The organism is Phenylobacterium sp. Root1290, assembly GCF_001425305.1.
In the GTDB taxonomy this organism is placed as follows: domain Bacteria; phylum Pseudomonadota; class Alphaproteobacteria; order Caulobacterales; family Caulobacteraceae; genus Phenylobacterium.
Map to the genome: position 1 here is coordinate 670,867 of NZ_LMEE01000001.1, position 445,515 is coordinate 1,116,381.

Annotated in this window: 435 protein-coding genes, 5 tRNA genes, 1 other RNA gene, 1 pseudogene and 1 riboswitch (2 of these 443 cut by a window edge); of the genes and pseudogenes, 167 read left to right on the forward strand and 275 right to left on the reverse strand. The window is 67.9% G+C overall.

What is annotated here, in order from left to right; translation table 11 throughout:
- The 4 genes from ASC79_RS03245 to alr all read right to left on the reverse strand — a co-directional run.
- Window positions 1–223, reverse strand: the 5' portion of a protein-coding gene (locus tag ASC79_RS03245) for an ArsC family reductase (protein ID WP_056019599.1). It extends 125 nt beyond the left edge of the window; 223 of the gene's 348 nt are visible here — the first part of the coding sequence; its start codon is at window positions 221–223; its stop codon lies off the left edge, out of view.
- Window positions 224–339: 116 nt separating this feature from the next.
- Complete coding sequence (locus ASC79_RS03250) at window positions 340–684, reverse strand: RidA family protein (RefSeq protein WP_056019601.1); 345 nt, start codon at window positions 682–684, stop codon at window positions 340–342.
- A 16-nt stretch (window positions 685–700) separates the two neighbouring features.
- Window positions 701–1,957 (reverse strand): D-amino acid dehydrogenase, encoded by a 1,257-nt coding sequence (locus ASC79_RS03255; RefSeq protein WP_056019604.1) that lies wholly within the window; start codon window positions 1,955–1,957, stop codon window positions 701–703.
- Window positions 1,954–3,087 carry an alanine racemase gene (gene alr, locus ASC79_RS03260; protein ID WP_056019607.1) on the reverse strand — a complete coding sequence of 378 codons (1,134 nt, stop codon included), beginning with the start codon at window positions 3,085–3,087 and terminating at the stop codon, window positions 1,954–1,956. The genes ASC79_RS03255 and alr overlap by 4 nt, the downstream gene beginning before the upstream one ends.
- 127 nt (window positions 3,088–3,214) lie before the next feature.
- On the opposite strand from alr, the gene ASC79_RS03265 reads away from it, so the two are divergent.
- Both ASC79_RS03265 and ASC79_RS03270 read left to right on the forward strand, forming a co-directional pair.
- Window positions 3,215–3,688, forward strand: coding sequence for an Lrp/AsnC family transcriptional regulator (locus ASC79_RS03265; protein WP_056019610.1), 474 nt, complete (start codon window positions 3,215–3,217; stop codon window positions 3,686–3,688).
- A 199-nt stretch (window positions 3,689–3,887) separates the two neighbouring features.
- Window positions 3,888–6,095 (forward strand): triacylglycerol lipase, encoded by a 2,208-nt coding sequence (locus ASC79_RS03270; RefSeq protein ID WP_156378314.1) that lies wholly within the window; start codon window positions 3,888–3,890, stop codon window positions 6,093–6,095.
- A 45-nt stretch (window positions 6,096–6,140) separates the two neighbouring features.
- Here ASC79_RS03270 and guaA read toward each other — a convergent pair whose 3' ends face one another.
- From guaA to ASC79_RS03295, 5 genes are all read right to left on the reverse strand, one after another.
- A complete protein-coding gene (guaA, locus tag ASC79_RS03275; protein WP_056019616.1) occupies window positions 6,141–7,700 on the reverse strand; it encodes a glutamine-hydrolyzing GMP synthase in 1,560 nt (519 codons plus the stop codon).
- Complete coding sequence (locus tag ASC79_RS03280) at window positions 7,697–8,986, reverse strand: RsmB/NOP family class I SAM-dependent RNA methyltransferase (RefSeq protein ID WP_056019619.1); 1,290 nt, start codon at window positions 8,984–8,986, stop codon at window positions 7,697–7,699. Before ASC79_RS03280 ends, guaA begins: the two co-directional genes overlap by 4 nt.
- 15 nt (window positions 8,987–9,001) lie before the next feature.
- On the reverse strand, window positions 9,002–9,397 hold the full coding sequence (locus ASC79_RS03285; RefSeq protein WP_056019624.1) for an MAPEG family protein: 396 nt from the start codon (window positions 9,395–9,397) through the stop codon (window positions 9,002–9,004).
- On the reverse strand, window positions 9,397–10,857 hold the full coding sequence (gene guaB, locus ASC79_RS03290; protein ID WP_056019627.1) for an IMP dehydrogenase: 1,461 nt from the start codon (window positions 10,855–10,857) through the stop codon (window positions 9,397–9,399). Before guaB ends, ASC79_RS03285 begins: the two co-directional genes overlap by 1 nt.
- A gap of 71 nt (window positions 10,858–10,928) precedes the next feature.
- Entirely contained in the window at window positions 10,929–12,125 is a 1,197-nt protein-coding gene (locus ASC79_RS03295; protein WP_156378315.1) for an MFS transporter, read from the reverse strand.
- Between the two features lie 81 nt (window positions 12,126–12,206).
- Between ASC79_RS03295 and ASC79_RS03300 the strand changes: the two genes are divergently transcribed.
- Window positions 12,207–13,076, forward strand: a complete 870-nt coding sequence (locus ASC79_RS03300; RefSeq protein ID WP_369817292.1) for a LysR family transcriptional regulator — start codon at window positions 12,207–12,209, stop codon at window positions 13,074–13,076.
- Here ASC79_RS03300 and ASC79_RS03305 read toward each other — a convergent pair.
- A complete protein-coding gene (locus tag ASC79_RS03305) occupies window positions 13,066–13,767 on the reverse strand; it encodes an RlmE family RNA methyltransferase (protein ID WP_056019635.1) in 702 nt (233 codons plus the stop codon). The genes ASC79_RS03300 and ASC79_RS03305 overlap by 11 nt on opposite strands.
- Window positions 13,764–14,873, reverse strand: a complete 1,110-nt coding sequence (locus ASC79_RS03310; RefSeq protein ID WP_056020959.1) for a Ppx/GppA phosphatase family protein — start codon at window positions 14,871–14,873, stop codon at window positions 13,764–13,766. Before ASC79_RS03310 ends, ASC79_RS03305 begins: the two co-directional genes overlap by 4 nt.
- Window positions 14,874–15,179: 306 nt before the next feature.
- Here ASC79_RS03310 and hspQ point away from each other — a divergent pair, with 306 nt between their 5' ends.
- Together hspQ and phhA are read left to right on the forward strand one after the other, a co-directional pair.
- Window positions 15,180–15,518 (forward strand): heat shock protein HspQ, encoded by a 339-nt coding sequence (gene hspQ / locus ASC79_RS03315; protein WP_056019638.1) that lies wholly within the window; start codon window positions 15,180–15,182, stop codon window positions 15,516–15,518.
- Window positions 15,519–15,634: 116 nt separating this feature from the next.
- A pseudogene (gene phhA, locus ASC79_RS03320) lies at window positions 15,635–16,509 on the forward strand (phenylalanine 4-monooxygenase); the annotation flags it as partial.
- Here phhA and ASC79_RS03325 read toward each other — a convergent pair.
- Genes ASC79_RS03325 through ASC79_RS03335 form a run of 3 tightly spaced genes read right to left on the reverse strand, consistent with a single transcriptional unit; the run spans window position 16,498 to window position 22,831 of the window.
- Window positions 16,498–16,872 carry a hypothetical protein gene (locus tag ASC79_RS03325; protein WP_056019645.1) on the reverse strand — a complete coding sequence of 125 codons (375 nt, stop codon included), beginning with the start codon at window positions 16,870–16,872 and terminating at the stop codon, window positions 16,498–16,500. The pseudogene phhA and the gene ASC79_RS03325 sit on opposite strands and share 12 nt — an antisense overlap.
- Before the next feature lie 2 nt (window positions 16,873–16,874).
- Window positions 16,875–21,050, reverse strand: coding sequence for a translocation/assembly module TamB domain-containing protein (locus ASC79_RS03330; RefSeq protein WP_056019648.1), 4,176 nt, complete (start codon window positions 21,048–21,050; stop codon window positions 16,875–16,877).
- Window positions 21,047–22,831 (reverse strand): autotransporter assembly complex family protein, encoded by a 1,785-nt coding sequence (locus ASC79_RS03335; protein ID WP_056020961.1) that lies wholly within the window; start codon window positions 22,829–22,831, stop codon window positions 21,047–21,049. Before ASC79_RS03335 ends, ASC79_RS03330 begins: the two co-directional genes overlap by 4 nt.
- A gap of 294 nt (window positions 22,832–23,125) precedes the next feature.
- On the opposite strand from ASC79_RS03335, the gene ASC79_RS03340 reads away from it, so the two are divergent.
- Genes ASC79_RS03340 through ASC79_RS03350 form a run of 3 tightly spaced genes read left to right on the forward strand, consistent with a single transcriptional unit; the run spans window position 23,126 to window position 26,458 of the window.
- The gene (locus ASC79_RS03340) at window positions 23,126–24,538 is read left to right on the forward strand and encodes a circularly permuted type 2 ATP-grasp protein (protein WP_156378348.1); all 1,413 of its coding nucleotides are present in this window, start codon (window positions 23,126–23,128) and stop codon (window positions 24,536–24,538) included.
- Window positions 24,535–25,467, forward strand: a complete 933-nt coding sequence (locus ASC79_RS03345) for an alpha-E domain-containing protein (protein ID WP_056019653.1) — start codon at window positions 24,535–24,537, stop codon at window positions 25,465–25,467. Before ASC79_RS03340 ends, ASC79_RS03345 begins: the two co-directional genes overlap by 4 nt.
- Before the next feature lie 13 nt (window positions 25,468–25,480).
- Complete coding sequence (locus tag ASC79_RS03350) at window positions 25,481–26,458, forward strand: transglutaminase family protein (RefSeq protein WP_056019656.1); 978 nt, start codon at window positions 25,481–25,483, stop codon at window positions 26,456–26,458.
- Between the two features lies 1 nt (window position 26,459).
- On the opposite strand, the gene ASC79_RS03355 is transcribed toward ASC79_RS03350, so the two are convergent.
- Genes ASC79_RS03355 through cysT form a run of 4 tightly spaced genes read right to left on the reverse strand, consistent with a single transcriptional unit; the run spans window position 26,460 to window position 29,650 of the window.
- Window positions 26,460–26,888, reverse strand: a complete 429-nt coding sequence (locus ASC79_RS03355) for a GNAT family N-acetyltransferase (protein WP_056019659.1) — start codon at window positions 26,886–26,888, stop codon at window positions 26,460–26,462.
- A gap of 5 nt (window positions 26,889–26,893) precedes the next feature.
- Window positions 26,894–27,928, reverse strand: a complete 1,035-nt coding sequence (locus ASC79_RS03360; protein WP_056020964.1) for a sulfate/molybdate ABC transporter ATP-binding protein — start codon at window positions 27,926–27,928, stop codon at window positions 26,894–26,896.
- Between the two features lie 16 nt (window positions 27,929–27,944).
- Window positions 27,945–28,787, reverse strand: a complete 843-nt coding sequence (cysW, locus tag ASC79_RS03365) for a sulfate ABC transporter permease subunit CysW (RefSeq protein WP_369817293.1) — start codon at window positions 28,785–28,787, stop codon at window positions 27,945–27,947.
- Entirely contained in the window at window positions 28,784–29,650 is an 867-nt protein-coding gene (cysT, locus tag ASC79_RS03370) for a sulfate ABC transporter permease subunit CysT (protein ID WP_056019666.1), read from the reverse strand. The genes cysW and cysT overlap by 4 nt, the downstream gene beginning before the upstream one ends.
- Before the next feature lie 171 nt (window positions 29,651–29,821).
- Here cysT and ASC79_RS03375 point away from each other — a divergent pair, with 171 nt between their 5' ends.
- On the forward strand, window positions 29,822–30,637 hold the full coding sequence (locus ASC79_RS03375; protein ID WP_156378316.1) for a sterol desaturase family protein: 816 nt from the start codon (window positions 29,822–29,824) through the stop codon (window positions 30,635–30,637).
- Window positions 30,638–30,658: 21 nt separating this feature from the next.
- On the opposite strand, the gene ASC79_RS03380 is transcribed toward ASC79_RS03375, so the two are convergent.
- Window positions 30,659–30,733, reverse strand: a tRNA-Lys gene (locus ASC79_RS03380).
- Window positions 30,734–30,852: 119 nt separating this feature from the next.
- Between ASC79_RS03380 and ASC79_RS03385 the strand changes: the two genes are divergently transcribed.
- Window positions 30,853–31,437 (forward strand): hypothetical protein, encoded by a 585-nt coding sequence (locus tag ASC79_RS03385; RefSeq protein WP_082531913.1) that lies wholly within the window; start codon window positions 30,853–30,855, stop codon window positions 31,435–31,437.
- Here ASC79_RS03385 and tgt read toward each other — a convergent pair.
- Window positions 31,422–32,537 carry a tRNA guanosine(34) transglycosylase Tgt gene (gene tgt, locus ASC79_RS03390; RefSeq protein WP_056019672.1) on the reverse strand — a complete coding sequence of 372 codons (1,116 nt, stop codon included), beginning with the start codon at window positions 32,535–32,537 and terminating at the stop codon, window positions 31,422–31,424. The genes ASC79_RS03385 and tgt overlap by 16 nt on opposite strands.
- Window positions 32,537–33,613 carry a tRNA preQ1(34) S-adenosylmethionine ribosyltransferase-isomerase QueA gene (queA, locus tag ASC79_RS03395; RefSeq protein WP_056019675.1) on the reverse strand — a complete coding sequence of 359 codons (1,077 nt, stop codon included), beginning with the start codon at window positions 33,611–33,613 and terminating at the stop codon, window positions 32,537–32,539. The genes tgt and queA overlap by 1 nt, the downstream gene beginning before the upstream one ends.
- A gap of 63 nt (window positions 33,614–33,676) precedes the next feature.
- Between queA and ASC79_RS03400 the strand changes: the two genes are divergently transcribed.
- Complete coding sequence (locus ASC79_RS03400) at window positions 33,677–34,618, forward strand: endonuclease/exonuclease/phosphatase family protein (protein WP_056019679.1); 942 nt, start codon at window positions 33,677–33,679, stop codon at window positions 34,616–34,618.
- Between the two features lie 8 nt (window positions 34,619–34,626).
- Complete coding sequence (locus ASC79_RS03405) at window positions 34,627–35,589, forward strand: endonuclease/exonuclease/phosphatase family protein (protein ID WP_056019682.1); 963 nt, start codon at window positions 34,627–34,629, stop codon at window positions 35,587–35,589.
- Here ASC79_RS03405 and ASC79_RS03410 read toward each other — a convergent pair.
- The 6 genes from ASC79_RS03410 to gyrA form a co-directional block, all read right to left on the reverse strand.
- Complete coding sequence (locus tag ASC79_RS03410; protein WP_056019685.1) at window positions 35,581–36,063, reverse strand: hypothetical protein; 483 nt, start codon at window positions 36,061–36,063, stop codon at window positions 35,581–35,583. The two genes, ASC79_RS03405 and ASC79_RS03410, sit on opposite strands and share 9 nt — an antisense overlap.
- Before the next feature lie 22 nt (window positions 36,064–36,085).
- Window positions 36,086–36,643 (reverse strand): hypothetical protein, encoded by a 558-nt coding sequence (locus ASC79_RS03415; RefSeq protein ID WP_056019688.1) that lies wholly within the window; start codon window positions 36,641–36,643, stop codon window positions 36,086–36,088.
- Window positions 36,640–37,104 carry a peptidylprolyl isomerase gene (locus ASC79_RS03420; RefSeq protein ID WP_056019691.1) on the reverse strand — a complete coding sequence of 155 codons (465 nt, stop codon included), beginning with the start codon at window positions 37,102–37,104 and terminating at the stop codon, window positions 36,640–36,642. Before ASC79_RS03420 ends, ASC79_RS03415 begins: the two co-directional genes overlap by 4 nt.
- Complete coding sequence (locus tag ASC79_RS03425) at window positions 37,104–37,964, reverse strand: peptidylprolyl isomerase (protein ID WP_056019694.1); 861 nt, start codon at window positions 37,962–37,964, stop codon at window positions 37,104–37,106. The genes ASC79_RS03420 and ASC79_RS03425 overlap by 1 nt, the downstream gene beginning before the upstream one ends.
- Window positions 37,965–38,019: 55 nt before the next feature.
- Complete coding sequence (gene coaD, locus ASC79_RS03430; protein WP_056019697.1) at window positions 38,020–38,514, reverse strand: pantetheine-phosphate adenylyltransferase; 495 nt, start codon at window positions 38,512–38,514, stop codon at window positions 38,020–38,022.
- A gap of 126 nt (window positions 38,515–38,640) precedes the next feature.
- Window positions 38,641–41,295 (reverse strand): DNA gyrase subunit A, encoded by a 2,655-nt coding sequence (gyrA, locus tag ASC79_RS03435; RefSeq protein ID WP_235528732.1) that lies wholly within the window; start codon window positions 41,293–41,295, stop codon window positions 38,641–38,643.
- A gap of 177 nt (window positions 41,296–41,472) precedes the next feature.
- Here gyrA and ASC79_RS03440 point away from each other — a divergent pair, with 177 nt between their 5' ends.
- Both ASC79_RS03440 and ASC79_RS03445 read left to right on the forward strand, forming a co-directional pair.
- Window positions 41,473–42,036, forward strand: a complete 564-nt coding sequence (locus tag ASC79_RS03440; RefSeq protein WP_327082816.1) for a superoxide dismutase family protein — start codon at window positions 41,473–41,475, stop codon at window positions 42,034–42,036.
- A gap of 137 nt (window positions 42,037–42,173) precedes the next feature.
- Complete coding sequence (locus tag ASC79_RS03445; RefSeq protein ID WP_327082817.1) at window positions 42,174–43,937, forward strand: DUF885 family protein; 1,764 nt, start codon at window positions 42,174–42,176, stop codon at window positions 43,935–43,937.
- Window positions 43,938–43,941: 4 nt separating this feature from the next.
- On the opposite strand, the gene ASC79_RS03450 is transcribed toward ASC79_RS03445, so the two are convergent.
- From ASC79_RS03450 to flbT, 10 genes are all read right to left on the reverse strand, one after another.
- Window positions 43,942–45,261, reverse strand: a complete 1,320-nt coding sequence (locus tag ASC79_RS03450) for an amidohydrolase (RefSeq protein WP_056019708.1) — start codon at window positions 45,259–45,261, stop codon at window positions 43,942–43,944.
- Between the two features lie 122 nt (window positions 45,262–45,383).
- The gene (locus ASC79_RS03455; protein ID WP_056019712.1) at window positions 45,384–45,917 is read right to left on the reverse strand and encodes a single-stranded DNA-binding protein; all 534 of its coding nucleotides are present in this window, start codon (window positions 45,915–45,917) and stop codon (window positions 45,384–45,386) included.
- A gap of 148 nt (window positions 45,918–46,065) precedes the next feature.
- Window positions 46,066–46,467: a hypothetical protein gene (locus tag ASC79_RS03460; protein ID WP_056019715.1), complete on the reverse strand. Its 402-nt coding sequence runs from the start codon at window positions 46,465–46,467 to the stop codon at window positions 46,066–46,068.
- Between the two features lie 45 nt (window positions 46,468–46,512).
- Window positions 46,513–47,193, reverse strand: coding sequence for a hypothetical protein (locus ASC79_RS03465; RefSeq protein WP_056019718.1), 681 nt, complete (start codon window positions 47,191–47,193; stop codon window positions 46,513–46,515).
- 48 nt (window positions 47,194–47,241) lie between these two features.
- On the reverse strand, window positions 47,242–50,058 hold the full coding sequence (locus ASC79_RS03470) for a hypothetical protein (RefSeq protein ID WP_056019721.1): 2,817 nt from the start codon (window positions 50,056–50,058) through the stop codon (window positions 47,242–47,244).
- A 144-nt stretch (window positions 50,059–50,202) separates the two neighbouring features.
- Window positions 50,203–51,036, reverse strand: a complete 834-nt coding sequence (locus tag ASC79_RS03475) for a flagellin (protein ID WP_056020970.1) — start codon at window positions 51,034–51,036, stop codon at window positions 50,203–50,205.
- A 194-nt stretch (window positions 51,037–51,230) separates the two neighbouring features.
- Window positions 51,231–51,506, reverse strand: a complete 276-nt coding sequence (locus ASC79_RS21320) for a hypothetical protein (protein WP_056019725.1) — start codon at window positions 51,504–51,506, stop codon at window positions 51,231–51,233.
- Between the two features lie 116 nt (window positions 51,507–51,622).
- A complete protein-coding gene (locus ASC79_RS03485; RefSeq protein WP_056106208.1) occupies window positions 51,623–52,402 on the reverse strand; it encodes a flagellin in 780 nt (259 codons plus the stop codon).
- Between the two features lie 328 nt (window positions 52,403–52,730).
- Window positions 52,731–53,102, reverse strand: coding sequence for a flagellar biosynthesis regulator FlaF (gene flaF / locus ASC79_RS03490; protein WP_056019727.1), 372 nt, complete (start codon window positions 53,100–53,102; stop codon window positions 52,731–52,733).
- Window positions 53,062–53,487: a flagellar biosynthesis repressor FlbT gene (flbT, locus tag ASC79_RS03495; RefSeq protein WP_056019730.1), complete on the reverse strand. Its 426-nt coding sequence runs from the start codon at window positions 53,485–53,487 to the stop codon at window positions 53,062–53,064. Before flbT ends, flaF begins: the two co-directional genes overlap by 41 nt.
- 178 nt (window positions 53,488–53,665) lie before the next feature.
- On the opposite strand from flbT, the gene ASC79_RS03500 reads away from it, so the two are divergent.
- From ASC79_RS03500 to ASC79_RS03520, 5 genes are all read left to right on the forward strand, one after another.
- Window positions 53,666–55,462, forward strand: a complete 1,797-nt coding sequence (locus tag ASC79_RS03500) for a tetratricopeptide repeat protein (protein WP_056019733.1) — start codon at window positions 53,666–53,668, stop codon at window positions 55,460–55,462.
- A 1-nt stretch (window position 55,463) separates the two neighbouring features.
- The gene (locus tag ASC79_RS03505) at window positions 55,464–57,212 is read left to right on the forward strand and encodes a tetratricopeptide repeat protein (RefSeq protein WP_162244252.1); all 1,749 of its coding nucleotides are present in this window, start codon (window positions 55,464–55,466) and stop codon (window positions 57,210–57,212) included.
- A 42-nt stretch (window positions 57,213–57,254) separates the two neighbouring features.
- A complete protein-coding gene (locus ASC79_RS03510) occupies window positions 57,255–57,797 on the forward strand; it encodes a hypothetical protein (RefSeq protein WP_056019739.1) in 543 nt (180 codons plus the stop codon).
- A gap of 144 nt (window positions 57,798–57,941) precedes the next feature.
- The gene (locus ASC79_RS03515) at window positions 57,942–58,814 is read left to right on the forward strand and encodes a MoxR family ATPase (RefSeq protein WP_056019743.1); all 873 of its coding nucleotides are present in this window, start codon (window positions 57,942–57,944) and stop codon (window positions 58,812–58,814) included.
- A 74-nt stretch (window positions 58,815–58,888) separates the two neighbouring features.
- Window positions 58,889–59,677 carry a hypothetical protein gene (locus tag ASC79_RS03520; protein ID WP_056019746.1) on the forward strand — a complete coding sequence of 263 codons (789 nt, stop codon included), beginning with the start codon at window positions 58,889–58,891 and terminating at the stop codon, window positions 59,675–59,677.
- 4 nt (window positions 59,678–59,681) lie between these two features.
- Here ASC79_RS03520 and ASC79_RS03525 read toward each other — a convergent pair whose 3' ends face one another.
- Window positions 59,682–60,056: a hypothetical protein gene (locus ASC79_RS03525; protein ID WP_056019749.1), complete on the reverse strand. Its 375-nt coding sequence runs from the start codon at window positions 60,054–60,056 to the stop codon at window positions 59,682–59,684.
- Window positions 60,057–60,073: 17 nt separating this feature from the next.
- Window positions 60,074–60,886: a universal stress protein gene (locus ASC79_RS03530; protein WP_056019752.1), complete on the reverse strand. Its 813-nt coding sequence runs from the start codon at window positions 60,884–60,886 to the stop codon at window positions 60,074–60,076.
- A 118-nt stretch (window positions 60,887–61,004) separates the two neighbouring features.
- Between ASC79_RS03530 and ASC79_RS03535 the strand changes: the two genes are divergently transcribed.
- The 4 genes from ASC79_RS03535 to ASC79_RS03550 all read left to right on the forward strand — a co-directional run bounded on the left by ASC79_RS03535 (window position 61,005) and on the right by ASC79_RS03550 (window position 64,442).
- Window positions 61,005–61,655: a YfbR-like 5'-deoxynucleotidase gene (locus ASC79_RS03535; RefSeq protein WP_369817294.1), complete on the forward strand. Its 651-nt coding sequence runs from the start codon at window positions 61,005–61,007 to the stop codon at window positions 61,653–61,655.
- Window positions 61,656–61,659: 4 nt separating this feature from the next.
- Complete coding sequence (locus tag ASC79_RS03540) at window positions 61,660–62,172, forward strand: tyrosine phosphatase family protein (RefSeq protein ID WP_056019758.1); 513 nt, start codon at window positions 61,660–61,662, stop codon at window positions 62,170–62,172.
- Window positions 62,172–63,125 (forward strand): hypothetical protein, encoded by a 954-nt coding sequence (locus tag ASC79_RS03545; RefSeq protein ID WP_056019761.1) that lies wholly within the window; start codon window positions 62,172–62,174, stop codon window positions 63,123–63,125. The genes ASC79_RS03540 and ASC79_RS03545 overlap by 1 nt, the downstream gene beginning before the upstream one ends.
- Before the next feature lie 105 nt (window positions 63,126–63,230).
- Window positions 63,231–64,442 (forward strand): cytochrome P450, encoded by a 1,212-nt coding sequence (locus ASC79_RS03550; RefSeq protein WP_056019764.1) that lies wholly within the window; start codon window positions 63,231–63,233, stop codon window positions 64,440–64,442.
- A 55-nt stretch (window positions 64,443–64,497) separates the two neighbouring features.
- Here ASC79_RS03550 and ASC79_RS03555 read toward each other — a convergent pair whose 3' ends face one another.
- On the reverse strand, window positions 64,498–64,824 hold the full coding sequence (locus tag ASC79_RS03555) for a hypothetical protein (RefSeq protein WP_156378318.1): 327 nt from the start codon (window positions 64,822–64,824) through the stop codon (window positions 64,498–64,500).
- A 251-nt stretch (window positions 64,825–65,075) separates the two neighbouring features.
- On the opposite strand from ASC79_RS03555, the gene ASC79_RS03560 reads away from it, so the two are divergent.
- The 3 genes from ASC79_RS03560 to ASC79_RS03570 all read left to right on the forward strand — a co-directional run bounded on the left by ASC79_RS03560 (window position 65,076) and on the right by ASC79_RS03570 (window position 68,937).
- Entirely contained in the window at window positions 65,076–65,477 is a 402-nt protein-coding gene (locus ASC79_RS03560; protein ID WP_235528733.1) for a hypothetical protein, read from the forward strand.
- A gap of 103 nt (window positions 65,478–65,580) precedes the next feature.
- On the forward strand, window positions 65,581–67,731 hold the full coding sequence (locus tag ASC79_RS03565) for a TonB-dependent siderophore receptor (protein ID WP_056019770.1): 2,151 nt from the start codon (window positions 65,581–65,583) through the stop codon (window positions 67,729–67,731).
- Between the two features lie 63 nt (window positions 67,732–67,794).
- On the forward strand, window positions 67,795–68,937 hold the full coding sequence (locus tag ASC79_RS03570) for a PepSY domain-containing protein (RefSeq protein ID WP_082532026.1): 1,143 nt from the start codon (window positions 67,795–67,797) through the stop codon (window positions 68,935–68,937).
- 241 nt (window positions 68,938–69,178) lie between these two features.
- Here the strand turns inward: ASC79_RS03570 and ASC79_RS03575 are convergent, their stop codons facing one another.
- From ASC79_RS03575 to ASC79_RS03590, 4 genes are all read right to left on the reverse strand, one after another.
- Window positions 69,179–69,751, reverse strand: coding sequence for a TetR/AcrR family transcriptional regulator (locus tag ASC79_RS03575; RefSeq protein ID WP_082531914.1), 573 nt, complete (start codon window positions 69,749–69,751; stop codon window positions 69,179–69,181).
- Between the two features lie 61 nt (window positions 69,752–69,812).
- On the reverse strand, window positions 69,813–71,099 hold the full coding sequence (locus tag ASC79_RS03580) for a cytochrome P450 (RefSeq protein ID WP_056019780.1): 1,287 nt from the start codon (window positions 71,097–71,099) through the stop codon (window positions 69,813–69,815).
- Window positions 71,100–71,199: 100 nt separating this feature from the next.
- On the reverse strand, window positions 71,200–71,856 hold the full coding sequence (locus tag ASC79_RS03585; RefSeq protein ID WP_156378319.1) for a hypothetical protein: 657 nt from the start codon (window positions 71,854–71,856) through the stop codon (window positions 71,200–71,202).
- Between the two features lie 48 nt (window positions 71,857–71,904).
- The gene (locus tag ASC79_RS03590) at window positions 71,905–72,546 is read right to left on the reverse strand and encodes a dihydrofolate reductase family protein (RefSeq protein ID WP_056020980.1); all 642 of its coding nucleotides are present in this window, start codon (window positions 72,544–72,546) and stop codon (window positions 71,905–71,907) included.
- 198 nt (window positions 72,547–72,744) lie between these two features.
- Here ASC79_RS03590 and ASC79_RS03595 point away from each other — a divergent pair, with 198 nt between their 5' ends.
- Window positions 72,745–75,099: an arylsulfatase gene (locus tag ASC79_RS03595; RefSeq protein ID WP_056019786.1), complete on the forward strand. Its 2,355-nt coding sequence runs from the start codon at window positions 72,745–72,747 to the stop codon at window positions 75,097–75,099.
- A gap of 42 nt (window positions 75,100–75,141) precedes the next feature.
- Here ASC79_RS03595 and ASC79_RS03600 read toward each other — a convergent pair whose 3' ends face one another.
- Window positions 75,142–75,960 (reverse strand): LssY C-terminal domain-containing protein, encoded by an 819-nt coding sequence (locus ASC79_RS03600; RefSeq protein WP_056019789.1) that lies wholly within the window; start codon window positions 75,958–75,960, stop codon window positions 75,142–75,144.
- 131 nt (window positions 75,961–76,091) lie between these two features.
- Between ASC79_RS03600 and ASC79_RS03605 the strand changes: the two genes are divergently transcribed.
- Window positions 76,092–77,435 carry a pyridoxal phosphate-dependent aminotransferase gene (locus tag ASC79_RS03605; protein ID WP_056019793.1) on the forward strand — a complete coding sequence of 448 codons (1,344 nt, stop codon included), beginning with the start codon at window positions 76,092–76,094 and terminating at the stop codon, window positions 77,433–77,435.
- Between the two features lie 4 nt (window positions 77,436–77,439).
- Here the strand turns inward: ASC79_RS03605 and ASC79_RS03610 are convergent, their stop codons facing one another.
- Entirely contained in the window at window positions 77,440–77,769 is a 330-nt protein-coding gene (locus ASC79_RS03610) for a hypothetical protein (RefSeq protein ID WP_056019796.1), read from the reverse strand.
- A gap of 134 nt (window positions 77,770–77,903) precedes the next feature.
- Here ASC79_RS03610 and ASC79_RS03615 point away from each other — a divergent pair, with 134 nt between their 5' ends.
- Window positions 77,904–78,581 carry a nitroreductase gene (locus tag ASC79_RS03615; protein ID WP_056019799.1) on the forward strand — a complete coding sequence of 226 codons (678 nt, stop codon included), beginning with the start codon at window positions 77,904–77,906 and terminating at the stop codon, window positions 78,579–78,581.
- 11 nt (window positions 78,582–78,592) lie between these two features.
- On the opposite strand, the gene ASC79_RS03620 is transcribed toward ASC79_RS03615, so the two are convergent.
- Window positions 78,593–79,552, reverse strand: a complete 960-nt coding sequence (locus ASC79_RS03620) for a hypothetical protein (RefSeq protein ID WP_056019802.1) — start codon at window positions 79,550–79,552, stop codon at window positions 78,593–78,595.
- Window positions 79,553–79,733: 181 nt separating this feature from the next.
- On the opposite strand from ASC79_RS03620, the gene ASC79_RS03625 reads away from it, so the two are divergent.
- On the forward strand, window positions 79,734–80,243 hold the full coding sequence (locus tag ASC79_RS03625) for a response regulator (protein ID WP_056019804.1): 510 nt from the start codon (window positions 79,734–79,736) through the stop codon (window positions 80,241–80,243).
- Between the two features lie 64 nt (window positions 80,244–80,307).
- Here the strand turns inward: ASC79_RS03625 and ASC79_RS03630 are convergent, their stop codons facing one another.
- The 4 genes from ASC79_RS03630 to ASC79_RS03645 all read right to left on the reverse strand — a co-directional run bounded on the left by ASC79_RS03630 (window position 80,308) and on the right by ASC79_RS03645 (window position 83,316).
- Window positions 80,308–81,204 (reverse strand): oxygenase MpaB family protein, encoded by an 897-nt coding sequence (locus tag ASC79_RS03630; RefSeq protein WP_082532028.1) that lies wholly within the window; start codon window positions 81,202–81,204, stop codon window positions 80,308–80,310.
- Between the two features lie 78 nt (window positions 81,205–81,282).
- The gene (locus ASC79_RS03635) at window positions 81,283–82,191 is read right to left on the reverse strand and encodes a sterol desaturase family protein (protein WP_056019807.1); all 909 of its coding nucleotides are present in this window, start codon (window positions 82,189–82,191) and stop codon (window positions 81,283–81,285) included.
- Complete coding sequence (locus tag ASC79_RS03640; protein ID WP_056019810.1) at window positions 82,188–82,595, reverse strand: hypothetical protein; 408 nt, start codon at window positions 82,593–82,595, stop codon at window positions 82,188–82,190. The genes ASC79_RS03635 and ASC79_RS03640 overlap by 4 nt, the downstream gene beginning before the upstream one ends.
- Before the next feature lie 61 nt (window positions 82,596–82,656).
- Window positions 82,657–83,316 (reverse strand): DedA family protein, encoded by a 660-nt coding sequence (locus tag ASC79_RS03645; protein WP_056019813.1) that lies wholly within the window; start codon window positions 83,314–83,316, stop codon window positions 82,657–82,659.
- 218 nt (window positions 83,317–83,534) lie between these two features.
- Here ASC79_RS03645 and ASC79_RS03650 point away from each other — a divergent pair, with 218 nt between their 5' ends.
- Window positions 83,535–84,167: a hypothetical protein gene (locus ASC79_RS03650; protein ID WP_056019816.1), complete on the forward strand. Its 633-nt coding sequence runs from the start codon at window positions 83,535–83,537 to the stop codon at window positions 84,165–84,167.
- A 269-nt stretch (window positions 84,168–84,436) separates the two neighbouring features.
- Window positions 84,437–84,655, forward strand: a complete 219-nt coding sequence (locus tag ASC79_RS03655) for a hypothetical protein (RefSeq protein ID WP_056019819.1) — start codon at window positions 84,437–84,439, stop codon at window positions 84,653–84,655.
- A gap of 80 nt (window positions 84,656–84,735) precedes the next feature.
- Here ASC79_RS03655 and ASC79_RS03660 read toward each other — a convergent pair whose 3' ends face one another.
- Window positions 84,736–85,266, reverse strand: coding sequence for a porin family protein (locus ASC79_RS03660; RefSeq protein WP_056019822.1), 531 nt, complete (start codon window positions 85,264–85,266; stop codon window positions 84,736–84,738).
- Window positions 85,267–85,491: 225 nt separating this feature from the next.
- Here ASC79_RS03660 and ASC79_RS03665 point away from each other — a divergent pair, with 225 nt between their 5' ends.
- Both ASC79_RS03665 and ASC79_RS03670 read left to right on the forward strand, forming a co-directional pair.
- On the forward strand, window positions 85,492–86,607 hold the full coding sequence (locus ASC79_RS03665; protein WP_056019825.1) for a beta-ketoacyl-ACP synthase III: 1,116 nt from the start codon (window positions 85,492–85,494) through the stop codon (window positions 86,605–86,607).
- Window positions 86,608–86,681: 74 nt separating this feature from the next.
- A complete protein-coding gene (locus tag ASC79_RS03670) occupies window positions 86,682–86,903 on the forward strand; it encodes a hypothetical protein (protein WP_056019828.1) in 222 nt (73 codons plus the stop codon).
- Here the strand turns inward: ASC79_RS03670 and ASC79_RS03675 are convergent.
- From ASC79_RS03675 to ASC79_RS03695, 5 genes are read right to left on the reverse strand one after another with little or no spacing between them, the layout of a single operon-like run.
- A complete protein-coding gene (locus ASC79_RS03675; RefSeq protein WP_056019831.1) occupies window positions 86,900–87,334 on the reverse strand; it encodes a DUF488 family protein in 435 nt (144 codons plus the stop codon). The genes ASC79_RS03670 and ASC79_RS03675 overlap by 4 nt on opposite strands.
- Window positions 87,331–88,362: a mechanosensitive ion channel family protein gene (locus tag ASC79_RS03680; protein WP_056019834.1), complete on the reverse strand. Its 1,032-nt coding sequence runs from the start codon at window positions 88,360–88,362 to the stop codon at window positions 87,331–87,333. Before ASC79_RS03680 ends, ASC79_RS03675 begins: the two co-directional genes overlap by 4 nt.
- A gap of 1 nt (window position 88,363) precedes the next feature.
- Window positions 88,364–89,857 carry a DNA mismatch repair protein MutT gene (locus ASC79_RS03685; RefSeq protein ID WP_056019837.1) on the reverse strand — a complete coding sequence of 498 codons (1,494 nt, stop codon included), beginning with the start codon at window positions 89,855–89,857 and terminating at the stop codon, window positions 88,364–88,366.
- Between the two features lie 51 nt (window positions 89,858–89,908).
- A complete protein-coding gene (locus ASC79_RS20990; protein WP_156378321.1) occupies window positions 89,909–90,217 on the reverse strand; it encodes a hypothetical protein in 309 nt (102 codons plus the stop codon).
- 52 nt (window positions 90,218–90,269) lie between these two features.
- Entirely contained in the window at window positions 90,270–90,950 is a 681-nt protein-coding gene (locus ASC79_RS03695; RefSeq protein WP_056020989.1) for a GNAT family N-acetyltransferase, read from the reverse strand.
- A gap of 111 nt (window positions 90,951–91,061) precedes the next feature.
- Here ASC79_RS03695 and ASC79_RS03700 point away from each other — a divergent pair, with 111 nt between their 5' ends.
- The 5 genes from ASC79_RS03700 (at window position 91,062) to ASC79_RS21325 (ending at window position 93,347) form a co-directional block, all read left to right on the forward strand.
- Window positions 91,062–91,517, forward strand: coding sequence for a cupin domain-containing protein (locus ASC79_RS03700; RefSeq protein WP_056020992.1), 456 nt, complete (start codon window positions 91,062–91,064; stop codon window positions 91,515–91,517).
- A gap of 24 nt (window positions 91,518–91,541) precedes the next feature.
- Window positions 91,542–91,895, forward strand: coding sequence for a hypothetical protein (locus ASC79_RS03705; RefSeq protein ID WP_156378322.1), 354 nt, complete (start codon window positions 91,542–91,544; stop codon window positions 91,893–91,895).
- 88 nt (window positions 91,896–91,983) lie between these two features.
- Entirely contained in the window at window positions 91,984–92,694 is a 711-nt protein-coding gene (locus ASC79_RS03710; RefSeq protein ID WP_156378323.1) for a glutathione S-transferase family protein, read from the forward strand.
- Window positions 92,695–92,730: 36 nt separating this feature from the next.
- On the forward strand, window positions 92,731–93,123 hold the full coding sequence (locus tag ASC79_RS03715) for a DUF2322 family protein (protein WP_235528865.1): 393 nt from the start codon (window positions 92,731–92,733) through the stop codon (window positions 93,121–93,123).
- A gap of 62 nt (window positions 93,124–93,185) precedes the next feature.
- Complete coding sequence (locus tag ASC79_RS21325) at window positions 93,186–93,347, forward strand: hypothetical protein (protein ID WP_200937072.1); 162 nt, start codon at window positions 93,186–93,188, stop codon at window positions 93,345–93,347.
- Window positions 93,348–93,372: 25 nt separating this feature from the next.
- Here ASC79_RS21325 and ASC79_RS03720 read toward each other — a convergent pair whose 3' ends face one another.
- Window positions 93,373–94,659 carry a cytochrome P450 gene (locus tag ASC79_RS03720; RefSeq protein ID WP_056019846.1) on the reverse strand — a complete coding sequence of 429 codons (1,287 nt, stop codon included), beginning with the start codon at window positions 94,657–94,659 and terminating at the stop codon, window positions 93,373–93,375.
- Window positions 94,660–94,861: 202 nt separating this feature from the next.
- On the opposite strand from ASC79_RS03720, the gene ASC79_RS03725 reads away from it, so the two are divergent.
- Window positions 94,862–95,455: a TetR/AcrR family transcriptional regulator gene (locus ASC79_RS03725; protein WP_056019852.1), complete on the forward strand. Its 594-nt coding sequence runs from the start codon at window positions 94,862–94,864 to the stop codon at window positions 95,453–95,455.
- Window position 95,456: 1 nt separating this feature from the next.
- Here ASC79_RS03725 and ASC79_RS03730 read toward each other — a convergent pair whose 3' ends face one another.
- The 3 genes from ASC79_RS03730 to ASC79_RS03740 all read right to left on the reverse strand — a co-directional run bounded on the left by ASC79_RS03730 (window position 95,457) and on the right by ASC79_RS03740 (window position 97,809).
- Window positions 95,457–96,083 (reverse strand): CoA pyrophosphatase, encoded by a 627-nt coding sequence (locus ASC79_RS03730; RefSeq protein WP_056019855.1) that lies wholly within the window; start codon window positions 96,081–96,083, stop codon window positions 95,457–95,459.
- A gap of 2 nt (window positions 96,084–96,085) precedes the next feature.
- A complete protein-coding gene (yghU, locus tag ASC79_RS03735; protein ID WP_056019858.1) occupies window positions 96,086–96,952 on the reverse strand; it encodes a glutathione-dependent disulfide-bond oxidoreductase in 867 nt (288 codons plus the stop codon).
- A 116-nt stretch (window positions 96,953–97,068) separates the two neighbouring features.
- Window positions 97,069–97,809 (reverse strand): DsbA family protein, encoded by a 741-nt coding sequence (locus ASC79_RS03740; RefSeq protein ID WP_162244253.1) that lies wholly within the window; start codon window positions 97,807–97,809, stop codon window positions 97,069–97,071.
- 229 nt (window positions 97,810–98,038) lie between these two features.
- Between ASC79_RS03740 and ASC79_RS03745 the strand changes: the two genes are divergently transcribed.
- Window positions 98,039–98,611 (forward strand): CAP domain-containing protein, encoded by a 573-nt coding sequence (locus ASC79_RS03745; protein WP_056019864.1) that lies wholly within the window; start codon window positions 98,039–98,041, stop codon window positions 98,609–98,611.
- A 270-nt stretch (window positions 98,612–98,881) separates the two neighbouring features.
- Window positions 98,882–99,742 (forward strand): hypothetical protein, encoded by an 861-nt coding sequence (locus ASC79_RS21330; protein WP_056019867.1) that lies wholly within the window; start codon window positions 98,882–98,884, stop codon window positions 99,740–99,742.
- Window positions 99,743–99,865: 123 nt separating this feature from the next.
- On the opposite strand, the gene ppdK is transcribed toward ASC79_RS21330, so the two are convergent.
- From ppdK to ASC79_RS03770, 4 genes are all read right to left on the reverse strand, one after another.
- A complete protein-coding gene (gene ppdK / locus ASC79_RS03755) occupies window positions 99,866–102,562 on the reverse strand; it encodes a pyruvate, phosphate dikinase (protein ID WP_056019870.1) in 2,697 nt (898 codons plus the stop codon).
- Window positions 102,563–102,576: 14 nt separating this feature from the next.
- The gene (gene glyS, locus ASC79_RS03760) at window positions 102,577–104,871 is read right to left on the reverse strand and encodes a glycine--tRNA ligase subunit beta (protein WP_056019872.1); all 2,295 of its coding nucleotides are present in this window, start codon (window positions 104,869–104,871) and stop codon (window positions 102,577–102,579) included.
- Between the two features lie 2 nt (window positions 104,872–104,873).
- Window positions 104,874–105,809, reverse strand: coding sequence for a glycine--tRNA ligase subunit alpha (locus ASC79_RS03765; RefSeq protein WP_056019874.1), 936 nt, complete (start codon window positions 105,807–105,809; stop codon window positions 104,874–104,876).
- Window positions 105,810–105,890: 81 nt separating this feature from the next.
- The gene (locus ASC79_RS03770; RefSeq protein ID WP_156378324.1) at window positions 105,891–106,286 is read right to left on the reverse strand and encodes a hypothetical protein; all 396 of its coding nucleotides are present in this window, start codon (window positions 106,284–106,286) and stop codon (window positions 105,891–105,893) included.
- A 346-nt stretch (window positions 106,287–106,632) separates the two neighbouring features.
- On the opposite strand from ASC79_RS03770, the gene ASC79_RS03775 reads away from it, so the two are divergent.
- Both ASC79_RS03775 and ASC79_RS03780 read left to right on the forward strand, forming a co-directional pair.
- A complete protein-coding gene (locus ASC79_RS03775) occupies window positions 106,633–106,971 on the forward strand; it encodes a P-II family nitrogen regulator (RefSeq protein ID WP_056019881.1) in 339 nt (112 codons plus the stop codon).
- Between the two features lie 37 nt (window positions 106,972–107,008).
- Window positions 107,009–108,562: an ammonium transporter gene (locus ASC79_RS03780; RefSeq protein WP_056019886.1), complete on the forward strand. Its 1,554-nt coding sequence runs from the start codon at window positions 107,009–107,011 to the stop codon at window positions 108,560–108,562.
- Window positions 108,563–108,657: 95 nt separating this feature from the next.
- On the opposite strand, the gene ASC79_RS03785 is transcribed toward ASC79_RS03780, so the two are convergent.
- The 3 genes from ASC79_RS03785 to ASC79_RS03795 form a co-directional block, all read right to left on the reverse strand.
- Entirely contained in the window at window positions 108,658–109,545 is an 888-nt protein-coding gene (locus tag ASC79_RS03785; protein ID WP_056019889.1) for a 4-(cytidine 5'-diphospho)-2-C-methyl-D-erythritol kinase, read from the reverse strand.
- Window positions 109,546–109,550: 5 nt separating this feature from the next.
- Window positions 109,551–111,254: a tetratricopeptide repeat protein gene (locus tag ASC79_RS03790; RefSeq protein WP_056019892.1), complete on the reverse strand. Its 1,704-nt coding sequence runs from the start codon at window positions 111,252–111,254 to the stop codon at window positions 109,551–109,553.
- A gap of 137 nt (window positions 111,255–111,391) precedes the next feature.
- Window positions 111,392–113,080, reverse strand: coding sequence for an electron transfer flavoprotein-ubiquinone oxidoreductase (locus ASC79_RS03795; protein ID WP_056019895.1), 1,689 nt, complete (start codon window positions 113,078–113,080; stop codon window positions 111,392–111,394).
- A 143-nt stretch (window positions 113,081–113,223) separates the two neighbouring features.
- Here ASC79_RS03795 and ASC79_RS03800 point away from each other — a divergent pair, with 143 nt between their 5' ends.
- Window positions 113,224–114,042 (forward strand): uracil-DNA glycosylase, encoded by an 819-nt coding sequence (locus ASC79_RS03800; protein WP_056019898.1) that lies wholly within the window; start codon window positions 113,224–113,226, stop codon window positions 114,040–114,042.
- Between the two features lie 67 nt (window positions 114,043–114,109).
- The gene (locus tag ASC79_RS03805) at window positions 114,110–115,690 is read left to right on the forward strand and encodes a lytic transglycosylase domain-containing protein (RefSeq protein ID WP_056019901.1); all 1,581 of its coding nucleotides are present in this window, start codon (window positions 114,110–114,112) and stop codon (window positions 115,688–115,690) included.
- On the opposite strand, the gene ASC79_RS03810 is transcribed toward ASC79_RS03805, so the two are convergent.
- Window positions 115,687–116,133 (reverse strand): glycosyltransferase, encoded by a 447-nt coding sequence (locus tag ASC79_RS03810; RefSeq protein ID WP_156378349.1) that lies wholly within the window; start codon window positions 116,131–116,133, stop codon window positions 115,687–115,689. The two genes, ASC79_RS03805 and ASC79_RS03810, sit on opposite strands and share 4 nt — an antisense overlap.
- A gap of 77 nt (window positions 116,134–116,210) precedes the next feature.
- On the opposite strand from ASC79_RS03810, the gene ASC79_RS03815 reads away from it, so the two are divergent.
- Complete coding sequence (locus tag ASC79_RS03815) at window positions 116,211–117,296, forward strand: PA0069 family radical SAM protein (protein ID WP_056019907.1); 1,086 nt, start codon at window positions 116,211–116,213, stop codon at window positions 117,294–117,296.
- Window positions 117,297–117,394: 98 nt separating this feature from the next.
- Here the strand turns inward: ASC79_RS03815 and ASC79_RS03820 are convergent, their stop codons facing one another.
- Window positions 117,395–118,681, reverse strand: coding sequence for a class I SAM-dependent RNA methyltransferase (locus tag ASC79_RS03820; protein ID WP_056019910.1), 1,287 nt, complete (start codon window positions 118,679–118,681; stop codon window positions 117,395–117,397).
- Window positions 118,682–118,855: 174 nt separating this feature from the next.
- On the opposite strand from ASC79_RS03820, the gene ASC79_RS03825 reads away from it, so the two are divergent.
- From ASC79_RS03825 to ASC79_RS03835, 3 genes are all read left to right on the forward strand, one after another.
- On the forward strand, window positions 118,856–119,308 hold the full coding sequence (locus tag ASC79_RS03825) for a glycine zipper 2TM domain-containing protein (protein WP_056019913.1): 453 nt from the start codon (window positions 118,856–118,858) through the stop codon (window positions 119,306–119,308).
- Window positions 119,309–119,352: 44 nt separating this feature from the next.
- Entirely contained in the window at window positions 119,353–119,928 is a 576-nt protein-coding gene (locus ASC79_RS03830; protein WP_056019918.1) for a hypothetical protein, read from the forward strand.
- Between the two features lie 367 nt (window positions 119,929–120,295).
- Complete coding sequence (locus ASC79_RS03835) at window positions 120,296–120,595, forward strand: hypothetical protein (RefSeq protein ID WP_056106213.1); 300 nt, start codon at window positions 120,296–120,298, stop codon at window positions 120,593–120,595.
- A gap of 6 nt (window positions 120,596–120,601) precedes the next feature.
- On the opposite strand, the gene ASC79_RS03840 is transcribed toward ASC79_RS03835, so the two are convergent.
- From ASC79_RS03840 to ASC79_RS03865, 6 genes are all read right to left on the reverse strand, one after another.
- Window positions 120,602–121,333 (reverse strand): TlyA family RNA methyltransferase, encoded by a 732-nt coding sequence (locus ASC79_RS03840; RefSeq protein ID WP_056019922.1) that lies wholly within the window; start codon window positions 121,331–121,333, stop codon window positions 120,602–120,604.
- Between the two features lie 16 nt (window positions 121,334–121,349).
- Window positions 121,350–123,104, reverse strand: a complete 1,755-nt coding sequence (locus ASC79_RS03845; protein ID WP_056019925.1) for a class I adenylate-forming enzyme family protein — start codon at window positions 123,102–123,104, stop codon at window positions 121,350–121,352.
- Window positions 123,105–123,282: 178 nt separating this feature from the next.
- Complete coding sequence (locus ASC79_RS03850) at window positions 123,283–125,946, reverse strand: valine--tRNA ligase (RefSeq protein ID WP_056019928.1); 2,664 nt, start codon at window positions 125,944–125,946, stop codon at window positions 123,283–123,285.
- 164 nt (window positions 125,947–126,110) lie between these two features.
- Entirely contained in the window at window positions 126,111–126,659 is a 549-nt protein-coding gene (locus tag ASC79_RS03855) for a DUF2497 domain-containing protein (RefSeq protein ID WP_056019931.1), read from the reverse strand.
- 134 nt (window positions 126,660–126,793) lie between these two features.
- Window positions 126,794–128,272: a TolC family outer membrane protein gene (locus ASC79_RS03860; protein WP_235528735.1), complete on the reverse strand. Its 1,479-nt coding sequence runs from the start codon at window positions 128,270–128,272 to the stop codon at window positions 126,794–126,796.
- 174 nt (window positions 128,273–128,446) lie between these two features.
- Entirely contained in the window at window positions 128,447–129,019 is a 573-nt protein-coding gene (locus ASC79_RS03865) for a protein-L-isoaspartate O-methyltransferase (protein ID WP_056019936.1), read from the reverse strand.
- 148 nt (window positions 129,020–129,167) lie between these two features.
- Between ASC79_RS03865 and ASC79_RS03870 the strand changes: the two genes are divergently transcribed.
- Both ASC79_RS03870 and ASC79_RS03875 read left to right on the forward strand, forming a co-directional pair.
- A tRNA-Cys gene (locus tag ASC79_RS03870) sits at window positions 129,168–129,241 on the forward strand.
- Between the two features lie 54 nt (window positions 129,242–129,295).
- Complete coding sequence (locus tag ASC79_RS03875) at window positions 129,296–129,691, forward strand: hypothetical protein (RefSeq protein WP_056019939.1); 396 nt, start codon at window positions 129,296–129,298, stop codon at window positions 129,689–129,691.
- Window positions 129,692–129,712: 21 nt separating this feature from the next.
- Here ASC79_RS03875 and ASC79_RS03880 read toward each other — a convergent pair whose 3' ends face one another.
- Window positions 129,713–130,414 (reverse strand): response regulator, encoded by a 702-nt coding sequence (locus ASC79_RS03880; RefSeq protein ID WP_056019943.1) that lies wholly within the window; start codon window positions 130,412–130,414, stop codon window positions 129,713–129,715.
- Between the two features lie 214 nt (window positions 130,415–130,628).
- On the opposite strand from ASC79_RS03880, the gene ASC79_RS03885 reads away from it, so the two are divergent.
- Window positions 130,629–132,722: a catalase gene (locus tag ASC79_RS03885; RefSeq protein WP_056019945.1), complete on the forward strand. Its 2,094-nt coding sequence runs from the start codon at window positions 130,629–130,631 to the stop codon at window positions 132,720–132,722.
- Window positions 132,723–132,834: 112 nt separating this feature from the next.
- Window positions 132,835–134,046 carry an acyl-CoA dehydrogenase family protein gene (locus tag ASC79_RS03890; protein WP_082532030.1) on the forward strand — a complete coding sequence of 404 codons (1,212 nt, stop codon included), beginning with the start codon at window positions 132,835–132,837 and terminating at the stop codon, window positions 134,044–134,046.
- 5 nt (window positions 134,047–134,051) lie between these two features.
- On the opposite strand, the gene ASC79_RS03895 is transcribed toward ASC79_RS03890, so the two are convergent.
- The 8 genes from ASC79_RS03895 to ASC79_RS03930 all read right to left on the reverse strand — a co-directional run bounded on the left by ASC79_RS03895 (window position 134,052) and on the right by ASC79_RS03930 (window position 143,584).
- On the reverse strand, window positions 134,052–134,609 hold the full coding sequence (locus ASC79_RS03895) for a TetR/AcrR family transcriptional regulator (RefSeq protein WP_056019951.1): 558 nt from the start codon (window positions 134,607–134,609) through the stop codon (window positions 134,052–134,054).
- Between the two features lie 104 nt (window positions 134,610–134,713).
- On the reverse strand, window positions 134,714–135,547 hold the full coding sequence (locus ASC79_RS03900) for a ChbG/HpnK family deacetylase (RefSeq protein ID WP_056019954.1): 834 nt from the start codon (window positions 135,545–135,547) through the stop codon (window positions 134,714–134,716).
- A 10-nt stretch (window positions 135,548–135,557) separates the two neighbouring features.
- Window positions 135,558–136,829: a hypothetical protein gene (locus ASC79_RS03905; protein ID WP_056019957.1), complete on the reverse strand. Its 1,272-nt coding sequence runs from the start codon at window positions 136,827–136,829 to the stop codon at window positions 135,558–135,560.
- Window positions 136,826–137,788 (reverse strand): BadF/BadG/BcrA/BcrD ATPase family protein, encoded by a 963-nt coding sequence (locus tag ASC79_RS03910; RefSeq protein WP_056019960.1) that lies wholly within the window; start codon window positions 137,786–137,788, stop codon window positions 136,826–136,828. The genes ASC79_RS03905 and ASC79_RS03910 overlap by 4 nt, the downstream gene beginning before the upstream one ends.
- A 180-nt stretch (window positions 137,789–137,968) precedes the next feature.
- Window positions 137,969–140,794 (reverse strand): TonB-dependent receptor domain-containing protein, encoded by a 2,826-nt coding sequence (locus ASC79_RS03915; protein ID WP_082531919.1) that lies wholly within the window; start codon window positions 140,792–140,794, stop codon window positions 137,969–137,971.
- Window positions 140,795–140,832: 38 nt separating this feature from the next.
- Window positions 140,833–141,822, reverse strand: coding sequence for a lipopolysaccharide assembly protein LapB (locus ASC79_RS03920; RefSeq protein WP_056019966.1), 990 nt, complete (start codon window positions 141,820–141,822; stop codon window positions 140,833–140,835).
- Between the two features lie 46 nt (window positions 141,823–141,868).
- A complete protein-coding gene (locus ASC79_RS03925) occupies window positions 141,869–142,930 on the reverse strand; it encodes a dipeptidase (RefSeq protein ID WP_056019969.1) in 1,062 nt (353 codons plus the stop codon).
- Between the two features lie 174 nt (window positions 142,931–143,104).
- Window positions 143,105–143,584, reverse strand: a complete 480-nt coding sequence (locus ASC79_RS03930) for an Lrp/AsnC family transcriptional regulator (protein ID WP_056019971.1) — start codon at window positions 143,582–143,584, stop codon at window positions 143,105–143,107.
- Window positions 143,585–143,790: 206 nt separating this feature from the next.
- Here ASC79_RS03930 and ASC79_RS03935 point away from each other — a divergent pair, with 206 nt between their 5' ends.
- Window positions 143,791–145,347 (forward strand): aldehyde dehydrogenase family protein, encoded by a 1,557-nt coding sequence (locus ASC79_RS03935; protein ID WP_082531920.1) that lies wholly within the window; start codon window positions 143,791–143,793, stop codon window positions 145,345–145,347.
- 203 nt (window positions 145,348–145,550) lie between these two features.
- On the opposite strand, the gene fixJ is transcribed toward ASC79_RS03935, so the two are convergent.
- Window positions 145,551–146,159, reverse strand: coding sequence for a response regulator FixJ (gene fixJ, locus ASC79_RS03940; protein WP_200937073.1), 609 nt, complete (start codon window positions 146,157–146,159; stop codon window positions 145,551–145,553).
- Window positions 146,152–147,651 (reverse strand): PAS domain S-box protein, encoded by a 1,500-nt coding sequence (locus tag ASC79_RS03945; protein ID WP_082531921.1) that lies wholly within the window; start codon window positions 147,649–147,651, stop codon window positions 146,152–146,154. Before ASC79_RS03945 ends, fixJ begins: the two co-directional genes overlap by 8 nt.
- Before the next feature lie 122 nt (window positions 147,652–147,773).
- Here ASC79_RS03945 and ASC79_RS03950 point away from each other — a divergent pair, with 122 nt between their 5' ends.
- Window positions 147,774–148,463: an alternative oxidase gene (locus tag ASC79_RS03950; RefSeq protein ID WP_056019982.1), complete on the forward strand. Its 690-nt coding sequence runs from the start codon at window positions 147,774–147,776 to the stop codon at window positions 148,461–148,463.
- Window positions 148,464–148,477: 14 nt separating this feature from the next.
- A complete protein-coding gene (locus tag ASC79_RS03955; protein WP_200937074.1) occupies window positions 148,478–148,849 on the forward strand; it encodes a response regulator transcription factor in 372 nt (123 codons plus the stop codon).
- Here ASC79_RS03955 and kynA read toward each other — a convergent pair.
- The 5 genes from kynA to ASC79_RS03980 all read right to left on the reverse strand — a co-directional run bounded on the left by kynA (window position 148,846) and on the right by ASC79_RS03980 (window position 152,904).
- Window positions 148,846–149,652 (reverse strand): tryptophan 2,3-dioxygenase, encoded by an 807-nt coding sequence (kynA, locus tag ASC79_RS03960; protein ID WP_056019987.1) that lies wholly within the window; start codon window positions 149,650–149,652, stop codon window positions 148,846–148,848. The genes ASC79_RS03955 and kynA overlap by 4 nt on opposite strands.
- Window positions 149,649–150,875 (reverse strand): kynureninase, encoded by a 1,227-nt coding sequence (gene kynU / locus ASC79_RS03965; RefSeq protein WP_056019990.1) that lies wholly within the window; start codon window positions 150,873–150,875, stop codon window positions 149,649–149,651. Before kynU ends, kynA begins: the two co-directional genes overlap by 4 nt.
- A 52-nt stretch (window positions 150,876–150,927) precedes the next feature.
- The gene (locus tag ASC79_RS03970; RefSeq protein ID WP_056019993.1) at window positions 150,928–151,284 is read right to left on the reverse strand and encodes a DUF6285 domain-containing protein; all 357 of its coding nucleotides are present in this window, start codon (window positions 151,282–151,284) and stop codon (window positions 150,928–150,930) included.
- Window positions 151,281–152,270 (reverse strand): phosphotransferase family protein, encoded by a 990-nt coding sequence (locus tag ASC79_RS03975; protein ID WP_056019996.1) that lies wholly within the window; start codon window positions 152,268–152,270, stop codon window positions 151,281–151,283. The genes ASC79_RS03970 and ASC79_RS03975 overlap by 4 nt, the downstream gene beginning before the upstream one ends.
- Window positions 152,271–152,346: 76 nt before the next feature.
- Window positions 152,347–152,904, reverse strand: coding sequence for a hypothetical protein (locus ASC79_RS03980; RefSeq protein WP_056020000.1), 558 nt, complete (start codon window positions 152,902–152,904; stop codon window positions 152,347–152,349).
- Between the two features lie 154 nt (window positions 152,905–153,058).
- Here ASC79_RS03980 and ASC79_RS03985 point away from each other — a divergent pair, with 154 nt between their 5' ends.
- Entirely contained in the window at window positions 153,059–154,351 is a 1,293-nt protein-coding gene (locus ASC79_RS03985) for an acyl-CoA dehydrogenase family protein (RefSeq protein ID WP_056020003.1), read from the forward strand.
- Here ASC79_RS03985 and ASC79_RS03990 read toward each other — a convergent pair.
- The gene (locus ASC79_RS03990; protein WP_082531922.1) at window positions 154,348–155,460 is read right to left on the reverse strand and encodes an FAD-dependent oxidoreductase; all 1,113 of its coding nucleotides are present in this window, start codon (window positions 155,458–155,460) and stop codon (window positions 154,348–154,350) included. The genes ASC79_RS03985 and ASC79_RS03990 overlap by 4 nt on opposite strands.
- A gap of 91 nt (window positions 155,461–155,551) precedes the next feature.
- Window positions 155,552–156,961, reverse strand: a complete 1,410-nt coding sequence (locus ASC79_RS03995) for a Mur ligase family protein (RefSeq protein WP_082531923.1) — start codon at window positions 156,959–156,961, stop codon at window positions 155,552–155,554.
- Window positions 156,962–157,242: 281 nt separating this feature from the next.
- On the opposite strand from ASC79_RS03995, the gene ASC79_RS04000 reads away from it, so the two are divergent.
- A tRNA-Asn gene (locus ASC79_RS04000) sits at window positions 157,243–157,318 on the forward strand.
- A gap of 158 nt (window positions 157,319–157,476) precedes the next feature.
- Window positions 157,477–158,082 carry a peptidylprolyl isomerase gene (locus ASC79_RS04005; protein ID WP_056020012.1) on the forward strand — a complete coding sequence of 202 codons (606 nt, stop codon included), beginning with the start codon at window positions 157,477–157,479 and terminating at the stop codon, window positions 158,080–158,082.
- On the opposite strand, the gene ASC79_RS04010 is transcribed toward ASC79_RS04005, so the two are convergent.
- Both ASC79_RS04010 and ASC79_RS04015 read right to left on the reverse strand, forming a co-directional pair.
- Window positions 158,079–159,761, reverse strand: coding sequence for a hypothetical protein (locus tag ASC79_RS04010; RefSeq protein WP_056020015.1), 1,683 nt, complete (start codon window positions 159,759–159,761; stop codon window positions 158,079–158,081). The genes ASC79_RS04005 and ASC79_RS04010 overlap by 4 nt on opposite strands.
- A 111-nt stretch (window positions 159,762–159,872) precedes the next feature.
- Window positions 159,873–161,270, reverse strand: coding sequence for a PLP-dependent aminotransferase family protein (locus ASC79_RS04015; RefSeq protein WP_056020018.1), 1,398 nt, complete (start codon window positions 161,268–161,270; stop codon window positions 159,873–159,875).
- A 105-nt stretch (window positions 161,271–161,375) separates the two neighbouring features.
- On the opposite strand from ASC79_RS04015, the gene ASC79_RS04020 reads away from it, so the two are divergent.
- A complete protein-coding gene (locus tag ASC79_RS04020; protein ID WP_056020021.1) occupies window positions 161,376–162,236 on the forward strand; it encodes a DMT family transporter in 861 nt (286 codons plus the stop codon).
- 19 nt (window positions 162,237–162,255) lie between these two features.
- Here ASC79_RS04020 and efp read toward each other — a convergent pair whose 3' ends face one another.
- Window positions 162,256–162,822 carry an elongation factor P gene (gene efp / locus ASC79_RS04025; RefSeq protein WP_156378325.1) on the reverse strand — a complete coding sequence of 189 codons (567 nt, stop codon included), beginning with the start codon at window positions 162,820–162,822 and terminating at the stop codon, window positions 162,256–162,258.
- 143 nt (window positions 162,823–162,965) lie between these two features.
- Here efp and epmA point away from each other — a divergent pair, with 143 nt between their 5' ends.
- Entirely contained in the window at window positions 162,966–164,018 is a 1,053-nt protein-coding gene (gene epmA / locus ASC79_RS04030; protein ID WP_056021004.1) for an EF-P lysine aminoacylase EpmA, read from the forward strand.
- A 44-nt stretch (window positions 164,019–164,062) separates the two neighbouring features.
- Window positions 164,063–165,100: a lysine-2,3-aminomutase-like protein gene (locus tag ASC79_RS04035; protein ID WP_056020027.1), complete on the forward strand. Its 1,038-nt coding sequence runs from the start codon at window positions 164,063–164,065 to the stop codon at window positions 165,098–165,100.
- A 12-nt stretch (window positions 165,101–165,112) separates the two neighbouring features.
- On the opposite strand, the gene ASC79_RS04040 is transcribed toward ASC79_RS04035, so the two are convergent.
- The 3 genes from ASC79_RS04040 to ASC79_RS04050 are packed head-to-tail and all read right to left on the reverse strand — an operon-like array spanning window position 165,113 to window position 167,991.
- Window positions 165,113–166,732: an NAD(P)/FAD-dependent oxidoreductase gene (locus tag ASC79_RS04040; protein WP_056020030.1), complete on the reverse strand. Its 1,620-nt coding sequence runs from the start codon at window positions 166,730–166,732 to the stop codon at window positions 165,113–165,115.
- A gap of 36 nt (window positions 166,733–166,768) precedes the next feature.
- A complete protein-coding gene (locus tag ASC79_RS04045) occupies window positions 166,769–167,554 on the reverse strand; it encodes an SDR family NAD(P)-dependent oxidoreductase (RefSeq protein ID WP_156378326.1) in 786 nt (261 codons plus the stop codon).
- A complete protein-coding gene (locus tag ASC79_RS04050; protein ID WP_056021007.1) occupies window positions 167,551–167,991 on the reverse strand; it encodes a VOC family protein in 441 nt (146 codons plus the stop codon). Before ASC79_RS04050 ends, ASC79_RS04045 begins: the two co-directional genes overlap by 4 nt.
- A 252-nt stretch (window positions 167,992–168,243) precedes the next feature.
- Between ASC79_RS04050 and ASC79_RS04055 the strand changes: the two genes are divergently transcribed.
- Window positions 168,244–169,311 (forward strand): efflux RND transporter periplasmic adaptor subunit, encoded by a 1,068-nt coding sequence (locus tag ASC79_RS04055; RefSeq protein WP_056020036.1) that lies wholly within the window; start codon window positions 168,244–168,246, stop codon window positions 169,309–169,311.
- 31 nt (window positions 169,312–169,342) lie between these two features.
- A complete protein-coding gene (locus tag ASC79_RS04060) occupies window positions 169,343–172,576 on the forward strand; it encodes an efflux RND transporter permease subunit (protein WP_056020039.1) in 3,234 nt (1,077 codons plus the stop codon).
- Between the two features lies 1 nt (window position 172,577).
- Here the strand turns inward: ASC79_RS04060 and ASC79_RS04065 are convergent, their stop codons facing one another.
- From ASC79_RS04065 to ASC79_RS04075, 3 genes are read right to left on the reverse strand one after another with little or no spacing between them, the layout of a single operon-like run.
- The gene (locus ASC79_RS04065) at window positions 172,578–172,868 is read right to left on the reverse strand and encodes a hypothetical protein (RefSeq protein WP_056020042.1); all 291 of its coding nucleotides are present in this window, start codon (window positions 172,866–172,868) and stop codon (window positions 172,578–172,580) included.
- Window positions 172,869–172,923: 55 nt separating this feature from the next.
- Window positions 172,924–174,765 (reverse strand): ABC transporter ATP-binding protein/permease, encoded by a 1,842-nt coding sequence (locus ASC79_RS04070; protein WP_056020045.1) that lies wholly within the window; start codon window positions 174,763–174,765, stop codon window positions 172,924–172,926.
- Window positions 174,766–174,772: 7 nt separating this feature from the next.
- Window positions 174,773–175,513: a hypothetical protein gene (locus ASC79_RS04075; protein WP_156378327.1), complete on the reverse strand. Its 741-nt coding sequence runs from the start codon at window positions 175,511–175,513 to the stop codon at window positions 174,773–174,775.
- 144 nt (window positions 175,514–175,657) lie between these two features.
- Here ASC79_RS04075 and ASC79_RS04080 point away from each other — a divergent pair, with 144 nt between their 5' ends.
- Window positions 175,658–176,260: a TIGR00730 family Rossman fold protein gene (locus ASC79_RS04080; RefSeq protein WP_056020051.1), complete on the forward strand. Its 603-nt coding sequence runs from the start codon at window positions 175,658–175,660 to the stop codon at window positions 176,258–176,260.
- On the opposite strand, the gene ASC79_RS04085 is transcribed toward ASC79_RS04080, so the two are convergent.
- The 6 genes from ASC79_RS04085 to ASC79_RS04110 all read right to left on the reverse strand — a co-directional run bounded on the left by ASC79_RS04085 (window position 176,257) and on the right by ASC79_RS04110 (window position 183,033).
- On the reverse strand, window positions 176,257–176,778 hold the full coding sequence (locus ASC79_RS04085; protein ID WP_056020054.1) for a GNAT family N-acetyltransferase: 522 nt from the start codon (window positions 176,776–176,778) through the stop codon (window positions 176,257–176,259). The two genes, ASC79_RS04080 and ASC79_RS04085, sit on opposite strands and share 4 nt — an antisense overlap.
- Window positions 176,775–178,442, reverse strand: a complete 1,668-nt coding sequence (locus ASC79_RS04090; protein ID WP_056021010.1) for an NAD+ synthase — start codon at window positions 178,440–178,442, stop codon at window positions 176,775–176,777. The genes ASC79_RS04085 and ASC79_RS04090 overlap by 4 nt, the downstream gene beginning before the upstream one ends.
- A 38-nt stretch (window positions 178,443–178,480) precedes the next feature.
- Window positions 178,481–179,542 (reverse strand): histidinol-phosphate transaminase, encoded by a 1,062-nt coding sequence (locus ASC79_RS04095; protein WP_056020057.1) that lies wholly within the window; start codon window positions 179,540–179,542, stop codon window positions 178,481–178,483.
- A gap of 7 nt (window positions 179,543–179,549) precedes the next feature.
- On the reverse strand, window positions 179,550–181,931 hold the full coding sequence (locus ASC79_RS04100) for a TonB-dependent siderophore receptor (RefSeq protein WP_056020060.1): 2,382 nt from the start codon (window positions 181,929–181,931) through the stop codon (window positions 179,550–179,552).
- A gap of 142 nt (window positions 181,932–182,073) precedes the next feature.
- Entirely contained in the window at window positions 182,074–182,502 is a 429-nt protein-coding gene (dksA, locus tag ASC79_RS04105; RefSeq protein ID WP_082531925.1) for an RNA polymerase-binding protein DksA, read from the reverse strand.
- 99 nt (window positions 182,503–182,601) lie between these two features.
- Window positions 182,602–183,033, reverse strand: a complete 432-nt coding sequence (locus ASC79_RS04110) for a flagellar assembly protein FliX (RefSeq protein WP_056020063.1) — start codon at window positions 183,031–183,033, stop codon at window positions 182,602–182,604.
- Window positions 183,034–183,233: 200 nt separating this feature from the next.
- Here ASC79_RS04110 and ASC79_RS04115 point away from each other — a divergent pair, with 200 nt between their 5' ends.
- The 5 genes from ASC79_RS04115 (at window position 183,234) to ASC79_RS04135 (ending at window position 186,374) form a co-directional block, all read left to right on the forward strand.
- Window positions 183,234–184,340: a flagellar basal body P-ring protein FlgI gene (locus ASC79_RS04115; protein WP_056020066.1), complete on the forward strand. Its 1,107-nt coding sequence runs from the start codon at window positions 183,234–183,236 to the stop codon at window positions 184,338–184,340.
- On the forward strand, window positions 184,340–184,645 hold the full coding sequence (locus ASC79_RS04120) for a rod-binding protein (protein ID WP_056020068.1): 306 nt from the start codon (window positions 184,340–184,342) through the stop codon (window positions 184,643–184,645). Before ASC79_RS04115 ends, ASC79_RS04120 begins: the two co-directional genes overlap by 1 nt.
- An 11-nt stretch (window positions 184,646–184,656) precedes the next feature.
- Window positions 184,657–185,100: a hypothetical protein gene (locus ASC79_RS04125; protein ID WP_056020071.1), complete on the forward strand. Its 444-nt coding sequence runs from the start codon at window positions 184,657–184,659 to the stop codon at window positions 185,098–185,100.
- 81 nt (window positions 185,101–185,181) lie between these two features.
- A riboswitch (FMN riboswitch) is annotated at window positions 185,182–185,338 on the forward strand.
- A 101-nt stretch (window positions 185,339–185,439) separates the two neighbouring features.
- Window positions 185,440–185,937: a 6,7-dimethyl-8-ribityllumazine synthase gene (locus tag ASC79_RS04130; RefSeq protein ID WP_056020074.1), complete on the forward strand. Its 498-nt coding sequence runs from the start codon at window positions 185,440–185,442 to the stop codon at window positions 185,935–185,937.
- An 8-nt stretch (window positions 185,938–185,945) separates the two neighbouring features.
- Entirely contained in the window at window positions 185,946–186,374 is a 429-nt protein-coding gene (locus ASC79_RS04135; protein WP_056020077.1) for a PaaI family thioesterase, read from the forward strand.
- Window positions 186,375–186,380: 6 nt separating this feature from the next.
- Here the strand turns inward: ASC79_RS04135 and ASC79_RS04140 are convergent, their stop codons facing one another.
- The 3 genes from ASC79_RS04140 to ASC79_RS04150 are packed head-to-tail and all read right to left on the reverse strand — an operon-like array spanning window position 186,381 to window position 188,752.
- Entirely contained in the window at window positions 186,381–186,680 is a 300-nt protein-coding gene (locus ASC79_RS04140; protein ID WP_056020080.1) for a hypothetical protein, read from the reverse strand.
- A 15-nt stretch (window positions 186,681–186,695) separates the two neighbouring features.
- A complete protein-coding gene (locus ASC79_RS04145) occupies window positions 186,696–188,375 on the reverse strand; it encodes a TadG family pilus assembly protein (RefSeq protein ID WP_235528736.1) in 1,680 nt (559 codons plus the stop codon).
- Window positions 188,375–188,752 (reverse strand): TadE/TadG family type IV pilus assembly protein, encoded by a 378-nt coding sequence (locus ASC79_RS04150; protein ID WP_162244254.1) that lies wholly within the window; start codon window positions 188,750–188,752, stop codon window positions 188,375–188,377. Before ASC79_RS04150 ends, ASC79_RS04145 begins: the two co-directional genes overlap by 1 nt.
- A 303-nt stretch (window positions 188,753–189,055) precedes the next feature.
- Here ASC79_RS04150 and ASC79_RS04155 point away from each other — a divergent pair, with 303 nt between their 5' ends.
- Window positions 189,056–189,967 (forward strand): PAS domain-containing protein, encoded by a 912-nt coding sequence (locus tag ASC79_RS04155; protein WP_056020086.1) that lies wholly within the window; start codon window positions 189,056–189,058, stop codon window positions 189,965–189,967.
- On the opposite strand, the gene ASC79_RS04160 is transcribed toward ASC79_RS04155, so the two are convergent.
- The gene (locus tag ASC79_RS04160) at window positions 189,942–191,543 is read right to left on the reverse strand and encodes an ABC-F family ATP-binding cassette domain-containing protein (protein ID WP_056020089.1); all 1,602 of its coding nucleotides are present in this window, start codon (window positions 191,541–191,543) and stop codon (window positions 189,942–189,944) included. The two genes, ASC79_RS04155 and ASC79_RS04160, sit on opposite strands and share 26 nt — an antisense overlap.
- A gap of 254 nt (window positions 191,544–191,797) precedes the next feature.
- Here ASC79_RS04160 and ada point away from each other — a divergent pair, with 254 nt between their 5' ends.
- The 4 genes from ada to ASC79_RS04180 all read left to right on the forward strand — a co-directional run bounded on the left by ada (window position 191,798) and on the right by ASC79_RS04180 (window position 195,777).
- Entirely contained in the window at window positions 191,798–192,853 is a 1,056-nt protein-coding gene (gene ada, locus ASC79_RS04165) for a bifunctional DNA-binding transcriptional regulator/O6-methylguanine-DNA methyltransferase Ada (protein WP_056020092.1), read from the forward strand.
- Window positions 192,850–193,581 (forward strand): 2OG-Fe(II) oxygenase, encoded by a 732-nt coding sequence (locus tag ASC79_RS04170; protein ID WP_056020094.1) that lies wholly within the window; start codon window positions 192,850–192,852, stop codon window positions 193,579–193,581. The genes ada and ASC79_RS04170 overlap by 4 nt, the downstream gene beginning before the upstream one ends.
- Before the next feature lie 111 nt (window positions 193,582–193,692).
- Window positions 193,693–194,910, forward strand: a complete 1,218-nt coding sequence (locus ASC79_RS04175) for a dipeptidase (protein WP_056021019.1) — start codon at window positions 193,693–193,695, stop codon at window positions 194,908–194,910.
- Between the two features lie 63 nt (window positions 194,911–194,973).
- Entirely contained in the window at window positions 194,974–195,777 is an 804-nt protein-coding gene (locus tag ASC79_RS04180) for an enoyl-CoA hydratase/isomerase family protein (protein WP_056020097.1), read from the forward strand.
- Between the two features lie 11 nt (window positions 195,778–195,788).
- Here the strand turns inward: ASC79_RS04180 and ASC79_RS04185 are convergent, their stop codons facing one another.
- Genes ASC79_RS04185 through ASC79_RS04195 form a run of 3 tightly spaced genes read right to left on the reverse strand, consistent with a single transcriptional unit; the run spans window position 195,789 to window position 197,859 of the window.
- On the reverse strand, window positions 195,789–197,447 hold the full coding sequence (locus tag ASC79_RS04185; RefSeq protein ID WP_056020100.1) for an amidohydrolase family protein: 1,659 nt from the start codon (window positions 197,445–197,447) through the stop codon (window positions 195,789–195,791).
- On the reverse strand, window positions 197,435–197,656 hold the full coding sequence (locus tag ASC79_RS04190) for a hypothetical protein (RefSeq protein ID WP_056020103.1): 222 nt from the start codon (window positions 197,654–197,656) through the stop codon (window positions 197,435–197,437). Before ASC79_RS04190 ends, ASC79_RS04185 begins: the two co-directional genes overlap by 13 nt.
- Window positions 197,653–197,859 (reverse strand): hypothetical protein, encoded by a 207-nt coding sequence (locus ASC79_RS04195; protein ID WP_056020106.1) that lies wholly within the window; start codon window positions 197,857–197,859, stop codon window positions 197,653–197,655. Before ASC79_RS04195 ends, ASC79_RS04190 begins: the two co-directional genes overlap by 4 nt.
- A 245-nt stretch (window positions 197,860–198,104) precedes the next feature.
- Between ASC79_RS04195 and uvrA the strand changes: the two genes are divergently transcribed.
- Complete coding sequence (gene uvrA / locus ASC79_RS04200; RefSeq protein WP_056020109.1) at window positions 198,105–201,002, forward strand: excinuclease ABC subunit UvrA; 2,898 nt, start codon at window positions 198,105–198,107, stop codon at window positions 201,000–201,002.
- On the opposite strand, the gene ASC79_RS04205 is transcribed toward uvrA, so the two are convergent.
- A complete protein-coding gene (locus tag ASC79_RS04205) occupies window positions 200,999–201,544 on the reverse strand; it encodes a methylated-DNA--[protein]-cysteine S-methyltransferase (protein WP_056020112.1) in 546 nt (181 codons plus the stop codon). The genes uvrA and ASC79_RS04205 overlap by 4 nt on opposite strands.
- A 139-nt stretch (window positions 201,545–201,683) precedes the next feature.
- Here ASC79_RS04205 and ASC79_RS04210 point away from each other — a divergent pair, with 139 nt between their 5' ends.
- Window positions 201,684–202,295: a glutathione S-transferase family protein gene (locus ASC79_RS04210; protein WP_056020115.1), complete on the forward strand. Its 612-nt coding sequence runs from the start codon at window positions 201,684–201,686 to the stop codon at window positions 202,293–202,295.
- Here the strand turns inward: ASC79_RS04210 and ASC79_RS04215 are convergent.
- A complete protein-coding gene (locus ASC79_RS04215; RefSeq protein ID WP_056020118.1) occupies window positions 202,292–203,209 on the reverse strand; it encodes a hypothetical protein in 918 nt (305 codons plus the stop codon). The genes ASC79_RS04210 and ASC79_RS04215 overlap by 4 nt on opposite strands.
- 129 nt (window positions 203,210–203,338) lie before the next feature.
- On the opposite strand from ASC79_RS04215, the gene trmFO reads away from it, so the two are divergent.
- The gene (trmFO, locus tag ASC79_RS04220; RefSeq protein WP_056020121.1) at window positions 203,339–204,745 is read left to right on the forward strand and encodes a methylenetetrahydrofolate--tRNA-(uracil(54)-C(5))-methyltransferase (FADH(2)-oxidizing) TrmFO; all 1,407 of its coding nucleotides are present in this window, start codon (window positions 203,339–203,341) and stop codon (window positions 204,743–204,745) included.
- On the opposite strand, the gene ASC79_RS04225 is transcribed toward trmFO, so the two are convergent.
- The 6 genes from ASC79_RS04225 to yajC form a co-directional block, all read right to left on the reverse strand.
- A complete protein-coding gene (locus ASC79_RS04225) occupies window positions 204,746–205,438 on the reverse strand; it encodes a squalene/phytoene synthase family protein (protein ID WP_056020125.1) in 693 nt (230 codons plus the stop codon).
- 61 nt (window positions 205,439–205,499) lie between these two features.
- Window positions 205,500–206,105, reverse strand: a complete 606-nt coding sequence (locus ASC79_RS04230) for a urate hydroxylase PuuD (RefSeq protein ID WP_056020130.1) — start codon at window positions 206,103–206,105, stop codon at window positions 205,500–205,502.
- Between the two features lie 70 nt (window positions 206,106–206,175).
- The gene (locus tag ASC79_RS04235; protein WP_056020134.1) at window positions 206,176–206,535 is read right to left on the reverse strand and encodes an Mth938-like domain-containing protein; all 360 of its coding nucleotides are present in this window, start codon (window positions 206,533–206,535) and stop codon (window positions 206,176–206,178) included.
- A gap of 7 nt (window positions 206,536–206,542) precedes the next feature.
- Window positions 206,543–207,481, reverse strand: a complete 939-nt coding sequence (gene secF / locus ASC79_RS04240) for a protein translocase subunit SecF (protein ID WP_056020136.1) — start codon at window positions 207,479–207,481, stop codon at window positions 206,543–206,545.
- Window positions 207,482–207,492: 11 nt separating this feature from the next.
- Window positions 207,493–209,094, reverse strand: coding sequence for a protein translocase subunit SecD (gene secD / locus ASC79_RS04245; protein ID WP_056020139.1), 1,602 nt, complete (start codon window positions 209,092–209,094; stop codon window positions 207,493–207,495).
- Between the two features lie 15 nt (window positions 209,095–209,109).
- Window positions 209,110–209,460 (reverse strand): preprotein translocase subunit YajC, encoded by a 351-nt coding sequence (gene yajC, locus ASC79_RS04250; protein ID WP_082531928.1) that lies wholly within the window; start codon window positions 209,458–209,460, stop codon window positions 209,110–209,112.
- 115 nt (window positions 209,461–209,575) lie between these two features.
- Here yajC and ASC79_RS04255 point away from each other — a divergent pair, with 115 nt between their 5' ends.
- Window positions 209,576–210,415 carry an ATP-binding protein gene (locus tag ASC79_RS04255; RefSeq protein ID WP_056020143.1) on the forward strand — a complete coding sequence of 280 codons (840 nt, stop codon included), beginning with the start codon at window positions 209,576–209,578 and terminating at the stop codon, window positions 210,413–210,415.
- A 41-nt stretch (window positions 210,416–210,456) separates the two neighbouring features.
- Here the strand turns inward: ASC79_RS04255 and ASC79_RS04260 are convergent, their stop codons facing one another.
- The 12 genes from ASC79_RS04260 to ASC79_RS04315 form a co-directional block, all read right to left on the reverse strand.
- Window positions 210,457–212,280 carry a LysM peptidoglycan-binding domain-containing protein gene (locus tag ASC79_RS04260; RefSeq protein ID WP_056020146.1) on the reverse strand — a complete coding sequence of 608 codons (1,824 nt, stop codon included), beginning with the start codon at window positions 212,278–212,280 and terminating at the stop codon, window positions 210,457–210,459.
- A 94-nt stretch (window positions 212,281–212,374) separates the two neighbouring features.
- On the reverse strand, window positions 212,375–213,043 hold the full coding sequence (locus ASC79_RS04265; protein ID WP_056020150.1) for a protein-L-isoaspartate(D-aspartate) O-methyltransferase: 669 nt from the start codon (window positions 213,041–213,043) through the stop codon (window positions 212,375–212,377).
- Window positions 213,044–213,050: 7 nt separating this feature from the next.
- Complete coding sequence (surE, locus tag ASC79_RS04270; protein ID WP_056020153.1) at window positions 213,051–213,830, reverse strand: 5'/3'-nucleotidase SurE; 780 nt, start codon at window positions 213,828–213,830, stop codon at window positions 213,051–213,053.
- Window positions 213,827–215,104, reverse strand: coding sequence for a serine--tRNA ligase (serS, locus tag ASC79_RS04275; protein ID WP_056020156.1), 1,278 nt, complete (start codon window positions 215,102–215,104; stop codon window positions 213,827–213,829). The genes surE and serS overlap by 4 nt, the downstream gene beginning before the upstream one ends.
- 74 nt (window positions 215,105–215,178) lie before the next feature.
- A complete protein-coding gene (gene tatC, locus ASC79_RS04280) occupies window positions 215,179–216,120 on the reverse strand; it encodes a twin-arginine translocase subunit TatC (RefSeq protein WP_056020159.1) in 942 nt (313 codons plus the stop codon).
- Window positions 216,117–216,632, reverse strand: a complete 516-nt coding sequence (gene tatB / locus ASC79_RS04285) for a Sec-independent protein translocase protein TatB (RefSeq protein WP_056020163.1) — start codon at window positions 216,630–216,632, stop codon at window positions 216,117–216,119. The genes tatC and tatB overlap by 4 nt, the downstream gene beginning before the upstream one ends.
- A 76-nt stretch (window positions 216,633–216,708) precedes the next feature.
- Window positions 216,709–216,918, reverse strand: coding sequence for a twin-arginine translocase TatA/TatE family subunit (locus ASC79_RS04290; protein WP_056020166.1), 210 nt, complete (start codon window positions 216,916–216,918; stop codon window positions 216,709–216,711).
- A gap of 99 nt (window positions 216,919–217,017) precedes the next feature.
- Window positions 217,018–217,662, reverse strand: coding sequence for an SMC-Scp complex subunit ScpB (gene scpB, locus ASC79_RS04295; RefSeq protein ID WP_056020169.1), 645 nt, complete (start codon window positions 217,660–217,662; stop codon window positions 217,018–217,020).
- A complete protein-coding gene (locus ASC79_RS04300; RefSeq protein ID WP_056021026.1) occupies window positions 217,659–218,462 on the reverse strand; it encodes a ScpA family protein in 804 nt (267 codons plus the stop codon). The genes scpB and ASC79_RS04300 overlap by 4 nt, the downstream gene beginning before the upstream one ends.
- A complete protein-coding gene (nagZ, locus tag ASC79_RS04305; RefSeq protein WP_056020172.1) occupies window positions 218,459–219,481 on the reverse strand; it encodes a beta-N-acetylhexosaminidase in 1,023 nt (340 codons plus the stop codon). Before nagZ ends, ASC79_RS04300 begins: the two co-directional genes overlap by 4 nt.
- Window positions 219,478–220,278 carry an SPOR domain-containing protein gene (locus tag ASC79_RS04310; protein WP_056020175.1) on the reverse strand — a complete coding sequence of 267 codons (801 nt, stop codon included), beginning with the start codon at window positions 220,276–220,278 and terminating at the stop codon, window positions 219,478–219,480. Before ASC79_RS04310 ends, nagZ begins: the two co-directional genes overlap by 4 nt.
- Before the next feature lie 101 nt (window positions 220,279–220,379).
- Window positions 220,380–221,552, reverse strand: coding sequence for a deoxyguanosinetriphosphate triphosphohydrolase (locus ASC79_RS04315; RefSeq protein ID WP_056020179.1), 1,173 nt, complete (start codon window positions 221,550–221,552; stop codon window positions 220,380–220,382).
- Between the two features lie 77 nt (window positions 221,553–221,629).
- Here ASC79_RS04315 and erpA point away from each other — a divergent pair, with 77 nt between their 5' ends.
- Window positions 221,630–221,962 (forward strand): iron-sulfur cluster insertion protein ErpA, encoded by a 333-nt coding sequence (gene erpA, locus ASC79_RS04320; RefSeq protein WP_056020182.1) that lies wholly within the window; start codon window positions 221,630–221,632, stop codon window positions 221,960–221,962.
- Between the two features lie 48 nt (window positions 221,963–222,010).
- Here the strand turns inward: erpA and ASC79_RS04325 are convergent, their stop codons facing one another.
- Entirely contained in the window at window positions 222,011–222,982 is a 972-nt protein-coding gene (locus tag ASC79_RS04325) for a CsgG/HfaB family protein (protein WP_082531929.1), read from the reverse strand.
- 130 nt (window positions 222,983–223,112) lie between these two features.
- On the opposite strand from ASC79_RS04325, the gene xth reads away from it, so the two are divergent.
- From xth to ASC79_RS04345, 4 genes are all read left to right on the forward strand, one after another.
- Complete coding sequence (gene xth / locus ASC79_RS04330; protein ID WP_056020185.1) at window positions 223,113–223,892, forward strand: exodeoxyribonuclease III; 780 nt, start codon at window positions 223,113–223,115, stop codon at window positions 223,890–223,892.
- Window positions 223,893–223,964: 72 nt separating this feature from the next.
- Complete coding sequence (locus ASC79_RS04335; RefSeq protein WP_056020187.1) at window positions 223,965–224,342, forward strand: hypothetical protein; 378 nt, start codon at window positions 223,965–223,967, stop codon at window positions 224,340–224,342.
- Window positions 224,342–225,145: a DUF2145 domain-containing protein gene (locus ASC79_RS04340; protein ID WP_056020191.1), complete on the forward strand. Its 804-nt coding sequence runs from the start codon at window positions 224,342–224,344 to the stop codon at window positions 225,143–225,145. Before ASC79_RS04335 ends, ASC79_RS04340 begins: the two co-directional genes overlap by 1 nt.
- Before the next feature lie 63 nt (window positions 225,146–225,208).
- Window positions 225,209–225,811: a DUF4126 domain-containing protein gene (locus ASC79_RS04345; protein ID WP_056020194.1), complete on the forward strand. Its 603-nt coding sequence runs from the start codon at window positions 225,209–225,211 to the stop codon at window positions 225,809–225,811.
- Here ASC79_RS04345 and ASC79_RS04350 read toward each other — a convergent pair.
- Window positions 225,801–226,214, reverse strand: a complete 414-nt coding sequence (locus ASC79_RS04350; protein WP_056020197.1) for a YidB family protein — start codon at window positions 226,212–226,214, stop codon at window positions 225,801–225,803. The genes ASC79_RS04345 and ASC79_RS04350 overlap by 11 nt on opposite strands.
- Before the next feature lie 126 nt (window positions 226,215–226,340).
- Here ASC79_RS04350 and ASC79_RS04355 point away from each other — a divergent pair, with 126 nt between their 5' ends.
- On the forward strand, window positions 226,341–226,979 hold the full coding sequence (locus ASC79_RS04355) for a hypothetical protein (RefSeq protein WP_056020200.1): 639 nt from the start codon (window positions 226,341–226,343) through the stop codon (window positions 226,977–226,979).
- Window positions 226,980–226,989: 10 nt separating this feature from the next.
- Here ASC79_RS04355 and ASC79_RS04360 read toward each other — a convergent pair whose 3' ends face one another.
- From ASC79_RS04360 to ASC79_RS04370, 3 genes are read right to left on the reverse strand one after another with little or no spacing between them, the layout of a single operon-like run.
- Window positions 226,990–227,673, reverse strand: a complete 684-nt coding sequence (locus ASC79_RS04360; protein ID WP_056020202.1) for an aspartate/glutamate racemase family protein — start codon at window positions 227,671–227,673, stop codon at window positions 226,990–226,992.
- 18 nt (window positions 227,674–227,691) lie between these two features.
- Complete coding sequence (locus tag ASC79_RS04365; protein WP_056020205.1) at window positions 227,692–228,171, reverse strand: glutathione peroxidase; 480 nt, start codon at window positions 228,169–228,171, stop codon at window positions 227,692–227,694.
- A 39-nt stretch (window positions 228,172–228,210) separates the two neighbouring features.
- On the reverse strand, window positions 228,211–229,137 hold the full coding sequence (locus ASC79_RS04370; RefSeq protein ID WP_056020208.1) for a Gfo/Idh/MocA family protein: 927 nt from the start codon (window positions 229,135–229,137) through the stop codon (window positions 228,211–228,213).
- A 107-nt stretch (window positions 229,138–229,244) separates the two neighbouring features.
- On the opposite strand from ASC79_RS04370, the gene ASC79_RS04375 reads away from it, so the two are divergent.
- Window positions 229,245–230,249 (forward strand): NADP-dependent oxidoreductase, encoded by a 1,005-nt coding sequence (locus ASC79_RS04375; RefSeq protein ID WP_056020212.1) that lies wholly within the window; start codon window positions 229,245–229,247, stop codon window positions 230,247–230,249.
- Window positions 230,250–230,313: 64 nt separating this feature from the next.
- Window positions 230,314–231,213: a hypothetical protein gene (locus tag ASC79_RS04380; protein WP_056020215.1), complete on the forward strand. Its 900-nt coding sequence runs from the start codon at window positions 230,314–230,316 to the stop codon at window positions 231,211–231,213.
- Here ASC79_RS04380 and ASC79_RS04385 read toward each other — a convergent pair.
- The 7 genes from ASC79_RS04385 to glmU form a co-directional block, all read right to left on the reverse strand.
- Window positions 231,210–231,614: a VanZ family protein gene (locus ASC79_RS04385; RefSeq protein WP_056020218.1), complete on the reverse strand. Its 405-nt coding sequence runs from the start codon at window positions 231,612–231,614 to the stop codon at window positions 231,210–231,212. The genes ASC79_RS04380 and ASC79_RS04385 overlap by 4 nt on opposite strands.
- 59 nt (window positions 231,615–231,673) lie before the next feature.
- Complete coding sequence (locus tag ASC79_RS04390) at window positions 231,674–233,050, reverse strand: MATE family efflux transporter (protein ID WP_056020221.1); 1,377 nt, start codon at window positions 233,048–233,050, stop codon at window positions 231,674–231,676.
- A gap of 178 nt (window positions 233,051–233,228) precedes the next feature.
- Window positions 233,229–234,608: a class II 3-deoxy-7-phosphoheptulonate synthase gene (locus tag ASC79_RS04395; RefSeq protein WP_056020224.1), complete on the reverse strand. Its 1,380-nt coding sequence runs from the start codon at window positions 234,606–234,608 to the stop codon at window positions 233,229–233,231.
- Between the two features lie 95 nt (window positions 234,609–234,703).
- Window positions 234,704–235,906: an O-antigen ligase gene (locus tag ASC79_RS04400; protein WP_056020227.1), complete on the reverse strand. Its 1,203-nt coding sequence runs from the start codon at window positions 235,904–235,906 to the stop codon at window positions 234,704–234,706.
- On the reverse strand, window positions 235,903–237,279 hold the full coding sequence (gor, locus tag ASC79_RS04405; protein ID WP_056020230.1) for a glutathione-disulfide reductase: 1,377 nt from the start codon (window positions 237,277–237,279) through the stop codon (window positions 235,903–235,905). The genes ASC79_RS04400 and gor overlap by 4 nt, the downstream gene beginning before the upstream one ends.
- A 10-nt stretch (window positions 237,280–237,289) precedes the next feature.
- Entirely contained in the window at window positions 237,290–237,976 is a 687-nt protein-coding gene (gene rpiA, locus ASC79_RS04410; protein WP_056020233.1) for a ribose-5-phosphate isomerase RpiA, read from the reverse strand.
- Window positions 237,977–238,013: 37 nt separating this feature from the next.
- Window positions 238,014–239,363: a bifunctional UDP-N-acetylglucosamine diphosphorylase/glucosamine-1-phosphate N-acetyltransferase GlmU gene (gene glmU / locus ASC79_RS04415; protein ID WP_056020236.1), complete on the reverse strand. Its 1,350-nt coding sequence runs from the start codon at window positions 239,361–239,363 to the stop codon at window positions 238,014–238,016.
- Window positions 239,364–239,446: 83 nt separating this feature from the next.
- Here glmU and gph point away from each other — a divergent pair, with 83 nt between their 5' ends.
- Entirely contained in the window at window positions 239,447–240,160 is a 714-nt protein-coding gene (gene gph / locus ASC79_RS04420) for a phosphoglycolate phosphatase (RefSeq protein WP_056020239.1), read from the forward strand.
- Window positions 240,161–240,178: 18 nt separating this feature from the next.
- A tRNA-Val gene (locus tag ASC79_RS04425) sits at window positions 240,179–240,253 on the forward strand.
- A 135-nt stretch (window positions 240,254–240,388) separates the two neighbouring features.
- On the opposite strand, the gene ASC79_RS04430 is transcribed toward ASC79_RS04425, so the two are convergent.
- The 4 genes from ASC79_RS04430 to ASC79_RS04445 all read right to left on the reverse strand — a co-directional run bounded on the left by ASC79_RS04430 (window position 240,389) and on the right by ASC79_RS04445 (window position 244,910).
- On the reverse strand, window positions 240,389–240,820 hold the full coding sequence (locus ASC79_RS04430) for a nuclear transport factor 2 family protein (protein WP_056020242.1): 432 nt from the start codon (window positions 240,818–240,820) through the stop codon (window positions 240,389–240,391).
- A 10-nt stretch (window positions 240,821–240,830) separates the two neighbouring features.
- Window positions 240,831–241,448: a peptidylprolyl isomerase gene (locus ASC79_RS04435; RefSeq protein ID WP_056020245.1), complete on the reverse strand. Its 618-nt coding sequence runs from the start codon at window positions 241,446–241,448 to the stop codon at window positions 240,831–240,833.
- A gap of 65 nt (window positions 241,449–241,513) precedes the next feature.
- A complete protein-coding gene (locus ASC79_RS04440) occupies window positions 241,514–243,730 on the reverse strand; it encodes a TonB-dependent receptor (protein WP_056020247.1) in 2,217 nt (738 codons plus the stop codon).
- A gap of 178 nt (window positions 243,731–243,908) precedes the next feature.
- The gene (locus ASC79_RS04445) at window positions 243,909–244,910 is read right to left on the reverse strand and encodes an AraC family transcriptional regulator (RefSeq protein WP_056020251.1); all 1,002 of its coding nucleotides are present in this window, start codon (window positions 244,908–244,910) and stop codon (window positions 243,909–243,911) included.
- 139 nt (window positions 244,911–245,049) lie between these two features.
- Here ASC79_RS04445 and ASC79_RS04450 point away from each other — a divergent pair, with 139 nt between their 5' ends.
- Window positions 245,050–245,532 (forward strand): HtaA domain-containing protein, encoded by a 483-nt coding sequence (locus ASC79_RS04450; protein WP_056020255.1) that lies wholly within the window; start codon window positions 245,050–245,052, stop codon window positions 245,530–245,532.
- Here the strand turns inward: ASC79_RS04450 and coaD (ASC79_RS04455) are convergent.
- The 3 genes from coaD (ASC79_RS04455) to ASC79_RS04465 all read right to left on the reverse strand — a co-directional run bounded on the left by coaD (ASC79_RS04455) (window position 245,529) and on the right by ASC79_RS04465 (window position 249,147).
- Window positions 245,529–246,068: a pantetheine-phosphate adenylyltransferase gene (gene coaD / locus ASC79_RS04455; protein WP_056020258.1), complete on the reverse strand. Its 540-nt coding sequence runs from the start codon at window positions 246,066–246,068 to the stop codon at window positions 245,529–245,531. The genes ASC79_RS04450 and coaD (ASC79_RS04455) overlap by 4 nt on opposite strands.
- A 31-nt stretch (window positions 246,069–246,099) precedes the next feature.
- The gene (locus tag ASC79_RS04460; protein WP_056020261.1) at window positions 246,100–247,566 is read right to left on the reverse strand and encodes an alpha-L-fucosidase; all 1,467 of its coding nucleotides are present in this window, start codon (window positions 247,564–247,566) and stop codon (window positions 246,100–246,102) included.
- Between the two features lie 96 nt (window positions 247,567–247,662).
- Window positions 247,663–249,147 carry an NAD(P)/FAD-dependent oxidoreductase gene (locus tag ASC79_RS04465; protein WP_156378328.1) on the reverse strand — a complete coding sequence of 495 codons (1,485 nt, stop codon included), beginning with the start codon at window positions 249,145–249,147 and terminating at the stop codon, window positions 247,663–247,665.
- A 131-nt stretch (window positions 249,148–249,278) separates the two neighbouring features.
- On the opposite strand from ASC79_RS04465, the gene ASC79_RS04470 reads away from it, so the two are divergent.
- The 5 genes from ASC79_RS04470 (at window position 249,279) to ASC79_RS04490 (ending at window position 254,997) form a co-directional block, all read left to right on the forward strand.
- On the forward strand, window positions 249,279–250,538 hold the full coding sequence (locus ASC79_RS04470) for an NAD(P)/FAD-dependent oxidoreductase (protein ID WP_056021030.1): 1,260 nt from the start codon (window positions 249,279–249,281) through the stop codon (window positions 250,536–250,538).
- An 88-nt stretch (window positions 250,539–250,626) separates the two neighbouring features.
- Window positions 250,627–251,223, forward strand: a complete 597-nt coding sequence (locus ASC79_RS04475) for a TetR/AcrR family transcriptional regulator (RefSeq protein ID WP_056020266.1) — start codon at window positions 250,627–250,629, stop codon at window positions 251,221–251,223.
- 138 nt (window positions 251,224–251,361) lie between these two features.
- Entirely contained in the window at window positions 251,362–254,058 is a 2,697-nt protein-coding gene (ppc, locus tag ASC79_RS04480) for a phosphoenolpyruvate carboxylase (RefSeq protein ID WP_082531930.1), read from the forward strand.
- Between the two features lie 86 nt (window positions 254,059–254,144).
- Window positions 254,145–254,555, forward strand: a complete 411-nt coding sequence (locus ASC79_RS04485; protein ID WP_056021037.1) for a hypothetical protein — start codon at window positions 254,145–254,147, stop codon at window positions 254,553–254,555.
- Between the two features lie 88 nt (window positions 254,556–254,643).
- Window positions 254,644–254,997 carry a DUF1428 domain-containing protein gene (locus ASC79_RS04490; protein WP_056020268.1) on the forward strand — a complete coding sequence of 118 codons (354 nt, stop codon included), beginning with the start codon at window positions 254,644–254,646 and terminating at the stop codon, window positions 254,995–254,997.
- A 535-nt stretch (window positions 254,998–255,532) separates the two neighbouring features.
- Here the strand turns inward: ASC79_RS04490 and ASC79_RS04500 are convergent.
- Window positions 255,533–257,752 (reverse strand): TonB-dependent receptor, encoded by a 2,220-nt coding sequence (locus tag ASC79_RS04500; protein WP_056020273.1) that lies wholly within the window; start codon window positions 257,750–257,752, stop codon window positions 255,533–255,535.
- A 214-nt stretch (window positions 257,753–257,966) separates the two neighbouring features.
- Between ASC79_RS04500 and ASC79_RS04505 the strand changes: the two genes are divergently transcribed.
- Both ASC79_RS04505 and ASC79_RS04510 read left to right on the forward strand, forming a co-directional pair.
- Window positions 257,967–259,304: an MFS transporter gene (locus tag ASC79_RS04505; RefSeq protein WP_056020276.1), complete on the forward strand. Its 1,338-nt coding sequence runs from the start codon at window positions 257,967–257,969 to the stop codon at window positions 259,302–259,304.
- Between the two features lie 103 nt (window positions 259,305–259,407).
- The gene (locus tag ASC79_RS04510; protein ID WP_056020279.1) at window positions 259,408–259,644 is read left to right on the forward strand and encodes a hypothetical protein; all 237 of its coding nucleotides are present in this window, start codon (window positions 259,408–259,410) and stop codon (window positions 259,642–259,644) included.
- Between the two features lie 128 nt (window positions 259,645–259,772).
- Here the strand turns inward: ASC79_RS04510 and ASC79_RS04515 are convergent, their stop codons facing one another.
- Entirely contained in the window at window positions 259,773–261,245 is a 1,473-nt protein-coding gene (locus ASC79_RS04515; RefSeq protein WP_056020282.1) for a carotenoid oxygenase family protein, read from the reverse strand.
- Between the two features lie 227 nt (window positions 261,246–261,472).
- On the opposite strand from ASC79_RS04515, the gene ASC79_RS04520 reads away from it, so the two are divergent.
- The 4 genes from ASC79_RS04520 to ASC79_RS04535 all read left to right on the forward strand — a co-directional run bounded on the left by ASC79_RS04520 (window position 261,473) and on the right by ASC79_RS04535 (window position 264,933).
- Window positions 261,473–263,098 carry an AMP-binding protein gene (locus tag ASC79_RS04520; protein ID WP_056020284.1) on the forward strand — a complete coding sequence of 542 codons (1,626 nt, stop codon included), beginning with the start codon at window positions 261,473–261,475 and terminating at the stop codon, window positions 263,096–263,098.
- Between the two features lie 199 nt (window positions 263,099–263,297).
- Window positions 263,298–263,588: a DUF1330 domain-containing protein gene (locus tag ASC79_RS04525; protein WP_056020288.1), complete on the forward strand. Its 291-nt coding sequence runs from the start codon at window positions 263,298–263,300 to the stop codon at window positions 263,586–263,588.
- 25 nt (window positions 263,589–263,613) lie between these two features.
- Complete coding sequence (locus ASC79_RS04530; RefSeq protein ID WP_056020290.1) at window positions 263,614–264,309, forward strand: alpha/beta fold hydrolase; 696 nt, start codon at window positions 263,614–263,616, stop codon at window positions 264,307–264,309.
- 51 nt (window positions 264,310–264,360) lie between these two features.
- Window positions 264,361–264,933 (forward strand): TetR/AcrR family transcriptional regulator, encoded by a 573-nt coding sequence (locus ASC79_RS04535; protein WP_056020292.1) that lies wholly within the window; start codon window positions 264,361–264,363, stop codon window positions 264,931–264,933.
- Here ASC79_RS04535 and ASC79_RS04540 read toward each other — a convergent pair.
- On the reverse strand, window positions 264,930–265,847 hold the full coding sequence (locus ASC79_RS04540) for a nitronate monooxygenase family protein (RefSeq protein WP_056020295.1): 918 nt from the start codon (window positions 265,845–265,847) through the stop codon (window positions 264,930–264,932). The two genes, ASC79_RS04535 and ASC79_RS04540, sit on opposite strands and share 4 nt — an antisense overlap.
- 179 nt (window positions 265,848–266,026) lie before the next feature.
- Between ASC79_RS04540 and ASC79_RS04545 the strand changes: the two genes are divergently transcribed.
- Complete coding sequence (locus ASC79_RS04545) at window positions 266,027–266,419, forward strand: nuclear transport factor 2 family protein (protein ID WP_056020298.1); 393 nt, start codon at window positions 266,027–266,029, stop codon at window positions 266,417–266,419.
- On the forward strand, window positions 266,416–266,793 hold the full coding sequence (locus ASC79_RS20995) for a nuclear transport factor 2 family protein (protein WP_056020301.1): 378 nt from the start codon (window positions 266,416–266,418) through the stop codon (window positions 266,791–266,793). The genes ASC79_RS04545 and ASC79_RS20995 overlap by 4 nt, the downstream gene beginning before the upstream one ends.
- A gap of 36 nt (window positions 266,794–266,829) precedes the next feature.
- On the opposite strand, the gene ASC79_RS04555 is transcribed toward ASC79_RS20995, so the two are convergent.
- The 7 genes from ASC79_RS04555 to ASC79_RS04585 all read right to left on the reverse strand — a co-directional run bounded on the left by ASC79_RS04555 (window position 266,830) and on the right by ASC79_RS04585 (window position 272,541).
- Window positions 266,830–267,354 (reverse strand): DUF6886 family protein, encoded by a 525-nt coding sequence (locus ASC79_RS04555; protein WP_056020303.1) that lies wholly within the window; start codon window positions 267,352–267,354, stop codon window positions 266,830–266,832.
- A gap of 39 nt (window positions 267,355–267,393) precedes the next feature.
- A complete protein-coding gene (locus tag ASC79_RS04560) occupies window positions 267,394–267,960 on the reverse strand; it encodes a hypothetical protein (protein WP_056020308.1) in 567 nt (188 codons plus the stop codon).
- Window positions 267,961–268,013: 53 nt separating this feature from the next.
- On the reverse strand, window positions 268,014–268,448 hold the full coding sequence (locus ASC79_RS04565; protein WP_056020311.1) for a hypothetical protein: 435 nt from the start codon (window positions 268,446–268,448) through the stop codon (window positions 268,014–268,016).
- Between the two features lie 66 nt (window positions 268,449–268,514).
- Window positions 268,515–270,005, reverse strand: coding sequence for an AMP-binding protein (locus ASC79_RS04570; protein WP_235528738.1), 1,491 nt, complete (start codon window positions 270,003–270,005; stop codon window positions 268,515–268,517).
- Complete coding sequence (locus tag ASC79_RS04575) at window positions 270,002–270,829, reverse strand: DUF1295 domain-containing protein (RefSeq protein ID WP_056020313.1); 828 nt, start codon at window positions 270,827–270,829, stop codon at window positions 270,002–270,004. Before ASC79_RS04575 ends, ASC79_RS04570 begins: the two co-directional genes overlap by 4 nt.
- Window positions 270,830–270,840: 11 nt before the next feature.
- Entirely contained in the window at window positions 270,841–271,599 is a 759-nt protein-coding gene (locus ASC79_RS04580; RefSeq protein WP_056020316.1) for an SDR family oxidoreductase, read from the reverse strand.
- 120 nt (window positions 271,600–271,719) lie between these two features.
- Window positions 271,720–272,541 (reverse strand): SDR family NAD(P)-dependent oxidoreductase, encoded by an 822-nt coding sequence (locus ASC79_RS04585; protein ID WP_056020319.1) that lies wholly within the window; start codon window positions 272,539–272,541, stop codon window positions 271,720–271,722.
- An 83-nt stretch (window positions 272,542–272,624) separates the two neighbouring features.
- Between ASC79_RS04585 and ASC79_RS04590 the strand changes: the two genes are divergently transcribed.
- Complete coding sequence (locus ASC79_RS04590; protein WP_056020322.1) at window positions 272,625–273,854, forward strand: acetyl-CoA acetyltransferase; 1,230 nt, start codon at window positions 272,625–272,627, stop codon at window positions 273,852–273,854.
- Between the two features lie 120 nt (window positions 273,855–273,974).
- On the opposite strand, the gene ASC79_RS04595 is transcribed toward ASC79_RS04590, so the two are convergent.
- A complete protein-coding gene (locus ASC79_RS04595; protein ID WP_056020325.1) occupies window positions 273,975–275,003 on the reverse strand; it encodes a hypothetical protein in 1,029 nt (342 codons plus the stop codon).
- A gap of 108 nt (window positions 275,004–275,111) precedes the next feature.
- Between ASC79_RS04595 and ASC79_RS04600 the strand changes: the two genes are divergently transcribed.
- The 3 genes from ASC79_RS04600 (at window position 275,112) to ASC79_RS04610 (ending at window position 279,264) form a co-directional block, all read left to right on the forward strand.
- Window positions 275,112–276,266, forward strand: a complete 1,155-nt coding sequence (locus ASC79_RS04600) for an acyl-CoA thiolase (RefSeq protein WP_056020327.1) — start codon at window positions 275,112–275,114, stop codon at window positions 276,264–276,266.
- A gap of 12 nt (window positions 276,267–276,278) precedes the next feature.
- Complete coding sequence (locus tag ASC79_RS04605) at window positions 276,279–277,961, forward strand: class I adenylate-forming enzyme family protein (RefSeq protein WP_056020330.1); 1,683 nt, start codon at window positions 276,279–276,281, stop codon at window positions 277,959–277,961.
- 115 nt (window positions 277,962–278,076) lie between these two features.
- Complete coding sequence (locus ASC79_RS04610; RefSeq protein WP_056020333.1) at window positions 278,077–279,264, forward strand: acyl-CoA dehydrogenase family protein; 1,188 nt, start codon at window positions 278,077–278,079, stop codon at window positions 279,262–279,264.
- On the opposite strand, the gene ASC79_RS04615 is transcribed toward ASC79_RS04610, so the two are convergent.
- Window positions 279,261–279,521 carry a hypothetical protein gene (locus tag ASC79_RS04615; protein WP_156378330.1) on the reverse strand — a complete coding sequence of 87 codons (261 nt, stop codon included), beginning with the start codon at window positions 279,519–279,521 and terminating at the stop codon, window positions 279,261–279,263. The genes ASC79_RS04610 and ASC79_RS04615 overlap by 4 nt on opposite strands.
- Window positions 279,518–279,877: a hypothetical protein gene (locus tag ASC79_RS04620; RefSeq protein ID WP_235528866.1), complete on the reverse strand. Its 360-nt coding sequence runs from the start codon at window positions 279,875–279,877 to the stop codon at window positions 279,518–279,520. Before ASC79_RS04620 ends, ASC79_RS04615 begins: the two co-directional genes overlap by 4 nt.
- A gap of 259 nt (window positions 279,878–280,136) precedes the next feature.
- Here ASC79_RS04620 and ASC79_RS04625 point away from each other — a divergent pair, with 259 nt between their 5' ends.
- From ASC79_RS04625 to ASC79_RS04660, 9 genes are all read left to right on the forward strand, one after another.
- A complete protein-coding gene (locus ASC79_RS04625) occupies window positions 280,137–280,514 on the forward strand; it encodes a hypothetical protein (protein ID WP_056020342.1) in 378 nt (125 codons plus the stop codon).
- 168 nt (window positions 280,515–280,682) lie between these two features.
- The gene (locus ASC79_RS04630) at window positions 280,683–281,627 is read left to right on the forward strand and encodes a helix-turn-helix domain-containing protein (protein ID WP_056020345.1); all 945 of its coding nucleotides are present in this window, start codon (window positions 280,683–280,685) and stop codon (window positions 281,625–281,627) included.
- A gap of 69 nt (window positions 281,628–281,696) precedes the next feature.
- Entirely contained in the window at window positions 281,697–282,044 is a 348-nt protein-coding gene (locus ASC79_RS04635) for a PRC-barrel domain-containing protein (RefSeq protein WP_056020348.1), read from the forward strand.
- Window positions 282,045–282,237: 193 nt separating this feature from the next.
- Window positions 282,238–282,324: a potassium-transporting ATPase subunit F gene (locus ASC79_RS21740; RefSeq protein ID WP_082531933.1), complete on the forward strand. Its 87-nt coding sequence runs from the start codon at window positions 282,238–282,240 to the stop codon at window positions 282,322–282,324.
- Window positions 282,325–282,336: 12 nt separating this feature from the next.
- On the forward strand, window positions 282,337–284,046 hold the full coding sequence (gene kdpA, locus ASC79_RS04640; RefSeq protein ID WP_056020351.1) for a potassium-transporting ATPase subunit KdpA: 1,710 nt from the start codon (window positions 282,337–282,339) through the stop codon (window positions 284,044–284,046).
- A 95-nt stretch (window positions 284,047–284,141) separates the two neighbouring features.
- On the forward strand, window positions 284,142–286,136 hold the full coding sequence (gene kdpB, locus ASC79_RS04645) for a potassium-transporting ATPase subunit KdpB (RefSeq protein WP_369817302.1): 1,995 nt from the start codon (window positions 284,142–284,144) through the stop codon (window positions 286,134–286,136).
- A 92-nt stretch (window positions 286,137–286,228) separates the two neighbouring features.
- Complete coding sequence (kdpC, locus tag ASC79_RS04650) at window positions 286,229–286,819, forward strand: potassium-transporting ATPase subunit KdpC (RefSeq protein WP_056020357.1); 591 nt, start codon at window positions 286,229–286,231, stop codon at window positions 286,817–286,819.
- Window positions 286,816–289,491, forward strand: a complete 2,676-nt coding sequence (locus ASC79_RS04655) for a sensor histidine kinase KdpD (protein ID WP_056020360.1) — start codon at window positions 286,816–286,818, stop codon at window positions 289,489–289,491. The genes kdpC and ASC79_RS04655 overlap by 4 nt, the downstream gene beginning before the upstream one ends.
- On the forward strand, window positions 289,488–290,177 hold the full coding sequence (locus tag ASC79_RS04660) for a response regulator (protein WP_056020363.1): 690 nt from the start codon (window positions 289,488–289,490) through the stop codon (window positions 290,175–290,177). The genes ASC79_RS04655 and ASC79_RS04660 overlap by 4 nt, the downstream gene beginning before the upstream one ends.
- On the opposite strand, the gene ASC79_RS04665 is transcribed toward ASC79_RS04660, so the two are convergent.
- A complete protein-coding gene (locus ASC79_RS04665) occupies window positions 290,174–290,674 on the reverse strand; it encodes a YdcF family protein (protein ID WP_056020365.1) in 501 nt (166 codons plus the stop codon). The genes ASC79_RS04660 and ASC79_RS04665 overlap by 4 nt on opposite strands.
- A 33-nt stretch (window positions 290,675–290,707) precedes the next feature.
- Window positions 290,708–291,028, reverse strand: coding sequence for a hypothetical protein (locus ASC79_RS04670; protein ID WP_056020368.1), 321 nt, complete (start codon window positions 291,026–291,028; stop codon window positions 290,708–290,710).
- A 260-nt stretch (window positions 291,029–291,288) separates the two neighbouring features.
- Between ASC79_RS04670 and ASC79_RS04675 the strand changes: the two genes are divergently transcribed.
- Genes ASC79_RS04675 through ASC79_RS04690 form a run of 4 tightly spaced genes read left to right on the forward strand, consistent with a single transcriptional unit; the run spans window position 291,289 to window position 294,769 of the window.
- The gene (locus tag ASC79_RS04675) at window positions 291,289–292,404 is read left to right on the forward strand and encodes an ABC transporter permease (protein WP_056020371.1); all 1,116 of its coding nucleotides are present in this window, start codon (window positions 291,289–291,291) and stop codon (window positions 292,402–292,404) included.
- Complete coding sequence (locus ASC79_RS04680; protein WP_056020374.1) at window positions 292,405–293,217, forward strand: ABC transporter ATP-binding protein; 813 nt, start codon at window positions 292,405–292,407, stop codon at window positions 293,215–293,217.
- A complete protein-coding gene (locus ASC79_RS04685; protein WP_056020377.1) occupies window positions 293,217–294,155 on the forward strand; it encodes an MlaD family protein in 939 nt (312 codons plus the stop codon). Before ASC79_RS04680 ends, ASC79_RS04685 begins: the two co-directional genes overlap by 1 nt.
- On the forward strand, window positions 294,152–294,769 hold the full coding sequence (locus ASC79_RS04690) for an ABC-type transport auxiliary lipoprotein family protein (protein WP_056020380.1): 618 nt from the start codon (window positions 294,152–294,154) through the stop codon (window positions 294,767–294,769). Before ASC79_RS04685 ends, ASC79_RS04690 begins: the two co-directional genes overlap by 4 nt.
- On the opposite strand, the gene folD is transcribed toward ASC79_RS04690, so the two are convergent.
- The 4 genes from folD to ASC79_RS04710 form a co-directional block, all read right to left on the reverse strand.
- Window positions 294,766–295,659, reverse strand: coding sequence for a bifunctional methylenetetrahydrofolate dehydrogenase/methenyltetrahydrofolate cyclohydrolase FolD (folD, locus tag ASC79_RS04695; protein WP_056020383.1), 894 nt, complete (start codon window positions 295,657–295,659; stop codon window positions 294,766–294,768). The genes ASC79_RS04690 and folD overlap by 4 nt on opposite strands.
- Before the next feature lie 96 nt (window positions 295,660–295,755).
- On the reverse strand, window positions 295,756–296,205 hold the full coding sequence (locus tag ASC79_RS04700) for an NUDIX domain-containing protein (protein ID WP_235528739.1): 450 nt from the start codon (window positions 296,203–296,205) through the stop codon (window positions 295,756–295,758).
- Between the two features lie 3 nt (window positions 296,206–296,208).
- On the reverse strand, window positions 296,209–297,213 hold the full coding sequence (locus ASC79_RS04705) for a hypothetical protein (protein WP_056020386.1): 1,005 nt from the start codon (window positions 297,211–297,213) through the stop codon (window positions 296,209–296,211).
- 10 nt (window positions 297,214–297,223) lie between these two features.
- Window positions 297,224–297,805 (reverse strand): glutathione S-transferase family protein, encoded by a 582-nt coding sequence (locus ASC79_RS04710; protein ID WP_056020389.1) that lies wholly within the window; start codon window positions 297,803–297,805, stop codon window positions 297,224–297,226.
- A 169-nt stretch (window positions 297,806–297,974) separates the two neighbouring features.
- Between ASC79_RS04710 and ASC79_RS04715 the strand changes: the two genes are divergently transcribed.
- Window positions 297,975–298,460: a 3D domain-containing protein gene (locus ASC79_RS04715; protein WP_056020391.1), complete on the forward strand. Its 486-nt coding sequence runs from the start codon at window positions 297,975–297,977 to the stop codon at window positions 298,458–298,460.
- Between the two features lie 127 nt (window positions 298,461–298,587).
- Window positions 298,588–298,896: a hypothetical protein gene (locus ASC79_RS04720; protein WP_056020394.1), complete on the forward strand. Its 309-nt coding sequence runs from the start codon at window positions 298,588–298,590 to the stop codon at window positions 298,894–298,896.
- A gap of 24 nt (window positions 298,897–298,920) precedes the next feature.
- Here ASC79_RS04720 and ASC79_RS04725 read toward each other — a convergent pair whose 3' ends face one another.
- Window positions 298,921–301,287, reverse strand: coding sequence for an arylsulfatase (locus ASC79_RS04725; RefSeq protein ID WP_056020397.1), 2,367 nt, complete (start codon window positions 301,285–301,287; stop codon window positions 298,921–298,923).
- Window positions 301,288–301,418: 131 nt separating this feature from the next.
- Here ASC79_RS04725 and ASC79_RS04730 point away from each other — a divergent pair, with 131 nt between their 5' ends.
- On the forward strand, window positions 301,419–302,006 hold the full coding sequence (locus ASC79_RS04730) for an AAA family ATPase (protein ID WP_056020400.1): 588 nt from the start codon (window positions 301,419–301,421) through the stop codon (window positions 302,004–302,006).
- A gap of 124 nt (window positions 302,007–302,130) precedes the next feature.
- Window positions 302,131–303,594, forward strand: a complete 1,464-nt coding sequence (locus tag ASC79_RS04735; protein ID WP_235528748.1) for a sensor histidine kinase — start codon at window positions 302,131–302,133, stop codon at window positions 303,592–303,594.
- Here the strand turns inward: ASC79_RS04735 and ASC79_RS04740 are convergent.
- From ASC79_RS04740 to cobA, 6 genes are read right to left on the reverse strand one after another with little or no spacing between them, the layout of a single operon-like run.
- Entirely contained in the window at window positions 303,528–304,343 is an 816-nt protein-coding gene (locus ASC79_RS04740) for a ferredoxin--NADP reductase (protein WP_056020404.1), read from the reverse strand. The genes ASC79_RS04735 and ASC79_RS04740 overlap by 67 nt on opposite strands.
- 41 nt (window positions 304,344–304,384) lie before the next feature.
- Complete coding sequence (locus tag ASC79_RS04745; protein WP_056020408.1) at window positions 304,385–305,122, reverse strand: phosphoadenylyl-sulfate reductase; 738 nt, start codon at window positions 305,120–305,122, stop codon at window positions 304,385–304,387.
- A 7-nt stretch (window positions 305,123–305,129) separates the two neighbouring features.
- The gene (locus tag ASC79_RS04750; protein WP_056020412.1) at window positions 305,130–305,627 is read right to left on the reverse strand and encodes a DUF934 domain-containing protein; all 498 of its coding nucleotides are present in this window, start codon (window positions 305,625–305,627) and stop codon (window positions 305,130–305,132) included.
- Window positions 305,611–307,266, reverse strand: a complete 1,656-nt coding sequence (locus ASC79_RS04755) for a nitrite/sulfite reductase (RefSeq protein WP_056020415.1) — start codon at window positions 307,264–307,266, stop codon at window positions 305,611–305,613. The genes ASC79_RS04750 and ASC79_RS04755 overlap by 17 nt, the downstream gene beginning before the upstream one ends.
- Window positions 307,267–307,279: 13 nt before the next feature.
- Window positions 307,280–307,636, reverse strand: a complete 357-nt coding sequence (locus ASC79_RS04760) for a DUF2849 domain-containing protein (protein ID WP_056020418.1) — start codon at window positions 307,634–307,636, stop codon at window positions 307,280–307,282.
- A complete protein-coding gene (gene cobA, locus ASC79_RS04765) occupies window positions 307,633–308,469 on the reverse strand; it encodes a uroporphyrinogen-III C-methyltransferase (RefSeq protein WP_056020421.1) in 837 nt (278 codons plus the stop codon). The genes ASC79_RS04760 and cobA overlap by 4 nt, the downstream gene beginning before the upstream one ends.
- A 177-nt stretch (window positions 308,470–308,646) precedes the next feature.
- On the opposite strand from cobA, the gene gcvA reads away from it, so the two are divergent.
- Window positions 308,647–309,603, forward strand: coding sequence for a transcriptional regulator GcvA (gene gcvA / locus ASC79_RS04770; protein ID WP_056020423.1), 957 nt, complete (start codon window positions 308,647–308,649; stop codon window positions 309,601–309,603).
- A 14-nt stretch (window positions 309,604–309,617) separates the two neighbouring features.
- Entirely contained in the window at window positions 309,618–309,950 is a 333-nt protein-coding gene (locus tag ASC79_RS04775) for a chorismate mutase (protein ID WP_056020425.1), read from the forward strand.
- Here the strand turns inward: ASC79_RS04775 and ASC79_RS04780 are convergent.
- Window positions 309,923–310,273, reverse strand: coding sequence for an Hpt domain-containing protein (locus ASC79_RS04780; protein ID WP_056020427.1), 351 nt, complete (start codon window positions 310,271–310,273; stop codon window positions 309,923–309,925). The two genes, ASC79_RS04775 and ASC79_RS04780, sit on opposite strands and share 28 nt — an antisense overlap.
- Window positions 310,274–310,356: 83 nt before the next feature.
- Between ASC79_RS04780 and ASC79_RS04785 the strand changes: the two genes are divergently transcribed.
- Both ASC79_RS04785 and ASC79_RS04790 read left to right on the forward strand, forming a co-directional pair.
- Window positions 310,357–311,061, forward strand: coding sequence for a hypothetical protein (locus ASC79_RS04785; RefSeq protein WP_056020429.1), 705 nt, complete (start codon window positions 310,357–310,359; stop codon window positions 311,059–311,061).
- Between the two features lie 134 nt (window positions 311,062–311,195).
- Window positions 311,196–311,271, forward strand: a tRNA-Lys gene (locus ASC79_RS04790).
- An 87-nt stretch (window positions 311,272–311,358) separates the two neighbouring features.
- On the opposite strand, the gene ASC79_RS04795 is transcribed toward ASC79_RS04790, so the two are convergent.
- The 3 genes from ASC79_RS04795 to ASC79_RS04805 all read right to left on the reverse strand — a co-directional run bounded on the left by ASC79_RS04795 (window position 311,359) and on the right by ASC79_RS04805 (window position 316,968).
- Window positions 311,359–313,347, reverse strand: a complete 1,989-nt coding sequence (locus tag ASC79_RS04795) for a TonB-dependent receptor (RefSeq protein ID WP_056020431.1) — start codon at window positions 313,345–313,347, stop codon at window positions 311,359–311,361.
- Between the two features lie 117 nt (window positions 313,348–313,464).
- Window positions 313,465–315,732, reverse strand: coding sequence for an NADP-dependent malic enzyme (locus ASC79_RS04800; protein WP_056020433.1), 2,268 nt, complete (start codon window positions 315,730–315,732; stop codon window positions 313,465–313,467).
- 132 nt (window positions 315,733–315,864) lie between these two features.
- A complete protein-coding gene (locus ASC79_RS04805; protein WP_056020435.1) occupies window positions 315,865–316,968 on the reverse strand; it encodes an HPP family protein in 1,104 nt (367 codons plus the stop codon).
- Between the two features lie 184 nt (window positions 316,969–317,152).
- Here ASC79_RS04805 and ASC79_RS21260 point away from each other — a divergent pair, with 184 nt between their 5' ends.
- Complete coding sequence (locus ASC79_RS21260; RefSeq protein WP_056020440.1) at window positions 317,153–317,494, forward strand: PilZ domain-containing protein; 342 nt, start codon at window positions 317,153–317,155, stop codon at window positions 317,492–317,494.
- Here the strand turns inward: ASC79_RS21260 and ASC79_RS04815 are convergent.
- From ASC79_RS04815 to ASC79_RS04830, 4 genes are all read right to left on the reverse strand, one after another.
- Entirely contained in the window at window positions 317,491–317,751 is a 261-nt protein-coding gene (locus tag ASC79_RS04815) for a DUF1272 domain-containing protein (protein ID WP_056021047.1), read from the reverse strand. The two genes, ASC79_RS21260 and ASC79_RS04815, sit on opposite strands and share 4 nt — an antisense overlap.
- A gap of 91 nt (window positions 317,752–317,842) precedes the next feature.
- On the reverse strand, window positions 317,843–317,977 hold the full coding sequence (locus tag ASC79_RS21610; RefSeq protein WP_255352722.1) for a hypothetical protein: 135 nt from the start codon (window positions 317,975–317,977) through the stop codon (window positions 317,843–317,845).
- A 177-nt stretch (window positions 317,978–318,154) separates the two neighbouring features.
- On the reverse strand, window positions 318,155–320,677 hold the full coding sequence (locus ASC79_RS04825; protein WP_056020444.1) for an ABC transporter permease: 2,523 nt from the start codon (window positions 320,675–320,677) through the stop codon (window positions 318,155–318,157).
- A complete protein-coding gene (locus ASC79_RS04830; protein WP_056020447.1) occupies window positions 320,677–321,348 on the reverse strand; it encodes an ABC transporter ATP-binding protein in 672 nt (223 codons plus the stop codon). The genes ASC79_RS04825 and ASC79_RS04830 overlap by 1 nt, the downstream gene beginning before the upstream one ends.
- A gap of 54 nt (window positions 321,349–321,402) precedes the next feature.
- Between ASC79_RS04830 and ASC79_RS04835 the strand changes: the two genes are divergently transcribed.
- Window positions 321,403–322,047, forward strand: a complete 645-nt coding sequence (locus ASC79_RS04835) for an arylesterase (protein WP_056020450.1) — start codon at window positions 321,403–321,405, stop codon at window positions 322,045–322,047.
- On the opposite strand, the gene ASC79_RS04840 is transcribed toward ASC79_RS04835, so the two are convergent.
- Genes ASC79_RS04840 through ASC79_RS04850 form a run of 3 tightly spaced genes read right to left on the reverse strand, consistent with a single transcriptional unit; the run spans window position 322,044 to window position 323,770 of the window.
- Window positions 322,044–322,865 carry a GIN domain-containing protein gene (locus ASC79_RS04840; protein WP_082531936.1) on the reverse strand — a complete coding sequence of 274 codons (822 nt, stop codon included), beginning with the start codon at window positions 322,863–322,865 and terminating at the stop codon, window positions 322,044–322,046. The genes ASC79_RS04835 and ASC79_RS04840 overlap by 4 nt on opposite strands.
- 15 nt (window positions 322,866–322,880) lie before the next feature.
- Window positions 322,881–323,447: a DUF1700 domain-containing protein gene (locus ASC79_RS04845; protein ID WP_056020463.1), complete on the reverse strand. Its 567-nt coding sequence runs from the start codon at window positions 323,445–323,447 to the stop codon at window positions 322,881–322,883.
- Entirely contained in the window at window positions 323,444–323,770 is a 327-nt protein-coding gene (locus tag ASC79_RS04850; RefSeq protein ID WP_056020466.1) for a PadR family transcriptional regulator, read from the reverse strand. The genes ASC79_RS04845 and ASC79_RS04850 overlap by 4 nt, the downstream gene beginning before the upstream one ends.
- Before the next feature lie 121 nt (window positions 323,771–323,891).
- On the opposite strand from ASC79_RS04850, the gene ASC79_RS04855 reads away from it, so the two are divergent.
- The 3 genes from ASC79_RS04855 (at window position 323,892) to ASC79_RS04865 (ending at window position 325,831) form a co-directional block, all read left to right on the forward strand.
- A complete protein-coding gene (locus ASC79_RS04855) occupies window positions 323,892–324,701 on the forward strand; it encodes a peptidylprolyl isomerase (protein WP_056020468.1) in 810 nt (269 codons plus the stop codon).
- A 91-nt stretch (window positions 324,702–324,792) separates the two neighbouring features.
- The gene (locus tag ASC79_RS04860; protein WP_056020471.1) at window positions 324,793–325,425 is read left to right on the forward strand and encodes a LysE family translocator; all 633 of its coding nucleotides are present in this window, start codon (window positions 324,793–324,795) and stop codon (window positions 325,423–325,425) included.
- Between the two features lie 61 nt (window positions 325,426–325,486).
- Complete coding sequence (locus tag ASC79_RS04865) at window positions 325,487–325,831, forward strand: hypothetical protein (protein WP_056020474.1); 345 nt, start codon at window positions 325,487–325,489, stop codon at window positions 325,829–325,831.
- Here the strand turns inward: ASC79_RS04865 and ASC79_RS04870 are convergent.
- The gene (locus ASC79_RS04870) at window positions 325,828–327,102 is read right to left on the reverse strand and encodes an MFS transporter (RefSeq protein WP_056020477.1); all 1,275 of its coding nucleotides are present in this window, start codon (window positions 327,100–327,102) and stop codon (window positions 325,828–325,830) included. The genes ASC79_RS04865 and ASC79_RS04870 overlap by 4 nt on opposite strands.
- A gap of 65 nt (window positions 327,103–327,167) precedes the next feature.
- On the opposite strand from ASC79_RS04870, the gene ASC79_RS04875 reads away from it, so the two are divergent.
- Window positions 327,168–327,749, forward strand: coding sequence for a TetR/AcrR family transcriptional regulator (locus tag ASC79_RS04875; protein ID WP_056020480.1), 582 nt, complete (start codon window positions 327,168–327,170; stop codon window positions 327,747–327,749).
- Between the two features lie 59 nt (window positions 327,750–327,808).
- On the forward strand, window positions 327,809–329,014 hold the full coding sequence (locus ASC79_RS04880) for a GAF domain-containing sensor histidine kinase (protein ID WP_056020483.1): 1,206 nt from the start codon (window positions 327,809–327,811) through the stop codon (window positions 329,012–329,014).
- A gap of 4 nt (window positions 329,015–329,018) precedes the next feature.
- Here ASC79_RS04880 and ASC79_RS04885 read toward each other — a convergent pair whose 3' ends face one another.
- Window positions 329,019–330,668, reverse strand: coding sequence for an amidohydrolase (locus ASC79_RS04885; RefSeq protein ID WP_056020486.1), 1,650 nt, complete (start codon window positions 330,666–330,668; stop codon window positions 329,019–329,021).
- Between the two features lie 126 nt (window positions 330,669–330,794).
- On the opposite strand from ASC79_RS04885, the gene ASC79_RS04890 reads away from it, so the two are divergent.
- Genes ASC79_RS04890 through ASC79_RS04900 form a run of 3 tightly spaced genes read left to right on the forward strand, consistent with a single transcriptional unit; the run spans window position 330,795 to window position 334,264 of the window.
- Complete coding sequence (locus tag ASC79_RS04890) at window positions 330,795–332,540, forward strand: hypothetical protein (RefSeq protein ID WP_162244255.1); 1,746 nt, start codon at window positions 330,795–330,797, stop codon at window positions 332,538–332,540.
- A 58-nt stretch (window positions 332,541–332,598) separates the two neighbouring features.
- Complete coding sequence (locus ASC79_RS04895) at window positions 332,599–333,243, forward strand: DUF47 domain-containing protein (protein ID WP_056020492.1); 645 nt, start codon at window positions 332,599–332,601, stop codon at window positions 333,241–333,243.
- A 4-nt stretch (window positions 333,244–333,247) separates the two neighbouring features.
- Complete coding sequence (locus tag ASC79_RS04900; protein WP_056020494.1) at window positions 333,248–334,264, forward strand: inorganic phosphate transporter; 1,017 nt, start codon at window positions 333,248–333,250, stop codon at window positions 334,262–334,264.
- Window positions 334,265–334,270: 6 nt separating this feature from the next.
- Here ASC79_RS04900 and ASC79_RS04905 read toward each other — a convergent pair whose 3' ends face one another.
- The 4 genes from ASC79_RS04905 to ASC79_RS04920 form a co-directional block, all read right to left on the reverse strand.
- On the reverse strand, window positions 334,271–335,623 hold the full coding sequence (locus ASC79_RS04905) for an amidohydrolase family protein (protein ID WP_082531937.1): 1,353 nt from the start codon (window positions 335,621–335,623) through the stop codon (window positions 334,271–334,273).
- Between the two features lie 45 nt (window positions 335,624–335,668).
- A complete protein-coding gene (locus ASC79_RS04910) occupies window positions 335,669–337,120 on the reverse strand; it encodes a glutamate synthase subunit beta (protein WP_056020497.1) in 1,452 nt (483 codons plus the stop codon).
- A gap of 25 nt (window positions 337,121–337,145) precedes the next feature.
- The gene (gene gltB, locus ASC79_RS04915) at window positions 337,146–341,789 is read right to left on the reverse strand and encodes a glutamate synthase large subunit (RefSeq protein WP_056020500.1); all 4,644 of its coding nucleotides are present in this window, start codon (window positions 341,787–341,789) and stop codon (window positions 337,146–337,148) included.
- Between the two features lie 141 nt (window positions 341,790–341,930).
- The gene (locus ASC79_RS04920) at window positions 341,931–343,076 is read right to left on the reverse strand and encodes an L-lactate dehydrogenase (RefSeq protein WP_056020502.1); all 1,146 of its coding nucleotides are present in this window, start codon (window positions 343,074–343,076) and stop codon (window positions 341,931–341,933) included.
- Between the two features lie 56 nt (window positions 343,077–343,132).
- Here ASC79_RS04920 and ASC79_RS04925 point away from each other — a divergent pair, with 56 nt between their 5' ends.
- Window positions 343,133–343,504 carry a DUF423 domain-containing protein gene (locus ASC79_RS04925; RefSeq protein WP_056020505.1) on the forward strand — a complete coding sequence of 124 codons (372 nt, stop codon included), beginning with the start codon at window positions 343,133–343,135 and terminating at the stop codon, window positions 343,502–343,504.
- Here ASC79_RS04925 and ASC79_RS04930 read toward each other — a convergent pair.
- Complete coding sequence (locus ASC79_RS04930; RefSeq protein ID WP_056020508.1) at window positions 343,495–344,706, reverse strand: multidrug effflux MFS transporter; 1,212 nt, start codon at window positions 344,704–344,706, stop codon at window positions 343,495–343,497. The two genes, ASC79_RS04925 and ASC79_RS04930, sit on opposite strands and share 10 nt — an antisense overlap.
- Window positions 344,707–344,809: 103 nt before the next feature.
- On the opposite strand from ASC79_RS04930, the gene ASC79_RS04935 reads away from it, so the two are divergent.
- Together ASC79_RS04935 and pip are read left to right on the forward strand one after the other, a co-directional pair.
- The gene (locus ASC79_RS04935; protein ID WP_056020511.1) at window positions 344,810–345,796 is read left to right on the forward strand and encodes an alpha/beta fold hydrolase; all 987 of its coding nucleotides are present in this window, start codon (window positions 344,810–344,812) and stop codon (window positions 345,794–345,796) included.
- 10 nt (window positions 345,797–345,806) lie between these two features.
- Complete coding sequence (pip, locus tag ASC79_RS04940; protein ID WP_056020513.1) at window positions 345,807–346,799, forward strand: prolyl aminopeptidase; 993 nt, start codon at window positions 345,807–345,809, stop codon at window positions 346,797–346,799.
- Window positions 346,800–346,814: 15 nt separating this feature from the next.
- Here pip and rodA read toward each other — a convergent pair whose 3' ends face one another.
- From rodA to ASC79_RS04970, 6 genes are all read right to left on the reverse strand, one after another.
- Window positions 346,815–347,969: a rod shape-determining protein RodA gene (gene rodA, locus ASC79_RS04945; RefSeq protein ID WP_056020516.1), complete on the reverse strand. Its 1,155-nt coding sequence runs from the start codon at window positions 347,967–347,969 to the stop codon at window positions 346,815–346,817.
- Complete coding sequence (gene mrdA, locus ASC79_RS04950) at window positions 347,966–349,984, reverse strand: penicillin-binding protein 2 (RefSeq protein ID WP_056020519.1); 2,019 nt, start codon at window positions 349,982–349,984, stop codon at window positions 347,966–347,968. The genes rodA and mrdA overlap by 4 nt, the downstream gene beginning before the upstream one ends.
- Before the next feature lie 12 nt (window positions 349,985–349,996).
- Window positions 349,997–350,506: a hypothetical protein gene (locus ASC79_RS04955; protein ID WP_056020520.1), complete on the reverse strand. Its 510-nt coding sequence runs from the start codon at window positions 350,504–350,506 to the stop codon at window positions 349,997–349,999.
- Window positions 350,507–351,658, reverse strand: coding sequence for a rod shape-determining protein MreC (mreC, locus tag ASC79_RS04960; RefSeq protein WP_056020523.1), 1,152 nt, complete (start codon window positions 351,656–351,658; stop codon window positions 350,507–350,509).
- A gap of 63 nt (window positions 351,659–351,721) precedes the next feature.
- Window positions 351,722–352,765 (reverse strand): rod shape-determining protein, encoded by a 1,044-nt coding sequence (locus ASC79_RS04965; protein ID WP_056020526.1) that lies wholly within the window; start codon window positions 352,763–352,765, stop codon window positions 351,722–351,724.
- Between the two features lie 232 nt (window positions 352,766–352,997).
- On the reverse strand, window positions 352,998–354,401 hold the full coding sequence (locus ASC79_RS04970; protein ID WP_162244256.1) for a sensor histidine kinase: 1,404 nt from the start codon (window positions 354,399–354,401) through the stop codon (window positions 352,998–353,000).
- A 222-nt stretch (window positions 354,402–354,623) separates the two neighbouring features.
- Here ASC79_RS04970 and ASC79_RS04975 point away from each other — a divergent pair, with 222 nt between their 5' ends.
- Both ASC79_RS04975 and ASC79_RS04980 read left to right on the forward strand, forming a co-directional pair.
- A complete protein-coding gene (locus ASC79_RS04975) occupies window positions 354,624–356,150 on the forward strand; it encodes an ABC-F family ATP-binding cassette domain-containing protein (protein WP_056020531.1) in 1,527 nt (508 codons plus the stop codon).
- Between the two features lie 32 nt (window positions 356,151–356,182).
- Window positions 356,183–356,536 (forward strand): hypothetical protein, encoded by a 354-nt coding sequence (locus ASC79_RS04980; RefSeq protein ID WP_056020534.1) that lies wholly within the window; start codon window positions 356,183–356,185, stop codon window positions 356,534–356,536.
- Here ASC79_RS04980 and modA read toward each other — a convergent pair.
- The 6 genes from modA to ASC79_RS20680 all read right to left on the reverse strand — a co-directional run bounded on the left by modA (window position 356,533) and on the right by ASC79_RS20680 (window position 362,397).
- Window positions 356,533–357,297 carry a molybdate ABC transporter substrate-binding protein gene (gene modA, locus ASC79_RS04985; protein ID WP_056020537.1) on the reverse strand — a complete coding sequence of 255 codons (765 nt, stop codon included), beginning with the start codon at window positions 357,295–357,297 and terminating at the stop codon, window positions 356,533–356,535. The two genes, ASC79_RS04980 and modA, sit on opposite strands and share 4 nt — an antisense overlap.
- A gap of 47 nt (window positions 357,298–357,344) precedes the next feature.
- Window positions 357,345–358,223 (reverse strand): DMT family transporter, encoded by an 879-nt coding sequence (locus tag ASC79_RS04990; RefSeq protein ID WP_056020540.1) that lies wholly within the window; start codon window positions 358,221–358,223, stop codon window positions 357,345–357,347.
- A 101-nt stretch (window positions 358,224–358,324) separates the two neighbouring features.
- Complete coding sequence (locus ASC79_RS04995; protein WP_056020543.1) at window positions 358,325–359,902, reverse strand: 2-isopropylmalate synthase; 1,578 nt, start codon at window positions 359,900–359,902, stop codon at window positions 358,325–358,327.
- 251 nt (window positions 359,903–360,153) lie between these two features.
- Window positions 360,154–360,771, reverse strand: a complete 618-nt coding sequence (locus tag ASC79_RS05000; RefSeq protein WP_056020546.1) for a glutathione S-transferase family protein — start codon at window positions 360,769–360,771, stop codon at window positions 360,154–360,156.
- Window positions 360,771–361,499, reverse strand: coding sequence for a TVP38/TMEM64 family protein (locus ASC79_RS05005; RefSeq protein ID WP_056020549.1), 729 nt, complete (start codon window positions 361,497–361,499; stop codon window positions 360,771–360,773). The genes ASC79_RS05000 and ASC79_RS05005 overlap by 1 nt, the downstream gene beginning before the upstream one ends.
- Before the next feature lie 73 nt (window positions 361,500–361,572).
- Window positions 361,573–362,397, reverse strand: a complete 825-nt coding sequence (locus tag ASC79_RS20680; RefSeq protein WP_082531938.1) for a GNAT family N-acetyltransferase — start codon at window positions 362,395–362,397, stop codon at window positions 361,573–361,575.
- Window positions 362,398–362,569: 172 nt separating this feature from the next.
- On the opposite strand from ASC79_RS20680, the gene ASC79_RS05015 reads away from it, so the two are divergent.
- The gene (locus ASC79_RS05015; RefSeq protein WP_056020552.1) at window positions 362,570–363,772 is read left to right on the forward strand and encodes a pyridoxal phosphate-dependent aminotransferase; all 1,203 of its coding nucleotides are present in this window, start codon (window positions 362,570–362,572) and stop codon (window positions 363,770–363,772) included.
- A 61-nt stretch (window positions 363,773–363,833) separates the two neighbouring features.
- On the opposite strand, the gene ASC79_RS05020 is transcribed toward ASC79_RS05015, so the two are convergent.
- From ASC79_RS05020 to ASC79_RS05030, 3 genes are all read right to left on the reverse strand, one after another.
- Window positions 363,834–364,064 (reverse strand): DUF2171 domain-containing protein, encoded by a 231-nt coding sequence (locus tag ASC79_RS05020; protein WP_056020555.1) that lies wholly within the window; start codon window positions 364,062–364,064, stop codon window positions 363,834–363,836.
- Window positions 364,065–364,157: 93 nt separating this feature from the next.
- On the reverse strand, window positions 364,158–364,889 hold the full coding sequence (locus tag ASC79_RS05025) for an NYN domain-containing protein (protein WP_056020557.1): 732 nt from the start codon (window positions 364,887–364,889) through the stop codon (window positions 364,158–364,160).
- Window positions 364,890–364,989: 100 nt separating this feature from the next.
- A complete protein-coding gene (locus ASC79_RS05030) occupies window positions 364,990–366,690 on the reverse strand; it encodes a CHASE domain-containing protein (protein ID WP_056020560.1) in 1,701 nt (566 codons plus the stop codon).
- A 166-nt stretch (window positions 366,691–366,856) separates the two neighbouring features.
- Here ASC79_RS05030 and ASC79_RS05035 point away from each other — a divergent pair, with 166 nt between their 5' ends.
- Window positions 366,857–367,039, forward strand: a complete 183-nt coding sequence (locus tag ASC79_RS05035; RefSeq protein WP_056020563.1) for a DUF4169 family protein — start codon at window positions 366,857–366,859, stop codon at window positions 367,037–367,039.
- A gap of 118 nt (window positions 367,040–367,157) precedes the next feature.
- Here ASC79_RS05035 and ASC79_RS05040 read toward each other — a convergent pair whose 3' ends face one another.
- On the reverse strand, window positions 367,158–367,940 hold the full coding sequence (locus ASC79_RS05040) for a Coq4 family protein (protein ID WP_056020570.1): 783 nt from the start codon (window positions 367,938–367,940) through the stop codon (window positions 367,158–367,160).
- A 119-nt stretch (window positions 367,941–368,059) separates the two neighbouring features.
- On the opposite strand from ASC79_RS05040, the gene ASC79_RS05045 reads away from it, so the two are divergent.
- The gene (locus tag ASC79_RS05045; RefSeq protein ID WP_056020573.1) at window positions 368,060–368,269 is read left to right on the forward strand and encodes a ribbon-helix-helix domain-containing protein; all 210 of its coding nucleotides are present in this window, start codon (window positions 368,060–368,062) and stop codon (window positions 368,267–368,269) included.
- Here the strand turns inward: ASC79_RS05045 and ASC79_RS21615 are convergent.
- Both ASC79_RS21615 and ASC79_RS05050 read right to left on the reverse strand, forming a co-directional pair.
- On the reverse strand, window positions 368,266–368,397 hold the full coding sequence (locus ASC79_RS21615; protein ID WP_255352723.1) for a hypothetical protein: 132 nt from the start codon (window positions 368,395–368,397) through the stop codon (window positions 368,266–368,268). The two genes, ASC79_RS05045 and ASC79_RS21615, sit on opposite strands and share 4 nt — an antisense overlap.
- A 2-nt stretch (window positions 368,398–368,399) precedes the next feature.
- Complete coding sequence (locus tag ASC79_RS05050) at window positions 368,400–368,615, reverse strand: hypothetical protein (RefSeq protein ID WP_156378332.1); 216 nt, start codon at window positions 368,613–368,615, stop codon at window positions 368,400–368,402.
- A 96-nt stretch (window positions 368,616–368,711) separates the two neighbouring features.
- On the opposite strand from ASC79_RS05050, the gene ASC79_RS05055 reads away from it, so the two are divergent.
- On the forward strand, window positions 368,712–371,066 hold the full coding sequence (locus ASC79_RS05055) for a UvrD-helicase domain-containing protein (protein ID WP_056020579.1): 2,355 nt from the start codon (window positions 368,712–368,714) through the stop codon (window positions 371,064–371,066).
- 71 nt (window positions 371,067–371,137) lie between these two features.
- Window positions 371,138–372,040, forward strand: a complete 903-nt coding sequence (locus tag ASC79_RS05060; protein ID WP_056020582.1) for an alpha/beta fold hydrolase — start codon at window positions 371,138–371,140, stop codon at window positions 372,038–372,040.
- A gap of 3 nt (window positions 372,041–372,043) precedes the next feature.
- Here the strand turns inward: ASC79_RS05060 and ASC79_RS05065 are convergent, their stop codons facing one another.
- Window positions 372,044–372,442, reverse strand: coding sequence for a hypothetical protein (locus tag ASC79_RS05065; RefSeq protein WP_056020587.1), 399 nt, complete (start codon window positions 372,440–372,442; stop codon window positions 372,044–372,046).
- Window positions 372,443–372,555: 113 nt separating this feature from the next.
- Here ASC79_RS05065 and ASC79_RS05070 point away from each other — a divergent pair, with 113 nt between their 5' ends.
- A complete protein-coding gene (locus ASC79_RS05070; protein ID WP_056020589.1) occupies window positions 372,556–373,422 on the forward strand; it encodes a 50S ribosomal protein L11 methyltransferase in 867 nt (288 codons plus the stop codon).
- 41 nt (window positions 373,423–373,463) lie between these two features.
- On the opposite strand, the gene ASC79_RS05075 is transcribed toward ASC79_RS05070, so the two are convergent.
- The gene (locus ASC79_RS05075; protein WP_082531939.1) at window positions 373,464–374,030 is read right to left on the reverse strand and encodes a GNAT family N-acetyltransferase; all 567 of its coding nucleotides are present in this window, start codon (window positions 374,028–374,030) and stop codon (window positions 373,464–373,466) included.
- 203 nt (window positions 374,031–374,233) lie between these two features.
- Window positions 374,234–374,578, reverse strand: a complete 345-nt coding sequence (locus tag ASC79_RS05080) for a GIY-YIG nuclease family protein (protein WP_056020595.1) — start codon at window positions 374,576–374,578, stop codon at window positions 374,234–374,236.
- A gap of 109 nt (window positions 374,579–374,687) precedes the next feature.
- On the opposite strand from ASC79_RS05080, the gene ASC79_RS05085 reads away from it, so the two are divergent.
- Together ASC79_RS05085 and ASC79_RS05090 are read left to right on the forward strand one after the other, a co-directional pair.
- Window positions 374,688–375,860: an MFS transporter gene (locus tag ASC79_RS05085; RefSeq protein ID WP_056020598.1), complete on the forward strand. Its 1,173-nt coding sequence runs from the start codon at window positions 374,688–374,690 to the stop codon at window positions 375,858–375,860.
- Window positions 375,861–375,897: 37 nt separating this feature from the next.
- Complete coding sequence (locus ASC79_RS05090; RefSeq protein WP_056020602.1) at window positions 375,898–377,715, forward strand: aminopeptidase P family protein; 1,818 nt, start codon at window positions 375,898–375,900, stop codon at window positions 377,713–377,715.
- A gap of 30 nt (window positions 377,716–377,745) precedes the next feature.
- Here ASC79_RS05090 and ASC79_RS05095 read toward each other — a convergent pair whose 3' ends face one another.
- The 5 genes from ASC79_RS05095 to lpxC form a co-directional block, all read right to left on the reverse strand.
- Window positions 377,746–378,156 (reverse strand): EVE domain-containing protein, encoded by a 411-nt coding sequence (locus tag ASC79_RS05095; RefSeq protein WP_200937076.1) that lies wholly within the window; start codon window positions 378,154–378,156, stop codon window positions 377,746–377,748.
- Between the two features lie 67 nt (window positions 378,157–378,223).
- Complete coding sequence (gene ligA / locus ASC79_RS05100) at window positions 378,224–380,578, reverse strand: NAD-dependent DNA ligase LigA (protein WP_056020605.1); 2,355 nt, start codon at window positions 380,576–380,578, stop codon at window positions 378,224–378,226.
- A complete protein-coding gene (recN, locus tag ASC79_RS05105) occupies window positions 380,571–382,268 on the reverse strand; it encodes a DNA repair protein RecN (RefSeq protein WP_056020608.1) in 1,698 nt (565 codons plus the stop codon). Before recN ends, ligA begins: the two co-directional genes overlap by 8 nt.
- Window positions 382,269–382,326: 58 nt before the next feature.
- Entirely contained in the window at window positions 382,327–383,349 is a 1,023-nt protein-coding gene (locus tag ASC79_RS05110; protein ID WP_082531940.1) for an outer membrane protein assembly factor BamD, read from the reverse strand.
- A 118-nt stretch (window positions 383,350–383,467) separates the two neighbouring features.
- Window positions 383,468–384,361, reverse strand: a complete 894-nt coding sequence (gene lpxC, locus ASC79_RS05115; RefSeq protein WP_056020611.1) for a UDP-3-O-acyl-N-acetylglucosamine deacetylase — start codon at window positions 384,359–384,361, stop codon at window positions 383,468–383,470.
- A 379-nt stretch (window positions 384,362–384,740) separates the two neighbouring features.
- On the opposite strand from lpxC, the gene ASC79_RS05120 reads away from it, so the two are divergent.
- Window positions 384,741–385,520 (forward strand): GNAT family N-acetyltransferase, encoded by a 780-nt coding sequence (locus ASC79_RS05120; RefSeq protein WP_056020614.1) that lies wholly within the window; start codon window positions 384,741–384,743, stop codon window positions 385,518–385,520.
- Between the two features lie 53 nt (window positions 385,521–385,573).
- Here ASC79_RS05120 and ftsZ read toward each other — a convergent pair whose 3' ends face one another.
- The 5 genes from ftsZ to ASC79_RS05145 all read right to left on the reverse strand — a co-directional run bounded on the left by ftsZ (window position 385,574) and on the right by ASC79_RS05145 (window position 392,046).
- Window positions 385,574–387,178, reverse strand: a complete 1,605-nt coding sequence (gene ftsZ, locus ASC79_RS05125) for a cell division protein FtsZ (protein WP_056020617.1) — start codon at window positions 387,176–387,178, stop codon at window positions 385,574–385,576.
- 327 nt (window positions 387,179–387,505) lie between these two features.
- Window positions 387,506–388,717, reverse strand: a complete 1,212-nt coding sequence (gene ftsA, locus ASC79_RS05130) for a cell division protein FtsA (RefSeq protein WP_235528749.1) — start codon at window positions 388,715–388,717, stop codon at window positions 387,506–387,508.
- 140 nt (window positions 388,718–388,857) lie between these two features.
- A complete protein-coding gene (locus ASC79_RS05135) occupies window positions 388,858–389,772 on the reverse strand; it encodes a cell division protein FtsQ/DivIB (protein ID WP_056020623.1) in 915 nt (304 codons plus the stop codon).
- Window positions 389,720–390,685 carry a D-alanine--D-alanine ligase gene (locus ASC79_RS05140; protein ID WP_056020626.1) on the reverse strand — a complete coding sequence of 322 codons (966 nt, stop codon included), beginning with the start codon at window positions 390,683–390,685 and terminating at the stop codon, window positions 389,720–389,722. Before ASC79_RS05140 ends, ASC79_RS05135 begins: the two co-directional genes overlap by 53 nt.
- Window positions 390,682–392,046 (reverse strand): M20/M25/M40 family metallo-hydrolase, encoded by a 1,365-nt coding sequence (locus tag ASC79_RS05145; RefSeq protein ID WP_369817298.1) that lies wholly within the window; start codon window positions 392,044–392,046, stop codon window positions 390,682–390,684. The genes ASC79_RS05140 and ASC79_RS05145 overlap by 4 nt, the downstream gene beginning before the upstream one ends.
- Before the next feature lie 393 nt (window positions 392,047–392,439).
- Here ASC79_RS05145 and ASC79_RS05150 point away from each other — a divergent pair, with 393 nt between their 5' ends.
- Window positions 392,440–392,808 carry a PEPxxWA-CTERM sorting domain-containing protein gene (locus ASC79_RS05150; protein WP_200937077.1) on the forward strand — a complete coding sequence of 123 codons (369 nt, stop codon included), beginning with the start codon at window positions 392,440–392,442 and terminating at the stop codon, window positions 392,806–392,808.
- A gap of 11 nt (window positions 392,809–392,819) precedes the next feature.
- On the opposite strand, the gene murB is transcribed toward ASC79_RS05150, so the two are convergent.
- The 4 genes from murB to ftsW are packed head-to-tail and all read right to left on the reverse strand — an operon-like array spanning window position 392,820 to window position 397,425.
- Complete coding sequence (gene murB / locus ASC79_RS05155) at window positions 392,820–393,728, reverse strand: UDP-N-acetylmuramate dehydrogenase (RefSeq protein WP_056020635.1); 909 nt, start codon at window positions 393,726–393,728, stop codon at window positions 392,820–392,822.
- On the reverse strand, window positions 393,725–395,137 hold the full coding sequence (gene murC / locus ASC79_RS05160; protein ID WP_056020637.1) for a UDP-N-acetylmuramate--L-alanine ligase: 1,413 nt from the start codon (window positions 395,135–395,137) through the stop codon (window positions 393,725–393,727). Before murC ends, murB begins: the two co-directional genes overlap by 4 nt.
- Window positions 395,134–396,231 carry an undecaprenyldiphospho-muramoylpentapeptide beta-N-acetylglucosaminyltransferase gene (gene murG, locus ASC79_RS05165; RefSeq protein WP_056020639.1) on the reverse strand — a complete coding sequence of 366 codons (1,098 nt, stop codon included), beginning with the start codon at window positions 396,229–396,231 and terminating at the stop codon, window positions 395,134–395,136. The genes murC and murG overlap by 4 nt, the downstream gene beginning before the upstream one ends.
- A gap of 9 nt (window positions 396,232–396,240) precedes the next feature.
- Window positions 396,241–397,425 carry a putative lipid II flippase FtsW gene (gene ftsW / locus ASC79_RS05170; RefSeq protein WP_056020641.1) on the reverse strand — a complete coding sequence of 395 codons (1,185 nt, stop codon included), beginning with the start codon at window positions 397,423–397,425 and terminating at the stop codon, window positions 396,241–396,243.
- 151 nt (window positions 397,426–397,576) lie between these two features.
- On the opposite strand from ftsW, the gene ASC79_RS05175 reads away from it, so the two are divergent.
- Window positions 397,577–398,410, forward strand: coding sequence for a class I SAM-dependent methyltransferase (locus ASC79_RS05175; protein ID WP_056020645.1), 834 nt, complete (start codon window positions 397,577–397,579; stop codon window positions 398,408–398,410).
- A 6-nt stretch (window positions 398,411–398,416) separates the two neighbouring features.
- On the opposite strand, the gene murD is transcribed toward ASC79_RS05175, so the two are convergent.
- The 9 genes from murD to rnpB all read right to left on the reverse strand — a co-directional run bounded on the left by murD (window position 398,417) and on the right by rnpB (window position 407,935).
- Window positions 398,417–399,832, reverse strand: a complete 1,416-nt coding sequence (gene murD, locus ASC79_RS05180) for a UDP-N-acetylmuramoyl-L-alanine--D-glutamate ligase (RefSeq protein ID WP_056020648.1) — start codon at window positions 399,830–399,832, stop codon at window positions 398,417–398,419.
- A 19-nt stretch (window positions 399,833–399,851) separates the two neighbouring features.
- On the reverse strand, window positions 399,852–400,961 hold the full coding sequence (gene mraY / locus ASC79_RS05185; RefSeq protein WP_056020651.1) for a phospho-N-acetylmuramoyl-pentapeptide-transferase: 1,110 nt from the start codon (window positions 400,959–400,961) through the stop codon (window positions 399,852–399,854).
- The gene (gene murF / locus ASC79_RS05190) at window positions 400,961–402,358 is read right to left on the reverse strand and encodes a UDP-N-acetylmuramoyl-tripeptide--D-alanyl-D-alanine ligase (RefSeq protein ID WP_056020654.1); all 1,398 of its coding nucleotides are present in this window, start codon (window positions 402,356–402,358) and stop codon (window positions 400,961–400,963) included. Before murF ends, mraY begins: the two co-directional genes overlap by 1 nt.
- Window positions 402,351–403,805, reverse strand: a complete 1,455-nt coding sequence (locus tag ASC79_RS05195) for a UDP-N-acetylmuramoyl-L-alanyl-D-glutamate--2,6-diaminopimelate ligase (protein WP_056020657.1) — start codon at window positions 403,803–403,805, stop codon at window positions 402,351–402,353. Before ASC79_RS05195 ends, murF begins: the two co-directional genes overlap by 8 nt.
- Entirely contained in the window at window positions 403,805–405,559 is a 1,755-nt protein-coding gene (locus tag ASC79_RS05200) for a penicillin-binding protein 2 (protein WP_056020660.1), read from the reverse strand. Before ASC79_RS05200 ends, ASC79_RS05195 begins: the two co-directional genes overlap by 1 nt.
- Window positions 405,556–405,879: a cell division protein FtsL gene (locus ASC79_RS05205; RefSeq protein ID WP_082531941.1), complete on the reverse strand. Its 324-nt coding sequence runs from the start codon at window positions 405,877–405,879 to the stop codon at window positions 405,556–405,558. Before ASC79_RS05205 ends, ASC79_RS05200 begins: the two co-directional genes overlap by 4 nt.
- Window positions 405,876–406,805 (reverse strand): 16S rRNA (cytosine(1402)-N(4))-methyltransferase RsmH, encoded by a 930-nt coding sequence (rsmH, locus tag ASC79_RS05210; protein WP_056020663.1) that lies wholly within the window; start codon window positions 406,803–406,805, stop codon window positions 405,876–405,878. The genes ASC79_RS05205 and rsmH overlap by 4 nt, the downstream gene beginning before the upstream one ends.
- Window positions 406,802–407,269 (reverse strand): division/cell wall cluster transcriptional repressor MraZ, encoded by a 468-nt coding sequence (locus ASC79_RS05215; RefSeq protein WP_056020666.1) that lies wholly within the window; start codon window positions 407,267–407,269, stop codon window positions 406,802–406,804. Before ASC79_RS05215 ends, rsmH begins: the two co-directional genes overlap by 4 nt.
- 285 nt (window positions 407,270–407,554) lie before the next feature.
- Window positions 407,555–407,935, reverse strand: an RNA gene (rnpB, locus tag ASC79_RS09555) — RNase P RNA component class A.
- A 239-nt stretch (window positions 407,936–408,174) separates the two neighbouring features.
- Between rnpB and ASC79_RS05220 the strand changes: the two genes are divergently transcribed.
- Window positions 408,175–408,405 (forward strand): hypothetical protein, encoded by a 231-nt coding sequence (locus ASC79_RS05220; RefSeq protein ID WP_156378335.1) that lies wholly within the window; start codon window positions 408,175–408,177, stop codon window positions 408,403–408,405.
- A 38-nt stretch (window positions 408,406–408,443) separates the two neighbouring features.
- Here ASC79_RS05220 and ASC79_RS05225 read toward each other — a convergent pair whose 3' ends face one another.
- From ASC79_RS05225 to ASC79_RS05240, 4 genes are all read right to left on the reverse strand, one after another.
- Window positions 408,444–409,211 carry an SDR family oxidoreductase gene (locus ASC79_RS05225; protein ID WP_056020672.1) on the reverse strand — a complete coding sequence of 256 codons (768 nt, stop codon included), beginning with the start codon at window positions 409,209–409,211 and terminating at the stop codon, window positions 408,444–408,446.
- A gap of 83 nt (window positions 409,212–409,294) precedes the next feature.
- Window positions 409,295–409,810, reverse strand: a complete 516-nt coding sequence (locus ASC79_RS05230) for a GNAT family N-acetyltransferase (RefSeq protein ID WP_056020675.1) — start codon at window positions 409,808–409,810, stop codon at window positions 409,295–409,297.
- A complete protein-coding gene (locus tag ASC79_RS05235; protein ID WP_056020677.1) occupies window positions 409,807–410,532 on the reverse strand; it encodes an N-acetylmuramoyl-L-alanine amidase in 726 nt (241 codons plus the stop codon). The genes ASC79_RS05230 and ASC79_RS05235 overlap by 4 nt, the downstream gene beginning before the upstream one ends.
- On the reverse strand, window positions 410,529–411,422 hold the full coding sequence (locus ASC79_RS05240; protein WP_056020680.1) for a DMT family transporter: 894 nt from the start codon (window positions 411,420–411,422) through the stop codon (window positions 410,529–410,531). The genes ASC79_RS05235 and ASC79_RS05240 overlap by 4 nt, the downstream gene beginning before the upstream one ends.
- A 104-nt stretch (window positions 411,423–411,526) precedes the next feature.
- Between ASC79_RS05240 and ASC79_RS05245 the strand changes: the two genes are divergently transcribed.
- Entirely contained in the window at window positions 411,527–412,108 is a 582-nt protein-coding gene (locus tag ASC79_RS05245; RefSeq protein WP_056020683.1) for a gamma carbonic anhydrase family protein, read from the forward strand.
- Here the strand turns inward: ASC79_RS05245 and ASC79_RS05250 are convergent.
- Both ASC79_RS05250 and ASC79_RS05255 read right to left on the reverse strand, forming a co-directional pair.
- On the reverse strand, window positions 412,101–412,607 hold the full coding sequence (locus tag ASC79_RS05250; RefSeq protein ID WP_056020686.1) for a hypothetical protein: 507 nt from the start codon (window positions 412,605–412,607) through the stop codon (window positions 412,101–412,103). The genes ASC79_RS05245 and ASC79_RS05250 overlap by 8 nt on opposite strands.
- Before the next feature lie 70 nt (window positions 412,608–412,677).
- Window positions 412,678–413,100, reverse strand: coding sequence for a VOC family protein (locus ASC79_RS05255; RefSeq protein WP_056020689.1), 423 nt, complete (start codon window positions 413,098–413,100; stop codon window positions 412,678–412,680).
- 130 nt (window positions 413,101–413,230) lie between these two features.
- Between ASC79_RS05255 and ASC79_RS05260 the strand changes: the two genes are divergently transcribed.
- On the forward strand, window positions 413,231–413,980 hold the full coding sequence (locus ASC79_RS05260; protein WP_056020692.1) for an exonuclease domain-containing protein: 750 nt from the start codon (window positions 413,231–413,233) through the stop codon (window positions 413,978–413,980).
- Window positions 413,981–414,043: 63 nt separating this feature from the next.
- Here the strand turns inward: ASC79_RS05260 and ASC79_RS05265 are convergent, their stop codons facing one another.
- Together ASC79_RS05265 and ASC79_RS05270 are read right to left on the reverse strand one after the other, a co-directional pair.
- Entirely contained in the window at window positions 414,044–415,189 is a 1,146-nt protein-coding gene (locus tag ASC79_RS05265) for an acyl-CoA dehydrogenase family protein (RefSeq protein ID WP_056020695.1), read from the reverse strand.
- Between the two features lie 85 nt (window positions 415,190–415,274).
- Complete coding sequence (locus ASC79_RS05270) at window positions 415,275–416,477, reverse strand: acyl-CoA dehydrogenase family protein (RefSeq protein ID WP_056020698.1); 1,203 nt, start codon at window positions 416,475–416,477, stop codon at window positions 415,275–415,277.
- A gap of 204 nt (window positions 416,478–416,681) precedes the next feature.
- Between ASC79_RS05270 and ASC79_RS05275 the strand changes: the two genes are divergently transcribed.
- Window positions 416,682–417,413, forward strand: a complete 732-nt coding sequence (locus ASC79_RS05275) for an endonuclease/exonuclease/phosphatase family protein (protein ID WP_056020707.1) — start codon at window positions 416,682–416,684, stop codon at window positions 417,411–417,413.
- On the opposite strand, the gene ASC79_RS05280 is transcribed toward ASC79_RS05275, so the two are convergent.
- Entirely contained in the window at window positions 417,400–418,857 is a 1,458-nt protein-coding gene (locus ASC79_RS05280) for a phospholipase D-like domain-containing protein (protein WP_056020710.1), read from the reverse strand. The two genes, ASC79_RS05275 and ASC79_RS05280, sit on opposite strands and share 14 nt — an antisense overlap.
- Window positions 418,858–419,010: 153 nt before the next feature.
- Complete coding sequence (locus ASC79_RS05285) at window positions 419,011–419,328, reverse strand: hypothetical protein (RefSeq protein ID WP_056020713.1); 318 nt, start codon at window positions 419,326–419,328, stop codon at window positions 419,011–419,013.
- A gap of 173 nt (window positions 419,329–419,501) precedes the next feature.
- On the opposite strand from ASC79_RS05285, the gene ASC79_RS05290 reads away from it, so the two are divergent.
- From ASC79_RS05290 to ASC79_RS05300, 3 genes are all read left to right on the forward strand, one after another.
- Window positions 419,502–419,924 (forward strand): PaaI family thioesterase, encoded by a 423-nt coding sequence (locus ASC79_RS05290; RefSeq protein ID WP_056020715.1) that lies wholly within the window; start codon window positions 419,502–419,504, stop codon window positions 419,922–419,924.
- 18 nt (window positions 419,925–419,942) lie between these two features.
- Window positions 419,943–420,161 carry a DUF1289 domain-containing protein gene (locus ASC79_RS05295; RefSeq protein WP_056020718.1) on the forward strand — a complete coding sequence of 73 codons (219 nt, stop codon included), beginning with the start codon at window positions 419,943–419,945 and terminating at the stop codon, window positions 420,159–420,161.
- 131 nt (window positions 420,162–420,292) lie between these two features.
- Window positions 420,293–420,796, forward strand: coding sequence for a TIGR02281 family clan AA aspartic protease (locus ASC79_RS05300; RefSeq protein ID WP_056020721.1), 504 nt, complete (start codon window positions 420,293–420,295; stop codon window positions 420,794–420,796).
- On the opposite strand, the gene dusA is transcribed toward ASC79_RS05300, so the two are convergent.
- Window positions 420,740–421,771, reverse strand: coding sequence for a tRNA dihydrouridine(20/20a) synthase DusA (gene dusA, locus ASC79_RS05305; RefSeq protein WP_056020724.1), 1,032 nt, complete (start codon window positions 421,769–421,771; stop codon window positions 420,740–420,742). The two genes, ASC79_RS05300 and dusA, sit on opposite strands and share 57 nt — an antisense overlap.
- A 105-nt stretch (window positions 421,772–421,876) precedes the next feature.
- Here dusA and ASC79_RS05310 point away from each other — a divergent pair, with 105 nt between their 5' ends.
- The 3 genes from ASC79_RS05310 (at window position 421,877) to ASC79_RS05320 (ending at window position 423,682) form a co-directional block, all read left to right on the forward strand.
- The gene (locus tag ASC79_RS05310; RefSeq protein ID WP_056020727.1) at window positions 421,877–422,938 is read left to right on the forward strand and encodes a site-specific integrase; all 1,062 of its coding nucleotides are present in this window, start codon (window positions 421,877–421,879) and stop codon (window positions 422,936–422,938) included.
- Between the two features lie 65 nt (window positions 422,939–423,003).
- Window positions 423,004–423,297 carry a type II toxin-antitoxin system HigB family toxin gene (locus tag ASC79_RS05315; protein WP_056020730.1) on the forward strand — a complete coding sequence of 98 codons (294 nt, stop codon included), beginning with the start codon at window positions 423,004–423,006 and terminating at the stop codon, window positions 423,295–423,297.
- A 22-nt stretch (window positions 423,298–423,319) separates the two neighbouring features.
- Complete coding sequence (locus tag ASC79_RS05320) at window positions 423,320–423,682, forward strand: type II toxin-antitoxin system HigA family antitoxin (protein WP_056020733.1); 363 nt, start codon at window positions 423,320–423,322, stop codon at window positions 423,680–423,682.
- 31 nt (window positions 423,683–423,713) lie between these two features.
- Here the strand turns inward: ASC79_RS05320 and ASC79_RS05325 are convergent, their stop codons facing one another.
- The 11 genes from ASC79_RS05325 to trbB are packed head-to-tail and all read right to left on the reverse strand — an operon-like array spanning window position 423,714 to window position 432,627.
- Entirely contained in the window at window positions 423,714–423,944 is a 231-nt protein-coding gene (locus ASC79_RS05325) for a DUF2274 domain-containing protein (protein WP_056020735.1), read from the reverse strand.
- Window positions 423,929–425,032: a TrbI/VirB10 family protein gene (locus ASC79_RS20685; RefSeq protein WP_082531942.1), complete on the reverse strand. Its 1,104-nt coding sequence runs from the start codon at window positions 425,030–425,032 to the stop codon at window positions 423,929–423,931. The genes ASC79_RS05325 and ASC79_RS20685 overlap by 16 nt, the downstream gene beginning before the upstream one ends.
- Window positions 425,029–425,850, reverse strand: coding sequence for a P-type conjugative transfer protein TrbG (gene trbG, locus ASC79_RS05335; protein ID WP_056020740.1), 822 nt, complete (start codon window positions 425,848–425,850; stop codon window positions 425,029–425,031). Before trbG ends, ASC79_RS20685 begins: the two co-directional genes overlap by 4 nt.
- Entirely contained in the window at window positions 425,850–426,536 is a 687-nt protein-coding gene (gene trbF / locus ASC79_RS05340; protein WP_056020743.1) for a conjugal transfer protein TrbF, read from the reverse strand. The genes trbG and trbF overlap by 1 nt, the downstream gene beginning before the upstream one ends.
- Complete coding sequence (trbL, locus tag ASC79_RS05345; RefSeq protein ID WP_056020747.1) at window positions 426,533–427,696, reverse strand: P-type conjugative transfer protein TrbL; 1,164 nt, start codon at window positions 427,694–427,696, stop codon at window positions 426,533–426,535. The genes trbF and trbL overlap by 4 nt, the downstream gene beginning before the upstream one ends.
- The gene (gene trbK-alt / locus ASC79_RS21745; RefSeq protein WP_082531943.1) at window positions 427,677–427,901 is read right to left on the reverse strand and encodes a putative entry exclusion protein TrbK-alt; all 225 of its coding nucleotides are present in this window, start codon (window positions 427,899–427,901) and stop codon (window positions 427,677–427,679) included. The genes trbL and trbK-alt overlap by 20 nt, the downstream gene beginning before the upstream one ends.
- Entirely contained in the window at window positions 427,898–428,629 is a 732-nt protein-coding gene (gene trbJ, locus ASC79_RS05350) for a P-type conjugative transfer protein TrbJ (protein WP_056020750.1), read from the reverse strand. The genes trbK-alt and trbJ overlap by 4 nt, the downstream gene beginning before the upstream one ends.
- Window positions 428,626–431,073, reverse strand: a complete 2,448-nt coding sequence (trbE, locus tag ASC79_RS05355) for a conjugal transfer protein TrbE (RefSeq protein ID WP_056020752.1) — start codon at window positions 431,071–431,073, stop codon at window positions 428,626–428,628. Before trbE ends, trbJ begins: the two co-directional genes overlap by 4 nt.
- Window positions 431,073–431,342, reverse strand: coding sequence for a VirB3 family type IV secretion system protein (locus ASC79_RS05360; RefSeq protein ID WP_056020755.1), 270 nt, complete (start codon window positions 431,340–431,342; stop codon window positions 431,073–431,075). The genes trbE and ASC79_RS05360 overlap by 1 nt, the downstream gene beginning before the upstream one ends.
- Window positions 431,342–431,653 (reverse strand): TrbC/VirB2 family protein, encoded by a 312-nt coding sequence (locus ASC79_RS05365; RefSeq protein ID WP_056020758.1) that lies wholly within the window; start codon window positions 431,651–431,653, stop codon window positions 431,342–431,344. The genes ASC79_RS05360 and ASC79_RS05365 overlap by 1 nt, the downstream gene beginning before the upstream one ends.
- Window positions 431,644–432,627 carry a P-type conjugative transfer ATPase TrbB gene (trbB, locus tag ASC79_RS05370; RefSeq protein WP_056020766.1) on the reverse strand — a complete coding sequence of 328 codons (984 nt, stop codon included), beginning with the start codon at window positions 432,625–432,627 and terminating at the stop codon, window positions 431,644–431,646. The genes ASC79_RS05365 and trbB overlap by 10 nt, the downstream gene beginning before the upstream one ends.
- Before the next feature lie 296 nt (window positions 432,628–432,923).
- Between trbB and ASC79_RS05375 the strand changes: the two genes are divergently transcribed.
- Window positions 432,924–433,070 (forward strand): hypothetical protein, encoded by a 147-nt coding sequence (locus ASC79_RS05375; protein WP_156378336.1) that lies wholly within the window; start codon window positions 432,924–432,926, stop codon window positions 433,068–433,070.
- A 61-nt stretch (window positions 433,071–433,131) separates the two neighbouring features.
- Here the strand turns inward: ASC79_RS05375 and ASC79_RS05380 are convergent, their stop codons facing one another.
- The 10 genes from ASC79_RS05380 to ASC79_RS05425 form a co-directional block, all read right to left on the reverse strand.
- A complete protein-coding gene (locus ASC79_RS05380; RefSeq protein WP_056020772.1) occupies window positions 433,132–433,344 on the reverse strand; it encodes a hypothetical protein in 213 nt (70 codons plus the stop codon).
- 791 nt (window positions 433,345–434,135) lie between these two features.
- Window positions 434,136–434,546 carry a hypothetical protein gene (locus ASC79_RS05385; protein ID WP_056020775.1) on the reverse strand — a complete coding sequence of 137 codons (411 nt, stop codon included), beginning with the start codon at window positions 434,544–434,546 and terminating at the stop codon, window positions 434,136–434,138.
- Entirely contained in the window at window positions 434,543–436,495 is a 1,953-nt protein-coding gene (locus ASC79_RS05390; RefSeq protein WP_056020778.1) for a conjugal transfer protein TraG, read from the reverse strand. The genes ASC79_RS05385 and ASC79_RS05390 overlap by 4 nt, the downstream gene beginning before the upstream one ends.
- A gap of 9 nt (window positions 436,496–436,504) precedes the next feature.
- On the reverse strand, window positions 436,505–437,977 hold the full coding sequence (locus ASC79_RS05395) for a DUF3363 domain-containing protein (protein WP_255352724.1): 1,473 nt from the start codon (window positions 437,975–437,977) through the stop codon (window positions 436,505–436,507).
- A 474-nt stretch (window positions 437,978–438,451) separates the two neighbouring features.
- Window positions 438,452–439,051 (reverse strand): lytic transglycosylase domain-containing protein, encoded by a 600-nt coding sequence (locus ASC79_RS05400; RefSeq protein ID WP_056020783.1) that lies wholly within the window; start codon window positions 439,049–439,051, stop codon window positions 438,452–438,454.
- Window position 439,052: 1 nt separating this feature from the next.
- Entirely contained in the window at window positions 439,053–439,589 is a 537-nt protein-coding gene (locus ASC79_RS05405) for a S26 family signal peptidase (protein WP_056020786.1), read from the reverse strand.
- Window positions 439,586–439,858 carry an AlpA family transcriptional regulator gene (locus tag ASC79_RS05410; protein ID WP_056020789.1) on the reverse strand — a complete coding sequence of 91 codons (273 nt, stop codon included), beginning with the start codon at window positions 439,856–439,858 and terminating at the stop codon, window positions 439,586–439,588. Before ASC79_RS05410 ends, ASC79_RS05405 begins: the two co-directional genes overlap by 4 nt.
- 178 nt (window positions 439,859–440,036) lie before the next feature.
- The gene (locus ASC79_RS05415) at window positions 440,037–440,945 is read right to left on the reverse strand and encodes an ArdC family protein (RefSeq protein ID WP_056020792.1); all 909 of its coding nucleotides are present in this window, start codon (window positions 440,943–440,945) and stop codon (window positions 440,037–440,039) included.
- A gap of 70 nt (window positions 440,946–441,015) precedes the next feature.
- Window positions 441,016–441,327, reverse strand: coding sequence for a DUF736 domain-containing protein (locus ASC79_RS05420; protein ID WP_056020795.1), 312 nt, complete (start codon window positions 441,325–441,327; stop codon window positions 441,016–441,018).
- 587 nt (window positions 441,328–441,914) lie between these two features.
- Entirely contained in the window at window positions 441,915–443,870 is a 1,956-nt protein-coding gene (locus ASC79_RS05425) for a ParB/RepB/Spo0J family partition protein (RefSeq protein ID WP_056020801.1), read from the reverse strand.
- A gap of 711 nt (window positions 443,871–444,581) precedes the next feature.
- Between ASC79_RS05425 and bioB the strand changes: the two genes are divergently transcribed.
- Window positions 444,582–445,515, forward strand: the 5' portion of a protein-coding gene (gene bioB / locus ASC79_RS05430) for a biotin synthase BioB (RefSeq protein WP_056020804.1). 62 nt of this gene lie beyond the right edge of the window; the window shows 934 of its 996 coding nt (coding positions 1–934); it begins with the start codon at window positions 444,582–444,584; its stop codon lies beyond the right edge, outside the window.

Sequence of the window (445,515 nt, forward strand, 5' to 3'; positions counted from 1 at the left end):
TCAGGTCGGCCTTGTCGGCGTCCGGCAGCTTGCGGAACGTCGTCCCCGAGCGGTTCAGCAGGACGTCCCAACCGACCTGACCGGCCCACCGCTCCAGATGTTCGCGATCGACGCCGACGGCCTTGTAGTCGTGGAAGCCGTAGGTGACGCCGTGATCGTCCAGCCAGGTGCGCGCCTTCTTCATCGTGTCGCACGCCTTGATGCCATAGATCGTGATGCTCATCGGTCGAATCCGCTTGGGGTTTGCACGCCTCGACTTAACCTCGCCCGGCCTGCGCGACAAAGAAAAGGCCCGGCAGGAGCCTCCCGCCGGGCCTCGTCCGATCCGTCGCTGAAGCCCTAGCGGGCGGCGACGATGATGATCTCGACCTTGTAGGCCGGCGTGGCCAGCTTGGCCTCGCCCGTGGCCCGCGCCGGCGCATCCTTGCCGTCGACCCACTTGTCCCAGACCGCGTTCATCTCGGCGAAGTCGGCCATGTCGGCCAGCCAGATGGTGGCGGTCAGGATCTTCGACTTGTCGCTGCCGGTTTGCGCCAGCAGCTTCTCGATCGAGGCGAGCACCGCCTGGGTCTGGACGGTGACGCTCTCGCCCGGGGCGCCGACCTGGCCGGCCAGGTAGACGGTGTCGCCGTGGACCACGGCCTGGCTCATGCGGGGGCCGGCTTCGATACGTTCGATCGCCATGGGGCTCATTTCCTTCTCAGTTTGAATATCGCGAGATCGCCAGATCCCGTGTGTCGATGGCGCTCGCCGCGCCGCTGATCACGTCGGCGATCACCTGCCCTGATCCGCAGGCCATGGTCCAGCCGAGGGTGCCGTGTCCAGTGTTCAGGAACAGCTTTCCGATCGGCGTGGCGCCCACCACCGGCGTGCCGTCCGGGGTCATCGGGCGCAGCCCCGACCAGAAGCTCGCCGCGGCGGCGTCGCCCGCCCCAGGGAACAGGCTCTGCATGGAATGCTCCAGCGTGCGCCGGCGGCGGGGGTGCAGGTCGTTGTTGAAGCCCGAGATCTCGGCCATGCCGCCGACCCGGATGCGGTCGCCCAGCCGGGTGATCGCCACCTTGTAGCTCTCGTCCAGCAGCGTCGAGACTGGCGCGCGCTCGGCGTCGAGGATCGGCGCAGTGATCGAATAGCCCTTCACCGGATAGACCGGCAACCGCATCCCGAACGACGCGACCAGGGCCGGCGAATAGCTGCCCATCGCCACCAGGAAGGCGTCGGCCGTCACCTCGCCGCGGCTGGTCCGCACAGCGGCGACCGCGCCGCCCTCTTTGCGCAGACCTTCGATGGCTGTGTCGAACTGGAAGTCGACCCCCATCCCCTTGGCGATATCGGCCAGGGCGTTGGTGAACTTGAAGCAGTCGCCGGTCTCGTCGTTGGGCAGCCGCAGCCCCCCGACGATCGGCTCCAGCGCATTGGCCAGGCCAGGTTCGGCGCCGACGCAGCCCGCCGCATCCAGCACCTCGTAGGGCACGCCATAGGACTTCAGCACCTCGACGTCCTTGCCGATGCCGTCCATCTGCGCCTGGGTCCGGAACAACTGCAGGGTGCCGCGGCTGCGTTCGTCATAGGCGACGCCCGTCTCGGCCCGCAGCGCGATCAGCAGGTCGCGGCTGTACTCCGCCAGCCGCACCATTCGGCTCTTGTTGATCGCGTATCGTCCCTCGGTGCAGTTGCGCAGGGTCGAGAGCAGCCAGCCGATGGTCGCCACGTCGAACTTCGGCTTCAGGATCAGCGGCGCGTGCTCCATCAGCAGCCACTTGACCGCCTTGGCCGGAATGCCCGGTCCCGCCCACGGAGAGGCGTAGCCCGGCGAGATCTCGCCGGCATTTGCGAAGCTGGTTTCCAGCGCTGGTCCGGCCTGCCGCTCGATGACAGTGACCTCGTGACCGGCCTTGGCCAGATAGTAGGCGGACGAGACGCCGATGACCCCGCCGCCGAGCACTGCCACCTTCATGCGTCAATCTCCACGCAAGCGCCCAGGTAGGTGCGCGAGAAACGCCGTGCCAGCCCGGTCAGAATTTCATAAGCGACGGTCTCGGCCGCGCCCGCCAGCGTCTCCAGCGACTGGTGGGGACCGATCAGCTCGACGAAGTCCCCTTCGGCCAGCGCGCCTTCAGGCACGGCGCTGACATCCAGCGTCATGCTGTCCATCGAAACGCGCCCGACGATCGGCAGGCGCACCTCGCCCAGATAGGCCGCCGCGCGGCCGCCCAGTCGCCTGGGCCAGCCGTCGGCATAACCCACCGAGATCGTCGCCAGGCGCCGCCGTTCTGGCGCGACATAGGTCAGGCCATAGCCGACGCCCGCGCCCGCCTCGACGCTGCGAAGTTGGATCACCCGCGCCTCCAGCCGGACCACGGGGCGCACCGGCCGCTCCACCCCCTCGATCGGCGAGGCGCCATATAGCGCCAGGCCCGGTCGCACGAGGTCTTCGCCGAAGCTGGGTGAGATCCATACCCCCGCGGAGTTGGCGATGGACCGCGGGACGCCGGGGCCGATCCGATCGGCCAGCGCTTCGAACCGCGCCAACTGCTCCTGGTTCGAGGCGGCGTTCGGCGTGTCGGCGCAGGCCAGATGGCTCATCACCAGCACGACGTCGACGTCCGCAGGGAAGCCGTCCGGCAGCCTCTCGATCTCGTCGGCCGAGAACCCCAGGCGCGACATCCCGCTGTCCACCTGGATGACGGCCGCCAGCTTGCGGCCCTGACGCCGCGCCTCGGCCCGCCAGCGCTCGGCCTGCGGCAGCGAATTGAGCACCGGGATCGCTTTGGCCTGGACGCAGGCCTGCTCGGCGCCGGGCGCCAGCCCGTTCAGCACATAGAGCTTCGCGTTCGCTGGCAGGCTGGGCCTCAGCGCCAGCGCCTCGGCGATCATGGCCACGAAGAAGTCCCGGCACCCGGCGGCGGCCAGTTCCTGCGCGACGCGCTCGGCGCCCAGGCCATAGGCGTCGGCCTTCACCACCGCGGCGGTGTGCGACGGGGCCGCCTTCGCGGCGATCAGCTCATAGTTGGCGCGCAAGGCGGCGAGATCGATGGTCAGGCGGCCGCCGGCCAAGGCTTCGGCAACGTCCTCGAAATTCGCCATCCCATGCCTCCCGCGCGTCGCGCCAAGCACAGGCTACTCGAAGATAATTCGAACGTTTCGCCTAATGTCCGTATACTCAAGCGCTCAAGACCGATTTGCGCACATATCCGCCACCTCGACGCAACACATGACCATTTCCCTCGACGATACCGACCGCAGCCTCATCCGACTCCTTCGACTGGACGGCCGGCGACCGAACAGCGAACTGGCCGCCGAGGTGGGGCTCTCCGCCTCCGCCTGCCTGCGGCGAATCCGGATGCTCGAGGAACGCGGCGTGATCCGTGGCTACACCGCCATCGTGTCCGCGCCCGACTCCGGCGAGCGGATCATCGCCATCGTGCGCCTGACGCTGGAGAAGCAGACCGAGGAATACCTGCGCCGCTTCGAGGCCGCCGTCCGCGAGCATCCCGAAATCGAGGAGTGCTACCTGATGACCGGCGACGTCGACTACATCCTGCGGGTCTCAGGCGCCTCGACCGCGGACTACGAGGCGATCCACACCGACATCCTCTCGCGCCTGCCCGGGGTCGCGCGCATCCATTCCAGCCTGGCGATGCGCAACGTCCTCCAACACCGCCCGACGCGCCGCAAGGCCGGCTGAACGTCGAAGCCGGCCACCGGCCCGGGCCCGCGGCCGTCCACGTCGGTAGGTTTCGTCCCGCCGATCGCCCTGTTCGTAGAATTCTGCTTCAGCCGCGGGACCGCCCGCGAGATGGGGGCCCGCTGGCGTGCACGCTGATCGCCGGCGCGGTGGGGCAAATCTGCGCCGCCGTTCAGACACGGGGATCTGGAGGATCGCTTTGCGCACTTTGCCGGCACTCGCCATCGGTTTGATGCTGTCGACCACCGCGGTCCCCGTCGTGGCCGAAGCCGCCCAGTGCACGCGCGGCTGGTCGGGCTCGGTGCAGTACTCCCGATCCCAGGCCAACAGCAGCTCCAAGACGGTCGAGCGCGTCTCCCGCAAGGGGACCGACACGACGAACTGGTCGATGACCTACGAATATGCTGCGCAGGTCGCGGTTCGCCCTGCGCCGGAGCCGGAGTTGAGCCTCGGCCGGGCGAACATCAGCCTGAGCTCGATCTCGACCGAGACCACGGCCGCCAAGGACCAGCACATCTGCCCCCACACGCAGACGGCGCGCACCATGTCGGGCAATTTCGTCACCAAGAGTGAGACCCGCGCGAACGGCAGCGGACTGGAGGCCGGCGTCGACATCAGCATGGACTCTGATGGGACCTATCGCGTCGGCGTCCTGCTCCCCGAGATGAAGGGCACCGTCTCCGGCTCGAACTCAGCGAGCTACAGCGGCCAGTGCACGCCCAAGAAGGGCGTGAACCAAAGCATCCCTGACACGCCCACGACCATCGACGCCGTGCGCTTCTCCAGCAGCGGCGAAGACCGGGCCCTGCCCAATGATCTCGACCGGCTGAACGGCAGCCACTCCGTCACCTACTCAGGCGTGACGGAAACGCTGCGCTGGAACCTTCGCCGCTGCGGCGGCGACCTGCGACTGATCGATGTGAAGTTCGAGGACATGCGCTTCCCCACCTGGGACGCCTGGCAGGACATCGTGGAGCAGAAGGGCACCGTCGACGGCAATATCGTCCGGATCACCGCGGTCGTCGCCAATGACGGTCCCGAGGAGAAGTCTGCGACGGTCAAGTTCCGCGACACCTACAAGGGCGACAAGTGGGACAGTGCGCGCCCCGACGGCCTGTTGGAGGAGCTTTCGGTCAACGTCCCCGCGGGCGAGCAGCGCGAAGTGACGTTCAAGTGGGATTCCTCGGGCTACGCCTGGTTCGACGACGGGCGGCCGAGATTGATCCAACGCATCAAGGCCGAGGTCGAGGACGCCGGCAAGAAGGTCGACGACATGACGCGCAACCTGAAGGTCGCGCCCAAGCCGCTGGTCCTCGTTCACGGCCTCTGGTCGAACTGGAGGGCCTGGGAGTCCTGGCAGAACATCCTGACCACCACCCACTCCTACGACTGGAAAGCCTTCCCTGTGGGCGAGAAGGCCCAACACGGCCGAATGAGGACCGGCGAGGAGATGGGTAATTTCGATCCGACCAACACCATCGCCCAGAACGCCGTCGAACTCGGGCAGTACGTCAAACACGCCCAGCAGGACCGCAACGCCTGGCACGTCGATCTCGTCGCGCACTCGATGGGCGGGCTGATCAGCCGGCGCTACATCCACGCCTCCATGCCAAGCTATCCGGACGGCAAGCCGCAGGTGGCCCACCTGGTCATGCTCGGCACGCCCAACATGGGCAGCCGCTGCGCGGACATGATCAGCGCGCCCTTGGAAACCGCCGGCCAGTCGATGGATGCGCTGCGCGAACTGCGGCCAAGCGTGGTCGAGCAGTTCAACGCGGTCCACACCGAGCGCAAGGGCGTGGAGTTCTCGGTTCTCGCCGGAAATCCGCTGCCGGCCATCTGCTACATGTACGCCGACAACGACGGCGTGGTGACCGTCCCCTCAGCGACCTGGCAGATCACGGACGTTGAGCAGCAGGGCGTCCTGCACACCAGCATGACCGGCACGGAAGGCTTCGCCTCGTTCGTGAAGCCGCGCGTCGCCATCGGGCCGAAGAAGGCGGCTGAGAGCGTCAAGCTCTCGGCGCTCGCCTCGCCGCTCAATGCGCTCGCTTCGGGGCTCGACGCCGCCGAAGGCGGTCGGACGGACGCCGCCTCGGTCAAGCCGGACTTCTCGCAGATCGTGAAGCTTGCGCCGGGCCAGACGCTGAAGGTCGCCATCCCGGTTCGCGACGCCCGTGACTTCGGCATGACCTTCGTCGCCGCAACCAAGGTCTCGGCGACTCTGAGCGACGACAAGGGCGCGGTGGTGGGGACCAACCTGACCGGCAAGCCAGAGGCCAGCCAGATTTTCCGATCTCTGCTCGTCGACCGGCCGGTCGCCAAGGCGACCTGGACGCTCACCCTGCAAAATGCGGACGAGGTCGAACGGCAGGTCGTGCTCTCGACCTGGTCAAGGCCGAGCTGACGGCAGGTTTCTGCGACTGGCGGCGGAAAACCTGCCGCTAGTCGCCTATTCCCACTCGATCGTGCCGGGCGGCTTGGAGGTCACGTCGTAGACGACGCGGTTCACGCCGCGCACCTCGTTGATGATCCGCGTGGCGCAGCGGCCGAGAACTTCCCAAGGAAATTCAAAGAAGTCGGCCGTCATCCCATCCGTCGAGGTGACGGCCCGCAGGGCCAGCACGTCCTCGTAGGTGCGCGCATCGCCCATCACGCCAACCGTCTTGACCGGCAGCAATACGGCGAAGGCCTGCCAGATGCTGTCGTAGAGCCCGGCCTTGCGGATTTCCTCAAGATAGATGGCGTCGGCCTGCTGCAGCACGGCGACCTTTTCCTTGGTGATCTCGCCAGGAATGCGGATCGCCAGGCCCGGCCCCGGGAACGGATGGCGGCCCACAAAGGCCGGCGGCAGGCCCAGCTCGACGCCCAACGCCCGCACCTCGTCCTTGAACAGCTCGCGCAGCGGCTCGACCAGCTTGAGCTTCATGTAGTCCGGCAGGCCGCCGACATTGTGGTGGCTCTTGATCACCGCCGAGGGACCGCCGCGGGCCGAGACGCTCTCGATCACGTCGGGATAGAGCGTGCCCTGGGCGAGGAAATTGGCCCCGTCGATCTTGGCCGCCTCCTTGTCGAAGACGTCGATGAACAGGCGACCGATGGTCTTGCGCTTGGTTTCCGGGTCGGAAATCCCCGCCAGCTCGCCAAGGAAAAGATCACCGGCATCAACATGTACCAGCGGAATGTTATAGTGATCTCGGAACATGGTCACGACCTGCGTGGCCTCGTCCTTCCGCAGCAGCCCAGTGTCCACGAACACGCAGGTCAGCTGATCGCCGATCGCCTCGTGGATCAGCACCGCCGCCACCGATGAGTCGACGCCGCCGGACAGGCCGCAGATCACCTTGCCCTCGCCCACCTGGTCGCGGATCTTCTGAACCATCTCGCCGCGGAAGGCGGCCATGGTCCAGTCGCCCTTCAGGCCGGCGATCTTGTGGGTGAAGTTGCGCAGCATCAGCGCCCCACGCGGGGTGTGCGCGACCTCAGGGTGGAACTGGATGCCGTAGAAGCGCCGGCCCTCGTCGGCGATCACCGCGAACGGCGAGCCCTCGGACACCGCGACGGTCTCAAAGCCCATCGGCAGCGCCGTGACCTTGTCGCCATGGCTCATCCAGACGGTTTCGCGATGACCGATCCCACCAAAGCCTTCCAGCAGCGGGCTTTCCTTGACGATCTCGATCTCGGCGCGGCCGAACTCGCGGGTGGTGCCCGGCTCGACCTTGCCGCCCAGCTCGGCGCACATGGTCTGCTCGCCGTAGCAGATGCCCAGCACCGGGACGTCCAAGGCGAAGACCTTCTTGGTCACCGCAGGGCTCTCGTCCTCGTGGACGCTGGCCGGGCCGCCTGACAGGATCACCGCCTTGGGACCGAAGGTCTCAAGCATCGCCTCGACCTTGTCGAAGGGATGCACCTCGCAATAGACGCCGCTCTCGCGCACCCGGCGGGCGATGAGCTGGGTCACCTGGCTGCCGAAGTCGACGATCAGGACGCGTTCGTGGGCTTGTTGAGTCATTGCGGGGTCCATTTGGCGCGCTCAAGCACCGAGACGAAGAAGCCGTCCGTGGCCGAGCTGCGGGGCGAAAGACGAAGGTATCCTTCCGCCGTCAGATGACGGGTCAGGTTCGGGTTGGAAGTGGCCGGGACCACGCTGAAGTCCATCCAGCGCTCAAGGAAAGCCGCGATGCGGTCCTCGTCCTCTTCCGGCAACACAGAGCAGGTGACGTAGACGATGCGGCCGCCCGGCTTCACGAACTGGACGCCCCGATCGAGGACCTCGTCCTGGTCGGCGATGCGCTGGGCGAGCGTGGCCGGCTTCAGCCGCCACTTGGTGTCGGGGTGGCGGCGCCAGGCGCCCGTTCCGGTGCACGGCGCGTCTATGAAGACCACGTCGATCTTGCCGTCCAGGCCCTTCAGGGCGTCGGGATAGATCGGGGAGCGAACCTGCAGATTGCGCACGCCGGCGCGCTCGGCGCGGCGCACAGTGTCGGCCAGCCGACGCGCCTCGCTGTCGTAGGCGTAGATCTGGCCCTTGTTCGCCATCGCCGCCGCCAGAGCCAAGGTCTTGCCCCCGCCCCCGGCGCAAAGGTCGAGCACCTGGGCGCCCTTGATCTGGCCCGCCGCCTCGGCGGCGATCTGGGAGGCGAGGTCCTGGACCTCGAACCAGCCCTTGGAGAAGGCCGGAACCGCTTCCAGCGATTGGCTACGCTGGCTGGGATCAGGCGCTGCGATACGCAAGGCGTTCGGCAACACGCCGGTCGGCTCGGCGTTTAGCGGGGCAAGCGCCTTCAGCGCCTGCTCGGCGTCGGTCTTCAGGGTGTTGACCCGGAGGTCCACCGGCGCGCGCTCGGAGAGCATGGCGCCCTCCAGGGCCGCGTCGTGGCCAAAGGCCCGCGCGAACGACGGCTGCAGCCACTCGGGATAGTCGCCGCGGATCGACGGCGGCGCATCGGCCAGCTCGCGCGGCTGCACCAGCGCGGCGTGTTCGGCCTCGCTGAGCGGCCCGGGCCCATGGGGTGCGTCGCCCGCAGCTTCCGCAATCCGCTCAAGCGGCCAATTCCACAGGACGTGCAGCGCGCAAAGGACCGCGGCCCGCGGACTGTCGTCGCCCATGCGCCAGGCCAGCGAACGGCGGCGACGCAGGACATCGAGCACCAGGCCGGAGACCCAGGCCCGGTCCTTCGATCCAGCAAACCGGGACGCATCACCCCACGCCTTCAACGCCAGCTTCACAGGCCGGTGGCGCGTCTCGACGTCGGTGAGGATCTCGATGGCTGCGGAGAGGCGTCCGCCGTCACGCAAGGGCTGTTCTCATAGTCAGAGGAAGATGGCGGCCACGACCGCCAATGTGCCGCCGAACCCTACGAACCAGACCAGGCTGCGCGCAAAGGGAACGGCGAGGATGTAGGCGATCGGATGAAAGGCGCGAGCGATGACATAGAGCAGCGAGCCCCACATGGTCAGGTCGCCCAGCTTGGCCGCGAGGTACGCCACGACCACCGCCGCGGCGTGAAGCGGAAACGTCTCCATGAAATTGGAGAACGAACGCTCCAGCCGCGCGGCGTTTCCGGAAAGCGGCCGGGGCTCGTCACGCGGCCCCCTGCCCCACTCCAGGCCTTGCTGGCCCCGAGCCGCGGCCGCCGCCCAGATCAACTGAACAAGGCCGATGATCACGGCCACGCCCAGAAGCTTCAGTTCGACGGCCATGGTCATCAGACCGGGCTCGTATAGTTCGGCGCCTCGCGGGTCATCATCACGTCGTGAACATGGCTCTCACGAAGCCCCGCGCCGGTGATGCGGATGAACCGCGCCTTGTTGCGGAAGGTTTCGAGATCGCCCGCGCCCACATAGCCCATGGCCGCCCGCAGGCCGCCGACCATCTGGTGCAGGATGGCTCCGATCGGCCCCTTGTAGGCGACCTGGCCCTCGATGCCCTCAGGCACCAGCTTCAGCGCCGAGACTTCCTTCTGGAAGTAGCGGTCGGCTGAGCCATTGGCCATGGCGCCCAGCGAACCCATGCCGCGATAGGCTTTGTAGGAACGGCCCTGGTAGAGGAACACCTCGCCTGGCGCCTCATCGGTGCCGGCGAAGGCCGAACCCATCATGGCCACGTGCGCGCCCATGGCCAGCGCCTTGGCCAGATCGCCCGAGTACTTGATGCCGCCGTCGGCGATGACTGGGACGTCCGTACCCTTGGCGGCGCGGACGGCGTCGGCGATCGCGGTCAGCTGCGGCACGCCCACGCCCGCGACGATGCGGGTGGTGCAGATCGAGCCAGGCCCGATGCCGACCTTCACGGCGTCGGCGCCGGCGTCGATCAGGGCGCGAGCGCCTTCATAGGTGGCGACATTGCCGGCCACGATCTGAACGCGGTTGGTCTCGCGCTTCAGCCGGCCAACGGCCTTGGCGACGTCGGCGTTGTGACCGTGCGCGGTGTCGATCACCACCACGTCCACACCAGCGTCCACCAGTGCCATCGAGCGTTCATAGCCCGCATCACCCACGGTCGAGGCCGCGCCGACCAGAAGGCGCCCTTGAGCGTCCTTGGCGGCGATCGGATAGGCCTGGGCCTTCTCCATGTCCTTGACGGTGATCAGGCCGACGGCGTGATAGGCCTCGTCGACGACGATCAGGCGTTCGATCTTGTGCTTGCGCAGCAGCTCGCGCGCCTCGGCCTGGCTGACGCCTTCGCGGACAACGATGAGGTTGTCCTTGGTCATCAGTTCCTTGGCCGGGATATCGTCGCTGCCTTCGAAACGCATGTCGCGGTTGGTCAGGATGCCGACCAGCTTGCCCGTGCCAGGCTCGACGACCGGGAAGCCCGAGATTTTGCGGCGCGCCTTGATCTCGCGAACTTCGCGCAGCGTCGTTTCCGGGTGAATGGTCAGCGGGTTGATGACCATCCCGCTTTCGTAGCGCTTCACCTCGCGGACCTGGTCGGCCTGCTCCTCGACGGTGAGGTTCCGATGCAGAACGCCCAGACCGCCGGCCTGGGCCATGGCGATGGCGAGGCGGCTTTCGGTGACCGTGTCCATGGCGGAGGACACGAGGGGAATATTGAGACTGATTTCGCGGGTGAACTTGGTGGCGGTGTCCACCTGGGTAGGCATCACGTCGGACGCACCCGGTTCCAGCAAAACGTCGTCGAAGGTGAGACCTTCGCGAATGTCCATGTAAGGCTCCATTTTGCGAGCCGCGTATAAGCCCTCTCGGGCGCTCCCGGCAAGGGCTGGATCGAGCGTAATCATGCCGCAGCGTGCTCCTTCTGGGGTTGGGAACGGTTCTGAAGGCCGAAAGTCATGGCGAACATGACTAGGCAAAGGGCCGATGAAAGGCCCAGGGCGGCGGTCGGCGACTCGGCCAGCGCCATGCCGTAGAGCGCCGGGCCGCCGACCTGCAGCACCTGCGCCGGCTGGGAGAGCAGCGCCGAGCGGTAGCCATAGTTCGCCTGTCCGAAGAGACTGAGCGGCAGCACGCCCTTGGCCACGGTCATCATGCCGTTGCCGCCGCCCTGCCCCAGCGCCATCAACGGAGCCGCCTTGGCGCCGAACGACACCAACGCGGTCGCGCCCAAGGGATGCAGCAGCGTCGCGAGCCGCGTCGAGATCAGGATCGGCACGCGGCGCAGGACCGTGAACTCGGCCAATCGCACGCCGACCGCCGCCAGCCCCACGAGTCCGGCCACCGCCGCCGCATGCGAAGGCGTCAGGCCAAAGCCGGCCAGCAGGCGCGGCATGTGATTGGCCATCGCGCTGGAGATGAACCAGGCGCAGGCGAAGATCGTGGCGAGTTGAATCATTCGTCGATCCCAGACCACCGGGGCCGCAGGCGGGCTCGCGGCGTCGCGTGGCCGCACGACAACACGAGGCGTCACCAGGACGACCAGGGGAAGGCAGACCAGCAGATGCGCGGCCGCCCAGGCCAGGCACGCGCCGCGCCACCCCATCGTCTCGGCCATCCAGGCCGTGACCGGCCATCCCACCGCCGAACCCAGACCGCCCAGCACCGCCACGCCGGTGATCGGACGCCTGGCTTCCTCGCCGTAGAGCGCCACCAGGATCGCGAACGGCGTGCCGTACATGCCGATGGTCATTCCGACGCCCAACGCCGCCATCGCCAAGGTCAGGCCGGCGACATCGGCGGCGCGGGCCAACAGCACCAGCGCCGACGCGAAGATCAGGTTGGAGACCAGCAAGACGACCTTGCCGCCGCTTCGGTCGATCCAGCGTCCGGCAGCGGGCGAAAGGATCGGAGAGACCGCCAGCGACGCCGACGTCAGCGCGAAGATGAGGGTCGGAGCCAGGCCAAGATCGCGGGCGATCGGGTCGCCCAGCGCTCCCATCAGATAGTAGCTGGAAGCGAAGGCGACGATCTGGCCCAGCCCCAACACCAGCGTGACAAGCGTCTTGGGCGGTCGATGCTGGGCGGGCTCACCTGACATGGCGAGCTTGTGCGCCAATTGGAGAATTGAGGAAAACGATATATTGGCATCTTGATGTTCGAAAATATCACATCAAGGCCTATGCCTTCCTTGAACGCTCTTAGGGCCTTCGAGGCGATGGCGCGGACTGGCCGCGCGACCTTGGCCGCCGAGGAACTGAACGTCACCCACAGCGCCGTAAGCCGGCAAGTGAAAGCGCTGGAAGACCAATTGGGCGTAAGGCTGTTCAGCGGCCCCAAGCACCGCCTTGAATTGACCGAGGCTGGACGGCGGCTGTTGCCGGCGCTGACAGGCGCTTTCGACCAGATCGCCGCGGCGGTCGGGCAGGTGCGGGCCGGCGGCGAGGATCTGCTGATCGCGGTCAACGCCAGCGTCTCGGTCAAGTGGCTGATCCCGCGGCTTGCAAGGTTCACCGCCGCGTATCCGTCAGTGAACGTCGAGCTGGCCGAACTGCCGTCGCACGCCAATTCGTATCGCGGCGCGCATGCCGTCGTTCGGATCGTGCCCAGCAGTCGGTTGAGCGAACCAGAGGCGACCGGCTTCATGGCCAATCACCTGGGACTGGTCATGTCGCCCGGCTTGGCACAGCGGTACGCCGCCTCACCGCAGGCTGCGCCGCGCCTGATGGCCCAGACCCATCCGCAGGGGTGGGCCATTTGGGCCGCCCTGACCGGCGTCGAACTGCCGCCGGGCCCCGAGCAACCGTTCGCGCACCTGCACTTCGCCCTCGACGCCGCCATCGCCGGGCTGGGAGCCGCAGTGATGCCTTGGCCACTGGTCGCCGACTATGTGCGCAACAGCCGCCTTGTCGCGCCGATGGGCTTTCGAAAGGCCGAGAGCGCATTCGCCATATTGACGACGCCTGGTGTCAGCAGCCGTGCGCTGGACCGGTTCCGTGACTGGCTGGTGGCTGAGGGAGCACAAACCGCCCCCCCGCCGCTCACCCCTTGAAGCCGATCGCGATCAGATAGACTTCCGAGGAATCCGCCCGGCTGGCCTTTGGCTTGATGTTCTTCACCTCGTTGAAGTGCCGCTTCAGGTCGGCGATCACCTCCGAAGTCTCGCCCCCCTGGAAGGCCTTGGCGACAAACGACCCGCCGGGCTTCAGGACGCTGATGGCGAATTCTGCGGCGGCCTCGATCAGCCCCATGATCCGGAGGTGATCGGTACGCCGGTGTCCGACCGTGTTCGGCGCCATGTCCGACAGCACGACGTCCGGGCGGCCGCCCAGCAGTTCGATCAGCATCGGACCGCAGACCGGATCGGTGAAATCCATCTCCAGGATATGGGCCGGCGGCAACGGATCGACCGGCAACAGGTCGACGCCAACGATGTTGGTGACCCCGCGCTCAATGGCCACCTGCGTCCAACCGCCGGGCGCAAGCCCCAGGTCGATGACCCGTGCGCCGGGCTTCAGCAACTTCAGACGGTCATCCAGCTCCGTCATCTTGTAGGCCGCGCGGCTGCGATAGCCGTGCGCACGCGCCTTCGCCGAGAAGGGGTCGTTGATCTGCCGGTTCAGCCAGGCCTGTTGAGAAGGCGTGCGATCCTTGGCCGTCTTCAGGCGGGCGGGTTTGCCCCGCCCCTCTTCCAGTCCGCCTGAGGGCGGTTTGACCATTCGCTTGCGGGGAGGTTCGCTCATTCAGAAGCGTTTACAGCGGAACCGGCGCCCGATCCACGGCCGCGCCGCCGGCGCCGCCGGCGTTTGCGCTTTCCGGCGCCGGACATCAGCGACATCAGGATGCCTTCGCGCAGGCCACGGTCGGCGACCCGTACGCGGGTGCAGGGCCAAAGTTCCTGAACCGCCTGCAGGATCGCGGCGCCCGCGAGGACGAGATCCGCACGATCAGGACCGATGCAGGGTTGGCCGGCGCGCTCCTGGGGGCTGAGTTCAAGCAGCATTTGCGCGGCCGCGTCGCACTGGTCACGGCTCATCCAGATGCCGTCCACCACGCTGCGGTCGTAGCGGCGCAGTCCCAGGTGCATACCGGCCAGACTGGTGATGGCGCCTGAGGTGCCGACCAGGTGCGCATCGCCGGCGTCGAACACCGGTCGCATTTCGTCGGCATGCCGGAACGCGCCGAGTTCATCCTTCACGGCCTCGACCATGGCGCGGAACCAGCTCTCGGTCGCCCGCTCGCCCTCCGGGAAGCGTTCAGCAAGGGTGACGACGCCAATGGGAATGGACAGCCACGCCTTGATCGGCAGTTGCGAGGCGGAGAACTTTCCAAGCTCGGCCTCGAGCCCGCCCGCGGTCAGATCGACCCAGGACAGCTCCGTCGAGCCGCCGCCGACATCGACGACCAGGGCCGCAGCCGCCTTTCGGTCCAACAGGTTGAGGCAGCCGGCGACCGACAGGTGGGCCTCTTCCCGCGGCGTGATGATCTGAAGATCGAGGCCCGTCTCGGCCGCGACGCGGTCGATGAACTCCTTGCCGTTTTCGGCGGCGCGACAGGCCTGAGTGGCGATCGCCTTGAGCTTGACCACCTTACGGCGGCGCACCTTCTCGGCGCTGACCTTGAGCGCGGCCATCGCCCGCTCCATGGCTGCGTCAGATAGTCGCCCCGTTTGCGACAGCCCCTCGCCCAGACGGACGATGCGCGAATAGGCCTCGACGACGCGAAAACCACGCCCTGTCGGGGTCGCGATCAGCAAACGGCAATTGTTCGTACCCAGATCGAGCGCGCCGTAGCACGGCGAATCCGCCGCAGGCGCGACTTGGCTCTTCCTGGTCGCGGAACCTGCAATCCGGTCAAGCGTGGCGGTCACCGGAACGGCGACCAGAACGCTTGCATTTCAAGGCCTTGGAGCATGTCCGAACCGAACACGCTCAACAGCGCCACCCTCATGGACCGTCATCCGTCCCCTGCAGGCGCCTAACTGACGCCTCGTTTCACAGGCGACTGTAGCAAGGCCGTTCGCCTCTCGGAAGGCGCGCCCTTGCACACCGGGCGATGAGCAGTACGTTCACCTCCCAGTTAGGCGCCGAGGTCTAGAGTCGGTTTTATGGACGCTCGTATCGAAAAAAGCGGTGGGGATTTGGTGGCGCCTCCCATGGTGCTCGCCGAAGCGCGCCTTGCGAAGTACGCCATCGGACAGGTCGTGCGGCATCGCCACTACCCCTTCCGCGGTGTGATCTTTGACGTCGATCCGACGTTTGCGAACACCGAGCAGTGGTGGCTTTCGATTCCGGAAGAAATTCGCCCTCGCAAGGACCAGCCGTTCTATCACCTGCTGGCCGAGAACGAGGAGAACGCCTACGTCGCCTATGTCTCCGAGCAGAACCTTATGCCGGATGAGAGCGGCGAGCCTGTGGGCCACCCTCAAGCTGCGCTGATCTTCGAATCCTTCCAGGAAGGCCACTACGTGTTGCGGCCGCGCATCAGCCACTAGCAGCCGACAAAGGCTTCCAATCGAGGGCCGACAGGCGCAATCTTTACCCGCCGAGCCGCCGATTTCGAGCACAGTTCGAACGGAAATTCCCCGAAGACGCGCTCATTCTGGCGCCCATGAGTATTGACGGCGCGCCGCCGCCCGGAGCCCGGGCTGATTGGACCATCGACCAGGACTGGGCGAGTTACACCCAGGCCGAGCATGACGTCTGGGTCACGCTCTATCAGCGCCAGGTTGAAATGCTGCCCGGCCGCGCATGCGATGCATTTCTCAGGGGTCTGGACGCACTGGACCTGCATCGTGGCGGGATCCCGGAGTTCGACCGCATCAATGTGGAGTTGCGCAAGTTGACCGGCTGGTCCGTCGTGGCGGTGCCCGGCCTGGTTCCCGACGAAGTTTTCTTCGACCACTTGGCGAACCGCCGTTTTCCGGCCGGCCGCTTCATCCGCAAGCCGCAGGAACTGGATTACCTGCAGGAACCTGACGTCTTTCACGACGTGTTCGGCCACGTGCCGATGCTGACTGACCCGACCTTCGCCGACTACATGCAAGCCTATGGCGAGGGCGGGCTAAAGGCCTTGGGCCGCGGCCAGCTGCACAATCTGGCGCGCCTCTACTGGTACACCGTCGAGTTCGGACTGATGGAGACCCCCGAAGGCCTGCGCATCTACGGCGCCGGCATCGTCTCAAGTCACGCTGAATCTATCTTCGCGCTCGACGATCCCTCGCCCAACCGGATCGGCTTCGATCTGGAAAGGGTGATGCGCACCCCTTACCGGATCGATGATTTCCAACAGGTCTACTTCGTCATTCCATCGCTCAAGGCTCTGCGCGAGACGACTCTGGCGGACTTCACAGCCGTCTATGCGCGACTGGACGGCGCGCCCGACATCACCATCGACGCAATGGCGCCGGGAGATCGGATTTTCACCTGCGGGACCCAGGCCTATGCGACCGCAGGCGGGCGGTTGGCGGCGGTCTAGCCGCCGGCCTTCTCGCGGTCCAACAACGTCTGGATGCCCTTGCGGACTTCCTGCCGCTGGGCCGGCGTGAACACCCGGTAGCGCTGCGCCTTCGCGCCGGAGGCAACGGAGATCTCCTCGTCGGTGACGTAGATGAAGCGTCCCTGGAACGCGCCCGTGGTCGGCTGCCCCGTCACCATGTGCAGACCCTCGAGCCGCACGGCGCAGTTCTCCAGCGTGTCGATGTTCGGCGCGATGGGGCGGAAGTCGGGCTTGCCGTTCATCCCTTCAGCCATTCGCCAACAGACGCCGGGGTTGTCCGGCGCGGTCAGCGGCTTTTCGCAGGCGGCAAGCGCCAGGGACGTCAGAAGAACCGGAAGCAGCCGTCGCATCGTCAGTAGTCCTTGCGCCACCGGACGGCGAGCTTGCCGTCACCCTGGCTGGCGAGCTTGGAGATGATGGAGAGGTTGCGGCCGAGTCGCCACTCCACCTGGGCGGAGGGCCCTTCGCGTCCCCCGCCGGTGATCTCCAGATAGACGTCTTCCGTCAGATACTTGCCGCCGGACACTGTCACGCCGCTCTCATCGCCCCCCGCCAGCGAAAGCCGATCGAGCCCGGCGAAGCTACGCAGGTTGCCGATGACATCGAAGCCGCCGCCGCCAGCCAACGACGATAGGGCGGACGCCAGTTGCGCCGCTTCCAAGGGGGACAACTGCGACGCCGAGCGCCCGAACAGCACCTGCGACAGGACCTCGTCATTCGGCAATGTCGGCACCGAGGTCAGAGTGATCTCGGGCCTGGCCGCAGTACCGCGGATCCGAACGACGGCGGTCAGCGACGGGTCGTCCCGCGTCGCTGAGAGATCCAGCCGGATCGCTTGCGGCGAAGTGGCCAGATAGACCACGCCACGATCGTCGAACTCGAACCTCTTGCCCGCGAAGTCATACTCGCCGCGCACGACCCGCGCCGTTCCCGAAAGCGCAGGGCGCGCCGTGGTGCCGGTGACACGAGCGTCGAGCGACAGCTCGACGTCCAGGCCCTTGCCGCGAATGTAGATGCGCCGCGGCGCTTTCAGCGTGACGTCGAGCGCCATCGCCGCCCCGCTCCGCGTGACAGGCTGCAGAGAGCCCGAGACATCTACGGGCTTGTTGCGCTCGATGACGTCCATGTTCACGACGCCGGACGAGCCCGAAAGCTTGGCAGCCACATCGGCGCGGTCGATGGTGAGATCGCCCGCCAGCCGGACCTTGCCGTCCGCCCCGCGGTCGAGCGTCGCCTGGCCGGACGCCGAGGCGGTGGCCAGATCGTTGTCGATCAGCCGGAAGTTCTTCAAGTCCAGCTTGAAGGTCGAAGCGCCGTTGCGCAGCAGGCTGAGCCGCCCCGACCCGGCCAGCGAGCCGCCATGGCCGTCGGTGCTGGTGGCCTGACTGATATTGACCGCATTGTCGGCCAAGGCCGCACGCAGAGTGACGTCGGTGAGCACCAGGCCGGTCGCTCCATCTGCAAAGCGGCCATTGTCGACCTCGGCCTGGCCGACCGCGCGAGGATCCGCAAGGGTCCCGCTGAGCGTCCCCTGCATCTGGACGTGGCCCGCCAGTTCACGCTCGCCGCCGACCAAGAGGTCCCACAGCGGCTTGACCTCGCCGTCGGCGAAGAACGTCCCGCGCATCGGCTGGGTCCGCGCGATGGCGATCCGGAACGGGCTGGCGCTGGTCTCGGTCGGCAGGACGAGCTTGGCGTTGGCGCGCAGACCATGCTCGTTGGTCACCGCGGCGTCGAGGTCGAGCGAGTCGCCGGCCAGCCTGGCCTTGAGCTCGCCGTCGAGGCCCAATTCGCGCGGAGATCCACGGCTGCGGGCGTCGTCGAGCTTCGCCTCGAGCGTGCCGCCCAGTTGCCCGCCCCGGCCTGTCAGGACCAGCGTACCGTCGGCCTTGCCGGTCAGATCGGAATTGACCAGGCCAAGGCCCAGTTGCTGGACCTCGGCGCGGATCTCGGCGACGTCCTTGGCCAGGCTGGCGTCGAGGCTGATCCGGCCACCGTCCGAAGCCAGCAGCCGAAGTCGCGCGCTGCGCTCGGGTCCGCCAAAGCGCAAGACGGCCGGTTCGACGGTCTTCAGGTCCCGACGTCCCAGCGCGCCATCGCCCGCGAAGGTCAGCGCATATCCGGGATTCTCCGATGAGAGCGTCCCAGCCCCGTCCAGCCGCCACCGGTCGCTCGCCGATACGCCCTGCAGCTGGGCTTGGTAAGGCAACTGCGACAATGGACCGTTCGCGGTGATGACGCCCTTGCGGATCGCGATCTTCGCGCCGGGCAGCACAGCGTCGTTGGCCGTCAGATTCAGCGTCGCGCGTGGCCCGCCTGTGGCGTCGACAATTTTCACAGAGCCTGCGATCACGCCGCCGTCAAGGAATGCGCCCTTGGCAAGACGAACGTTCAGGTCCGCCGCCGAAGGCGTCGCCTTGCGCAACGATACGGCGCCGGTCGCCGTCAGGCCGCCGGCGTCGACCGACAGATCGGACAGGTCCACGCCGCCTCGCGGGAAGCTGAACGCCGAGCGCGCCGCCGCCGGGCCGTAGTCACTGGCCGCGGTCAGCGCCACGACGCCGCTGGACCCGCCGCCGCCGCGCATGAAGCTGAGAGTAAGCTTGGCGTTCTTCAGCGGCAGCCGCGGCAGGTCGATGGCTTCCAGGTCCGCGAGCAGGTCGGCCCGCGGCGCGGAAGGCCTCCCGGTGATCGCGCCCGTGCCGCTGGCCTTGCCCGTGACCTCGACCGGCCCGGCCCTGAACGGGCCTGTCGCGGCCCAATCGAGCTTGAAACGCATGGCGCCGGTTTCATCCAGCACGCCGGCGGTGGTTGCGTTGATCGCGGCGCCATCAAGCGCCCCGCGGGAAATCGACACCTTGCGTCCGGCGACGTCAGCACGGGCCTGAAGGCGCGGCGTCGCGCCCAGCAGGCGATCCAATTCGGAGAAGCCGGAGGCGAACCGCTCGCCCTTGGCGTCCAGCGTCAAGGCCCACGGCCGGCCCGCGCCTCCCTGACTGGCCGACCAATCCGCCGCCAGCACCCCGCTGGCGCCAGCGCGTGCAGCGGCGAGGTTCGAGAACGTCGCCTTGCCTTTGAAGTTGAGGCCGCCAAGCAAGGTGCGTCCGCCGCTGGCGTCCACCTTCAGACCCGCGCCAGTCGCCTCGATCTGACGAAGCATCAGGCGGCCATCGGCCAGCCTGGCGGCGTCGAACACCGCCGTCGGTCGCGCGCCCAGCAGCGCCGCGGCCAGACCGGCCCCTCGTCCGCCGACGCCGGCGATCCGGCCGTTGATCGCCAGCACCTTGTCCTTGCGGGTCAGCACAAAGGGGCCGGAGACTCGATCGAGTCCGTATTCGCCCAGCCTGAGCCGGGCCACGTCCGCGGAGCCGGCGAAGCGCAGATCGTCCAGTTCACCCGTCAGAACACCATCGACACGGCCCAGACCCATCGACGGCCCCCCGGTCACCTTCGACAGTTCTCCGGCCGAGGCCGCGAGCGTCACTCCTTGAGGCCCCGCCCGGCGCTCCCCAAGATTGGCCTTCCCTTTCGCGGTGACAGCGACATTGTCAGACGTCAGTTCCGCCTCGATATCGAAGAGTGATTGTGGGGCCTTCTTTCCCGTCACCGCGAACCGGACCTCTGGGCCGAGCCGGACGACCAAGGACTGGGTAAGCGTCGATGCGGCCAACTCGATCCGCCCCTGCGCCGTCCCGCCCTCTGGGCCCCAGACACCCTTGGCGTCGACCGGCCTGGTCGCGCCGCTCTCGGCGATGACCGTGAATCGGCCGGTCGACTTCTCGCCCTTGGCGTCCACGTGCAGCAGGAACGGCTGGTCTGGCGCGAGGCCAAGCGCACCGGCCAAGGCGCCGCCCTGGGCCTCTCGAGCGTCGGCGTTGACGATCAGCGGGCGATTGCCGCCGAAGTCGAACTTGGCGTTCAGATGGTCGCCGGGATGCAGCACGCTGGCGACGGACGCCGTCCCCTTCTGACCTCCATTGCGGCGCATGAGCTCGACCGAGGCATCGACATCGTAGACGCCGCGCGTGCGCGCCAACTCCGGCATCAGTTCCACCCGCCCGATGGCCCGATCGATGACGATGCTGATGGGCATCCCCTCGGACGGCCGTTTCGGTTCGGTGATGGGGCGACGATAGATCGTGACATGTTCCGCCGTGACCTGCGTCGCGTGGAAGCGCCGCCGCACCAGATCGCCAAAGGTCCAGCTCAGGCGCAGGTTGCGGCCTTCAAGCCAAACACCCTTCGGATCGCGTATCACGACGCGGCGGACGCTGAAGTCGCGCCAGACGTCGCCGCTGAGGCCCTCGATGTACAAGCGACCGAAACGCCCCACCTTCAAGCCGTTGGCGCGCGTCTCGATGATCGAGCGGCCCTGCGGCGATAGCGGGCCGAAGCGGCCGGCGAGCAGCGCGGCGCCCGCAAGCACGACGAGCACAGCGCACACCGCGAGCACGATCCACGCGAGACGGCGCTTCTTCTTCGTCACGGGCGCCGTCGCGCCGTCGTCCTTCGTCGGCGTCTCGGTCAAAAGCTTTGCCCGATGCTGAGATAGATCTGAAATGCGGGATCGCCTTCGCGCTTGTCCAGCGGGACGGCGATGTCAGCGCGGATAGGCCCAAAGCCAAGGTCGTAACGCACGCCGACGCCGACCCCGACGCTGAAATCATCGCCCGTGGGAAACTCGTTCGTGCCGACCGCGCCCGCGTCGACGAACGCCACGACGCCCCAACGCTCGCCGACCCGCTGGCGCAGTTCCAGCGAGGTCTCCAGCAACGAAATCCCGCCCTGCGGGGTGTTGTCGATATCGCGCGGCCCGATGGCCTGGAAGGCGTAGCCGCGCACTGAGCCGCCGCCGCCTGCGTAGAACCGGCGTGAGGCGGGCACCTCAGGGATGCTCCCGCCGAACATCGCTCCGACCTTGACCCGACCCGCCAGGACCGTGCGGGCCTTCTCCCCGAACGGGATGTAGCTCGTTCCCTGGGTCTGCACCTTGAGATAACCCAGGCTCTCGTCACCGATCAGGTAGGTCGGTTCAGCCCGCACATCCAACCGCCACCCGCGCTTGGGATCGAGCGGGTCGTCCGATCGATCCAGGGCCCCCGCTGCGAGCCCGGCGACGGTGAACAGGTCCTGCCCAAGCGACGAGATCAGGATCGTCTGCTTTTCCTCGACCCGGCCGTAGTCCAGCGAGCCGCCGAGGGTCAGGTAGGACGTCTTCCGGAACCGCCGGGTAACGTCGGCGCGGACGCCGACCCCGGTTTCATCGTAGGCGTCCGTGCGGCTCGAATAGGCCCCCCCGCCGGCCTTGAACGTCTGCTGGGGCCGACGCCAGTGCGGCAGCGTCAACTCCGCGCCGAGCCGACTGTCGATATTGGAGGCCCTGGCCAGCGCTGACAGAGTGTCGGCCCGCCCAAGAATGTTGTAGCGGGTCCAGCGCGCATCGGCCCCCAGGCCTTCGGTCGTGGAGTAGCTCGCCCCCAGTTCCAGCGTCCTGGGTTTCCGGTCAGAGAGGCTGACCAAGATAGGACGCCGCCCGTCCGGCGAGGCTTGGTCCTTGGGCGCCAGCGACACCGTGACGGAGTCGTAGACCCCGGTGTCCAGCAGCCGGCGCTCTAGTTCGCCGACATCTTCCGGGTCGTAGACCTCGCCCGGGCGCCAGGGGGCCAGGCTCTCAAGCCACCCACGGCGGCTTCGCCCCTCATCGCCGATGATCTTCAGGCCGGCCAGGTGAACGAGTTCGCCGGCGGCGATCTTGTAGGTCGGCCGGACCGTGCGATCGGCATGGTCGACGATCACTTCGCGCGGCTGGGCGGCGGCGTCAGCATAACCCCGCTTCTGGACCGCGGCGACGATCCGCCCCTCGGCGTTGATCACGTCGACCGCCCGACCGGGCGCGCCGGTCGCCAGACCCATGACCACTTCCCCGGACTGACGGACGGTCTCCATCGGCTCAGGCGCGATCCAGTCGATCTGGGGATCGGCCAGGGTGAAGCGCGGCCCAGGCGTCACCCGCACGATCGCGGTCGGCGGATCGCCATCGCCGACGTCCGCATCGACTTCGTTGGCGTAGTAGCCTTCAGACCGCAGCACGGCGATGGCGTCCTCGCCGGCGTCGTTCGCGCGCCGCCGCGCTTCGAAGCGGTTGGAGATGGGTTTGTCGGTCTCACCGATGGCGCGGACAATCGCTTCACGCAGCTCGCCGTCGAGCTGGCCTTCGATGGTCGCGCGTGGCGACTCGGCCCTCGCCGCACCAGACGCACATATGGCCGCCGAGGCGGCGACCGCGACGACCAATCGTCCCACGCCAATCCTTTCAAAAGCGCCCCAACCAGCGGTGTAGCCCGCGTCGCGCTCGCCTGTCACCCACCAGCGATCGGCGAAGGCGCCATAGCAGCAGGCGCCATGCTGCCCAATCCTTGGGCGCCGATGGCCGGCTGGGGCGTCGGGGCCGAAATCAGGCTCTATTCCGCCCCACCTTTCCTAAGCTTTTCCCATCGGAAGGCAGGAAAGGTCTGACGAGTGGAGTACGGCGTGGCGACGCAAGACCCCGACTGCGCACCGGGCGCGACAACGGCCCCACCGGCCGCCTCGCCCTATGACGAGATGCTCACCGCCGAGGGCGGCGTTCGCGCCCACTATGCAGGGCTGCACCAGCGCATCGGCACGCTGGCTGCTGCTGAACTGGCCGAACGGCAGCGCACACTTGAGCGCTACTTCCTGCTCCAAGGGATCACCTTCACCGTTTACGGGGGCGATAGCAGCACCGAGCGGATCATTCCCACCGACCTGCTGCCGCGGATTATTCCCGCCGCGGAGTGGGAACGGATCGAGGCTGGCCTGACCCAGCGCCTGCGCGCGCTGAACATGTTCCTGGCCGACATCTACGGCGCCCAGCAGATCCTGATGGACGGCGTCGTCCCGCGCGAACTGGTGCTGGGCGCGCCTTCCTATCGGCGCGAGATGCAGAACCTCTACGTGCCGCACGAGGCCTATGCGAACGTCTGCGGATCGGACCTGATCCGCCAGCCGGACGGAGCCTTTGCGGTGCTGGAGGACAACCTGCGCGTCCCATCCGGCGTGTCCTACATGCTGGCGAACCGAGAGGCGTCGCGCAGGACCTTCCCGGGCTCCTTCCGCGCGGCGGGCGTGCGCGCCATCGACCGCTACCCCGATCTGCTGCTGGCGACGCTGAAGAGCATGGCGGCCGACTGGCGCCCCAACCCGCAGATCGTGGTGCTCACGCCCGGCGTCTACAACTCGGCCTATTACGAACACGCCTATCTTGCCCGTCTGATGGGTTGCCCGCTGGTCGAGGGCCGCGACCTCGTGGTGCACGACAACATGGTCTACATGCGGACCACGACCGGTCTGCGACGGATCGACGTGATCTATCGACGGGTCGACGACGATTTCATCGATCCCCTCACCTTCCGGCGGGATTCCGCGCTGGGGTCGGCCGGCCTCTTCAACGCCTATCGGGCCGGCAATGTGGTGATCTGCAATGCGCCGGGGACGGGCGTCGCGGACGACAAGGCGGTCTACGCCTACGTCCCGGCCATCATCCGCTACTACCTGGGCGAAGACGCGATCCTGCCGAACATCGAGACCTATCTTTGCCGCGAGCCGACCCAGCTCGCACATGTTCTCGGCAACCTCGACAAGCTCGTCGTGAAGGCCGTGGGCGCCTCGGGCGGGTACGGGATGCTCATCGGGCCCCACGCCAGCCGCCAGGAGCGCGAGGCCTTCGCCGCGGCGATCGCCGCCGACCCGGCCAACTACATCGCTCAGCCGACCATCCAGCTGTCGACGGCGCCCTGCCTGGTCGATGGCGAGATCGAACCGCGCCACGTGGACCTGCGGCCATTCATTCTTTCGGGGGAAAAGATCGTCGTGACGCCGGGCGCACTCACGCGCGTCGCTCTCAAGAAGGGTTCCCTGGTCGTCAACTCCAGCCAAGGCGGGGGCTCCAAAGACACCTGGGTCCTCGAATCCGCGCCGTCGGAGACCCAGCCATGATGCTCGCCCGTGTCGCCGACAGCCTCTACTGGATCGGCCGCTACGTCGAACGGGCCGAGCACTTGTGCCGTCTGTCGGACGTCATGCTCAACGCCACCCTCGACCGCAACGAGGCGGCCGGCCTGGTCTCGCGCATCGTACTTTCCGCGGTCGGCGATGCTGAGCTGCACAGCGCCGACGATCCCTACCAGCTGGCCATGGCGCTTGCCTTGGACCGCAATGACGGCGGCTCCATCGTCTCCTCGCTGTCGCGCGCCCGCGAGAACGCCCGCCAGGTGCGCGACCAGATCACGACCGAGACCTGGGAGCGGCTCAACCTCGTCCACCTGCGGGTCACCGGCCATGATGCGCCCCGCGCCTTCAACGACGGCGCTTCGGCGTTCCTGCACGACATCATCGCCGACCTGCACCTCTTCAAGGGCGCTGCGGACGCCACGATGAGCCATGGCGAGGGCTGGCGCTTCCTGCTGCTTGGCGTGCACCTGGAGCGCGCGCAACTGATCGGGCGGCTGCTGGAGGCCTGTTTCGGCGTCCGCCGCGCGCCCGACGATCACATGGCGCTGATGAGTGTGCTGCGGATGAGCTGCGCGCTGGAGCCTTACCTGCGACGCTTCACGTCCGACGTTCAGGGGCGCAAGGTCCTGGAGTTCCTGCTGCTGGACGAGGAGTTTCCACGCTCGATGCGTTTCTGCACTGCGCGGATCGAGGAGTATCTGGGCTCGGCTGCCCGCCCGGCCGAGGCCAGCAGCCATACGGCGCCGGAACGGCTCGCGGGGCGTCTGCGCGCCCGGCTGCAGTATGCGGACATGGAAGAATTCGACGGGGCCAGCGGCCTGATCGCCAGCGTTCTCGACGACTGCGCCGCGCTGCATCAGTCGATCTACGATACCTTCGTCGCCTACTCCCTCGAAACCCGGCTGCCGGCTTAAGCGGACCTGATCAATGCTTCTCGAAGTGCGGCACGTCACCCAGTATCACTACGCCGAAACCGTGCGCGAAAGCGTCATGGAGGTGTGGATGCAGCCGCAGAAGGCCGCAAGGCAGCGCCTTGTCTCATTCGACCTGGAGGTCGACCCGGCCGCGCAGCTGTTCTCGTATGCCGACCCGTTTGGAAACGCGGTCTACCACTTCGACGTGCCCCAGCCTCACGACCGCCTGCGGATAGTCGCCAGCGCCGCGGTCGAGACGCAGGCCCCTCCCGCGCTCCCAGACGCGCTCGACCTTGGGGAGTGGGATCGCCTGCGCAGCGACTTCGTCCGCGGCGAGAACTTCGATTTCCTGACTCACGGCGGGTTCGCCGTCGAGACTGACGCTCTGCGCGCCTATGTCGCCGCCCACAATCTGGACGAACTGCGCCGTCGCGATCCACTGAGCGCGGCGCGATCGCTCTCCGAGACGATCTACACCTCGTTCGGCTATGAGCAGGGTGTCACCCATGCCGACAGCCCGATCGACCTGGCGCTGGGAGCCGGCCGAGGCGTTTGCCAGGACTTCGCGCACATCATGATCGCGATCTGCCGCAGTTGGGGCGTGCCAGCGCGATATGTGTCAGGCTACCTCTTCACCGACCGTCAGGCCGGAGACCGATCTGATCCCGACGCAACCCACGCCTGGGTGGAGGTCTTCCTCCCCTCGCTGCGCTGGGTCGGGTTCGATCCCACCAACAACGTCATGGCCGGTGAGCGCCACATCGCCGCCGCCGTGGGGCGCGACTATGACGACGTGCCGCCCTCGCGGGGGGTCTACAAGGGCGACGCCGAGAGCCAGTTGGTCGTGGGCGTGTCGGTGCGGCGGGCAAGAGCTGCTCCGACCGAACCTGAGTTTATCCGGATGGCGCAGCCATCATTCGCGCGCGGCGGCCGTCGGCGACCTGCCGGCGTGCCTGCCTATGACCAGCAGCAGCAGCAACAGCAGCAGTAGGTCAGAGGAGCGGGAACGTGACCATCACCACGCCCGTGGTCTCCTCTCCGCCGGCCGAGCGATAAGCAGCCCGAGCGGCGGCGTTGTCCTCGTCGGTCAGGACCCAGGCCTCGGTACAGCCAAGGTCACGGCCGACCACCAGCAACGAATCCAGCATGGTTCGCGCCAGGCCTCGCCGCTGGTGCGACGGGGCGACCCCGACCTCGTTGATCCAAAGCTGGGGGGGCTTGTCGGGGTGCACGTAGTGAACCGCCGAAGCCATTCCGACGACCAGGTCGTCGTCCAGAGCGACGACCAGATGGTGGCGCGGATCTGCCAGGAACTCCGCCCAGAATCTCGGGTCCACGGCCTCGTCGAAGACCTCGGGATCGACCCGAGCCAATACGGCCAGGTCGTTCGGGCCGAGCAGGCGAACAATGAGCTCGCCCATGCGGGCTACTGCGGAAACACGTAGGCGCGGCCGACCAACAGATCGAGCTTCGCGCCAGGCTGAATGTCCGCCACCGATTGCCGGGCGAAGGCTGCTTCGAGGCGCAGACCACCTGGCGTGACGCCGTCGATACGGGCCACCGCGCCCTGGGGAGCGATGTGGTTGGCGATCAGCGGGAACGTGCCCTCGCCTCTCGGCGACAGCACCAGTTCATGCGGCCTCACGAAGGCCGCGGCCCGGCCATCGGCGATCCCAGGCGCCGCAAACTCAACGTCGTTCAACCGGAAGCGCCCGCCCCTGACCTCGCCCTCGAGGCGGTTGGACTCACCGACGAAGCCGGCCACGAACGCGCCGACAGGGTTGTCGTGGATCTCCTGCGGCGTACCGACCTGTTCGATGGCGCCCTGGTTCAGGATCGCCACGCGGTCGGCCAGTTCGAGGGCCTCCTCCTGATCGTGTGTCACGAAGATCGTGGTGACGCCGGTCGCATCGTGGATGCGGCGCAATTCCTTGCGCAGCGACTTGCGGACCGTCGCGTCCAGAGCGCCGAACGGCTCGTCGAGAAGCAGAACGCTAGGGTTCACCGCCAACGCCCGGGCCAGGGCGACGCGCTGCCTCTGGCCGCCGGACAACTGGGCCGGATAGCGCTTGCCCAGTTCGCCCAGCTCGACCAGCCGCAGCAGCTCATCGACCCGCGAGGCGATCTCCGCCTTGCTAGGCTTGGCCGCGCCTTTCCGGACGTCGAGACCGAACGCGACGTTCTTGGCCACGGTCATGTGGCGGAACAGAGCATACTGCTGGAACACGAAACCGACCCGCCGCTGGGCGGCGCCCGCGAAGGTCATGTCCTGCTCGCCATAGAGCACCTGGCCGCTGTCGGGGAATTCAAGGCCCGCGATGACGCGCAACAGCGTCGTCTTTCCCGATCCCGATGGCCCCAACAGAGCCAGAAGCTCGCCGTCGGCGATCTCGAGGCTGACGCTGTTCAGGGCCGGATAACGACCGAAGGTCTTCCCCACCGACCGGATGGAAATGGTCATCTGCAGCGTCTCGTAATCAATGACGGCCAGGCCGCGACGGCGGCTGGGCGATTTCAAGCAAGGTCTTCAGCACCAGGGTGACGACCGCGAGGAAGCACAGCAACGCTGCGACGGCGAACGCGCCCACGAAGTCATACTCGTTGTAGAGGATCTCGACGTGCAGCGGCATGGTGTTGGTCAGGCCGCGGATGTGACCCGACACCACCGAGACTGCCCCGAATTCGCCCATGGCACGCGCGTTGCAGAGCAGCACGCCGTAGAGCAGACCCCAGCGGATGTTCGGCGCGGTCACGCTCCAGAACGTACGCAGGCCTGAGGCGCCCATGGAGACAGCCGCCTCCTCTTCGTCGACGCCCTGTTCCTGCATCAGCGGGATCAGTTCGCGGGCGACGAACGGGAACGTCACGAAAATCGTGGCGAGGACGATGCCCGGAATTGCGAAGATGATCTTGATGTCGTGGTCGATCAGCCAGGGGCCAAACCAGCCCTGCGCCCCAAACACCAGGACGTAGATCAGGCCCGCGACGACCGGCGACACCGAGAACGGCAGGTCGATCAGGGTGATCAGGAACGGCTTCAGCGGAAACTCGTACTTCGCCACCGCCCACGAAGCGCAGATGCCGAACACCACGTTGAACGGCACGGTGATCGCCGCGGTGATCAAGGTAAGCTTGATCGCGTCGCGGGCGTCTTCGGTTCCGATGGCCTCGAGCGCGGCCGGCAGGCCTCTGCGAAGCGCCTCGAAGAAGACCGTCACCATGGGCAGGATGAGCACCGACGCAAGGAACGCGGCGACGATCACGAGGATCAGCACCTTCGCCCAGATCGGATCTTCGGTGGGATGACGCAAACGGCTCACGCTGCGAGCCTCCGCGCCCAGGCCTGGATGGCGTTGATGACGAACAGCATTAGGAAGGAGACCGACAGCATCACCACCGCGATCGTCGCGGCGCCGGCATAGTCGTACTGCTCGAGTTCAATGATGATGAGCAGCGGCGCGATCTCCGATTTGTAAGGCATGTTGCCAGCGATGAAGATCACCGAGCCGTACTCGCCGACGGCTCGCGCGAAGGCCAGGGCGAAGCCCGTCATCCATGCCGGAGCCAAGGCGGGCAGGATCACGCGCAGGATGGTGTCGAGGCGCGTCGCACCCAGGCTCGCCGCAGCTTCCTCGACGTCGGCAGCCAGGTCGCGCATGACCGGCTCGAGCGTGCGGACCACAAAGGGCAAGCCGATGAAGGTCAGGGCGACGACCACGCCGAGCGGCGTATAGGCGACCTTCAGGCCCGCCGGCGCCAACAGGGCCCCGATCCAGCCGTTCGGCGCATAGAGCGTCGCCAAGGCGATGCCGGCGACAGCCGTGGGCAAGGCGAACGGCAGATCGATGATCCCGTTCACAAGGCTCTTCAAGGGAAACTGATAGCGAACCAGCGCCCAGGCCGTGAGCAGGCCGAAGACACCGTTGATCGCCGCTGCGATCAGCGCCGCGCCGAACGAGAGGCGGTAGGCGGTCAGAGCGCGTTCATTGAAGGCGGCTTGAAAAAATTCCTGCCAGGACTGCTCGGAGGCCTTCAAGGCCACGGCTGACAGCGGGATGAGGACGATCAGCGAAAGGATCGCCAACGTGACGCCCATCGTCAGGGAGAAGCCGGGAATCGCAGAGCGCCGCCGGATCAGCGGTCTTCGTGGCGCGACGCGTTCGGTCGGCGAGGTCGCCGTCATCGTTACAGCCCCGGTTCAGACGCATAAACGCCGAGACGCAAAGTTCGCTGCGTCCGGCCAAGCGTCTGGCTAATTCCCATCGCGCCCATCGACAATATAGTTTTTCTGACACCAGGAAACGAAAGGCTAAGCCGTTGGCCGCTAGTGTGACGGCTGGACCCCGGAATATTCGTGGATACGCTGCCGATGAACCTCAACCGGCTCATGGAGATAGCTCGCTCGCAGGCGACAGAGATTCTGATCGTCGGGGTCGTCTTCGCAATCCTCGGCCTGCTGCTGCGCCGGCTGCCGAGCCGGCAGATGCGGGCCGAAACGCGGACCAACGCCGTCATTCACGTCGTGGATCTGCTCTGCATCGCGCCGCTGATCGGATTGGTGATCGTTGCATTGACGCCGATTCTCGCGACCGGCCCTCTGGCCTTCATCTGGTCCGCTGCGGGCCCCGGAGCGACCATCGTCGCCGTGCTGCTCATCGGCGACTTCGTCGGATACTGGCGTCACCGGCTGCAACACAGCCCGCTGCTATGGCCGGCGCACGCCGTTCACCACAGCGACCGAGCGCTGTCGTGGTTCAGCCTCATCCGCATGCACCCCATCGACCGGTTCGGGACCGCCCTGGACACAATCGTGCTGGCCGCACTGGGCTTTCCGGCCTGGGCGCTGGCGCTGAACGGTCTGGCCCGCCACTACTACGGCTACCTGATCCATGCCGACCTCCCCTGGACGTTCGGAAAAGTCGATCTGTTGCTGAACTCGCCGGCCATGCATCGCTGGCATCACTCGCGCGACGTTCATGGCAAGAACTTTGCGACCTTGTTCTCGCTCTGGGATCGCGCCTTCGGCACCTACTACGCACCGGGCCCCTGCGATGGCCCGCTCGGCATCGACGCCGACATGGGCAAGGGCGTCGTCGGCCAATACCTTTACCCGCTGAAGGTCTGGTTTGCTCGAAGCGAGCCCAACTCCACGTCCAGCGCGCAACAATAGCCAACGGCTGCTGAGGAAAGTTGGTAGGCCGGGTGAGGTTCGAACTCACGACCATTCGATTAAAAGTCGAATGCTCTACCACTGAGCTACCGGCCCACGTCGCCTCGCCCTAAGGGCGCCGGCGAAGAGGCGCGGACCATATGCGGGCGGCTTGTTCGGAGCAAGAGCACTGCTGCAGCTTTCCAACAGCTTGGCGTACGCCTTAGCATCGAGGCATGCGCAACATCCTCCTCGCCTCGATTCCCGCCTTGCTGCTTGCTGGCTGCGTGACGCCGCCAGCCGATGGTTCGCCCAAGATTCAGACGACGTCCGAGGCCAAGCGCGAAAGCATGCAAGGCGCCGTGTCTGCGCCGCTACGCGACGTAAACCTGCTGCAGACCAAGATTCCGACGGTGCTTCTTGAAGCCATGGCGGACCCATACCAGCGGCCTCACGCGAGCACCTGCGAAGCGATCGCCGCCGCTATCCTGCCCTTGAACGGCGCGCTCGGTGCGGATCTGGACGAGCCGGCAGTGGACGAGGACGACCTGATGGATCGCGGCAAAGGCGCCGCATTCGGCGCGGTGGCAGGCTTGGCGTCCGATGTGATTCCGTTCCGCGGCTGGGTCCGCAAGCTGTCGGGCGCCGAGCGGCATGACAGCCTGGTCACCGCCGCCATCACCGCCGGCGGCGTGCGTCGCGCCTATCTGAAGGGCCTGGGCGAGGCCCGCGGCTGTCCGCCGCCAGCGACGCCTTCGCACATCCTGACCGGCACGCCGGTCAAGTCTCAGGAACTGAAGCCCCGCTATCCCGTCCGCTGACGGGCCTTGAAGTCACGGCGGAACTGTTCGAACCGCCCTTCGGCGATGGCCGCACGCATGGCTGCGGTCAGCGCCTGGAAGTGAGCGATATTGTGCCAGGAGAGCAGCACCTGACCGAGAATTTCCTCAGCCTTAACAAGGTGATGCAGATAGGCCTTGGAGTACTGCGACGACGCCGGACAATCGCTGGTCTCGTCCAGAGGCGTATCGTCCTCGGCGAAGCGCGCGTTCTTCAGATTGACCGCGCCTTCCCAAGTCCAGGCCTGGCCATGACGGCCTGACCGCGTCGGCAGCACGCAGTCGAACATATCGACGCCCCGCGCCACCGCCTCGACCAGGTCGATCGGCTTGCCGACGCCCATCAGATAGCGCGGCCGATCGACCGGCAGCATGGCCGGCGCGTAGTCCAGCACCTCGCACATCGCCTCGTGCCCCTCACCGACCGCCAGGCCGCCCAGGGCGTAGCCGTCGAAGCCGATCTCGATCAGCCGCTCTGCCGACTCGCGCCGCAGATGTTCGAAGGTGGAGCCCTGCTGGATGCCGAAGAGCGCCTGGGCGTCGCGGGCGCCAAACGCGTCTTTCGAGCGCTGGGCCCAGCGCGCCGAGAGCTGCATGGCTTGTCGGGCTCGGGCCTCTTCGGCCGGCCACGCGACGCATTCGTCGAGTTGCATGACGATGTCCGAGCCGAGCAGGTCGGCCTGGATCTCGATGGACCGCTCCGGCGTCAGAACATGCTTGGAGCCATCGATGTGGCTCTGAAACGCGACCGACTCTTCCGTGACCTTGGCGATCTTGGACAGCGACATCACCTGGAAGCCGCCGGAATCCGTCAGGATCGGGTGCTCCCAGCGCATGAACTTGTGCAAGCCGCCAAGCCGCGCCACCCGCTCGGCCGTCGGGCGAAGCATCAAGTGATAGGTGTTGCCCAGGATGATGTCGGCCCCGGTGGAGCGCACCTGATCGACCGTGAGCGCCTTAACGGTCGCAGCCGTGCCGACCGGCATGAAGGCCGGGGTGCGGATGTCCCCGCGGGCGGTCTTCAGCACGCCGGTGCGCGCCGCCCCGTCGGTGGCGGCGATCTCGAAGGGGAATGCGCCCACTAGTTGGCCCTCCAGAGCAGGCTGGCGTCGCCGTAGGAATAGAACCTGTAGCCGTCGGCGATAGCGTGCGCATAAGCCTCGCGCATGGCGCCGACGCCTGCGAAGGCGCTGACCAACATGAACAAAGTCGACTTCGGCAGATGGAAGTTGGTCATCAGGCCGTCCGCCGCCCGGAAGCGGTAGCCGGGGGTTATGAAGATCGCCGTCTCGGCGGCGAAGGGGCGAACGACGCCGTCTTCGCCGGTCGCGCTCTCGATCAGGCGCAGCGACGTGGTGCCGACGCAGATGATCCGGCCGCCGGCGGCCTTGGCCGCGTTGAGCGCCGCGGCGGTCGCGGCGTCGACCTCGCCGTACTCGGCGTGCATGCGATGTTCCGACAGGTTTTCGGTCTTCACCGGCAGAAACGTGCCGGCCCCGACATGAAGCGTGACGAACTGCAGCGCCACGCCCATGGCCTTCAATCGCTCGAGGAGCTGGGGCGTAAAGTGCAGGCCGGCGGTAGGCGCAGCGACCGATCCCTCCTCGTCGGCGTAGACGGTCTGATAGTCGGCCTTGTCCTGAGCGTCCTCAGCGCGCTTGGCGGCGATGTAGGGCGGCAGGGGCATGGCGCCGCGCTCGCCGATAGCGGCGTCCAGATCGGGACCGGCAAGATCGAAGCCGAGCGTCACCTCGCCGCCCTCGCCCTTCTCGATCACCGTGGCGTCGAGCACGCCAAGCAGGCAGGCGCGGTCGTCGGTCGAGCCGAACCGGACGCGGTCACCGGGCGCGAGCTTCTTTCCCGGACGCATGAAGGCGGTCCAGCGAGAGGGCGACAAGCGCTTGTGCAGGGTCGCCTCCACCGCAATGTCGGAGCCCTCGCGGACACGGCGGCCCTTCAATCGAGCGGGAATGACACGCGTGTCGTTCAGCACCAGCACGTCGCCGGCGCGCAGCTCCGCCGGCAGATCGACGACCGACAAGTCCTGCAACGGACGCCCGGGCGTGACGAGCAGCATGCGCGCGGCGTCGCGCGGCGTCGCCGGCCGCAACGCGATGAGGTCGTCGGGAAGTTCGAAGTCGAAATCGGCTAGCTGCATGGACGCGCTTGAAGCGCACGGGCGAACGCACCCGTCAAGCGCTGCAGCATGTAAGCTCGCCTCATGAGCCTTGTGCGATTCGTCCTTCGCGGCGTCGTCCTGCCGCTCGGCGCGCTTTGCGCCCTGGCGGCTTTAGCCGCGCAGGGCGGGCGTTTCAGCGATCATCTCGACATACTGACGCACTTCGCCCCGATCTATCTGGCCGGCGGCGTGCTGACCCTCATCGCGGCGATGTTCGCCCACCGCCGGCTGATCCCAGCCCTGCTCGGCGCCGTGGCGGTGATTGCCAGTCTGGCCCTGATGGCGCCGGAGTTCCTGCGCCCACAGAGCCCTCGCCTGCCCTCTGGCGCGCCCGGCCAGATCAAGCTGATCCAGTTCAACGCCGCCCGCGACAGTCTGGCTCTCGACCAGCGGTTGGCCTGGTTGGCGGCCGAAGACCCAGACATCCTGGTGGTTGAGGACTCCAGGGCGGTTTTCCAGACCGCAGTGACCCAGCGCCTCAATCGCCAGATGGCCTGCGGGAAAACCTGCGAAGTCGCCATTTTCACCCGGGAACCGGCCGCGCGGATCGAGAGCCCCCGACGCGGACGAATGGGCCTTGGCGCGGCCGTGGCCATCGCTCATCTCGATGGCCCGCAGGCGGGCGTCACAGTCGTCGGAACGCACTATGTCTGGCCCACCGAAGTCGACGTCCATCGCGAGAACGGCCGACGGCTGGAAGAGCTTCTGAAGGGGCGGCCGCGCGAGCGTATGATCCTGACCGGAGACTTCAACTCCACGCCCTGGTCGTTCTCGCGCCGGCGGCAGGATGCAGCCTTCGGCCTTGAGCGGCGAACCCGCGCACTCTCCACGTGGCCGGCGAATGGCCCGTTTGGACTTGCCCTGCTGCCGATCGATCATGTCTATGCCGGCTCCGACTGGCGCACGGTGTCGATCGCCCGCGGGCCGCAGTTGGGGTCCGACCACTATCCCATCGTCGCCGTTCTGGCGTTGAAGCAGAACTAGCAGGCCACATGCGCTTCCTTCGCTCGCTGTTCACCAGCCTGATGGTTCTGACGGCGCTTGGGTGCGCGGCGTGGGCATTGGCGGCGCATGGCGGCCGCTGGAGCGTGCGTCTGGACGTCCTGACGCACTTCGCGCCAATGCTGCTGGCCCTGTCGCTGATCCCGGCTGTCTACGGCCTGATCTTCGAGCGGCGCGGCGCCCGCCTGGTGCTGGCCGGTCTCTCAACCGTGGCGATCGCCGCGTCCGGGCTGCTGATCTTGCCCGAGTTCCTGCGGCCAACGAGCGACCCTGCACCGGCCGGCGCGCCAGGCCAGATCAAGCTGATCCAATTCAACGCCTGGGAACGCAACGCCGATCAGAGGGAGAGCATCGGGTGGCTGAAGGCGCAGGATCCAGACATCCTCGTGGTCGAGGAAGCCAGCGTGATAGGTCCGGCCCTGCAGGACGCGTTCGAGGGCTATCACGTCAGTTGCGGCCGCTGCAGCGTGATGATCCTCTCCAAGGCCAAGCCCATCGCCAATGACGTGCCGGCGCCGCGCTCGGCGGACCGCATTCGACCGCCGATCGCGGGGGCGACGTTCCGCGATGCGCGCGGCGAGTACAGCGTTTTCGGCACCCACTACACCTGGCCGATCTACGGCGGCTGGCAGCAGGCCCAGGGCCAGGTGATCGCCTCGGTTCTCGGCCATTTCCCAAAGGACCGGCTGATCCTGACCGGCGACTTCAACTCCACCCCGTGGTCGTTCAGTCGCCGACGCGAGGATGCGATGTTCGGTCTGGAGCGGCGCACGCGGGCGCTGTTCTCCTGGCCGGCGGATCGCGGTCCCGAAGGCCTTGGCCTGCCCATCGCACTGCTTCCGATCGACCACGTCTACGCAGGCCCCGGCTGGCGCACCGTAGCCATCGAGCGCGGACCGCGGCTCGGCTCGGACCACTATCCGGTGATCGTCACCCTGGCGCCGTCAGCGTAGCGCCAATCGCGCCTTGCGCAGCGCTTCGCGCAGTTCGGAGCGACGAGAAAGGAACTGCGCCTCGCTGGCGTCGCGGCGCTGCTCCAGATCTCGTTTTTCAGCGGCGATCACGGCGAGTTCGGCGGCATGACGCTCGGCCGTAGCCTCCAATTCAGCCTCAAGCTCGGCGACCTTGCGGAGTTGCGCGGGCGTTGGCCCACGCGGCTTGGTCGGAACCGGCGGCTTGGGAGGTGGCGGCGCGGGCTTCGCGGAAGCGCGTTTGGGGGGAATCAGCGGCGTGACCGTCGACGGCCGCCGCAATACCTGCCCGGGCTGCGCGCTCGCCGCGGCGATCAGCTCAGGATCGTCGGTTTCACGCGCGCCGCCCGTCTGGAAGAGATCTTGATGCGCGCCCCACGCCGCCAGCGCCTTGGCGCGAGAGCTGACGGCGACCACGTAGTCGGTGAAGCCGTCCGAGGTGACGAAGACCTTCAAGCGCGCAGCCACCCGAGTCTCCCTAGCTCAGCGACGCAAGCTCCCGGGTGAGGTTGTCCCGCGCCTGGGCGTCCAGCCATTCGGCGAAGCCCGGATCGGGGAAGATAACCTGCGCGTCCAGAAAGCGTTGCAACACGCCTGCCCGGCCCTTGCGCCAGAGATCGTCCGGAACGTGGCCGTACTCTTCTCGGACCGCCTGCGCATAGGCGTCGTAGCGGTCCGCTGGCGCGCCGAGGATCGCAAGGTCGATGGAGACCAGAAGTTCGCCAAGGCGATCTTCTTCTTCGACCTCATGACCAGCCGTCAGCATGATCAGGCGGGCGACTTCTTCGCGGGCGTGGATGCTGATGTCGAAATCACGCAGATCGGCCTTCGCCATCGCCGCGCTCTGCGCCTCGTTGTCCGAAGCTGTCGCATCGTAGACGGCGTCGTGCCACCAGATCGCGTAGGTCAGGATCTGGCGTTCAGTGTCTGTCAGGTCGGGAACCTGATCGAGCAGCGCCAGGCACTGCTCGATGTGGGTCCGCGTGTGGTAGCGGCGATGCGCTTGCGCATACGCCGCCTCCAGCTTGGGCGTCACGCGGCGTCTGCGGCGACGCGCGAAGACACGATCTTGCCCGGCGCGCGCGGGGGCTCGCCCTTGGGCAAAGCGTCGACCGCATCCATGCCTTCGACCACTTCGCCCCAGACGGTGTACTGGCCGTCGAGGAAGGTGGCGTCATCCAGGCAGATGAAGAACTGGCTGTTGGCCGAGTGCGGGGCCGAGGTGCGGGCCATCGAGCAGACGCCGCGCACGTGCGGCTCGCGCGAGAACTCCGCCTGCAGGTTCGGCTTGTCAGAGCCCGAGGTGCCGGTGCCGGTCGGATCGCCGCCCTGCGCCATGAAGCCGTCGATGACGCGGTGGAAGACCACGCCGTCATAGAAGCCCTCGCGCGACAGCTCCTTGATGCGCTCGACGTGGCCAGGCGCCAGGTCGGGGCGGAGTTTGATCGTCACCGTACCCGTGTCCAGGGTCAGGATAAGGGTGTTTTCCGGGTCCATCACTTCACCTCCGATGGGACTTTGATCTCGCAAACCGAGAAATTCTCACCCATCCGGGCGCGGGCGCTCTCGATCTCGGCCTTGAACCAGGCGCTGTTGGGATCGATCACACGCACCTTGGGGCGTTCGGCGGCCGGGATATCGGCCAGGATCCGCACCTTGTCCATCTTGTCCTGCGGCGGAGCCACCGGTTCGCCGACCTTGATGGCCCGCACGACCTCGAGGCCCGCGATGACGCGCCCCCAACCCGTGTAGCGCTTCTCAAGCGAGGGATAGGTCTGACGCATCAGGAAGAACTGACTATTGGCGCTGTCGTCGCCCTGGCCGCGGGCCATCGCCGCGACTCCCGGACAATACAGCGGCCAGGCCGAAATCTTGCCGTCGGCGGTCATGGCCATGAGCATCGGGCTCTGGCTCATCACCGGCAGGGACTTGATGAAGCCCACCTGGCTGACATTCAGGTCCTTGGCCTGGACGAAGCCGGCGTCGCCACCCAGTCGGAACAGGAACTCCTGCTGCAGGTCGGGTTTGTCGCTGCCGCCGGTGCCCCGGTCCTCCGGATCGCCGGTCTGCGCCATGAACTCGTCAATGACGCGGAAAAAGGTCCGGCCGTCGTAAAAGCCCGCGCGCGCCAGTTCCTTGACGCGTTGCACGTGGGTCGGCGCGACCTCGGGCAGCATCTCGACGATGATGCGTCCCTTGTTGGTGTCGATCACCAGAAGGTCGTCGGGGTTGGGCGTGCGCCAATCGGCGGACGTAGGCGCCGGGGCGGCGGCGGGGGCCTTGGCAGCAGGCGACTGAGCGGCGGCAGGCGCCGCCATCGCCAGGACGGCGGCGGTGAGCAACAGAGTTCGGATCATGGGGCACTCGTAGCGGGCAAAGCCCGAGATCGCCAGTCGTCAGCCGCAGGAAAGGTCAGGCCTTGCCGACCTTCGCCAACAGCGCCTCCTTGATGCGCGGGCTCACGAACTTGCTGATGTCGCCGCCAAGCAGGGCGATCTCCTTGACCAGCTTCGACGAGATCGCCTGGTGCCGCGGATCGGCCATTAGGAACACCGTCTCGACCTCGCGGTCGAGTTGCTGGTTCATGGCGGTCATCTGGAATTCGTACTCGAAGTCGGCCACGGCGCGCAGGCCACGGACTATCACCTGAGCGCCGATCTCGCGGGCATAGTGCATCAGGAGCCCTTCGAACGGCTGCACGATGATCTCGGCGCGGTCGGTCAGATGCTGGGTCTCGGCCCGGAGGATCGCCACACGCTCCTCAAGCTCGAAAAGGGGGCCTTTGCCGACATTGATCGCGACGCCGATGACCAGCTTGTCGACCAGCTTCACGGCCCGGCCGATGATATCGGTGTGGCCGTTGTGGATCGGATCGAAGGTCCCGGGATAAAGCCCCACGCGCGTCATTCGACGTCTCCCCCCTGTTGCGGTGCAGCAGGATTTCACCGGCACCGGCAGCGAAAGCAAGCCCAAATCTCACGCGCAACCGCCCGTTGAACCAGCGGTTGCGCGTTGGAGTGATGCGCGGCGGGACTATTCCGCCACGTCACCTTCGATTTCGGAATCGTCCGCTTCCTCGCCACCGCCCTGGTCGGCCAGCCGCTCGACCGAGACGACGTGCTCGTCCTTGCTGGTGCGGAAGATGGTGACGCCCGAGGTGTTACGTCCAACCATGCGGACCTGGTTGACCGGGGTGCGGATGAGCTGGCCCTGATCGGTGACCAACAGGATCTCGTCGAATTCCTCGACCGGGAACGAAGCAGCCAGGCGGCCGCCCTTCTTGGTGAGATCCTGAGCGAGAAGCCCCTGCCCGCCGCGTCCGGTGCGACGGAACTCGTAGGCCGAGGTCCGCTTGCCGAAGCCCTCGGTCGAGACGGTGAGGATGACCTCTTCGGCGGCGCCGAGTTCGGCGATGCGCTCGACGCTGAGCGTAACATCGCCCTCCGCCTCGTCATCGTCAGGCGCGGAGACCTCTTCGATATCGTCGCCAGTCGCCCGGCGCATGGCGTTGGCATGTTTGACGTAGGCGGCGCGTTCAGCGGGCGAAGCCTCGACCGAGCGAAGGATCGCCATCGAGATCACCTTGTCGCCGTCAGCCAGGCGAATGCCGCGGACGCCGGTCGAATCGCGCCCGGCGAACACCCGGACCTCTTCGGTCGCAAAGCGGATGCAACGGCCCAGCGCGGTCGTCAGCAGGATGTCGTTCTGCTGGGCGTTGCAGAGACCGACGCCGATGATCTGATCGCCCTCATCCAGCTTCATGGCGATCTTGCCGTTGCGCTTGATGCCCTGGAAGTCTGAGAGCTTGTTCCGCCGCACGCCGCCCGACTTGGTGGCGAACATCACGTCGTACTGCGCCCAGGCGGCCTCGTCTTCCGGCACCGGCAGGATCGAGGTGATGCTTTCGCCCGGCTCGATCGGCAGCAGGTTCACGAACGCCTTGCCGCGCGAGTTGGGGTTGCCGACCGGCAGACGCCAGACCTTGAGCTGATAGACCTTGCCGCCCGACGAGAAGAACAGCATCGGCGTATGAGTGTTGGCCGAGAACACGCGGGTGACCGCATCCTCGTCCTTGGTCGCCATGCCAGAGCGGCCTTTGCCGCCGCGATGCTGGGTCCGATACGTGGTCAGCGGCGTGCGCTTCACATAGCCGCCGTGCGTGACGGTGATGACCATGTCCTCGCGGGCGATCAGGTCCTCGTCCTCGACGTCGGCGTCGCCGTCGACGATCTCGGAGCGGCGCGGCACGGCGAAGGCGTCGCGCACCGCCACCAGTTCCTCGCGGACGATCGACATGACGTTGGCGCGCGCCGACAGGATGGTCAGGTGGCCCTGGATGGTGTCGGCCAGTTCGCGGGCCTCGCCGAAGATCTCGTCTCGGCCCAGACCGGTCAGACGCGACAGGGTCAAGGCCAGGATGGCGCGGGCCTGCTCTTCCGACAGCCGGATCAGCGCGCCGTCGATCACCAGGGTGCGCGGGTCGGCGATCAATTCCACCAGCGGCAGCATGTCGCCAGCCGGCCAATCCTTGGCCACCAGGCGCTCACGCGCCTCGGCGGGGTCTTTGGAGGACCGGATGATGTGGATGAACTCGTCGATGTTGGCCACGGCGATGGCCAGGCCGACCAAGACGTGACCGCGGTCACGGGCCTTGGACAGCTCGAACTTGACGCGCCGGACGACCACTTCCTCGCGGAAGTCGACGAAGGCGACGACCAGGTCGCGCAGGTTCATCTCGCGCGGCCGGCCGCGGTCCAGCGCCAGCATGTTGACGGCGAACGAGGACTGCAGCGGCGTGTAGCGATAGAGCTGGTTCAGAACGACGTCGGGCGAGGCGTCACGCTTCATCTCGACGACGACGCGCATGCCGTCACGGTCGCTTTCGTCGCGGAGGTCGGCGATGCCCTCGATCTTCTTCTCGCGCACCAGCTCGGCGATGCGCTCGACCATCGCGGCCTTGTTCACCTGATACGGGATCGAGTTGATGATGATGGCTTCGCGATCCTTGCGAAGCTCCTGAATCTCGGCCTTGCCGCGCATCACGACCGAACCGCGGCCGGTCATCAGCGCGTTGCGCGCGCCCGAGCGGCCGATGATCTCGCCGCCGGTCGGGAAGTCAGGTCCAGGGACGATGTCGAGCAGCGCGTCGAGCGAGACCTCGGGATCGTCCACATAGGCCAGGCAGGCGTCGATAATCTCGCCTAGGTTATGCGGCGGTATGTTGGTCGCCATGCCGACGGCGATGCCGCCCGCGCCGTTGACCAGCAGATTGGGAATCCGCGACGGGAGAACGATCGGCTCCTGCTCGGTGCCGTCGTAGTTCTCCTTGAAGTCGACCGTGTCCTTGTCGAGATCGGCCACCACCATCATGGCGGCCTTGCTCATCCGGCTCTCGGTGTAGCGCATCGCCGCCGGCGGATCGTTATCCACCGAGCCGAAGTTGCCCTGACCGTCGATCAGCAACAGCCCCATGGAGAACGGCTGCGCCATCCGGACCATGGTGAAGTAGATCGAGGCGTCGCCGTGCGGGTGATATTTACCCATCACGTCCCCGACCACGCGGGCCGACTTCACATATGAACGGTCGGGCGTATGGCCCTGCTCGTTCATCGAGAACAGGATTCGGCGGTGCACGGGCTTGAGGCCGTCGCGCGCGTCCGGCAGGGCGCGGCTGACGATCACGCTCATCGCGTAATCGAGATAAGAGCGCTTCAGCTCGTCTTCGATGGCGATAGGGGCAATGCCCCCACGCCGATCACCGTCCGGCGGGGTATGGGTTTCGTCGGTCAAGGAGAGGATTTAGCCGTTTAGAATCGGACACAAAGCTAGGTTCTGTTGTTACCATCCCGGAGGCCGCTAGGCCAAATGTCCGTACAGTTTCGAACCCAGGTGCTGGATCCCATGAAATATGCCTTCGTCGCCCTCGCCGCCACCCTTTTCGCCGGGACGGCGACTGCCGCAGACGCGCCGGCCAACCAACGGATCGAACTGAAGAATTCGACCGGAGCCGCGATCGGCTCGGCCACCCTGACCAACGCGCCCAAGGGCGTGCTGCTGAAGGTCGAGCTGAAGGGCGTCGCTCCGGGTTGGCACGGACTCCACTTCCACGAGAAGGGCGACTGCTCGAAGTCGGACTTCACCTCGGCCGGCGGTCACGTCCATGGCGGCCCCACGATGGTGCACGGCCTGTTGAACCCCGACGCCAACGAAGCCGGCGATCTGCCGAACATCTTCGTGGCCGCTGACGGCAGCGCGAACGCCGAGATCTTCACCACCTTCGTTTCGCTGGGCGGCGTCGACGGTCGCCAGGACCTGACCGACAAGGACGGATCGGCGATCGTGGTCCACGCCAACGCCGACGACCACAAGACCCAGCCCATCGGCGGCGCCGGCGCGCGCATCGCCTGCGGCGTCATCGCCGGCGGCTGATCGACGCCCACATGACCTGAACGCGTCGCCGCGGCCACGGCCTGCGGCGACGCGTGTCTTTCCAGCCCACCGGAACGCGCCCAATGCTGAACCGCCGAGACCTTCTGCTTGCAGGGGCCGCGTCGCTGGCCGCGCCCGTGACCGCATCATCCCAAACCCCGGCGCCCGACGGCCTGCGGCTGACCGCGTTGCTCGACAGAGCGATGCAGGACGCACTGATGGCGTCGCCGCAACTGATGACGCTGACGGGGCTCGACGCCGGGCCAGCCAAGCATCGGCTCGACGACCGTTCAGAAGCCAGCTTCGCCAAGATGAAGGCGCTGTTCGTGAAGATGGCGGCCGACCTGCGCCAGTTCGACCCGGCGGCCCTGCAAGGCGGCGACCTGCTCAACTATCGGACCGCGGACTACCTCGCCCAGGTGACTCTGCAGAGCTACGACTTCGCCTACGGCGATCCCGGGGTCGGCGGCGCCGTGCCTTACACGATCTCCCAGCTCACCGGAAACTACCGCGCCATCCCGACCTTCCTGGGCAGCCAGCACACCATCACGAAGAACGAGGACGCGGAGGCCTATCTCGACCGGCTCGCCGCGTTCGGCCCCTCGCTCGACCAGGAGACCGTGCGGGCGCGCGCCCACTTCGCGCTCGGCGCCGCGCCCCCCGACTTCATTCTACGTACCACGTCCGGGCAGATCTCCGCCCTGCTCTCCCCCGCGCCAGGGGCGTCCGAGCTCGTCGCGAACCTTACGCGCCGCACCACTGATAAGGCCCTGCCCGGCGACTGGCAGGCGCGGGCGGCGAAGATCGTTGAAACCAGTGTCTATCCGGCGCTGCGCCGGCAACTGGAACTGCAGCAGCAAGCCCTGGAAGGCGCCACGCACGACGCCGGCTGCTGGCGACTCCCGGAGGGCGAGGCCTACTACCGCTTCGCCGTACGCTCCTTCACGACCACGGATATGAGCGGCGACGAAATTCATCGCCTGGGACTCGAAAGGGTCGCCGAACTCAGCGCCGAGGCCGACGCGATCCTCAAGGCGCGCGGGCTCACCAAGGGCTCGGTCGGACAACGCATCGCCGCCCTGCGCAGCCGTCCAGACCAGATCTACCCAGACACCGACGTGGGCCGCGCCCAACTGCTAACCGACATGAACGTCATGGCCGATGTGATGCGGAAGCGGCTGCCGGCGTACTTCGGCGCCCTGCCCAAGGCGCCCGTCGAGATCGCACGAGTACCCGTCACCATCGAAGCGGGCGCGCCTGGCGGCTCGTATCAACCCGGTTCGGTCGACGGCAAGCGACCGGGCGTCTTCTATATCAACCTGCGCGACACGGCCGAGCAGCCGCGCCTGGATCTGCCCACCCTGGTCCACCACGAGGTGCTGCCGGGTCACCATCTCCAGATCGCCCTGGCCATGGAAGCTAAGGGCCTGCCGCTGCTCCGGCGCATGCCGTTGTTCTCGGGCTATTCGGAGGGCTGGGCGCTATACGCCGAACAACTCTCCGACGAGATGGGCGCCTACCAGGACGATCCGCTCGCGCGGCTGGGCTATCTCGCCTCATTGCTCTTCAGGGCATCGCGGCTGGTGGTCGACTCAGGCCTCCACCACAAGCGATGGAGCCGTGAAAAGGCGATCCACTACATGGTCGACACCCTTGGCGACAAGGAGACCAGCGTCACACGAGAGGTAGAGCGCTACTGCGTGCAGCCAGGCCAGGCGTCGAGCTACATGCTCGGCCATCAGGCGTGGGTGGAAGCACGGGAGCGCGCCAAGGCCCAACTGGGTCCTGAGTTCGACATCCGCGGCTTCCACGACGCCGGCCTGCTCTACGGCGCCATGCCGCTCTCGGTCCTGGGCGGCCATCTGGACGACTGGGCCAAGAACGGCGGGCGCGTCGCCTGACCGGCTATTTCGAAGCGACGTTCATCACGGCCAGGCTCATCGCCATGACGCCGGTGCGGATCGAGGGCTCCGGGACCGGCGCAAAGAAGGGCGAGTGATTGACCGGCAAGGCAGCCCCTGGCTTCTGCGCGTCGGCGAACGTCTTGGCGTCGAATCCGCCAATGCCGAAATAGACCGAGGGCGTGCCGGCGATGATGAACTCCGAATAGTCCTCGCTGGCCGAACCGGCCTGCGGCTGGACGACGGCGTTGTCGCCGAACGCGGCCTGGAACACCTTGGCGGTCCGCTCGGTCAGTTCGGCGTCGTTGATCACCGCCTTGCCGCCAGGGGCGATCGTGACCGTGGGCGCGGGCGCGCCGGCCATGTCGGCAACGGCGTTGGCGGTACGGTTGACGCCGCTGATGATCTTGTCGCGAACGGCGCCGTCTTGAGTGCGGATGGTCCCACGCAGGTGAGCGCTGTCGGGAATGATGTTGCCCGCGCTGCCCGCCTGGAAGGATCCGACTGTCACCACTCCGAAGGCTGCAGGGTCCTTCTCGCGGCTGATCACGCTTTGCACATCGACGACGAAGCGCGATCCCATCATCACGGGATCGATCGTCGAGGCCGGCATCGAGCCATGCCCGCCTCGCCCGGTGAAGACGACATCGAGGCCGTCCGACGTCGAGCTGACCGCGCCCGGTTTGTAATAGACTTGTCCGGCCAGGCCCGGCCCCACGTGCAAGGCGAAGCCATAGTCGGCCTTGCCGAAGCGCTTGATAAAGCCGTCGTCCAGCATGGCCTTGGCGCCATTGACGGTCTCCTCGGACGGCTGCGCCACGAAGATCACCGTGCCGCTCCAGCGCGCCTTGGATGCGATCAGCGCCCGGGCCGTGCCGATCCACGCCGCCATGTGCACATCGTGACCGCAGGAGTGCGCGACGAAAGTGTCCTTGCCGTTCCAGGTCGCCATGGCGCGGCTCGCGTAGGGCAGGCCGGTCTTTTCTTCCATCGGCAGAGCGTCGAGTTCGGTGCGAACCAACACGCTGGGGCCGGCTCCGTTCTTTAGCACAGCCACCACGCCAGTGCCGCCGACGCCTTCGGTCACCTCAAGCCCCAGGCTGCGCATCTCGGCCGCCAGCTTCGCGGCGGTCCGCTTCTCCTGGAACCCCAACTCGGGATGAGCGTGCAGGTCCTTGTAGAGCGCGTCCAGCTGTCCGTAGTCGCGATCCAGGACCGCCGCGACTTCGGCCTTGGCCGCCGGCACATCCAGCGGGGCGGCCAGGGCCGGCGCCGACACCAGACCCAAAACGACCGCCGACGCGGCGCAGAACAGCTTCTTCATGGCTATGCCCCCGGGGAAAAGAACTGGCCCTGGTCTAGCTTGGCCGAAACACCAATCCCATCCCCGGAACAGCAAAAGGGCCAGCCTTTCGGCCGGCCCTTCGTGTCTAAGAGTATTCCGCTCTAGAACGGGATTTCGTCGTCCAGATCGGCCGAAAAGTCCTCGCGCGGGCCGGAGCTCTGATTGCGTTGGCCGCCGCCGAAGCCGCCGCCGCCGCCGCCATAGCCACCACCGCCACTTCCGCCACCGCTGCCGCCGCCATAGTCGCCGCCGAAGTCACCGCCGCCGCCGCCCGCGTTGTCGCCGCGGCCGTCGAGCATGGTCAGTTCGCCACGGAATTTCTGCAGGACAATCTCAGTGGAGTACTTTTCCTGGCCGGACTGATCGGTCCACTTCCGGGTCTGGATCGAGCCCTCGATATAGACCTTCGAGCCCTTGCGCAGGTACTGCTCGGCGACCTTCACGAGATTGTCGTTGAAGATCACAACCCGGTGCCACTCGGTCTTTTCCTTACGCTCGCCGGAGCTGCGGTCACGCCAGGTTTCCGAGGTGGCGATGCGCAGATTGGCGACGCGGTCGCCAGAATTGAGGCTGCGAATTTCGGGGTCGGCGCCCAGATTGCCGACCAGAATGACCTTGTTGACGCTGCCCGCCATGAGCTTGTCCCTTGCTTTCCGTGCTATGCGGCCCAGCGGCCTAAGCGCGGGACGCTAGACGAGGGCAAGATGCGGATCAAGTTAATGTTCCGCATTCGTTCACGGCGTTCGGCGCTTCGTCCACAGACGTTTTGCCGCCCCGATTGAACTATTGCCCGGGAGCCGGGGCCTGTTCGCGCGGCATCGCGCCGGGCACCGCGAGGCGGCCGTCGCCGGTCCGCACGAGCGCCAGGTAAGGCGCCTGCTCCAGCGAAGGCGCGGTGAAGATTCCGCGGCGCTCGACGAAGATAAAGTTGCCCTTGTATGCGCCGGTGACCTCGCGGACAGAACCGCCCATCCGCAGGAACCGGACGCGCATGCCTTCCAACTCGGCGGCGCAGTGCTCCAGGTCGGGAACGCCTTCCTTGAGCTTGTTGAACTTCAATTCGCCATCCGCGGTCTTCGACACGCTCCAACAGATCCCCTCGCCGCCCGGCGGCATGGTGCGCTTGGAACACGCCGCCAGAGCGACAACTGAGAGACCGGCGACGAGGGCGAAGCGAAGCAGCATGGAGATCAGCCTATGGTCGCGAATGCGGCAGCGGCAGGGCGAGGCCTAGCCAATGGAAGAGATGGAGCAATTCTGCGCCTGTTCGGCCAGCGGACGGAAGCTGCGATTATCGCCTGAAACCTCGACCTTGCCCGGCACCAGGCGCAGCGTTTGCTGCATCCAGCGCCCGTAGGTGGCGCCGCCGGGTCGCTCGCAGCGCCCTGCGAACAGCGTCTGAACGCAAGCATTGAGCGTCAGGTCGCTGGGCAGCTTGCGCCATCCGCCGTCCACATAGCGCCAGCAGCCCCCTGTCGGCGCGTTGCTGGCGGTCGGGGCTTGGTTCGGCGCCGTGGGCGCCGGATTGAGGGGAACCACAGCCTCCGGCTGCGGCGGCAGCGGGGTCAACATCGTTCCGGCCTGATCGGCGGCCGCCAGATTTCCAGCCTCATCGACACCGACGTCGAGCGCCCCGGTCGCCACGCCATTGCGCTTAGCGCAATCGGCCAGGGTCATCTCGCCGACGTACTGACCGGCGACGAAGCAGCGCAGCGGTTTGGCGGGATCAAGCCGGCCATCGTCCGGGGCGCCGGTTTCGACGACGAGCCCACCTTGGGAGGCCGGAGGCGGCGACGTCTTCTCATCGCGCCCCTTGTTGACCATCACGCTGGCGATGACCACGCCGGCCAACAGGGCGAGCGCGCCGCCGACGAGGGCCAGAAGCGTGCGCCGATCTTTCAGGAATTCCATACGCCCTCGCTAGACCGTGCGTGTGACGGTTTCAAGCGCGCGTCTGGATCAGCCGCCCCCGGTCAAGCGGTTGAGCCCCGCCTGATAGTTGGCGAGTTGGTTCTTCAGGTAGGCAGGAACCTCGCCCGTGGCCTTCTTTGTCTCGCTGGCGGGCTTCATGCCCTGCTCAAGATCACGATAGGCGGTGCGGAGCACTGACATCGCCATGGTCAGCTTGTCGATGGTCGCCTTGATCTCGTCCTTCGTGGAGAGCGACAGGTCGCGCGGCATCTTGAGGCCGTACATGGCTGACCCGCCGTCGCCAGGGGTCATTTGGCCGTCCGTCATCACCGTGCTGCGCACGAATCCTTCGTTCAGGCCGAGCGCCTCAAGCGCGTCGAGGCCCCCCTTCCCGCCCAGAATTTCGAGGCTGGATCGGCTGTTCTGCGGCCGAATCTGGAGCTTGCGGACATCGCCGTCCGAAACCACCTCGGCCTTCACGCCGAACGACGTCGCGCGCTGGATCTTCTTGGCCAGCGTTTCCAGCGTATCTGTCGCTTCGATGGTGATCGTGACCGCCGGGCCGCCGATTCGCCGACGAATCTGGAACGTGTCCCCCGGACGGGCCGACGTCGCCGAAGTTACAAGTTGAGAGTCCGAGTACTCGATCTTGCCCGTTGGCAGCCCGAGACGGTCCAGGGCGCTGGCGCCGCCCACATCGACCGCGATCGAGGTCGGCGTCGTCATCTTTTCTGAGCCGGTGAAGCGCTGCGACCAGGCGATCGCGCCGGTGCCGATATCCAGCCCCACCGCAAAGCCATCGACCTTGCCGACCGCATTGTCCATTCCCGGCAAGTCGGTCTTGGTCGTGCCGGTCAGCCAGACCTTGCCGTCCGCCACGGTAATGGCTGTGGCGCGATCATCGCCGCTGCCGCCGTAATAGGCGATGGCGTCCGAGCCGGACGACAGATCGGCCGATATGCGCGCAGCGAAAGCGTCCACGCTGCCCGACGACGCCCGCGTCGTGTTGCCGACGCCGAGCGTGGCGCCCGTCGAGCCTGCGATCACGATGTTGCCGCCGTCCATGGTCACGCCGGCGATCGAGCCGCCGCCGAGGGTGCCCAGGCTACGCGTCGCGGTGAGCGTCGGGACCTTGGGATCGGTCATGTCGAAGCGGCGGAGTTGCACCTCGCTGGCCTCTACCGAGGCGACGACGACGCTGGTCCCATCAACGATCAGCCCAACCGGCTTGTCTTCACCCGAGGTTCCGAACTGCGTCGTCGACTTCAGACGGCCGTCCGCGTCGAAAGTGCGAAGATAGTTGTCCCAGTTGCCGCTCGAGGTCTGGCCGGGCATCGCGCCCTTGGCGCGCCCCAGCACGTAAAGCGAGCCGTCCGAACCGAAGGCGACGCTCGTCGCTTCATCGTCATCACGCGCGCCCGTTCGCTGCGACCACACCTCATCCCCCGCCGCGCTGAACACGGCGACGAAGCTGTCGGGCTTGGTTTCATCAATGCCGTTGTCGGCCTTTACGACCTTGGGGATGGTCTCGAGCGTTCCGCTGCCGATCGGCACGCCGCTGGCCGCGAACCCGCCCGTCACGGAACCGGACACCGCGATCTGCCCGTCCGGCCCCACGGCCAGGCCCAGGCCTGTGGCGTCGGCCGAAGCGCCCAGCGTCCGCGCATAGACCAGCTTGCCTGCCGAATCGAACTTCATCAGCGCGACGTCGCCGGCGCCCTTGATGGTTTGCCCATCGATCGCGTCATTCACATCGGCGAGCATATAGAGCGCGCCGTCGGGCCCGCTCACGGTCTTGTGGACCTTCTCGACCCCTTCCGGCAGCGCGACATTGAACACGCGGCCTTCGACCCAGTTCACGTCGCCAGGCCGCCGCACGGCGTCCGCCGAGGTCCCGGTCTCGAACTTCACCAACTCTTCGACGAGTTTGGGTTCGGGCGTGACGGTTACGACTTTGCCGTCCTCGACCTTGGTCGTCTTGGCCGGCTTCGGATCGCCCGCCGTCTGGGTGATGTAGACCGCCGGCGACGTGCTCGGGGCGGAGAAGGTCAGGATTTCAGTCGTATCGCCCTGGATCTTCAGGCCGAACTTGTCCGGCTCCTTGCCGAGCTTGATCGTCCGACCATTGACCTCGGTCGTCTTGTCGGCGCCGGCGATCTTGTCGACGGCGAAGCGTGTGCTGAAGCCCGAAGCGCTGAGCTTGGTGTTGATGTATTTCACGACCTCGTTCATCGAGCGGGTCGTCGAACCCATCTCGGCGAGGTCGAAGTCAATCGTCGTTTCGACCTTGTTGGGCAGGCGAATCTTGACGCTGAACTTCATATCGCCCTGGAACGCCTCGACCGGGTCGGTCGCCGTGCCCTGGTGCAGAGGCGACGTCACATACCTCGGAGTCGTCTTTGGCACGCCGACGACCGACTTGGCCTTGTCGTTTACGTCGCCATAGGTCAGGCGCAGCTTGTCGAAATTCGCATCGTCGATGTAGCCCGACACCTCCGCCATGCCGCGGGTGAAGGCGGCCTGAATTCGCTTCAGTTCGGCGGAGCTGGTGTCCTTGTCATCGGCTTTGCGCGCCATGGCTTCCAGCGTCGCCAGGCCCTGATGGATCGCGAAGAGCTGCCGGTAGTCCTCGCTGGCGCCCTTCACATCGAGCTGAGTCTGGTACCCGTCGATAAACTTGCGCCCCATGAGGACGCTCTTGAGCATCTCGTCGGCCTTCGGGGCCGCCGACAGCGTGCTCCATGGGGGCGTCGGGGCCTTCGCCACCGAAGACGCGACGGTGGTCGATGTTCCGCCCACGGAGGCGCTCAGGCCGTTACGCGCCTGAAAGTAGCCTAGCAGCAGATTGGTATCGAGGCCGATCACCTAGCCCACCATGCTCACGCAGTTTCCCAACCGCAGATTGCGCCACAAGGGCTGACGAGGTGTTAAGGCCTGCCGCTCGGGCGAAAATAAAAGGCCCCGGAGCCAGAAGCTCCAGGGCCTTGAGACACTCCCCTCAGACTGCCGTCAGCCCTTGAACAGTTGCAGGATCACCTGCGGCTGCGAGTTGGCGATGGATAGAGCCTGCGCGCCCAGTTGCTGCTGCACCTGCAGCGCCTGCAGTCGCGCGCTTTCCTTAGCGATGTCCGCGTCCACCAGGTTGCCGATCCCGGTTTCGAGAACGTCCTGCAGCTTGGAGACGAAGGTGACGTGCTTCTCGATCTGCTTGGCCTGCGCGCCCATTTCAGCGAGGGCGGCGGTGACCTTGCCGATGGCGAGGTCAAGCGAGGCGAGCACCGACTTGGTCGAGCTCGTCGTACCGGTCAGGCCGGTGCCGTCGAGATTGATGATCGAACCGGAGATCGTGAAATCCTGCGGCGTCAGCGCGATGTAGCTGTCGCCGTCCGAGTTCGCGAGGAAGTTGAGGTCGCCCGACAAAGTCCCGTTCAGGACGGAAACTCCGTCGAACTCGGCCGACGAGGAGAATTGGCTGATCGCCTGGAGCAGAGTCTGGAACTCGTCGTCGAAGGCCTTGCGGGTCGATGGCGAGGCCGAGTCTTCGGCGGCGCCGACAACCTTTTCCCGCATCTGAACGAGGATGTCGCTGATCTGCTGGCCGGCGCTCAAGGCGACGTCGGTAATGGAGGTGGCCCGGTCGAGGCTCATCTTCACGGCGCCGAGCGAGCTGAAGTCAGCGCGCTGCTTCTGCGCGATCGCATAGACGGCCGCGTTATCCTTGGCGCTCGACACCCGCAGGCCGGTGTTGATCTTGTTCTGAACCTGCTCCAACCGCTCGTTGGTGGTGTTGAGGTTCTGGAGCGCGATCAGCGCCGACTTGTTCGTATTTACGCTCATCGCCATGGCGCCAATCTCCTTCAGAGAACCCATGATTGACGCGCGACTCGCACGCCGAAACTATGGTTAACGCTAGGAAGCGCATGGTTTCCGAAAGATTAACGCGGGCGCGCCAGTAGCCGCAGATCCCTCACCCAGGCTGCGGTTGCGCCCTGTGGATGAAGGCGCGGTGCAGGCCCGTCGAGCGGGCATGGACGTCGTCAGGCCTGGGTCGCGATCACCGCTCCGGCCACGTAGGCCTCGGCGTCCCGCATCCGCAGCACTTCTTCACGCGGCAGTTGCAGCACCACCTCGCCCGTGCGGCGATCGATGGTCTTGTAGACGAAACTGCCCGCCTGCCCTTCTTCGATCACCAGCCGCAGATCCGGCTCCGCCGAGGGCGGCGCGACGGGCGCGGGGGCGACGAACGGCCTTGCGGGCGCCTGAACCGGCTCGATGTCCGGTAGCGCCGCCACGGCTGAAAGCTTGTTCTCCATGGTCCCATCCGCCCGAGACTTGCGCGCTCAGGCGACCCCAATTGCGCGGTGACGGCGGAGAGGTCTCCCTCCCCGCCGCCGACGCAGGGCGCGGCCGAAGCCGCGCCCCATTCGGCTTATCGGAACAGGCCGAGCAGGCTGCTCGACGATTGGTTCGCGATGCTGAGGGCCTGCACCCCAAGCTGTTGCTTGGTCTGCAGGGCTTGCAGCCGCGCGCTTTCCTTCGCCAGGTCGGCGTCGACCAGGTTGCCGACACCGGCGTCCAGGGTGTCCTGGAGCTTCATGACGTTGGTCATGTGGGTGTCGAGCGCTTCCACTTCCTTCACGTCCGCCGAACCCACGGTGCCAGTCAGCGAGGTCAGCGTCGCGGCGATCTTGGTGTTCGACTTCGACAGGTCCACGTGGGCGATGTCGATGGTCGCGGTCGCGTCGGCGTTGGCGATCGACTTGATGCTCGAGCTGTTGACCGAGGCCGCCGAGATCAGGTTGACGCCGTCGAAGCTGGCGTTGTTGGCGATCGTGTTGATCTGGTCGCGCAGCGCCGTGTACTCGTCGCTGAGCGCCTGCTTGGAGGCGGTCGACAGGCCCGCTTCAGTCGCCGCCAGGACCTTTTCCTTCATCTGGACGAGAATGTCCGAGATGGCGGTGCCGGCCGACATGGCGACGTCAGCCACCGACTGGCCGCGTTGCAGCGACGAGACGACGGAGTTGAGCGAAGCCGATTCGGCGCGCTGGTTCTGGGCGATGGCCCAGATGGCGCCGTTGTCCTTGGCCGACGAGATCTTCAGGCCGGTGTTGATCCGGTTCTGAACGACGCCGAGGTCTTTGTTGGTGGTGTTGAGGTTCTGCAGGGCGATCATCGCGCCCTGGTTGGTATTAACCGAATTCATGGCCATACGCGTGGTTCCTTTTCTCGGAGACCGGCGTCGTTTTGACTGCCGGAGGCATTTTGCCCGCCCCTAACAAAGCAATTGCGGGGCCACCCCGACGACAGGCCAACCAATTGAAATAACTTATGTTTTGGCGTTTACCCGAGGTAAACCACGCCCTGATGAGCAATTCCCGGCCGCGCCCGGCAATATTTGCCCAGTACGCCCGGCAAATATTGCCGCCAGGCAGATATCACCGAGCGGCTGGCGTGGGCCAAAACGCAAAGCGCCGACCACGAGGGCCGGCGCTTGAAACGATAGTGAAATTAACCAGATCGCCCGAAGGCGGAACGAGTCAGGCCGCGGCCGGAGCGTCAGCTTTCTGCGACAGCGCTTGCATCATCATCTTGTTGATCTCGATGAGCGTGTCGAAGTTGTCCTCCCCGCGCATCACTTCACTGGAGTGACGCCCGACGAACAGGCTCAACGAGATGATGCCCGCGCGGATCTGCGGCGTAAGCTTGTTGTCCGGCTCGGAGCAATCACGAGCCAGCGTCGACCAAAGCCGCCGATTCCAATCGATCGCATCGATTCGAACCGCAAAATCACTGGCCGGGGCCTCTGACGCCGTAATCAGCGCCCGCGTCACCTGCCCAAACAGCCGGTATTCAGCATCCTTGGGCGCCTCAGCCCGGCTCGCCGCCTGCTGGTAAGCTCGAAGCGACATTCCCCAACCTCTCGTCTTCGTACTCGATCAACTTCCGGCACAACATGAGCGCCTTGTAGTACTCGCGCGCCATGGCGTGTTTTGAGATAGCGACGCAGTCCGTCAGCACCTCCGGATTCCGGATGACGCCCATGAACTCGGTCAGGCGCTGAACAAACTCGTCGTAGTAACGAGTAGCTCCACCATCATCGAGGTACATCATCATCATCGGGAAGTAGATGCGACGGGCCGGCGTTCCAGCGTCTTCAGGCTGCATGATGTCCTTCTCGCGAAGGACCGACGCCTTGTTCTGCAGCACCAGGGTCGTACGGCGATCGCCGTTCTGAACCACCGCACCGTTGAGAACGAACTTCTCTCCGGGCTTCAGGGACAGCTTAAGCGGCATTCCTCGGTCTCCAATAGAGGCGTGTCGCCCAATTCGCCTGCGCTCAGCAGTTCGATTGGGCAAGGCTAGATGCGAGGGGTTAACCGGACCTTGCACACCCCTGTCGCCCCCAGGTCATTAGCAGACCGTTAAGCATAATTTTTCAAGATTGCGGCATGCGGGATGCTGGGGCTGCGTAATGAGTGAAACTTCGGATCCAGCTGGCTCTGTTCGCCGCATTCAGACGCCGCGAGGTGGGCCGGCCGGCGACTCGGCCTCCAAGGAATCGGTCAACAGACTGCGCGATGAGCTTGGGGCCCTCAAGGCCGCCAAGGCGGCGTTGCCCCATCTGAAGCGCGCCCTCGCCCACATTGCTAGCAAAGACTATCCGGCCGCGCGCGGCGCCGCCCAGAAGGCGGTCGATCGCGACCCCAGCCTCATTCACGCCTGGCATCTCCTGGCCATCGCACGCGAGCAACTCGGCGATTGGCCCGCCGCACTCGCTGCCTATGAGCGCGGGCTCTCACTTGACCCGGCCAATCCGCCGATCGCCAACGACCTCGGTCGGCTCGCGTTCAAGATGGAGATGCTGCCCCAGGCCGAAGCGCTCTTCCGCCACTACCTCGCCTTCCGACCCAACGCCCCCGAGAGCACGAACAACCTTGCTTGCGTGCTGCGAAGTCAGATGCGCTACGACGAGGCGATCGAGGTGCTCAAGCCCGCGCTGCAGGCTCATCCCGAGAAGGTCATGCTCTGGAACACCCTGGGCACGGTCATGGAGGACATGGGCGAGTCCGAGCAGGCGGGGCTGTTCTACGGCGAGGCCCTGCGTCTCGACCCGCACCAGGCCAAGGCGCGCTACAACCTAGCCAACACCCTCTTCGCCGCCGGCCAGCAGCAAGAGGCGATCGCGCAATGCCGCGAGGCGATGGCCGGCAGCCGGTCGGCCGAAGATCTGACAATGATGCGTTTCGCCCTGGCGACGATGCAGTTGGCGACGGGTGAACTTGGCGAAGGCTGGGACAACTACACCGCGCGCCTGGAACCGACCTATTACGACCCGGTGGACTTCATGGTCCCCCGCCCGCGTTGGGAGCCCGGGACCGATCTGGCCGGTCGGCGCCTGCTGCTGGTCGGTGAACAGGGCTTGGGCGACGAGATCCTGTTCGCCAACGTCCTCAACGACGTGATCGAAGCCCTGGGCCCTGGCGGCGAGCTGACCCTGGCGGTCACGAACCGGTTGGTCAGCCTGTTCTCGCGAACCTATCCACGGGCTCATGTTGGCGCTCACGCCAGCGTCAAGCTGCAGGGACGGACCGCGCGCCGCGTTCCGTTCATAGAAGACTGGTCGCAGATCGATGTCTGGGCGCCTCTTGGCGAGATGCTCCGTCACTTCCGGCGATCGATCGACTCCTATCCGGACCGTCCCGGCGGCTTCATGGCCGCCGACCCGGCGCGCGTGCGCCACTGGCAGGACAATCTCGGACATCTGCCGGGCCAGAAAGTGGGGCTGTTGTGGACCAGCATGGTCATCGACTCGACGCGCCACAAACACTTCGCGCCGTTCGAGAAGTGGGCGCCGGTGCTGCGCACGCCTGGCGTCAGCTTCGTCAACTTGCAGTACGGCGACCAAAGCGAGGCGATTGAACGCGCCCAGCGTGAATTCGGCGTCGAGATCCATCAGCCGGAAGGCATCGACCTGAAGAACGATCTGGACGACGTTGCGGCGCTGGCCTGCGCGCTGGACCTGACAATCGGCTTCTCCAACGCCAGTTTCAACCTGGCCGCCGCGTGCGGGGCCTCGTCCTGGCTGCTGACCTCGTCGGACAACTGGGCGCGCCTCGGGGCGGACCACTACGCCTGGTACAGCCAGGTGCGGATGCTGTGGCCGCGAGCGGCGGCCGACTGGGACAATCTAATGCAAGATCTCGCCGGCGCTCTGGCTGAACATGTCGTCGCCGCCGAAGGGCCCGCGGCGGTGCGAGCGCGAGGCTGACATGGCGGTATTTGATGAAAGCGCCGCCGGCGACGCGGCTGCGCCCGAAAAGCTGGCCCGTCTGAGCGCCGACATCGCCTCGGCCACTGCGATGCGCGAGGCCCTGAAGGCCCTGCAGGTCGCCCTGACCCACGCACACGAGAACCGGTTCGCAGAAGCGTGCACCTTTGCCGAAGAGGCGCTGACCCACGACCCGAGCCTCGTCTTCGGCTGGCACCTGCTGGGGATCGGGCGCGACAAGCTCAACCAGCGCAGCCAGGCTCTCGACGCCTATGAGCGCGCCTTCGCCCTGTCGCCGGCCGATCCGGACATCGCTCACGATCTCGGCCGCCTGGCCTTCAAGATGGACATGCTGCCCCAGGCCGAGGCGCTGTTCCGCCATTGCCTCAGCTACAAGATCGGCGCGCGCGAACCTTCGAACAATCTCGGCGCGCTGCTCCGCCGCCAGATGCGGTTCGACGAGGCGATTGAGGTCCTTCGCCTGGCTCTCATGGCCGAGCCGGAAGCTCCGATGCTCTGGCTGACCCTGGGCACCATCGTCGGCGACAAGGGCGATATCGACCAGGCCGAGATCTTCTACAGCGAGGCGCTGCGTCTCGATCCGTCCTATGCCAAGGCGCACTACAACCTGGCCAACATCCTCTTCACCAAGCACCGCCACGACGAGGCGCTCAGCCATTGCCACAAGGCGATCGAGCTGTCGGATGTCCCTGAGGACTCCTCGATGATGCGCTTCGCGCTCTCGACCATGCTGCTGGCGCGCAGCGAGCTCACCCAAGGTTGGGCCTACTACGACGCGCGGCTCGAACCGACCTACGCCGAACCGATCCACTTCGTCGTCGACCGCCCGCGTTGGACGCCGGGCACGAGCATCGCCGGACGTCATCTCATGCTGTTTGGCGAACAAGGCTTGGGGGACGAGATCCTGTTCGCCAACGTGCTCGACGACGTCCTGGCGGACCTCGGGCCGGAAGGCCGCCTCACGGTCGCGGTCACCGACCGGCTGCTGCCGTTCTTCCAGCGCAGCTTCCCGAGCGTCACGTTCGGCAGCCACGCGACGCTCAAGGGCTCCGGCCGCGCATTCCGCGGCGCGCAGTTCATCAAGGACTGGTCCGACATCGACCTCTGGGCCCCCTTGGGGGCGATGCTCAAGTCGTATCGCGGCGCGATCTCGCAGTTCCCTGACCGGCCCAAGGGCTACATGAAGGCCGACCCCAGTCGCGCCCAACACTGGCGGAACACGCTGGCGCACCTACCCGGCCTAAAGGTCGGCGTGCTCTGGACGAGCCTCGTCATCGACTCGAGCCGCCACCTATACTTCTCGCCGTTTGAGGACTGGCGCGCCGTTCTGCAAACTCCGGGAGTCAGCTTCGTCAATCTCCAGTACGGAGATCAGTCCGAGGCCATCGCCCACGCAAGGGATGCCTTCGGCGTTGAGATTCACCAGCCCCCAGGCATCGACCTCAGAAACGACCTGGACGACGTCGCGGCGCTGTCGGGCGCGCTCGACCTCGTCATCGGCTTCTCCAACGCGTCGTTCAACATCGCCGCGGCGAGCGGTACGCCAGCCTGGCTGATCGCGGTCGAGACGGCGTGGACCCGCCTGGGGACCGATCACTATCCCTGGTACAGTCAGGTCAGGACCTACGCGCCCGCAACTCATGGCGACTGGGCGGCAGTCATGGCGAAGGTCGCAGAGGATCTGACGCAGGAAGCTGCGCGGGGAACGGGAGTCGCCGCGACGGGTTGATGGCGAGAAGCGTCCGCGGGACGCGAAGCCAGGAGAGCCGCTATGCCGGGCCTGCGTGAAGACGACGGCTACGACGACCAGGACAACGCCGAGGCGTTTGACGAAGCCAATCTCGACGAGCGCGAGCAGATCGGTGAGATGCGGACATTCGAGGAGATGCCCGATCTCTTTGACGCCACCCGCGCCGACGGCGACCGCGACGACGACGAAGGCGCCTCTCTCGACGCGGCGGAGTTCGACGAGGACGAGTTCGACGACGACGGGCTGGAAGAGGACGACGAGCTCGACTACCGAGCCTCAGCGGACGATCTCGATGATGAGGACGAGGACGCCTTCGACGAAGATCAGATCGAAACCGATTCGATTGATGGCCTCGAAGAAGTCGGAGACGCCGACCTCGTCGCCGGCGGCGAAGACGATTTCACCAATTTCCAATCGAAGGCCGTAGGCGACGACGACCTGCGCCGTATGGGCTATGCGCGCAGCGATGATGCTGAACGGCGAGCTGAAAAGGCGCTGGAGATTGGCCTTGAGGACACCTTCCCGGCTTCGGACCCGGTCTCGGCCACCCGCGACCGACGCTAGGTAAGCCCCGCGACCTTTGCGACAAAGGCCGCCGAACGATGCTCAATCAGCTTGAATGTCCCGCTTGTGTCTCTAGTTTGGACCCAGGTTGAAACATTTGTTCGAAAATACGGGCGTCATATTCGTCCGTCGCGAGGAGCGCGAATGAGCCAGCGTTTTGAAGGCACCGAGAATTACGTCGCCACCGAAGACCTGAAGGTAGCCGTCAACGCCGCTGTTGCGCTGGAACGGCCCCTGCTGATCAAGGGTGAACCCGGCACAGGCAAGACCGTGCTGGCCTATGAGATCGCCAAGGCGCTCGACGCCGAGTTGATCACTTGGCACATCAAGTCGACCACGAAGGCTCAGCAGGGCCTGTACGAGTACGACGCTGTCACCCGCCTGCGCGACAGCCAGTTGGGCGACGAGCGGGTCAAGGACGTCCGCAACTACATCAAGAAGGGCAAGCTCTGGGAGGCGTTCACCGCCGGCAAGCGCCCGATCCTGCTGATCGACGAGATCGACAAGGCCGACATCGAGTTCCCGAACGACCTCCTGCAGGAGCTCGATCGCATGGAATTCTACGTCTACGAGACTAATGAGACGATCAAGGCCGTGATCCGTCCGATCGTGATCATCACCTCGAACAACGAGAAGGAACTGCCGGACGCATTCCTGCGCCGCTGCTTCTTCCACTACATCCGCTTCCCGGACGCCGACACGATGAACGAGATCGTGGAAGTCCACTATCCGGGCATCAAGCAGAAGCTGGTCGCCGAGGCGCTGCGCATCTTCTACGACATGCGCAAGGTTCCGGGCCTGAAGAAGAAGCCGTCGACCTCGGAACTGCTCGACTGGCTGAAGCTGCTGATGGTCGAGGACATCGACGAGAACGCGCTGAAGGAAAAGGATCCGACGAAGCTGATCCCGCCCCTGCACGGCGCGCTGCTGAAGAACGAACAGGACGTCCACCTGTTCGAGCGCCTCGCCTTCCTCGCCCGTCGCGAGGGCGCTGGGAGCCGGCCCGGCCAGCAATAGGCTTACGGCGAATTCACTCGACGTTTCAAAGCGCTCCGGTCACCGTCGCAAGACATGACCGGAGCGTTTTACGTATGAGGACCACCCTTCTGCTCGCTGCGTCGGCCCTGGTGCTGACGGCCTGCAATCGCGACGTATCGCACGCAGTTTCCAAGCTCGATTGCCCGAGCACTGAAGGCGAACTCACCCGCGTCAGCGCGGCTCCGGATAGGAAGTCCTGCATCTACCGATCGTCCGACGGCGCCGAGGTCAGCCTGGAACTGACCCCCATCGTCGGATCGGCCCAGGCGACCTTGGCCAAGATCGAAGCCGACCTGCGCAGCACGCCAGGCCCGATGACCCCCGACGCCGAAGCCGCCCAGGCCGAGGTCGGCGCGAAGATCGCCGAGACCGCGGCCATGAAAGCCAATGTCGGCGCCATCGCAGCCGAGGTCGCGCGCGTCCAGGCCGAGGCCGCCGCCGACGCGGGGATCAGCCAAGCGTCGAAAGGCGGAGGGGCCGATCCTGGCAGCAACCGCATCGACCTGCCGGGCGTCCATGTGTCCGAGGAAGGCGATAGCGCGAACGTCCGGATCGGGCCGCTGCGGGTGGACGCCGACGGCGAGGACACCACGGTCAACATCTACCGCGACGTGCGGATGCGGGGCGAAGCGCTGTCGCGCGAGAAGCGCGGCCTGCGGGCGACCTTCATCTACACCGGCAAGGACCTTCCGGCGGGCTACCGGTACGTCGGCTTCGAGGCTGGCGGGCCGAAGACCGGGCCGCTGACGGTCGCCAGGGTTCGCTCCAAGCTCGATACGGAGTCCGGGGACAAGATCTATCACGACGTGCAGGAACTGGTTCGCCGCAACGGCGGGGTCTGAGCCCCTATCCCGCCGGCTGGACCTCAACGACCTTGTAGGTCAGCGGGCGGCCGTCTTCATCGGTGACCGTGACGTACTCGCCCACCGCGAAGCGATGCTCGCCGAGCCGATGCACCGGCTCATCGTCCAACGAATCCGAGTCGTCATAATCGAAGAACCAGCGGGCGCCGCGGCGCGACAGGCGGCCATCGGCGGCGTCCTCGTCCGGCGCGAAGCGGCGCACGACGCACTCGGATCGGGCCTTCGCATAGGCGTCGGCGTCGAGCATGCCGTCAGCCGTCAGCGGCGCGGTCAGCGCATAGCCGCGATGGTCGTCGCCGCCAGCGAACTCAGTGCCAGGATTGCGGGCGAGCCGCATCACGATGCGCGACAGGGTCATGACCTGAACCTCAAGTTCTAGTGTGAAAGGAAGAGCGACGGCTGGTCGGCCGACAGCAAGGTCCGCGTCGTGCCGCCGAAGATGAACTCCTGCAGCCGCGGGTGACCGAAGGCGCCGGCGACCAGGATCCCCGCTCCGGCCTTGCTGGCCGCGTAGAGCAGCAGGGGCGCGGCGTCGCCGCTGTCGGGCAGGACGTCGACCTCCGCCTTCACGCCCCGTGCGGCGTAGTAGGCCTGCAGACGATGGGGATCAAAACTGCGCGAGGTCGCCTTCGGGGCGGCCAGGATGACCACGTGGGGCGCCTTTTCGAGCAACGGCATGGCCAGCCGCGCGGCGCGCGAAGCCTCCTTGCCGCCGTCCCAGGCGACCGCCACGGGACCGCCGACGGCGAAGCCTTCTCGGGCCACCAGGACCGGACGCTGTTCGTCGGCGACCATTTGCTGGAACGCCTCGGCCAGCGGCCCGCGGCCACGCGCCGAGTCATTGTTGAACACGACCACGTCGGAGAGCCGGCTCTCCGCCGACAGCCCGGCCCAGACGGGGGTCTGCAGCGAGATGAACTGACCCTTGGCGTAGGGCGTCGCGGCGACCGCGGCGCGGGCGTTCTTCTCGCCGGCGATGGCCGCTTCCTTCAGCGACTCCAGGGCGGTGGTCTGGACGCCGCCGAGGAACCCCTCGCCCATCCAGGGCATTACGTCCGCCACATCCGCGGGCGTGTAGACGCACGCCAGTTCGGCGCCGAAGGGCTCGGCGAGTTTGGCCGCAGCGGCTATCACGGCCTTGTCGCCTTCCCCACCCGACAGAGGCGCCATGATCCTAGCCCAGCTCATCGTAGTTCCTTTCTCGACCCGGCCTCGCGTCCATCTGGAGCCTCAATCGCACGCCGCGCATTGATCTTTGGCAAGTCCTGGGTCAGTTCACGACCTTGACCATGGAAGGAACGCATCGGTGAGGAAAGGGCTGCGTACATCACGCAACGAACCGCGCGCCTGGCAGCGGATGCTTTCGGGTCGCAGGCTGGACCTGCTCGACCCCTCGCCCATGGACATCGAGATCGAGGACATCGCCCACGGCCTGGCCCGGGTCGCGCGCTGGAACGGGCAGACCATTGGCGAGCACGCCTTCTCGGTGGCCCAGCATTCGGTGGTGGTCGAGGAGATCTGCGCGCACATCCAGCCGGACCTCGAGCCGCGCTGGCGGTTGGCCGCTCTGCTGCACGACGCCTCGGAGTATGTGATCGGTGACATGATCAGCCCGTTCAAGGCGGCGCTGGGGGTGGATTATCGGAAATTCGAGGAGCGCCTGGAAACGGCGATCCACGTCCGCTTCGGGATCCCGGCCAAGGCGCCGCTGGCGGTCAAGAAGCTGATCAAGCAGGCCGACCGCGCCTGCGCCTTCTTCGAGGCCACCCAACTGGCAGGTTTCAGCAAGGCCGAGGCGCTGGAGTTCTTCGACGCCCCGCCGCCCGGCTACGACCTGGTCATCGAGCCGCTGTCGCCCGCCCAGGCGCAAAGCCGTTACATTCAGCGCTACAATGTCCTGTCCGAGGCGGCGGGATTCGCATCCTCCTCCGCGGACGCGGCTTTCGACACCGAGTAGCGCCATGACCCTGATCGTCTGCGGATTGTCCGAGGTGCCTGCGATCATCGCCGCCCGCGCGCCCTCGCACATGGTCACGCTGCTGGACGCCGCCAGCATGATCGATACCCCCGCCGGCCTGGCCGCCGACCGCCACCTGCGCCTGTCGGTCAACGACATCGCCGAGCCCACCGAGGGCCTGATCCTGCCCAGCGAGGCCCTGGTCCAGCAACTGCTGGCGTTCGGCCGCGCCTGGGACGCCAGCGCCCCGATGGTCGTGCACTGCTGGGCCGGCATCAGCCGTTCGAGCGCCAGCGCCTTCATCCTCGCCTGCGACCGCAATCCGCACGTCGACGAGAAGATGATCGCCATGCGGATGCGCCGCGCGGCCAAGCACGCCTATCCCAACCGGCGCATCGTCGCCCTGGCCGACGACATCCTGCGCCGCCACGGCCGCATGGTCGACGCCGTCGAGGCCATGGGCGACTACGAGTACAGCGGTTACGGCGTACCCTTCGACTTCTCGGCCGCACATTGATGGAGCAGGCCGCGGTGGTCATTGGGCTGTCGGCGGTGGTGGTCGCCGTCCGCGACGGCGACGCCGTGGTGCTGACCGTCCGCCGCGAAGGCCAGCTGGCCGGCCTGCCCTTCGGCCCCTTCGACCCCGACGGCCACCGCACGTTCGAGCTGGCCCTGCGCGCCTTCGTGACCGCCCAGACGAGGTTCGACCTCGGCTATGTCGAGCAGCTCTACACGTTTGGAGACCGTGGCCGCGACGCCCCGCTGGCCGACATGGGCCAGGGCGGCGCGGCGCGGGTGCTGTCGGTGGGCTACCTGGCGCTGACCCCGACGCCGGTCGACACCACCGGGCCCGACACCGCCTGGGCCGACTGGTCGCGGTTCTTCCCCTACGAGGACTGGCGCGAGGGCCGCCCCGCCGCCCTGGACGAGCTGGAGCCGGCGCTGCGCCGCTGGGCCGCCGGCCGGCCGGAGAAACTGGCTCGCGCCCGACTGCTGTTCGCCCTGGAAGGCGCGCCCTGGAACGAGGAGCGGGTGCTGGAGCGCTACGAGCTGCTCTACGAGGCGGGCCTGGCCCCCGAAGCCGCCCGCGACCGCGCCGAGGCGCCGGGCACGCCATCCGAGGCCCTGGCCGCGGCGCTGGGCGAGCCGATGCTGTCCGACCACCGCCGGATCCTGGCCACCGCCCTCTCCCGCCTGCGCGGCAAGCTGAAGTACCGCCCGGTGGTGTTCGAACTGATGCCGGACGCCTTCACGCTCTCGGCGCTGCAGCGGGCGGTGGAGGCGATCGCCGGGGTGCCGCTGCACAAGCAGAACTTCCGGCGGGCGCTGGAGCGGGCCGAACTGGTCGAGGGCCTGGGCCGCGTCGACTCCGAGACCGGCGGGCGCCCGGCCGAACTCTTCCGCTTCCGCCGCGAGGCGCTGAGCGCCCGCCCGGTCTCGGGCCTGGCCCTGCCGCTGCTGCGCGACTAGTCCGAAATAAATGTAATCACTGTTCAGTTTACCCTGCGGCGCCCCCTTGAAGCGCGCCGCGATGGGCTCACTATGCCTCCAAAATAGACATAGGGAGCGAGGCCGATGACCGATCAGCGTCCGTGGAGCATTGTGGAGACCTCCGCCTTCGACCCCGTCGCGCGGGTCGATCCGCACGGCCGGCTGAGGGACCTGCGCGAGCAATGCCCGGTGCACCGCGACGAGCCGGTGAAGACCTGGTTCCTCACCCGCTATGGCGATGTGCGCGAGACCGTCAACGACCGCGACCTGTGGCGCCACTGGAGCCGCTCGGAGGAAGGCGCGCTGCTGCGGCGCATGGACCGCGATCCCGACGCCCCGCGCACCGACAGCATCCTCTCGCTCGACGAGCCCGACCACAGCCGCGTGCGGCTGCCGCTGGCCAAGGCCTTCTACGCCCGCATCAACGCCATGAAGCCGCAGATCGAGGCGATCATCGACAAGGTGATCGACGAGGCGCCGGCCGACGCGCCGTTCGACCTGATCGCCGACCTGGCCATTCCGATCCCGATCCTGGTGATCGCCGCCATCCTCGGGGTCGAGGAGCAGCGCTTCCGGGAGTTCCGCGAGTGGTCGGAGGCCTCGATCCTCGGCCTCAACCCGCTGCGCACGCCCCAGGAGACCGAGCGCATGGAATGGGGCTCGGCCATGCTGATGGACTATTTCAGCGAGCTTATGGCCGCACGCCGCGCCGCGCCGCAGGACGACCTGATCAGCGACATGGTCAAGCTGCAGGCCGAAGGCGCGCCGCTGTCGGACGACGAGGTGCGGGTCAATCTCTCGGCCCTGCTGATCGGCGGCAACCTGACCACCACCGACCTGATCGGCAACGGCGTCTGGCTGTTGCTGAACCATCCGCAGGAACTGGCCAAGCTGAAGGCCGACCCCAGCCTGGCGGCCGCCACGGTCGAGGAGATCCTGCGCTTTGAATCGCCGGTGGCGATCACCAACCGGGTGATCTCAGGCGAGCGGCAGGTCGGCGGCTGCCCGATGCACGCCCATCAGTCGGTGATCACCTCGCTGCACGCCGCCAACCGCGACCCGGAGGTGTTCGAGGACCCCGACCGCTTCGACATCACCCGCAAGCACGTGCCCCACGTCGCCTTCGGCGGCGGCAGCCACATCTGCATCGGCGCCCCCCTGGCCCGGATCGAGGCCAAGCAGGCCCTGGTGCGCCTGTTCGACCGCTTCCCCGACCTGCGCCTGGCCGGCGACGAGCCGACGTGGCGGGCGCTGCCGTTCTTCCGGGGGATGGAGGCGTTGGTGGTGGCGGGGTGATGGCGCCTCGCGGGTTTGCGCCAGTTCCGGACATTTAGCGGCCGCCCGGCTCCGATCAGGTGCGATCACCCTCGTCGGAGTCTTCCCGGAACTCGGCGGCCGGGACAAAAGAGGCGCTGTCGTCGTTAAGAACCCAGACGCCGATTAGTGCGGGGTGGGCAGGATCGACGTCTTCATCAATCAAGTCTCCGGCGTATAGGCCGACGTTGCTGTAGTCGAAGTCCAGTGAAAGCTGATGAGCAAGCCCCATCATTTCGTCGGCCATGCGGCGCGAATACCCCATGGCTTCGCTCTCGCTGCTGAACTCGTCGGTCAAGGTGTTCACCTCGGCCGCATCGCTGTCTTGAGCCGCTGTGGTGGTGACAATGGTGTACGCGGGCATGGGGACCTCTTTCAACTTCGCCCCACGCATACCCTGTTTATCTCCGCAGGCGGGGCATATTCCGCAAAAAGCATCGCGGGCTCCCAGTCAGTCGGCGCGGTCGCGAATGCGCCAGAAGCGGAAGTTGGGTGCGGAGCAGTAAGCGGACACAGCCGTCCGTCTGCCTTTAGGGTCGGCTCCTGACCCTCCGATCTCGAAATGACAGGCCGCTTCGCTTCGGCTAAGAGCGCCGCGTGATCAGAGCGGGGGCCATGTCCGGACGTCTGCCGCGCCACGTCTTCTTGACGCTGGCCGCGCTGGCGGTCGCGCTGAAGGTCCTCATACCGCAGGGGATGATGGTCGCCGCCGAGCCGCGGAACGACCTGCCGTTCCCGCTGGTGCTCTGCACCGCTCAAGGCGCGGTCAGCGTCGCGCCCGGCGCGCCGCTATCGACGCATGACCAACACGAAGACGCCAAGCTCAAGCATGAGCCGCCTTGCGTCTTCGCCGGCCACGGCGTTGGCGCGGCGAGCCCCGCCCCGGTTGAGATCGGCCGCGTCGAGTTCATCGCCTTCGAACAAACGACGCCGCGTCCTGCGCCGGCCGTCGCGCCCGGCCGGGGCGTTTCCGGGCCGCCGCTACCTGCCCGCGGACCTCCTGCTTCGCTGATCTGATCCCGGCGCCATTGAGCGTCCGCCACCGGCCGCGCGCCTGCGCGAGCGCCGGTTCGCACACATCTCAGTTCAGCACGGCGCCGACGGCGTCGAAGGATTCGCCATGAAGTCTCTCCTGCTCGCCACCAGCGCCCTGATCGGCGCCCTGGTCCCCGCCGCCGCATTCGCCGAAGCCGACGCCGCCCCGTCCGCCGTCGAAGGCGTCGTCGTCACCGGCCGTCCATTCGCAATCGAGGCCGAAGTCGCCGGGCGCCTCGGACTGACCGAGCGCGAAACGCCCGCCACGATCGACATCATCACCCAGCAGGACATGCAGGCTCAGGGCCTGCGCAATGCGATCGAGACGATGAACGCGGCCCCCGGCGTGGCGTCTGGAAACCTGCCAGGTTCCGTGGGTTCGGTCTCGATGCGTGGCTTCCACCGGGCCGTGAACTATCTCTATGATGGAGTGCGGGTGGCCAATTCCGACGCTGGCGTCCGCAACTGGGACGCCTGGTCGTTCGAGCGCATCGAAGTGATCAAGGGCCCGGCCTCGGTGACCTCCGGAGAGGGCGCTCTGGCCGGCGCCATCAACTTCGTGCCGCGTCGGCCGGTCCTCGGCAAGATGTTCGGCGAAGCCTTCGCCAGCGTCGGATCGCAGAACAGCTATCGGATCGCCGGTGATCTGAACGCACCGCTCAGCGACAACGCCGCGGTTCGCGGCGACCTCGTCTATTCGAGCTCGGACGGTTGGGTCGACGACACCGATTCCCAGGCGTTCGGCGCAAATCTGGCGGTGCTGCTGCGCCCAAGCGACGCGCTCTCGGTCACCTTGTCGGCGGACTATTACGAGGACGAGTTCACCACGGCCTATTATGGCTCGCCGCTGGTCCCGGCCACCTCGGCGCGGCGGCCCAGCTCAATCGTGTCGGGGTCCGGCGGGCTGGTGTTCGACGAAGCGCTGCGTGACCGCAACTACGATGTCGAAGACGGCCGCATGGATTCCCAGTCGGTGTGGTTGCGTGCGCGCGCCGATTACCAGTTGAACGAGGCCTGGAAGATCGTCAGCGACACCAGCTGGTACACGGCCGATCGTTTGTGGCGCGATTCCGACGACTACAGCTTCAACAGCCGGACCGGGCTCATCGACCGCCTGACGTCGCTGATCAGCCACGACCACCAGATCTGGAACCAGCGCCTGAACGCGACCTATGACGGCGCGCTGGCCGGCCGCCGCAACCGGTTCACCGCTGGGGTCGAGTTCGGCGGCACAGATTTCTTCACCAAGCGCCGTTTCGGCTCGACCACCTCGGTCGATCCGTACGCCCCGGTGCGCGGGCTGTTCCCTGCCGACACCCCGGCCAACTTCACGACTCGGCAGAACGTCTCCGCCGAGGTGGAGTCCCGCGCCGTCTTCGTCGAGGACGCCTACAACCTCACGCCGGAGCTGCTGCTGGTCGCCGGCGCGCGGTGGGACAGCTTCAGCCTCGACCGGCGCGTGCTGAACGTCACTAGCTCCGCGATCCAGGCCTATTCCCAGGACTATGATCCGGTCTCCTGGCGGATCGGCGCGGTCTACAGCCTGCGGCCGCAGACGCAGCTCTACGGGCAGTTCACGCGAGCGGCGACACCGATCAGCGGCATCCTGTTCATGAGTGCAACCAACGCTTCCTTCGAAGTCAGCATGGGCGAGTCCTACGAGGTCGGGATCAAGACCTCGCTGCTGGACGATCGCCTGCAGCTCACGGCCTCGGTGTTCGACATTCGCCAGGACGATATCCTGACCCGCGATCCGGCCAATCCGGCGGTCACCGTTCAAGGGGGCAGCCAGACCTCGCGGGGGATCGAGGTTTCGCTCGATTGGTCGGTGACTGACGAGCTGCGTCTGGAGTTGGGGGCAAGCGCGCTCGACGCCGAATTCGACAGGCTGATCGAAGCCGGAGGCGCCAACCGCTCGGGCAACCGGCCCGCGAATACGCCTGAGCAGCTGGTGGACCTGGTCGCGACCTACTCGCCCAACTCGCTGCCGCTCACCTTCACCGGCGCGGTCCGTCACAACGGCGACTTCTTCACCTCCAACGCCAATACGGTGAAGGTCGACGGTTTCACGACCCTGGACGCATCGGTGACGTGGCAGGCGCCGTTCGGATCGGTCTCGCTCCGCGGTCGCAACCTGACCGACGAGCTGTACGCCGACTGGTCGGGGTACTCGTCGTATCTGGTGTTCATCGGCCAGCCGCGCAGCTTCGAGCTGTCGCTGTCGCGTAAGTTCTGACACGCCTGCTCGGCGGCCCTACTGCGGGCCGCCGAGCAGCACATCGAGGACTGAACCATGCCGATGCATGTCAGACCCCTTCTGCGGCAGCTGCACCTCTGGATGGGCCTGATCCTGGGCCTGCCGTTTGCGGTGCTAGCGCTCACCGGCGCCCTGCTCGTGTTCTACATCGAGATCGACGCCGCGCTGCACCCGGCCATGCGCGCGCAGACTAGCCTGCCGCCGCCCGGCTGGACCTCCCAGGCCTGGGACCAGGCGCTGGACACCGCGCATGCGCAGTGGCCGCACGCGCACGGCAAGTGGTCGTTCGAGGTGACCGGTCGTCAGGGCGCGATTCCGGCCCGCTACTACCCGCCGACTAGCGGACACGCGGCCGGCCACCATGGGCCCGACCCGATGATGATCTGGCTCAGCCCCGATGGCCGCCAAGTGCTGCGGCAGGACCAGTGGGGCGACTATCTGATGACCTTCATTTACGACATCCACCGCAACCTGCTGGCCGGGGATGTCGGCAATTACGTGGTCGGCTGGATCGGAGTGGCGACGCTATTCCTGCTGCTCACCGGCATCATGGCGTGGTGGCCGCGCGGAAGCTGGCGCAAGGCGCTCGCACTAAAGCCTCGCGCCTCGTCGATCCGCCGGCTCTACGACCTGCACAAGCTGTTGGGCCTTTCTAGCGCCCTGTTGTTGTTCATCCTTACCGGCACTGGGGCGCTGCTGGCCCTGCCGGCGGAGAAGACCTGGCTGCTCGACAAGCTGGTGGCGCCCGTCGTCCCTGTGCCCTCCCCGGTCTCGACGGCGGCCCGCGGCGTACAGGTCCCTATCGCCCAGGTGCTTGCGGCCGGCCAAGCGGCGCTGCCCGAAGCGCGGCTGGCCTGGATCGACATCCCTGGCCCCGGCGACGGCGTGTTCAGGCTTCGCGCGCAGGTGGCTGGCGATCCGACCGAGCGCTTCCCCTACAGCTTCGTCTTCGTCGATCAGTATTCGGGCAAGGTCCTGGCCGTCCACGACGCGCGCCAAGGCACCGCCTCGACCACGGTCAGCAACTGGATCCGCCCGCTGCATGACGCATCGGTCGGCGGCTTGCCGACACGGATCCTGGGAGTGGTCATCGGTCTCTTTCCGGTCGCGCTGCTGGCGACAGGCTTCCTGCGTTGGCGTCAACGCGCGTCGAGCCGGCGTATGCACCGGGCGGGAAGGCGGTAGCTGGTCGACGCAAAGCGGACGTCGCCATGGACCGCTACGAGCCCTTTACGGAAACAACTGGGTCGTGTCCGCCCCGCCCGACTGCTCCAACACCACATACATTGCGCCCTCCCCCTCCCGGGTTGGGTCTCGGCCGCATGGGCCTGAGCGAAGCCGCTCAGCATCGCCTGCAGGGCGGTCTGGCCTATGGCGAAGGCAACCTCGACGAGGCGAATCGCGGCTGGCCCCGCCAAGGCCGTTGTCAGCCCGCCGACCGCGGGGAGAGGAGGAAGGCCAGGCCGCGCAGGACCGCCTGCTCCAGGCGTTCGGCGGAGTCCGTGTCCTCCTGCATGTGGACGCTGAGCGCGATGCCGCGTCCCAGGACCCAGAACACGCGGGCGATGTCCTCGACCCGATCGGGCGGGGCCCTGTCGTCGCCGAGCAAGGAGCTCTGGAACACCTCGAACGCCCCCTGCTCGGCTTGGCGCACCGCGAGGTTCGGCTCCATCTGCATGAGGGCGTAAAGGTGCGGCCGGCGGCGGATGAACGTCAGCAAGGCGGCCGAGGCGGCGTCGATGCGGCGCGGGAACTTGCCGCTCGCCATGGACCGCTCGATCGTCTGGGCGAGCTCGCGCCAGCCTTCGACCGCCACCGCCGCCAGCAGTTCGTCCTTGTTGGCGAAATGGTAGTAGAGGCTGGCGACCCCGCTGCCGACTTCAGCGGCGATGAGCCTGAGCTGCAAGGCCTCCGCCCCGCCCTTGTCGACCAGGCGGCGCGCAGCCTCCAGGGCCCGACGGCGCAACGTTCCGGGGCTTGCGATCGCCAAGCGCGTCATCTCATGCCGTCCCCTGGAAGACAGCCTCGATCATGGACGATGAGCGTCGCCGCAACCAGCCTCAGTGGCGGGTCGGCAGCACCACGGTCATGTCTTCGTAGCCCTTCACGAAGGTCGAGTAGCTGCGCTTCGGCTCGGCCTGAAGTTGGATGTCGGGGAAGCGCTTGAGAATCTCTTCCCAGATAATGGTCAGCTGCAGCTCGGCCAGGCGGTTGCCGACGCAGCGATGGATGCCGAAGCCGAACGACATGTGCTGGCGCGGGCGGGCGCGGTCGACGATGTAGCTGTTGGGGTGCTCGATCACCCGTTCGTCGCGATTGCCCGAGACGTACCACATGACCACCTTGTCGCCTTCGCGGATGGTCTTGCCGCCCATCTCGAAGTCCTGGGTGGCGGTGCGCGACATGTGGGCCAGCGGGGTCTGCCAGCGGATGGTTTCGGAGACCATCGAGGTGATCAGACCCTGATCGGCCCGCAGCTTGGCGTACTGGTCGGGGTTCTGGTTGAGGGCGTAGACCGATCCGCTGATGGTGTTCCGCGTGGTGTCGTTGCCGCCGATGATCAGCAGGCCGACATTGGCGTGGAACTCGGCCATGGTCATGTTCCGGGTCTCCTCGCCGTGGGCCAGCATGGAGATCAGGTCGCCGGCCGGCTCGGCGTTCACCCGCTGGTTCCACAGCTCGGTGAAGTAGCCGAAGCACTCGTTCATCGTCGCGCGCAGGTCCTGCAGGCTGGCCGCGCCGCCGGGATAGCCGGGCGGCGTGGTCATGGCGTCGGACCAGCGGGTCAGCTTGCGGCGCTCCTCGAACGGGAAGTCGAACAGGGTCGCCAAGGTCATGGTGGTCAGTTCCTTCGACACCAGGTCGACCCAGTCGAAGGCCTCGCCGATCGGCAGCGAGTCGAGGATCAGGCCGGCCCGTTCGCGGATCTGTGGGGCCATGACGGTCAGGGCGTGGGGCGACAGCGCCGGGCTGACCGTCTTGCGCTGCACGTCGTGGCGCGGCGGGTCCATGGCGATGAAGTTGGTGGCGGTGTTGGCCGGGTCGCGGAACCCTTGGGCGGCCTTGGGGGTGAGCGAGATGCCCTTGGCCGAGGAGAACACCTGATGGTTGGAATCCACCGACATGATGTCGTTGTAGCGGGTGATCGACCAATAGGGCCCGTAGTTGCTGTCGGGCGTGAAGTGGACCGGGGATTCGTCGCGCAGGCGCTGGAAGATCGGCCACATGGCGTTGTCGCGGAACAGCGAGGCGCGGGCCGGATTCAGGTCCTCCAGCGGCGTTTCGTAGGCGGCCTTGTGCGCGGCGGCGCGCTTGTCCTTCAGGATGTCCGCGGTTGCGTCAGCCATGACCGTTCCCTCGCCCTTAAACGCCCACGCTCGGGGCGACGGGTGATCGGACCCTTTCGAACAAGGTTCCACAAGGGATTAAGACGCACGCCCATCGGCGCTACTGGATCCCCGACCATCCGGCATAGGCCAGGACCACAGCCAGGATGATCGCCAGGGCCTTGAGCCATTGCCAGACGACGATGCCGAACGCGCGCCAGCGACGTTTGTCGGCATGGCTGATCCAGGCGGTCTGCAAGGCGACGTACCAAACGCTCGCGGCCAGGGCGAGCAGCCCGCCCGCCACGCGCGCGTGGGGCGAGGCGTTGGCGACCGTCAGCCCCGCCCCGACCAGAAGCGCGAACACGGCGGCAGGGTAGCACTCGATGAAGAACGGCCCGCGCAGGGTCGAGCGCGACAGCTGGAGGCCGGACGCCTTGACGTGATGCAGCGCGAACATGAGCGGGAACACCGCGAAGACCAGCGCCCGGAAGGCGATGAGGTTCTGCTGCGAAAGCCTGGGCATCTCGCCCCCGCTGGCCGCGAACGGGTCGTAGTGCAGTCCGATCTCGACGGCATGGGACAGCAGGAGACTTAGGAGCAGGAACAGCGGCGGGGAGAGCGACTGGTCGAACTGCTGGTCTTCGGGCCTGTGGAGCTGGTCGCGGCTATATTCCAGGGTCCGGATCGGCTGCGTCAGCGTCATAATGAGCGTGCGTGGATAGAAGACGAGCCAGGTCATCACCTCGTAGAGCAGCTCCTCAAGGGAGCGGAGCATCTTCATGAAGTCCATGCGCAGGGTCCTCTGCGTGTTCCGAGCCCTACGCTAGCGCGCCAACACCACGTGCGTCGCGCCCTCGCCCGCCACGTGCTCGACGACGCCAAACCCCAGCGCCGGCAGGTCGAGGCCCGCCAGCAGCGGCTCGCCCTGGCCGAGGAGGACCGGCGAGAGGGCCAGGTGCATCTCGTCGACGGCGCCGGCGCGCAGGTACTGGCGCACGGTCTCGACGCCGCCGCCGATCTTGACGTCGAGGTCGCCGGCCGCGGCCTTGGCCTGGTCCAGCGCCGCCTCGATCCCCTCGGTCACGAAATGGAAGGTCGTGCCGCCGGCCATTTCGATCGGGTCGCGGGGGTGGTGGGTGAGGACGAAGGTCGGGGCGTGATAGGGCGGATCGTCGCCCCACCAGCCCTTCCAGCTCTCGTCGGCCCAAGGGCCGCGGACCGGGCCGAACATGTTGCGCCCCAGGATGAAGGCGCCGAAGCCGCGCATGGCGCGGTCGGCATAGGCCTGGTCGACGCCGTCGGAGCCGCCGGGCTGGCCGATCATCTCGTGGAAGAAGCGGGTTCCGAACAGCCACTCGTGCAGCTCCTGCCCGCGCAGGCCGAGGGGGTTCTCCAGGCTCTGCTCGGGCCCGGCGCCGAAGCCGTCGAGCGAGATCGAAAAGCCCCCTACCCGCACCCGTGACATGCCGCCTCCGCCCATTCGCCGCCCGCCGAACCGGGCCCGGCATCCTAGGACGAAGGAGAGGAGCGTGGGCAGTCCCTTTGAGGCGGAGAGGCATCGACTTCGCCGGCCTCGGGAATTCTACTGATGGCGGATCGCGCCTGCGGCTGTCCCACTGCGGCGGCGGCAGGCGCGACGCCAGCCTAGTCTCAGGAGCGCCCGATGCCCCTCCAGGAGTACGATCCGCATGGCCGGTTCACCGGCCTCATCGGGCGTACGCCCGACGTTTCCTCGCCCGCCTGGCCGCGGCCGACGCAGACCCGCGAGGGGGCGCCCAACGTCCTCTTCATCGTGCTGGACGATGTCGGGTACAGCCACCTGGGCTGCTATGGCGGCCAGATCGCCACCCCGAACATCGACGCCCTGGCGGCCGACGGGCTGCTGTTCAGCAACATGCACACGACGGCGCTGTGTTCGCCGTCGCGGTCCTGCATCCTGACCGGGCGCAACCACCACTCCAACCACATGGGCTGCCTCTCGAACGGGTCGACCGGCTTTCCGGGGTCCGACGGCTACATGCCGTTCGAGAACGGCATGCTGTCGGAGATCCTCAAGGGCGAGGGCTACAGCACCTACTGCGTCGGCAAGTGGCACCTGTCGCCGGAAGAGACCAACACGCCGGCCGGACCGTACGACCGCTGGCCGCTGGGCCGGTCGTTCGAGCGCTATTTCGGCTTCCTCGGGGGCGACACCAACCAGTGGTACCCGGAGCTGATGTACGACAATCACCAGGTCGAGCCCGAGGGCACGCCTGAAGAGGGTTACCACCTGACCCCGGACCTGGTCGACAAGGCCAAGTCGTTCATCGCCGACGCCAAGCAGATCGCGCCCAACAAGCCGTTCTTCATGTACTTCGCCACCGGCGCGGGCCACTCGCCGCACCATGTCCCCAAGGAGTGGGCCGACAAGTACAAGGGCAAGTTCGACGACGGCTGGGAGGCTTACCGCCAGCGGGCGTTCAAGGCGCTCAAGGACCGCAAGATCATTCCGCCGACCACGGAGCTGTCACGTCCCGACCCGGACGTGCAGGACTGGGACAACCTGCCCGCGGACGACCGGCGGCTCTATGCGCGGATGATGGAGGTGTTCGCCGGCTTCATGGAGCACACCGATCACTATATCGGCGAGCTGATCGGCTTCCTGAAAGAGATCGGCGAGTACGACAACACCCTGATCATGCTGATCTCGGACAACGGCTCCAGCGCGGAGGGCGGACCGACCGGATCGGTCAACGAGTGCCGGTTCTTCAACAACGTCGCCGACACCGTCGAGGACGGACTCAAGCACATCGAGGAGATCGGCGGCCCGACCACCTTCAACCACTTCCCTTGGGGCTGGACGCACGCCGGCAACACCCCTTTCCGGCGCTGGAAGCGCGAGACCTATCGCGGCGGGGCCACCGACCCGTTCATCGTCTCCTGGCCCCAGGGCATCAAGGCCAGGGGCGAGGTGCGCAGCCAGTACGCGCACATCATCGACATGGTCCCCACGGTGCTTGAAGCGCTGGCGGTGGAGCCTCGGCAGAGCATCAAGGGCGTCACCCAGGCGCCGATGGAGGGCGTCAGCCTCACCTCCACGTTCGCAGACGCGGCCGCGCCGGCCACGCACCTGACGCAGTATTTCGAGATGCTGGGCCACCGCTCGATCTATCACGACGGCTGGCGGGCGGTGTGCCCCTGGCCCGGAGCATCGTTCGTCGAGTCCGGCCGCAAGTTCGGCGACGAGATCAGCCATGACATGCTGGCCGACCTCGACGCTCACGGCTGGGAGCTCTACCACGTGGCCGAGGACTTCGCCGAAGCCCGCAACGTCGCCGACCAGAACCGCGAGCGCCTGATCGCCATGATCGGCACGTGGTACAACGAGGCAGGCAAGTACAACGTCCTGCCGATCGACAGCCGCGGCACCCAGCGGATCGCGCTGGAGCGGCCGCAGATCGCCAGCACCCTCACGCGCTACACGCTCTATCCAAACACCCAGTCGATCGTCGCGGCCGCCGCGCCCAAGACCCTCAATCGCCCGCATAGCTTCACCGCCGAGGTGGAGATCCCGCAGGGCGGCGCGGACGGGGCGTTGCTTTCGTTCGGCGGCAACGACGGCGGCTTCTCGTTCTACGTCCAGGACGGCAGGCTCTGCTATCTGCACAACTACCTGGCCATCGACTACTTCTACGTCAAAGCCGACACGCCGCTGCCCGCTGGCAAGCATCTCGTCAGCATGCAATTTGAACCGACCGGCAAGCCGGATGTGAAGAACGGCAAGGGCGTCCCGGCCAGGGTGACCTTGCTGGTCGATGGCAAGCCCATCGCCAGCGGAGATCTGCCGCACACCGTCCCGATCCGGCTAGGCCAGGGCGGCGCGATGCTGGTCGGCATGGATGCGGGCTCGCCGGTATGCCCCGAGTACAAGCCGCCGTTCCGCTACCAAGGTCGCCTGAAACGCGTGATCGTCGACCTCAGCGGCGAAGAGGTCGCCGACCATGAGGCCGAGATGCGGGCGTTCATGCGCAAACAGTAGCGCCGCTGGCTCGCCCGACGCCGCATTCGCCCTGTCGAGACGCTAAGGAAACAGCCAGCGCAACAGCGGCCTGATGGCGTTCCAGAGCCGGTCCTTGAGCTGGATACGCAGCGGGGGATCGGCCTGCGTGGGGACGGCCGGGGCGGCGCCGCCGCCGGCGGTCAGGACCAGCATCTCGATCTCGCCGTCGGTGAAGTAGCGATCGCCCTCGCCGTTGCGTCCGGCCAGGGTGGGCCCCACGCCCGAGACCTGATAGGCGCTGGTCGCCCGGTCGGCCGACAGCATCTGCTGCGCAAGCAGGTCGCGCTCGGCGTCGATGTCCGGCGCGATGTCGTGGGTGACCTGGCCGGTGTCGGCGCTGAGGCCGACGCCGCGGTCGAAGGTGGCCGAGCCGAGCCAGACGGGCCGGCCCTCGGCCCCGACGTCCAGCACCTTCCACAGCCGCACGTGATGGCGCCGCCGCGCGCTGGCCCCGCTGGCGCGCTCGAAGGCCAGATCCTGCCTGCGGCCGTCGTAGAACAAGGCGCTGACCGGGGCGCGCGGATCGGGCTTGTCGATCAGCACGCTGCGCACGATGCCCAGGCTCGAGCGCACCGTGACCGGATCGGCGGGCTGCCAGCCGATCGCCTGCATGGCGGCGGCGACATCGCCGCGCGCGCCGACCAGGCCGATGTTCAGCGGATCGCCGGGAATGTCCGCCGAGGTGCGGGTGACCATCGGACGTCCGGCCAGCTTCGGCTGGCGCTCATGGTGGCGCCAGACCATCGGCAGCAGGGCGTAGGCCGCGAGCCCATAGAGCGTCAGGCCGATGAGGGCGGCGACGGCGAGGCGCGCAAACCTGCTGGTTCGAGGCGTTTCCACGGGCGGAGACTCGCACTCTTTTGGCTGGAAGTCCGTCGCTCGCTGGCCGGTGCGGCGACGCACAGCTTGCCTTCACCCTCTCAATCTAGGATCAGGACCACCCGAGCCTAGTTCGATCGAACGGAACCGTCTTGCGCACCGCCATTGTTCACCCCGGAGCCGACAACCTCCGCTACGAAATCCGCCAGATCGTGGAGGTCGCCAAGGCCATCGCAGCCACCGGGCAGCCCATCCGCTGGGAGAACATCGGCGACCCGATCGCCAAGGGCGAACGGCCGCCGGCCTGGATCAAGGAAATCGTCGGCGAGGTCGCCCAGAACGACCTGAGCTTCGCCTATTCGCCGACCAAGGGCCTGGACGATACGCGCGCCTACATCGCCGGCGAGCGGAACCTGGAAGGCGGCATCCAGATCACCGCCGAGGACATCCTGTTCTTCAACGGCCTGGGCGACGCCATCTCGACCATCTATGGCGCGCTGCATCCGGCCGCTCGGGTGATCGGCCCCAATCCGGCCTATCCGACTCACTCCTCGGCCGAGGCCGCCCATGCGGGCGCGCCGCACATCACCTATCGCCTCGATCCGCAGAACGGCTGGAAGCCGGACCTGGCGGACCTCGAATCGAAGGTGGCGGCCAATCCGCAGATCGCCGCCATCCTGATCATCAATCCCGACAATCCGACCGGCTTCGTCTATCCGCAGGAGACCCTGGCCGCGATCGTCGACATCGCCCGCCGCCACGGCCTGTTCCTGATCTCCGACGAGATCTACTCGAACCTCGCCTACCCCGGCTCGGGCATGCACAAGCTGGCCTCGGTGATCGGGCAGGTGCCGGCCATCGCCATGCGCGGCATTTCCAAGGAATTCCCCTGGCCGGGCGCCCGGTGCGGCTGGATCGAGATCTACAACCGCGACCAGGACGCCGACTTCGACCGGTTCGCGCGCTCGCTGCTCGAGACCAAGATGCTGGAGGTCTGCGCCACCACCCTGCCCCAGCAGGTGCTGCCGCGGGTGATGGGCGATGCCCGTTACTATCCGTACCTGGAGCAGCGGGTGAGCGCCTATGACCGCCGCGCCCGGCGCGCGGCCGAGGTGCTGTCGGCCATCCCCGAGATCACCATCCACCCGGCCCGCGGCGCCTTCTACATGACCGCGGTGTTCCGGCACGGCGCCCTGAACCTGGAGCAATCGCTGCCCGCGCCGCAGAGCGCCACGGCGATCATCACGCCGCACCTGAGCGCGGCGCTGGACCAGCGGTTCGTGCTGCACCTGCTGGCCGGCACGGGCATCTGCGTGGTGCCGCTGTCCACCGGCTTCAATTCGGACCTGCAGGGCTTCCGTTTCACCCTGCTGGAGGCCGACGAGGCGAAGTTCGAGACCCTGCTCGTCGACCTGGCCGCAGCTCTGCGCGCCTATCTCGCCAGCGGCAAGGTCCAGGCCGAAGGCGCCCTGTCGCCGAGCGTCTCGGCGGCCTAGGGCGTCAGCCGCCGGTCTCGTCGACCTCGATGGCGACGGTCTTGCCGCGAGACAGCGGCTCCCAGCCGGCCGAGACGGCGGAGGTGATCGCCCTGGCCACCAGTTCCCGCGCGATGTGCGAGGGCTGGAGCTGCGGGGCGCCGAACCGGCGCTGCGGGCCGGGCGGGAATTCGACCACGGCTTCGCGCTGCCCTTCCTTGTGACGCACGGCGAGCGCCATGCCGCGCCACTTGGCGGTGTCGCTGGACCATTGCGGCTGCCGGTGAAGCCGCCAGAGATAGGGCTCGCCGCCGACTTCGATCTCGAACTCTGGGCTTTGATTGTTTCGTGCCATGCGAGGGAGTTAGCCCGGCAAGAGCGTCCAGGCCACCCCGGCGGCGAAACGCGGTCAGCGACGGAACCGGAGATTGGCTTTCGCAGCGGAAAGCTGACAGTGCTCTACCGATTGAAAAAGCCCAGGGGTCATTCATGAAGTTTGACGACGTCATCCTCGGTCGCCGGAGTATCCGGGGCTACAAGCCCGATCCCGTTCCCCGGGCGCTGATCGAGGAAATCATCGGCCTGGCGATGCGCGCGCCGTCGTCGATGAACACCCAGCCATGGAATTTCTACATCATCTCCGGCGAGCCGCTGGACAAGATTCGCGCCGGCAACACCGAGCGGAACCTGGCCGGCGTGCCGCATTCGCGCGAGTTCCGGACCGGCGAGGCCTTTGCCGGCCACCACCGCGACCGGCAGATCGGCGTCGCCAAGCAGCTGTTCTCCGCCATGGGGATCGCGCGCGAGGACAAGGAGATGCGCCAAGACTGGGTGCTGCGCGGCTTCCGCCAATTCGACGCCCCGGTCTGCGTCATCGTCACCTATGACCGCGTCCTGGCCAGCAGCGACGATACGCCCTTCGATTGCGGCGCGGTGACCACCGCCCTGGTCAACGCGGCCTGGTCGCGCGGCCTGGGCGCGGTGATCAACAGCCAGGGCATCATGCAGTCGCCGGTGGTTCGCGAACACGCCGGGATCGCCGAGGACCAGGTGATCATGAAGAGCATCGCCTTAGGCTGGCCCGACGAGAGCTTCCCGGCCAATGCGGTGGTGTCGGAGCGCAAGTCGGTGGCCGAGGCCACCGTGTTCGTCGGGTTCGACGACTAGGCGGAATTCGTTCAGCGCGGCCCTTCGAAAGCCTGGCGTGCGGCCGGCGCCTGTCGGGCGTCGGTCTCAAGCGCCACCCCAAGCGCCTCCAACTGGCGAAACAGCTCATACAGACGCTTGAGGTTCGCCACCGCCAGACGGCTCACCTCGGGTTCCATCGCCGCTGCGGGACGGGCGTCAAAGCCGGATCCCTGGGCGGTGACCAGGCCACGAGCCATCAGGGTCTGGACGCGTCGGCGGATGCTTGGGATCGGCTGATTGAGGGACCTGGCCAGAGACGACGTCCGCAGGGACGGCCAAACGTCGTCCGTGGCGCCGCGTCCGGTCGCCTCGACAACGCCCATATAGACCAAGGCCTCGCCATAGCCGCCGGACAGGTCGGCGAACCGGCGCAGGGTGTCGATGGCGAAAACGGCGCAGCGACGGTTCACCAGCCTTAGCGGCGGATCCTCGGTCTTGGCCTCGGCGGCCTCAGCCATTGGCCAGCCGATCTCCGGCGCCCTGGTCTGGAGGTCCCGCAGAAGGGTCCGGACCGCGGCGTAGTTGGCCTGGGAGCCCGCATGGTGGCGCGGTTCGTCGAGCAGACGCGCATGGATCCCGTGTTCGGTCCGCACGCACCGCCCCTGGGCGATCAGACCATCGACCCGCCGCCGGGTCGTTTCGTAGGCCAGCCCCAGACGCTCGGCCAATGCACTGACCGTGATCGGACGGCGATAGCCTTCCGGCGGACCGGCCGCATAGGTCGCGTGCCGCCAGGTCAGGGCGGGATTGTCGTCGAGATAGCCGATGTTCGCATCCATGATCGTGGTCAGGATCACCGCGTCGACGACATCGCCCCCTGCCCCGTCGACGCCCGCAAGGATGGCGCGCAGCAGGTAGCGGCAAGACGCATAGAGGGTGGCGCGAAGCGCGTCCGGGCTGGCCCGCGGCGCCTGCTTGAGCGGAGCGAGCGGCGCTTCGGCTAGCGACAAGCCAAGCCATGGCTCCAGGCTTGGTCGGACCGTTGGCATGGCGAATCCCCGCGGCCCCTGCGCCGTAAATCCGGTATGCTCACATACCCCGAATTGTTCGATTTGGGTACGATGCTCGATCCTGGCCGTAACCTGGTAACCCTGCCTGCCTACCTCTGGCCCAAGGGTTTGGGGAACAGCAATGGCTAGCGGACTGGCGGCGCTTCGCATCCTGGTCGTCGACGACAACCCGCAGATGCGCACGATCGTCGGCACGGTTCTGGCCGCAGCCGGGGTGGGCCGGATCTTCTACGCCCAGAACGGCCGCGAGGGCCTGTCGGCGCTGATGCTCCACCAGCCGGACATCACCTTCGTCGACTACGAGATGCCCCAGATGAACGGCCTGGATTTCATCTCTCGGGTTCGCACCCTGGACTCCGACCTGCGGATGACCCCGCTGATCATGCTGACCGGGCATTCGGACGCCCCGCGCCTGCATGCCGCGCGCGATCGGGGCGTGAACGAATTCCTCGCCAAGCCGGTCGCCGCCCGGACCATCCTGTCCCGGCTGCAGGCGGTGATCCTGCATCCGCGGCCGTTCATTCTCACCAAGAGCTACTTCGGGCCAGATCGCCGTCGTCGCAACGCCGAGGCCTATGCCGGCCCGCGGCGGCGCGCGAGCGACGCGCGAAGCGACATGATTGAGATCTGACCGCCGCCAGACGCCATGATGGCGGCATGAGCCAACCCTGGCGGCGCGCTCGCGCCCTGAGCCCTCAAGCCTTGCGGCCCATTCGGGCGTAGGCCTGGCGGGGGATGTCGCCGGGCGCCAGCTTCGACGCCCTCGCCAAGGCCGTCAGGGTGAACTTTGCGGCCGCCAGTCGCGCCGGCCGCTGACGCAGGCCCAGGCGATCGCGGATGCTGGCCGGAAGCAGATCGATGCTCGCCTCGACGACAAGCGGCTGAAGCGCCCTGCCCGCCAGGCCCATGGGCGAGGTCGTGGCGACGATGCCCAGGAACTCGTCGATGATCGGATGCGGCTCCAGCGAGGTCTCCATGGCCGAGATCCGGGCGGCCGCCTTCGCCGCCGAGGTCGCCGGATCGGCCGCACCGAACGCGCGCCCCACCGCCGCGCCTTCGGCATAGTAGCGGTCCTGGTCCGCGGCGCTGATGGCAGGATGGACGTAGCGGCGATAGGCGTTGAGGAAGCCATAGGCCGCAGTCAGGTGGACCCAGTCGGCGAGCTCCGGATCGCGAGCGTGATAGGCTTGGCCGTCGGGCGTGGCGCCGCTCACCCGCTCGTGCATCCGGGTGACCATGGCGATCCGGGCGTCGGCCTCGGCTGTGGGGCCATAGGTGGTGATCATGGTCGCCTCGCCGGTGCGCCGCATCCGGGTCAGCGGGTCCTTGGCGAAGATCGAATGTTCCCAGACGCCCGAGCGGACCCTGGGCTCGCCCAGTTCGAGGATCACGGCCGCGACGCCGCCGACGGCGAGCGCGATGGGGTTGGCGTGCACGCGCCAGGCCACCGAGTCAGGGCCATAGAGCCCGGGGTCGCCCTTCGGCTGCGCGTAGTCGATACGGGAGGGACCAAAGACCCGGCGGTCGAGCGCCCCGGCCAGCCGTTCAGCGCCTTCGCCAAGAACCGCTCTTGCTGAACTGTCGAAGGTCATCTCGCCTCGCATCTGGCCGCCCCGCAACCTAGCGAGCATCTAAACGGGCGAACAACCTGACGGTTCTGACAGGGCGCCTCAGGCCACCTTGGAAGCGACCTCGTCCATCTGCTGCTCGGCCTCCCATTGGGCCTTGAGCTTGTGGCTGGTGTCGCGGCTGCCGTCGTGGCTCCAGCCCGGGGGGCCGAAGACATAGCCGGCCGCGTGCCGGGGATGGCGCGCCACGTCCTTCGCCATCGCCGCCCACTCGTGGAAAGCCACGCGCAGGATGTTGAAGTCCCCGAGGTTCTTCACGATCCCGTAGCGGCAAGGCTCTTCCTCCAGTTCAGGTTGGAAGGTGCCGAACAGCTTGTCCCAGACGATCAGGATTCCGGCGTAGTTGCGGTCGAGGTAGCGCGGATTGCGCGCGTGATGGACCCGGTGGTGCGAGGGCGTGTTGAACACCGCCTCGAACCAACGCGGCATCCGGCCGATGGCCTCGGTGTGGATCCAGAACTGATAGACCAGGCTCACGCCCTTCTGGATGGCGATCATCGCCGGCGGGAACCCCAGGAAGGCCAGCGGCAGCCACAGCGCCCAGGTCCCGGCCACGCCGCCGGTCCAGGTCTGCCGCAGCGCCGTCGACAGGTTGTAGTGCTGGGATGAGTGATGGTTCACGTGGGCCGCCCACCAGAACCGCCGCTCGTGGCTGAGCCGATGGAACCAGTAGTAGGTCAGATCCTCCAACAGGAAGATCGCCACCCAGGCCCAGATCGCCGTCATCGGGATGTCGAACAAGCGGTGCTGATAGACCAGCAGGGTCGCGGCGGCGACGAGGCCGCCGACCAGAAGTCCGGCGATGGTGCTGCCCAGGCCCATGACCAGCGACGCGGCGGTGTCGCGAGCCTCGTAGTTGGTCCTGGTCCGGTTCATCCTGGCCAGCACCACCTCCAGGATGATCGCCAGGATGAAGAAGGGCGTTGCGAGCGTAACGGGATCGAACGTCATGCCGCCCTGCGGTCGTGGTCGGAACCGGGAGCCGGCGGCCAGTTCTGCAAAGCCAGCCGCGCGACCGGCGCGGCGACGTCAGAAAGATCGAGCCTGACCACGCCGTCGCGGAATGACGAGGCGACCGCCTGCGTCCAGGGGATGTGCCGGGCGACGTAGCCGTCGCCGACCTCGCACAGCACGAGCGCCGCCGCCCCCGACTTGGCCAGGGCGCCGCGGCCGTCGACGGCGACCCAGATCCTATCGATCGGGCGTCCGGGAAACTCCTCGGCGAGCAGGCTTGCGGCCCGCGCATCGGTCAAAGGGGTCATGGGCTTGGCGATCTTCGCCCACGCGGCCAGCGCCACCAGGACGGCGATCGCGGCCGCGGATGCGGCGAACTGCACAAAAAAGGCTTGCGACACTAGCGGTCCTCCCCGGCCAGCAGGGTCCGCCCGTGGGACGGGACCGTCAAGTCACGGCTACTTAGAGGCGAGGCTCCGCCAGCACAGGGGGCGCAGCCGCGGCCGCGCGGCGACGCAGGACCTCGCGGGCGACCAGGCCGATGACCACGATCCCGGCCAGGGTGATGGCGCCGATGGTGACCAGATGCGCCTCGCCCAGAGCTTCCAGCTCCGCCAGGCCCCTGGCGGCGAAGTAGCCCGGCGCGAGGATCGCCAGCACCCAGACGACGGCCGACACCGCGTTGGCCAGTTGGAAAGTTCGGCGACGCATCTGCAGCAGGCCGGCGACCAGCGGCACGAAAGCGCGCAGCGGACCGAAGAAGCGGCCGAAGAAGATCGAGGCGGCGCCGTATCGGCGATTGAACAGGCGCGTGCGCGCGACCTTGCGGCGGTGACCGCGGAAGGCTGGATGGCGCAGGGCGCGGGGGCCCAGGCGACGTCCCAACTCGAACGACACCGCATCGCCGACGATGGCGCCGGCGACGCACCACAGCACCACTTCCATCGGATCGAGGACGCCGGCCGCGATCAGACCGCCGGCCATCACCATCAAGGCGGTGGCGGGAATGAAGGCGCCGATCAGCACCAGCGATTCCAGAAGCGTCACAATGCCCAGCACCATGCCCGCCCAGGCCGAATGGCGGGCGATGAAATCGGCAAGGCTTTGGATGAACGCTTCCATGGGAGGAGCCCGATATGGGGCCGTTCCGCGCCGTCCGCGAGTGGGCGCAAGGCCGCGGCAGGCAAGTTTTTCGGCTTGTGGCGCAGATGCCGCAGACCCGTGGGCCAGAACCATATGTTCTTGCTTTGTTCTTAGCGACGGGATAGGCTTGGTGAATGCATGAACCCACCGAAACGCCGGCGCCCGGCCCCCGCGCCGCGATCCCCTTTTGTGAGGAGATGGCGACGAGCATCTGCGCACGCGTCGAGGGCGGCGAAAGCCTGCGCGCGATCTGCAAGCCGCGCGACATGCCGGGCGCGGCGACCGTCCACCGCTGGGCCGCGGTGCGGCCGGAGTTCGGAAAGGCGTTGCGCCGCGCCCAGGCCGCATCGCAGGCCGCCCGCCGCGACGCCTATCGCGCCGGAACCGCCGATCGGGCCTGGAAGCGCGCTCGCCCCTGGGCCCGGCCCGACGCCTATCAAACCGAAATCGGCGAGGAAATCTGTCGGCGGCTGGCCAGCGGCCTGAGCCTGCTGGAAGTCTGCGGCCAGGACGACATGCCGGCCACCGGGACCGTCTATGAGTGGCTGCGCGCCCACGACGACTTCACGCGCATGTATCGGGAGGCCAGGCGGATGCAGGCCGAGATGCTGGCCGATCTGGCCTGGGCCATCGCCCGCGATGCACAGGACCACGACATCAAGGTCGCGCGGTTGCAGTTCGACGTGCTGCGCTGGCGCGCCTCGCGGCTAGCGCCGAAGGTTCATCGTGAGGATGACGACAAGCGCGAGCAGGTCATGGAGGTCTATCTGCAGGACTTCACGAGCGGCGCTATTCTGTCTGGCCCCCGGCGGGTTGGGCCCGGAGCGTAAAAGTCTCGAGGCCGCGTCGCTATTAGGGGAACTCCAAGCGGGTTTCTTGCTTTCTGAGGTAGCGAAACGGCGGTCAGGCACTATCTGTGCTGTCGTTACGGTAGAGCCAGCGAGCGACGCACATGTGTCGATGTCATCTTAAACAGGACCGAATGTCGGCCTGACCTCGCCCAGCGGCGGTCATGCGATGGCCGTCCGCACGCTCGATCGTGAGACCCCAGAAGGGGCGTCACGAACCCCGAAAGTAAGTTGAGTAAAAAGGAGCTCACATGGCTCTGCAGATTCTTGTGTCGCCCGCCGGTCAAGGTTGGGCTGTTCGTTCCGAAGCCTTCGACAACGATCTTCTCTTTGAAGCCGGCGGCCGCGCCGAAGCCGCCGCCCGCGCCCTCGCCGACCGCTATGCGCGCGCCGGAAGCGCCGCCGAGGTGAGCATCTTCCTGCGCAATGGCGACCTGGCCGGCCGCTTCCTTCACAGCGCCGCCGCCTGATCCACGCCGAGGCGAGCGCGCATGAAAAAGGGCCGCCCCCGCAAGGAGGCGGCCCTTTCCATTTGGGCTAGACCCGGGGCCTAGAACTTGCGGACGTAGCCGACCGACCAGACGTCGGCCGTGCCGGCGTCGTCCTCGAAGTCGTGACGGGTGTAGTCGGCCCGCACGCCGTTCTTGTCGTCGAGGAAGTACTGGCCGCCGACGCCGTAGTTCCAGCTGTTGCCGTCAGCCTCGGCGCTGACGCCCGGGATCGAGACCTTGCCCTCGCTCTTGCCGTAACCCAGGCGTGCGTAGAGATCGGCGTTCGGGGCCACCGGCAGGAAACCGACGCCATAGATGGCCGCAGAGTTCTTCAGCTCGGCCTTGCCGTTCACGCCGCCGATGTTGACGTCGTCCTTCTTCACCCCGAAGCCGAGTTCGCCTTCGACGCCGAGATAGGGATTGAAACGCGCGCCCAGGCGGCCTTGGATCGCGCCGACGTCGGCGCCTTCCAGGTCGTGGTGGCTGTAACCCAGCGAGCCGTAGCCGGTGACCGGCTGGGCGGTGGCGGCGGCCGGGACCACGACGGCAGCGGCGGCGATGGCGGCGACGAGAGACATCTTGTTGTTCATTTTTTCTACTCCGTACTAAAGCGTGGCGATCTCCAGCCACACGGCTAGGTCGCGCCTAAACGGGGCGAGAAAGGGTCGCTCAGCGGACCATCCCGAGACGAATTATGTCTGTTGCCTTGCGGCCACATCACGCGCTGACGCCGTAAACGAACGTGCTATCACTGTCGCTCAAAGCTCCCCCGGGAAGGATTCCGGACGAGAGGAGCGGTTGTCGGAGACAGCGTTTTGCATCAAGCCGTGATCGCGGCCACGGGCCTCTACACCCCGCCGCACAGCCTCTCGAACGCCGAGTTGGTCGAGACTTTCAACGCCTATGTCGAGCGGTTCAACGCCGCCAACGCCGAGGCCATCGCCGCCGGCGAGGTCGCCGCCCTCACCCAGTCCTCGGCCGAGTTCATCGAGAAGGCTTCGGGCATCAAGTCCCGCTTCGTGATGAACAAGACCGGTCTGGTCGATCCGGACGTCATGCACCCCATGCTGCCGGAACGGCCGAACGACCAGATCTCCATCCTGGCCGAGATCGCGGTCGAGGCCGCCAAGCAGGCGATCGAGCGCTGGGGCAAGGATCCCTCGCAGATCGACGCGGTGATCTGCGCGGCCTCGAACATGCAGCGCGCCTATCCGGCCATGGCCATCGAGGTGCAGCAGGCGCTGGGCATCGAGGGCTTCGCCTTCGACATGAACGTGGCCTGTTCGTCGGCGACGTTCGGGATCAAGACCGCCGCGGACTTCGTCGGCTCCGGCTCGGCGCGAGCCGTGCTGATGGTCAATCCTGAGATCTGCTCGGGCCACCTGAACTTCCGCGACCGCGACAGCCACTTCATCTTCGGCGACGTCGCGACCGCGGTGATCGTCGAACGGGCCGAGGACGCGGTCGGCGGCTGGGAGATCCTGGGCACGCGCCTGAAGACCCAGTTCTCCAACAACATCCGCAACAACTTCGGCTTCCTGAACCGCGCCGCGCCCGAAGGCGTGGGAGCCAGCGACAAGCTCTTCGTGCAGGAAGGCCGCAAGGTCTTCCGCGAGGTGGTGCCGATGGTCTCGGAAATGATCGTCGCCCATGCCGGCGACCTGGGCATCGATCCGACCGGCCTGAAGCGCATGTGGCTGCACCAGGCCAACATCAACATGAACGAGCTGATCGGGAAGCGCGTGCTCGGCCGCGAGCCGGGTCCGGAGGAAAACGTGATCATCCTGGACGAGTACGCCAACACCTCCTCGGCCGGATCGATCATCGCCTTCCACAAGGCCAGCGACGACTTCCAGAGCGGCGAGACGGGCCTGATCTGCTCGTTCGGCGCGGGCTATTCGGCGGGCACGGTCTTCGTCCGCAAGCGCTAGCGCGGCGCCATGACGCGTCGGTCCCCGGGGAGCTGAAGGCTAAGCTCCGGCCCTAGTTCCTCGGGGATTCAGACATGGCCTATGACGACGTTCCGGGCGGCGATCCGCGCGGCCGTTGGTGTCCGAAATGCAAGCTGCCGATCCGCAGCGGCGAGCCGACCACCAACATGCACTTTCATGAAGATCCCGACGGCGTCCGCGGCCTGAGCGGGCCGTGGCATGGCGAGTGCGCCCGTCCCTACTGGGACACCATCACGCCGGCCCTGGAGAAGATGCGCCGCGCCTTCGGCGGCTAAAGATGCTCGATCGGGCAGCCCAGGTCCTCGCAGATCAGATCAGCGAGGATCTTGCGGTGGCAGCCGCGATGATCGGCCTCGAAGCATAGCAGCGCCACCTTGCGCTCGGCGGCCAGCTCCTTGGCTGCGGCCAGTTGGAGCTGCGCGGCCGGCTCGGCCAGATGCTCCTCGAAGATGGCGGTCATCTCCGCGATCCTGCCCTTGCGCGCCGCCTCCCGGCCCGGCTTGGGCGTTCCCAGCTGACGAAGATGGACGTAGTCGATGCCCGCCTGCGCGAGGCTGGCGGCGAGCAGGGTCTTGGAGAAGCCGGCGCGGCGCGAGGCTGCGATCGCGCGGACATCGACCAGCAGCTCCACCCCGGCCGCCTTGAGGCGCGCAATCACCGCGTCCTGGGTGCTCGCCTCATAGCCGATGGTGGCGAGCGGCTTCACCTCGCCTTAGGCCGAGCGGCCCCAGCGGCCGCGTCCTGGGCGGCGCCGCGGGCGAGATCCTCGGCGGCGTCATTGGTGCTGGCCCTGGCCCGCTTCGGCCGGGCGCCCACGGCGTGGCCGGCGAGCCCAAGGGTCTGGAGCGCGTCCTCGCCCTCTTCGCCGAAGACAGAGCGGACCCGCACCTCGCGTTGGGCCAGGGGGATCTCGAAGCCGCCGCTGCGAAGCGCATCCTCGATCGCCCAGGTATAGGCGGCGTGGGTGGCGTTGGGGCGCTTGACCGCCTCCAGCGCGGGCCAGACCACCAGCTCGAACGACAGCCCGCTTTCGCCAAAGCCGATGAGCCAGACCTGGGTCTTGCGGACCGAGGTGTCCTTCATCGTGAACGGAACCGCGTGGGCCGCGCGCAGCACCGCCTCGCGCACCGCCTCCTTGTCGACGCCGTAGGCGACGCGGAAGGGAATATGCATGCGGCGGGCGCCGTTCTGGTGCGTCCAGTTGGTGACCGGGGCCTCGATCAGCCGGGAATTGGGGATGAGGACGTCGAGGTCGTCGTTGTTGCGGATCCGCGTCGCGCGGGGGCCGATCTCGGCGACGACGCCCCGCTCGCCGGTCTGGAGCTCGATGTAGTCGCCGATATGGACCAGCTTGTCGAACAGCAGGACCAGGCCGGAGATGAACTCCTTGACGATGCCCTGCATGCCGAAGCCCAGGCCCACGCCCAGCGCCCCGGCGAACAGGGTGAAGGACGACAGATCGAGGCCGAGGGTCGAGAAGGCGGCGATGATCCCGAAGATCACCAGGCCGTAGGTGCTGAGCTTCTCGAAGATGTAGATCGAAGGGGCCGCGCCGGTATCGACCCGGCCCCTGATCCTGCGGATGGCGCCGGCGGCGAGGCGGCCGGCGATCACCGAGGCGAAGACGATGAATATCGCCGCCGCCAATCCTCCCACGGTGATCGAGGTCTTGCCCAGCCGGACAAGCTCAAAGGCCATGAAGGCCTGCAGGTCGGCGGCGAGCTCCGAATTCATGTCAGATCTTGTCCGGGTAGACGGGCGCGATGTCCACGGGGATGTCCTTGAGCGTGGCGATCACGGTCTCGGCCTGGGGATCAAGCTTGGCGTACTTGTCGAAGAAGGCGTTCATGCCGGCATAGTCGCCGTCGCCCTGCAGCTTGATCAGTTCGGCGAGCAGGCTGGTGAGGCCGGCCTGCATGGCGTCGTCATCGACCCGGAAGCGCTTGGCGGCGGGATCCCAGACCAGCGCGCCCTTGGACTTCAGATAGCCGTACTGCAGCGCCGCGCCGCGGCCGTGGGCCTCGCCGGCGCCGAAGCGGACCGCGCGGAAAATCCCGGCGGCATAGCTCGCAAACAGCTGGGAACGCTCGGCTTTCGGCAGTTCGCCCTTATCCATCATGAAGAGGATGTTGTAGGCGCCCATGACGTCGGCCTTGGCCTCTTCAGCCGTGCCGGCGATCTCCTTCAGCTCGGCCGAGACGGTGGTCGCGCGACCGTCGACGGTGATCGAGCCCGGGCCGAGGCTGTGCGAGAGTTCGTGGAACAGCGTCTCCAGCGTCATGTACTTCTTGCTGACCAGGGCGGCTTGGTCGGGGACGAGCACGCGCTCGCCCATGGGCTTCAGAATTCGATCGTACTTCGCGCCCAGCACGTTGGAGAGGACGACCTTCTTGGCGCCCTTGGCTTCGCGCACCCGCTCGTCGTTCGGCAGGTTGAATGCGATGGTCTGGGGACCGACCGTGTTGTCGCCGCCGCCGCGCACCTGTTCGGCCACCGCGATGGGCGACTCGCCGCCGCGCGCGAAGTTCTTGTAGCGGTTGTCGACCGGCAGGTTCTCCTCCATGGCCCGCAGATACCCTTTGTACTTGTCCAGGGCGCTGCTCTCGGCAGGATCCTTAAGAGTTACAAAGGCTTCGAAGGCGGTCTTCTGACCATAGAGCTCGTCGGTATAGGTCTCGTAGGGGCCGATCGCGACCTCGATCGGCGTGCCCGACAGGTCCATCCAGGCCATCTCGGACTCGAAATAGTCGTTGGTCCGGAAGGACTTGGCGCGGAGCGTCAGGAACTTCTTGAGGCTGGGGTTCGAGGTGACGGAGGCGGCCTTTTCGAGCAGCGCCGCGGCGCGCTCCAACTCGGCCTTGTACTCGACGTTGTAGGGCACGGTGACCAGCTTGCCGCCGTCGCGCTTGACCACCGTGTAGCCGTCCATGAGCGCGGCCTTCTGCGCCGGATGGGCGGCGATGTAGGCGTCCAGTTCAGCCTTGGTCAGCCCGTCGGGATAGAAGCCGTGGCCCGGCCCCTGCCCTGCGGCCTGGCGCTTGTAGATGGCGGTCATTTCGTCGGCGGCCTGGATCAGCAGGTTGACGACCTGGCGCTCCTCGGCGCTCAGAAACCCGGTCTCGACCTGCATCTCGATCCGGGCGAGGCCGTCGTTGGAGACGGGCGCCGCGGCCATCGCGGCCGTGGGCAGGCAAAGGGCCGCGATCAGCGGCGCAACGAACCTACGCATGTGAATGATTTAGCTCCGAGAAGCCGCCTTCACGGCGGCGTTTGCCGGAACCTAGCGAGGGGGCTCCCCGTCGTCGAGGATGGTGAGGCGCCGCACGGTCAGTTCGTCGATCTCCAGGCGCTTGATCCGCGCCCGGCCCACCGACACGCGGCCGACGGCCAGCTTGCCGATCGCCAGCGCGCCAACGGCGAAAGCGCCGAAGGCGATGGCGCCGAGCGCCAGGCTGCCCATCGCGCCCAGGCCGACCGCCCCGGCCGGCGTGGCCCGCGGCGCGACGAACACCGACTGAGCGCGCGGGCGGCGCGACGCAGCCTCAACGAGGGCGGCGGGCTCCCGGCGGGTCCGCAGTTCCAACGCCATGTCTCTCTCCCTTGGCCTTTGGGCGAGCCTAGTCCTTCCTGGGCCCGGAGCGCTAGCCGCGCGTCAGGGTCGTCATCACCAGTTCCCGGCGGAAGTCGAAGCCCAGCGCCTGATAAAGCGCGATGGCGCCAGTGTTGTGCGCGTAGGAATGCAGGAACGGGATCTCGCCGCGGGCCCGGATGCGGGCGGCGACCTCGAGCATCAGCCCCGCCGCATAGCCGCGGCCGCGATGCGCAGGATCGGTGCAGACGCCGCTGACCTCGGTATAGCCCTGCGGCTGCATCCGCTCGCCGGCCATGGCGACCAGCCGCCCATCGCGCTTGACGCCCACGAACCGGCCAAGCTGATGCGTGCGGGCGAAGAAGGGGCCAGGCGCGGTGTCTGTGGCCAGGGCCAACATCTGAGGCGCGTCGGCCTCGGTCAGGACCTCGATCTCGAAGGCCGGTTCGCCGACAGGGTTGGGCGCCTCGGCGACCATTTGCCAGCAGACCGCACGGCTGCGCACGGTCAGACCGGCGATCGGCGGCGGCTCCTCAGGCTCGACCAGGGCGACGTCGCCATGCAGCGCGACCAGCGCGGCGAGGTCGCCCAGGCTGGCGGCCGACATATCCGGCGTGGCCGCAAACAGCCCGTACTCGGAGGCGAAGCGCAGGGCCGCGCCGTGGCTGCTGCGGAACGCGGCCTGGCGGCCGGTCAGGGTCGACCAGACGGGTCGATCGAGAGGATGCGACATGGCCTCGTCCATACAGCGCAGGGGCGAGATTGGCAGCCCGGACGCTCGATGGCCGCGCAAAGATAACGGTGTTATCTTGCGAGCATGGCCCTCGCAAAGGAGCAGCCGATCATGGCCGACCCAATCGTCGTGAAGATGACCGACGGGGTGCGCCCGTTGAACATCGTCGGTGAGCAGATCACCGTCTTGGCCGCCGGCGGCCAGACCGGCAGCTACGAGGTGTTTCACCAGATCGGACCCGAGGGCAGCGGGCCGCCGCCGCACAGCCATCCCTGGGACGAGGCCTTCTATGTGATCGCCGGCGAGATCGCGTTCGGCATCGAAGAGCGCGAGCTGGTGGCCCATGCGGGGACCTTCGTCCATTTGCCCGCGGGCACCACCCACTGGTTCCGCTTCGGCAGCGGCGGCGGCGAAATGGTCTCGCTGACCTCACGCGAGGGGGCCTCGCACATGTTCACCGACTTCGACCGTGAGATCTCGCCCACTGCGCCCGACCTCGGCAGGCTGATCGAACTGGGCCGGCCCTATGGACTCTCGGTCTCGGTTCCGGCCGCCAGCGGCGCATAGCGAGGGCAGGACATGCAGCATGGCATGATCGGAATCGCGGCCGCTTTGGGGATCGCCTTGGCGGCACCGCAAGGTGCGATTGGGGCCGAACGGCTGGACTGCCCCGAACCGGCCAAGCTGGGGCCAGCGGCGACCGGCAAACTGGCGAGCGACCTCGTGCCAAACCCGCGAGCGCTAGGCGATGTCGGGGTCCTGACCCGCACCGTGCCGCTGTTCCGCGAGCATGGCTTCTCCGACGCCGATACGGTGAACTACCTCACCGCCCTATTCTGTCCGGTCGTGCGCGACGACGGGAGCCTGAGCGCCACGGCCAAGACCGATAAGGTCTCCAGCTTCAGTTCGGCGGTGTCGGATATCGTCTACCGGCAGCCTCGCTAGCGGCCGCGGCGCCTGCCCCTCGCGGCGATTTCGTGGTTTTCTCCGCGTCGGACAAACGATCCCAACGAAAACCAGGAAACGCCACTCGATGATGAAGCTCTATTCGGGCGATCTCAGCCCCTATTCCGCCCGCGTGCGGATGCAGATCTACGCCAAGGGCATCACCGACATCGCTCTTGAGCGGCCCGCCGACTTCGGCATGCCCTCGTTCCGCAAGCGCCTGCCGATCGGCCGCATCCCGGTGCTGGACATCGACGGCGACCTGATGCCGGAATCCGAGGTGATCGCCGAGTACATCGAGCAGATCTATCCCGAGCCCTCGCTGCTGGGCGCGACCCCGCGCGAGACCGCCCACATCCGCACGATCGCCCGGATCGGCGACGTCTACCTGATGAACAACATGTTCATGCTCTCGCCCCAGAGCCGCGCCGCAAACCGCGACCAGGGCGTCGTCGACCTGCTGGGCGGCCAGGTGGTGCGCAACATCAAGGCGCTGGACAAGATGATCGGGACCGACGGCTACGCCTGCGCCGGCCGGATCACCCTGGCCGACTGCGCGCTCGTCCCGGCCCTGTTCATGGTGGAGAACGTCCTGCCGGGGACCGGTGTGGAGAACCCGATCCCCAAGGCCGAAAATGTCGCCGCCTGGTGGGCCGCCATCCAGCAGAACGAGCACGCCGCCAAGACCCTGGCCGAACTTCACCGTGGTCTGGAAGAGCGCCGTGAACTGATCCGCTCCGGCGCCTTCGAGAAGATGATGGCCGCCGCCAAGGCCGCCATGGAGACCGCCGAGCAATAGGCCCGGCGCAGCAGGACCGCCGGCCGCATTCGATGCGTGGCCGGCGGTGCATGCAGGTGGTACACGCCCCCCGCAATCAATTCAGGGCCGGCGATGATTCAACCAGGTGCGATCTTCAAGGACAATCTTCAGCAACTGCCGCCGGTTGACGGCGTGCAGCGCATCGAGCTCAGCGACGCGAAGGGCGATCTCGTCGGCTGCATCGAAAATCAGCCGGGCAAGCAAGGCTCATTGGCCGTCTACCAGTACCTGAAGCAGATCTTCGACATCCTGGACGAGAACGCCGCGAACCATGGGCTGGCCGTGTTCGCGGAGCATACGACTGACGCCAAGAACCGCCCTGGCGCGCATCCGAATATCGACCGGCTGCTCGAAATCGCCGGCGGCGGCGGTGCGCTGCGTATCGAAGTCATCGCCGCCGGCAACTGAACGGCGGCCATGGGACCCAACTAAGCCGTGGAACCTAACGTCACGGTGCAGGTTTGGGTCTCATGTCCATGCTGATCCTGATCCTCGTCGTCGTCGTACTTCTGGCCCTGGCGCTGTTCGCGGTGCAGAAGATGCCGATCCCCTCCCCGCTGAACTGGATCATTCAGGTGGTCCTGATCGTCCTGGCGATCATCTTCATCGGGCAGCGCGCCGGGGTGTTCTAAACACCCGCGGCGGCGGCCGGCCCGGCTAGACCCGATAGGGGATGATCACCGGCAGGGTCTCGAAGCCGTGCACGAAGGCCGACCAGTTCAAGGTCGGCTCGCCGACGACCTTGATCTCCGGGAAGCGCTTGAGAATCTCTTCCCAGATGATGGTCAGCTGCATCTCGGCGACGCGGTTGCCGACGCAGCGGTGGACGCCGAAGCCGAACGACATGTGCTGGCGCGGCCGCTCGCGGTCGATGATGTACTCGTTCGGGCGATCGACGATCTCTTCGTCACGGTTGCCGGAGATGTACCACATGGCGACCCGGTCGCCCTTCTTGATGGTCTTGCCGCCCATCTCGACGTCGCGCGTGGCGACACGGGCCATGTGGGCCAGCGGCGTCTGCCAGCGGATCGTCTCCGACACCATCGACAGCACCAGGTCCGGATTGGCGCGCAGCTTGGCGTACTGATCGGGGTTCTTGTTCAGCGAGTAGACGCTGCTGGAGATGGTGTTGCGGGTGGTGTCGTTGCCGCCGACGATCAGCAGGATGACATTGCCCTGATAGGTGGCCAGCTCCATGTCGCGGGTGGCCGGATTGTGCGCCAGCATGGAGATCAGGTCGCCCGCCGGCTCGGCGTTGACGCGCTGGTCCCAGAGCTCCTGGAACGCGCCGAAGCATTCCATCATCGCCTGGCCCTTGTGTTCCCAGCTCTTCACCGGCCCGTGCCCAGGCTGGTTGGTGACCATGTCGGACCAGTAGGTCAGCTTGCGGCGGTCCTCGAACGGGAAGTCGAAGAGGGTGGCCAAGGTCATGGCCGTCAGTTCCTTGGACACCAGGTCGACCCAGTCGAACTCCTGGCCGATCGGCAGGGAGTCGAGGATCTGGCCGGCGCGTTCGCGCACCAGCGGCGCCATGTTGTGCAGGTTGGAGGGGGCGACCGTCGGGCTCACCGCCTTGCGCGCCGGACCGTGCTGGGGCTCATCCATGGTGATGAAGCCGGCGCCGCCGCGGCGACGAACGCCCATGACCTTTTCCTGTTCGGCCATGGCCACCTGATTGATCAGGGTGATGCCTTCGGCCGACGAGAACGCCTCATGGTCGGTGTCGACCGCCATGATGTCGTTCCACTTGGTGATCGACCAATAGGGGCCGTACTCGCTGTCGGGCGTGAAGTGGATGGGATCTTCGCGGCGCAGGCGCTCGAACACCGGCCAGATGGTGTCGTCATAGAAGCGCGACACCTTGGCGGGGTTGAGCTGCTCCAGCGGCATGGCGGCGATTTCGGCGACCGCGTCGGCAGCCTGGATTTTCGCGGAGACGTTCATGGCTTCCTTCCCAATTCGGCGCCCGCCACTTTTTCCGTCGCCGCACAGCGCTGCTGCTCGGCCCGTATCGTCGGACTTGGCGGAAGGTTGACCGCACTCCGAAGCTATGTCAACGGCGATTGACTTAGCGTGGCCTAGGCGGCGCGCGGCCTGAGCCAGAGAGGCCTGACCGTTCTGCACGCTTTGGTGTACACAGGTGGCGATGACAGAAACCTTCGTTCGTCCAGGTCCGCGCCGGCGTGACGCCGAGGCTACCCGCGCGGCCATCCTGGAGGCGGCGAAGAAGCAATTCGCGCTCGTCGGCTACGACTGCACCCTGCGCGACATCGCCGGCGAGGCCGGGGCCGATGTGGCGCTGGTCAAGCGCTACTTCGGCGGCAAGGAAGCCCTGTTCGTCGAGGCCCTGAAGGCCTCGTTCCGGACGAACGACCTCGCCGATTGGGACCGGACGACCTTTGCGGTCGACATCGCCACGATGCTGGCCGGCACGCCCCATGACGACGAGGCCAGGACACACCGGTTCCAGTTCCTGCTGCGGGCGGCGACGTCGCAGGCCACCGCGCCGTTCCTGAACGTGCTGGTGCAGGAGCGCCTGCTCGCCCCGATGCGCAACTGGCTGGGCGGCACGGACGCCGACGCCCGGGCCCGCGTGCTGGCCGGGGTCTATATCGGCTTCCTGGTCGAGCGTCTGATCCGCGGCGAGGCCCTGGAGGGGCGTGAGCGCGAGGTGTTCATCGAGCGGGTGAGCGCCGTCTTCTCGACGCTGATCGCCGATCCCGACGACGGAAAGTCCTGACTCAGCGCCAGGCGAACACCGGCTGGTCCAGGTCGGCGACGCGGGTGACACGGCCGGCGACCACTTCGCGCAGCTGGTAGATCAACGCCGCGGTCGGGGCGTGGATGTGGTGCTCCCCAAGGTTCAGGCGGATCAGCGGCCGCTCGCTCTCGGGAATGCGCTCGAACTCCACCGCCTCGGGACCGGCGATGTGGTCGAGACGGAAGCGGTGCACGGACGCCACCTCGTCGGGATTGGGCGCGATCGCCTGCACATCGTCGAGCCAGGCCACGACCGGCGCGATCGCGTATCCGGACCGGCTGGCGTAGTCGTCGAGGACCCCAAGGATGTTGGCCGGCGCGAGTTGCAGGCCAAGTTCCTCATGCAGTTCGCGCAAGGCCGCCTCCTGCAGGGTTTCCCCCGCATCGCAGCGGCCGCCGGGCAACGCCCACTGCCCGGCGTGGGCGCGCAGCGTCGCCGAGCGCCGGGTCAGCAGGAACGCCGTCTCGCCCGAGCCGTCGCCGGCGTCGACCAGGGTGATGGCCACCGCCGCGTGCTTGAGCTGCGGCCCATCATAGGCCAGGCGCGGGAACGCCTGGCAGCGGGCCGCCAGTTCGGCGCGGAAGGCGGGCGAGAACGGGTAGCTCACGCCTACTTCGCTGACTGCAGCTTGTCCTGCGTCTTGGTGTCGAAGTCGCTGGCCTCGTGCCGCTCATGCAGCTGGGTCGAGGGTTCGCCCCAGGTGCGGTTGACCATCCGCCCGCGCTGAACAGCGGGACGTTCGGCGATCAGGTCGGCCCAGCGCTGGACGTTGACGTACTCGTGCACCGCGAGGAACTCGCCCGCCTCGTAGAGCACGCCCTTGGCGAGGCCGCCGTACCAGGGCCAGATCGCGATGTCGGCGATCGTGTACTCATCGCCGGCGATGTACTTGCTCTCGCCCAGCCGCCGCTCAAGCACGTCCAGCTGGCGCTTGGTCTCCATGGCGAAGCGGTCGATGGCGTATTCGATCTTGGTCGGCGCGTAGGCGTAGAAGTGGCCAAAGCCGCCGCCCAGATAGGGCGCGCTGCCCATCTGCCAGAACAGCCAGGAGAAGGCCTCCGCCCGCTTGCCCGGATCGGTCGGCAGCAGGGCGCCGAACTTCTCGGCCAGGTGGACCAGGATCGCGGCGGATTCGAACACCCGGATCGGGGTCGGGCCGCTGCGATCCAGCAGCGCCGGGATCTTGGAATTGGGGTTGATGTCGACGAAGCCGCTGCCGAACTGGTCGCCCGTACCGATATTGATCAGCCAGGCGTCGTACTCCGCGCCGCTGTGGCCGAGGGCCAGCAGTTCCTCGAGCATGACCGTCGCCTTGATGCCGTTGGGCGTGGCCAGCGAATAGAGCTGAAGCGGGTGACGTCCGACCGGCAATTCCTTGTCGTGGGTCGCCCCGGCGATCGGTCGGTTGATATTGGCGAAGCGCCCGCCGTTCTCCTTGTTCCAGGTCCAGACCTTCGGCGGGACATATTCGGTCATACGTGGGGCTCCAGGCGTCGGGGGCGGACGGCGTGTCCGCTGGTTTCAGCATGTAGGGCCCATGGTGGGCCATCGCCAGCATCGCGCCAAGACTGGCCGGGCGCGACCCGCCGCGGTCAGGGCGCGACAGGCGTGCGGGTGAGCGCCTCGCCGACGCTGGCCAGCGAGGCCGCCCGCGCCCGGACGATGGCGTCGGCGAGCCTTTCGATATCGGCGCCGGGAATGGTCTCGCCAGCCACGACGAAGGTCGGCGTGCCGGTGACCCGGATATCCTGCGCGAGGGCGCGGGTGTCGTCGATCTGCTCGCCGATGGCCGGGTTCCGGGCCGCCGCTTCCACTTCACGCGGGTTGAGGCCCAGGCGCCCGACGATGCGGTCGACGCGCACGACGCTCAGGTCCTTCTGGCCCATGAGGGCGCGGTGCAGTTCCAGCCCCTTGGACTTGCCTTGCGGCGTCAGGGAGACGCGCGCCGCATAGTCCGACGCGCTGCCGAACACCGGATACTGCTTGAAGACGAAACGCACGTCGCGGTTCTGGGCGATCAGAGCATCGACGTGCGGCGCCACCGCACGGCTGTAGGGGCACCGATAGTCGAAGAACTGAACCACGGTCACGCGCCCGTCGGGATTGGCCACGAAGTCCCGATCGTCCCGCTCCAGCGCCGGCTGCGCCTGGCGCAGCGCCGCGGTCGCCTCCTTGGCGCGCTTGTCGCGGAGCTTGGTCGCCGCGTCGCGGATCACCTCGGGATTGGCGACCAGATAGGCGTGCAGGCGGCGATCGAAGTCGTCCTCCTGCTTTGCATCGCAGGCCGCCAGGGCCAGGAGGCAGGCGAGCATCGCCCAAGGCTTCAAGCTCATGCCCCCAAGACCTTGCAGACGTCGGCGCCGCGGCGGCCTGCGCATTGATTTCGCGTTAAGGTAACCAAGATCGTAACCATTACCTTTAAGTTCAAATACATAGCGATACTGCAATCTAAGCCCAGCAACCTGATGGGCGATACAGTTGAACCTTCGCTTTCCACATCACGTCCTGGCCCTCGTACTCGGCGCCGCGCTTTGCGCGCCGAGCGCGGCGAGCGCTGGACCGATGGAAGACGCGATCCTAGCTGAGATCAACTTCGCCCGCGCCTATCCTCAGGAATACGCCAGGCGCCTCGAACAAGAGCCCGTCACCCGTTGGGAACGCGCGCTGATCGAAGCTGGCGAGCCCGAGGACCACGCTGCGTACATCGAAGCTGTCCAGTATCTCAAGAAGCAACGGCCGCTCGCGCCGCTGCGGCCGGACGACAGCCTGGCCTCCGCGGCCCTGGAGCACGTCTCGCTGCAGGGACCGGCTGGCCACATCGGACATGCGAGCGCGAACGGCGAGCGGTTCTATGACCGCGTGCGCCGGCATGGCGCGGCGGCGGCGTTGTCGGCCGAGAACATCGCCTATGGCCCACCCTCGCCCGAGGACGTGGTGCGCGCCCTGATCATCGACAGCGGCGTGCCGGACCGCGGCCACCGCACCAATATCTTCCACGCCGCCTTCAAGGTGGTCGGCGTGAGCTGCGGGCCGCATCGCGACTACAGCACGATGTGCGTCATGGACTTCAGCGCCGCGCCCTCCCCGCGCATCATCACCGCGCAACTGGACCGTATTCTCGCTGCAGACGAGTAGACTTGCAGCAGCCGAATCAGTTGCTCGCCCGATTGGGGCGATATCCTTTCCAACGACGCTCCGCCGCGGCCGCTGACGCGTAGCAAACCCGTCACGGCAAAGGGTTTGCGTGGTTTACAATTGATTACGCATATTCCGCGATGTTCCCGCGTACTATATGGTGGAAATTGCAGCGCTCGCCTTTAACTGGTGCGCGCATGGCACGCCGGTTGCTCCGCGAAAGCTTCGTTGTTTCGCAGTGGGACAGGCTACTCTTTAGGGGGGGACGACATGGCGATCGCCAAATACGTCGTGATGGGCGCACTTCTGAGCTCCGCGGTTGCGGCGCCGGCAGCGGCCGAAGACTGCTTCATCAAGGTCTCGCGACCCACTGCGGCCAAGCCGGCCCCGCCGAAGGCCGCCGCGCCCGCACGCGCCGTGAAGCCCGCCAAGGCCAAGCCCGCAAGCCAGCAGGCCCGCAAGCCGGCGACGTCCAAGCCGCGCAAGGCGGTGGCCGCAGCCAAGCCCGCCGCGCCGATGAAGAAGCTTCCGGAGTCGTCCTACGCGATGCGCACGGCGTTCGCGCCGGCGGCTCCCTCGACCGAATGTGACACCAAGCCGTCGATCCAGGCGGCCCTGCCCCCCGAAGCGCGGCCCCCGGCCCAGCACCTGCTGGACGAGATCGCCGGTCCGCCGGTCGAACTGGCCGAGGCCTCGCGCCCCGCCGGCCTGGCCGCGCTGCCGATCAGCAACGGCCCCGGCGGCGGCGGCTTCCCGATGGGCTTCGGCCCGCGCGGCGGCGGCGGCGGCGGTGGGCTTCCCCCCATCGGCGGCAATCCTTCCACGCCCCCCGGCGGCGGCGACCCGTCGAATCCGCCTGGCGGCGGCGATCCCTCGAACCCGCCCGGCGGCGGCAATCCTCCTGGCGGCGGCAATCCCCCCGGGGGCGGCAACCCGCCCGGCGGTGGAAACCCGCCCGGTGGCGGCGATCCGCCTGGTGGCGGCAACCCGCCTGGCGGCGGCGACCCGCCGATCACCAGCCCTGTCCCGGAACCGGGCGTGTGGATGACGATGATCATCGGCTTCTTCGGCCTGGGCACCATGGTGCGCCGTTCGCGCGCCCTGCAGCGCGGCCGCACCGAGACGGTCTGACATCCCAGCTCTGGCGGCCCCGGCCGCCAGACGACCTGAGCGACAAACAAAAAAGGCCGCGCGAACCGCGCGGCCTTTTCTTATGCGTGATCGCGGCCCGCCTGTCGGCGGGCCGGAGCCCTGCTAGCGGTCCTTCTCCATACCGCCGACGGCGGCCTGGGCCGCGGCCAGACGGGCGATCGGCACCCGGAAAGGCGAACAGCTGACATAGTCGAGGCCGACGCTCTCGCAGAACTCGATCGAGGCCGGATCGCCGCCGTGTTCGCCGCAGATGCCGAGCTTGACGTTCGGGCGGGCCGCGCGGCCGCGCTCGGCGGCGAGGCGGATCAGGTCGCCGACGCCTTCCTGATCGAGGCTGACGAAGGGGTCCTTTTCGAAGATGCCCTTTTCCAGATAGGCGCCCAGGAACCGGCCGGAGTCGTCACGGCTGATGCCGAAGGTGGTCTGGGTCAGGTCGTTGGTGCCGAACGAGAAGAACTCGGCGTTCTCCGCCAGGTCGCCGGCGCGGATGGCCGCGCGCGGCAGTTCGATCATCGTGCCGACCTGGTACTCGATCTCGCGGCCGCGTTCCTTGAGCACCGCCTGGGCCGTCTTGTCGGTGAGCTGGCGCAGGTAGCGCATCTCTTCGCCCTTGGCGACCAGCGGGTGCATGATCTCCGGGATCGGCGCAGCCTTGCCGCTCTCGGCGATCTCGCAGGCCGCTTCGAAGATGGCGCGGACCTGCATCTCGTAGATCTCGGGATAGGACACGGCCAGACGGCAGCCGCGGTGACCAAGCATGGGGTTGGTCTCGTGCAGCTCCTTGGCGCGGCGCATCAGCTTGGTCGCGTCAATGCCGGTGGCGTCGGCCACAGCCTGGAGATCGGCCTCGGTGTGCGGCAGGAACTCGTGCAGCGGCGGGTCGAGCAGGCGGATGGTGACCGGCAGCCCTTCCATGATCGTGAACAGCTCGACGAAGTCGTTGCGCTGCATCGGCAGGATCTTGGCCAGGGCGTTGCGGCGTCCGGCCTCGTCGTCGGCCAGGATCATCTCGCGTACGGCGGCGATGCGGTCCTCGTCGAAGAACATGTGCTCGGTGCGGCAGAGGCCGATGCCCTCGGCGCCGAACTGACGAGCGGTGCGCGCATCGAGCGGGGTCTCGGCGTTGGCCCGGACCTTCAGGCGGCGGACCTTGTCGGCCCACACCATCAGGGTGGCGAAGTCGCCGGTCAGCTCAGGCTCGATCATCTGCACGGCGCCGGCGAGGATCTCGCCGCGCGAACCGTCGATGGTGAGGATGTCGCCGGCCTTGAAGACGCGGCTGCGGACGCGCAGTTCGCTGGCCTTGCCGTCGATCTGCAGCTCGCCGGCGCCGGAGACGCAAGGACGACCCATGCCGCGGGCCACGACGGCCGCGTGGCTGGTCATGCCGCCGCGGGCGGTGACGATGCCGCGGGCGGCGTGCATGCCATGAATGTCTTCCGGGCTGGTCTCGTCACGGACCAGGATGACCGCCTCGCCCGCCGAGCCGAGACGCTCGGCCTCGTCGGAGTTGAAGACGATCTTGCCGGTCGCCGCGCCGGGCGAGGCCGGCAGGCCGGTGGTGATCACGTCGCGCGGGCTGGCCGGATCGATGGTCGGGTGCAGCAGCTGGTCGAGGCTGGCGGGCTCGACCCGCATGATCGCCTCTTCCTGGGTGATCAGACCTTCGCTGGCCAGATCGACCGCAATCTTCAGCGCGGCCTTGGCGGTGCGCTTTCCGTTGCGGGTCTGCAGCATGTAGAGCCGGCCCTGCTCGACCGTGAACTCGATGTCCTGCATGTCGCGATAGTGCTTCTCGAGCTTCTCGACGACGGCCTTGAACTGCAGGAAGACCTCCGGCAGCGCCTCCTCCATGGAGAGGGCCTTCTCGCCCATCTCCTCGCGGGCGATCTTGGTCAGGGCCTGGGGCGTGCGGATGCCGGCGACGACGTCCTCGCCCTGGGCGTTGATCAGGAACTCGCCGTAGAGGCGGGCTTCGCCGGTCGACGGATTGCGCGTGAAGGCCACGCCCGTGGCCGACGAGTCGCCCATGTTGCCGAAGACCATCGACTGCACGTTGACGGCGGTGCCCCAGCTTTCCGGGATGTCGTGCATGCGGCGATAGAACTTGGCGCGGTCGTTCATCCAGCTGGCGAACACGGCGCCGACGGCGCCCCAGAGCTGGGCGTGCGGATCCTGCGGGAACGGCTGGCCCAGCTCCTGCTGAACGGCGGCCTTGTAGTCGGCGACGACCTTTTCCCAGTCCTCGGCGGTCAGGCCGGTGTCGACGGTGACGTCGAGGCGTTCCTTATGCTCGTCGAGGATCTCCTCGAACATGTGGTGGTCGAGATCGAGCACCACGGCCGAGTACATCTGGATGAAGCGGCGATAGCTGTCGAAGGCGAAGCGGCGGTCGCCCGACAGCTTGGCCAGACCCTCGACCGTCTCGTCGTTGAGGCCGAGGTTGAGGACGGTGTCCATCATGCCCGGCATCGAGGCGCGGGCGCCCGAGCGGACCGAGACCAGCAGCGGGTTGGCGGTGTCGCCGAAGGTCTTGCCGGTGATCTTCTCAACGGTCGCCAGGCCGGTGACGACTTGGTCCTTCAGCTCGGCCGGGTACTGCTTTTCGTTCGAATAGTAGTGGACGCAGGCCTCGGTCGTGATGGTGAAGCCGGGCGGCACCGGGAGACCCAGGGAGGACATCTCAGCGAGATTGGCCCCTTTGCCGCCGAGGAGGTTCTTCATCGAGGCGTCGCCATCGGCGCTGCCGCCACCGAAGGAATAGACCCAGCGCGACTTGGTCAGCGTATCGGTCGACATTCCCTAAGGCCTCCTTAGCCCGTCACTTGCGAAAAGTCCGCGACCCGCTCCATGAGGTCGCGAACCTGCACGAGAAGACGCAGGCGGTTCTCACGTTCCGCTGCGTTTTCAGAATTCACTAGCACCGCCTCGAAGAAGGCGTCGACCGGCGCGCGCAGTCCCGAGAGGGCACGCATCGCGTCGGCGAAGTCTTCCTGCTGCAACGCTTGCGCCACGGCCGGCTCGGCGGCCTGGAGGGCGGCGATCAGGGCCCCCTCCTCCTTTGGCGCACCCGGCATGCCGACGGCCGGACCAGCTGGAAGCTCGCCCTTCTTTTCCTCGGCCTTGAGGATGTTGCCGGCGCGCTTGTAGCCAGCCAGCAGGTTCTGGCCGTCTGTTCCGGTCAGGAAATGATCCAGCGCCTCGACCCGCGCGACGATGCGCACGAGGTCGTCGTCGCCGAGGGCGAACACGGCGTCCACCAGGTCATGGCGCTTGCCCTGGTCGCGCAGGGCGACCTTCAGGCGATCGGCCAGGAAGCCCAGCACCTCGTCGGCGACCACGCCATAGGGGCGGAACTGGAACTGGACTTCGCCTTCCGGCGGATCGCCGGCCGGAGCCGAGCGGTCGAAACGGATGTCGAAGTCCTCGGTCGTCGAGACGACATAGGGAACGCCTTCCAGCAGCGCGTTCTCGAATTCCTCGACATAGGTCTCGAAGACTTCGGACGGCGATCGGTAGGCGGGACCGAGGTAGCCGGTCGTGCGGCGGGTCGAAACGTAGAGCGCACGGCCCGGATCGACGTAGCAGCGCAGCGACCTGTACCAGTCGGCGACAAGCTCGCGCACCGGAGCGCGGGCTTCGGACCCCAGCAGGATGCGGATGATGCCGAGCGCGGCGCGACGCAGGGCGTACGGGTCGCGCGAGCCGGTCGGCTTTTCGTCGATGGCGAAGAAGGCGACCAGCGTGTCGAGCTTTTCAGCGATGGCCACGGCCATGGTCACCGGGGTGTCGGGCGCCTCGTCCTTGGCTCCGACCGGGCGGTAGTGGTCGCGGATGGCGTCGGCGACGACCGGGCTGATCTTCTCCTCTCGGGCGTAGTAGCCGCCCATCAGGCCCTGCAGCTCGGGGAACTCGCCCACCATGCCGGTGGCGAGGTCGGCCTTCGACAGGCGGGCGGCCAAAACCGCCTTCGGCACATCGGCGCCCACGCGCGGCGCAATGGCCTTGGCCAACAGCTCAAGGCGTTCGACCCGCTCGGCCAGAGTGCCGAGCTTGGCGTGGAAGGTGACGCCGGAGAGCTTCTTGAGGCGCTCCTCCAGCGTGACCTTGCGGTCTTCGTCCCAGAAGAAGCGGGCGTCGTTGAGACGCGCGGAGAGCACCTTGGCGTTGCCGCGGGCGATCTCCTTGCCGCCGTCCGCCGCCTCGATGTTGGCGACGGTGAGGAAGTTCGGCGCGAGCTTGCGGCCGCCATTGCCGTTCGCACGGCTGGGATCGGAGACCGCGAAGTACTTCTGGTGGGTCCGCATGGAGGTGCGGATCACTTCCGGCGGCAGGTCCAGGAAGGCCGGATCCATGTCGCCGAGGACCGGGGTCGGCCATTCGGCCAGGCCCGCGACCTCGTCCAGCAGGCCGTCGTCGTCGACCAGCTCAAGATTGCGCGCGAAGCACAGGGTGCGCGCGCCGTCCATGATGCGGTCCTTGCGCTCCTCGGGATCTAGGATGACGAAGTGAGCGGCCAGCTTGTCGCGGTAGCTGTCGAAGTCCTTCACCTTGAAGGGCTTGCCCGATCCCATGAACCGATGGCCCTCGGTCACGTCGCCGGCCTCGATGCCGTCGATGTTGAAGGGCACGATCTGCCCGTCGAACAGGAAGACGATGCGCTTGAGCGGCCGCACCCAGCGCAGCGTGCCGCGGCCCCAGGTCATCGACTTGGGCCACGGGAAGTTGCGGATCACCTGGTCGAGGATCTCGGCCAGGATCTCGGCGGTCGCACGACCTTTGCGATGGATATGTGCGAACCAGACGCCGTCTTTCTCCGTGAGTTGCTCACGGGTCAGGCCGGTCGACCGGAGGAAGCCTTCGATGGCGGCGTCGGGCGCGCCGACGCGCGGGCCTTTGCGCTCCTCGTGCCGGTCGCCTTGAGCCTCGGGCAGGCCTTCGGCCACCAGGGTCAGGCGGCGCGGGCCCGAGAAGGTCTTGAGACCTTCCGGCAGCAGGCCCTGCTCGGCCAAGCGCTCGCGGAACATGCGGTCGAAGTCTCGCGCGGCCTGCACCTGCATGCGCGCGGGAATCTCTTCGGAGAACAGTTCGATCAGCAATTGCGGCATGGTCAGGCCTTCACCACCGGTTCGGCGTCGGTCTTCGCGGCGTTGCCGCCTTCGTTCTCGACCCAGGCCTCGGCGCACATCTTGGTCAGGTCGCGGATGCGGCCGATGTAGCTCTGGCGCTCGGCCACGGCGATGGCGCCGCGGGCGTCCATCAGATTGAACAGGTGGCTGGCCTTGAGGACGTGGTCGTAGGCGGGCAGCACCGTGCGCTGGCCCTGCGGACCGCGGCCTTCGAGGATGCGCGGCACCTGGCGCTCCATGTCCTCGAACTGACGCTTCAGGGTGTCGACGTCATAGAGGTGGAAGTTGGCTTCCGACTGCTGGCGCTCGTTCTCGAGGAACACGTCGCCATAGGTCATCGGCAGCGGGCCGTCGGGATCGTTGAACGCCAGATCGGTGAAATGGTCCACGTTCTGGAGATACATGGCCAGGCGCTCGAGCCCGTAGGTCAGCTCGCCGGCGACCGGCCAGACGTCCAGGCCGCCGACCTGCTGGAAGTAGGTGAACTGGGTGACTTCCATGCCGTCGCACCAGACTTCCCAGCCCAGGCCCCAGGCGCCGACAGTCGGGTTTTCCCAGTCGTCTTCCACGAACCGGATGTCATGCAGGCGGGTGTCGAGGCCGATCGCCTCCAGGCTGCCCAGGTAGAGCTCCTGCAGGTTGTCGGGGTTCGGCTTCAGGATGACCTGATACTGATAGTAGTGCTGCAGCCGGTTCGGGTTCTCGCCATAGCGGCCGTCGGCCGGGCGGCGCGAAGGCTGCACGTAGGCCGCACGCCAGGGCTTGGGACCCAATGCGCGAAGCACCGTGGCCGGATGAAGCGTGCCCGCCCCCACTTCGACGTCGTGAGGCTGCAGAATCACGCAGCCCTGACGGCTCCAATAGTCATGCAATTTCAGGATAAGGCCCTGAAACGAAAGCGGCTTGTTGGCTGACATTTAGCTGGTTTTCGCAGGCGCAAAAAAAGTCGGCGGACCATAGGGCCCGCCGACCTTCGCTTCAAGGCGGAAAGCCTTGTTCTAGTTGCCGCGCGGCGTGGTCGCCCGACCGGCCCGTGACAACGGCTTGAACTTAGCCCTGTTCTCGGGCGTGTCGGCCACCGGTCCATTGGTGACGGCGTTGCTGGCGACCGTCGCCGAAGCCGGCACGCCTTCTGCGGACGCATCGGCGCTGGCCGGCGGCATGGCGGCCGTGTCGCTGGCCGGCGGCGGCATCGCCGCGGCGTCGCTCGACGGATTCACGGTCGTATCGGACGCATCAGCGCCGGGCGGGGTCATCGGCGTCCCGCTCTGATCATTCATCTGAGTGGCGGCCGCGTCAGCAGGCTTGGCCTTCTTCGCGCCTTCGCCAGCATACGCAGCGCCGGCCATGAGGGCGGTCGCCGCCGCAGCAGTCAGTAGGGTTCTCATCATCATCGTCATCGCCTCCGAGTGATGCCGCCCGGCCCCCACTACCGAGCAGCGTGCCCATTCTAGCGCTCGGCGCAGGGCTTTTGTTCCCGGCCCAAACCTCAGGCGCCGGGAGTCAGAACAGCGGCTGGAGCGTTAATCCGCCTGGTTTTTGGGCGCCGCACCCCCGTTCTGCACAGCAATCGGGCCGTGCGCGCCTTTTCATTGACCAGAAGTTACCGGGCGCCGTTCGCCGGGCCGCGCGTCGATAGCGTCGCCCTAGCCGTCGGAGGGGGGATGCCAGCCGCATCTTCCGGCGGATGCGGTTCAAATCGAGGCGCGCCCCCTGGCTTGGGGCGGGCAGGAGCAGGCGATGAAACTGATCATAGCGATCGTCAAACCCTTCAAGCTGGACGACGTGCGCGAAGCGCTCGTAGCCGCCGGCATCGAAGGGCTGACGGTTTCCGAAGTGAAGGGCTACGGCCGGCAGAAGGGCCAGACGGAGATCTACCGGGGCGCCGAGTACCAGGTGAACTTCGTGCCCAAGGTGAAACTGGAAGCCGTGGTCGACGACGCTGCGGCCGGCAAGGCCGTGGAGGCCATCAAGGGGGCCGCCGCCACCGGCAAGATCGGTGACGGCAAGATCTTCGTCCTCGACGTCGAGGACGCCGTACGCATTCGGACCGGCGAGTCCGGCACGGCGGCGCTGTGACGCGCGCCGAACTCATCGGGACAAGGGGATAACGACAATGAACAAGACGAGATTCCATAAACTGACGGGCCTAGCGCTCGCCGTCGCACTAGCGGGCGGCGCGCTCGCCCCGGCGGCGATGGCGCAAGAAGCCGCGCCGGCGCCGGTCGCCGCTGAAGCGCCCGTCGCCGCCGCGCCGGAAGCGGCCGCTGCGGTCGCGGCGCCGGCGGAGGCTGCTCCCGCCGAAGCCGCTCCGGCCGCCGAAGCCGCCGCCCCGACCGTCGACAAGGGCGATACCACCTGGATGCTGGTTTCGACCGTCCTGGTGCTGCTGATGATCATTCCAGGCCTCGCCCTGTTCTACGGCGGCCTGGTCCGTCAGAAGAACATGCTCTCGATGCTGATGCAGGTCTCGACCGTGACCGTCATCGGCATGATCGCCTGGCTGTTCTACGGCTACAGCCTGGCCTTCACCGACGGCGGGGCGCTCGACAGCTTCGTCGGCGGCGCCGGTCGCCTGTTCCTGAAGGACGTGACGCCAGCCAGCGTCGTGGCCACCTTCTCGACCGGCATAGCGATTCCGGAACTCGTGTTCATCTGCTTCCAGATGACCTTCGCCTGCATCACGGCCTCGCTGGTCCTGGGCGGCGTCGCCGAGCGGATGAAGTTCGCCGCCGTGGTGGCCTTCGCGATCCTCTGGCCGCTGCTGTCCTACTATCCGATGGCGCACATGGTGTGGTGGTGGGCTGGTCCGGACGCGGTTGCGGCCGCGCCGGGCGATCCGATCCAATCGGGCCTGCTGTGGGGCTTCGGCGCCCTCGACTTCGCGGGCGGCACCGTGGTGCACATCAACGCTGGTATCGCGGCTCTGGTCGGCGCGCTGATCGTCGGTCCGCGCAAGGGCTATGGCCAAGAAGCGATGCCCCCGCACTCGCTGACCCTGACCCTCACGGGCGCTGGTCTGCTGTGGGTGGGCTGGTTCGGCTTCAACGCCGGCTCTAACCTGGAAGCCAACGGCTACGCCGCCCTGGCCATGATCAACACCCTGGTCGCCACCGCTGCGGCGGGCATCTCCTGGGTCGCGGTCGAATGGCTGACCCGCGGCAAGGCCAGCATGCTGGGCCTCGCCTCCGGCCTGGTCGCCGGCCTGGTCGCCGTCACCCCGGCCGCCGGCTTCGCCGGCCCGGTGGGCGCGGTGGTCCTGGGCCTGATCGTCTCGCCGATCTGCGTGTTCTTCTGCTCGACCATCAAGAACGCGCTGAAGTACGACGACAGCCTGGACGCCTTCGGCATCCACGCCGTGGGCGGCATCGTCGGCGCCATCGCGACCGGCCTGCTGGTCAACCCGGCCTGGGGCGGCGCGGGCGTGGTCGACTACACGACCTGCGCCCTCGACGGCGATATCTCGACCTGCGACACCGCCGCCTACGTCATGGGCACGCAAGTGCTGGCCCAGATCAAGGCGGTCCTGGTGGCCATCGCCTGGTCGGGCGTCATGTCCTCGATCGTCTTCTTCGTGATCAAGTACACCATCGGCCTGCGGCCGTCGGTCGAGACCGAAGAAGAAGGCCTGGACATCACCGAACACGGGGAGCGCGCGTACCACTCGTAAGCGCGCGGGGGCGGAGGCCCAAAGGACCTCCGCCCCGGTCGCACCTGGACGAAATACGGAACGGGGTCCTTCGGGGCCCCGTTTCTATTTATGGATCAGGATTCCGGCCAAGGGCCGCCCAGGCGGCAGCGGACCGTCCACCAGCCGGGCCGCATCGCGACCACGCGCTCGGCCAGGGCGTCGGCCTCGATGTCGCTGGAACAGATGGCGAAGCAGGTGGCGCCGGATCCGGACATCCGGGCGATCAGCGTCTCGCGCTCGTCGGCCAAGGTCGCCAGGACGTCGCCGATCTCAGGCGCGAGACCGACGGCCGGCGCCTCCAGGTCGTTGCGCATCATGCCGAGCCAGGCGGCCAGTTCCTCGACGCTTTCGAAGGCCGGCGGCAGAGGCGGCGGCTCGACGTCGCCAAAACGGCCGATGGCGTCGAAGGCCTTGTAGACCGCCGGGGTGGCGACCTCGACCCGCGGATTGACCAGCACGGCCTCGATCGTCGGCAGAACCGGCGCAGGCGTCAGCAGCTCTCCCCTGCCCTGCGCCAGCACCGGCCGGCCCCAGAGGCAGGCCGCGCCGTCAGCGCCAAGCGAGGCGGCGATCGCCTCAAGCTCCACGTCGTCGACCTGAACGCCGAGCGCCGTCCGCAGCACCCGCAGCGCCGCGCCGGCGTCGCTGGAGCCGCCGCCGAGGCCAGCGGCCACAGGCAAGAGTTTTTCCAACGACAGACCGATCAGGGGCTGGGGTCCGCGCGCCCGCGCGATCAACGCCCTGGCCGCGCGCAGGACGAGATTGTCGCCCTCGCCCGCCAGCATTCCAGCGAACGGTCCATGCACGCGGACCGACAAGGCGTCAGCCTCATGCAGCACGACCCGGTCGCCGACATCGGCGAAGGCCATCAGGCTGCACAGGGGATGGAAGCCGTCGGCGCCCGGAGCGCCGACGTGCAGGAACAGGTTGATCTTCGCCGGCGCGAAGGCGACGGGGCTCATGGACGCTATTGCCCGGCGACGCGCGGCGCGGCGGCCGGCCCTTTCGGGCCCTGTCCGGAGGCGAGCTTGGCGTCGACGTCGGCCTTGATCTTGGCGTCCGGATCCAGCGTCAGCACCCGCCGCCACTGGAACTCCGCCTCGATCCGGCGTCCGACGCGCCAATAGGCGTCGCCCAGGTGGTTGTTGATCTCCGGGTCGCCGGCCTCGAGCTCGACGGCCTGTTCCAGCAGATCGACGGCCTTCTTGTAGTCGCCGAGCCGGTAGTGGGCCCAGCCGAGGGAATCGATCATCGCGCCCGATTGCGGGTTGGCGGCGACCGCGCGCTCGACCATCCCCAGGGCCTCGGCCAGGCGCTCGCCCCGGTCGATCCAGGTGTAGCCGAGGTAGTTGAGAAGCTCGGGCTCGTCGGGGCGCAGTTCCAGGGCCGCCTTCAGGTCGCGCTCGCCCTCGGGCCAGTTGCCCGCGCGCTCGTAGGCGATGCCGCGCATGTAGAGCAGCCGCCAGTCAGGCGAGGCGCTCTCGTCGATCAGGCCGGTGAGTTCCTTGGCGGATTCCCCGTAGCGCTCGTTCACCCGCAGCAGGTCGGCATAGGTCAGCTTGGCCTCGGCGTCGCCGCGGACCGCGGCCTCCTGGGCCATCTTCAGCGCCACGTCAGGCTGCTTGGCGTTCTGGTAGCTCCAGGCCAGCTTGCTGTGGGCGGCCGCGTACTCGCTGGAGCCCGGCTTGGGCTTCGAATAGGCGGCGCGGGCGCCCTCGACGTCGCCGGCGGCTTCCATGATGTCGCCGACCAGAAGCCAGGCGGTGTCGCGGCCGGGATCAAGCCGCAGGGCCAGCCGCAGATAGGCGAGGCCGAGCTGCTCCTGCTTGGCGGCCAACATGCCGGCGGCCGGCGCGACCAGCACCTGGGCCGCGCCCTGGCGCAGGGTCGGGGCGGCCGGGGCGCCCTTGCCGCTCGCGGCGCGGGCCCGGGAGGCGATCAGGCCCTGGTTGTTCGGCTGGCTGGTCAGGGCGCGGTCGTAGAGCGCGATGGCGTCAGGCCGGCGCCCGCGGCGCTCCAGGAACGCGCCGTAGGCCTGGACCGCGATGTCGCCGGGGGCGTCGCTGCCGGTCAGGGCCTTGTAGTTGGTCTCGGCCTCGTCGTAGCGCCGGCCGCGCTCGTAGAGATAGGCCTGACCCAGTTGGCCGAAGTAGTCGACCACGCGATCGCCGCGCATTTCGGGCCGGACGAGAGCTCCCTCCTGGTCGCCGGCCATGGCGGCGGCCCAGGGCGAGAGCAGCGCGGCCGCGCCGCGATGCGGAAAGCCGATGACGTCGCCGGACAACGCGGCCTGGGCCGACTTGCCGTCGCCCTGCGCCATGAACTCGACGCCCTTGACCAGCTGGCCCAGGCGCTTGGTGGCTTCGGAAGATTCAACGCCATCGGGCGCGAGCGCCGCGGCCTTGGTGATGTCGCCGGCCAGCACCGCAGCGGTGAAGGCGCGGTCGCGAAGCATGTCGCTGGCGCCGCCCTCAAGCTCGGCGCGGGCGAAGTAGGCGGCCGCCTCGGCGCCGGCTCCGTCGTTGAGCGCGCCCTGCCCGGCCAGGAAGGCGCCATAGGCCGAGCCGCCCATGCCGTCGGACATCGGGGGGCTCCAGGCGACGTCCTGCGGCGCGGTGGCGCAAGCCGTGACAAGGAGAAGCGGGGCGATGGCGGCAAGCAGACGGCGCATGGCTGCGAAACTCGGCGCTTTCGGGGGCGAGTTCAAGGCGTGGTCGACGAACTGGGGTGAATTCGGGAGCAAGGCCTGCTCAGAACGAAAGAAGGGGGCCGCGAGGCCCCCTTCCAGTCCGATCCGAGCCCGTGGCCCTACATGTTCGGGTAGTTCGGGCCGTCGCCGCCCTGGGGCGTCGTCCAGTTGATGTTTTGCGACGGATCCTTGATGTCGCAAGTCTTGCAGTGGACGCAGTTCTGGAAGTTGATCTGGAACTTCGGGTTGTTGCCCGCCTCGTCGTAGAGCACCTCGTAGACGCCGGCCGGGCAGAACAGACGCGCCGGTTCGCCGAAGCGCGGCAGGTTCACGTTCACCGGGATGCTCGGATCCTTGAGCTTCAGGTGGGCCGGCTGGTTCTCGTCGTGATTGGTCGAGGACAGGAACACCGACGACAGCTTGTCGAAGCTGAAGACGTTGTCCGGCTTCGGATAGACGATCGGCTTATGGTCCTTGGCCAGGCCTGTGGACTCCGCGTCCGACTTGCCGTGCTTGACGGTGCCCCACGGCGACCAGCCGCCGAAGATGTTGGCGATCATGGCGTCCAGCGCCCCGAGCCCGATGCCCGGGATGGTGCCGAACTTCGACCACAGCGGCTTGAAGTTACGGACGGCCCACAGTTCCTTGTGGACCCAGGACTTCTTGTAGGCGTCCTCATAGCCGGAGAGCTCGTCGCTGGAGCGACCGCCCTGGATCGCCTCGAAGGCGGCCTCGGCGGCCATCATGCCGCTCTTGACCGCGTTGTGGCTGCCCTTGATGCGCGGAACGTTGACCATGCCGGCCGAACAGCCGAGCAGCACGCCGCCCGGGAAGTAGAGCTGCGGCAGCGACTGCGAGCCGCCCTCGGTGATCGCACGGGCGCCGTAGGAGACGCGCTTGCCGCCTTCGAGGTAGCCGCGAATGGCCGGGTGGGTCTTGAAGCGCTGGAACTCGTCGAAGGGCGAGATCCAGGGGTTCTTGTAGTTGAGGTGCACCACGAAGCCGATGGCCACGTAGTTGTCCCCAAAGTGGTACATGAACGAGCCGCCGCCGGTGGCGTTGTCGAGCGGCCAGCCGAAGGTGTGCTGGGTGAGGCCCGGCTCGAAGTTCTCGTCCGGCACCTGCCAGAGTTCCTTGATGCCGATGCCGAACTTCTGGGCGTCGCGACCGTTCGTCAGGCCGAAGCGCGCCTGCAGCTGCTTGGCCAGCGAGCCGCGAACGCCCTCACCGATGAAGGTGTACTTGGCGTGCAGTTCGATGCCCGGCTGATAGTCGGGGCCCGGATTGCCATCCTTGTCGATGCCGAACACCCCGGCGACGACGCCCTTCACCGAGCCGTCCTCGTTGTAGACGACTTCCGAGGCGGCCATGCCCGGGTAGATCTCGACGCCGAGCGCCTCGGCGTGGGTGGCCAGCGCGCGGCAGACGTTGCCGAGCGAGGCGATGTAGTTGCCGTGGTTCAGCATCCACTTCGGGAAGGGCAGCCAGGAGACGTCCAGGTCGCCGTTTGGGCCGAGGATCACGAACTTGTCGCGGGTGACCTTGGTCTCCAGCGGGATGCCGAGTTCCTTCCAGTTGGGCAGCAGCTCGTTGATGCCCTTGGGATCGATCACCGCGCCCGAGAGGATATGGGCGCCGACTTCCGAGCCCTTTTCCAGAACCGCGACCGAAACCTCGGTCCCGGCGGCTTCGGCGAGCTGCTTCAGGCGGATGGCCGCCGACAGTCCCGAAGGCCCGGCGCCGACGATCACGACGTCGTATTCCATCGCTTCGCGTTCAATCGTCTCAGTGGCGATGGTGTCGCTCATGATCCCCGTAACTCCCAAAAGGCCGCGCCGGGGTTCCCCTCCCCCTTGTTTCACGCGGCGTTGATCCGTCGGGCGACTTATCCGAAGCTTGTACAAGGGCGGTCAAGCGCGAACTCGGCTATAGACGCTCTTTAAAGAGACCCATGAGCCCAGCTGTTCCCTTCGACCGCGTCGCCGAAAGCCTCCTCGCCTTCTGGGCTGAGGCCGGCGTGGACGCGATGCTGCACGATACGCCCATCGATCGCATCGAGGCGGGCAAGTTCGTGCCCCCCAAGCCGCCCGAGAAGAAGCCTCTTGTCGCGCCGCCGCCGCAAGCGCGGCCGGGCGCCGGCCCGGACGTGGCCTCCGCCGTCGCCGAGGCGCGGCGTCTGGCCGCGGAGGCGCAGGACCTGGAGACGCTGAAGGCCGCGATCGCGGCGTTCGACGGCTGCTCTCTGAAATTTGAAGGCGCCAAGCAGGCGGTCTTCGCGCGCGGAGCGGCCGACGCGCCGCTGATGGTGATCGGCGAAGGCCCCGGCGCCGACGAGGACGCCCGCGGCGAGCCCTTCGTCGGCCGCGCCGGCCAACTGCTGGACAAGATGCTGGCCGGGGCCGGGCTGAGCGGCCGCGTCCTCATCACCAACACAGTATTCTGGCGGCCGCCGGGGAATCGCGCGGCGTCCGCGCAGGAACAGGCGGTCTGCCAACCGTTCCTGGAACGGGCGATCGAGCTCGTCTCGCCCAAGATGCTGCTGCTGGTCGGGGCGCCCGCGGCCAAGGCCATGCTCAAGCGCGACGAGGGCATCCTTTCCCTGCGGGGACGGTGGTTCGAGTGGCGTTCGGAAGCCGGGAACCTGGAACTTCCGGCCATGCCGACCCTCCACCCGGCCTTCCTGCTGCGGCAACCCGCCGCCAAGAAGAAAGCCTGGAGCGACCTTCTGACCCTGACCGAACGGCTTGATCGCCCGGACCGTGGAGCTTAAGACTTAAGCGTCACGAGAACTGAGGGTCACGTCCAACCGCGCGCAGAGGCGGCGACGTGAGGATCGCATGCGGGTACGCAAGGGCATGCGGATCGCGGTCTTGACCATGATCTGCGCCGCCATCGCCGGAACGACGAACGCTGCGCCACAGGCCCTGAGCCCGTGGGACGCGAAGCGCTATGCCGCCGCCTTCGACGCTGTCGACCGCGGGGATTTCATCGACGCTGAGATGCAGACGTCGGAGATCAAGGATCGTTCCCTCGCCGGGCACCTCGCCTTCCGCCAATTGATGCATTCCGGCGGCCATGTGGCCTCGTACGACGACCTCGCCAAGTGGCTGGAGCAATACAGCGATCTGCCCGGCGCCGAGCGCATCTACACCCTGGCCGCCAAACGCAAGCCGGTCGTCGCGAGGCCGCTGAAGACTCCGTTGCTGGCCGGCGCCGACTGGCGGCGGGTCGAGGTGACGGCCCAGGGCATCTCCGGCAAGGCGCCGGCCGATCGGACGCGCAAGGCGCGCGAAGCCTTCTATTCGGGCGACATCCAGACCGCGATGGACCTGGCCCCGGCGGTCGGCGAACGGTGGATCGCGGGCCTGGCCGCCTATCGCCTCAAGAACTACGCCGTCGCCCACAGCTTCTTCAGCCAGGTCGCTCGCGACGAGGACGAAGATCCTTGGCTGCGCTCGGGCGGCGCCTACTGGGCCGCGCGCTCGCTGGAACAGACCGGCGACATCACGCGCGCCCAGGGCTTCCTGAAGCTGGCGGCGCGCCATCCGACCACCTTCTACGGCATGATCGCCGAGCGCCGAGTCCGCCTCGAGGCGCTGGACCGCGTGTCGGAAGCGCCGGTGCGGGAAATCGTCCCGGCCACGTTCGCGTCGGCTCCCAGCGCCCACCTGACCCCGTTCATCCGCGAGGACACCCGCGCACATCGCGCGACCGCCCTGGCCCAGATCGGCATGCCGGTCGAGGCCGGCCTGGAGCTGCGCGCCGGCCTGGCGCTCGCCAAGACCGCCGCCGAGCGCTCGCAGTGGATGTCGCTGGTGCTGGCGCTGAACGCGCCGTTGACCACGGACGCCGATGTGACCGCGGCCCTGCCCCGCGGCCGCTCGTTCATCGAGCCGGACTATCCCACGCCGGTGCTGGAGCCGAAGTCGGGCTTCACCATCGACAAGGCGCTGGTCTACGCGATCGTTCGCCAGGAGAGCCGCTTCAACCCGATGGCGGTGTCGCCGGCCGGCGCCGTCGGCCTGATGCAGGTGATGCCCGAGGCCGCCGCCCGCGCCGCGGGCGACGACAAGCTGAAGGCCGACATGAGCCCCATGTTCGATCCGGCCTTCAACCTGCGGGTCGGGCAGGACTATGTGACCTGGCTGATGGAGCGTGGGGTCGGCTACGACATCCTGCGCACGGTCGCGGCCTATAACGGCGGGCCCGGCACGCTGCTCAAGACCGCGAAGATGGTGGGCGAGGACAGCGACAGCCTGATGCTGATCGAGTCGCTGCCGAGCCAGGAAACCCGCAACTACGTCGAGAAGGTCATGGCGGGCTACTGGACCTATCGCAAGAAGTTCGGCCTAGACACCAAGACCCTGGACGCCCTGGCCCAGGGCGCCGCCTCGATCGACGCCCGCCTCGACCGCTAGCTGAGGACCGTGGCGCGGCCGACTCGGCGGCGCAGATCGGCGATGTCCCGCGCGCCTTCCGCCCGCTGGGCCGGCAGCAGCGCTCCAGCGACCTTCGGACCGGTGAGACGCTCGATCAGACCCGGCGGGCGCTCGACCAGCAGCGCCGGACCGCCGCCGGCTTCGAGATGACGGCGGACGCTCTCGTCCCAACCTGGCCGCAGACGCAGATCCACCGGCAGCGCCAGCAGATAGTCGCCCTTGGCCCGCCGCAGGGCGCCGGCCAAGTCGGCGGTGACGTCCGCCCCCGCGTCCTCGCAAACCGCCAAGGTGGCGTCCGTCGAGCCGCCGTCTACGACGATCACTTCACGCACCAATCCGTCGACGGCGGCTGAAACCAGCACGGTCAGCAGCGAGGCGAGCTCGCGCTCGGAGTTGGCGGTGGGAATGAGGACCGAGATCATGGTCACCAAAGGTGGCGCTTTGTCGCCCGCGTCAACATTGTTCTTGTTTTGTTCGCGTCGGGATCTATGCTCGGAATGTGAGCACCTTCACCCAGCAGATCACGGTCCGGGGCCGCGGCGCGCGGTCGAACGCCAGCGGGCGTTTCGAGTCGCAGGCGCGTGAGGCGTTCGATGACGGCTGGACAGTCGAGGACTCCGAGCCCGTCCAACTGAAGACCACGCTGAGCCCTGAGAAGGCGCAGAAGATCATCAGCAAGAACGACAGCCCGGACGTCGGCTTTTCGCGCTCGATCAATCCCTATCGCGGTTGCGAGCATGGCTGCATCTACTGCTACGCGCGGCCCGCCCACGCCTATATGGGCCTCTCGCCTGGGCTCGATTTCGAGAGCCAGCTGTTCTTCAAGCCGGACGCGGCGCTGCTGCTGGAGAAGGAGCTGTCGTCGCCGCGCTACAGGCCCGAGTTCATCCACATCGGCGGCAACACCGATCCCTACCAGCCGGTCGAGCGGACCGCGCACGTGACCCGCGGGGTGCTGGAGGTGATGGAGCGGTTCGGGCACCCCTGCTCGATCATCACCAAGTCGGCGCTGATCCTGCGCGACATGGACATCCTGGCCGCCATGGGCCGGCGCAACCTGTGCCGCGTGGCGATCTCGGTGACGACGCTGGACCGCAAGCTGGCCCGCAGCATGGAGCCGCGAGCGGCTACGCCCGAGCGGCGGATCGGCGCGATCAAGGCCCTGTCCGACGCCGGCGTGCCGGTGGTGGTGATGTTCGCACCAGCCATCCCGAGCCTCAACGACCACGAGATGGAAGCGGTGCTGGAACGCGCGGCGGAGGCCGGCGCCAAGGGGGCCGGATATGTCGCTCTACGGCTGCCGCGGGGAATCAAGGACCTGTTCCGCGAATGGCTGGAGACCGACCATCCCGACCGCGCCCGCCGGGTGATGTCGCTGGTCCGGCAGATGCGCGGCGGCCAGGACTACGACGCCGAATGGGGCAAACGGATGCGGGGCGAAGGTCCGATCGCCGAGCTGCTCTCGCAGCGCTTCAGAGCGGCCAAGAAACGGTTCGGGTTGGATGCGAAGCTGCCGGCCCTCGACCTGTCGCAGTTCAGGGTTCCAGCCAAGGCCGGCGACCAGGGCGACCTTTTTGGGGACTGATCCGCCCCAGCCGCATGCCCGCCGCCTGACCGAGGCCCAGAGTCGAGCCCTGAGCATCGCCGTGTTTACAGAGCGCCAGACGGGCGCCCCCGTCCCGGTCAGCGGCTGAACACGCCGACCAGCTCGACGTGCGGCGACCACAGGAACTGATCGACCGGCAGCACCCGATCGAGGGTGAAACCCGCGTCGATGAGGGTTCGGGCGTCGCGGACGAAGGTCGCCGGATTGCAGGAGACGCCGATGGCGCGGGCCACGCCCGAGCGGGCGATCTCGGCCGACTGCTCGGCCGCTCCGGCCCGCGGCGGGTCGAAGACGACAGTGTCGATGCGCTTCATCTCTTCGGCCAACAGCGGGCGACGGGTCAGATCGCGGGCCTCGGCGGTGATCCCGTGCAGGCCCGGCGCCGTGGAGACCGCCCCGCTCAGCGCGCGGATGGCCGGGGCCGCGCCGTCGGCGGCCAGGACCGGCGCAATCGCCGCGAGACGGAAAGTGAAGGTCCCGACGCCACAGAAGAGATCGGCGATCCGCTCGGCGCCCACAGCGGAGTCCGCGACCATGGCGGCCATCGCTGCCTCGGCCTCCGGGACCGCCTGCAGGAAGGCGCCGGCCGGCAGGGCGACGGTCGCCGCCCCGATGCGGACGGTGGGTTGGCGGGCCATGTAGGCGACCTCGCCGTCCATGGTGACGCGGGCGAAGTCGGCCTCCGCCGCGATTTCGGCCATGCGCATGCGCGCGTCGGCCGAGAGCCCGCCGCTTTTGCGCTCGACGCCGCTGATGTCGATGTCCAGGCCCGTTGAGGTGAGCGTCACGTGCAGGGTCGGCGCGGACTTCGGATGCTCGAACAGCGGCGCGGCCAAGCGCCGCAACGCCGGGAGCGCGGCCTCAAGCGCCGGATCGGCGATCGGACAGGCGCTGATGTCGACCACGTCCCAAGACTTGCGGGTCTTGAAGCCGAGCCGTGCGGCGTCCTTCTTGCCCTGGCGCGCATGGAGCGCCAGGCGTCGGCGGGTGTGCGGCTTGGCGGCGAAAGGCGCCAAGACCTCGGTCTCGATGCGCTCTCGCGCCAGGGTGCCGATCAGCCGCTCGACCTTCCAGGCCAGATAGGCCTCGTGCTCCCAGTGCTGCAGCGCGCAGCCGCCGCAGACGCCGAAGTGGGGGCACGGCGGGTCGACCCGCTGCAGGCTGGCCTCCAGCACCGCTTCGAGCTCGCGCCGCTGGGGCCCCGCGGCGAGACGAACGCGCTCGCCCGGAAGCGTGAAAGGCGCATAGAGCGGCCCTGCCGCAATGCCGTCGCCTTCGCCGCCTACAGCCTCGATCAGAACCTCTACCGGCGGGCCGGACGGGGCTTCGTTGGGTCGGGCCCTGTGAGGCCGGGGACGTCGCATGATCAAAACTCGCCTTGTGGCGCCGACCCCGCAATCCCAGGCGGGATAAGGCGTCAACGAAGATGAACGTACATGAACAGGCCGCTCAAGGGCCGTTCAGACTCGTTCAGCCAAGTTCCATAGCGCAGGCGGGGCTTCGGCGCCGCCTCCGAGTTCGAATGATGGAGAAAGCCGATGAAACGCGCTCTTGCTCTCGCCGCCGCCGGGATGATGGCCGTGACCCTGCCCGCCGTGACGTTCCCGAGCATCGCGTCGGCCCAGTCCTATGACCCCTGCCGCGACCAGCAGCGCCAGAGCGCCAACAAGGGCACCATCGTCGGCGGCCTGGTCGGCGCGCTGGCCGGCGGCGGAGTCGCGGCCAAGGGCGCCAAGACCGAAGGCGCGCTGCTGGGCGGCGCCGTGGGCGCCGTGGCCGGCCACGAGATCGGCAAGCGCAACAGCAAGTGCAGCAGCTATCGCCCTGCCCCGCGCCCGACCGCCTACCGGTCCAGCAACAACTATCAGCGCAGCAGCAACGCCCAACCCAGCAACTGCCGCTGGGTCCAGGACAACTACGGCGGCCGCAACCACAGCTACGAAGTCTGCCGCGGGCGTGACGGCGTCTGGCGTCCGAGCGGCCGCAGCTAAACCCACAACAAGCCTATCGCATCAGTCCTCAGGGGTAATTCGCAATGAACTTCCGTTCGACCTTCGCCAAGAGCGCACTCGCGGGCGTGGCCGGCGTCATGGCGCTCGGCTCGGCCGCCGCCATTCCCACCTTCGCGGCCGCCCAGTCGGCCCCCTATTACGGCGGTAGCAGCTACTACGACCCCTGCCGTCGCGACTCGACCAACCGCGGTACGGTCGGCGCCCTGGTCGGCGGCGCGCTAGGCGCGGCGATCGGCTCGAATGCGGCGGCCCGCAACGCCCGCACCGAAGGCGCGCTGCTCGGCGGCGCGCTCGGCGCCCTCGGCGGCGCGGCGGTGGGCAAGAACTCGGCGGCCTGCGGCGGCACGGCCTATCGCGCGCCGCAGACTACCTACAACGGCTATTACGGCGAGCGTCAGGACAACGGCTACTACGCCCGCTCCTACGACGACCGGCGCTACTACGACCGCGCAGAGCCCTATCGGGTGGTCGAGCGCCCGGCCGCCACCGACGGCTGCACCCTGGCCGAGAGCCCGATCTATCTACCCGACGGCCGCACCCAGAAGCGCTTCGTCCGCGTCTGCCCCGACGCGAACGGCAACTTCCAGGTCGTCGACTAAACCCTCCCAAGGGGGAGTCCGTCTGCGTATCTGACGGACTGAAGCCGCCCGCGTTCCGCGCGGGCGGCTTCTTTTATTCCTGCGATCTGAAATCAGCGAAACTATCGGATCAATAGCAGCGTACGACCGAAAGTCTGCACGCCGCGCCCGCAGGTAAGCAGTCCAGTAACCGACAGCACCGGGCGCGCCGATCTCTGCGCCGTCATCTTCTTGCATCATCGGTTCGTTAGGCGCATCGATTGCGGCCAGTTGCGGACGTGTTCGATGTCCGGCTTCGCATCCAGTTCATCTTGAAACCTATTGAAACGCCGCCCCTGGCCGAGCGTCGCCCGGTCTATTGCGGCGGCGTCGTGAAATGGAGGAACCGATGATCATCTTTTCCACCCGCGCGCGGGTTGCGGGAACACTCCCCGATGCGGTGGCCTGGGCCGCAGAGGTCGCCCAGATCGTCACGAAGACGACCGGCGTCACTATCGAGGTCGCCGTCCGGGTGGGCGGCCACAACGACATCATCTGGGTTTCCCGGCTCGACGACATGGCGGCCGTCGAAAAGATGATGGGGCAGGTGCAGGGCGACGCGAACTACCATGCCGCGCTCCGCTCGGCGCAGGAGAAGCATCTGTTCGACAGCGTCAGCGTGGAACAGGCGTTCTGGCGAACGCTCTGACGCGGTCTATGGGCGGCGCGCCCACAGCAGGTACTCGTGATTGCCGTCGCCGCCAGCGATCGGACTGTCGGCGACCTGGAGCACCGCCCAACCCGTCCCGGTCAAGAACGCCGAGACGTCGTCCAGCGCCCGGCGGCGTGCACCGTCATCCTTGACCAGACCGCCCTTGCCGACGTGGCCGGGGCCGACTTCGAACTGCGGCTTCACCAGAGCTACGAGATCCGCTCCGCCCGCGGCGAGCGCTAGGGCCGCAGGCAGCGCCTTGGCCAGGCCGATGAAGCTGACATCGGTGACGATGAGGTCGGGCGCGACCGGGATCAGGTGCGGCGTCAGCGTACGGGCGTCGACGCCCTCCAGGCCCACCACGCGTGAATCGCCGGCCAGCTTGGGATGCAGTTGTCCTCGGCCGACGTCCACGGCGTAGACCCGCGCCGCGCCGTGCTGAAGGCAGACCTCGGTGAAACCACCCGTCGAGGCGCCCACGTCAAGCACGGTGCGGCCCTCCACCAGGATGGGCCAAAGCTCCAGGGCATGAACCAGCTTCAGGGCGCCGCGCCCGACATAGGGATGGGCGGCGGCGGCCTGGATCGGCGCATCCTCGTCGATCAGGTCCGAGGGCTTGGAGACCGCACAGCCGGCGACGCTGACGCCGCCGGCTTCGATGGCGGCCCGGGCCTTGGCGCGGCTGTCGAACAGGCCTCGTTCGACCAGGACGACATCCGCACGCTTCTTGCCCAAGCCTGATCCAGGCGGGTTAGGCCTGCTCCTCGACGAACAGCTTCTTCAGCTCGTTCTTGAGAATCTTGCCGTTCGGGTTGCGAGGCAAGGTCTCGTGCCAGAAGCGGACCTTCACCGGCACCTTGAAGGCGGCCAGGTGTTCGGCGACGTGAGCGCGGAGCTCCTCTTCCGTGGCCGAAGCGCCCGGCTTGAGGGTGACGACGGCGGCCGGCTCTTCGCCCAGGGTCCGGTGCGGAATGCCGACAATGGCCGCGTCCATCACCGCCGGATGGTCGTAGAGAACGTTCTCGACCTCGATGCAGTAGATGTTCTCGCCGCCGCGGATCAGCATGTCCTTGGCGCGGTCGATGATGAAGCAGAAGCCCTCTTCATCCACGCGGGCCAGGTCGCCCGTGCGCACCCAGCCGTCGACGAAGGTCTGGGCCGTCGCCTCGGGCTTGTTCCAGTAGTTCTTCACGACCTGGGGACCGCGGGCCCAGAGCTCGCCCACCACGTTGGGGCCAAGCACCGTGACGCCGTCGGCCGGATCGCGGATCTCCAGATCGCTGACCGGAACCGCCGGGCCGCAGCTGTCGGGCCGGTTGGCGTAGTCCTCGGCGCCGTGGGTGGTGACGGTCGCGCAGGTCTCGGTCATGCCCCAGCCGTTGCCGGGCGCCGACTTCGGGAAGGTTTCCTTGATCTTGCGGACCAGTTCAGGCGCCGAGGGTGCGCCGCCGTACGACACCGACTCCAGCGAGGACAGATCGTAGTTGGCGCGAGCCGGATGCTCGATCAGTTGCCAGGCGATGGTCGGCACGCCGCCGGCGGACTGGATCTTCTCGCGCTGGATCAGCTCGAAGGCGCGGATCACATCCCACTTGTGCATCATCACCAGCTTGGCGCCGCCGGCCAGCGACGGGTTCAGCACGGCCATGCAGCCGGTGACGTGGAAGAACGGGATCGAAATCAGCGAGGAGCGCTGCGGCGCGTTGGGATCGGCCTCGGGCGGCGCCTCGCCGCGGCGCAGGAAGGCGCGTGCGCCGGCGACCGCGCCGGCCATGATGTTGGAGTTCACGCCGCGCTGGGTGGCCAGGGCGCCCTTCGGCTTACCGGTCGTCCCCGAGGTGTAGAAGATGGTGGCGTCGTCGTCAGGATGGATATCGACCGGCGGCAGCGGCTGGTCGGGCAGGTTGGCCCATTCGTTGGCGCCGCCCAGCACGCTTTCCAGCGTCGTCACCTGCGGGTGAGCGATCTCTTCGCGCGAGCGGCTGACATAGACGCGGACCAGGTCGGGGCAGTTGGGCAGGTGCTCGGTCAGGCGCTCATAGCGCTCGGCGTCCATCAGCACGACCTTGCTGCCGGAATCGGTCAGGCCGTACTCCAGCTCCGGTCCGGTCCACCAGGCGTTCAGCGGCGTGACGATCGCGCCCAGCGAGGCGCCGGCATAGAACGCCACGACCCATTCGGGCAGGTTGCGCATGATGACGGCTACGCGGTCGCCCTTCTGCACGCCATCGGCCTGCAGCTGGCGGGCCAGCGCCGAAACGGCGCGGTAGAAGGCCTCGTAGGTGACGCGCTCGTCCTCATAGACGAGGAACACCTTCTCGCCGTGGGTCCGGCCCAGTTCGACGATCGAGCGCAGCGAAGGCGGCAGGTTCTTCCAGGTCCGGGTGGGAATGCCGCGGATATCCACCGTCTCCATTTCGGCCGGAGAGCCTGGCGCTGTGATCAGCGCATGGGCTTGGGCGATGGACATGGCGGGCCAACCAGCGGGCAACGCAGCCTCGGACATGGACGTTCTCCTAATGCTCGCGCGGGCCTTGAACGCGCCCGCGTCGTCATAGGTGAACAAGCATAACCTAGCGCGCGAGGCAAACGTGCGTTTGACGCGGCGGCAGGTTATCGCATCAAAGCTGGACGCGGGCCGTCCCCGCCGACCATTCATCGGCGGGGCGGCGTAACGCTGGTGGCTAGACCACGGCCTCTAGCAGGCTGAGCGCGTGCTCGAGCTTGGTCTTCGCGGCCTCGGACTCGGCCAGACGCTCGCGATTCTCCTCGACCACCTCTTCCTTGGCGTTGGCGACGAAGGCCGGATTCCCAAGCTTCTTCATCACGTGGGCGATGTCCGAGGCGTGTCCCGCGATCTCCTTGGCCAGACGCGCACGTTCGGCGGTCAGGTCGATGAACTCGGCCACCGGCAGCGCCAGGGTGGCGCCGTTGACGACGAACGGGATCGCGCCTTCGGGGGCCTGATCGACGAAGGTGACTTCGGCCACGCGCAGGGTCTGGGCGATGACCGCAGCGTTGGTGCGGAAAACCTCGCGTTGCCCCTCGCTGGCTTCGACGACCAGCAGCGGCGGGCGAGCCGAATGCGGCACGTTGAGTTCGGCCTTGACCGAGCGCCCTTCGCTGACCGCCGCAACGATGAGGCCGATCTCGGCGTCAGCGTCGGGGTCGATGAGCGTGTCGGGCAGCGTCGGCCATTGGGCGGTGATCAGCATCCCCTCGCCGCGCGGCGCGCCGAGGTCGGCCGTCTGCGCCCACAGTTCCTCGGTGAGGAACGGCATGACCGGGTGCAGCAGCTTCAGGATCACGTCCAGCGCCCAGGCGGCGGTGGCCTGGGTCTCGGCCTTCAGCGCCTCGTCCGCGCCGTTCAGGAGCGGCTTGGAGAGCTCGACGTACCAGTCGCAGAAGGTGTTCCAGATGAAACGATAGAGGCCGTTGGCGGCCCCGTCGAAGCTGCACCCTTCCAGGGCCTTGGTGATCGAGTGGGCCGTGCGGACCGTCTCGCCGACGATCCAACGGTTCAGCACGCCCTTCACTTGGGCGGGATCGAAGCCCTCGGCGCGGGCGCAGCCGTTCACCTGGGCGAAGCGGGCGGCGTTCCAGAGCTTGGTGCCGAAGTTGCGATAGCCCTCGATGCGTTGGCGCGAGAGCTTGATGTCGCGCGCCTGGCCCGACATGGCGGTCAAGGTGAAGCGCAGGGCGTCGGCGCCGTAGTCGTCGACCAGTTCCAGGGGGTCCATGACGTTGCCCTTGGACTTGCTCATCTTCTTGCCCTCGGCGTCGCGAACCAGGGCGTTGATGAAGACGCGGTCGAAGGGAACCTCTCCCATGAAGTGGATGCCCATCATCATCATCCGGGCGACCCAGAAGAAGATGATGTCGAAGCCGGTGATCAGGGTGCTGGTCGGATAGAACCGCTCCAGGTCGCTGGTCTTCTCGGGCCAGCCCATGGTCGAGAACGGCCACAGGCCGGACGAGAACCAGGTGTCGAGCACGTCGTCGTCCTGCCGCAGCGGCTGGTCGTGGCCGTAATGCTCGCGGGCGAGCGCCTTGGCGCCCTCCTCCGTCTCGGCGACGAAGATCTTGCCGTCCGGGCCGTACCAGGCCGGGATGCGATGTCCCCACCAGAGCTGGCGCGAGATGCACCACGGCTCGATGTTCCGCATCCACTCGAAGTAGGTCTTCTCCCAGTGACGGGGCTCAAAGACCGTGCGGCCTTCCTCGACCGCCTTGATCGCGGGCTGCGCCAGGACCTTGGCGTCGACGTACCACTGGTCCGTCAGGTAGGGCTCGATGACCACGCCGGAACGGTCGCCGTGCGGGACGGCGTGGCGGGTCTTCTCGATCTCACGCAGCAGGCCCAGTTCCTCGAAGGCGGCGACCACCTTCTTGCGGGCCGCGAAGCGGTCCAGGCCGCGATATTCGGCCGGAGCGTTCTCGTTGATCTTCGCATCTTCGGTGAAGATGTTGATCATCGGCAGGTTGTTGCGCTTGCCGACCTGATAGTCGTTGAAGTCGTGCGCCGGGGTGATCTTCACCGCGCCCGAACCCTTTTCAGGGTCGGCATACTCGTCGGCGATGATCGGGACCGGACGGTTCACGATCGGCAGGCGGACGGCGCGGCCGATCAGGCCCTTGTAGCGCTCGTCGGTCGGATGCACCGCGACGGCGGTGTCGCCCAGCATCGTCTCGGGACGCGTGGTGGCCACGACGATCTCGCCGCTGCCGTCCTCGAGCGGATAGGCGAAGTGATAGAAGGCGCCGTCGACTTCCTTCTGCTCGACCTCGATGTCCGAGATCGCGGTCTGGAAGTGGGGATCCCAGTTCACCAGGCGCTTGTCGCGGTAGATCAGCCCCTGCTTGTGCAGGGTCACGAAGACCTTGCGGACCGCCGCCGACAGCCCCTCGTCCAGGGTGAAGCGCTCACGGCTCCAGTCGCAGGACGCGCCCAGTCGACGCAGCTGGTTGGTGATGGTCCCGCCGCTCTCGGCCTTCCATTCCCAGACCTTGGCGATGAATTCGTCGCGGCCCATGTCGCGGCGGCCGATGTTGCCGGCCGCGGCAAGTTGGCGCTCGACCACCATCTGGGTCGCGATGCCGGCGTGGTCGGTGCCCGGCAGCCACAGGGCCGCCTTGCCCCGCATCCGTTCGAACCGCGTCAGCACGTCCTGCAGGGTGTTGTTCAGCGCGTGGCCGATGTGCAGCGAGCCGGTGACGTTAGGCGGCGGAATGACGATCGAGAACGGCTCGGCAGCCGGGTCGGCGCTGGGCGCAAACGCGCCGGAGCCCTCCCACATGGCGTAGAGGCGCTGTTCGGCGGTCTTGGGGTCGAAGTTTTTTTCAAGCATTTGGGGCGCTGCATACATTTTCGATCATCGGCGTGGAAGCGCGATGACATGGGAATCCGCTCATCCCCGCGTGAGCGGGGATCCAAGCGGACACGCAAGCAATCGAAAGTGCAGACCCAGCTTGGGTCCCGGACAGGCCGGGGTGAGCGATGCTCGTGTGGGGCCTAGCGTACTCGGCCGCGCGCGATCCGCTCGACTTCCTTGTCGACGGTCTGCTGGACGATGGCCGGAAGATTGTCGTCCAGCCACTGCTTCAGCAGCGGACGGAGCAGTTCGCGAACCACATCCTCCAGCGTGCGGCCCTCAGCCGGCATCTGGATGGCTGCGGAAAGCTGGCCGAAGGCGGAAGCCGCGGCGCTCGCGGCGACTGCGCCCACCAGGCCATCGCCAACTTCAATCGCCGGCGCGATCGGCGGCGGGGGCGGCGGCTCGACATAGACCGGCGGCTCGGGCTCTTCGCTCACCGACGGCGTATAGACGTCCAGATCGCCGACCGACTCGACCCGCTCGGTCAGTTCCAGCGCGCCGTCGTCGTCTTCCTCGATCGGCTCAGGCTCGGGCTCGAAGACCGGGGCGGCGGCTTCCACCGGCTCGGGCTCAGGCTCGGGCGCAGGAGCCGCAGCATCCGCCGGCGCGTCATCTTCGGAGATGATCCGCCGAATGGAGGCCAGGATCTCCTCCATCGTCGGTTCTTGCGAGGTCTGTTCAGACATATCGGGGCCGCCGGTGGTGCGAGAGAGAATCCGTCACGCCAAGCTTGGCGTGACGGTGTGATCCTGCAATTTCCGCCAGAAGGCGCAAGCGCCTAATCGCCTCTCAGGCGAACGGCGCCCGAAAATCTTTAACCCTATTTCGGGGCGGCGGGCGGCTGAGCGGTGGTCGGCTTCTCGACAGTCTTGGGGGTGAAAACCCCGTCCACGATCGCGATCGGCTCTTCCCACGGCACCCAGCCCCAGGTGATGCGGTTCTTGTTGAAGTTGGTGGTCGGATCGTAGCGGGTGACGCCGGCGTCGAGCATCGGCGCTTCCAGGCGGCCCATCTGCGCGAGGACCAGCGAGGTGGCGACGAACTCGTCGCGGCGCGCGCTGACCTGAGACAGTTCGGCGTTCCGCAGTTCCTGCTCGGCGTTCAACACGTCGAGGGTCGTACGCAGGCCGACCTGTTGCTCTTGCTTGGTGCCTTCGGCGGCGATTCGAGCCGCCTTCACCTGCTGCTCGGTGGAGGTGATGTTGGCGCGGCTGGCCAGATGCTGGTTCCACGACTGAGTAAGGCCTTGCATCACCGCGCGGCGCGCGACTTCGACGCCGATACGGTCGGCGTTGTTGCGCTCCATCGAGGCGCGGACGCGCGACGAAACCAGGCCGCCAGTGAACAGCGGCACCGTCAGTGTGGCCCCTGCCCGCACGGCGCGCGATGAATCAGAGCCGGACCAGGGATCGGCTTGGCCGCTGTAGCCCACCGACCCGGTGAGGCCGAGGTTCGGCATGCGCTCGGCCCTGGCCGCGGCCAAACGCGCGCGGCTGGCTTGCTCGGCGTACTGCGCCTGCCGGATCTGCGGATTGTTGATCTCGGCCGCTTCGTAGGCCTGGGCGACGTCCGCCGGCAGCAGATCGGCCAGCGGCGGCTCGGCGGCGAGGTCGCCCGGGTTCTGGCCCACCACCGCGGCGTAGACGGCGCGGCTGGAGGCCAACTGCGCCTGCGCCTGGGAAAGTTGGGCGTCGGCCGCGGCCAAACGGGCCTCAGACTGGGCGACGTCGGTGCGGGTGATCTCACCCACGTCGAATCGCGCCTTGGACTCGTCGAGCTGGCGCTGGAGGACGCGGACGTTCTCTTCGCGGATGCGCAGCCCTTCCTGGTCGCGCCGCGTGTCGGCGTAGGCCTGGATAACAGACTGCACCACCGACGCTTCGGTGCGGCGCAGTTGCTCGCGCCCAGACAGGATATCGGCCTCGGCGGCGTTCACGGCGGCGGCGACGCGGCCGCCCGTATAGAGCGGCTGGCTCAGTTGCAGGGTCGCGGTGGCGCTGTTGTCGTCGCGGCGGCCGGCGACCAGCGTGTCGCGCACGCCATCGCCGTTGGTGTCGACGAAGTCGCCCTGGCCGGGGGTGCGGAGATCGGCGTAGGCCACGCCGCCAGTGATAGAAGCCTGCGGGCGATAGCCGGACCGCGCCTGCACCCAGTTCTCGTCGAGGGCCCGCTGCGTGGCGCGCTGCGCCTGCAAGGTCGGGTTGGAATCGTAAGCGAGTGCGATAGCCTCGGCCAGGGTTTCGGCGGACGCCGGCGACGCGATCGCGAGCGCAAGTCCTGCGCTGTAGACCGCGGCCAACAAACCTCCGCGACGACTATTGAACATGGTTATCCCCGAAACGGCGTAGTGAGACCGGGTCCTATATGACCGGCTATTCAGCGCCGGACTAGTGGGCGCGACCTTAAGCTTTTTTCACCCCAAGGTTTCGGACATGTTTCACGTGCGCCATCTGCACGCGAGGATAGCCTCGACCTAGAACGCAAAGCCCGCCTTAGGCTCGAAGCCAGGCAGAACAGGAGCCATGGCGTCGAACAGCGTCCGCCGACCAAAGCCGTCGTCGCCGCGGACATAGTAAACAGCTTGGCCGGTGGGTCCGTTCCGTTCGATGACCAGAAGCCGGCCGCCGGGGGCCAGGGCGTCGAGCCAAGTCGTAGGGGCCTGGCTCACCGCGCCTTCGACCACGATCAGGTCGAACTGACCGCCGGGAGGCGCCTTCAGGTCGTCGGCGTCGAAGCGTGTCACGTTCAGACCAATGGCTTCCAGAACCGCTGCTGCGTACGGCGCGGCGATGGCCAGGACGCGCTCGCCCTCCACCGGCTTGGCCGCCTGGAGCATCTTGGACACTTCCCGCGGACGCAGCAGGTAGCGGCCCGGCGCGTATTCAGCGTCGACGTCGGCATAGGCCTGAAAGGCCTTGTCGGCCGGGATCAGGGACTCCCGCGGAAAGGCGCGCATGACGTCGTGCAAGCGCACGTCGGTCACGTCGTTGGTGCGAACTTGGCTCTCGACCATGTTGAGCCGGGCGGCGGCGAAATCGGCGGCCATGATTCCTCGACGGGGGCAGACGCGGGATACGAAACTAGGCGCGCTTATAGGTCCGCCCCCGACATGAAGGCAATCGGGCCATGAGAGAGGATTGCAGCGAGCGGTCGGTTCTGTTAGCGATCCGCCCTCCCCGGCTCCGGCCGGCGGCGGCCTGATGGCGGAGTGGTGACGCAGCGGACTGCAAATCCGTGCACCCGAGTTCGATTCTCGGTCAGGCCTCCAAATTTTCCAGATAGTTAGCGATGTGGCGAGCCAGCCGGCTCGCTACCCGAGCCGTTGCGCAGCGCGGCCCGCGATGGCGATTGCGCGCAATGCGGCCTGAGTCATTCGCCCTCCGGCCGCCGCGCCGTGCTACCCTGGACCATGGAAGAAAAGCGAAGAAACGATCTGGCCGCGGACCGCGCGGAAAAGTACGCGCCGCGCCCAACCGGGGGCGCCGTGATGGCCGGGGCGACGGGCGCCGGACTGCTGCTCGCCGCCGATGCGGTCATCGGCGGCTTCTACGGCTGGCGCCTGCGAGACCACCTTTTGCTGCTCGCCATCCTGATGGGCTGCGGTTTCCTGCTCGGCCTGTTTGTCTTCCTGCGGCTGAACCGGCTCAATCGCCGCGCGCGCCACGCCGAACGCAGGCAGATCGACCTCGATGCGCAGAACGACCGCTCTGCGAGCTAGATCAATGGAAGAATCAGGGGCCTAGCCGCCCTCCCGATTTCGCCCCAGCAGCGGCGTCGCCAGCGTGATCGCGGCCAGCAGTTCGGCGGCCTTGAAGGGCTTGCCAAGGAAGCCGACCGCCAGCTCCTGAGTCACCAGATGCTCGTTGTGGCTCCCGGAAATGAACAGCGCCGGGGTCCCCCAGCGCTCGAAGAGAACCCGAGCAAGCTCAGCGCCGCTCGACTGCTCAGCCAGCTCTACGTCGATGATCGCCAGGTCGATGGCGTGCAGCGCCGCCTGGCTGATCGCCACCTCGGCGCCGATGGCGTGCGCCACGACGCGGTGCCCGGCCTCGGTCAGCGCCTCGACCATCGCCGGTCCCAGATCGGGGTCGTCTTCGACCACGAGCAGCGAAAGCGGCTCCTGGCGGCGCTTGAACTCATCGTGCCGGCGGCCGGTCGATGGGAGGTAGACCTTCGGCGCCAGGCCGATGGGCGCGGTTGACGCCAGGCGCTCGGCTTCGGCGCCGAACTCCCGGGCGATGAGCGGGCGCACCCTGCGCCAGATTTCCGGCGCGTCGGCCTCGCCCACGTCCAGATCGAGGATCCGCGCATAGGCGGCGAGTTCACCGCGCACGCGCTCCGAGGCCATGGGCGCTTCGGGTTCGAGCAAGCCATCATAGGCCCGGCAGAGATCCAGGTAGGCCTGCTCGCGGACCACCGCGATTCCCGTGTCCATCGTCATAGTTCTACTCCCGTCTTTGCCCCCGCCTCGAATGTCTATCGAGGGAGCCGCGTATGACCCGCGCGCTCCGGCAACCGAACTCACAAGCCCGACAGGACCGATCACTTTGGCGTAAGCGCCAGCGTACCGGCGCTATCTGGAGCCTCCAGGCGACCATTTCGGCAGGCCCGCGTTGGAGAGTGCACACCCCTCTCCCCGAAAGCAGGAGCGCACCATGCCCAAGCGTGAGAGCCAGCCGTCGTCCGCCGACTCGTCAGTCGGCCTCGGCGGCGAGACGCACCAGACCGCATCGACCCCAGAGACGCGCATCACCACCAATCATGGCGTCCCCGTCAGTGACGACCAGAACTCGTTGAAGGCGGGGCCGCGCGGCCCCTCGCTGCTTGAGGACTTCGTTCTTCGCGAGAAGATCCAGCACTTCGACCACGAACGAATCCCCGAGCGGATCGTCCACGCCCGCGGCTCGGCCGCGCACGGCTATTTCGAGCTGACGGAGTCGCTGAGCAAGTACACGCGAGCCAAGATCCTGACCGAGGTCGGCAAGCGAACCGAGGTCTTCACCCGGTTCTCGACGGTGGCCGGCGGCGGCGGTTCGGTCGATACGCCCCGCGACGTGCGTGGCTTCGCCGTGAAGTTCTACACGGTCGAGGGCAACTGGGACCTCGTGGGCAACAACATCCCGGTGTTCTTCATCCAGGACGCCATCAAGTTCCCCGACCTGATCCACGCCGTGAAGATGGAGGCCGACCGCGGATACCCGCAGGCGGCCAGCGCGCACGACACTTTCTGGGACTTCATCGGCCTGATGCCGGAGAGCACCCACATGGTCATGTGGGCGATGTCGGATCGCGCCATCCCACGCAGCCTGCGGATGATGGAAGGTTTCGGCGTCAACACCTTCAGGCTGTTGAACGACAAGGACGAGCCGACCTTCGTCAAATTCCACTGGCGTCCTGCCCTGGGAACGCAATCGACCTGCTGGGACGAAGCGGTGAAGATCGCCGGCGCCGATCCCGACTACCACCGCCGCGACCTCTATGAAGCGATCGCCGATGGCGCGTTTCCGGAGTGGGAGTTCGGCGTCCAGCTGCTGAGCCAGGCCGACGCAGACGCCCTGCCCTTCGACATCCTCGACGCGACCAAGTTGATCCCCGAGGAGCTGCATCCGATCAAGGTGGTCGGCCGCATGGTGTTGAACCGCAACCCGGACAACTTCTTCGCCGAGACCGAGCAGGCGGCTTTCCTGCCGACCAATATCCCGCCGGGCATCGACTTTTCCGAAGACCCGCTGCTGCAGGGCCGGCTGTTTTCCTATCAGGACACCCAGCTCTCGCGGCTGGGGAGCGTGAACTTCCACCAGCTGCCGATCAATCAGGCCAAGGGCTGCCCGTTCCAGAACATGCAGCGCGACGGCCACATGCAGACCCAGGTGTTCAAGGGACGCGCGAACTACGAGCCCAACAGCCTCGCCCTCGCCGGCGAGGAAGGCGGTCCGCGAGAAGACCCGCAGGGCGGCTTCCGGACCGCGCCGATCGCCACGGAAGGAACGAAGGTGCGGCTGCGAGCCGAGAGTTTCGCAGACCACTACTCGCAAGCGCGGCTGTTCTATCGCTCGCAGACCAAGATCGAGCAGGCCCACCTGGCCAGCGCATTGGTGTTCGAGCTCTCGAAGTGCGTAGTGGAGCATGTGCGCACGCGCATTCTGGCCAACCTGCAGAACGTCGACGGCGACCTAGCCGCGCGGGTGGCCGAGGGCCTGAACGTTGCGCTTCCGCCGCCCTCCAAGCCGGCGGCCGAACCGCAGGACATGAAGCCCTCGCCGGCGCTGAGGATCGTCGGCAAGTACCCTGACAGCCTGAAGGGACGCGCGGTCGGTATTCTCGTCACCGACGGCGCAGATGGTTCGATCGTCGCCGCGCTGCGCAAGGCGGCTGAGGCCGACGGGGCCAGCGTGAAGATCATCGCGCCCAAGATCGGCGGGGTTCAGCTTAAGGACGACAAGACCCTGGCAGTGGATGGCCAGCTCGCGGGCACGCCGTCCGTGCTGTTCGACGCGGTCGGGATCGTGGTCTCCGAGGAAGGCTGCGCCGATCTGCTGACCGAGAGCGCGGCGATCGACTTTGCGCACAACGCCTTCGTTCATCTCAAGGCGATCGGCTTCAGCCAGGAAGCCCAGCCCCTGCTGGACAAGGCCGGTGTTGTCGCCGATGCCGGCGTCGTCGATCTCGGCGGCGGCGCGGACGCGTTCGTGCCGCCTGCACGCACGCGTCAGTGGGACCGGGAGCCGAAGGTGCGAAAGCTCGCCTAGGGAGACGGTCGGAGGGCCTGCGCGGTCAAGAAACCGCGCAGGCTTACGCGACGGGCGCCTTGCGGCGCGAGCCCCAGCCAATAGTTTGTCCGCAACGAGCGGAGGAATGGACATGGCGGATTTCGGAAGCGACCTGGGACTCGAGGACTTCCGTGCGCAAGCCCGCGCCTGGCTGGAGGAAAACTTCCCCGCCTCGCTGCGCGGCAAGCCGGGAATCGCCTCCGCGCTCATGGAAGGCGAGCCGCCGCAGGGCGACGTCCTGCTGTGGATGAACCGCATGGGCGAAAAAGGCTGGGGCACCCCGACCTGGCCCGCCGAATACGGCGGCGGCGGCCTCAGCGGCCAGCAGGCGCGCGTCCTGCAGCAGGAGATGGCCAGGATCGGCGCCTTCAACCCGCTGACCTTCGGCATGGGCGTGACGATGATCGGCCCGACGATCCTCGACTACGGGACCGAAGAGCAGAAGCGCAAACACATCCCGCCGATCGTTCGCGGCGAGGTCCGCTGGTGCGTCGGCTATTCCGAGCCGAACGCCGGGTCCGACCTGGCCTCGCTGCAGACCAAGGCCGTCGATGCGGGCGACCACTGGGTGATCACGGGCCAGAAGACCTGGACCTCCGGCGCGCAATACTCGCACTGGTGCGGCTGCCTGGTGCGGACCGACTCCAAGGCCAAGAAGCATGACGGCATCACCTTCATGCTGATCGACATGAAGCAGGATGCGATCGACACGCGGCCCATCGCGCTGATCGCCGGCGCCTCGCCGTTCTGCGAGACCTTCTTCAACGACGCCCGCGCCGAGAAGAACGCCGTGCTCGGCGAGTTGAACGTCGGCTGGACTGTCGGCAAGCGGCTGCTGCAGCACGAGCGAGCGAGCCAGACCGGGGCCGCCAACGGCCCACGCTCGACGCCGATGCATGAGATCGCCAAGCGCTATGTCGAGGTCGACGCCGATGGCCGCATCGCCGACACCGACTTGCGCACCCGCTTGACGCATCACCTGATGGACGCCCAGATCCATCGCCTGACGCTGGCCCGCGTCGCGGCCGAGTCCAAGGGCGCATCGGGCGCGACCAACGCCGCCTCGGTGCTGAAGAACTCGGCCACCAACGTCGCCCAGACCCGCGCCGAGCTGACGCTGGAGATCATGGGACACCAGGGCCTGGGCTGGGAGGGCGAGGCCTTCACCAAGGACGAGATCGAGAGCGTGCGCAGTTGGCTCGGCGGCAAGGCCATGTCGATCTACGGCGGCTCGGCCGAGATCCAGAACAACATCATCTCGAAGCGCATTCTCGGCCTGCCCGACAACACGCAGTCGACCTGACGAGGCTAGGGACGCGGCGACAGGCGGGCTATGACGCCGTCGACATAGGCTCGCATGCCGTCGGCCATCGACACCGCGCCGTCGCTGAGCAGCCATTGCAGGCGCAGGCCGTCCAGCACGGCGGTCATGTTGGCCGCCTCGACCGCGGGATCGAACGCCCCGACCAGGTCGCCAGCCCGGCGGGCCTCCTCGAAGGCCTGGGCGAGCATGTCGCGAAAGCGCTCATATCGGCCCACGAAGTAGGCGTTGATGTCAGAGCCGCCGGACAGGTTCTCGGCCGACAGGGTCACGTCGAGCGCGGTCAGGATGGGGTCCGCCTCCAGATCCACGCCGAACTCCGCCATGCGCCTGAGCAGCGGCAGGCCCTGGACGTCGCGCACCTTGGCCAGCGCCTCGTCCTGCTCGCGGTCGCCCTCGGCGATCACCGCCAGCAACAGATCGTTCTTGGTGGGGAAATGGTAGAGCAGGCCGGCGTCGGTGATCCCGGCCTCCTGGGCGATCGCCGCCAGGCTGGACCCCTTGAACCCTTGGCTGGAAAACAGCCGCCGCGCGGCTTCAAGCACAGCGGCCCGGCGTTCCCGTCCCCGTTGCTGGCGCGTTCCTGGGGCTCTGACGGGGGCAGGTGCTGGGGTCATTCACGTCATCTCGCACAGCCGCCGCCCCGGGCTCAAGACGCGGCGCGCTGGAGGTCCCGAAGGGGGCGGAAGCTGATCGGCTTGAAGCCCTGCTCAGCGACAAACCCGGCCATGTCGCGGTCCATGGCCACGGCATAGTCGCCGACCCGTATGTCCGGCTCCTTCTTGTCGTAGCCGCGCAGTTCGGGACCGTCCACGACCGGATGCAGGTTCACCTCCGCCACGCCCGGGCCTAGCTTCGGAAGGGCCGAGCGCAGCAGGTCGTCGGTCGATCGTCCCCACTGCGAGACGAATTCGTCGTTGAAGACGAGGCCTGCGGCGGCGGCTTGGTCCCTGCCTGCAAAGCCGAGCCGCGCCTCGAGGCCTGGGCCCAGCATACGCAGCGGCAGGTCGAATTCCGTGGCGAGTTCAAGATAGATCTCGAAGTAGCGCGGATCGATCTGGTTGGTCCCCATGTGCGAATCCAGGTGGGTGACGTCGACGCCCCAGGCCAGGGCCTGCTCGATCTGGGCACGGCACTCGGCGCGGACGTCGGCCGGCGTGGCGCGGGCAGAGACCTCGGCGACACTGGCCGGCATGAAGCCGTCGGCGTCGTGCAGAGAGGCTCCGCCTGTCAGCGAGCGCCAGCGATAGCCGGGATACTCCGCGGTCAGGGTCAGATGGACCCCAAGATCCAGCCCCGCGAACATATCGACGGCCTCGCGAGCCCAGGCGCAGGGGACCATCAAGGTGCCGCTGGTGGCCAGGCCCGAGGTCATCGCCTCCAGACAGGCGAGATTGGCTGCGTGGCTGGAGCCCACATCGTCGCAGTTGACGATCAGAAGACGGTCCTGCGCCCCGTAGCCCAGGCGTTCGACGAGGCTCATCGCTTCCCCCTCACTCATAGGCCAAGCCGTGGGCCGCCAGCAGATCGTCCAGCATCGGCTCGGCGATGTCGATATCGCCCACCAGAGGATGGGCCAGCAGCGCCTGCAGCGCCACATCGCGGCTGCGGGTGATCGCCGCCTTCACCGTCAGGGTCTCATGCGCCTTTACGGCCTGAACCAGCCCCCGGTAGGCCAAGGGGATCGCGCCGACCGGCAGGGTCCGCGCGCCGGCGGCGTCGACATGACAGACGGTCTCGACCGCCACATCGTCGGGCAGCCCGGCGACCGCGCCCTTGTTCAGCGCGCTCATGACGATCTTCGCGCCGCGATCGTTGAGAATGGCGTCCAGGGTGTCGAAGGTGACGCCGCTGTACCCCTCCCCGCCCCGCCGGATCAGCGCGGGCGGCTTGGCGGATACCGCCGGATCGGCGGCCTGCGTCAGCACCTCGGCCTCGATGTCCATCACCGCCTGAGCGCGGGTGCGTTCGGCCAAGACCATGGCTTCGAACTCAGCGCGGCGATGGAAGTAGAGGTCGCCGTACTTCTCCACCGGGATCGCGCCCAGTAGCGGGGCGATCTTCAGCGCCGAGGCGAACAGGGCGTCATTGGCGGTGTAACTGCCGGCGAGATGAGCGATGGCCCTGGCCGTGACGTCCTCGTCGCCCGCGGTGATCTGGTGAATGAAGCCCAGATGGTTGAGACCGACGCTGGCGATCTGCACCTCGCCGAACACCGGGGCCAGGATGCGGCGCAGACGGTGCTGGAGCAACGGGATCGAGGAACAGAGGCCAAGCAGCTTGGCGTCGGTGTGGTTCAGCACCGCCTCGGTCACGATGCCGCTGGGATTGGTGTAGTTGAGGATGAAGGCGCCCGGCGCGACCCGCGCGATCGTGCGGGCGATTTCGATCATCACCGGGATGGTGCGCAGCGCCTTGAACATGCCGCCGGGGCCGGTCGTCTCCTGCCCGATCACCCCATAGCGAAGCGGGATGGTCTCATCGAGCTGGCGGGCGGCCATGCCCCCCACCCGAATTTGGGTGACGACGAAGTCCGCCCCGGCAGCGGCCTTGGCGAGATCGGCGCTCTCGCGCACGGCGATCTTCGCGCCCCTGGCGGCGATCATCCGGCGCGCCAACCCGGCCATGACCGCGAGCCGATCCGGATCGCTGTCGGTCAAGCTGATCTCGGCGACGGTGAGGCCTTCCCGCTCCAGGACGCCCTCGACGATCTCGGGCGTGTAGCTGCCTCCGGCGCCGACGATGCACAGGACCACGGACTTCATGATGTGCTCTCCACGGCGACGAGATTTGCGAACATATGTTCCGGATCGAGCCCGCCGGCATGGGCCGCGAGCAGCACCGCCCCCTGCTCGGGCGGCAGTGCGATGGGCGCGAGGGTCGCGTTGGGGACGTCCCGCGCCAGCCGCTCGCCGATCAGCGCCTGGAAAGCGGCGCCGCCCTGGGCGATGACGCCGCCCCCGAACGCCGCCTCGAACGGCTCGGGTCCAATCCGCCGGCCCATGGCGGCCATGGCGAGCACGTAGTCGGCGGCCGCGGCGTCGATCATCTCGAGCGCAGCAGCGTCGCCGTCGGCCCAGGCCTGGAACACGACGGGTGCAATGTTGAAGCGCTTGGTCCGCGCCGCACGCGGATGGCGGAACGCCCACTCGGCGAAGCCCGCGCCCGACACGCCGCAATGCGCCAGGACCCGATCCACCAGCGTCGTCGGAGCGGCGCGGCCGTCGATCATCCGCGCTGTCAGCGCAAAGGCCGCGCGGCGAATGTCATAGGCTTCGGCGATGTCGAGGCTGTCGAAGATCGCCTCGCCGCCGTAGTCGCGGCGATAGGCCGTGGTGATCCCGCTACCGTGCTGCATCAGCGCGACCCGCCGGGACGGCGAAACGCCCCACAGCGCCACGAGCCCGTCGTTGACCAACTGCAGCCGCCCTTGCAGCTCGAACCGCGCGGCGATGAGCGCGTGCTGCTCGGCCTGCTCGTCCGGATAATCCACGCCGCTGAGGCCGACCGCGACACGCTCGACATCGGCCAGAGCAACACCGGCCTCACTGCAGAGCCGCTCCAGCACCCCGCCAACCACATCGAAGAAACGCGCGTTGGGGGCGCCGATGATCGCCGCCCCACGGTCGCGGGCGCGCGCCAGCACTCGCCCCACCTCGTCGCAGAGCACGGCCGCCGTCTTGGCCCCGCCGCTGTCCAGTCCGATGAGAAGACGCCTGCCCAAATCGCCCGCTCCCTAGCGCTCGCTTGGATTTTACCTAGCGATCACTAAGATTATTCGCAACAGCCAAAAGTAAAGCGACCGGCGCGTGGGGTGCGCCGGTCGCTCCAGGGGCGGCCGGGGGGGCTGCCGCCAGTCGGTGCGATCCCAGGCAGCGGGACCGCACCGATGGTTCTTGTGGGCTTAGAACTTCGCCTGCACGCCGACGAAGAAGTAGCGGCCGATCACGTCGTAGGTGTTCGGATCGGTGTTGCCCTCGATCGGCGAGGAGAGCCGCGGGGCTTCCTTGTCGAACAGGTTCCGGATGCCGCCGGAAACCGTGTAGCGGTCGAAGGAATAGGCCGCGCGGATGTTGTGGTAAAAGTAGGCGTCGACTTCCGGCGCGGCGATGCCGGCCTTCGGATTGGCCGCACCCGCGAGGATCGCATTGGCGTACTTGCGGTCCTTCACCGAGGACAGGAACTCGGTCTGCCACGACAGTTCCAGGCCCGAGCTCGCATAGTTGAGCTGGCCGGTCCAACGCCATTCCGGGATCGCCGGGGTGTCGCCGCCGACGGTGCCGACGCGGTCGACGACCGGAGCCGTCGCGTTGGCCTGGAAGGTGTTCTTGTCCACCCAGGTCACGAACAACGAGGCGCGCAGTCGAGCCGGATCGCCGCCGATGCCCCAGTTGTCCATCGTCCAGCCGTAGTTGGCGGCGATGTCGAGGCCCGAGGTCTGCAGGCTCGCGACGTTGGCGAGCGGCACGCCCCAGTCGATGATCTCGTAGGTCGAGCGCGAGCGGGTGAAGGTCCGGCAGAACTCGCTGTTGACGTTGTTGCTGGCGAAGCAGGAAGCAAGCGTCCCCTGCGGGCCGCCGCCCAGGCGCTCGATCGCGTCATCGATCTTGATGTCGAAGTAATCGAGCGTGAGGTTGAAGCCCGGCAGGAAGCTGGGGGTCCAGACCGCGCCGATGGTGACGGTGTCCGAGGTTTCCACCTGCAGGTTCTGGTTCGAGACCAGGCGCGCCTCGATCGCCGCGCCGTTCTGCTGGTACGAGCCGATGGCCGCAGCCGGGACGCCTTGCGCGATGCAGAGCGCCGCCACCTGACCGGTCGGGTTCGCCGTGCGCGAGCACGGGTCGATCATCGCCGGATAGGTGTTGATCATGCCGCCGAACAGTTCGGCGATGTTCGGGGCGCGGGCCGCACGCTGGTAGAGGGCGCGCAGGCGAACGTCGCTGTTGATCCGCCATTCGCCGCCGGCCTTGTAGGTCTCGACCTTGCCCGCGGTGGAGTAGTCTGAGTAGCGGGCGGCCAGTTCGAGGCCGAGGTACTCGACGCCCGGCATGTCGGCCAGCAGCGGAACCACGGCTTCGCCGTAGAATTCGGTGACGTCGTATTCACCAGCCGTGGCGTTGCGTTCGCCAAAGCCCGCCGAGGCGAAGTCGAGCAGAACCGGCGCGGGGTTGTCGTTGCTGGAGACCGAGCGGTGCTCGGCGCCGAACGCAACGCCCACGTCTCCGGCCGGCAGCGAGAACGGCGAGCCGGAGATGTTGGCCTGCAGGATCTTCTCGGTGAGCTCGGTCGTCGAAAGGTTGTCGACACGCAGGAAGTCGACGAGAGCCGGCGACCAGTCGGTCAGGTTCGTGACCAGCACGCAGCGCGGATTGCCGCTGGCGCAGCGGGTCGGATCGGTGATGCTGGGGGTCGAGGCTTCGACGAAGGTGCGGCGCGAGATGTCGCCCTTCTGGACCTCGGTGGTCGCCAGGTGGCTGTAGCTGTAGCTGGCGTCCCACTTCCAGTCGCCGAGGTTGCCTTCGAAGCCGCCCAGAACCCGGTACATGTCGCGGGCGAAGGCGATTTCACGCTTCGGGAACTGGCTCGGCGCTTCGAAGCGCAGGGCGAACGGGGCCGTCGGGTTGGAGCGCGCGGCCAGCAGAGCCGCCATCTGCGGGCTGACGAACGAGGCGTTGTACGGCAGGCCCGGGACGTTGGTGGTCTCGCGGATGTTCGGTGCGGTGCGCGCCAGGATCGCGCTGGACTTCACGTTGTTGAAGCCGAACTCCAGGTAGCCCTGGATCGAGTCGGTGAAGTCGTAGGTGCCGCGGCCGTAGACGTTGGTCCGCTGCAGCGGGATCTGGATCGCGTAGTCCTGCTGAAGCTCGTAGTTGGTGTCCGTCGCCGTGATGAACGGACGCGGGATCAGGTTGTCCAGAGCATAGTCACGGTTGGTGAAGCCGCCCGCGCCGTTCGGCGTCGGGACGCCGATCAGCGTGCCGCCGACGCGGCCGGCGGTGCCGCTGCGCACGAAGACGCCGTTGGAGTCGATCGTCGAATAGCGCGACAGCTCGCGCTCGTTGCCGCGCAGGGCCGAGCGGTCCTCGTAGTTGATGTACATCATCACGCTGGCGCGGTCGCCCGAGGCGCCGAACGTCAGCGACGTGGACCAATCCTGGGCGTCGCCCTGGCCGGAGATGCCGTACTGGCCCTCGACCTGCAGGCCGTCGAACTTGTCCTTCAGGATGAAGTTCACGACACCGGCCATGGCGTCCGAGCCATAGACCGCCGAGGCGCCGCCGGTGACGACTTCCACCCGCTCGACCAGCGAGGCCGGGATGTTGTTGACGTCGACGATGCCCTGCTGGTTCGAGGCCATGAACCGCTTGCCGTTGACCAGCACCAGGGTCCGCTTGGCGCCCAGGCCGCGCAGGTTGAGGTTGGCGGTGGCGTCGGCCTGGCCCGTGACGTTGGTCGACTTGGTCGCGCCGGCGACCAGCTGCGGCAGCGTGTTGAGGTACTCTTCGACGCTGGCCGAACCGACCACCTTGATGTCCTCGCCCGACACCGTGGTGACCGGGCTGGAGCTGACCAGGTCCTGGCGCGCGATCCGCGAGCCGGTCACGACCACTTCCTCGACCGCGTCCTGGGCCATGGCCGGCGTCGCCGCCGCCATGATGGCGATGGCGGCGACGCCGCATTTCAAGAAGGCGCTACGCCCATAGTTCTGCATCTGACTAATCCCCGTCATTTTTTATCTGTTGTTGGCCGCCCCGGCGGCCGGCGCCCTTAGGGCTTCTCGTTGCCGAACAGCAGGACCCAATCGGCCTCGGCCTGGATGCGCGCGAAGAACGACCAGGTCGAAATTTCCATGGCCTTGCGCAGGTGCGGCTTGGCTTTGTCGTATTCGGCGCGAAGGATGTAGTACTGGGCCAGGCTGTAGCTGGTGGAGGACTTGATGCCGTCCGAGTTGCTGAAGGCCTTGCCGGTGTCGCGCTCGGAGTAGAAGTCGAGCGGGTCACGTAGCTTCTTGAACAGCTGAATGCCGTCGAAGTAGTTGTTGCCCTCGGGATTGTCCCGCAGGTCGTACAGGTCGATATCGTAGTTCTTCAGAAGCTCCTTGGCCTCGGCGTAGTGCGTGCCGCGAGCCAGGGACAGGTACTCCCAGTACAGCGAAGCGGTGACATCCGGCGGACCGCCGGTGCCCTCGCCGATCTCGCCGGCGCGGCGGAACCACTTGGCGGCGTTGTCGAAGTCGTGCTTGGCGAAATAGGCCTGGCCCAGGTGGTAGTAGGTGTAGAACTGCACCACGTCAGGGCTGGCCGGGAACGGGCCGAGCTTCTCGCGCTCGAGCGGCTTGTTCTCATAGAGCTTGGCCGCGCGCAGGCCGTCCTCGATCGACTTGTCGAACTCGCGGATGCTGAAGTAGCGGTGAGCGCGGTGGCGCAGCAGCTTCGGCGCATCCGGGTACTTCTTCAGCGCGACGGTCAGGACGTCGATGGCGTCCTTGGGCAGGCCCTGATAGCCGAGCAGGCGCGCATACCAGGTGGCGCTGTCGACGGTCATGTCGGCCTGGTAGGCGGCCTTGGCGTCGTCGGCCGCCTTCTGCAGGTCATCGCCCGAACCGACATTCACCGGGTTGCGGCCCTTGGCGTAGAGCGCCTGACCGAAGAGGTCCTTGCCCTGATAGCTGTCGGCCGGTTGTGCGGACGCCGCGCTGGCGCCGGCCAGCATCGCCGCAGCCGCAACGCCCGCCAGGGCGAACCTGAAACCACTCATCGAAAATCTCCCAAAATAATCACACACATGCGCCCGGGGGGACGGCCTACCCGATCACGTCGCGGTAGAGCCGGCGGACGTTGTTACCCATCAGCTTGTCGATCTGCGCCTGGCTGTAGCGGCGCTGGCGCAGCTCATCGCGCACCACGTCCATGCGGCGCGGGCCGTTCATGCCGTCGAGGTACAGCGGCCAGTCGTCGGCCGAGATCTGCGAGCCTTCCTCGTGCAGCAGGATGCGCAGTTCCTCGGCCGTATCGGGGATCACGCGATGATCGCGATCGCTGCCGATGCAGACGTGGTCGATGCCCGCGACCTTCACCGCATGGTCGATGTGGTCGAAGTAGACGTGGCGGTTGTTCGCCTTTTCGCGCGTCAGGAAGGTCCGGATCTGGGTGATCCCGACCAGCCCGCCCTTGGCGGCCACGGCGCGCATGTTCTCGTCGGTGGTGTTGCGGCGATGATCCCACAGCGCCTTGCAGGCCGTATGGGACACGATCAGGGGGCGCTTCGAGGCCTCGACGGCGCCGGCCATGGTCTTCATGCCCGCGTGCGAGAGGTCGATCAGGACGCGCTCGGCCTCCAGGCGCGCGACCATCTCACGGCCGAACGGCGTCAGGCCCGGATCCTCTTCGACGAAGCAGCCCGCGCCGGAGCGGTTCAGGTCGTTGTAGGTCAGCTGAATGCTGGTGACGCCGCGGGCGCGCAGCACCGCGATCTGGGCCGGATCGGCCTCGACCGGCGTCGAGTTCTGGAGGTTGTAGAAGACTGCGATCTTGCGTTCGGCCGCGGCCTTGTCGACGTCGGCGGCGCGGATGGTCCGGATGAACTGCGCCGGCCGGCCGTCGTAGTAACGATCATAGGCGTCGATGTCGGCGTTGGTCTGGGCCAGCGACTTCGCGGCCTCGACCTTGGGGTCGGTGACGGTCACGGCGATAGCGCGGGTGCCGCTGGCCAGGATCTGCTCGACCAGTTCTGGCGTGTAGACCGTGCGCATTTCGCCGAGGGCGTCGAACACGACGGCGGGGTCGGCTCCGGCGAAAGCCCGCGGAGCGGAGGCGAGCGTCGCGCCAGCCAGCGCAGCCTGCAGCAGTCTCCGTCGCGTCGCCATCGCACCCCTCCCCTGCGGGACGCGAAACGCGTCCCGTCAAAGGCGATGCCGACGGCAATCTGTAAGCTGAAAGCCCCGCCTTCCTTTACATATTAGAATGGCGACTTTCGATTTTGGCAAGCAACTTATGCAGAATTGTAAAGATTGGCAGGGAATGAACTACCAATCTGAAAGCTATCGGCCGACAGGCTGCCCCACGCTGGCGGGCAGGAAGGGCAGATCCTTCTGCGAAAAGTTCTCGGACAGGACCATGTAGGTCTGGGTGCGCACGACACCGTCGATCAGCTCGATACCGTGGAGAATCGCTTCCAGGTCTTCGTACTGGCCGGCCTCGAGCTCGACGATGACGTCGAATTCGCCGGTGATCGTGCAGACGTAGCGCACGGTTGGGAACTTCATGATGACGTCGAGGATCTCTGCGGACCGGCGCGGTTCGCGGTTCAGCAGCACATAGGCGCGGATCGGGGCGTTGGCGAAGGTCGGCCGCAGTTCGACGGTGTAGCGGCTGATCGCCACCTCCTCGAGCTTCTTCATCATGTTCTGGAGGGTCGGCCGACTCACGCCCAGCTCCTTGGCCAGGTCGGTCACGCTCTTGCGCGCGTCTTCGCGGAGAAGCTGCAGCAGCTCTTGTTCGCGCTTGGAGAGAGTCGTCATCAAAGGCCGTGTTCCTGCTGGTCGCTCTTGCGCGCCGTCGCACGCGCCTTCTGTTCTAGTCCGCAATTTCCATCACGGAAAAGCGTGATCGACCATGCGTGACGATTTGGTCAAAATATTTGCAATTTGCAAAGACACGCGCCGCATGTAGAAGCAATCTGACAAGCAGGGGCGCTGTTCGCGCCATATCCCGGATCATCGAGTTCATGTCCAACGGCGCGTCGCAAGCCCTTTACGCCCCTCTCCCCGCCAATGTCGATATTGCTCGCCCGGCAGCCCGTGCGGCGTTTTTGCAGGCGTTCCTGGGCGACCAGAGCGGCGGCGACCTCACCGTCGCCAGCCCGGTCGACGGGGCCGTGCTGGCGCGGCTGAAGAGCGACTCGCCTGCGGAAATCGACGCCAAGATCGCGCGCTCGGCGCGCGCGTTCGAGGCCTGGCGGCAGGTTCCGGCCCCGCGCCGCGGCGAGTTGATCCGCCGCTTCGGCGATACGCTGCGCGCCGCCAAGCGCGACCTGGCCCAGTTGGTCACGCTCGAATGCGGCAAGGTGCTGAGCGAAAGCCTCGGCGAGGTCCAGGAGATGATCGACATCTGCGACTTCGCGGTCGGCCTCTCGCGCCAGCTTTATGGCCTGACCATCGCGTCGGAACGCCCCAGCCATCGCATGGCCGAGACCTGGCACCCGGCCGGTCCGGTCGGGGTGATCAGCGCGTTCAACTTTCCCGTCGCGGTCTGGGCCTGGAACGCGGCCCTGGCCATCGTCTGCGGCGACAGCGTCGTCTGGAAACCCTCCGAGAAGACCCCGCTGACCGCCCTCGCCTGCCAGGCCCTGTTCGCGCAGGCGACGAAGGACTTCCCCGAAGCGCCCGAGGGTCTGCTGGAAGTCGTGATCGGCGAGCGCGCGGCCGGCCAGGCCCTGGCCGACGATCGCCGCCTGGCCGTGATCAGCGCCACCGGATCGACCCGCATGGGCCGCGAGCTCGCGCCGCGCGTCGCCGCCCGCTTCGGCAAGGCGATCCTGGAGCTCGGCGGCAACAACGCCGTGATCGTCGCCCAGAGCGCCAACCTCGACCTCGCCCTGCGCGCCATCGTCTTCGGCGCCGCGGGCACCGCAGGACAGCGCTGCACCACCACGCGGCGCCTGTTCGTGCACGAGTCGCTGCACGGCGACCTGACCGAGCGGCTGAAGCGCGCCTATGGCTCGCTGCGCATCGGCGATCCCTTCGATGACGGCGTCCTGGTCGGGCCGCTGATCGACCGCGCCGCGTTCGACGCCATGCAGGCCGCGCTCGACGAGGCCCGGGTCCAAGGCGCTGTCGTCACCGGCGGCGAGCGTGTGCTGGCCGACGTCCACCCCGACGCCTTCTACGTCCAGCCGGCGATCGTCGAGCTCGCCTCTCCGGACGCCAACGTGATGAGCGAGACCTTCGCGCCGATCCTCTACGTCATGCCCTATGCGGACGTGGCCGATGCGATCGCGCGCAACAACGCCGCCCCGCAGGGGCTGTCGGCGTCGATCTTCACCAACGACCTGCGCGAGGCCGAACTGTTCACGTCGGCCCTGGGCAGCGACACCGGCATCGCCAACGTCAACCTCGGCACATCGGGGGCCGAGATCGGCGGCGCGTTCGGCGGCGAGAAGGAGACCGGCGGCGGACGCGAATCCGGCTCCGACGCCTGGAAGGCCTACATGCGCCGCCAGACCCAAACCGTGAACTACGGCTCGGACCTGCCGCTGGCGCAGGGCGTGGAGTTCGCAATCTAGGCGGGTCCGTAGAAGCCCTTAAGGAGCACTCACGAATGTTCCCGAGGGCTCGCTAGCGCCACCTTGAGCTCCATCAGAGAGGAGCTCACCATGCCGTTCGACACCATGTACCTGGCGCTGGTCATCATCGCCTTTTCGACCTTCGCCCTGACCCTGGGCGGCGTCGCGATCTGGAGCTCGGCGGGCGCCAAGGCCCCAAAGGGCTAGCCCCGCTCAGCCAGCATGGCCATCCGCACCAGCTCAGAGAGGCTGGCGGCCTTCATCTTGGTCATGACGTTGGCGCGGTAGATCTCGACGGTGCGCGGGCTGATCCCCAGGTCGTAGGCTATGACCTTGTTGGCGTGGCCCGCCACCAGACCGCCCAGCACCTCGTGCTCGCGTCCCGACAGCGTGGCGATCCGGGCCGCGATCTCGCTGGCCTCCGCAGCGCCCTGCCGGTCCTTCTCGCCATCACGCAGCGCCGCGCCGATCGCAGACAGCAACACCTCGTCGTCGAACGGCTTCTCGATGAAGTCGGCGACGCCCGCCTTCATCGCCTCGACCGCCAGAGGCACGTCCGCGTGCCCGGTGATCATCACGATCGGCAGCCGAAATCCCTGCGCCTTCAGCCGGCGCACGAGCTCGATGCCGGTCATTTCCGGCATGCGCACATCGGTCACGACGCAGCCGCTCCGCACCTCGGGCAGCGCTTCGAGAAAGGCGATGGCCGAATCATAGGTGCGCGCCTGCAGATTCGCGGTCTCCAGAAGGAAGGCCAGGGAATCGCGGACCGCCGGATCGTCGTCGATCACATGCACCAGCTCGTCAGCCATCAAGTTCCTCGTCCGCAACGCTGCGCAGCGTGAAATGGAAGGTGGCGCCGCCGCCGGGCGTAGGCTCCACCCAGATACGGCCGCCGTGCGCCTCGACGATCGTACGCGAGATCGACAGCCCGACACCCATGCCATGCCGCTTGGTGGTGATGAAAGGCTGGAAGAGCTGCTCGGCCACTTCGGGGCTGATTCCCGGCCCGGTGTCCGACACCGTCACCAGCGCCTGCTGATCCTCGGCGGGGCGCGAGATGATCTGCAGCTCGCGCCGGGGCGACTCCTCCATGGCGTCGATGGCGTTGCGGATGAGGTTGAGGATCACCTGCTGCACCTGCACCTTGTCGGCGAGCACGTGCTTGACCGTGGGATCGAGGTCGAATGAGACGCGCACCCCGTGTTCCTTGGCCCCGACAAGGGCCAGGGCGCCGGCCTCCTCGATCAGCTTGGGCAGGCTCTCCACCCGCCGTTCGGTTTCGCCGCGGGCGACGAAATCCCGCAGCCGGCGGATGATCTGGCCCGCGCGCAGGGTCTGCTCGCCCGCCTTGTCTAGCGCCTCGCTCAGCCGCTCGGTGGGAACCGGCTCGGCGGCCAGCAGCCGAACCGATCCGCGGAGATAGTTGGCGATCGCCGAGAGCGGCTGGTTCAGCTCATGCGCCAGGGCCGAGGCCATCTCGCCCAGGGCCGTGAGGCGCGAGATGTGGACCAGTTCGGACTGCAGTTCCTTAAGCCTCGCCTCGGTCCGTTCGCGCTCGGTGAGGTCCCGGACGAAGCCGGTGAAGAAGCGCCCGTCGGCTGTGCGCATCTCTCCGACGGACAGCTCCATAGGGAACGTCGCCCCGTCCTTGCGCTGGCCGACGACGACGCGTCCGAGGCCGATGATCCGGCGTTCGTGCGTGCGGTAGTAGCGCTCCAGATAGCCGTCGTGCGCCTCCCTGTGCGGCGCGGGCATCAGCAGGCTGACATTGCGCCCGATCGCCTCGGACGCGGACCAGCCGAACATCTGCTCGGCGGCGCTGGAGAAGGACTGCATGATCCCCTGCTCGTCGATGACGATCATCGCGTCGGGCACGGTGTCGAGGATGGAGCTCAGGTGAGCCTCGCGCGCGGCGAGGTCGCGGTTGACCGCGATCGCCTCCCGCCGCGAGCGCTGGAAGGATTCGCCGCCGACCACGATCGCGCCGGCGACTCCGGCGAAGACGATCGCGCTGGCGAAGTCGGCGTGGCTGATCGGTCCAAGGCGCTGGGCCAGGAAGAGGCCGCACCAGACGCCCAGCATGGCCGCCAGCGCACCCGGAACGAGCCCGGAGTGCGCCGAGGCCAGCACCACCGCCGGGACGAAGACCAGGAAGGCGACACGGTCGCCAACCACCGGCGCCAGCAGCATATGCGCCGCAACACCTGCAAGTGTGGCCAGGATGGCGACGGCTGCGCCGATCCATACGTTGGACGAGCCGTTCTGCAGGATCCGACGTTCCTTCAACCTGTTGCCACGCATAGCCGAATATCCGAACGGCGCGCGCCCGGAAGCTACGGGATACCCCTTAAGAGGAAGACACGGATTCTGTGCAAACGCCCACGCGGCTACCTGTTTCGCATCATCGGAGCAGGAGCCCGAACATGACTACCCCCCTTGTCGACACCAGCGTCCATCACCAGCCCAAGGGCGTGTCCGACGCCGTCGCCTTTGGTTTCGTGAAGCTGCTGCGGTTCTGCGCCGACACCTTCTTCGCCAAGCGCTACGGCCACCGCGCGGTGGTCCTGGAGACGGTCGCGGCGGTCCCGGGAATGGTGGGAGCCACCCTCACCCACCTCAGGTGCCTGCGCCGCATGTGCGACGACAAAGGGTGGATCAAGACCCTGATGGACGAGGCCGAGAACGAGCGCATGCACCTGATGACCTTCATCGAGGTCAGCAAGCCGACCCTGTTCGAACGGTTCGTCGTCGTGGCTGTGCAGTGGGTGTTCTACCTGTTCTTCTTCGGGCTCTACCTCGTGTCCGCCAAGACCGCGCACCGCGTCGTCGGCTACTTCGAGGAAGAGGCGGTGATCAGCTACACGCACTACCTCGCCGAAATCGACGAGGGCCGCAGCCCCAACGTGCCGGCGCCCGAGATCGCCAAGCGCTACTGGGGGCTGCCCGACACCGCCACCCTGCGCGACGTCGTCCTGGTCGTCCGAGCCGACGAGGCCCACCATCGCGATGTGAACCACGGCTTCGCCAACGAGATGGTCGGCCTGCCGCAAATCCCGGTCGCCCCATGCCCGCCGCACGCTCAGCTCGAGCCGACCTGGAAGGCCGCGGCCTGACCATGGAACCCGCCGTGCGCCCAGCCCCACTCTTCCTGGTGGATGACGATCCGGCCGTGCGCACGGCGCTGAAGTTCGCCCTGGAGATCGACGGCTACCAGGTCGAGACCTTCCCTGACGCCGAGAGCCTCGCGGCCTGCCCGCGGCTCCCGGCCGACGGCTGCCTGGTGGTCGATCTTCAACTGCCCGGGATGGACGGCCTGGAGCTGGTGGAGGTTCTGCGCCGCCGGGCCGTTCGCCTGCCGGCCCTGCTGATCACCACCCATCCGACCGCGCAGGTCCGCAGCCGCGCCCGCGCCGCGGGCGTCGACATCGTGGAAAAGCCGCTGCTGGCCGGGGCCCTGGGCGAAGCGATCAGCCGGGCGCTGACCGCCCCGCCAGCCTAGAGCGCCGTCCGGACCTTGAAGAGCTCGGGGAAGAACGAGCCTTCGAGCGCCTTGGCCAGATAGGCCGCGCCGGCGCTGCCGCCGGTTCCGCCCTTGAAGCCGATGATCCGCTCCACCGTCTTCAGGTGGGCGAAGCGCCATTGCTGGAAGCGGAACTCCAGGTCGACAAGTTTTTCGGCCAACTCATAGAGATCCCAGTATTTCTCCGGATCGCGGTAGACGGCGATCCAGGCCGCCTCGACCGCCGGATGCTCGCGATGCGGCTCGCGCCAGTCGCGGTCCAGCACCTCGGCAGGAATGTCGAAGCCGCGCCGCGCCAGCAGGGCGATCGCCTCGTCGTAGAGGCTGGGCTCGGCCAGCGCCCCGGTCAGCGGAGCGTGGACTTCCGTCCCCTCGTGAACGCGGAGCATCGAGGCGTCCTTGGCGCCCATCAGGAACTCCAGCATCCGGTACTGGAAGGACTGGAAGCCCGAGCTCTGACCCAGGTGCGGGCGCAGGGCGTGATAGTCGCTGGGCGTCATGGTGCCGAGCACGTCCCAGGATTGGATGAGCTGCCCCTGAATGCGGCTGACCCGGGCGATCATCTTGAAGGCCGGGCCCAGATCGTCGGCGCGGATGTGCCGGCGCGCCGCCTGGAGCTCGTGCAGCGACAGCTTCAGCCACAGCTCCGACGCCTGGTGGATGATGATGAACAGCAGCTCGTCGTGCTCGTCCGAGCGCGGCTTCTGGGAAGCCAGCAGCGTATCCAGGCCGAGATAGTCGCCGTAGCTCATCGCCGGCGGGGTGTGCAGTTTCTCGCTCATGTGACCGCCGAGACCTCGTGAAAGCGGGCCTGCCGCCACTCGCCGCGGGCCATGATGTCGGAAAGGATGTCGACGGCGTCCCAGACGTCGACGTGCCGCACATAGAGCGGCGTGAAGCCGAACCGCAGGACATCCGGCGCACGGAAGTCGCCGATCACGCCGCGCGCGATCAGCGCCTGCATGATCGCGTAGCCGCTGTCGTGCGTGAGAGCCACCTGGCTGCCACGCTGGGCGGCGTCGCGCGAGCATCCGAGTCCAAAGCCTTCACAACGCTCAAGAACCAGGTCCAGGAACTGATCGCCCAGCCGCATCGACTTGGCGCGCAGCTGCGCCATGTCGACGCCGTCGAATGCGTCCAGCGCCGCCTCCAGCGCGGTCAGGGCCAACACCGAGGGCGTGCCGCACAATCCCCGAACCACGCCCGGCGCCGGTCGATAGTCATCGCCGAAGGCGAACGGGGCGACATGCCCCATCCAGCCGGTGAGCGGCGTCTCAAAATTAGCCTGCAAGTGCTTGGCGATAAACAGGAATGCCGGCGCACCAGGGCCGCCGTTCAAGTACTTGTAGCCGCAGCCGACGGCGAGGTCCGCGCCACAGCCGTTCAGCTCCACCGCCAGGGCTCCGGCCGAGTGACTGAGGTCCCACAGGGCCAGCGCGCCGACCTGATGCGCGCGGGCGGTCAGGGCCGCCATGTCGTGCACCCGCCCGGTCTTGTAGTGGACATGGGTCAGCAGCAGCAGGGCGACGGTCTCGTCCAAGGCCGCTTCCAGCCCCGCCGGCTCGACCACCCGCAGTTCGACGTCGCCCAGAAAGTCGCGCAGACCCTGAAGAATGTAGAGATCGGTCGGGAAGTTGCCCGGCTCGGTGACGATCACCCTGCGTCCGGGCCGCAGCTTCAACGCCCCGGCGGCGAGCTTGAAGAGGTTCACTGACGTGGAGTCGGCGGCGATCACCTCACCGCGCCCGGCGCCGATCAGCGAGGCGATCCGATCGCCCACCCGCGTAGGCAGATTGATCCAGTCGGCGGTGTTCCAGCTCTTGATTAGGTCACGTCCCCATTCGCCCTGAACTGCCGCCTCCAGGCGGGGCCTGACGTTGCGGGGGAGCGCGCCCAGCGAGTTGCCGTCGAGGTAGATCACCCCGTCCGGCAGGTCGAACAACTCGCGCCGCGCAGCAAGAGGGTCGCGGGCGTCGAGGTCCAGGCAGTCATTGCGGCTCAACATGACGCCGCTCTATCTGCGAACGCCCCCCTCCGCCAGGGTAGGATTTCGCCGCTCAGCCCGGCTCCGGCGCATAGCTCGGCTGATCGATCGCGATCAGCTCGGTGATGTTTGCCCGCAGCGCCGCCAGCAGGCCGGGGGTGGCGGCGTCCATCTCTCCCGCCCGCAAGCGCGCGCAGAGATCGGCGTTGAGGTCGCCGAGGGTTCCTTCACGGCCAAGGATCGCCGACAGCCGCGCGACCGCGGCCGCCTCTGCGGCCGGTCCCTGCTGCAGTTCGCGCCGCACGACGCTCAGGGCGTTGGAGGCCACCCGCGCCAGGAAGGCGTCGCGCGGACCGAGCTGCGGCCGCACGCTGTCGATCCAGCGGGCGACGGCCTCGACCAGTTCCTCGGCTTTCGGATGTTCGATCACAGGCCGTTCTCCAACAGCGTGACGAGGTCGATCTCGGTCTCCGAGACCCGGCGGCCGATCATCGGGCGCTCAACCGAGCTCTCGGCCCCGTTGGCGTAGCTGGCGTACATCATCAGGCACATGACGCCCCACTTCAGCGAGCCGAGGGCCTGCCAGTAGAGCACCCGCGACAGCGGGATCTCACGGCCGCCGGCCTGGGCGTAACCGTCCAGCAGGTCCTGGTAGCGGCCAAAGCCGCCGACCGGCAGGTCAGCCCGTCCGAACCGCCAGGAATTGACGCAGATCCATCCAAGGTCCTCGGCCGGATCGCCAATGTGGGAGAGCTCCCAATCCAAGACCGCGGCGACGCCCTGTTCGGGATCGATCATCAGGTTGCCGTTCCTGAAGTCGCCATGCAGCAGCACGGGCGGCGCCGGCGGCGGCGCGATCTTCTTCAAGTGCTGGAAGGCCAGCTCAAGGATTGGTCGCTCGGCCCCGGACTTCCGATAGACCTCTTCGTAGCGGCCCAGCTCCTCCAGCGCGTCGACGGTCTTCAGGCCCGGCGGCGGCGGCGCAGCATGGATCTGGGCGAGGATCTCGCCGCATTGCCGGGCCAGCCTTGGGCGCACCGCCTCGAACCGGGGATCGGTGACGATCTTGCGGCCCAAGGTCTCGCCGGCCACCCGGCGGGTGATGTGCGCCTCGCCAAGGCCGTCCTCAGGGCGCGCTAGATGGACCAGCGGAGCGACGGGCGCGCCGACCTCATGCGCCGCGGTGATCAGGGCCGCTTCGGTCGCCAGCGAGACCGAACGCCCCTCCTCCGGCGCCATCGGTGCGGTGCGGCGGCGCAGGATCAGCTCCTCGCGCGCGTCCCGGCCGACGAGGACGAAGGCCCAGGTCTCCATGCTGGCGCCGCCGGAGAGCCGCTGGAGGCCTTCGATGCCCGCCCCCTCGCCCGCCAGCTCCGGCGCCAGCCGTTGCAGCCCCTCAAGCACCTGATCCGACATTCGCCGCGCAAGCCTCCCTTGGCCTTGGGCCAGATGAGGACGGGGTTTTGCGCGGCTGTAAACGGCTCTCCCCGCGTCAACCTCGGCTGAAAGTCCAATTGACGCCGCCGGGCCCGCTCAGGGTCAGGGCCCCGCCGGCGACCCGATAGCTGTAGGATTCGCTGGTCGGGGCCTTGGCGCCGCGCGAAGTCTTGGCCGCGTCGCAGCTGTCGCGTGAGCTCTGGGCGCCGCCGGTGACGTCGAAAACCAGCTTGTCGCCGTCGATACGCATCCGGCCCGTTTTCTCCTCCCGAACCAACAGCTTGCAGTCAGGCTTTTGCGTGGAGGCGGGCCGGCTCTTGTCGATCGTCCAGGTGAAACCGCCGTCGGCCCGGATGACCAGCGACATGGCGCGCTGCGTGCGCATCGGCACGAACTCGCTCTGCAGCGTGGTCGTCGTCGATGAGCCGCCGTAGCCGGCCGTGCCGATGACCATGCCCGTCGCCGACATGCTGGGCGAGATCTTCAGCTTCGGAACCAGCGTCAGCTCCTGGCTGTCCGACTTCTGGGTCCAGGCGCCGTCGAGCGCGCCAGCCGCCGCCGGGGCGGCGAGACACAGCGACGCCAGAGCGCCGAACACGAGAAACCGCTGCATGAGGACCTCCAGATTGCGTTGGAGGCTGCCTAGGGCGCCGGCTCGCCGCCTGCGAGACGCCTGCGACCGGGGCCGCTCGCGGGGCGACCGAACCGCCTGACCCGGCGGAAGCGCAAACCTGGGTTAGGCTGGCGTCAAAACAGGGAGAGACGCGATGGATTTCAGCCTGCCGCCGGAACTGACCGCCTATCTGGATGAGCTCGACGCCTTCATCGAGGCCAAGATCAAGCCGCTGGAGAACCAGGACGACAACATCCGCTACTTCGACCACCGCCGCGAATACGAGCGCACCGACTGGGACGCTGGCGGCCTGCCCAAGAAGGAGTGGGAAGAGCTGCTGGGCAAGGCCCGCAAGCTGGCCGACGAGGCCGGCCACCTGCGCTATGCCTGGCCCAAGGAGATGGGCGGCAAGGCCGGCAGCAACCTCGACATGGCCGTCATCCGCGAGCACCTGGCCGCCAAAGGCCTGGGGCTGCACAACGACCTGCAGAACGAGCACTCGATCGTCGGCAACAACCCTTTCATCCTGATGTTCAAGGAGTTCGCCACGAACGCTCAGTACGAGCGGGACGGCGACAAGCTGCTGAACGGCGGGATGCGGACGGGCTTTGGACTCACCGAACCCAACCACGGCTCCGACGCCACCTTCATGGAGACCACCGCCGTCCGCCAGGACAAGGACGGCCAGCCCGGCTGGCTGATCCGCGGCGAGAAGATGTGGACGACGGGCATGCACGTGGCCACCCACGTCATGGTCTTCGCCCGGACGTCCGGCGAGGACGGCGACGCCACCGGCATCACCTGCTTCATCGTGCCGGCCGACGCACCGGGCGTGAAGGTCGAGGAATATCTCTGGACCTTCAACATGCCGACCGACCACCCGCGGGTCAGCTTCACCGACGTCTGGGTGCCGGAGGACAGCTACTGGGGCCAGGTCGATCGCGGGCTGGGGCTGGGACAGTCGTTCGTGCACCAGAACCGCATCCGCCAGGCGGCCTCGTCGCTGGGCGCGGCGGTCTACTGCATCGAGGAGAGCGTCAAGTACGCCCGCGCCCGCAAGCCGTTCGGGAAGGCGCTGGCCGAGAACCAGGCCATCCAGTGGCCGCTGGTCGAGCTGGCGACCCAGTGCGAGATGCTGCGGTTGCTGATCCGCAAGACCGCGTGGGACATGGACCGCATGCCTCACAAGGAGATCGAGAAGCAGATCTCCGACAAGGTCTCGATGTGCAACTACTGGGCTAACCGGCTGGTCTGCGAAGCCGCCGACCGGGCCATGCAGGTCCATGGCGGCATCGGCTATTCACGCCATAAGCCGTTCGAGCACATCTATCGCCACCACCGCCGCTATCGGATCACCGAGGGCGCCGAGGAGATCCAGATGCGCAAGGTCGCCGCCTTCCTGTTCGGCTACCTCGGCCCCAAGCGGGCTCAGTTCAAGGACGCCTAGACCGCGAGCTTGGCGAACATCGCCTTGTGGTCCGCCAGGATGCGCTTGGTGAGTTCGCCATCCGGTTCGGTCGACCAGTTCCCCTTGTCGAACGAGCCGCCGAGGATGATCCCGTCGCGTCGCGGGAACATGTAGGCGCGGCCCGACATCAGGTTGTAGGTCACCTCCGGCTGGGGCAGCAGCACGACCAACTGCCCGCGGCCGGGGACGATCTCCTTGTCTCCGAACAACTCCCCCGCGCCCAGGCCGGTGCAGTTGAAGACCACCGGTTCAGGCAGGGCCTGGACCTCGGCGGGCGTCTTTAGATCACGAACGACGATCCTGCCGCCGGCGGCCAGCACGTCCTCCATCATGGCCTGCAGATAGATTGGCGGCTCGACCATCATGCTGTCCCAATACTGCAGGGTCGACTTGCCGAACGGATGCTCGCCCGGCGCCGCGGTCCGAAGTTCCGGCGCCATCCCCGACATTCGGGCGAACAGGTCGCCGGCGCCGAAGCGGTCCTCGTCGACCACGTAGTTGCGGGTCCAGCGCACCCCGTACTCGGGCCCGGAGAGCTGCTGGTAGTGGTGGTAGGACAGCTTCGCGGCCTGCACCAACTGGTCCATGAACTGCGGAGTCGCCACCTTTGAATCGTAGACCGACGCGGGCCACCATTGGCCGCCGGCGATGTTGGAGGTGGTCTCGGGCGGCAGCGCCTTGGCGTAGATCGTGACGCGGCCTCCGCGGCGTTGAATCAGCCGCGCCGTGGCCAGGCCCACCGCGCCGCAGCCCAGCACCGCATAGTCCCGCTCAGGCCCGGCGAACCCAAGGTCCAACGCCATGTGCGACGTGCCCCAGGACAGCGTGATCCCGCCGCCGCCGTGTCCATAGTTGTGCACCAGGGTCTTGGCGCCGAACGGCTCGGCCCGCACCACGAAGCCGCCCGGCCGAAACGGGCGAAGGCCGGCGATGACACGGATCACCCGATCCTCGGCGACATGCACCGGCGCCAGCCGCAGCCGGCCAGACGGCTGAAGGGCATCGGAGAAACCGGCGGGCGTGGTGGTCGCGCAGCCAGCCAGCGTCCCCGCTCCCAACATCAGACCAAAGTTGCGCCGTGTGTGCATCACGCTCTCCCCCTGCCAGCGAAGGCTGCACCGGCTCGCCGAGACTTCCAACTGCAGGCTGAGGGTTCGCAACGGCCGATTGCAAGGCGCCTCAGGCGTAGGCAGGCGCGCCGTAGAGTCGGTCGAACAGCGCCGGCAGGCTGTCGGGCAAGCCGAGCAATGGCCCTGAGGATAGCAGCAGGACGACCTCGTCGCCGCGCAGGTGCGAAAGCGCCTCGATCGCCTGCGCGGCGTCGGCCACACCCTCGACGGCGATGCCTGTGGCCTGGGCGCGCATCAGAATCTCTTCGAAGGTCGATTGATGGTGGCTGCCGGCGCCGTGCACCGGCGGCGGGCAGATCAGCACGCGCGACGCGCCGTTGAACACGGTGTCGTACCAAGGCAGGGCGTCGCGGCTGCGCCAGCTGAAGGTATGCGGCTCGAACACCACGACCAGCGGCCGGTCAGGATAGTGCAGACGCATGGCGTCGATGGCCGAGTGAGCCTTTTCATAGGAGCTTCCGAAGCCCTCGATCACAGGAACGCGCGAGGCGGTGGTGAGCCGGTCAAGGCGGCGCCGGATGCCGGCGAAGCTCGCGACGCCCGCCGCCAGAGCCGCCTGGCTCACCAGACCACGCTCGAGCAGATAGGCCGCGACGCCGACGACGTTCTCCACATTGTGCGCACCCAGCAGCTGGGTCGTGAGCGCGATCCTGCGCCCGCCCGGCGCCACCAGATCGAAGCGCGTGGTTTCGCCAAACTCGACGTTGGCGGCGTACCAGCCGTCGCAAGGCTTGGTGTCGTACCAGACGACCCGCGCCGTGGTCTCGCCCGCGACCGCCCGCGTCGCTGGATGGTCGCGCAGCACCACCAGGCCGTCCGTCGGGATCCTGCGCAGCAGGACTCGGAACGGCGCTTCATACTCTTCGAAGGTCGGGAAGACGTTGACGTGGTCGTGGACCAGCGAGGTCAACAGCAGATGGTTCGGGTGATAGAGTTCAAACTTCGAGCGCTGGTCGCTGGACGAGACGATGTACTCGTCGCCCTCCAGAACCACTTCGCCCGAGCCCCATTGCCCCGTCGCCGGCAGCGAAGGCGAGATCGCCCCGACCATCCAGCCAGGCCGTGTCCCCGCCTGCTCAAGCACGTGGGCCATCAAGGCCGTGCAGGTCGACTTGCCGAACGAACCCGCGATCACCGTGACGGCGCGCTGGCGAGTCGCCTCGCCCAGCATCTCGGCGAATGTGGTGACACGCACGCCTCGCGCCCGCGCCGCGATCACCTCTGGGTTCGATTCGGCGCCGAGCTTGGCGCTGGTCCCCAGCACCAGCACGTCGAGACCGTCCGGCAGGTTCGCGGCGTCGAATCGACGATGGAAGGGGAAGCCCAGCCCTTCGACATAGGTCGACATGGGCGGAAAGACGTCTTCGTCCGATCCGGAAATCTCGTGCCCCGCGTCGCGCATCATCAGGGCTACGGCGCTCATGCCCGCCCCAGCTATCCCGGTGAAATGGATACGCATTTCCGCCCTAGAGTCTCACGGTTTCGCCCCTGGTACCCAAGGGCGCGCGGCCCGTCGAGGGGTCTCAGCGTCGCGCCCGACCATTGGTGGCAATGAGCGTTAATCACCACTTAACCAAGGAAGCCGGACCATGCCTGCGTCTTCCTTGAAGACACCCCACCATCACCGAACTTCGTTTCAAGCCCGGCTCCGGCCGGGCTCTTTTTTTGATCTGTGAGCAAACTCGATTTGAGCGCTTGCGCACCCGGCGAGGGCTGGGTATATCGCCGCCTCCAACGTGATCCCCGATAGCTCAGTTGGTAGAGCAGTCGGCTGTTAACCGACTTGTCGCAGGTTCGAGTCCTGCTCGGGGAGCCACTTGGACTACCGCTCTAAGCAGCGGCCCTCCCAAAAAACCTAGAGCCTGCGGGTAGCGACCAGCTTTCGCCACGGCTGCGATCTGCGCTCCAATGGCGCACGGCGCGTTGCCTGCCGCGCGCCGGCCGCTAAGCTGCGCGTGAAACTGGAGTTGAGCGATGAAGCGACGGGCATTCCTGGGCGCCATGGCCGCAGCGGCGGCGCTTCCCGCGGCGGCGCAGACCCCGCCCGCGCCCGTTCACGTCGTTCTGGAAACCGCAGACGGCCCGATCACGCTCGAGCTCTATCCGGACAAGGCGCCCATCACCGCCAACAATTTCCTTCGCTACGTCGATGAGAAGCGGTTCGACGGCGCCACGCTCTACCGCGCCTCGAAGGTCCCCAATGCGCCGGAGTACGGATTGGTCCAGGGCGGCGTGCAGAACGACCCCAAGCGCGTCCTGAAGCCGATCGCGCACGAACCGACGACCAAGACCGGCCTGTCGCATGTGGATGGAGCGATCTCGATGGGCCGCACCAATCCCGGGACGGCCACCTCCGACTTTTTCATCTGCGTCGGCGACATGACCTACATGGACGCCGACCCCAAACAGCCTGGCGACAACCTGGGCTTTGCGACCTTCGGCAAGGTGGTCGAGGGCATGGACACCGTGAAGAAGATCCTGGCCGCGCCCACCTCTCCCACCGCCGGCGAGGGCGTCATGAAGGGCGAAATGCTGGCCAAGCCCGTGAAGATCATCACCGCCCGCCGGGCGTCGCTCTAGATCGAGACAATCCAATCCCCGGTCAGGCTGACGTCCGAACGCCCGACCAATATGACTTGGCCGTCCCCGTCCAATGTGATCACCACGTCCCCATCGACGCGCGCCACAGTATAGGCAGCTCCTCCACCAATCGCGACTCGATCGCCTTCCGCACGATTGAAGTCGACGATGCGGTCAATCCCAGCGCCGACGAACGAGTAGAAGGTGTCCGCCCCGCCTCCGCCGCTGATCATGTCGTCGCCGCGGTCGCCTGAGAGGAAGTCCGCCCCCAGCCCGCCAGATAGCGAATCCGCATCCTGACCACCGAGCATGGTGTCCGCTCCATCCCCGCCGTCGAGCAGATCGCGGCCCATATTTCCATAGACCAGATCACTTCCAGCCTGGCCGTAGAGCACGTCATCGTGCTGGCCGCCAACGACCCAATCGTCGCCCTGGCCTCCGAACAGCGTGTCGGCCCCCATGTTGCCGTGCATGTCATCGAAGCCGGAGCCGCCCGACAGACTGTCGTCGCCTCCTTCGCCGCGAAGGAAGTCATTGCCAACGCCGCCGAGAATCGTGTCGCTCCCGCCGCCTGCGAGGATCCGGTCGCCGCCAGTATTTCCCGCAAGTGTGTTAGCCGCGGCGTTGCCGATCAGGGTATCGTCTCCGCTACCGGCCTCCACGTTCTCGATGACCGTGCTGAAGGCGATCCCAAGGTTGTCGCGACCGGTGTAGAGAACGCCGTGGTGTTCCGAGTTGTCAAAGCCCCTCGCGATCGCGTCGGCGAACTCCGGCAATTTCGCCGTCCAGAAGGCCTGCTGGGCCTCGCGCGTATAGATGGCGATGCTGCTGTACGCGCCCGGCGTCAGGTCGACCAACGACGGGCGGCTGTGGGCCGACAGGTCGATCCGATCTATCCCGCCCGCGTCGTAGATCGATGTCAGGAACGGGGTGTCTTCAATCCAACGGTAGGTATCGGCGCCGGCCGCGGTGGTCGGGTTCGCACCGTAAAGCGTCTGCAGCGCCAGGATGTCGAAGACCATCGGCTGCGCGACGACGAGGCGCTCCCCACGGGTCATCATGCCGTCGCCGTATCGGGAAAAGCTTAGCGTTTCGACGTCCTCTGCAGGGGTGTAGGACATCACCGTGTAACGGGTGGAGTCGAACCCCGCCGAAAGCGCCAACTCGTGTTCGAACGGGTGATTGAGCCCCAGCGCATGCCCCAATTCGTGAAGCACGACCGGCAAGACCGTCTCACCCTTCTCAAAGTTCCAGCCGACGCCCAATGTGCTCTTCGCCATGACGTCGTCGAGCCAGATGTCGCCGGCCCTCGGATCGGCACCTTCGCCGATCGACGGTGGCGGCGATGCGTAGCCTCCCCACGGATCCGCATCGACGAAGGCGATCCGAATGTCGCCCTGCTGCACGCTGTCTACGGTTTCCCTGATCGGCGTTGCTATCAAGCGCTCGTAGCTCGCGACAAACACGCGGACGGCAGCGGCTTGATCGTCGGTCAGAAATCCAAAGCCCGGCCGTCGAGGCTCATTGCCCCAGTACTCCTTCCACTCGCTCCCCAGTTCCGGATAACCCTCCCAGGTGCTCGTTGCCCCAGGAATGCTGAAGGTGATGACTGGGCCGGTCCATTTCGTGTTTGGAAAAAGCATCCCATCAAGGATTTGCTCGGTGGTCGGACTGGCCATGCTTTTTCTTCACAACAAGAGCGCGCAAACATGTCGATTCGCCATCATTAGTAGCAAGCGCTGACAAGCTCAACCGTTCGCTATGATAGGAGCGGCGGCCCGACGGCCGCGCTATTGCCGACCTTGTCGCATTGCGCGCCCAAGCGCCTCATAGACCCGGCCGTCCGCACACTGGGCGACGTTGAAGCGCATGTAGCCGCGCGCCGACTGCGAGAGACTGAACGCGTCGCCGGGCGCAAGCACCACGCCGTCCGCCAAGGCGCGCTGCGCAAGCGGGGCCGCGTCCACACCTTCGGGCAAGGCCATCCACAGAAACATCCCTGACTGCGGCTCGATCCAGGGCTGAAGACCCAAGGACCGCAGGCGCCGCAAGGTCTCTCCCCTCGCCCGCGCCAATCGCTCACGAAGTCCCGCGAGGTAGCGGCGATAGGCCCCGTCGGTCAGGATCGACAGCGTAAGCTCGGCCGCCAGCTGGCCGCCCCCGAAGGAGGTCGCGACCTTCAGGTCCACCAGCCCCTCGATCCAGTCGGCGCGGGCGGCGATGAAGCCGCAGCGGGCGGCGGCCGACAGCGTCTTGGAGAAACTGCCGATGTGGACGACCCGGTCGAGGCCGTCGAAGGCCGCCAGGCGCGGGGCCGGCTCGATCTCCAGATCCGCATAGATGTCGTCCTCGACGATGGTCACGCCGTGCCGTTCGGCCAGCTTCAGCAGGCGGTGGGCGACGACCGGGGCCAGGATGGCGCCCGTCGGATTCTGCGGCCCGGAATTGGTGATGTAGAGCCGCGGCCGATGGTCGATCAGCGCCTGCTCGAACGCCTCAAGATCAGGGCCTGAGGCCGTCCAGGGCGCACCGACCACCTGCACGCGATGGGCGCGCAGCATGGCGTGGAAGTTGAAGTAGCAGGGATCGTCGACGATCACCGTGTCGCCAGGCTCCAGCAGGAAGCGGCAGACGAGATCGATCGCCTGGGTGCCGGATTCGGTCAGCATGATCTGGCCAGGCGGCGCCTCGACGCCATGCTCGGCCACACGCCGAGATAGATGCTGGCGCAGGGCCGGCAGTCCCAGCGGCGGCCCATAGTCCGTGAGGTTGGCGCGCTCGGACCGCGCCAGACCGCGCAAGGCGCGGCGCACGGCGTCCTGGGGCATCCAATCGGAAGGCAGCCACCCGCAGCCGGGTTTCAGGGCGTCAGGCCATGTCTCTAGCGACTGACGCGACACCCACAAGGGATCGATGGACCGATCGAGCTTGGGGCCCAGCTCGGCCAGGGCCAGGGGCGGCGCGCGGCCGGCGACATAGAAGCCCGATCCGCGCCGCGCCTGTATGACGCCCTCGGCCGCAAGGCGGTCGTAGGCCTCTACCACCGTCGATTTGGAAACGCCCATGGCGTCGGCGAACGCGCGGATCGAGGGCGCCTTCGCCCCGGGCTGCAGGGCGCGACCGGCGATGCGCTGGCGGATGGCCGCCATCACCTGATCGACGCGTGTGCCGCCGCTTTCGAGCGCCATCTGTATTGCAATCCTGATCAGTACAGTTTGGCGTAATTGTAACCCACCGTTCCTGGCTGTGCGAGCGCCGCGCGGCGCATACCGAAGCCGAACGGAGATGCGGACATGGATGCGAAAGCGCGCGGCTGGCTGGACGGCTTTCTAGGGGTGGCGATCTTTTCGGGCTCGTTGCCCGCAACTCGTGTCGCCGTGGCCGAGCTGTCGCCCACCTTTCTGACCGCAGCGCGGGCGACCATCGCCGGGCTGCTGGCGATCGCCCTGTTGGCCGCTTTTCGCGCGCCTAGACCGGAACGCCGCGACCTCGCCCCGCTGGCGATGATGGGGCTGGGCGTGGTGCTGGGCTTCCCGATGCTGACCGCCCTGGCGCTCCAGCACGTCACGGCGGCCCATTCCATCGTGTTCGTCGGCCTGCTGCCGATGACCACGGCGGTCTTCGCAGTGCTCCTGGGCGGCGAGCGCCCCAAGCGCTCGTTCTGGATCTTCGCCCTGATCGGAGCGGCGCTGGTCGCGGGCTTTGCGTTCAGTCAGGGCGGCGCAGGCACATTGCAGGGCGACCTGCTGATGATCGCCGCCATCGTCGTGTGCGGCCTGGGCTATGCGGAAGGCGGACGCGTCTCACGCCGCCTGGGCGGCTGGCAGGCGGTCTGCTGGTCGTTGATCCTCTGCCTGCCGCTGATGGCTCCGGCGGCGCTGCTGGCGCGCCCCGAGGATGTCGCAGAGATCAGTGCGCAGGCCTGGACGGGCCTGGCCTATGTCTCGCTGTTCAGCATGCTGGTCGGCTGCGTGTTTTGGTACCGCGGCCTGGCGGCGGGCGGCGTCGCGGCGGTCGGGCAGTTGCAACTGCTGCAGCCCTTCATGGGCCTGGCCCTGGCGGCGGGGCTGCTGGGCGAGCCCGTAGGCTGGTCGATGGCGGCGGTGACGCTCGCGGTGGTGCTGTGCGTGGCGGGGGCCAGGCGCTTCGCCTGATCCCCGCCTCGCGAAAGGCTTAGTCCTTGGCGCGTTCCTGGTAGGTCCAGTCTTCGGTCAGGATCACCACGCGCGTGCCGGCGGTGATGTAGGGCGGCACCATGACGCGTTCGCCGTTGGTCAGGATCGCCGGCTTGTACGACGACGAGGCGGTCTGGCCCTTCACCGAAGGCTCGGTCTCGGCGATCTCGAAGGTCACCAGACGCGGCAGCTCCATGGCGATCGGCACGCCCTCATGAACCGAAAGCACGACGGTCATGCCGTCGGTCAGCCACGGCGCGCTGTCGCCGACGGTGTCTTCCGAAACCACGACCTGGTCGTAGGTCTCGGGCTGCATGAAGTGGTAGCCCTCGCCGTCCTGGTAGAGGAAGTTGTAGTTGCGGTCGTCGACGAAGGCGCGTTCGACCTGCTCGGTCGTGCGCCAGCGCTCGGACACCTTCACCCCGTCGGAGATGCGGCGCATGTTGAGCTGGGTGACCGGGGTTCCCTTGCCGGGATGGATGTTTTCGGCGGTCAGGACGACATAGAGCTTGCCGTCCATATCGACGACGGCGCCTTTCCTGAGCGAGCTGGCAGCGACCTTCACGTAGTTCGTCCTCGAGCCTATTGGGAGGCCGGGCATCGGCCTCGCGCGATTCCGCCGAGCGGCGGTCTTGGCGCGCACCTATACGATGAAGGCGAAATTCGCCAGTCATGATCGAAATGGCCGCACAGAGGACGCCCGTGCCGATGACTTCACAATCGCCATGGTGGCGGGCCGACATCCACCAGGACCGCCGGCCGTTCCTGCTGGCGCGAGGCGCGATCACCCGCGCCGTGCGCCGCTGGTTCGAGCACCGCGAGTTCACCGAGGTCGAGGGCGCGGCGTTGCAGGTCTCGCCCGGCAACGAGGCGCACCTGCACGCCTTCGGCACTGAAATCATTGGCAATGCCGGCGAGCGACAACCGCTCTACCTGCACACCTCGCCCGAATTCGCCTGCAAGAAACTGCTGGCCGCCGGCGAGACGCGGATCTTCGATTTCGCGCGGGTCTGGCGCAATCGCGAGCGCGGTCCGCTGCACCATCCGGAGTTCACCCTGCTTGAGTGGTACCGGACAAACGAACCCTACGAACAACTCATGGTCGACTGCGCGGACCTGCTGCGGCTGGCGGCGGAGACGGTTGAGGCGAGAACCCTCTCCTATCGGCAGGTTTCCAGCGACCCCTTCCAGGAACCTGAACGGTTGAGCCTCCAGGAGGCCTTCCAGAGGCATGCCGGCATCGACCTGCTGGCGACGGTCACGGCCGACGGCGAGACTGACCGCGACGGACTGGCTTACGCGGCAAGGGCTTGCGGCGTCCGCGTCGCCGACGACGACGTCTGGCAGGATATCTATTCGAAGGTGCTGGTTGAGAAGGTCGAGCCCAACCTGGGCATGGGCCGCCCGACGATCCTATGCGAGTACCCGATCAGCGAGGCCGCCTTGGCCCGCCCCAAGGCGTCCGACCCGCGGGTGGCCGAGCGCTTCGAGCTCTATGCCTGCGGGGTCGAGCTGGCCAACGCGTTCGGCGAGCTGACCGATCCGGTCGAGCAGCGCCGCCGCTTCCAGGCCGAGATGGACGAAAAGGCCCGCGTCCATGGCGAGCGCTACCCGATCGACGAGGACTTCCTGGCCGCCCTGGCGCACATGCCGAGCGCCTGCGGTTCGGCGCTGGGCTTCGACCGGCTGGTGATGCTGGCGACCGGCGCGAGCCGGATCGAGCAGGTGGTCTGGACGCCGGTGGCCGACGTCGCGCGCTAGGCCGCATTTGCCCCCTCGCCCCGCATGGGCCATATGCCCGCTGGATGAGCACGCTTCGCAAACCGGGCGACCTGATCGCCGCCGGGCTGGCGCCGCCCGAGCGGCTGCCGGAGCTTGAGCGCGTCGCCGCGCGCTACGCGCTGGCGATCACCCCGGACATGGCCGAGCTGATCGACCCCGGCGACGCCGCCGATCCCATCGCCCGCCAGCTGATGCCCAGCGAGGCGGAGCTGGAGATGCGGGCGGAAGAGAACCCCGATCCGGTCGGCGACTTCGCCTTCAGCCCGGTCGAGGGGATCGTCCACCGCTATCCCGACCGCGTGCTGCTGAAGCCGACCCACACCTGCGCGGTCTATTGCCGGTTCTGCTTCCGGCGCGAGATGGTCGGCCCCGAGGGGCTGTCGAACCTGACGGCGGCGCAACTGGACGCGGCCTTCGACTACATCGCGGGGCGGCCGGAGATCTGGGAGGTCATCGTCACCGGCGGCGACCCGTTCGTGCTTTCGCCCCGGCGGCTGGCCGACATCTCCGCCCGGCTGGCGGCCATCGAGCATGTGAAGGTCGTCCGCTACCACACCCGCGTGCCGGTGGTGGACCCGGCGGCGGTGACCGAGGACCTGGCCGCCGCGCTCAAGTGCGAAGGCAAGGCGGTCTATGTCGCCCTGCACGCCAACCATCCGCGCGAGCTGACGCCCGCCGCCCGCGCCGCCTGCGCCCGCATCATCGACGCCGGCCTGCCGATGCTGAGCCAGACAGTGCTGCTGAAGGGCGTGAACGACGACGCCGAGACGCTGGGCGCGCTGATGCGCGGCTTCGTCGAGAACCGGATCAAGCCGTACTACCTGCACCAAGGCGACCTGGCGCCGGGCACCGCACACCTGCGCACCAGCATCGAGGACGGCCGCCGCCTGATGCGCGACCTGCGCGGCCGTTTCTCAGGCCTCTGCCAGCCGACCTACGTGCTCGACATCCCAGGCGGCCACGGCAAGGTCCCGGTCGGCCCCGACTATGTCGGCGAGGCGACAGTCGAGGACCCGAACGGGGTGCTCCACGCCTATCCGCCGCCAGCTCGATCAGACTAGGCGGCCTAGCCGCTAGCCCTCTCCGGCGATACTCCGTGCGACGGCCTCGGCGACCTTGATGCCGTCGATGGAGGCCGAGAGGATTCCGCCGGCGTAGCCTGCGCCTTCGCCTGCGGGATAGAGGCCGGCGGTGTTGAGGCTCTGGAAGTCCTTGCCGCGGGTGATGCGGACCGGGGATGAGGTGCGGGTCTCGACGCCGGTGAGGATCGCGTCGGCGGCGTCGAAGCCGGGGATCTGGCGGGCGAAGGCCGGCAGGGCCTCGCGGATCGCCTCGATGGCGTAGTCCGGCAGGCAAGACGACAGATCGGTGGGCGTGACGCCGGGGCGGTAGGACGGGACGATCTCGCCAAGGCTGGTCGAGGCCTTGCCGGCCAGGAAGTCGCCGACCCGCTGGCCGGGCGCGGCATAGGTCTCGCCGCCCGCGACGAAGGCCTGGGATTCCCAGTGGCGCTGCAGGGCGATGCCGGCCAGCGGGTGGCCGGGATAGTCCTCGTCCGGGGTGATGCCGACGACGATGCCGGCATTGGCGTTCCGCTCGTTGCGGGAATACTGGCTCATGCCGTTGGTGACGACGCGGCCCGGCTCGGAGGCGGCGGCGACCACCGTGCCGCCCGGGCACATGCAGAAACTGTAGACCGTGCGGCCATTGGAACAGTGGTGCGAGAGACTGTAGGCCGCCGCGCCCAGGTCCTTATGCCCGGCGTTGGTCCCGAAGCGGGCGCGGTCGATCCAGGACTGCGGATGCTCGATACGGAATCCGAGCGAAAAGGGCTTGGCCTCGATGTGGACGCCACGGTCGTAGAGGGTGTGGAACGTGTCGCGGGCGCTGTGGCCCAGGGCCAGGACCACGTGGTCGGCCTCGATGTAGCCGCCGTCCTGCAGGTGCAGGCCGCGGATACGGCGCTGGCCGCCATCCTCGACGATGTCGAAGTCCTCGACCTTGTGCTGGAAGCGGTACTCGCCGCCGAGGCTCTCGACCTTCTCGCGCATCGCCTCGACCATGGTCACAAGGCGGAAGGTGCCGACGTGGGGGTGGGCCTCGGTGAGGATCTCGGGCGGCGCGCCGGCCTCGACGAACTCGGTCAGCACCTTGCGGCTGAGGAATCGCGGGTCCTTGACCTGGCTGTAGAGCTTGCCGTCGGAGAAGGTGCCGGCCCCGCCCTCCCCGAACTGGACGTTGGACTCCGGGTGCAGCTTGCTGCGCCGCCAGAGGTCCCAGGTGTCCTTGGTGCGTTCGCGCACGACCTTGCCGCGGTCGAGAATGATCGGCTTGAAGCCCATCTCGGCCAGGATCAGGCCCGCGAACAGGCCGCAGGGACCAGCGCCGATGACCACCGGGCGCCTGGCGAGGCCCGCCGGCGCAGCGGCGACCTGACGATAGGCCATGTCCGGGGTCGGCTGGACGTTGCGGTCGCCGGCATGGCGAGCCAGCACCGCGGCCTCGTCGGTCACCACGACATCGACCGTGTAGACCATCAGGATCGCCGCCTTGCGACGCGCGTCGTTGGCGCGGCGGAAGACCGCGAACGAAATCAATTCGTCCTCAGGCCCGGCCAGCTTGGCGAGGACCGCGGCGTGGAGGTCTTCCTCGGGGTGGCCGAGGGGCAGCTTGATTTCGGTCAGGCGCAGCATCGGGGGCTTTTAGCCGGTCTGGCCAAGGATGACAGCCTACTCCCCCACCGGCACCGTGTAGTTCAGCGCTAGCCGGCCGCCGTCAGGATAGATGGTCTGGCCGGTCATGTAGGAGGCGTCGTCGCTGGCCAGGAAGACGGCGACGCGGCCGATCTCGTCGGCCTCGCCGAAACGCCCCAGCGGGGTGCGCTGGAGCACGCGGCGGCGGGCGGCGTCATCGGCCATCACCCCCTGGAGGATGTCGGTGACGATGGTGCCGGGACCGATGGCGTTCACGCGCACGCCGTGGGGGGCGAGCCCCAGGGCCATGGCCTTGGTCAGTTGGGCCAGGCCGCCTTTCGAGGCGACGTAGGCGAGCTGGCCGGGGATGGCGAGCACGGCGTTGATCGACGACATGTTGATGATCGAGCCGCGGATCTTGGCGTCGACCATGTGCCGCGCCACGGTCTGGCCGACCACGAACGGCGCGCGCAGATTGACCGCCATGACCCGGTCGAAGTCCTCGAGCTCGGCGTCGAGGATGTCGCCGGGCGCCAGGATGCCGGCGTTGTTGACCAGCACGTCGATCCGTCCGAGCAGCGCGGCCGCGCGGATCACCGCCTTGCGCGCCGCCTCGGCGTCGGCGAGGTCGCAGGCCAGGGCGTGGACGGTGCGGCCGCTGGCCTTGGCGAGGTCTTCGGCGGCCGCGGTGACCCGCGCCTCATCGAGATCCAGGAGGACAAGGTCGCAGCCTTCGGCGGCGAAGGCGCGGGCGCAGCCCAGGCCGATCCCGCCAGCTGCGCCGGTGATGAGCGCCGCGCGCCCCGCGAGCCGGCCGCTCACCACGCCCCCGTATTCGGCATGGAGGCCCAGGGCTCGGCCGGGGCCTTGCGCTCGCCGGCCTGCAGCAGCTCGATCGAGATGCCGTCGGGCGAACGCACGAAGGCCATGTGGCCATCCCGGGGCGGACGGTTGATGGTCACGCCGCCGTCGGCCAGGCGCTGGCAGACCGCGTAGATGTCGTCGACCGCGTAGGCCAGGTGCCCGAAATTGCGGCCGCCCTGATAATCCTCAGGGTCCCAGTTGTAGGTCAGCTCGACCATCGGCGCCTTGCTGGCCAGGGCGGCTTCGCGGTCCTCCGGCGCGCAGAGGAAGACGAGGGAGAATCGCCCGCCCTGGCTCTCTGAACGGGAAACTTCGACCAGGCCGAGCTTGTCGCAATAGAAGTCCAGCGAGGCATCGAGGTCTGCGACCCGGACCATGGTGTGCAGGTATTTCACGGCGGCGTACTTTCCTTGCAGCAATCGGATATTGGCGCGAGGGCAGCGTTAAAGAGCAAGCAAGGCCATGCTGCAATCATGCGGCGCCGGGGGCACATTATCCGTCCTTGACGCTGTCTGTCCGCGATTTCATTTGCAGTCGCAGAACGGTGGCATCAGAAGACACTACAACCTAATTTTTGCGGCCCGGGCGTACGACTGCGATTCAAATGCGGTCGCGACTTCGTTGCTGCCCGGGGGGGAAACAGCGGGATGCGAGTAAAGTCTCAGTATCTGTTTGTGATTGCGGTGCTGGTGGTGCTGGTCCTGGCCTTCACCGTCGGCACGGTGATGAGCCGCATGGCCAAGGCCGGCAAGGCTGAGGCCAAGACCACCGACGCCGAGGCCATGCCCACGGTGCAGGCCGTGCTGACGCCGGAAGCGCCGCACGAGTACGCCGTCGTCATCCGTGGGCGGACGGAAGCAGCCCGCAGCGTCATCGTCCGTTCCGAGACCGCCGGAGTCGTCGCCGCCACCCCCGCCACCGAGGGCTCGTTCGTGCGCCGGGGCGCCGTGCTCTGCCGACTGAACATCGACGCGCGCCAGGCGACCCTGGACCAGGCCCGCGCCAACCTGCGTTCGCGCCAGCTGCAGCAGAAGGCCTCGGCCGACCTGGCCGCCAAGGGCTACCGCTCGCAGACCCAGGTGCTGCAGGACCAGGCCAACCTGGACAGCGCCGCCGCGACGGTGCGCCAGGCCGAGCTGGGCGTCGAGCAGATGAGCATCCGCGCGCCGTTCGACGGCGTGTTCGACAAGCGCGACGCCGAAATCGGATCGTATCTGTCGCCCGGCCAGCCGTGCGGGACGATGATCGAGCTGAACCCGCTGCTGATCGTCGGCGACCTGCCGGAGACCGACGCCTCGAAGGTGAAGATCGGCGCGCCGGCGAGCGCGCAACTGACCTCCGGCGAGACGCTGAACGGCAAGGTCCGCTACGCGGCCCGCGAGGCCGACGCGCAGACCCGCACCTATCGCATCGAGATCACCACCGCGAACCCTCAGATGACCCGTTCGGGACTGTCGGCGTCGGTACGGATCAACTCCGGGTCCGGGCCGGCCCACCTGGTCCCGCTGTCGGCGCTGGTGCTTGACGCCGCCGGCCGTCAGGGCGTGCGCTACGTCCTGGCCGACAACAAGGTGGCCTTCGCCCCGGTCAAGGTGCTGGAAGAGACGCCCAAGGGCATCTGGGTGAGCGGCCTGCAAGGCCCCGTTCGCGTGATCACCGTCGGCCAGTCGTACGTGGCCGAGGGTCAAAAGGTTCGAGTGGCCGCGGCGCGCTAGGCGCGCCCCTGCTCATCAGGAGACGACGCGTATGATCGGACCTCTGATCGACGGCGCGATCAAGCGGCGCAAGGTGGTGCTGGCCGTCACCCTGATCGCCAGCCTGTTCGGCTTTTTCGCCTATCTGTCGATGCCGCGGGAATCCAACCCGAACATCGACTTCCCGTTCATCGCGGTGGTGGTGCCCTATCCCGGCGTCAGTCCCGAGGACGCCGAGCGGCTGCTCGTGCGGCCGCTGGAGACCGAGCTGCAGACGATCGAGGGCGTCAAGGAGATGAACGCGGTCGCCCGCCAGAGCATGGCGATCGTGAACCTGGAATTCGAGGCCGACTTCGACAAGGACAAGGCCCTGGCCGAGGTCCGCGCCAAGGTCGACCTGGCGCGCGGCAAGTTCCCGCCCGACGCCGAGGAGCCGATCATCGAGGAGGCCAACGCCTCCGGCGAGCCGATCATCGGCATCGTGCTGTCCGGCGGCGCGCCGGAACGGACTCTGTTCCAGATCTCGCGCAGCCTGCAGGACCGCCTGGAAAGCACGCCTGGCGTGCTGGAGGTCTACCTCAACGGCGGCCGCGAGGAGCTGCTGGAAGTCACCATCGACCCGGTGCGCATGGAGGCGGCCAACGTCTCGCCCGGCGAGCTGGCGCAGGTGATCGGCCGCAACAACCAGCTGGTGCCCGCCGGCAACCTGGAATCCGGGACCGGCAAGTTCGCGGTCAAGGTGCCCGGCGTGGTCAACCAGCCCGCCGACATCCTGGCGCTGCCGATCAAGAAGAACGGCGACCGGCTGATCACGGTCGGCGACATCGGCGACGTGCGCCGGACCTTCAAGGAAGCCAACTACATCACCCGCTTCAACGGCCAGCCGGCTTTCTCGGTGGACGTCGCCAAGCGCTCGGGGGCCAACATCCTCGACACCGTGAAGGAGGTCCGCAAGGTCGTCGCCGAGGAGCAGAAGCGCTGGCCCGAGACGGTCGAGGTCTCCTACATCTTCGACGAAAGCGACTTCATCGGCCGCACCCTGGTGGTGCTGGAGAGCGGGCTGCTGATCGCCACCATCCTGGTGATGCTGATCATCGTGGCGACACTGGGCATCCGCCAGGGCCTGATGGTCGGGGCGGCGATCCCGGCCTGCTTCATGCTGGCCTTCCTGATGCTCAACGCCATGGGCGTGACGCTGAACCAGATGGTCATGTTCGGCCTGGTGCTGGCGGTCGGCATCCTGGTCGACGGCGGCATCGTGGTGGTGGAGTACGCCGACCGGAAGATGGCCGAGGGCATGTCGAAGGAAGAGGCCTTCGCCGCAGCCGGCAAGCGCATGTTCTGGCCGGTGCTGAACGGCACGCTGACGACGCTCTGCGCCTTCCTGCCTTTCCTGTTCTGGAACTCGATCCCCGGCAAGTTCATGAGCTTCCTGCCCATGACGCTGTTCTATGTGCTGGGCGCCTCGATCTTCATCGCGCTGATCTTCACCCCTGCCCTGGGTTCGATCTTCGGGCGCAAGGCTGCGGTCGACGAGGCGCACCTGATCGAGATCGAGAAGTCCGAGCGCGGCGACCCGCGCGAGATGACCGGCTTCATGGGCTGGTACGCGCGCACCGTCGCGGCCCTTGGCCGGCACCCGACCACGACGATGTTCGCCACCCTGGCGGTGATCATCCTGGTGGTCCTCGCCTTCCGGCTGGAGAACAAGCCGACCGAGTTCTTCCTGCAGCAGGATCCGGAGTACGTGTCGGTCTACGTCAAGGCGCGGGGAAACCTGTCGCCGCAGGCGCAGGACGAGCTGGTCCGTCAGGTGGAGAACCGGCTGATCGGCCAGAAGGGCGTGAACTCGATCTTCGTCCGGTCGGGCACGGCCAGCCCCGGCGGCGGTCCAAACGCCATCCCGAACGACACCATCGGCCGGATCAGCCTCGACTTCGTAGACTACGAGGACCGGCTTGAGCTTGGCCTGGTCGGCAAGGACATCGCCAACGAGGTGCGCAAGCGCGTCGCCAACATTCCCGGCATCGAGGTCGAGGTGCGCGAGCCGCAAGGCGGGCCGCCGACCGGCAAGGACGTGCAGGTCGAACTGCGTAGCCAGGACCCGGTGGCGTTGAACAAGGCCGCGGACATCGTGAAGGCCAAGCTGGCCGCCGACCGGCAGCTGCACGAGCTGGAAGACAACCGGACTTCGCCTGGGATCGAGTGGAACATGACCGTCGACCGCGAGGCCGCCGGCCGCTACGGCGTCGACGTGCTGACCGTCGGACAGGCGATCCAGTTCGTCACCGGCGGGGTGCTGGTCGGCCGCTTCCGGCCCGACGACGCCGACGACGAGCTCGACATCCGGGTCCGCTTCCCGCCCGAGAGTCGCAATGTGGCGGCGTTCGACACCCTGAAGATCCCGACGCAGTTCGGCCCGGTGCCGGCCAGCTACTTCATCAAGCTGTCCCCGGCCCAGCAGGTGACGACGATCCAGCGCCGTGACAGCCAGCGCCTGGCGGTCATCCAGGCCAACGCCATCGAGGGCGTCGCCGCCAGCCACAAGATCTCCGAGCTGCGGCCCTGGCTGGAGCAGGCGAACATCGACCCGAACGTGCGCTGGAAGTTCACCGGCGCCGACGAGGAGGGCCAGGAGGCGGCGAAGTTCTTCGTGGTCGCCATGGCCGTCTCGCTGTTCCTGATGGGCGTGATCCTGCTCTGGCAGTTCAACTCGTACTACGGCGTGCTGGTCACGCTGTCGGCGGTGGCGCTGTCGACGGTGGGCGTGCTGCTGGGCGTGGTCGTCAACATCCACCACACCTTCGACTACATCTCGGTGATCATGCTGGGGACCGGGGTCGTGGCCCTGGCCGGGGTCGTGGTCGGGCACAACATCGTGCTGGTCGACACCTACTACCAGCTGCGGCGGGCGGGCTTCGCGGCCGACGATGCGGCCGTGCGAGCGGCGACCCAGCGGTTCCGGCCGGTGATGCTGACGACCCTGGTGACGGTCGTGGGCCTGCTGCCGCTGATGTTCCAGCTGCACCCGAACTTCCACGGGCTGCACATGGAGTACAAGGCGCCCGGCTCGGAGTGGTGGGTCCAGCTGTCGGCCGCGGTCGTCTGGGGGCTGTCGTTCGCGACGCTGCTGACGCTGATCCTGACGCCGGTGATGCTGGCCGCCCCGAAGGTCTATTCCGAGCGGTTCGGCGGGTTGAGCCAACGCCTGGGCCTGAACAAGCACAAGCGGCGCGCGTCGGAGACCCTGGCCTCCGACCGCGACGTGCCCAAGGCGGCCGAGTGAGCTAGGCCTCGCGCGCCAGCCGGCGACGGTTGGCGCGGACCTTGCGCCGATAGAGGGCGACGGCCTTGGCCGGGCCGGCGTGCGGCGAGCCGCTCATGGCGCCGAGCGCCAGCTGGGTCTGGGCGGCCATGGCGGCGGACACCTTCTCGGCGACCATCCGCTGCGCCTCGGCGGCGGCCCCTGACCCGCCCCCGGCCAGCTTCATCATGCGCAGCGCCACGACCTGGCTGGACTCGGCGCCGAGCCAGAAGGTGTCGATCGACAGCTTCAGCCAGGGATTGGGATTGAACATGGGGACTCGCCCTCGGTGTCTGGGCCGCGACCCTAGACCCTGCGGATAGGGCGCGTCACGCTTCACGCGTCTGTCGACGCCAAAGAGCCGCATACTCCCCGCCCCGCTCGAGCAGATCGGCATGCCGGCCCTGCTCGACGATCCGACCGCGGCGCAGGACCAGGATCAGGTCGGCGTCGACGATGGTCGAGAGCCGGTGAGCGATGACCAGGGTCGTGCGCCCGGCGCGGACCTTGCGCAGGGTTTCCTGGATCGCCGCCTCGGTCGGGCCGTCGAGGGCGCTGGTGGCCTCGTCGAGGATCAGCACGCGCGGATCGGCCAGCAGGGCGCGGGCGATGCCGACGCGCTGGCGCTCGCCGCCCGAGAGCTTGAGGCCGCGCTCGCCGACCAGGGTGGCGAGGCCGTCCGGCAAGCTGTCAATGAAGCCGCCGAGTTCGGCCGCCTCTGCCGCGGCGCGGATGTCAGCGACGCTGGCGCCGGGGCGCGCGAAGGCGATGTTGGCCGCCATGGTGTCGTTGAACAGGGCCACGTCCTGCGGAACCAGGGCCACGGCCTGGCGCAGGGCCGTCTGCTTGACCTGCCGCAGGTCCACGCCGTCCAGGGTGATGCGGCCGCGTTGGGGATCGATCAGGCGCAGGGCCAGCCGGATCGCGGTGGTCTTGCCGGCCCCGGACGGGCCGACCAGCGCGACGGTCGCGCCAGGCGCCGCTCGGAAGCTGACATCCATCAGGCCGGTGGAGCGGGCGTCGTGACGGAAGTCCACGTCCTCGAAGACGATCTCGGCCCCGCGGCCGCTGGCCGGCGGCAGCGGCTGGGCGTTCGGAGCATCGACAATGTCGGGCCTGACGGCGCGGAGCTGGACCATCTGCTCCATGTCGATGAAGGCTTGGCGGATTTCCCGGTAGTTGAAGCCGAGCATGTTCAGCGGGCCGTAGATGCCGATCAGCAGCAGGATCGCCATGGTCACGTCGCCGATCCGCATTCGGCCGTTGATGACCTCGTAGCCCGCCATCACCGCCATCAGCGCGAGCCCGATGTTCAGCACCAGGGCCTGGATCGCGTTGAGCATGGCCAGCGAGGCGTTGGCGCGAACGCCGGCGCGGACATAGTCGGCCATCGCGGCCTCGTAGCGGTCGACCGTGCGCTCCTCGGAACCGAAGGTCTTCACGGTCTCGTAGTTCAGCAGCGCATCGACGGAGAGCCCGGCGGTGCGGCTGTCGGCCTCGTTGAGTTCGCGCCGGTGGTTGAGCCGCCAGTCGGTGATCTTGAAGGTCAGGATCGCGTAGAGGACGATCGTCACGAACGCGGTCGCGGCGAAGCGCCAGTCGAGGCGCAGGGCCATCACGCCCATGGCCAGCACCAGCTCGATCGCCGTAGGGCCGAGGTTGAAGACCACGCTGCGCATCAGGAAGTCAGTGGACCGCGCCCCCCGATCGATGACCCGCGCCAGGGCGCCGGTCTGCTTGCCCTGATGGTAGTCGAGCCCGAGGGCCAGGGTGTGAGCGAAGGTCTCGGTGGCGGCCTTGGCCATGGTCGACTGAGCGACCACGGTGAAGATCATGTCGCGCAGGTTCGGCGCGCAGGCCGCGATCAGGCGCAGGCCGGCGAAGGCCAGGGCCAGGAGCAGGAAGTCGAAGCCCAGTTCGGCCGCCTGCCCGGCGCCGGGCGCCAGGCGGTTGATGGCGTCGCCCAGCGCCACCGGGGCGGCGACGCCCGCCGCCTTGCCGGCGAACACCAGCGCCAGCGAGGCCGCGAGGCGCCAGCGCAGGCCCGGGGCCCCGGAGCGCATGACCAACTGGGCCAAGTCGCCCATCGAGCGCCAGAAGTCGAACTTCACGGAGGCGGGGGCGATGGCGTCGGGCGTCGCCTGACGGCGGGCGGCCATGGCCGGGGTCATAGGCGACTCACTTCAGCAGGATCGTCGACTGTACGCCGCCGCCGGGCGTCATCCAGTCGATCCGCAGGCCGGCGGAGACCGCGGAGGCGCGGAACGGACCGGACGACAGCGCCGCGGCCGGCGACGTCTCGATCACCACGGGGTTCTCGGTCGCGTCGCCGAAGACGTCGATCTGCCTGGGCCCGGATTCGAGCGGTTGGGTCATCGCCAGGACATAGCGGCCCTTGGTGTCGGCGCGCCCCTCGGCGAGCTTGCGGCCGTCGACATGGACGCTGAGCGCCGCGCCGGCCGGGGCGCGGCCTGAGACGATGGCGCCGCCCTCGCGGTCGAAGTCGACGGCGTCGATGTCGTTCTTGCCGGCGCGTCCGACGCGCACAGCGCCAGCGCCAGCCCGCAGCAGCGCCGCCTCCCCCTCTGGGGTCAGCAGCAGGTAGCCCTCGCTCTGCACTGTGCGCCCGCCGGTGACCGCCGAGAGGCCGAAGATGCGCGGTTGCGCGCCGCGGGGCATGGACAGCCGCCAGTCGCCCTTGGAATCGGCGTCGGCAAACATCGCCTGGCCCTCTGGCGTCGCCAGCCGCACGCGCGAACTGGGCGGCGCCGAGCCGGTGAGGCGCAGGGTGTCGCCCTCAACGCGCGCGGCGGTCACCTGCGGCGGGGTGAGATACCCCGCATCGGCCTGGCTGACCGCGCCCGGCGTGGGCGCCGACGCCGGGGCCGCCCCTTCCCCGCAGGCGGCGAGGCCGAGCACGAGCGGCAGGGCCGCCAACAACGGCGGGTAGAGCTTGGCGCGGCGTAGGGTCAGCTTGAAACTCCCTGGTTCTCGGCCTAGCTAATCGGTCTTTCCCGGCGCCTCTGCAAGCGCGCCGCGTTGATTCTCCAGGAGCTTCATCAAATGGGCGACGCGCCCGAACGCCTCGATTCCGTCTGCGTCTTCTGCGGTTCTTCCGATGCGGCCGATCCGGCCCTGCTGGCGAGCGCCGCAGCGCTGGGCCGCGACCTGGCCGGCGCCGACCTGACGATGATCTACGGCGGCGGCGGGGTCGGCCTGATGGGCGCCTGCGCCATCGCCGCGCACGAGGCGGGCGGTAAGGTCCTGGGCATCATCCCGCACTTCCTGAAGGAGCGCGAACGGCGCCTGGACGTGGTCGAGACGGTGGTCGTGGAGTCCATGCACGAGCGCAAGATGATGATGTTCGAGCGTTCGGACGGCTTCGTCGTCCTGCCCGGCGGCATCGGGACGCTGGAAGAGGTGGTCGAGCTGCTGTCGTGGCGGCGTCTGGACCTGCACGGCAAGCCGGTGGTGTTCTACAACCCTGATGGCTTCTGGGAGCCGCTGTTCAAGCTGTTCCAGCACACGGTCGACCAGCACCTGACCCCGCCCAGCTTCATGGAGAGCTGGGTGTCGGTGGACACCGTCGAGGAGATCATTCCGGCCCTGCGTCGCGGCATGCCGGTCGGCCCGGACGCCGCGCCCGACGTCGCCCAGCTGACCTAGGCGCGGAAGCGCTCGAGCAGCAGGACCAGGCCGTGATAGTCGGCGCGGCCGTATTCGCGGAAGCCGGCCTTGCCGGCGGCGCGCAGCGAGGGCGCATTTTCCGGGCTGATCATGCAGACGGTGCGCGAGCCCGGCAGGTTGGCGTCGGCCCAGACCAGGGCCGCGGCGATCGCCTCACTTGCGTAGCCTTTGCCGTGGACCGAGGGGCTGAGCACCCAGCCCATCTCCGGCGTGTCGCCGAAGCCGGGTTCGAAACTGCGCATGAAGTCGGCCAGGCCGAGTTCGCCGACAAAGCGGCCGCTGGATTTTTCGCAGATCGCCCAGAAGCCGAAGCCCATCTCGCGCCAATGGCCGACATAGCGCAGCAGCCGCGCCCACGACTCTTCGCGGGTGAATGCCCGGCCGCCGATGAAACGGAAGACGTCGGGGTCGCTCCACAGCGCGGCGCAGGCGTCGAGGTCGGCCTTGGTGTGCGGCCGCAGGATCAGCCGCTCGGTTTCGACGACCGGCGCGCTCACCTGGCGCTGACCACGTCGCGGAAGCCGTTGACGATCGGGTAGCGGCGGTCGCGGCCGAAGGCGCGCGGCCCGACCTTCACGCCCGGCGCCGCCTGCCGGCGCTTGTATTCGGAGTTGTAGAGCAGCCGCTGGATGCGCTCGACGGTCTCGGGGGCGTGGCCGCGGGCGACGATCTCGTCGAGGGTCGCCTCCTCTTCCACCAGGCCGTGCAGAATGGCGTCGAGCTCGGCGTACTCCGGCAGGCTGTCCTGGTCCTTCTGGTCAGGCCGCAGTTCGGCCGACGGGGCCTTGGTCAGGATGCGCTCAGGGATCGGATCGGCGGCGACGCCGTAGGGATCATTAGCGTTGCGCCAGTCGCAGACGGCGTAGACCTCGGTCTTGTAGATGTCCTTCAGGACGTTGTAGCCGCCGCACATGTCGCCGTAGAGCGTGGCGTAGCCGACCGCCATCTCGGACTTGTTGCCGGTGGTCATCAGCATCAGGCCAAGCTTGTTCGACAGCGCCATCAGCGAGACGCCGCGAGCGCGGGCCTGGATGTTCTCTTCCGTCAGGTCCGGCGCTTTGTTCTCGAAGTGCGGGGTCAGCATCTGGGCGAAGGCGTCGATGGCCGGGACGATCGAGATCTCGTCGAGGCGGATGGACAGGCGCTTCGCGCAGTCGGCGGCGTCGTCCAGGCTGTCCTGGCTGGTGTAGCGCGAGGGAAGCATGAAGCAGCGGACTCGGTCAGGACCGAGCGCGTCGGCCGCCACCACGGCGCTGATCGCCGAGTCGACGCCGCCGGACAGGCCCAGCAGCACGCCCGGGAAGCCCGACTTGTTCACATAGTCGCGCAGGCCGACGACCATGGCCCGGTAGACCTCCTCCGGCCCGGAGACCCAGTCGGCCATCGGCGCCTCGACGCAGGCCCAGCCGTTCGCGCCCTTTTCCCAGGTGGTCAGGGCGAAGGCTTCCTCGAACATCGGCAGGCGCATGACCACTTCGCCCTGCGCCGAGAGCGCGAAGGATCCGCCGTCGAAGACCAGTTCGTCCTGGCCGCCGACTTCGTTGACATAGAGCATCGGCAGGCCGGTCTCGGCCACGCGGGCCTTGGCCACGCCCATGCGCTCATGGTCGGCGGTGCGGCGGAACGGCGAGCCGTTGGGGACCAGCAGCAGTTCGGCGCCCTGGGCCTTGAGGCTGGCGCAGACGACCTCGGACCAGATGTCCTCGCAGATCGGCACGCCGAGCCGCACGCCCTTCCATTCGAAGACGCTGGGGCTTTTGCCGGCCTCGAACACGCGCTTCTCGTCGAAGACGCCGTAGTTGGGCAGGTCGCCCTTGAAGGCCACGCCCTTGACCTCACCCTCGGCCAGGAAGGCCAAGCCGTTGTGCGGACGCTCGCCGGGCCTGGCGTTCGGCCAGATGACCCCGACCAGGGCGGCGGGGCCGTCCTTGGTGTCGAGGGCCAGCCGCTCGACCGCGGCCTTGCCGGCGGCCCAGAAGGCCGGCTTCAGCGCCAGGTCCTCGGGCGGATAACCGTTGATGAACAATTCGGAGAAGACGGCGATGTCGGCGCCGGCGGCCTTGGCCTGGGCCAGGCGTTCTCGGGCCAGGGCCTCGTTATGGGCGATGGCGCCCACGGTCGGGTTGGCTTGGATGGCGGCGATGACGAGGCGCGTGGACATGAATCCCATGTAGCCTCGCCATTCGCCGGGGGCCAGAGCTAGGCGGCCATTACCTTCGGCAAGACCCGCGCGAAGTGGGCCATGGCGGCCGGATCGGCGACGGCGGCCCGCGCCCAGCCGGGGGCGGCGCCGGTGAACTGGCGCAGCATCACGCCCTCGGTCTCCAGCCGCCTGATCGTCTGGTCCGCGCCGAAATTGGCCCAGACATAGCTGCCGTGTGAGCGGAGGTAGGGAAGCTTGGCCGTGTCGCAGGCGCGGTAGAGAACCTGACGCCCCTGCTCCATCGCCCTGTTGGAGGCGGCCAGATAGGCCATGTCGCGGTAGCTGACGGCCGCCGCCGCAAGCCCGGGGCCGTTGCGCGATGGCGCCAGCAGCATGCGGATCGCCTGCGCCCGTTCAGGCTGGGCGATGCAGTAGCCGATCCGCACGGCGGCCAGCGCGTAGCACTTGGAGAAGGTGCCGACGACGATCACGTCGTGGCCCTCGCGCACCAGGTCGACGGCGCTCTCGGCGGCCGGATCCGGGCTCATGTCGATGAAGGCCTCGTCGACGATCACGGGGGCGAGCCTGGCGGCCTGGATGCAGAAGCTGCGCAACGCCGCCCGGTCGGCGAGCAGGCCGGTCGGATTGTTGGGGTTGCAGACGTAGGACAGCCGCACGTCCGGCCCCAGCGACCGCGCCATGGCGGCGAAGTCGATCTGCTGGTCGGGCGCCATGGCCACGCGGCGGGCCTGCTGGCCCACCCGCGCGGCGTACTTGATGTGGGTGTCGTAGGTCAGGGCCGGCGCGAGCTGGACGCCGCCCTTCGTCCAGAAGGACGACATCATGGCCAGCGGCTCCAGCGCGCCGGTGGAGATGGCCACATGGGCCGGGGTGACGCCGTTGGCCTTGGCGATCACCGCCATCAGCGCCGCTTCCTCGGTGTGGGGATAGTGCTCGACGTGGGTCACCGCCTTTGCCAGCGCCGAGCGGGCGGCGGCGCTGGGGCCGAACGGGTTCTCGGTGATGTTCAGCGCGGCCAGGGCGTCAGCCGCCCCGGCCGCCGCCGGCACGGCCGCCAGGGCCAGGCCGGCAAGAGCGCGCCGCGTGATATCGCCCATCGCGCCCTCAGAACTTCGCGCCGACGCGGACGTAGTAGAGCCCGCCGTCGGTGTCGTAGACCGCGTTGCGCGAATAGATCAGACCGCGCGAGGCCTGGAAGGTCGCCTCGTCCGGGTAGGTGTCGAAGAGGTTCTCGGCGCCGACGGTGATCTTCACCTGGTCGGTGACCTGGGCGCTGAGCGACAGGTCGACGAAGGTCCGCGCGCCGAAGGCCTGGACGAGGTCCGCCGACGATTGGAACTGGGCGTCGGTCCAGTCGCCGAAGTAGCGGACCCGGGCCATGCCCTCGAACATGCCCCAGGCGTAGAACGCGGTGACGTTGCCGGTGTGCTCGGGCAGGCCGTCCTCGATATTGATCCGGGCCAGGTTGGAGACCTCGGTCAGCTTGGAGCGCGTGACCTTGGTGTCGTTCCAATTGTAGGCGGCGGTCAGGGTCAGGGTCCCTTCCCCCACCGCGGTCTTCCAGGAGCCGACGGCGTCGATCCCCTGGGTGCGGGTGTTGAACGAGTTGGTGAAGTAGCTGACCGAGGTCAGGGAGTCGGCTCCGGGCACGCCCAGGCGCACCAGCTCGGCGCGGATCGCCGGGGTCACGGTGAAGCTCGGCGAGGAGGCGAAGCGATCGTCGACCTCGACCCGGTAGTAGTCCAGCGAAGCGGTCAGGCCGTTGTCGGCGTTGCGATAGACCAGGCCCACCGAGACGTTCTGGGAGGTTTCCGGCTCCAGCGGCTTGGCGCCGAAGAACTGCGCGACCGGGTTGGCCGGCGAAAGGCGGCCGGCGGTGAACAGCTGCAGCGTCGTGGTGTCCAGGCCCTGGGACGTGCGGGTGCTGTTCAACTGGCCAGGCGTCGGGGCGCGGAAGCCGGTCGAGGCGGCGGCGCGAACGGCCCAGCTCGGCGAAATCTCATAGCGGGCGGCGATCTTGCCGTCGGTGGTCGAGCCGAACTCGGAGAAATCCTCGTAGCGGATGGCGATGTCGGTCGAGAAGGCGTCGGTCCAGGAGAGGTCGAGGTCGACATAGCCGGCGTAGCTGGTCTGGTCCCACGACCCGGCCTGCGACGAGCTGTAGCCCGGGAAGCCGTTGGAGCCCGAGGGCAGGCCGGCCGGCGCGCCGGGGCCGACCTGATAGGACATCGGATCGCCCGCGCCGATCTTGTAGGTCTCCACCCGCCGCTCGGCCCCGAAGGCCAGGTTGGCGGTCTCGGCCAGGAAGCTCAGTTCCACCGGCTTGGTGAAGTCGAGGTTCAGGTTTTGCTCGCGCTGGGTCAGGACCCCTGCGCGGAAGGCGGTCGGAGACTGCGGGCCGAACGAGGCGTTGATCGTCTCGTTGATGAAGTAGTCGATCTTGTCTTCGCCCAGCGAGGCGTTGAAATCCCAGGACAATCCGTTGCCCAGTTCGCCGCGCAGGCCGGCGTTGACGGCGTAGTCCGTCTCGTCCTGGCCGAATTTCGGCGAGAAGCCGACCGGATAGATCTGGCGCAGGTTCCAGCCGGGGAAGGCGGCGCTGTTGCGATAGGCGGTGTCGTTCGAGGGGTTGCGCCAGTTGAAGTCGGTCACGCCGCTGGAGTCGGTGTAGGTGGCGAAGCCGTAGAGCTCGACGGCCTCGTTCAGCGGGATCGCGGCATCGACGACGAAGCGGGTGGCGTCGCGGTCCGGCTGGCCCCAGCGCTGCACCGGATTGGGCACCGTCAGCGTCGGATTGGCGGCCTGGAAGGCGATGGCGTCCGGACGCTGGCGGGTACGCGAGGTGGCTTCGCTGTCGGTGTAGGTCAGGGTGGCGACGAGATGGCCGCCGTCGCCGATGGCCCAGCCGGCGCGCACCCCGCCCTCGAGCACCCGGCCGTCGCCCTCGTAATACTGCGAGGCCTGGGCGAAGGCGCTGACGCCCGGCTGGTCGTTCAGGATCAGGTTGATGACGCCGGCGATGGCGTCCGAGCCGTACTGCGCCGAAGCGCCGTCGCGCAGCACCTCGATCCGCTTGATGGCGAAGCTGGGGATCTGGCCGAGATCGACGCCCTGGGCGCCGCGCCCGCCCAGCAGGGCGGAGCGATGCCGGCGCTTGCCGTTGATCAGCACCAGGGTCTGGTCGGGCGAAAGGCCGCGCAAGGTGGCGGGGCGCACGAAGGCCTGGCCGTCGGCGGCGGGCAGCCGCTGGACGTTGAAGGACGGCACCGCCGCGACCAGCTTTTCCATGAGCTCGTCGGAAACCGTGCTTTCCAGCACCGACTCCGAAATCACATCCACCGGGGCGGCGGATTCGAACGCCGTGCGGTCCACGCGGCGGGTGCCGGTGACGATGACGTCCTCAACCTGGGTGACGGCGGCGTCCGCCTCGGCGAAGGCCGGTTGGGCGATGGCGAAGGCGAGCACGGCGGTAGCCGTGGTGGTCATAAGGCGCATAGCGTCCCCCGAAAACAACTGGGGGGCTGCTAGCCCGTGCGCATGACGACGCGAGTTCAGCCGCGTGAAAGCTGCGCGACAGTCTCATGGCCATATGAAGAAGGGCGACCCCGGAGGATCGCCCTTTTCAATCTCAGTCGTCCCGATGGACCCGCTCGCGGCGCTCGTGCCGCTCCTGGGCCTCAAGGCTCAGCGTCGCGATCGGACGGGCTTCGAGGCGGGCGACGCCGATAGGCTCGCCGGTGTCCTCGCAGTAGCCGTACGACGCATCTTCGATCCGCCGCAGCGCTTCATCGATCTTGGAGATCAACTTGCGCTGACGATCACGGGTCCGAAGCTCAAGGGCTCGGTCGGTTTCCGACGTCGCCCTGTCCGCCAAGTCAGGATGGTTTTCGGTCTCGCTCTGCAGGTGAGCAAGCGTTTCCCGGGACTCCCGCAGGATGTCCTCTTTCCAGTTGAGCAGCTTTTGCTTGAAATACTCAAGCTGCCGCTCGTTCATGAATTCCTCGTCCTCGGAAGGACGGTATTCAGGCTTTTCCGCCAACATCGTGGCCGTGCTCATAGACGCCTCAAGCCCCCTCGGTACATCAACCCGACGACACGCGGGCCGCTTATACCAAATCGAAATCTGCTTTCAACGAACCTCGCTCTTCGCAGGCCATTAGGCCGCACGATTCGCACGTTCGAGTTTAGCGAGCTCCACGGCAGCACGGGTTTCAATCTCGTTCAATACACCTTCTAGGCGTTCATCGTCGGCGCCTTGGCGCTCTTCGGCGACCGCCCGCTTCAGGCGCTCTAGGTCGTCGACCGACACATCGCCCGAAAGGAGCGCGATCTTCACGTCTTCGAGAACGTCGAGAATCTTCCCGGCCCGGCCAACGGCGCGCCGCCGGCGCTCCAGCGGACCGCCGATATCCTGCAGGGCGAGAATGGCGTCGACGCTCATCACGCCTCCGACGCCGCCCGCACGGGCGACCTGAGCCGCACCGGCCGCAGCTGGAGCCTGGGCGATCTGGAAGCCCTCTCCGCCCGCCGGCTTGGCCTTGCCGGGCCCGCTGGCCGACCCGACGCCGCTTGTTCCGCTGACCTTCATACAGGCCCTCTATCATGCTTCGTCCCAAATCTCGCGGGGCAAGCTTATGGTATGGTTAATGCCGGGCAATTTCTGCCGCCAGGCGCCTCCAGCGCGGCGCCCGCCCAAGCCTGACCATTGATTTTGCTCAGTTTCTGAACTGGCACGCCTGTCGCAAGGGCCCAAGCGAGCTCACCGTAGTCCGTTTGCGCCGGGGTCCCATGCGTCGAACCGTTCGCCTCTTCAGCGCCGCCTTCCTGGCCGCCGCCCTGGTTTCCGGGCCGGCCTTCGCCAAGTCGCGCATCAAGGACATCGTCGAGTTCGAAGGCGTGCGCGACAACATGCTGGTCGGATACGGCCTGGTGGTCGGCCTGAACGGCACCGGCGACAGCCTGCGCAACGCGCCGTTCACCCGCCAGAGCCTGGAAGCCATGCTCGAACGGCTGGGGGTCAACACCCGCGACACCAACCTCAACACCAAGAACGTCGCCGCCGTCATGGTCACGGCCCGCCTGCCCGCCTTCGTGGCGGCCGGGGCGCCGATCGACGCGACGGTGTCGGCCATGGGCGACGCCAAGAGCCTGCAAGGCGGCACGCTGCTGGTGACGCCGCTGATGGGCGCCGACGGCCAGGCCTATGCGGTCAGCCAGGGCACGGTGCAGACCGGATCGATCTCGGCCGGCGGCGCTTCGGGCTCGTCGGTCTCCAAGGGCGTGCCGACCGCAGGACGCATCGCTGGCGGGGCGATCGTCGAGCGCGAGATCGGCTTCCAGATGGCGAACATGGGCGAAATGCGCATGACCCTGCGCAATCCCGACTTCTCCACGGCCCGCAAGATCGCCGACGCGGTCAACACCCGCTTCCCCGGTTCGGCCCGCGCCGACAACCCCACCATCGTCACGCTCCGCTCGCCGGGCGGCCAGGACATGGTCTCGTTCATGTCGCAGGTGGAAAACCTGAGCGTCGAGACCGACAGCCCGGCCAAGGTGGTGATCGACGAGGTGGCCGGCGTGATCGTCATGGGCGAGAACGTCCGCGTCTCCACCGTGGCCATCGCCCAGGGCAACCTGACGATCACCGTCCGCGAGAGCCCGGCGGTCAGCCAGCCTGCCCCCTTCGGCCGCGGCGAGACGGTGGTCGTGCCGCAGTCCGACGTCCAGGTGGACGAAGAGAAGGGCAAGAAGTTCATCACCCTGCGCGACGGCGCCTCGCTGGCCAGCCTGGTCGCGGGCCTGAACGCCCTGGGCGTGACGCCGCGGGACATGATCTCGATCCTGCAGACCATCAAGGCGGCCGGCGCGCTGCAAGCCGACATCGAGGTGATGTGATGGACCTGGGCCCCACCTTCAGCATCCCGACCGCGGCGACGCCGCAACTCACCGCCGAGCAGATGGCCAAGCGCGGCCAGATCGAGAAGACCGCCAAGGACTTCGAGACCTCGTTCCTGTCGGTGATGTTCACCGAGATGTTCAAGGACGTGGGCGCCGAGGCCCCGTTCAACGGCGGCCACGGCGAGGCGGCGTTCAAGTCGTTCATGAGCGACGCCATGGCCAAGCAGGTGACCAAGGCCGGCGGGGTCGGCCTGTCCGACCGCGTCGCCCAGGAAATGTTGAAACTTCAAGGTTTGAGTTAGGAGAGTTTGGCATGGCGATCTCCGCCACGGACGCGACCGACCGCGTCGAACAACTGATCGTTCTGACCGAGCGCCTGACCGAACTGATCGCGCACGAAGCGCTGGCGTTCGAACAGCGCCGCCCGCAGGACGCGGCGCAGCACATCGAGGAAACCTCGAAGCTGGCCAATGTGTACCGGCATGAGTCGGCCCGCGTGCGCGCCAATCCGAACCTCGTCGCCGGCGCGCCGCTGGCCCAGCGCACGCGACTGATCCGCGCCACCGAGGCCTTCGACGCCGTCCTGGCCCGCCAGGGCCGGGCGCTGGACGCCGCCAAGACGGTCACCGAGGGCCTGGTCAAGGCCATCGCCGAGGAAGTCGCCTCCAAGCGCAACACCGGCTCGGGCTATGGCCGCGGCGGCGCAGCGGCCCCGGCGGCCTCCGCCACCTCAATCACGCTGAACAAGCGGGCCTAGGCGCAGCCTGGGCGATTAAACACTTGTTTGACCCTGGGTCATGGGCCTAACCTTGGGACTGTCGTCGGGCTGTTCCGGCGACCGCGTTCTCAGGGCGGGGTGAAAGTCCCCACCGGCGGTGATGGCGGCCCTTGGGCCGCATAAGCCCGCGGGCGCCTGGTGGTCGATAGACCGGCAGGGACAGCAGATCCGGTGTGAATCCGGGGCCGACGGTTAGAGTCCGGTTATGAGAACCGCTGGCGACGGCCAGTCTTCGCGCACGCTTTGCGCGGGGAATCCCCTGGCCGGGGCCTAGCGTCTCCCTGAGTCGTGGTTTCACCCCCACTCAGGGATCTGACCATGACTGTGACCCACTTCGAAGTCCCCACCGCCAACGGCGCCTTCCGTCTGGCCCGCATCGCGTTCGTCCAGTCCGGCTGGCACAGCGAGATCGTCGACAACGCCTATCAGGGCTTCCTCAAGGAGATCGGCGGCCTCGGCTTTTCCGAGAGCGCCATCGACCGGTTCGAGGTGCCCGGCGCCTTTGAAATCCCGCTGCACGCCCAGACCCTGGCCAAGACCGGCAAGTACGCGGCCATCGTCGCGGCCGGCTTCGTGGTCGACGGGGGCATCTATCGCCATGACTTCGTGGCCTCGACGGTGATTTCCGGGCTGATGCAGGTGCAGCTGAGCACCGAGGTCCCGGTATTCTCGGTGGTGCTGACGCCGCACCACTTCCATGAGCACGACATTCACCAGACCTTCTTCCGCGAGCACTTCCTGACCAAGGGCGCGGAGGCGGCCCAGGCCGTGGCGAAGACCATCGCCAGCCTGGCCAAGCTCGCCGCGGCGGCGTGAGGCATGGGATGATGCAGGAGACAACGCCCATCCCGGCCGGCTTCCAGAGGCATTTCCGGCACAGCCCGGTCACCGACCCGTGGGAGCCGATCTACAGCCGCAGGACGGACGGCGCCGTCGTTCTGGGACTGGTGGCCGAGGCGGCTCACACCAACAGCCGCGGCATGGTCCACGGCGGGCTGATCAGCGCCCTGGCCGACAACGCCATGGGGCTCTCCTGCGCCCAACGGCTGGGGCCCGACGCCAGCCTGGTCACCGTGAACCTCGCTCTCGACTTCCTGGGCGCGGCGAAGATCGGCCAATGGCTGGAGTTCGACACCGTGTTCGTGAAGCCGGGGAACACCCTGTCCTTCGCCCAGGCCTTCGTCACCGCCGACGGTGAGCCCTGCGCGCGGGCCAACGGGGTGTTCCGCGTGGTGCGGAAGGCCGCGGCCTAGGTCGGCTCAGGCGGCCTCGGAGGCGTCGCTCCGGGGTCGCCAACCGCTGGCCAGCAGATGCATGGCCAGGGACTCGGCCGCCTCGAGGGTCATCCGCTCCAGGTGATCCAGCAGCGCAAGCCGACGCTCCGGCTGCGGCGTGTGCGCATAGAGCGCGCAGATCACGTGCAGGCGGCTGCGGATGCTGGCCGGTGTCGGCAGGATCAGCTCGTCCGGCTTCGGAAGTCCCAGCTCGATTGGTCCGGCATTCAGCGGCGCAACGCCCGCGCCAGGGCCTTCGACCTCATCGTACAGCGGGCCGATCATTGGTTCTCTCCCCCCTCACGCCACCAGCGCCGCATCCCGGCACCGCAGTCCGTTCACACGCACGTCCGCCTCTCCAAGCCGCACGCCGAGCAGGCTGGTCAGGGTGTTGAGCACCCCGTCCAGGGGCGCGGCCAGCGCGCCCAGCGTGCCCGAGAGCGCCGAGGTGATCGGACCCAGCCCCAGGCCGATCCCGAGGATGTCGACATCGAGGTCGAGATCGCCCAGCAGGCTGGACACCGTGGCCTTGGCGATGTCGTCCGTGGCGACCGACTTGATAGTTCCGGCCTGGACGTCGGCGCGCGTGAAACGCGCGGTCTTCCAGGTCTGGCCGCCGATCTGCACGTCGGCCTTGGCCGTCGCCTTCACCAGCAGCAGATCGGCGACTTTCGCCCGCGAAACCGTCAGGCTGTGTTTGAAATCGTTGAGCTTGGCGGTGTCGATCTCACCGATCACCAGGCGGCCGACGCTGGGCCGGACCGACAGGGTGGCGGCCTGCGCCGACAGGCTTTCCGGACATTCCATCCCGGCCAGCTTGGCCTCGCCCGACGCGGCCTCCACCAGGATCGGCAGCGTGATCGGCTGCGCGCCCAGCACGCCCAGGACGCTCAGCGCCTTGGCCTTCACATAGAGGCGGGTCTGGGCGGTGCGAACCACCACCTGGCCGTCGCGGTCGACGGTCATCCATGGCGAATTGTTCGGACGCTCGCCGATCGCGAGCCAGACGTCGAGATCGGCGACGCCGGGGACGTTGGCCCCGAGATCCAGCTTCACCTGACGCCCCTCCCCCGCCAGCACCAGCAGGGCGCTGGCCAGGTCCTGGGCGGCGAGCTCCACCTTCGCGCCGCTGCCGCCGGCCACATGGTCCTGCGCGCCGTAGGGACCGAGGTCCAGCAGCGCATCGAGCTTGACGGACTTGGCGTCGCCAGCCGCCACCGAGAGCTTGCGCGTAGCGCTGGCCGCCTGGAGGTCGCCATTCGCCTGCAGCAGGTCGGCGAGGGTCTTCAGCGCCTTGCCCGTGGAAAGGTCCGTTCCCAGGACCTTGTCGTAGGAGGCGCCCTGCAGGTCGGCGTTGAGGCGCAGCAGGTCGGAGTACTGGAAGAGGTCGACCTTGGCGCCGGCCAGGGCGTTGTAGTCCATGACGCTCAGCGACACCGTGCTGCCGGTCAGCCCGCCGAGCAGCTGATTGGCGACCCCGCCCTGCAGCGAGGCCAAGCGCGTACCGATCGAGAAGCTCGCCATGTCGGCGCGCGCGGCGGTGGCGCGGCGGGTCAGGGTGATGGTGTCGCGGTTCAGCAGCAGCCGCCCGAAGAAGAGATCGGCCTCGCCGCTGACGGTCACCTGCGCCGCGCTCGGGTTCGAGCCTCCGGCCTCAAACCTGGCCGATGGCGCGATCGCGGAGTCGGGGGTGTATCGGCCGAGCGCGACCTGCAGCGACAGGGGCCGTCCCCAGCCGTTGTCGGCGGCGGTGGCCTGGGCCGCGGCGCTGGCGTGGCCGATGTCGCGGGCCGCGGAGATCGCGGCGAGATCAGCGATGCCTTGCAGCTTGCGCGACTGCAGGAACAGCGAGCCGACGTCCACGGCCAGGGCCGCCGCGCCCAGCAGGGTGATGAAGCTCATGGCCATGACCATCGACACGCTGCCGCGCTGGTCGTCCGCCAGGACGCGAAGGGGGCCGGGCGCGGGACGCAGGCGCATCAGTAGCCCCCCAGCCGCACGGCGGCGCTGCGCTCGATCTGCGGCGACGGCATCGGCACCAGCTTGGCCATGCCCCAGAAGCCGGATTCGGAGGCGTCGTAGACGACCCTGATCGACAGCTGCTGATTCGACCGCTCGACGCTGACCGCCGCAGAGGACGGATTGAGGTAGGCGTATTCGACCATCCCGCTGCTGAGCGAGGTCTGAGCCAGCGCTCGGCGCTCTGCGTCGTCCAGGCCGGAGATCGCGGCGCGCGCGCTGTCGTTGGCCAATTGCTGGACCGCATGAGCAATCCAGAAGTATCCGCCATAACAGACGATGGCGAACATGAGTATGATGAGTATAGGCCCGACGAAGGCGAACTCGATTGCGGCCACGCCGCGCTCGTCGTTTCTGAAGCTATTCCTGCGGCTGGATTTCCGCATGGCGCACCTCTCGCCCATTTCTTGGGCCCTGTCAGAGACGCATCATGCAACTTCGCACATTTGCAGAGAGTAATCGCACAAAGTACGCAAATTGCGTGACTTTTGCGGAAACGCGCCATTCAAATTCGCCGCAGCGTTACGGGTTGCAATCCCAAACGAAGCAACGTTAGCGTTAGATATGGCGTAGTTGAGCTCGGGGGCGAGTGTTCTGGGAATTGCGCATTACGCGCAATTCGCGCGAAGCTCGAAAAAGCGATGAACAATGGCCACGGAGAAGCTTCCGTCGTCACCGCCGGCGAGATCAGCCGGAACTTTGGACAGTGGCAAGACCGAGCCCTTGGCGGGCCGGTCATCGTCACCCACCACGGACGACCTCGAGTTGTCCTGGTGTCCGCCGATTACTACTCTTCGTCGAAAGCAGACCTCTCACTCAGTTCTCGCGAAGACCACGAGCCGTCGTTCGAGACCAGCCAGCACGCGATCCTGGATCACGTGACAGAGGCCTTCATGGCCCTGAACGCCCAGCTGCACATCACCGCGGTCAACCACGTATTCGAGGCGTTGGTCGGGCACAGCTCGTCACAGATCATCGGGCGCTTCTGGGAGGACCTGTTCCCGCCGACCGCCCGCACGCTGATGGGCGAGCAGCTCAAGCGGGCGCTGCGCACGGGCGAGGCTCTGGATTTCGAGGCCCCGGGCGACGTGCCGGGCGTGCGGCGCTACGCCTTCCGCGCCTTCCCCTACCCGGGCGGCGTGGCGGTGCTGATCCAGAATCGGACCGCCGAGCGCGAGATGCAGGCCCAGCTTCACGAGGCCCGCGCCCTCGACGCGGCGCTCTCGATGCTGCCGCAGGTGATGGTGCTGCGGCTCAATGTCCGCGGGGTGCTGACCACGGTCGATCCTGGCTTCGCCAAGCGGCTCGGCTTTTCCAGTCAGGAACTGCTGTCGTGCCGGCTGCCCGACATCGTGCGGCCCCGCGACCGGGCCGAACTGACCGCGGCGCTTGAAGCGGTGCTGCAGGGCGGCCAGCCAACGCAGATCGCCACGACGATGCTGGTCAAGGACGGCGGCGAGTTGCCCGTCCGGATCGGCGTCGCGACCGTGATCAACGACCTGGCGCCCGACGGGCTGGTGGCCGCCGTCACCCTGGACGATGCGGCGGCCTGAGCTCGACCTCGCGCTCCACGCCGATGGCCTGGAGAAAGTCCGGGTCGTGGCTGACGACCAGGAGCGCGCCGTCATAACTGCGGAGCGCCGCCTCGACCGCGGCGATCGAGTCCAGATCCAGGTGGTTGGTCGGCTCGTCCAGCACCAGCAACTGCGGCGGCGTTTCGGACATCAGCACGCAGGCCATGGCGGCGCGCAGCCGCTCGCCGCCGCTGAGCGCCGCGATCTGTTTTTCCGCGGCCGTGTTGCGGAACAGGAAGCGCGCCAGCGCCGCATGGGCGTCGTTGCGGGTCGCGCCGGGATTGAGGCGCTGGAACGCCTGCACGAGGGTCTCGCCCGCCTGGAGCATTGCGGTCTTCTGATCCAGCAGCGCCGCGCGCGCGCCGTGCGTGATCCGGCCGGAGCCCGGCGCCAGATCCCCGACCGCCAACCGGATCAAGGTCGTCTTTCCCGCGCCGTTGGGACCGGTGACGGCGACCCGCTCTGGCCCTGTCAGCCGGAAGGACAGCCCCGACAGCGCCGGGGCCGCGCCCGGATGGGCGAAACTCACGTCATCGAAGGCCAGCACCGTCTTGCCGCTCGCCAGTCCCGACGGCGGCAGTTCGAAGGCCAGTCGGCGCAGGCGCTCCACGCGCCCCTGCGCCTCGGCCAGCTCGGCGCCGGCCTGTTCGCGCAACCGCTCGGCCACCTGACCTTCGCGCGCGCCGGAGTTCTCGGCTCGCTCGGCCATGCCGCCCAGCAGGATCTTCGGCTCGCTGCGCTTGGCTGCGAACTTGCGGCCGGCGGCGTCGCGGCGGGCCTTGCGCTCGCGGGCGACCTGGCTCTCGCGCTCCACCCGCGCCAGCGTCCGCTCGGCGTCGGCCAGATCGCGGACGGCCGCCGCCTCGGCCTGCGCCTTGCGCTCGGCATAGAGGTCGTAGCCGCCGCCATAGACCTTGGCGCCCAGGCTGGTCAGCTCGACGATACGGTCCATCTCCCGCAGCAGGGCGCGGTCGTGGCTGACCACCACCGCCCCGCCCTTCCAGCCGGCCAGCACCTGCGCGATCAGCGCCCGCGCTTCCGTGTCGAGATTGTTGGTCGGTTCATCCAGCAAGAGAAGGTCGGGCTCCTGCGCCAGCAGCCCGGCCAGGGCGGCGCGGGTCGCCTCGCCGCCGCTGAGTTCGCCCGCCGGACGTAGGGGGTCGAGCCCAGGCAGCCCGACCTGAGTCAGGCCGGCCTCCAGGCGGGAGGGCAAGGTCCAGTCGGCGTCGTTGAAATCGGCCTCGGTCCCCTCGCCCGCCTCGATGCGGTCGAGCCGGGCCAGTGCGTCCGCCAGGCCAAGCACCTGGGCCACGCTGGCGCCAGGCGGCGGAGCCAGGGCCTGACGCAGGACGCCGATGCGCCCGCGCACCGCGACGGCGCCGGCGGCGGGCGCGATCTCGCCCAGCATCAGCCGGATCAGCGTGGTCTTGCCCACGCCGTTGCGCCCCATGAGGCCGGTGCGTTCGGCCCCGAAGGCGAGGGTCAGGTCATCGAAAAGCGGATGGCCGTCAGGCGTTTTGTACGAAAGGCCGTCGAGCGTGAGGAAGGCGGACATGCGAAACCATGGACAGATTGACGTTCGGGACGAGGTGGATGTTCGTCGCGATGTCCATGGCGGGGCCGTCTCCTTGCGGTGAGCGTCCGATATAGGGGCCGTCGCGCGGCTTCGCAAATCGCGGTTTCCGGACCTGGCGCTGCAGCGGCGCTTGCGATCGGCCCGCGCTGTGCGGATTTGAAAGCAAGAGCCGGAGTTTCACGGTCCCGACGGGGGCCTATCCCATCGCTCACCAGATCGATGGAGCATTTGAGATGCAGATCGCATTCGACACCGAGAGCGCCCGCTGGGCCGCCCTCGCCGCCCGGGACGCCGCCGCCGACGGCGCGTTCTTCTATTCCGTGCGCACCACCGGCGTGTATTGCCGGCCGTCCTGCGCGGCCAGGCCCGCTCGCCCCGAGAACGTCGCCTTCCACGCCAGCACCGCCGACGCCGAGGCCGCCGGCTTTCGCCCTTGCAAGCGCTGCAAGCCCGACCAGGCGCCGCTGGCGCAGCGCAACGCCGCGGCGGTCGCGGCCGCCTGCCGGCTGGTCGAGAGCTCAGAGGAGCTTCCGGGCCTGGAAGCCCTGGCCGCCGGAGCCGGGCTGAGCCCGTTCCACTTTCACCGGGTCTTCAAGTCGGTCACCGGCCTGACGCCGAAGGCATACGCCGACGCCCGCCGCGCCGAGCGGGTCCGCCAGGCGCTGGCCGGAACCGGGACCATCACCGAGGCGATCTATGACGCCGGCTTCAACTCCGGCGGCCGATTCTACGAGCAGTCGCAGAAGGTGCTGGGCATGACCCCGACCCGGTTCCGGGCCGGCGGCGTGGCCGCGCAGATCCGGTTCGCGGTCGGCGAGTGTTCGCTTGGCTCGATCCTGGTCGCGGCCACCGAGAAGGGAGTCTGCGCCATCCTCTTCGGGGACGACCCGGACCACCTGGCGCGCGATCTGCAGGACCGTTTCGACAAGGCCGAACTGATCGGCGGCGATGCGGCGTTCGAGAAGCTGGTCGCCCAGGTCGTCGGCTTCGTCGAGCATCCTCGGCTGGGCCTGGACCTGCCGCTGGACGTGCGCGGGACCGCCTTCCAGCAGCGGGTCTGGCAGGCGCTGGCCGAGATCCCGGCCGGGGAAACCGCCAGCTACGCCACGGTCGCGGCGAAGATCGGCAAGCCGACGGCGATCCGCGCCGTGGCCCAGGCGTGCGCCGCCAACGCGCTGGCCGTGGCCATTCCCTGCCATCGGGTGGTGCGCAACGACGGGGCGCTGTCGGGCTATCGTTGGGGCGTGGAACGCAAGCGCGCCCTGCTGGACCGCGAGGCGGCGGCATGAGCGCGGCGGCTCTCCAACCCCCAGCCGGTGAAGGGCGCCTGGCGTCCTTCGACTGGCCGCAGGTCGAGCGCGACCTCGACGCCCAGGGGTCGGCGCTGTTGCCCGGCCTGCTGACGCCCGACGAGTGCGCGACGATCGCCGCCCTCTACGCCCGCGACGACGGCTTCCGCAGCCGGGTGGTGATGAGCCGCCACGGGTTCGGGCGCGGCGAATACCGATACTTCGCCTATCCCCTGCCCGCCCTGGTCGGCGGCCTGCGGACGCGGCTCTATCCGCGTCTGGTCCCGATCGCCAACCGCTGGAACGAGGCCATGGGGATCGCCGTGCGCTATCCCGCCGACCACGCCGCCTTCCTGGAGCGCTGCCACGCCGCCGGCCAGCAGAGGCCCACGCCGCTGCTGCTGCAGTACGGCCCCGGCGACTTCAACTGCCTGCACCAGGACCTCTATGGCGAGCACGTATTCCCGCTGCAGGTCGCGGTGCTGCTGTCGGAGCCGGGCCGCGACTTCACCGGCGGCGAGTTCGTGCTGACCGAACAGCGGCCGCGCATGCAGTCGCGGGTGGAGGTCGCACCGCTGCGCCAGGGCGACGGGCTGATCTTCGCGGTCCACCATCGGCCAGTGCGCGGAACCCGCGGCAGCTATCGCGTCACCATGCGTCACGGCGTCAGCCAGCTGCGCAGCGGCCAGCGCCACACCCTGGGCGTCATCTTTCACGACGCGTCGTGACCGCGAACGCCTGAAATTCAGGCGCCGCGCCGACGCAGGGCAACTGAGGCTTGCGCAGACTCTCCGGAATGCTGAAGGTTCGCGCCATTCAGGTTTCGGGGAGTGGCGTTCGTGCTCAAGTTTGGTCTTCCGCTCGCGGTTCTGTTGGCGAGCGCTTCGCCTGTCCTGGCCCAGGCTCCCAAGGTGAAGCCCGAGACCAAGATCCTGCACGAGAACCTGATCGTGCTGGACACCCACTTCGACACCCCGGCCAACGAGGCGAACCCCAGCTTCGACATCCGCGCCCGCAACAAGGTCGAGGACGGCAGCCAGGTCGATTATCCGCGGATGGTCGAGGGCGGCGTCGATGGCGGCTTCTTCGTGGTCTTCACGCCGCAGGGCGCCAACACCAAGGAAGGCAACATCGCCGCGCGCGACCATGCCCTGCTGCGGACCATGGTCATCCACGAGATGGTCGCCAAGAACGACGATATCTTCGCCCTGGCGACCAAGGCCGACGAGGCCGCGGCGATCAGCCAGAGCGGCAAGCGGTTCGTCTACATCAGCATGGAGAACGGCTCGCCGGTCGCCGGCGACCTGACGCTGATGAAGACCTTCTACGACATGGGCGTGCGAATGATCTCGCCCGTCCACTTCGCCAACAACGACCTGGCCGACAGCGCCACCGATCCGAAGGGGCCCATCCACGGCGGACTGTCGGCGCAGGGCAAGCAGTTCGTCGCCGAGGCCAACCGTCTGGGCATGCTGCTCGACGCCAGCCACGCTTCCGACCTGGTGCTGGACCAGATGCTGGACCTGTCCAAGGCCCCGATCATCCTCTCGCACTCGGGCGCCAAGGCGATCTACAACCACCCGCGCAACGTCCCCGACGACCTGCTGCGCAAGCTGGCGGCCAAGGGCGGGGTGATCCAGATCAACGCCTTCTCCGGCTACATGAAGGACATGCCGGACATTCCCGAGCGGCGGGCGGCGCTGGCCGAGCTCAACAAGGCCTATGGCCCGGCGCGCGACATCCCGGCCGACAAGCGCGACGCCTATCGCGCCGCGCGCAAGGCGATCGAGGACAAGTACCCGATGCCGCGGGCCAATATGGACGACCTGATGAAGCACATCCTGCACGCGGCCCAGGTCGCCGGTAAGGATCACATCGGTGTTTCCGGCGACTTCGACGGCGGCGGCGGCATCGAGGGCTTCGACGACATCACCTACTTCCCCGCCCTGACCGAGCGCCTGGTCGCGGCCGGATTCAGCAAGGAAGACCTGGCCAAGTTCTGGGGCGGCAACGCCCTGCGCGTGCTCAAGCAGGCGGACGAACTGAAGGCGAACTAGCTGCCGCTTGCCTGACGCGGCGGCGACGGGCGCAGGCTCCTTCGAAACCTCGGAGGGCCTGCGATGTACGAACACCTCGAGCTGCGCCAGGACGGCGACGTCGTCTGGGCGACCATGAACCGGCCCGAGCGGCTGAACGCCCTCAACCGCAAGCTGGTCGAGGAACTGCGCGACTTCTTCGTGGGGCTCTATTGGCGGCGCGACGTGCGGGTGGTGGTGCTGGCCGGCGCCGGCGGGGCGTTCTGCGCCGGGCTGGACCTCAAGGAGCGCAACTCCGCCGCGCCGGGCGGCCGTTCGGTCGGGGCCAGCCTGACCGGCCAGCGGCAGATCAGCGAGATCGTCATCGCCATGCGCCGTTGCCCGCAGCCGATCATCGCCTGCGTCGACGGGGCGGCCAGCGGCGGCGGCTTCGCCCTGGCGCTGGCCTCGGACATCCGGATCGCCACGCCGCGCACCCGCATGAACGCCGCCTTCATCCGCATCGGGCTGTCGGCCTGCGATATCGGGGTCAGCTACTTCCTGCCGCGGATGGTCGGCTCGTCGGTGGCGGCCGAGTACATGCTGACCGGCCGCTTCATCGACGCCGAGCGCGCCTATCAACTGGGCCTGGTCAGTCGGGTGGTCGCGCCCGAGGCTATGCAAGCCGAGGCGCAGAGCTTCGCCGCCGACATGCTGCACGCCACCCCGCTCGGCCTGCGCCTGACCAAGGAGGCGCTGAACCACGCCATCGACGCGCAAGGCTTGGAGGCGACCATCGCCATGGAGGACCGCAACCAGATCCTCGCCAGCCTGGACGGCGACTTCGGCGAGGGGGTCGCGGCGTTCCTGGAAAAGCGCCCGCCCAACTACGAGCGGCGCGAGGGCTAGGCCGCGAGAGCCTAGGTACAGACCACGCCCGACCGCGCCTCGGTATAGGCGCCGGCCGTGTAGGCCACCTCGCCGTTGACCAGCACCGTGTCGATGCCGCGTGCGTCGCGGACGTAGCGCATGCCCTCGCCCGGCATGTCGAACACTGGCCGCTCTTCACCCCGGTCGATGGTGTCGGGATCGAAGATCACGATGTCGGCGGCATGGCCGGGCGTCAGGCGCCCCCTGCCCTCCAAGCCCCAGATGTCTGCCGTCTCGGCGGTGATCTTGCGGACGGCCTGCTCGAGGCTGAGACCGCCCGACTTGCGGACGAACTCGCTGAACAGGTAGCCGGTGTCGCCATAGGTCGAGAACGAGGCGATGTGCGCGCCGCCGTCGCTGGCCCCGATATGGACCAGCGGATGGGCCAGCATCGGGCCGATTCGGTCGGTGGCCTCGTGGCCCATGTCCGCCGCCAGGAAGGCGACGTCGAGGCCGTGTTCCAGCGAGATGTCGATGAGCGCCTGGGCCGGAACCTGGCCGCGCTCGGCGGCGATTTCGCCCAGGGCCCGGCCGACCATCTGCGCCGGCGCGGCGTCGCCGCCGCGCACGATCAGTCCGCCCATCATCCGCTGGCCGCCGTCGGCGCCCAGGTCCTCGACCATCTTGGCGACGGTTTCCGGGTCGTTGAGCGCGTGGAGCCGCGCCTCCAGCGGCTGGCGAAGCACACGCACCCAGCGCGGCAGGCGCGCGAAGAACAGGCTGGGCCGCAGCAATGAGAAGCTGATGTCGATCGGCCGGGTCTGCATCTGCGGCCAGACCCGCGCGCCGCGGGCGAACTGTTCCTCGACCCGAGCCAGGATCCGCGGGGCGTTGTCCGGCGTCGAGGTGTTGTCGAACACCGGAGAGAAGGTGGTCGGGATGCCGTGCTTCAGCGACAGCTCCGACAGCTGATCGATGCGCGCGATGGTGATGTCGACGTCGTAGAACTCCGGCACGCACTGGAGCATGCGGCCGAACTCCCCCAGCACCGCCGAGAGGGCGTCCAGTTCGGGGAAGTCGGCGAACCGGCTCGGCACCGGGCGGCCGTGCTCATCCAGGTCGACGAAGCTGGTCGAGAGCCCCACGGCCCCAGCCTTCAGGCATTCGCGCAGGACGTCCTGCATCGCGGCGACCTCATCGGGCGTGGCCGTGCGCTGCTGCGCCGCCTCGCCCATCACCCACAGGCGGATGACGCTGTGGCCGACCAGCGGCGCGACATTGATCGAGAGGTTGCGGGCGATGGCGTCGCGATAGCCGGCGAAGTCCTCCCAGGTCCAGTCGAAGGCCTGGGTGAAGGCTTCCGGCGGCATCTCCTCGATCTGCTGGAACATGCCGACGACCTTGGGCCGGTCAGCCGCTTTCAGCGGGGCCAGCGACAGCGAGCAGTTGCCCGGCACGATGCAGGTGACCCCGTGCTCCAGGGCCGGACGCGCCGCGCCGTCCCACAGCAGCTGGACGTCGAAGTGAGTGTGCGGATCGATGAAGCCAGGCGCCACCACCCGGCCGCCGGCGTCGATCTCTCGCCTGGCCGAACCGCTCACCGTCCCGACAGCGGCGATCAGGCCGTTCTTGACCGCGACATCGCCCCTGAAGCCGGCTTCTCCCGACCCGTCAACCACGAGCCCGTTACGCACGATTACGTCGAACATGCTCCCTCCAACAGCTTGCGCCAGGAATGCCCGGCCAGTTCGTCCAGGTGCGCCGCCCCGCAGGCGGCCATGAGTTCCAGGCCCTTCTCGGCCTCCAGCACAACGACGCCCTCGGTCCCGCCCGGATAGCGAAGACGCAGCACCAGTTCGGCCGCGCCGTCGTGACCGGCCGCAATCTCCGCCCCGGCGATCACGGCCTCTTCGCTCATCGCCGCGGCGGCTCCACGAACACCACGTCGCTGCCGAGGATCAGCCCGGCCGGCTTGCGCATCGCGAAGATGTGGAGGTTCCAGCTGCGGATCTGATCGACGGCGCTGTCCAGCGGCTCGCCCGGCAAGGCGCGGGCGGCGATGTCCTGCACGCTCTCGCCGGCCATCGGGGTCACGAAGCGCCGCTGTATGGTAAGGTCCATGGGCTTCCTCCGGTCTTGTCGGACGAAAGCGTGCTCGGCCCTCCGCCGCGTAAGTCGAGGGGAAATCGCGCGCCTGCTGACAACACTGCTGACAGGTTTGTGCGCGCCGCGCGCTAGAACCTGCCGGTGATATCGCCGCAGCGGGTTTGTTCCCCGAATGTTCCCGTGTTATCGGTGAGTCTCGGAACTACATTGGACGGGAGCCGCTGAGGGCATCGGCGGCTGAAAGCGTTTTCCGGAAAAACATGGCCGAACAGCTGAATTTCATCCGTGTCCGCGGCGCCCGCGAGCACAATCTGAAGGACGTCAGCGTGGACATTCCGCGCGGCGAACTCGTCGTGCTGACCGGCCTGTCGGGCTCGGGCAAGAGCTCGCTGGCGTTCGATACGATCTACGCCGAGGGCCAGCGCCGCTATGTCGAGAGCCTCTCGGCCTATGCGCGCCAGTTCCTGGAGCTGATGAGCAAACCGGACGTGGACCTGATCGAGGGCCTGTCGCCGGCCATCTCGATCGAGCAGAAGACCACCAGCCGCAATCCGCGTTCGACGGTCGGCACGGTCACCGAGATCCACGACTACATGCGCCTGCTGTGGGCGCGGGTGGGCGTGCCCTATTCGCCGGCCACCGGCCTGCCGATCGAGAGCCAGACCGTCAGCCAGATGGTCGACAAGCTGACCGCCCTGCCCGACGGCGAGCGGCTCTATCTGCTGGCGCCCGTGGTGCGCGGCCGTAAGGGCGAGTACCGCAAGGAAATCGCCGAGTGGCAGAAGGCCGGCTTCCAGCGGTTGAAGATCGACGGCGAGTTCTATCCGATCGAGGACGCGCCGACGCTCGACAAGAAGTTCAAGCACGACATCGACGTGGTCGTGGACCGCCTGGTCACCAAGGGCGGCATGGAAACCCGCTATGCCGACAGCCTGGAGACCGCGCTGCGGCTGGCCGACGGCATCGCCACCGCCGAATGGGCCGACAAGTCCGAGGGCGAGGATGAGCCGCGGCGGTTGATCTTCTCGGAAAAGTTCGCCTGTCCGGTCTCGGGCTTCACGATCAGCGAGATCGAGCCGCGGCTGTTCTCGTTCAACAATCCCTACGGCGCCTGCCCGGTGTGCGACGGTCTGGGGGCCAAGCTGGCCTTCGACCCCGACATGATCGTGCCCGACAAGGACAAGACCCTGCACAAGGGCGCCATCGCGCCCTGGGCCAAGGGTCCCTCGCCGCTCTACACCCAGACCCTGCAGGCGCTGGCCGCGCACTACGGTTTCTCGATGGACATGCCGTGGTGGAAGCTGCCCGAGGGCGCCAAGATGGTGGTGCTGTACGGGTCGGGCAGCGAGAAGATCAAGTTCGTCTACGACGACAACGCCCGCAAGTACGAGGTCAACAAGACCTTCGAGGGCGTGCTGCCGAACCTGGAGCGCCGCTGGCGCGAGACCGATTCCTCCTGGGTTCGCGAAGAGCTGGGCCGCTATCAGTCCGACACGCCGTGCGAGGCCTGCGAAGGCTATCGCCTGAAGCCTGAAGCCCTGGCCGTGAAGATCGACGGCAAGCACATCGGCGAGGTCAGCCGGCTCTCGATCAAGCACGCCGGCGAGTGGTTCACCGACCTCGACAACCATCTGACCGAAAAGCAGATGGAGATCGCCCGGCGGATCCTGAAGGAAATCAACGATCGTCTGCGGTTCCTGGTCAATGTCGGCCTCGACTACCTGAACATGAGCAGGGCCTCCGGCACCCTGTCCGGCGGCGAGAGCCAGCGCATCCGCCTGGCCAGCCAGATCGGTTCGGGCTTGACCGGCGTGCTCTACGTGCTGGACGAGCCTTCCATCGGCCTGCACCAGCGCGACAACACCCGGCTGCTCGAGAGCCTCAAGGGCCTGCGCGACCTCGGCAACTCGGTGCTGGTGGTCGAGCATGACGAGGAGGCGATCATGACCGCCGACTACGTCATCGACATGGGACCGGCGGCCGGCGTCCATGGCGGCGAGGTGGTGGCCGAAGGCACGCCCCAGCAGGTGATGGACAATCCGAACAGCATCACCGGGCAGTACCTGTCAGGCGTTCGCGAGATCGAGATCCCCGAGGATCATCGCCCGATCTCCAAGAAGAAGGTGCTGCGCGTCGTCGGGGCCACCGGCAACAACCTGAAGAACGTGACGGCCGAGATCCCGACCGGGACCTTCACCTGCATCACCGGCGTGTCCGGCGGCGGCAAGTCGACCTTCACCATCGAGACGCTCTACAAGGCCGCGGCCCGGCGGCTGCACAACGCCTCGGACGCCCCTGCCCCGCACGAGAAGATCGAAGGGCTGGAGCACTTCGACAAGGTCATCGACATCGACCAGTCGCCGATCGGGCGCACGCCACGATCGAACCCGGCCACCTATACCGGCGCCTTCCAGCCGATCCGCGACTGGTTCGCGGGCCTGCCGGAATCCAAGGCCCGGGGCTATGGGCCGGGCCGGTTCAGCTTCAACGTCAAGGGCGGCCGCTGCGAGGCCTGCCAGGGCGACGGCCTGATCAAGATCGAGATGCACTTCCTGCCGGACGTCTACGTCACCTGCGACGTCTGCCACGGCAAGCGCTACAACCGCGAAACGCTCGAGGTTCTGTTCAAGGGCAAGTCGATTTCCGACGTCCTCGACATGACCGTCGAAGAGGCGGCGGACTTCTTCAAGGCCGTCCCGTCGGTGCGCGACAAGATGGAGACGCTCAAGCGCGTCGGCCTGGGCTACGTCCAGGTCGGGCAGTCGGCGACGACGCTCTCGGGCGGCGAGGCCCAGCGCGTGAAGCTCAGCAAGGAGTTGTCGCGCCGGGCGACCGGCAAGACGCTCTACATCCTCGACGAGCCGACCACCGGCCTGCACTTCGAGGACGTCAAGAAGCTGCTGGAAGTGCTCCACGAGCTGGCCGACCAGGGCAACACCATGGTGGTCATCGAGCACAACCTGGATGTCGTGAAGACCGCGGACTGGATCGTCGATTTCGGTCCCGAAGGCGGCGACGGCGGCGGCGAGATCGTCGCCCAGGGCAGCCCCGAACAGGTTGCCGCCAACCCGCGCAGCTGGACCGGCCGCTACCTGGCCGACATCCTCAAGAAGCACGACGAGCGGCGCAACGAGCGCAGGGCCAAGCTCCGGGCCTAGCGCCCGCCGAACAGCGGCAGGGTGTCGGGGGCCAGCGCGCCCTCGATCTCCAGCATGCGCAGCTTGGTGTCCGCCCCGCCGGGCGCCGAGAACCCGCCCTTGCGGCCGCCTGCAGCCAGGATGCGGTGGCAGGGCACGACGATGGGCCAGGGGTTCGCGCCCAGGGCCTGGCCCACGGCGCGGGACAGGCTGATGTCCCCAAGGCGCCTGGCGATGTCGCCGTAGGTCAGCGTCTGACCGGGCGGGATGGCGCGGGAAATCGCATAGACCTGTGCCGCCAGTGGTGCGACGTGGCCGTCGTCGAGCTGCACTTCCCGCAGATCGCGCTTCTCGCCGCGCAACAGCGCCTGCATGCCGGCGATGGCCTCGGCGACGGGCCCCGGCGGCTCGCCTTCGGGTGCGTCGGGGTGGCGGCGCGCGATGCGGGCGCGCGGATCGCCGCCCTCGGTCAACGGCAGCATGACGCCGGTCAGTCCCACAGCGTTCCAGGCGACGCCGCAAAGGCCGATGGCGGTGTCGAACAGGGCGAAACCTTCGGACATGGCGAGGATCCTAGCACCGCGCCGCGCCGTCCGCTGGCGGCATTCGGACTCTCACCCTGGCGCAGCGTGATCGGGCTTGCTTTCAAACAGGCGTTCGAAATAGCCTCGCCGCATACTTAGAGAATTAGGGAGCGACCCAATGAAACTTTACGGCGCGCCGATGCCGGCGCCGAACCCCCGCCGCGTGCGCATTTTCCTGGCCGAGAAGGGCATCGACCTGGCCGAGACGCCGGTCAACATGATGAAGCGCGAGCATAAGTCGTCGGACTTCCGCGCCAAGAACTCGATGGGCCAGCTGCCGACGCTGGAGCTGGACGACGGGACCTGCATTTCCGAGACCGTCGCGATCTGCCGCTACTTCGAAGAGACCAACCCCGAGACGCCGCTGTTCGGCCGGACGGCGGTCGAGAAGGCGCTGATCGACCAGTGGATCCGCCGTGTCGAGTTCGCGGTGATGATGCCGGTCGGCAATTTCTGGCGGCACGCCCATCCATATACGGCCGCGCTGCTGACGCAGTTCAAGGACTTCGGCGAGTCCAACAAGGAGACCTATCAGGGCGCTCAGAAGTACCTCGACCGCGAACTGGCGGGTCGTGAGTTTCTGGTCGGCGACACCTACACCATGGCCGACATCTGCCTGCTCTCGACGGTCGACTTCGCCGAATGGATCGGCCTGCCGGTCGAGGACGAGTTCGAGAACCTGAAGGCGTGGCGCGAGCGGGTGAAAGCCCGGCCGAGCGCGACCGCCTAGGCGGCCGGCTCCTTGGCGTCCGGCGTGGTGACGACGGGCGCCTTGGACAGCTCCCGATAGGCGATGGCCGCCGGGGCGATGATCACGGCGTAGTAGAGGGCGCTGATCCAGGCCGCGACCAGCAGATAGATGATCATCACCGGCGAGAAATAGCTCGTCAGCGAGGTCTGGTCCGGAGCGAAGATCGCGCCCGTCGCCTGAAGGTCGCCGCCCAGGGCGATCGCCGTCAGAGCCACGAAGATGGTCGTCGCCAGCAGCGCAACCGCCACGATTCCGCAGATGGCCAGCAGATAGGCGCCGGTCAGCCGCCAGAACTGGCCGTGGGTGAGCCGCCAGGAGTCGAACAGGGCCAGTCGGCGCTCGGCGAAGGTGATGGCCGGAGCCAGCGACAGGCGCACCGCGGCGTAGAACAGCAGACCCAGGAAGAACATCTCGGTCGCCGCGCCGACCAGGATCGCCGCGCCGCCGCCAGCCGCCGAGGCGGCGAAGGCGATGAGCCCCGCGGCCAACACGACCACGGCCAGCGTCAAGCAGGCGAGAATGACGTAGACGAAGGTCAGCAGCGCCAGGCGCGCCTCGTCCATGCTGAGCTTGAGATAGGCGAAGCCCTTGTCCTCCGGACGCAGCAGGATCCGGTAGACGGCCGCGGCCATGACGCACTGGACCGCCAGGCCCATGATCATCATCGGCGCCAGGTCGCCCATCGCCTTGAGGAAGGCCTGAGGGCTGGCGGCCTGCTCGCCGGCGCTGGCCTCGAGGACGGCCCGCGCCTCCTGTCCGATGCTGACCAGATAGACCGCGCTGCACACGCTCACGAGAAACGCGAACACCGCCCAGACAAGGACGATCTTCGGTCGTTCGCGCGTAATCCGGAAACCTTCGAAAGCGGCGTCGGTCGCCGAGAACGCAGTCATCTCATTCCTCTGGCCAAGCCGTCGCTAATAACGAGTCGGCCGCTGTTTGGCTGCGGACTCTGGTGGGGGACGTGCACGCCCGCAAGGCCCCGCTCGCGAAGTGTTACGATCGTTGCTAGTTAGTCACGCATGTCGATCCAACCTGTACATATCGTCGGCGGCGGCCTGGCTGGCTCCGAAGCCGCTTGGCAAGTCGCTCAGGCCGGAGTTCCGGTCGTCCTGCATGAAATGCGCCCGGTCCGTAAGACCGACGCGCACCATACCGACGGCCTGGCCGAACTGGTCTGTTCCAACTCGTTCCGCGCCGACGACTGGACGGGCAACGCCGTCGGTCTGCTGCATCACGAGATGCGCAAGCTGTCGTCGATCATCATGAGCTGCGGCGACGCCCACCAGGTCCCCGCCGGCGGCGCGCTGGCCGTGGACCGCGACGGCTTCTCGCAGGCCGTCACGGCCCGGCTGGAGGCCCACCCGCTGGTGACCATCGCCCGCGAGGAAATCGCCGGCCTGCCGCCTGCGGAGTGGGACAACGTGATCGTGGCCACCGGGCCGCTGACCTCGCCCGCGCTGTCGGCGGCGATCCTCGACCTGACCGGCGAAGGCGAGCTGGCCTTCTTCGACGCCATCGCGCCGATCGTGAACTTCGACTCCATCGACATGGACATCTGCTGGCGGCAGTCGCGCTATGACAAGGCCGGGCCGGCGGGCGACACGGCGGCCTATATCAACTGTCCCATGGACAAGGCCCAGTACGAGGCCTTCATCGATGCGCTGCTGGCCGGACCGAAGTCCGAGTTCAAGGAGTGGGAGAACGTCCCCTATTTCGACGGCTGCCTGCCGATCGAGGTGATGGCCGAGCGCGGCCGCGAAACCCTGCGCCACGGGCCGATGAAGCCGGTCGGCCTGACCAACGCCCACAACCCCGAGGTCAAGGCCTACGCCGTCGTTCAGCTGCGGCAGGACAACGCCCTGGGCACGTTGTGGAACATGGTAGGCTTCCAGACCAAGCTGAAGCACGGGGCCCAGACCGAGATCTTCCGCACGATCCCGGGCCTGGAGAAGGCCGTCTTCGCGCGTCTGGGCGGCCTGCACCGCAACACCTTCCTGAACAGCCCCAAGCTGCTGGACGCCCAACTGCGGATGAAGAACCAGCCCCGGCTGCGCTTCGCCGGCCAGGTGACCGGCGTTGAAGGCTATGTCGAGAGCGCCGCCGTCGGCCTGCTGGCTGGCCGTTTCGCCGCCGCCGAACGCCTGGGCCGTCCGATCGACCCGCCGCCGGCCACGACCGCGCTCGGCGCCCTGATCGGCCACATCACCGGCGGCCACATCGACGCCGGCAAGGGCTCGTTCCAGCCAATGAACATCAACTACGGCCTGTTGCCGCCGCTGGAAGCCGCCGGCCCCAAGCGCCGCGACGACGGCAGCCGGATCGGCGCCAAGGAACGCGGCCGCAACAAGAAGCTGGCGGTCGGTGAACGTGCCCTGGCCGATCTGGAAACCTGGGTCGCCGGGGCGACGGCGATGGCGGCCGAGTAGCTAGAGCCTCCCGCGGGCGGTCGCCCAGAACAGGCGAAGGCGCGCCTCCAGATCGGAGGCCCGCCGTCCCTGCGCCCTGGCCCGCGCCAGGGTCGCGTGGGCGACGGCCGGGAAAGCGGCGACGGACATCCCCTGCCCCGCCGCCAGGGCTTCGGCCAGAGCCGCCTGAGCGGCCTCTCCATCCATGCCCGCAGTCCCCATCAGCAGGCCGATGGCCCAAGCCTCGCCCGCCCGCTCGGCCTTGACGAGGTCGGCATTGGGATCGAGGACCAGCGCCGCCGTCCGCGCCACGCCGCCAGCGGACGAGCGCGCCCACTCCAGGGCGTCGGCGAGGTTCATGGGCGCGGCGTCCAGCTCGCGGTAGCGGGCGTCGATCATCGCCTCCAGCGGGGCGCGCGGCAGAGCATGGCGGGCGATGGCGGCGGCCAGCGCCTGGGCGGTCGGGTGATGGCGGACAGGCCGCCCCTCGAAGACCTCGTCCAGCACCTCGCGCCACCAGGTCAGGCGAATCTCGCCCATCAGCGCGTTGGAGGCCACCTTCGGCGCTCGGGCCAGCTCATAGTCGAAGGCGTAGATCGCCAGGACGTCGGCGCGGGCGGCCGCGTCTGCGATGAAGCGGCTCGACAGCCAGCGTTCCGGGTCAAGCCGGCGGGCCTGGTCGTCGAGATCGGTGGCGGGTTCGTTTTCGGACATCACACAAAAGCAAAAGGCCCGCCGGATGGGCGGGCCTTCCGATCTTAGACGGCTTCGGCGGCTAGCCGAAGATGGTCTGGTTCATAGTCATGGTGACCAGCATCGGCAGCGACAGCAGCGTGTTGGTGCGCGAGAACAGCATGGCCAGCTTGCCGGCCTTGGCCTTGGCGTCGGCGTCGCCTTCAACCAGGCCCAAGGCGATCTTCTGGTTCGGCCAGATGAAGACCCAGACGTTGATGAACATGATCGTCGCCAGCCACATGCCGACGCCGATGAAGGTGTGTTGCGGCACCTGGAAGCCGTCCAGAGCGCCCAGGCTGAACGCCTGGAACAGATAGCCGCGGTTCCAGGCCAGGATCACGCCCATGATCCAGGTGGCGAGCGCCGCATAGCGGAACCAGAACAGCGCCTCGGGCGCGATGTACTTCGAGACCGCCGGCTTCAGCTCGGCCGGGATATCCGGCATCTTACGGATCTGGACGAAGTTGAAGTAGTAGAGCAGACCAATCCAGAGAATGCCGAAGAAGGTGTGCATCCAGCGGAACACGGCTTGCCAGAAGATGCCGTCGGTCGAGCCGTAGTGGCTCATGTACCCGACGACCATGACGACCGAGAGCACGAAGCTCACAATCATGGTGTTGCGGAAGTTGGACAGCAGTCCCTGCATGGATTTAGCCCCTCACGATTCCAGCCCTGAGCCCGGATATAGGGCGTTTCGCCACAGGCGAAAAGCCAAGCTAGACCGCAATCAATGCAGCGGCGAGCTTGCGGCCCTCGGCCGTGAGGATGTTGTAGAGCCGGCAGGCGGCGGCGGTGTCCATGAATTCCAGCCCGATCCCGGCCCGCTGAAGGGCGTCTCGGACCGGCCGCGGCGGCAGAGCATTGGCGTGCCCGGCCCCCAGCAGCACGAATTCGACGTCCGAGCGGCCGACCTCGATCACATCGGCGAAGTGCTCGGGCGTCAGGTCGGCCATCGAGCGGACGGGCCAGACCCTGGCCTCGTCGCGCAAGATCAGCAGGGAGCCCTCGTGCCGGCCGGTGGAGAGGCGGAAGCCGCCGTCTCCGTACGCGTCGATCTGGGGAGCGTCCCTGGCCATGGCGCGCCTAGCGGGCGGCCATGGGCTTGAGGGGCTCGGCGGGCTCGTCGCCGCGCTTCACACCCCAGAGCAGGATGATCGGCAGGGCCACGTAGATCGACGAGTAAGTCCCGACGACGACGCCGAACACCATGGTGATGACCAGCGGGAAGAGCACCGGGCCGCCGAAGAACACCGCGCCGGACAGCGCCAGGATCGCCGTGGTGCCGGTGATCAGGGTGCGGGACAGACGTTCGTTCTCCGACTTGTTGATGATGTCGGCGAGCGGCGCGGTCTTGTACTTGCGCAGGTTTTCGCGAAGTCGGTCGAAGGTGATGACCTTCTCGTTCATCGAGTAGCCGATGACGGTGAGCAAGGCGGCGATCGAGGTCACCGAGAACTCAAGGTGCGTCAGCGACAACATGCCCAAGGTCAGCAGCACGTCGTGGAACACCCCGACCACGGCGCCCAGGCCGAACTGCAACTGGAAGCGGAACCAGATGTAGAGCAGCATCAGGAACACCGCGACGCCCAGGGCCAGGAAGCCGCTGGTCATCAGTTCGCCTGAGACCTTGGGGCCGACGACCTCGACCTTCTTGAAGGTGATGCCCGGGAAGGTCTTCGACAGCTCATTCTTGATGCGCTGGGCGCCTTCGACGGGGTCGACGCCCTCCGCGGTGCGGAAACGCAGCATGGCCCCGTTGGGCGCGCCCAACTGCTGGACCTGCGCGTCCTCGCCGCCGACGCGCATCATGGTCTGGCGAAGCGCGCCGATGTCGACGGGGCCCGGCGTCTGCACCTCGATCATCGAACCGCCGATGAAGTCGATGCCCAGGTTCAGGCCCTTGGTGAAGAACGACACGCCCGAGAGCGCGATGAGGATCGCCGAGAAGATCGCCGCATAGGGCGCGAGCCGCACGAAGTTGAAGTGAAACTCGCGCGGTAGAAGTCGGATCAGAGGCCACATGTTCTCGAACCCTAGACGATCGGCAGAGCCTTCGGCCGGGTGGCGCGGAACCACAGACCGATAAGCACTTGAGTGATGACGACGGCGGTGAACACCGAGGTGATGACCCCGATGAGCAGCGTCCAGGCGAAGCCGCGGATCGGGCCCGAGCCGAACTGGAACATGATCAGCGCGGAGATGGCGCTGGTGATGTTGGCGTCCATGATCGAGACCAAGGCCAGCGAATAGCCGTGTTCAAGCGCCGATATGGGCGACCTGCCCGCATGCGCTTCGTCCCGTATCCGCTCGTAGATGAGCACGTTGGCGTCGACGGCCACGGCCAATGTCAGGATCAGGCCGGCGATGCCGGGGAAGGTCAGCGTCGCCTGTGTGAGCGACATGATCCCCAAGATCAGCAACACGTTCACGATCAGCGCGATCGCGGAGAACACGCCGAACAGCCCATAGGCCAGGATGATGAAGACGATGATCGCCACGCCGCCGATAGCCAGCGAGATGATGCCGGCCCTGACGGCGTCGGCGCCGAGTTCGGCCCCGACGGTCGACTGCTGCTCGACCTTCAGCGGAGCCGGCAGAGCGCCGGCGCGCAGCAGGATGGCGAGGTCATTGGCGCTCTGCGGCGTGAAGCTGCCGCTGATCTGACCGTTGCCGCCGGTGATCGCGCTCTGGATCACGGGCGCCGAGATCACCTTGCCGTCGAGGACGATGGCGAAGCGCTTGCCGAGGTTCTGCGAGGTGGCGTCGGCGAACCGGCGCGCGCCCTGGCCATTGAAGCGGAACGACACGACGGGCTGGCCCGACTGCTGGTCGAACTGCTGCTGGGCGTCGGTCAGCATCTCGCCGGTGACCAGCGCGCGCTTCTTGAGGACGTAGGACTGCGAGAATCCGTCGTCGGCCGGATAGACCTGCGAACCGGGAGGCACGCGGCCGGCAGCCATGTCTTCCGGGGTGACCGTCTCGTCGACCATCTGGAAGGTCAGCTTGGCGGTCTGGCCGATCACGTCGCGCAGACGTTGCGGATCGCTTTCGCCAGGCGCCTGAACCACGATGCGGTTCACGCCCTGACGGACAATGGTGGGCTCCTTGGTGCCCAGTTCGTCGATCCGGCGGCGCAGGATCTCGATCGACTGATCGACCGCGCGGCCGGCCTCGGCGTTCATCGCGTCCTGAGACAGCGACAGCCGAATCCGGCCGCCGCCCTCGGCGGCGACGGTGATCCCGCTGCCGCCCGGCGCACCGGCCGTCGCGGCGGCCACCGTGCTGCGCAGCTTGTTGACCGCGGTGTTGGCCTGAGCCGGATCGTTGATCAGAACGCTGACCTGGTCATTGACCAGGCGCAGTTCGGCAAAGGGGATATTGGCCTCGCGCAGCTGGGTGCGCACGTCTTCCAGGAGGTTGGAGAGCTTCTCCTGCTTGAGCGCGGCGGTGTCCACTTCCAGCAGGAGGTGCGAGCCTCCCTGCAGGTCCAGGCCGAGGTTCAGGGTCTGCTTGGGCATGAACCCCGGCAGGCTGTCGCGCACATTGGCGGGCAGCATGTTCGGCAGGGTGAACACCACGCCGAAGATCGCCGCAAATACAACGGCGATCACCTTCCAGCGCGAAAGATTGATCATGTGTGCGTCGAGCCCTTAGGCCTTGGGGTCGTTGGCCGCAGCCGGTTCGCCGCGGACGCGGACCTCGGCGATCATGCCTTTGACCACCTTTACCGTGACGCCTTGGGCGATTTCGAGGCCGACTTCCTTGTCCTCGACGCGCACCACCTTGCCGACCACGCCCGAGTTCAGCACGACGGTGTCGTTGCGCTTCAGGTTGGTGATCATCTGTTGGTGCTGCTTCATCCGGCGCTGCTGCGGGCGGATCATCAGGAAGTAGAACAGGACGACGAGGCCGACGAGCGGCAGGAACTGGATCAGCAGGTCCTGCGGACCGCCCGTAGGGGCGCCGGCGGCGGTTTGGGCGAAGGCGGGCGTGGCGAACATGGCGCTCCGAAGCTCATAAGTCGGGCGCGTCTCGGCCCGGATTTCAAGTCGGCGGAAGCTATGCGCTGCGTCTTCGTTTTGCAATGGAAGCGCCGTGCGGCTAAGCACCTTCGCCATGGAAGACGCGTTGAAGCCAGTTCTCGTCCGTATCGCCGAAGCCCTGGAACGCTTGGCTCCTCCGGCCAAGGTAGCCCCGGCGTTCGACGGAGCCCGCCTGTTCCGGCACGATCCCGTGACCGGCGCCTTCCATCCTGCGCCCGACTATCCGCTGCCGCTCGATTCCCTGCTGGGCGTCGATCGCCAGAAAGCGCGGTTCCTTGAGAACCTGGAGCGCTTCGCTCGCGGCGTGCCGAGCAACCACGCGCTGCTCTGGGGCGTACGCGGCACCGGCAAGAGCTCATTGACCAAGGCCGCCTTCATGCAGGTCGTGCAGTCCGCGCCGGACCTGAAGCTGGTCGAGGTCGACCGTGACGAGGTCACCCAACTGCCGGCCCTGTTCGACGTGCTGCGGGGCCGCAGCGAGCGGTTCGTGGTGCTATGCGACGACCTGTCGTTCGAGGAAGGCGCGGCGGCCGCCAAGGCGCTGAAGTCGGCGCTGGAGGGCGGCGTCTCGGGCCCGCCGACCAATGTGCTGTTCGTGGCCACGTCCAATCGCCGGCACCTGATGCCGCGCACCAACACCGAGGACCGCGGCCTGGTCGCCTCGGCGGAGGACGCCGAGGAAGAGGTCAGCGTCTCGGATCGTTTCGGGCTGTGGGTCGGCTTCCCGCCGATGGACCAGGCGACCTACCTGGCCGCGGTCAACGCCTATGCCAAGCGCTATGGGCTGGGCGATCCGGAACTCGACCGCCGCGCGCTGCAGTGGGCGCAATTGCGCGGCTCGCGCTCAGGCCGCGTCGCCTATCAGTTCATCCGCGACCTGGCCGGCGAACAGGGAAAGTCCCTGCCCCTCTAAGGATGGACGGTTCCTCCTCGTAGGAAGAGGAACCGGGACTCCTATTTCGGCAGCACGAGCTTGGGATCGATCGGGCGCGCGCGTTCCTGCGGCGTCGGGGCGTAGCGGACCTCAAAGTGCAGTTGAGGTTCGGAGACCCCGCCGGTGGAACCGGCCTGGCCGACCTGCTGTCCCTGCACGACCTTCTGCTGCATCTTCACGTCGACGCGGGCCAGGTGGCCATAGGCGGTGACCCAGCCGTCGGTGTGCTTGACCAGCACCAGATTGCCGAAGCCGGGCACCTGGTCGCCGGCATAGACCACATCGCCGGCGGCCGCGGCGCGGACCGTCTCGCCCTGCGGCGCACGGATGTTGATGCCGTCGTTGCGCTGGCCGGTGCCCTTGGGGCCGTAGTCCGAGACAATGTCGCCGCGCACCGGCCAGACGAAGCGTCCACGGCCGAAGCTGGAGATCTGCGCGTCGGTCGGCGTCCCGGTCGTCGGCGCAGGCGCCGGCGTGACCGGTGCGGGCGTCGTGGGCCTGGGCGGCGGCGGCGCAGGCCGCGGAGGCGTCGGCGCGGGCGTCGGGGTCGTCGTGGACGGCGGCTGATATGGCGTCGACGGCGGCTGGTAGGGAGTCGCCGGTGGTTGGTATGGGGTCGCCGGTGGTTGGTATGGGGTCGCCGGCGGTTGGTATGGCGTCGGCGCAGGCGGCAAGGGCGCAGGCGTCGGCCGCGGCGCGGCGACTTCCTCGCGGATCGCGCCACGGTCGCGATAGCCAGAAGGCAAGATCACCTGCCGGCCCGACTTGATCGACGCGCCGACCCGCAGGCCGTTGGCGTCCGCCAGAGCCTTCTGAGTCACGCCGAAACGCCGCGCGATCAGCGCCATGGTGTCGCCCTGGCCCGCGACATAGGCCTTGGCCTTGGTCGCCGGTCCCTTGAGCACCTGTCCCGGCTGCAGGGCGTAGGGCGCCTTCAGCTTGTTGTCGTCGGCCAGGTCCTTGCGGGTGGTGTCCAGGTCGCGGGCGATGGCGTCGAGATTGTCGCCCTTCTTGACCGTGTAGGTCTTCGGCTTGCCGGTCGTTTCGACCACCTTGCCGGTCACGCGCATGCGGACGGTGGTCTGCGGCTCGTCCACGACAGGCGTCGGCGGGGCGGGTTGGGTGGTGCGCGGCGGGCTCGCCGGAGGCTGGTACGGCGCCGGGCCGCTCGAAGACACCGGGACCTGGGTGCGGACGACCGTCGGACCCTTGTCCTTGTAGCCGTCCGGCAGGATCAGGCGCTGGCCGGGCGAGAGCGGGGCCTCGACCTCGCGCTCGTTGGCCTCGGCGATCGCCGCGGCGGTGACGCTGAACCGGCGGGCGATGGCGAACAAGGTGTCGCCGGACTCCACCACATAGGCCTTCACGTTGGAGCCCTTGGGGCCCTTCAGCACCTGGCCCGGACGCAGGGCGTAGGGCGCCTTCAGATCATTGGCCTCGGCCAGCAGCCTGCGGTCCGTGCCGAGGCTGCGGGCGATGGCGTCGAGGTTGTCGCCCGACTTGACGGTGTAGTCCTTGGCCGGCCCGGCGGTGTCGACCACGCGGCCGGCCACGGTCGTGCGGGTCACGGTCTGCATCGCCGGAGGAGTCGAGGGCGGAGGCGGAGGCAGCGGCTGCGCCGGCTGGATGCTGGGCAGCGGCGTGGACTGGACCGGCGGCGTGGGACGCGGCGCGAGCGCGCCCTCGTCTGGCCGAACCACCGGCGGCGAGGCAGGCGGCGGTTGGCTGGGCGCCGGATTGGGCCGGGTCGGGAAGTTCGGGCGCATGGGCTCGGCCGTGGTGCAGGCGGTGAGCGCCGTGCCGGCCAGGAGGAATAGAACCGTACGCGAAAGAGAAAGCGTCATCGCCGCTCCGGAGAACATTGGATCGGAATCAGTCGAGGCGTCAGGGTTAATGATGGGTTACGGCCGACGCCCAGGCCACCCAATTAGTCGTGCCTCACGGCTCTTTGGCGACGCCGTCGAGCAGAGGAACGAAGCGGACGTCAGTCATGTTTTCGGCCCGGAAACCGCCCGCCCCGTCGCCGAGGTATCGGATCAGCTTCTGCACCGGCCCCTTGCCCACGGGCGCCACCAGGATGCCCGAAGGTTTCAGTTGTGAAAGCAGTGCCTTGGGCTCATCCGGCGCCGCCGCCGTGACCAAAATGCGGTCAAAAGGCGCCTGCTCTGGCCAACCCAGGCCGCCGTCGCCGAAACGCGTGATGACGTTGGTCAGACCCAGTTGCTTGAAGCGGCCCTCCGCCTCCCCCAGCAGGGTGCGGTAGCGCTCGACGGTGTAAACCAGCCGGGCGAGCTTGGAGAGGATCGTGGTCTGGTAGCCGGAGCCGGTGCCGATCTCGAGCACGCGCGAGCGCGGCTCGACCTGCAGGGCCTGGCTCATCAGGCCGACGATGAACGGCTGGCTGATCGTCTGGCCGCAGGCGATCGGCAGGGCCGAATCCTCGAAAGCCCGTTCCTTGAACAGGTCTGGCGTGAACAGCTCGCGCGGCGTGGATTCGAGCGCAGCCAGCACCGCGGGATCGCTGACGCCCTGCGAACGCAGAGCCAGCACCAGGCGCGCAAGCTGGACGTCCCGCCCCTCTCCGCTGTTGTCGTCTTGCTTGGCCATGTTCGCCTCAGGCCTTCGGCGGCGCGCCCCCGAGCACGCCCTTCAGGCGAAAGACGGTTTCGGCGTGAGTCAGGTCGATATGCAAGGGGGTGACGGAAATCTTACCGTCGTAGATGGCCCGCAGGTCCGTCCCTTCGTCCGGCTGCGACATTTCGTGGCGGAAGCCCATCCAGTAATAGTCGCGGTTTCGCAGGTCGGTGCGCTTCTCGGCGTGACGCACGGCCACGTTGCGGAAGGTCTGGCGGGTGACCTCGACCTCGGTGATCTCCTCCGGCGCGCGGGACGGGAAGTTGACGTTCATCACCACGTCCTTGGGCCAGCCGATCTCGACCAGCCGCTTGACGATGCCCGGAGCAAAGCGCTCGGACGGCGCGAACATGTCCTGACCGTCGATCAGCGGCCATCCGGTCTGCGAGAGGGCGATGGACGGGATGCCGAGGGCCATGCCCTCGATGGCGCCGGCGACGGTGCCCGACAAAGTCACGTCCTCGGCCAGGTTGGCGCCGCGATTGACGCCCGAAAGCACCAGATCAGGGCGCTCTGCGCCCATAAGTTCGCTCACCGCCAGCATCACGCAGTCGGTCGGCGTGCCGGTCGTGGCGAAGCGGCGCTCGTCCAGACGGCGCACGCGCACCGGATCGGAGAGGGTTAGAGCACGGCTGGCGCCCGATTGTTCGTACTCGGGCGCACAGATCCAGACGTCATCAGTCAGGGCGCGGGCGATGTTCTCCAGCGCGACGAGGCCTTCAGCATGGATGCCGTCGTCGTTGGTCAGGAGGATTTTCATTCGCCACCGATGTGCGTCAGGCCGGGGAGATAGCGGTGCAGCGCCTGCGGAATGGCGATGCGGCCGTTTTCGTCCTGATAATTCTCCATGACCGCGACGAGGGTGCGGCCGACCGCCAGCCCCGAACCGTTGAGGCTATGGACGAAGCGGGTGCCCTTCTCGCCGGCCTTCTTGGTCCGGGCGTTCATCCGCCGGGCCTGGAAGTCACCGCAGTTCGAGCAGGAGCTGATCTCGCGGTAGCGGCCTTCCGAGGGGATCCAGACCTCGAGGTCGTAGGTCTTGCGGGCGCCGAAGCCCATGTCGCCGGTGCAGAGCAGCATCGTGCGGAACGGCAGTTCCAGCGCCTTGAGGACCGCCTCGGCGCAGCCGACCATCCGCTCGTGCTCTTCCTCGGACTTGTCCGGGGCGGTGATCGAGACCAGCTCGACCTTGTAGAACTGGTGCTGGCGGATCATGCCGCGGGTGTCGCGGCCCGAGGCGCCGGCCTCCGAGCGGAAGCACGGCGTCAGCGCGGTCATGCGCAGCGGCAGCTCTTCCTCGGCCACGATCTGGTCCATGACCATGCTGGTCAGCGGAACCTCGGCGGTCGGGATCAGCCAACGGCCGTCCGTGGTCTTGAAGAGGTCATCGGCGAACTTCGGCAGCTTGTCGGTGCCATAGGCGGCCGCGTCGTTGACCAGCAGCGGCGGCGAGACCTCGGTGTAGCCGTGCACCTGCGTCTGCAGGTCGAGCATGAACTGGCCGATGGCACGTTCCAGGCGGGCGACCTGGCCCTTCAGCACCACGAAGCGCGCACCGCTCATGCGGGCCGCGGCCTCGAAGTCGACGAGCCCCATCGCTTCGCCCAGATCGACATGGTCCTTCGGATTGGCGATCGCGTAGGGCTCGCCCCAGCGGCGGGCCTCGACGTTCTGATGCTCGTCGGCGCCGACCGGCACGTCCGGCAGCGGAATGTTCGGCAGGGCGGCGAGCAGGTCGTGCAGTTCAGCCGAGACAGCGCGTTCGACCTCGGCCTGTTCGGCCAGAACGCCCTTCACCTGCTCGACCTCGGCCATCAGGCGCTGGGCCTCGGCCTCGTCCTTCTTGGCCTTGGCTTGGCCGATCAGCTTGGAGGCTTCGTTGCGGCGGCTCTGCGCCGTCTCCAGCGCGAGCTTGGCGGCGCGGAGCTTGGCGTCCAGTTCAACGGCCTGGGCGGCGGCGCCGGAACGGCCCTTCGCAGCCCATGCTTTCTCGTAAAGCTCAGGGGTTTCGCGAATGGCTCGGATATCGTGCATGGGTCCGCCACAGGTGGGAGTGAGCGGACTTCTCTAGAGCGCGTTGGTTAGCGGGCCAACCCCTCGTGCGGGCGCTAGATCGCCACGACGTCCGTGCCCGCCTCGTCTTCCTCGCGCTTGCGGCGGGTCTCGATGAGCCGCACGCACCAGATCGAAATCTCGTAGAGCAGGATGATCGGCACGGCGAGCATGGTCTGGCTGATCGGATCGGGCGGCGTCACCACGGCGGCGACCACGAACACCCCGACGATGGCGTAGCGGCGGCCCGCCGACAGCGCCTTGGACGAGATCATGCCCGCCATGCCCAGCAGCGTCAGCACCACCGGCAACTGGAAGCAGAGGCCAAAGGCGAGCAGCAGGGTCGTGACCAGGCTCAGATAGTCCGAGACCTTGGGCAACAGCTCGACCGAGATTCCGGCGTCGCCGACGATCTGCTGGGACAGCGAGAACCACAGAACGAACGGCAGGATCACGTAGTAGACCAGCGCCGCGCCCATCAGGAACAGACTGGGCGAGGCCAGCAGGAACGGCAGGAACGCCTTGCGCTCGCGCTTGTAGAGCCCAGGCGCCACGAAGCCGTAGACCTGCCAGGCGAGGACCGGGAACGTCAGCACCACGGCGCCGAACCCGGCCAGCTTGAGCTTGGTGAAGAAGAACTCGAGCGGCGCGGTGAACACCAGCTTGAGCTTCTCGGCGCCCGCGACGTCGGGGACCTCGCGCGCACCGATCAGGGCCAGAAACAGGTCCCTGGTGCCGGAAAGGAACTTCACAAGGTCGAAGCCTGCGGCCTGCTGGGCGTGCGCCGCCTGCTCGGCCGCCAGCAACTGGGCGGCGATCGCGAAGGGGTGCAGCAGGAACATGTAGATCTGCTTGGAAAACGCGAAGCAGATCGCAAATCCGAGCGCCATGGCGATCACGCAGATGATCAGGCGCGAGCGCAGCTCGACGAGGTGATCCAGCAGCGGCGCGCGGGAGGCTTCGATCTCGGATTCGTCGTGATCGTAGGGACTGCTCACGCCTTGGCTCCAGCCTTGGGCTTGGGCGCGGCCTTCGCCTTGGGCGCCGCAGCCTTGGCGGGCTTGGGCTTGGCGGCGGCTTCCGTCTTCGGCTTGGCGGCGCGGGGCGCGCGCGGCTTGGCCTCCTCGATGACGGGGGCCGGCGCCACCGGCTCAGGCGCCGGCGGCTCGTAGGCCTGGCTGGCGGAGGGCGGGAACTGCACGCCGGAGCCTTCCAGGCTGTCGCCGATCTCCTTGAACACCTGGTCGACCTGGGCCTTGGAGGCGTCGGCTGCGGCGGTGTCGGCTAGCTGGCCGCGGCGCATGGCCTCGACCTCCTTGCGGAGCTCGTCCAGTTCGGACTGGCGCGCCATCTCGTCGAAGCTGGCGCGGAACTCATTGGCCATGCCGCGGATCTTGGCCGTGAACTGGCCGAGTTTGCGCAGCATCACAGGCAGGTCCTTGGGTCCCACGACGATCAGAGCGACCGCCGCGATGACCAGGAGTTCAAGCCCGCCGATCTCGGGAAGCATTCGTAAGGCAGCCTAGACGTAAGAGCCCGCGCCGGTCGGAACCGGCGCGGGCGAAATCTTCGGGAATACGGCTAGATCAGCCGCGAGCCTCATCCTTCTCGTGCTCCTTGGGGAGCGGCTTGGAGGCGTCGGCGGTGGTCGTCGGCTCATCCTTAAGGCCGTCCCGGAACGCGCGGATGCCCTTGGCGGCGTCGCCCATGATCCCCGAAAGCTTCCCGCGGCCGCCAAACAGCAGCGCGACGACGACCAGAACGATCAGCCAATGCCAAATCGAAAATGAGCCCATAAGGCCAAACTCCTTAACGTCGGCGGCCACCTTCGGCCGCACACCCGTCCCCTGTCAGACCGGAATATAGTCCGTCACACGGCAAGACGCCAACGCGTCCTAGTGCGCCGGATCGTCCTCGCCCAGGAAATCAGTGTGAAATTCGGGCGCATCGTCCTCAAGCGGGTCTTCTTCAGGCAATCCGAGACCCGACGGGTTGGGCACATTGAAGTCAGGCGGCAGGTCAAGGCTGAGCAGCCCCGCCGCTTTCATCTCCGCGATTCCCGGCAGATCGCTCAGCTGGGCGAGGCCGTAGTGCTCCAGGAAGGCGTCGGTGGTGCCGTAGGTCACCGGTCGCCCGGGCGTGCGCCGACGTCCCCGCATGCGGACAAGCCCCAGCTCCAGCAACACGTCGAGCGTGCCCTTGCTGGCCTGCACCCCGCGCACGGACTCGATCTCGGCCCGGGTGACGGGCTGATGGTAGGCGATGATCGCAAGCGTCTCCTGCGCCGCCTTGGACAGGCGCCGCGGCTCCTCGCGCTCCTCGGTCATCAGGAAGGCCAGATCCTGCGCGGTCTGGAAGCGCCAGCGCCCGGCGATGCAGGCCAGTTCGACCCCTCGGCCCTCATAGGTCTTCTGCAGGGCCCCGATCGCCGCATCGACGTCCGCATTCGCCGGCAGGCGCTTGGCGAGATCTTCGACGCTGAGCGGAGCTGCGGCTGCGAACAGCAGCGCCTCGATCTGGCGTTCGGTGTCGCCGCTCACGGACGCAGCTCCTTGCGGGCGCGCAGATAGATGTCCGCGAACGCCTCGAGCTGACGGGTCTCGAGCGCGCCTTCCTTGACGAGCTCGAGGCTGGCCGACAGCGTCGAGGCGACATAGGAGGCTTGGCTCGGCCCCTCCCCCACCGGCCGCAGCGGCGCGACGCCGTTGAGCGGGGTCCAGCGATCGAGGTCGGGCAGCATGTGACGCAGGCGGTCGCGGGCGTCCTCCAGCGGATAGGCCTGCTGGACGCGCGGCGTGTAGTGGCGGCCCTGCTCCTTGCGGCGCTGGTCGATATAGGCGCTCATCAGCCCATAGAGGTCGCCCTCAAGACGGGTCGACGGGATGACCTTGATCGCTTCGGGGTCGCCGCGGACGAATATCTCGCGGCCAAGCTGAGCGCCGTCGCGCAGGGCGTCGGCGGCCTTGCGCATCGCATCGAGCTTGGCCAGGCGGAAGGCCAACTGAGCGGCCATCTCCTCGGCGGGCATCTCCTCGGCCTTGGGCCGTTCGGGCTTGGGCAGCAGCAGCCGCGACTTCAAATAGGTGAGCCAGGCGGCCATGACGAGGTAGTCGGCGGCCAGGGAAAAGCGCACCCGGCGCGCTTGCTGGACGAAGGCCAGGTACTGGTCGGCCAGCTTGGTGATCGAGAGCTGGAGAAGATCGACCCTCTGGTTGCGGGCCAGGGCCAGAAGGACGTGCAACGGGCCTTCGTAACCTTCGATGTCGATGACCAGCGCATCTCCGTCCTCGGCCGCGGTGTTGGCCGCTTCGAAGTCCAGAGTGGGCTGGAAGGCGCTCACGCAGCCCACCTGCCGTCGAACGCCGCATCGAACCGGGCCCGAGCTTCGGCGAGATCGAACGGCTCGGGGACCTTGGCCAAGCGGCCCAACGCGGCCTTGGCGCGGCGCGCGGCCTGACCGGACAGAGCCTTGGTCCCGGCGAGCACCGCCTTCATCTCGGCCATGTCGCCATTGCAGTGCAGGACCACGTCGCAGCCCGCCGCCAGGGAGGCGCGCGCACGTTCCGCGAACTCGCCGCCGAGGGCCTTCATCGACAGGTCGTCGCTCATCACCAGGCCATCGAAGCCGATCGCCCCGCGGATGACCTCGCGCATGGCCTTCTTGGAGGTCGTGGCCGGACGCTTGGCGTCGACCTCGGCGTAGACGACGTGGGCGGTCATCGCCATCGGCATGTCCGACAGCATCTTGAACGGTGCGAAGTCCCAGGCGTCGAGCTCGTCGTACGGCGTATCGACCACCGGCAGGTCGTGATGGCTGTCGGCCTTGGCTCGGCCATGGCCGGGGATGTGCTTGATGACCGGCAGCACCCCGCCCGCGATCAGGCCCTCACAGGCCGCGCGGCCCAACAGCGCGACGCCGTCGGGGGTCTTGGCGTAGGCGCGGTCGCCGATGACGTCGTGCGCGCCGGCGACCGGCACGTCGAGGACCGGCACGCAGTCCACATTGATGCCCAGCTCCGCCAGATCATGCGCCAGAAGGCGCGCGCCCAGCCGGGTGATCTCCCGCCGCAGCAGAGGGTCGTTGCTCGGCAGGTCGCCATAGGCGCGACCCGGCGGATAGCGCCGCCAGTGCGGCGGCCCCAGGCGCTGGACCCGGCCGCCCTCCTGGTCGATCAGCACCGGCGCATCTGGCCGGTCGACCGTGGCGCGAAGCTGGTCGACCAGCTTGCGCACCTGGTCGGGCGACTCGACGTTGCGGGCGAAGAGGATGAAACCCCACGGCTGAACGTCGCGGAAGAAGGCGTCCTCCTCCCGCGAGAGGCTAAGCCCCGAACAGCCGAGGATCGCGGCGCTGGTCACTTCACGAAGCAGTTCTTGCCGGCCGCCTTCAGCTTGTCGCAGAAGGCCGAGGCGTCGGCGCGGCTGGCGAAGCCGGTGACCTGAGTGCGGTAGAGCGTCGAAGAGCCCTTCTGCACCGCCTCAACGCGCTTGCCCTTGCCGGCCGCAGCGCCGGGGGCGACCGCGACGGCCTTGTTCCATTCGGAATCGGCCAGCGACTGCGACGAGAAGGCGCCGATCTGCACCGAGGCCGCGCCGCCGGCGGCGGCCTTGGGCGCCGGGGCCTGGCTGAGCGCGGCGTCGATCGATTTGGGCGCGGGCGGCGGCGTCACCTTGGTGACGGGCGCGGCAGGCGGCGCGACAGCCGGCTTCAGGCCGGTGGACGTGGTCGGCGGGATCGGCGCGGCCGAAACCGGCGAGGTCGGCGCCGGGCGCGGCGGCGGCTGCACGGCGACCGGAGCCGGGCGGGCTTGGGGCTGCTCCGGCGGCGCGGTGAAGTTCGGCGTGGCGGGAGCCGCCTGCCCTTGCTCGGTGTGATAGATCTGCAGGCCTTCGGCCGGATCGGCGGGCTGGGCCTCGGCCGGCGGCGCGGCCTTCATCTCGGCGACGGGCGCGCCGACGGTGCGAGGCGGTTGGCCCGCCTCACGCACGCCCGAGCGGTAGAACATGATGATGGCGACGACGAGCGCGATCAGCACCAGCGCGCTCAGGATCAGCATGACGGGCGCAGGGCCACCGCCGCGCACCGGCTGGCGCGCGTCGAAGGACAGAGGCGCGTCGGTCGGGGGCGTGTAGGCGCCGCGATCGGGGTCGGACATAGAAGGCTCCGAAGAAAAGCTCGGGTGGCCGCAGCGCGAATCGCGCGCGGCGTTTCGGTGAGTTTACCGAAGGGGACCGGGCTTCGAAGCCGCCCTGACGCCTAATTCCAGACGTCGAGGTGGAAAAGTCGGCGGTGCTCTTCGATGGCGAACCGGTCGGTCATGCCCGCGATGTAGTCGCACACCACTCGCGCCCGCCCGGCCTCGTCGCGGTTCTGCGAGCGAGCGAACCACTCCGTCGGCAAGACGTCAGGTTCAGCCATGAACAACTGGAACATCTCGGCAAGAATGCGGCGGGCCTGGCTACGGGTTCGATTGACCTTCCAGTAGCGGTACATGCGGTTCATCAGGAACTCGCGCAGCCGCGACAGGTCCTCGAGCATGTCCCGCGAAAAGGAAACGAGGGCGTGGTCCATGTTGCGGACGTCCTCGGCCGAGGCGACCTTCGCCTCCAGGGCGCGGCGATGGGTCTCAGCCAGTACATCGTCGACCATGGCGCCAATCATGCGCCGCACGGCCTCCAGACGCGTGATGACCGGATCGAGCCCCGGATAGTCCTTGTAGACCCCCTCCAGAATCGGCCCGATCAGCGGCACGTCCAGCAGGTCGTCCAGCGTGAAGAGACCGGCCGCGACGCCGTCATCCACATCGTGGTTGTTGTAGGCGATGTCGTCAGCGAGAGCCGCGACCTGGGCCTCGGCGGACGCCCAGGTGGACAGGCGCAGGTCGTAGTCCTTGTCGAACTCGGCGATCGCGTTCCAGGACGGGCGGCCGAGCTTATCGGCCACCGGGCCGTTGTGCTTGATGACGCCTTCCAGGGTTTCCCAGGTCAGGTTCAGGCCTTCCCAGCCCGGATAGCGGCGCTCCAGCTTCGACACGACCCGGAAAGTCTGCACGTTGTGGTCGAAGCCGCCGTACTTCTCCATCTGGATCTGCAGCTCGTCCTCGCCGGCGTGGCCGAACGGCGGATGGCCGAGGTCATGGGCCAGGGCGATGGTCTCGGCCAGGTCGGCTTCCAGACCCAGCGCCGTGGCGACCGAGCGCGCGATCTGGGCGACCTCCAGCGAATGGGTCAGGCGAGTGCGGAAATGGTCGCCTTCATGCGCCACGAAGACCTGAGTCTTCTCCTTGAGTCGCCGAAACGCCGTCGCATGGATGATCCGATCGCGGTCGCGCGCGAACGGCGTGCGGGTCCGGCTCTCCGGTTCGGCGACCTTGCGCCCCAGGGATTTGGACGAATCTTCGGCATACGGCGCGCGGGGCGGAGGGATCATCTGGTCTCGGTATGACAACGCCCCTTGGACGAAGGGCTTGGCGACCTCATATAGTCCAGGCAGAGGTTTTCCGCAGTATGACTACGACCGAACTCACCCTTTCGCCCGCGGCCGCCCAGCGGCTGCACGACATCGGCGCCTCCGAAGGCAAGCCGATCATGCTGCGCATTGCAGTCGAGGGCGGCGGCTGCTCGGGCTTCCAGTACCAGTTCGACCTGGTGGACGCGGCCCAGCCCGACGATCTGAAGATCGAACGCGACGGCGCCGCGGCCCTGGTCGACGAGATGTCGCTGGTGCTGCTCAAGGGCTCGGAGATCGACTTCGTCGATGAACTGGCCGGCGCGGAGTTCAAGATCCGCAACCCCAACGCCAAGTCCAGCTGCGGCTGCGGCGTCAGCTTCTCGATCTAGCCTGAATCAAAAAGGGCGGGAGCCGCGGCCCCCGCCCTCTTCGAACCCTTAGCGCGAGGGTTCGAGCTTGGTGTTCAGCACCCAGCCGACATTGTCGTTCTCGTCAGCCACTTCCCACCAGAGGCCTTCCTTCTGGCCGGTCGGATAGAGAATCGCGCCCGGCTGCAGCGCGCGGACCATGGCGCCCTTGGCGTCGGGCGAGCGGCGCATGTTGACGGGAGCCGTCGCGGTGAAGGTCTTGGTCGGCGAGGCCTGGGCCGCGCCGGCCGAGGTGGACACCAGGCCCAGCTCGTTGACCATCTTCGAATAGGCCTGGATGAAGGACAGGGTGACGATGCGGCCCGTCTCGGTGTCCTCGTAGCCGCCGCCGACGGCGCCGCCGAAGCCAGTCGAGCCGAAGCCGCCGCCGCCGGCGCTCCAGCCGATGTCGTTCTTCACCGCATAGCCGTCGGTCACCGACACGGTTTCCGTGGTGCGGACGTTGGTCAGCGACAGCACGGTGTTGGCTTCCAGCTTGCGGGTCTTGATGCCGCCCACGAGCGCGCCGGCGGTGCCACCGATCAAGCCGCCGGCGATTCCGGCCAGGGCCGAACCGCCCGCATTGCCGTCAGCGGCCTGCACTTCGGCGACCAGCACGTAGTCGGCGGCCTTGATCTGGCCTTGGCCGACGTTCGAGCCGCGTTGCATGCCCAGGCCCGAACCGATGTCGCGCTCGGCCTGCGCCGCATTGAGGCCCGCGCCGCGGTCCACCAGGTTGAAGCAGCCCGACTTCTGCACGATCGAGCGCAGCAGTTTGGCGGGCGGGGCCAGGTTGTACTGGTTCCAACCGCGCGGATCGTCGCCGTTGGTGATCGAAAGCGTGCCGAGCTTGCGGGTGCAGCGCGGCACTTCAGCCGACGCCGCTTCCTGCATTTTCTGGGCGTTGGACGCTTTGGCCGGACGGCCCTGGGCGAACGCTCCAACCGGCGCCGCAGTCAGCACCGCTGCGCCGACCATGGCCAGCTTTGCAAAACGCGACATGAGTACCCCCGTGCAATGACATTTGGTCGCAGGTAGCTAGACCATCATCGCGACAACGTCACGTACGTTCGCGGGGCTTGAGCCCAAGAACCGGCGCCTCTAGCGTCCGGACCCCAAGCTGGAGCAGTCGATGCGTATCGCGACCTGGAACGTAAATTCTGTCAACGCACGCATTGAGACGGTGCTGCGCTGGTTCGAGGAGGCCGCTCCCGACGTCGCCTGCCTGCAGGAAATCAAGTGCGTCGACGAGAAGTTTCCGGCCGAGGCGTTCGAGCGGCTGGGCTACAACGTCGCCGTCCACGGGCAGAAGACCTACAACGGCGTCGCGATCCTTTCGAAGGCGCCGCTGGAGGACGTCCGCAAGGGCCTGCCCGGCGACGACACCGACGAACAGGCCCGCTATCTGGAGGCCGTGATCAGCGGGCCCCGCCCCGTCCGCGTGGCCTCGATATACCTGCCCAATGGCAATCCGATCGGAACCGAGAAGTTCGACTACAAGATCCGCTGGATGGCGCGGCTGAACGCGCACGCCCGCGAATTGCTGAGCTATGAGGAGCCGCTGGCCCTGGTCGGCGACTACAACGTCATTCCCGAACCGCGCGACGCGGCCCATCCGGAGAACTGGCTGGGCGACGCCCTCTTCCAGCCCCAGAGCCGAGAGGCGTTCAGAGCCCTGCAGTGGCTTGGCCTGACCGAAGCCTACATGGCCATCGACGGCTCGCCCGGCGCCTACACCTTCTGGGACTACCAGGCCGGCGCCTGGCAGCGGAACAACGGCATCCGTATCGACCACGCCCTGCTCTCGCCCCAGGCGATGGACCTGTTGCGCGGCTGCGTGATCCACAAGGACGTCCGCGGCTGGGAGAAGCCGTCGGACCACGTCCCGCTTGTCGTCGAGCTGGAGATCTGATTCGTCGCAAAGAGATTGCCGCAATTCAGGCGCGACTCTAGCTGCACCTTATGTGTCTCGGAGGTTGATCCCATGCGTACTCTCGTACTTTCGGTCATCGCCCTGGCGGCCATGAGTGGACCGGTCCTAGCGCAGGACAGCGCGGCCAACGCCTCGGCCGCTGGCGGCGCCTCGTCCGAGGTCGCCGGCCATCTCACCGCCTCCGGCGTGCAGGCCGTGGTCGGCGTCGCCGCGGTGCCGGTCAGCGTCGCGGCCGGAGCGTCGGTCGTCGGCGGCTCGGCCGTCGCCACCGCAGGCGCCGGCTCCGTGGCCGGCGGCGCGGGTCTTTCGGAAGCCGCCGGCGCCTCGGCCGAGTTCGCGTCCGGCCCGCTGAAGGTCGACGACAAGGTCGTGGTCTCGCCAGACCCGATGCCCGCCGTTCCCTACAACGCGCAGAAACCGACCCCCTGATGAAACCGATCCACGCCCTTCTCGCAGCGGCGGCGCTGAGCGCCACGGCTGCGCCCGCCTATGCCCAGGACAGCTCGGCGCGCGTCATCGCCCCGCACTTCACCGCCGAGCAGGCGGCCTCGTTCTCCAAGCAGGTCGAACGCGACCTCGCGTCCAAGGGCGCGCGGGTGGCCATGGTCTTCCGCGCCGGGCGCATGCGCGACCAGCTCCCCGAAGGCATCGCCTACACCCATGGCGCATTCTGGGTGTACCGCGACATCAAGACCGCCGACGGCGGAACGGTGAAGGGCTACGCGGTCTACAACCTCTATGCCGGCGACGGCCAAGGCTGGTCGAAGATCGAAAGCCGGCTGGTGCAGGACTTCCCGCTCGACTTCACGCGTGGATCGACGGTCGACGACATGGCCGTGATCATTCCGAGCCCAGAGATGCAACGGCGGATCCTGGCCGTCATCGACAGCCCGACCTACCAGAAGGTCCACAATCCCGAGTACTCGCTGGTCGCCAATCCGTGGGCGCGCAAGTACCAGAACTGCAACAACTTCATGCTCAACGTCATCGGCGCGGCGATCTGGCAGACCGACGACCCGCAGCGGATCACCACAAACCTGAAGGCCCACTATAAGCCGACCATCGTGAAGACCAACGCCGTGGTCCGGCTGTTCGGACCGATCGCCGACCAGCGGCTTCGCACCGACGACCAGGACGGCACGGTGCGGACGGCCACCTACGAGTCGATGGCGGTCTTCATGCGTGAGAACAACATGTTGCAGGACGCCTACATCTACAACTTCCAGCGCTGAGCGCTTCTCCTTGCAGTTGATCAGCGTTAGCGTGACCTGGAGAAGCTGCTGGGAGATCGGGCCATGGGCGCGGTCGAGCTGGTCGGGGTGGCCGCAAGTCTGAGCTTTCTGGCGGGCTGGCGGCTGTACGCCTGCATCGCTGCAGCGGGCCTGGCCATGCGCTATGGGCTCATCGACCTGCCCCAGAAGATCCAGGCGCTCGACGCCCTGGCCAATCCATGGGTGATCGGCGTCGCTCTGCTGGGCGCAACCGCTGAACTGTTCGCCGATAAGGTCATGTGGTTCGACAGCCTGTGGGACGGCGCCCATACGCTGATCCGACCGCTGGGCGGCGCCTTGCTGGCCCTGGCCGTCGTCGACGCCTCCGACCCGGCCTGGCAGGTCGTGGTGTTCATGCTCGGCGGCGGGGCGGCGCTGCTCAGCCACAGCGCCAAGGCCAGCGCCCGCGCCGCGGTCAACACCAGCCCCGAGCCGGTCAGCAACATCGCCGTGAGCGGCTTCGAGGACGTGGTGACCGCCGGCGGTCTATGGCTGGTGCTCAGCCAGCCGCACATCGCCATCGCTGTGGCTCTGGTGCTGCTGATCTGCTCGCTCGGCGTGATCTATATGAGTTGGCGCGTTCTTCGCCGGCTCAGACGCTGGTGGTCCAGCGACCCTAGCCCCTGAGCTTGCCCAGGATGTCGGCGATGCCGCCCAGGCCGCCTAGACCGCCCAGCGCGCCGCCGAGACCACCCGTGGGCACTTGGCCGTCAGGCGTCAGGTGATCGATCACCTGAGGCAGGACCTGGGCCAGCGTGCCGGCCGCGACCTGCGGATCGACTCCCAGCTTGGCCGCAAAGTCCGCCAGCATGCCAGATGACAGCACCGACTGGATCTGCTCGGCCGAGATCGGCAGATTGCCGCCGGTCGAGATCCAGGATTTTGCGATCTCGCCAAGGCCGCCCTGTTCGAAGGCGCCCAGCAGGCCGCCCAGGCCGCCCTGTTGCGCGCCCAGAAGGTCAGTGATCGCGCCGATCGGCGAGCCCTCGCCATCGCCCGCGCCGCCCAGAATGCTGTCCAGCAGACCCATATCGCGCTCCTGTCATCCGATGTTCGATGAAGTCCTCAAGCATATGAGACACCACCGGCATGACAGTTCAATCATTGGTCGAGGGGCGCCCTTCTCGGCTTTGACGAACGGCGCTAGCGTTGGGGCATGAACGAATGGCCCCGGCTCTTCCTGCTGCTCGCCCTGGCCGGCGTGGTCGTGACACTGCTGGGCAGCGTCGCGGCCTGGACGATGGACGAGGAACGCCGGATCCGACGGGCGCTGAAGCGGGTGCTGAAGGGACCGGCCGAAGCCGTCGTGATCGCGCGCGGCCGTGGGCGCGGCGCCGGCTTCAACACCTCCACCGGCCTGATGGCCGTGACCTGGGACACCGGCGGATGGCTGTTGATCTACCGCCTCGACGAACTGATGGGCGCCGAGGTGATTGTCGACGGCCAGGTCGTGGCCCGCGCCTATCGCGGTGAGCCGCGGCGCGCGCTGGACCAGGCGCTTGAGCACGCCGCGCGGGTCACCCTGCGGCTGATCTTCGATGACCCGCACCACCCCGACTTCGACCTCGACCTCTGGCTGGCAGGCGATGAAACGCGTCGGCGCTCGACCTCGCCCGGCGACGCCATGCAGGAGGCCAATCGCTGGCTGGCGCGGGCCGAAGCGATACTGCGCAGGCCGATCGCCCCGCGCGTCGCGGCCGGGACACCCAGCCCGCTGCGGCCAGATCCCGACGCAGCTCCAGACGAGGACGACGATCCCCCCTTCCACCTCGGCAGTGACGAACGCGTGCTCTGAGGCCGACGCGTTAGCCCAGCGCGAAGTCCACGCCGGCCTGCGCATGCACGAGGGCTGTGTCGATCACCGGCCGGTCCAGGTCCTCGGGCGACAGCAACAGCCCGATCTCGGTGCAGCCGAAGATCACGCAATCGGCGTCGGCCGCAGCGGCGATCATCGCCAGGACCTCGGCCTTGGAGGCGGCGGAGATCACGCCCTGGCACAGCTCGTCGTAGATGATGGCGTGCAACCGTTCACGCTGAGCGTCGCTGGGGATCATAGCCTCGACGCCGTGGGTCTTCAGCCGGTCTCGATAGAAGGCCTTCTCCATCGTGAAGCGGGTCGCCACCAGCAGCGGCCGCGAGCAGCCGGCTGCCTTGACCGCATCGGCCGTGGCGTCGGCGATGTGGATCAGCGGCACGCTCACCGCGGCCTGCACCTGATCGGCCACCAAGTGCATGGTGTTCGCGCCGATCATGATCGCCTCGGCCCCGGCCAACTCCAGCCGCGCGGCGGCCCGCGCCAACGCCTCGCCGGCGGCCTGCCAGTCGCCATCAGCCTGCATCTGGGCAATCGGCGCGAAGTCGACCGACCACATCAGCAGTTCGATGGAGTGCAAGCCGCCCAACCGCTCGCGGACGATGCGGTTCATGGCCTGGTAATAGAGCGTGGTGCTCTCGGCGCTCATGCCGCCGAGTAGTCCGACTATCCGCATGGGAGGCCCAGAAGGAGCTTAGAGCGCCGCCTTGATCGCGCCGACGACCTCGTCGTCCAGCGGTTCGGTTCGCGGCCCGAAGGCGCGGATCAGCTTGCCGTCCTTGCCGACCAGCAGCTTGTGGAAGTTCCAGACCGGCTCGGCCGGCTCCCCGAGCACTTCCTTGGCCCACTTGTAGAACGGATGGGCGGTCTCGCCCTTGACGTCGGTCTTGCCGGTCAGCGGGAAGTCGACGTTGAACCGGGTCTCGCAGAATTCCTTGATCTCGGTCTCGGTGCCGGGCTCCTGCCCAGCGAACTGGTTGCAGGGCACGCCCAGCACCACCAGCCCCTGGTCGCGATAGTCGCTGTAGAGCTTTTCCAGGCCGTCGTACTGGGGGGTCAGGCCGCACTGCGAGGCGGTGTTCACCACCAGAACGACCTTGTCCCGATAGGTCTCAAGCGGCAGGTGGCCGCCGTCGATGGTGTGGAACTCAAAGTCGTAGGCGAACTTCGTCATGGCCGTGCTCCACCGATGGGGTTGCACAACCTAACGCCGCTAGCCCCGATCCTCCAGCGCCTGTTCGACCGCCAGCGCAAGATCGAGCGCGCGCACCGCCTCGTCGGCGGTCACGATCGGGCGAGGCGCCTCGCCACGGACCGCGGCCAGGAAGCCCTCGACGCTGGTCGCCAGGGTGTCCTTTACGGCCGGCGCGTCGGCATAGTCCTGATTGAGCGGAAAGCCGGTGGTGTTGCGGAACGCGCGGGTGATGAAGTCGATCTCGACCTCGCCCGATGGATAGACCAGCTTCATGCTGCGCTTGCGCTCCAGCGCCATGCGCGAGGAGTCAAACACCGCGGTGAAGCCGTCGTCGAAAGTCACCTCGGCGCGGGCCTGGTCCCAGCCGCCGGAGAAGTCGACCTTCCCCTCGCCTTCCACCGCCAGCGGCCGAGCCGTCGAAAGTGACAGCGCCAAGTCGAGGTCGTGGATCATCAGGTCCAGCACGACGGAGACGTCGAGGCTGCGTTCCGACGGCGTGCCGTGACGGATCGATTCCAGCCGCAGCGGCTGCTCGGGAATGTCGAACAGGCCCATGGCCTGGAACACCACGCGTTCCTGGTGGCCGCAGGCGACGACGAGGTTCTGTCTGGTCGCCTCGGCGATGATTTTGTCCGCGTCGGCCAGGCTGATGGCGATGGGCTTTTCGATGTAGACCGGCTTGCCCGCCTTCAGCGCCGCCAGGGCGCCTTCGACGTGGACGCTGGCCGGCGAGGCCACCGTGACCACATCGCAGGCCTCAAGGAATTCGTCGATCTTGTAGAAGGCGCGCCCGCCCAGCGGCACAGCCAGGGCCGCCGCGCGATCGGGGTGATGGGTGTCGAGCACCGCCGACAGCACGGCCCCCTTCGCGCCCGCATACTTGCGCGCATGATGGCCGCCGAACACGCCGGCTCCGATAACGCCGCCTCGCAGGGGTTCGCCCATGGATTCGCTCCGAAACCAACTCTCGAGCCGCGCCTTACACGGAAGCCCTACTCGACGCCACCTGCGCGGCGCGCCAACATGCTCCTGAACCAACAGGGAGACGCCAGATGACCACCTCGCGCGAGGTCCGGCTGAAGAGCCGCCCGGTCGGCCTGCCTACCGCCGATAACTTCGAACTGGCCACGGTCACCCTGCCCGCCCCCGGCGAGGGCGAAATCCAGGTCCGCAACGACTGGATGACCGTGGACCCGTACATGCGCGGGCGCATGAACGACGCCAAGAGCTACTCGCCGCCATTCGCCCTGGGCGAGGCAATGCAAGGCGGCGCTGTCGGCACGGTCATTGCGTCCAACGACCCGGCGTTCAGGGCCGGCGACCTGGTGCAATCCAACTATGGTTGGCGCGAAGCCTTCAACGCCCACACCTCGATGGTCCAGAGGCTCGACACCATGGGCCTGCCGGCGCAGGCATTCCTCGGCGCTGCCGGCATGCCCGGCATGACCGCCTATGCAGGCCTCCTGCGGGTCGCGGCGTTGAAGGATGGCGATGTGGTGTTCGTCTCGGCGGCGTCCGGCGCGGTCGGATCCATGGTCTGCCAGATCGCCAAGCTGAAGGGCCACAAGGTGATCGGGTCGGCCGGGGGCGCCGAGAAGGTCGCCTTCCTCAAGGACGAACTCGGGATCGACGAGGTCATCGACTACAAGGCCGTCCCGGACCTGACCAAGGCGCTGGAAGCCGCAGCGCCTGAAGGCATCGACGTCTATTTCGAGAATGTCGGCGGCGAGCACCTGGAGGCCGCGCTGAACGCCGCCCGCCCGTTCGCTCGCTTTGCGCTGTGCGGCATGATCTCGATGTACAATGCCGCCACCCCGCCGCCGGGACCACGCAACATCGCCCTGGCGGTCGGCAAGCAGATCCGAATGGAAGGCTTCATCGTCTCCAGCCACTACGACCTGCTGCAGGCCTTCCATCACGACCTCGCCGAGTGGCATGCGGCCGGGAAGATCCGATGGCGCGAGACCGTGGTCGAAGGCATCGACCGCGCACCGGAGGCCTTCCTCAAGCTGTTCTCGGGCGAGAACTTCGGGAAGATGCTGGTCAAGCTGACCTGAGGCCCGTTGGCCGCTTGGAAACGAGCCGCTACAAGCCAGGGGTTAGTTTCTGCCGGAGTTTCCCGTGTCACGCCTGTTCAGCGCCTACGTGATCGTCGACTGGAGCGCCGCGGCCAAGCCCGCGACTGGCGCCGACTCCGTCTGGATCGGAGTGATGAAGCGCGACCTGCGCTTCCGGCTGACCTTCGAGTCGTTCAACCCGTCGACCCGCGCCGAGGCCGAGAAGAAGCTCGCGGAGATTCTGGACGACTTCAAGAAACGCGGCGAACGCGCCCTCGTCGGCTTCGACTTCCCGCTGGGGTTTCCGCGCGGCCTGGCGAAAGCTCTGGCCCTGCCCGGCGATCCGCCCTGGCGCGCCGTCTGGGACCAGCTCGACAAGATGGTCAAGGACAAGCCCGACAACACCAACAACCGCTTCGGCGTCGGATCGGAGATCAATCGTCGGCTGACCGGCGGCCCGTTCCCCTTCTGGGGCTGCCCGCCCAAGGACGCGCTGACCACCCTGCAGCCCAAGCGCACCCGCGCGCATGGACCAGACGACCTGCCGGAGTTCCGCCACACCGATCTTGCGGCCAAGGGCGCGGCGTCGATCTGGAAGCTCTACTACAACGGCTCGGTCGGCGGTCAGGCCATCCTGGGCATCCCGGCGGTGCGCCGCCTGAAGCTCGCCCGCGGTGAAGCCGTGAAGGTCTGGCCGTTCGAAGGCGGCTTCAAGGCGCTCACCGAGGCCGATCTGGCCGGCGTCGAGGTCGTGGTCGCCGAGGTCTACCCCTCGCTCTACAAGGCCCAGCCACAACCGGGCGAGATCAAGGACCAGGCGCAGGTCCGCGTGACGTCCGAGCACTTCGCGCGCCTGGATGAAACCGGAAAGCTGGGGGCGATCTTCGGGGCCAAGTCCTCGCCCGCCGACCTGATCGTCGACGCCGAGACGGAAGAAGGCTGGATCCTGGGCGTCGAGGCCTAAGCGGCCGAGGTCTCCGGGACGCGGTCGCTGGCCCGGCGGCGGCGTTCGACCACCGGCGGGCTGCGCAGCGATTGGATCCACATCGGGACCCAGACAGCGAAGGCGCCGGCCGCGTCGGCGGCCAGGTCGCTGAAGCTCACGCCGCGGTGGGTGAACATCTGCGCCACCTCGATCGAGGCGCCCAGCATGACCGCCGCGAAGGTGATTTCCAGCCGCCGGTTCTTGGGGAACGCGGCCATCATCAGGACCGTCAGGCCGTAGAAGGCGATGAAGTGCGCGGCCTTGTCGGCCGGCACGAAGTTCTTCTCCACGCCCTGGAACGGCCCAACCATGCCGATGCCGCACACGAGCGCGGCGGCGACGAGCAGGAAGCGGGCGGTGATTTTCGGCGAGAGAACCATGGGCGGCACCCTCGCAGATCAGCGTGAATCGACCGTTCACCGCGCGAAAAATAGTTCGGCTACAACCCGCGGCGGGCCAATTGCCAGAACCGCGCGCTCAGCAGACCGGCCGACAGGAACGACGCGGCGATCACCGCCCAGACGATTCCGTTGAGCCCGATTTCGAGGCGGATCGCCAGGAACCAGGCCAGCGGCATCATCACCAGGACGTAGCTGGTCAGGTGCGTGAAAGTCGGCAGCCAGACGTCCCCGCGCGCGCGCAGCGCCTGGGCGATGACCACCTGCAGGGCGTCAACCAGGAAGAACAGGCACGACAGCACCAGCGCCGCCGAGGCCATGGCCAGCACCATCTTGTCGGAGGTGTAGGCTTGGCTGATCAGGCCGGCTGTCGGCCAGATCACCAGCGAGATCACCAGGCCGAACACCGCGGTCATGCCAAAGCCGATCAGGCCCGCGCGGGTTACTCCTCGGGAGTCGCGCGCGCCGTATGCGCGGCCCACCATCACTGCCGTGCCGGTCGAGAGGCCCAGCGGCACCATGAACACCAACGCAGCGACATTCAGCACCACGGCCCACGCCGCGACGCTGAGGCCGCCCATCCAACCAGCGAAGATGTTCATCGAGGCGAAGGCCGCAACCTCGAAGAAGTTGGATGCGCCGGCGCCGTAGCCGATGCGCCGCTGCTCCACCTCCGACGGCCTGTCGCGCTCCGGCTTGTCGAACACGCCCAGCGCCTTCGCTTCGGGCATGCGCCAGATGTAGGCCAGCACCGCCAGCGCCAGGAAGGTCCGCGCGCCGGTCGTCGCCCAGGCGCCGCCCACGGCGCCCATGGCTGGCAGTCCGAACGTCCCAGGCACCAGCAAAAGCAGCAGGAGCAGGTTCACGCCATTGGCCAGCCACATCATCACCGCCCCGGGCTTGGGCTTGCCCAGGCCCTCCAGCCAGAAGCTGGCGGCGACGCTGAAGGCATAGCCCGGCAACGACAGGGCGAAGATCAGCATGGCCCGCGCGGCGCCGTCGGCGAGGTCCTTCTCCAGGCCGATCACGTGCAGGAATGTCGGGCCCGCCAGAAGCGTGACCACCATCGAGATCATGCCGATCCAGAAGCTGTAGACGAGGCCGCGGCGCAGCACCGCCCCCGTCATCTCGCGCCGCCCCTGACCGATCCGCCGGGCGGTCATCACCTGCACGCCGGTCAACAGGCCCACGCACATGGTCACCACCACGCTGGTCGGCGCCCAGGCCAGGGCGTGATAGCCGAGGTGGGTCGCAGAGTAGCGGCCGACGACGATCGCGTCGGACAGGCCCATGACCATGATGCCCAGGCGCGACAGCACGACCGGCCACGAGAGCTTCCACAGCTCTGCGGTCTCAGTGCGCACAACGTCGATTTCGCGCTCTCCCGAGGGAAGAGCAGCCTGGGCCGGGTCGGCCATGATCTCACCGGTTTTCAAAGAAGGCGCGGAACCTGACGCGTTGCGAGTCAAGCCGCAAGGGGCGGCTTGACTGTCGTGCTCATTTTCCAGGCGCCCGGCGCCCGCGAAGGCACAAGCGAGCGCTCACCCCGGCTCTCGCCGGACCGGTCGCGGGAGCGCAGCGCCCCCGCCTCTCGTCCTAGATCGCCGCGCGTAGCGCCGCTTCCAGACGTTCTTCCTTGAGCTTCTCGGCCACCAGGAAGGCCAGCTCCAGCGCTTGCTCGCCGTTCAGGCGCGGGTCGCAGTGCGTGTGATAGCGGTCGGCCAGGTCGCCCTCGGTCAGGGCGCGAGCCCCGCCCAGGCACTCGGTGACGTTCTGTCCGGTCATCTCCAGGTGAACGCCGCCCGGATGCACGCCTTCGGACTCGGCGATCTGCACAAAGCTCTTCACCTCGGACAGGATGCGGTCGAACGGCCGGGTCTTGTAGCCGTTGGCCGCGGTCAGGGTGTTGCCGTGCATCGGATCGATGGCCCAGACCACCGAGCGGCCCGACTTCTTGGTCGCCTGCAGCAGGCGCGGCAGGCGCTCGGCGATCTTATCGTGGCCAAAGCGGCCGTAGAGCGTCAGGCGGCCCGGCTCGTTCTTGGGGTTCAGCACGTCAATCAGGCGCAGCAGGTCGTCCGGCTCCATGGTCGGGCCGCACTTCACGCCGATCGGGTTCTTGATGCCGCGGAAGAACTCGATGTGCGCGCCGTCCAGCTGACGGGTGCGCTCGCCGATCCAGACCAGGTGGGCGGAGGTGTCGTACCACTCGCCCGAGGTGGAATCGACGCGGGTCATCGCTTCCTCGAAGCCCAGCAGCAGCGCCTCGTGGCTGGTGAAGAACTCCACGCGATGCAGGTCGGGCTGGCTGTCCGGCGTCACGCCGATGGCGGCCATGAAGGTCAGCGCCTCGCTGATCTTCTCCGACAGTTCGCGGTACTTCGCGCCCTGCGGACTGTCGGCGACGAAGCCCAGGGTCCAGCGGTGGATGTTGTAGAGATCGGCGTAGCCGCCGCCCGCAAAGGCGCGCAGCAGGTTCAGCGTCGCCGCCGATTGGCCGTAGGCCTGCAGCAGACGTTGCGGATCGGGACGGCGGGAGGCCTCGTCGAACTCCATGCCGTTGATGATGTCGCCGCGGTACGACGGCAGCTCCACGCCGCCGATCGCCTCGACGGGAGACGAGCGCGGCTTGGCGAACTGGCCGGCCATGCGGCCCACCTTCACGACCGGCTTGCCGCCGGCAAAGGTCAGAACCACCGCCATCTGCAGGATCAGCCGGAAGGTGTCGCGGATATTGTCGGCGTGGAACTCCTTGAAGCTCTCGGCGCAGTCGCCGCCCTGCAGCAGGAACGCGCGGCCCTCGGCCACCTCGCCCAGCAGGCCCTTCAGGCGGCGCGCCTCGCCGGCGAACACCAGCGGGGGCATGCCCCGCAGCACCTGTTCCACCTTCGCCAGTTCAGCCAGATCCGGATAGTCGGTCGGCAGATGCTTGGCGGGCTTGTTCCGCCAGGAGGCAGGCGTCCAGTGTTCGGTCATGGCTCAACTCCGCGCCCGCACGACGAACGGGCCGAGGGCTTCTAAACCCAGAATGATTGCTCAGTCGATGACGTAGGAAGGCGTTGGCCGCCTCGCTAGGCGTTTTCCGTCCGGCCCTGGCTCTGGCGCTGCACCGCAAGGCACCCGGCCGCGGCCAAGCCGCCGACGGCCAGCCACCACTCCTGCCACACCCCGAACGAGACCGCCGAAAATGTCAGGTACGCCACCGCCGTGCCCACGGCGACGGCGCGCCCCAGGTCGCGGCGCTGGCCGCCCTGCGCCGCGATGACGACGAACCAGAACACCGACGCGGCTGTCGCGCCGATCAAGCCCAGCTCCAGCCAGACCTGCAGCGGGCCGTTATGCGGATGCAAGGTGATGCCTGGTCCGAACATGCGACTGGCGTCGACGCCCCAGCCGCGGAACGGATGATCGCCGATCCAGTCTGCGGCATGGCGCCAGTAGCTCATGCGCATTGACCACGAGAGCGGCACCTGCGCCTCCAGCGCCTGGAACCAGCCCAGCTGGCGCGTGATCCAGACGATACCGGGCGTGGCGAAGAAGAATAGTCCGGCCCCCGCGCCGATCGCTCGCGGCGCGCCGCGCGGCCAGCGCCAGACCGCCCAGGCGGCCAGGGTGCTCAGCACCAGCGCGATCACCGGCGCATCGGCGTCGAGGCCAAAGCTTGCTCCCGTGATCCCCGCCGCCATGAGCACGCCGGGCCAGATCCCGCCGCCCGTCCGCCAGCCCGCCAGCGCCGCGGCCGGGGTCAGGACGGCCAGGACGAAGCCGCCCTGGGCGACGTTCTTGATCGCCAGGTCCGGGCGAATGGGGTCGTCGATCGCCACGCGCAGCGCCTGGTAGACGCCGGCCCCGGTCAGGGCCTCGATCGCCAGCAGAGCGCCCAGCAGCGCCATGCCCCACGAAAGCACCCGCAAGGCCAGAGTCCGGCCTCCGTCGGTCGCCGCGCCTGCGGCTCGGAACAGAGCCCAGTAGAGCACCGCTTGCAGAACCAGTTTCATGGCTGTGGCCTGTTCGGCCTTGGTTGGATGGAACGGGCTCCACACCATCGAGGCCAGCGCCCAGGCGACCAGCACGAGGATGGCCAGGGCCGCGGGACGGTCCTTGTCGTTGATCCGCAGCGCGCCCAGGCTGAGCAGACCGCCCAGGCCCGCTACCGGCGCGAACGCCAGCGGGCCCACCCAGGCGGCGATGGGCGCGAGCGTAAAGACGAAGGCCAGCACCCAGCCGAACCAGGCGGTCGCCTGGAATGGAGCGTGCGCCTCCGCCGTCGTCACGCCGCCGTACCCTGAGGCACGTACTTGTCGCGCATGGTGACCAGTTCCTCGGCGAGGGTCGGGTGCACGGCGCAAGTCGAATCCCACTGCGGCTTGGTCACGCCCATCTTCAGGGCGATGGCCGCCATCTGGATGATCTCCGGCGAATCCGGTCCTACGACGTGGCAGCCGAGGATTTTCTCTGTGCCGGCCTGGACCACCAGCTTGATCATGCAACGCTCGTCGCCCCCGTAGAAGGTCGTCTTCATCGGCCGGAAGCGCGAGATGTAGATGTCGACCTTGCCGTGAAGATGGCGGGCGTCGGCCTCCGACAGACCGACCGAGCCGACCGGCGGCTGCGAGAAGACCGCCGAGGCGACCATATCGTGATCGAAGGTGGTCGGATTGTTGTAGAACTCGGTCTGGGCGAAGGCCGCGCCTTCGCGGATGGCCACCGGGGTCAGGTTGATCCGATCGGTGACGTCGCCGACCGCCCAGATGTTGTCGACATTGGTCTTCGAGAACTTGTCCACCGCGATCGCGCCGGCGTCGTTCAGCGCAACGCCCGCGTTCTCCAGGCCCAGTCCCTCGACATAGGGCTTACGGCCGGTCGCGAACATGACGAGGTCCGTCTCGATGTCCCCGCAGCCGTCCATGTGGCTGACATAGCCGGTGGCGGTCTTCTCGATGCTCTGATGCTGGCAGCCCAGCATGACCTTCACGCCGCGCTTCTTCATCTCTTCGGTGACGTGCGAACGGATGTCGTCGTCAAAGCCGCGCAGGATGTTGGGGCCGCGATAGACCAGGGTGGTGTCGACGCCCAGACCGGCGAAGATGCCGGCGAACTCGACGGCGATGTAGCCGCCCCCCGCGATCATGATGCGCTTGGGCAACTCGGGCAGATGAAAGGCTTCTTCCGAGGTGATGATGTGTTCGGCGCCGGCGAACTCGGTCGGTTTCCAGGGGCGTCCGCCCGTGGCGACCAGGATCTTGTCGGCGGTGACCTCGCCCTTGCCGACCAGTTCGATGGTGTGGGCGTCCTTGAGCCGCGCCTTGGCGTGGACGATCTCGGCGCCGGCGTTGCTGAGATTGGTGACGTAGATGCCTGACAGCCGGGCGATCTCGCGGTCCTTGGCCTCCAGGAAGCGCTTCCAGTCGAATTGCGCCTCCCCGACGTCCCAGCCGTAGCCGCCTGCGACCTGGATCTGGTTGGAGAACTCCGAGGCGTAGACCATGAACTTCTTCGGCACGCAGCCGCGGATCACGCAGGTGCCGCCGACGCGGTGTTCCTCGGCCATGGCCACCTTGGCCCCCGAAAGCGCCGCCAGACGGCCGGCGCGCACGCCGCCCGAGCCGGCCCCGATCACGAAGAGGTCGTAGTCGTACTTCGCCACAGATGACTCCTTACGGCTCTAGGGTGACGACGCCGTCCGGCGTGCCCACCAGGGCCATGTCCGCGAGGTCCAGGAAGAGGCCGTGATCGACCACGCCGGTGACGCTCTTCAGCGCGTCGGCGAGCTGAGCGGGGTCCTCGATACGCCCGCAAGCTGCGTCATAGATGAGGTTGCCGCCATCGGTTTTCACCGGGGCGCCGTCCTTGACGCGCAGACGCGGCGCCACGCCGAGGTCACACTCGGCCAGCGCGTCGCAGATCCGCAGCATCGTCGTCTCATGCCCGAAGGCCACGACCTCGATCGGCAAGGGGAACTTGCCAAGCTGGGCGACCCGCTTTTCTGCGTCGGCGATCACCACGCAACGCTTCGAAGCCTCCCAGACCAGCTTTTCGCGCAGCAGCGCCGCGCCGCCGCCCTTGATCAGCGACAGGGCCGGCCCGATCTCGTCTGCGCCGTCCACGGTCAGGTCGATCGATCTCACCTGTCCCAACTCGCCCAGGCGAATGCCCAGGCTCTCCGCCAACTGCGCGGTCGCGAGGGAGGTCGGCACCCCGACGATGTCCAGTCCGCGCGCGCCCAGCGCCTTCACGAACCAGGCGGCGGTCGAGCCGGTGCCCAGGCCCACGGTCATGCCGTTTTCAACGAGGGCGGCGGCGGCTTCGCCGGCGGCGCGCTTCTGATCGTCTGCAGTGCTCATGGCGGTGACATAGGCGAAGCGAGCGCTCGCCGCGACGTTATTTCTTCGCCTTCTTAGCCATCTTTGCGGCCCTGAACCTGGCCGCCCAGCCCGGCTTCTCAACCTGGGCGCTGCGCTCCAGCGCCAGGGCGTCCGGCGCGACGTCGCGCGTGATTACCGAGCCAGACCCGGTATAGGCGCCAGCGCCGATGGTGACGGGCGCGACCAGGGCCGAATTGGAACCGACGAACGCCCCCTCGCCCACATGGGTCTCGTACTTGTCGAAGCCGTCGTAGTTGCAGAAGATCGTGCCGGCCCCGAGGTTCGCCTTGGCCCCGACCGTGCCGTCTCCGAGGTAGCTCAGATGGTTGGCCTTGGCGCCCGCGCCGACCTTGACCTTCTTCACCTCGACGAAATTGCCTATGTGGGCCTCCTCCCCGATCTCCGCGCCGGGCCGCAGCCGAGCGTAGGGACCGATCAGGGCTCCGGACTTCACCTTTGCGCCTTCCAGATGGCTGAAGGCGCGGATGACCGCGCCGGTCGCGATGCTGACGCCGGGCGCGAACACCACGAACTGTTCGATCACCGCGGCCGCCGCGATCTGAGTGTCCCAGCTGAAGTGGACGGTGTCGGGCGCCAGCATCTGCACGCCCTCGGCCAGGAAGTGCGCGCGGCGACGCTGCTGGAAGATGGCCTCGGCCTGCGAGAGCTGCATGGCGGTGTCGGTCCCCATGACCGAACTTTCCGGCGCGAAGGCGGCGCGGACCGTCGCGCCGTCGCCGTTGGCCAGGCTGACGACGCCGGTCAGGTAGTACTCCCCCTTGGCGTTGTCGTTGGTCAGCCGATCGAGCCAGCCGAACAGCTGCGCCCGGTCGGCAGCCAGCATGCCGGCATAGCAGGCGCGGACGGCCTTCTCCTGCTCGTTAGCCTCCTTGGCCTCCACAATGCGCAGCACATGGCCGTCGGCCCCGCGGATCAGGCGACCGTAGAGCAGCGGATCTGCCGGCTCGAAGCCCAGCAGAGCCAGCGGCGCGCCCTCCTCCCGCAGCTTGAACAGCGGGTCGAGATCCTCCGGCTCCAGCAACGGGCAGTCGCCGTTCACGACCAGAACATCGCCGTCGAAGTCCGCCAGCGCCGCCTTGGCCGCCAGAACCGCATGCCCGGTGCCCAGCGGCGGGTCCTGGACGGCCACGGCCGCTTCGCCCAACCGCGAGACCACCAGATCGCGCACCGCGGCGCTGTGGGTCCCCACCACGACCACGATCCGCTCGCAGCCGGTCGCCTGGACGGCGTCGATCACCCGGTCCAGCAGGGTCCGCCCGCCGACCTTGTGCAGCACCTTCGGCGTCGGCGACTTCATGCGCGTGCCCTGGCCGGCGGCCATAATCACGGCGGCGCGTCTGGTCATGGATCGGTCCTTACGAGTCGGGCGGATGTTGCAATCATGCGGCGTTTAGCCGAAACGGCGAGCGGTTTCGACGGAGCGTTTCCTTGGCTGACCTCAGCGCGCTGAACGGCGCCACCATCGTCTTCGATCTCGACGGGACCCTCGTGGATTCCGCGCCCGACCTGATCGGCACGCTCAACGTCATCCTGAAACAGGAAGGGATCGCGCCCCTGCCGCTCGACGAGGCGCGGCCGTTCATCGGCCATGGCGCACGTCGGCTGATCGAGCGCGGCTTCGCGGCCCAGGGCCATCCCGCCCCGGCCGAGCGGATGCCTGAGCTCTTCGAGCGCTTCATCGCCCACTACAACCAACACAGCGCCGACCTCACCCGCCCCTATCCGGGCGTGGTGGAGTGCCTGACGGCGATGAAGGCGGCCGGCGCCAGGCTGGCGGTGTGCACCAACAAGCTGACAGGGCTGTCGGTCCCGATCCTCGAAAAGCTCGATCTCGCTCGTTTCTTCGACGCCGTGATCGGCGCTGATTCCGCGCCCGCCCCGAAGCCGGACGCCCGGCACCTGACCCACACCGTCGAGGCCGCTGGCGGGCGTATCGAACGCGCGGTGATGGTCGGCGACGCCTCGACGGACGCCGGCGCAGCCCGCGCCGCCAAGGTCCCGCTGATCCTTGTCAGCTTTGGCTACACCGAGATTCCGGCGGCCGACCTCGCCCCCGACATCCTGCTCGATCACTACGATCAGATGGCAAATGCGTGCATAAGACTTCTGACCGCTTGCCCGGCGCAGAGTGAGCAGCTATAGGCGCACCCTTCCTGCGGCGGATGCGTAGCTCAGCGGGAGAGCACCTCGTTCACACCGAGGGGGTCACAGGTTCAATCCCTGTCGCATCCACCATTTTCTTCCCGCATTTTCAGCCGCGCCCAGAGACCGCAGTCATGCGGCAGCTTGCTGGGGGACGCGCACGCGTTTGCGCAGGGCGGCGCGGGACGCCGCCCTGTTTGATCGGGGATTTGTGGACCTAGGGGCCGGTCAGCCGGAGTGATCGGAGACGATGCGCCAGCCGTCGGCGGTCTTGTGGAACACCAGGCTGAACAGGCCCGTGGCCTTCTCGCCATTCGGCAGGTCGAGATTGAACCTGCCGATCACGGCGGCGTAGTCGGCCCCCAGCGGATCGAAGTCGACGACCTCGGTGGAGAGCCGGGGCATGGCCTTGGGATCGGCGAAACGGGGCGCGTACATGGCCCGGATCGCGTCATAGCCCTGGATGATCTTTCCACCGCTAACATAGTTGATTTGCGGGGCTTTTTCGTAGCTGGCCATGAAAGTGTCCAGCTCGCCGCGGCTCCAGCCGGCGCTGGCGTCGGCCAGCACCTTGGCGACGTCGTCGCGGTCGTCGGCGAGGGCCGGACCAGCCATCAGGCCTATCGTCAGGGCGATGGCGGAAACTGCGCTGAACTTCACAATCGGGCTCCTATTTGCGCCGTATCGTCAGGATTTCGACGGGACGTTCCAGAATCTGTCCTTTTACGAACACGACCGGAGGCGGCGCGTCGGACGGTTGGGACTGGATCTTGCGGACCACATCCATGCCCTTGGTCACCCGGCCGAAGGCGGCGTAGCCCTGGCCGTCGGGATTGCGGGCGCCGCCGAAGTCGAGGCTGGTGTTGTCGCCGACCGTGATGAAGAACTCGGAGGTCGCGGTGCCGGGACCATCGCGCGCCATCGAGATGACGCCGTCGGTATGGGAGAGGCCGGTCTGGGCGGTGGTCTCGTGGGCGATCGGCGGCAGCATCTGGCCGCGGTGAGCATCGCTGTCGACGCCGCCCTGAATCACCTGGATCGGGGCCTTGGGATTGGGGTCGGTTTCGGCCCGGACGACGCGATAGAAGGTCGCCCCCTCAAAGCGGCCCTCGTCCACGTAGCGCAGGAAATTGGCGACGGTGACGGGCGCCTTGTCCGGATAGAGCTCCAGCTCCACCACGCCAAGATCGGTGGTCATCACCAGCGGCGTCGGCGCCTGGGCCAGCGCCAGGCCGGCCGAGGCCAGGGTGAGGGCCGCGCCCAGCACGGCGCGTCGAACGAGCTTCATGGCCAAGGCGGCCCCTCCCCTTTTTCAGTCGAGGCGCCGGCGGGTCGCCCCGCCGGCACATAGGCTTAGAACGCCACCCGGATGTTGGCCCCGATGGTGCGCGGCACGATGCGGATGCGCGCCTCCGGGTCGAACGGGCTGGCCGGCAGCGCGCGGATCACGCCGCGGCTGTCGAGCGCGTTGTTCGCATAGATCGAGAACTCGACGCCCTCGTGGGTCAGGCCGGCGCGCAGGTTGACCACATTGTAGGCGTCCATCTTGCGATAGGTGGTCTGCTGCGGGCTGAACTGCGTGAAGCGCTCGCCCATGTACTGGTAGCCAGCGTAGACGAAGGCGTCGAGGTCGTCGCTGACCGCGAAGACGTACTCGGCCGAAGCGTTGAAGGTGAACTCGGGCACGAACGGCGCCTTGTCGCCCTTCTTGGCCTTCAGGTTGACCACGTCGGTCGACAGCTTGGAGTCGATGTAGGCGCCGCCGGCGGTGAGGCTCAGGCCGTCGATCGGGTTGGCGGTCAGCTCCAGTTCGACGCCGTCGCTGGTGGCGCCGCCGACGTTCTCGCGGAAGCCGAAGCCGCAATCCAGCGCGCGCTGGGTCTGCATGTCGTCCCAGACCAGGTGGAAGTAGGCGCCGTTGAACCGCACGCGGCCGTCGGCGAGGGAGCCCTTGCCGCCCACTTCGTAGTTCCAGACCTTGTCGGCCGCGAAGGTGCTCGGGTCCGTCCCGGTGCGGGTGAAGTCGGCCAGCTCAGCGGCGCAGACGTCCTGCGGCACCGGGGTGTTGATGCCGCCGTAGCGGAAGCCGCGCGCGGCCTGGGCGTAGACCATGAAGTCGTCGTTCACGTCATAGGAGACGTTGAGCTTCGGGTTGTAGCCGTCTTCCTTGGAGGTGCGGCGCGGCGGGTCGCTGGGGATCGCGCCGTTGAAGAAGCCCGAGGCGTAGAGCTTGTACTTCTGCTCCCAGTTGAAGTAGCGCAGGCCGCCGGTGACGCTCCACTTGCCGATCTCGTAGCTCAGCTCGCCGAACAGGGCGTAGGTCTTCACCTCGAGGTCGTCATAGCCCCAATAGGGGTTGTCGGTCGGCGCGCCGAAGTCGTTGGAGTTGATGCCCAGCGCGGCGTCGAAGCCAGGCACCGGCACGGTGTTCAGGTAGTAGATGTCCTTCTTGTCGGCGAAGGCGCCGACCACCCAGCTGAACGGACCGTCGCCCTGCGAGGCCAGGCGGATTTCCTGAGCGAAGTAGGTGGACTCGGTGGTGTCGACCAGCGGGCTGGGCTTCACGCCCGGGAAGGCGGCCAGCAGGCCGTCCAGCGAGCGCTTGTTGACCGTGGTGCGGTCGAAATACGAGCTCGACGAAACCAGGTTGGCGAAGCCGAGGTCGTAGTTGAGGGTCAGGTTGTAGATGTCGAGCTTGTCGTCGTAGCCGTCGTTCGAGGTGTAGTCGCGGCCCAGGCCGGGCACGCGCTCCAGATCCTCGGGGCGGCCGCCGTCCTTGTAGTGGTGCTTGAAGTAGGACAGGTCGGCGGTGAAGTCGTCGGTGACCTGGAAGCGGGCCTCGACGCGGCCGCCGCGGGCCAGACCGTCATTGAGGTCCTGCTCGCCCGTCGTGACGTTGTCGATGTAGCCCGGGGTCTTGGTGTAGTAGCCCGAGGCCCGGATCGCGATGCGATCATTGACGATCGGCACGTTCAGCAGGCCCTTCAGCGAGAAGCCGTCGCCGCCTTCGTTGACGCGCGAGACGCCGTACTCGACCTTGCCGTTGAACTCGTTGAACTGCGGACGATGGGTGATCATCCGCACGGTGCCGGTCATCGAGCCGGCGCCGTAGAGGGTGCCCTGCGGGCCGCGCAGCACTTCGACGCGCTCAAGGTCGAAGAGGGCGAGCTCGGGGTTCAGGGCGCCCATCGAGATCGGGATTTCGTCGATATAGATGCCGACGGTTTCCTGGTTCTGGGTGTCGTTGTCGTTGCCGCCGCCGTTGGTCACGCCGCGGATCGACAGACGCGTGCGGCCCGGACCGTTCTGATAGGCGGTCAGGCTGGGCACCGAGCCCAGCAGGGCGGTGTAGCTTTCGGCGCCCATGTTCTGCATGGCCTGCTCGCCGACGATGTTGATGCTCATCGGCACGTCGAGCACGCTTTCGGTGCGCTTGCGGGCGGTGACGACCAGTTCGTCGACGACCGCGGCGTCGCGCGCGGACTGCGCATAGGACGGCGCGGCGGTCAGCGCCGTCGCCGAAATCAGAACCGACGCGGCCAACAGGCGCGACTTGGTGCTCATAGCCATAGGAATCCCCTCCCGAATGTCAGGCGCGCGCACGACGCTCCAGACGGCGGGCGCGCAATTCGAGGCCGGAACATAGGCGTGTGACGCTTCTGCGAATGATGCGCCAAGCAGCCATTCTGATGCGCGATGCAATCAGTCGCCGCAGCAGAGCAACCTGCGGTGCAGCCAGGGCGCGCCGCTACCTTCGGCGGAAGTCCTTGGGCGCGGCGTTGAACCGGCGGCGGAACGCGGCGGTGAAATTGGTCGGGTGTTCATAGCCGACCGATTCGGCGATCTCGGCGATGGTCATGCCGCCTTCGCGCAACAGGTCCTTGGCCAGGTCCATGCGGCGCGCCTGGCAGAAATCGAACACCGTGGTCCCGAAGGTTTCCTTGAACCCGCCCTGCAGCTTGGTGCGGTTCAGGCCCACCCGGCGGGCGAGCGCCTCGATGGTCGGCGGGTCGGCGAACTCGGTCATCAGGATCTCGCGCGCCTGATAGAGGCTGTCGCGCTCGCTGCGGCGGACCGGCGAGGCCGCGCGCGGTCCCTGCTCGCCGCTTTCGACCGAGTCGACCAGCAGGCAGAGCATCTCCATGACCTTGGCTTCGAGATAGCGCTGGCGGAGATTGCCCTTGAACGAGGCCCCGACGATGTCGCCGACCGCGCTGTGCATGGCCGGCGTCAGCCGCATGCCCAAGTGATTGAACCCCTGCCCCGTGCGGTCGAGATCGCGCAGCAGCTTGGGCAGTTCGTCCGGCTCCAGCCCCATGATCCGCGCCAGGTTGCCGGCGTGGAAGTGCAAGGTCAGCGAGGCCAGCCGCTCGCGGCCATGGATGTGCAGATCGTAGTCGCGCCCGGCCGGCAGGGTCAGGACCGAGGCGTAGCCCTTCTCGATCCGCACCGCATTGGGGCCGTCGTCGTGCAGGCCGATCCCGCCCGCCAGCACGAAGCGCAGGGAGACGAGGTCCTCGGGCGCGCGGATCGGCAAGGTGTAGTGGTCGTCGTAGCTGCTGTCGGCGACGCAGACGAGCAGGTAGTCGTAGAGCCGCACGACATCCCAGTGGCCGGCGCCATGTTCGACCGGCAGCCGGGCCGAGGCCGGCGGGCCAAGCCGGGGCGAGCGCGGCCCCTCGGCCACGCGCCCGTTGAACCCGTCATAGATGTCACGAACCTCGGCGCGCGACGACAGAAGGTCGACCATACCAACTCCGCGCCGACCCACTGCCCGGCGGCCGGCAAACTGTCGCACCGCAATGGAATTGTCACGACGCAGACAAGCAACCGCTGCGGGTTTGGCGAGAGATGTTACTTTCCGGGCGCGGTATGGGAGGGAGTCGACGATGAGCGACCAGAATAAGCCGACGACCGGGCTCCAGTGGGGCGTGAAGCAGAGCTTCCGCAACTATGTCGGGATGACCGGCGGGACCACCGAGGTGGGCGCGGGCGCTGAACGCACGGAAGACGGCGAGTTCGTCTTCGCCGCGACGGGCGGAAACCTGGCCCTGGACGCTGACGGCAAGCTGCAGGGCCGGGGCGCATTCACCGGCGAGGTGAAGTTCCAGGCCCACGGCGGGATGCTGTCGGTGTTCCTGGCCGACCCGGCGATCGAGGTGGACGACAAAGGCGCGGCCCTGACCGTCGCCGACACCCCTTCGCGCAATCTTCGCGTCGAGATCGCCCGGCTGGATCTGGCGGCGATGACCACCGAGCCGTCAGGCGAGATCGTCATTCCCGTGGGCCTGTCAATCGACGGCAGCCGCCTGCTCGGCGACCACTATGCGCCGCGGACGGAGCTGGACCCGGTGCGGCTGCGGCTGGGCTAGGCTCCGCGCTGAGCCCGCTCGCCGAACTTGGCCCGCAGGGCCCGTTCGACGCTTGGGGTGACCAGCCAGTCGACGTCCTCGCCGAGGCTGGCCAGTTCGCGCGCGGTGCTGGAGCTGACGTGCAGGAAGGTCTCGCGGCAGATGATGTGGATCATCGGCATGTTCGGCTCCAGGCGGCCGAGGATGCCGTGATAGCGGAACTCGTCGTCGAAGTCTGACGACTGGCGCAGGCCGCGGACGATGTGGGTGGCGCCGATGCGGTGGGCGTACTTGATGACGCTCTCGCCCTCGAAGGCGCCGACCTCGACCTGAGGCGGCAGCTCGCGCGGGCCGCCCAATTCGAGGTCCATCACCGACTGACGGATAAGGTCCAGGCGTTCCTCGGTGTTGAACAGGCCGCTCTTCAGCGGATTGACCCCGACCGCCACGTGCACGACGTCGAAGGTCAGCAGCGCTTTCTGGATGATGTCGAGGTGACCAAGGGTGATCGGGTCGAAGGAGCCGGCATAGATGGCCCTGGTGCGCGTGGGCTTCATGCGCCCATTGGTCCTGCGCACGCCTTTCCCGTCAAGGCTTCGCCGTACCCAGGCCGGGTTTCTGGAGTGCGCCGCCCTCGACCGCCACGGCCGGCGCGAACGCCCCGGTCCGGGGGCGGGCGAAGATCATGCGCGTCGCCTCGCCTTCCGGCCGCAGCTCGACCGGGCAGCCGTCCGACAGGCGCACGCCCAGGCCGCTGAGCGCCACGCCGTTCACGACCAGCTCGGCGCCGCCGACCGAGACCAGGGGGATGATGTTCAGCCGCCCGCCGCTGGTGGTGAAACGGACGGGCGCGCCGTCGGCGGTCTGCGCCTCGGCGATGCGCCAGGGCCTGGTCGCGTAGACCGCCTCGCCATTCTCGCGCAGCCAGGCGCCGATGGCCTTCAGCCGATCGAGCTGGGGCGTTGGGATCTGGGCGTCGTCACCGCGCGGGCCGATGTTGAGCAGCAGATTGCCGCCCTTGGAGACGCTGTCGATCAGTTCGAGCAGCAGGTGCTCGGCGCTCTCGTAGTCGGCCTCGGTGTCGTTGCGGTTGAAGCCGAACGAGTGGCTCATGCCGCGGGTCGCCTCCCACTTGCGGTCCTGGATGTCGGCGAAGCGGACATACTCGGGGGTGCGAAAGTCGCTATGCGGCACCGGCGGCGGAACGACCCCGTCCGCCCCTGCCCCAGCCTTGGCGGCGCGGGCCTCGATCATCCGGTCGAGGACCAGGCGCGGCAGCTTGTGGCGCAGCAGGCGCGAGGTGAAGGTCGGGGTCTTCCAGCGGTCATTGACCACCCCGTCGGGTACGGCCGCGTAGTAGTCGTCGAACAGCGCATCGAGATCGTCCTGGGAGGTGGGCCAGGAGATGTCGTTCCACAGCACGCTGGGCTGATAGCGCTCGACGAGTTCGCGCGTCTGGGCCGCGGCGTAGGCGAGATAGGGGCCGCCCGGAACCGAGCCGACGAAGTCCATCAGCGTGCGCAGCGGCTCGGGATTGAAGCTCCAGTCGATGCCGCCGGAATAGTAGACGCCAAAGCGCAGGCCCGCCCGTCGCACGGCCGCGGCCAGTTCGCCGACCACGTCCCGCTCGGTGCGCCAGCCGTGGACATGGGGGTTGGCGACGTCGGAGGGCCAGAGGCAGAAGCCGTCGTGATGCTTGGTGACCAGCACCACGTAGCGGGCGCCCGAGCCGGCGATGGCCTCGGCCCAGGCGTCGGGATCCCAGTGCGCGAGGCCGGCGAGGAACGGCTCGCGGAAGCTGCGATAGGGCGCGCCGCCATAGGTCTCGCGGTGGAACGCCGCCGAGGGCGTGTCAGGCGACTTGATCGCGTTCTCGTACCACTCGGTATAGGGCGAGAGCGCCACGGCCCGGCGGTAGTCGGTCTTGAAGATGTCGGAGATCTTGCCGACCTTGGGCGCGAAGGCCGGGATCGAGAACAGTCCCCAATGGATGAAGACGCCGAGCTTGGCGTCGTCATACCAGGCCGGTAACGCACGCCCCGCAAACGCCGCCATGGCCGCCTCCCCGCGCCCCGGCCGGCGTCAGCCGCCGGCAGAGCTATCAGAACGGCGGGGCGGCGGCTTGGCAAGCCGCCGCATATCGACGTTCGATCAGGCGGCGAGGTCCTGGCTGCGGCGCGCAGGCGGCCTGGAGAACTGCATGACGCCGTCGTCGACGGCGCCGAAGCGCAGGCTGACCAGGTCCAGGGCGTAGTTCTGGTGCAGCTTCCAGGGCTTCTTCGTCCCCTGCTTGGGGAACTGGTCGATGGAGCGCTGGACATAGCCGGAGGAGAAGTCGAGCCAGGGCGCCTCGCCCACGGTCGGGTCGGGCTTGGGCGTGCAGATCGGCTGGCCGGTGCGGTCCATGTGGTTGAGCAGGCGGCAGACGTATTCGCACGTCAGGTCGCATTTCAGCGTCCAGGATGCGTTGGTGTAGCCGAAGGCCGAGGCCAGGTTCGGCACACCGCTGTACATCATGCCCTTGTAGCTCATCGTGTTGGCCATGTTGACGGGCTGGCCGTCGACGCTGACCTGCAGGCCGCTGAGCAGCTGGAGCTTCAGGCCCGTGGCGGTGACGACCACGTCGGCGTCGAGCTCCTGGCCCGACTTCAGCTTCAGGCCGGTGCTGGTGAAGCTGTCGATCTGGTCGGTGACCACCGAGGCCGAGCCGTCCTTGATCGCGTCGAACAGGTCGGCGTCCGGCACCAGGCACAGGCGCTGGTCCCAGGGGTTGTAGCGCGGGGTGAAGTGGGTCGCGACGTCGTAGTCCGGGCCCAGGTGCTGGCGCACCATGTCGATGATCTGCGCCTTGGTCTTCTCCGGCTTCTTGCGGGCCAGGTTGAAGAACAGCATGCCGAACAAGACGTTGCGCCAGCGGGTTATGCCATAGGCCAGCTTGGCCGGCAGCTTGGCCCGCAGCCAGTTGGCGGCGGCGTCCTCGGCCGGGCGCGAGACCACGTAGGTCGGCGAGCGCTGCAGCATGGTGACGTGGGCCGCGGTCTTGGCCATTTCGGGGACCAGGGTGACGGCGGTGGCGCCGCTGCCGATCACCACGACCTTCTTGCCCGAATAGTCGAGGTCTTCGGGCCACTTCTGGGGATGGACGATCTGGCCCTGGAACTGGTCGGTCCCGGCGAACGGCGGGGTGTAGCCCTCGGCGTAGTCGTAGTAGCCGGTGCACATGAAAAGGAAGTTGCAGGTCAGGCGGACCGCGTCCTTGTTCGGGCCGACCAGCGCCTCCACCGTCCAGCGGGCGTCGGCGGAGGACCAGGAGGCGCTCTTCACCTGATGGCCGTAGCGGATGTGGCGGTCGATGCCGTTCTCGGCGGCGGTGTCGCGCACGTACTTCAGGATCGAGGGGCCATCGGCGATGGCCTTGGCCTCGCGCCACGGCTTGAAGGCGTAGCCGAGAGTGTACATGTCGCTGTCGGAGCGGATGCCCGGGTAGCGGAACAGGTCCCAGGTGCCGCCGCTGGCCTGGCGTCCCTCGAGGATGGCGTAGGTCTTCCCCGGGCTGTTGGACTGGAGATGATACCCCGCGCCGATCCCGGAGAGCCCGGCCCCGACGATCAGCACGTCGAAATGTTCGCTGCCCACCAATGTCACCTTCTCAAACAAGTGTTCGGCATCATGCGCTCTCGGACAGCGTTCGCCAAATCGGCGCCGGCGGCTTGCGGTCAGCGGCGGCGCGCTCTTTGATGGCGCCGCGTCCGCAGTCGGAGAGCTTCATGACCCAGGCCGAAAAACCCCGCGTGGTGATCGTGGGCGGCGGCTTTGGCGGACTGGAGGCGGCGCGGACCCTGGCGCGGGCCGACTGCCAGATCACCCTGATCGACCAGCGCAACTACCACCTGTTCCAGCCCCTGCTCTACCAGGTGGCGACGGCGGCGCTGTCGCCGTCGGAGATCGCCTGGCCGCTGCGCCACGTGCTGACGCGGCAGGCCAATGCGCGGGTGGTGATGACCAAGGCGCAGTCGGTCGACCTGGCGGCCCGCAAGGTCGTCACCGAGGCGGGCGAGTTTCCCTACGACTACCTGATCGTCGCCACCGGGGCGACGCACTCGTACTTCGGCAAGCCACAGTGGGAGGCGGCCGCGCCGGGGCTCAAGAGCCTGGAGGACGCCACCGAATTGCGCCGCCGGGTGCTGTCGGCGTTCGAGCGGGCCGAGACCGCGCCGGCCGAACGGCGCGCGGCGCTGCTGACCTTCGTGGTGGTCGGCGGCGGGGCGACGGGCGTGGAGATGGCCGGGGCGGTCGCCGAACTGGCCCGCGACGCGCTGAGCCGCGACTTTCGCCAGATCGATCCTGGCCAAGCGCGGGTGCTGCTGGTCGAGGGCGGGCCGCGGGTGCTGCCGGCGCTGGCGCCCGACCTCTCGACCTATGCCGAGCGGGCGCTGGAGGGGCTGGGCGTCGAGGTGCGGACCTCAGCCATGGTCACGGACCTGGACGCCGGCGGCGTGGTGCTGGGCGAGACGCGGATCGCGGCCGAGACGATCGTCTGGGCGGCGGGGGTCGCCGCCTCGCCCCTGGCCGCGGGCCTCGACGTCGAGCACGACCGCGCCGGCCGGGTGAAGGTCGCGCCGGACCTCTCCGTGCCCGGCCACCCTGAGGTGTTCGTGGTCGGCGACGCGGCGGCGATGGTCAGCGGCGACAAGCTAGCGCCCGGCATCGCGCCGGCCGCCAAGCAGGCGGGCAAGCACGCCGCGCGGCAGATCGCCGAGCGGCTGGCCGGACAGCCGGCCAGCGCGCCGTTCCGCTACGTCCACGCAGGAGACCTGGCCACCATCGGCCGCCACGCCGCGGCGGTGCAGATCGGCAAGGTCAAGCTGACCGGGTTCATCGGCTGGGTGTTCTGGGGCGTGGCCCACGTCTACTTCCTGATCGGACTGCGCAACCGCATCGCCGTGGCGTTCGACTGGCTGTGGAGCTGGCTCACCCGCCAGCGCAACATTCGCCTGATTGTTCAGCATCGCGGCCGCGAAAGCTGAACCAGGCCGCGCCGCCGGCTTGACGCTGTGGATAACCCCAGGTGATGTAACGGGAGTTACAGACCGGTCGCTCACTGAAAGGCGGGACATGTCGGGCAAGAACGTCAAGGCCGAGGAGACGTCGCGCCGACCTGCGCGCGACCGGATCTTCGAGACCGCCCGCGACATGTTCTATCGCAAGGGCATCCGCGCCGTCGGCGTGGAGAGCATCGCCGCCGAGGCCGGCGCGACCAAGATGAGCCTCTACCGGAACTTCCCGTCCAAGGACGAACTGGTCGCCGAGGTGCTGCGCCAGCAGTCGCGCGAAGGCTGGGTCTGGTGGGACGAGGTCGTCGCCCGCTACGACACGCCGCGCGCCCAGCTGGAAGGGTTGTTCGACGCCTTCGCCGAACGCTCGGAGAGCTCGGAGGCGCACGGCTGCGCGCTGTGCAACGCCGCCGTCGAACTGCATGAGCCTGGACACCCTGCCTTCCTGGTCGCCAAGGCTCACAAGCTGGAAACGCGGCGGCGGCTGATCGAGCTGGCCCGCGCGGCCGGGGCGCCCGACGACGAGCTGGGCGATGGCCTGCTGCTGCTGCTGGAAGGCTCGCACATGGCCCGCATCACCCTGGGCGGCGAAGGCCCGGACCGGCTGCTGCCGCGCACGGCGCGGGCCCTGATCCGCGAGTACATCGACCGCGCATGAAAAAGGCCCGACGCTGGCGCGCGGCAAATGTCGACCAATGATCCGCGGCGGGCCAAAGTGACCCGCGACGGGGCGTGCGGCAGCCTGTAGAGAACGCGGCGCGTTGAACTGACATAACGACATTCTGAAAGTGCGCGCGTGCCGGATAGAGCTGCCAAGTCGCCGCCCTCGGAGCTGAGGGCCAGGGTTCGGGTTTTGGGCCGCGTTCTGGGGGATGTGATCAAATCCCAGGACGGCCAGGTGCTGTTCGACCGCATCGAGGACATCCGCAAAACCTCGGTGGCCTTCCACCGCGAGGGCGGCGCGGCCAACGCGGCGCTGCTGGAGGAGCGGCTGCGCAGTCTGGACCTGAACGAGACCGTGCGGTTCGCCCACTCGTTCGCCTGCTTCCTGCAGATCACCAACATCGCCGAGGACTACGTCCAGCGCCGCAAGGCCGGCGACCCGCGCCCCGACACGCTGGCCGGCAGCCTGGAGTCGCTGGCCGCCGAAGGCGTGCAGACGCCGGCCGTGGCCAAGATGCTGCAGACCGCCTTCATCGCCCCGGTCATCACCGCGCACCCGACCGAGGTGCGCCGCAAGAGCGTGCTCGATCGCACCGGCGCCATCGCCGCGGCCCTGAGCGCCCTGGAGCAGGCGGTCGGCGAGGCCGCCAAGCACGACCGCGAGTTGGAACTGCTGCGCGAAGTGGCGATCTTCTGGCGCACCCGGCTGCTGCGCGGCGTTCGCCTGGGCGTGATCGACGAGATCGAGACCGCGGTCTCGTATTTCGAGCGCAGCTTCCTGGCCGAACTGCCCCGGCTGTACGCCCGCTGGACCCGGCAGCTGGACGCCCAGTTGCCCAGTTTCCTGCGCATCGGCTCGTGGGTCGGCGGCGACCGCGACGGCAATCCGTTCGTGACCGACGCCGTGCAGCGCCAGGCGTTCGCCCGCCAGTCGCAGGCCGCGCTGCTGAACTATCTCGAACGCATCCACGCCCTGGGGGCGGAGCTGTCGCTGTCGAGCACGCTGGCCAAGGTCACCCCGGCGCTGCAGGCGCTGGCCGACGCGTCGGGGGACGCCTCGCCGCAACGCGGGGACGAGCCCTATCGCAGGGCCCTGCGCGGGGTCTATGCCCGCCTGGCGGCGACCTATCCGATCCTGACCGGCGAAAGCCCGCCGCGCCCCTCGCCGCTGCCGGCCGAGCCGTACGCCACGGCCCAGGCGCTGAAGGCCGATCTGCAGGTGATCCTCGACAGCCTGATCGCCAACCACGGCGACACCTTCGCCATCGGCCCGCTGCCCGAGCTGATCCGGGCGGTCGACTGTTTCGGCTTCCATCTGGCGACGCTGGACCTGCGCCAGAACTCGGCGGTCCATGCGCGGACGATCGCCGAGCTGATGGCCGTGGCCGGCGTCTGCCCCGACTATGGTGCGCTGGACGAACAGGCCCGCCAGGACCTGCTGCTATCCGAGCTGGCGCACGGGCGACTCCTCTACTCGCCCTATGCCGAATACAGCGAGGAAACCCGCCGCGAGTACGCGGTGCTGGCCCAGGCCGCGCGTTCGCGCCAGCAGTACGGCCGCCAGGCGATCGTCGCCTACATCGTCTCCAACACCACCTCGGTCTCCGACCTGCTGGAGGTCTACATCCTGCTGAAGGAGGTCGGCCTCTTCCATCCGGGCGAGACCCCACGCACCGAGGTGTTCGCCGAGCCGCTGTTCGAGACCATCGGCGACCTGCGCGCCGCCCCCGACACCATGCGGGCCTATCTGTCGCTGCCGCTGATCAAGTCGCTGCTGGCCGAAGGCCGGCTGCAGGAAGTGATGATCGGCTACTCCGACTCCAACAAGGACGGCAGCTACCTGACCTCGACCTGGGAACTGCACCAGGCCTCGCGCGCGCTGCTGGCGGCGACGGACGAGATGGGCCTGCGCCTGCAACTGTTCCACGGCCGCGGCGGCACGGTGGGCCGTGGCGGCGGGTCCAGCTACGAGGCCCTGCTGGCCCAGCCGGAAGGCACGGTGCGCGGCCGTATCCGCATCACCGAACAGGGCGAGGTGGTCGCCAACAAGTACGCCGACCCGCAACTGGCCGATCAGAGCCTGGAGACCATCACCGCCGGGGTGGTGCTGGCCTCGCTGCGCAAGCCCTCGGCCGAACGGCTGGGCGAAAAGCACGCCCCGGTGCTCGACAAGCTCTCGCAGGCCTCGATGGAGGCCTATCGCAACCTGGTCTACGAAACCCCTGGGTTCGTGGACTATTTCTACGGCGCGACGCCGCTGACCGAGATCGTCGAACTGAACATCGGCAGCCGGCCGGCCTCACGCCAGCCGACCCGCAGCATCGAGGGCCTGCGCGCCATCCCGTGGGTGTTCTCGTGGTCGCAGTCGCGCACCATGCTGCCGGGCTGGTACGGCTTCGGGTCGGCGATCGAGGCCTCCGGCGTGTCGCTGAGCGAACTGAACGAACTGCACGAGGCCTGGCCGTTCTTCGCCACGACGCTCGCCAACATGGAAATGGTGCTGGCCAAGAGCGACATGCTGATCGCCCGCCGCTACGCGGGACTGGTCGAGGACCAGGCCCTGGCGACGACGATCTTCGGCCGCATCGAGGCGGAGTGGAACAGGACCGTCGAGGCGCTGCTGACGATCAGCGGCCAGACCGCGCTGCTGGACCGCCACCCGGACCTGGCCGAGGCGCTGCGCACCCGCCTGCCCTACATCGATCCGCTCAATCACCTGCAGATCGAGCTGATCCGCCGCCGCCGCGCCGGCGACGAGGCCGAGGCCGTGCGCGAAGGCATCCACCTGACCATCAACGGCGTCGCCGCGGGCCTGCGCAACAGCGGATAGCGTTCGACCCGCGGGGCGGCGGCGCCTATGGTCTGGAGCCTGGCCGAGTGACTCAGGCCATCGGTTTCCAGGCTGAGGGGGCGCCCGTGTTCGATGATCTTCCCGATATTCTGCTGCGTCACCGACGCGTGGTCGGATGCGTCGCGATCGCCATCGCGCTGCTGACCTGGGCGGTCGACTGGGCGGGCCTGGTCTATCACTGCCCGTTCTGCCGCACGCAGCGCACGGTGATCGGCCTGCTCGGTCTGCTGCTCCTGCTGCCGAACCCCGCACACTGGCTGGTCAGGTACCTGTCGGCCGTGTTCGCGGTCTTCGGCCTCTCGGTCGGCGCGACGCAGCACTTTCGCGGCTGGGCGAAGATCATGTCGGGCAAGTTCACCTGGGGCGAGCAGTGGTACCTCAACGCCTGGATGCTGTCGGGCTTTGCGATCCTGATCATCACCGCGCTGGTGCTGCTGATCTGGCGCTGGCGCAGGCCGGCGGCGGAAGTTTCCTAGACGCCGCCTGCGGAAAAAGTCGCGCGGCTGTCGGATCGGACGCCACGCGAACGTCCTTTGGTCTGCACAACCCCAAGGAGGAAGTCCCATGCCCTATGTCGACGGTTTCGTGCTCGCCGTGCCGAAGGCCAATATCGAGGCCTACAAGGACATCGCCCGCAACGCCGGCGCGGTCTGGAAGGACCATGGCGCGCTGGCCTATGTCGAATGCATCGGCGACGACACGCCCTATGGCGAGCTGACCTCGTTCCCGCGCGCCGTCCAGGCCAAGGACGACGAGGTCGTGGTGTTCTCGTGGATCGTCTACGCCTCACGCGCCAGCCGCGACGAGATCAACGCCAAGGTCATGGCCGACCCGCGCATCCAGATGGACCCCGCCAAGATGCCCTTCGACGGCGCGCGGATGATCTTCGGGGGGTTCGAGAGCTTCGTCGAACTGTGACCGCCTAAGGTGGCGCCCGCAGGCGCATCGCTACCCTGAGCTTGCGGGCGTTACATTCGTTTACGTTATTTTTCAAATACTTGTTGGCGCATCTGCATAGAAGCGCGCCATAGCTGCGTTCACGAGGGCAGTTGGCCAACGGGACGTGAGCAGATGTTGAAGCACTTGTCGGCGGCGTCGGTTCTTTGCCTGGGGATCGCCTGCGCGGCCCCCGCCGCAGGAGCCCAGGACGCCGGGGCSAGCGCCGCGCAGGCGGCGCACCTCTCCACAATCTGGGTCGTGATGATCTTTGGCTTCGTCGGCGCGGGCGCCCTGCTCCGCCACGAACGCCGGTTGCGCCGCGCRAGGCCGRTCTTGGCCTGACCAGCGCGTCTGGCGACCCGCAGAGGTTCTAGGGGCGGCGCCTTCGTGGTGCGCTCTGGGGCAGCGGGGAGCCGCGGGAACCCGCATGCGGGTTCACCAGCCCCCCCGCGGCTCCCCGCACTGCCCGAACAAGGAAAGAAGCCGGCGCTGCAAGGCGCCGGCTTCATGTCGTCTAGAACTCGTACTTCAGATCCACGCCGTAGGTCTTGGGCGTCGCGTAGTAGTTCATCAGGTCGCCGAAGAAGGTCTGGGCGGCGACAGCGTAGAGTTCGTCGGTGAGGTTCTTGCCCCACACGGTGACCGACCAGGGGGCGTTCGGCGGCTGGACCCGCAGCGAGGCGTCCCACAGGCCGAAGGGTTCCTGGGCGAAGGTGTTGGCCGGGGTCCAGTAGCTCTTGCCCTGCTTGGTGTAGTTGGTCTGCAGGCTGAAGGCCTGGTCCCACTCGCCCAAGCCGAAGACGTAGTTCGCGCCGATGTCGAACTTGTACTCCGGGGAGCGCTGGATCTGGTTGCCCGAGAACACCACGCCGGCGCCGTCGACGAAGTTCTTGTACTTGGCGTCGAGCCACGAGCCCGAGGCGGTCAGGGTCAGGTCCTCATTGACCGCCCAGGTGCCTTCGGCTTCCAGGCCCTTGATCTCGGCCGAACCGGCGTTGCTGGTGATCAGGCAGAGGCATTCCAGGACCAGCTGCTGGGACTGCAGGTCCTTGTAGTCCATCTTGAAGGCCGCGATGTTCAGCCGCACGCGGCGGTCGAACAGGTCCGACTTCACGCCGATCTCGTAGTTGGTCGCCTTTTCCGGGTCGTAGCCGAAGGCGGCGGCCGCGGCGGTCGACGGCAGGTGGTCCCAGCCGCCGCCCTTGAAGCCCTTGGCGGCGCTGGCATAGACCATGACGCTCTCGTTCGGGCGGTACTCGATGATCCCCTGCGGGGTCAGGGAGTTCCAGTCCTTGCCGTAGTTGACGGTGAAGGACTGGCCCTTGGCCAGCACCAGGGCCGCGACGCAGAGGCCGTCGCCGCCATCCTCGAGGCACTGGGCCAGGCGGGTCCCGCTCTTGTCGTCCATGGTGTAGCGCAGGCCGACCGTGGCCTTGAGCTGGTCGGTGAAATTGTAGCCGACCTGGCCGAACACGGCCGTGGTCTTGAGGTCCGCCTCGTTGGTGTAGAGGAAGGTGCCGCTGAGGGCGGGGATGGTGGTGGCCGTGGTCGCGACGTTGGAGTCGTAGCGGGTGACGTCGTCGCTCTGGTGGAAGGCGCCGATGATCCAGTCGAAGCGGCTGTCGGGGTTGTCCGACACCAGCCGCAGTTCCTGGCTGAGGGTCTCGGGCCGCTCGCTGGTCGAGTAGAAGGTGTCGGCCAGGCCGGGGGGCGAGCCGATGCCCAGCTGGTTGAAGCCCATCGTGCCCTTCGACGAGCGCCAGCCGGTGATCGAGGTCAGCTTGGCGCCCTCGAATACGCCCCAGTCGACGCGGAGCATCGCCCCGCGGGTGAGGCGGCTGCTGAATTCTTGCTGAGGGCTGGTGCCGTCGCGCGGGCCCAGGCCGCGGGCCGCGCGCCAGGCGGCGACGACGCCGGTCCCGGCGGCGAAGGGATCGTCGGTCATGATCCGCGCCGTGCCGTCGGTCTCGTCGGTCCCGTAGTCGAAGGTCGCCAGGATCTGCAGGTCGGCGTTCGGCGCGCGGTAGAGCAGTCCGCCGCGGCCCTGGTAGGACTTCAGGTTGTCCATGTCGCCGCCGAGGATGACGTTCCGGCTGTAGCCCGAGCGGTTGCGGACCTGGAAGGCGACGCGGCCGGCGAGGTTGTCGGTCAGCGGCCCGGTCACATGGCCGTTGACCATCACCGAGTCGTAGTTGCCGAACGAGACGGTGGTCGAGCCGGACGGATCGAACTTGGGCTTGGCGGTGATGACGCTGATCGCGCCGCCGACCACGTTCTTGCCCAGCAGCACGCCCTGCGGGCCGCGGATCACCTCGACCCGTTCCAGGTCGTAGAAGTCGGTGAAGGCCGAGCCCATCCGCGAGAGATAGACCTCGTCGACGAACATGCCGACCGACGGTTCGGCGGTGGCGTCGAGGATGCGCACGCTGGTCACGCCGCGGATGCTGAGCTCCTTGCCCAGGGCCGAGCTCTCGGTCATCGAGAACGACGGCACCGAGTTCGACAGCGAGCTGAGGTCGACGATGCGGCTCCGCTCCAGAGCCTCCTCGGTGATGGCGCTGATGGCGGTCGGGACGTCCTGCAGCCGCCGTTCGCGGCGGTCGGCGGTGACGATCACCTCCTCCACGGCCACGGTCCGCTCGCCGGAAGGCGCGGTCTGGGCCGCCGCCGTGGTTCCGGCCGAAAGAGCTCCTACGGCGCAGGTGGCCAACAGAAAGAGCGCTTGCCTGGTCATCTAGTTTCCCCCGCGTTGCGCGACGCCCCGAGGCGCCGCTCCACTGGGCTCTACGGCCCATGACGAGAGACTTGCATTACTAGACTGATACGCACAAGTCCCTTTTTGAAAGTCGCTCCAGATCGGCTTGCATTTTAATACCTTTCGAGTGACGGTGGCCTGGACGCCGCGCAGACGGCCACTCCATCGGGGCCCAGGAATGCTTCAAAAGACAATGGAATTCGCGGCCCCGCCCCAGGTCGGCGCGCCGGACTGGCCCTCGCCGTCCCGCGCCTGGGCGACGGTGCTGGTGCTGATGGCGGCCTATGCCGTCGGCTTCGTCGACCGGCAGATCCTGACCCTGCTGGTGGAGCCGCTGCGCCGCGATCTCGGAATCACCGACACCCAGTTCAGCCTGCTGAGCGGCCTGGCCTTCACGCTGTTCTACACCCTGATGGGGGTGCCGCTGGCCTGGCTGGCCGACCGCGGATCGCGCCGCAACCTGATCATGGTCAGCATCGGGGTGTGGAGCGCCATGACCGCGGCCTGCGGGCTGGCCGGCTCGTTCGTCTCGCTGTTCGCCGCGCGCGTGGGCGTGGGCATCGGGGAAGCAGGCCTGTCGCCCGCCGCCTACTCGCTGATCGCCGACTCGTTCCCGCCCGCCAAGCGCGCGCGGGCCATGGGCGTCTATGCGATCGGGGCCATCACCGGGGTCGGCCTGGCGCTGATCATCGGCGGGGCGGTGATCGAGTGGGCCAGCACGGCCCCGCCCGTCACCCTGCCCGTGGTCGGCACGCTGAAGAGCTGGCAGATGGCCTTCATCCTGGTCAGCCTGCCCGGCCCGGTGCTGATCGTGGCGATGATGTTCCTGCGCGAGCCGGCCCGGCAGGGCGCGGGCGCCGCGCCCTCCGCCCCGCTCGGCCCCTATCTGCGCCAGCGCTGGCTGATCTTCACCCTGCTCGCGGCCGGCTACTCGCTGGTCGGGGTGGCGATCGCCGCCTACCTGACCTGGGCGCCGGCCTTCCTGATGCGCGCGCACGGCTGGCCGGTGGGCAAGGTCGGAGCGATCTACGGGACCATCCTGCTGGTGAGCAGCACGGTCGGGGTCCTGATCGGCGGTTGGTGGACCGACCGCTTCGCCGCCGCCGGCCGCAAGGACGCGGTGCTGCGCGTCGCGATCATCGGCGCGCTCGGCGCCTTCCCGTTCGCCCTGGCCGCGCCGATGGTCTCCAGCGACGTCACCGCCGCGGTGCTGCTGGCGCTGATGTGCCTGGGGTTCGGCCTGACCCAGGGCCTGCCGGCGGTGTCCTTCCAGGCGGTGACGCCCAACCGCGTCCGCGCCCGGGTGATCGCGCTCTATCTGCTGATCGGCAACATCGTCGCCTTTACGGTCGGCCCGACGGCGGTGGCGCTGATCAGCGACCACTGGCTGCGCGACCCCAAGAAGATCGGCGTCGCCGTCGCGGTGGTCACCGCCATCGTCCTGCCGCTGGGCGTCATCGCCCTGCTGGCCGCCATCAAGCCCTACATCCAGGCGTCGGAGGAAGAGGCCGCGCAAACCTCTGATCACTGACGTTTGTAGACTGCGGGTTTGCACCGACGCCAAAACCGGTGCAGCCTGCTGAACGGACCCGCAAGAAGGTCCGTGACTAGACAAAGACATGGGAGGAAGGCGCGTGAAGATCGTCGCCTTGACCGCCGTCCTGAGCCTGCTGGCTATGGGGACGGCGTCCGCGCAGAGCAGCGGACAGGTGCGCAACGACGCCAAGTCGGGCGGCCTGTTGATGACCGCCGCCTATAAGCCGGCGCCAAGCCGCACCACCACCGCGCGGTTCACGTCCAAACCAGCGCCCGCCAAGCCCGTCTACATCTACAAGGCCCCGATGGCCGTGAAGCCGTTGAAGACCTGGTAAGCGCAAGACCGGCGCAAAACCGTCATCCCGGTTTCGGCGCAGCCGAAGACCGGGACCCATGACACCGCCGCGCGAATGGATCCCGGACATGCGCGATGCGCATTCCGGGATGACACTCGAGATTGGCGTTAGCGCCCCTGCGCCGCGCGGATGGCCTCGCCCTGGCCCCAGGTCGCATGGGTGCCGCTGGAGATGCGGCCCGGCAGCATGATCCGGCAGACCGGACCGTCGGCCAGCTTCCTGGCGTCGTAGACCACGCATTCCGACCGATCGGCGACCATGTCGGTGACGAAGGTCACCAGGTAGCCGTCATCCTCGTCGACGCCGCCGACGCGGGGGGCGAAGCCCGGCTCGCTGCCGTAACGCTCCTCACCGAAGTCGATCGCCCAGCTCTCGCCGGTGTCCAGGTCGTGCTTCACCAGGCCAGTGAACAGGAACCAGCCCGGCTTGGAGACTGCGCTGTAGCCGTAGCGGTACTTGCGGCCGGCGTACTGGTTGTTGATGACCCCGAACTCAAGGATGCGGTCGTCCAGGCGCTGCTCGCGGGTCTCGCCGGTCTTCATGTCGAAGCGCCAGCGATGCAGCTTGGGCCGCAGCTCGTTCTGGTCGAGGAAGGCCATGATCCGCTCATAGCCGGCCGGGGCGCTGTTGGACGACTTCGGTTCCGGATTCTCTTCGAAGTAGCCGTCGAGCACGACTTCGTCACCGTCCTCAAAGGCGTTGAGGAAGTGCAGGACGTAGGTCGGATCGGCGTCGAACCACTTCACGTCTTCCGGCTTGCCGTAGCGCGGCAGGATGCCGAAGCGCGAGCGCATCTCGCGGTGGAACCGCACGACGTGCAGGTTCTTCTCCAGCAGCTCCGGCTCCCAGAACACCGGCAGGTCGTTGAGGATCGAGTAGTTGGTGGTGAAGGCCATGTCGTGCGGCAGGCGCGGGCCCGGCAGCGGCACGGGGATGTAGTGCTTGAGCTTGTTGTCCGCGCCGACCACCCCGTAGTGCATGTACGGGGCGTGCTTGGAATAGTTGAAGAACAAGAGCTCGCCGGTGTGCTCGTCCACCTTGGGGTGGGCCGAGATGCCGTCGATCGGCGTCCAGCTCTCGATGCCTTCCTGCTCCAAGGTGTAGGGGTCCAGGCGATAGCCCTCCCCGCACTGATAGAAAGTCGAGAGGATCTTGCCGGCGTGGACGACGACGTCGGTCGAGGACGAGTCCTTCAGCCGTTCGTGCGCGCCCCAACCCGGACGGGTGGATTTGGCGGGGTTTTCAGCCAGGCCCGCCCATAGCGCGCGGCCGGCCTCTTCCTCGGCCTGGAAGCCCTTGGTCCGGACGAAGCGGTTGCGATAGCCCGCCTTGCCGCCCTTGAAGCTCATGACGTGCAGCATGCCGTCGCCATCGAACGGGTGATAGCGGCCCAGCGGCTCGTGCACCGGGTTCTCGGTGTTGCGAACGTAGACGCCGTCGATATCGGCCGGGACCTGACCGATCACCTCGAGTTCGGCGCCGTTGAACTCCTCATGCTGCGGGGTCCAGGCCCCGTTCATATAAGGATGGTCGTTCGGCTCGATGGTGGTGTGGACCCGGTTCACCAGTTCGACGGGCATGTCGCTACTCCCTTGGCTGGACGGCTCACGGCCATCCTGGTTGCCCCATGATAGGCGCATTCAGTTTCAATTTGCCAGTTGGATTTCGCGACTGCGGGATCTGAGCCGGCCGCGGCCGAATATCACTTTCATTTCGAGACTGATTTGATGTATCTCAATTGATGCGCGCCGGCAGCGCCGCCATTCGAAGCGGCCGCCGCACGCATGAGTCTGGTTGGAGGAAACCCATGTCCCACCCCGTCTGGTTCGACCCCAAGGCTGCACCGAGCGCGGCGGACTGCGTTGTCCCGCGGCTGATCGACCGGCACGCCAAGGCCACGCCCGACAAGGTGTTCCTGCGCTTCGAGAACGGCGAGGAGTGGACCTGGGCCCAGACCCGCGACATCGCCCTGCGCACGGCCGCCGCGTTTCAGGCGCGCGGCGTGAAGGCCGGCGACATCGTCGCGGCCTGGGCGCCCAATTCCGCCGCCCTCTGCCGGGCCTGGTTCGGCGCCAACTACGCCGGCGCGGCGCTCGCCCCGATCAACACCAGCTTCCGCGGCCGTCTGCTGGAGCACGCCATCAACAAGACCGGAGCCAAGGTCGCCGTCGTCCACCCAGACCTCGCCCCGCGCCTGACCGGCCTTTCCCTGCCGGCGCTGGAGCGCGTGATCCTCACCGCTCCGGGCCCCAACGCCCTGGACCTGGCCCAGGCGATCGAGCCGCCCTCGGCCCTGGACGGAGACGCCGCCCTGGCCGTGCTGGCCGAGCCGCAGCCCTGGGACACCCCGGTGATCATCTTCACCTCCGGCACCACCGGCCCGTCGAAGGCGGTCGTGACCTCATACGTCCAGGAGTGGACGACCGCCCGCGTCACCTACGGCTACATGCGCGCCGACGACCGGATGCTGGTCAACCTGCCGATGTTCCACGTCGGCGGGATCAGCGGGATCATGGCGGCGCTGGCCAGCGGCGGCTCCATCGCCCTGTTCGAAGCCTTCGACACCCGCCGGTTCTGGGACCTGGTGCGCGAGACCGGATCGACCACCTGCAGCGGCTTCATCGGCGCCCTGACCAGCTTCCTGCACAAGGAGCCGCCGCGGCCGGACGACAAGGACAACCCGCTGCGGATCTGCACCCTGTCGCCGGTGTCCGAGGAGACGGTGGCCTTGGCCGAGCGGTTCGGCTTCGACTACGTCTCCGGTTTCAACATGACCGAGGTCTCGTCCCCGCTGATCAGCGAGGTCAATGAACAGACCATGCGCAGCTGCGGGCGGCCGCGCGCCGGCGTCCAGTGCCGCATCGTCGACGCCTTCGACCAGGAGGTCCCCCACGGCGAGGTCGGCGAGCTGACGATCCGCACCGACCGTCCCTGGGAGCTGTTCAAGGAATATCTGGGCGATCCCGCCGCCACCGCCGAGGCCTGGCGCAACGGCTGGTTCCACACCGGCGACCTGCTGCGGCGCGACGCTGAGGGCCGCTTCTATTTCGTGGACCGCAAGAAGGACGCGATCCGCCGCCGCGGCGAGAACATGTCCTCGCTGGAGATCGAGATCGAGGTCAGCGCCTACGAACATGTGCGCGAAGTGGCCGTCTATGGGGTCGACCTGCCGGGCGGCGAGCAGGAGGTGATGGTCTGTGTCGCCCCGCGCGAGGGCTCAACCGTCGATCCCAAGGCGCTGATCGAGTTCCTGATCCCGCGCATGGCCCACTTCATGGTGCCGCGCTACGTGCGGGTCGAGGCCGAGCTGCCCAAGACCCCGACCAACAAGATCCAGAAGGTCGAACTGCGCAAGGAAGGCGTCACCGCCCAGACCTGGGACCGCGAAGCCGCCGGCATCCGCGTCCGGCGCGAGAAGCTGTCGACGCACTAGGGTTCAGTCGCACTGCCGCTAACCCGGCCAAGCAGCGCTTGGACCAGGCCGGAGCGCCGCAAGCTTGTCTGGGACTCAGGGCCCCGGCCTTCGCCGGGATGAGCGGGTGGGGCTGAACCAAGCCGCGCGGCGCCCGCGCCAAGCTGGCTAGATGAACTGGCGATGCTAGGCTCCGGACCGGGACGCGCGAGGAGCGACAATGACCGCCTATCTGGTGCTCGACTTCTCGATCAAGGACCTCCGCGGCTTCATGCCGTACGTTGAGGCCATTCCCGCCTTCATCGCTAAGCATAGCGGGCGCTACATCGTGCGCGGCGTCGAGCCGGAGGTGATGGAGGGCGACTGGACGCCGGAGCGGATGGTCATTCTGGAGTTCCCCTCCAGCGATCATGCGCGGGCGTTCCTGAACGATCCCGAGGCCCAGGACCTGTTCGCACTGCGCAAGCACACCACCGTGAGCAAGCTTGTCTTGGTCGAGGGCGACAGCTGACAGCGGCCCGCGCTAGGACTCCGCCATGCTTCCCATCGTCTTCATTCCCGGCCTGCTGTGCGACGAACGGCTGTGGCGCGACCAGCAGGCGGCGCTGGCGGACCTGGCGCCGTCCATCGTCGCCGACGTCACCCGGGACGACAGCGTCGCCGGAATGGCTGCGCGGCTGTTGGCCGACGCCCCGCCGCGGTTCAGCGTCGTGGCGTTGTCGATGGGCGGTTATGTGGCTTTCGAAGTGCTTCGCCAGGCTCGCGAGCGGGTCGGGGCCGTCGCGCTGCTGGACACCAGCGCCGCGCCGGACGCCCCGGGACGTTCGGCCGAACGCGAGGCGGCGCTGGCCTCGCTGTCGCGGGGTCGATTCGCCGGGGTGACCGACCGGCTGCTGCCGCGGCTGATCGATGAGCAGCATCTGGGCGGCCCGGTCGGCGAAGACTTGAAGGCCATGGCCCAACGGGTCGGCGGCGAGGCGTTCGTGCGCCAGCAGACCGCGATCCTGAACCGACCCGACAGCCGTCCGTTGCTGGGCTCGTTGGACATTCCGGCGCTGGTGGCGGTCGGCGACGGCGATGTGCTGACGCCGCCGTCCGAGTCGGTGGCGATGTTCCGGGCCCTGCCCCGCCCGTGGTTCCACCTGTTCCACCGCTGCGGCCACCTGCCGGCCATCGAGCAGCCGGAAGAGACGAGCGCGCTCTTGCGCCGGTGGCTGGCGACCACCACTTGACGCTACGGTAAGGGTTGTTGAAAATTACCGTCCAACTGGTATGTAGCAGTCATGACCCAGCCTCGCCGCCGCCAGCCTGAAGCCACCCGCGCCCAGATCATCGGGGCCGCGATGCAGACTCTGCAGGAGAGTGGCGCGGCCGGGTTCACACTGGACGCCGTTGTCGCGCGCCTGCCGCTCAGCAAGGGCGCGCTGCTGCACCACTTTCCAAGCAAGGCCGAGCTGCTGAAAGCGATGGTCGACGAGGCCGGCGAGAAGTTCGTCGGCCGCATCGAAGCGTTAGCGGCCAAGGACCCGCATCCGGTGGGACGCTATTCGCGCGCCTATCTGGCGGCCACGGTCGAGCTGACCATGAGCCCCGAGGAGGTGCGGACCAGCAAGGTGGTGCTGGTCGCCTGCCTGCTGGAACCGAGCCTGGCCGACCGCTGGCAGTGGTGGACCGACCAGGTCACCCGCGACGAGCCCAACGACGTGGTCGGCGCCGACGACGCGCTGCTGCAGCGGCTGGTCGCCGACGGGCTGTGGCTGTCGGACGTGTTCGGGAACAAGCCCGTGCCGATGGAGCAGCGGCGGGTGATCGGCGCGCTGATGGGCGCCTCGCCGCTGCTAGAAAACGGAATCTAGCGCGCCTTGGCCGCCGCGTACTCTTCGACCAGCTGGTCGACGATGACGCCGACCTGCTCGATGGCGCGCACGGCGCCGACGCCCTGCCCCGCGGACCAGACATCCTTCCAACGCTTGGCGTCGTTGTCCTCGGGCCGGCCGAGGTCGATCTCGGCCTTGGCGCCCATGGCCGCGGGATCGAAGCCAGCGGCGACCAGACTGCCCTTCAGCCAATTGGCGGGCACGCCGGTCAGCGAGGCCGAGAGGATGATCTCGTCGGCGCTCGCCTCGACCAGCATGGTCTTGTAGTCGGGGTGGGCCATGCTCTCCTCGGCGGCGATCAGCCGGGTGCCGAGATAGGCGTAGTCGGCGCCCAGGATCTCGGCCGCGCGAACCGCCTCGCCTGACCCGATGGCGCCGCCCAGAACGATGACCCCGTCGAAGAACTCGCGCACCGCCGGAACGAAGGCGAAGGCCGACAGCTGGCCGGTATGGCCCCCGGCGCCGGCCGAGATCAGCACCAGACCATCAACGCCGGCCTGCGCCGCCTTCCTGGCGTAGGAGATCGAGTTCACATCGGCCAGAACCTTGCCGCCATAGGCCTGGACCTCCGCCACCAGTTCCTTGGGACTGCCCAGGGCGGTGATGACGATCGGCGGCTTGTGCTTCATGACCAGCTCAAGCTCTTCGGCCATACGCTCATAGGTGCGGTGAACCATGATGTTGATGGCCCAGGGCGCGTCGCCGACCGTGGCCTTGATCTCGCCCAGCCACTGGTCCAGCACCTCGATGGTGCGGGCGTTGTTGGCGGGGAATGAGCCGACGATCCCGGCCTTGCACGCCGCCAGCACCAGTTCCGGTCCGGAGACCAGGAACATCGGCGCGGCGATGGCCGGCAGCCGCAGCCGCCCCTTGAGCGAAACCAGATCCTGCATCGCGTATCCTTACATCCCCAGGCGCGAACCCCCCGCGCCCCTAAAAGCCGCAAGCCTTGACTTGCAAATCGCAACTTATTGACCACCCGCAGCGGCGTCAACCGCCGCGGCGTTGTTACTTGCAAATTCGAACTTACGCCAATAGCCTGCTGTCAGGGAAACGCAGGAGGGACGCGGTCATGAGCGAAAACATGAAGACGCTGGAGGCGATGATCGCCGCCTCCAAACGGAAGGATCACGACGCCTTCGTCGACACGCTCGCCGACGACTTCGAGTATCACTGGCGCGTCGGGACCAAGCCGATCCGCGACAAGGCCACCATGCGCAAGTTCATCCGCAACTACGAGCAGGGCTTCGACCAGCGCGAATGGACCGTGCTGAACTGGGCCGAGAAGGGCGACACGCTGTTGGTCGAGGGCGTCGAGAAGCTCTACGACCGCGCTCGCGACGTCCTGATCGACAACCCGTTCATGCAGGCCATCGAATTCCGCGAAGGCAAGATCTGCAAGCTGCGCGACTACTACGACTCGGCCCGTTTCCCGGCCGCCCCCAACCAGGAGAGCGCCGCGTGAGCGAAGCCAAGATCGACGTCATCCGCCGCCTGCAGCAGGCCATCGCCGCCAAGGACAAGGCCGGCTTCCTCGACTTCTTCGCGCCGGAGGTGGAGTACCACTATCACGTCGGCACCCGCCCGCTGATGGGCCGCGACTGGGTCGAGAAGTTCATCACCAAGTACTGGGCCGACAACAGCGGTTCGACCTGGGTGATCGAGCGCCACGCCGAAACCGACACCCACCTCTTCACCGAGGGGCGCGAGGAGTACGTCAACGCCAGCGGCCAAACCGTGACCCACCCCTATATGGGCGTCATCGAATTCAAGCCGGACGGCAAGATCGTCAGCTGGCGCGACTACTTCCAGATGGCCGACCCGAACGCCACCCACTGACCGGCGCGCCTGTCTTCCGCTGCGCGGAAGACAGGCCTACCAGCCGACCGCGTTGCGCAGCCGAATCCCGCTGGCGTGCAGGCTGCTGTCCCAGACCCCGCGCAGGGGCGTCAGGCTGTCGACGACCTTCAGCGCGACGCCGCAGGCCGCCAGCGCGGCCGGCAGGTCGGCGACCTCGTTGACGGCCAATGGCGTGACCGCGGTGCGCGAGACCCACATGCCGGCGTCATCGAGGCTTTCGAAGCCGTCGCCCGGCAAGTCGTAGCGGTAGATCCGCGCCGTGTTCAGAGCCGCGAGCCAGCGGGCCTCCACATAGGCCGCCCGGCCCGCCTCCCCCAGCCAGGCGGCGCGATCCTCGGCGCTCGTCGTCGCCAGCGGCCAGATCAGGATGCGCGGGCAGTCGCGGGGGAAGAGGTACATGCTCTGGTGCGGCTCATCGATCGCCCAGACCAGCGGACCGTTCAGCCACTCGCGCCCAGGCGGCCGCGCCGACGGCGCGCGGACGGGCCGCGGCTCGAACCGGGCGATGCCGGGGTCCTCGCTGAAGTGGAACAGGCGCATGGGCGAAGTACGGATCTGCCGCCCCCGTTCGTCAACGCACTAGAACGACCAGGCGCAGCCGATGCCGATGGCGGCCCCTTGTTCGCCGGCCGGATCAGCGTCGCCCCCTGCCCGCGCCTTGCAGCCGTTCTTCGGCTTGCGGGCGAGGTACGGATCTGGGTCGCGGGCGAAGGCGCCGCGGACGTCGAGATTGAGCTTCGGCGCACGGCGGTCCTCGAGAGCGCCCAGGCGATCGGCGCATCGCTGGCGCTCGTCGTCGCTGAGATCGGCCAGCCGGCAGCCGATGAGCCCGCGCAATGCGCGGCGCACGGCCGGCGGGGCGGCCTGATCGCCTGCCTCACCATTGCCTGACACGGGCGCGGCGGCGGCGTCCCTTCGGACGACGGGCGCGCGTTCGGGCGAGCGGGCCGTGTGCGGGCGCGGCGCCTGCCGCGGCGGCGGCGGCGCGCGGCGCAGGACGATCGGCGGGGCCAGGAAGACCTGCATCGCCGGAGCGTCCGGCGTCGGCGTAATGTCGTGCCGCTGGGTCATCAGCCAGCCAAGGGCGACGACGTGCGCCCCCACCGACAAGGCCAGCAGCATCAGCCGATCCTGCGCACGCGCCATCACCACCCTCTCGCGAACTGCGGCAGCGACGCTCGTTCCGGGCGAAGGTGGAATTATGGCAAAGCTTGGCGTGGGGTCAGCACGCCGCTGGCGGCGAGTGGGGCGATCAGCCCGGCGATGAACAGGGTGTTCGGGATCACGTTGAGGCCAAAGCCGGTGGCCACCGACAGGGCGCTGTCGATGACGTACCAGAGAAGGCCGCTGGCCAGGATCATCATCCAGATCGGGCGGCCGTCGCGGCCCAGGCGCACGGCGCCGTCGATGGCGGCCGCGAGGGTCACGCTCCAGCCGATCGTGACCGCGCCAAGCACGGCCAGGGCGAACCGCATCGGCCCTTCGATGACCAAGGGCTCAGGCCCGTTAAGCAGGTCGAGCAATGCGGCGACCGGGCCGCTGGTCGCCGCCGACGCTCCCGCCGCGAGCACCACGCCGAACACGCCGACCGCCGCGCACCACGCCGTCAGCCACTTGCGCCAGAACCCGTTCATCGCCTGCTCCCTGAAGCTTTTGAGCAGGCTAGGCGCAGTGGCGCTCCCACACCATTACCTCTGAGGTCAGGCCTTGGCGCGCTCGTCACGCAAGGCGCTGCGGCGGACCTTGCCGGCGTCGTCGCGCAGACGCTCGTGGGTGACCTCGAGGCTGCGCGGGATCTTGTAGGGAGCGATGCGCTCGGCCAGGAACGCCTTGACCGCCGCCCCGTCGAGCGATGGGCCGCCGGGCGCCATCTCCAGGATCGCGTGGACGCTCTGGCCCAGGTCCTCGTCCGGCAGGCCGACGACGACGCTGGAGAGCACGCCGGGGTAGGCGTCGACCGCGGCCTCGACCTCGGCCGGGTAGATATTCGCCCCGCCCGAGATGATCAGGTCGGTGCGCCGGTCGGCGAGGTAGAGATAGCCCTCCTCGTCGATGTGTCCGAGGTCGCCGAAGGTCTCCCACTCGCCCTTCGCCCGCGGCTCGGCGCCGATGTAGTGGTAGGTCGCCCCGCGTCCGCCGGCCGGCAGGAAGAACACCTCGCCGACTTCGCCCGCCGGCGCCGGTGTCCCGTCCTCGCGCAGGATGCGGATCTCGCTGCCCGGCAGCAGGCGGCCGACCGAGCCCTTGTGGGTCAGCCATTCACGGCCGCCGATGGACGTGCCGCCCATGGCCTCGGTGCCGGAATAGACTTCCCAAACCGCGTCGGGGCCGAGCCACTCGATCCACTTCTCCTTGAGCCAGACCGGGCAGGCAGAGGCGATGTGGACGATCATCTCCAGGCTGGAGACGTCGGCGGCGACCCGCTCCTCGTCCGGCAGCCGCCAGATGCGGTGCATCATGGTCGGGACGAGATAGGCCCACTGGACCTTGTGCTCGCCGATCAGGCGCAGGGTCTCGGACGGATCGAAGCGCTTGGTGATCACCAGATGGCACCCCCAGCACAGCGCCATGTAGGCCAGGCCGAAAGGCGCGGCGTGATAGAGCGGGCCAGGGATGATCACCGTGTCGCCGACCTGCATGCCGAGCGAAGGCGCATCCGGGTCGATGATCGAGGTCGCGTGGTCGACAATGACCTTGGGCCGGCCGGTGCTGCCACCGCTGGCGATCGCCTTGACGTGCTTTGCGGTCAGTTCGGGCAGCGGATCGGCCGAGGCGCCTTCGTCATAGGTCGCCGCTTCGTCGAGGAAGTCGACGCCCGCGGCGCGGGTCGCCTCGCCGCCGATGACGACGCGGGGCTGCATCAGCTCGATGATCGCCTTCATCTCGGGCGCAGGCAGGCGATAGGACACCGGCGCTGGGGTCGCGCCCAGGGTCCAGGCGGCGAAGGCCAGTTCCAGGAAAGCCGGGCCGTTCGGCAGGGCGATGGCGACGAAGTCCCCTTCCCGCACGCCATGGGCGGCGAGGCCACGGGCGCGGCGGTTCACGCGGGCGGCGAACTGCGCCCGGGTCAGGGTCTTGCCCTCGCAGGTGATGGCCGGGGCGTCCGGATCGCGGGCCGCATGCAGGCCCGGCAGGGTTCCGATCGGCTGCGGCGCGGGCGGCGCGATGGTGGGCGACAGCAGGGTTCTCACGAGGCGCTCCCGTCGATGCGCTTGGGCGGCCAGGGGATCAGCGAGCTGGTGCGGCGGATGTAATCGTCATAGCCGGGCCGCTGGTGGGTCAGGCGCTTCTCGTAGGAGGGCCCGCCGCTCCAGCGGGTCAGCAGGAAGATCAGCAGCAGCGGACCTGGCAGCGCCCAGAGGCCGAGCGCCGTCTCGGCGGCGATCAGATAGAAGCCGGTCCAGACGCAGATGTCGCCGAAGTAGTTGGGGTGGCGGGTGTAGCGCCACAGGCCGCTCGACAGCACCTGACCTTTGTTGGCGGGATTGGCCTTGAAGCGCTTGAGCTGGGAGTCGGCGGTGGTCTCGAAGGCGATGCCGAACAGCGACAGCGCCGCTCCGATCCAGCCGATTGCGCCGATAGCGGCGGGCTGGGCCGACATCTGGCCCAGTTGCACCGGCAGGCTGACCACCCAGAGCAGCGGCGCCTGGAAGGCGAAGACCATCCGCAGCGAGGCGTGGGCGTAGCTCCAGCCTTTGTCGGACTTGGCGCGGTCCATCATCTTCACATAGCGGCGGTCCGGCCCCTCATGACGCCAGCGGCCAAGGATGTGCAGGCCGAGCCGCAGGCCCCAGGCCAGCGCCAGGCCGGTCAGCAGATAGCGGCGCGCCTGGGCGCCGTCCGGCGTCTGGAAGAAGCTGGCCACCGCCATGCTGGCCAGGCCCAGCCCCCAGCAGGCGTCGACGAAGGTGACGTCCTTGATCGCCGTCCCGATCATCCAGAGGATCAGGAAGCCAGCGACCAACAGGCCGAAATTGACCGCGAGCAAGGTCGCGATCTGCGAAAGCTCAGGCATCGTCGTTCCCCCTAGCGTCCGGTCGAGATTTCGACGGCCTTGAGCATCTTGGCCATCTGGCGCTCGAGGCCCTTGGGATCGCGGGCCTGGGCCGCGCGCGTCTCGATGGCCATGCGGTCGGTGTCGACCTCGTCCTGACCGCGCTCGATGGCCTTGATGCCGGCCTTGGCGATCACCGAGGGCGGTTCCTTGGCGCCCTTCACGTGCTCGGCCATGCGGGTGTCGACCGAGCCGACGATCAGCGCAGAGACCACCGTGCCCTGGTCGGCCAGTTCGGCGCGAATGCACTGGGTCGCCGCGCGCATGGCGAACTTCGACGGGCTGTAGCCGCCCATGTTCGGAGCCGCGAGGATGCCGCCGACCGACAGCACATTGATGATCCCGCCGCCGCCGTTGCTGGCGAGCGCCGGCGCGAAGGCGCGGCAGAGGCCGACGGGGCCGAAATAGTTGACCTCCATCTCCTCGCGTGCGCCGTCCAGGCTGTCCGATCCGATCAGCAGGCCGTGGGTGAACGCCCCGGCGTTGTTGACCAGCAGCGAGACGTCCGGGCGCGCGGCGGCGACGGCGGCGATCTGGTCAGGCTTGCTGACGTCGAGCTGGATCGCCGTGACCTTGGCCGGGAACTCGGCCTCCAGATGGGCCGCGGAGGCCGCGTCGCGCGCCCCGGCATAGACGTGAGCGGCGCCGGCGGCGACCAGTTCGCGCACGAACGCCTCGCCGATACCGCGGTTGGCCCCCGTAACCAGGGCAACGGAATTTCTCACCTGCATGCAAGCCCCCGCATAGTGCGCGTTTCCTCCCGCGCTGTTTTTAGTCTTTATATGAAAGCTACACGAACGCTTACGCCGTGCAAGGGGCCCTGCGGGCTTTCCGGGCTGACACCCTCGTCGCTAGCTCCCCACGTGCGCCGTCCAGGGGGCCGCCGGGTCGCGGTGATCGGTGCTGAACCAGCGCGGGAAACCGTGCAGGGTCTGGCCGCCATCGACCAGCAGGCTGGTTCCGGTGACGTAGCCGGACGCCTGGCTGCAGAGGAAGGCGGCGGCCTGGGCCACCTCCTCCGGGCGTCCGGCGCGGCCCAGCGGCGTGGCCCTTGCGAGGGTCTCCGGCACGCCCGGCTCGGCCAGCAGGCTTTCGGTCATCGGGGTCTCGATAACGCCGGGCAGCACGGCGTTGACCCGAATTCCATAGGCGCCGAGTTCGGAGGCCAGGATCTTGGCCAGCATCACCAGCCCGGCCTTGGACGCGCAATAGGCCGAGAGCAGATCGGTCGGAAACACCGCGCCAGAGGAGGCGTTGAGCACGATCGCGCCGCCGCCCTGCAGCATCCGCCGCGCCGCCGCCTGGGCCACCAGGAACGTACCGTCGAGATTGATCGCCGTGTGCCGCCTCCACTCCTTGGCCTCGATCTCCAGGGCCGGGCGATATCGGCCGTAGCCGGCGTTGGCGAAACAGAAGTCAAGCCGCCCGCCGGTGAAGCCGTCCACCTGATCGAACACCGCAGCGATACTGTCGGGATCGCCCTGATCGTAGCCGGCGACATCGACGGAGAGCCCCTCCCCGCGCCAGGTTTCAGCCAGGCCGCTCAGGTCCTCCAGCCTTCGGTCGAGCGCCACCACCCTTGCCCCGCGCTCGGCGAACAGCCGCACCGCCGCGGCGCCCATGCCGCCGGCCGCGCCGGTGACCACGCCCGTCCTGCCCTCGAAATCCCGCATGCCTGCCTCCCTATGACTTGCATTTACGAACCGATACCTTAGGCTCGCCGGCAAGATCACGAAAGAAGACGTTGGAGGAAGCCATGGCGATCTATCTCTTGGGCGGTCATCAGAGCGATTTCGCCCGCGCCTGGTCGCGCGAGGGACTGGACCTCTCCGACATGATGCGCGACGGCATCCTCGGCGCGCTGAACGCCTGCCAGCTCGATCCGTCCGACATCGACGCCGTCCATGTCGGCAACGCCTTTGGCGAGCTCTATCGCGGCCAGGGGCATCTGGCGGCCATGGTCGCCCAGGTGGTTCCCGAGCTGCACGGCATCCCGGCCATGCGCCACGAGGCGGCCTGCGCCTCCTCCTCCATCGCCGTTCTGGCCGCGACCGCCGAGATCGAGGCCGGCCGCTATGACTGCGTGCTGATCGCCGGGGTCGAGGAAGAAAAGAACCTGCCGGGCGACGAGGCGTCCAAGGTCCAGAACGCCGCATCCTGGCAGGGCCGCGAGGGCATCGACTGCCGCTTCATGTGGCCGGCCGTGTTCGGCCGCCTCAGCCAGGAGTACGGCGAGCGCTACGGCCTGGACCGCAAGCACCTCAATCGCATCGCCGAGATCAACCTCACCAACGCCAAGCGCAACCCGCTGTCGCAGACCCGCAAGTGGGCGTTCACGGCCGAGAACTTCACCGACGACGACACCGCCAACCCGATCATCGAGCCGGGCACCCGGCGCATGGACTGCGGCCAGATCACCGACGGGACTTGCGCCATCGTGCTGTGCTCGGAGCGCTTCATGGAGCGCTACGCCGCCCGCCGGGGGGTGAAGGCGAGCGACTTCCCGCAGATCCTCGGCTGGGGCCACACCAACGCCGGCATCCGCTTCCTCGACAAACTCGAGCGCTCGAAGGGCCAGGACTACATCTTCCCGCATGTCCGCAAGGCGATCACCGACGCCTGGGGCCGCGCCGGCATCGCCGGGCCGCAGGACCTGAGCGGCGTCGAGACCCACGACTGCTTCACCTCGACCGAGTACATGGCCATCGACCACCTGGGCCTGACCGCGCCCGGCCAGTCCTGGCAGGCGGTGGAGGAAGGCCTGATCGACTTCGGCGGCAAGTGCCCGGTCAACGCCTCGGGCGGACTGATCGGCGTCGGCCATCCCGTCGGCGCCACCGGCGCGCGGATGCTGCTGGACGCCGGGCGACAAGTGACCGGCACGGCCGGCGACTATCAGGTCGAAGGCGCGCGCACCTACCAGACCCTGAACATCGGCGGCTCGCTGGGCACCGTGGTCAGCTTCGTGGTCGGCCGGGCGGCGTAGGGCCTCAGTTCCTCCCCTTCTCGGGGAGGCGGCGCGCGAGGCGCGATGGAGGGGGACTGCTGAGTCAGCAAGCCCCCTCAGTCAGCCATTCGGCTGACAGCTCCCCCAGCGGGGGGCAATTTAGGGCTCTCCCCGCCACAACCCCGGCGGCGCGGCGGCCACTCGCGGGATCGCCGACAGAACCATCCCCGCCACGGCGTATTGCTCGGGCTTGGTGCGCACGCCCGGCTCGGGGGTTTCCGCGAGGTCCATCGAGAGGCGCACGCCCGGCAGACCGGTGACCTCGATCTCCCAGTGCGGCTTGCCGGCGAAGGCGGGCAGGCTCATGTCCATCACCCAATTGACCGCGTGGGTGATGCGGCGGACGCCGCCGCTGAGCCCATGCACGCGCCAGGTGGTCGCCGCCACCGTCCCGATCCGCACGACGCCGGCGCGGACGTCGAAGTCGTTGTCGGCCAGCGTAACCGAGTGGTCCGCCTCCACGGCGTCGAGTTCGATCCCCAGCTTTTGCGCCAGGGCCGCGACCGACTGGGCGTACATGTCGGTGAAGGTGCGGGCGAGCGGGCCGTCCTTGAGGTCCAGCCCGGCGGGGTCGGCGCCCATGCCGAGCGCTCCGAACACATAGGCGGCGTTGGGGATGCCCGAGCAGTCGATGACTTCGCTCGTCGATATGTGGTCCAGCCGCAGAGAAATCCCCGCCACCGCCGCGGCGACCTTCTCGGCCGCCCAACCAGGATTGACCCCGACGCCTGCCAGCGTCGCCCCGCCCTGCAGCGCGCTGGCCTCCAGGTCCCGCGCATAGGCCCCGCCCAGCGCCCAGGGGTGGAAGTAGTTGTTGATGGAGATGACGTTCTTGCCGCTCTCCAGCAGCCGCTTCACGTCGGGGTCGTGGCCGTCATAGGGGCTGGCCAGCATCGGGCAGTGAAGCACCACGTCGGCGTCCAGCGCCAGGATGTCGTCGATCGAACTGGTCGCGAGGACGCCGGTGGCCGGCCGCCGCGCGATCTCGCCCGCGTCCACGCCGGCCTTGGCCGCCGAGTAGACGTAGAGCCCGACCAGCTCCAGGTCCGGGGCGTCCAGCACCGCCCGCAGGCAGGTCTTCCCCATCGATCCGGTCGCCCATTGGACGACCCGCAGCCTGCGCGTCATGCCCGTTTCCCGATCACATCTCGTCAGCTTGCATTCCAAGACTTATCGTGGCAAGCCGGAGCATGGCCAGACGCCTGATCAAGGGCGCGGCCGGGAGGAAGTACGCACGTGGACGCCTGGATCTACGACGCCGTCAGGACTCCGCGCGGCAAGGCACGCCCCGACGGATCACTGGCCGCCAACAAGCCGCAGGAACTGGTCGGGACGCTGGTCGACGCGCTGGAAGCCCGCGGCCACGATCCCCGCGCCAGCCAGGCCATGGTGCTGGGCTGCGTCGGCCAGGTCGGCGACCAGGGGGCCAATATCGCCCTGGTGTCCAAGCTGCATTCGCGCGTCGCCGAGGACGCCTACGCCTTCACGCTCAACAACTATTGCGTCTCGGGCCTGACCGCGATCGGCCATGCCGCGACGATGGTGGCCGGCGGCGCGATCGACCGCGCGCTGGCCGGCGGGGTCGAGATGATGTCGCGCGTGCCGTTCATGGGCGACAACGCCGGCTACTACACCGACGCCGATTTCCCGAAGCGCTCGCGCTACATCCCCGTCGTCGTCGCCGCCGACCGGTTGGCGCAGGCCGAAGGCGTCACCCGCGAGGAGCTCGACGCCGTCGCCCTGATGTCCCAGGTCCGCACCGGCCAGGCCGAGGCGAACCCGGCGCTGATCGCCTCGCGCATCGCCGTCGGCGCGGCAGTGACGGAAGAGTGCGCCCGACCGCAGACCACCGCCGAATCCCTGGCCGCCATGCCGGCCGCCTTCGCCCCGCTGGCGGCGACCTACGCGCAGGCGCTGGAAGGCCCGATCGACCACCGCCACACCATCGCCCACGCCCCGCCGGTCTGCGACGGGGCCGGCCTGGCCGTTGTCGGCGGCGCGCCGAGCGGCGGCCGGAAGGCGCGCGCGCGCATCCTGGCCTACGCCGAATCCGGCGGCGATCCGCAGGCCTCGCTGCTGGCCGGGTTCTCGGCCATGGATAAGGCGCTGGCCCGCGCCGGCCTGACCCTGGCCGACATGGACCGCGTCGAGTTCATGGAGGCCTTCGCCGTCACCATCGCCAAGTTCCTGCGCGATCGTCCCGCCGACCCGGCCAAGGTCAATGTCGGCGGCGGCCATCTCGCCAAGGGCCACCCGATGGGGGCGACCGGCGCGATCCTGCTGTCCTCGCTGCTGGATGCGCTGGACGCCGCCGACGGGCGCCTCGGCCTCGTCGTCGCCACTGGCGCGGCCGGGGTCGGCGCGGCCATGGTGGTCGAACGCCTCGCCTGATCGGAGCCGACGATGATCCTCGTTCCCGCCGACCACATCGCCGAGCACCGGGCCAAGGGCTGGTGGGGCGAGACCACCATGGTCGACCTGCTGGACCGCCATGTGACTGAGCGGCCCGGCGACGACGCGCTGATCGATCCGCCGAACACCAGGGCCATCATCGGCCGCGATCCGCGCCGCCTGACCTGGCGCCAGCTGGGCGCGGAGGTTGACCGCCTCGCCGCCGTGCTGCATGGCGCGGGCCTGGCCAAGGACGACGTGCTGCTGGTCCAGCTGCCCAATGTCGTGGAACTGAGCCTCGCCTACCTCGCCGCTTTCAGGCTGGGGGTCATCGTCACCCCAGCGCCGGTCCAGTACCGCGAGAACGAGCTCTCCAGCATCGTGCGCCGCACTGGCGCCAAGGCGGCGATCACCGGCGCGGTCATCGGCGGCCACGACCACGTCGGCCAGCTGCGCGGTCTTGCGCTGGACCACATCTTCAGCGTCGGCGAGGCGCAAGGCGCGCAGGAGCTGGGCGCCGCCATGGCGGGCGTGACGCCCGCGCAAATCGCCGCCGCCCGGGCCGCCGCCTCAGCCGCCGCCATCACCGCCGACGACGTGGCGACCATCTGCTGGACCTCCGGCACCGAGGCCGAGCCCAAGGGCGTGCCGCGCAGCCACAACGAGTGGCTGATCATGGCCCAGGGCGTGGTCGCCGCCGGCCGCCTGTCGCCGGGCGCGCGGCTGCTGAACCCGTTCCCGATGGTCAATATGGGCGGGGTCTCGACCGCACTGGCCGGCTGGCTGCTGATCGGTGGGACGCTGATCCAGCACCACCCGTTCGACCTTGGCGTCATGCTGGCGCAGATGCGCGAGCACGCCATCGACTACACCGTCGCCCCGCCGGCGGTGCTGAACCTGCTGGCCCAGGATCCCAAGCTGCTGGACGGCGTCGACTTCGGCCGCCTGCGGGCGATCGGCTCCGGCTCGGCGCCGCTGTCAGAGGCGATGATCCGCGCTTTCTTCGACCGCTATGGCGTCGAGATCGTCAACTACTTCGGCTCCAACGAAGGCATGTCGCTGTGCGGCACGGCCGACGACGTTCCCGCGCCGGGCGAGCGGGCCAGCTACTTCCCGCGCGTCGGAGCGCCGGGATTCGACTGGGCCTATCCGCTCAACGATCGCTTCTTCACGCGCTTGGTCGATCCCGACACCGAGGAGGAGATCACGCAGCCCGGCCGTCACGGCGAGATGCGCATCAAGGGGCCGACCGTCTTCGCCGGCTACTGGCGGGCGCCGGAGCTGACCGCGCGGGCCTTCGACGCCGAGGGCTGGTTCCGCACCGGCGACCTGTTCGAGATCGCCGGCGACCAGGCGCAGTACTTCCACTTCGTCGGGCGGCTGAAGGACATCATCATCCGCGGCGGAGTGAACATCTCGTCCGAGGAGATCGAGGGCCACCTGATGGCCCACCCGGAGGTGGCCGACGCCGCGGTGGTCGGCTCGCCCGACGAACGGCTGGGCGAGCGGGTCTGCGCCTTCATCGTGCCCCGGCCCGGCAAGACCCCGGACCGCGAGGCGATCAACGCCTTCCTGACCGGCGAGCGCAAGGTCGCAGTGTTCAAGCAGATCGAGCGGCTGGAGATCATGCCCGCCCTGCCCCGCAATCCGGTCGGCAAGGTGCTCAAGCGCGACCTTCGGGCGACGCTGGTCTAGCACCGCGTGTCATCCCGGTTTGCGAAATGTCGCCGGCCGCGCGCCTGCCCCATTGCCCCTCTCCGCACAGCTCATTAGTATCATTTCGCAAGTAACAAGTCGGGAGGACGAACTGATGGCCGCGGCGGAAAAACCTCGCCTGGATTTCGATGGGCTTCGCCCGAAGAGCCCGTTCCTCACCGAGACGCACGACGCCTGGCGCCAGCAGCTGCGCACCTTCGTCGAGGCGGAGATCAATCCACACCTCGACGCCTGGGACGCGGCCGCCACCTTCCCCGACGAGCTCTACGTGAAGGCCGCCAAGGCCGGGGTCCTGGGCATGGGCTTCTCCGAGGAACTGGGCGGAACGGGCGAGGACATCGACCTCTACCACCGCATCATCTTCGCCGAAGAGTTCTTCCGGGCCGGCTCGGGCGTGGTCTTCGCCGACCTGGCCACCCACTGGATCGCCCTGCCCCCGATCATCGCATTCGGGCCTGAGGAGATGCGCGAGCGGGTCGCGGGGCCCATCCTGCGCGGCGAGAAGAAGATCGCCTTCGCCGTCACCGAACCGTCGGGCGGCTCCGACGTCGGCGCCTTCCAGACCACGGCCGAGAAGCGCGGCGACACCTACATCGTCAACGGCGGCAAGACCCTGATCTCGGGCGCCACCCGCGCCGACTACCTGCTGACCGCGGTGCGCACCGGCGGTCCCGGCGTCGGCGGCCTGTCGCTGCTGATGATCGAGGCCGATCGTCCGGGCGTCTCCAGCGCGCCGGTCAAGGGCCTCGGCTGGTACAACGGCAACAACGGCACGCTGACCTTCGACAATGTCGAGGTGCCGACGGCCAACCTGATCGGCGTCGAGAACCGCGGCTTCGCTGGCCTGGCCAACCAGTTCAACATCGAGCGTTTCAGCGGCATCGCCGCCACCCTGGCCATGGCCCGCACCGCCATCGCCGAAGCCATCGACTGGGCCCGCCAGCGCCACACCTTCGGCGAGCGGCTGATCGACCACCAGGCCATCCGCCATAAGATCGTGGAGATGATCCAGCGGGTGAACGCCTGCTACGCCTTCCTCGACATCCTGGTCTGGCGCTTCCACCAGGGCGAGACCCCGGTCGCCGAGCTGGCGATGATGAAGGTCCAGGCCACAACCACCCTGGAGTTCGTCGCCCGCGAGAGCCTGCAGGTGCTCGGCGGCCGCGCCTACACCGGCGACAATCGCGTCGAGCGCATCTACCGCGAGGCCCGCATCTTCGTCATCGGCGGCGGCTCGGAGGAAATCCTGCGCGACCTGGCCGGTCGTCAGTTGGGCTTCTAGGCCGAGGCGGCGGGCCCCGGCGGCCCGCCCTGGCGCTGGCGCGAGCTCCAGCCGCGGATCATACGGTCGTCGCCGGTGGGATAGGACGCGTTCCCTCCGTCGTCCTCCCAGACGGCGATAGCGGCACGTGACCGCAAAACCGCGACCTGACCGGCGTCCGATGCGGGCTCAGCGGGACGGCTGTTCTCCTGCAGGATCCAGCTTCGATTTTGCGTCGAGTCGTTGGCGGCCGCGCCCGGGTACATTTGCTGGCTCATCGAAGCCTGGCCGAGCTTCGCTGCGGATTGACGGCTTCGGAAGCCTCGTGGGCTTCGACCAGCCCGCCCCACTCGGCAGGGGTCTGTATGCTGTGATGCCGCCCCATATCCGGCAGCAAAGCATCGCCCTTTTCCAGCAATGCTTCGCTGATCCACAGGCTGTCAAAGCCGCGGGCCTCCACGCTCGCCCCCATCAGGCGCCCCGCCATGCTGACCGCGGCGCGGTCGTTCTCTGCGTGACACAGGTACCGCCGCGCGGGGGCGGCTTCGCCAAGATGAATCTCGACCGCCCAGTATCCAGGGGCCTCCGATATCTGAATTCGTTCCGACAAAGTGCTCATGTCTTGAGCTTTCAATATCTCCCTCGGAGCCACGCTGCGCGTTTCTATCCGAGAGAAGGCGCCGCATTGGCGCTTTTGATCGTGTCGAATATATCACGTTCACTCGGAACAATCGTCATCATTACAAAATGGTGATGGAATTTGGGCAATATTTTTCTTTCATCATGTGGCGGAATACATAGCCACACACCAAGTATTAGACGCCGGATCTCGCGCATGAGGATATCGAGGTGCGCGGCAAACGTGGGGGCCACCGCTATTCGTGGAGGCCCAAATGGCCGTCGAAAAGACCGATCTCAAGCGCCGCGTCCTGGCGCACGAACAAATCCTGCAAGCACTCCTGGCGCAGATCGCCGAAAGCCGCCGGGGCTTCCTGGATGGCATGCGCGATCGGTTGGCGCGGGCGGGCGACACGCCTGCCGCGCCAGAATCTCGCGCTATTTCGAAGGCCGCTTCGATGAGCGTGAATGCGCGCGGCGCGTCCGTCGTCGTTCGTAGCGCCCGCGCCCATGGCGTCTGGCACGTCACCTGTAACGACGTCTTCCTTGGCGACTATCTCTCCGAGGACGCCGCGCAAAGCGCCGCGTTCAAGGCAGCGACCGAGCTCAGGCAGGAAGGTCGCTCGACAGAGGTGGTTTTCGGAGCCCGGTAGGGCGCCGCTGAGACCTTCCCCCACCCCTGATTCAACGGGTTGCAAATTGACGCCGACGGATCCTTTTAAAATGAGACCTATCGAGACTCGCCTTCCGCGCGCACCGCATACCCGTTTCTCTAATCCCGACTGGACAGCTGGGGTGGGCGGCTATAGGCCTGGAGACGCATGGCCCGCACCCGCAAGATCATAAAGAACTCCGTGCACCGCGCGCTGAACACGATCGGCGACCGCTGGAGTCAGTTGATCATTCAGGAAGCCTTCCGCGGCGCGACCCGCTACGAGGAGTTCCGCGCCCGCACGGGCGCGCCCCGCAACACCCTTTCGAACCGCCTGCGCGGCCTGGTCGCCAACGGCATTTTCGAGCAGCGCGCCCATCGCGAAGGCGCGGCGCGGCAGTCGTACCACCTGACCCCGATGGGCCTGGACCTGTTCGACTCCGTGCTGATCGCCTGGTGCTGGGGCATACGTTGGGACGCCACCGCGCCCAATGGCCCAGCAGGCCTGGTCCATACCGAGTGCGGCAAGTCGATGCTGCCGATGATGGTCTGCCGCCACTGCGGCGGCGACGTCTCGCTGCACACCTGCAGCCATCAGCCGGGCCCTGGCGCCGGCTTCGAGGAAGTCGAGATCGCCCGCCTGCACCGGCGTCGCCAGTCGGGCGCGGAGGACGCCGCGCGCACCGTGGCCGACGTCGTCGACATGACCGGCGACCGCTGGACGGGCCTAGTCATCTCGACCCAGTACTTCGGCATCCACCGGTTCGACGACATCCAGTCGATGCTGGACATCGCCACCAACATCCTGACCGACCGCCTGCGCGTGCTGGTGGCCAACGGGGTGTTCGAGCGCCGGCTCTACGAGATGTCGCCGCCGCGCTACGAGTACTGGCTGACCAAGAAGGGCAAGGATCTTTATCCGCACGCCCTGGCCCTGCTGATCTGGGCGGACAAGTGGCTGCTTGAGGATGACCAACCGCCGGTCATCGTGACCCACAACCAGTGCGGCCATCCAGTCGACAGCGTGGTGATCTGCAGCGAGTGCCGCCATCCGCTCACGCCCGAGACCGTGTCCGAGCGGCGGACCAAGGACCGCAAGGCCAGCGCCGCCTAGCAGCCTGCTTCCAGGCCGCGGGATCGAATGGCGCAGCTAGGCGTTCCCAACGCGAATTGGAGGGACGAGATGAGCCTGGACAGTCTGATGATCCGCAGCGCCAATCTGCTGGGCGCGCCGCTGAAGGACGCTTCGGGCAAGAAGCTCGGCACGATCCGTGAGATCTACTTCGAGCGCGACACGGGCCAGGCCCGTTTCGTGGCTTTGGAGTTCGGCGGGCTGTTCGGGACCAGCGGCAAGTTCCACCCGATCCCCTGGCGCGCGATGCGATATGACGAGGCCTCGGACAGCTATCTGACCGATCTCACCAAGGACCTGCTGAAGAACAGCCCCGCCTATGACCGCGACCAGATGAACGAGGTCGCCTATGGCTGGAGCGAGCAGGCCGAACGCTACTTCCGCACCGACCCGATCTAGGCTCGACCTTTACGTTTTCCTTATGCGAGACGGGCCAGTCCCGTCTCGAACCCTGACGCCCAGGGCGAGCACCCTCCAGGCCTGAACTTGGCTCTGGAGACATCATCGTGGCGGATCTCATCTTTCTCGGCCTGGGCGCGGGGGCGTTTGCCCTCTTCGCGCTTTTCGCCGTTGGCTTGAGGCGCATCTGAGGATGCTCGTCGATCTCCTCTGGGCGGGCGGCGCGATCGCCGTAGCCGCCTACATGCTCGCCGCGCTGCTGCGCCCCGAGCGCTTCTGACGGATAACTGACATGACTTGGCAAGGATGGGCGGAGATCGCCCTGACGCTGGCCGTGGCCATTGGGCTCGGCTGGCCTCTCGGCGTCTATATGTCCCGGGTTTGGAATGGGGAACGCACCTGGCTCGACCCGGTGCTGCGGCCGGTGGAACGGCTGGTCTATGCGGGCTGCGGCGTCGATGCGAACAAGGGCCAGACCTGGTTCGGCTACGCTGCGGCGCTCCTGGCGTTCAACGCCGTCGGCTTCGTCCTGGTGTACGCGATCCTGCGCCTGCAGGGCGGCCTGCCGCTGAACCCGCAGGGGTTCGACGGCGTATCGGAGCATCTGGCCTTCAACACCGCGGCGAGCTTCGTCACCAACACCAACTGGCAGTCATACGGCGGCGAGACGACCATGTCTCAGTTCAGCCAGATGGCCGCGCTGACGGTGCAGAACTTCGTCTCCGCAGCGACCGGGGCCACGATCGCCGCCGTCCTGGCCCGCGCCTTCATCGGCCATCGCGGCGAAGGGCTCGGCAACTTCTGGTCCGACCTGACGCGCACGACCCTCTATGTCCTGCTGCCCTGCTCCATCGTCCTGGGCCTGGTGCTGGTCGCCCTGGGCGTGCCGCAAACGCTGCAGGCCTCGGCCATCGCAGCCACCGTCGAGGGCGGCGAACAGAAGCTGTCGCTGTTCGCTGTCGCCAGCCAGCTGGCCATCAAGCAACTGGGCATCAACGGCGGCGGCATTTTCAACGTCAACTCGGCGCACCCGTTCGAGAACCCCTCCCCGCTCACCAACTTCCTGACGGCGGTCTCGATCAACGTGCTCGGCTGGGCCGCCTTCTTCGCGTTCGGACGCTCGGCGCGGGCCTTCAAGGACATCCGCGCCCTGGTCGCCGCCGCGGCCGTGCTGCTCTCGCTAAGCGCCGCCGGCGTCTACGTCGCAGAGACGCAAGCCCCGCCGGCCCTGGTCGCCGCGCACGTCGACGCCAGCGCCAACATGGAAGGCAAGGAGGTCCGCTTCGGCCCGGCCGCCTCGGCCGCCTGGACCGCCCAGACGACGGGCGCCTCCAACGGCTCGGTCAACGCCATGCACGGCAGCTACATGCCCCTGGGCGGCGGCATCGCCATGTTCCTGATGATGCTGGGCGAGATCCTGCCGGGCGGCATCGGCTCGGGCATTGCGATCATGGTGGTGATGGCCCTGCTGGCGGTGTTCGTCGCCGGACTGATGGTCGGCCGCACGCCCGAGTACCTGGGCAAGAAGGTCGAGGCCAAGGAGATCAAGCTCGCCATGCTGGCGGTGCTGATCGTGCCGCTGTCGATGCTCGGCTTCTCGGCCGTCGCCGCAGTGCTGCCCGAGGCGCTCAAGGGGCTGCTGAACCAGGGCCCGCACGGCCTGTCGGAAATCCTCTACGCCTATGTCTCCACGACTGCGAACAACGGCTCGGCCTTCGCCGGCCTGACGGCCAACGCGCCCTGGTGGAACACGACCCTGGGCCTGGCCATGCTGATGGGCCGCTTCGTGCCGATCGTCGCGGTCCTGGCCATCGCCGGGTCACTGGTCGCCAAGCCCAAGCTGGCGCCTTCGGCCGGCACCCTGCCCACCGACAGCAGCCAGTTCGTCGGTCTGCTGGTGGGCGTCATCCTCATCCTCGGCGGCCTGCAGTTCTTCCCTGCCCTCGCCCTCGGCCCGATCGTCGAGCACTTCCAAGTGCTTGACGTCCTGGCCGGCCGCTAACCTTCGCAAGGCGTCAGACAATGACCGCATCCTACGCACCGCAAGGGGAGAACCGCCGCAAGGCCTCGACCCTCGCCACCAGCCTTTCCGGTCCGATGATCGCCCGCGCCGCCCGCGACGCGGTGGTCAAACTCGACCCCCGCAAGCTGACCGGCAATCCGGTGATCTTCGCCACCTGGATCGTGGCCCTGCTGGCCACCGCCTCCACGATCAACGAGATCGCCGCTGGCCGGGACTTCGGGTTCGAGATCCAGATCGCGCTCTGGCTCTGGGCCACGGTGCTCTTCGCCAACCTGGCCGAGAGCGTCGCCGAGGGCCGTGGCAAGGCCGCCGCCGACTCCCTGCGCGCCGCCCGCGTCACCACCAAGGCCAAGCTGATCGTCGACCCGGCCACCGGCACGGTCGTTCCTACGCCGGCCCACAAGCTCGGTGTCGGCGAGATCGTCCTGGTCGAAGCCGGCGACGTGATCCCCGCCGACGGCGAGATCATCGAGGGCGTCGCCTCGGTCAACGAGGCGGCGATCACCGGCGAGTCCGCGCCCGTCATCCGCGAGAGCGGCGGCGACCGCTCGGCCGTTACGGGCGGCACCACCGTCGTCTCCGACTGGATCAAGGTCCGCATCACCTCCGAGGCGGGCCAGACGTTCCTCGATCGCATGATCGCGATGGTCGAAGGCGCCGACCGCCGCAAGACCCCCAACGAAGTCGCCCTGGCCGTTTTGCTGGCGGGCCTGACCCTGATCTTCCTGATCGCGGTCGTCACCCTGCTGGGCCTGGGCAAGTTCTCGGGCGTCGCGTTGTCGCCGATGGTGCTGGGCGCGTTGTTCATCACCCTGATCCCCACGACCATCGGCGGGCTGCTGTCGGCCGTCGGCATCGCCGGCATGGACCGGCTGCTGAAGGTCAATGTGCTGGCGACGTCCGGGCGGGCGGTCGAGGCGGCCGGCGACGTCGACACCCTGCTGCTCGACAAGACCGGCACCATCACCTTCGGCAACCGCATGGCGACCGAAGTGATTCCCGCCCCCGGCGTGCGGCCCGAGGTCGCCATGCGCGCCACCCTGATGGCCTCGCTAGGCGACGAGACGCCGGAAGGCCGCTCCATCGTCGATCTGGCCCGGACCCAGGGCCTGACCGACGAGGCCCCTGAAGGGGCGAACCTCATCGCATTCAGCGCCACGACCCGCCAGTCGGGCCTGGACGCCGACGGCCAGTCCTGGCGCAAGGGCGCGGTGGACGCGGTGGTCCGCAGCCTGGATCTCGCCCCCGAACAGGTCCCGGCCGAATTCACCGCCGCCGTCGACCGCATCGCCCGTTCCGGCGGCACGCCCCTGGCGGTCAGCGAGAACGGCGTGCTGGTCGGGGTGATCCATCTGAAGGACGTGGTGAAGCCCAACGTGAAGGAGCGGTTCGCCGACCTGCGCCGCATGGGCTTGCGGACGGTCATGATCACCGGCGACAACCCGGTCACCGCCGCGGCTATCGCCTCCGAAGCCGGGGTCGACGACTTCCTGGCCGAGGCCACCCCGGAGGACAAGCTGCGGCTGATCCGCGAGGAGCAGGCCAAGGGACGGCTGGTCGCCATGTGCGGCGACGGCGCCAACGACGCGCCCGCCCTGGCCCAATCGGACGTCGGCGTCGCCATGCAGACCGGCGCGCAGGCCGCACGCGAAGCCGGCAACATGGTCGACCTGGATAGCGACCCGACCAAGGTCATCGAGATCGTCGAGGTCGGGAAGCAGATGCTGATCACCCGCGGCGCGCTGACCACCTTCTCGATCGCCAACGACGTGGCCAAGTACTTCGCGATCATCCCGGCGATGTTCGTCGCCGCCCTGCCGGCGCTCGGCGCGCTCAATGTCATGGGGCTGCACAGTCCCGAGAGCGCCATCCTCTCGGCGGTGATCTTCAACGCCCTGATCATCGTGGCGCTGATCCCGCTGGCGCTGCGCGGCGTGCGCTATCGGGCGATCGGCGCGGCCAAGCTGCTGTCGCGCAATCTGCTGCTCTACGGCCTGGGCGGTCTCATCGCCCCGTTCGTCGGCATCAAGCTGATCGACATGATCGTCTCCGGCCTCGGTCTCGCGTGATGCTGATGCGCGAAACCCTCGTCTCGCTGGGCCTGATCGCCCTGCTCTTCGCCTGCGCCTTGATCGGCGCGGCGTTCTAGGACCGAAAAGCCATGCTTTCCCTCATCCGTCCCGCCGTCGTCTCGATGGTCTTCTTCACCCTGATCCTGGGCCTGGCCTATCCGCTGCTGATCACCGGCGTCGGCCAGGCCGCCTTCTCCCGGCAGGCCAACGGCAGCCTAGTCGTGGAGAACGGCAAGGTCGTCGGCTCTGAACTGGTCGGCCAGAACTTCACGGCGCCGCAGTACCTGCATCCGCGACCGTCGGCCGCCGGCGCCGATGGCTATGACGCCTCGGCCTCGTCCGGCTCCAACCTCGGGCCGCTCAATCCCGACCTCGCCAAGCGGGTCGAGGCAGGTGCCCAGGCGCTGAGGGCCGAAGGGATCACGCAGACGATTCCCGCCGACGCGGTGACGGCCTCGGGCTCCGGGCTCGACCCGGACATCTCGCCGGAGTACGCGCTTCTGCAGGCCGACCGCATCGCGAAGGCCAGGGGCGTGGAGCCGGGACTGGTGCGCAAGCTGCTTGAGGGCCATATCGAGGGCCGGACCTTCGGAATCCTCGGCCAGCCTCGGGTCAATGTGCTGATGACCAACCTCGCGCTCGACGCCCGATATCCGCTGCGCCACCCTCCGACGCCATGAGCATCGACGAGCCCCGACGGCCGGACCCGGACGCCCTGCTGGCGGCCACCCAGACGCCAGGCCGCGGCCGGCTGAAGGTGTTCCTCGGCATGTCGCCCGGGGTCGGCAAGACCTTCGAGATGCTGCGCGCCGCTCGCCGCCGAAAGGCGGAGGGCGGCGACGTCGTTGTCGGGGTGGTCGAAACCCATGGCCGGCGAGAGACCCAGTCGCTGCTGCGCGGACTGGAGGTCATGGCCCGCCGACCGATCGACTATCGTGAGCGTACGCTGCTGGAGTTCGACCTGGACGCGGCGCTGGAGCGGCGGCCGCAGCTGCTGCTGGTCGACGAGTATGCTCACTCCAACGCCCCGGGCTCGCGCCACGACAAACGCTGGCAGGATGTCGAGGAACTGCTGGGCGCGGGCATCGACGTCTGGACCACGCTCAATGTCCAGCACCTGGAGAGCCTGCGCGAGGTGGTCTGGAAGATCACTGGCGTGCGCCAGCGTGAGACGGTGCCCGACAGCGCCCTCTCGCGCGCCGACGAGATCGAGCTGATCGACATTACGCCCTCGGAGCTGCGCGAGCGCATGGCCGAGGGCAAGGTCTACATCGGCGACACCGCGCGGCTGGCGGCCGAGCGGTTCTTCAAGCCCGAGAACCTCACCGCCCTGCGCGAGCTGGCCCTGCGCCGCGCCGCCCAGACGGTCGACGACCAGTTGATCGGGGCGATGAAGGCGGCCGGCGTCGAGGGACCCTGGGCGGCGGGCGAGCGCATCCTGGTGCTGGTCGGCCCCGACGCCGCCGCCGGCGCATTGGTCAGGACCGGACGGCGCCTCTCCGACATGATGATGGACGCGCCATGGACGGTCGCCCACGTCGAGCGGCCCAATGCGCCCGCCGCACCGGCCGGCGGCCAGGCGCGGTTGAATGAGGCCCTCAAGCTGGCCGAGCAGCTCGGCGGCGCGACCGTCGTCCTGACGGGCGATGATCTGGTGGCCAGCGTCCTGGACTACGCCCGCCGCAACAACGTCACCCAGATCGTGCTGGGAAAGTCGGCAAAGTCCCGCAATCCGCTTCGCCGCTCGCTGATCGGTGCTCTTCTCGACGAGGCGCAGGGCGCCGCCCTGCACGTGGTGACCGAGCAGGCCGAACCCGACCCGCCTGCGGAACGTCGCCGCGTCCCGCTGCGGGCCTGGCCATGGGCCGGCCACGCCGCCGCGGCGGGCCTGGTGACCGTGGCGGCGCTGCTGGCGAGCGCGACCTTCCAGGTCGCCGAGACCGCCAACCTGGCGATGATCTTCATGCTGAGCGTGCTGGTCAGCGGCCTGGCGTTCGGCCTTTGGCCGGCCCTGACCGCCGCGACCCTCAGCGCCTTCATCTACAATTTCTTCTTCCTGGAGCCCCGGCTGACGGTTCGCATCGGCCATCCGGCCGACGTGCTGACCTTCGGCGTGTTCTTCGCCGTCGCGCTGACTACAGGCTGGCTGACCGGACGGATCCGCGACCAGGCCCGCGCCGTCGCACGGCGCGCCTCGGCGATCTCGGCGCTGCTGGCCGCCAGCCGGCGGCTGTCGTCGGCCGCCAAGCAGGATGCGGCCGCCCAGGCGCTGGCCGAGCAACTGGCCGCGGCGACCAGCGGCGCGGCCGTGGTCCTGACCCCGGAACGCGACGACATCAGCCTGACCGCCGCCTCCCCCGCGCTAGAGGCGCTCGCGCCTGGCGACATGGCCGCCGCGCGCTGGGCCTGGGAGAAGGGCGAGCCGGCCGGAGCCGGCACCGGCACCCTGCCCAACTCCGCCTGGACCTTCCGGCCGCTGCAGGGCGTAAAGGCCCGCGCAGGCGTGGCGGGCGTCGAACCGCGCGCCCTGGCCGCCGAGGACAACGAGCGCTTCGTCTCCGCCCTGCTCGACCAGGGCGCCGTCGCACTGGAGCGCGCCGAGTTCGCGGCGCAGGCCGCCGACACCGAGGCGCTGCGCCGCACGGACCGGCTGCGGGGCGCGTTGCTGAACTCCGTCAGCCACGATCTGCGCACGCCCTTGTCGACTGTTTTGGGGTCGGTGACGACACTCATCGACTATGGAAAATCGTTAAAACCCAACGTTCAGCGCGACCTTCTTCAGTCCATCAAGGAAGAGGCGGAACGCCTGAACCGCTATGTCGGCGACCTGCTGGACATGACCCGGCTGGAAGGCGGTGCGCTGGTCACGCGGCGCGAATGGGTCGATATCCGCGACGTGTTGCGCGCCGCCGTCGAACGCGTCACGCGGCGTCTGGACAACCGCAGCGTGACGCGCGACTTCCCCACTCAGCTGTCGATGGTCAAGGCTGACGCATCGCTGCTGGAGCAGGCGCTGGTGAACATCCTGGAGAATGCGATCGCCTATAGTCCCGACAAATCGACGATCGAGGTCGCCGCCTATGAAGATCGCGGCAACGTCGTCATCTCCATCGAGGACGAGGGCCGCGGCATTCCCACCGAGGAGCTGGAGCGGGTGTTCGAGAAGTTCCGCCGGATGGAGGAGGCGACCGATCGCGGCAAGGGCGCGGGCCTCGGCCTGGCGATCTCCAAGGGCTTTGTGGAGGCCATGGGCGGCCGCATCGCCGCGGCCAGTCCGATCCATGAAGGACGCGGCACGCGCATCCTGATCAGCATGCCCAAGGAGCACGCGATGCCGGGGCACATGCTGTGAGCGCCAACCGCCCCCGCATATTGGTCATCGACGACGAACCGCAGATCCACCGCTTCCTGCAGCCGGCGCTCGAGGCGGCCGGCTACGAACCGATCCGCGCCGACACGGCCACCGAAGGCCTGAAGGAGATCGCCCGCAAGGCGCCCGACGCGGTCGTCCTCGACCTCGGCCTGCCCGACTTCGACGGCAAGGAAGCGCTGGCCAAGGCCAGGGCCTTCTATGACGGTCCGATCATCGTGTTGTCGGCCCGCGACAAGGAGACAGAGAAGATCGACACCCTCGACATGGGGGCGGACGACTATGTGGAAAAGCCGTTCGGAGTCGGGGAGTTATTGGCGCGTCTTCGCGTCGCGTTGCGCCACCGCCTTAGAGCCAAGGGCGCCGAGCCAGTGGTCACCGCAGGCGACCTGACCGTCGATCTGGTGAAGCGGCTGGTCTCGCGGGCGGGCCATGCCATCCGGCTGTCTCCCAAGGAGTACGACCTGCTGGCCCAACTGGTCGAAGGCGGCGGCAAGGTCGTGACCCATCGCCAGTTGCTGACCGCCGTCTGGGGACCCGCGCACGAGGACGACGTCCAGTATCTACGCGTCTTCGTGGCCCAACTGCGCCAGAAGGTGGAGCCCGATCCCGCCTCCCCCATCCTGATCACCACCGAACCCGGCGTCGGCTATCGCTGGACCGCCTAGAGGCCGGCGCGCTTGGTGAGCGCCAGTACGCCGTCATAGGGAATGGCAGGCGCCTCTCGCAGGCGCATGCGCAGCCAGGCCGGCCATCCCATATGGCGAGGGCCGGCCTTCACCGAGCCATCGAGGCTTGAGAACCCGAGCGCGGCGAAGCACAGCCGTGTGCGCGGCGTATGATAGCTGTCGGTGCAGACGATCGCGCCCGGCAGTCCTTCGGCGCGGATGAACCGCGCCGCGGCGACGACGGTCTGCAGGGTGTCGAGGCTCGCCTCGTCGAGGACCAGCCGTTCCGGCGCGAGCCCCATGGCGAGCAACCGCTCGGCCATGATCGAGGCTTCAGACGGGCCGTAGCGGCCGACGCCGCCCGAGCAGAACACCAGGCTCTCCGGATGGGCCATGGCCAGCCGAAAGCCGCCGTCGATACGGCGGATGAGAGCGGGACTGGCGCGGCCGTCGGGACGAACGGCGGCGCCGAGAATGACGATCAGGCGGTTGGGCACGGGGCGGACAATGGCCGTCCGCGGCCGCGAGCGCTAGGACCCCGCGTTCATCGGCGGGCGATACTCTTCGAGGAGGTCTTCCTGTTCGGCCAGACGCACCGCGCTGCGCACGTTGAGGCGCGTCAGCACGTTGGCCTCGTCGCCATAGGTGTCGCGGGCGTATGCGAGCTGCTCGCGCCAGGCCAGGCGGGCCAGGCTGTCCGTTTCCCCGACGAACAGGATGTCGACGCCCTGGTCCGCGGGCTTGCAGATGACGTAGTTCGCCCCCGCCGGCGGCAGGACGCGATCCTCCTCAAGGGCGGTGTAGCGGTAGAGGTTGCCGGACTTGCCGGCGAATTCGATCTGACGGGCCAAAGCACGCTCCCGACTTGAAACGGATGTTCCGAGGCCGGACGAGCCGCCTCGCGCACCTGTTAGGCTTGCGACTTGGGCGAAATCTGGGCCGGGACCTGCGACCTAGGATCACCTTGTCGCGAGACGAGAAAGGCGCCCTGGAATCTCGGAACAACCTTCGCCATAAGGCGTTCGGCGTCATGAGGCGGCTCTGCTAGGGTGGATCCTGAGGCGTTTCGTTTCGAGTAGACCCACCCTGTTGAGGCCCTGAACCCGAGCCCATGGAACGCCCCGCCGACTTCAGCTTGATGGACACCGAGAGCGGCCGTTTGGCCGTGCTTTCGGGCGACTGGACGGCGACGGCGGCCGGCGACGCGGTGAAGCGTCTGGGCGAAGCGGTGCGCGCCGAAGACCTTTGGGCCCTGGACCTTACGACCGTCCGCAGGCTGGACACGGCAGGCGCCTACGGCATCCTGCGCGCCGTCAGCGACCACCCTGCCGCCGAGCGCATCGAGGCGCGGCCGGAAACCCGGCGACTGCTGGATCTGGTGGCCGCCGCAGCACGCGAAAAGCCGGCCAAGCGCCAGGAGCCGCGCGGCTTCTACGAGCTGGCGATCCGCACCGGTCGGGGCGTGTTCAACCTCGGCACCGAAATTTTCGAGACGATGGTCTTCGTCGGCCACCTGCTGGTCGTGGTCGGCCGGACGATGATCAATCCCGGCAGGATCCGCTGGGCGTCGTGCGTGTCGCTGGCCGAGCGGGCCGGCCTGGACGCCATTCCCATCGTCACCCTGACGTCCTTCTTCATCGGTGCGGTGGTCGGCCTGCTGGGCGCCAACATGCTGCGTCAGTTCGGTGCGGAAGTGTTCGCGGTCGAGCTGATCGGCATCGCGGTCTTCCGGGAGTTCAACATCCTGATCACGGCGATCCTGCTGGCCGGCCGCTCGGCCTCGGCCTTCGCCGCCGAGATCGGCTCGATGAAGATGAACCAGGAAGTCGATGCGATGAAAGTGCTCGGCGTCGATCCGTTCGAGGCCCTGGTCTTCCCGCGTTTCGCCGCGCTGCTTGCGATCATCCCGCTTCTGACCTTCGTGGCCACCATCGCCGGCCTGATGGGCGGTCTGCTGGTCACCTGGACGGTGCTGGACCTGGGGCCTTCCTTCTTCTTGCAGCGCATCCTCGACAATGTCGGCCCGACCCACTTCTGGATCGGCCTGTCGAAGGCGCCGATCATGGCCGCGGTGATCGCCGGTATCGGCTGCCGCCAGGGCATGGAAGTCGGCGGCGATGTGGAATCGCTGGGCCGCCGCGTCACCGCAGCGGTGGTCCACGCCATCTTTGCGATCATCCTGATCGACGCCATTTTCGCGCTGATCTACATGCAGATCGGGGTCTAGATGGCGCAAGAGCAATCCCTGCTCGATGACGACGGTCCGGCGATTGAGGTGCGCGGCTTGCGCTCGCAATTCGGCGATCATGTCGTGCACGACAACCTCGACCTGACCGTCAAGCGCGGCGAGGTCCTTGGCGTGGTCGGCGGGTCAGGCACCGGCAAGTCGGTGCTGCTCAACACCATCATCGGCCTGCGCCGGCCGGACGCCGGGACGGTCAAGGTCCTGGGGCAGGACATCCAGCGCAGCAGCCGCCGCCGGTGGTCGGAAATCGAACGCAGTTGGGGCGTGCTGTTCCAGCAGGGGGCGCTGTTCTCCAACCTCACCGTGCGCGAGAACGTCGCCGCGCCGATGTATGAGCACACCAAGCTGCCCCGACACGTCGTGCATGAGCTGGCCGACCTGAAGATCGCCCTGGTCGGCCTTCGCGCCGGCGCGGGCGACCTGAAGCCGGCCGAACTGTCCGGTGGGATGCGCAAGCGCGCCGGTCTGGCCAGGGCGCTCGCCCTCGATCCGGAACTGCTGTTCCTGGACGAGCCGACCGCGGGCCTGGATCCGATCGGAGCCGGGGCGTTCGATGAACTGATCCGCGATCTGTCCGACAGCCTGGATCTGACCGTCTTCATGATTACGCACGACCTCGACACGCTCTACACGATCACCGACCGGGTCGCCGTCCTGGCCGACAAACACGTGATCGAGGTGGCGCCGGTCAAAGAGCTTGAGCGTTCACAACATCCGTGGATCCAAGAGTACTTCCTTGGGCCGCGCGGCCGTGCTGCGGCCGCGGCGGCCTACAGAGCCGGGAACCCAGCCTGATGGAAAAAGACGCCAACTACGCCCTGGTGGGCTTTTCGACCCTGCTGCTGGTGACGGGCCTGCTGATCTTCGTGGTCTGGCTGGCGCGGCTCAGCTTCGCGCAGGACTACGACGTGTACGACATCATCTTCCAGGGACCGGTCCGCGGGCTGAGCCAGGGCGGCGAAGTCCACTTCAACGGCATCAAGGTCGGCGAGGTGACGAAGATCCAGCTCGACGCAGCCGACCCCAATCGCGTCATCGCCCGCGCCCGGGTCACGTCGGACGTGCCGATCCGGGTGGATTCCTTCGCGACCCTGGAACCCCAGGGCATCACCGGCATCAACTACGTCCAGATCACCGCAGGCACGCCGGCCAAGCGCCTGCTGAAGGACACGGTCGATCCAGGCAAGGTGCCCAAGCTGCGAACCCAGCGGAGCGCATTGTCGGACCTGTTGGAAGGCGGCGGCACCGTCCTGACCCGCACGGTCGAGGCGCTGGACCGCGTCAACAAGGTGCTGTCCGACGAGAACATCAAGACGGTCAGCGCGGCCATAGCGGACACGCAGGCCGTCACCGCCGAGTTGCGTGATCGCAAGGAACTGATCCTCGACGCCCAAAAGGCCCTGCAAAACATCGACGCGGCCGCTGTCCAGATCACTGCGCTCAGCAAGTCCAGCCAAGACCTGGTCGACGGCGAAGGCAAGCGCACCCTGACCAACCTGGCCGGCGCCGCCCAGGAAGCCCAGATCGCCGCCAAGGATATCCGCACCATGGTCGGACGCCTCGACGGCCCGACCAACGACTTTGCGACCAACGGCTTGCCGCAGCTCACCTCGGCCATCCAGTCGCTGCAACAGACCGCGGACTCCCTGGACCGGCTGATCCGCGACATCGAAGCCAATCCCCGCGGCCTGGTCGGCAAGTCCCCGGCCCAGGAGGTCAAGGTCAAGCCATGAACGCCCTGAAGCGCACCCTCTCCGCCCTCGGCGTGACCGCCGTGGCCGTCGCTCTCGCCGGCTGCATCACCCTGCTGCCCGACGAAAAGCCGGCACAGCTCTATCGCTTCGACGGGAATGTCCGGCCCGCTGCAGCGTCGACGGCGACGCAGTTCACGGTCGCGCGCCTCGGCGGCTCCTTCGTCCAGGCCGCCGCCAACGACCGCATCCTGACCCTTACCGACAGCCGCGCGGCCTATCTCGCCGACTCGCGCTGGGTCTCCCCGGCCTCAGTGCTGTTCAACGAGGCGCTGTCGCGGGCGTTCGACGCCGACACCGGCCCTGCCCGGCTGCTGACCCGCGGCGATTTCAGCAAGGCCGACTACGTTCTGCGCGTGGACGTCACGCAGTTCGAGACCACGTACGATCAGGGCGCCAGGGCCGCGCCGGAGATCGTGGTGTCGCTGCGGGCCACGCTGATCGGCGCCGATCGCGCCCTGGCCGGTTCTAGGCACTTCGAGGCCCGCGTGCGGGCCCGCGACAACCGTGTGTCGGCGATCGTCGCGGCCTATGACGAGGCGGTCGGCCAGGCCCTGGGCGAACTGGTCGCCTGGACCAACAACAAGGGCGTCTAGGCCACGCCGGCGATACGCTTGGCCGCGGTGACCGTGTTCTGCAGCAGGCAGGCCACGGTCATCAGGCCGACCCCGCCCGGAACCGGGGTGATGTGCCCGGCCACGGCCAGCGCTTCCTTGTAGGCGACATCGCCGACCAGCTTGGTCTTGCCCTCGGCGGCCTTGACCGGATCACGGAACGGCACGCGGTTGATGCCTACATCGATCACGGTGGCGCCCGGCTTGATCCAGTCGGCCTTGACCATCTGCGGCCGGCCGACCGCGGCGACCAGAATGTCGGCCTCGCGGCAGACCGCGGCAAGGTCCTGGGTGCGCGAGTGGGCGACGGTCACCGTGCAGTCGGCCTGCAGCAGCAGTTGCGCCACCGGCTTGCCGACCAGCACCGAGCGGCCGATGACGACCGCGCGCTTGCCGCTGAGGTCGCCCAGAGTCTCGCGGAGCATGGTCATGCAGCCCAGCGGCGTGCAGGGAACCAGCGAAGGCAGCCCCTGAGCCAGACGGCCGGCGTTGACGACATGCAGGCCATCGACGTCCTTGTTCGGATCAATGGTCTCGATGATCGCCTTCTCGTCCAGGCCCTTGGGCAGCGGCAGCTGCACGAGGATGCCGTGGATCGCCGGGTCGGCGTTCAGCTGGCGCACTAGGCCCAGAAGCTCGTCCTCGCTGACGTCGGCCGGCAGGCGATGGGTCACCGAGTGCATTCCGGCGGCCTTGGAGTGCTCGCCCTTGGAGCGGACATAGACCTGGCTGGCGGGGTCCTCGCCGACCAGCACCACGGCGAGGCCGGGCTGCAGCCCGTGCTGCGCCTTCAGCGCCGCAACCTCTTTCGCCACCTCGGCGCGCAAGCGCTCGGCCGTGACCTTGCCGTCGATGATCTGGGCTTGGGACATGCGCTCTCCTGGTCCGGAACTGGCGCAGGCACTACCCGTTCAGCCTGCGCCGCGCAATGCGGCGGGAGCCCACGGCGTCAGCAGCCGGACGGCCGGCTAGAGCCTCAACCAGGCGGCCAGCGCCCAAGCGTGCGAGTCATGCCGCAGGCAAGCGATCGCCTCCAGCGGCGAAAGCCAAATAAGCGTATGATCTTGCTCGATTTTCAATGAGGCGTCGTCGGCCTCAAGGTCGAGGGTGAAGAAGGCGCTGCGGTTGTTCCAGGCCTCGCCCTCGGTGTTGACGAAGAACTGGTCGGCCAGGGCGAACGAGGCCCGCACCGCCACCTTCAGGCCAGCCTCCTCGCCGAACTCGCGGACCACGCCCTGCTCGGGCGTTTCGCCGGGATCGACGCCGCCGCCGGGCAGATCCACCCACACCGCACCGTCAGGTTTCTCGATCCGAACCACAGCAACCTGCCCGTCGCGCTCGAGGATCCCGAACGCCGCCGGACGGTCGGCATAGGTCCGCCCCGCCCTGCGCTCGCCGAACTGAGGCACGGCGCGCACCGGTCAGTCCTTGCCGTACAAGGAGTCGTAGGGGTCGGCCTTGCCGGCGAGCACGTCGTCCACCCGCAGAACCGGCCAGCCCACCGTCACCTTGTCGCTGGCCCGCCAGGCCGAGACGATCATGTCGCGCAACTCCGAAGCGCCCACGGCCAGGCGGGCGGCGGCGAAGTCCACGCCCCGGCGGTCGCCCCGCGCCAAGCCGCCGGCCTTCTCCAGTTCATAGAACGGGATCACCTGGGTGCTTGTTTCCATTAGATAATCCACCGTCCGCTTTTCGATCGGACAGTCGCACGACTTCGGCGGCGCCATCTTCATCGTCACATCGGCAGGTTTGACGTTCGCGAAAACGAACTCGCTCTCGAACGGGCCATGGATGCGGGCCGTGGTGTAGCCCTGCGGGTTCGGATACTCGCCCCAGCCGTTGTAGTGCACGGTGACGTGCAGCGGCTGGGCGCCGTCGCCGACGAAGTGCGAGAGATCGCCGATGGTCTGCAGGATCTGCGCCTCGCGCCGCACCAGGTCGCGCTTGTACCAGGCCTTGCGGACCGGGTTCTTCTCGCGCCCAGCCATGTAGGTCAGCACCCGCCAATAGCCGAAGTCCTTGGCCAGCTGCTGGTGACGATCGACGATCGAGTACGGCAGGTAGCCCGCCTTCCAGCTGTCGAGGCCGGCGGCCTGCAGGCCCTTCTCGTACTCCGCGCGGGTCGGCGGCAGCGGCTTGAAGGCCGGGCCGCCGAGCAGCTTGCCCTCCTCGTCGAGGTCAAGGAAGTGTCCCGCGTCGCGGTTATGGTCGTGGATGCGGCCCGCGCCCTTGGAGCGGTCCTGCTCGCGCGAGAGTTCGCCGATGTCGCGCACCGCGGCGGGCGTGCGCAGGAAGGCCGGGACCTCGGCGGGCAGCGCCTGGGCAGCCGCCTCCCCGACCATCCTGTGCCCCATCGCGCCCCAGGCCAGGGCCTGGGCGGGCAGGAGCGAGAGCGCGGCGACGGCGGCGAGCAGCGGAGCTTTCATGCGCTCCCGTTTAGGCGATCTTGAGCGCGGCCTCTACCCGCTTCACCCACGCTTGCACGCGCGGGTATCGCCCCAGATCGAAGCCGCCTTCGTGCGCGACGCGGGTGTAGGCGACGAGCGCCACATCGGCCAGGCTGAGGCGTTCGCCGACCAGGAACGGCGAGGCCGCCAGAGCGTCCTCAAGACGCTGCAACGCGCCGTTCCCCCGCTCGACGAGGCGGGCTTCGAGGTCGGACACCGCCTTGCCGGTGTAGCGCACCTGGAAACGGGCCACGGCGACATAGGGCTCATGGCTGTACTGCTCCCAGAACATCCATTCGAACATCCGGGCGCGGTCGTAGGCGTCAGCCGGCACGAGATCGGAGCCTTCGGCCAGGTGGGTGATGATGGCGTTGGACTGGGCCAGGGGACGGCCGTCTTCGAGAATGACCGCAGGCACCTGGCCGGCCGGATTGAGCGCGAGAAACTGCGCCGTGCGCGACTCGCCGCGCAGGATATCGGTCTCGATCCACTCGTATTTACGGCCAAGATAGTCGGCCACCCACTTCACCTTGAGGCAGTTGCCCGAGATGGAATCGCCGAAGATGCGCATGCCTCAACCCCTTGCTTCGCAACGGTTTGATAGCCTTCCGCGGCCTGCGCTGAAAGCGCTCGTGTCGATTTGTCGCGAGGGCCCCCGGTTCACGTGGGGTTGATCCGCCGCCCGGATTCCGGGTAGGAAGACCACCGCTGCCAAGAACAACGACGAAGGAGCCGCCGTCATGCGACGTCGCCTCGCCGCCCTTGCCGCCCTCCCCTTCTTCTTTGGGCTGTCACAAAGCGCACAAGCCGCGCCTCAATCCGATCCGCTCGGAGACCTGATTGTGTCGGCCCTGACCGGCGCGCTGCCGGGGACGCCCGACTTCCGGATGAAGGCCACGCTCTACCACGCCGGCGCCAAGGGCGTGGGCTCGCTGGACTCGCTCGGCTGCAAGGTCGTCGCGATGCGCACCGTGGCCGTCGACACCAAGCTCATCCCGCGCCGCACGCGCCTGTTCATCAAGGAAACCGTAGGCCTGCCGATGCCCGACGGCTCCAAACACGACGGCGTCTGGTACGCATCCGACACCGGCGGCGCGATCAAGGGCGAGAAGATCGACCTGTACACGGGCCACGGCTCGTCATCGATGCGCCCGCTCATGGCGCTGAACCTCGCCAAGCTTTCCGTCGCCAAGGTCGGCGTGTTCAAGGGCTGCCCGCCCGCCTAAGCGCCCGCAAAGGGCGGCGACAGGCCGCATAGCCTGGTCTCCCACACTGTTGGATCATGCTTTTTCAGTGTCCCTACCGCCGGGCGCGCCCTTGCGCGCGCGGCGACTGCTGAAGGCCAGTACAACCTTGTCCGAGATCAGTGCGGGCGACATCGTCGAGTGCATCGACGACACGCCCAGCCGCCCCGAGAGCCAGATCATGCCCGACCTCGGGGCGCTCTACACCGTCACCAACATCCGCCCCGCGGGGGACGGCCACAGCGTGCGCCTGAAGGAATTGACGCCAAGCTGCCACCGCGGCGGTGTCTGCGCCTGCCATCAGTGCGGCTGGGACGCGGGGCGCTTTCGCAAGGTCTATCGGCCGAACGGCGAGTTCATCGCCTCGCTGATGTGCGACGTGCCAGACGAGATCGAGGCGCCCGAGCTGGTCGACTGAAGCCGACCAGCCCGGGACCGCCGACTACTGCCGCGCCATAGCCTGGGCGAGGTAGGCCTGAACCTGCGCCTCCTTGTCCTCGAACGGCTCGCCCGAGATGTCGATCAGCACCTTCTTCACGCGCCCGTTGAACCTGTATGGGGGCGTGTAGTCCTCCATCACAGGCGCTCCGGCGTCCGCCCCGACACAGACGCCGGCCGACAGGCCAAGCGACAGTGGGATGGTCACCGGCAGTTTGCCTGAGCCGACCTGCTTGCCGTCGACGAACAGCTTGATGTCGGCCGGCACGCCCTTGCCGTTGGCGATATCCGGCTTCCCGGTCGGGGTGAACTCGAAGCTGAGCACGTGCTCGCCAGCCGGAACGTCGGTGTCGGACTGGATCTTGAACCGCTGGTCGGCCACGTAGTTGTAGCCATAGGTGAGCTTTCCGCGCTCGACGTAGAAGACATAGCCGCCGTCGTTGCCGCCCATCGAGAGCAGCACGCCGTCGCCGCCTTCGGCCGGCACCGTGACATCGGCCGACACGGCGTGGGCGACATTCACAAGGCGCGGGGCGGCGTTGAGGCTGACCACCTGGGTGCCGGGATAGTAGACGTACTTCTTGCGATCGACGGCGATCTGCGGCCGCTCGTCGGCGAAGCGCAAGGTGCCGCGGCTGTCGATCGGCAGGACGTCGTACTTCCCAGCCTCGACGTACCACATGCCGATCATCGCGATGAGGCGCTCCCTCTCCTTGTCGGCGAGGTTGTCCGTCTCGGCGAAGTCCTTGTCGATATTGTACAATTCCCACCCATGAGCATCGAGCTCGATGAGCTTGTCATAGTCGATCGGCGCGCCGAACTGGAGGCCGGACTCGGCGAAGGACGTACCGGGCCACGGGCACACAGCCCGCCAGCCGTCGTGATAGAGCGAGCGGTGGCCGAACATCTCGAAGTACTGGGTGATGTGCAGGCCGCCGGCCTTGGCGTCGTCGAAGGACGACTTCAGGCTGAAGCCTTCCAAAGGTGACTGGGTGACGCCGCGGATCGCGGTCGGCGCCTCGATGCCAAGCGCGTCGAGGACGGTCGGGACCATGTCGATGGCGTGGCAGTACTGGCTGCGGATCTCGCCCCTGGCCTTGATGCCCTTGGGCCAGGTGATGAGGAACGGATCGCAGGTGCCGCCGCGATAGGTCTCGCGCTTCCAGCGCCGAAACGGCGTGTTGCCGGCGTGGGTCCAGCCCCAGGGATAGTGATTGAAGTACTTCGGCCCGCCCAGGTCGTCGATGGCGGCGAGGTTCTGCTGCAGGTCGTCGGCGACGTTGTTGAAGAACTTGCCTTCGTTGACCGAGCCGTGCGGACCGCCCTCGGCGCTCGCGCCGTTGTCGGAGATCACCATGATCAGGGTGTTCTCGTACTCGCCCAGTTCCTTGAGGAAGGCGATCAGCTCGCCGATGTAGTGGTCGGTGTGCTCCAGGAAGCCGGCGAACACCTCCATCATCCGGGCATAGAGCCTGCGCTCGTCGGCCGGGAGCTTGCTCCAGTCCTGCACGTCCGGATCATGGCGCGATAGCTGCGTGTCGGGCGGGATGATCCCGCTCTTCTTCTGGTTGGCGAACACCTTCTCGCGGTAGGCGTCCCAGCCATCGTCGAACTGGCCCTTGTACTTGTCCGCCCACTCCTTTGGGACGTGGTGCGGGGCGTGCATGGCGCCGGTGCAGAAGTACATGAAGAACGGCTTGTTCGGCGCCACCTGCTTGGCGTCGGCGATCATCGCCTTGGCCTTTTCCACGAGGTCGGGGGTCAGGTGGTAGCCTTCTTCCGGGGTCTTCTCCGGCTCAGTCTGCGAATTGTCGCGAACGAGTTCGGGATAGTACTGATGGGTGTCGCCGCCCAGGAAGCCGTAGTAGCGCTCGAAGCCGCGGCCCAGCGGCCAGCGGTCATAGGGGCCGGCGGCGGAGGAAGCCTCGGCCGGCGTCAGGTGCCACTTGCCAAGGGCGTAGGTGTTGTAGCCGTGCTGCTGCAGGATCTCGGAGAGCATTCCGTTTTCGAACGGAATGTAGCCGTTGCCGCCCGGATAGCCCGTCGAGCCTTCGGTGATGCAGGCCATGCCGTTCGAGTGGTGGTTGCGGCCGGTCAGCATGCAGGAACGCGACGGCGAACACAGCGCGGTCGTGTGCATGCTGTTGTAGAGCAGGCCGTCGGCGGCCAGCGCGTTGAGGTGAGGCGTCTCGATCGGGCTGCCGTAGCAGCCGAGATGGCCAAAGCCCGTGTCGTCGAGCACGATGAACAGCACGTTCGGCGCGCCTTCCCGGGCGCGGTTCGGCGCCGGCCAGGCAGGCTTGGAAACGTCGAAGGTTCGGCCGATGACGCCTGGAAAGGCCTGACCGGGCTTGTACTCGTTGAGCGACATCGAGGGCTCCTCCCTGGGGTTTGTGCTGAATGCCCCCCACGGACGAGCGCAAGCTTGTGCTCCGCCCCCTGCACTGACCATCGGGTGTTCCCCCGAGACCGCCGCCATTCCCCCCAGGGAGCCCCGACACGATGATGAACAAGCCCAACTTCTTCCTGCTGACCGGCGGCCCCGGCGTCGGAAAGACCGCGCTGATCGAGGAACTGCGCCGTCGCGGCGAGCGGGTGGTCGAGGAGACCCACAGGCGTATCATCCGCGAGCAGGCGGCCAGCGGCGGGACCGCCCTGCCCTGGCTGGACCAGCGGGCCTATCTGGCGCGCGCCTGCCGCGAGGACATCGCCATCTTCGAGGCCATGGCCGACGTGCAGGAGCAGGTGTTCTTTGACCGCGGCATCCTGGACAGCCTGATCGACGCGCAGGCCGAGCCTTGGATGGAAGCGGCGGCGCGAACGCACCGCTACAACGCCACGGTCTTCACGCCCCCGCCGTGGCGCGAGATCTACACCCAGGACGACGAGCGCAAGCAGAGCTTCGAGGAATGTCTGACGACCCACAAGGCGATCAAGCGGCGGCTGATCATACTGGGCTACCGTCCGGTCGAGCCGCCGCCCGGCACGGTCGAGGCCCGCGCAGACTTCATACTGGAGGTTGTGGCGAGCCTGGACCGGACGGCGGGCCCGGCCCGCGCGCCCACCGCCGGGGAACCAGAGGCCCCTTGACCCGATTGTGCAGGATGTATCCTGTAGGTTGAATTCTGCAGGTCGAATCCTGGCGGCTCCGGCCGCGGCGATCTTTCAGGCGAAAACGGCGAACGTGGTCGGCGAGGCGAGATCGGCGTTGCAGGTGTCCACCCACTCGGGCGTGCTCACCGCGCTCAACCAGGCGCCGCTGGGCATCGCCATTTTCGATCGTGAGATGCGCTATCTGGCGGCTTCCAGCCGGTTCCTGACCGAGCAGGGCCTGCCGGGCGACCTGCCGCTGGTCGGGCAGCTGCACTACGACGTGTTTCCCGACATCCCGCAGCGCTGGCGCGACATTCACGCGCACGCCCTGCAGGACGGCGCCGAGCTGAGCCATGAGGCCGACCCCTTCCTGCGCCCCGATGGGCAGCTGGACTGGGTTCGCTGGTCGCTGAAGCCCTGGCGCACCGACGAGGGGGAGATCGGCGGACTGGTGCTCTACACCGAGTTCGTGACGCCCAACGTCGAGGCCCGCGTGCGGCTGGAGGCGGCGGAGGCCCGCTATCGCGCGGTGTTCAATCAGGCGGCGATGGGGGTTGCACGGGTCTCGCCCGACGGCCGGCTGCTGGAGGTCAACGACCGCTTCTGCGCGATGCTGCGCTACAGCCGCGACGAGCTGAAGACCATGTCGTTCCAGGAGATCACCCATCCCGACGACCTGAACAACAACATCGCCATGTCCGAGGCGCTGCTGGCCGGCTCCATCGAGACCTATTCGATGGAGAAGCGGTACATCGCCAACGGCGGACAGGTGGTCTGGAACAACCTGACCGTGGCCCTGGTGCGCAACGGCGCCGGCGAGCCGGACTATTTCATCTCGATCATCGACGACATCGGCGCGCGCAAGGAGGCCGAGGCGGAGCAGAAGCGCTATCAGGACCAGCTGCGGCTGATGATCAACGAGCTGAACCACCGGGTGAAGAACACCCTGGCGACGGTGCAGTCGATGGCCTCGCAGACCATGCGCGGCGAAGGCGACCCGGACGTGGTCTACGAAAAACTGGAGGCGCGGCTGCTGGGTCTGTCGCAGGCGCATGACGTGCTGACCCGCGAGCGCTGGTACGGCGCGGAACTACGCGACGTGACCGAACGGGCGCTTGGGCCCTTTGCCGGCACGAGCACCGGCCAGATCCGCATCGACGGGACCAAGGCGTGGCTGGCGCCGGGCGCAGCGCTGTCGATGGCGCTGATCCTGCACGAACTGGCGACCAACGCCGTCAAGTACGGGGCGCTGTCGGTTCCGGCAGGCCGCGTGGACCTGACCTGGAGGCTGGACGCCGACACGCGCGAGCTGGCGGTGACCTGGGCCGAGAGCGGCGGGCCTGAAGTCTCGCCGCCCACCCGCAAAGGGTTCGGCACGCGGCTGATCGAGCGCGGCCTGCGCGGCGATCTGCGCGGTTCGGCGACGATGAGCTATGCGCCCAGCGGGCTGGTCTGCACGATGCAGGCGCAGCTGGTCGAACGCGGCGAGGACCAGCTGAGCCTGTTCGACGGACCGCCTCAGGTCTCGACGAAGGCCTTTTCCAGCACGAAGTCGCCCGGCGAGGCCAGCGAGCCCTCTTCGTAACCGCGCTCGACCAGGATGGTCTTGAGGTCGGCCAGCACCGAGGGGCCGCCGCAGAGCATCAGGCGGTCGACGGCCGGGTCCAGCGGCGGGACGCCGAGGTCCTCGAAGATCTTGCCCGAGGTGATCAGGTCGGTGATCCGGCCCTTTGTGCGGAACGGCTCGCGCGTCACGGTCGGATAGTAGCGCAGCTTGTCGCCGATCACCTCGCTGAGGATCTCGTCCTCGCGCAGATCCTTTTCGAACAGCTCGGCGTAGTTCAGGTCGGAGACGTTGCGCACGGTGTGGGTGACGATCACCTCGTCGAAGCGGTCGTAGACCTCCGGGTCGCGGGCCAGCGACAGCCAGGGGGCCAGGCCGGTGCCGGTGCCGACCATGTAGAGCCGCTTGCCGGGCTTGAGGCCGTCGAGCACCAGGGTGCCGGTCGGCTTCTTGCCGATCAGGACCTCGTCGCCGACCTTGATCTTCTGCAGACGCGAGGTCAGCGGGCCGTCGGCGACCTTGATCGAATAGAACTCGAGCTCGTCATGCCACGACGGGCTGGCGATCGAATAGGCGCGCACCAGCGGCTTGCCGTCGACTTCCAGGCCGACCATCACGAACTGGCCCGAGGAGAAGCGCAGGCCGGGGTCGCGGGTGGTGCGGAACGAGAACAGCTCGTCGGTCCAATGCTGAACCCAGGTCACGGTTTCGACCATGAAGGCGCCGCGCGCCTTGGAAACGGCCGGGGCCGGAGCAATGATATCAGTCATGGGGCCGTCTTTATCTGAGAATGGTTCGCATGTCAGGGCGCCTAGATGTCGCCGCCGACATTATCCGCCGCGCCCGGAGCGCGCGCGACGTGGATGCCGCACTCGGTCTTGTCCTGGCCCGCCCAGCGGCCGGCGCGGACGTCCTGGCCCTCTTCCACCGGCTTGGTGCACGGCCAGCAGCCGATCGAGGGGAAGCCCTGAGCGACCAGCGGGTGCGCGGGCAGATCGTGCTCGGCCATGTAGGCGTCGAGCTCGGCCTTGCCCCAGTTGGCCAGCGGATTGAACTTCACCTGGCCGTCGGCCTGCTCGACCACCGGCAGCGACAGGCGGTCGCCGCCATGGAAGCGCTTGCGGCCGGTGATCCAGCCGTCGAACTCGGCCAGGGCGCGGTCCAGCGGCACGACCTTGCGGACCTCGCAGCAGGCGTCGGTGTCGGTCTGCCAGAGCTTGGCGTTGGGATCGGCGACCGCCAGGTCGTTATAGGCCGGGCGCAGGTCGCGCACGTCGGTCAGGCCGAGCTTGGCCGCCAGGTTCTTGCGATAATCGAGCGTCTGGCCGAACAGCATGCCGGTGTCGAGGAACAGCACCGGGACGTCCGGCTTGATCTTCGAGATCATGTGCAGCAGCACCGCGGACTCCGCCCCGAAGGACGAGACCAGGGCCAGCTTGTCGCCGAACGCCTCGACGGCCGATTCCAGCACGGTGGCCGGATGGGCGTGGCGCAGCTCGGCGTCGAGCCGGGCCGCCAGGGACGGACGCTCCAACTGATCGAAGGCCATGGTCAGCTCACTCCCTTTCGGCGAAGGCCGGCGGCCGACGGTCGGCCGCACGCTGATAGACGTGACGTTGGCGATGGGCGGTGTGAGCCCACTGCTCGGGCGTCGAGCCGTCGGCCGGCTCGAAGGCGTCGAAGCCGACGCGCACCATGAAGCCGGCCTGCTCGCGCAGGACGTCGCCGACGGCGCGGACCTCGCCCTTGAAGCCGTAGCGCTCGCGCAGCAGCCGCGCGGCGGTATAGGCGCGGCCGTCGTTGAACTTCGGAAACGCCACGGCGACCAGGGCCAGGCGCGGCAGGTCGTAGGCCAGGACCTCGACCTCTTCAGCCGGCTCCAGGCGCACGCCGACCGAACGGCCCTCGGCCAGCAGGCGCTCGCCCTCGCTCTGGAAGCGGGTCAGCGAGATGATCAGGTCGCCGCGGACCAGGTCCTCGTCGTCGGTGACGTGGGTGAACGGATCCTCGGCCAGCGAGAACTCGCCGTCATGCAGCTTAATTCGCGTCGGCATAGACGGCCTCCTTGAACGGGACGACGCCGGTGCGGCGGAAGGTGTCGAGGAAGCGTTCCTGCCCTTGGCGTTCGCGCAGATAGACCTCGACCAGGGTGTCGATGGCGGGCGCGACGCGGTCGGCCGGCAAGGCCGGGCCGAGCATGGAGCCGACGGCGGCGTCCTCCGCCCCCGAGCCGCCCAGGGTGAGCTGGTAGAATTCCTCGCCCTTCTTATCGACGCCCAGGATGCCGATGTGGCCGACGTGGTGGTGACCGCAGGCGTTGATGCAGCCGCTGATCTTGATCTTCAGCTCGCCGATCAGCTCGGCGCGGTCCTGGTCGGCGAAGGTGCGGGCGATGTCCTGCGCGATCGGGATCGCGCGGGCGTTGGCCAGGGCGCAGTAGTCAAGGCCTGGGCAGGCGATCATGTCGGTGATCAGGTTGACGTTCGGCGTCGCAAGCCCGACCGCGGCCAGCGCGGCGTGCACCGCGGGCACGTCATCCAGCTTCACGTGCGGCAGGACGATGTTCTGCTCGTGCGTGACCCGGATGTCGCCTTGGCCATAGCGCTCGGCCAGGTCGGCGATCACGTCCATCTGGTCGGAGGTGGCGTCGCCGGGGGTTTCGCCGATCGCCTTCAGCGAGATCTCGATGATCGTGTAGCCGGCGCGCTTGTGCTCACGCAGGTTGTTGCGCGCGAAGCGGGCCAGGGCCGGATCGGCCGCCTTGGCGGTTTCGAAGGCTTCCGAGCGATTGACCAGGCTGTCGAAGGCCAGCGGGGCGAAGGCGCCGCGGATGCGGGCGATCTCGGTGTCCGGCAGGTCGCCCTCCGGTCCGATCTTGGCCCACTCCTCCTCGACCTGACGGCCGAACTCCTCGGCGCCCAGCGCCGAGACCAGGATCTTGATGCGGGCCTTGTACTTGTTGTCCCGGCGTCCGTGGCGATTGTAGACGCGCAGAACCGCCTCCAGGTACGAGACCAGGCGGTTGGCCGGCAGGAATTCCTTGATCGTCGGGCCGACGAAGGGCGTGCGGCCAAGGCCGCCGCCGACGATGACCTCGAAGCCCAGCGTGCCGTCGCGGCCGCGGCGCATCATCAGGCCGATGTCGTGCACCTTGGCGGCCGTGCGGTCCTTGGCGGCGCCGGTGATGGCGATCTTGAACTTGCGCGGCAGGAACGAGAATTCCGGATGCAGGCTCGACCACTGGCGGATCGCCTCGGACCAGACGCGCGGATCGTCGACCTCTTCCACCGTGGCGCCCGAATAGGGGTCGGCGGTGGTGTTGCGGATGCAGTTGCCGCTGGTCTGGATGGCGTGCATGTCCACCGCCGCCAGCCGGTCCAGGATGTCCGGCGTATCGGCCAGCTTGATCCAGTGGAACTGCAGGTTCTGGCGGGTGGTGAAGTGGCCGTAGCCCTTGTCGTAGGTGCGGCCGATATCGGCCAGCACGCGCAGCTGGGCGGGGTTCAGCGAGCCATAGGGAATGGCGACCCGCAGCATGTAGGCGTGCAGCTGCAGGTACAGGCCGTTCATCAGCCGGATCGGCTTGAACTGGTCCTCGGTGATTTCGCCGGCCAGACGCCGGCCCACCTGTTCACGGAACTCGGCGGCCCGGTCGGCCAGGAATTCCTTATCGAGGGTGTCGTACTGGTACATGGCCCTCCCCTCTCTAACGCTTGATCAGATTGACGCGGCCCTTGGAGCGGGCCGCGCCGGACGCGTGCTGCAGGGCTTCGATGGCGGCTCCGCCCTCGGCCTGCTTGCCATGGTGCAGGTGGTTGGTCGGGCCGAGCGCGCGCAGGCGCTCGCGGTAGCTGACCGGGGCCCAGAGGCCTTCGCTCTCGATCAGGTCGATCAGATAGGGATCGACGATCACCGTCTGCTGGCTCTTGGCGTGAGCCTCGGCCGCTTCGCCGGCTTCGGCGTCAGCGAACAGCTCGGCGTCGGCGAAGCGCTCCACCCAGGCGCCAGCCTTCCAGAAGACGACTTCGCCGTCGGTCAGGCGATTTCCGGTCAAGGCTTTCATTTCACGCGCCGCTCAAATTTCGGTTCAAAGACGGCGGTATCGCCGGAAGTCTGCGCCAAGGCCATAGCCTCGCCCACGATCAGCAGCGCCGGACCGGCCACCTGTTCGGCGGCGGCCGGCAGGCCGGCCAGGGTGGTGACGATGCGGTTCTCGTCCGGACGGCTCGCGTTCTCGACGACCAGGACCGGGGTCGAGCCCTGGCGGCCCGCGCCGATCAGCCGGGCGGCGATGCCCGCCGCGGTCGATACGCCCATGTAGATGACGACGGTCTGGTTGGGCTTGGCCAGGCTCTCCCAGTCCAGGTCCGGCTCGCTGCCCGAGGCGGCGTGGCCGGTCACGAACGTAACCGCCTGGGCCGAGCCGCGATGGGTCAGCGGCGCGCCCGCGTTGGCGCCGGCCGCCAGGGCCGCGGTGACCCCGGGCACGACGTGGCATTCGACGCCGGCCTCGCGGCAGGCCTCGAGCTCCTCGCCGCCACGTCCGAAGATGAAGGGATCGCCGCCCTTGAGCCGCACGACCCGCAAGCCTTCCTGGGCGAAGGCGACCAGCATGCGGTTGATCTCGTCCTGGGCGTAGGAATGGCGCGACTTGCGCTTGGCGACCGAGATGCGCTGGGCCGAGGCCGGCGCCATATCGAGGATCTCGTCGGTGACCAGGCCGTCGTGGACGACGACTTCAGCCGCCTGCAGGGCCTTGAGCGCCTTGATGGTCAGCAGTTCAGGGTCGCCGGGGCCAGCGCCCACCAGCCAGACAGCGCCCGTCGCGCGACGGCGCGCTCCGCCCAGCACGACGAGGCGCTTGCCGCTCTCGTTTTTGGGCTTGCGGTCAGGCATTGTTTTTAGCTTCTCTAAACGCCTAGCTTGAAAGCGAGAGCGGGACGGGCTTGCACCCGCCCCGCCATGATATCCGCCGACGAAAAGGGCCAATACCTCGGCGAACGGTTGCAAACTGGTCGTGAAAGGGCCAATTCGCAACCCAAGGACTTCTGCCGGGGGTGTCAGGAAAACTCGATGGAGCGCAACGCGGAACGCCGCCGATTGCCGCCGCTCAACGCCTTGCGGGCGTTCGAGGCGGCCGCGCGGCACCTCAATTTCTCTCGGGCGGCGGACGAGCTGTCCGTGACGCCCGGAGCTGTCAGCCAGCAAATTCAGAACCTCGAAGACTATGTCGGGGCGGCCCTGTTCAAGCGGACGCCCAAGGGGCTGCTGCTGACCGACGCGGCGCAGACCGCCCTGCCCGCCCTGCGCGAGGCGTTCGACCGGCTGGCGGAAGCCGCCTCGATGCTGACCGCCGCCGTGGACGGCCGGCGCCTGACCCTGACCGCCGCGCCGTCGTTCGCGGCCAAGTGGCTGGTGCCGCGCCTGGGCCGATTCGAAGAGCTGCATCCGCAGGTCGACGTCTGGCTTTCGGCCGGCCTGGAACTGGTCGATCTGACCGCCGGCGAGGTCGACGTGGCGATCCGCTACGGCGCCGGCCGCTATCCGGGCCTGGAGGTTCGCCGGCTGATCGGCGAAACGGTTATTCCCGTGCTTTCTCCAGACCTTGCGGCGAACATCGCACTCAACGAACCCGCCGACCTGGCCCATCACATCCTGCTGCACGACGGCTCGCCCGAGCCCGACGATTCGTGCCCTGACTGGACGATGTGGCTCGCCGCGCGCGGCCTGCGCGGCATCGATGGCGCACGCGGCCCGCGGTTCAACCAATCGAGCCTGGTGATCGAGGCGGCGGTGAACGGCCGCGGCGTGGCGCTGGCCAAGCGGACCCTGGCCCAGGCCGACCTCGACGCCGGCCGGCTGATCGCCCCGCTGCAGATCGCGACGGCCGTCGATTTCGCCTATTACGTGGTCCACCCGAAGGCCAAGGGCCGCCTGCCGCAGGTCAAGGCGTTCATCAACTGGATCGCCGCCGAAGCCGAAGCCCACGAAGCTGCGCTAAGAACCCTGGACAACGGGGCCGGGATTTAGTCCTAAGCGGACCCATGAAAATCGTTGTTGATGAGCGGCCCTTGCCGGCCGACTGCGAGACCATGCTCGATGTCCGCAAGGGCGTCGATGCGTTGGACCGCGCGCTTGTTCTGATGCTGGCCGAGCGCCAGCGTTACATGGACGCCGCCGCCCGTATCAAGTCCGAACGCCACACGGTGCTGGACACCGCGCGGATCGAGGACGTGGTGACCAAGGTCAAGGCGGCCGCCCGTGACGCTGGCCTGTCTGAGGAGATCGCCGAGCCGGTGTGGCGGCTGCTGATCGACCGCTGCATCGCCTACGAGTTCGGCGTGTGGGATCAGCTGCGCGGCGTGCGCAACGACTGAAGCGCCCGCTCGTGGGCGTAGGCCGCCACGTCGGCCAGCGCAGCGTCCAGGGCGTCCTTCACCCCATCGATCGCGCCGGGGCCTTCGGCCTCGGCGCGCGCGCAGGCGTCTCCGAGCTGGAACGCCCCCACGCCACGGGCGGCGCCCTTGATGGTGTGCACGGCGTCACGCCAGCCTTCCGAGGATGGTTCCAGCAGGCTGGCCCAGATGGCGGCCTGCTGGCGGAAGAGATCGAGCACCTCGTCGATCACATCGCCGTCGCCGGCGGTGAAGGTCTCGAGGTACTGAAAGTCCACCGCCCCGGTGAGATCGCGCCTCGCCATGAATTCCCCCTGCTGCACGCCACCGACTCGACCTTGACGTGAACTTGCCTAAGTTGCCGCCGGCCTAACAAGGGACCAAGCGCATGAAAATTCTGGTCGGAACCCCCACCTACAACGGCCAGGTGACCGGTCAGTACACGCGCAGCATGCTTGAGTTGCAGGCGATGCTGGGCGCTTCGATGGGCTGGGAGTCGACCAAGGCGGTGATCATTTCCACCGCGCGCAACCTGTTGGCCAGCCGCGTGCTTGAGACCGACCACACCCACCTGCTGTTCGTCGATGCGGACGTCAGCTTCCCCGCCAGCGTGGTCCAGAAGATGATCGCCCTCGACGAGCCGGTGGTCGCGGGGATCTATCCGCAGCGGGCGCTGAACGTCGCCGCCTTCCACGCCGCGGCGCGCAAGCACGCCGATCCCAACACCGCCTTCGCCGCGGCCCTCAGCTATCCGGTCGACCTGGTCGAGCCGCACGTGACCAAGGGCGACTTCTACGAGGCGCAGACCGCCCCCACCGGCCTGATGCTGATCAAGCGCGAGGTGTTCGAGGCCCTGCGCGAGGCCGATCCGTCGCTCTATCGCAGCTCGGCGGGCAGCTACTACGCCCATCAGAACCTCAAGAACGTGCTGCAGTGCTTCGAGCCGCTGGCCGACGAGAACGGCGTGGCGATGAGCGAGGACATCTCGTTCTGCCACCGTTGGCGAGCCCTGGGTGGGAAGATCTGGACCCTCTTCGACCACTACATCGCCCACACCGGGCCCTACACTTTCCGTCCGATGCCGGCGGGATAGCGAGCGGCGCCAGAAGACGCTTGCAACGCCCAGCGAGACTCGCTAACAGGACGCCTCCCCAGCGGGGCGGCGGGCGAAACGCTCTTCCGACCAGCCAGGGAAATAGCCGCAAAGCCTTATGGCGTAACGGTTATGGGTGCATAGCTCAGTTGGTAGAGCAGCTGACTCTTAATCAGCGGGTCGTAGGTTCGAATCCTACTGCACCCACCATCCCCACGCCGTCACCAACCCGGCGTAACCTACTTCCCCACGAAACGGCGGACACCGGCGCAGCTAGCGCCGGGCCGTCGCCGTGCGTCAGCGACGCAGGACCAGGCCGACGCGGAAGGTCTGCGGCTGGTCGTAGCTTTCCAGACCGTCGCCTGTCTGCGCCGTCTCGATCTTGGCGTCGAACAGGTTCTCGGCGGCCGCATAGAGGGTCACCGAACGCGAGACGGTCCAGTCGGCGCGCAGGTTGACGTCGGTCGCCGCCGACAGCTCGCGGGTGTTGAGGTCGTCGTCGAAACGGTCGCCTTCGTAGCGCACCACGGCGCGCAGATTCAGGGCCTCGATGGGCCGCCACGTGGCTTCGCCCGTCGCGGTGAAACGTGGGGTCTGGGCCGGACGCAGGCCGGTGAGTTGCGGCGCGGCCGATCCGCCGTCGACCTCGGCGTCGGTATAGGCGCCGGCAAGGCGCAGGGAGACGCTCTCCCAACGGCGCTCGACCTCCGCCTCGATCCCGTAGGCGTCGACCTGTCCGGCGTTCTGCCGCTGGCGCAGCACCCCGCCGGCCGGGATGAGCCCGGCGATCGGGAAGGTCGCGGGTCCAAAGCCGATAGTGACGTTGGCCACCGCGCCGTCGAGGCGGTTGGCGAACACGGTGACGTCCCAGCGCAGGTCGCCCTCGGCGCCGACGCCGAACTCCACCCCGTAGAGCTTCTCCGGCTCGAGGCCGGCATTGGCCTCGGTCACGTCGTTGCCGACCCGGAACGGACGGTAGAGCTCGTTGAGCGTGGCGGGCCGGAACCCGGCATAGGCCGCGCCCCGGAGATAGAGGCTGTCGGAGACGCCGTAGCGCGCACCCAGCCGTCCCGTGGGCAGCCAGCCGTCGCGGTCGGCCGGGCGATTGTCGAGGGTCACCGCGCCGCTGGCGGCGTCGCGCTCTCGCCGCTGACCGTCGTAGGTGGCCCAGCGGTCCAGCCGCACGCCGCCGGTCAGCAGCCAGTCGCCGGCATTACGATAGGCCTCGCCATAGGCGCCCAACACCGATTGCGTACCGCCCGCGACCCGGTCGCGGGTGAAGGCGCCGGCGATGTAGCGAAACTTCTCGCGGGTCTCGCCGTCGAAGATCCGGGCGTCGGCGCCCACTTCCCAGCCGCCCGCCGCGCTATCGCGGCGCAGAGCGGCGTTGAGGCCGTAGCCCATGGCCGGCGTGGCGTACTGCTCGCTGGCCGGCGTGGTGGTGTTGCGGCCCGCTGCGACGGCGGCCGAACGGTTCTCGAAGTCCGAGCGCTTGAGCCAGCCCTGCAGCCGCCATCCGGCGCGCTCGGCGTCCGGCTGGTCGACCAGTGTCGCCGAGAGGGTGGCGCCGGTCGCGCGTGAGTCGGCCCCGACCAGGCCCGCGCCACGCTTTTCCTGGTAGCCCGAGAGGCGCAGCGCCAGTTCCTTGCCGGCGACCTGCGGCGTCCAGCGCAGAGCGCCGCCCAGGCCCTGGTAGTAGAGCTCGGTATCGGCCGCGCCGCGCCCCTGGCCCAGCGGGACCCAGCCATCGCTGCGTTCGGTCGCCGCGGACAGGAAGAGGTCGCCGATCGCGCCAGCCGCGGCCGCGCCCGCGAGGCCGCGCTCGCCGCCATAGACCTCATACTCGCCGCCGCGCGGCGCGCGGGTGCGTTCGGAAAGCTGGATGGTCCCGGTGAGCGCGCCCGCGCCATAGGGGCCCGCCCCTGCGCCGCGCACTACTCGCGCCTGCTCGACCGAGATCGTCGGCAGGCCGGTCCACAGCACCCAGCCGCCGAACGGATCGTTCTGCGGCACGCCGTCCAGCAGCACCAGCGCGCGGCTGGCGCCGGAACCGGCGATGGACCGGACGCTGATCCCCTGGGTGGTCGGGTTGGAGACCTGGCTGGAGGTCCGGCGGAACAGCTGCACGCCCGGGGTCGCGGTCAGCGCCTCGTCCAGGCGCGGCGCGGTGGCGATGGTCTCGCTGCCGATGGTGACGATGGAGAACGCCTTGTCGCCGGGCGACGGCGGCAGACGGGCGGCCTCGACCACGACGGTGTCGACGAGCGGGGGAAGGTCTAGGGGCACTGCGGCGGCTCTCCCGGTTTGGCGCGAGGGACTAGCGCAGGGTTCGCGGCGTCAGGGTAGAGCTAAACCGCAGGCCGCGAGCGGAGACGCGCCGCAGGGCGCGCCTCCCCTAAATGATCAGGCTCGGGCGGCGGCCTGGCTGGCCACCAGCGCGGTCATGTTGACGATGCCACGCGCCGTCGCCGTGGGGCTGAGCACGTGCAGCGGCTTGGAGAGGCCCAGCAGCAGCGGCCCGACCTCGATGCCCTCGGTCACCGCACTGACCAAGGTCAGGGCGATGTTGGCGGCGTCGAGCGACGGGGCGATCAGCAGGTTGGCGTCCCCGGCGAACGCGCCGCCGGAGATGTAGCGGGTGCGGACCTGCTCGTTCAGCGCCGCGTCGCCATGCATTTCGCCGTCGACCTCCAGCCCCGGATCCAGTTCGCGGACGATGGCCAGGGCCTGGCGCATCTTGCGCGCGGACGGCGAGTTGGAGGAGCCGAAGCTGGAGTGCGACAGCAGCGCCACCTTCGGGGTGATGCCGAAGCCGCGCACCGCCTCGGCCGCCAGGATCGTGGACTCGGCGATCTGCTCGGCGGTCGGGTCGACGTTGACGTGGGTGTCGCAGAAGAACAGCGCGCCCTTGGGCATGATCACCCCGGAGAGCGCCGAGATCCGCGAGACGCCGGGCCGGGCCGGGATCACCGGGGTGGCGTAGGTGAAGTGACGCCACCAGTCGCCGCCGCCGCCGACCAGGGCGCCGTCGACCATCCCCCGGCGCAGCAGCATGGCCGCCGTGACGGTCGGGCGGGTGACGACGCGGCGGTTGGCGGCCGTCGGCGGCACGCCGCGACGCTCGACCACCGCGCGGTACTCGGCGGAGATCTCATCCACCGACGGATCGGCGTCGGGGTCGAAAATCTCGACGTCGCGGTCGGGCGTCAGGCGCAGACCCAGTTCGCGGACCTTGGCCTCGATGGTCTCGCGGTGGCCGATCAGCACCGGGCGGGCGAGTTGCTCGTCGACGACGGTCTGGACGCCGCGCAGGACGCGCTCGTCCTCGCCTTCGGCATAGGCGATGCGGCGCTTGCAGTCGCGGGCCTGGGCGAACACCGGGCGCATCAGCTGGCCCGAGCGGTAGACATAGCCTTCAAGCTCGCGGCGATAGGCCTCGAAGTCGGCGATCGGGCGGCGAGCGACGCCCGAGTCCATCGCCGCCTTGGCGACGGCGGGCGCGATCTCGAGGATCAGGCGCGGGTCGAAGGGCTTGGGGATCACGTAGTCGCGGCCGAACAGCGGGACCTGGCCGGCATAGGCGCTGGCGACGACATCGCTGACCTCGGCGCGGGCGAGCTCGGCGATGGCCTCGGCGGCCGCCTGCTTCATCGCCTCGTTGATCTCGGTGGCGCCGACGTCGAGGGCGCCGCGGAAGATGAACGGGAAACAGAGGACGTTGTTGACCTGGTTCGGGTAGTCCGAACGGCCGGTGGCGACGATGGCGTCCGGGCGGCTGGCGACCACCAGCTCGGGCAGGATCTCCGGCTCGGGATTGGCCAGGGCCATGATCAGCGGGCTCTTGGCCAGCAGCGGGAGCCATTCCTGCTTGAGCACGCGCGGCGCGGAGAGGCCCAGGAAGATGTCGGCGCCGACCAGCACGTCCTGCAGCGTCCGGGCGTCGGTCTTGCGGGCGTAGCGCGCCAGTTCCGGCGTCAGGTCGCCGCGATCCTTGTGCACGACGCCGTTGATGTCGGTGAGGGTGATGTTGTCGGCCGGCAGGCCCATGCTGACCAGCAAGTCCACGCAGGCCAGCGCCGCCGCGCCCGCCCCGGACGTGACCAGCTTCACCTCGGAGAGCTGCTTGCCCTGGATGGTCAGGGCGTTGCGGACGGCCGCGGCGCAGACGATGGCGGTGCCGTGCTGGTCGTCATGGAAGACCGGAATGTTCATCCGCTCGCGCAGGGCGCGCTCGATGTAGAAGCACTCCGGGGCCTTGATGTCCTCGAGGTTGATGCCGCCGAAGGTCGGCTCGAGCGCGGCCACCACCTCGACGAAGTGGTCGGGGCTGGACGAGGAGACCTCCAGGTCGAAGACGTCGATGCCGGCGAACTTCTTGAAGAGGACGGCCTTGCCCTCCATCACCGGCTTGGACGCCAGCGGGCCGATGTTGCCCAGGCCCAGGACTGCGGTGCCGTCGGTGATCACCGCCACCAGGTTGCCGCGGGCGGTGACGCGCTCGGCCCAGGCCGGGTCCTCGACGATCGCCTCGCAGGCCGCCGCGACGCCAGGCGAATAGGCCAGGGCCAGATCGCGTTGAGTCGCCATCGGCTTGGTGGGCTCGACGCTCAGTTTCCCGGGCCGTCCAAACTCGTGATAGGCGAGCGCAGCGCGCCGCAGAGCGTCATCCAAAGCCGGTTCCTTCCATACAGCGACCCACGCGCGGGGGCTTGGTCCCGCGAGGGCCTTCGATACGACGGGGCGAAGTCTCGTTTCTAGCCCAGACCGGGCGAAATCCTAGCCGTGATGCCGACTTATCGTCGATCAGGCTGCGGTGCGCTCGGCCACGACCGCTTCGACGATGTGCGCGCGGTAGAGGACGGCCAGCAGATCGGTCTGGGTGATGATGCCGATCAGCACCCGGTTCTCGTCCACGACCAGGGCCTCGTGCACCGCGCCGCTGGACAGCAGCGGCAGCAGCGCCTCGATCGGCGTGCCCTCGCGGACCCGGTGGACAAAGGGATCGACCGCCGCCTCGACCGGACGCTGGCGTGCGGCCAGCAGCTCGGCGCGGCGCACCATGCCGACCACCCTGCCCTGCGCATCGACGACGGGAGCCGTGCGCAGGTCGTGCGCCTGCAGGAAGGCCAGCGCGCTCTCGGCGCTCTGGCTTGCATCGACCGAGATGACGTCGCGGGACATGATCTCTCCGCAGAGGATCGCCGAGTGCAGGCGCTTGTGGGCCTGGAGCTCGACCTGGCGGAACAGCGCGTCGAGGTCTTCGCGGCTGACGTCGAGCAGTTCGCCGTACTGGGCCAAGGCCTGATCCAGGTCGGCCGAGGTGTAACCGACGCGGGACTGCGGGGCCGCGTCGCTGGTGGCGTGCGGACTTACCGCCGCCGGGACCCGGTGCGGATAGGACCGCCCCATCAGGCGATTGAGCCCGACCGCGGCGATCACCAGCAGCAGCGAGCAGAGCCCCACCGGAACCAGGGCGAAGCCGAACCCGAGGTCGGTGACGGCCGAACCGCCGATCACGGCGGTCAGGGCCATGGCCCCGCCCGGCGGGTGCAGGCACCCGAGCAGCATCATCAGGACGATCGCGAGCGCCACCGCCAGCGCTGCTGCGACCACCGGCTCAGGCACGAACATCGCGCAGGCGACGCCGACCAAGGCCGAAATGACGTTGCCGCCCAGGACGGCGCGGGGTTGAGCCAGCGGGCTGGCCGGGACCGCGAACAGCAGCACCGCCGACGCGCCGATCGGCCCGACCAGCAGCGGCCCCAGGCCCAGATCCTGACCGGCGACCAGGCGAGCGGCGACGCCGGCCAGCGCTACGCCGAGCAGGCTGCCGAGGCCGGCGCGCAGCACATCGTCGAAGCGGATCGGCGTCTTGCCGGTCAGCACTGTTTTCAAGCTGCTGAACATCGCGGCGCTTATGCCCAAACCTGCGGCGGCGCGCGCCCTCGAATCTCTAACCACGAGGCGAGATTTTCAGGCGACGCGACGAAGCGTCACCTTTGAATTAGCGTCAGTTTCGGCTTTTGGGTCGGCCCGCTGCGAAACCTTAGCAATTAAGGCCGATGAAAGCGTTTACTGCCAGGATGCATCCGTGAGCGCCCCAGACTATTCCGATCGCCGAGAGCATCCCCGCGAGCCGACGAGCCTGCGCGCGCGCGTGTTCTACGGCAAGGAAATGGCCCACTGGGCCGACTGCACCATCGTCGACCTGAGCAAGGGCGGCGCCAGGCTGCAGATCTCTGCGATCTATCCCCTGCCCTCACGTTTCGTGGTGCTGCAACTGCTGGGCGGCATCGTCTACGACGTCCGCGTCCGCTGGCGCCGGGGCGACATGACCGGCGTGTCGTTCGACGCCCAGACCCAGATCGAAACCAACTCCGAAGAACGCCTGGTCGGCATCCAGAAGGCCTGGGAAGCGCTGCGCGCGGCCTAAGCCGCGCTTCGCTTTTCAACGCAGGGCGCCGCTGCGCCCAGGTGGCGCTCGGTCGAGGCCGGGAAGCGCGCCAGGGCGGCCGCAGGCCGGATCGGACGCACCGCGAAATTTCCCCCGCAGTTGGGACAGGCGCCGTTCAGCGCGCCGTCTGCGCAGTCCGCGCAGAATGTGCATTCGAACGAACAGATCCTCGCCTCGGCCGACTCCGGCGGAAGGTCGCGGTCGCAGCATTCGCAGTTCGGCTTGAGCAGCAGCATGGAGCCCTCCGGTATGATCTTGATCATACCGCCGGCTTGCTTAGCCGAGGAACGACATAGATCCCTCGAATGCCGCCAAACCGGCGGGGGATCAGGCGTCCCACATCCGGCGGCCGCTGTGGGCCACATGGAAATCGCCGCTGACGGACAGGACGATCCAGTCTCCCGCCTGGGCGATCGCCCAGCCTTCAGGGGTGCAGACCTGGACGGCGCCGGCTTCGGTCATGGCCTGGGCGTCATCGCCTAGCCATGCCCAAAGCTTGTGCCAGCTACGGGTGTCGTTGACCGGCGGCACGCGAAGCGCAGCGCCATGATCGAAAGCAGCGTTGGAACGAGCGGACCTCATAAGGAGGAAATACGCCCTGCGTCGGTGACCAGAATCTTAAAGCCGGTTCACTCTGTTTCACTCTGATCGCAATGCGGCGGCCGGACGCTTGGCCAGGGCGTGGAGCGAGGCCAGCAAACCGCCAAGCCCGGCCAGGACCGCGGCCCCCAGGACCAGCGCGGCGACGCCTGACCAGTCCACCGCCCACTCCGACTTGAACACTTGCGTGACCACCGGCCAGGCGGCGATCGCCCCCAGTGCGACGCCGGTCACACCGGCGATCAGCCCGACCGCTCCATATTCAAGCACATAGGCGCCCAGCACCTGCAGCCGCGACGCGCCCAGCACCTTGAGGATCGAGGCCTCGCGGGTGCGGGCCTGGGCGCGGGCGGCGATGGCCCCGGTCAGCACCAGCAGGCCCGCCAGCGCCGCGACCGCCGCCGCGCTGCGGATCGCCAGCACCAGGCGGTCGAAGAGCTCCGTGGCCGCCTCCAGTTGCTCGCGCACGGAGATGACGTTCACCTCGGGGAATTCGGCGCCCAGGGCGCGGGTGGCGCGCGCCTCCTGTTCCTGGCTGGCCTTGGCGATGGCGACATGGCGCAGTTCGGCGCCTTCCAGGGTCGACGGCGTGAGGATCAGCGGGAAGCTGGCGCCGAAGCCGCCGACATCGACCTTGCGCAGCACCGCGATCTTCGCCTCGATCTCCCGCCCGAGCACCGAGAGGGTGACGGCGTCGCCGACCTTCAGCCCCCCCGCCCGCGCGGCGTCGACCTCCATCGCCAGCAGCGGCGGGCCCTGATAGTTGGCGGGCCACCAGCGCCCCTCGACGATCTGCGGATCGTTGGGCTCCGGACCGATGGCGGACACCGAGATGTCGTTGTCATAGGCCCAGCGCTCGCGCTCGGTGATCGACTTGCGATCGACGGGTTCGCCCTTGATACGAACGATGCGGCCGGTGAGAAATGGCGCGCGCAAATAGTTGTCGGCGTTGAGTTTCTGGCCGAAGGCGTCCTGGACGATCTGATCGAACCGCGCGGCCTCGGCGCCCGGGATCTCGGTGAAGACCAGCGCAGGTGCGGTCTTCGGCGCGACCTCGGCGACCTGCCGCAGCAGGCTGGACTGGATCAGCACGACCGCCGCCAACAGGCCGACGCCCAGGCCGATGGCCGGCGCGGCGGTCCTGGCGGCCGAGCGCGGCCCGGCCAGGTTGGCGAGGCCCATGCGAACCGCACCGCGCGTGCGGCCCCGCAGCTTCCCGGCGAGATGGGCGGCCAACAGGCCAAGCCCCCACAGCAGCACGAATGAGACCGCCACCCCGCCGATCATCAAGCCGGCGGCGAGCGGCGTCGGAGCGGTCAGGATCGAAAGGACGCCAAGGCCGAGCGCCGCCAGCGCCGCGCCGACCGTCTCGACGCTGACGCCCAGCCGCCCGCGGGTGTCGCGGCGAAACAGGCTGGCCGGCGGCGTGGCCCTGGCCCGCGCCAGCGGCGCCAGCGAGAAAGCCGCGGCCGACAGCAGGCCGAAGGCGCCTGCCCGCAGCAGCGGCTCCGGATAGACCGCGAACAGGGCCGGCACGGTCAGGTCGTCGGGGATCAGCCCCGCCAGCAGGAACGGCGCAGCCGCGCCGATCGCCAGGCCGATGGCGACGCCGAGAAGCGCCAGCAGCCCGATCTGAATCAGGTAGAGGTCACGCACCAGCGCGCCCTCGGCCCCCAGCGCCTTAAGCACGGCGATGGAAGGCTTGCGCTCCTCCAGGAAGGCCGTCACCGCGCCGAACACCCCCAGGCCGCCAGCCACCAGCGAGGCGAGGCCGATGAAGCCCAGGAAGTATTCGAGCTGATCGATCAGCCAGCGGACACCGGGCGCAGCATCGTCGCGGTCGCGCATCCGCACGCCGCGATCCTTGATTTCCTTGCGCAGCGCCTTGCGCGCCTCGGTGGGCGTCACATCGTTTGGCAGGGCGATGCGCGCCGTCTCGAGAAACGGCAGGCCCGGCTCCAGGAAGCCGCCGGCCTCGACCGCTTCGCGCCGCACGAGCACGCGCGGGCCCAGGGCGAAGCCGCGGGACAGCCGGTCCGGTTCCTGGACCAGCACGCCGCGAACCACGACCGGTAACTCGCCGACCAGGACGCGGTCGCCGATCTTCAGGCCCAATCGCTCCAGCAGCACCCGCTCCACGACGGCTCCGGCGGCGCCGTCGGCGGCGGGGGCGATGGCGCGATGGAAGTCGCCGCCATCCTCCAGCGTGACCTGCCCCGCCAAGGGATAGGCGTCGCTGACGCCGCGCAGCTCGACCAGGCGGCGCTGGCCGGATTCGGTCTGGGCCATGGCCCGGCTGCCGACCGCCCAGGAGGCCTTGCCCGCCTTCTCGATCGCCGAGCGCTCGGCCGGTGTGAAGCGACGCTGCTCGACGGTGACGGCGAGGTCGCCGCCGAGGATCTCGCGGGCCTGGCTGGCCAGGCCCTGGCGGAAGGCCTCAGCGGTCGAGCCGGCCGCCGCGATGGCCGCGACGCCAAGCGCCAGGCAGGCCAGGAAGATCCGGAAGCCGCTGACGCCGGAGCGCAGCTCGCGGCCGGCGAAGCGAAACGCGAGCAGGTTCATCAGGCGTGGCCGCCGCTGAGACGCACCTGACGGTCGGCCCGTTCGGCCAGGGCGGGATCATGGGTGACGAGGACCATGGCGGCCCCCTCCTCGGCCACCAGGCCGAACAGCAGGTCGGCGACCTTGGCGGCGTTGGCGGCGTCGAGATTCCCGGTCGGCTCGTCGGCGAACAGCAGGGCCGGCCGGGGCGCGAGGGCGCGGGCGAGCGCCACGCGCTGCTGCTCGCCGCCGGAAAGCTGGTGCGGATAGTGGCGCAGCCGCGCCGAGAGGCCGACGCGGTCCAGCCAGCCGCGAGCGATGGCGTCGGCCCCGGCGACGCCGGCGATCTCCAGCGGCGCGGCGACATTCTCCAGCGCCGTCATGTTGGGCAGCAGGTGGAAGGACTGGAACACCAGCGAGACCTTGCCGCGACGCAGGCGGGCGCGGCCGTCCTCGCCCAGCCGCCCAAGATCGCGCCCAAGCAGTTCGACCGTGCCGGAGGTCGGCTGTTCCAGCCCCGCGGCGACGGCGATCAGGCTCGACTTGCCAGAGCCTGACGGCCCGGTGATGGCGACGCGTTCGCGCGGCGCCACGGAAAAGCTCAAGTCCTTCAGGATTTCGACAGGTCCGGCCGCCGAAGGCAGGGTGAGCGAGACGTTCTTTACGGCGAGCGGCGGAGCGGGGTCGGACAATGCGGCCTCTGGGAGATTGAGCTTCACAAGCTATCCCCTAGATAGGACAGCGTGATGGATGAGACACCCACCCGATTTCCGAGCCGCCGGCTGATGATCGCCGGCGCCCTGGCCGCCTGGCCGGCCCATGGCCTGGCCCAGCAGCGCCGGGTGATCACCATACTGGGCGACTCGATCACAGCGGGCTACGGCCTGCCCTCCAGCGCCGCCCTGCCGGTGCAGTTGCAGGCGCAGCTTCGCAAGCTGGGCTCGGGCGCGCTGGTGCGCGGCGCCGGCGTGTCGGGCGACACCACGGCCGGCGGGCTGGCGCGGGTGGATTTCAGCGTCCAGCGCGACACTGACGTCTGCCTGGTGGCGCTGGGCGGCAACGACCTGCTGCAGGGCGTCGACCCCAAGCGCACGCAGGCCAATCTCGACAAGATCGTCGCCAAGCTGAAAGCGCGGAAAATCGGCGTGGTGCTGGCCGGGCTGCAGCCGCCGCCGGTGATCGGCCGCGCCTACGCCCGTGATTTCCAGGCCGTTTTCGCCGCGGTCTCCAAAGGCCAGGGCGTGCCGCTCTATCCGAACCTGCTCGCCGGCGTCGCGCAGACGCCGCGCCTGAATCAGCGCGACGGCTTTCACCCGAACGCCCAGGGCGTGGTGGTGATCGCGCAGGGCCTGGCCCCGGTGCTGGTCAAGGCCCTGGCGCGACGCGCCTAGGTTTCCTGCGGCCCGCGTGTCGGGGTTTTGGCCGGGGTCCCCGCGCCGGCGGCCTTGCCGCCGTCGTCGAAGATCACCGAACCCGCGCCGGCGACATCGGTCTCCAGGCGCTTGGGCCGGGTGAGCAGGCGCGCCGTCGCCGATCCTGACACCTCAAGGCTTGCGGACTCCTTGGGCGCCAGCGTGACCTCGGCCGACCCGGAGATGTCGACGTCGGCATCGTCGTTGACGAGGCCGGTGAGGTCGGCCTCGCCAGAACCGGAGAGCTCGATGTCCACTTCGCGCGCCTGGCCGCTGACGACCACGTCCGACGATCCGCTGGCGACGACTTCGAGCCGATCCTGCTTGTAGTCGCGGATCTCCAGGCGGTCGTCGCCGCCGACTTCAAACCGGGTGACGGCCGGCGCGGTCATCACCACCCGCAGGCGGGCCTGGTTGGCGGTGGGACGTTCCAGGCTGAGGCGTCCGTTGGTCAGCCTGACGAGGTCGACCACTTCCTTGGGCCCATGGATGGTGACCTTGCCGGGTCCGGCCGCCTGGGTGAACTCGACCGAGGCCGGGATGCCGAACTCGGCCTTGGTCGAGCCGTCCCAGGTCAGCTCGCGGGTGATCTCGCCGGCTTCATTGGCGGGCCGATCCTGACGCAGGTCGCGATCGCGCCACTCCCGGCGGGGGTGGTCGTCGCGGTCATGCCAGTCGACGAACCATTCCCAGTTGCGGGACGCCAGATCAGGGCCGCCCAGCGCGGCGGCGCCGGCCAGGGCCACGACACCGGCCAGGAAACCGGCGACGGCGATCATCACTAGAACACGGATCATGTTTGCGCTCCCGGCTCAGGACTGCGGTTCAATGGCCGGCTTCAGCAGCCGGTAGTGCAGACGGCCGTACCAGACCAAGGCGTTGACCAGGCCGATGACGACGATGGTCAGGATGGCTCCGGCCGAGGCGGCCAGGGCCATCAGGCCGATGCCGGCCAGCAACGCCGCGGCCGGGCCGCCGGGCGGCCCCATGAACGGGCCGGCCGCGAAGACCACGCCCCCGGCGACGAAGACGCCGATGGCGCCGACGATCAGGCCGAACAGGATCCCGCCGACGGTCATCAGGATCGGCAGCAGGATCAGGATGTCGATGGCGCCCAGGCCCAGCACCGCGAAGATCGCCCCCGCGGCGGAGGTCGGGTTGCGCTGCTCTTCCCACTTCTTGAGGCCGCTTTCGGCGCGCAGTTCGCGGGCCAGGCGGGCCGGGTCGCCAAGCGCCTGCGCGACCTCCTCCTCGGTGCGGCCCGCAGCCGCGCCCTCGGCGAAGTGGGTCTCGTAGTCGGCCACGGCGTCCTTGATGGCGGCCGGAGGCAGGCCCGAGAGGCCCAACCGCAGCCGGTCGATGAAGGCCTGACGGTTCATTGGGCGTCTCCAAGAATGTTATCGACCGCACGGGAAAACGCCGCCCATTCCGCCTTTTGTGCGGAGAAGCTCTCTTTCCCGGCTTCGGTCAGCTTGTAATATTTGCGGGGCGGCCCGGCCGAGCTCTCGACCAGGTAGGTCTCCACCAGCCCATCGCTCTGCATCCGCCGCATGAGCGGATAGATCGTCCCTTCCCCCATATCGATCCCGTCAGCCAGCCGGCTGGCGATCTCGTAGGCGTAGCTGTCATGGGAAGAGAGCAGCGCGAGCACGCAGAGCTCCAGCACCCCCTTCTTCAGTTGGACTTGCACGGTTTCCGGCACGGCGGATCTCCAGTTCGCCTATCGTGTATCGCACGGTAGTGATCATCGCAAGGTAGCTTGCATTACATCTTAGTAAGCTTGAGCGGTGGCCTCCATCGGCAGGTTGTCCGATAGTCTCTCCATGATCCGTACGCTCGCCGCCGCCCTGGCCCTTATGCTCGCCCTGCCCGCACAGGCCGCCGACTGGCGCGCCCTGGACCCCGAGAACACGCTGGTGATCGAGACCAGCAAAGGTCTTGTGGTCGTCGAGATGCGCCCCGACTTCGCCCCGAAAGCCGTCGAGCGGATCAAGCTGCTGGCGCGCGAGGGCGTCTATGACGGCCTGCAGTTCCATCGGGTGATCGAAACCTTCGTCGCCCAGACCGGCAATCCGAACAACAAGGACGGGGGCGTCTCCAAACACCCCGACCTTCCGCCGGAGTTCACCTTTCGACTGAAGGCCGGGGCGCCGGCCAAGGTCGTCGCCCGCTCGAGCGACAGCCTGGCAGGTTTCGTCGGCTCCGCGCCGTTCGAGGCGGCCTCGGACCTGGAGGCGCGGCGCGACGGGGACCTGGGACGCCGGGCATGGGGCGCCTACTGCCCGGGCGTGGCGGGCATGGGCCGGCAGGCCGGCGAAGGCACCGCCAACTCCGAGATCTTCTTCATGCGCGCGGCGAGCCGGCGGCTGGACCGCAGCTACACGGTCTGGGGCCGCGCCGTCGTTGGCCTGGATGTCATCCGCGCCGTGGCGGTGGGCGAGCCGCCCGCCCAGCCGGATGTGATGCGCAAGGTCCGCGTCGCCGCGGACCTGCCGGCGGCGGAGCGCCCCCGGATCGAGGTCATGGACGAGCATGGCGACGCCTTCGCCGCCCTGGTCGACAAGGTCCGCCGCGACAAGGGCGCGGACTTCACGATCTGCGACATCGAGGTCCCGGCGCGGCCCGTTCCCTAGGCGCCCGAGGAAAGCGCCGATCAGTTGCGGAAAAGTCGTGCGAACCGGCAGGCGACCTTGGCTATGAGGGGGTCAGCTTGAGGAGCACGGCATGGTCGCCTGGACGGACTGGATCGCTTTTGGACTGATCGCCCTGGGCATGGCGCTGACGCCCGGCCCGAACATGATCTACCTGATCTCGCGATCCATCTCCCAGGGCAAACGCGCGGGGCTGGTCTCCCTGGCCGGCGTGGCCCTGGGCTTCATCTTCTACATGCTATCGGCCGTGGTCGGCCTGACCGCGCTGGTGATGGCGATTCCGCTGGCCTACGACGCGCTGCGGATCGGCGGGGCGATGTACCTGGCCTGGCTGGCCTGGAAGACGCTGAAGCCCGGCGCGGCCTCGCCGTTCGAGGTCAAGGCGCTGGAGCCGCATTCCGACGCCAAGCTGTTCGCCATGGGGCTGTTCACCAACCTCCTGAATCCGAAGGCGGCGGTGCTCTATCTGTCGCTGCTGCCGCAGTTCATGCACCCCGAGCGCGGGAGCCTGCTGCTGCAGGGCGTCACCCTGGGCGCCACCCAGATCGCCGCCAGCGTGGCGGTGAACGGGGTGATGATCATGGCCGCCGGCTCGGTCGCCGGCTTCCTGGCGGCGCGTCCGACCTGGGCGATGGTCCAGCGCTGGATCATGGGCACGGTGCTGGGCGGGCTGGCGGTGCGGATGGCGCTGGACGCGCGCCGCTAGGGCGCAAGCGGAACCACAGCGGTCGCGCGGCCGTTGGGCTCAGAACGCCTGGGAGCCCGCCATGAAACTCGTTGTCCTGCTGACCGCCGCCCTGCTTGCGCCAGCCGCCTATGCGCAGACTGCGCCAGGCCCGTTGGGCCTGACCGCCGAACAGCTCGACGACGCCGACCTGCTCGACCCCCAGGGGCGCGAGATCGGCGAGGTCGAGAACCTGATGCTGGGCGCGAACGGCGACGTGGTCGGGGTGATCGTCGAGATCGACCAGCGCACGCCCAAGCCCGACCGCCGCGTGGTGGTGGAGCTGTCGAGCCTGCGCGCTGTGCCCGATCCGACCGATCCGGGCGAGTTCAACGTCCAGTCCAGCCAAAGCCGCGAACAGCTTCTGGCCCTGCCCGAGGCCCGCTAGGCCAGCGCCGGGACCACCGCCATGCGGCGGCGGATCATCAGAGACGCGACCGCGGCGACCAGGGCCGCGACGCCGGCGAGGACGAACGCTTCGAGGTAGCGGCCCTGCGCGGCGCGGATGACCCCGGCGGTGATCGCGGCGGTGGCCGCGCCGGCCTGATGGCCCGCGGCGATCCAGCCGAACACGATCGGACCGTCATGCTCGCCGAACGCCTCGGTGGAGAGCCGCACGGTCGGGGGCACGGTGGCGATCCAGTCAAGGCCGTAGAAGACCGCGAAGACGCCGAGCGCGACGATCGAGAAGTCGGTGAACGGCAGGATCATCAGCGAGACGCCGCGCAGGCCGTAGTAGACGAACAGCAGCTTGCGCGGGTCGTAGCGGTCGGTGAGCCAGCCCGACAGTGTGGTCCCGATCAGGTCGAAGATCCCCATCACCGCCAGCAGGGTCGCTGCGCGGGTCTCAGGCAGGCCCTGGTCGGAGCACATGGCGATCATGTGCACGCCGATCAGGCCGTTGGTGGTGAGACCGCAGACGAAGAAGCCGCCGAACAGCAGCCAGAAGGTCCGGGTGCGCGCAGCCCGGAACAAAGCTCCGAACGCGCCGCGCAGGGCGCCGGCGGCAGGCGCTGGGGACGGCGGCGCGTACTCGCTCCCGGCGCCATAGGGCTTTTGGCCGATGGAGGCCGGGGTCTCGGGCAGCAGGAACCAGATGACCGGGGTCAGCACGGCCATGACCGCGGCGACCGCCAGCACCACCGGGCGCCAGCCGCCGGCCTCGGCCAAAGCCGCCATGCCGGGCAGGAAGATCAGCGAGCCCGTGGCCGCCGAGGCGCTGACCAGGCCCATCATCAGGCCGCGGCGCGTCACGAACCAGCGATTGACCACCGTCGCGCCCAGCACCATCGCCACCGCGCCGGACCCCACGCCGCTGACCACGCCCCAGGTCGCGACATAGTGCCAAGGCTGCGTCATCAGCGAGGAGACGGCCGTCGAGGCCGCCATCACGGCCAGGGCGAGGGTCACCGTCCGGCGCACGCCGAACGACTGCATCAACGCCGCGGCGAAGGGCCCGGTCAGGCCATAGAGGAAGATGCCGACCGCGGCGGCCATCGAGATCGTGCCGCGGTCCCATTCGAAGGCCCGCTCCAGCGGCAGCATCAGCACGCCTGGCGCAGAGCGAAGGCCGGCCGCCGCCATCAGGGCGATGAACACCGCGCCCACCGCCACGAAGGCGTAGTTCTGGCCAAAGGGCTTGGGGCGCGCTATCGTCATGTTACTGACCTGTAAGTTTCATCCCGATATACGTACCGGTCAGTTACATCGTCAAGCAGACTTCCATGGCCCAGCCCGACAAACCGCCCCAACGCGCCGCCGACAAGATCCGCGAGACCGCGCGCGAGCTGTTCTATCGCGACGGCATCCGCGCCGTGGGCGTTGACGAGATCGTCGCCAAGGCGGGCGCGACCAAGCCGAGCCTCTACCGCACCTACAAATCCAAGGACGAGTTGGCCGCTGCGGTGCTGCGCGAGGGGGCGGCCACCTTCTGGAGCCGCTTCGATGCGGCGGTCGCCGCACATCCCGGGGATCCCCGGGCCCAGGTGCTGGCCTATCTCGAAGGCCTGTCCGAGCGCGCGCAGCAGAGCGAATACCGCGGCTGCCCGCTGAGCAATGCGGCCGTGGAATATCCGGAACACGGCCACCCAGCCCGTACGACCGCCCAGGACCACAAGGCCGAGGTGCGCGAACGGCTGCGGGCGATGGCTGCGGAGATGGGCGCCGACGATGCGAACGGCCTGGCCGACGCGCTGCTGCTGCTGCTGGAGGGCGCGTTCCTGACCACCCAACTGTTCGACCAGGATCGCCCGTCGACGGAGGTGGCCCGCGCCGCCGCCAGGCTGATCGACGCCTATACGCGTTAGTCGGCGCCGCGCCCCTGCGCCACGTGGCGCTGAGCGCATTCACGCACTAGGGTCTGCGGATGTCGCTCAACTCCCTTGGCGAGGCCCCCTCGCCCCCGCGCCCGTCGCTGCCCAGGGAGGTCGCCGCCGTCGCCCGCCTCGACGCCGTGCAATCCATCCTGGAGGTCTGCCTGCGGGTGACCGGGATGGGATACGGCGTCATCGCCCATGTCACCGAGGAGCGCTGGCTGGCCTGCGCGGTTCTCGACGAGATCGACTTCGGCCTCGGGGTCGGCGGCGAACTGCCGATCAAGTCGACGCTGTGCAACGAGGTCCGGCAGCGCCGTGAGGTGATCGCCTTCGACCACGCCTCGAACGACCCGACATGGCATGACCACCACACGCCCAAGGCCTATGGCCTGGAAAGCTACATCGCCGTGCCGATCGTCCTGGCCGACGGCGAGGTGTTCGGAACGCTGTGCGCCATCGACCCGCGCCCTGCGCCGGCGTCGAAGCCCTCGACCATCAAGATGTTCGAACTCTTCGCGCAGATGATCGCCGCGCAGATGTCGAGCCAGCGCGCCCTCGCGGCCACGCAGGTCGCCTTGATGGACGCCCAGGCGACCGCGGAACTGCGCGACCAGTTCATCGCCGTGCTGGGCCATGACCTGCGCAACCCGCTGGCGTCGATCGAAGCAGGCGCGAGCCTGCTCGAGCGGCGCGCGACCGGCCAGGACGTACCGCGCATCCTGGTCGAGATGAAGCGTTCGACGGCGCGCATGGGCCGGCTGATCAACGACGTGCTCGACTTCGCCCGGGGACGGCTTGGCGGCGGCATGGTGGCCGTGCGTCGCCCAGCCGACCTGTCCGCCGTGCTGCCGCAGGTGGTCCGCGAACTGCAGCTCGCCCATCCAGAACGGAAGATCGAGGACCAGATCGAGGTCGGCGACCTGGTGAACTGCGATCCCGACCGGATCGCGCAGCTGGCTTCCAACCTGCTCGCCAACGCCCTGGCGCATGGCGATCCGGCCGTTCCGGTGCGGATCACGGCGGAAATCGAGGGCGACACGTTCCTGCTCTCGGTGAGGAACGGCGGCGCCCTGACCCCCGAGATCAAGGCGCGACTGTTCCGGCCGTTCAGCCGCGCGCACAGCGGCGAGATCCGCGATGGGTTGGGCCTGGGCCTCTACATCGCCCGAGAGATCGCCCACGCCCACGATGGCGCGCTGACGGCGCATTCCGGGGCCGGCTACATCCAGTTCGAGCTTCGGATGCCGCTCGTCTAGGCTCTCACGGCTTGGCCGCGTCATAGACGACCTTGCCGCCGACGATGGTCATCACCGCGTGGGCCTGGGCGATGTCGGCGAACGGGGCGGTCATCAGGTCGACCGAGAACACCGAGACATCAGCCGGGCGCCCCGGCGCCAGGCGGCCAAGGTCGTTCTCGCGGAAGCCGGCATAGGCCGTCCCACGGGTCAGCATGTCCAGCGCCTGGGCGCGGGTGACCGCCTCGTCCAGATGCCAGTCGGAACCGGCGAAGCCCTTCAGGTCGTGGCGGTAAGCGGCGGCGTAGAACTCCACCAGCGGGTCGCCCTTCTCGACCGGCGCGTCCGAGCCGCCGGCGACCACGGCGCCGGACTTCAGCAGGCTCTCCCAGGCATAGGCGCCCTTCAGCCGTTCCGGCCCCAGGCGAGCCGGCGCGAAATAGAGGTCACCGATCGCGTGCGACGGCTGCATCGAGGCGACGACGCCCATCTGCGCAAAGCGCGGCAGGTCTTCCGGGGCGAGGATCTGGGCGTGCTCGACGCGCCAGCGCGCGGCCTTGAGCGCCGCGGGATCGTCGGCAAAGGCCTGCTGGTAGGCGTCCAGGATGACGCGGTTGCCGCGGTCGCCGATGGCGTGGACGGCGATCTGGGCGCCCGACTTGCGCGCCTTGGCCAGGATGGCGTCGATGGTCTCGCGCGGGGTGACGATCAGGCCCGTCCCCTCGGCGTCGGCATAGGGCGCCAGCAGCGCCGCGCCGCGCGATCCCAGCGCGCCGTCCATGAACAGCTTCACGCCCCGCACCCGGACCAGGCCGGAGGCGTCCTGCGAGGGACCGTCCCTGAGCACCGCTTCGGCGTCCGCCTGGGACATGTAGTTGTCGATGCGGATAGGCAGCTCGCCGCGAGCCGCCAGCGCCTGCTGGATGGCCACCTCCCGCGTCCCCACGCTCATGTCGTGCAGGCCGGTCCAGCCGCGGGCGGCGTAGACCTGCGCGCCGCGCTTGACCGCTTCGGCCTCTGCTTCGGGGCTGGGCGGCGGCGTCTTGGCGCGCACCAGCCCCATGGCGTTGTCGATCAGCATGCCGGTCGGCTCGCCCGCCGCGTCCTTCAGGATCTGCCCGCCGGCCGGGGCGGCGGTGTCGCGCCGCACGCCGGCCAGGGTCAGCATCGCCGAGTTGGCGACCAGGGCGTGGCCGTCGGCGCGGGTCAGCACGACCGGGCGATCGGGCACGGCGCGGTCCAGGTCGGCGCGGGTCGGGAAGCGCTTCTCGGGCCAGTGCGTTTCGATCCAGCCGCGACCGACGATGGCGTCCGAGCCCGGATTGGCGGCGGTCCACGCCTTCAGCCGCTCGACCAGCGCCTCGATCGACGGCGTCCCCTCCAGGCTGAGCGTCATCTCGCGGAAGCCGATTCCAGAGAGGTGGGCGTGGGCGTCGACAAAGCCGGGATAGGCGGCAGCGCCCTTCAGGTCGACGTCCCGGGCGCCTGGCGCGGCGGCGCGCGCCTGCGCCAACGGCCCCGCGAAGGCGACCTTGCCGTCCTTGATCGCCAGCGCCTCGACCTTGGCCTCGCCGGTGTAGATCGGACCGCCGTGGATCAGCAGGTCCTGGGCGCCGGCCGGAGCCGCAAGGGCCAGGCCCGCCGCCAGGGCCAGGAAGTTCAGAGCCGTGCGCATGTATTCCCCCGCCGCCTTGAGTCGTTAGGGTCCATTGATCGACGATCCCGCCGCCGTCGCAAACCGCGAAGATCAATCGCGCCAAGCGCTATGGTCACCTGCCCACGGACTCGCCACAGTGCAGGTATGACTCGGGGGGATGCAGCACGGCCTTCATGGCTGGGGGCGCGGGCCGGCTACGTGCTGTTGGCCCTGGCGGCCGCGGTCATCGCACTGGTCTATGCCGACCGCGTGCTGCTGGACCTGCCGCTCTATGTGGGCGCCGAGACCTCGCACCTTGTGCATGCGCTCTACGGCAAGACCCTGGCCGCACGCCCGGACCTGCTGCCGCAGGCGCAGAACCTGGGCGACACCCTCTTTGGCCTCATCATCCGCGCCCTGACCTATGCGACCCAGAACCTGCTGCCATGGCTGCGGATCCTGAGCGCCGCCGCCTATTTCGGCGGCCTGGCCCTGGTGCTGGCCAGCGTGCGGCCGAGCCTGGACCGCGACTCCGCCATCGGCGTGCTCATCCTGGCCCTCGCCTACCCCTATTACCGCTTCGCCGCGGCCGCCCTGCCCGACGGCTGGTACATCGGGCTGCTGGGCGCGGCGGTCTTCGCGACGGCCAGGCTCTATGGCGCGCGGCCGTTGGCGCACGCGGCGCTGGCTGGGGCCCTGGTCGGCGCCATGACGATGCTGAAGCCGCAGGGACCTGCGGTCGGCTTCGCCTTCCTGGCGCTGGCCGTCGTCGACCTGTTGCTGGGCCGGCGAGATTTCAGGATCTTCCTCGGGCGGGTGCTGACGCTGGTCGCCGCCTTCCTGCTGAGCATCAATCTGCTGCAGCTGGCCGCGAACCAGGCCGCCGCCGGGCCGCTGGGCTTTCACCTGGACCATCGCTACGGCGCGCTGCTGACGGGTGCGGCGACGCCCGATGGCTGGGTCACCGGGGCCCGCGCGCTGGTCGCCATGGTCTCGGCCAGCGTCATGCTGGCGGCGGTTCCGGGGCTGACTGGACTGCTGCGCGTGGAGATGCGCTGGCGGTGGCATCGCAGCCGGGGGCGGTTCTTCCTGGCCCCGCACGAAACGACCTTCCTGCTGGTGCTGCTTACCCTTGTCGCCACCCTGGCCCTGACCGCGCTGCTGGCCGCGGGCGAGGCGGCCGATCCCAGCCGGATCTGGGGCCGCCAGTTCGAGGCGCTGATCCCGCTGCTATGGCTGAGCGCCGCGCCATTCATCGGCGAGTTCGACCGGGCGGGCGGCCGCTGGTGGCGCATGGCGATGGGCGCGGCGCCGGTGGTCGGCATGGCCGGGCTGGCCGCGTGCCTGGCGGGCGGATTGGTCCCGCGGGCTTGGGACGCCGCGGCGCTGAGCGCCTTCGCCCTGGATCAACCTGTGACCGCCGGCCTGGCGGCGCTGGCCATCATCGCAGCCGGCGCGGCCACCGCCTTTGGCCGCTGGACCGTGCAGACCATCTGGCTCGGCGCCTTCGCGGCGCTGGCAGTGCTGTCCACGGCGCTGGACGTCCAGTGGGAGCGCGGCGGCGCGGCGGCGCGGCGGGCGATGGGCGACGAACTGACGGCGGCGGCGATCATCGTCGCGCAGCGGCCAGGCGGCGTGGCCATCGTCGCCAGGGAACCGATTCCGGCGCGCCTGGCCTATTGGCGGCTGCGGGCCCGGCCGATCACCGTCCTGGCCAAACCCAACGCGGCCGCCCTGGGCGAAATCGACACGGTCGTCGCCATCCGCTCGCGGGCGCCGGGCGCCGAATGGAGAGCGGCTTTCCGAGGTCGGGAGTTGACCGTCTATACCCGTCAAACGGGGCTCGCGGGCGCGCCGCGCGCATCGGTCGCGGGCGGTGGAGGTCTTCTGTCCGGGCCAGGAAGCGGCTAAGAGCGCGCAGAATCATCGCGCCGCCGCGGTCGCGACCAGTAGAGACACGGACGGACAGATGCTGACCTGGTTCCAGGCCTTGATGCCTAAGGAATTGAAATTCTTCGACCTCTTCAGCGCCCACGCCGAGAAGTTGGTGGAGGGCGCGACCGCTCTGCGCGAAGTCCTTCACGGCGGCGACGGCGTCGCCGAGGCCTGCGCCCGCGTCGTGGCGCACGAGGACGCCGCCGACGCGATCACCCGCGAGGTCCTGTTGAACGTGCGCCGCTCGTTCATCACCCCGTTCGACCGCAGCGACATCCAGGACCTGATCACCTCGCTCGACGACGCCATCGACCAGATGCACAAGACGGTGAAGGTGGTGACCCTGTTCGAACTGCGTGAGTTCGAAGACCCGATGCGGGAAATGGCCGACATCATCGTCGAGGCCGCCGTGCTCACCCGCGAGGCCGTCGGCCTGCTCAGCAACATGCGCCAGAACGTGACGCGGCTGAGCCAGCTGACCGAGCAGATCACCCATATCGAGGACCGCTCGGACGCGATCTACGACGCGGGCCGCAAGGCGCTGTTCCTGGCCCATCGCCATGACGACCCGATGGCCTTCGTCGTCGGCGTGGACGTCTACAGCCACCTGGAAAAGGTCATGGACCGCTTCGAGGACGTGGCGAACCGCATCAGCGGCATCGTGATCGAGCAGGTCTAGCCGCGTGGAGCTCCTTACCGGCTACGGGCCGCTGCTGATCTTCCTGATCTTCGTGGCGCTCGCCTTCGACTTCCTGAACGGGCTCCACGACGCGGCCAACTCCATCGCGACCATCGTCGCGACGCGGGTGCTGCCGCCCTTCGCGGCGGTGGCCTGGGCGGCGTTCTTCAACTTCATCGCCTTCCTGTTCTTCGGCCTGCACGTGGCCAAGACGGTGGGCGCGGGCCTGGTGATGCCCGACCTGATCAGCGACGGACTGATCTTCTCGGCCTTGATCGGCGCGATCGGCTGGAACCTGTTGACCTGGTGGGCGGCGATCCCCTCGTCCTCCTCGCACGCCCTGATCGGCGGCCTGGTCGGCGCCGGCATCGCCAAGGCCGGGATGAGCGCCATCATGTGGGGCGGGCTCAGCAAGACCCTGTTCGCCATCGTGCTGTCGCCGGCGACCGGCTTCGTGCTGGCCCTGATCCTGGTGCTGATCGTCTCGTGGCTGTTCGTGCGATTGACGCCGTTCGCGGTCGACGGGGTGTTCCGAAAGCTGCAGTTCGTCTCGGCCTCGCTCTATTCGCTGGGCCACGGCGGCAACGACGCCCAGAAGACCATGGGCATCATCGCCGCCCTGCTGATCGCCCACGGCATGGGCCCGGCCAGCGGCGAATTCCATGTGCCGCTATGGGTGGTGCTGTCCTGTCAGGCCGCGATGGGCCTGGGCACGCTGTTCGGCGGCTGGCGGATCGTCCACACCATGGGATCGCGGATCACCCGCCTGACCCCGATGCAGGGCTTCTGCGCCGAGACCGGCGGGGCGATCACCCTGTTCGCGGCCACCAGCCTGGGCGTGCCGGTGTCGACCACCCACACCATCACCGGCTCGATCGTCGGCGTCGGCGCGGCCAAGCGCGTCTCGGCCGTGCGCTGGGGCGTGGCCAAGGAGATCGTGACGGCCTGGGTCATCACCCTGCCTGCCGCCGCGATCATCAGCGCCATCACCTACTGGGCGGCCGGCCGCTTCATGGGCTGACGGACGTCAATCGTCCACCATGGCGCGGGCGGCGACGTCCGCGGCCGGGTCGAAGTCGGCGCGGGGATACTCCTTCCCGCGCTTGACCGTCAGGGTGATGGTGCGCAGCGCCGCGATGTCCTTGGACGGGTCCTGGCTGGTGAACATCAGGTTGGCGAGCTTGCCGGCCTCGATCGTTCCGAAGTCCGGGGTCTTGCTGACGCCCAGCGCGCCGTTGCGGGTCGCCGCGACGATGGCCTGCATCGGCGAGAAGCCGGACTTGTCGACCAGCAGCTCCAGCTCCTCGTATAGCGCTGGATAGGCCGCGGCCGGGTTCGAGAACCCGTCGGTGCCGGCCGAGACGATCACCCCGGCCTTGAGCGCCTGGGCGGTCAGTTGGGCGGCGAGCTGCGTCGAGCAGTAGGGCTTGCTGGGCCGGTCCTTCATCGCCTCGTAGATCCGGACCGTGGCGTCTAGCACGACGCCGTCCTGCTGCATCTTGGCCAGCAGCGGGGCGACCTGCGGGTGCACGCCCTTGCCGAACTTCTCTTCCTGGACCGCGGCGCGACGATGGTAGCCGGTCGGGATCTGGTCGGAGACCTCATAGGCCAGCATGCAGACGTGGCTGACGGAGTCCGCGCCCGCGGCGAGCACTTCGGCCGGCGTGGCCGGAAAGACGGCGGCGTGGGCCCAGACCGGCACGCCCTGGCGATGGGCCTCGGCGGTGATGCGGGCGACTTCCGCGCCGGGCAGGTTCGCATAGATCTTGATCGCCGATGCGCCCGTGCCCTTGGCCTCGGCGACGGCCTGGCGGATGTCGGTGTCGGCGCTGATCGCCCGCATCCAGGGAACCTGGCCGCCGACTGCGCCCAGCGAGGCGGCGCCGACGCGGGGGTCGTCGAAGAACGACGGGCCGGCCATCAGGGCCGCGTAATAGATGTCGGGACCGGGGATCTCGGCGATCCGCGTCGCGCGCGCCAGATCGGCGATGTTGCGCAGGTCGTCGGCCATGTCGCGGGTCGAGGTGATCCCGCTATAGAGGTCGCGCTTGAGTTGGGCCTCAGCGAAGCGGCGGTTGGGCGGCGTCGCCAGGTGCTGATGGCTGTCGGTCAGGCCCGGCAGCAGGTACTTGCCGGTCATGTCCACGACCCGCGTGGTCGGCGACAGCTTGAAGGCGATCTCGCCTTCCTTCCAGACGCGCTCGATCCGCTCGCCGCGGACGAGGACGGTCATTCCCGCGCGGGCCGGCGCGCCGGTCCCATCGATCAGGGTGACGTTGCGATAGACGGTCTGGGCCTCGGCCGGCGGCTCTTGGGCGAGCGCAGCGGCGGGCGAGAGGGCGAGGACGGCGGCGAGCGCGGTCAGGCAGGAGCGGATCATGCCCCTGCCCTAGCTGCGTCGCCCGCCGGCCTCAACGCCTAAGCGTCAACGCGGGAGCTTGCTGGTTCCCATCAGGTACTCGTCGACCGCCTGGGCGCACTGGCGACCCTCGCGGATCGCCCAGACGACCAGCGACTGGCCGCGGCGCATGTCGCCGCAGGAGAAGATGTTCGCCGAGGTGGTCTTGTAGTCGCTGACCGGCGCCTTGACGTTGCCGCGCGGGTCGAGCTCGGCGCCCGACTGGGCGATGAACTCGTCGTGGCGCGGGCCGACGAAGCCCATGGCCAGCAGGACTAGGTCGGCCTTGATCTCGAACTCGCTGCCGGCGACTTCCTGCAGACTCTGGCGACCGTCTTCGCCCATGACCCACTCGACGCGGACGCACTCGACCGCTTCGAGCTTGCCGTTCGAACCGATGAACCGCTTGGTCTGGACGGCGAAATCGCGATCGCAGCCCTCTTCATGGCTGGACGAAGTGCGCAGCTTCAGCGGCCAGTCGGGCCAGGTCAGCTGCTTGTTCTCGCGGGCCGGCGGCTGCGGCATGATCTCGAGCTGGGTCACCGACACCGCGCCGTGGCGGTTGGAAGTGCCGATGCAGTCCGAGCCGGTGTCGCCGCCGCCGATCACGACGACATGCTTGCCGGTGGCCGAGATCCCGCCCGTCGGGGCGGCGCGCAGTTCGTCGTCGCCGGCGTTGCGCTTGTTCTGCTGGGTCAGGAAGTCCATCGCGAAATGGACGCCGGCCAGCTCGCGGCCCGGGACCGGCAGGTCGCGCGGGTCTTCCGCGCCGCCCGCCATGACCAGCACGTCGTAGTCGTCCAGCAGGCGCTGCACGGAGACGGTCTTGCCGACCTCGAAGTTGGTCCGGAAGATCACGCCTTCGCCTTCCATCTGGGCGACGCGACGGTCGATCAGATGCTTCTCCATCTTGAAGTCCGGAATGCCGTAGCGCATCAGCCCGCCGATCCGGTCGTTCTTCTCGAACACGGTCGGGGCGTGGCCGGCGCGGGCCAGCTGCTGGGCGCAGGCCAGGCCCGCAGGACCCGAGCCGACGACGGCGATGCGCTTGCCGGTGCCGCGCGGCGACATCTGCGGCTTGATCCAGCCTTCCTGCCACCCACGATCGACGATCTCGCACTCGATCGTCTTGATGGTGACCGGCGTGTCGATGATGTTCAGGGTGCAGGACGCCTCGCAGGGCGCCGGGCACACGCGGCCGGTGAACTCCGGGAAGTTGTTGGTCGACTGGAGGTTATCCAGCGCCGTCTTCCACTGGTCGCGATAGACCAGATTGTTGAAGTCCGGGATCTGGTTGTTCACCGGGCAACCCTGGTGACAGAACGGAATTCCGCAATCCATGCAGCGCGCGGCCTGCTTGGAAACGTCGGCCACCGGCATCGGGTGGACGAATTCCTTCCAGTTCTTCAGGCGCTCCTGAGGCGCCTCGTAAGTCCGTTCCTGGCGCTCGATCTCGAGAAAGCCGGTGACCTTACCCATAATGCTGTCCTCCGAACTTTCGTGACTATTCGGCCGCGACGGCCGCAGCCGCCTGCCGTTCCGCCGCCATGTCGACCAGGGCGCGACGGTAATCCTTGGGCATGACCTTCACGAACGAGCTGAGGGTCTGGTCCCAGTTTTCCAGGATCTCGCGGGCGCGGGCCGAGCCCGTATAGAGCTGGTGCCGCTCGATCAGGATGCGCAGGCGTTCAGCGTCGAAGCGCAGCATGTCGCCCATGCCGTTGTTCTCGACCGACAGCGAACGCTGGCTCGGACGGAAAGGCTCGTCCTCGCGGGTCGCGGGGCCGGAAGCCTCGACCTTTTCCAGGTCGACCATCGCCTTGTTGCAGAGCTCGGCGAAGCGGCCCTTGGGATCGTAGACATAGGCCACGCCGCCGGACATGCCGGCCGCGAAGTTACGGCCGGTGTCGCCCAGCACCACGACCACGCCGCCGGTCATGTATTCGCAGCCGTGGTCGCCCACGCCCTCGACGACGGTGACGGCGCCGGAGTTGCGGACCGCGAAGCGCTCGCCGGCCACGCCCTGGATGTAGGCCTCCCCGGCGATCGCGCCGTAGAGCACGGTGTTGCCGGCGATGATGTTCTGAGTCGGATCTCGGCGCGCCTCGGGCGGCTGACGCACGACGACGCGGCCGCCGGAGAGGCCCTTGCCGACATAGTCGTTGCCGTCCCCGGTCAGCTCAAGCGAGACGCCGCGGGCCGCGAAGGCGCCGAAGCTCTGGCCCGCCTGGCCGCGGAACTTGATGGCGATGGTGTCCTCGGGCAGGCCGGCATGGCCGTAGCGCTTGGCCACCTCGCCCGAGAGCATCGCCCCGGCGGTGCGGTTGATGTTCTTGATGGCGTATTCGAGCAGGACCGGCTCGCCGCGCTCGAGCGCCGGAGCGGCGTCGGCGATGAGCGTGTTGTCCAGCGCCTTGCCCAGGCCATGGTCCTGACGGTCCATGTTCCAGAGGCCCTTGGCGCCTTCCGGAGCGGCCGCATAGAGCAGCTTCGAGAGGTCGACGCCTTCGGCCTTCCAGTGATCGACCACGTCGCGAGCGTCGAGCCGGTCGACGCGGCCGACCATCTCGTTGACCGTCCGGAAGCCGAGCGAGGCCATGATCTCGCGCAGCTCTTCAGCCACGAAGAAGAAGTAGTTGATGACGTGCTCGGGCTGGCCGGTGAAGCGTGCGCGCAGCACCGGGTCCTGGGTCGCCACGCCCACCGGGCAGGTGTTCAGGTGGCACTTGCGCATCATGATGCAGCCCGCCGCGATCAGCGGCGCGGTGGCGAAACCGAACTCGTCGGCGCCCAGCAGGGCGGCGATGGCGACGTCACGGCCGGTCCGCAGACCGCCGTCCGCCTGGACGGCGACGCGGGTGCGCAGGCCGTTGAGCAGCAGGGTCTGCTGGGTCTCGGCCAGGCCGATCTCCCACGGCGAACCGGCGTGGACCAGCGAGGTCAGCGGCGAAGCGCCGGTCCCGCCCTCGAAGCCCGAGATCGTGATGTGGTCGGCGCGCGCCTTGGCGACGCCGGCGGCGACGGTGCCGACGCCCACTTCCGACACCAGCTTCACGGAGATGCGGGCGCCCGAATTGACGTTCTTCAGGTCGTGGATCAGCTGGGCCAGATCCTCGATCGAGTAGATGTCGTGGTGCGGCGGCGGGCTGATCAGGCCCACGCCCGGCGTCGAGTGACGAACGCGGGCGATGTTCTTGTCGACCTTGTGGCCGGGCAGCTGGCCGCCCTCGCCGGGCTTGGCGCCCTGGGCCATCTTGATCTGGATGTCGTCGGCGTTGACCAGGTACTCGGCGGTGACGCCGAACCGGCCCGAAGCCACCTGCTTGATGGCCGAGCGCATGGAGTCGCCGTTCGGCAGCGGCTTGAAGCGATCGGATTCCTCGCCGCCCTCCCCCGTGTTCGAGCGGCCGCCGATGCGGTTCATGGCGACGGCCAGCGTGGTGTGGGCTTCACGGCTGATCGAGCCGAAGCTCATGGCGCCGGTGGCGAAGCGCTTGACGATCTCGCTGGCCGGTTCGACCTCGTCGATCGGAACCGGGGTCTGATCGAAGTTGAAGCGCATCAGACCGCGGATGGTCAGCAGCCGCTCGGACTGCTCGTTGATGGCCTCGGCGAAGCCGCGGTACTCGTCCGGGCGGCCGCCGCGCACGGCATGCTGCAGCTTGGAGACGGTTTCCGGCGTCCAGGCGTGATGCTCGCCGCGCAGGCGGAACGCGTAGTTGCCGCCGACGTCCAGCATCGAGGCGTAGATCGGGTTGTCGCCATAGGCGTCGCGGTGACGGCGCACCGACTCCTCGGCGATGTGACCCAGGCCGATGCCTTCGATCGTGGTCGCCGTGCCGGTGAAGTACTTCTCGATCAGTTCCGACGACAGGCCGACGGCGTCGAAGATCTGGGCGCCGCAATACGACTGGTAGGTCGAGATGCCCATCTTGGACATGACCTTCAGCACGCCCTTGCCGATGGCCTTGATGTAGTTCTTGCGAACGTCATAGGCCGACAGGGCGATGCCCTGACGCTGGCGCAGGTTCTCCAGCGTCTCGAAGGCGAGATAGGGGTTCACCGCCTCGGCGCCGTAGCCGGCCAGGACGCAGAAGTGGTGCACTTCGCGCGCTTCGCCCGTCTCGATCACCAGGCCGGTCTGCATGCGCAGGCCCTGACGGATCAGGTGATGGTGCACGGCCGCGGTGGCCAGGGCGGCCGGGATCGGAATCCGGTCCGAGCCGACGCGCCGGTCGGACAGGATCAGGATGTTCTTGTCGGCCAGAACGTTGTCGGTGGCCTCGCGGCACAGACGCTCCAGCGCCGCCTCCAGGCCTTCGGCGCCTTCGTCCGCCGGCCAGGTGGTGTCGAGGGTGGCGGTGCGGAACGAGCCGTCCAGCAGTTCGCTGATCGAGCGGATCTTGGCCAGGTCCTCGTTGGTGAGGATCGGCTGCGAGACTTCCAGGCGCTTGTGGGTGCCGGCGTGACGGCCGAGCAGGTTCGGGCGCGGGCCGATCATCGAGACCAGGCTCATGACCAGTTCCTCGCGGATCGGGTCGATGGGCGGGTTCGTGACCTGGGCGAAGTTCTGCTTGAAGTAGTCGTAGAGCAGCTTCGAGCGCTTGGAGAGCACGGCGATGGGCGTGTCGGCGCCCATGGAGCCGATCGGATCCTCGCCGGTGGCCGCCATCGGCTCCAGGAAGAACTGCTCGTCCTCCTGGGTGTAGCCGAACGCCTGCTGGCGATCGAGCAGCTGGGCCGCGTCGTTCGACAGCGCCTCGTTGAAGGCGATCTCGGGCAGCTCTTCCAGCTTGAACTGGGTGTCGCGCAGCCAATCGGCGTAGGGCTCGGCCTCGGACAGGGAGCGCTTGATCTCCTCGTCCTCGATGATGCGGCCCTCTTCCATGTCGATGAGCAGCATCTTGCCGGGCTGCAGACGCCACTTGCGGACGATGCGCTCCTCCGGAACCGTCATCACGCCGACTTCCGAGGCCATGATCACATGGTCTTCGTCGGTGATGATGAAGCGGGCCGGACGCAGGCCGTTACGGTCAAGGGTCGCGCCGATCTGGCGACCGTCGGTGAAGGCCACGGCGGCCGGGCCGTCCCACGGCTCCATCAGGGCGGCGTGGTACTCGTAGAAAGCCTTGCGCTTGGCGTCCATCAGCGGGTTGCCGGCCCAGGCTTCCGGGATCAGCATCATCACCGCATGGGCGAGCGGATAGCCGCCGGCGACCAGCAGTTCGAGCGCGTTGTCGAGGCAGGCGGTGTCCGACTGACCGTGCGGGATCAGCGGCCACATCTTGTTGAGGTCGGGCCCCAGCAGGTCGCTTTCCAGCGTGCGCCGGCGCGCGTTCATCCAGTTCACGTTGCCGCGAACGGTGTTGATCTCGCCGTTGTGGGCGATGAACCGGTAGGGGTGCGCCAGCTTCCACGACGGGAAGGTGTTGGTCGAGAACCGTTGGTGGACCAGGGCCAGCGCGCTCTCGCAGCGCTCGTCAAGCAGGTCCTTGTAGAAAGTCCCGACCTGATCGGCGAGCAGCAGGCCCTTGTAGACCACTGTGCGGGTCGACAGCGAGGGCATGTACAGGTCGGCGATGCTGGGAATGCCGTGCTTCACGGCCAGCGCGGCCAGCGGGTTCTGGGTCTGCTTGCGAACCGCCAGCAGCTTGCGCTCGTGCGCGTCCTGGCTGCGGATGTTCGGACCGCGGCCGATGATGGCCTGGCGGATCACCGGCATGTCGGCCAGCACCGCGGCGCCCAGGCCTTCATTGTTCACCGGCACGTCGCGCCAGCCCAGCAGCGGCTGCTGCTCGACCTTCAGGAAGTGTTCGAACTGCGCCATCACCACGTCGCGCGCGGCGTCGTCGCGGGGCAGGAAGCACATCGCCACGGCGTACTCGCCGGCCGGCGGCAGATCGACGCCTTCCTTGGACGCCCAGTCGCGCAGCAGCGCATCGGGAATCTGAATCAGAATCCCGGCGCCGTCGCCGACCAGCGGGTCAGCGCCGACCGCGCCGCGGTGATCCAGATTGATCAGGATCTCCAGGCCGGAGGTCACGACTTCGTGCGATTTGCGACCTTTAATATTGGCCACGAAACCCACGCCGCACGCATCGTGTTCGTTGCGCGGGTCGTAAAGACCTTGCCGCTCGGGAGCTCCCATCAGGATACCTCGCTCTCAAAACTCAGGCGCGCGGGAAGGCCGGCTTTCGGCGACCGTTGTTGCGCGCAAATTCGGCGCGCATTTACCCGGCAAGATCAGCCCTTGTCGATGGGCGTAAGCGCCCCGGTTTGAAAAGATTTTCTACGGTGCGACGTCTAGTAGCAACTTATCAGCGTCTCGCGCCGAATTGCAGCCTGTCAGGATCATGGCTGTCGCCAGCTCCGCTCGCAGCGTTCCGAGCATCTTGGCGACCATCGGTCGGCCGCCCGCGCCGAGCGCATAGGCCCAGGCCCGGCCGATAAAGCAGGCCTTGGCGCCGAGGCTGAGCGCCTTGAGGACGTCGAGGCCGGAGCGAATGCCGCCGTCCATGAACACCTCAAGATCGCCGCCAACTGCATCCACCACCGCCGGGAGGGCCGAGATCGAGGAGCGGACGCCGTCGAGCTGGCGGCCGCCGTGGTTCGACACCACCAGCCCCTGGGCCCCCGCGCGGACCGCGTCGCGGGCGTCTTCGGGATCGAGGACGCCCTTGATCACGATCGGACCGTCCCAGTGCTGGCGGACGAAGTCGAGGTCCGCCCAGGTGACCGACCGGTCAAAATTCTTGGCGATCCACGACAGGAAGTCGGTGACGCTGCGCCCCTGGGGAATCGCGCCGGACACGGAGCCGAGGCTGTGCGGGCGGCCGTTCAGCCACACGTCCCACAGCCACTCGGGATGGGTGACGCCCTGCCAGGCCGTGTTGATCGCCCCCGCCACCGGCGGCGCGCCTGTGAACCCGGAGCGGATGTCGCGATAGCGCGCGCCGGGCAGCGGCAGGTCGACGGTGAACACCAGCACCGGGCAGCCGGCCGCCTTGGCTCGGCCCAGCAGCTCGCGCATGTAGCCGCGGTCCTTGAGCATGTAGAGCTGGAACCAGGGGGGCGTGCCGCTCTCGGCGACCTCCTCGACCGAGCACACTCCGACGGTGGAAAGACAGAACGGGACGCCGGCCACGGCGGCGGCCTTGGCGGCCTGCACTTCGCCGCGGCGGGCGTACATGCCGGCCATGCCCACGGGGGACAGGCCGATCGGCATGGTCATCTTCTGGCCCAGCACCTCGACCGACATGTCCAGCTGGGTCATGTCGCGCATCACGCGCTGGCGCAGGGCGAGGGCCTCGATGTCGGCGACGTTACGCTCCAGCGTGACCTCGGCGTAGGAGCCGCCGTCGATGTATTCGAAGAACATCTTCGGCAGGCGTCGCTTCGCGAGCTCGCGGTAGTCGGCGACCGATGCTGGGCTCATTCCCCACCTCCCCTGTTCTTGTGGTCATCGATAGTCAGAGTCGCTAGGCAGAGTGCATGAGCAATCTGCGTGCCTGGACGTCCGCCGCCGCAATCTGCGGCTTTCTCGCCGTCGCGTTCGGCGCCTTCGCCGCCCATGGCGTGACCGATCCGAAAGCCAAGGAATGGATGCATACGGGGGCGACCTACGCCTTCCTGCACGCCTTGGCGGTCTTTGCGGCGGTGAGCGTGGTCAAGGCCGGCGGGCGACTGGCGCGGGTGACGCCGCCGCTGTTCCTGGCCGGCGTGGTGATCTTTTCAGGCTCGCTGTTCGCCATGGCGCTGGGCGCGCCGCGCTGGTTCGGGGCGATCACGCCAATCGGCGGGACGCTGTTCCTGATCGGCTGGGCGGTGCTGGCCTGGGCGGCGCTGCAGAAACCTCAGGACTGAGCCGGCTTCGGCAGGGCCAGAGCGCGAAGCGCCACCGCCGAGCCGATCACCGCCAGAGCCATCACGATGGCCATCGGCCGCGGCGTGCCGTCGTGGAACGCGCCTGAAAGCGTGGCCGCGAGCGCCCCGACGCCGAACGAGGCGCCGCCCATCAGGGCCGAGACCGAGCCTGCGCGGCGGACATCGACGTTCAACGCCCCCGCCATGGTGTTGCCCTGCATGAATCCGTAGCTGGCCAGCAGCAGGAAGAGCAGCGGCAGGATGGTCCAGCGCTCTCCGATCCCCGTCAGCGCCGCCAGGGCCAGCGCGATCGAGGCGACGACCGCCGCGATGCTGGCGCGCGACAGCACCTCGTCCGGCGTCGCGCGGCGCAGGAGGTAGCGGTTGACCTGGCTCGCGCCGATCACCGCCGCGGCGTTGAGGCCGAACACCCAGCCGAAGTGTTGGGGCGAGATCCCGTAGGTCCCGATCAGCAGGTCCGGCGAGGCGGAGATGTAGGTGAAGAGAGTCGCGCCGTTGAGCGCCCCAGCCAGGGCGTAGCCGACCAGCCGCGGCTGGCGCAGCAGGGCGAGGTAGGCCCGCAGCGGACTTTCCGACGCCGCCTGGGCGGCGGTCTCGTCCGAACGGGATTCCTTGAGCCACAGCAGGGTCGCCACGCCGCAGCCGACGCCGAACAGCGCCAGCACCCAGAAGTTCAGCCGCCAGCCGCCGACGGTCAGCAGCAGGCCGCCCAGCATCGGGGCGAGAATTGGCGCAAGGCCCATGATCAGGGTCAGCAGCGAGAGCATGCGCGCCGTCTCTGTGTGGTTGAACCGGTCGCGCACGACCGCCCGCGCCACCACGCCGCCCGCGCAGCCGCCCAGCGCCTGGACGAAGCGCGCGGCGATCAGCATGTCGCCCGAGGTCGAGAGCGCACAGGCGATCGAGGCGGCGATGTAGATCACCACGCCCACCAGAATCGGCCCGCGCCGACCAAAGCGGTCGGAGGCCGGTCCATAGAAGAACTGGCCGATCGCCATGCCCGCGAAGAACGCCGCCACCGTGCCCTGAGTCTGGGCGGCGCTGGCGTGCAGGTCCGCGCCGATCGACGGCAGGCTGGGCAGGTACATGTCGATCGACATGGGCGCGAAGGCGGTCAGCGCCCCGAGCAGGAACACCAGGCCCCAGGGGGTGCGGTCGGCGGCGGCTTGCTGGCTGGTCATCAGGCCCTTCTAGCGCCATTCGCCGGGCAGGCGCCAAGCGAGGCTTGCCTTCCGCGCAAGGAACCCTGGCAAGCTGCGCCCAAACATTCGGAGGAAGCCCGCCATGTCGTCCGCCCTCGCCCGCCAGATGCCCCCGGTACAGCACGCCAAGGTCAATGGAATCGACATGGCCTATTACGAGGTCGGGCCGCGAGGTCAGGGCGTGCCGCTGATCTTCTGCCACGGCTTCCCCGAGCTCGCCTTCTCCTGGCGTCATCAGCTGGCGGCCTGCGAGGCGGCCGGCGTCTGGGCGATTGCGCCGGACCAGCGCGGCTATGGGCTGAGCTCGCGGCCGGAGGCGGTGACCGACTACGACATGGAGCACCTGACCGGCGACCTGGTCGGACTGCTGGACCATCTGGGCGCGGCCAAGGGGGTGTTCGTCGGCCACGACTGGGGCGGGATCGTCGTCTGGCAACTGCCGCTGATGCATCCGGACCGCGTGGCGGGGATCATCGGGCTCAACACCCCGTTCATGCGCCGCGCGCCGCTCGACCCGATCGAGGGCATGCGCAAGGTGTTCGGCGAGGACATGTACATCGTCTGGTTCCAGAAGCCGGCGATCGCCGACGCGGCCCTGGCCGCCGACGTGGACAAGACCATGCGCTTCTTCATGCGCAAGCCGGCCGCCGTGGAGCAGGCCGCCGCGCCGCCCGCCGGCGGCTCGACCTTCGCCTTCGGCGACGCGCTGAAGGCCTGGGACAAGAGCGACACCGCCAACCAGCTGCTGAACGCCGACGAACTGGCCGCCTTCGTCGAGACCTTCGAGGCCAGCGGCTTCACCGGCGGCATCAACTGGTATCGCAACTTCAGCCGCAACTGGGAGCGCTCGGCGGACTTCCCGACGCGGATCGACGGGATCCCCTGCCTGATGATCATGGCCGAGAAGGACGTGGTGCTGTCCCCGGCCATGGCCGACGGCATGGAGGATGTGATCGGCGACCTGGAAAAGGTGCTGATCAAGGACAGCGGCCACTGGACCCAGCAGGAGAAACCCGAAGAGGTGAACCGGCTCATCCTGGACTGGATGGAGCGCCGCTTCCCGAAGTAGACTGGCGAGGATGGAACGCTACACCCCGCCGCTCACCGTCTCGACCACCGCGCACCGCAAGGGGCTGTTCCCGGACAACGAGCCCCATGCCTACGGCTGGCTGCCGACCGGCGGCCCGCACGAGATCTTCTATGAGGAGTGCGGCAATCCGAACGGCAAGCCGTGCGTCATCCTGCACGGCGGCCCCGGCGGGGCGATCAACCCGACCATGCGCCGGTTCTTCAACCCGGCGAAGTGGCGGATGGCGCTGTTCGACCAGCGCGGCTGCGGCAAGTCGCGGCCCAACGCCAGCCTGGACGACAACACCACCTGGACGCTGATCGAGGACATCGAGCGGCTGCGCATCCACCTGGGCGTCGAGAAGTGGACCGTGTTCGGCGGGTCCTGGGGCTCCACCCTCGCCCTCGCCTACGCGATCACCCATCCGCACCGGGTCGAGGCGCTGGTGCTCCGCGGGGTGTTCCTGCTGACCCAGCGCGAGCTGCGCTGGTTCTACCAGGAAGGCGCCTCGATGCTGTTCCCGGACGCCTGGGCGCGGTTCTGCGCGCCGATCCCGGAAGCCGAGCGCGGCGACATGATGAGCGCCTTCCACAAGCGGCTCACCCATCCGGACCGTCGCATCCAGGCCGAGGCGGCCGCCGCCTGGAGCCAGTGGGAAGGCGACACGATCTCGATCCGCGGCCCCGAGGCGCGGCCCTCGAAGTTCAACGAGATCGACTTCGCAATCGCGTTCGCGCGGATCGAGTGCCACTTCTTCGCCAACGGCGGCTTCTTCAAGGAAGACAACTGGATCTTGAACAACATCGACAAGATCCGCGGCATCCCGGGCTGGATCGTCCAGGGCCGGTTCGACGTGGTCACCCCGATGGACAGCGCCTGGCGGCTGAAGACCGCCTGGCCGGAAGCCAATTTCGACATCGTCTGGGACGCAGGCCACGCCTCGACCGAACCCGGCATCGTCGACGGCCTGGTGCGGGCGACTGACCAGGCGCTGAAGCTCTAGCGCCTGGCAGGCCTCCTACATCAGCGCGCCCTTGCCGCTGGTGACTTCCGAATAGCGGTGGACGCGCACGGCCTGGACCAGGCCAAAGCCGATCATCACGGTCAGCATGACGGTGCCGCCGTAGGACAGCAGCGGCATCGGCACGCCCACGACCGGCGCCAGGCCCATGACCATCGCCCCGTTGATCAGCACATAGAGCGCGAAGGTCGCCGTCGTCCCCGCCGCCGACAGCCGGCCGAAGTGCGAGTGGGCCAGGGCCGAGGTCCGCAGCGCCATGAAGATCACCGCCGCATAGAGGAAGAGCAGCGAGAAGCAGCCGAGGAAGCCGAACTCCTCCGCCAGGGTGGCGAAGATGAAGTCGGTCTGTTTCTCGGGCAGGAAGTTCAGCTGGCTCTGCGAGCCCAGGCCGTAACCCTTGCCGAAGAAGCCGCCGGACCCCAGCGCGATCTTGGACTGCAGGATGTGATAGCCCGAGCCCGAGGGATCGCTCTCCGGGTCCAGGAAGGTCAGCACCCGTTTGCGCTGGTAGTCGTGCAGCACGAACATGACCAGCGGCGGCACGGCCACCACGAAGGCGGCGATGCCCGCGAAGATGATCCGCCAGGAAAGGCCGGCCAGCACGACGATGGCCACCCCGGTCATGGCGATCAGCATGGCGGTGCCGAGGTCGGGCTGGTGCATGACCAGCACCGTCGGGGCGCCGATCATCGCCGCCGGGACCAGAAGCCACCAGGACAGGCGCGCGCTGTCGGCCGAGATGCCGTGGTAGAACCGCGCCAGCGCCAGCACGATGCCAAGCTTCATGATCTCGGAGGGCTGGAAGCTGAACGGCCCGAAGGCCAGCCATCTCTGCGCGCCCATGCGCACGTCGCCCACCACCTCGACGGCCACGAGCAGCAGCAAGCCTATGCCGTACAAGGGATAGGCAATGGCGAACCAGACCCGCAGGTCGATCATCGCCAGGCCGATCATCAGCACGAAGCAGAGCGCGAAGCGGCTCAGGTGTTTGGCGGCCCAGGGATCCCATGAGGACCCGGCGATGGAGAACATCATCAACGCGCCGGCGCCGGCGATCAGGCACAGCGCCAGGGCGAACAGCCAGTCGATCTCCGCGATCTTGACGACCAGGCGGTCGCGTTCGCCAGGACGGGTCAGGGCGCTGACGGTCATACTGCGCCTCCGGTGGTGGTGGTCGGCGCCGCCGGCGCGGCGGGAGCCGGCGCGGGAGCCGGGGTCACGGTCGGAGCTCCGGGCGCGACGCCTTCGGCCTCCATCGGTTCGGGCGCCTCGGGCATAGGCATCGCGGTCTCGATCCGCGAGCGCAGCTCGGGGTCCTTCATCAACGCCACGCGCATGACCTCACGGGCCCGCGGCGCGCCGGCGGTCGCGCCGCCCAGGCCGCCGTGCTCGACGATGACCGCCACGGCGTAGCGCGGGTCGTCCACCGGGGCGAAGGCGACGAACAGGTTGTGGTCCTTCAGCCGCCAGGTGACCCCGGCGCTGCTGCGCGAGGCCAGGCCCGCATAGGAGCGCACCTGGGCCGTACCGGTCTTGCCGGCCATCTGGATGTCTCCCAGGCCAAGCTGGCTCTGGCGATACGCGGTGCCGCCGGTGTCGTTGGCCACGGCCACCATCCCGCCGCGGACATAGTCCAGCTGTTCCTTGCTGAACGGCAGGTCGGGCGCGTCGTCGCCGTGGGGCATCTCCACCCCGCCGACCGACTTGATGAGCCGCGGGTTGAGCGCCTTCTTGCCGTTGGCCAGCCGCGCGGTCATCACCGCCAGCTGCAGAGCGTTCACCGCCACATAGCCCTGCCCGATGCCGTAGCTGACGGAGTCGCCCGGCTGCCAGACCGGCTCACGCTTGACGGCCTTGCGCTTCCACTCGCGCGAGCCGACGACGCCCTTCTTCTGGCCGGGAATGCCGATGTCGAAGATCTGGCCAAAGCCCATGGCGTGGGCCGCCTTGGCGATCGGATCCGGCCCCATCCGCAGCGCCGTCTGATAGAAATAGACGTCGCAGGAGTTCTTGATGGCGTCGTGCATGTTCTGCGAGCCGTGCCCGCCATGCTTCCAGCAGCGCCAGGTGCGCCCGCCCCAGTACCAGCCGCCCGAGCAGTGGATCCTCACCTCCGGGTCGATGCCGGCGGTCAGCGCGGCCAGGGCCACGGTCGGCTTGAAGGTCGAGCCCGGCGGATAGGTCCCGGTCATCACCTTGTCGAGCAGCGGCTTGCGCTCGTACTGGGCCAGCGCCCGGTACTCCGGCCCCGACAGGCCCTTGACGAAGCGGTTGGCGTCGAAGCTCGGCGAGGAGGCCATGCACAGCAGGTCCCCGGTCCGGCAGTCCATCATGACGATGGCCCCGCTCTCGTCGCCCATGACCTCGAGCGCGCGGTTCTGGACGTCGACGTCCAGGGTGAGTTCGATCCGCTTGCCCGGGGTGCTGGGGATGTCCCCGGCCTCGTCCTGGCGGACCTCGCGGCCGTTGGCGTCGACCTCGACCTTGCGGGCGCCGGCCTTGCCGCGCAGGTCCAGGTCGAAGGCCTTCTCCACGCCCTGGCGCCCGATCCGAAAGCCGGGGTTCAGAAGAATGGGATCGGAATTGGGCCCCGTCGGGGTGAGGTCCTCGCGGTTGACCTTGGCCACATAGCCGATGACGTGGGCGAAGGCGCCGCCGTGCGGGTAGACGCGAACCTCGCCCATGTCGGCGGTGACGCCCGGCAGTTCGGGCGCGCGGACATTGATGGCCGAAAACTCTTCCCAGCTCATGTCTTCGGCCACCGAGACGGGCACCCGCTTGGGGGTCTGCCGGATGTCCTTGATCAACCGCAGCTGACGCGCCTCGTCGAGGGGCACGAAGGTCGACAGGGTCTTGAGCGTGCCCTCGATGTCCGTGGAGTTGTCCTCGCGCGTGACCAGGAGCCGGAAGTTCGGGCGGTTCGAGGCGAGGATCGCGCCGTTGCGGTCGACGATCAGGCCGCGCGGAGGCGGCACCAGGCGGAAGTTGAACTGGTTCGAGGCCGAGAGCTTCTCGTAGCGCTGGGTCTCGATGATCTGCAGGTGCGCGAGCCGCGCTCCCAGCGCGCCGAGGCCCAGGCCCGCGATTCCGCCAAGCAGGAACATCCGGCGGTGGAAGACCCCCTGCCGTTCATTGACCTCGGAGAAGAAGATCGACGGCTCGGCCATCGCTTCGGGACCCTAACGGAAACGCACGTCTGCATCCTCGAACCGGTCGATGAGCAGATGCGCGAACGGAAACAAAATGACTGTAGCCAGGAATTGCCACGCGATGGCGATGGGGTCCGCTGTCGCATGCGCCCCGACCATCGTGAACAGGAACGCCGCGCCCAGGACGAGGCCGGTCGCGGCCGCGTACCAGGCCCACATCACCGGAAAGCTCTGCCCCGCCATCATGCTGCGCCCGACCAGGCCGGCGCCGTAGACCAGCAGCAGCGACAGCGCCCACAGGCCCAACGGCGCGCCCCAGAGGATGTCGAGGAACAGGCCCATCACCAGCACCCCGGCGGGCGCCAGCATCGAGGGGCGGATCACCGCCCAGGCGAACGCCGGCACCATCGGGAAGATCGGCTCAGGCAGGCTGAGGCCGAAAGGCCGGAAGGGCAGTGAGAAGAGGACGGTCAGGATCAGGCACTGAACGATCGGGACCCCGATCCAGCGCCAGGGAGCCATGGGACGCGCGCCGGCCATCTAGAATGGTATCTCCGCCGGCGGCGGAGCCTGCGGCTGGGCGGCGGGGGCGGTCGGCGGCGCCGCCGACGGCGTCGGACGCGCCGGCGCGGGCCTGGGCGTCGCGGGCCGGGGGGCCGCTGGCCGAGGAGCCGCGGGACGTGTCGCGGCAGGGGCGGCGCTGGCCGGGCGCGCGGCCGCGGGGGCCGCAGCCGCGCCGGCCGTCGCGGCCGGGGCGACCGGCGTGGAGGTCACGCCCACGGTCGGCGGCGGATTGGCTGGCGGCGGCACGGGCATCCGGTTGAGTTCCGCCGCAGCCGCGGCGGCAAGCTGCGAGAAGTCCTGGAACAGCATGACCTGGACGAAGTCCACGGGCGCGGCGTCCGAGGCCAGCACCGCGCGCCAGCGGCCGTCCAGCCCCTTGACCGCGACGCCGACCGGCAGGCCGCGCGGCAGCACGCCGCCGTCGCCGGAGGTGACGATCCGGTCGCCCTGCTTCACCGGGTCCTGGCCGCGCAGGTACTCGAGCCGCGGATTGGGGCCGCCGTCCCCGGCCAGGATGGCGCGGGCGTTGGTGCGATCGATCATCACCGGCGTGCGCGAGGCGATGTCGGTCAGCAGCAGGATGCGGCTGGCGCCGTTGGTCACGCCGATGATGCGGCCGACGACGCCGTTCTCGCTCATCACCGGATTGCCCGGCTGGATGCCCTTCTCAGTCCCGGCGTTGGCCAGGCGGGTGTTGGAGAACGGCCCCCTCGCCTCGCTGACCGTGCGGGCGGCGACCATCGGGATCGGGGGGTCGGTCTTCAGGCCCAGCAGCGCCTTGTAGCGGTCATTGGTGTCGCGCAGGGCCAGGGCGGCGACCTGCCATTGGCGCGCCTCGCGCAGCTCTTCCTTGAGCCGGCGGTTCTCGGACACTGCGAAGAAGTAGCCGCGGATCCCATCGACGCCGTTGCCGATCCACTCGCCGGGCGTGGCCAGCACGCCGGTGACCGGCGCGGCGATGGCGTCGCCGACCTTGCGCGATGCGCCATAGGCTTCGGTCTGGAAGGTCTCGCGGCGGTCCGACATCAGCAGGACCAGCGCCACCACCATGGCGACGACAAGGGCGACCCCGGCCGTCCAGGCCAGGGGGACCTTCAGTTCACCAAACGGGTTCTCGCGAAGAGCCACCTGAACTTGCTCGCCCTAAAGGCGCAGCCTGGGAGCCCTCCCCCAGACCGCGACTCGGCAATTCTACGCCAGGGTGGACTCCAGGACGCCCTTCATCCACTTCGGATGTTCGAGCACCTTGCCGCAGCCGAGGGCCACGCACGACAGCGGGTCGTCGGCCACCGTCACCGGCAGGCCGGTGTGGTCGCGGATCTCGGCGTCCAGGCCGCGCAGCAGCGCGCCGCCGCCCGTCAGCATGATGCCCTTGTCGGCGATGTCGGAGGCCAGTTCCGGCGGGGTGGCTTCAAGCGCCATCTTCACGGCGTCGACGATCTGGCCGACCGGCTCGGCCAGCGAGTCCGAGGCCTGCTTTTCGCTGATGCGCACTTCGCGCGGCACGCCCTGCATCAGATCGCGGCCCTTGACCTCGATCGACAGGCCTTCGCCGTCGGCCGGAGCGCGGGCGGTGCCGATCTCCTTCTTGATGCGCTCGGCGGTGGTTTCGCCGATCAGGAGATTATGGTTGCGGCGCATGTAGCTGATGATCGCCTCGTCCATCTTGTCGCCGCCGACGCGGACCGAACGCGAGTAGACGATGCCCGAGAGCGAGAGGACGGCCACCTCGGTGGTGCCGCCGCCGATGTCGACCACCATCGAGCCGGTCGGCTCGTGGATCGGCAGGCCAGCCCCTATGGCGGCGGCCATCGGCTCGTCGATCAGGCCGACGCGGCGGCCGCCGGCGTTGAGGCAGCTGTCGTTGATGGCGCGGCGCTCGACCGCGGTGGCGCCCGACGGCACGCACACGATCACCTTCGGATTCACGAAGCCCTTGCGGTTGTGAACCTTGCGGATGAAGTACTTGATCATCTCCTCGGCCACTTCGAAGTCGGCGATGACCCCGTCGCGCATGGGGCGGATGGCCTCCATGTGGCCGGGCGTACGGCCGAGCATCTGCTTGGCTTCGATGCCGACGGCGTGGACGACCTTGCGGCCGCCGACGTTACGCAGGGCGACGACGGAGGGCTCGTTCAGAACGATCCCCTTGCCCTTCATATAGATAAGCGTGTTCGCGGTGCCGAGATCGATGGCGATGTCGTTCGAAATGGCGCCGAAGAGGGACGAGATCATGCAGGGCCCTGGAGGGTGGGGGAGCGGAATTGGGGTATGCAAAGCCCAGGCTGCCGACGCTTCGTTTCGAAACTCGAAACGCCGTACGGCGCCAGCCTCCGCTTGCAGGACAGAAGGTCCGTGTGCCCTGCAAGTGGGCTGATTTCAAGGCTTAATGACACGTCTGTGGTTTCGCGTCGCACGTGTGAAGTAGGACGCGCTCCAACAAGCTGCCCAACGGTGAGGGATCGGGTCAAACCGTCGCTGAAATCGGGGCGGAAATACGGCAGCGGAGACCACTTTCCGCAAAGTCGACCTCGACCTGTCCCGTAAGCTCGCGCTCCACCGCGCCCCGAATGAAGCGCAGTCCGAAGCCGCGGCGCGCCGGCTGGGCCGGCGGCGGGCCGTCCGTCTCGCGCCATTCCAGGAACAGGAAGTCCCCGGCGCGCGTCCAGTGGACCAGCAGCCGGCCCAGGGGCGCGGACAACGCCCCGTGCCGCGCGGCGTTGGTCGCCAGCTCGTGCAGCACCATGGCGAAGGTCACCGAGGCGCGCGTGGAGAGCTGCACCGACGGCCCCTCGCAGATCGCCACGTCCGCGCCGAAGGGGGTCAGCACCCCCGCGACGATATCGCCCAGGTCGGCGGCCTCCCACCGGCGCTCGGCCAAACGGTTGTGTGCGCCCGACAGCGCCATCAGCCGCGCCTCGAACGCCTGGCGCATGCCGGCCGGGTCGCCGACGTCGTGGAAGCTGTGCGCCGCCAGCGATTGCACCGTCGCCAAGGTGTTCTTCACCCGGTGGTTCAGTTCGTCGAGCAGGGTCTTCTGCAGGTCCTCGGCGCGTTTGCGCTCGGTGACGTCGACCAGCATGTTGATCGCCCCGACCACCTCCCCGTCGGCGCCGGCCAGCGGGGTCGGATAGGCCAGGAACGCGCCGCGGGTGCCGTCGGGCCGCTCGAAGATCGCTTCGGCCCCGGCGATCTGCCGCCTCTCCTTGAGCGCCACCGCCATCGAACAGCGGTCGAGCGGCAGGGGCGCGCCCTCGGGCTCGTAGAGCTTGTGCGACCCGCACCAGAGATCCTCGCCGAGCTTGGGCTCACGTCCCCAGAGGGTGACGGCGGCGTGGTTGTAGCTCAGCACCCGCCCCTCGGGATCGGTCTGGTAAATCGCGATCGGCGAGGTCTCGACGATCCGCTGGGTCCAGGCCTGGCGGTTGCGCAGCATCTCCCGCGCCTGGCGCAGTTCGGTGACGTCCTGCAGGCAGTTGATCGCGCCGATCAGCCGCCCGGCCTCGTCGAACAGCGGCTCGGCATTGGCCAGCAGGTGGGTGCGCCGGCCGTCCAGCTGCTGGATGATGACCTCGCGGTCCTTCACCGGCGCGCCGGTGGCCAGCGCCACGGACACCGGCGACTGCTCGGCCGTCATCTGGGCGCCGTCGGTGTGGAAGGTCCGTTCGAACGGCGGGCTCTCGCCGGCGGGAGGCGGCGTTCCGCCCCAAAGCTCCACCGCGCGGCTGTTGTAGTGGAGGACGACGCCTTTCCGGTCGCAGACATAGACGCCGATCGGCAGGCGTTCCAGCAGGCCCTCCCAGGACTGGAAGGCGCGCCTGAGCAGGACTTCAGCGACGGCCGGGCGGCCGTAGAGGCCAGCCTCACCCATCTGCATTCCCCCGACGTCGTCCATATCGCCGCCCGAAACTACGCATTTAGGGCCTCAAATCAGTCAGCTCCCCAGATTGTTCCGTCGAGTCGGCGACATTGACGACTCTGCTGTGGACAATGCGTGGACTGTTTCTCTGACGCTACAGCCAAGCAGCAACCCCAGGCCTACAAAGGCGCTCCCGTCTACCGACCATCCCGGTCGAATGTTCCGTGCACGAAGATGTCATCTCGCCAGGCCGTCCTGGGCGTCGAAGGCGCCAGCTTCTTCTATGGATCCAACAAGGTATTCGAAGGGGTCAGCTTCCAGCTTGACGATGCGCGCACCGCCCTGGTCGGCGAGAACGGCGCCGGCAAGTCGACGCTGCTGAAGTGCCTGCTGGGCGAACTGGAGCTGATGGACGGCCAGATCGTCCGCTCTCGCGGCCTGAAGATCGGATACGTCCCCCAGGAGACCCCGCCGGGCCTGGGCGATAAGAGCGTCCGCGAGGTTCTGGAGGCCGCCCTTCCCCTCTCCGACGGCTCGGAGGACTGGAAGGTCGACGTCCTGCTGGACGAGATCGGCGTGTCCTACGAGACCGCGCAGCAGCCTTTCGGCTCGCTGAGCGGCGGCTGGCAGAGGCTGTTGCTCATCGCCGCGGCGGCAAGGCTTTCCGAGCCCGACCTGCTGATCCTCGACGAGCCGACCAACCACCTCGACCTGTCGAACATCAACACGCTGGAGACCTGGCTGGCGCAGGACGACCGGCTGCCGATGCTGATCGTCAGCCACGATCGCGAGTTCCTGCAGCGTACGACGACGCGCACCCTGTTCCTGCGGGCTGACGGGGCGCACAGCTTCAGGACGCCGTTCGTGGAGGCGCGCGAGGCGCTGCTCCAGCGCGACGCCGCCGACGCCGTGCGCCGGCAGCTGGAGGGCAAGGAGATCGAGCGCCTGCAGAAGGTGGCGGCGCGCTACCGCGTCTGGGGCGTGAAGAACGACGCCTTCCACAAGCGCGCCAAGGCCACCGAGAAGCGCATCGAGCGGATCGAAGCCGACCGCACCGGCGCCTATTCGGCGCGCGAACGGCGGCTGGAGCTGCATGACGGCGACATGGACGCCAAGGTGGCGCTGCGCATTCGCGACTACGCGGTCACCACGCCCGGCGAGGGGCGCAAGCTGTTCGTGATCGATCGCCTCAATGTCGCCCGCGGCGACCGCATCGCCCTGCTGGGCGTGAACGGCGCCGGCAAGTCGATGCTGTTGTCCGCCCTCGCCCGCGCCTTCGATCCGGACCTGGAGCACTATGACGGTCAGGCGCCGATCAGCTTCAATCCGCAGAGCCGGCTGGTCTATTTCGATCAGAAGATGGCCGACCTGCCGCTGAAGATCAGCCTGCTGGACTATGTGGCCTCGGCCGAGGGGGCGACCGACCGCGACGCCAACGCCCTGCTGGCCAAGGCGGGATTTCCCTATGTGCGGATCAAGGGTCCGATCGGCGACCTCAGCTATGGCGAGCGGGCGCGGCTGGTCTTCCTGCGCATGAAGCTGGCGCGGCCCAACCTCTACCTGCTGGACGAACCGACCAACCACCTCGACATCGAGGGCCAGGAGGCGCTGGAGGCGCAGCTGGAAAGCGCTGACACCGCCTGCATGTTCGTCTCCCACGACCGCTACTTCACCCGCAGCGCCGCCACCCGCTTCCTGGAGATCCGCAAGGGCCGGCTGGTCGAGGTCGAGGGCCCCGAAGCGTTCTTCGCCGCCCAATAGGCGCAGGACGCGAAACGCCTTAAGTCGGGGGCATGCAGAAAGTGATCACCTGGGCCGGTCGCGCCGCCCTGCTCGTCGTCCTGGCCGTGTGCGTCGTCGGCGCCCTGGACCCGAACTACAACGCCAAGAAGTGGGCGCCGCCCGCCGACGCGGTGATGCACATCATCTACGGCTATCTGCTGACGGTGCTGTCGATCCTGGCGCTGCCGAAGATCAAGCCGTGGAAGATCGGCGGCTTCTACCTGGCCCTGGGCGCGGGGCTCGAGCTGAGCCAGATCCTGGGCGTGGTGTCGGGGACCTTCCAGTGGAAGGATCTCGTTTCCAACGTCGCAGGCGTGGTCGCCGCCCTGCTTCCGATGTGGCTGGCCCGCCGCAAGGCGCGTTAACGCAGCACCACGAAGCCGTACTTGCGGAACACCGCCGCAGCCTTCGGCGAGCCCATGAAGGCCAGGAACTTCGCGGCATCCGGGTTCTTGGAGCTGGCCACGACCGCGGCCGGATAGACGATCCGGGGGTGCGCGCCTTCCGGGAACAGGCCGACGATGCGGACCTTGGGCTCCACCTTGGCGTCGGTGTCGTAGACGATCCCCAGCGGGGTCTCGCCGCGCGCCACGAACTGCAGCGCCGCCCGGACGTTCTCGGCCTGGACCAGCTTGCCGGAGACGCCGTCCCAGACTCCGAGGGCGGTCAGCGAGGCGCGGGCGTACTTGCCCGCCGGCACGTCGGGACCGGCCACGGCCAGCCGGCCCTGCCCCAGGGCCTTGGCGATCGGCATCCCCTTGCCGACCTTCAGCGCGACCTTGGAGTCGGCCGGCGCGATCAGGGCCAGGCGGTTGGTCAGCAGATCGCGCCGGCTGGCCGTCACGATCAGCTTGCGCGCGGCCAGATAGTTCATCCAGTCGACATCGGCCGAGACGTAGATGTCGGCCGGCGCTCCCTGCTCGATCTGGCGGGCGATCGCCGATGAAGCGGCATAGGAGAAACGCACCTCGCCCCCGGCCTTCTCGTACTCGGCCCCGACCTCGTCGAGGGCGTTCTTGAGCGAGGCGGCGGCGAAGACGGTAAGCGGCGCGGCGTGAGCCGCTCCGGCCATGAGGACGGCGGCCAGCAGGCCCGCGGCCCATCGGATCAAGGGAAGCTTGCGCATCGGGTTCCTATTCAACGGCCATCGCATAACCAAACAAGTCGTTCAGGTCACCAGAGCGCGGTCATCACCACGCCGATCGCCGTCGCCGCCCCGCCGATCATCTGACGAAGGCTCAGCTTCTCCTTGAACAGCCGACGGCCCGCGGCGGCGGCGATCGGCGCCTCGATGACTCCGACGGCGCGCACGGCGCCCGCCGGCGCCAGCGCCAGGGCCGCGAACCAGCAGGCCGACGCCGCCGCGCCGCAGAAACCCGCGCCCAGCGACTGCCGCCAGGATGCGAACACCGCCCGCAGCGCTGCTGGCCGGGTCATCCCCAGAAACGCCAACAGCGCCGAGGACTGCAGCGCCTGAGCGATGCAGACCGAGGCCGTCGCCGCATAGATCGGGTGGGCAGGATCGAGCGCCAGGCCAGCCTGCCGATAGGCGTTAAGGGTGACCCCGAAGGCCAGGCCTGAAGCCAGTCCGAACAGCGCCCCGCGCGCCGCCCCCTTGTCCGCCCCGGCCTTTGGCCAAGACAGCACCGCCAGCCCCGCCGTCGTCGCCGCGACGCCCAGCCAGGCATGGAGGCTGAGCCTGTCACCGACCACAACCCCCATCAGCGCCGCCAGCGGCAGAGACGACTGCTGCATGAAGGTCGCGACCGCAAAGCCGGAACGGCGCATGGCCACCAGCAGCGCGGCGGTCGCCGCGACCTGCCCGGCCGCGCCGCTCGCCACAGCCAGGGCGAAGCGCCACGAGAAGCGCGGGTCGGCGTCGGGGGTCGCCAGGGCGACCGCGCCGAAGATGAGCAAGGCGAACGGCAGGCCGAACAGGAACCGCACCAGCGTCGCGCCCCACGGTCCGGCGTCGCCCACCAGGCCGCGCTGCAGCGCGTTGCGCGCCACCTGCAGCGGCGCAGCCGCCGCCGTCAGAATGATCCAGAGCATGTCACGATGATCCGCTCAATTCCCGCGCAGGCGGGAAGCCGCGCCGGGTCGCGGCGCGGGCTGTTCCGATAGGAGGCCCCGGGTTTGGGGCCGAGCGGATATCAGAAGCCCGAGGCGATCGCGTCGGGCGCGCTCTTTTCCTTGCGGGCGAAGAGGTTGTTCAGCGCGTTGACATAGGCCTTGGCCGACGCGGTTAGGGTGTCGGTGTCGGCGGCCTGGCCGGTCGCGATGCGGCCGTCCTCCTCCAGACGCACCGAGACCTGGGCCTGGGCGTCGGTGCCCTCGGTCACCGCATGCACCTGGAACAGGCGCAGGATCGCGGTGTGCGGCACCACCTCGTGGATGGCGTTGAACACCGCGTCTACCGGCCCGTCGCCGGTGGCGGTCGCGGCGCGCTCCTCGCCATCGACCGTCACGGTCAGGGTCGCTTCCTGCGGACCGTCGGTGCCGGCGATCACGCGCAGGTGCTTGACCTGGATGCGGTCGGCGCCCGAGGCCAGGGCGTCGTCGACCAGGGCGATGATGTCGTCGTCGAAGACGTGCTTCTTCTTGTCGGCCAGGTCCTTGAAACGCTGGAAGGCTTCGTTCAGGGCGTTCTGGCCCAGCTCGTAGCCCAATTCCTTCAGCTTCTCGCGGAAGCCGGCCCGGCCCGCATGCTTGCCCATGACCAGGTTCGAGGCGCCCTGCCCGACAGTCTCGGGGCTCATGATCTCGTAGGTGCCGCGGTCCTTCAGCATCCCGTCCTGGTGGATGCCGCTCTCGTGGGCGAAGGCGTTCTTGCCGACGATCGCCTTGTTGAACTGCACCGGGAAGCCGGTGATGGCCGAGACGTAGCGACTGGCGCGGGTGATGTGCTGGGTCTCGATGCCCGTATGGTAGGGCAGCGCGTCGCCGCGGACCTTCAGGGCCATGACGACTTCTTCCAGGGCCGCATTGCCGGCGCGCTCGCCGATGCCGTTGATCGCGACCTCGACCTGGCGGGCCCCGCCCTGAACGCCGGCCAGGCTGTTGGCGACGGCCAGGCCCAGATCGTTGTGGCAGTGGGTGGAGAAGATGACCGTATCGGCGCCGGGCACGTTCTCGATCAGGTCGCGGAAGATGTCGGCGTATTCCGAAGGATAGGTGTAGCCGACGGTGTCGGGGATGTTGATCGTCTTGGCGCCGGCCTTGATCGCGGCCTCAACGCAGCGGCGCAGGAACTCCTGTTCGGTGCGGGTGGCGTCCTGCGCCGACCATTCGACGTCGCCGCACAGGTTGCGGGCGTGGCCGACCGACTTGGTGATCATCTCCAGGATGTCTTCCTGGCTGGCCTTCAGGATGTGGTCGCGGTGGCTGGGGCTTGTCGACAGGAAGGTGTGAATCCGGCCGCGCTTGGCCGGGCGGATGGCCTCGGCGCAGCGCTCGATGTCGACCATCCCGGCGCGGGCGAGGCCGCAGATGGTGCTCTCGGTGACGATCTTCGAGATTTCGCGGACCGCCTCGAAGTCGCCGTTGGAGGCGATCGGGAAGCCGGCCTCGATGACGTCGGCCCGCATGTCCTCGAGGATCTTCGACAGTTCCAGCTTTTCGTCCAACGACATGGACGCGCCGGGCGACTGCTCGCCATCGCGCATGGTGGTGTCGAAGACAATCACGCGATCACGAGAATCGCGGGCGGCGGCGTCAGAAACGTTGGTCATTTGCGAACTCTCTTCGCGGGTATTCTGTTGGGGCGGGCGAGCGGGTGAATTGTCCCCTGAGCGCCCGGCCGCGAAGTCGCGCAGCCTAAAGGGTCGCCCAGGGGCGGCTAAGCCCCAGGTCAAGTAGAAGCAGGCTGTTCGGCTGCGTGCGCATGGCGCCGTGTGTACCCAAACGGCGCCCGAGCCGCAAGACTATTGCGCAAAATCAAGGCGTGAAGCGCCTGCGCGCAAGAACCTTCCCCTACGCGGCGTCAGGCGTTTTCCATAGCCATGGCCTTCCAGACGGCCGGACGGGTGATCATTCGCACCATGTGCGCGCTGACCTTGGGAAACTGCGACGGGTCGACACCGTCGTCGTCGAGCCAGCTTGCGAGGGTGAAGAGGTAGGGGTCGCAGACGGTGTACTGTTCGCCCATCACCCAGGGACCAACGAACATCTCGTCCTCGATCAGCTGGAAACAGGAGGCCATGTTGTCGGCGACCTTGTCCTGCATCGCCTTCTGGGCCTGGGCGTCGTCGGCCCAGCGCCCCGCGCGGCGGCCATGGGCGTGGGCGACATGGACGGTGGAGGCAAGGTAGGCGTTGAACTCCTGAACCTTGCCGAAGCCGAACGGATCGGCCGGGGCGAGGTTCGCCTCGGGAAACGCCTGGGCGATGAAGGCCAGGATCGACACGTTTTCGGTGAGCACGCCCCTATCCGTGACGAGCGCCGGCACCCGGCCCTTGGGGTTGATCTCCAGGTACTCAGGCTTGTGCTGGTCGCCAGCCCGCAGGTCCATGCGGACGGCTTCGTACTCGGCTCCGGCCTCCTCCAGCGCGATGTGGGAGGCCAGCGCGCAAGAGCCGGTGGAGTAGTGCAGCTTGAGCATCAGTCGTCCTTCATCGGCCCGCTGATCGCGTCCTCGCGAGACTTGAGCCAGTTGCGGGCGAACCAGCCGATGGCGATCCAGATCAGGACGATGAGCCCCAGCCAGAGCAGGTGGGCGCCGCCCTCCCCCTTCAGCACCTGGACAATGGAGTTGCCGGCGAAGGCGGTGAGCACGATCTTGGGAATGATCCCGATAGCCGTACCCAGCGTGAAGTCGCGCATCCGCATCGGCGTCACGCCGGCCGCCATGTTGACGACGATGAACGGCGCGGAGGGCACAAGCCGCACGATCAGACTGGCGAGGAAGCCGTTGCGGCCAACAAGGTCCATGAAGCGCTGCACGCCCTGGCTGGACAGCACCTGCAGCGTCCGCGCCCCGGCGACGCGCCCGAGATAGAAGCCGACCAGCGCCGAAACCATCGTGCCGATCCAGCTGTAGATGAAGCCCGACCATGCGCCGAAGGCCACCACCGCCGCGGCGATCAGCACGAATTGCGGCACGCCGACAAAGGCCAGGATCGCAAAGGCGGCGACCGCCACGGGCAACGCCCAGGGGCCGTCGGACGCCAAACCCAGCCAGCGTTCTACCGTCGCTTCGCCGTCGAAGCCGAGCACCTGGGCGCCGAACAGAAACACGACGCCGACGCCGCCGAACAGGACGAAGGACACGGCTAGCGTTCGCCAAGCCTTGGCGTCCATTTCGGTGAGGAAGCGGAGGATGCGGCGCATCGCTCTCCCGTCGCCTGTTCGCGCCGCTGGGTCAAGGCAGGCGGGACCCGAGGCGCGGACCCGGCGGGGCGGATCAGTACGATCGATGCTTGATGCCCCAACGACCGTTCTCAAGCGTGACGATCCATAGGTTGGCGTGGCGGCTGAGGACAACGCCGCCCTCCCCGTCGCGCGAGTAGTCGACCAGCAGATGGACCCTGGTCGGGCTCGACAGCACGACGCGCTTCTCGTGGTAGGTGCTGCGGCGCCAGCCTGTCGCAGCGAGATCGTCGAAGTAACCTTCTGGTAGCTGGCCTGGCGCCTTCCAGACACTGAGCTTCTCGTCCGCCAGTATCACGTGTGGAAAGTGCAGCTGGGCGTCCATGCCGACGGCATCGCGACGGTTGAAGCACTCGGTGAAGGCTTCAAGGCAAGCGATGGCCGAGGCGGCCGCCTGCGGATGCTCGATGCGCTTTGACATGTGCACCGCGACGCCGCCGTTCAGCGCCTCTTCCCGGTCGATCCGGTATCCGAGCGAGGCGTAGAGGGCGATGTTCGCCTCGAACCGCTGGTTGGTATAGAGCCGCACGCCCGCCAGCCCGGCCTCCGCGGCCAGATCCTCGGCCAGGCGCATCATTCGCACGCCAAGACCGCGCCCCTGGAAGGCGGGCCGCACGGCGACGTTGACGACCAGCAGATGGTCTCCGTCCGGCGCCGTCTCGACCAGCGCAGCCAACTCACCCCCGACATGCAGGAGGTCGAAGCGGTGTGAGTTCAGCGCCTGGGCGTAGTCGGCAGTCATCGGCAGCGGTTCGCGACCGATCAGCGGGACCCACTTCGCATAGGCCTCACGGGTCAGAGCGCCGATCGCCTCCACGTCGTCGGCCCGCGCGCGGCGCACACTCACTGTCTCGTCCATCGCCACCTCCGCTCGGCCCGGAAGCTTAGCCATGGAAGGACACGGGTCGCCAGCGCGCACGATGAAGCCGAAGACAATCCGCGCTCCCCAGCCTCAAGGCGGGTTTGCCTTTACGCGGCCTTCGGTTAAACCGCGCGCGTTCCATTCAACCTGTTCCGGGAGTCTGCCCGCCATGTCGCTCGAATCCTCCGCGCTCGCCCGCGTCAAGCCGTCCGCCACCCTGGCGGCGGACGCGAAAGCCCGGGAACTGAAAGCGCAGGGCCGCGACGTGATTTCGCTGGCGGCCGGCGAGCCCGACTTCGACACGCCCGACAACATCAAGGAAGCCGCTATCAAGGCTATCCGCGAGGGCAAGACCAAGTACACCAACGTCGACGGCATTCCTGAGCTCAAGGAAGCCATCGTCGCCAAGTTCCAGCGCGAGAACGGCCTGACTTACAAGACCAGCCAGGTGAACGTCTCGCCCGGCGGCAAGCCGGTGATCTGGAATGCCATGATCTCGACGCTGAATCCCGGCGACGAGGTGATCATCCCGACGCCGTACTGGGTCAGCTACTGGGACATCGTCCTGCTGGCCGGCGGCACGCCCAAGGCGGTGGCCACCTCGGATGCGACCGGCTTCAAGCTGCAGCCCGCCGATCTGGAAGCGGCGATCACCCCGAAGACCAAGTGGGTGTTCCTGAACTCCCCGTCGAACCCGTCGGGCGCAGCCTACACCAAGGAAGAACTGCGCGGCATCGCCGACGTTCTGCTGCGCCATCCGCACGTGTGGATCCTGACCGACGACATGTACGAGCACCTGGTGTTCGGCGACTTCCAATTCTGGACCATCGCCCAGGTCGAGCCGGCGCTGTACGACCGCACCCTGACCATGAACGGCGTCAGCAAGGCCTACGCCATGACCGGCTGGCGGATTGGCTATGCGGCCGGCCCGGAGGCGCTGATCAAGTCGATGGCCAAGGTGATGAGCCAGACGACGTCCAACCCGTCCTCCATCTCGCAATGGGCGGCGGTCGAGGCGCTGAACGGCACCCAGGAGTTCATCAAGCCGAACGCGAAGCTGTTCGAAGGCCGTCGCGACCTGGTGGTCTCGATGCTGAACCAGGCCAACGGCATCGTCTGCCCGACGCCGGAGGGCGCGTTCTACGTCTACCCTTCGGTCGAGAAGCTGCTGGGCAAAACCGCGCCGAGCGGCAAGGTCATCACCAGCGACCAGGACTTCGCCGTCGAACTGCTCGAGCAGGAAGGCGTCTCGGTGGTGTTCGGCGCGGCCTTCGGCCTCTCGCCGTTCTTCCGCATCAGCTACGCGACGTCCAACGCCGTGCTGGAAGATGCGTGCACCCGCATCCAGCGCTTCTGCGCGAACCTGAAATAGCCCGTTTCAAGAGCTGAATACGGAAACGGCCCGGATCGCTCCGGGCCGTTTCTGTTTGGCGCTAGTGCTTTTCGCGCCAGGCGGCCTTCGCCGCATCCTTGGTCAGGTTGAGCCTGACCTTCTCATCCACCACGTCATCGACCCACGAGAGCGGGATCATGTGGTGCTTGAGCCCCGCGCCCAGGTCGAGCTTGGCCAGTTCGATGTCGTTGCCGACCACGTGGTCGACCCGGCCGACGTGGCCGCCGTCCGAACCGATGACTTCCATATGTTCGCGAATGCCGGGATGCATGGCGTTCTCCTGGTCTTGCGTTTTGAGGGTCGCAAGAGAACGACTGATCGCCAGGCCGGTTTCAGCTTGGCCGGAGATTCGGGCCTCCGGCGTTCAGGACCTCGCTGGCCGGGTGCGGATAAAAATCGGGCCGGCTTCATCGCGCCGCACCTCGAACGCTCCTGCCTTGTCGACCAGATCGCTGAGCTTTGCACAGCCATAGGTCCGGGGGTCGAAGTCCGACGCGAGGATGGCCAATTGCTGGCCCACCCGCCCAAGAGGCGCCCAGCCTTCGGCCTCGTCCAGTTGTGCGAGGGCCTTGCGGATCAATGGCCGTGCGGCGCTAGGCGACCTGCGCGGTGGACTTGCGGAGACAGGTTCAGGCCGATCCGGCGCCGGCGCCTCTGGCAACAGATTCTCGGTGTAGACGAAACGCCGGCAGGCCTGGCGAAAGCTCTCGGGCGTCTTCTGCTCCCCGAACCCATAAACGTCGACGCCCTGCTCGCGAATGCGGGCGGCCAGACGCGTGAAGTCACTGTCGGAGGATACCAGGCAAAAGCCGTCGAACCGCCCGCTGTGCAGCAGGTCCATGGCGTCGATCACCAGGGCGATGTCGGACGCGTTCTTGCCCGAGGTGTAGGCGAAGTTCTGATGCGGCATGATGGCGTAGGTGGACAGGATGTCAGCCCACCCCTTGAGCCGGGTCCCCGAGAAATCCCCGTAGATGCGCCGCACGCTGGCCTCGCCGATCTTGGCGATCTCCTCAAACAGGCCCTGTGCGATGCGTGACGAGGCGTTGTCGGCGTCGATGAGGACCGCCAGGCGGGGCGCTCTCTGCTCAGCCATGGCTCGATAACTCCCGCGGCGTTGGCGGGACTGTATCAGCGCAATTCAGAGTAAACCTAGCCCCGTACCGTGGAATTCGGGGCAGAACTCCAGCGAACATCTAAGCCGCCGATCCGAGGTCGAGGATCTCCTCTTCCACGCCTGCCGCGGGCAAGGCGAAGACGATCGTGCAGACGACGCCGTCGCGGGCGAAATCGAGGTCGACCACGCCGTCCAACTGATGGGCGAGCCCGCCGACGATGACGCGCGTGCCAAAGCCGCGTCGGTCGGGTTGGGTGACCCGCGGGCCGCCGATCTCGCGCCAGACGATCCTCAGTTGGCGCGATCCCGATCCCGGCGCCAGCGTCCAGGTCACGTGGACCCGCCCGTCCTCGTTCGAGAGCGCGCCGTATTTGACCGCGTTGGTCGCCAGTTCGTGGAACGCCATGCCCAAGGCCACGGCGGTGTTGGGCGCAAGCCAGACGGGCTCTCCCGCCAGAACCACCCGTTCGCCGTGATCCCCGCCATAGGGACTGAGCTCGCTGTCGAGCAGCTCCGCCAGGCTCACTCCGGTCCAATTGTCTCGAGTCAGCAGATTGTGCGCCTGGGACAGCGCGATCAGGCGCGCTTCGAAGCTCTTGCGCACGCTGTTCACGTCGGTGCCGTGGCGCAGGCTTTGCGCGGCGATGGACTGCACGGTGGCCAAGGTGTTCTTCACGCGATGGTTCAGCTCGTCGAGGAGCAGCTTCTGGCGGGCCTCGGCGGCGATACGCGCCACGATCTCGCGCTCAGCGGCCAAGCGCGCCTTGACCTGCCGCCAGGTCGCCAGGCTGACCAGGGTGGTCGCAATCAGTCCGCCGACGATGAAGGCCAGCGTCACCCAGCGATCGGCCCCATGGTCATAGTCGGCGCGCGCCCGATAGATGATCGTCCAGTTGCGTCCGGCGATGTCGAGCGTGCGCGTCGCCACCAGGCCGCCGCGCTGGGCGGCGGCGTCCGGCGACTGGCTCAGCAGCGTGCCGACGGAGGGCTTTCCGTCGTAAACAGCGTAGTCGAGCCCTGCGCCCTTCGTCGCCGGCAGGACGCTCCCCAACAGATCGCTGGCCTGAAAGGGCGCATAGACAAACCCTTCGAGACGTTCCCGGCGCTCGGCGACGGTGGCCGGGACATCGCCCCCGTCATAGACCGGTTCGTAAATGAGGAAGCCAGCCTGGCGCTTGGCGTCGACCTCTTCAATGGCCTCGACCTTTCCCGATAGAGCCGGCAAGCCCGTATCGCGGGCTCGATCCATCGCCTCGCGGCGCACCGGGAAGGCGTACATGTTGAAGCCCAGGGCGCGCCGGTTCACGAAGTCCAGCGGCTCCAGATAGATGATGGCGTGCACCTCGCCGTCGGTGGGGGGCCGCAGCTCGGCGTCAGCGATGCCCTCCGCCCGCATTCGGGCAGCCAGCGCCGGCGCGCCTCCGGGTGGCGCGCGCAGCGTGTAGCCGATGCCCTGAATCCCGGGATAGCGGCGGGTCAGCTCGACGCGCTGCGCGAAGGCGCGGAATTCAGGAGCGCTGACGTCCTCGCTGGCCGCAAAGAGACCGGCGCCCGCGCGCAGAACAGCGATGTAGGTGTCGAGCCGGTTGGCGACCGCCTCGTTGGCCTGATCGACCACCGCGTCGAAGCGCAGGCTTTCACGCGCCTGGCGCCCCTGCTCCATCATGTAGGTCCCGGCGAGCGTAGCGATCAGGCCGACCGCAGCCACAATGGCCGGCCACGTCAGCACCGGCCATCCGCGCACCCGCTCGATCAGTGTCTGAGAAAGGCTGGTCGCCACGGCGTCTTCCGATCCTAGCCGACCAACAACGCCTTAGCTCCGAATAGGCGCCCTGGAAAGAACGGCGTTCTTTCGTTTGCGCCGGCGGCCTGACAGCGCGTCGTTCAAGGGGTATCTGGAAGAGGGACTCGTCACGCAGTCCAGAGCCCAAGCGCAGGGAGGGCCCATGAGCAACGTCGTGAACCTGAACAAGGCCCGCAAGGCGCGTGAACGGGACAGGGCGCGCGATCAGGCCCGCGAGAACCGCGCTAAGTTCGGCCGGACAAGGGCGGACAAGGATCTGAGCAAGGCCGAGACGCAGAAGGCCGATCAGGCTCTGGACGGCGCCAAGCTCGACAAGCCCGAATAGTCAGGCCGGCCAGAGCAAGGGCGTGGGTGGGGAAGGCTCGACACTCCCCCACCCGCCCGGCGCTGTGCACAGCGCCGTTCGTGCGCGCCGCTCCCCCCGGACCGGCGCGCAGAACGCGTTACATCCGGGCCGGAACCGCCCCATCGCGCGCCTCGACCGGGATGGATTCGTAGATGGTGGCCGGCGTGATGCCGAGACGCTCGCGCGCGGCGTCCAGCGGCTCGTTGAGCAGGCGCTCGTAGTCCTCGCCCAGCAGCCAGCGAGCGGCCTTGCCGCGCTGGTAGCCCTGCCAGATCGCCTTGACGTACGGGTAGTCCGAGCCGCGCGAGCGCGACGCCGCGCCCAAAGCGATCAGAGCCCAGCCCAGGCCCTTGGTCTGGGCGTAGGAGAACGCGACCAGGCAGGACTCGCCCAGACCGTCGCGGTGATAGCCCGAAAGGATGTGCCAGATGTCGTGCACGTCGCGGGTGCGGCGGCCCATCCAGGCGTAGGGATGGACGATGTCGACCTCATTGCCCTCGATCCGGCTGACCTCGGCCAGGCCTTCCGCCGACAGCTCCTCGGATCGCACGAAGTCCCGGTAGGCGGCCCCGACCGTGCCCGGCGCGAGCGAATCGAGCCAGGCGTCGTCCATCAGACGGTCGGCCAGTTCCTGCCGCTCGTAGGCGATGCGGCCGCCCTGGGTCGTGGTCAGCAGGCGCTGATAGCAGTCCGCCGTCGAGGTGCCGTTGAGCGCCCGCATGATCTCGAACACCTGGCCGGTGTCTTCCTTGTCGTTCAGCAGGCGCTGCAGCGCCTTCAGCGCCGTCCCCCACTGCATGCGGGGCTTGGGCAGGCGGACGTTCGCAGGCGCAGCCTGGCGGGCCATCGGGGCGTCAAGTGCGTCGGCAGTCATGGCCATGGGGAAGCAGCCTTCGAAGCGAACAACGTTTGGATTGAAAGTGACGCAGGCGTCATCTTTTTGCAAGATAACAAACGAACGCTTTGCCGCAACGTGGCGCCTGGGCCACAACTCCTCTCATGGCATCCTTGAAGAAACGTTCGATCCTGCTCTCGGGCCACGCGACCTCCATGGCGCTGGAGCCGGAGTTCTGGGCGGTGATGGACGAGATGGCGGCGGCGCGTGGCGTCAGCCTGGCGGTGCTGATCGCGCAGATCGACGAGACCCGCGGCGAACGGCCCCTGGCCTCGGCCTGCCGCGTCGCCGCACTGGTGTTTGCGAAGGGCTAGCCGATCCCTGGCGGATTGAGCGCCCGCATCGTGAACATGAAGGCGATCGCCACCAGGAAGCCGATGATCGTCCACAAAAAGAGCGGGATCGGTTTGCGCCGGGGCGGAGGGGGTTCGTCGTCGCTCACGGCTATCTCGGCGCCGGCAGCGGCGCGTCGGGCATCTTCGGCGCATCGGGCAGCGACGGCGGTCGCGGCACGTTGATGTCCACGTCGATGGCCTTGGGGAGATCGGACTGCGCCTGCCGGCTGACGACGGCATAGCCGATGGCGCCGATGCCCAGAACCAGCGCTCCGATCAGGATCGCCAGCCAGACCATGGTGCTCGAACTAGACCTGTCCGCCATGAACTCCTCCCTGGGCTCAGGGTCGAGGTGGAAAACGAACGCTGGCGACGGCGGTTCCGACTTAAGCCGCCCGCGCCGTGTGCTACATATGTTCCAATGTCCTCGCCTGAATCATTCGACAACCCGTTCGACGACGCCCTGCCCGCTCCGCGTGTCAGCGACCTGGCGCGCGTGCGCGGCCCCGACTACCTGACCGGCCTCAATCCCGAACAGCGGGCGGCCGTTGAAGCCACCGAAGGTCCGGTGCTGGTGCTGGCCGGCGCCGGCACAGGCAAGACCCGTGTGCTGACCACCCGCCTGGCCCACATCCTGGCCACCGGCCGGGCCAAGCCGTGGGAACTGCTGGTCGTCACCTTCACCAACAAGGCCGCGCGCGAGATGCGCGAGCGGATCACCCACATCATCGGTCCGGCGGCCGAGGGCCTGCGCTGGCTGGGCACCTTCCACTCGGTCGCCGCCCAGATTCTGCGTCGCAACGCCGAACTGGTCGGCCTGAAGTCGAACTTCACCATCCTCGACACCGACGACCAGGAACGTCTGATCAAGCAGGTTCTGGAAGCCGAGAACATCGACTCCAAGCGCTGGACGCCCAAGGCCCTGGCCGGGATGATCGACCACTGGAAGAACCGCGGCTGGACGCCCGATCGGGTGCCGCCGTCCGAGGGCGGCGAGTTCGCCAATGGCAAGGGCCCGGCGCTCTACCGGCTGTATCAAGAGCGCATGCGGGTGCTGAACGCCTGCGACTTCGGCGACCTGCTGCTGCACAACCTGACCATCTTCATGGCCAATCCCGATGTGCTGGCCGACTTCCACGAACGGTTCAAGTACGTGCTGGTGGACGAATACCAGGACACCAACGTCGCCCAGTATCTGTGGCTGCGGCTGCTGGCCCAGAAGCGGCAGAACGTCTGCTGCGTCGGCGACGACGACCAGTCGATCTATGGCTGGCGGGGCGCTGAGGTGGACAACATCCTGCGCTTCGAGCGCGATTTCCCCGGCGCGACGGTGATCCGTCTGGAGCGCAACTATCGCTCGACGAGCCACATCCTCGCGGCCGCTTCGGGCCTGATCAAGGCCAACAAGGGCCGTCTGGGCAAGACGCTGTGGACCGAACACAACGGCGGCGAGAAGGTCATCGTCCGCGGGGTCTGGGACGGCGAGGCCGAGAGCCGACTGATCGCCGAGGAAATCGAGCGCGCCAAGAAGGGCGGGACCGAAAAGGACCCGCGCAAGTACCGCGACATCGCCATCCTGGTCCGCGCCTCCTTCCAGATGCGGGCGTTCGAAGAGCGCTTCGTGATGCTGCAGATCCCCTACACGGTGGTCGGCGGCCCCCGGTTCTTCGAACGGGCCGAGATCCGCGACGCCCACGCCTATCTGCGGCTGATCCAGTCGCCGGACGACGACCTGGCCTTCGAGCGGATCGTCAACGTGCCCAAGCGCGGCATCGGCGACACCACCGTGCAGAAGCTGCTGCAGATCGCGCGCGTGAACGGCGTGCCGGTCATGCAGGCCGCGCGTGAAGCGGTGCAGACCGACGAACTGGCGGCCCGCACGCGCACCGCGCTCTCCAACTTCCTGCGCGACGTCGATCGCTGGCGCGGTCAGGCCCAGGCCATCCACCATTCGCGCCTGACCGAGCAGGTCCTGGAGGAGAGCGGCTACACCGACGCGCTTCGCCTGGACAAGACGCCGACGGCCCAGACCCGGCTGGAGAACCTGAAGGAGCTCGTCCAGTCGATGGGGTCCTTCGACACGCTGGAAAGCTATCTCGAGCACGTGTCGTTGGTGATGGACATGGACCGCGGGCCGCAGGCCGATGCTGTCCAGATCATGACCTTGCACTCAGCCAAGGGCCTGGAGTTCCCGCTGGTCTTCCTGCCCGGCTGGGAGGAAGGCGTCTTCCCGTCCCAGCGCAGCATGGACGAGAAAGGGGAGAAGGGGCTCGAGGAGGAACGCCGGCTGGCCTATGTCGGCATCACCCGAGCGCGCGAAGAAGCCCGGATCTCATTCGTCGCCAACCGCCAAGTCTACGGCCGCTGGACCAGCCAACTGCCCAGCCGCTTCGTCGACGAACTGCCGCTGGAGAACGTCGAGGCCAGTTCCGAGACCGGCTACTACGGCGGCGGCCCAGGCATGCAGCAACAGCACGGCAGCCGCTGGGACGAGAGTCCGACCTTCGGCGCGGGCTACTCCAGCCCCGGCTGGAAGCGCGCCCAGGAGCGGAACTTCCGCGGCAGCCATCCAGGCCGCGGCGCAGTGATCGAAGGCGAAGGCCGGCTGGTGGTGTCGGAATCCTCGGCCGCCAGCGACTTCAAGCGCGGCGAGCGGGTGTTCCACCAGAAGTTCGGCTACGGCCAGGTGAAGTCGGTGGACGGCAACAAGCTGACCGTCGGCTTCGACAAAGCCGGCGACAAGAAGGTCATCGACAGCTTCGTGACGAAGGCCTGAGGACGTGGGCGGCTTGCCGCCGTCCCCGCCCTGCTTCAGGTTGTTTCCCAACAATCGCTGGGAGAGCCGAAATGCCGACGATCACCGCCAACGGGATTCCGTTGTACTATGAGGACCACGGCCCGGCGGACGGCGACGTCATCCTGTTGATCATGGGGCTGGGCGCACAGATGACGCGCTGGCCGCTCGGCTTCATCGAACTGTTGACCGCGGGCGGCCGCCGCGTGGTGGCCTACGACAACCGCGACTGTGGACTGTCCCACAAGTTCGACGAGGCGGGACCAGCGGACATGCCGGCGCTTTATGCGTCGCTGATGAAGGGCGAAAAGCCCAACGCGCCCTACCTGGTGTCGGACATGGCGAACGACGCCGTGGGTCTGCTGGACGCGCTCGGCGTCAAGAAGGCCCACATCGTCGGCGCCTCGATGGGCGGGATGATCGCCCAGATGGTCGCTGCCGAGCATCCCGAGCGGGTGTTGTCGCTGACCTCGGTCATGTCGACCACCGGCAATCCCGCCGTGCCGCCGGCCTCGCCCGAGGCGTCGAAGCGGCTTACCGGCGTGGCCCCGAACCCCAAGGCCGATATCGACGCATTCCTCGACTACGGCTTGGCCAGCGCCAAGGTGATCGGCAGCCCCGGCTATCCGGTCGATGACGCCGATCAGCGTGCGCAGCTGCTCTCGGACTATGAACGCGCCTTCTATCCGGTCGGCACGTCGCGCCAGATGGCGGCCATCGTCGCCAGCGGCGATCGCCGCGCAGCACTGGCGAAGATCACCGCGCCCACCGTGGTCATCCACGGCGCGGACGACCCGCTGGTGCCGGTGCAAGGCGGCGAGGACACCGCCGCGACGATCCCGGGCGCGGAACTGCACATCATCCCAGGCATGGGCCACAACCTGCCCAAGGCGCTGTGGAAGCAGGTGGCCGACCTGATCGAGCATGCCACCCGCCGCGCGAGCGTCAGCGCCTAGGGATCATGTCGACTTGCGGCCGCCAATCACCTTGGCGGCCAGCAGGCCCAGCCCCGCCAGCACGGCGATGGCGCCGCCGACCGCCGCGGCGATGCCCGCGGTTTGGCGGACGTGCGCCTGGGTGGAGGCGGTCTCGGCTGCAGCCTTCAGGGCCGGAGGCTGCACCTCGTGGGCGACGGTGCGCTTGAACGAGACCATGCCTTCGCCCACCGCGGAGACGCGCCATCCGTGATCGAGCCACGACTTCTGGTGAGGCTTGTCAGCGCCGATCCACCAGGCCGGCTGGCGCGCGGCCTTGGGCAGGGACGCGCCCAGCACCATCTCGATCTCTGCAAAGCTGGCGCGCCAGTCGTCCTCGGCGCGTTGGGCGAGATGATCCGAGAGGGGGCTGTACTTGCTCATGGGCGAAACCTCGTCACTGGAAAGCCCATGATGGCACGCTGGGGCGCGGAAGTGAAAACACGGGCGCGCCATGCCCCCTCGCCTTTCGCGCGCCCAGCCTCTAAAGGGCGCGCATGAGCCAAGACGCTGTTCAGATCATCTCCCGCGGTCCCCGCGCCATTGCCGAAGCCGCCGCCGAAGCGATCGACGCCAATCCGCTGCTCGAAGGGGCGACCTACTCGATCCTCGAGGAGGACGAGGACCGCAACGTCTGGCGGATCGACGCCTTCCCGACCACGACCGAAGAGGCCGACGGCCTGGTCGAGGCGCTGGCCGCCTATCCGGAGCTGAAGACCGTCGTCGAGAAGCTGGCCGACGCCGACTGGCTGGCCATGGCCCTGTCAGGTCTGCCGCCGGTGCGCGCTGGGCGGTTCTTCGTGTTCGGCGCCCACGACAAGGGCCGCGCCCCGACCAACGCCGTGAACCTGCGCATCGAGGCCGGCGCTGCGTTCGGCACCGGCCACCACGGCACCACCGTCGGCTGCCTGATCGCGTACAACGACCTGATCAAGTCGCGTCGCTTCGACAAGGTCCTGGACGTGGGCGCCGGGACCGGCGTCCTGGCCATCGCCGCAGCGCTGACCGGCAGCAAACTCGCGGTTGGCACCGACATCGACGGCCCGTCGGTGCGCATCTCCAACGAGAACGCCAAGCTCAACAAGTCGACCGCGCGCTTCGTGCACGCCTCCGGCCTCGGGCACCGACTGGTGGCGAAGGCCGCGCCCTACGATCTGGTGTTCGCCAACATTCTGGCGCCGCCGCTGGTGGCGCTGTCGCAGGACATCAAATCCGCGCTGAAGCCGGGCGGCTTCGCGATCCTTTCGGGCCTGCTGCGCACCCAGGAGCGCCGGGTGCTGGCCGCCTACCTGTCCAAGGGTTTCCGCTTGCATCGCCGCATCCACCGCGACGCCTGGGCGACGCTGGTCCTGCGCCGGGCCTAGCCGGCGCCGAGGTCCAAAGGCCTCGGGCGCCGGGCCGCCGGTCAGGCAGCGTCAGCGCGCGACGCCCACTCCTGCGCGAGCAGGCCGTAGACGTGGGTGTCGCGCCAGCCGCCATCGCGGGCCGGCTGGTTCCGCCGCAGGGTGCCTTCCCGCCGCATGCCAAGCTTTTCCATGATGGCGTAGGAGCCGGCGTTGCGGGTGTCGCAGGTCGCCCAGAGCCTGTGCACGCCGAGCGCGTCGAACGCATGGGCCGTGATGGCGTGCGCGGCCTCGTACCCATAGCCCTGACGCCACCAGGCGCTGCCGTAGCTGTAGCCGATGTCAGCGTTGCGGTGTGGCCAGAGCCCCAGCCGGATCGAGCCGATCACGGTTCCGGTTTCGAGGTGCTGCACGGCCAGACCGACGTGCACGCGCGGCGAGACGCTCGCACGCTCGATTTCCTCACCCAGAAAGATCCTGGTCTGTTCGCGAGTATTCGGACCCCAGTCCATGTAGCGGACGGTTGCGTCGTCGCTGGCGTAGACGTGGACATCATCCTCGTCCGCAGGCGTGAACTCCCGCAGCAAGAGGCGTGGCGTCCGGAGGCTGTAAGGTGGTGTCTGGTCCATGGGAGCTTCCCTTTCGAGGGCTGATAGCCGTCGGCGGGGCTCGAATGCGTCGTCATCGACCCTGCCGCGCGGCGGGGTCGACGTGGGTCTAAGGTGTGGCGATCAGCCCACGCGAAGACACACGGCCCCAATGGGACCGCAGGAATTCGAGAGGGCGATTGCGTGACGCATAGCGATGTTATGCAGGACGCCTTGGCGGCCGTCTAGATCGCCGAGCGGGCGTGGAGTTGCTCGCGCCAATGACGCTCCCGCGACTTCAGCCAAGTGTCGCGGCCGATTGGACCGAGCTCTTCGTCCTCAAGCTGCTCCAGGATCACGAATTCGAAGCCTGGCTCCCCGCCCGCTGCGTTCCACGCCGCCTGCAGGTCCTTGTTGCGATGGCTGCCGAGCCGCAGGCCAAACAGCGAAGAGTTGCGCTGTCCGTCGAGGTTGCGCGACGCGCCCACCCAGGCCTGTCCAGACGTCAGGCAGCGCAGGGCGAAGATCCCGATCGGGACCTTGCGTTCCTTGTACTGGCGGATGGCCTCGCGGCGGTTGCTCTTGTCCATACCGATCAAATGGCCGGCCCGGGACGCCGAGTCAATTATATCCGGGTAAATTATTTGGGCGGTCAGAGGCGCCGACTCCCCTTAGGCCTCGGAGCGAAGGAGGCCGGGCATGCAGGCGCCAGCCATCACTCCCCGCCGCGCGGTCTGGACCTTGGGCGTCACGCAGCTGATCGGCTACGGCTGCACCAGCTATCTGCCCGCCACCCTGGCGAAGGCGCAGGCGAGCTCACTCGGCGTTTCCACAGCCTTCGTCTTCGGAGCCTTCTCAGGCGGCCTGCTGCTCTCAGCGCTGCTCGGCCCAATGGCCGGGCGCGCTGTGGACCGCCACGGGGCGCGGCGTCCGCTGGCGATCGGCAGCCTGGTGCTCACGCTCGCGCTCGTCGGCATGGCCATGGCTCAGGACGGCCGGCAATTGGCCCTGGCCTGGGTGGTCCTGGGCGCTGGCATGGCGCTGGCGCTCTACGACATCGCCTTCGCCGGTCTGGTCGGCTGGTTCGGACAGGACGCCCGCCGCTCGATCACCGGCGTGACTCTGATCGCCGGCTTCGCCAGCACCATCGCCTGGCCGCTCTCGGCCTGGATGGAGAGCGCCTATGGCTGGCGCGCCACGGCGCTCTTTTGGGCCGCGGCCAACCTGCTGATCGCCCTCCCCCTTCACCTGACCCTGCCGCGGCCGGTGCGTCTGGCAAGCAAGGGCCATGTGCAGGCCCAAGAAGAGGACGAGCCGCCCGTTCCCGGCATGGCCCTGAAGATGGTCCTGCTGGCCGCCGCCCTGGCGGTCATGGCCGGGGTCGGATCAGTGATGGCGGCTCATCTTCCGCCGCTGCTGATGGGCCTGGGCGCCGGCGCCGCGGCCGCCATCGCCGCCGGGATGCTGGTCGGCCCGGCCCAGGTGGCGGCGCGGCTGGCGGAGTTCGCCCTGGTGCGCCGGATCCATCCGCTGGTTTCGGCGCGAGCTGCGGTGGCCATGTTCCCGGCGGGCGCGCTGCTGTTGCTAGCCCTGGGCCCGCTGGCGGCGGCGCCCTTCGCGATCCTCTACGGCGCCGGCAACGGCCTCTTCACGATCGTACGCGGCACCCTGCCTCTGGTGCTGTTCGGCAGCCGAAACTACGGCGGCCGGCTGGGCGCCTTGAGCGTGCCCTCGCGGCTGGTCGGGGCCGCCGCGCCGCTGATCTTCGCGCTCGGTGTGGAGCGCTCGCCGCAGATGTCGCTGTGGGTGCTGATCATCGCCTGCCTGGGCGCGTTGGGCTGCCTCTTCGTCCTGCGCAAACCCACGGCCTAGGGTGGCGCAGGGGCTGCGGCGGGACTAAGTTCGCGCCATGCGTCAGACCTTTGATGAAACCACCGATCCTTCCTTCGGCCCGAAGCACGTCCCCCTGATCCGCGCGGCCATGAAGGCGCAAGGGTTGGACGGCTTCCTGGTGCCCCACGAGGACGAACACCAGAACGAGTACCTGCCCGAGGCCAACGACCGGCTGGGCTGGGCGACCGGCTTCACCGGTTCGGCAGGCGCCGCGGTGATCCTCGCCGACAAGGCCGCGATCTTCGTGGACGGCCGCTACACCCTGCAGGTCCGCGATCAGGTCGACGCCGACGTCTTTGAAATCCGCGATCTCGTGGAGGGCGGCGTCCCGGCCTATCTGGAGACCGCTACGGGCAAGGGCCAGCTCATCGGCTACGATCCGCGCCTGCATTCGCCCGATGCGCTGGAGCGCCTGAAGGCCGCCGCCGCCAAGGCCGGCGCGGCGCTGAAGCCCGTCGCCGCCAACCCCCTGGATGAAGCCTGGGGCGCCGCCCGGCCGTCCCAGCCCACCGCGCCGGTCGTGCCGCACGCCCTGATACATGCGGGCGAGGAATCCTCGGCCAAGCGCAACCGCATCGGCCAGGCCCTGGCCGGCAAGAACGCCGACGCCACGGTGCTGACCGCGCCGTCGTCCATCGCGTGGCTGTTCAATGTCCGCGGCGGCGACGTCATCCGCTCGCCCCTGCCGCTGGGCCAGGCGATCCTGAACAAGGATGGATCGGCGCGCCTGTTCCTCGATCCCGTGAAGGTCTCGCCAGAGCTGCGTGCGTGGTTGGGCAACGAAGTGGCCTTGGAGACGCCGGACGACCTGCCCGCGGCCCTCGCCGACCTGAAGGGCAAGCGCGTGTTGATCGATCCGGGCCAATCCTCGGCCTGGTACTTCGACACCCTGCTCAAGGCCGGCGCCGAGGTCGTGCGCGGCGAAGATCCCTGCGCCTTGCCCCGCGCCTGCAAGAACCCGGTCGAGATCGCCGGCACGCGTGAGGCCCATGCTCGCGACGGCGTCGCCGTCACCCGCTTCCTGCATTGGGTCGCTACCGAGGGCCAAAGCCGCACCGTGGACGAGGTCGAGGTGGTCACCCGCCTGGAAGGATTCCGCCAGGACACCGGCGCGCTGAAGGACCTCTCGTTCGACACCATCGCCGGCGCGGCCTCGAACGGCGCCATCGTCCACTATCGGCCGACGACGCGCCTCAACAAGCAGGCCGAGAAGGGCTCACTGCTGCTCGTCGATTCCGGGGCCCAATACCTGGACGGCACCACCGACATCACCCGCACCGTCGCGATCGGCGAGCCGAGCCAGGAGATGCGCGAGCGCTTCACCCTGGTGCTGAAGGGCCACCTGGCGCTGGCGGTGATCCGTTTCCCCGCCGGGACCACCGGCTCGGCGCTGGACGTGCTGGCGCGCGCGCCGCTCTGGAACCTCGGCCTCGACTACGACCACGGCACCGGGCACGGCGTGGGCTCGTATCTGGGCGTGCATGAAGGTCCGCAGCGGATCTCCAAGCTGCCGAACTTCGTGGCGCTGCGGCCTGGCATGATCCTCTCGAACGAGCCCGGCTACTACAAGGAAGGCGCCTACGGCATCCGCATCGAAAACCTGCAGTTCGTCACCGAGCCCGCGCCTATTCCCGGCGGCGAGCGCGAGATGCTGGGCTTCGAGACCCTCACCCTGGCGCCGATGGATCGCCGCCTGATCGTGGTGGAGATGCTGACGGCGCAGGAGCGCGCGCAGATGGACGCTTACCATGCGCGGGTGCTCGAGGTGGTCGGCCCGCGGGTCGAGCAGCCGGACGTGCGCGCCTGGCTGGAAGCGGCCTGCGCGCCGCTTTAGCGCTTACGGGAGCGTCGCGAGGCGCTCCTGCTATTCGCCCGCCATCTTCAGGATCGTGGCCCAATCGGCGGCGCTGACCGGCGAGACCGAAAGCCGCCCCTGGCGCAGCATCGCCATATCGGCCAGCGCCGGGTTGGCCTTCATGTCCGCCAGGGTCACCGACTTGGCCAGCTTGCGGACAGGGGTCAGCTCCACGGCGACGAACTTTCCCGTCGGATCGCTGGCGTCAGGAAAGGCCTCCCTGGCGACCTGCGCGATGGCGACGACGTCCTTGCCCTCTTGCGAGTGGTAGAAGAACACCTGATCGCCGATCTTCATCGACTTCAGATGGGAGGCGGCCGCGAAGTTGCGCACGCCGTCCCAGACGGTGCGTCCGTCCCGTTCGAGATCGGCGTAGGAATAGGTGTCCGGTTCGGACTTCACGAGCCAGTGCGACGCCACGGCGATGCTCCTTGTATCTGGTCCAAGGTTGGGGACTGCGCAGTCCCACGACAAGTCCGGTCGACGCCTAGCCGCCGACCAGGGCCAACCACTCGTCCTCGGTCATCACCTCGATGCCCAGGTCAGTGGCCGTCTTCAGCTTCGAGCCTGCGCCGGGTCCGGCCACCACGAGGTCGGTCTTCTTGGACACCGAGCCTGAAACCTTGGCGCCCAAGGCCTCGGCTTGGGCCTTGGCCTCGTCGCGGGTCATCTTTTCCAGCGCGCCGGTGAAGACGATCGTCTTGCCCGCGACGGCGGTGTCCGTCTTCGGCCGCTCGGCCGGAATGACCTCTTCGAGCTGCGCGCGCAGGGCCTCGACCTTTTCGCGGTTGTGCGGCTCGGCGAAGAACTGGGCGATCATCCGCGCGGCGACCGGGCCGACGGCGTCGACGCCGGAGAGCTCCCGGAATTCCTCGCCTGGCTCTTCCCGCGCCGCCTCGCCCACCACTTCGGCGATCGTGTCCCAGTCGCCGAACCGCTCGATGAGGGCCGTCCGGCCGCGCGAATTCAGCTTCGGCACGGCCAGCTGCAGCCGCTTGTCGAGCGAGGTCTCCTCCGGCAGCAGCAGCAGCGCCTGTCGGCCCGAGCCGAAGTCCAGCAACGCGCGGACGGCGGTGGGGCCGAGCCCCTCCAGGTCGACAAGCGCGGCGTAGTTCTCGCCACCGACCTGCTGCGCCGCCGCGTGGGCGATCTGGACGAAATGATCGTAGGTCTCGAAGTGCCTCGCCAGCGCCAGCGACGTGGTCTCGCCGACGTGGCGCACGCCCAGGCCGAAGATGAAGCGGTCCAGCGGTATGCGCCGCTTGGCGTTGATCGCTGCGACCAGATTGTTGATCGACGTCTCGCCGTAGCCGTCGGTAGCGCGCAGTTCGGCGAGCTTCTCCTCGTCACGGGCCAACCGGAAGATATCGGCCGGCTCCCTGACCCAGCCGCGCTCGAAGAAGGCGGTCAGCTGCTTTTCGCCCAGCCCCTCGATGTCATACGCGCGGCGCGACACGAAGTGGCGCAGGTGCTCGATCCGCTGGAACGGACAGGCGAACTCGCCCGAACAGCGACGCACGACGGTCTCGGCGCCTGCGGCCGTGGTCTCCTTGACGATCGGCGTCTTCAGATCGCACGGACAGACGGCGGGAAACTCATAAGGCACGGCGTCTGCAGGCCTTTCCTCGGGCACGTAGCCGAGGATCTGCGGGATCACGTCGCCTGCCCGCTGGAGGATCACCGTGTCGCCGATCCGCACGTCCTTGCGGGCGATCTCGTCGGCGTTGTGCAGGGTGGCGTTGACGACGACGACTCCGCCGACGGTCACCGGATGCAGCCGCGCCACCGGTGTGATCGCGCCCGTCCGGCCGACCTGGATGTCGATGGCCTCCAGGGTCGTCCGCGCCTGCTGGGCCGGGAACTTGCGGGCGATGGCCCAGCGTGGCGTGCGGGTGATGAAGCCCAGGCGCTGCTGCCAGTCGAGGCGATCGACTTTGTAGACGACGCCGTCGATGTCGTAGCCGAGCTTTGGCCGCACGGCCTCCATCTCGGCATAGGCGTCCAGCAGGCCTTGCCCGCTGATCACCCGGCAGCTCTCGGGCGTCGTCTGGAAGCCCCAGGCCTTGAGCTTGGCCAAGGCATCCCACTGGGTCTGAGCGAACGGCTCGCTGAGCAGCCCCCAGGCATAGGCGAAGAACTTCAGCGGCCGCGTGGCTGTGACCTTCGGATCGATCTGGCGGAGCGAGCCGGCCGCCGAGTTGCGCGGATTGGCGTAGGTCTTCAGGCCCGCGGCCTCGTTGGCGGCGTTGAGCGCGGCGAACTCCTCGTGGCCGAGATAGACCTCGCCGCGAATCTCGATGACGTCGGGCCAGCCCTCGCCGGACAAGCGCTTCGGGATGTCGGCGATCGTGCGCAGGTTCTCGGTGACGTCCTCGCCCACGCGACCATCGCCCCGCGTCGCGCCCTGGACGAAGACGCCCTTCTCGTAGCGCAGCGAGGCCGAGAGGCCGTCGATCTTCGGCTCGGCCGTGTAGGCGACCTCCTCCGAGCCCGACAGGCGCAGGAAGCGCCGGATGCGGGCGTCGAATTCGAGGGCGTCGGTGTTGGAGAAGGCGTTGTCGAGGCTGAGCATGGGCACGCCATGCTCGACCGGCGAGAACTGCTCGGCCCGCGCCGCTCCGACCCGCAAGGATGGAGAGTTTTCGCGGATCAGATGCGGAAAGGCCGCTTCCAGCTCGGCGTTCCGACGCTTTAGCTCGTCGTACTCGCCGTCCGAAATCGTGGGCGCATCCTGCTGATGATAGCGGATGTCGTGCGCGGCGATCTCGTCCGCGAGCCAGGTGAGTTCTTCGACGGCCTCGGCCTCGGTGAGGTCGGAGGCGGCTTTGGACGTGTCAGGCATGCATCAAGGCTCTGGCGGCGGCCCGCGCGGCGTCGGTGATCTGAGCGCCGGCCAGCATTCGCGCGATCTCTTCCTCGCGCTCGGCCAGCGACAGCGTCTCCACCGCGGTCCGGATGCGCTCGGCGTCGCCGGCCTTGGAAATGCGCCAGTGCGCCTCGGCGCGCGCGGCGACTTGAGGGCTATGGGTGACGACCAGAACCTGGGCGTCGGTCGCCAGGCGCTTGAGGCGCAGGCCCACCGCGTCGGCCACCGCGCCGCCCACACCCTGATCGACTTCATCGAAGATCATCAACGGCTGCGCGCCCTCGGCGCGGCCGGCCAGAGAGGCCTTCAGCGCCAGAGCGAAGCGGGCGAGTTCGCCGCCCGACGCGATCGCGCCCAGGTCGCCGAACGGCGCGCCTGGATTGGTTGCGACCTCGAACGCCACGCGGTCTAGGCCGGTCGGGCCGGCCTTGTCTTCCCCGAGCGCGTCCACCGCCACGCGGAAGCGGGCCTTGTCCAGCTTGAGCGGCCCAAGTTCGCCCATGACCGCGGCGGCCAGCCGTTCGCCCGCAGCGCGGCGAGCCTCGGTCAGTTTGACAGCCTGGGCGAGGTAGTCGGCGCGCGCTGCGGCGACGGCCGCGTCGGCGGCCTTGAGGTCGTCTTCCGAGGATTCCATCGCCTGGAGACGTTCGGCGAAGCGGACCCGCAGGATCGGCAGTTCCTCGACACTGACCTGCAGCTTGCGGGCGACCCCGCGCAGTTCGAACAGGCGCTCCTCGGTCTTTTCGAGCTGATCGGGACGGAAGTCGAAGGCCTCCGCGGCGACGTCTACCGCGGCCTCGGCCTCCTGCGCCTCGCTGAACACCCGGTCGATAGCGCTGCTGGCCAGGGTCAGGCGCGCGACGGCGGGGGAATCCTCAGCCGCGCCTGCAGCGACGGCGCGGCTTCGCGCATGCTCGATGGCCCGAACCGCCTGGGCCAGGCGCGGGCCCAGGCCTTCGAAAGCCTGACGGGCCTCGGAGATGTCGCTCAGCGCCTTTTCAGAAGCGCCGAGAATGGCGCGCTCCTCGGCCAGAGCCGGTTCCTCGCCCTCGCGCGGATCGAGGCGGTCGAGCTCAGCCAGGCGCAGCGTCAGTTCTTCAGACTCGGCCGCCGAACGGGCGACGATCTCGCGAAGCTCGTCTGCCCGGTTGCGCGCGGCCCGCCAGTCGGCCCAGGCGCGAGATACGCCCGCCGTCAGCGCGCCGAGCGAGCCATAGGCGTCCAGCAACGGGCGATGCTTGCGTGCATCCAGCAGGCCGACCGTCTCGTGCTGCCCATGCACCTCCAGCAGGATCTCGCCCAGTTCGCGCAGGACCGTGGCGCTGGTCGCCTGATCGTTGACGAAGGCGCGGCTGCGGCCGTCGGCGCTCAGCGTCCGGCGCAGCACCAAGTCTTCGCTGCGATCGTAGGAGATGCCCTTCTCTTCCAGCACATCCCAGACCAGATGGTCGGGCGCCGGCGCGAACACGGCCGAGACCGCCGCTTGCGAAGCGCCCTGGCGCACCAGTCCGGCGTCGGCGCGCGCGCCGACGGCCAGGCCCAGGCTGTCGAGGATGATCGACTTGCCCGCCCCTGTTTCACCAGTCAGCGCCGTCAGCCCCGGGCCGATGGACAGGTCCAGGGCCTCGATGAGCACGACGTCGCGGATCCAAAGTCCGATCAGCATGGCTGCAAGATCGCCCGGAATCAGCCGGTTCGGAAGACGCTTAAGTTCGCTTTAGGTTCTATTTCCCGCCACCCAGGCCCGGAATGCGCGAGAGCAGGCCTCGGCGTTGTTCGGGCTTGGCCTCCTGGACGGCTGCAGGCGCTTCGGCGGAGGGCGTTTCCAGCGCCGGCGGCGGCGCGGCTTCGGCCGGAGCCTCCACAGGCGCAACGTCGGCGGCCGGCGGCCTGATGGTGGCTTCCTTGTCCTTCACGAACGGCAGGCGCGAGACCAGGCTCGGCTTCTTCGACTGCGACGGCTCGACCGCCGGGCGCAGGCCCCTGTCGGTCAGAAGCTTGTAAGCGTCGCGATACCAGACATCGCCCGGATAGTTGTAGCCAAGCACGGCGCCGTTGCGCTTGGCCTCTTCGGCCAGGCCCAGCGTCAGATACGCTTCCACCAGACGATAGAGCGCCTCGGGCGTGTGGCTGGTGGTCTGATAGCGGTCGATAACGGTCTTGAACCGGCCGATCGCGGCCAAGGTGTCGCCCTGCCGCAGGTACCAGCGGCCGATGGTCATTTCCTTGCCGGCCAGCTGGTCGTTGACCATGTCGATCTTCAGCCGGGCGTCGGCCGCATATTCGGTACGCGGATAGCGCTGAACGATCTCGGTCAGGTTGGCCAGCGCCTGGCCCGTCGCGGCCTGATCACGACCCACATCGACGATCTGCTCGAAGTAGCAGATGGCCTTCAGATAGTGGGCGTAGGCGGCGGCCGGATTGCCCGGATACAGCGAGATGAAGCGGTCGGCGTCACCGATCGCTTCGGCATAGTCGTTGCCCTGATAGTGGGCGTAGGCCGTCATCAGGATCGCGCGACGCGACCACTCCGAATAGGGATGCTGGCGTTCGACTTCACCGAAGTACTGGACGGCCTGATTCCACAGGCCGCGGTCCAGCCGGTCTGCACCGGTGGCGTAGAGCAACTCCACCGGCCGCTCTTCATAAGCCAGACGGGGCTTGTCTTCCTTGCCCGCACAGGAGGCCAGGGCGAGTGTGGCGCAGCCGACTATAAGAGCCGTGCGAGTCCGGGTATTGCGAAGCAAGGACACCTTCACCTCTAAAGGAACGACGCGCGCCCCCGCGCTGCGAGTCCCCGCTTCTACAGCATGGAATGCAGGGCGCAAATGCGGCGAAGCCCAAATCCAGACGCGACGTGGCGCCTCAGACCGCTTCGGCCAGCTCCGGCGCGAGGGTGCGATAGCGCCACGACTTCGGCGAGGCCAGCAGGGCGCGAACCAGTTGATTGTTCAGGCTATGGCCGGCCAGCACGCCCTCGAAGCGGCCGAGGATCGGCGCGCCCAGAACATACAGGTCGCCAATAGCGTCCAGGGCCTTATGACGCACGAACTCATCCGGACGGCGCAGGCCTTCCGGATTGAGAATGCGGTCGCCCTCGATGACCACGGCGTTTTCCATCGAACCGCCACGGGCCAGACCGATGGAGCGCAGATACTCGACCTCATGCAGGAAGCCGAAAGTGCGGCAGTCGGCCAGCTCGGTGCGGAACGCCTGCTCGTCCATGACCAGGTCGACGGCCTGACGTCCGATAGCGGCCGACGGAAAGCGAATCTCGAAGGCCACTTCGAACTCGTCCGACGGCTTCAGGACGGCGCTCTTGTCGCCGTCGACAAACTCGATCGGCTCCACGATCTCGATATAGGTGCGCAGCGCATCCTGCGAACGGCGGCCGGCGCGATCCAGGATCTGCACGAACGGCAGCGACGAGCCGTCCATGATCGGCATCTCGGGGCCATCGAGTTCGACGACCGCATTGTCGACGCCCAACATGACCAGAGCAGCCATCAGGTGCTCGATGGTAGAGACGCTGACGCCGGCGGCATTCTCAATCACAGTGCCAAGCTGGGTCTTGGTCACGGCTTCGCCTGACACCGGCACGCGGTTGTCGCGGTCGGTCACGTCCGTGCGGACGAAGACAATTCCGGAGTTGGTCGGCGCAGGACGAACGGCGACACGCGTATAGGCGCCCGTATGGACGCCGACGCCGGCGAAGATCGCCGGACCCTGCAGGGTGTGTTGAAACTCTTGTGCGCGCAAAACTCGCCGCCTTCCTCGTTCGGACGTGCGATCCAACAAACCGCACCATGCCCCAACTGTCAGGTAAGGGTTATGCCGCGCCGCAGCAAAACACTTCCTGTTTCGCAATGTTTCGATTTGGGACGGTTAATAAACCCTTAGGATTCAAGGGGAAGCAGGAGCCTTCCAATGGCATTCGCAACCGTCGTTGACAGGGGGAACGGGAGCCTCTTAGCCTCTCGTCACGGATCGAGCCAGCCACGGAGCGCCGCGATGAAGACACTCAACGCAACGCCATCATCCGTGACGTTCGGCGTCGGCCTGATCCCGACCTGATCGCGACCGTCACGATCCCGGCTACGGCCGACAAGGGCCCGCGCGCCCTGTGACGAGACATGACATGACCCATCCCACCCCCGCCGCTCCGTCGAGCGCGGCGGCTCCTGCGCCGTCGGCCTGGAGCCTGATCAATCTTGAAGTCGAGACCCGGTTCGACATTGCGCCCGACGGACGGATCGACCGAGAAGCCGCCCCCGACGGCTCCCCCGGGCCGCTAATGTTCCTGGCGGGATGCTGTGAAGGCGTCGCCATGCGCCTCGGAAGGCAGGTCGACCAAGACCTCGCTGCGGCGCTGAGCGACCTGGCCGCGGACGAACCGCCGCTAGGCGATCCGGACAGCGCGCCGCGCCACCTCGACCGCTACCTTGCCCTGCTGGGCCCAGGATGCGTCGCCAGTCGGGGCCTCGCCTATCATCTGCCTCACGGCACGTCCGCGCCTGGGCGGGCCGAGACAGTTCTTTCGGGAAGCCCCGAGGCGGCCCGACTGGAAGAGCGGTTCGCACGCGATGGCATGCCGCCTGCCCTCGCAGCGCGGAATTTCCACCAGGTTGCAGACCTCTGGCCGCCCTACTGCCTGATCATGCAGGATGGGGAGATCGCGTCGATGGCCTTCGCCTCCCGCCTTGGCGGGCGCGGCGCAGAGCTGGGCCTGGAAACCCTGACGCCCTTCCGTGGCCGCGGTCTCGCCGCCCTCGCCGTCGCCGGTTGGAGCAGCCATCCGGCCCTCGCCGAGCGCTCGCTCTTCTACAGCACCGCTCATGGCAATCACGCCTCGCAGCGCGTCGCTGCCAAGCTCGGACTTCGGTTCCTCGGGCCGACCTGGGCGTTCGCCAGCGCCTGAAACGCAAAACGGCCGGGCGACGCCCGGCCGTTTCACATTGATTTTGCTCGGACTTAGTTGGCCAGGCGGCGCAGGAAGGACGGAATCTCCAGATCTTCCTGGCTATCGAACTGGGCTTCCTGGGCCGGCTGCTCGGCAGGGAGCGCTCCGCCACGGCTGACCGGCGCCTGTTGGCGAGCCGGCTGCGGCGCAGGTTGTTGCTCGTAGCGCGGGCGGCTGCCGAAGAGGCTGAGGAAGCCGCTGCGTTGCGGGCGCCGCTCCTCGTAGGCCGGCTCAGCGAACAGCGGCTCTTCTTCGAATTCCTCGACCGACGGATCGACGATCTTGGTCATCGGGCGGGTGATCTGCGGTTCAGGCGCAGCGGAGACCACCGGAGCCGGGGTCGGCGCGGGCGCCGGAGCGCTGTAGAGATCGCCCTGCTCTTCCTCGAACACGGCCTTGACCGGCTCAGGCGCCGGAGCGGGTGCAGGCGCCGGGGCGGCGGCGACAGGCGCCGTCGCCGGCACATAAGCAGCCGGTTCCGGATAGCGCGGCGCCGGGCGGTCAGCGAAGCTCGGCGGAGCCGGACGTTCGTAGCTCGGGGTCGCGCGCATGACCGGCTCGGTCACCGGGGCCGGACGAGTTGTCTCGGCGCGCAGCGGCGGCGCGGTCAGCGGTCGGCGCTCGACCTTCGGCTCGATCGCCGCGATGGAGGCGCCGTCCATGCCGGTGGCGACCACCGACACGCGCATGACGCCGTCCAGCGTCGGATCGAAGGCCGCGCCGAAGATGATGTTGGCTTCGGCGTCGACTTGTTCGGAGATGGCGTTCGCCGCTTCGTCGACTTCCAGCAGGGTCATGTCCAGACCGCCGGTCACGTTGACCAGCACGGCCTTGGCGCCCTTCAGCGAGACTTCGTCCAGCAGCGGGTTGGCGATCGCGTTCTGGGCGGCCATCAGGGCGCGGTCTTCGCCGGTCGCCTCGCCTGTGCCCATCATCGCCTTGCCCATCTCGGTCATGACCGTGCGGACGTCGGCGAAGTCGAGGTTGATCAGGCCCGGCAGCACCATCAGATCGGTGATCGAGCGGACGCCCGAGTGCAGGACCTGGTCGGCCATGCCGAAGGCTTCAGCGAAGGTGGTCCGCTCGTTGGCGACCCGGAACAGGTTCTGGTTCGGGATGACGATCAGGGTGTCGACGTAGCGCTGCAGCTCGCCGATGCCGGCGTCGGCCAGACGCATGCGATGGCGGCCTTCGAAGTGGAAGGGCTTGGTCACCACGCCGACGGTCAGGATGCCGCGCTCGCGGGCGCACTTGGCGATGATCGGCGCGGCGCCGGTGCCGGTGCCGCCGCCCATGCCGGCAGTGATGAAGATCATGTGGGCGCCGTCGAGGTGCTCACCGATCTCCGGGATCGATTCCTCGGCCGCGCTCATCCCGACTTCCGGATGAGCCCCGGCGCCGAGGCCCTGGGTCACCTGGACGCCGAGCTGGATCCGGCGATCCGTCTTGGCGAACGCCAGCTGCTGGGCGTCGGTGTTGGCGACGACGAATTCGACGCCCTCGAGGTGGGCCTCGATCATATTGTTAACGGCGTTGCCCCCGGCGCCCCCGACGCCGAACACAACGATCCGCGGCTTCAGTTCGGTCGCGCGAGGCGCGGAAAGTGCGATAGCCATTGGGACCCTGTGTCCTCCGTACCGTGGTCAAGGGAACTGAAGGCGACCCGCCCGCCTGGTTCCCGCGACGGCTGGCGTTAAGGAAGCGCCCACCATCGTTAATTGGCGGTTAACTGCATAAGGCGAGTCGGAGGCGCGTGAAGGCGCATCCACAACAAAATTTCTTGCTGTGTAAGGCTTGAGCGTTAACCACGCGGGCCGACTTGCAGCACGTTCGTCGGCTAGAGGGCCCCTGGCGCTAAGGCGCTCAATGAACAGGGTTTTGCATCCTGCGCGAGCATGCGAAGTCCCCGATTCACCCTCACGGCGAAGCTTGAAATCCCCTGTTCAGAGGTTCTCGCGCAGCCAGGCGGCGGCCTTGGCGACCGGGTTGGCCTTGGGGTCGAGCGGCTCACGGCGCAGTTTGGCGCTGGCCAGAGCCTTGGCCGAAACCGCTTCCCGCGGACCGAACGCCGCGCGCTGCAGCACCCCGGCGGCGGCGCAGAACGCCGGGCCTGAAGCCGCATCGGCCAAGTGCGGCACGCGGCGTGGACGGCCGAGGCGGACCGGCCGGTCGAAGACCCGGACGGCGACTTCGCGCACGCCCGCAAGTTGACTTGCGCCGCCAGTGAGAACCAGGCCGGCGCCGGCCTCGACCGGAGCGCCGGAGGCCTTCAGGCGATCGCGGAGCAGTTCCAGGGTCTCTTCGACGCGCGGGGCGATGATGCCCTTCAGCAGCGACCGCGGCGCGATGACGGGCCCCGCGCCTGGATCGTCGCCGCGCGGCGGCGCCTCGATCATCTCGCGGTCTTCGTTGGCCGAGGCGATGGCCGAGCCGTGCAGGGTCTTGATGCGCTCGGCGCCGGCGACCGAGGTCGACAGGCCGCGGGCGATGTCGGCGGTGACATGGCTGCCGCCGACCGGAAGGGTTTCGACGTGGATCAGGCTGCCGCCCGCGAACACGGCCGCGGAGGTCGAGCCGCCGCCCATGTCGATGCAGACCGCACCCAGGTCCATCTCGTCCTCTTCCAGCGCAGCGAGCGCCGAGGCGAACGGCGCGGCGACGACGCCTTCGAACTGGAGGTGGGCGCGCTCAACGCAGGCGCCCAAGGTTTGGTAGACGGCCTCGCTGACGGTCACGACCAGCAGTTCCACGCCGAGCGACCGGCCGAACATGGCGCGCGGATCACGAATCGCGGCTTGGCCGTCCACGCTCCAGGCGACGGGCAGAATGTGCGCGGCCCGGCGGCCGGGAATCTTGATCTGGGAGAGGGCCTGCTGGATCGCGCGGACCAGGTCGCCATCGTTGATGGGGCGCGCGCCAAGCGACACGCGGCCGGCGATGCGATGGCTGGTGAGCTGGCCGCCGGCAGTGGCGACCGTGACGCCCTGGACCTGCACGCCAGCGACGTTCTCGGCCCGCTCCACGGCCTGAGCGATGGCGTCGGACGCCTCGTCGAGGTTGATGATCGCGCCGCCGCGCACACCGCGCGACTGGACATAGCCGACGCCGGCGGCGGTCAGGGTGCGATCGCCACGGCGCACGCCGTCCGGCTTCATGATGAAGCACGTGACCTTGGACGCGCCCAGATCCACGGCGGCCACCACCGGCTGGCGGCTCAGCGCGGCCTTCAGGCCCTCGCGGCTTTCCTTGCGTTCCTCAACCCGGGTCGACAAGTCCTTACGTCCTTCCTTAAGTCTCACGCGCCGTTGGCGACCAATTGGCCCGGCAGCACGCCGTCGCGCGGGCGCACGGCCACCACGGTCGGATCGCGCAGATCGATCCGCTCGAAGCCCAGTTCCAGAATGCGCGAGCGCTGATCGAGCTGTTCGAGCTGGATCAGGGCCGCGCCCTCGTCGACCGCCGGCAGTTGCACCAGCGAGCCGTCTTTCATCCTCAAGTCCCAGCGGCGGCCATCGACGCGCACCAGCGCCTCGGTCCGCTCGGCCAGGCGCGGCCGGGCCGCCACTTCCGGCAGGATCGCGGAGGCGGCCTCGTTGGCGCCCGCGCCGACGATCAGCGGCAACGTCGGGAACCGGCCGGGATCGGCCTCCGGGATCACCCTCCCCGTCTCGTCGATCACGTGGCTGCGGCCACCGTTCTGCCAGACAGCCAGTTGCTGGCGCTCCACCACGGCCAGGACCAGGGTGTCGGGCAGCAGGCGAACGACGCGCGCTTCCTTCACCCAGCCCACAGCCTCGATCCGTTGGCGAATGGCCTCCAAGTCCATCCCCAGCACCGGCTCGTCCTGATAGACGGCAGCGGCGCGCAGGATGTCGGCCGTCGCCATCTCGGACGCGCCCTCGACGTGAATGGCTTTCAGCTTGAAGCCGACGCCGGCGAACCCGCCGCCGACGGCCGAGCCCATGGACGCGCCCAGCTTTTCGCTGCGATGGCCAGTGGCCATGGTGACGGTCAGAGCGATCGCGACCACGCCGGCGGCCGCAATCAGCGCGTGCCAGGGCGACAGCCCTACGCCGCGCGCGGCGCCCAACTTGGCAGGCGCGTACGACGCCCCCGGCTTCCTCGCGCGGGGGGCGGACTTGGAGCTAGCGGGCGTCTTAGCCCGGGGCTTCGCTTGTGCTCGCGACTCCCCCCGCAGTGCCGCGGGCATACGCATCCTCCGTGATCCAAAGCACCAGACGGTCGAAATCCACCCCCTTGTGAGCCGCCTGCTCTGGAGCGAGCGAGGTGGGCGTCATGCCGGGCTGGGTGTTGACCTCCAGAAGGACCAGAATGTCGTTAATGTCGTCATAACGAAGGTCGGAGCGGGTAACCCCTCGGCAACCAAGAGCAGCGTGCGCCTTCTCCGACAATTCCAGCGCCTTTTCAAAGACATGAGGGGGAATATCGGCCGGCACGACGTGCACGGAACCGCCCTGCGCGTACTTGGCTTCGTAATCGTAAAATTCAGTCTGCGGGATGATGTCGGTAACGGTCATCGCCTTGCCGTCCATTACGGCAACAGCGAGCTCCTTTCCGCGAACATAGGGCTCGATCATCACCTCTTCGCCGAAGGTCCAGTCGGGCGACTTCAGCTCCTGCGGCGGGCGATTCGCGCCCTCCCGAACGATGAACACGCCGACCGACGATCCTTCGGCGTTAGGCTTGATCACATATGGCGGAGGCATGACGTGGTCAGCCGCCGCGACGTGCCGGTTGAAGAGGCCGCCGCCCGGCACGGTGACCCCCGCCGCGGCCATCACCGCCTTGGCCTTGGCCTTGTCCATGGCCAGCGCGGACGCCAGCACGCCCGAGTGGGTGTAGGGGACTTTCAGCGTCTCCAGGATGCCCTGAACGCAGCCGTCCTCCCCCCATTCGCCGTGGAGGGCGTTGAAGCACACGTCCGGCTTCAGCGCGCTCAGCACCTGCGCCAGATCGCGGCCGGCGTCGACATAGGTGACCTTGGCGCCCAGGCGTTCGAGCGCAGCGCCGCACTCCCGTCCTGACGAAAGGCTGACCTCGCGTTCGGAGGAGAGGCCGCCCAGCAGCAGGGCGACGTGATGTCCGGAGAGGGGAAGGCTCACTGGCTTGCGCTCGCAGTCTTGCGGAAGTCGATATCGCTGTCCGCCACGGTGTAAACGAAGGCGGCCCAGACGGCCACGTTCTGCGCGAGTTCTTTGGGGTCGACCTTGTCCAGGGTGTCGTCCGCCGAATGGTGGAGGTCGAAGTAGCGGGTCGCGTCCTGCTGGAACTCCACGACCGGCGTGCCCAGGCGCCTGAGGCCCGCCACGTCCGCGCCGCCGTCCACCGCCGGCTCGCGGGAGATGATCACGCGTAGCGGGACAGCCGCAGCGGCAAAGGCCTTCATGGCCGGATGAGTCAGGCTGCCCGCAGGCAGCTTGGCGTTGAAGATCTCGCCCGCGCCCAGATCGCTCTCGCCGGCCACGATCAGATTGGGGACCTCGTCCTTGTGGGCGTCGGCGTAGGCAGCGCCCGACCCGCCCTGCTCCTCAGCGCCCCACATGACCACGCGGATCGTCCGGCGCGGGCGTTGAGGCAGATCGGAGATGAGCTTGGCGGCCGCCGTCGTTACGCCGATGCCGGCCGCATCGTCGACCGCGCCGGTGCCGGCGTCCCAGGAGTCCAGGTGGCCGCCAATGACGACGACCTCATCTGGCCTCTCCCGGCCCTTGATCTCGCCGACGACGTTGTAGGCCGGCGCCTTGGTCCGATAGGTCGACGCCATCGACAGCTTGATGCGCACGGGCTTGCCGCGCGCGACCATACGCTCCAGCAGCTCGGCGTCCGGCGGCGAAAGCGCCGCCATGGGGATGCCCGAGATAGCCGCCCCGCCGCCATGCGGCAGGCGGGTGTCGTCCGTGGAGATCGACCGGACCAGATAGCCGACTGCGCCGCGCTTGGCGGCCTCGACGCCGCCCGAACGGGTGCGGACCGCGCCGGCATAGCCGCGGATGTCCTGCGTCCGGCGCATCGGCTCGGTCACGACGGCGATCTTGCCCTTCAGAGCGCCCGGCGGTTGGGCCAGGAGCTCATCGTAGCTGCGGAAAAGCGCGATCTCCGCCTCCAGTCCTCCGACCGGGGTCGCGGCCGAACGGCCAAGGCCGAGAATTTGCAGCTTCTGCGGGAATGGCGCCGTCACCTCGGCCGCCTCTGCGCCGCGCAGCCACGACTCGGTTTCGAAGGTCTCGACGTGGACGTTCTCGAAGCCGAGGGCCTTCAGCTTGGCCACGCCCCAGTCGCGAGCACGGTCCATGGCGGGCGAGCCCTGGGGGCGGGCGCCAATCTCCGTGGTCAGGGATTCGGTCACGTCCCAAGCGGTGGTGTCGACCAGCGCCTTGTCCCGCAAAGCGACGGCGGTGGCGGCCAAATCCGCAGCGTAAACGGCGGTGGAGGAAAGCAGGGTGGCGGCAGCGGCCGCAAGCAAGGCAATGCGCATTTGCGGCGCGTGCCTCTGGTCGGGGATGCTGTCAAGCTGCTCCCACGGTTCATAGCGCCTTGGTCGCAGGCAGCCGAGCAAGTCAGTGTTATTTCGGAGCTGCAACCGCGGATTTCGCGCACCTGATCTGCACGCTCGATTCACCAAACCGGAGAACGCGGTCGCAATTCACGCAATCGTAAACCTTACATTAACGCGAAAGTCGCCAACCACGCGAATACTGAACGACCCCAGTTGAACCGCCCCTTGAATGGTCAAGCTTGTACTCAGGCGATTTCCCGAGAATCTCTATTCCAGCTTGTAATCGCAGCGTAACGGCGTTACGCGTTAACTAGGTTTCGTCGGGTGCGACGACACAAGCTCGGGACTATGAGGTTACAGATGAAGGCGTGCTCGCTAGGGCTCGCCGCGGCAGTCATGCTGTCGCTAGGCGCCGTCACATCTCCACCTGCTGCAGCCACAACTATTTTCAACAATTTCGCGGGATCCCCTGCGAAACAGACCGAACTCGTCAAGATCGACGGCAAGCTTTACGCGCTCGATATCTCAGGCCTGGTCCATGACGGGAACCCCGTCGAAGAGTTCTGGACGAAGGAAAAAGACAAGACCTCGGCCGAGCTTCGCGCCCAGCTGCGGCTGGTGTCGGCCGCAGTGCCAGAGCCTGCCAACTGGGCGATGATGATCGTCGGCTTCGGCATCGCGGGCGCGGCGGTTCGCGCCGGCCGCCGCCGCAACTTCCTGGCGAAATAGCCGGCGCGGCGTCAGGCCGTCCGGCCGATCCGCTTGATCTCCCATTCCAGCTCGACGCCGGTCTTCGCCTTCACGTCCGTGCGCACCGCCTCGCCCAGGCCTTCCAGGTCGGCCGCGGTGGCCTCGCCGGTGTTGATCAGGAAATTCGAGTGCAGTGGCGAGAACATCGCGCCGCCGAACGGCTTGCCCCGCCAGCCAGCTTCATCGACCAGCTTCCATGACGAATGGCCAGTCGGGTTCTTGAATGTCGAGCCGCCAGTCTTCTCGCGGATCGGCTGCGTGGTTTCGCGGCGCGCGGTGATCTCGGCCATCCTCGCCTCGATCGCGGAGGGTTCGTCCGGGCGGCCTTGAAACACCGCCTGGATCCAGATCACTTCACCAGGCTCCACGGCGCTGTGGCGGTAGGTGTAGCCGAAGTCTTCGAGGGAATAGCTGACGACCTCGCCGCTGCGGTCAAACCCCCAGGCCGAGAGGAGCACGTCCTTCGTCTCGCTGCCGTAGCAGCCGGCGTTCATGGTCAGCGCACCGCCGATGGTCCCCGGGATCCCCGCATAGAACTCGAGCCCAGCCAGGCCGGCCTTGGCCGCCGCCTTGGCGACCATCGAATCCAGCGCGCCGGCGTCGGCGATGACCCAGCCCTCTTCCTCGTCAATTGAGACTTCGGCGAACGCCTTGCCGGCCAAGCGGATGACCACGCCTTCGACGCCGCCGTCCCGCACGATCACATTGGACCCGACGCCGAGCACGGTGACAGGGACCTCGTGCGGCAGCGCCTGCAGGAAATCGCTCAGGTCCGTTTCATCGGCCGGGAGGAACAGGACCTCAGCGGCGCCGCCCACCCGAAACCAGGTGAAGGGACCGAGGGGTTCGTCGCGAAGCAGGCGGCCGCGTACTTCCGGCAGGTGGTCTCGCCAGCTCATTTGTTCAACGCCTCAAGCTGCCCGGGCAGCGCGTGCGCCCAGGCGGTAATGTCGCCAGCGCCGAGGCAGACCACGAGATCTCCGGTCCTCGCCTCCTCATGCACAAGCCGCGCGAGTTCGGCGGGACTCTCCAGGGCCAGCGCCCGACGGTGGCCGAAACGGCGCAGGCCCTCGACCAGCCCGTCGCGGTCGGCGCCGGCGATCGGCGTCTCGCCCGCCGTGTAGACGTCGGCGACGATCACCGTGTCGGCGTCGTTGAAGCAGCCGCAGAACTCGTTGAACAGGTCGTGCAGGCGAGTGTAGCGGTGCGGCTGGACCACAGCGACGACGCGCCCCTCGGTCACCGCGCGCGCGGCCTTCAGCACCGAGGCGATCTCGACCGGGTGATGGCCGTAGTCGTCGATGACCCGCACCCCGTTCGCCACGCCGGTCGTCGTGAAGCGCCGCTTCACTCCGCCGAACCCCGCCAGGCCCTTTCGGATATCGTCGTCGGAGACCCCAAGTTCACGGGCGACCGCGATCGCAGCCGTGGCGTTCAGCACGTTGTGCTGGCCGGCCATCGGCAGATGGAGGTTCTCCAGCCGCGTCGTCGGGCCGTCCTGTGGGGCGAAGACCGCGTCGAACCGCGAGCCGTCCGGCCCCATGCTGATCTTCTCGGCGCGCACCTCGGCTTGCGGATTGGTCCCGTAAGCAATGACCCGGCGGTTCTGCACGCGCGCGGCCATAGCCTGGACTTCGGGATGGTCCGTGCAGACAGCGGCGAAGCCGTAGAACGGGACGTTCTCGACGAAGTCCTGGAACGCCTTCTTCACGGCCTCGAAGTCGCCGTAGTGGTCCAGGTGCTCGGGGTCGATGTTGGTGACGATCGCGCAGGTCGACTTGAGCTTCAGGAAGGTGCCGTCGCTCTCGTCGGCCTCGACCACCATCCAGTCGCCCTCGCCGACCTTGGCGTTGGTGCCGTAGGCGTTGATGATCCCGCCGTTGATCACGGTCGGGTCCTTGCCGCCCGCGTCCAGCAGGGCGGCGACCATCGAGGTCGTGGTGGTCTTGCCATGGGTGCCGCCGACCGAGACCGAGTACTGCAGGCGGGTCAGTTCGGCGAGCATCTCGCCGCGATGGACCAGCGGCAGGCGCTTCTCGCGGGCGGCGATCATCTCAGGATTATCGGCCTTGATGGCCGTCGAGTAGACGATGGCCGACGCGCCTTCGACATTGGCGGCGCCCTGGCCGATGAACACCTTCGCGCCCAGCTTCTCCAGCCGCTCGGTGTTGGCGCTGGCCTTGGCGTCGGAGCCCTGCACCGTATAGCCGATGCGCAGCATGATCTCGGCGATGCCGCTCATTCCGATGCCGCCGATGCCGATGAAGTGCACGGGGCCGAGTGCGAAGGGGACGGGGCGCTTGTTCATTTTTGGACGGCGGTTCTCTCGACCAGGTCGGCCAGGCGTTCGGCCGCGTCAGGCTTGGCGATGGAGCGCGCGCCGGCGGCCATGCGCGCGAGGCGATCGGGGTTGGTCAACAGCTTCTGCAGCGCGCCGGCCATCGTATCCACAGTGAGTTGGTTTTCCCGCGCGACCTCGGCGCCGCCGGCCTCGGCCATAACGCGCGCGTTCTGGCCCTGGTCATCGTCCAGCGCGATCGCCAGCGGGACCAGGATGGCGGGTTTGCCGGCGACGGCGAACTCGCAAACCGATCCGGCGCCCGAGCGCCCGATCACCAGATGCGCGTCGCGCAGGCGCGTGGCCATGTCGCGGAAGAACGGAGCGATCTCGGCCTTCACCATCGCGTCGGCATAGATCCGCCGGGCGTTGTCCATGGATTCCTTGCGCGTCTGCTGCTGGACGTCGAGCCTGTGACGCAGGTCTTCGGGCAGCTGCTTGATCGCTTCAGGCATCAATTCCGAGAGCAGGCGCGCGCCCTGGCTGCCGCCTGTGATGAGCAAGCGGATCGGGCCGTCGGCGGTCGGCGGCGTATAGAGATGGTCAGCCAAGGCCCGGATGTCGGGCCGGATCGGATTGCCGACGACGACGGCGTTCTCGGCGACGCTCCCAGGCGCCTTCTGAAGCACCGGGAAGGCGCAAGCGACGGCGCGAACGTGGCCAGCCAGCCGGCGATTGGCGCGTCCCATGACGGCGTTCTGCTCATGCAGCAGCGTCGGCCGGCCCTGGGTGATGCCCGCCAGCAGGCCGGGAACCGAAGGGTAGCCGCCGAACCCGACAACGACCGCCGGATCGATCCGCGTGAAGGCGGCGCGGGCCTGCATGACCCCGCGCACGATGGCGATCCCGGCTTGGCCCATGGCGACCACGTCGCCGCGCTGGAAGGTGCGGGCCGAAAGCCCGATCCGCTCCTCGGCCGGGAAGCTCTCGGCGAACGCGGCGGCGCGCTCGTCGGACGCCAGCACGATGCGCCATCCACGGGCGATCAGCGCCTCGGCTAGAGCCTGTGCGGGAAAGAGATGCCCTCCGGTTCCACCGGCGGCGACGACAGCGATCTTGCGCATCACGAGCCTTTAGGCGAACGCGCCGGCCTTGGCGAGGCCCTCGCCCTGGGAATAGGCGCCCGGTCGACGGCGAGTCAGCGCAAGCGCCATGCCGAACGTCAGGCAGATCGCCCACATCGACGAACCGCCGTAGGAAATGAACGGAAGGGTCATGCCCTTGGTCGGGATCATGTTGAGGTTCACCGCCACATTGATGAAGGCCTGTTGGCCCACCAGGACGAAGAGCCCGGCCGCGGCCACCTGCTCGAAGGGATCGGTCAGTTTCATGGCGCGATAGAGGCCGCGCGTGACGATGAAGCCCAAAAGTATGATCAGCAGCAGCGAGAAGATCAGGCCGTACTCCTCGGCGCCGACCGAATAGATGAAGTCGGTGTGCAGGTCGGGCACGTGGCGCTTCATGACGCCCTCCCCCGGACCGCGCCCAAAGAAGCCGCCGGCGGCGATGGCCTCGGCCGCCCGGTCGACTTGGTGGGTGTCGGCGCGGTCTGGACTGAGGAAGCGGTCCACCCGGCTGGCCACGTGCGGGAACAGGAAGTAGGTCGACGACAGGCCGACCACGGCCACTCCGCCTAGCAGCATGACCCAGGACAGCGGCACGCCCGCCATCCAGAACGCCGCCCCGAAGGCGATGGTGATCAGCACGGTCTGGCCGACGTCGGGCTGGATCAGCAGCAGGCCGACCGACAGGAAGTAGAGGCCGAAGGCGATCGAGACGCCGGGCACGCCCTGCCCCTTCTGGCCTTCGGAGAACATCCACGAAACCAGCACGATCAGCGCCGGCTTCATGAACTCGGACGGCTGCAGGGTGAACGCGCCCAGTTGCACCCAGCGGGTCGCCCCCTTGGCCGTGTGCCCCAGGAACGGCAGCACCAGCATGATCGCGATGGCGATCACATAGATGAAGAAGGCCGCACGGCGGATCCCTCGCCCGTCGAGCATCGAGACGCCGATCAGGATGGCCGCGCCCGTCACCGCGAACACGCACTGGCGCACCGCGAAATGGAAGGGGTCGCCGACGTTCATCCGCGCCGCGGCGGCTGGGCTGGCCGCGAAGGACATCATCACGCCAATGGCGATCAGCGCCGCCACGGCCCCAAGCATCCAGCGATCCGTCGTCCACCACCAGATTCCCACGGACGAGCGGTCGCTCCGCGCGAAGGCGTGGGCCTGCTGATGGCGATGGATGTTGCTCATGGGCGTCTCCGCGGGCGCGGCGGCCCGTATCCTTCAGATGCCCGCGGCATGCTTAAGATATCTTAACCAAGCGGCCATCCAGATACCCTGCGACTTGAATTCTCTCCCCGGCGCGGGCGACATCGAACTTCCGCCAGGAAGAGGACGCCCGATGACCCAAGTTCCCGCCCCGCCGACCGATCAGGCCGCCTACTGGAACCAGGCAGGCGGCCAGGCGTGGGTCGATCTCCAGAACCTCATGGACCGCTTGAATCGCCCGATTGAGGAGGTGCTGGTGGCGCGCGCCTTCCCCGGCGCGGGCAAGCGTGTGATCGACATCGGCTGCGGCGCGGGCGCCACGACTCTGGGCATGGCCAAGCGGCTCGGGCCGGAGGGTCTGTGCCTCGGTGTCGACATCTCCGGCCCGCTGATCGAGATCGCCAAGGCGCAGGCGATCGCCGGAGCGCAGTTCGTCGAGGCCGACGCCCAGACCTACGACTTCGGCGCCCCCGGCTTCGACGCGGCGATGTCGCGTTTCGGAGTAATGTTCTTCAGCGACTTCGACGCCGCCTTCGCGAACATCCGCGCCGGACTGAAACCCGGTGCGGAGCTTGTCTTCGCCTGCTGGCGCAAGCCCGCCGACAATCCGATGGCCGTCATAGCCAGCCGCGCGGCTGCACCATTCCTGCCGCCGACGCCGCCGACCGACCCGCTGGCGCCCGGACGCTTCGCCTTCGCCGATCCGGACCGGGTGCACGGCATCCTGCAGCGCAGCGGCTGGGCGCAGATCAACATCGACCGGCTCGACACGCCCACCCCGGTCGCCCTGCCCGACCTGGTCACGCTCAGCCTTCGCATGGGGCCGGTCGCCGCCGCCCTGCGCGATCAGGACGAGGCGGTGCGCGGCAAGGTGCGTGAGGCGGTGGAGACGGCGCTTGCGGCCGAGGCGGTCAATGGCGTCGTGCCGATGGTCGCCGGTTGCTGGCTGGTGACCGCACGGGCCTGACGTCCGCTAGGCGCGCGCGCCCTTGGCGACGGGTTGCGAAAGCGCGTTCACCGCGTCGCGGAACGCCTCGCCTCGCGCTTCGAAGTCGGCGAACTGATCGAACGAGGCGCAGGCCGGCGACAGCAGCACGACCGCCTCCTGCCCCGAAGCCGCAGCATCGGCGTAGGCAGCCGCGACCGCCGCCGGCAGCGCGCCGCACTTGGCGACCTTGGCCTTGCCCTCAAGGGTGGAGGCGAAGGCTTCCTGCGACTCCCCGATCAGGTAGGCCTTCTCGATGCGCGGGAAGAGGTCGGTGAGGCTGTCGATGCCCCCGGCCTTCGGGACCCCTCCGGCGATCCAGTAGAACTTCGGATAGCTCGACATCGCCTGGCGCGCGGCGTCGGCGTTGGTGGCCTTGCTGTCGTTGACGAAGCGGACCTTGCCGACCGTTCCGACCGTCTCCATCCGGTGCGCCAGGCCCGGGAAGCTCATCAGGCCGTCGGCCGCTTCCTGCGAGCTTAGGCCGAGGCCGCGCACGGCGGCGTAGGCCGCGGCGGCGTTCTGCCAGTTGTGGCGGCCGGGCAGCGAGCGGGCGCGCAGCAGGTCGGCGATCTCCACCGCCCGTTCGCCCGTCGCGTCATAGAGCAGGCCCTGCAGGACATAGACCCCGCGGCCCATGGCCTTGGAGGCCGAGATCGGCACGATGGTGCGGCGGTTCGCGGCGGTTATCTCGGTGCAGATCCGCTGGCCCCAGGGGTCATCCACGCCGATGACGGCGGTGTCGCCCTTGCCCTGGTTCAGCAGGATACGGCGCTTGGCTTCCACATACCCTTCCATTCCGCCGTGGCGGTCCAGGTGATCGGGCGAAACGTTCAGCAGCAGCGCCACGTCGGGCTTCAGGCTGGAGGTCAGATCAAGCTGGTAGGAGCTCAGCTCCAGCACGTAGACCGCGCCGCCGTGCATGTCCTCGAGGCCCAGCACGCCCAGGCCGATGTTGCCGCCGACACGGACGTCACGGCCGGCCGCGGCGCAGATGTGGCCGATCAAAGCCGTGGTCGTCGACTTGCCGTTGGTGCCGGTGATCGCGACGATCTTCGGCCGCCTGTGCTCTGGCGCGGCGTTCACGGTCCGGGCGAACAGTTCGACGTCGCCCAGGATCTCGACGCCCGCCGCCTTGGCCTTCTCGACCGTCCAGTGCGGCTTGGGATGGGTCAGCGGCACGCCGGGCGAGAGCATCAGGGCGGCGAACTGCGACCAGTCGGCGCTCGACAGATCCAGCAGGTCCAGGCCTTCGGCCTGCGCGGCGGCCCGGCTCTCGGGCTTTTCGTCCCAGACCACGACCTTGGCCCCGCCGAGGACGAGGGCGCGCGCGGCCGTCAGCCCTGTGCGGGCCAGGCCGAACACGGCGACCGTCCTGCCTTCGAAGCCGCGGACCGGGATCATGGGACCTGCCTGCCCTCCCCTATCTCAGCTTCAGGGTGGCGAGGCCCAGCAGGGCCAGCATCACGGCGATGATCCAGAAACGGATCACGACGGTGCTCTCGGACCAGCCGAGTTTTTCGAAGTGGTGGTGGATCGGGGCCATGCGGAAGACCCGCTTGCCGGTCAGCTTGAACGAGGCGACCTGGATCATCACCGACAGGGTCTCCATCACGAAGAGACCGCCGATGATGCCCAGCACGATCTCGTGCTTGGTCGCCACCGCCACCGCGCCGATGCCGCCGCCAAGGGCCAGCGAACCGGTGTCGCCCATGAAGATCTTGGCCGGCGGAGCGTTGTACCAGAGGAAGCCCAGGCCGGCGCCGATCATGGCCCCGCAGTAGATCGCGATCTCGCCGACGCCCGGGACGAAGTGCAGCTTCAGATACTGCGCGAAGACGTAGTTGCCGACGAGGTAGGCGATGAAGCCGAAGGCCGCCGCGGCGATCATGACCGGCACGGTCGCCAGCCCGTCCAGGCCGTCCGTAAAGTTCACGGCATTGGCCGCGCCGACGATGATGAAGGCGCCGAACGCCAGATAGAACCAGCCCAGCGGCAGCAGCAGTTGCTTGAAGACCGGGAACGTCACCGAGGTCGCCAGCTCCGGCGTCTCAGGCGGGCTAGCGCCGAAGACGACGATCAGGCCGACGGCGGCCAGCGCGATCAGGGCTTCCAGAACCAGGCGGATCTTGCCGGACACCCCAGCGGTCGATTGCTTGGTGACCTTGGCGTAGTCGTCGGTGAAACCGAGGATGCCGTAGCCGGCGGTGACCAGGACCACGGCCCAGACATAGACGTTGGTGAGGTCCGACCACAGCAGCGTGCCGATCAGCAGACCGGCCAGGATCATGACCCCGCCCATGGTGGGGGTGCCAGCCTTCTCGACCACGTGGCGCTCGATACCGTCCGCGCGGATCGGCTGGCCCTTGCCCTGCTTGGCCTGCATCCAGCGGATGAAGCGGGAGCCCATGGCCACGACCACGAGCTGGGCCGTGAACAGCGCCATGCCTGTCCGGAACGTCTGATATTTCAACAGATTGAGGAACGGCACGTAGCCGTCCGCAGCGAGCTGTTGATACAGCCAATAGAGCATCAGCCCGTCTCCCCCGAACGCACATCGAGCGCGCCCAGCGCAGCCGCGACCGCGCCGGCTCTCGAGCCGTTGGAACCCTTAACCATCACGAGATCGCCCGGCTCTACGGCCGCGCTGATCAGCGGCGCCAGCTCCGCCGCACTTTCGGCGTAACCGCCGCGCCGAGTCGGCGGAAGGGCGTCCCACAAGGATTTCATCAGCGGACCGGCCGCGAAGACCAGGTCGACGCCGGCCGCATCCAGCGGCGCAGCCAGGCCGGCATGGAATGTGGGAGCCTCGGCGCCCAGCTCCAGCATGTCGGTCAGCGCGACGATCCGCCGCCCGCCCGTCTTGCGGGCGCCCAGGCTGGCGAAGGCCGCGCCCATGGAGATCGGGTTGGCGTTGTAGCTCTCGTCGATCAGCGTGAAGTCGCCCCCGGCCAGCTTGACCAGCTTCTCGGCGCCGCGGCCGGCCAGCGGCTCGAATGCGCCCAAAGCCGCCAGGCTGTCGTCGAGGCCGACGTCCAGCGCCTCAAGCATCAGCAGCACGGCCATGCTGTTGGGGCCCCAGTGGAAGCCGGTCTGGAGGATCGGGAAGTCCAGGGCCTTGCCGTGCAGCCGCGCCTTGATCACGGCGCGGCCCGGCTCGGGCGCGAAATCGACCAGCTGGGCGTCGCAGGTCTTGCCGGCGCCGAAGCTGCGGACCGTCGCACCGGCCTTGTGAGCCTCCTCGGCCAGAAGCCCGAACCACTGGTTGTCGGCGTTGAGGATCGCGACGCCGCCCGGTTCAATGCCGGCGAAGATCTCGGCCTTGGCCCGCGCCACCCCGATCTCGCCGTCGGGGAAATTCTCCACGTGGACCGGCCCGACGGTGGTGATCGCCACGGCGTGAGGCCGCACGAAGCGCGACAGAGGCGTCACCTCGTCGGCGTGGTTCATGCCGATCTCGAAGACGGCCCGCTCGGTGTCGCGCGGCATCCGCGCAAGGGTCAGAGGCACGCCGATGTGATTGTTGTAGCTCTTCACCGAGGAGTGCGCGCGACCGGCCCGCTCCAGCCCGGCGCGGATCGCCTGGGTGACGCTGGTCTTGCCAACCGAGCCGGTGACAGCGCCGCGGCGGACCTGGGGCGCGCGCTCGCGAGCGGCTTCGCCCAGTCGCTCCAAAGCCTGAAGCGTATCGTCGACGAGAATGCTCGAACCCGCGACGCTCTTCGAGGCGAGGCTCGCGGCCGCGCCCGCGGCCAGCGCCTGCGGCACGAACTCATTTCCATCGCGTGCGCCGGCGAGCGCGACGAACAGGTCGCCCGACTCGATGCTGCGGGTGTCGATCGAAACGCCGTCCACGGCGAAGGCGGGCCCCGACAGCTGGCCGCCGGTCGCGGCGGCGATCTCTTCGGACGTCCAGAGCGGCTTAGACATGCGCAGCCTCCAGCGCCGCAGCCACTTCAGCCACGTCGTCGAAGAAATGAACGGTCGAACCGACGGTTTGGCTCTGCTCGTGGCCCTTTCCGGCGACCACCAGCACATCGCCGGGCCCCAGCAGGGCGACACCGGCGCGGATCGCTTCCCGGCGATCGCCCACTTCCCGCGAGCCAGGCGCGCCCGCCAGGATCTCGGCGCGGATCGCGGCCGGAACCTCGCTGCGCGGATTGTCGTCGGTGACGATGGCGACATCGGCATGCTGCGCAGCGGCCAGGCCCATCAGCGGGCGCTTGGCGCGGTCACGGTCGCCGCCGGCGCCGAAGACCACGATCAGCTTGCCGTCCACGTGGGGACGAAGCGACTTCAAGACGGTCTCGAGCCCGTCGGGCGTGTGGGCGTAGTCGACATAGGCTTCGCCGCCCTTGGGGCCGGTCCCGATGCGCTGCATGCGGCCAGGGGCGCCCTCCAGGGTGGCCAGGGCGGCCAGCACGCTTTCGACCGGCTCGCCAGCGGCGATGCACAGGCCAGCCGCCACCAGGACGTTGGACGCCTGGAACGCGCCCGCCAGCGGCAGACGCACCTCGTAGGTCTTGCCCTTGGCCTCGACCTTCAGCGTTTGACCATCGGGCGTTGGCGTACGCTCGACCAGCTTCAGCCCCTGCCCGGCTTCGCCGACCGAGAACACCGACTGTCCCGAGCCGACCGCCGCGGCGGCGAACGCGCCATAGGCCTCGGAGTCGGCGTTCAGCACGGCGACGCCCCCGCGCGGCAGCAAGGCTTCGAACAGCCGCAGCTTGGCGTCGCGGTAGGCTTCCATGGTGTGGTGATAGTCGAGGTGGTCCTGGGTCAGGTTCAGGAACCCGGCCGCGACGAGGCCCACGCCGTCCAGCCGCCGCTGATCAACCCCGTGCGAAGAGGCCTCCATCGCCAGATGGGTGACGCCCTTGGCGACCAGGACAGACATCAGCTCGGCGACATCGGCGGCGTCCGGCGTGGTCAGGCCAGGCGGGGTGATCTGCTCATCGAGGCCGGGGCCGGTGGCGCGCACGCCCAAGGTGCCCATGCTGGCGGCCTTCTTGCCGGCATGGTTGAAGATCTGACGGCAGAAGGCGGCGACGGAAGTCTTGCCGTTGGTGCCCGTGACGGCGATCACAACAGGCGGCTGCACGCCCCAGAACGCCTTGGCGGCCAGGGCGTACATGCGGCGCGGATCGGGGGTCACGATCACCGGAACGCCAAGATCGGGCAGGTCCTCGGCGGAGATCACCGCGACAGCGCCTGCCGCGACGGCCTTCACCGCGAACGCCTTGCCGTCGACCTTCGAGCCGGGCAGCGCAGCGAACAAGAAGCCGGGCTTTACCTTGCGGCTGTCGGCGGTGACGCCGACGACCTGCGGATCGGTCGCGAAGGTCCGTTGGACCAACTGGGAAAGCGGCTTGCCCATCAGTGTCCGTCCGCGATCGGCTCGGCCGCGACCGAGCCTTCGCCGACGACCTTGATCAGGTCGGGCTGACGCTGAACGCCCAGGAACGGGGCGATCCGGTCGATCACCCGGCCCGCGGCCGGCGCGGCGACCCAGCCGCCGGTCGAGTAGCCATAGGTCTTGGCCGTACCGTGCGGCTCGTCCATCAGGATCAGCACGAAATAACGGTCTTCCTGCACCGCGCCCGCGGTCGGGAACACGGCCGCGAAGGACGACACCTGGCGCTGGGTCGAGTAGCCGCGAATGGCAGGGTCGTACTTCTCGCCGGTGCCGGTCTTGCCGCCGACGCTCAGGCCGGGCGCATTGGCCGACTTGCCGCTGCCGCTGATGACGTTGGCGCGCATGATCTGCAGCATTTGGAGAGAGGTCTGCTCGGACAGCACACGCTGGCCCTGCGGGCGACGGCCGGCGTCCATCTTCTTGATGGTCAGCGGCACCATGTAGCCGCCGTTCAGCAGCGCGCCCATAGCGCCCGTCACCGCCAAGGGGCTGACATTCATGCCATGACCGAACGAGGTCGAGGCCACCGCGTCCATGTCCCACTTGCGAGGGCTGAGCGGCCGGGCCGACTCCAACAGTTCCACCTGCGCAGGACGGGTGAGGCCGAGATTGTCGAAGTACTTATGGAGACGCTCGGCGCCGACACTCTCGGCCAGCTTAGCGGTCCCGATGTTCGACGAATGGATGAACACGTCCACCAAGGTCAGGATTTTCCGCGTCGCGTGGTAGTCCTTGATGGTCCGGTAGCCCAGTTGGTACGGCACGCGCGCATCGAAGGTCGACGAGGGGTTGGCAACCCCGGTGTCGAGGCCGATGGCCACGGTGAAGGCCTTGAAGGTCGAGCCCATCTCATAGATCGACGCCGCCGCACGGTTCAGCTTGGCGTCGTCGTCGGCCTTGGCGACCTGGTTCGGGTCGAAGGTGGGATAGCTGGCCATCCCCAGGATCTCGCCGGTATGGACATTGGTCACGATGCCCACGGCGCCGCGCGGCTGGAACTCGGCCGCGGCCTTGTAGAGCTCGTCTTCCAGCGCCGCCTGCACGCGCAGATCGATGGACAGCGGAACCGCGGTCTTGGAGGCCGCGCCGCCGCGGATGGTGTCGTTCAGCGCCCGCTCGGCGCCGGCCAGGCCAACGCCGCCGGTGTCGGCGAAGCCGATCAGGTGGGCCGCCGTCGTGCCCAGCGGATAGACCCGGCGCTCCTCCGGCTCGAACGTAACGCCCGGCAGGCCGAGGGCATGGATCCGCGCCCGAACCTCGGGGGTCAGGCCGGCGGCGACGAAGCCGCGACGCTCGCTCGCCAGCACCTTTTCCAGGCGCTGGCGGTTCAGGTTCGGCAGGGCCGAGCGCAGGGCCCGGCGGGTCTCGTCCGCATCCCAGATCTCGCGCGGGTCGACATAGATGCCGTAGTGCAGAAGGTCAGCGGCCAGCATCGCGCCGTTGCGGTCGACCAGATCGGCGCGCGAGGCGCCGACCGGCCCGGCATAGCCGCCGCTACGCCCGGCGTCGGAGAACAACGCCGCGCGCGTCGCGCCGATGGCCAGCAGGGCGAATGCGGCCGAGAACAGCGCCAGCACGAAGAAGATGCGGATGCGCGTGTCGTCTTCAGCCTTGCCGGCGGCCTTGGCGCGCTCGAACGCGTGCTCCAGACCCCAGACCCTGGCCTTCAACCAGCGCCAGCCCAGCGCTTCTAACGATGGATGAGCTAGGCTCACGGCGTCTGCTTCCCAAGGGCGACTTCGCCCAGCTTGTCGATGGTGGTCTCGTGCTTGGCGCCGACCGGCCCCATGCCCAGGTGGGCGGTGGACAGCGCCTCGATCCGTGAAGGCTGTTCCAGGTGCGCGACTTCGGCCTGCAGGAGGCGGATGCGCGCCTTCTCGGCGTCGATCTGCTTCTCGACCGAAGCGATCTCCGCGCGCTCGCTCCCAGCCATGGTCTTGGCCAGGTAGACCGACAGGATGACGGCGATCAGGACGCCCAGCGCGACCACGTCGACCAGCCGGAAGCCCCGAATCTTGCGGGTAAGAAGACTCATGCCGCCTCCTTCCATACCGGAGCAGAGGTGCGAACCCCCACCCTCAGCTTGGCCGATCTCGCGCGCGGATTGGCCGCAGTTTCGGCCTCGCCGGGCGCGCGGGCGCCGTTGAACAGCAGCTGGAAGCTGGGCGCCGCGCCCGCTTCGACCGGCGGCAGGTGCCGCGAACCGCCCGGCGTCCTGCCGGCCCGTTCGGTGAAGAAGGCCTTGGCGATGCGGTCTTCGAGCGAGTGGAAGGTCACCACGGCCAGGCGGCCGCCGGGCTTCAGCACCCGTTCGGCCGCAACGAGGCCCGCCTCGAGTTCGGAGAGCTCTTCGTTGACCGCGATCCGCAGGCCCTGGAACGAGCGGGTGGCCGGATGGACCTTGGCCCCGCGGCGCCCGCCAAGCGCGCGCTCGATCACTTCGGCCAGGTCCAGCGTGCGGGTGAACGGCTGCTCGGCCCGGCGGCGCACGATGAACGAGGCGATGCGGCGCGACTGCCGTTCCTCGCCGTAGACGAAGAAGATGCGCGCCAGCTCGGCCTGCTCGGCCGTGTTGACGATGTCGGCCGCGGTCGGACCGTCCGCGCCCATGCGCATGTCCAGCGGGCCGTCGCGCATGAACGAGAAGCCCCGCTCAGCCTGATCGAGCTGCATCGACGAAACGCCAAGGTCCAGCGCCACGCCGTCGGCGGCCCCCTCGCCCAGCGCCTCGGCCATCTGCGAGAACCGGTCGTCGATCAGGCGGAACCGCTCGCCCAGCCCTTCGGCGAACCGCCGCGCGCTGGGATCGCGATCGAAGGCGACGACGTCGGCGCCGGTCGCCAGGAAACCGCGCGAATAGCCGCCAGCCCCGAAGGTGCCGTCGATGATCAGCTTGCCTGGGCCAGGCTCCAGGGCCGCGATGACTTCATCCAGCAGGACCGACGTATGGGGCGCGCTCATTGGGCCGCCCCCAGCTTGGCCGCGCGCTGCTGGGCGCGCAGCTCGGCCAGGCCGGCGCGGGCGAGTTCGCGCTGGGCGGCGCGATGCGCCTGGAACGCCTCGCGCTCCCAGATCTGGAAACGGTCGCCGAGACCGACCAGCACCACCCAGTCGGTCAGGCCGAACTGGTCGCAGAGCTGCTCAGGCAGGGTGATGCGGCCGGCGGTGTCGAAGCTCATCTTGGCCTGGCCGCCCAGGACCGACAGCTCGATGGCCGAGCGCACGGGGTCGCCGAAGGGCATCTCGTCCATCAGTGCGATGTAGCGGTCGAACAGCGCCCGGCCGCCGCCCTCGATGCAATCGGCCTCGATCGAGGGGAAGCAGACGATGCCGTCGAAGGGGCCGGACACGAGCGCGCGGAATTCCTGCGGCACAACGATGCGCCGCTTGGCGTCTACTTGTTTCTCGAAGGTCGAGAGAAACATCCCGCCGCGCCCCAGATCGCGGCTCCGAGCGAGCCGCCAACTTCACCCCGTTTTCGGACCCGCAGAGCGCCTGCTCCGACGCGCCGCTGATCCTCAACGGATGCTGATTGGGTTAACATGGGATCAATTGGGCGACAATGCCTCCAGAGCGCGATTTCGGGGAAATTCAAAGAAGTTACGGTCCCGTCTCATGCATCCACAGGCGATATTCACAGAACATACAGCGAACTCGTTAAGTATAGTCGCCGCCTCTGTGGACGGCGGTGGATAAGCTGGACGGAAGTATGGACCAGACGGCCTGTAAGCCGGGTTCTGTGCCGCCCGCGAACGGGCGCGACGATCATTCCTCTGGACCGCCCATTGCTGGACGGTTCTCGCGACCTACCCGGACGCCTCAGGCCTATGACGGCCCTACCCCTTGCGGGGCGCGGAATCCCTATTCGGTCTTGCTCCTGGCGGGGCTTGCCATGCCGTTCCTGTCACCAGGCCCGCGGTGGGCTCTTACCCCACCCTTTCACCCTTACCCCGGTCGAAACCGGGGCGGTCTGCTCTCTGTGGCGCTATCCCTGGGGTCGCCCCCGGCGGGCGTTACCCGCCGCCATGTCATAGTGGAGCCCGGACTTTCCTCGACTGCCGCAAGGCAACCGCGATCGCCCGGCCGTCTGGTCCGCGCGCTAAGTGGGCCGCCCCGCGCCCGCGGTCAAGCGCCGCGCGCGCATCCCATTTCATCCCAATCGCCGCCTTGCGTCGTCCGGCGAGGGCTCGTAGCTTCCTGTGGAACGTCCGACAGAGGATGCGAAAGCGTGTGCTGTGATCGATTGAGGCCCTGAGGACCCCAGGCTGACGCCTGTTCCCCGACCCGCTGCGCCAAGGCGCGCGGGCGCTCAATGTCGATTGGACACATCATGCCGAAATCTCAAGACCCGGGCGCGCCTGCGCCCCATCCCGAAGCCGACTCCGCGCCGCTGACGCCCGCCGAGCGCGCCCGCGCGATCATCGAACGTCAGTTGGCCAGCAAGCAGCACGGCGGGCCGCCAGGCCAGAACGCCGGCAAGGCCGGCGGCGTCCACAAGCCGGGCAAGGGCGGCTGGTCGCCCGCCCCCATCCGCCCGGGCGGTCGCGGCCGCCGGGGCTGAAGGATCGGAGGCGCCTGCGAGGGCGCCTCCGGCATTCACTAGAACTCGGCCGAGCCGCCGTCGCAGGGCACGACCGTGCCGGTGGTGTAGGCGCTGGCGCGGCTGGCCAGGAAGATCGCCACGCCGGCGATGTCCTCGGGCGTGCCGATGCGGCCGCGCGGGTTCGACTTGGCGATGGCGTCGCCGGCGCGGGCCAGGGTCGCGGCCATCATGTGGCTCTGGAAGGGGCCGGGCGCGATGGCGTTGACCAGGATGTGCTCGGGAGCCAGGCGCTTGGCCAGGTGGCGGGTCAGCATGATGCAGCCGGCCTTCGAGGTCGAATAGGCGTAGGTCTCGAGCGCCGGCGGCTGGATGCCGTTGACCGAGGCGATGTTGATCACCCGGCTCGGGTTCTCATGCGTGGCCGCCGCGCGCAGTTGCGGCAGCAGCTTCTGGGTCAGGAAGAAGATCGACTTCACGTTCAGGTCGACGGTCTTGTCCCAGCCGTCCTCGGGATACTCATCGATCGGCGCGCCCCAGGTGGCGCCGGCGTTGTTGACCAGGATGTCCAGCTTGTCCTCGCGCTCGGCCAGCGCCGCGGCCAGGCCGTTGATGCCGTCCATGTTCGACAGATCGAAGGGCAGCGAGATGCAGGTCCCGTACTTCGACAGCTCGTCGGCCAGGCCGTCGCAGACATTGGCCTTGCGCGAGGAGATGTAGACCTTGGCGCCATTCTCGACATAGCCGCGGGCGATCATTTCGCCGATGCCGCGGCTGCCGCCGGTGACCAGGGCGACCTTGCCCTCAACGCTGAACAGATTGCGCATCGCAATATCCTCGTTTTCGAAAAATCGGTATGAATGAAGCTGGAATTCTGCGGGCGCAGTGCTGACCGGCGGCGCGGCCCGCGTCAAGCGTCCGGGAGCAGCAGGCCCATGGCGATGTCGGCCTCCACGGTCCCGTCCGGAAGCCGGACCCGCCCAGGAAGCCGGCCCTCCACGGCGAAGCCGAGCGCCTGATAGAGCCGGATCGCGCCGGCGTTGCCCTCGCGCGCCATCAGTTCGATGCGGCTGACTTTCGGCTGCAATTGCGCCGCCGCGGCGAACAGGGCGCCGAACAAAGCGCGGCCGACGCCCCTGCCCTGGCAGGCCGGATCGACGGCGATGGTCAGGTCCGACAGCACATGGGCGAACTGGTTGGGCCCGATCCTCCCGGCATGGATTTCGCCGACCAGGCGCCCCTCGCTCCAGGCCCCGAGGCTGACGCCGCCGGCATGAGCCTTCGCGAGGAAACCCTCGACATAGGCAAGGTCCATCTCCTCGGGCCGGCGGGCCAGCCCGCCAGCGCCATCGGCGGCCGCGCGATAGAGCGCGAGCACCTCCGGCGCAGCGGCCATGGTGGTGGACCTGATCTCGAAATCGCTCACGCGCCGGCGGCCGCCCGCAACAGCGCGATCAGCCGCGCGCGGGTCATGCCGTCCGCGACCCCGTCGATCTTTTCCTGACGCCAGTGCCGCTGGAAAGCCCGCAGCACGGTGGCGGTCTCGGCGTCGAACTTGCCCGAAGGCGCGCAGTCGTAGCCGAGGCGCGTAAGCCCCGCCTGCAGGGCGAACACTCCCGCCCCCTCCTCGCCCTCGGCGAGGGGCGCGCCCGGCGCCGCGTCCGGTTCGACCCAGAGGCCGTGGCCGGCCTGCGCCAGGATCTTCCAGGGGAACAGTTCGCCGGGATCGTTCCGCCGGGCGGGCGCGACGTCCGAATGGGCGATGATGCGCGCATCCTCGATCTGCCACCGGCTGCGGATATCGCTCAGCAGTTCGATGACCGCATCGATCTGCGCCTGGGGGAACGGGCGATAGCCGAACTCATGGCCCGGATTGACGATCTCGATCCCGATCGAGCGGCCGTTGATGTCGGTCTCGCCCTTCCAGAACGACAGCCCCGCGTGCCAGGCGCGCCGTTCCTCCGCCACCAGGCGGAACACCCGGCCGTCTTCCTCGACCAGATAGTGCGACGAGACCTTCGCTTCCGGGTCGCAGAGCCGCTCCAGCGCCGCCTCGCCCGTCTGCATGCCGGTATAGTGCAGGACGATGATGTCCGGCGGGACCGTGCGCTCGTTGAAGTTGGGCGACACCGCCTCGATGAAGTTCATCGGGTGCGGCCCCGCAGGTTGAGCAGCAGAAGCATGATCTGGTTGGGCCTCATGGCGATGATCAGGACGCCCGCCAGCGCCACCGCGGCGCCGAACGCCATGCGTGCGTCGAACGGATCGTGGGTGATGACGACTCCGAGGCCGATGGTGGCCAGCGGCGTCATCAGGGTCAACGGTGAGATCAGGTTCGCCTCATAGCGCTGGATCAGCCAGTAGTAGGCCGTGTGGCCGAACACCGAGACCACCAGGGCCGAGAAGATCACCGCCGCCCAGAACCGCCAGCCGATCGCCAGGCCGGTCTCGACGCCCCCAGGCTCCAAGATCAGCGTCAACGGCACAAGCACGGCGGCGGAAGCCAGCCCCACCCAGGCCTGGAACTGCAGCGGCTTGACCCCGTCCATCTGCTTCATCAGGACCGAGCCGAGCGACCCCAGCACCACCGACACCAGAACGAACGCCAGACCGCCGCTGAGGGTCAGGCCATGAGGATCCCACATGACGGCCAGGGCGCCGACCAGGGTCAGGCTGATCCCCAGCAGACGACGGCGGTTCAGCCGCTCGCCCAGCAGCATGAAGGACAGGAAGGTGGTGGTCGGCACCATCAGCTGGCTCACGATCGCGGCCGACGAGGGGCTGGCCGTCTTCAGTGCGATGAACATGAACGCGAACGATCCCGCCCCCATGCAGACGGCGATCAGCAACAGCCGCCAAAGCGGCCGCGGTGGATTGCGCAGCCAGGGAAACACCGCCGCCGCCACGATCAGAAAGCGCACGGCCGCGTAGAACAACGGCGGCGCATGCAGGTAGGCGACGACGTACTTCGAGACGATGTTGTTGGTCGCCCACAGCAGACAGACGAAGACCAGAAGGGCGAAGTCGCGAAGGGACATGTCCCCGCTTAGGCGCGGTTGGACCGCGTTTGGCAAGTGCGCGACTTGTCTGACGTTTGGGAAATCCCCGATTGTGGCCGCCTGCCTGCTGTTGGAGTTACGCCATGACCGCCGCCCCCTTTCTCGGTCCCGATGTCCAAGACCACGGTTCGGCCTGGATCGATCCATCGGCCCGCATCTTCGGGGCCGTGGAGATCGCCGCTGAGGCGTCGATCTGGTGCAATGTCGTCGTGCGCGCCGAGAGCCAGCACGTGGCGATCGGCAGGCGGACCAACATCCAGGATTTCGTAATGATCCATGTCGGCTCGGGCACGCCGACGATCGTGGGTGAGAACTGCTCGATCACCCACCACGTCACGCTGCATGGCTGCGATATCGGCGACAACTGCCTGATCGGCATCGGCGCGACGATCATGGACGGTTGCGTGATCGGCGCCGGCTCAATCGTGGCCGGCGGCAGTTTCCTCAAGGAAGGCACGGTGATCGCGCCCAACTCCATCGTCATGGGATCGCCGGGCGTCGCCACCAAGACACGGGATAGCAGCCGCGCCAACGCGATGAACGCCTTCCTCTACTGGCGCAACGCCCAGGCCTACGCCCAGGGCGACTACCGGCTGTGGTCGAAGGAGAGCTTCCGCGCCGAGATGGCGGCCGAGCACGCACGGCTGGCGCAGGCCCTTAGCTGACGAGACCTAGCAGGACCTCCAGGCCCTTCTTGAACTCGACCACGCCCTCCTTGACGCCGATGAACTTGGTGAGCGACTCCAGCGGCCCGTCGATGGCGGCCAGCGTTCCCTGCACCGCGCGCCGGTAGAAGGCGAGGCGACCTGGACGCTCGCCATCGGTCACAGCGCCGAGCGCCTGGTTGCGCGCCGGAGCGATGCGGGCGTTGGCGAAGGCGACGATCAGCAGCTTGAAGCGCAGCGCCTCGCCGCGCAGGCCGTAATCGTCCCAGACCTCCAGCGGCTGCTCCACCGTCATCACCAACTGGCTCAGCAGTGCGATCTGATCTCGCGCGATCGCGAACGCCGCCGGCTGGCCGTCCGCGAACAGCGGCAACGGCGGCAGAAGAAGTTCACGATCCTCCCAGATCTCGCCGATCAGCTCGACCAGCAAATCGAGCAACGCGACCAGCGCCAGGCGCTCGTCGAACTCTTCCGCGCTCGCCACAGTGAAACTGGCCATGCCTTGTCCTTTCCGGCTCGCCAGGCACAACTATTGCGTGCACCGACGGGCATGGCCAGCAATGGATGTTCTACGAGGCCTGCGCAGCTTCCATCTCAGCCATCGCCGCCTGGTCCATGTACATCAGCTCCCAGACATGGCCATCGAGGTCCTGGAAGCTGCAGCCGTACATCGGGCCCATGTCCAGGATCGGCTTCCAGGACTTGCCGCCCGCCGCCAGAGCCTTGGCCAGCGTGTCGTCCACCTGGGCGCGGCTGTCGGCCGACAGGCAGGTCAGGACCTCTGTCGCCTTCGTCGCATCGCTGATCTCGCCGGTGATGAAATCCTGGAAACGCACGTGCTCCATCAGCATGGCGAAGATGTTCTCCTCGATGACCATGCAGGTGGTGTTCTCGTCCGAGAACTGCTCGTTGAAGCCGAAGCCGAGGGCGCCAAAGAACTGGCGAGAGGCCGCAACGCTCTTCACCGGCAGGTTCACAAAAATCATTCGCATGGGATCGCTCCTTGAGGACGGTTGGATCCTAGGACGAACGCCGTCCGCCCGTCCCGACATCCGACGCCGACTTTTTTGGGCCACGCCAACTTTTTCGGGCGGACCCGCGCAACGCGACCATATTGGCTGAATGGCCCCCGCCCGCATCCGCGTTATCGACCTGGAGACCTCTGGCGCTTCGGCGCATGAAGTGTGCGAGATCGGCTGGCAGGACGTCGTGCAAGGCGTGGACGGCCTTTGGGCCGTGAATGACGACCGCGGTGCGATGTTCGTCAATCCTGGGCGCCCCATCTCGACGGCCACGATGGCGATCCACCACATCATGGACGCCGACGTCGCCGGAGCCCCGTTCTGGAAGGAGGCCGCCCCGGAGGTCCTGCGGCCGCCGGGCGGCGTACTGGCGCTAGCCGCGCACCGCGCGGCCTTCGAGCAGCGCTTCTGTACGCCCGCGCTCAGCGGCGGGGCCCGCTGGATCTGCACCTGGAAGTGCGCCCTGCGACTGTGGCCGGACCTGCCGGGGTTCTCGAACCAGATGCTCAGGTATGAACGCATGCCTCCGGGCCTGGACCGCGAAATCGGGCTTCCGGCACACCGCGCGATGCCCGACGCCTACGTCACCGCCCACCATCTGCGCGACATGCTGAACCAGGCTTCGATCGAACAATTGCTGGTCTGGAGCGATGAACCGGGACTGCTGCCCCGCGTGCCCACCGGCCCGGATCGAGGTCGACCGTGGACCGGCGTCCGCACTGATGTCCTGCAGGCCTTCGCCCAGGACCGGGATCCCAATCTCCGCTTCAGCGCCGAGACCGAACTGCGCCGCCGCGGCGAGGCGAGCGACCGGGACCCTGCCCCGCCCATCCAGCGCACCTTGCTCTGACCCACGAAAAAGGCGGCGCCCCGAAGAGCGCCGCCTTGGAATTCCCCCTGATGGGCTTTGGCGTTACGCCGCCTTGCCCAGGCTCAGGTTCTCGTAGCGGCCGAGGTGATGATCGGTCGAACCGAAGGCGCTCTCGATCATGGTGGCGCGCTTGAAGTAGTGGCCGATGGCCATTTCATCGGTCATGCCCATGCCGCCATGCAGCTGGATGGCGTTCTGACCGATGAACTTCGCCGCCTTGCCGATCTGGACCTTGGCCGCCGCAGCGCCCTTGGCCCGCTCGACGTCGCTGTCGCTGAGCTTGATGTCGGCCATGTAGGTCATCGAGATCGACTGCTCGAGGTTGATGAACATGTCGACCATGCGGTGCTGCAGCACCTGGAACTGGCTGATCGGCTGGCCGAACTGCTTGCGCTGCTTGGTATATTCCAGCGTGCCTTCGTGCAGCTTGCGGAACACGCCGCAGGCTTCGGCGCAGGTGGCGACGATGGCCTCGTCGATGACCTTCTCGACCAGCGGCAGGGCGGCGCCGTCCGCGCCGATCAGCGCGTCAGCGCCGACCGAGACGTTTTCGAAGGTGACTTCCGAAGCCCGGAAGCCGTCGACGGTGGGGTAGTCGCGCGTGGTCACGCCCTTGGCGTCCTTCGGCACGATGAACACCGAGACGCCCTGGGCGTCGCGCTGGCCGCCGCCGGTGCGGGCGGTGACGATCAGGTGCGTGGCGTATGGCGCGCCGATCACAACAGCCTTGTGGCCGTTGATGACATAGCCGCCGCCGTCCTTCTTGGCCGTGGTCTTCAGGTCCTGCCAGGTGTAGCGGGCCTGCGGCTCCGCATAGGCGAAGGCGATGATGGTCTCGCCGCCGATGATGCCGCCGATCAGATCGCTGGCGCCGGCGTAGCCCGAATGCTTCAGGAAACCGCCGCCGATCACCACGGTGCCGAGATAGGGCTCGACCACCAGGGATTTGCCCAGCTCTTCCATGATGACCATGTTCTCGGTCGAGCCGCCGCCCAGGCCGCCGAGCTCCTCGGCGAACGGCGCGCCCAGGATGCCCAGCTCTTCGGCGAAGGCCTTCCACACGTTCGGGCGCCAGCCGGGCTCGGCCTTCAGGGCGTCGCGACGCTGCTCAAAGCTGTAGTGATCGGCCAGATAGCTCGCGACGGTGTCGCGCAGCATCGACTGTTCTTCGGTGAAGCTGAAATCCATCTGGTTTCCCCGTGCGTCACCCCGCCTGGGCGCTCGGGCCCAGGCGGGAAATAGGCGTTGTTATGTGAGTTAAGACGATCGGCGCTTAGAGGCCCAGCACCATCTTGGCGATGATGTTGCGCTGGATCTCGTTCGACCCGCCGTAGATGGAGGTCTTGCGCATATTGAAGTAGCCGCCGGCCACGCCGTCGGCGTAGTCGGGACCGATATTGGTGTTGTGGCCGAGGTCGCGCAGGTAGGGCGCGCCGTAATGGCCGACCGCTTCCAGCACCAGCTCGGTGAGGCGCTGCTGGATCTCGGTGCCCTTGATCTTGAGGATCGAGCTTTCCGGCCCCGGACCCTTGCCGCTGCTTTCGCCGGCCAGGGTGCGCAGTTCAGTAAACTCCAGCGCCGTCAGGTCGATCTCCAGTTCGGCGACCTTGCGCTTGAAGAACGGGTCGGCCAGCAGCGGGCCGCCGGCGTCCGAAAGCTCGGTGCCGGCGATCTCGCGGACCTTCTCCAGGCCGCGCTTCGAGCGGGCGACGCCGGCGATGCCGGTGCGCTCGTGGGCGAGCAGCGCCTTGGCGCAGGTCCAGCCCTGGTTCTCGTGGAAGACGCGGTTCTCGACCGGCACCTTCACATTGTCGAGGAAGACGTCGTTGACCTCATGGCCGCCCTCAAGGGTCGTGATGCGGCGCACCTCGATGCCCGGGGTCTTCATGTCGATCAGCAGGAACGAGATGCCGGACTGCGGCTTGGCGTCCGGATCGGTGCGGACCAGGAAGAAGCCCCAGTCGGCGTGTTGGCCCAGCGTTGTCCAGGTCTTTTGGCCGTTGACGATGTAGTACTCTTTGCCGTCGTCGCCCGTGATCCGCTCGGCCTTGCACTTGAGCGAGGCGAGGTCGGAACCGGCGCCCGGCTCGGAGTAGCCCTGGCACCACCACACGAGGCCGTCACGGATCCCCGGCAGGAACTTCTCTTTCTGCTCCTGGGTGCCGAAGGTGTAGATCACCGGCGCCAGCATGGAGACGCCGAACGGCAAGATGCCCAGGGTATCGGCGCGCGCCTGTTCTTCCGACCAGATGTACTTTTGCGTGGGCGTCCAGCCGGTGCCGCCGAACTCGACCGGCCACGAGGGCGTCGCCCAGCCCTTCTTGGCCAGGATGCGGTGCCAGGAGAGATAGTCTTCCTTGCTCAGCTCCTCGCCGCGATCCTGCTTGTCGCGCAGCTGCTGGGGATAGTTCTGGGCGATGAAGGTGCGGGCTTCCTCACGGAAAGCGGCGTCTTCGGGCGAAAAGTCGAGGTTCATAGGCGGCTCCCAGGCGCGAGCATTTACAGCGTATTTCGTTGGGCCGGACCATACGCGCGTCGCGCGGCGATGGGAAGATGACCCTTACGTCAACGTCACTTCAACTTATCGCGGTTCAGTTGGCGGGGCCTTCGCGAACCTTCGCCTTGCACCAGCGTTGGACCCGTTGCGCCGGACGCTCGCGGCGTGCATTCCCTGACCCGCATGCCCCGCATCCTCACCTACAATGTCCATCGTTGCGTCGGCACGGATCGGCGACTGGACGTCGGGCGCGTGGCCGAGGTGATCGCGCGGCTCAAGCCCGACATCGTCGCCCTGCAGGAGCTGGACGTCGGGCGCGCCCGCACCGGCGGGGTCGATCAGGCCCACCAGATCGCGCGGCGGCTCAAGATGGCCTTCCACTTCCACCCCGCCCTGCGGGTCGAGGAGGAGCTCTATGGCGACGCCATCCTGACCACCTATCCCGAGCGGATGATCCAGACCGGGCCGCTGCCCGGCCATCCCGCGATCCCGCGGCTGGAGCCACGCGGCGCGGTTTGGATTTCCGCCGAGGTCGAAGGCCGCCCCGTGCAGATCATCAACACCCACCTGGGCCTGGTGCCGAAGGAACAGCAGCTGCAGGCCGGGTGGATCGCCGGCCCGTCATGGCTGGGGCACCCGATGCGCCAGGGTCCGACCATCCTGCTGGGCGACTTCAACGCCACCGGCAGCTCGGTGGTCTATAGAACGCTGAGCGCCAAACTGGCCGCGGCGCGCAGGCTCTCGCCACGCAAATCGCCGACCTCGACTTTCCCTTCGGCCCTGCCGGTGCTGCGCATCGACCACATCTTCGTCAGCCCGGAGATCAGGGTGGAGAACGTGTTCGCGCCCTACGATCCGCTGACCCGCGTGGCGTCGGATCACCTGCCGCTGGTGATGGACTTCAGCGTGGCATGAACCGGGTGTGCAGCGGGTCCTCGGTATAGAGGATGTCGCGGCGCCGGCTGGCCCGCCAGGAATCCGTCACGCCGTACGGATCGCCGAGGTGATAGGTGGCGATAATCTCGCCCAGCGGGGTCTGCTTCATGGGCAGGATCGGCGACAGACGCCCCTCCCCGTTCAGGAAATCGATGGCCGAAATCATGCTGCCGCGCTCGGCCCGCGCCTTGGCGACCGCATCGCCGGTGCAGCCGACGAAATGCCCGATCAGCCGATCGCGCAGCGCGCCGATCGCCATCTCCTCGACGCCCTCTTCGACCTGGACACCGAGCTCGACCTCGGTGTCGAAGCCGCCCGAGCGGTTGTTGAGGTTCGCCGACCCCACGCGCGCCAGCCACTCGTCGATCACCGTCACCTTCGAGTGGACGATGATCTTCGTCCCTGAGGGCGTGGTGGGATACCAGGCGCGGAAACGCCCGAAGATGTCGGCCGAACGCAGCCGCCACAGCATGTTCGAACGCGCTCGATCCATGGTCAGCTGGTCGAACCAGCTGGGGCTTTGGCCTGTGGAGATGAGCACGACCTCCGGTCCGTCCGGCTCGGCCAGCCGCTGGGCGAGCGCCGCGGCGTAGATCGGCGAAGCGAAGTACTGGTTTTCCAGATATATCAGTGACTTGGCCGCCATTATCGACTCGATCGTCAGGCAGCGAATCTCATCGACGCAAGGGCGCTGATCCCACTCCGGTTCCGTCCGCTGGATCGAGACGTCCACGTCGCGCAGGTGAGCCGGGATATAGGCAGGCCAGGGATCCTCGTTCGCCGGTTCGGGTTTGGGCAGCGCCTCGCCGGTGGCGCGCCGCCAGCGCTCGCGCGCCAGGTCGCCCAGCGCCTCCGCCGCCGCGCCGTCGACCATCATCATCACCTCATGACGCGGCGCATGATGGTGCTGGTCGGGCATGATCCTCCGCGGGTCGTGTTCGAGGTGCCCCGGCGTATCCCATCGATCGACGCTGATGTCCCCGCCGCCGCAAAAGGCCAGGGCGTCATCGACAACCAGCACCTTCTGGTGATGGCAGGCGCCGAACGGCACATGGTCGTCGAGCCAGAACTTCACGCCGGTGCCGCGGAACCACTTGCGGGCCTTGTGCGGAAAGAACTGCTGGCTGGCGGCGATCGGCAGGGCCGACTTCCAGATCAGCACCCGGATGTCGAGATCGGGCCGCGCCTTGGCCAGGGCGACCAGGATACGGCCGACCTCATCGGGGTCGTCTGGCCCATCGAAGCCGTCCGGGAACAGCCGCGCCCGCGGATCAAAGCCCCAGCCCAGCAACAGCACCGAGCGGCGCGCCTTGCGCAGCGCCTCGAAGACCGCGGTGAAATAGGCTTCGGTATCGACCAGGAATGCAGCCCGGCCCGCGCGCTCCTTGCGCCAGCACGTTTCACCGGGCCTCAACAAATCCATCGCAGACCCAATCGCCCAGCTACAGCACCCACCGATCAAAAGCGTACGGCCAAGCCTGGTTCCGCGACACAAGAAAAGAGCGCCCGGCGGGGGGACGCGGGCGCTCGAAGTTTGCGAAACACCACCGGACGGGCTCCGGCGGCTGGGGCGCCGTTAGCCTCTGTAGGCTTGGCAGGGGCCGGTCAGTTCCGCGACCAGGCGGGCCTTGCGGTCGGTGTTGTCGGTCTTGGTCTCACGCTTGGCCTTGTCGAACTCGCTCTTGCCGCGCTCGGTGACAAAGGCGTTGCGCGTGCGGCCCTCGTTCTTGATGAAGGCGTCCATGGCCGCAGTGTCGACCGTGGTCAGACCGCCTTCGGCGAGACCACGGCAGCGGCTGGCCTTCAGATAATCGACGTCGCTGACGGCGGCCGCCGCAGAACCGGCCGCAGCCAGCAAACCGGCGGACGTAATGGCGATGGCGAACAGTTTCATGGCGTTATTCCCTCGAAAATCAGTGAGGCGAAACTGCTCTCGGACCCTCGAATGCTCAAATGAATTCCTGGCAATAATTAGTATTCGCACATTAATTTATAGTCATGATCTCCAAACGTTACTTTAGAACATAAATATCTTGTAATGAACGGGTCGCGACGCGAAGCTGGGCTATGACCCTATCGCTGAAGCTGGACACCGACGGCGTGAACGCCTTGCTGCGGCGCGCCTTTCCAGACGGTTCGGACGAACACTTTCCGCGCGTGCTCGAGGTCGAGCCCGGGCGCGCCGTGATCGTCCGCGCCTATCACGACAGCATGCTTCGCCCAGGCCGGCTGATTTCCGGACCCACCCTGATGTCGCTGGCGGACACTGCAGCCTACGCTCTGATCCTCGCCCACATCGGCGACCAGCTGATGGCGGTCACGAGCTCCCTGGTGATGAACTTCCTACGCGGCGCCCAGCCGGGCGATCTGCATGCCGAGGCGAACATGCTTCGCCTGGGACGGCGCAACGCGGTCTGCGACGTTCGGCTCTGGACCGAGAGCCCGGAACGGCTGGCGGCCCAAGCCACCGTCACCTACGCTATCCCCTGATCAAACAGCCAGCGAACCATGACCGATACGCCTTCCCGCCCCCCCGCCCCGATCAAGACGCCCTGCATCAAGGTCTGCGTCGTCGACGGAGAGAGCGGCCTCTGCCTCGGCTGCTATAGAAAGCTCACCGAGGTCGCCGGCTGGGCGAAGCTCAGCGACGAGGATCGCGACCGCATCATGGCCGAGCTGCCCGCTCGCCGAGGCCTTATCCGCCCCGAAAAATTGGCGATGTTTTAACCTTAACCCGTTGCGTTTGTTAGGTTTTACGCAAGCTTCGATTCACCCCTTGCAAACCCACCCCCCGTAAGGTTCGCGCCGAACAGGGCCGCAGACGGCCTTTGGGTGAGCCCAAGCGGCGAGGTGTGGACATGCTCAAACTGGCGGTAGTGGCGCTTCTTGGCGCCGTGTCGGCGGTGGGCGCTGCCGAGGCGCTCGACACCTTCACCAATCCCAAGCCCGAGCTGCGCGCAGCCCTCGCCATCGCGCCGCAGACTGCGCCCCACGCTCAGGCGGCCTCGATCGCCAAGGGCGGCGACGGCCACTACTGGGCCGAGGCTGACGTCAACGGTTCGCGCGTGCGCTTCCTGGTCGACACCGGCGCCAGCGCCGTCGCCCTCACCCTGGCCGACGCCCAGCGTCTGGGCATCGCCACGGACAAGCTCGACTACAACTACAATGTCGTCACCGCGTCAGGGCAGACTCGTGCGGCCGCGGTCACGCTCGGCCGGGTCTCGGTAGCCGGGGCGGCGCTCAACGACGTCGAGGCCCTGGTGATCGAAAGCGGGCTGGAGAGCTCGCTGCTAGGAATGACCTATCTAGGCCGCCTGGCCAGCTTCGAGGCCACGCGCACGGCGCTCATCCTGCGCCCGTAAGACCTCGGCCAAGGCCGCGTCGATCACCTCCACGCCCGCGCCGGCCTTCACGCCCTCCACTGTCAGCACCCGCCGCCACGCCCGCGCGCCGGGCAGACCATGGAACAAGCCCAGCATATGCCGGGTCATGGCCGCCAGATGGGTCCCAGCCGCCAGTTCACGTTCGACATAGGGGCGGTAAAGCTCGACGGCCTGGAATGAATCGCCGTCCGCGCAATCGACGCCGAAGATCCTCCGATCGACTTGCCCCAACAGCGCCGGCGTGTGGTACGCGGCCCGCCCAAGCATCACGCCGTCGACCGCACCCAGATGCTGCTCGGCCTCGTCCAGCGAACCGATCCCGCCATTGATGACGATGGTCAGGTCCGGGCGTTCGCGCTTCAGTCTGTGCACCAACGGGTAGTCCAGCGGCGGCACGTCGCGGTTTTCCTTCGGCGACAGGCCCTTCAGCCATGCCTTGCGCGCATGGACGACAAAGAGCGACACCCCGGCCTGGGCGCAAAGATCGACCAGCTGAAACAGGCTCTCTTCCGGTTCCTGGTCATCGACCCCGATCCGGCACTTCACCGTCACCGGGACCTTCACCGCCGCCCCCATCGCCGCCATGCATTCGGCGACCAACTCAGGCTCGCGCATCAGGCACGCGCCGAACCGCCCGCTCTGAACTCGGTCTGACGGGCAGCCGACGTTGAGGTTGATCTCGTCATAGCCCTCGGCCTCGCCAATCCTCGCCGCCGCGACCAGATCGGCGGCCTCCGATCCGCCAAGCTGCAACGCCACCGGATGCTCGGCGGGGTCATAGGCTAGCAGCCGCTCCCGGTCGCCGTGCAACACCGCGCCCGTCGTCAGCATCTCCGTATAGAGCAGCGCCCGCGCCGACAGCGTCCGGTGCAGGCTTCGGCAATGCCGGTCCGTCCAGTCCATCATAGGTGCAACGGACAGCCTATGTGCTTGAAATTGCGTATTTTTTTGCATATAACTTAAGGACTTAGGCGGGCCGAGGAACGCGCGGTTCTACGCCATTTTACGACGAAATTCGCCCCCTTTCGCTAACTCACTGCACCCGTTCTGCACGCAAAAATGGCCTCCATCCGCAAACAGAAATCCGGGCGCTGGCGCGCCCAGGTCCGGCGCAAAGGCCGCACTCTGAGCGAGACTTTCGTGCGCCACGAAGACGCCAAGAGCTGGGCCCTCGATGCTGAACGCCAGATCGACCGAGGAGAGCCCCCCCTCGCCACGCGGGTCGCTCGCATCCGTACATTCGGTGAACTTATCGACCTGCACATCGACGACATGAAGGACGTGGGACGAGCGCCCGGTCGGTCCAAGGATGCAACGTTGCAGATGCTCCGACGCGACCTCGGCAAGCTCAAGCTCGTCGAGGTCGATCGAGAGCGCCTCGTTCAGTTTGGGCGCAGGAGAGCTGCAGCCGGCGCGGGGCCTGTGACAGTCGGCATGGATATCGGAGCAATCCGATTGGTGCTCTCACATGCCGCTGCGGTGCACGGCATTCCAGTGAAGGTGGAGCCGGTCGAATTAGCTCGCATCGCGCTCAAGCGGCTAGGCCTCATCGGCAAGAGCAATGAGCGGGACCGCAGGCCGACGGAAGAGGAGTTGGCGGCGCTGTTTGAGCAATTCGATGCGAATGATCGGCTCACGATCCCCATGAGCAGGATCATCAAGTTCGCCATCGCCACAGCTATGCGGCAGGAGGAAATCTGCCGGGTCACCTGGAGCGACCTCAATCCTCGGACGAAGATGCTCACGATCCGCGATCGGAAGGACCCTCGTCAGAAGAGGGGCAACGATCAGAGGATCCCCCTGCTCGCGGTCTCTGGATACGACGCGATGGCGTTGATCGAGGAACAGCGCGCGATCCGCGCCAACGAAGACGACCGCATTTTTCCCTACGTCCACAAGTCCGCCGGCACCGCGTTCACACGCGCGTGCAGCGAGTTGAAGATCTCCGACCTCCACTTCCACGACCTGCGCCATGAGGGAACCAGTCGGCTCTTCGAGGCCGGCTTTGAGATCCAACAGGTCGCGCTCGTCACCGGACACAAAGACTGGAAGATGCTCCGGCGCTACACGCACCTTCGTCCAGAGACGCTTCATGCCATCGCTGCGAACCGCGCCGCCTGATACGCCTTCCCAATATGGGAAATATTCTTGCTTCCCAAACTGGGAAGAGTTATAGGCATGCACGAATGAACGTAGTGGCGTTGCGAACCCTGCAGGCGTTTTGGGCTCGACACCCAACCGCCAAGGGCCCGCTAACGACTTGGTACAAGTTGGCGCGCGCAGCGGAGTGGAGCACTCCGCAGGACGTCAGAGAAACCTTCGGATCGGCTGACTTTCTGGCCGACAACCGCGTGGTCTTCGACGTCGGCGGCAACAACTATCGGGTCGTGGCGCGCATCTCCTACCCATTCAAGCAGGTGCTGGTGAAGTTCGTTGGCACCCATGCGGAGTATGATCGGATTGATGCGACATCGGTGTGATCTGGCGGTCGAGGAGGCCCAAATGAGCTTGGCCACGCCCCTGCGCCCGATCCGCGACGAATCGGAGTTCGAGGCAGCGCTGCGGGAGTATGAGAGCTACTTCGACAACGAACCCCAGCCCGACACGGAAGAGGCCTACCGCTTTGAGGTGCTTGGGCTTCTGCTGGCGAAGTACGAGCAGGATCATTTCCCAATTGCGCCACAGGATCCTGCCGAGGCGTTGGCGCAGGTCATGGACTCCAAGGGGAAGTCACAATCTGACCTGGCCGCAGTGATCGGCGCTCCTCGGGCATCCGAGGTTCTAAAGGGAAAGCGCTCTCTGTCGCTCGACCAGATTCGCCAGCTCCGAAGCGCCTGGGGAGTACCGGCGGACGTGCTGATCTAGCGACTCGCGAGCCCCAGAGACCTACCCTGAGCTAGGTAGGCGGCCCGCCCCTACGCTTCATGCGAGCGAAGGCGCGGTCCGTCGTCATGAAGCGCGCAAGCATGACCGGAGCGAGCTTCGCCGGCTCGACTATGCGTCCGCCCTCCTTCGCCATCGCCTCGCCGTACGCCACGAGGTCGCGATGCACCGCCGCCGGAAGCTCGACAGTCAATTTCACCGGCGTGTCGTCGAGAAGGGAAGCAAGCTTCAGTCGTTCGGCCATCTCGAATGCTCCTGGTAGGGTTGAAGTTTGAGATCGTCTGTGACGATCACTCGCACCAGCGCACCTGGGCGAATTTTCAAAGTGGGAGCCTGCGACAGCGCCTGCGCTACCGCTTGCTGACCCACCTGATTGAAGGTATCGGCGCCGCCCCGTCGAATGGCGCGAACGAGTTCGTCATCATCGTCGGCGCCCACCTCCGAGCCGATCGCCAAGAGGGTCGAAAGGGCGGCCATGCCGAAGAGCACGCCCCAATGGCGATCGACCTGGTCCTCAAGCCCCGCTCGCCCGAGAGCATCCCCCGCCGGAAAGTCGCCGAGGGTCACCGACCGCCCGTTCGGCAGCAGGAGCCGCGTCCAAACGACGTGAACGCGTCTTTGGCCGAAGGCGAGCTTGCTGTCATAGGCCCCGATGAGCTTGGCCCCCGGTGGGATAAGGAGCGTGCGGCCCGTTTGGCTGTCGAAAACCGGCTGGGTGACCTGAGCCACCACCTGTCCTGGGAGATCCGATTGCAGGCCCGTGACCATCGCGGCCGCGATCAGGGTCCCGGCCTGCACCGTGGGCGGCGCGCCGCCGTCCTTTGGGAGCCAAGGTGAAGCCGTGGCGCCAGATGGTGCCGGCGACGGGATAGGACGAAGGACATCCGCAGCTCGATTGGCGGCGGGTGAGCGGCCGCTTTGAACCAAAAACAGTTGGCTCCGCTGCGCCGCCTCGCGGGCCGCTTGGCGAGTCCTCGCAGCTTGCGACGCCTGAGCATCGGCACGCTGCGGCGGCAGTTCGCCTTCAGCAGCCAGCATGGGCCGCCCAAGGTCGCCCGGCAGTGGCGGGCCCAGCTTCGGAATTCCACGGTAGTCCGCAGGCAACGCCTTCAGCTGCTCGGGCGGCGTCGCGCTTACAGTGAACTGAGGCTCCGGGGGCGCAGGGCGAAACTTTACGTTCAGGCCGAAAACCACTGCACCTGCGAGCGCGGCCGCGGCTGCGCCCGACATCAGCATCAGCGCCCTACGCGAAAGGCGAGCCACTGTCGGCGGCTCGGCGCGTAGGCACAGATCGGGCGCGACTTCCACGACCTGGTCCAGAACCCGCGTCATGCGCCGGCTCCCGATCGGATCACACGCACCGCAATCTGCTTTCGGCCCTGTTGCAGGCGAAGCTCAGCGATCTCAATCAGCCGATCGAGAACCATTCGGCCACCGACGACGCGATAATTGACCGACTCCAGATCGCCGCCCGGACCTCTCAGGAAGACGGGGGGAAGGTCGCCACGGGCGACGGCGTCTGGAAACTCAATGAAAGTCTGGCGCCCGTCGTCATAGACACGCACGGGGCGCCACGGCGCTCTGCCCTCTATCCGATAGGCGAAGTTCAATGGGACGCTCGGCGGCGCCTGCGTGAGTTTCATCTGTTCGGCGCGGCGCTCAGCCTCCATCGCCCGGACGGCCGCCAACTCGCGCGCTTCGTCAACCGGATATCGCCAGCGTACCGCCGCGAGATAGGCGCCGCCTGTCGATCTCAGCTCAAGATGATAGGTGCGGCGTTCAGTGTTGATGACGAGATTGGTCGTCAGACCCTTCTGCATCGGCTTGATCAGAACATGGACACGCAGCTCAGGCCCGCTTCCGCTGCGCGTCTCGCCGATGATCCAGCGCGTCGTGTCGCCGGCCGCCAGAGCGCCCTCCCCGACCAGCTGTTCGCCAGGCTGCAGCGCCAGGTCGGTGACCTGCCCAGGCGCGGTGTAGATTTGGAAGAGTGCAGCGTCAGAATAGGTGAAGACCTGCGCCGCGTTGGCGTAAGCCTCGCGGCGCGGCTCAACTCTCGCGATCTGATTGGCGCGCCCGACCTCTGCGAGCGGCGCCGCGAAAGCAAATGACGGCGCCAGGAAGACGGCCACTGCAAGAGCAGGTCGCATCAGCCGAGCTCCTTCGACCAGTCGAGGGAATGGACATAGATCCCCAGCGGATTTCGCCGGATTTCGTCGGCGGTGCGCGGCGCCTGGATGACGACGCCGAGGATCGCGGTCCAACGCTCGGTGGAAGCCAAGGCCCCGTCGACATAGCGTCGCTCGGTCCAGGCCACGCGGAAGCTTGAGGGCGAGGCCCGGATGACGCTCGAGACATCGACCCCGACCTGGACCTGCCCGACCTTGCTGAAAGGATCGGCTCCGCGCGCATAGTCGCTGAGCGCCGCGGCCCCACGGTCGGTTGTGAATTCATATGCGCGCAGCCAGTTGCGGCGGACGACGACCGGGTCGGCCGACACCGAGCGCACCTCTTCCACGAACTGCGCCAGGCGCCAGGCGACTTGGGAGTCTTGCGGCGTGTACCCCGCTTCGGCAGGCGCTACGGCTTGCGTAGCTCCAAGCTGATCAACCTCTACGACCCAGGGCGTGATTGAGCCCCTTGCACCCTGCCAAACCAGGGCGCCAGCGAGGCAAGCTGAGAGCGCCCAACTGGCGAAGGCCATCAGCCGCCAGCTGCGGGCCTGCACCCGCGCCGAACCGATCCGGTCGTCCCAGGCCTGGCCAGCCCTTTGGTATGGCGTTTCGAGAACCGGCGTTGCGCCATACCGCACGCCGTGTCGCTTGAACGGATTCATGAGCGCTCCTCCGAGAGTGAAACCGATGCGCCGCCGCCCGACTGGTCTCCCGACCGAAGGGCGTGGGTGGCCGTGGAAGCCGCATCGCCGGCTGCATGTCTCTGTTGCAGACGCCGCGCCCATGCCGGCGGCTGCCCGCCCTGCGACGAGCCTGCCGTTCCCGCTGCGGCGGACGCTGGACGCGGCCCCCCGCCCGGCGGAGCGCCTCCGCCAGGAGCGCTTGGGGACTTGCGTATGGCGTTGACGATCGACCGGGCCGCGCCCACCGCCGAACCAGCCAACAACCGCCCGCTAACAGCTCCCGCGGCGGCGATGCCGCCGGCGGCAAGGCCGGTCCCGACCGCTGCGCCAGCCCCTAGCTGCGGCCCGCCCGATACGAGCCCGCTGGCGATGCCAGGACCGAACACCCCTAGGCCGAGCAGGCAGAGAGACGCCAGGGCGAGCGATAGAACCTCTTCAAGACTTGGCGACAACCCACCGAAATCCTGAATAAATTCATCGAACAGGCTTGAACCGATCCCGACGATGACCGCCAGCACGAGCACCTTGACGCCGGAGGCCATGACGTTGCCGAGCACCCGCTCGGCCAGGAAGGCGGTGCGGCCAAAAAGCCCAAACGGCACGAGGATGAAGCCGGCCAAAGTGGTCAACTTGAACTCAACCAACGTGACAAAGAGCTGGACGGCCAGCACGAAGAAGGCGAGCACCACGACCAGCCAGGCGAGCAGCAGGACGGCGATCTGAGGAAGGTTGTCGAACACCGCCGGAAAGCCCGACATCTGCTGAGCCGCTTCGAGAATCGGTTGTCCTGCCTCGATGCCGGCCTGACCGAGGCGGCCTGGCCGCAGAAACTCGCCTGCCGCCATTCCGCCGCCGCCCGCCTGAAGCCCGAGCCCTGAGAAGGACTCGAAGATGATCCGTGCAAGCGCGTTGAAGTTCGAAAGGATGAAGGCGAACGCGCCGACATAGAGGGTCTTCTTGACCAGCCGCGCGAGGATCTCCTCGCCCGGCGACCATGCCCAAAAGAGCGCGGCGAGCGTCATGTCGATGACCACAAGGGTCGTCGCCAGGAAGGCCACCTCCCCGCCGACCAGGCCGAAGCCGGAGTCGATGTAGGTGGTGAAGACGTTGAGGAAGCGGTCAGCGACGCCGGGGTTCATCTGCACCTCCGGATGGCGTGAAGAAGCGCCTCTGCTGTTCTTGCTGAGCAGCCCGACACGTGCTGCTGTCGTAGGCCTGCAAGCCAAGGCCGCGGCACCGCTTAAGCTCTGCGGCCAGCGCGGGGTCGGATGTGGGGACCGTAGTGCTGGGTCCGTTGCAGCCTTCAAGCGCAAGGAGCGCGGCGAGCAGCGCCTGCGCCTTCAACGGAACATCTCCACCGTGACGGGCTGATAGCCTTCACGGCGGCTGATGAACCGCTGGAACTGCTCACGCGCCTGGTCTCGACTGGCCTGCCGGTCGGCCTGCTCGAGCGCTTCGGCACGTCCCTGCGCCGCCAGCAGCGCCACCAGTTCGGTGAGCTGCTGGGACTGCAGCGCCAGCAGCTGATTACCCGCCTGCGTCGCCTGGACGATCCCGGTGGCGCCCTGGCTCGCCGCGGTTAGCGCTCGCACCTCGCCCGCGGTTGAGGAAAGTCCAGAGACGACGCCGGCCTGGACATTGAGGGCGTCCTTGAACGCCGCCGCCGAGTTCGCCCAGCGCGCCCTTGCGGCCGCAAAGAGTTCGCGATCGGTCGCCGAGGCGAGAACCTGATAGTCCTTCGTGAAAGCCTCTTCGATAGCGCGGACATCGTAGGCGATCCGCTGCGCCTGCCCCATCAGCTCACGGATACCGTCGAGATTGCGCTGGATCGAGGCCAAGGCCGAATACGGGAGCTGGGCGAGATTGCGCGCCTGGTTCACCAGGCTGAGCGCCTGGTTTTGAAGGCTCTGGATCTGGTTGTTGATCTGCTCGAGGGCGCGCGCGGCCTGCAGCACGTTCGAGGCGTAGTTGGTCGGATCGAACACCGCCAGCTGCGCGAAGGCCGGATTGGCGACGAGGCTGGTGAGCGCCATGCCGGCCCAGAGCGCGCGGCGGGTGAGACGGGCCCTCATTGGGAAATCTCCTCTGGCTGGACCGAAGTTTGAGAGCCGAGCAGTTCAGCGGCCCAGCCGAGTTCCCGATGCGCCAGCCAGGCGGCCGGAAATCCGGCGAGGCCGTGGGCGGCTAGCAGGCTCGAAATGGCCAGCTGGTCGGGACGCGACGACGCCGCGCAGAAGGCCATCGCTATGTCGCCCAGGCCGAGATCGATCAGACGGTCGCCTTGGCGTGACTGGCAGTAGTAGTCGTGCCTGGGCGTCGCCTGACTGATGATCTCGATCTGCCGGCTGTTGAGCCCGAACCGTGCGTAGGCTGCTGCGATCTGCGGCTCGAGCGCTCGGTCATTGGGGAGAAAGATCCGGGTCGGACAGCTCTCGATGATCGCCGGGGCAATCGCGCTGGCCTCGACATCGGCCAGGGACTGAGTTGCGAATACCACGGCGGCGTTGAGCTTGCGCAGCGTCTTTAACCATTCGCGCAGCTGAGCGCCGAACAGTGGATCATCGAGGACCAGCCACCCCTCGTCGACGAACACCAGGCTGGGCCGGCCATCGAGACGATCGCGAAGGCGATGGAAGAGGTAGCTCAGGGTCGCGGGCGCAGCAGAGGAACCGATCAGGCCCTCCGTCTCGAAGCAGGTTGCCGAGGCCGCTCCCAGATGCTCGTGGTCTCCGTCGAGCAGGCCGCCCCACGGCCCGGCGAGCGTATAGGGCGCCAGCGCTTGCTTGAGCTTGGCCGACTGCAGCAGAGCCGCAAGCCCGCTGAGCGTGCGCTCGGCGGCCGGCGCGCTCGCGAGGCTGGACAGAGCGCTCCAGATGCGCCCGCGATCTTCCGGATCGAGCGCGACGTTCTCACGAGCCATCAGCGCCGCCAACCAGTCGGCCGCCCAGGCCCGCTCGTCGAGATCATCGCAATTGGCGAGCGGCTGCAGGCACACGCTGGGAGCCCCCTCCCTGCCAATGGCGACGCCAAGGTCGTGGTAGGCCCCCCCGACACCGAGGGTCGCCGCGCGCATCGATCCTCCGAAGTCGAATGCGAAGGTCTGCGAGTTCGGATAGCGGCGAAACTGCAGCGCCATCAGGGCCAGAAGAACGCTCTTTCCGGCCCCGGTCGGACCAAGCACGAGCGTATGTCCGACGTCGCCGACATGCGGAGAGAAGCGGAACGGCGTGCAGCCGTGAGTGCTAGCCAGCAGAAGTGGCGGGGCGTTCAGATGCTCGTTGCGCTCAGGTCCTGCCCAGACTGCCGACACGGGGATGATGTGCGCGAGATTGAGCGTCGAAATCGGGGACTGCCGCACGTTGGCGTAGGCGTGTCCCGGCAACGAACCGAGCCAGGCGTCCACGGCGTTGCCCCGTTCCAGTACGCAGGTGAAGTCGCGCGCCTGCAGCGCCTTCTCGACGAGGCGCAAGCGGGCGTCGGCGATGTTTACATCCTCGTCCCAGACGACCACGCTGGCGCTCACGAAGGCGTGGCCAGCAGCGTCGGCCCCAAGGTCTTGCAGCGCCGCGTCGGCGTCCTGGGACTTGTTCTCGGCGTCCGTGTCGATGAGCGCAGACGCCTCGTTGGTCAGCACCTCTTTCAGGATCGCCGCGAGCGACTTGCGCTTGGCGAACCACTGGCGCCGGATTTTTCCCAGCAACTTGGCCGCATCCAGTTTGTCGAGGCAGATGGCCCGCGTGGTCCAGCGATAAGGAAAGGCCAGCCGATTGAGGTCGTCGAGCAGCCCAGGCCAAGTGGCGCTCGGAAAGCCATTGATCGTCAGCACCCGTAGGTGGGACGCGCCAAGGCGCGGCGCCAACCCACCCGCCAGCGGCCGGTCGGCCAGCAGGACATCGAGGTGCATCGGTGTCTCCGGAACGCGCACCCCCTGGCGGCTCGTCGAGACTGCGCCGTGCAGAAAACTCAGCGTCTCGGCGTCGCCCAGCCAGCTCAGCTCCGGCATCAGGCCCTCCAGGAGGGCCAGGATGCGGTCGGTTTGATCGATGAAAGTGGCGAGCTGACTGCGCCAATCCTCACCGGCTGCGGGCAGGCCCTCGTAGATCCAACTCTCCATCCGTCGCCCGCGCTCGGCGCGCGGCAAATGCAGGAACGTCAGATAGAATCGGCTGTCGAAGTGGGCTCCCTCGGCCTTGAAGGCGGCCTGACGCTCGGCGTCTATGAGACCGCTGACCGGATCGGGGAATTCGCTATGCGGGTAGTCCTGGGCAGGATCGCGCCGAGCTTCCACGAAGATCGCCCACCCGCTGCCAAGCCTTCTAAGGACCGCGTTTAGGCGGGCCGCGGAGTTGGCTAGTTCGGCCTCGGTGACGGAATCCAGATCCGGTCCTCGGAACCGCGCTGTGCGCTGGAACGAGCCATCCTTGTTCAGTACGACGCCGGGCGCGACGAGCGCCGCCCAAGGCAGATAGTCCGCCAGCCGCGCCGGCCGGCGCTGGTATTCGCGCAAGCTCATCATCAGACGTCCATCCAGGCTGGGAGCCGCAGGTGCGTCCGCCCGACCTCTGCGAATTGCGGATCGCGACGTGCGGCCCAAACCGCCAGCAGGTGGCCGACCACCCAGACAGCAAGGCCGACGGGCCAGAGCCGAAGCCCGAGGCCAATCGCAGCGGCCAGTGTCCCGATCGCGATCGCCATCGCCCGGGGCGCGCCGGCCAGCAGGATCGGTTCGACCAATGCCCGGTGGACCGGAGCCTCCAGGACTGGCGCTTGGAGCGACACATCCATCAGACGAGCGCCCCGCCGCCGAACGAGAAGAAGGTCAGGAAGAAGCTCGAAGCGGCGAAGGCGATGGAGAGTCCGAAGACGATCTGGATCAACCGCCGAAAGCCGCCTGACGTGTCGCCGAACGCCAGGCTGAGGCCGGTGGCGATGATGATGATCACTGCCACGATCTTGGCCACCGGCCCTTCGATGGAATCCAGGACCTGCTGGAGCGGCCCTTCCCAAGGCATCGACGAGCCCGCGGCATGGGCCGGACCTGCGGCGAGCGCCACTCCCAGCATTACGAGGCGTGCATAGACCGAGCTCAGACGCATGAGGGAGTTCCTTCGTTCGGAATGAGAGGTGTGAGGCGGTAACGGCCCTCGGGACCGAGCCCCTGGACGGAGGCGAGTTCGATGAGCCGGCGCCTGTCGCCACGGCCCGCCAGGACGGCGATGACGTCGATGGTTTCTGCGATGAGAGACCGCGGGACGACCGGGACCGCCTCGAGCGTCAGCTGCTCAAGGCGCCGCAATGCGCCTATCGCTGAACCGGCGTGCAGCGTGCCTACGCCGCCAGGATGACCCGTTCCCCAGGCCTTCAGCAGATCGAGCGCTTCGGGCCCCCTCACCTCGCCGATCGGGATGCGGTCGGGACGCAGACGCAGCGCGCTGCGCACGAGTTGTGTGAGGTTGGCGACCCCGTCCTTCGTGCGCAAAGCTACCAGGTTCGGCGCGCTGCATTGCAGCTCGCGCGTGTCCTCGATGAGCACGACACGGTCGCCGGTCTTGGCGACCTCGGCGAGCAGGGCGTTGACCAGCGTCGTCTTGCCTGTGGAGGTGCCCCCCGCCACGATGATGTTCTTGCGCTCAGCGACCGCGGCCTGGAGCGCCAGGCCCTGCGCCAGCGATATCGTCCCGCGCTCGACGTAGCTGGCCAGATCGAACACCGCGCCGGCCGCCTTGCGGATCGAGAAGGCCGGCGCCGTCACCACCGGCGGCAGCAAACCTTCAAAGCGCTCGCCAGTCTCTGGCAGTTCCGCTGAGACCCTCGGCGCCCCGGCGTGAGCTTCACTGCCCACGTGATGGGCTACGAGCCGGATTATCCGTTCGCCAGCGCCCGGATCCAGCCTGACGTCGGTCGCGCAAAGTCCTTGTGTTTGTCGATCAGTCCAAAGGCGACCGTCTGGATTGAGCATCACCTCGACGACTGCGGGATCGTCCAGCCATGCGGCGATCTGCGGCCCCATCGCCGTGCGCAACATGCGCGCGCTGCGGATCAGGACGGGATCTTCGGCGATCTGACGCATCAGCGGAGCTCCGGGCCCGGACCATCACGGCCAGGCTCGGCTCATCAGTGATCGCGGCCTGCGGCGAAACTCAACAGCCTTGGCTGGGGCGTAGTGGCGCTTCGCGTGGACACTTGCCCGCGACGGCGCCGCGCAAATCGCTGTGGAGGAGCGAGCAGCTCAACTCCCGGCCAGTTGACTCAATCGTTCCCTTTTTGTTCTAGGTGGCCTGACAGACCTGGAGCACCCCGATGGCCCACCAATCCTATGTCGGTTTGACCGACCCTGTCCGAGAGTTCGACGCATTGAGGCCATACGTGAACCAGCTTCGAAAGATGCAGCAGCGCTGCCGGCCCTTTGGCCGCGACTACCACGCCATCGCCATCGCCATCGAAGCCCTTGAGACCACGGCCTACCACTTCACCCGGCAGGCTCACTTCTACGCGGGTAAGCCGCACGGTTAGAGTTCCCGAGCCGGTAATGTGTGGCGGCTATAGCCTTTGCCGGCGCTCGGCTGACATCTCTTCATTTGTGCAGCACCGAACGCACGACCCCGGCCACCGACGTCCCGGCGATGACCGCCCCCGCGCTAGTCAGGCCAATGACCAGTTCATCGTTCAGAGCCGCGACGACCACGATCAGCGCAACCATGATCAAGGTGCAGATTGACCGGATGATCGCGGCCATGTCCCAGAGAACTTGGACGTTGACGGTCTTGTGTGTCTGGCCGTCCCGCATTGCTGCGCCTGCCCGGGGTGGGGCGCTCGCCCTCGCCGGCCGGGCTGACCGTGGCCGGGAGGGTGACGGCGCGCGCGGCTTGTCCACCGCAATCCGTGGCTTCGACGTCATGGCATGCCCTCTTCGGCGACAATCCGAACGGAGACCACGCAGCTGTCACGACCTAGGGATCGCAACACTCGACGTCTCTCGTCGTCGAGGAGTGTCCGGCGACCAGGGCCTAGGGACGAGGCGGTTTCAATGTCCCCGAGAATGGGGGGACGTCTTCCGAAGCGTGCGGCGCACGCAGAGGCCGTTCGGCTGACGCGCAATGCAAGCGGGCCACGCGCCCCAAATCGACGACGTCCAGGAAAGGTCCAACATGAGCCCCAGCAGTCCATCAGTCGCTCCCGTTGCGGGGCTGCGGCGATCGAAGGCGGGGTCAACGGCTGTCGACGACGCATTCGGATCGACACAGCTGACCGCTGCATCCACCAAATGCCATCGTCGACCTGGGCGCCGGGGTCGAACGGGGCGAAATGTTACCGTGAGAGTCCGCCGAAGCGGCAGTACAGGTATCGCGGCCCACGCATGAGACGGGGCGCTGCCCCATGTCCTCACACGCACCAATCCGGGCACAGGCCCTTGATCGACGGCTCATCTAGGCGCGATTCGTAGCGTGCTGAAAGCTTGCCTGCAGCGCCGCCGCTATTGTGAGAGCGCGCGAACAGACGCGTCTCGAACCAGCAAGACCTTCCAGCGTCGTGCAGCCAATTGGCGGCGCGTCTTGGCTGTATCGACGACCTTCAGCGCTAGCCTTCAGCCCTCGAGCCTACGTCGCTGGCGAAACGTGCGCCCTTGGCGAGCCTGCGGCCGAGTGCCGCGACGAAGCCCTGATAGCGGTCACGGCCCCTTGCTTGCGCCGCCGCCTGCCCGGCTTCGCCGATGACTGGCGCCACGACGAGCCACTGCCGAACGAACAGCGCGGTCAATTCAATGAGGATGGTGAGATCGCGGCCCAGCCGTTCGATCGTGCGGCTCTGCTGGTCTAGACGCCGCAGAAGCGCGGCCTCGTGGCGCTCCGACGAAGGCGGTTCAAGGAAAGCGGCGATCGCCGCCTCGGCGACCAGCGACTTCGACTGACCGTGCTTCTTCGCAAAGGCCTCCAGCTGCCGCAGCCGCGCGGGTTCAACATAGACCGACAGGCGGGACTTGGCGCTCACAGCGCGACCCCGTCGTCTGGATCCAGACTTGCCTGGCGAGCGATCCCCTGAGCGCGCGGGGCGAAGCCCTGCTCGGCCCCGTCGTCTTCGGCGCCGCTGGCCCACCAGTCGAACTCCGGCTGTTGCGGCGCCGGCGGACGCTCGGCGCCCTGGTCGATCTCCGGCGCTCGGCGCAAGCCCCCCTCCGCCTCCGCCTCGCCGCCCCCCGCCTCAGCAGGCGTTCCAGGCGCCGGACCAGCGATTTCGCGCCAGTCATGAGCGGTCGGACCTGCGATCGTCGAGGCCGGCGCCATACCGATCCGCTCGGCCAGCCGCCGGTCACGGTAGTAGCGCGCCTTTCGGGCTCTGATCGGCGGCGCTCCAGCGACCATGACCAGTTCCTCGTGAGCGGGCAGCTGCATAACCTCGCCCGGCGTCAGCAGAGGTCGCGCAGTCTCCTGGCGCGACACCATCAGGTGGCCGAGCCAGGGCGACAGACGGTGTCCCGCATAGTTCTTTATCGCTCTTAGCTCGGTGGCCGTTCCGAGGGCGTCGGACACCCGCTTGGCCGTCCGCTCGTCGTTGGTCGCGAAGCAGACCCTGACGTGACAGTTGTCGAGGATGGCGTTGTTTGCGCCGTAGGCCTTCTCGATCTGATTGAGCGACTGGGCGATCAGGAAGGCCTTAAGCCGATAACCGGCCATGAAGGCGAGCGCGCTCTCGAAGAAATCCAGCCGGCCCAGCGCGGGGAATTCGTCGAGCATCATCAGCAGTCGGCGGCGATCTCGGCCCGGCAGTTCCTCGGTCAGGCGCCGGCCAATCTGGTTGAGGATCAGGCGGATCAGCGGCTTGGTGCGGCTGATGTCCGACGGCGGCACCACCAGATAGAGGCTGGCTGGGCGAGCCGGCGATACTAGGTCGGCGATGCGCCAGTCACACTGGCGGGTGACGTGCGCCACGACCGGGTCGCGATAGAGACCCAAGAACGACATCGCTGTGGACAGAACGCCCGAGCGTTCGTTTTCGCTCTTGTTCAGGAGCTCGCGGGCCGCCTGGGCCACGACCGGATGAGGGCGGTCTCCGAGATGCAGCGTCGCCATCATCGCGCGCAAGGTCCGCTCGATCGGTCTAGCGGGATCGGACAAGAACGCAGCCACCCCCGCCAGAGTCTTGTCCGGTTCGGCGTAAAGCACGTGCAAGATTGTCCCGACCAAGAGACTGTGGCTGGTCTTTTCCCAGTGGCTGCGCCGCTCCAGCGCGCCTTCCGGATCGACCAGGATGTCGGCGATGTTCTGGACATCGCGCACCTCGGCGTCGCCGCGCCGCACCTCGATCAACGGGTTGTAGGCGGCGCTATCTCGGCCTGTGGGGTCGAACTTCAGCACCGCGCCGACCCGCGCACGGCAGGCCGAGGTCAGAGCCCAGTTCTCGCCCTTGATGTCATGGACGACGAGCGAGTCCGGCCAGGTCAGCAGCGTCGGCACCACCAGTCCGACGCCCTTGCCGCTCCGGGTCGGCGCAAAGCACAGGACGTGCTCGGGGCCATTGTGGCGAAGGTAGCCGGCGCTCACACGGCCCAGAACTACGCCGGCGTCGACAAGCAGGCCGGCCCGGGCGATATCGCCTGCCCCGGCCCAGCGCGCCGAGCCGTAGGTGGTGACGTTGCGGCTCTCCCGGGCCCGCCAGACTGACATGACGATCGAGATCACCACCGCGACCGCGACGCCGCAGGACACAATCGCTGCACCTTCCAGAAAGACGCCCGGCGCATAGGCATCGAAGGCGAACCACCACCAGAAGAACGACCAGGGCCGATAGAGAGGAAGCCCGCTGGCGACCATGAACGGCGCGCCTAGCTCCGGCTGGAACCCAAAGCGCCAAGCGGTCCATTGGGTGGCGGTCCATACTGCAGCCGTCATCAGCCCCAGCACCACCGCCAGCTGGGCCCACATCACCTTGGTGCCGGACATATTTCTCTCCTAGATCTGCAGGCCAGGCTTTCGGCCGTGACGCCAATCGATCCGGCCGCCCTCCCCCAGGACGCCCGCCACGGTCTGGCCGAGGCGGCGGTCGAGGTCGGGCCGCCAGGGCACGAGGTGAAAGCCAAGCGCCCCCTCGATCATGGCGAAGCGGCCGGACGCGGCGTCGATCCTGCGCCGGTAGACGCCCTCGACGGCCTCGCCGGTCGCCGCGACCTGCCGCGCAAGTCCGCTCTGGCGCGCCACAGCGGCGGCGACATCTTCCAGCTCGCGTTCTCGCAACGTCGAAAGCAGGTTCCGCGCGAAGATCAGCCGCGTCCCCTGACGCTTGGCCAGGCCTTCGCTCGTCAGGTGCTCACCACGGGCGACCAAGGCCTCCCTCACCTCCTGGCCGAAGCCGCGCTCGGCCAACCCCTCGCGCCCGTCCTTGGCGACCAGGCGGCGGTCGAGCCAGGTGGCGCCCCGGGCCGTGACCTGAGCATGAAGCGCCAAGTCCGAGCGGACCGAAAGAACAGACCGCCCATTCTCGAGGGCTCGCAATTCGACAAGGCTCCCGATCGGCGCGTCGCTGGCGTCGTCGAGCGTGCGCAACGCGACGTGGTGTAGCCGGCCGTCCAGTCCCTCGATCGCCGCGTAGGCGCTGCCTCGCAGCTCATCGTCGTGGCCGCGCGCCGCAAGCCGTCCGACCACCTCGGTCGAGTTCAGTTCGATGTCGGATGGATCGAGCGCGCCGCCGCGTCCCGACAACGCCGCATGTAGCCGCGCGATGACGTCGCCCTCCCGCCCCATCGCCCGCAGGACCTGCTCCGCATCCTGGGCAAGGCGCCAGCGGCCAACACCTTCGGCGCTCGCCAACCCCATCGATTCGAGTTTCCTCAAGCGTGCGATACGGGGCTGGTCTCCCTCGCCCGTGCGTCTCTGACGGGGCCGCAGGTCGACCACCCCATCTTCGCCGGCCAAGCGGCGCAAACTCCTGTCGACGTCGGTCCAGCGGTTGGCCTCAACCTGGCGGGCCAGTTGCTCGGCGATCTCTTGCTGGCTCCGCGGCCCAAGCTCGAGCTGGACGAGCTCGCCGGCGCGCGCCCGCAGACCGTGGCTGATGTAGTCGCGGCTGATGACCAGATCGAAGCCGTCGTCGGTCCGACCGCGGACAAGGATGTGAACGTGCGGGTGACCCGTGTTCCAATGGTCGATCGCCACCCAGTCGAGCCGTGTCCCCAAGTCCTTCTGCGCCTGTGCCATCAGCTCACGCGTGAACGCCTTCAGGTCGGCCATCTGCTCGCCGTCGTCGGGTGAGACGATAAAGCGGAAATGGTGGCGATCATCGGCGCAGCGCCCGGCGAAGGCGCCGCCGTCGGCGGCCTCCCCTTGAGCGTCGAACAGCCGCCCGCTTTGGCCGTCCTTGGTCACACCCTCGCGCTGCAGGTAATTCACATGCAGAGCCAAGGCGCCGGGCCGCGGCGAGTTGCGCACCACCCGCGCCTTCACCACCGCGCTGCGCGCGCCGTGCGCTTGTCCGTGACGAACCGCGAGGCTCGCCGCCCTGCCTCGTCCAAACCGACCTCTCGGACTTGCCGGCGTGCTCGCCAGACCTCCAGCACGGGTCGCGGCAGCCAGGGCTTCCCCGACGAACGTCCGCCGGGACCTGCGTTGGTCGCCGATGCGTCCTGGCCGGACCTCGAAGGGCCAATCATCAGTCACGACGGCCTCGCGAGGCGCGCCAAGCGCCAGCCGCGCCAGCTCTTCCGCCGCAACGCAGGCTGCGCGCGGGATTCACACATCGCCCTAGCGCGATGATTTTACTCAGCTCCTTCCCACATCCACCCCGCCGCACCTCGCGGCTTTTATCCTGCCCTCCCTCGAATCCGAGAGCACCACGCCCCCTCCTCCCGAAACCCCAGCCCTTGAATCCCGGACTCATCGCTGCCCCCTGAGGAACCAGGCCCCTCATGGCGCGGCCTCCGCCGTAGCGGGGCGGGCCACGAACAGTCCGCTTGCCGCGGTCTGGCGGCTGACGAATAACATCGGCCCATGAGCCTGCTCTGAGGGCCTGCCTGCAGACTGCTCATCAGGCGCCTTGGGATTTCCGGCTGCGGCGATCAGCGGAGCCAGAGCCGCCACATAGGCCCGTGTCTCGGCCGGCAACGGACGGCCCGCGAGATAGGCCTCGTAGCGCGCCGGCCCTGCATTGTAGGCGGCCAGGAAGCCGGGCGCGCCGAAACGTTCGTGCATCTCTCGCAGGTAGGCTGCGCCGGCCAGAATGTTGTCGCGCGGAAGAAATGGGTCCTCACCCAACCCATGTCGGGCCCTGAGCTCCGCATAGGTCTGCGGCATCACCTGCATGAGGCCCATGGCCCCGGCCCGCGAAACAGCCTGCGGCCGGAACGCGCTCTCAGCACGCATCACCGCCCAGATCCAGGCTTGCGGCAGGCCAAAGCGCCCGGCGGCCTCCTGCACGAAAGCTTCGTGCGGGGAGGCCTCTTCAGCCGCGCTCGGGCCGCCCGCGGCTGCGACAGAGAGCACGGCGGCGAGCAGGACGCTCCGCATCCTACCGCTGGCCCTTTAGCCAGACCGGACGCGCCGGCCCGACCACAGAGTTGGCGGGGAGCGGCCCGAAGTAGCGGCTGTCGAGCGAGCCCTCGACGGCAGTCAGGACGAAAATCTCGCCCGCAACCAAGCGACGACAGCCGCGCCAGACCGGCAGCGGCTGTCCAACTTGGTCAGCGTCCTGCGCGCGGGCCACCAGCGCCCCGTCGAGACTGACCACAGCGCCCGAGCGGCAGGCCACGCTGGGTTCGACCGCCGCTAGTTGTTTGACGAGCACCGCGCCGGTCGGAAGATATCCACGCTGGTCGAGCCATCCTGCGAGGGTGGCGGGCGGCGCCACGGCCACCCAATCTCCCACCTTCGCAGGACGCGACGGCTGCACGCGATAGAGCCCGACCGGCGCGCTCTGCGTGGCGTTCCAGACCCACCGCGGCGGGCCTGACGACGGAGCCGCCAGCAGGCCGAGCGCGCCCAGGCCGAGGGCGAATATGCACGCAGCGTGCGCGTTCGGCCGCCGGACTAGGCGCGCAGCGATCACGGCCGGACGCCTTCGAACGGGAGGCTGGGACGGCGCGCGGGCCGCACGACGCCGACCCCGGGATCGCTTGTCGAAACCCGCGAGCCGCGGTCGGCCCAGGCCTGCAGTTCGGCCATGGCGTAGACCACCCGGCCACCGATCTTCTTGTAGGACGGCCCCGTGCCGAAGGTGCGGTGCTTCTCCAGCGTTCGGCCCGACAATCCGAGGAAGCGGGCGGCCTCCGGCGTGCGCAGCAGGCGCGGCGGCAATGGCGTGTTTTGGTCTGACATCTCAGCGCTCCGAGACATTGCGGTGAGCGCGGGGAGCACGGAGCTCCCGGCGCCTGGCAAGCCTCGCTCGGCGCGAATCGGCGAGGGATGGCGAAGGGCTTCGAACGCGCCCGTCCCATCCGCCACGCCGCGACGGCCCTGCGCCCGACGCCGGACGCAGGGACCGCCCCGACGCCGTTCAGACCTGCCGGGCGTGCAGGTAGTCGCAGGCCCTCTGGGCGTGGGCCGCGGCGGTGAAGATGAAGCGCGGCTGCGCCTTCAGGACGCCCAGCCAGTGACCAAGATAGGCCGCATGGTCGGAGCGCGGGGTCAGTTCCAGCCCGAGGTCGGCGCAGAGAAACGCCGCGCCAAGTTCGGCGACCAGTTCCTCGCGGGCATAGCCTTCGTCGCCGAAGCGCGTGCGTCCGAAGTCACGGTCGAGGCGCGCCGGATGGCGCGTCCAGTGCGTGCACTCGTGCGCCAGGGTCGCGTAGTAGCTTTCAGGATCGTCGAAGGCCTCGAACGGCGGCAACTGCACGCGGTCTTCATGGACGCTGTAGAACGCCATGTCCCCGCCGTGCCGGATGTCGGCGCCGACGGCCGCGAAGAACGCCTCGGCCCGATCGATCCGCTGGGCCGGGTCGAGGCGGGGCGCTGCGAGCGCATGGTAGCGCGCCGGCAAGCCGTCGACCTGCTCGACGTTGAAGACCGTGTAGGCCTTCAGAAAGCCGATCTGGCGCTCGATGTCCTCGCCGCCATCGCCCGTCTCCGTGCGAGTGATGTGGTTGGCGTAGACCACGGTGGCGCCCTTCTCGCCCTTGCGGACGGCGCCGCCGGCGGCGAGCGCCTGGCGGAAGGTCATCCAGATCGGCGCGACGTAGCCCCGCGCGATCGCCTGGCTCCAGAGCAGCAGGACGTTGATCCCGCTGTAGGGTTGGCCGGTGAAGCGCAGCGGCCGGGTGACGGCGCCGGCCGGATGGCTGGCCGACCAGGGCTTGGCCCAGGACCGAACATTGGTCTCAAGGTCGGCGACGATGGCGTCGGTGACGCGGGTGTAGAGATCCTGCCGCGGGCCTTGCGGGCGAGCGGGAGCGGTGGGGCGCGACATGGCGGCCTCCGATGTTCAGGGATGTGATGAAGTCCGCCGCCCGGGCGCTCGCCCAGGCGGCGGCGTGGGGTCATTCGGCGTTGCGGCTGCGCGACCAGATCAGGACGTAGCCTTCGTCGGCGTCGACCAGCGAGGCGTAGATCGGCGCCGGGAAGCTGGGGTCGTCCAGCTTGACCGAGAGGTAGTCGCGGTTCTCCTTCGAGGTCTTCTTCCAGGCCGCGCCGAACTCGGTCTGGCCGGTGAAGATGCGGTAGTCGGGGCCCTTGTCGTTCTCCTTCTCGGCGGGCCGGAAGACCGCGGCCTTGACGTTGAGCGTGAGGGTCTTGATGTCGCCGCGGATCGAGCTGTCCTCGTGCTTGGCGAAGGCGCCGATGGTGGCCATGGGAAGTCTCCGTTCTGTGCGGGCCGCGCCCATCGCGGCCTCGTGGCGATCGCCAGGACGGGGCGGCCGGCGTGGCGCAGCCTTCAGGCCCGCAGCGCAGCGGAGGACGGCGCGGGCAGGCTTCTTTGCCTCGCGAGGAATGACGCCGCAGGCGACAGGGGAAAGAAGCCGGCCGCGCCGTTGGGCCGCGCCGGGCGATCCGGCCAGATCACGCCAAGAGGACGCGAGGGGACGGCCCGCCGTTGAGCGAAGATCCATGTCCGCCAGCGAGGCGTCGCCGAGTGACGGTCAGTTCGTTTGCGGAAGATAGCGAGCGCGTGCGCGGACGCAGGCCACGTGCGGCCCGCCGAGGAGGACGGCGACAGACCTGGCGACCAGGGCGCGGCCTGGCCGAGTTCGGTGCGCATGGAGGACCGGCTGAGTGGAGACGTGGCGCACAGAGGGATCAGCTGGACGATCTGGTCTGGCGCTGGCCGCGCCGTGTCGTCGGCGTGACCGATGGGGAGGCCACGGCGCGCGGACGCTCGCGCGATGCAACGCACGGGCGCCGTGGCCGGGGCGTCCCGGCCACGGGCCATACCCATCCCCTAAGCGGCGAGGTCGGGCGCGGTCTGCGGCTCGCCGGAAGCCTCACAGGCACGCAGCAGGATCGGCAGCCAACCGGCTTCCAGGACCAGAGGCTCGGCCGCTTCGATCAGTTCGGGCTTGCGCAGGCCCGCAAGCCGCTCTGCGGCCTCGGAGCCCGCCGCTTCGCGCACCGCCTGCACGATCTGCGCCTTGGTGACGCGCCCGAGGTAGCGGCGCGCATCGGCGCGCCAATCGCCAGTCATCGAGAGCCCGACCGACGCGGCCAGGGCGTCGGCATGCCGAAGGGCCAGGGCGCGGCCACGCCATCCGCGCACAGCATCGGCGGTGAGCGCGACGCAGTGAGCGAGCAGGCTGGCGCGGCTGTCGCTGTCGAGGTCGAGGACGAAGGCCCAGACGAGCGCCGCGTCCTGCGGCATTTGCCGCGCCCAGGTTTCGTGACGCGCGGCGATCCTGCGCGCCGCCGGACCGTCGTCGATCTGAGGCGCCTCAGCCTCCAGGCCGCGCGACGTCAGACGCACGTCCAGGCAGGTGGCGCCAGAGCCAGGAAAGAACGTCGCCAGGACCAGGGCGTGAAGCAGGGCGATCTGAGCCACGTCCGGGTGTTCGGCCAAGGCGTCGCGGAGCGAGGCGGTGCGATAGGCGGTGAGTTCGGCGATCAGCCGGTCGGGCAGCGGCGCGCCCTCCCCGTCGTCTTCGTCCTGGTCCAACTCATCGGATGGCGGATCGTAGATGGTCTCACCGTCATCGCCGAGCGCGTCCTCCTCGGATTCGGGTGGGGGCGCGGCGTCCGCCGGACGAATGAAGCCGCGCTCGATCCGTGCCTGGCCGTCATGGCCAAGCATGACGAAGAGCCCGCCTCGGGCGATCTCGTCGACGTCATAGGCATAGGGCTCGCCGAACGCTTCCAGCGCCGTGTCGATCTCCTTGAGCCGCGCCTCGGCGTCCGGGGGAAGCTCATCGAGGTCCGCGAAGCGCTCGACCAGCCCGTCGTATTCGGCGCTGAGGGCTTCGATCTGGGCCGCATCCTCTGCGCTTCGCTCAACCTGATGCGGATAGACCCGCGCAAAGCCGTGGCCGGTCGGATAGTCCAGATGCGCCTCGCCCCACTTCCAGCCCTCGTCCGCGCGCAACTCCTCGGCCAAGGCGGCGAGCTTTTGCATGACCAAGGCGTCGAGCAGCGCCACGTCGTCGAGCCAGCCGCCACGGTCATCGGTGAAGAGGTCGCGGGTCAGCGTGCCGCCCGCCTCGACATAGGCCTCGGCGCCGACGAACTGCGCGCGCCGGTCGCTGGCGGCGACCTTGGCGGTGGTGAGGGCCGCGCGGATGTAGGCCGGCGAGCGGTTGTAGCTGAGCTGCTCATAGACCTGCTCCTGGCGGGCACGGTCGTCGGTGACCGCGAACGCCATCAGTTGGTCCAGGCCGAGGTCTTCGGCCCGATAGAGGTCGATCAGGCGCGGGCTGAGGTTGGCGAGCCGCAGGCGCTGGCGCACCAGCCCTGGGCTGACCCCGAACCGCGCGGCGATCTCCTCGGCGCCATAGCCCTTGCGCTCGTGCAGGTCGCGAAACGCCTCGAACTGGTCGGCCGGATGCATGGCCGAACGGGTGACGTTCTCGTCGAGGCTGATCTCCTGGGGGTCGTGCTCGACGTCGATCATGCAAGCCACCGGGTGGCTATTTTTGATGGTCTTGCGGCGCGCCAGCAGTTCCAGGGCGAGCCGCCTTCCCTCGCCGATGGTCACCAGCCAAAAGCCGGTCATGGCGCCACCGTCGTCCCGCTCGGGCTCGACGACCGGCTTCTGCAGCATCTTCTTGGCCGCGATGCTCGCCGCCAACGCCTCCACGGCCTCGGCGCTGTGCGGCGTCTTGCGGGCGTTGCGCGGCGACTTCTTAAGCTTGTTGAGCGGGATTTCGATCTCGGCGCCCGAGACGATATCGATGTCGGTTCCTTGGGTCATGACGATCTCCTTCTTGAGGCATGGGTGTCAGGCGCACGGCGCCTGGCGCCCTGCCCGTCGGCGAGACCGGGTGTGCAAGCGGAGCGGCCGCTTCGCGGGGAACCGGCTGCAGGGCCCCTTCACAGCCCTGCCGGCCTGACGCCCGCGAGGGGACCGAAGCTGGGCGGAAGCGGCTGCGAAGCGCGCTGAGGGCGGAGCCCTAAGCCACGGCCGCGCCCGCGGCGCGGCGTCAGGATGAAGGCTGCAAGGAGCTCGGCCACAGGCTGAGCGGGACGCGCCGTCGGGAGGTCCGCGACGCCGGAGGCGCGCTCGCGACGGCCCCGTAGGAGCCGCGCATGCGCGGCGGGACCGAGGCCGATCGCGGGCCGACCTCACTTCTCACTTTCCTCGGTTCAGAGAGCATCTGGCTCCGAGCGAATCTGTCGCCTTGCTTGCGACTCCGGCCCGCTCGCCGTCGATCTCTTGAGCGCGCAGCAAAAAATAGCAGCTGCAAGGGATTGCCCTGCGGCGTGTTGCCTCAGGCGGAAACCAGCGCTTTTTCAGAAACTTCAAAGTGCAGCTCGCGCCAGCACGACGGCCAGGCCGAGCCAGCTCGCGCAGGCCCCTTCAACTCGACCTCGTCCTGGCCCGCGCTCATGCGCTAAACGCTCCCCGCCTTGTGCGGCCTGCCCTTACGGCAAGGCGCCCAGCGCCCGTGTCAGGAGATTGCCGATGAACGCTCCAACCGCTTTCCGTTCTTTCGATCCCGCCGAGCCGCGCCATGATTGGACGCTCACCGAGGTCGAGGCCTTGTTCGAGCTGCCGTTCATGGAACTGGTGTTCCGCGCCGCCGAAGTCCACCGCGCCACGTTCGACCCAAGCGAGGTGCAACTGGCGCAGCTGCTCAGCGTCAAGACCGGCGGGTGCCCGGAGAACTGCGGCTATTGCAGCCAGAGCCAACACTTCGAAACCGGCGTGTCGGCCAGCAAGCTTGTAGATGCGACCACCGTCATCGCCGAGGCGATGCAGGCGAAAGCCGGCGGCGCGCAGCGCTTTTGCATGGGCGCAGCCTGGCGTGACCTCAAAGACCGCGACGTGCCGAAGGTGGCGGCCTTGATCTCGGGCGTAAAGGCGCTGGGCCTGGAGACCTGCGCCACCCTGGGCATGATGACACGCGACCAAGCCCAGGCCTTGAAGGACGCCGGCCTCGACTACTACAGCCACAACCTCGACACCGGGCCGGACTACTATGACAAGGTGGTCACCACCCGAACCTACCAGGAGCGGCTCGACACCCTGGAGGCGGTCCGCAGCGTCGGTATGTCCACCTGCTGCGGCGGCATCGTCGGCATGGGCGAGACGCGGAAAGACCGCGTCGGCCTGCTGCACGCCCTGGCCACCCTGCCCGAGCATCCGGGCAGCCTGCCGATCAACGACCTGGTGCCGATCCCAGGCACGCCGCTAGGCGACTCCACGCCGGTCGATCCGCTGGAATTCGTGCGGATGATCGCCGTGGCGCGGATTGTCTGCCCAAAGAGCGTGGTGCGCCTGGCGGCCGGCCGCGAACATATGAGCCGCGAGCTGCAGGCGCTATGTTTCCTCGCCGGCGCCAACTCGATGTTCATCGGCGCCAAGCTGCTGACCGCCGCCCATCCGGACAAGGACT

Excerpts from the sequence above, each read along its gene's own strand:
- ASC79_RS03845 (WP_056019925.1), bottom strand. The coding sequence starts at position 123,104 with ATGTCCGAGGCTGCGTTGCCCGCTGGTTGGCCCGCCATGTCCATCGCC.
- ASC79_RS04100 (WP_056020060.1), bottom strand. The coding sequence starts at position 181,931 with ATGACCACCACGGCTACCGCCGTGCTCGCCTTCGCCATCGCCCAACCG.
- ASC79_RS04815 (WP_056021047.1), bottom strand. The coding sequence starts at position 317,751 with ATGCTGCTGCTCAAGCCGAACTGCGAATGCTGCGACCGCGACCTTCCG.
- ASC79_RS04450 (WP_056020255.1), top strand. The coding sequence starts at position 245,050 with ATGAGCGACCAGAATAAGCCGACGACCGGGCTCCAGTGGGGCGTGAAG.
- ASC79_RS21330 (WP_056019867.1), top strand. The coding sequence starts at position 98,882 with ATGGCGATCGCCAAATACGTCGTGATGGGCGCACTTCTGAGCTCCGCG.
- ASC79_RS04070 (WP_056020045.1), bottom strand. The coding sequence starts at position 174,765 with ATGACCCCGGCCATGGCCGCCCGCCGTCAGGCGACGCCCGACGCCATC.
- ASC79_RS04095 (WP_056020057.1), bottom strand. The coding sequence starts at position 179,542 with ATGGGCGATATCACGCGGCGCGCTCTTGCCGGCCTGGCCCTGGCGGCC.
- recN (WP_056020608.1), bottom strand. The coding sequence starts at position 382,268 with ATGCTGATCGGACTTTGGATCCGCGACGTCGTGCTCATCGAGGCCCTG.
- ASC79_RS04115 (WP_056020066.1), top strand. The coding sequence starts at position 183,234 with ATGCGTCGAACCGTTCGCCTCTTCAGCGCCGCCTTCCTGGCCGCCGCC.
- ASC79_RS04705 (WP_056020386.1), bottom strand. The coding sequence starts at position 297,213 with ATGAAAGCTCCGCTGCTCGCCGCCGTCGCCGCGCTCTCGCTCCTGCCC.
- ASC79_RS04585 (WP_056020319.1), bottom strand. The coding sequence starts at position 272,541 with ATGCGGGATTTCGAGGGCAGGACGGGCGTGGTCACCGGCGCGGCCGGC.
- ASC79_RS05290 (WP_056020715.1), top strand. The coding sequence starts at position 419,502 with ATGACCCTATCGCTGAAGCTGGACACCGACGGCGTGAACGCCTTGCTG.
- ASC79_RS04170 (WP_056020094.1), top strand. The coding sequence starts at position 192,850 with ATGAGCGCGGCGGCTCTCCAACCCCCAGCCGGTGAAGGGCGCCTGGCG.
- ada (WP_056020092.1), top strand. The coding sequence starts at position 191,798 with ATGCAGATCGCATTCGACACCGAGAGCGCCCGCTGGGCCGCCCTCGCC.
- ASC79_RS03455 (WP_056019712.1), bottom strand. The coding sequence starts at position 45,917 with ATGGCGGGCAGCGTCAACAAGGTCATTCTGGTCGGCAATCTGGGCGCC.
- dksA (WP_082531925.1), bottom strand. The coding sequence starts at position 182,502 with ATGAGCACGGCCACGATGTTGGCGGAAAAGCCTGAATACCGTCCTTCC.
- ASC79_RS03650 (WP_056019816.1), top strand. The coding sequence starts at position 83,535 with ATGGCGACGAGCATCTGCGCACGCGTCGAGGGCGGCGAAAGCCTGCGC.
- ASC79_RS03575 (WP_082531914.1), bottom strand. The coding sequence starts at position 69,751 with ATGACGCGCTTGGCGATCGCAAGCCCCGGAACGTTGCGCCGTCGGGCC.
- ASC79_RS05265 (WP_056020695.1), bottom strand. The coding sequence starts at position 415,189 with ATGGATTTCAGCTTCACCGAAGAACAGTCGATGCTGCGCGACACCGTC.
- uvrA (WP_056020109.1), top strand. The coding sequence starts at position 198,105 with ATGGCCGAACAGCTGAATTTCATCCGTGTCCGCGGCGCCCGCGAGCAC.
- ASC79_RS04335 (WP_056020187.1), top strand. The coding sequence starts at position 223,965 with ATGCGTACTCTCGTACTTTCGGTCATCGCCCTGGCGGCCATGAGTGGA.
- ASC79_RS04925 (WP_056020505.1), top strand. The coding sequence starts at position 343,133 with ATGAGCAATCTGCGTGCCTGGACGTCCGCCGCCGCAATCTGCGGCTTT.
- ASC79_RS04905 (WP_082531937.1), bottom strand. The coding sequence starts at position 335,623 with ATGATCCGCTCCTGCCTGACCGCGCTCGCCGCCGTCCTCGCCCTCTCG.
- murC (WP_056020637.1), bottom strand. The coding sequence starts at position 395,137 with ATGAACAAGCGCCCCGTCCCCTTCGCACTCGGCCCCGTGCACTTCATC.
- ASC79_RS05060 (WP_056020582.1), top strand. The coding sequence starts at position 371,138 with ATGCCGACGATCACCGCCAACGGGATTCCGTTGTACTATGAGGACCAC.
- ASC79_RS03325 (WP_056019645.1), bottom strand. The coding sequence starts at position 16,872 with ATGCGACGGCTGCTTCCGGTTCTTCTGACGTCCCTGGCGCTTGCCGCC.
- ftsW (WP_056020641.1), bottom strand. The coding sequence starts at position 397,425 with ATGAGCAACATCCATCGCCATCAGCAGGCCCACGCCTTCGCGCGGAGC.
- gcvA (WP_056020423.1), top strand. The coding sequence starts at position 308,647 with ATGGAGCGCAACGCGGAACGCCGCCGATTGCCGCCGCTCAACGCCTTG.
- ASC79_RS04325 (WP_082531929.1), bottom strand. The coding sequence starts at position 222,982 with ATGTCGCGTTTTGCAAAGCTGGCCATGGTCGGCGCAGCGGTGCTGACT.
- ASC79_RS04540 (WP_056020295.1), bottom strand. The coding sequence starts at position 265,847 with ATGCAGGATCTGGTTTCGCTCAAGGGGCGGCTGCGGCTGCCGGCCATC.
- ASC79_RS04145 (WP_235528736.1), bottom strand. The coding sequence starts at position 188,375 with ATGCGCCTGCGTCCCGCGCCCGGCCCCCTTCGCGTCCTGGCGGACGAC.
- erpA (WP_056020182.1), top strand. The coding sequence starts at position 221,630 with ATGACTACGACCGAACTCACCCTTTCGCCCGCGGCCGCCCAGCGGCTG.
- ASC79_RS05080 (WP_056020595.1), bottom strand. The coding sequence starts at position 374,578 with ATGGACAAGAGCAACCGCCGCGAGGCCATCCGCCAGTACAAGGAACGC.
- ASC79_RS05000 (WP_056020546.1), bottom strand. The coding sequence starts at position 360,771 with ATGCTCAAGCTGCACTACTCCACCGGCTCTTGCGCGCTGGCCTCCCAC.
- ASC79_RS03865 (WP_056019936.1), bottom strand. The coding sequence starts at position 129,019 with ATGGCCGCCGATTTCGCCGCCGCCCGGCTCAACATGGTCGAGAGCCAA.
- flaF (WP_056019727.1), bottom strand. The coding sequence starts at position 53,102 with ATGTCGCTTCGAGCTTACCAGCAGGCGGCGAGCCGGGCTGAGGCGCCC.
- ASC79_RS03670 (WP_056019828.1), top strand. The coding sequence starts at position 86,682 with ATGGCCTATGACGACGTTCCGGGCGGCGATCCGCGCGGCCGTTGGTGT.
- ASC79_RS03385 (WP_082531913.1), top strand. The coding sequence starts at position 30,853 with ATGCGCAACATCCTCCTCGCCTCGATTCCCGCCTTGCTGCTTGCTGGC.
- ASC79_RS04970 (WP_162244256.1), bottom strand. The coding sequence starts at position 354,401 with ATGGGTGAGGCTGGCCTCTACGGCCGCCCGGCCGTCGCTGAAGTCCTG.
- ASC79_RS03825 (WP_056019913.1), top strand. The coding sequence starts at position 118,856 with ATGAAACGCGCTCTTGCTCTCGCCGCCGCCGGGATGATGGCCGTGACC.
- ASC79_RS03525 (WP_056019749.1), bottom strand. The coding sequence starts at position 60,056 with ATGACCCTGTCGCGCATCGTGATGCGGCTCGCCCGCAATCCTGGCACT.
- ASC79_RS05050 (WP_156378332.1), bottom strand. The coding sequence starts at position 368,615 with ATGGCGGACAGGTCTAGTTCGAGCACCATGGTCTGGCTGGCGATCCTG.
- ASC79_RS03945 (WP_082531921.1), bottom strand. The coding sequence starts at position 147,651 with ATGCGTGGCAACAGGTTGAAGGAACGTCGGATCCTGCAGAACGGCTCG.
- ASC79_RS04975 (WP_056020531.1), top strand. The coding sequence starts at position 354,624 with ATGTCATCTCGCCAGGCCGTCCTGGGCGTCGAAGGCGCCAGCTTCTTC.
- ASC79_RS03560 (WP_235528733.1), top strand. The coding sequence starts at position 65,076 with ATGTCCGGACGTCTGCCGCGCCACGTCTTCTTGACGCTGGCCGCGCTG.
- ftsZ (WP_056020617.1), bottom strand. The coding sequence starts at position 387,178 with ATGGCTATCGCACTTTCCGCGCCTCGCGCGACCGAACTGAAGCCGCGG.
- ASC79_RS03830 (WP_056019918.1), top strand. The coding sequence starts at position 119,353 with ATGAACTTCCGTTCGACCTTCGCCAAGAGCGCACTCGCGGGCGTGGCC.
- ASC79_RS05255 (WP_056020689.1), bottom strand. The coding sequence starts at position 413,100 with ATGCGAATGATTTTTGTGAACCTGCCGGTGAAGAGCGTTGCGGCCTCT.
- ASC79_RS04340 (WP_056020191.1), top strand. The coding sequence starts at position 224,342 with ATGAAACCGATCCACGCCCTTCTCGCAGCGGCGGCGCTGAGCGCCACG.
- ASC79_RS04965 (WP_056020526.1), bottom strand. The coding sequence starts at position 352,765 with ATGATCTCGTCCCTCTTCGGCGCCATTTCGAACGACATCGCCATCGAT.
- ASC79_RS20680 (WP_082531938.1), bottom strand. The coding sequence starts at position 362,397 with ATGGACGAGACAGTGAGTGTGCGCCGCGCGCGGGCCGACGACGTGGAG.
- ASC79_RS20685 (WP_082531942.1), bottom strand. The coding sequence starts at position 425,032 with ATGACGCGGGTTCTGGACCAGGTCGTGGAAGTCGCGCCCGATCTGTGC.
- ASC79_RS04595 (WP_056020325.1), bottom strand. The coding sequence starts at position 275,003 with ATGACGCGCAGGCTGCGGGTCGTCCAATGGGCGACCGGATCGATGGGG.
- gltB (WP_056020500.1), bottom strand. The coding sequence starts at position 341,789 with ATGGGAGCTCCCGAGCGGCAAGGTCTTTACGACCCGCGCAACGAACAC.
- ASC79_RS03520 (WP_056019746.1), top strand. The coding sequence starts at position 58,889 with ATGAGGACCACCCTTCTGCTCGCTGCGTCGGCCCTGGTGCTGACGGCC.
- ASC79_RS04745 (WP_056020408.1), bottom strand. The coding sequence starts at position 305,122 with ATGGCCTTCGATCAGTTGGAGCGTCCGTCCCTGGCGGCCCGGCTCGAC.
- ASC79_RS03725 (WP_056019852.1), top strand. The coding sequence starts at position 94,862 with ATGACAGAAACCTTCGTTCGTCCAGGTCCGCGCCGGCGTGACGCCGAG.
- kdpC (WP_056020357.1), top strand. The coding sequence starts at position 286,229 with ATGCTTTCCCTCATCCGTCCCGCCGTCGTCTCGATGGTCTTCTTCACC.
- ASC79_RS04010 (WP_056020015.1), bottom strand. The coding sequence starts at position 159,761 with ATGGCCAGTCCGACCACCGAGCAAATCCTTGATGGGATGCTTTTTCCA.
- ASC79_RS03775 (WP_056019881.1), top strand. The coding sequence starts at position 106,633 with ATGAAACTGATCATAGCGATCGTCAAACCCTTCAAGCTGGACGACGTG.
- ASC79_RS05225 (WP_056020672.1), bottom strand. The coding sequence starts at position 409,211 with ATGCGCAATCTGTTCAGCGTTGAGGGCAAGGTCGCCCTGGTCACCGGC.
- ASC79_RS03300 (WP_369817292.1), top strand. The coding sequence starts at position 12,207 with ATGCCTTCCTTGAACGCTCTTAGGGCCTTCGAGGCGATGGCGCGGACT.
- ASC79_RS03765 (WP_056019874.1), bottom strand. The coding sequence starts at position 105,809 with ATGTCAGCCAACAAGCCGCTTTCGTTTCAGGGCCTTATCCTGAAATTG.
- ASC79_RS04195 (WP_056020106.1), bottom strand. The coding sequence starts at position 197,859 with ATGGACCTTACCATACAGCGGCGCTTCGTGACCCCGATGGCCGGCGAG.
- ASC79_RS04110 (WP_056020063.1), bottom strand. The coding sequence starts at position 183,033 with ATGAAGGTCAGCGGAACAAGCGGCGTCGGGTCGGCCAGCGGGCCCGGC.
- coaD (WP_056020258.1), bottom strand. The coding sequence starts at position 246,068 with ATGAAGCCCACGCGCACCAGGGCCATCTATGCCGGCTCCTTCGACCCG.
- trbL (WP_056020747.1), bottom strand. The coding sequence starts at position 427,696 with ATGAACCCCGGCGTCGCTGACCGCTTCCTCAACGTCTTCACCACCTAC.
- queA (WP_056019675.1), bottom strand. The coding sequence starts at position 33,613 with ATGCAGCTAGCCGATTTCGACTTCGAACTTCCCGACGACCTCATCGCG.
- ASC79_RS04840 (WP_082531936.1), bottom strand. The coding sequence starts at position 322,865 with ATGATCCGTGTTCTAGTGATGATCGCCGTCGCCGGTTTCCTGGCCGGT.
- ASC79_RS04345 (WP_056020194.1), top strand. The coding sequence starts at position 225,209 with ATGGGCGCGGTCGAGCTGGTCGGGGTGGCCGCAAGTCTGAGCTTTCTG.
- serS (WP_056020156.1), bottom strand. The coding sequence starts at position 215,104 with ATGCACGATATCCGAGCCATTCGCGAAACCCCTGAGCTTTACGAGAAA.
- ASC79_RS04835 (WP_056020450.1), top strand. The coding sequence starts at position 321,403 with ATGGATGAGACACCCACCCGATTTCCGAGCCGCCGGCTGATGATCGCC.
- ASC79_RS04155 (WP_056020086.1), top strand. The coding sequence starts at position 189,056 with ATGAACAATGGCCACGGAGAAGCTTCCGTCGTCACCGCCGGCGAGATC.
- ASC79_RS04290 (WP_056020166.1), bottom strand. The coding sequence starts at position 216,918 with ATGGGCTCATTTTCGATTTGGCATTGGCTGATCGTTCTGGTCGTCGTC.
- ASC79_RS03850 (WP_056019928.1), bottom strand. The coding sequence starts at position 125,946 with ATGCTTGAAAAAAACTTCGACCCCAAGACCGCCGAACAGCGCCTCTAC.
- ASC79_RS03615 (WP_056019799.1), top strand. The coding sequence starts at position 77,904 with ATGAAGTTTGACGACGTCATCCTCGGTCGCCGGAGTATCCGGGGCTAC.
- cysT (WP_056019666.1), bottom strand. The coding sequence starts at position 29,650 with ATGACGGCGACCTCGCCGACCGAACGCGTCGCGCCACGAAGACCGCTG.
- guaB (WP_056019627.1), bottom strand. The coding sequence starts at position 10,857 with ATGGACATTCGCGAAGGTCTCACCTTCGACGACGTTTTGCTGGAACCG.
- ASC79_RS04205 (WP_056020112.1), bottom strand. The coding sequence starts at position 201,544 with ATGTCCGAAGGTTTCGCCCTGTTCGACACCGCCATCGGCCTTTGCGGC.
- ASC79_RS04020 (WP_056020021.1), top strand. The coding sequence starts at position 161,376 with ATGGATGCGAAAGCGCGCGGCTGGCTGGACGGCTTTCTAGGGGTGGCG.
- ASC79_RS05390 (WP_056020778.1), bottom strand. The coding sequence starts at position 436,495 with ATGTCCGGCACCAAGGTGATGTGGGCCCAGCTGGCGGTGGTGCTGGGG.
- ASC79_RS04440 (WP_056020247.1), bottom strand. The coding sequence starts at position 243,730 with ATGGCTATGAGCACCAAGTCGCGCCTGTTGGCCGCGTCGGTTCTGATT.
- ASC79_RS05055 (WP_056020579.1), top strand. The coding sequence starts at position 368,712 with ATGTCCTCGCCTGAATCATTCGACAACCCGTTCGACGACGCCCTGCCC.
- ASC79_RS04780 (WP_056020427.1), bottom strand. The coding sequence starts at position 310,273 with ATGGCGAGGCGCGATCTCACCGGGGCGGTGGACTTTCAGTACCTCGAG.
- ASC79_RS05300 (WP_056020721.1), top strand. The coding sequence starts at position 420,293 with ATGCTCAAACTGGCGGTAGTGGCGCTTCTTGGCGCCGTGTCGGCGGTG.
- ASC79_RS05045 (WP_056020573.1), top strand. The coding sequence starts at position 368,060 with ATGGCATCCTTGAAGAAACGTTCGATCCTGCTCTCGGGCCACGCGACC.
- ASC79_RS05020 (WP_056020555.1), bottom strand. The coding sequence starts at position 364,064 with ATGCATCCCGGCATTCGCGAACATATGGAAGTCATCGGTTCGGACGGC.
- ASC79_RS04530 (WP_056020290.1), top strand. The coding sequence starts at position 263,614 with ATGCTTCCCATCGTCTTCATTCCCGGCCTGCTGTGCGACGAACGGCTG.
- ASC79_RS05400 (WP_056020783.1), bottom strand. The coding sequence starts at position 439,051 with ATGCGGAGCGTCCTGCTCGCCGCCGTGCTCTCTGTCGCAGCCGCGGGC.
- ASC79_RS05005 (WP_056020549.1), bottom strand. The coding sequence starts at position 361,499 with ATGCGCCGCATCCTCCGCTTCCTCACCGAAATGGACGCCAAGGCTTGG.
- ASC79_RS05085 (WP_056020598.1), top strand. The coding sequence starts at position 374,688 with ATGCAGGCGCCAGCCATCACTCCCCGCCGCGCGGTCTGGACCTTGGGC.
- ASC79_RS04880 (WP_056020483.1), top strand. The coding sequence starts at position 327,809 with ATGTCGCTCAACTCCCTTGGCGAGGCCCCCTCGCCCCCGCGCCCGTCG.
- ASC79_RS04895 (WP_056020492.1), top strand. The coding sequence starts at position 332,599 with ATGCTGACCTGGTTCCAGGCCTTGATGCCTAAGGAATTGAAATTCTTC.
- ASC79_RS04390 (WP_056020221.1), bottom strand. The coding sequence starts at position 233,050 with ATGGCCGACCCGGCCCAGGCTGCTCTTCCCTCGGGAGAGCGCGAAATC.
- ASC79_RS03580 (WP_056019780.1), bottom strand. The coding sequence starts at position 71,099 with ATGGCTGACGCAACCGCGGACATCCTGAAGGACAAGCGCGCCGCCGCG.
- alr (WP_056019607.1), bottom strand. The coding sequence starts at position 3,087 with ATGGCGAATTTCGAGGACGTTGCCGAAGCCTTGGCCGGCGGCCGCCTG.
- ASC79_RS03935 (WP_082531920.1), top strand. The coding sequence starts at position 143,791 with ATGTCCAACGGCGCGTCGCAAGCCCTTTACGCCCCTCTCCCCGCCAAT.
- ASC79_RS04160 (WP_056020089.1), bottom strand. The coding sequence starts at position 191,543 with ATGTCCGCCTTCCTCACGCTCGACGGCCTTTCGTACAAAACGCCTGAC.
- ASC79_RS05065 (WP_056020587.1), bottom strand. The coding sequence starts at position 372,442 with ATGAGCAAGTACAGCCCCCTCTCGGATCATCTCGCCCAACGCGCCGAG.
- kynU (WP_056019990.1), bottom strand. The coding sequence starts at position 150,875 with ATGTTGAGCCGCAATGACTGCCTGGACCTCGACGCCCGCGACCCTCTT.
- ASC79_RS21320 (WP_056019725.1), bottom strand. The coding sequence starts at position 51,506 with ATGGAGAACAAGCTTTCAGCCGTGGCGGCGCTACCGGACATCGAGCCG.
- ASC79_RS04730 (WP_056020400.1), top strand. The coding sequence starts at position 301,419 with ATGATGAACAAGCCCAACTTCTTCCTGCTGACCGGCGGCCCCGGCGTC.
- ASC79_RS04855 (WP_056020468.1), top strand. The coding sequence starts at position 323,892 with ATGATCCGTACGCTCGCCGCCGCCCTGGCCCTTATGCTCGCCCTGCCC.
- ASC79_RS03855 (WP_056019931.1), bottom strand. The coding sequence starts at position 126,659 with ATGTCTGAACAGACCTCGCAAGAACCGACGATGGAGGAGATCCTGGCC.
- ASC79_RS04560 (WP_056020308.1), bottom strand. The coding sequence starts at position 267,960 with ATGGCGCGTGCGCAGGATCGGCTGATGCTGCTGGCCTTGTCGGTGGGG.
- ASC79_RS04120 (WP_056020068.1), top strand. The coding sequence starts at position 184,340 with ATGGACCTGGGCCCCACCTTCAGCATCCCGACCGCGGCGACGCCGCAA.
- trbB (WP_056020766.1), bottom strand. The coding sequence starts at position 432,627 with ATGCGTCAGATCGCCGAAGATCCCGTCCTGATCCGCAGCGCGCGCATG.
- flbT (WP_056019730.1), bottom strand. The coding sequence starts at position 53,487 with ATGCCGCTTAAGCTGTCCCTGAAGCCCGGAGAGAAGTTCGTTCTCAAC.
- epmA (WP_056021004.1), top strand. The coding sequence starts at position 162,966 with ATGACTTCACAATCGCCATGGTGGCGGGCCGACATCCACCAGGACCGC.
- ASC79_RS04475 (WP_056020266.1), top strand. The coding sequence starts at position 250,627 with ATGTCGGGCAAGAACGTCAAGGCCGAGGAGACGTCGCGCCGACCTGCG.
- murF (WP_056020654.1), bottom strand. The coding sequence starts at position 402,358 with ATGTCTAAGCCGCTCTGGACGTCCGAAGAGATCGCCGCCGCGACCGGC.
- ASC79_RS05220 (WP_156378335.1), top strand. The coding sequence starts at position 408,175 with ATGCCGAAATCTCAAGACCCGGGCGCGCCTGCGCCCCATCCCGAAGCC.
- glmU (WP_056020236.1), bottom strand. The coding sequence starts at position 239,363 with ATGACCAGACGCGCCGCCGTGATTATGGCCGCCGGCCAGGGCACGCGC.
- ASC79_RS05415 (WP_056020792.1), bottom strand. The coding sequence starts at position 440,945 with ATGTCGCGCCCCACCGCTCCCGCTCGCCCGCAAGGCCCGCGGCAGGAT.
- ASC79_RS03305 (WP_056019635.1), bottom strand. The coding sequence starts at position 13,767 with ATGAGCGAACCTCCCCGCAAGCGAATGGTCAAACCGCCCTCAGGCGGA.
- ASC79_RS03785 (WP_056019889.1), bottom strand. The coding sequence starts at position 109,545 with ATGAGCCCCGTCGCCTTCGCGCCGGCGAAGATCAACCTGTTCCTGCAC.
- ASC79_RS04525 (WP_056020288.1), top strand. The coding sequence starts at position 263,298 with ATGACCGCCTATCTGGTGCTCGACTTCTCGATCAAGGACCTCCGCGGC.
- rodA (WP_056020516.1), bottom strand. The coding sequence starts at position 347,969 with ATGACCGTCAGCGCCCTGACCCGTCCTGGCGAACGCGACCGCCTGGTC.
- ASC79_RS04470 (WP_056021030.1), top strand. The coding sequence starts at position 249,279 with ATGACCCAGGCCGAAAAACCCCGCGTGGTGATCGTGGGCGGCGGCTTT.
- ASC79_RS03515 (WP_056019743.1), top strand. The coding sequence starts at position 57,942 with ATGAGCCAGCGTTTTGAAGGCACCGAGAATTACGTCGCCACCGAAGAC.
- ASC79_RS04760 (WP_056020418.1), bottom strand. The coding sequence starts at position 307,636 with ATGAAAGCCTTGACCGGAAATCGCCTGACCGACGGCGAAGTCGTCTTC.
- ASC79_RS04605 (WP_056020330.1), top strand. The coding sequence starts at position 276,279 with ATGATCCTCGTTCCCGCCGACCACATCGCCGAGCACCGGGCCAAGGGC.
- ASC79_RS03250 (WP_056019601.1), bottom strand. The coding sequence starts at position 684 with ATGGCGATCGAACGTATCGAAGCCGGCCCCCGCATGAGCCAGGCCGTG.
- mrdA (WP_056020519.1), bottom strand. The coding sequence starts at position 349,984 with ATGGCCGAGCCGTCGATCTTCTTCTCCGAGGTCAATGAACGGCAGGGG.
- ASC79_RS05240 (WP_056020680.1), bottom strand. The coding sequence starts at position 411,422 with ATGTCCCTTCGCGACTTCGCCCTTCTGGTCTTCGTCTGTCTGCTGTGG.
- ASC79_RS04135 (WP_056020077.1), top strand. The coding sequence starts at position 185,946 with ATGATGCAGGAGACAACGCCCATCCCGGCCGGCTTCCAGAGGCATTTC.
- yajC (WP_082531928.1), bottom strand. The coding sequence starts at position 209,460 with ATGTTCGCCACGCCCGCCTTCGCCCAAACCGCCGCCGGCGCCCCTACG.
- ASC79_RS04955 (WP_056020520.1), bottom strand. The coding sequence starts at position 350,506 with ATGGCCGGCGCGCGTCCCATGGCTCCCTGGCGCTGGATCGGGGTCCCG.
- ASC79_RS03265 (WP_056019610.1), top strand. The coding sequence starts at position 3,215 with ATGACCATTTCCCTCGACGATACCGACCGCAGCCTCATCCGACTCCTT.
- ASC79_RS04890 (WP_162244255.1), top strand. The coding sequence starts at position 330,795 with ATGACTCGGGGGGATGCAGCACGGCCTTCATGGCTGGGGGCGCGGGCC.
- ASC79_RS04265 (WP_056020150.1), bottom strand. The coding sequence starts at position 213,043 with ATGGCCAAGCAAGACGACAACAGCGGAGAGGGGCGGGACGTCCAGCTT.
- ASC79_RS03610 (WP_056019796.1), bottom strand. The coding sequence starts at position 77,769 with ATGGCACGAAACAATCAAAGCCCAGAGTTCGAGATCGAAGTCGGCGGC.
- tatB (WP_056020163.1), bottom strand. The coding sequence starts at position 216,632 with ATGCTTCCCGAGATCGGCGGGCTTGAACTCCTGGTCATCGCGGCGGTC.
- ASC79_RS03355 (WP_056019659.1), bottom strand. The coding sequence starts at position 26,888 with ATGGGCGAGCTCATTGTTCGCCTGCTCGGCCCGAACGACCTGGCCGTA.
- ASC79_RS03570 (WP_082532026.1), top strand. The coding sequence starts at position 67,795 with ATGCATGTCAGACCCCTTCTGCGGCAGCTGCACCTCTGGATGGGCCTG.
- ASC79_RS04460 (WP_056020261.1), bottom strand. The coding sequence starts at position 247,566 with ATGGCGGCGTTTGCGGGGCGTGCGTTACCGGCCTGGTATGACGACGCC.
- ASC79_RS04715 (WP_056020391.1), top strand. The coding sequence starts at position 297,975 with ATGCGACGTCGCCTCGCCGCCCTTGCCGCCCTCCCCTTCTTCTTTGGG.
- ASC79_RS04490 (WP_056020268.1), top strand. The coding sequence starts at position 254,644 with ATGCCCTATGTCGACGGTTTCGTGCTCGCCGTGCCGAAGGCCAATATC.
- ASC79_RS05245 (WP_056020683.1), top strand. The coding sequence starts at position 411,527 with ATGACCGCCGCCCCCTTTCTCGGTCCCGATGTCCAAGACCACGGTTCG.
- kynA (WP_056019987.1), bottom strand. The coding sequence starts at position 149,652 with ATGAGCGAGAAACTGCACACCCCGCCGGCGATGAGCTACGGCGACTAT.
- ASC79_RS04885 (WP_056020486.1), bottom strand. The coding sequence starts at position 330,668 with ATGCGCACGGCTCTGAACTTCCTGGCCCTGGCGGCGGGCCTGGCCCTT.
- ASC79_RS05325 (WP_056020735.1), bottom strand. The coding sequence starts at position 423,944 with ATGGCCGAACGACTGAAGCTTGCTTCCCTTCTCGACGACACGCCGGTG.
- ASC79_RS03460 (WP_056019715.1), bottom strand. The coding sequence starts at position 46,467 with ATGCTGCTTCGCTTCGCCCTCGTCGCCGGTCTCTCAGTTGTCGCTCTG.
- ASC79_RS04515 (WP_056020282.1), bottom strand. The coding sequence starts at position 261,245 with ATGCCCGTCGAACTGGTGAACCGGGTCCACACCACCATCGAGCCGAAC.
- ASC79_RS03595 (WP_056019786.1), top strand. The coding sequence starts at position 72,745 with ATGCCCCTCCAGGAGTACGATCCGCATGGCCGGTTCACCGGCCTCATC.
- ASC79_RS21610 (WP_255352722.1), bottom strand. The coding sequence starts at position 317,977 with ATGACCGAAGCCGGCGCCGTCCAGGTCTGCACCCCTGAAGGCTGGGCG.
- ASC79_RS04615 (WP_156378330.1), bottom strand. The coding sequence starts at position 279,521 with ATGAGCCAGCAAATGTACCCGGGCGCGGCCGCCAACGACTCGACGCAA.
- ASC79_RS04740 (WP_056020404.1), bottom strand. The coding sequence starts at position 304,343 with ATGACTGATATCATTGCTCCGGCCCCGGCCGTTTCCAAGGCGCGCGGC.
- guaA (WP_056019616.1), bottom strand. The coding sequence starts at position 7,700 with ATGACTCAACAAGCCCACGAACGCGTCCTGATCGTCGACTTCGGCAGC.
- ASC79_RS03630 (WP_082532028.1), bottom strand. The coding sequence starts at position 81,204 with ATGACCTTCGACAGTTCAGCAAGAGCGGTTCTTGGCGAAGGCGCTGAA.
- ASC79_RS04870 (WP_056020477.1), bottom strand. The coding sequence starts at position 327,102 with ATGACGATAGCGCGCCCCAAGCCCTTTGGCCAGAACTACGCCTTCGTG.
- ASC79_RS03555 (WP_156378318.1), bottom strand. The coding sequence starts at position 64,824 with ATGCCCGCGTACACCATTGTCACCACCACAGCGGCTCAAGACAGCGAT.
- ASC79_RS04385 (WP_056020218.1), bottom strand. The coding sequence starts at position 231,614 with ATGGTTCTCTCGCCGAAAATCACCGCCCGCTTCCTGCTCGTCGCCGCC.
- ASC79_RS05035 (WP_056020563.1), top strand. The coding sequence starts at position 366,857 with ATGAGCAACGTCGTGAACCTGAACAAGGCCCGCAAGGCGCGTGAACGG.
- ASC79_RS03920 (WP_056019966.1), bottom strand. The coding sequence starts at position 141,822 with ATGAGTGGTTTCAGGTTCGCCCTGGCGGGCGTTGCGGCTGCGGCGATG.
- ASC79_RS04825 (WP_056020444.1), bottom strand. The coding sequence starts at position 320,677 with ATGAACCTGCTCGCGTTTCGCTTCGCCGGCCGCGAGCTGCGCTCCGGC.
- ASC79_RS04445 (WP_056020251.1), bottom strand. The coding sequence starts at position 244,910 with ATGGTCGACCTTCTGTCGTCGCGCGCCGAGGTTCGTGACATCTATGAC.
- ASC79_RS03420 (WP_056019691.1), bottom strand. The coding sequence starts at position 37,104 with ATGGACCCGGAAAACACCCTTATCCTGACCCTGGACACGGGTACGGTG.
- ASC79_RS04555 (WP_056020303.1), bottom strand. The coding sequence starts at position 267,354 with ATGCGCCTGTTCCACTTCAGCGAGGACCCCGGCATCGCCCGGTTCGAG.
- ASC79_RS03360 (WP_056020964.1), bottom strand. The coding sequence starts at position 27,928 with ATGACCATTTCCATCCGGTCGGTGGGGAAGACCTTCGGTCGTTATCCG.
- yghU (WP_056019858.1), bottom strand. The coding sequence starts at position 96,952 with ATGACCGAATATGTCCCGCCGAAGGTCTGGACCTGGAACAAGGAGAAC.
- murD (WP_056020648.1), bottom strand. The coding sequence starts at position 399,832 with ATGATCCCGGTCCGCGGCTTCGAAGGCAGGACGGTCGCCGTGTTCGGC.
- ASC79_RS04230 (WP_056020130.1), bottom strand. The coding sequence starts at position 206,105 with ATGCAGGGACTGCTGTCCAACTTCCGCAACACCATGATTGTGAGCTTC.
- ASC79_RS05425 (WP_056020801.1), bottom strand. The coding sequence starts at position 443,870 with ATGACCCAAGGAACCGACATCGATATCGTCTCGGGCGCCGAGATCGAA.
- ASC79_RS03685 (WP_056019837.1), bottom strand. The coding sequence starts at position 89,857 with ATGCGTAGGTTCGTTGCGCCGCTGATCGCGGCCCTTTGCCTGCCCACG.
- ASC79_RS05410 (WP_056020789.1), bottom strand. The coding sequence starts at position 439,858 with ATGTCAGACCAAAACACGCCATTGCCGCCGCGCCTGCTGCGCACGCCG.
- ASC79_RS03540 (WP_056019758.1), top strand. The coding sequence starts at position 61,660 with ATGACCCTGATCGTCTGCGGATTGTCCGAGGTGCCTGCGATCATCGCC.
- ASC79_RS03590 (WP_056020980.1), bottom strand. The coding sequence starts at position 72,546 with ATGTCACGGGTGCGGGTAGGGGGCTTTTCGATCTCGCTCGACGGCTTC.
- ASC79_RS05120 (WP_056020614.1), top strand. The coding sequence starts at position 384,741 with ATGACCCATCCCACCCCCGCCGCTCCGTCGAGCGCGGCGGCTCCTGCG.
- ASC79_RS03780 (WP_056019886.1), top strand. The coding sequence starts at position 107,009 with ATGAACAAGACGAGATTCCATAAACTGACGGGCCTAGCGCTCGCCGTC.
- ASC79_RS03530 (WP_056019752.1), bottom strand. The coding sequence starts at position 60,886 with ATGAGCTGGGCTAGGATCATGGCGCCTCTGTCGGGTGGGGAAGGCGAC.
- fixJ (WP_200937073.1), bottom strand. The coding sequence starts at position 146,159 with ATGGCTGACGAGCTGGTGCATGTGATCGACGACGATCCGGCGGTCCGC.
- ASC79_RS03905 (WP_056019957.1), bottom strand. The coding sequence starts at position 136,829 with ATGAAGTCCGTGGTCCTGTGCATCGTCGGCGCCGGAGGCAGCTACACG.
- ASC79_RS03820 (WP_056019910.1), bottom strand. The coding sequence starts at position 118,681 with ATGCGACGTCCCCGGCCTCACAGGGCCCGACCCAACGAAGCCCCGTCC.
- pip (WP_056020513.1), top strand. The coding sequence starts at position 345,807 with ATGGAACGCTACACCCCGCCGCTCACCGTCTCGACCACCGCGCACCGC.
- ASC79_RS05315 (WP_056020730.1), top strand. The coding sequence starts at position 423,004 with ATGAACGTAGTGGCGTTGCGAACCCTGCAGGCGTTTTGGGCTCGACAC.
- ASC79_RS04860 (WP_056020471.1), top strand. The coding sequence starts at position 324,793 with ATGGTCGCCTGGACGGACTGGATCGCTTTTGGACTGATCGCCCTGGGC.
- ASC79_RS05260 (WP_056020692.1), top strand. The coding sequence starts at position 413,231 with ATGGCCCCCGCCCGCATCCGCGTTATCGACCTGGAGACCTCTGGCGCT.
- ASC79_RS04090 (WP_056021010.1), bottom strand. The coding sequence starts at position 178,442 with ATGTCCACGCGCCTCGTCATCGCCGCCATCCAAGCCAACCCGACCGTG.
- ASC79_RS05295 (WP_056020718.1), top strand. The coding sequence starts at position 419,943 with ATGACCGATACGCCTTCCCGCCCCCCCGCCCCGATCAAGACGCCCTGC.
- ASC79_RS05195 (WP_056020657.1), bottom strand. The coding sequence starts at position 403,805 with ATGGGCAAGCCGCTTTCCCAGTTGGTCCAACGGACCTTCGCGACCGAT.
- ASC79_RS04065 (WP_056020042.1), bottom strand. The coding sequence starts at position 172,868 with ATGTTCAATCCCAATCCCTGGCTGAAGCTGTCGATCGACACCTTCTGG.
- ASC79_RS03400 (WP_056019679.1), top strand. The coding sequence starts at position 33,677 with ATGAGCCTTGTGCGATTCGTCCTTCGCGGCGTCGTCCTGCCGCTCGGC.
- ASC79_RS05420 (WP_056020795.1), bottom strand. The coding sequence starts at position 441,327 with ATGGCCACCATCGGCGCCTTCGCCAAGCACGAGGACAGCTCGATCCGC.
- ASC79_RS03695 (WP_056020989.1), bottom strand. The coding sequence starts at position 90,950 with ATGTCGCATCCTCTCGATCGACCCGTCTGGTCGACCCTGACCGGCCGC.
- ASC79_RS21325 (WP_200937072.1), top strand. The coding sequence starts at position 93,186 with ATGTCCATGCTGATCCTGATCCTCGTCGTCGTCGTACTTCTGGCCCTG.
- ASC79_RS04690 (WP_056020380.1), top strand. The coding sequence starts at position 294,152 with ATGAACGCCCTGAAGCGCACCCTCTCCGCCCTCGGCGTGACCGCCGTG.
- glyS (WP_056019872.1), bottom strand. The coding sequence starts at position 104,871 with ATGCCGCAATTGCTGATCGAACTGTTCTCCGAAGAGATTCCCGCGCGC.
- ASC79_RS05205 (WP_082531941.1), bottom strand. The coding sequence starts at position 405,879 with ATGAGTCTTCTTACCCGCAAGATTCGGGGCTTCCGGCTGGTCGACGTG.
- ASC79_RS05150 (WP_200937077.1), top strand. The coding sequence starts at position 392,440 with ATGAAGGCGTGCTCGCTAGGGCTCGCCGCGGCAGTCATGCTGTCGCTA.
- ASC79_RS05175 (WP_056020645.1), top strand. The coding sequence starts at position 397,577 with ATGACCCAAGTTCCCGCCCCGCCGACCGATCAGGCCGCCTACTGGAAC.
- ASC79_RS03770 (WP_156378324.1), bottom strand. The coding sequence starts at position 106,286 with ATGATGATGAGAACCCTACTGACTGCTGCGGCGGCGACCGCCCTCATG.
- ASC79_RS04080 (WP_056020051.1), top strand. The coding sequence starts at position 175,658 with ATGGGCGACGCGCCCGAACGCCTCGATTCCGTCTGCGTCTTCTGCGGT.
- ASC79_RS04590 (WP_056020322.1), top strand. The coding sequence starts at position 272,625 with ATGGCGATCTATCTCTTGGGCGGTCATCAGAGCGATTTCGCCCGCGCC.
- ASC79_RS04255 (WP_056020143.1), top strand. The coding sequence starts at position 209,576 with ATGGAAGACGCGTTGAAGCCAGTTCTCGTCCGTATCGCCGAAGCCCTG.
- ASC79_RS04630 (WP_056020345.1), top strand. The coding sequence starts at position 280,683 with ATGGCCCGCACCCGCAAGATCATAAAGAACTCCGTGCACCGCGCGCTG.
- ASC79_RS03285 (WP_056019624.1), bottom strand. The coding sequence starts at position 9,397 with ATGACCATGGCCGTCGAACTGAAGCTTCTGGGCGTGGCCGTGATCATC.
- ASC79_RS05015 (WP_056020552.1), top strand. The coding sequence starts at position 362,570 with ATGTCGCTCGAATCCTCCGCGCTCGCCCGCGTCAAGCCGTCCGCCACC.
- ASC79_RS04625 (WP_056020342.1), top strand. The coding sequence starts at position 280,137 with ATGGCCGTCGAAAAGACCGATCTCAAGCGCCGCGTCCTGGCGCACGAA.
- ASC79_RS03440 (WP_327082816.1), top strand. The coding sequence starts at position 41,473 with ATGTCCGTACAGTTTCGAACCCAGGTGCTGGATCCCATGAAATATGCC.
- ASC79_RS04260 (WP_056020146.1), bottom strand. The coding sequence starts at position 212,280 with ATGACGCTTTCTCTTTCGCGTACGGTTCTATTCCTCCTGGCCGGCACG.
- ASC79_RS04930 (WP_056020508.1), bottom strand. The coding sequence starts at position 344,706 with ATGACCAGCCAGCAAGCCGCCGCCGACCGCACCCCCTGGGGCCTGGTG.
- ASC79_RS03635 (WP_056019807.1), bottom strand. The coding sequence starts at position 82,191 with ATGACGTTCGATCCCGTTACGCTCGCAACGCCCTTCTTCATCCTGGCG.
- ASC79_RS04635 (WP_056020348.1), top strand. The coding sequence starts at position 281,697 with ATGAGCCTGGACAGTCTGATGATCCGCAGCGCCAATCTGCTGGGCGCG.
- ASC79_RS03915 (WP_082531919.1), bottom strand. The coding sequence starts at position 140,794 with ATGACGGGGATTAGTCAGATGCAGAACTATGGGCGTAGCGCCTTCTTG.
- ASC79_RS03805 (WP_056019901.1), top strand. The coding sequence starts at position 114,110 with ATGCGGGTACGCAAGGGCATGCGGATCGCGGTCTTGACCATGATCTGC.
- ASC79_RS04225 (WP_056020125.1), bottom strand. The coding sequence starts at position 205,438 with ATGTCCGAAAACGAACCCGCCACCGATCTCGACGACCAGGCCCGCCGG.
- ASC79_RS03800 (WP_056019898.1), top strand. The coding sequence starts at position 113,224 with ATGAGCCCAGCTGTTCCCTTCGACCGCGTCGCCGAAAGCCTCCTCGCC.
- ASC79_RS04610 (WP_056020333.1), top strand. The coding sequence starts at position 278,077 with ATGGCCGCGGCGGAAAAACCTCGCCTGGATTTCGATGGGCTTCGCCCG.
- ASC79_RS04015 (WP_056020018.1), bottom strand. The coding sequence starts at position 161,270 with ATGGCGCTCGAAAGCGGCGGCACACGCGTCGATCAGGTGATGGCGGCC.
- ASC79_RS04435 (WP_056020245.1), bottom strand. The coding sequence starts at position 241,448 with ATGAAGCTCGTTCGACGCGCCGTGCTGGGCGCGGCCCTCACCCTGGCC.
- ASC79_RS04995 (WP_056020543.1), bottom strand. The coding sequence starts at position 359,902 with ATGACCAACGTTTCTGACGCCGCCGCCCGCGATTCTCGTGATCGCGTG.
- ASC79_RS03255 (WP_056019604.1), bottom strand. The coding sequence starts at position 1,957 with ATGAAGGTGGCAGTGCTCGGCGGCGGGGTCATCGGCGTCTCGTCCGCC.
- surE (WP_056020153.1), bottom strand. The coding sequence starts at position 213,830 with ATGAAAATCCTCCTGACCAACGACGACGGCATCCATGCTGAAGGCCTC.
- ligA (WP_056020605.1), bottom strand. The coding sequence starts at position 380,578 with ATGCCTGACACGTCCAAAGCCGCCTCCGACCTCACCGAGGCCGAGGCC.
- ASC79_RS03950 (WP_056019982.1), top strand. The coding sequence starts at position 147,774 with ATGACTACCCCCCTTGTCGACACCAGCGTCCATCACCAGCCCAAGGGC.
- ASC79_RS05285 (WP_056020713.1), bottom strand. The coding sequence starts at position 419,328 with ATGAAACTGTTCGCCATCGCCATTACGTCCGCCGGTTTGCTGGCTGCG.
- kdpA (WP_056020351.1), top strand. The coding sequence starts at position 282,337 with ATGACTTGGCAAGGATGGGCGGAGATCGCCCTGACGCTGGCCGTGGCC.
- ASC79_RS04310 (WP_056020175.1), bottom strand. The coding sequence starts at position 220,278 with ATGTCCGACCCCGATCGCGGCGCCTACACGCCCCCGACCGACGCGCCT.
- ASC79_RS04680 (WP_056020374.1), top strand. The coding sequence starts at position 292,405 with ATGGCGCAAGAGCAATCCCTGCTCGATGACGACGGTCCGGCGATTGAG.
- ASC79_RS03790 (WP_056019892.1), bottom strand. The coding sequence starts at position 111,254 with ATGCGCCGTCTGCTTGCCGCCATCGCCCCGCTTCTCCTTGTCACGGCT.
- ASC79_RS04005 (WP_056020012.1), top strand. The coding sequence starts at position 157,477 with ATGAAGCGACGGGCATTCCTGGGCGCCATGGCCGCAGCGGCGGCGCTT.
- ASC79_RS04980 (WP_056020534.1), top strand. The coding sequence starts at position 356,183 with ATGCAGAAAGTGATCACCTGGGCCGGTCGCGCCGCCCTGCTCGTCGTC.
- ASC79_RS05075 (WP_082531939.1), bottom strand. The coding sequence starts at position 374,030 with ATGGACCAGACACCACCTTACAGCCTCCGGACGCCACGCCTCTTGCTG.
- ASC79_RS04675 (WP_056020371.1), top strand. The coding sequence starts at position 291,289 with ATGGAACGCCCCGCCGACTTCAGCTTGATGGACACCGAGAGCGGCCGT.
- trbE (WP_056020752.1), bottom strand. The coding sequence starts at position 431,073 with ATGATGAGCTTGCGCGAATACCAGCGCCGGCCGGCGCGGCTGGCGGAC.
- ASC79_RS04500 (WP_056020273.1), bottom strand. The coding sequence starts at position 257,752 with ATGACCAGGCAAGCGCTCTTTCTGTTGGCCACCTGCGCCGTAGGAGCT.
- ASC79_RS04350 (WP_056020197.1), bottom strand. The coding sequence starts at position 226,214 with ATGGGTCTGCTGGACAGCATTCTGGGCGGCGCGGGCGATGGCGAGGGC.
- ASC79_RS03720 (WP_056019846.1), bottom strand. The coding sequence starts at position 94,659 with ATGAACGTCTCCGCGAAAATCCAGGCTGCCGACGCGGTCGCCGAAATC.
- rpiA (WP_056020233.1), bottom strand. The coding sequence starts at position 237,976 with ATGAGCACTGCAGACGATCAGAAGCGCGCCGCCGGCGAAGCCGCCGCC.
- hspQ (WP_056019638.1), top strand. The coding sequence starts at position 15,180 with ATGGTGCTCGCCGAAGCGCGCCTTGCGAAGTACGCCATCGGACAGGTC.
- ASC79_RS04125 (WP_056020071.1), top strand. The coding sequence starts at position 184,657 with ATGGCGATCTCCGCCACGGACGCGACCGACCGCGTCGAACAACTGATC.
- ASC79_RS03340 (WP_156378348.1), top strand. The coding sequence starts at position 23,126 with ATGCTCACCGCCGAGGGCGGCGTTCGCGCCCACTATGCAGGGCTGCAC.
- murG (WP_056020639.1), bottom strand. The coding sequence starts at position 396,231 with ATGCGCAAGATCGCTGTCGTCGCCGCCGGTGGAACCGGAGGGCATCTC.
- ASC79_RS03565 (WP_056019770.1), top strand. The coding sequence starts at position 65,581 with ATGAAGTCTCTCCTGCTCGCCACCAGCGCCCTGATCGGCGCCCTGGTC.
- ASC79_RS03880 (WP_056019943.1), bottom strand. The coding sequence starts at position 130,414 with ATGACGATGGACACGGGAATCGCGGTGGTCCGCGAGCAGGCCTACCTG.
- ASC79_RS04710 (WP_056020389.1), bottom strand. The coding sequence starts at position 297,805 with ATGCGCATCTTCGGCGATTCCATCTCGGGCAACTGCCTCAAGGTGAAG.
- ASC79_RS04535 (WP_056020292.1), top strand. The coding sequence starts at position 264,361 with ATGACCCAGCCTCGCCGCCGCCAGCCTGAAGCCACCCGCGCCCAGATC.
- ASC79_RS03345 (WP_056019653.1), top strand. The coding sequence starts at position 24,535 with ATGATGCTCGCCCGTGTCGCCGACAGCCTCTACTGGATCGGCCGCTAC.
- ASC79_RS04180 (WP_056020097.1), top strand. The coding sequence starts at position 194,974 with ATGTACGAACACCTCGAGCTGCGCCAGGACGGCGACGTCGTCTGGGCG.
- ASC79_RS03980 (WP_056020000.1), bottom strand. The coding sequence starts at position 152,904 with ATGCAGCGGTTTCTCGTGTTCGGCGCTCTGGCGTCGCTGTGTCTCGCC.
- ASC79_RS21740 (WP_082531933.1), top strand. The coding sequence starts at position 282,238 with ATGCTCGTCGATCTCCTCTGGGCGGGCGGCGCGATCGCCGTAGCCGCC.
- ASC79_RS04185 (WP_056020100.1), bottom strand. The coding sequence starts at position 197,447 with ATGTTCGACGTAATCGTGCGTAACGGGCTCGTGGTTGACGGGTCGGGA.
- ASC79_RS04575 (WP_056020313.1), bottom strand. The coding sequence starts at position 270,829 with ATGCCTGAGCTTTCGCAGATCGCGACCTTGCTCGCGGTCAATTTCGGC.
- ASC79_RS04375 (WP_056020212.1), top strand. The coding sequence starts at position 229,245 with ATGACCACCTCGCGCGAGGTCCGGCTGAAGAGCCGCCCGGTCGGCCTG.
- ASC79_RS03930 (WP_056019971.1), bottom strand. The coding sequence starts at position 143,584 with ATGACGACTCTCTCCAAGCGCGAACAAGAGCTGCTGCAGCTTCTCCGC.
- ASC79_RS03485 (WP_056106208.1), bottom strand. The coding sequence starts at position 52,402 with ATGGCCATGAATTCGGTTAATACCAACCAGGGCGCGATGATCGCCCTG.
- ASC79_RS04755 (WP_056020415.1), bottom strand. The coding sequence starts at position 307,266 with ATGTACCAGTACGACACCCTCGATAAGGAATTCCTGGCCGACCGGGCC.
- ASC79_RS04655 (WP_056020360.1), top strand. The coding sequence starts at position 286,816 with ATGAGCATCGACGAGCCCCGACGGCCGGACCCGGACGCCCTGCTGGCG.
- dusA (WP_056020724.1), bottom strand. The coding sequence starts at position 421,771 with ATGCAAAAAAATACGCAATTTCAAGCACATAGGCTGTCCGTTGCACCT.
- ASC79_RS04360 (WP_056020202.1), bottom strand. The coding sequence starts at position 227,673 with ATGCGGATAGTCGGACTACTCGGCGGCATGAGCGCCGAGAGCACCACG.
- ASC79_RS05215 (WP_056020666.1), bottom strand. The coding sequence starts at position 407,269 with ATGTTTCTCTCGACCTTCGAGAAACAAGTAGACGCCAAGCGGCGCATC.
- ASC79_RS03625 (WP_056019804.1), top strand. The coding sequence starts at position 79,734 with ATGGCTAGCGGACTGGCGGCGCTTCGCATCCTGGTCGTCGACGACAAC.
- ASC79_RS04060 (WP_056020039.1), top strand. The coding sequence starts at position 169,343 with ATGATCGGACCTCTGATCGACGGCGCGATCAAGCGGCGCAAGGTGGTG.
- ASC79_RS04685 (WP_056020377.1), top strand. The coding sequence starts at position 293,217 with ATGGAAAAAGACGCCAACTACGCCCTGGTGGGCTTTTCGACCCTGCTG.
- ASC79_RS04215 (WP_056020118.1), bottom strand. The coding sequence starts at position 203,209 with ATGACTGCGTTCTCGGCGACCGACGCCGCTTTCGAAGGTTTCCGGATT.
- ASC79_RS03990 (WP_082531922.1), bottom strand. The coding sequence starts at position 155,460 with ATGCACACACGGCGCAACTTTGGTCTGATGTTGGGAGCGGGGACGCTG.
- ASC79_RS05280 (WP_056020710.1), bottom strand. The coding sequence starts at position 418,857 with ATGGATTTGTTGAGGCCCGGTGAAACGTGCTGGCGCAAGGAGCGCGCG.
- trmFO (WP_056020121.1), top strand. The coding sequence starts at position 203,339 with ATGTCGATCCAACCTGTACATATCGTCGGCGGCGGCCTGGCTGGCTCC.
- ASC79_RS05250 (WP_056020686.1), bottom strand. The coding sequence starts at position 412,607 with ATGGCCAGTTTCACTGTGGCGAGCGCGGAAGAGTTCGACGAGCGCCTG.
- ASC79_RS04750 (WP_056020412.1), bottom strand. The coding sequence starts at position 305,627 with ATGCCGACGCGAATTAAGCTGCATGACGGCGAGTTCTCGCTGGCCGAG.
- ASC79_RS03550 (WP_056019764.1), top strand. The coding sequence starts at position 63,231 with ATGACCGATCAGCGTCCGTGGAGCATTGTGGAGACCTCCGCCTTCGAC.
- ASC79_RS04785 (WP_056020429.1), top strand. The coding sequence starts at position 310,357 with ATGAAAATTCTGGTCGGAACCCCCACCTACAACGGCCAGGTGACCGGT.
- ASC79_RS03645 (WP_056019813.1), bottom strand. The coding sequence starts at position 83,316 with ATGGAAGCGTTCATCCAAAGCCTTGCCGATTTCATCGCCCGCCATTCG.
- ASC79_RS04140 (WP_056020080.1), bottom strand. The coding sequence starts at position 186,680 with ATGATCGGCCCGCTGTACGATGAGGTCGAAGGCCCTGGCGCGGGCGTT.
- kdpB (WP_369817302.1), top strand. The coding sequence starts at position 284,142 with ATGATCGCCCGCGCCGCCCGCGACGCGGTGGTCAAACTCGACCCCCGC.
- ASC79_RS04580 (WP_056020316.1), bottom strand. The coding sequence starts at position 271,599 with ATGCAGGTGAGAAATTCCGTTGCCCTGGTTACGGGGGCCAACCGCGGT.
- ASC79_RS04235 (WP_056020134.1), bottom strand. The coding sequence starts at position 206,535 with ATGGCCAGGGACGCTCCCCAGATCGACGCGTACGGAGACGGCGGCTTC.
- ASC79_RS04845 (WP_056020463.1), bottom strand. The coding sequence starts at position 323,447 with ATGAACCGTCAGGCCTTCATCGACCGGCTGCGGTTGGGCCTCTCGGGC.
- ASC79_RS03745 (WP_056019864.1), top strand. The coding sequence starts at position 98,039 with ATGGAAGACGCGATCCTAGCTGAGATCAACTTCGCCCGCGCCTATCCT.
- ASC79_RS03810 (WP_156378349.1), bottom strand. The coding sequence starts at position 116,133 with ATGATCTCGGTCCTCATTCCCACCGCCAACTCCGAGCGCGAGCTCGCC.
- ASC79_RS04190 (WP_056020103.1), bottom strand. The coding sequence starts at position 197,656 with ATGAGCGAAGAGGCCGTGATCGCCGGGGCGGAGATTGCGGCCGGTCAC.
- cobA (WP_056020421.1), bottom strand. The coding sequence starts at position 308,469 with ATGCCTGACCGCAAGCCCAAAAACGAGAGCGGCAAGCGCCTCGTCGTG.
- ASC79_RS03795 (WP_056019895.1), bottom strand. The coding sequence starts at position 113,080 with ATGAGCGACACCATCGCCACTGAGACGATTGAACGCGAAGCGATGGAA.
- ASC79_RS05380 (WP_056020772.1), bottom strand. The coding sequence starts at position 433,344 with ATGCGGGACGGCCAGACACACAAGACCGTCAACGTCCAAGTTCTCTGG.
- ASC79_RS03510 (WP_056019739.1), top strand. The coding sequence starts at position 57,255 with ATGCCGGGCCTGCGTGAAGACGACGGCTACGACGACCAGGACAACGCC.
- ASC79_RS04875 (WP_056020480.1), top strand. The coding sequence starts at position 327,168 with ATGGCCCAGCCCGACAAACCGCCCCAACGCGCCGCCGACAAGATCCGC.
- ASC79_RS03995 (WP_082531923.1), bottom strand. The coding sequence starts at position 156,961 with ATGCGTATCCATTTCACCGGGATAGCTGGGGCGGGCATGAGCGCCGTA.
- ASC79_RS04990 (WP_056020540.1), bottom strand. The coding sequence starts at position 358,223 with ATGCTCTGGATCATTCTGACGGCGGCGGCTGCGCCGCTGCAGGTGGCG.
- ASC79_RS05025 (WP_056020557.1), bottom strand. The coding sequence starts at position 364,889 with ATGGCTGAGCAGAGAGCGCCCCGCCTGGCGGTCCTCATCGACGCCGAC.
- ASC79_RS03925 (WP_056019969.1), bottom strand. The coding sequence starts at position 142,930 with ATGGCGACGCGACGGAGACTGCTGCAGGCTGCGCTGGCTGGCGCGACG.
- folD (WP_056020383.1), bottom strand. The coding sequence starts at position 295,659 with ATGTCCCAAGCCCAGATCATCGACGGCAAGGTCACGGCCGAGCGCTTG.
- murB (WP_056020635.1), bottom strand. The coding sequence starts at position 393,728 with ATGAGCTGGCGAGACCACCTGCCGGAAGTACGCGGCCGCCTGCTTCGC.
- ASC79_RS03890 (WP_082532030.1), top strand. The coding sequence starts at position 132,835 with ATGGCGGATTTCGGAAGCGACCTGGGACTCGAGGACTTCCGTGCGCAA.
- ASC79_RS04935 (WP_056020511.1), top strand. The coding sequence starts at position 344,810 with ATGTCGTCCGCCCTCGCCCGCCAGATGCCCCCGGTACAGCACGCCAAG.
- ASC79_RS03885 (WP_056019945.1), top strand. The coding sequence starts at position 130,629 with ATGCCCAAGCGTGAGAGCCAGCCGTCGTCCGCCGACTCGTCAGTCGGC.
- ASC79_RS05090 (WP_056020602.1), top strand. The coding sequence starts at position 375,898 with ATGCGTCAGACCTTTGATGAAACCACCGATCCTTCCTTCGGCCCGAAG.
- ASC79_RS04565 (WP_056020311.1), bottom strand. The coding sequence starts at position 268,448 with ATGAACGGGTTCTGGCGCAAGTGGCTGACGGCGTGGTGCGCGGCGGTC.
- ASC79_RS03710 (WP_156378323.1), top strand. The coding sequence starts at position 91,984 with ATGATGAAGCTCTATTCGGGCGATCTCAGCCCCTATTCCGCCCGCGTG.
- ASC79_RS04920 (WP_056020502.1), bottom strand. The coding sequence starts at position 343,076 with ATGAGCCCAGCATCGGTCGCCGACTACCGCGAGCTCGCGAAGCGACGC.
- ASC79_RS04035 (WP_056020027.1), top strand. The coding sequence starts at position 164,063 with ATGAGCACGCTTCGCAAACCGGGCGACCTGATCGCCGCCGGGCTGGCG.
- ASC79_RS03585 (WP_156378319.1), bottom strand. The coding sequence starts at position 71,856 with ATGCTCCGCTCCCTTGAGGAGCTGCTCTACGAGGTGATGACCTGGCTC.
- ASC79_RS03450 (WP_056019708.1), bottom strand. The coding sequence starts at position 45,261 with ATGAAGAAGCTGTTCTGCGCCGCGTCGGCGGTCGTTTTGGGTCTGGTG.
- ppdK (WP_056019870.1), bottom strand. The coding sequence starts at position 102,562 with ATGTCGACCGATACGCTGACCAAGTCGCGCTGGGTCTATTCCTTCGGT.
- ASC79_RS03700 (WP_056020992.1), top strand. The coding sequence starts at position 91,062 with ATGGCCGACCCAATCGTCGTGAAGATGACCGACGGGGTGCGCCCGTTG.
- ASC79_RS05275 (WP_056020707.1), top strand. The coding sequence starts at position 416,682 with ATGCCCCGCATCCTCACCTACAATGTCCATCGTTGCGTCGGCACGGAT.
- gyrA (WP_235528732.1), bottom strand. The coding sequence starts at position 41,295 with ATGAGCGTGATCGTCAGCCGCGCCCTGCCGGACGCGCGCGACGGCCTC.
- ASC79_RS03545 (WP_056019761.1), top strand. The coding sequence starts at position 62,172 with ATGGAGCAGGCCGCGGTGGTCATTGGGCTGTCGGCGGTGGTGGTCGCC.
- ASC79_RS03350 (WP_056019656.1), top strand. The coding sequence starts at position 25,481 with ATGCTTCTCGAAGTGCGGCACGTCACCCAGTATCACTACGCCGAAACC.
- ASC79_RS03500 (WP_056019733.1), top strand. The coding sequence starts at position 53,666 with ATGAGTGAAACTTCGGATCCAGCTGGCTCTGTTCGCCGCATTCAGACG.
- ASC79_RS03835 (WP_056106213.1), top strand. The coding sequence starts at position 120,296 with ATGATCATCTTTTCCACCCGCGCGCGGGTTGCGGGAACACTCCCCGAT.
- xth (WP_056020185.1), top strand. The coding sequence starts at position 223,113 with ATGCGTATCGCGACCTGGAACGTAAATTCTGTCAACGCACGCATTGAG.
- ASC79_RS03680 (WP_056019834.1), bottom strand. The coding sequence starts at position 88,362 with ATGAATTCGGAGCTCGCCGCCGACCTGCAGGCCTTCATGGCCTTTGAG.
- ASC79_RS05135 (WP_056020623.1), bottom strand. The coding sequence starts at position 389,772 with ATGCCCGCGGCACTGCGGGGGGAGTCGCGAGCACAAGCGAAGCCCCGG.
- trbJ (WP_056020750.1), bottom strand. The coding sequence starts at position 428,629 with ATGAGGGCCCGTCTCACCCGCCGCGCGCTCTGGGCCGGCATGGCGCTC.
- ASC79_RS03985 (WP_056020003.1), top strand. The coding sequence starts at position 153,059 with ATGGATTTCAGCCTGCCGCCGGAACTGACCGCCTATCTGGATGAGCTC.
- ASC79_RS04775 (WP_056020425.1), top strand. The coding sequence starts at position 309,618 with ATGAAAATCGTTGTTGATGAGCGGCCCTTGCCGGCCGACTGCGAGACC.
- ftsA (WP_235528749.1), bottom strand. The coding sequence starts at position 388,717 with ATGAAGCCGGACGGCGTGCGCCGTGGCGATCGCACCCTGACCGCCGCC.
- secF (WP_056020136.1), bottom strand. The coding sequence starts at position 207,481 with ATGTGGCCTCTGATCCGACTTCTACCGCGCGAGTTTCACTTCAACTTC.
- modA (WP_056020537.1), bottom strand. The coding sequence starts at position 357,297 with ATGCGCAAGCTTCCCTTGATCCGATGGGCCGCGGGCCTGCTGGCCGCC.
- ASC79_RS03740 (WP_162244253.1), bottom strand. The coding sequence starts at position 97,809 with ATGAGCTTGAAGCCTTGGGCGATGCTCGCCTGCCTCCTGGCCCTGGCG.
- rsmH (WP_056020663.1), bottom strand. The coding sequence starts at position 406,805 with ATGAGCGCGCCCCATACGTCGGTCCTGCTGGATGAAGTCATCGCGGCC.
- ASC79_RS04865 (WP_056020474.1), top strand. The coding sequence starts at position 325,487 with ATGAAACTCGTTGTCCTGCTGACCGCCGCCCTGCTTGCGCCAGCCGCC.
- ASC79_RS04805 (WP_056020435.1), bottom strand. The coding sequence starts at position 316,968 with ATGTTCAGCAGCTTGAAAACAGTGCTGACCGGCAAGACGCCGATCCGC.
- ASC79_RS05365 (WP_056020758.1), bottom strand. The coding sequence starts at position 431,653 with ATGCGTCTGAGCTCGGTCTATGCACGCCTCGTAATGCTGGGAGTGGCG.
- trbG (WP_056020740.1), bottom strand. The coding sequence starts at position 425,850 with ATGCGACCTGCTCTTGCAGTGGCCGTCTTCCTGGCGCCGTCATTTGCT.
- ASC79_RS03475 (WP_056020970.1), bottom strand. The coding sequence starts at position 51,036 with ATGGCGATGAGCGTAAATACGAACAAGTCGGCGCTGATCGCGCTCCAG.
- ASC79_RS04355 (WP_056020200.1), top strand. The coding sequence starts at position 226,341 with ATGAACGAATGGCCCCGGCTCTTCCTGCTGCTCGCCCTGGCCGGCGTG.
- ASC79_RS04055 (WP_056020036.1), top strand. The coding sequence starts at position 168,244 with ATGCGAGTAAAGTCTCAGTATCTGTTTGTGATTGCGGTGCTGGTGGTG.
- ASC79_RS03505 (WP_162244252.1), top strand. The coding sequence starts at position 55,464 with ATGGCGGTATTTGATGAAAGCGCCGCCGGCGACGCGGCTGCGCCCGAA.
- ASC79_RS05270 (WP_056020698.1), bottom strand. The coding sequence starts at position 416,477 with ATGAACCTCGACTTTTCGCCCGAAGACGCCGCTTTCCGTGAGGAAGCC.
- ASC79_RS05360 (WP_056020755.1), bottom strand. The coding sequence starts at position 431,342 with ATGGATGTGTCGCTCCAAGCGCCAGTCCTGGAGGCTCCGGTCCACCGG.
- ASC79_RS05040 (WP_056020570.1), bottom strand. The coding sequence starts at position 367,940 with ATGGCCATGACTGCCGACGCACTTGACGCCCCGATGGCCCGCCAGGCT.
- ASC79_RS03660 (WP_056019822.1), bottom strand. The coding sequence starts at position 85,266 with ATGAACAACAAGATGTCTCTCGTCGCCGCCATCGCCGCCGCTGCCGTC.
- ASC79_RS03705 (WP_156378322.1), top strand. The coding sequence starts at position 91,542 with ATGATCGGAATCGCGGCCGCTTTGGGGATCGCCTTGGCGGCACCGCAA.
- ASC79_RS04545 (WP_056020298.1), top strand. The coding sequence starts at position 266,027 with ATGAGCGAAAACATGAAGACGCTGGAGGCGATGATCGCCGCCTCCAAA.
- ASC79_RS04910 (WP_056020497.1), bottom strand. The coding sequence starts at position 337,120 with ATGGGTAAGGTCACCGGCTTTCTCGAGATCGAGCGCCAGGAACGGACT.
- ASC79_RS05310 (WP_056020727.1), top strand. The coding sequence starts at position 421,877 with ATGGCCTCCATCCGCAAACAGAAATCCGGGCGCTGGCGCGCCCAGGTC.
- ASC79_RS03425 (WP_056019694.1), bottom strand. The coding sequence starts at position 37,964 with ATGATCCGAACTCTGTTGCTCACCGCCGCCGTCCTGGCGATGGCGGCG.
- ASC79_RS03975 (WP_056019996.1), bottom strand. The coding sequence starts at position 152,270 with ATGTCGGATCAGGTGCTTGAGGGGCTGCAACGGCTGGCGCCGGAGCTG.
- ASC79_RS04210 (WP_056020115.1), top strand. The coding sequence starts at position 201,684 with ATGAAACTTTACGGCGCGCCGATGCCGGCGCCGAACCCCCGCCGCGTG.
- ASC79_RS03295 (WP_156378315.1), bottom strand. The coding sequence starts at position 12,125 with ATGTCAGGTGAGCCCGCCCAGCATCGACCGCCCAAGACGCTTGTCACG.
- ASC79_RS04365 (WP_056020205.1), bottom strand. The coding sequence starts at position 228,171 with ATGACGAAGTTCGCCTACGACTTTGAGTTCCACACCATCGACGGCGGC.
- ASC79_RS04315 (WP_056020179.1), bottom strand. The coding sequence starts at position 221,552 with ATGATCCCTCCGCCCCGCGCGCCGTATGCCGAAGATTCGTCCAAATCC.
- ASC79_RS05235 (WP_056020677.1), bottom strand. The coding sequence starts at position 410,532 with ATGAACTTCATCGAGGCGGTGTCGCCCAACTTCAACGAGCGCACGGTC.
- mraY (WP_056020651.1), bottom strand. The coding sequence starts at position 400,961 with ATGCTCTATTGGCTGTATCAACAGCTCGCTGCGGACGGCTACGTGCCG.
- ASC79_RS04130 (WP_056020074.1), top strand. The coding sequence starts at position 185,440 with ATGACTGTGACCCACTTCGAAGTCCCCACCGCCAACGGCGCCTTCCGT.
- trbF (WP_056020743.1), bottom strand. The coding sequence starts at position 426,536 with ATGAATCCGTTCAAGCGACACGGCGTGCGGTATGGCGCAACGCCGGTT.
- ASC79_RS03405 (WP_056019682.1), top strand. The coding sequence starts at position 34,627 with ATGCGCTTCCTTCGCTCGCTGTTCACCAGCCTGATGGTTCTGACGGCG.
- ASC79_RS03655 (WP_056019819.1), top strand. The coding sequence starts at position 84,437 with ATGGCTCTGCAGATTCTTGTGTCGCCCGCCGGTCAAGGTTGGGCTGTT.
- ASC79_RS04520 (WP_056020284.1), top strand. The coding sequence starts at position 261,473 with ATGTCCCACCCCGTCTGGTTCGACCCCAAGGCTGCACCGAGCGCGGCG.
- secD (WP_056020139.1), bottom strand. The coding sequence starts at position 209,094 with ATGATCAATCTTTCGCGCTGGAAGGTGATCGCCGTTGTATTTGCGGCG.
- ASC79_RS04370 (WP_056020208.1), bottom strand. The coding sequence starts at position 229,137 with ATGGGCGAACCCCTGCGAGGCGGCGTTATCGGAGCCGGCGTGTTCGGC.
- ASC79_RS03465 (WP_056019718.1), bottom strand. The coding sequence starts at position 47,193 with ATGGAATTCCTGAAAGATCGGCGCACGCTTCTGGCCCTCGTCGGCGGC.
- ASC79_RS04725 (WP_056020397.1), bottom strand. The coding sequence starts at position 301,287 with ATGTCGCTCAACGAGTACAAGCCCGGTCAGGCCTTTCCAGGCGTCATC.
- ASC79_RS20990 (WP_156378321.1), bottom strand. The coding sequence starts at position 90,217 with ATGGCGTTGGAACTGCGGACCCGCCGGGAGCCCGCCGCCCTCGTTGAG.
- ASC79_RS04040 (WP_056020030.1), bottom strand. The coding sequence starts at position 166,732 with ATGCTGCGCCTGACCGAAATCAAGCTGCCCCTCGGCCACCCCGAGGAA.
- ASC79_RS04505 (WP_056020276.1), top strand. The coding sequence starts at position 257,967 with ATGGAATTCGCGGCCCCGCCCCAGGTCGGCGCGCCGGACTGGCCCTCG.
- ASC79_RS05320 (WP_056020733.1), top strand. The coding sequence starts at position 423,320 with ATGAGCTTGGCCACGCCCCTGCGCCCGATCCGCGACGAATCGGAGTTC.
- ASC79_RS03900 (WP_056019954.1), bottom strand. The coding sequence starts at position 135,547 with ATGAGCCTCGTCGAACGCCTGGGCTACGGGGCGCAGGACCGTCTTCTG.
- ASC79_RS04395 (WP_056020224.1), bottom strand. The coding sequence starts at position 234,608 with ATGACCGAACACTGGACGCCTGCCTCCTGGCGGAACAAGCCCGCCAAG.
- ASC79_RS05070 (WP_056020589.1), top strand. The coding sequence starts at position 372,556 with ATGAGCCAAGACGCTGTTCAGATCATCTCCCGCGGTCCCCGCGCCATT.
- coaD (WP_056019697.1), bottom strand. The coding sequence starts at position 38,514 with ATGACGCGCGTGGGGCTTTATCCCGGGACCTTCGATCCGATCCACAAC.